Raw genomic sequence first — 457,689 nt, 5'->3', positions numbered from 1 at the left:
CGGCTGGGCGCCATCGCGGTGCCGACGCTGGTGATCGCCGGTGAACTGGACCAGGGCACGCCGGTCAGCATGGCGCAGACCGTGCAACAGGCCATCCCCGGCGCCGCGCTGGTCGTGCTGCCCAATGCCTCGCACCTGGGCGCGGTCGAACAGCCGGAGCCGTTCGCGGCGGCCGTCGCCGGCTTCATCGCCGGCTTGTAGACGGGCCGCCGTCCCGCCTGGCGCTATACGCCCGGGTCGCGCACCTTGTCGACCTGGTCGAACTCGATGTTGTAGAAGGAGCCGGCGGAGGCCTCGGCCTTGCGGATGTACACGGTCTGCACGATGTCGCGGCTGGCGGCGTCGATGCTGACCGGGCCGCGCACGCTGGTCCACGCCATGCCCTTCATCGCCGCCAGCAGCTTGTCGCCGTCGCTGTCGCCATTGGTCTGCCTCAGCGCCTGGTACAGCAGGTGCATGCCGTCGTAGGCGCCGACCGAATGGAAGTTGGGCCGCATGCCGGGATTCGCCTTGACGAAGGCTTCCACATACGCCTTGTTCTCGGCCGATGGATGGGCCGCCGAATAGTGATGGCTGCTGACGACACCAGCGGCGGCCGGGCCGATGCTGGCCATCAGGTCGTCATCGAGCACGTCGCCGGTGCAGATCAGCCGTATGCCGGCGGCCGCCAGCCCGCGCTCGGTGAACTGCTTGAGCACAGCGGCGCCCTCGCCCGACGGCACGAACACGAACAGCGCGTCCGGCTTCAAATCCTTGACCCGCGCCAGGAATGGCGCGTAGTCCGGGTTGCGCAGCGGCGCGCGCAGGCTGTCGAGCATCTTGCCGCCGCCTTCGAGCAAGCCCTTGGCGAACACCTTTTCCGCGTCCAGCCCCGGCCCGTAATCGCTGACCAGGCTCACCGCGCTTTTGATCTTGTTTTTGGCGGCCCACTGCGCCATCGGCGCCGTCACCTGCGCCAGCGTGAAGCCGGTGCGCACGATGTACGGGGAGCGCTGCGGCACCGCCGACGCGGCGGCGGCCATCACGATCATCGGCACCTTGGCCTGGGTGGCGACCGGCGCGGCGGCGAAGGCCAGCGGCGTCAGGCCGAACCCGGCCAGCACCTGCACCTTGTCGCGCGCCACCAGTTCCTGCGCCAGCCGCTTGGTCACGTCCGGCGACACGCCGCCGTCGTCCTTGAGGATGATCTCGACCGGACGGCCGGCGACGCTGGCACCATGCTGCCGCAGGTACAGCCGCACCGCCGCCTCGATCTGGCGTCCGGTGGAGGCGAACGGGCCGGACATCGGCACGACCAGGCCGACCTTCAGCGGCTCGGCGGCGGCGGCGATGGACGGCAGCACTCCGGCCGACACGGCGGCGGCGCCCAGCAGCAGCTGGCGGCGTTGGTGGTTGATGGGGTCTCTCATGGTGTCTCCTCGTTTTAGTTGATTTATAAGTCCAGCAACAGCGTGGCGGTTTGGGAACGCGAACAACATGGGGTGAACTGGTCATTGGCGGCCTGCTCCGCCTCGTCCAGATACAGGTCGCGGTGGTCCGGCACGCCGTCCAGCACGCGCGTCAGGCAGGTGCCGCACACGCCCTGCTCGCAGGACGCGGGTATGAACACGCCGGCGTCGTTCAGCACGCGCAGCACCGTGCTGTCGGCCGGGATGGCATACACCTTGCCGCTGGAAGCCAGCTTCACCTCGAACGGCTGGTCGCCTTCCGTGGCCGGCGCGGCGGCGGCGCCGAAGTATTCGAGGTGCAACTGGTCCTGCGGCCAGTCATGCGCCTTGGCCGTGGCCTTCACATGGTCGATGAAGCCGGCCGGACCGCACAGATAGATGTGCGTCTGGCGGTCCAGCCGCGCCAGCAGCGCCGGCAGGTCCAGCTTCTGCGCGGCGTCGCCGCTGTCGTAGTGGAAGTGCACCTGCGGCGCGAACGGCGCGGCGGCGATGCGCTGGCGGAAAGCGGTACGCTCGGGCGAGCGCGCGCAGTAGTGCATCTCGAACGCCGCGCCCTGCGCCGATAGCGCTTCCGCCATCGCCAGGATGGGCGTGACGCCGATGCCGCCGGCCAGCAGCAGGCTGCGTTGGGAGTCCGCCAGCGGGAAGTGGTTCTTCGGCGCGCTGATGCGCAGCGTGGCGCCGGCCTGCACTCCGTCGTGCATGGCCTTCGAGCCGCCGCGCGACGATGGATCGCGCAGCACGCCGATCAGGTAGCGGTGACGTTCATGCGGCGGATTGCACAGCGAGTACTGCCGCACCAGGCCGGAGCCGAGATGGACGTCGATATGCGCGCCGGCCTCGAAAGCCGGCAGCGCCGCGCCGTCGGGACTGACCAGCTCATAGCTGCAAATGTCCTCGGCCTCCTGCTGCTTGCGCTCGACCCGGACCTGCAGGAGATCGGTACTCATACGGCCCGCTCCTTCTCCAGCCACTGGTCCAGCACGCGGCGCGACTGCACACCGCCGGCATCGATATTCAGCATCAGCAGCTTGCGTTCGGGATGGCGCAGGATGTTGGCCTGCTGTAGCTCCAGCATCGCCCGGTCCTCGCCGAATATCTTGCCCTGGCCTTCGCGGATGGTGTCGGTCAGCTCCTGGTCATCGGGCTTGAAGTTGCGCGCCATGCCCCAGAAGTACCAGTGCGACGTTTCGCTTTCCGGCGTGATGAAATCGACCACGATGCTGGAAGCCTTGTGTTCCGGCGCGGCGTCGTAACCACCCTTGCCCGCATGCGCCACGCCGACCTCGATCATCACGTGGCTGGGCGCCGTGAAGCGGCAGATCTGCCAGCGGTCCACCGGCACGTCGTCCGCCAGGCCGTTGCCGCGCAAGGCCGCGCGCCAGAACGGCGGCGCCATGATGTTTTCCATATAGCGGCTGGTGATCACCTCCTCGCCCTCGACCCGGGTGCTGACCGGCGCCTCGTCGATCTCTTTCTGGCCGATGCTCGACGCGTGCACATAGGTCTCGTGCGTCAGGTCCATCAGGTTGTCGATCATCAGGCGGTATTCGCAGTTGATGTGATACAGGCCGCCGCCGTAGGCCCAGGCCGGATTGTCCGCCCATTCCAGATGATGGATCAGCGCCGGATCGGCCAGTTCGCGCTCGCCGGTCCAGACCCAGATAAAGCCGTAGCGCTCTTCCACCGGATAGCTGCGGATGCAGGGGAAGCCGCGCACGCGCTGGCCCGGCATGCTGATCACCTTGCCGTCGCAGCCCATCTCCAGGCCGTGGTAGCCGCACACCAGCTGGCCGTCCCGCACGAAGCCCAGCGACAGCGGCGCGCCGCGGTGCGGGCAGAAATCCTCCACCGCCGCCACCTTGCCCTCCGCTCCGCGATAAAACACGATCTTCTCGCCGCAGATCTGGCGTCCCAGCGGCTTGCCGTCGATTTCGTCCGGGGTGCAGGCCACGTACCAGGTATTTTTAGGGTACATCTCGTCTCCTCGTTCCGTTTTAGATTAATATTCAGTGCACTGAATGTTGTAAAGTATAGCCCTGAAACCGGCAAAGTAAACACCCGGTACGAATTCTTTTTTACACCGCGCACGCGGAGACCACGCCATGCCTGAAACAGAGAGCCAATTGACCAATCTGTACGAACACCCGGGCCACTTGCTGCGCCGGGCGCAGCAAATCTCGGTGTCGATTTTTTACGACGAAATGGGCGACGAGCTGACCCCGGTGCAGTACGCGATGCTGCGCAATCTGGAAAGCCACGCCGGCATCGACCAGGTATCGCTGTCGGCCATCAGCGGCATCGACACCTCCACCGGCGCCACCGTCTGCGGGCGGCTGGAAGAAAAGGGACTGCTGAACCGCACTGTGATTCCGACCAACCGCCGCCAGCGCGCCCTGACCATCACCGCTACCGGCGAACAGCTGCTGGCCGATCTGATTCCAGGCTCCCAGCGCTTGCGGCGCCGTCTGCTGGCCCCGCTCAGCGGCCCGGAGCAGCTGAAATTCATGGAGCTGCTGACCAAGCTGGTGCAGGAAAACAACGAACAAAGCCGCGCGCCGCTGAGCAGAGCGGTGCCCGCCGCACGCGAGGAAAGCTGAAAAACATAATGTTCGACTACCGCACAATAGTGTTTTAATCGCACAACCTTGAGGTATCATGGTCTGCCGCCCGGCATCCGGGTGCGCCCATGACTACAACAGGAGACCTTATGAAACGCTACGCCATCGCCGGCCTGACCGCCATGCTGCTTGTCCCCACCCTGCCCGCGTTCGCGCAAAACGCCGCCAAGACCGCCGCCATCGAGCTCGCGGACAAGGCGGCGGCCAACATCCAGAAAAAAGGCGTCGACGAAGCCTGCAAGGAGTTCGCCGATCCCAAGCAAGGCTATATCCAGGGCGAGGTGTATGTCGTGGTGCAGGACATGCAATGCAAGATGGTCTGCCATCCCCTGCTGCCGAAAATGAACGGCAAGGACATGACCGAGCTGAAAGACTCCAACGGCAAATACTTCACCCAGGAGATGAGGAAGGTCGCCCAGTCCGGCAAACCGGGCTGGGTGGACTATGTGTGGCCAAATCCGACGTCCAAGGCGCTTGAACCCAAGTCCGCCTTCGTGCGCAAGGTGGACGATAAATACATGGTCAGCGTCGGCATCTACGACAAGAAATAATAAACCGATGGCGGCATGCCGGATGCCGCCATCACCAACAAGGGCCGCCGCCTCAGGCCACGGCGACCAGGCGATCCAGCTTGTCGCCGTCGGCCAGCAGGCTGGCGCTGTCCGAGTCGTGGACGATGCGGCCGCGATCGAGCACGATGGCGCGCTGGGTCAGCGACAACGCCAGCCGCGCATGCTGCTCGACCACGATCACCGACATGCCCTCCTCCTGCACCAGCCGGCGTATCACCCGCACCAGCTCCTGCACGATGATGGGGGCGAGGCCTTCCATCGGCTCGTCCAGCAGCAGGATGCGCGGATTGGTCATCAGTGCCCGCGCAATCGCCACCATCTGCTGCTCGCCGCCGGACAACTGGTTGCCCATGTTGGTGCGGCGTTCGGCCAGGCGCGGGAATATCTCGTAGACCTTTTGCAGATTCCAGCGGCCGGGACGCGCCACCACCGTCAGATGTTCCTCCACCGTCAGCGACGGGAACATATGCCGCTCCTGCGGCACCCAGCCCAGGCCCGCGCGCGCGCGCCGGTGCGTGGGCATGCGCGCGATGTCGCCGCCGGCCCAGCGGATTCCGCCACCGTGCAGCCGCGTCAATCCCATCAGCGTTACCAGCAGGCTGGTTTTGCCGACGCCGTTGCGGCCCAACAGCGCCAGGCTGTCGCCCTCGTTCAGCGTGAACGACACCTCTTCCAGCACGATGGACTCGCCGTAACCGGCGGTGACTTTATCGAGCGCCAGCAGCTCACCCATGTTCGGCCTCCCCCAGATAAACTTCCTTGACGCGCGGATCGGCCGCGATCTCCGCCGGCGTGCCCTCGGTCAGCACTTTGCCGCCCACCATCACCGTGATACGGTCGGCGAAGCGGAACACCAGTCCCATATCGTGTTCGATGAACAGCACCGTCACGTCGCGCGGCAATTGCGCCAGCACCTCGAACAGCTCCTTGCTCTCCGCCTGCGGGATGCCGGCGGCCGGCTCGTCCAGCAGCAGGATGCGCGGCCTGGTGGCCAGCGCCAGCGCGATTTCCACCAGCCGCTGCTTACCGTAGGCCATGCTGCGCGTGACGCTGTTGGCCTGGTCGGTCAGCTTGAGCGTGGCCAGCAGGGCCATCGCCTCGTCGATCACGTCGGCATGTTTGGCGACCGTCTTGTACCAGACCGATTGCAGGCCGCGCCGCTCGCAGATCGCCAGCGCCACCGATTCCAGCACCGTCATGCCGGCGAACAGCGTGTTGAGCTGGAAGGTGCGCGTCATGCCGCGCCCCACCCGCTGGTGCTGCGGCAGGTGCGTGATGTCCTCGCCGCCCAGGTAGACCTTGCCGCTGCTGGGCATGAAGCCGCCCGTCAGCAGATTGATGAAGGTGGTCTTGCCGGCGCCGTTGGGACCGATCAGCGCGTGGCGCGCGCCGGGTTCGAAGGTCAGGCTGACGTCGCTGTTGGCGACGAACGGCCCCCAGCGCTTGGTCAGGCCTTCCGTGCGCAGTGTAATGTCCTGGCTCATGCCTGCTCCTTCCGTTTGAAACGCGATGCCATTTTTTCCAGCCCGCCCAGGATGCCGCCGCGCGCGAACAGCACGATCACCATCAGCAGCAGGCCGATATAAAACTGCCAGTAGGCCGGATTGAGTCCGGCGATATAGTCCTGCGCCAGCATGAACACGGCGGCGCCGACCAGCGCGCCGTACAGGCGGCCGGTCCCGCCCAGCACCAGCATGATCAGCAGTTCGGCCGAGCGAGGAAAGCCCAGCGAGTCCAGTCCCACGAACTGCGTGGTCTGCGCCAGCAGCGCGCCGGCCAGGCCGGCCACCGTGGCGGCGAGCGTGAACACGGCCACCAGCCGGCGGTTGACGTTGACGCCCAGCGCAGGCATGCGGCGCGCGCCCTCGCGGATGCCGATCAGGCTCAAGCCGAACGGCGACTTCACCACCCGGCGCAGCACCACGAACACGATGAACAGCACGGCGAAGCTGTAGCAGTAGGCGACATTGCCGTTCAAATCGAACTCGAAGGCGCCGAACAATTTACCGACCATCATGCCGGACAAGCCATCCACGCCGCCGGTGAGGAAGGAAGCCTTGTTGGCCGCCTCGAACAGCATCAGGCCTATGCCCAGCGTGACCATCAGCCGCGTCAGGTCCTGTCCGCGCACCACCAGGAAGGAGACGACGAAACCGAACAGGCCAGCCACTACCGCGCCGGCCAGCAGGCCGCTGAGCGGTTCGCTCCAGCCGTGCACCGACAGCAGCCCGGCGGTGTAGGCCCCCAAGCCGAAGAAAGCGGCGTGGCCCAGCGAGACGATGCCGGCGTAGCCCAGCATCAGGTCCAGCGACAAGGCGAACAGGCCAACGATCATGATCTGGCTGATCAGCACCAGATAGCCGGGGAAGGCGAAGTACGCGGCCACCGGCAGCAGCCAGAAGGCGATTTCCAGCGGCGACCAGCGGTCGTTGGGCAAACGGAGTGGGTTCATGCCAGGTGCCTGGTTGGTGGCGGAGTGCGCCGGTTTGACGGCGGCTTCGGCGAAGGCGTTCATGCTTTTCTCCTTATCAGGCCGGCCGGGAACAGGATCAGCAGCACCACCATCAAGCCGTAGATGACGAAGGCGCCCACCTGCGGCACGTAGTATTTGCCGGCCACGTCGAATACGCCCAGTATCAGCGCCGCCAGCAGCGGCCCCTTGATGGTGCCGGCGCCACCCACGGCGACCACCAGCAGGAAGTAAACCATGTATTTGACCGGGAAGGTGGGATCGAGGCCCAGCACGTCGATGCCAAGACCGCCGCCCAGGCCCGCCAGGCCGGAGCCCAGCGCGAAGGTCAGGCTGAACACCAGGCCGACATTGATGCCCAGGCCGGCGGACGCGGTCTGGTTGTCCACCGACGCGCGGATCTGCGCGCCGAAGCGCGTTCGTTCGATCAGCAGTCCCAGCGCCAGCGTGACCAGCACCACCACGCCGATCAGGAACAATCGATAGGCGCCCACTTCGAGCCCGAACAGCGGCACCTGGCCGCGCAGCCAGCCCGGCAGCGTCACCGGCTGCTGCGACGGCCCAAACAGCCAGGTCGCGCCGGCCACCGACATGAAGGTCAGGCCGATCGAGAACAGCACCTGGTCCAGGTGGCTGGCCCGGTACAGGCGGCGGTACAGCAGCCGCTCCAGCACCAGCCCGGCCGCGGCCGAGGCCAGGAAGGCCAACGGCAGCGAGGCCAGGAACGGCACGCCCAGCCGCGCCAGCACGGTCACGCTGACATAGCCGCCCAGCATGGCAAAGGCGCCGTGGGCCAGGTTGATGAAGTTCATCATGCCCATCGTGACCGACAGGCCGACGCTGATGAGGAACAGCAGGCTGCCGTAGGCGATGCCGTCAAACAGCACGCCGGCGAAATTGGCTAGCATGTCCGCCTCCAGTCTTGATTTTGTTTTTTCATTTTTGTCTCCACCACTTCTCTACACACTACATTGAATCACACTCTTTCGATGATCATCGCAATGCCCTGCCCCACGCCTATGCACATGGTGCATAGCGCATAACGGCCGCCAGTACGATGCAACTGGTAGGTCGCCGTGCTCACCAGGCGCGCGCCGCTCATGCCCAGCGGATGGCCCAGCGCGATGGCGCCGCCATTGGGATTGACGCGCGCATCGTCGTCCCGCAGGCCAAGCTGGCGCAGCACGGCCAGGCCCTGTGCGGCAAAGGCTTCGTTCAGTTCGATCACGTCCATCTGCTCCAGCGTCAGGCCGGTCTGGCGCAACAGCTTTTGCACCGCCGGCACCGGGCCGATGCCCATCACGCGCGGCGCAACGCCTGCCGTCGCCATGCCGACGATGCGCGCCAGCGGCTTCAGGCCGTGCCGTCCGGCCGCCTCGCCGCTGGCGATCAGCAGCGCGCAGGCGCCATCGTTGATGCCGGAGGCGTTGCCGGCGGTGACGCTGCCGTCGGGCCGCACCACGCCTTTCAGCTTGGCCAGCGCCTCGATGGTGGTGGCGCGCGGATGCTCGTCCTGCGTGAACAGCAGCGGATCGCCTTTTTTCTGGGGCAGCGACACCGGCACGATCTCGCGCTGGAAAATGCCCTCGGCGATGGCGACGGCGGTCTTGTTCTGGCTGGCCAGCGCGAACGCATCCTGGTCGGCGCGGCTGACGCCATAGTCCTGGGCGACGTTTTCCGCCGTCTCCGGCATGGTCTCGACGCCGTAGGCTTCCTTCAGCGCCTTGTTGATGAAGCGCCAGCCCATCGTGGTGTCCTGCAACGACGCGCTGCGCGTGAACGCCGCATCGGCCTTGCCCATGACGAAAGGCGCGCGCGTCATCGACTCCACGCCGCCGGCGATCATCAGGCAGGCGTCGCCGGCCTGGATCGCGCGGGCCGCCGTGCCGATGGCGTCCATGCCCGAGCCGCACAAGCGGTTGACGGTGGAACCCGGCACCTCCTGCGGCAGCCCGGCCAGCAGCGCCGACATGCGCGCCACGTTGCGGTTGTCTTCGCCGGCCTGGTTGGCGCAGCCGTAGATCACGTCGTCCACCTGGTCCCATTGAACGCCGGGATTACGGCGCATCAGTTCGCGCAGCGGCACGGCGCCCAGGTCGTCGGCGCGCACGTCCTTCAGCGCGCCGCCGTAACGGCCGATCGGGGTGCGCACAGCATCGCAGATATATGCTTCGTTCATGTCGTCCTCTCCTATTTCAGCGGCAGCAAGGGCGCGCCGGTGGCGGCCTGCAGCTCTTCAAAAGTCAATCCCGGCGCCATCTCGCGCACCGCCAGGCCGGCCGGCGTCACGTCCAGCACGGCCAGGTCGGTATAGATGCGGTTGACGCAGGCCACGCCCGTCAGCGGATAGCTGCACCGGCTGACGATCTTGCTCTCGCCGCCCTTGGTCTGATGTTCCATCATGACGAACACCTGCTTGGCGCCGATCGCCAGGTCCATGGCGCCGCCGACCGCCGGTATCGCATCCGGCGCGCCGGTGTGCCAGTTGGCCAGGTCGCCGTTTTCCGCCACCTGGAAGGCGCCCAGCACGCACACGTCCAGGTGGCCGCCGCGCATCATGGCGAAGGAGTCGCCGTGGTGGAAGTAGGCGCCGCCCGTCAGCAGCGTGACCGGCTGCTTGCCGGCGTTGATCAGGTCTTCGTCTTCCTCGCCGGGCGCCGGCGCGGGGCCCATGCCCAGCAGGCCGTTCTCGCTGTGCAGGAACACTTCGCGCTCGGCCGGCAGATGATCGGCCACCTTGGTCGGCAAGCCTATGCCCAGGTTGACGTAGGCGCCTTCGGGTATGTCCTGCGCCACGCGGGCGGCCATCTGGTCGCGGGTATATTTGTTGGTCATGCCGCCTCCTTCACTACGCGCTGGACAAAGATGCCGGGGGTGATGATCGTTTCGGGATCGAGTTCGCCCAGCGCCACCACCTGCCGCACCTGGGCGATGGTGGTCTTGGCCGCCATCGCCATGATGGGGCCGAAGTTGCGCGCGGTCTTGCGGTACACCAGGTTGCCCCAACGGTCGCCTTGCAGCGCCTTGATCAGCGCGAAGTCGGCGTGGATGGGCGATTCCAGCACATAGTGGCGGCCGTCGATCAGGCGCGTCTCCTTGCCCTCCGCCAGCAGCGTGCCGTAGCCGGTCGGCGAAAAGAAACCGCCGATGCCGGCACCGGCGGCGCGGATGCGCTCGGCCAGGTTGCCCTGCGGAGTGAGCTCCAGTTCGATCTCGCCGGCGCGGTACAGCGCGTCGAAATGATGGGAGTCGGCCTGGCGCGGGAAGGAGCAGATGATCTTGCGCACCCGCCTGGCCTTGATCAGGGCTGCCAGCCCCGTTTCACCGTTGCCGGCGTTGTTGTTGACGATGGTCAGCTCGCGCGCGCCCTGCGCGATCAGCGCGTCGATCAGCGCGGATGGCATGCCGGCGTTGCCGAAGCCGCCGATCATGACCGTCGCGCCGTCGTGGATGTCGGCCACGGCGTGCTCCAGTGATGCAAATGTTTTGTCGATCATATGCCTGCCTTTTCTGTTCATTGTGCGATAATCGAACTAATGATTGATTACCGCACACTCAGTGTAGCAACGTAAGCTCGCCGCGGTCAACAAAAAAACACCTATCGAACCTGCCGGCTGCATTAAAATCACGCCATGTCCAAGACCACCAAACCCAAAACCAGCGTCGCCGAGGCCGAGCCGGAGCACGAACCGAGCATCTCCGAGCAGATCGACGCGCTGACCGATCCCAGTTTCATGACCTCGCTGGCGCGCGGCCTGGCCGTGGTGCGCGCCTTCAGCGATTCGCGCAAGCCGCAGACCATCGCCAACATCAGCCAGAAAACCGGCATTCCGCGCGCCGCCGTACGGCGCTGCCTGCACACGCTGCGCGAACTGGGCTACGTGGATGCGGAGTTGAACAATTTCTCGCTGCGCCCCAAGGTGCTGACGCTGGGCTATTCCTACCTGTCGTCGACGCCGCTGACGGTGTCGGCCCAACCCTATCTGAACAACATCAGCCGCGCGTTGAACGAATCGAGTTCGCTGGCGGTGCTGGATGACGACGAGGTGCTCTACGTGGCACGCGCCGCCACCTCGCGCGTGATGTCGGTGGCGTTGAACACCGGCAGCCGCCTGCCCGCCTACTGTACCTCGCTGGGCCGCGTGATGCTGGCGCACCTGCCCCCGGCGGAGCTGGACCAGTACCTGGCCCGCACCGCGCTGCGACCGATGACGGAAAACACGGTGGTCAACCAGAAGCGGCTGCGCGAGATCCTGGCCGGCGTGCGCCAGGCCGGCTACGCCATCAACGACGAGGAACTGGAGTTGGGATTGCGTTCCATCGCCGTGCCGGTGCGCGGCGCGTCCGGCACGGTGCTGGCGGCGCTCAACGTGGGCGCGCAGGCGTCGCGCGTCAGCGTCAAGCAACTGGAAAAAGAGTTCCTGCCCGTGCTGCTGCGCGGCGCCCAGGAACTCTCGATACTGCTGCCTTAGAAGCTGTGGCGCAGGCCGGCCATGACACCGTTCTGCGTCATACCCACACCCACGGTACCGCCGGCGTCCAGCGCCACCGCCGACGTGCCGGAGTTCTTCATGCGGCCCAATGCGCCATACACGGCGGTGCGCTTCGACAGGTAGTAGGTCAGGCGGGCGACCACCATGTCCACGTCCGAGCTGCTGTTCTTGGTGTCGCGCCGCGCCACCTGCACGTCCAGCGTGGACAGCGGCGTCACCGGATAACTCACACCCAGGAAGTACAGATCCGATTCGGTCAGTCCCGTGACCGCGCGCGTGGTGCGATCGACCACGCCGCCGCCGATCTTGGCCGCCCCCACCATCGCATAGGCGTTGACGGTGATGCGCTTGTCGCTGTTGTCGCTGCTGGTCAGGCCGCCGGCCGCGCCGACGTTGCCGTACATGATGTCGTAGGAAGTATTCAGGCCGAATTCCTTGGTCTCGTAGCCCACCATGCCGGTGACCTGGCGGCAGGCCTTGGCATTGCCGGCCACTTCGCCAGGGCAGCCGGTGGCGGCGGGACCGCCGGCGGCCGACGAATCGCGCCCGGTGCTGTAGGTGGCGCCGACCACGAAGTTGTTGAAGTTGCCCAGGTAGCCGATGGCGTTGTCGCTGCGCGCGTTCGGCAGATAGGGATCGATGCTGCCGATCGCGAACAGGTTAGGCCCCAGCACGTCCGCCTTGATCCCGGCGAGATAGGTCATATTGATCTGGCGGCCCAGCGTCACCGTGCCGAAAGCGCCCTTCAATCCCACCGACGCCTGGCGGCCGAACAGGCGGTTGCCCTGGCCCATGTTGCCGGTGTCCATCGACAGCCCCATCTCCAGCGTGAACACCGCCTGCAAGCCGTCGCCCAGGTCCTCGTTGCCGCGGAAGCCCAGCCGCGAAGGGAAAGATCCCGTCAGCGACGGCATTTTGGTGATGCTGGCGCCGGCGGCGTTGGCGTTGGTCGTGCGGACCAGGCCAGTATCCACCAGGCCGTACACCGTGACACTGCTTTGCGCCATGGCGGCGGACGCGCTGACCCCGGCCAACAGCGCCGCGGCGCATCGGATTGCGTTCTTCATTCCAGTCTCCTGTTATTTGACAGTCGTTATTTTAAGATGTGCGATTATCGAACAATAGGTTGTTAATCGCACATAGATTGGATACTATGCATGAAGCGTTGCGCTGTCAACAAACGCCGCGTGGCAGAATTGAAGCCCGTCGTCGCCGACACACGCCGCGCCGGGCCATTCTTCATAGAGAAAACAGAAGCACACAGGAGACCAGCATGACGATGAAAAAATTTGTAGCAATTGCGACACTCGCCACCGCCGCGTGGTCGGCGATGCCGCTTGCGCAAGCCGAGGACACCATCAAGGTCGGCGTGATCGCCGCCTTCTCCGGTCCCTTCGCCGACTACGGCAAGCAGATGGAGGGCGGCATCAAGGCGTGGATGGCGCAGAACGGCGCCACCGTCGCAGGCAAGAAGATCGAGATCATCTACAAGGACACCACCGGTCCCTCGCCCGAAATCGCCAAGCGGCTGGCGCAGGAACTGGTGGTGCGCGACAAGGTCGACTTCCTGGCCGGCTTCGGCCTGACGCCGGAGGCGCTGGCCGTCGCGCCTATCGCCGAGCAGGCGAAGAAGCCGATGATCGTCATGAACGCGGCGACGTCGATCATCACCACCAAGTCCAGCTACATCGCGCGTTTTTCGATGACGCTGCCACAGATCTCCGCGCCGATGGCGACATGGGCGGCGAAGAACGGCATCAAGAAGGTGGTGACGCTGGTGGCGGACTACGGCCCCGGCATCGACGCCGAAGCGGCCTTCAAGAATGAGCTGGTCAAGGGAGGCGGCGCGGTGACGGAAGCGATCCGCGTCCCGCTGCGCAATCCGGAATTCGCGCCCTACATCCAGCGCATCAAGGACGCCAAGCCGGACGCGGTGTTCATCTTCGTGCCGGCCGGCGAGCAAGGCATCGCCTTCATGAAGGGCTACCGCGAGCGCGGGCTGGCCGAAGCCGGCATCAAGGTCATCGCCACCGGCGACCTGACCGACGACCACGTGCTGCCGGCCATGGGCGACGCCACGCTGGGCGTGATCACCACCTTCCACTACTCGGCGGCGCACAAGTCGCCGGAGAACGCGGCCTTCCTGAAGAGTTTTGCGAGCGCCAATCCCGGTGCGGGCCGTCCCAACTTCATGGCGGTGGCGGCGTATGACGGCATGGCGGCGATCTATGAAGTGACGCGCAAATTGAACGGCAAGATCGACGGCGACCAGGCCATGGCCATCCTGAAGAACCTCAAGCTGAACAGCCCGCGCGGACCGATCGCCATCGATCCGCAAACCCGCGACATCGTGCAGACGGTCTACGTGCGCAAGGTTGAAAAGGTCGGCAATGAACTCTACAACGTCGAATTCGACCAGTTCGCCAACCAGAAAGATCCCGGCAAATAGGAAGCCGGGGCCCGCGCCCTACTCCTCGAAGATCGCCACCGCCCGCGTCCAGCCGGCGGAGGCGGCGCGGATCTTGTGCGGGAAGCAGCTGATGGTGAAGCCGGTCGGCGGCAGCGACTCCAGGTTGTGCATCTTCTCCAGGTGGCAGTAGCCGATGTCGCGGCCGGCCTTGTGGCCTTCCCAGATCAGGCCCACGTTGCCGGTTTCCTGGATCTTCTGCGCAGTGAAGCTGAACGGCGCGTCCCAGCTCCAGGCATCGGTGCCGGTCAGGCGCACGCCCCGTTCCAGCAGGTACATGGTGGCCTCGTAGCCCATGCCGCAGCCGGCGTTGACGTAGTCGGGATGGCCGTAGCGGCTGCCGGCGCGGGTGTTGACCACGACGATTTCCAGTGGCTGCAGGGTGTGGCCGATGCGCGCCAGTTCCGCCTCCACTTCCGCCGCGCTGACCACGTGGCCGTCCGGCAGATGGCGGAAGTCGAGCTTGACGCCCGGCTGGAAGCACCATTCCAGCGGCACTTCGTCGATCGTGATCGAGCGCTCCGCCTCGCCCAGCTTGCGGTTCATGGTCGAGTGAAAATGGTAGGGCGCGTCCAGATGGGTGCCGCTGTGCGTGGTCAGGCGCACCCACTCGGCGGCGGCGGCTTCGCCGTCCGGGAAGTCGCCCGGCTTGGTGCCGGGCAGCAGATGCATGAATTCGCCCAGCGTCTCCTTGTGGCTCTGGTACTCGATCTTGGGCGCCAGCATGGGCGGATCGGACAGCACGTCATTTTCAAGATAGATCGACAGGTCGACGAAACGGCGCGGCATGGAGTTCCTTTCAGTGATTGGATGCCTATGCTAAGCGCCGTGCGCCGCCTTTGTACAATCACTTGTGTCGATCCCATCCATCCACCGCTTCGATACGATGGCCGCCGCGCGCTAGAGGCGGCCCCCGCCGCCGATCGGCGCTAGGTATTTCCGCCCAAGGCGGCGGCGTCCATGCGCAGCACCGCCTGGTGCAGCAGTTCGCGCAGCCACACCAGGCCCGGGTCCTGGCTGCGGTATTTGTGCCACTGCATGACCTGTTCCATGCGCTTCATCGGCATCGGCATCGGCAGCAGCGCCAGCGGCAGGCCGCGGCTCACCACGCCCGCCAGCCGGCGGTGCACGGTGGCCACGCGCTCGGTGCCCACCACCAGGTAGGGCGCCCCCAGAAAGCTGAACGACGTCACCTCGACCCGACGCGTGATGCCGGTTCCCTCCATGAACAGGTACTCGAAGGTGCGGTCCATGCCGGGCGGCTGCATCACCACATGACCGGCCGCCTTGTAGGCGTCCAGCGTCATCTCGCCGGCCGCGGCGTAGCGGCTGCCGTTCCACACCACGCAGCAGAACTGCTCCTCGAACAGCGGCTCGGTCGGATGATCGCGCGAACAGTAATCCTGCGGGATCACCAGCAGGTCGGCGTCGCCCTGCTCCAGTGTGCGCTGCGGCTGGCGCGTCTGCGGCAGCAGGTGGAAGCGCACCGTGCTCGATTGCTCCTGCGCCAGCGCCAGCAAGTGCGGCACCAGCACCGCCATCGAAAAGTCCGACACGAAGATGCGGAACTCGCGGTCCGACTGCGTCGGATCAAAGTGCGGCGTGGCCGTGATCGTCGTATTGACCCGCACCAGCACATCGCGCACCGCTTCCTGCAGCACCTCGGCGCGCGGCGTCAACTCCATGTGGCGCCCGACCTGCACCAGCAGCTCGTCGTCGAAATAGTCGCGCAGGCGCGCCAGCGAACTGCTGAGCGCCGACTGGCTCATGTGCAGCTGCTCGGCCGCGCGGCTGACGCTGCGCAGCGTGAACATGGCGTCCAGCGCCACCAGCAGATTCAAATCCAGCTTGTTGAAGCGCATGCGGTCTCCCTGTTTTTAATGTATCCATGGTATCGATACTTCGAATGCATACAATCAATTTTACACATATAGCCGGCATCGGCAAACTGGGCACTCCAAACAAAAAACAACGATGGAGACCCAGATGAACAAAACCCTGACCGTGCTGGCAGCCGCGCTGGCAGCCGGCGCCGGCCACGCCGCTGAAATCGAATTGGCCAATCCCGACTGGAGCATCCGCTTCGACAACACCGTCAAGGCCAGCGCGCTGTACCGCCTGCACGACGCCAATCCGCTGCTGGTCGACAGCACCCGCCAACTGGTGCCGGGCGTACCGGCATCGGCCTTCCCGCAGGCGCTGAACTTCAACGCCGGCGACGACAACTTCCGCAACAAGGGCTGGGTCTCCAAGCGGGTCGACCTGCTGAGCGAATTCGACGCCGTCTACCGCAAGGACTTCGGCCTGCGCCTGAGCGGCGCCGCCTGGTACGACCAGGCCTACGGCGGCAGCACCGACGCCAGCGACACCCTGAACGGCCAGACGCCGTACAACGCCATGCCCGACGCCACCCGCAAGCTGGCCGGCCGCAAGGCCGAGGTGCTGGACGCCTTCATCTTCGGCGGCTGGGAACTGAGCCCGGGCCACAAGCTGAGCGTGCGCCTGGGCCAGCACGCGCTGGTGTACGGCGAGACGCTGTTCTTCGGCGATAACGGCATCGCCCGCGCGCAAGGGCCGATCGACGTGATGAAGCTGCAGTCCTCGCCCAACGCCCAGTTCAAGGAAATCATCCGGCCGGTGCCGCAGGTCTCCAGCCAGCTGCAACTGAGCCCGGACCTGAGCCTGGGCGCCTACTACCAGTTCCGCTGGGAGGCCGACCGCATGGCGCCGGCCGGCAGCTACTTCAACACCTCCAACAATATCTGGGGCGGCTCGACGCTGCCGGAGTTCATCAACGGCAGCGTGCTGCTGCCCGGCGCCGCGCAGCGCCCGTCCAACAGCGGCCAGTTCGGCGCCCAACTCAAATGGCGTCTCGACGAGACCGACCTCGGATTCTACGCCGCGCGCTACCACGACAAGGCCGGCCAGTTCTACTCGCAGCTGAATGTCACCAGCGCCGCCCCGGGCAGCTGGTACTACATCTTCCCCGAGGCGATCACCACCTGGGGCGTCAGCGCCACCCACGCGATCGGCAACAGCAGCCTGGCGCTGGAGGCATCGGTGCGCAACAACATGCCGCTGACGAACCAGAACGTGGTCTATCCGAACGTGCAGCCCGCGCCGGCCTACGCCACCGGCCATACCGCGCACCTCAACCTGTCCTGGCTCAGCACCCTGAGCCCGAACTGGCTGGCGCGCGAATCGTCGCTGATCGGCGAGCTGGCCTGGAACCGCGCGCTGTCGCAGGACGATCCGTTCCACACCATGGACGGCCTGCGCACGCGCGACGCCACGGCGCTGCAAGTGATCTACACGCCGAGCTACCGCCAGGCGCTGCCCGGCCTGGACCTGAACGTGCCGCTCGGCCTGCGCTACGTCGTCGACGGCAACTCCTCGGTCACCGGCCTGGGTTGGGGCGCCAAGCATAGCGGCACCGCCACGCTGGGATTGGACGGCACCTACCAGGGCGTGTGGCAGTTCTCCATCAGCTACAACAAATACCTGGGCAAGGCCGAACCCTTCGTCAACTACCGCCCGCTGCTGACCAATGGCGCCCCGGTCTACAGCAGCGGCAACGCGCTGGCCGACCGCGATTACCTCGCGCTGTCGCTGCGCCGCACCTTCTAATAACCACACAGGAGACCATATGAAACACCCACGCCTGATATCCGCCCTGGCGGCGCTGGCCGCGCTGGCCGCCTCGCTGCCCGCCGCCGCCGTCACGCCCGAGGAAGCGGCCAAGCTGAAAACCGAACTGACGCCGCTGGGCGCCGAAAAGGCCGGCAACAAGGACGGCAGCATCCCCGCCTGGACCGGCGGCTACACCACGGCGATCGCCGGCGACAAGCCGGGAGGCCGCCGCGGCGATCCGTTCAAGGACGAGAAACCCTTGTTTGTCGTCACCGGCAAAAACGCCGACCAATATGCCGGCGTGCTGACCGACGGCACCAAGGCCATGCTGAAAAAATATCCGGACTACCGGCTCGACGTCTACCAGACCCACCGCACCGCCGCCGCGCCGCAGTGGGTGTATGACAACACCTTCAAGAACGCCACCCGCGCCAAGCTGGCCAGCGACGTGGTCAGCGGCGCCTACGGCGGCGTCCCCTTCCCCATTCCGAAGACCGGCGCCGAAGTGATGTGGAACCACCTGCTGCGCTGGCGCGGCACCTCTTGGCAGGCCCCGCTCAATCAGTACCAGCTGACCGCCGACGGCAAGGCCGTGCTGACCACCAGCGGCACCGCCGATCTGCAGATGCCGTACTACTTCCAGGAAGGCTCACTGGAGCAGTTCACCAAGGCCAACGAGTTCTGGCTGATCCGCCTGATCAATTCCGGTCCCCCGATCCGCGCCGGCGAAGCCATCGTCGGCCGCGACAGCATCGATCCGAGCAAGGACCAGGCCTGGGTCTACCTGACCGGCCAGCGCCGCGTGCGCAAGCTGCCGAATCCGTGCTGCGACACGCCCACGCCATCCACCGCCGGCGTGATGAGCTTTGACGAGATCGCAACCTGGACCGGCCGCACCGACCGTTTCGACTGGAAGCTGGTGGGCAAGCAGGAGATGCTGATCCCCTACAACGGCAACAAGCTGCTGCAGCCCAAGACCGACGCCGAGGTAATCGGCAAGGCCTACCTCAATCCCGACCACGTGCGCTGGGAACGGCACCGCGTGTGGGTGGTCGAGGCCGCGCTGCGCGCCGGCCAGCGCCATCAGGCGCCGAAGAGCCGCTACTACTGCGACGAGGACACCTGGAACTGCGTGCTGGGCGACCGCTGGGATGCCAACGGCCAGCTGTGGAAGACGCTGTGGTCGCAAACATTTGTCGCGCCGGACCTGCCGGGCACCGTGATCGGCGCCTTCGGCTTCACCGACCTGGTCTCCGGCACCGCTTTCGTGGGCGACCTGTACACCGCGAAGCCGGCGCAGTATCCGCTCAAGCCGCGCTACCAGGACAGCGTCTTCACCCCTGACGCCATGGCCGGCGAAGGTGCGCGCTGATGTCGATGAAAACGTATCTGCTGGAGTGCGCATGGTACTGCGCACTGGCGCTGGGTGCCGCGCCGGCATGGGCCGCCGGCGCGCCGGACGCTCCGCCCGGCGCCGTCGCGGCGGCCCGGCTGCGGCCGGCCGTGACGGCGCAGCATGCGGCGCAGGCCGTGATGCTGGGCGCAGCCACGGCGGGGACGCGCATCGTCGCCGTCGGCGAGCGCGGCATCATCCTGCTCAGCGACGACCAGGGTAAAAACTGGCGCCAGGCCGCCGCTCCGATCAGCGTGACGCTGACGGCGGTGCGCTTCGCCGACGCGCAGCACGGCGTCGCGGTCGGCCACGCGGGCGTGGCCCTGACCAGCGCAGACGGCGGCGCCCATTGGGAGGCGACGCTGGATGGGCAGCGCATCGCCGCGCTGGCGCTGGCGGCGGCCAAGGCCCGCGACAACGACGCCGCCATCCGCGAGGCCGAGCGGCTGGCGGCCGACGGCGCCGACAAGCCGCTGCTGGACGTCTGCCTGCTGGGCGGCGGCCGCATGCTGGCGGTGGGCGCCTACGGCCTGGCCTTCGGCAGCGACGACGGCGGCCGCACCTGGACCTCGTGGATGGACCGCATCGACAATCCAAAGGGCCTGCACCTGAACACGGTGCGCCGGGGCGGCGATGCCATCCTGATCGGCGGCGAGCGCGGACTGGCGCTGCTGTCCACTGACGGCGGCCGGACTTTCCGGCGCCTGGAGCTGCCCTACCAGGGCAGTTTCTTCACCGCCGAACTGCCGGCGGCCAACGACCATGAGCTGGTACTGGCCGGATTGCGCGGCAACGCCTGGCGCTCCACCGACGGCGGCCGCAGCTGGCAACAGCTGGCCAGCCCGATGCCGGTATCGATCACCGCGTCGGCCATCCGCGCCGACGGTTCGCTGCTGTTCGCCAACCAGGCCGGCCTGCTGCTGACCGTGCAGGGACAGGCGCTGGCGCCCTCCCCGGCCGCGCCGCTGCCGCCGCTGAACGGCGTGCTCGATCTGCGCAACGGCCAGCTGCTGGCGTTGACCATGCAGGGCATCATGCCGGTGGCCGCGCCGTTCCCGGGAGCGAAACCATGAACATGTCCGAACAATTGACGCAATTCGACCGCGCCTCCGGTTCGCTGGTCGAACGGCTGCTGTTCAACAACCGCCTGCTGGTGATGTTCGCCTGCGCGCTGGTCACGGCCCTGCTGGGCTGGCAGGCCACCAAATTGAGCATCAACGCCAGCTTCGAGAAAACCATCCCGGCCAACCATCCCTACATCCGCAACTACCTGGCCAACCAGGCCGAATTGACGGGGCTGGGCAACGCGGTGCGCATCGCGGTCGACAATCCGCGCGGCAGCATCTACGACCGCGCCTACCTCGACACCCTGCGCAAACTGAGCGAGGAAGTGTTCCTGCTGCCCGGCGTGGCGCGCAACCAGATGAAGTCCCTGTGGACGCCCGGCACGCGCTGGGTCGGCGTGACCGAGGACGGACTGGAAGGCGGCCCGGTGATCCCGGACGGCTATGACGATGGCGGCGCCGCCAGCCTGGCGCAGCTGCAGGCCAACATCGCCCGTTCCGGCGAAATCGGCCAGCTGGTGGCCTTCGACGCCCGCTCCAGCGTGATCTACGTGCCGCTGCTGGTGCGCGACGGCGACGGCAAGGCACTCGACTACGGCCAGTTCGCCCAGCGGCTGGAAGCGCTGCGCGCCAAGTACGAGCAACAGGGCGTGCGCATCCACATCACCGGCTTCGCCAAGCTGGTGGGCGATCTGATCGACGGCGTGCGCGCGGTGCTGGTGTTCTTCGCCATCGCGGTCGCCATCGCCACCGCCATGGTCTACTGGTACACCCGCTGCTCGCGCTCGACCGCGCTGGTGGTGCTGGCGTCGCTGGTGGCGGTGGTGTGGCAGCTCGGCATGCTGCCGATGCTTGGTTACGCGCTCGACCCCTACTCCATCCTGGTGCCCTTCCTGGTGTTCGCCATCGGCATGAGCCACGGCGCCCAGAAGATGAACGGCATCATGCAGGACGTGGGACGCGGCATGCACAAGCTGGTGGCGGCGCGCTACACCTTCCGCCGCCTGTTCCTGGCCGGGCTGACCGCGCTGCTGGCCGACGCGGTCGGCTTCGCCGTGCTGTCGACGATCGACATCGCCGTGATCCGCGAGTTGGCGGTCGCCGCGTCGCTGGGCGTGGGGATGCTGATCTTCACCAACCTGATCCTGCTGCCCATCCTGCTCAGCTACACGGGCGTCAGCGCCGACGCCGCCGCGCGCAGCCTGCGCGCCGAGGCGGCCGAGGCCTCCGGCCAGGCGCGCCATCCGCTGTGGGCGCTGCTGGACCGATTCACCGGCCGCCGCTGGGCCACCGGCGCCATCGCGGCGGCGCTGCTGCTGGCCGCGGGCGGCTACGCGCTCAGCACCCGGCTGAAGATCGGCGACCTCGATCCGGGCGCGCCGGAGCTGCGCGCCGACAGCCGCTACAACCGCGACGTCGCCGCGCTCAGCGCGTCCTACGGGGCTTCAAGCGACGTGCTGGCGGTGATGGTCAAGACGCCGGACGGCCAGTGCTCGCAATACGACACGCTCAACAAAATCGACGCGCTGGAATGGCAGCTGCGCCAGATCGACGGCGTCGAGAGCAGCAACAGCCTGGCGCTGCTGAACCGCCGCGTGCTGGTGGGCCTCAACGAGGGCAACCCGAAGTGGTATGAATTCCTGCCCAACCAGGACATGCTCAACACCGTCACCGCCGGCGCCCCGCGCGGCCTGTACAACGACAGCTGCAACCTGCTGACGGTCTACGCCTACCTGCGCGACCACAAGGCCGACACGCTGGCGCGCGTGGTGGCCCACGTCGAAGCCTTCGCCGCCGCCAACAACAGCAAGGACGTGCAGTTCCAGCTGGCGGCGGGATCGGCAGGCATCGAGGCCGCCACCAACATCGTGGTGCACGAGGCGTGGCGCCGCATGCTGCTGCTGGTGTATGCGGCGGTGGTGCTGCTGTGCTTCATCACCTTCCGCTCCTGGCGCGCGGTGCTGGTGGCGGTGCTGCCGCTGATGCTGACCTCCGTGCTGGCCGAGGCGCTGATGGTGGTGTTCGGCATGGGCGTCAAGGTCGCCACGCTGCCGGTGATCGCGCTCGGCGTGGGCATCGGCGTCGACTACGCGCTGTACATCCTCAGCATCACGCTGGGCCAGTTGCGCCAGGGCGCCAGCCTGTCGGCCGCCTACTACCGCGCGCTGCTCTTCACCGGCAAGGTGGTGATGCTGACCGGCGTGACGCTGGCCATCGGCGTCATCACCTGGGTCTTCAGCCCGATCAAGTTCCAGGCCGACATGGGCCTGCTGCTGGGCTTCATGTTCCTGTGGAATATGCTCGGCGCGCTGATCCTGGTGCCGGCCCTGTCCCACTTCCTGCTCAAGCCAGCAGCCAAACCGCTTTAACCAAAAGGAGCATCAATGTTTCGCTACTTCCCCACCAACTACGTCTGGGATCTCTCGGTCAATCTCGCCATCGAGATGGGCGCCAAAATGGGCGAGATCCAGGAGATGTGCGCGCCGCTGCAGGAGGCCGCAAAACAGCCCGACGCCGCCGGCTCGCAGGCCTTCCGCGCCACCTGGGTACGCATGGCAGACAAGCTGTGCGAACTGGCCGAAGAAGACGAGGCGCGCGGCCGCCTGATCTCGGCCGGCGACAAGTACGGCCGCGCCGCCACCTACTACCTGACCGCCGAGCGCCTGCAGGCCCACGGCGCGGAGGGCCGCGTCGCGCTGTACCGGCGCTTCCTCGACGTGTTCGCCAAGGGCATCGCGCTGGCCGGCGAAAACTGCGAGCGGGTCGAGATCCCCTACGGCGACGCGCACATCTCCGGCCTGTACGTGCGGGCCGAAGGCGTCAGCGGCCGCGCGCCGCTGCTGGTGCAGCTGAACGGCCTCGATTCGACCAAGGAGATGAAATACCGCGTCGGCCTGCCGCGCTGGCTGGCGCAGCGCGGCGTGTCCTCGCTGATCATCGACCAGCCGGGCACCGGCGAAGCCCTGCGCCTGCACGGCATGACGGCCGTCTACAACACCGAGGTATGGGCCAGCAAGGTGGTCGACTGGCTGGAGACGCGCGGCGACGTCGATCCCAAGCGCATCGGCTGCGAAGGCGTGTCGCTGGGCGGCTACTACTGCCCTCGCGCGGTGGCCTTCGAGCCGCGCTTCGCCTGCGGCGTCGTGTGGGGCGCCAACCACGACTGGCGCGACGTGCAGAAAAAGCGCCTGCAGAAGGAAGGCAGCTTCCCGGTGCCGCACTACTGGGCACACGTGCAGTGGGTCTGGGGCGCGAAGGACATGGACGACTTCATGAAGATCGCCGAGAACGTGCACCTGGACGGCGTGATCGAGCGCATCAAGGTGCCGTTCCTGGTCACCCACGGCAGCAAAGACTCGCAGATCCCGCTGCACTGGGCCGAACGCACCTACGAACAGCTGGTCAACAGCCCGAAACGCGAGCTGAAGATCTTCACCGAACGCGAAGGCGGCGTGCAGCACTCCAGCTTCGACAACTCCGCCAATGCCGGCGCCTACATAGCCGACTGGGTCGCCGAGACCCTGGGCGGGCGAGTATCCCTCTAACCACAAGGAATCACACATGAATATCATCGGACCAGATGCACTCGTTTTCGGCGTCGACGACGTCGCCGCCTGCAGCCAGTACCTGACCGACTACGGCCTGACGCCGGTCGGCGTCACGGCCGCCGGCGGCCGCTTCGAAGCGCTGGACGGCACCGCCATCGTCATCGCCCACCAGGACGACGCCTCGCTGCCGCCGCCGCTGCCGACCCGCACCATGCTGCGCAAGACCGTCTACGGCGTGGCCGACAGCGCCACGCTGGGCGCCATCGCCGAAGAACTGGGCAAGGACCGCGAAGTGCGCCGCCTGCCCGACGGCTCGATCGAAAGCACCGACGACTCGGGCTTCGTGCTGGGCTTCCAGGTCAGCGTGCGGCGGACCATTTCGCTGGCGGCGGAAACCATCAACGCGCCGGGCGCTCCGGCGCAACGCGGCGCCAACGTGGTGGCGGTGAGCGAACAAGCCGTGATCCAGCCGCGCACCTTGTCGCATGTGGTCTACTTTGTTCCGGATACGGACAAGGCGGAAGCGTTCTATATCGAACGCCTCGGTTTCCGCTGCACCGACCGCCTGGGCGGCGCAGGTCCCTTCCTGCAGCCGGCCGGCACGCTGGACCACCACACCCTGTTCCTGATCAAGACCCCGCCGTTCATGCAGGGCGTGGAGCACTTCACCTTCCACCTGGGCGGACCGAGCGAATTGATGCAGGCCGGCACCCGCTTCGTCGACAAGGGCTATCAGTCGTTCTGGGGGCCGGGCCGCCACAAGTTCGGCTCCAACTGGTTCTGGTACTTCAACAGCCCGTTGGGTTGTCACGTCGAGTACGACGCCGACATGGACCTGCACGACGCCGACTGGCAACCGCGCACCGTGCCGATGAGCGCCGACGCCTCGCAGCTGTTCCTGTTCCAGGCGCGCGACAAGTGGGCGCCATCCGGCCCGCCTCCCGGCGCCGCAGGCGCTCCACCAGCCGCGCACTAGGAGGGGCGCCATGCAGGCCTCCGACCTTCTGCTGTGCCGCCTGGAAGAACTGCCCGACGGCGAAGCGCGCGGCTTCGACCCGCTGGGCAGCGGCCAGGACAGCGTGCTGGTGGTGCGCCAGGGCGGGCGCCTGCATGCCTACCGCGACCTGTGCCCGCACTACGGCGACACGCCGATGGCGTGGCGCCGGCATGCCTATCTGAACGCTGAGCGCAGCCACATCGTCTGCGCGGCGCACGGCGCGCTGTTCGAGATCGACGGAGGCGCCTGCGTGCGCGGCCCGTGCCTGGGCCAGGCGCTGACGCCGGTGGCCATCGCCGTCAACGCCGCCGGCGAAGTCTGGCTGGCCGGCGATCCACAATAAAAAAAGCAGGAGACCACATGAAACCAATACGCTGGCGCCGGCTCTTGCCCCTGGCGCTGCTTCGGCCGCGACCCGCCCAAGGGCAGCGGCGCCAACTCGGCCTGCGCCCCCGGCTCCTGCTGGGCATGGGAGCGCTGATGCTGCTGTTCGGCGCCACCACGGTGCTGGCGCTGTGGCACCTGCAATCGGCGTCGGACCAGCTGCAGCGCATCGTCGAACGCGACGCCCGCCGCGCCGACCTGGCGCACCGGCTGCAGACCGCGCTGCTGGACATCGGCATGCAGGAACGCACGCTGCTGCCGATGACCGATGCCGAGGACCTGAAAGCGCAATCCGCGCTGCTGCGTCAAGCCAAGGCGGGCTACGACCGCACCGAGGCCCAACTGGCGGCGCTGCCGGCCGAAGCCGGCGAAGAGGAACCCACGCTGGCCGGCCAGCTGGCCGCCATCCGCGCGGTGCGCGCCGAAATCGCCCCGGTGCATGAGCGCGCGATGGATCTGGTGGTGCAGGGCGCCGGCGCCGAGGCGGCGTTCGCCCTGCTGCTGCAGACCGAGCGCGCGGAGCAGCAATGGCGTGAGCGCATCGCCGCCATCGTCACCCGGATCGGCCGCAGCAACGAGGCGGTATACCTGCAGGCCAGGCAGCGCGCGCAACAGGCCCGCACCCTGCTGCTGTCGGCGCTGGCGTTGGCGACTGCCGCCAGCCTGCCATTGGCGCTGGGCCTGGCGCGCAACATCACGGTGCCGGTGGCCGAGGCGACCAGGGTGGCCGAATCAATCGCCGGCGGCGACCTGGCGTCGGCGATCCAGGTCCGGCGCGCGGACGAACTGGGACGGCTGCTGGGCGCGATCGGCGGCATGCAGGACAAGTTGCGCCGTATTGTCGGCGGGCTGGACGCCTCGGCCGGTGCGATCGCCGGCGCCAGCAGCGCGATCGCCGTCAGCAGCCGCGAACTGTCCGAACGCACCGAGCAAACCGCATCGGGACTGCGCCAGACCACCGCCGCCATGCTCGACCTGGCGGCCATGGTGACCCGCAGCGCCGAGGCGGCCCAGCTGGCGAAGACGCAGACCGACAGCGTGCGGCGCCAGGCGCAGGACGGCGGCAACGCGATGGCGCAGGTCACGGCGGGCATGGAGGGCATCCGCCAGACCACCCGCAAGATCGACGACATTGTCGGCATCATCAGCGGCATCGCCTTCCAGACCAATATCCTGGCGCTGAACGCCGCCGTGGAAGCGGCACGCGCCGGCGAACATGGGCGCGGCTTCGCGGTGGTCGCGGCCGAGGTCCGCACACTGGCCCAGCGCGCCGCCGGCGCCGCGACCCAGATCGGAAGCCTGAGCCGCGAGGCGGACAGCCGCATCGCCGCCAGCAGCGCGCAGGTGGCTCATGCGGCGGCCAACGCCGACACGCTGATGACGATGAGCGACGGCGTGGCGGCGCTGGTCAGCGACATCTCCGGCGCCGCCATCGAGCAGAACGCCAGCCTGCGCGAGATCGGCACCGTATTGAGCCAGCTGGACGCGATGACGCAGCAGAACGCCGCCATGGGCGCGGCGTCGGTCGATACCGCCACCGTGCTCGGCACCGAAGCGGGACGGCTGGTCGGCCTGGTACAGCTGTTCCAGGCACCACAGCCATCGATCGTATCGATATAAGCCATGCATTTAATCAATTTTACAAATAAGGCCTGAATCCGCACACTAGACCTACAGCATCGCAAAACAACAATCATTGAACCAATGGAGACCCACATGACATCCCCTGCACAAAACATCCTGATCATCGGCGGCGGCTTTTCCGGCATGGCCGCGGCCATCCAGCTGCGCAAGCAGGGCCTGGCCGTGGAGGTGGCGGAGATCGATCCCGGCTGGCGTTCCTACGGTGCCGGCATCAGCCTGGGCGGCGCCACGCTGCGCGCCTTCAAGACGCTGGGCATCCTCGAACAATTCATGGCGCAAGGCTCGGCCGCCGACGGCGTCGACCTGTTCCTGCCGCATGGCCAGCAGATCGCCGTACTGCCGACGCCACGCCTGGCCGGACCCGAAATCCCCGGCGGCGGCGCCATCATGCGTCCGGTGCTGGCCAAGATACTGGCCGACGCCACCATCGCCAGCGGCGCCAAAGTGCGCCTGGGTTGCACCTTCACCGCGCTGCGCCAGCACGCCGACGGCGTCGAGGTCACCTTCACCGACGGAGAAACGCGCAACTACGACCTGGTGATCGGCGCCGACGGCCTGTATTCCAAGGTGCGCGAGGCGGTGCTGCCGGAAGCGTCGCAGCCGCAGTACACCGGCCAGTGCGTGTGGCGCGCGGTGCTGCCGCGGCCAGCCGAAGTGGAACGGGCCATGATGTGGGTCGGCCCCAAGATCAAGACCGGCGTCAATCCGGTCTCGCGCGACCAGATGTACCTGTTCGTCACCGAAGACCGCGCCGACAACGTGCAGATCGATCCGAAGCAGTTCGCGTCCATGCTGTCCGAGCTGCTGGCGCCCTTCTCCGCGCCGCTGATGCAGCAGTGCCGCGCCGCGCTCAACGAAGACTCGCAGATCGTCTACCGCCCGCTGGAGCAGTTGCTGGTGTGGCAGCCATGGCACAGCGGCCGCGTGGTGCTGATCGGCGACACCGTGCACGCCACCACGCCGCACATGGCCTCCGGCGCCTGCATCGGCATTGAGGACGCCATCGTGCTGGCCGAGGAACTGGGCAGCGCCGCCAGCGTCGAACAGGCGCTGACGCAGTTCGAGGCGCGGCGCTGGGAGCGCTGCCGCATGGTGGTGGAGAACTCGGGCCGGCTGGGCGAGATCGAGATCACCGGCGGCGACAAGGCCGAGCACGCGCAGATCATGCGCGACACCCACATGGCGCTGGCCGCGCCGATCTGAGCGCGGGAGCCTGCCATGGATAATCACGACAAGCTTGACGAACGCTGGCCCGGCCGCATCGCGCTGATGGTGGCGCACTGCGCCGGCATGGTGGACCTGGTGGCGTTGCCGGTATGGGTCGGCACGCTGATCACCCGCTACGGCTTCGATCCGCAACGGGCCGGCGCGCTGGCCACGCTGTTCCTGCTGGGCGCCGTCGGCTGCAGCCTGGTATGCGCGCCGCGCTTCCACCGGCTGCGCGCCAATGTGGTGGCGCCGTGCGGCTTCGCGCTGGCCGGTATCGCTTTCTTCGCCGCGGCCCAAACCAGCGACTTCACGTTGATGGCGGTGCTGCACGCGCTGGCCGGCGCGGCGGCCGGCAGCGCCCTCAGCATGGCGCACGGCACCATGGGCCGCGGCCGCAATCCGCACCGCATGTTCGCGCTGGCCGGCATGGCGCTGGGCATATTCGCGATCGCTTTCCTCGGCCTGACGCCCGTCCTGGTGGCCGCCGGCGGCGGCCCGGTGCTGTTCCGCGTGTTCGCCGCGGTGATGCTGGTGGCAGCCGTGGTCACGGCCGTCGCCTTTCCTGCGGGTCCTGTCGCCCCCGCCGCCGGCGCCCGGACCGGTCACGCCGCCGGCGCCGGCGGCATCAGCGCGGCGGTCTGGTTTGCCGCGCTGGGCATCAGCTGCATGGGACTGGTGCAGGCCATGATGTTCAGCTTCCTCGAACGGATAGGCGCGGACCGCGGCTTCGCGCCCGCCGCCGTCACCGGCGTGCTGATCGCGCTGGGCTTCGTCAACCTGATCCCGGCGCCGCTGGCGGCGCTGCTGCAACGGCGCTGGCCCGCGCATCTGGTGGTGTTGGGCGGACCGGTGGCGCAGGCTGCGCTGGCGGTGACCATCGCCGGCAGCACAGGCTACCTGCCTTACGCCGTCGCCGGCGCCATGTTTGCCGCCGTGATGATCTTCACCCACACCTTCGCCTTCGGACTGGTGGCGCAGCTCGATCCGGGCGGCCGCGCGCTGTCGGCCACGCCCGCCATGCTGATGGTGGGCGCCGCCATCGGCCCCGTGCTCGGCGGCACCCTGGTCAAGCACGCCGGCTACGGGGTGCTTGGCAGCGCCGCCGTACTGCTGGCCATCGCTGCGGTCTACTGCTTCGCGCAGGCCGGCCGCCGCCGCGCCGTCGTGCTTTCCTGATGATAGAAACTGGAGTTCCCCTATGACCTTCCCCCCGATACACCGCGTCGTCACCGGCCATGACGCAGCCGGCAAAGCCATCGTCAGCACTGAGGGCGCGCTGCCCACCGTGGTCGAACTGTCGGCCATACCCGGCACCGTGTTCCACGAAGTCTGGAGCACGGCCGCCACGCCGGCACCGGCCGACAACGGCCCCGATCCCACCACCGGCCCGCTGACGCTGCCGCCGCCGAAGCTGGGCACGCGGTTGCGTTTCGTCGACATCCCGCCTGATACCGCCGAATTCCTGGCACGTGGCGCGGCACGGATGCAAGAAGCTTTCACCGAGGTCGGCGACGCCGCAGCATCGACGGTACGCGCCCACTCGCCGCACCCGCTGATGCACCGCACCGAGTCGGTCGACTACGGCATCGTCATCGAAGGCGAACTGACGCTGGTGCTCGACGACTCCGAAGTGCAGCTGCATCCCGGCAGTGTGGTGATCCAGCGCGGCACCAACCATGCCTGGGCCAACCGTTCGCAGCGGCCCTGCCGCATCTTGTTCATGCTGATCGACGGTGCCTACGATCCAGCCATCGCCACCGCGCTCGCGGCGCGCTGAGCTCAACCAACATACAGACACTGACCATGAAATTCGCTACCCTGCAAGACCGCACGTTGGACGGCCGCCTGCTGCTCGTTTCGCGCGACCTGACCCGCTGCGTCGAAGCCGGCGACCTCGCCCCTTCCCTGCTGTACGCGCTGCGGCACTGGAACGACGTCGAGGCCGGCCTGCGCGAGCGCTACGACGCGCTCAACGCCGGCCAACTGGCCGGCCAGCCCTTCGAACCCTGCCTCTGCGCGGCGCCTCTGCCGCGCAGCCCGCAATGGTGCGACGGCTCCGCCTTCCTCAATCACGCCCACCTGATGGCGCAAGCGTTCGACACCCCGCCCATCCCCGACCTGGACACCATTCCGCTGATGTATCAGGGCGCCAGCGACGACTTCCTCGGCCCGCACGACAAGGTGCCGCTGCCCAGCGAAGCCGACGGCATCGACTTCGAGGGCGAATTCGGCGTCATCGTCGACGCGGTGGCGATGGCCAGCACGCCGGCCGAAGCGCTGACGTCGGTGCGGCTGGTGGTACAGCTGAACGACTGGAGCCTGCGCGCCATGGGCCCGCGCGAAATGCGCACCGGCTTCGGCTTCCTGCAAGCCAAGCCGTCGACCAGCTTTGCCCCGGTGGCCGTCACGCCCGACGAACTGGGCAACGCCTGGCAGGACGGCCGCGTGCACCTGCAACTGGAAGTGGAATGGAACGGCGAGCGCTTCGGCCAGCCGCACGGTGGCGAAATGAGCTTCGGCTTCGGCGACCTGATCGCCCACGCGGCGCGCACGCGGCGGCTCACGCCCGGCACCATCATCGGCACCGGCACCGTATCGAACGCCAGCCGCGCTGCGGGTTCGGCCTGCATCGCGGAGCGGCGCGTGATCGAAATCATCGACCAGGGCGCCGCCCGCACGGGCTTCATGCGCTTTGGCGACAAGGTCCGCATGGAGGCGCGCTGGCCCGGCGGCGGCCACGGTCCGTTCGGCGTCATCGAGCAACAGGTGGTACGCGCGGAGCGCGCGGCATGAGTCATATCGTGATCACCGGCGCCAACGGCTTTGTCGGCCGCGCGCTGGTGCGCCGCCTGCAGGAAGATCCAAAGCTTCAGTTGACGCTGATCGACCAATCGTTCGACAGCGCGCCGGCCGGCCCGAATACACGACGGGTCCTCGGCTCGTTCGGCGATCCCGCCGTGCTGGATGACGCGCTGCGCCTGCCGGCCGACATCGTGTTCCACCTGGCCAGCGTGCCCGGCTCTCTGGCCGAGCGCGAACACGCGCTGGGCTACCAGGTCAACCTGCAGGCCACGCTGACGCTGGCCCACCGGCTGGCCGCGCAAGGCCGCAAACAACGGCGTGCGTCACGCTTCGTGTTTGCCAGTTCGGTCGCGGTCTATGGTCCGCTCGGCGCGGACGCGGTGCATGAAGACCAGCCGGCCCGGCCGGCGATCAGCTACGGCGCCCACAAGCTGATGGCGGAAATCGAACTGGCCGACTTGAGCCGGCGCGGCGAGCTGGACGCGGTCAGCCTGCGGCTGCCGGGCATCGTAGCCCGGCCGGCGGCCGAAACGGGCCATGGCTCGGCCTTCATGAGCCTCGTCATGCACCGGCTGGCGGCCGGCGAGCCGTATGTCTGCCCGGTGTCGGCGCAGGCGACCGCCTGGTGGATGTCGCTGCCCTGCTGTGTCGACAACCTGCTGCACGCGGCGGCGATGAGCACCGCCGAAGCGCCCGCGTCGCGCTGCTGGCAACTGCCCGTACTACACCTCAGCATGGAGCAGCTCCTGGCGGCGCTGGTGGAGCGCTATGGTGCGCGCTGCCGACAGCTGATCAGCCATCAGCCGGACCCGCGGATCGAAGCGCTGTTCGGCAACTACCCCGCGCTGCGCACGCCGGCCGCGCTGGCCGCCGGCTTCCGCCATGATGGAGATGCGGCCCGGTTGATCCAGCGGGCCCTCGCACCCACGCCTTAAAAGACGCCAGCTTGACGGCGGCCCGGCGCGACTGCGCATCCGGGCCGCCGCGCTTCACTTCTTCACCGGCGCTATGCTCACCGGCAGCTCGGTGCCCAATCCCTGGGCGCGCGCGCGAGTGAGCAGCATTTCCGCCGTCGCGACATCCTGCAAAGCCGAGCCCACCGATTTATAGACGACGATATCGCCCGCCGAACGCCGGCCCGGCACGCGCTGGCCGATCAGGTCCGCCAGCGCGTGCAGCTTGTGGCCGAATTCAACGCCGTCGCGTGTCGCGGCGATCAGGTCGCCCGTATCATGGACCACCTCCTCGACCATGTCCGCCACGATCAGCGCGGCGCGGCGTATCACCTCCACATCGACCTCGCGCTGTTCCGGCAACGTCGATCCAATTGACACCACCGTCATGCCCGGCTCCAGCCATTCGCCCAAAAGCACCGGCAATTCGTCGCGCGAGCGCGCGGCGCAAATCACCACGTCGGCGCCTTCGAGCGCCTGCTGCGGCGTGCCGGCCGCGCGCACGTCCAATCCAAGCGTCGCCTTGAAATCATCGGCGAAGCGCTGGCGGCTGGCCGGTGTCGGACTGAAGACCGCGACCGAGCGGATCTCGCGCGCCGCATGCAGCGCCTGCAGCTGCGAGCGCGCCTCGAAGCCGGAACCAATCATCGCCACCCGCAGCGGACGTCGCGGCGCCAGCGCGTCCACCGCCAGCGCCGCCGTGGCCGCGGTGCGGATGGCGGTGATCTGGTTGCCGTCGATGAGCGCCGCCAGCGCCATCGTATGGGCGTCGAACAGCGACACCAGATAGCTGGCGCAGCCGGCGCGGGGCGAGGCGGCAATCTGCTTGCTGCCCATATGGCCGCCGGTTGGCGACACCGCGCTCAGGCCGCGCAGCCATATGCCGTCGCCGCGCGCCATCGAACGGGGCGGCACCATCTGTGCCTTCATCGGCGCCGCATAGGCGGCACGCAGCGCCTCGATGGCCGCAATCCAGTCATGCAGCGCACTGACATCGCGGTCGGTTAAAAACAAGGTGGACATGGGGTAGGACTCCTATCGGTTGAATGACAGGCATACCTTAGCGGCAGGCGCCACGCCGGGGAAGCGCGGTGGCGGCATAGCAGCATTGGCAAATCCGGATACCGGCCGCCGCGCGCCGCGTTCAGCCGGCAAACAGGGAGGCGATCAACTGCGAGACGGCGCGCGTGGCCAGGGTGTGGGGACGATGCTGCGTGGTGCCCAGCACGATGCTGCGCTCCAGTTCCGGCTGGACGATGCGCGCCGCGCACAGCCTGTCGTCGCCGGATACCGTCTCCGCCATCGAGGCGACGATGGCGTACCCCGCGCCGGCGATCGCAAGTTCCCTCTGCAACGCGATGGTGTCGGCCTCCATCGCGACCGTCAGCCGCAGGCCGCGCTCGCGGGCCAGCGCGTCCAGGCGCTTGCGCAGCACATGCGGTTCGGCCGGCAGGATCAGCGGCATGCCGGCCAGCTCGGCGAAGGCGATGCGGCCATCGGCAAGCAAGGGATCGCCGGCGGGGCCGATCAGGTCGAGCGCCATGCTGCGCAGGCAGGTGGCGCCGGCGGCGGCCACCGGCCCTTCGCGCAGCAGCAGCGCCAGATCCAGCCGCCCGGCATCGAGCCACTCTTCCAACTGGGCGCTGGAGCCTTCCGCAAGATGCAGGCGGATGCGGGGGAACTGCTCGCGGGCGGCGCGGAACAGCCGGCCGGCAAACGCCGGCACCGATGAAGGCAGCAGGCCGACATGCACCTCGCCGATGGGAATGCCGTTGGTGGTCAGGATCTCGTCGGCCAGCCGGTCGGAATCGGCGATCAGGGGCAGGATGCGGGCGTGAACAATCTGGCCGAATTCGGTCAGCACCACGCCGCGCCCCGTGCGCCGGAACAGCTTGCCGCCGCATTGCGTTTCCAGCTGCGCGATCTGGCGGCTGATGACCGATTGCGGCGCGTTCAGCGCGTCGGCGGCACGGGTCAGGCTGCCCAGCTGGGCAACGGTTGCAAACAGGTGCCAGCGGGGGTCGAGTATCGGCAGCATGGGGAAGCGATTTACCAGGATACACAAATATACTTGGATTCCAGGTACTCCAGCAAGCCATCATGTCCGCCTTCGCGTCCGACGCCGCTTTGCTTCCAGCCGCCGAACGGCGCCGCCGGGTCGGACACCACGCCCCGGTTGATGCCGACCATGCCGGCCTCGATGCGTTCCGACACCGCCAGCGCCTGGCCCAGGTCGCGCGAGTGCACAAAGGCCACCAGACCGAACTCGGTATCGTTGGCCAGCGCGATCGCCTCTTCCACCGTATCGAACACGCACACCGGCGCCACCGGCCCGAAGATTTCCTGCCGCAGGATGCTGGCATCGGGCCGTACGCCAGCCAGCAGCGTCGGCTCGTAGAAGTAGCCCCGCCCTTCCCTGGCCCGTCCGCCAGTCAGCACGGTGGCGCCCTGTTCGACCGCCTCCCCGACCAGCCGCGCCACCTTGTCCAGCGTGGCGCGATTGACCAGGGGACCCAGTTGCACGTTTTCGTCCAGGCCGGAACCGAGGCTGACCGCAGCCATCGCCGCGGCAAAGCGCCGGCAGAATTCCTCCGCCACCGGCCTGGCCACATAGAACCGGTTAGCCGCGGTGCACGATTCGCCGCCGTTGCGCAGCTTGGCGACCATGGCGGAGGCCACCGCCACGTCGAGATCCGCATCGGCCAGCACGATGAACGGCGCATTGCCGCCCAACTCCATCGAGCACTTGACCACATTGTCCGCCGCCTGTGCCAGCAGCATACGGCCGATTTCGGTCGAGCCGGTGAACGACAGCTTGCGCACCTTGGGGTCGCGCAGCATCGCGTTGACGATCCGGCCCGACTGGCGCGACGGCACCACGTTGATCACGCCTGGCGGCACGCCGGCCTCCGCGAACAGCGCGGCCATGGCCAGCGCGGTCAGCGGCGTTTCGGACGCGGGTTTCAGCACCACCGTGCAGCCGGCGGCCAGCGCCGGGCCGATCTTGCGGGTCGCCATCGCCGCCGGAAAATTCCACGGGGTGACGAAGACCGCCACGCCGATCGGCTGGCGCAGCACCACGATGCGGTTGGCGCCGCCCGGCGCGGTGGAGACTTCGCCGCTGATGCGCACCGCCTCTTCCGCGTACCAGCGCAGGAACTCGGCGGCGTAGCTGACTTCACCGCGCGCCTCGGCCAGCGCCTTGCCGCTTTCCAGTACGATCAGGCGCGCGAATTCCTCCCTGCGCTCGATCAGCAGTTCGAACGATTTGCGCAGCACTTCGCCGCGCTGGCGTGGCGGCGTGGCGGCCCACGCCTTGCCTGCCGCGTGCGCGGCGGCCACCGCGTCCAGCGCGTCGTCGACGGTGGCGCTGGCCACGCTGGCCAGCACCTCTTCGGTGGCCGGATCGGTGACGTCAAAGGTGGCGCCGTCGGCGGCCTGGCGCCAGGCGCCGTTGATGTACAAGCCCTTGGGGACCTTGCTGACTTCAGGATATGACATGGGGCGTCCTCGGTGATGGCGTCAGGATGGATGGCGGCCGATGAGGAACTGGCTGTCCGCATCGCTGGTCGGCGTGACGCCGGAGGCGGCAAGGCCCTGGCGCAGCATCTTCATCAGGCGGTCCGGCACCCGCATGGCAGGCGCCCGCAGCGGGCCGCCGTTGAAGCCGGCCAGCCAGTCCTGGTATTTCCACATGCTGCGATTGAGCACGCCGGTGCCGCCGGCATAGGTCTGGGCCGCCGCGCCGTTCGCGTTGCGCGCCGGCGCCATCTGCCAGAACAGCTGCATCGCTTCCTCCCAGCTGCCCTTGCGCGCCAGCTCGAAAGCCTTGGGGTAGTAGCCGCCCATCCATTGCGTATTGCTGGTGCCGGAGAATTGCAGATCCATGAGGCTCATCATCGGAATCGCGTCGCCCTCGATCGGGCAGCTGATCACGACTTCGTCGCGAAAATGGTGCCACATCTCGCACAGGCCGGATACCAGCGGGAAGCCCTGCTCCGACTTGATCGCCACGATGTTGGGGATATCGTCCAGCAGCCTGCGCACGAATTCGACCGGCATCCCGGCCGGGTGCACCCGCTCGAAACCCCACAGCGGGATCGGGAACAGCATCACCGCCAGGTCGGTGGCGTCGCAGAAGGCCTTGGTGTAGTCGTAGATCTCCTGCAAGGTCGTCGGCCAGAACTGCGGCGGATAGGACAGCAGCACGATGTCGGCGCCGGCCTTCTCGGCCAGCTTGACCGCCTCGATGTTTTCCTGCAGGGTGCCGAAGGCGGCGTGGAAGAACAAGCCCATGCGGTCGCCCGCCGTATCCCTGGCCCAGGCCGTGAATTGGGCATTTTCTTCCGGCGTGATCGCCACTTCCGAACATAGCAGGGTATAGCTGTAGCCGTATTCCATGGCCAGCCCGATGTCGTGGCGGATGCCTTGTTCATTGAGCAGCTTCAGGTCCGCGCTGTAGCTGGGAATGGTGACGCCGCTGCAGCCCACCAGGTGTTGGCGCGCCCAGGCGCGCGCGTCTTGCTTGCGATACTTAGCCATCTTGCCTCCGGTTGTGAGTTGTCCCATGCAACGCATCTTAGGAGACGTGACGAAGCCCGGTAAGGCCGCACTCAGGAAAGCAGACATGACGGTTTTGCTATATCTGCCGGTCCCTGAACGCCGTTACCGAAGGCCAGGCCCCACAGTCCGTCGATGGCGATGTTACTGCCGTCCGCCTTCTTCAGCAGGCCGGCCGACGCGCCGGTGTTCGGATCGTAGGCCTGCACCAGGCCATCGCCGAAGTTCCCCACCAACAGCTTGCCGCTATACGTGCCGAAATTGGCCGGCGCCATCGCGATGCCCCATGGCGCGTTCAGGGTGCCGCCGACCACCAGCTGCTTGATCAGCTTGCCCGCCGTGTCGAACATGTCGAGCACGCCGGAGCCGGGCTTCAACTCTTCGAAGTTCCCGGCATGCTTGGCAAAGATCACGTAGATGCGGTTATTGGCGAAATCGGTGGCGTAGATATAGTTGGCGCCGTAAAGCGTGGAGGTGTGGGTGCCGGTGCTGGCTACCCACACGTAACCGGCCGGATTGAAGGCGATGCCCCAGGCATCGACCAAATTGGCATACGTGTTCGGCGCGCGAGCGGCAGCTCACCGCCCGCTGCGCGACGAAAAATACACTATTTGCAGCTGAAGTTTGCCGCATCCTCGACGCTGCCGCTGCCGTTGTACTTGGCCACCTGCGGATAAGGACACAGCGGCCGGGTACGGGTGGCCGACCATGACGCCGGCACGTCGGCATTGGCCCCGCCGGCGTTGCCCGCGCCCCGTGCGCTGGCCACCACCCGTTCCGGCGCCTGCCCCTTCTCGACCCAGTTGACCAATGGCGTCAGCATGTCGAATTGGTCGGTGGCCGGCCCGCCCGAGCAATGGGTCATGCCAGGCACCCGGAAGAAGCGGGCGAAGCCGGAGGCATCGCCGCCGTTCGCGGCGCGCAGATTGTCGTACCAGGCCGTGGTGTCGTCGCTGGAGAAGATCGGATCGCTGGTGCCGTGGTACAGCATCATCTTGGCGCCGCGGTTCTTTACCGTGCTGTAGTCGGTCAGGTGCGGTGGCAGCATGAAGGACATCGCGCTTTCGGTGTAGGTGGCGTCCGTCGCGGCGACCTGCGCCAGCAGCGTATCGATGTTGGAGGTCAGCGCGAAGTTGGCGCCATTGAAGGTGGCCGGGTTCACCGGCGGCACCTTCCAGATCATCGCCACGGCGCCCGAATCCAGCTGCAGGGGACTGAAGAACTTCCAGAACGCCCAGTTGGGAGCGGCAACGCCCGCATCGTATGGGAAGCTCGAATAGAACTTGGTCTTGGTGCTGGTGACCGCGCCCGTGAACAGCTGCCCGATCGACGTCTTCTGCGCCGCGCTGAGACAGGTGCCGTCGCGGCCCTGTGCGCCGCAGGACGGCACGTCGCGATCGAGGCTGAAGGCGGCCTGGCAGGCGCCGGTATCCTGCACCAGGCCATCCTTGACGCCATCCAGCGCGTCGCACTTGTCCAGCACCGCGTTCGACACCAGCGCGCGTTCCGCCGGCGTGAAGCCGGTCGACAGGTCGCCCTGAGTGGTCGCCAGCGCCGCATAGGCCTGGCCGCCGGCGATGTTGGCGATGGCCGCCAGCGGCAGCCGGAAGCCCGGATCGCCGACCAGGTAGCCGTCGAACTGCTCGCCGTAGCGCGCCGCGGCCACCATGGTGTGGCGGCCGCCGTTGGAGCAGCCGCCGAAGTAGGAACGATCCGGTCCCTTGCCGTAGGCGGTCTGAATCGCGCTCTTGGCCATCGGCGCCAGCTTGCCCGATGCCTGGTAGCCGTAGTCCAGCCGCGCCTGCGGATCGAGGCCGAACAGCGGCGTCGCCGCGCCGTGGCCGGCGTCGGAACTGATCACGGCAAAGCCCTGGTTCAGCGCGTTGTCCAGCTGTCCGCCGCCGCCGACGTCACCCGTGGCCGTGACGACCGAGCCGTCAAGGCCGCCGTTGGCCTGGTAGAAGAAGCGTCCGTTCCAATCCACCGGCAGCCGCATTTCGAAGCCGATCGCGTAGTTTTGACCGTCGACCGGGCCGACACGCTGGTACATCGATCCCTTTACCAGGCAATGCGCAGGCACCGGCTTGCCGGCGACCGTCAGCACGCCGGCAGCCACCGAGGCCGCGCTGGCGATCGTCGTGTTGGGGTAAGAGATCCGGCTGGCCAGGTCGGTGCAGGAGGCCAGCTTGGCGCCGCTGGCCGCGGTCAGCTGCGGCAGCGTCGCCGTACCGCCGGGTATGGCACCGCCGTCGCCGCCGCAGGCATTCAGGACCGCCGTCGACAGGCAAAGCGCCGCCAGCGGCGCGCCGTTCAAGACACGTCGTTTGATTGTCATCACTGATCTCCTTAGTTAGGGCTGACGTCGCGCAGCACTGCGATAGGCTCGTTCACCAGCTTGCCGTTGACCTTCTTCACTTCGCGGATGTACATGTTCTGCACGATGTCGCGCGTGGCCGGATCGATGCTGATCGGTCCGCGCGGACTGTCGCGCTTCATACCCGCCAGCACCTGCATCGCCTTATCGCCGGTGACGGCGCCGCCCAGCTTGCGGACGGTTTCGTAGATCATGCCCATGGTGTCGTAGGCCGCCACCGTGACGAAAGTGGCGGGCGGCCGACCCGGATTGGCCGTCGCGTAGGCTTTCAGGAAGGCCTTGTTGGCGTCATTGTCCAGCGTGGGCGCGTAGTTCAGCACCGTCACCGCGCCCAGCGCGCGGTCGCCCAGCGCTTCCAGCGTCGGTGTTTCGCTGGTCATGTCGCCTACCCCGAGGAACTTGATGCCGGCCTTGTCCAGTCCCTTGTCGCTGAAGGCTTTCAGCAGGCCGATGCCGTCCTCCACACCGGGCGCGAAGAAGAACAATGCGTCCGGCTTTTCATCCTTGATACGCTGGATGAAGGGCGAATAATCAGGATTGGCCAGCGGCGCCCGCGCCGAGCCCACCACCTTGCCGCCGCCGGCGCTGAACTCCTTGGTGAAGCGCGCCTCCGCATCCAGCCCGGTGCTGTAGTCGCTGACCAGCGTATAGACCTTGCCGATCTTGTTCTTGGCGGTCCAGGCACCGAACGGCCCGGTCATCTGGTGCATCGTCATGCTGGTGCGCAGCATGTACGGCGACTTGGCGGTGATGCCGTTGGTGACCGCGTTCATCACGATCATCGGCATCTTCGCCTGGGTGGCGATGGGCGCTACCGCCATGGCGCTGGGCGTCAGCGAAAAACCGATCAGGAAGCTGACATGCTCGCGCGTGATCAGCTCCTGGGCCGCCCGTTTGGACTGGTCGACATTGGTGCCGCCGTCGTCGCGGTAGATGATCTCGATCTTCCTGCCGGCCACCTGGTCGCCGTATTGCTGCAGATAGGTCTTGATGCCGTCCTCGAACGGCTTGCCGGTGTTGGCGAACGGCCCGGTGAGCGCGGCTATGACGCCGATGCGGATGGGTTCCTGGGCCTGGACCGAACCGGCGGCCAGATGCAAGCCGGCCGCCAGTACAGTGATAAGTACGCTGCGTTTCATCGTGTCTCCTCGATGGATGGTTTTAGAACAACTAGTTATGTTTTATAATGATTATAGACTATACGCATTTTCAAAAGATTGCAAGCGGCAGGATGGCCGCGACGCCGCTTCTTTGTTAGAATCGGAGCATGACCAATAAGCCCAAGAACAGGAAACCGGAATTGACCGACGCCGTCCACGAGGCGGCTGAGCAGCCGCTGGACCAGAGCACGCTACTGGGGCTGGTGGGATATAACTGCCGCCGCGCCTACATCAACATCATGCCGGTGTTCGAAAAGCGCATGGCGAAGTATCAGCTGCGGCCGGTGGATTTCAGCGTGCTAAGCCTGCTCAAGGCCAATCCCAACATCAACCAGAAGCGGCTGTCGGATGCGGTCAACGTGTCGCCGCCCAATCTGGCCATCCTGCTCGACAGGCTGCAGGAGCGCGGCCTGCTGCTGCGCCAACGCAGTCCGCTGGACCGCCGCTCGCAGACGCTGGTGCTGACGCCCGCTGGCCTGAGCATGTGCACCAAGGCGGAAAAGACCGCCAGCGATCTGGAAGCGGATGCGACGGCCGCGCTGACCGACGCCGAGCGCGCGCAGCTCATCAAGCTGCTGCAGAAGATCTACATGGAGTGATCAGGGTTCGCCCTGCTGGAGCTTCTTCATCCGGTAGGACAGCTGCGGCCGCGTCAGGCCCAGCATGCGCGCCGCCGCCGACAGGTTGCCGTCGGCCCGCTTCACCGCCGCCAATATCAGCGTGCTTTCCAGATGGTCCAGCGACCAGTCCTGCTCCTGTGCCGACGCCTGCCGCCGCAACATGTCGGGCAGCACATCGAGCAGCGCACCGCTGGGTTGCGACTCCGGCGCGGTTGCGCCGTGGCTGGTCAGGCGTCCCGTCTGCGCCAGCGAAAAATACGAGGTCTGCGACTCCTCGCCACTGGTGAACAGGTGCGGCAGGTCGATCGGCCCATCCTCGTCGGCGAAGATGACGCCGCGCTCGACCAGGTTTTGCAGCTCGCGGATATTCCCAGGGAAGTGGTAGTTGAGCAGCGCATCGACCGCGCGCGCCGTGAAGCCGGTCACACGGCGCTGATGCTTTTGGCCGTAGTGCCGCATGAAGTAGCCCATCAACAGCGGTATGTCGTCGCGCCGGTCACGCAGCGGCGGCAGGTGGATGGGGAAGACGTTCAGGCGGAAGAACAGGTCTTCGCGGAAGCGCCCCTGTCGGATCTCCTCGCGCAGGTCGACATTGGTGGCAGCCACCAGCCGCACGTCGACCTTGACGCTGCGCACGCCCCCTACCCGTTCGATCTCGCCTTCCTGCAGCGCGCGCAGCAGCTTGCCCTGCGCGACCAGGCTCAGGGTCCCGATCTCGTCGAGGAACAGCGTGCCGCCGGAGGCGCGCTCGAAGCGGCCGGGCCGCGACTGGCTGGCGCCGGTGAAGGCGCCGCGCTCCACGCCGAACAGTTCGGACTCGATCAGCGTCTCCGGGATCGCCGCGCAATTGACCGCCACGAAGGGCTGCTCCTTGCGGGCGCCGATCTGGTGCAGCATGTAGGCGAACAGCTCCTTGCCGACGCCAGACTCGCCGGTGAACAGCACCGTGGCGGCGGTCGGCGCCACGCGCTTGAGCATGTGGCAAGCCGCGTTGAAGGCCGACGACACGCCCACCATCTCCTTTTCCCCGTACGAACGTCCGTCGTCCCCCGGCAGCACCGCCGCCTGCTGGTGCTGCCCCGGGCCGCCGTAGGCCGTGGTGCTGACGAACGATTCCGCGTTCAGGAAGCGCAGGTCCTCTTCCACGTTGTCCCATTCGTCGGCCGGCTTGCCGATCAGGCGGCAGTGCTTGTGGCCCATCGACGTGCACTCGACCTCGCGATAGATGGTCAGCCGTCCGATCATCGCGCTGGTGTAGCCGATGGCGTAGCCGGTCTGCATCCAGCAGGCCGGCTCGGTGCCGATGCCGAAATCGGCGCTGTGCACCTCGGCCTCGCTCGAATGGTGCCACAGGAATTCGCCGTGATAGGTGCCGCGCTCGAAGTCGAATTCGAAATGCAGCGGTTCGACCTTCACCGCGCCTTCCAGCGAATGCATGCGCGGTCCCGCCGCGAACAGCGAGCCCGGCTCCGCGTCGGGCCAGCGTTCGCGCAGCAGCTGCGCATCGCGCGCGCCGGCCGAATAGCCGACCCGCGTCAGCAGGCCGCGCGTGCGCTCCGGGCCTATGCTCTCGATCAGCTCGCGCCGCAATGAGCCGAGCGACGTGATATGCAGCAGCTGCATGCGCTGGCCGTTGAGCCAGATGCGGCCGTCGCCCGGCGAGAAGTGCAGGCTTTGCGTCAGGTCGTCCAGCGTGGGCGCGGCGCCGGCCTTCAGGTGCTGGCTGTCGCCATGCTGCAGCATCTTGCCGCTGACGCGCGACATCTCCGCCAGCGATACGCGAGGGGGTTTGCTCATGTCTCCGCTTTCATCGTCTTTTACCAAATCATACATCGGCACTTCTCCCATTTGATCATTTCATCAATCGCCGGCACCTGTTCTTTTTTGCTGCGCTGCGCCACGCAAGGCCCGCAAAAATCGGCATGACGCCCGGCGCGGACAGCGCTTGGTGCGCCGCAATAACACCGCGCCACAACGAGCTGGCACACAACTTGTAATAGCTAAGGCAAGAGCGGCAAGCAGACCTTCATGCAACTAGCGTGCTAGCAGGCTGACTTCCCCACCATTCAACCTTCAACAGGAGACAGCATGACCAACGCGAATGCGCTTTTGCGTCCATCGATCTGGCAGGACCTGGTTTTCAACGGCGACTGGATCCCGGCCCACGGCGGCAGCCACACCTTCACCGAACCCGCGACGGGTGAGCAACTGGGCCGCGTCGGCCTGGCCGATGCCGACGACGTGGCCCGCGCCGCCACCGAAGCGCGCGCCGCGCAGGCCGCGTGGGCCGCCAGCGACTACAAGGAACGCGCCGCCATCTTCCGCCGCGCCGCCGCCCTGATCGCCGAACACCATGACGAGCTGTCGACCTGGATCCTGCGCGAGACCGGCGCGATCCGTCCCAAGGCGGATCTGGAATTGCGCGAGGCCGGCGCCCACCTGCTGGAAGCGGCCGCGATGCTGACCCAGCCCAAGGGCCAGTTGCTCGCCTCCGCCAGCGGCCAGATGAGCATCGCGCGGCGCGTGCCGCACGGCGTGGTGGGCGTGATCTCGCCGTTCAACTTCCCGCTGATCCTGTCGATCCGCTCGATCGCGCCGGCGCTGGCCACCGGCAACGCCGTGGTCCATAAGCCGGACCTGCAGACGCCGATCAGCGGCGGCGTGCTGATCGCCCGCATCTTCGAGGCGGCCGGCCTGCCCAAGGGCGTGCTGCACGTGCTGCCCGGCGGCGCCGAAGCGGGACAGGCGATGTGCAGCCATCCCGACATCGCCATGATCGCCTTCACCGGTTCCACCGCGGTGGGCCGCAGCATCGGCGAACTGGCCGGCCGCAACCTGAAGAAGATGTCGCTGGAATTGGGCGGCAAGAACTCGCTGATCATCCTCGACGACGCGGATCCCGACGTCGCCGCCGCCAACGTGGCCTGGGGCGCCTACCTGCACCAGGGCCAGATCTGCATGGCCTCCGGCCGCATCCTGCTCCAGCGCGGCATCGCCGACGCCGTGATCGAGCGCGTGGTGGCCAAGGCCAGGAACCTGCCGGTGGGCGACCCGATGAGCGGCCAGGTCGCGCTGGGGCCTCTGATCAACGCGCGCCAGGTGCAGCGCGTGCACGCCATCGTGCAGGACAGCGTGGCCGCAGGCGCCACCCTGCTGGCCGGCGGCACCTACGACAACCAGTTCTACCAGCCCACCGTGCTGACCGGCGCGCGTCCCGGCATGCGCTGCTTCGAGGAAGAGCTGTTCGGCCCCGTCGCCTCGATCACCGTGTTCGACACCGACCAGGAAGCCATCGCGCTGGCCTCCGCCACCACCGGCTGCCTGGCGCTGGGCGTGATCACGCCGACGCTGGCGCGCGCCATGCACATCGTCGACCGGGTGCCGGCCGGCCATGTCCACATCAACGACCAGACGGTGCTGGCCGAAGCGCACGCGCCGTTCGGCGGCGGCGGCACCTCGGGCAACGGCGGCCGTCATGGCGGCAGTTCCGACTGGGACGAATTCACCCAGTGGCAATGGCTGACGGTGAAGACCGAAGCACCGCGCTATCCCTTCTAACGACAACACCAACAAGGAGACCACATGAAGTTACGTAACAAGACCATCGTCGTCACCGGAGCCGCATCCGGCATCGGCGCCGAAGTGGCGCGCCTGGCGCGCTTCGAAGGCGCCACCGTGATCGGCATGGACCGCAACGAACCTGGCCTGACGCTGGACGGCTTCGTGGCCGTCGACCTGGGCCAGCAGGCCAGCATCGACTCCGCCATCGCCAAGCTGCCGCAACGCGTGGACGCGCTGTGCAACGTCGCCGGCGTGCCAGGCACCGCCGATCCGGCGCTGCTGGCGCGGGTCAACTACCTCGGGCTGCGCCATCTGACGGAAGGCGTGCTGCCGCGCATGCCGGCCGGCGGCTCCATCGTCAACGTCGCCTCCATCCTGGGCGCGGAATGGCCGGAGCGCCTCGACCTGCACAAGCAGCTGGCCGCCGCCCGCGGCTGCGTCGAAGGCCAGGCATGGCTGGACGCGCATCCGGTGCCCGCCGACACCTGCTACCAGTACTTCAAGGAGGCGCTGATCGTCTGGACCTACGTCCAGTCGCAGCCATGGTTCCTGGAGCATTCGGTGCGCATGAACTGCGTGGCGCCCGGCCCTGTCTTCACCCCCATCCTGGGCGACTTCGTCTCGATGCTGGGCGAGGAGCGCGTACAGCGCGACGCCCACCGCATGAAACGTCCGGCCTACGCCGACGAAGTGGCCGCCGCCATCAGCTTCCTGTGCAGCGACGACGCGCGTTGGATCAGCGGCGTCAACCTGCCTGTCGACGGAGGACTGGTTTCGACCTTCATCTGATGCACGCCATCCGCCCGGCCGCGCGTCAGCGGCCATACAACTATAACTAGGAGACTGACAATGCAAGCGAACAAACGCCTGAGTCCAACCCTGTTGGCATTGGCCGTGGCTGCCGCCATGCCGGCCGCCCACGCCTTCGAGTTCGAGACCGACAATCCCGACCTCAAGATCAGCTGGAACAACACCTTCAAATACAGCAGCGCCTACCGCCTCAAGGACGCCGATACGCGTCTGCTGGCGGGCGGCTATCCATCGTCCGGCCCCGGCGACTTCACCGGCTACAACCTCGACGACGGCAACCAGAACTTCCGCCGCAAGGGCATCGTCTCCAGCCGCGTCGACTGGCTGTCCGAGTTCGACGCCGGCACCCGCAACCTGGGCATGCGCGTCAGCGCGGCCGCCTGGTACGACACCGCGTACAACCGCAACAACGACAACGGCTCCGCCGCCAGCAACGCCGTCACGCTGGCCGGCCAGGCCGGCAATACTTTCGCCGAGGGCACCCGCCTGCTCCACGGCCGCAATGCGGAACTGCTGGACGCCTTCGTCTTCGCCAAGGGAGCCCTGGGCGAACTGCCGGGCACCGTGCGCGTGGGCCGCCACACGCTGCAATATGGCGAGAGCCTGTTCTTCGGCGCCAACGGCATCGCCAACGCGCAGGGACCGGTGGACCTGGTCAAGCTGCTCAGCGTGCCCGGCGCGCAGTTCAAGGAGATCCTGCGTCCGGTCAACCAGGTCTCGGGCCAGTTGCAGGTGCTGCCCAACGTGTCGATCGGCGGCTACTACCAGTTCGAATGGCGTCCAACCCAGATACCTGGCGTCGGCAGCTACCTCAGTTCCTACGACGCCGCCGGCGCCGGCAGCACCGCCTTCCTGGTGGCGCCGACCAACAGCGGCGCACCGGCCTTCTACACCGTGCCGGACATGAAGGCGAAGAATTCCGGCCAGGGCGGTCTGCAGGTGAAGTTCTCGCCGGCCGGCTCCGACGTCGAATACGGTTTCTATGCGGCCCGCTATCACGACAAGACGCCCTACTTCTACCTGGGCTTCACGCCCGGCTTCCCGCCCGGCGCGCCGTCCACCGTGCAGGCCGTGTACGCGGAAGGCATCCGCACCTTCGGCGCCAGCGCCAGCACCGTGCTGCTGGGCGCGAACGTGGCGGCCGAGGTCTCGGTGCGCCGCAATACGCCGCTGGTCAGCGATCCGACGCCCAACTTCCTGTCCCGCGCCGGCACCGGCGTGTTCGCCGACAACAGCGGCAATCCCGCCTACGCGGTCGGCAATACGGCGCACGTCAACCTGTCGGCGATCTACGTGATGCCGACCAACCCGTTCTTCCAGGGCGCGTCGCTGCTGGGCGAACTGGCGTGGAACCGCGCCACCAGCGTCACCTGGCAAGGCTCGCTCGATCCAAACACCACGCGTGACGCCACCTCGGCCCGCATGATCTTCGAGCCGGCCTACTACCAGGTGATCGACGGCCTCGATCTGTCGATCCCGATCGGCGTCGGCTACAACATCGACGGCCGTTCGCGCGCCGTGTTCAACTTCAACGGTGGCAGCTCGCACGGCGGCGACTTCAATATCGGCATCAACGCCACCTACCACCAGGACTGGAAGTTCGGCATCAGCTATGTGCGCTTCCTCGGCGCGGCGGGCACCTTCCTGAAAAATAATCCGGCCACCAACACGCCCATCCTGAGCTATGCCCAGTCGCTGGCGGACCGCGATTACATCTCCTTCAACATCAAACGCGCATTCTAAGGACAAAACTATAATGAAGACGACCCTGACTTTCATCGCCACCGCGCTGGCACTGGCTTTCGCGCTGCCGCACGCCGGCGCCGCCGTCACCGCCGACGAAGCGGCCAAGCTGCACTCCACCCTGACGCCGCTGGGCGCCGAAAAAGCCGGCAACAAGGACGGCACCATTCCGGCCTGGGACGGCGCCTACGCCAAGGTTCCGGCCGGCTTCAAGCCGGGCGACTTCCGCGCCGATCCCTTCGCCGGCGAAAAGCCGACCTTGGCCATCACCGGCAAGAACGTCGACCAGTACGCGACCAAGCTGTCGGCCGCCACCGTGGCGCTGCTGAAAAAATATCCGGGCTACCGCATCGACGTCTACCCGACCCACCGCACCGGCGGCGCCCCGGCCTGGGTGTACGAGAACACCTTCAAGAACGCCACCCGCGCCAAGTCCATCGACGGCGGCTTCGGTGTCGAGGGTGCGTTCGGCGGCATCCCGTTCCCGATTCCCAAGACCGGCTACGAGGCCATGATGAACCACCGCCTGGCCTGGACCGGCGAGACCACCGTGTTCCCGCTGCGGACCACAATCGTCACGCCGGACGGCAAGCGCGCCACCGCCACCGAGGCCGAACAGACCATCATGCGGCCTTACTACTTCAAGGACGGCAGCCTGGAAAAATTCGACGGCATCTACCAGTTCGGCCGCCTGATCACGCGCGCGCCCGCCTCCAAGGCCGGCGAAGGAATCCTGGTCCACGACGGCATCAGCGAAGCGCAGCCGCGCGCGATCTGGCAGTACCTGGTGGGCCAGCGCCGCGTGCGGCGCGCGCCGTCGGTGTCCTACGACACGCCGGACTCGGTCACCTCCGGCATCGGCCTGTTCGATGAAGCGTTCATGCTGTTCGGCCCCATCGACCACCATGAGCTCAAGCTGGTCGGCAAGAAGGAGATGTACATCCCCTATAACAACAACCGCGCCGCCTCGGCCAAGATCAGCGACCTGGTTGGCCCGCAGTTCCTCAATCCCGACCTGGTGCGCTGGGAGCTGCACCGCGTCTGGGAAGTGGAGGCGAGCCTGATTCCCGGCAAGCGCCACGTGGTGACCAAGCGCCGCTACTACCTGGACGAGGATACCTGGCAGATCATCCTGGTCGACGGCTACGACGCGCAAGGCCAGATCTGGCGCGGCAACTACACGCTGACGCTGCTGGCGCCGGACCTGCCGGCCGTGGTCGGCAACGTCATGTGGGGCACCTACAACGTGCAGACCGGCGCTTATCTGCTGAACGAGGCATCCAACGATCTGCCGTCGCAGTACAAGACCATTCCTCGCCTGCCGGCCAGTTATTTCGGTCCCGAGGAACTGGCCAACCAGGGTTCGCGCTAAGTGAAGGAGCGCTCGATGAACGGATTGAATCCACTCGCGGCCCGCTGCATCACGCGGACGGCGTTGGCGGCTTGCTGCGCCCTGGCCCTGACGCCGGCGGCGCGGGCCGACGGCGCGGGCGCCCCCATCCCGGCGGCGTTGACGCAGCCGGCGCTGGTCACGCCCAAGGCCTTGAACGCGGCCATGCTGGCCATCGCCGCCGCCGGCCAGCGGCTGGTCGCCGCCGGCGAGCGCGGCACCATCCTGTACTCGGACGACGCCGGCGTCTCCTGGCGCCAGGCCCGGGTGCCGGTCAGCGTCAGCCTGACGGCATTGCAGTTCGTCGATGCGCGCCAGGGCTGGGCGGTCGGGCACCAGGGCGTGGTGCTGCACAGCGCCGACGGCGGCGCCACCTGGAGCAAGCAGCTGGACGGCATCCAGGCCGCGGCGCTCGCGCTCAAGGGAGCGGCCGACATCGCCGGGCCTGAACAGGCGCGCGCCCAGGCCGACGCCCAGCACCTGGTGGACGACGGCCCCGACAAGCCCTTCCTCGACCTGTACTTCGACAGCGCGCGCAGCGGCTACGTGCTGGGCGCCTACAACCTGCTGTTCAAGACCGGCGACGGCGGCGCCACCTGGCAGCCGTGGCAGCGGCATGTCGCCAATCCCAAGGGCCTGCACCTTTACGGCATGCGCGGCGCCGGCGGCGCGCTCTATCTGGCCGGAGAACAGGGCCTGCTGTTGCGCTCGACCGACCAGGGGGCCAGCTTCAGCGCCCTCCCCACGCCATACAAGGGCAGCTATTTCGGCCTGCTGGCCGCGCGCGGCGGCGCGCTGGTCGCCTTCGGCCTGCGCGGCAACGCCTATTGGTCCGGCGACCAGGGCGCCAGCTGGAGCAGGATCGACACCGGCATCCAGGCCTCGCTGGCCGGCGGCGCCGAACTGGCCGACGGCACGCTGGTACTGGTCAGCCAGGGCGGCGACGTGCTGCTCAGCCACGACCAGGGCCGCAGCTTCGCCGCGCAGTCCGGCGCCGCCCTGCCGCCCGCGCTGCCGCTGGCCGCCGTGGCGCAAGCCAGCGACGGCGCGCTGGTCGTGGCCGGACTGCGCGGCCTGCGCCGGGTAGCGCCGGCGCAGCCGCGCTAGCGCCCTCACCTCATACGAATATGGTTGGAACATCATGCACACAGATCAAGATTTGGAACAACAGCCGGTAGTACGGCGGCTACAGGATTTCGACACCGCCTCGGGCAACCTGGGCGAACGCGCGCTGTTCAACTACCGGCCGCTGGTCATCCTGCTATGCCTGCTGGCGACCATCGTGCTGGGCTACCAGGCCACGCGGATCCGGCTCAACGCCAGCTTCGAGAAGATGATCCCCAGCGCCCATCCCTACGTGGCCAACTACCTGGCCAACAAGGCCGACCTGAATGGACTGGGCAACTCGGTGCGCATCGCGGTCGAAGCGGGCGGCGGCACCATCTACGACCGCGCCTACCTCGACACCCTGCAACGCCTGAACGATGAACTGTTCCTGCTGCCGGGCGTGGACCGGCCGTTCATGAAATCGCTATGGACGCCCAGCACGCGCTGGGCCGCCGTCACCGAGGAAGGCCTGGACGGCGGCACCGTCATCCCGGACGGCTACGACGGCTCGGCCGCCAGCCTGGCGCAGTTGCGCGCCAACGTCGCCCGTTCCGGCGAGATCGGCCAGCTGGTGGCGGCCGACTTCAAGTCCAGTATCGTGTTCGTCCCGCTGCTGGAGCAGAATCCGCAGACCGGCCTGGCGCTCGACTACGGCGCCCTGTCGGAGCGGCTGGAACAGATCCGCGCCAAATACCAGAAGGAAGGCGTGCGTATCCACATCACCGGCTTCGCCAAGATCGTCGGCGACCTGATCGAAGGCTTGCAGCAGGTGCTGATGTTCTTCCTGCTGGCGATCGCCATCGCCGGGGCGGTACTGTTCTGGTACACGCGCTGCTGGCGCAGCACCACGCTGGTGGTGGTGTGTTCGCTGGTGGCGGTGCTGTGGCAGTGCGGCCTGCTGGCCGCGCTGCATTACGAACTCGATCCGTATTCCGTGCTGGTGCCCTTCCTGGTGTTCGCCATCGGCATGAGCCACGGCGCCCAGAAGATGAACGGCATCATGCAGGACGTGGGCCGCGGCACGCACCGGGTGGTGGCGGCGCGCTACACTTTCCGCCGCCTGTTCGCCGCCGGCCTCACCGCGCTGTTGTGCGACGCGGTCGGCTTCGCGGTGCTGGTCAGCATCCGCATCAAGGTGATCCAGGACCTGGCCATCATCGCCAGCATCGGCGTGGCCGTGCTGATCTTCACCAACCTGGTGCTGCTGCCGGTGCTGCTATCGTACACCGGCGTCAGCGCCAAAGCGGCCGCTCGCAGCCTGCAGGCCGACAGCGCCGACGGCGCGGCCCAGCCATGGCTATGGACCTTCCTCGACCGCTTCACCCAGCGCCGCTGGGCCGCCATGACGGTGGCCGCCAGCCTGCTGCTGGGCGGCCTGGGCTACCTGTACAGCCTTAACCTGAAGGTGGGCGACCTCGATCCCGGCGCGCCGGAACTGCGCGCCGATTCGCGCTACAACCGCGACAACGGTTTCATGGTCGCCAACTACGCGGCCAGCTCCGACATCCTGGTGGTGATGATCAAGACCGCGCCCGACCAGTGCACCCGCTACGCCACGCTGGCAAGCGTGGACGCTCTGGCGTGGCGGCTGGAGCAGCTGCCCGGAGTCGATTCGACCAACTCGATGGCGGCCCTGAGCAAGCTGGCCACCACCGGCTACAACGAGGGCAACTTCAAATGGTATGACCTGATCCCCAATGCCGGCGCGCTGGGCGCGGTGCAGACCCGGGCTCCGCGCGAACTGTTCAACCAGAGCTGCTCGCTGCTGTCGCTGTACGTCTACCTGAAGGACCACAAGGCCGCCACGCTGACCCGTGTGGTCGACGCGGTCGAAGCCTTCGCCGCCGCCCACAACACGCCGGAAGTGGAATTCCAGCTGGCCGCGGGCAGCGCCGGCATCGAGGCCGCCACCAACATCGTCGTCAAGCAGGCCATGCACGACATGCTGTTCTGGGTCTATGGCGCGGTGATCCTGCTGTGCTACGCCACCTTCCGCAACTGGCGCGCGGTGCTGGTGGCCATCCTGCCGCTGGTGCTCACCTCCATCCTGTGCGAAGTGCTGATGGTGGTGCTGGGTATGGGCGTCAAGGTGGCCACGCTGCCGGTGATCGCGCTCGGCGTCGGCATCGGCGTCGACTATGCGCTGTATGTGCTCAGCGTGATGCTGACCCGCATGCGCGCCGGCGCCACGCTGTCCGACGCCTACCTGCACGCGCTGCGCTTCACCGGCCGCGTGGTGATCCTGACCGGCGTGACGCTGGCCGTGGCGGTCGCCACATGGTTGTTCTCGCCGATCAAATTCCAGGCAGACATGGGCATCCTGCTGGCCTTCATGTTCCTGTGGAATATGGTGGGTGCGCTGGTGCTGGTGCCGGCGCTGGCGCACTTCCTGATGCCGCAGAAGACCGCGCGCCGCGACACGCCGGCGCAGGCGGCTGAACGCGCCATGGCTGGCATCCACTAATGCCATGGGCACTTCCGACATGAGCATCGGCGCCCGCCTGCGGCTGGGCTTCGGCCTGGTCCTGGCGCTGCTGGTCGCCGTCATGGCGCTCGGCCTGGGCCACATGGCCCAGATGCAGCAGCGTACCGACCAGATCACGCTGGTAGGCAACGTCAAGACGCGGCTCGCCACCCAGATGCGCGATACCGTGTATGAGCGCATGATCGCGCTGCGCAACATGGCGCTGATCGGTTCCCTGTCCTACCTCCAGCCGGAAGCGGAATGGATGCAGGACCAGGCCAGGCGTTACACCGCCGCCGAGCAGAAGCTGCGCCAGCTGCTGGCCGGCGACGCCACGCCGGGAGAAACCGCGCTGCTGGCGCAGATAGCCCAGCAAAATGCGGCGGCCCGGCCGCCCATCGCGCAAGCCATGGAGCTGGCCATGCGCAGCGAGTCCGACCAGGTCTACACCGTGCTGGTCGAGCGGCTGCTGCCGGTCCAGACCCGCTGGATGACGGCGCTGGAACAGCTGGTCGAACTGGAGACCCGCCAGAGCGAACAAGCCGCCGCGCAAGGGCGTTCGTCCGATGCCGGCGCACGCGCCTGGATGCTGGCGCTGGGCGCGGCGGCCCTGCTGCTGGGCTGCCTGCTGTGCTGGCGCCTGACGCGCGGCATACTCGAACAACTGGGCGGCGAGCCGGCCTACGCGGTCAAGATAGCCGGCCGCACCGCCGCCGGCGACCTGGCGGGCGGCGTCAACCTGCGCGGCGGCGACGTTTCCAGCCTGCTGTTCGCGATGCACACCATGCGCACCGACCTGGCCGCCATGGTCGGCAAGGTGCGCAGCGGCACCGACCGCATCGCCGGAGCGGCCAGCGACATCGCCGGCGGCCATCAGCACCTGACCCGCCGCAGCGATGGCCAGCGCGATTCCCTGCGCGCCACCGCCGGCTGCATGGAACAACTGGCCGACGCCGTGCGCGACAACGCCGGCCATGCGCGGCAAGCGACCGAGCTGGCCGCCAACGCCACCGCGGTGGCGCGCGACGGCGGCAAGGTGGCGGCGGAAGTGATACTGACCATGGATTCCATCACCGCTTCCGCCCACCGCATCGGGGAAATCATCGGCGTCATCGACGGCATCGCGTTCCAGACCAATATCCTGGCGTTGAACGCGGCGGTCGAAGCGGCACGGGCGGGCGAACAGGGACGCGGCTTTGCGGTCGTCGCCGGCGAGGTACGCAACCTGGCGCACCGCTCGGCCACCGCGGCGCGCGAGATCCGCACCCTGATCGGCCATTCGGTGGCGCAGGTCGAAGCCGGCAACCAGCTGGTGGCGCGCGCCGGCGCCACCATGAACGAGGTGGTCGACAGCGTGCAGCAGGTCGGCGCCATCATCGGCCGCATCGCCGCCGTCAGCATGCAGCAGCAGGCCGGCATCGAGCAGGCCGGCGCCGCGTTGCAGGCGATGGAGCTGGTCACGCGGCAGAACGCGGAGCTGGTAGAACAAGCCACCGGGGCCACGGCCGGCATGCGCCAGCAGGCGGCGGAACTGGCGCGGCTGGTGCGCGCCTTCAAACTCGACGACGGCGCCGGCCCACCGGCTCCGCCCCCACCTCACCCGACACTAACACTGCAAGAGGAATCCGATCATGCCTGACATCCTGCTCTTTGCCGCGGTTGCCGCGGTACTGCTGGTTTCCGCCCTGCTCTGGCGCCGCCAGGCCGCTTCAAAAACCGCCGGCGCCGCCACGCCAGCGATGCCCGTTGCCGATTCGCTGCGCCACACCGCGCTAGGCCACGTGGTCGGCCGCGCCGACCGCCACCAGACCCACGCCTGGCTGGGACTACCGTATGCGCAGCCGCCGGTCGGTCCGCTGCGCTGGAAGGCACCGCGTCCGCCGCAGCCGTGGGAAGGCCTGCGCGAGGCGCTGGCTTGCGGCCAACCCGCCCTGCAACTGGGCGGCATCACGCTGGAACTGCCGCCCGAGCTGTGGGGCCAGGTGGCCGGTGCGGAAGACTGCCTGACGCTGAACGTGTTCGCCCCGCAGATGACGGCCGGACAGGCACGTACGTCCGCGCTGCCAGTGATGTTCTGGATCCACGGCGGCGCCAATACCGCCGGCACCGCCGCCACCTACACCACGCTGCGCAACCTGGCCGGCCAGGACCAGGTGATCGTGGTGTCGGCCAATTACCGCCTCGGCATCCTGGGCTGGTTCAGCCTCGACGAACTGGCGCGGGACGACGACAGTCCGGCCGACCGCTCCGGCAATTTCGGCACGCTGGACCTGATCGCGGCGCTGCAATGGGTGCGCCAGCACATCTCGGCCTTCGGCGGCGATCCCGACAACGTCACCGTGTTCGGCGAATCGGCCGGCGGCCTGAATGCCTACACCCTGCTGGCCAGCCCGCTGGCCAAGGGCCTGTTCCACCGCGCCATCCTGCAATCGCCGCTGGCCGTCAGCTATACGCCGGCGCAGGCGCGCAACTACACGGACGACGCCCAGCCCGGCCACGCCCTCAGCTCGCGTGAGCTGCTGTGCCAGTGGCTGCAGCGCGACGGCCGCGCCGCCGACCGCGCCGCAGCCAAGGCGTTGATCGCTTCCATGCCGGCCGCCGACATCGCCGCCTATGTGCGCGGCCTGCCGGCGGACGCGCTGCTGGCGCCTGTCACGCCGGGGGCGCTCAGCTTCTACGACGCGCCCTGCGTGCTGCAGGACGGCCACGTGCTGCCCGCCATGCCGCTGGCCGAGGTGTTCGCCGACCGTGGCCGCTACAACGCGGTGCCGGTCATCATCGGCACCAACCGCGACGAGTATAAACTGTTCATGTCCAACAATCCCGACTACGTACGCATGCTGTTCGGCAGCATCCCGCTGATGCGCGACCGCGTCCGCTACCAGCGCCACGCCGCCTACATGTCGGCCTTGTGGCAGGCCGCCGGCGCGCTGGAGCCGGCCAGCGCGATGGTGGCCTCCGGCCATCGGGATGTATGGGCCTACCGCTTCGACTGGGACGAACAGCCCGCCGTGCCGCTGATCGCGCCGCGCGTGCTGCTGGGCGCCGCGCACGTGCTGGACGTGGCCTTCGTGTTCCGCGACCTGGACGGCGAATTCGATCCGTTCCGCTCCTTCACCGCAGCCAACCTGCCCGGCCGCAAGGAAGTGTCCGACGCCATGGCCGGCTACTGGACCCACTTCGCCCGTCACGGCCAGCCGGCCAGCGGCCCGGTCGGAACACTGCCCGAGTGGCGGCGCTGGAGCGCCGATGCCGCCGCCCCGCGCATGATGGTCTTCGACACCAGCGCCGACGGCGGCACCCGCATGGTGGTCCACGAGAACAGCCTGGCCACGCTGAAGGCCGCGCTGGCGCGCGACCCGGCGCTGCACGACGATCCGCGCGAACGCTGCGAACTGTTCGGCCGCATGTTCCTGTGGTCGATCTTCGGCGGCTACGAGGCCCAGCATGCGCTGGAAGCCTTCGCCCGCACCCACGGCTACGCCGGTCCGACCGGGCAGTTGCGCCCCAGCTACTGGCCATGAGCATGAGCGCCAACCGGGGTTTCTTCCAGAGCTACGAGGACTTGTGGATGATCGACGGCCTGCGCACGCCGATGGCCGACTACTGCACCGCGTTCAGCCACGTCTCGCCCACCGACCTGGGCATCAAGGCCGCGCGCGCGGTGCTCAAGCGCAGCGGCGTGCCGGCCGCCGACATCGGCTCCGTCATCAGCGGCAGCATGGCGCCCGGCGACTGCTACCAGTACATGCTGCCGCGCCATATCGGCCTGTACGCCGGGGTGCCGCTGACGGTGCCGGCACTGAACGTGCAGCGCATCTGCGGCACCGGCTTCGAGTTGTTCCGCCAGGCCGGCGACCAGATCGCGCTGGGCTACGCCGACGCCGTGCTGGTGGTCGGCACCGAATCGATGACGCGCAATCCGATCGCCGCCTTCGACCACCGCGCCGGCTTCAAGCTGGGCGCGCCGGTCGCCTTCCAGGACTTCCTGTGGGAGGCACTGACCGATCCCGCGCCCGGCGTCACGATGCCGCAGACCGCCGAAAACCTGGCGCGCCGCTACGGCATCACCCGCGCCGAGGTGGATAAATTCGCCGCGCTGTCGCACGCCCGCGCGCTCGACGCCCGGACGGCCGGCTTCCACGCCGGCGAGATCGTCGCCGTCGGCAACGAGACCTTCACGCTGGACGGCTATGCCGACCGCCGCATCCGGCTGTGCGGTCCGGTGGAGGAGCTGGCGCAGGATACCCATCCGCGCATTTCGCCGCCGTCGGTGCTGGCCACGCTGCGCGCCCTCTATCCGCAAGGCGTGCAGACCGGCGGCAACAGCTGCGCGCTGGCCGACGGCGCGGCGGCGGCCATCGTCGCTTCCGGCGCCTACGCCGTCGCCGGCGGACACCGTCCCCAGGTGCGCATCGTGGCGGCGGCGGTGGTCGGCGTGCCGCCAGAGGTCATGGGCATCGGCCCCGCGCCCGCCATCCGCCTGCTGCTGCAGCGCTGCGGATTAAGCATGGAGCAGATCGGCCTGTTCGAAATCAATGAAGCGCAAGGCGCGCAGATCGTGGCGGTCGAGCGCGAACTGAAGCTGGACCGGGAGCGCCTCAACGTCCACGGCGGCGCGATCGCGCTGGGTCATCCGCTGGCGGCGACCGGCGTGCGCCTGACCATCACCCTGGCGCGCGCGCTCGACCTGCGGCGCCAGCGCTACGGCGTGGCGGCGGCCTGCATCGGCGGCGGACAAGGCATCGCCCTGCTGCTGGAAAATCCGCGCTGGCGGCAGTCACAGCACAATGGCGCTCAGTGACCGCAGCAGCAGGCGCAGTTGCGCGTGCAGCTCGCTGCGCTGGTCGACGCCCAGTTCGGCCAGCATGGCGTGCTCCAGCTCCGCCACCGCGGCGTCGCCCTGGCGCAGCAGGGCGCTGCCCTCGGCGCTGAGGCGCAGATGGATGATGCGGCCATGATTGGCGTCGGCCTGGCGCACCACCCAGCCGCGCGCCTCCATCGCCTTGACCATCTCGTTGGCCGACTGCGGCGAGATCATCGAGCGCTCGGCCAGCTGCGCGTTGGACAGCTGCTGCTGGGTGTCGAGCACCGACAGCGCCGTGTACTGGGCCGCCGTCATGCCCAGCAAACCGAGGCTGTCGCGCAGGCGGCGGCTCAGCACATGGTCGATGCGGCCGATCAGGTAGGCGATGCCGCTGGGTTTGTCGTGCGCGGCGGCGGGCTGGTGTTTTTTCATCATGGTCCGGAAGTTCGAGAAGCGTTCGAAAAAGCGCTTGCAATACAGGCCAAGCAGCATATATTATAAGACACGTATCAGGCAACCTGATATTAACCTAACATTAAGTGAGACCGAAATGAGCCAATATGACAAGCGCTGGAGCACCGTAAAAGTCGACGTCACCGGCGGCATCGCCTGGGTGACCCTGAACCGCCCGGAAAAACGCAACGCCATGAGCCCGACGCTGAACCGCGAAATGATCGACGTGCTGGAAACGCTGGAGCTGGATCCGGAGGCCGAGGTGCTGGTGCTGACCGGCGCCGGCGACAGCTGGACCGCCGGCATGGACTTGAAGGAGTACTTCCGCGAAAACGACGGCAAGCCGGAGATCTTCCAGGAGAAGCTGCGCCGCGACTGCTCGCAGTGGCAATGGAAGCTGCTGCGCATGTACAGCAAGCCGACCATCGCCATGGTCAACGGCTGGTGCTTCGGCGGCGCCTTCTCGCCGCTGGTCGCCTGCGACCTGGCCATCTCCGCCGACGAAGCCGTGTACGGCCTGTCGGAGATCAACTGGGGCATCCCGCCGGGTAACCTGGTCAGCAAGGCGGTCGCCGACACCATGGGCCACCGCCAGGCGCTACACTACATCATGACCGGCGACACCTTCACCGGCAAGGAAGCGGCCGCGATGGGCCTGGTCAACAAGAGCGTGCCGCTGGCGCAGCTGCGCGAGGCCACCATCGAACTGGCGGAAAAGCTGCTGGCCAAGTCGCCGACCGTGCTGCGCATCGCCAAGAACGGCTTCAAGCGCTGCCGCGAACTGACCTGGGAGCAGAATGAAGACTACCTGTACGCCAAGGTCGACCAGTCCAACTACCGCGACCCGGAAAAAGGCCGCGCCCAGGGCCTCAAGCAGTTCCTGGACGATAAGACCATCAAACCAGGCCTGCAAACCTACAAGCGCGCATAAGACGCGCCCAGCCCCAGCCTAATAACCAAGGAGATACGCCATGCTTGAAGCCCGCTTGCTGATCGGAGGCCTGGACCAGGCCGCATCCACCGGCGCCACTTACCAGCGCCTCAACCCTGCCACCGGCGACATCGCCTCGGTGGCCGCCGCCGCCACCCTGGACGATGCCGACGCCGCCGTCGCGGCGGCGCAGGCGGCCTTCCCCGGCTGGTCCGCCACCGCGCCGGGCGAGCGCCGCCGCCTGTTGCTCAAGGCGGCCGACTGCCTGCAGGCGCGCGCGCCCGAATTCATCGCGGCCGGCGTGGCCGAAGCGGGCGGCGTGGCCGGCTGGTACGGCTTCAATGTGATGCTGGCTTCCTCCATGCTGCGCGAAGCGGCCGCGTTGACCACCCAGATCGCCGGCGAAGTGATCCCCTCCGACGTGCCCGGCCTGCTGGCGATGGGTATGCGCCAGGCCTGCGGCGTGGTGCTGGGCATCGCGCCGTGGAACGCGCCGGTAATCCTGGGCACGCGCGCCATCGCCACGCCTCTGGCCTGCGGCAATACGGTGGTGCTCAAGTCTTCCGAGGTCTGTCCCGCCGTGCATCGCCTGATCGGCAAGGTGTTCGAGGACGCCGGCTTCCCGCCCGGCGTGGTCAACGTCGTCAGCAACGCGCCGCAGGACGCGGCCGCCGTGGTGGCGCGCCTGATCGCCCATCCGGCCGTCAAGCGCATCAACTTCACCGGCTCGACCAAGGTGGGACGCATCATCGCCCAGCAGGCGGCCCAGCATCTGAAACCGGTGGTGCTGGAATTGGGCGGAAAGAATCCGCTGCTGATCCTGGACGACGCCGACCTCGATGAAGCGGTGCAGGCGGCCGCCTTCGGCGCCTTCTTCAACCAGGGCCAGATCTGCATGTCGACCGACCGCATCATCGTCGACAACAAGATCGCCGACGCCTTCGTGGAAAAGCTGCGTATCAAGACCGCCGGCCTGCGCGCCGGCAAACCCGGCCAGGAAGGCGCGGTACTGGGCGGCATGGTCGACGCCTCGGCAGCAAGCCGCGTGGCCACCATGATAGACGACGCCAAGGCCAAGGGCGCCAAGCTGGTATGCGGCAGCGCCGACAGCGACGGCAACCTGCTGCAGCCGGCCATCATCGACCACATCACGCCGGCCATGACGGTCTATCAGGAAGAATCGTTCGGCCCCATCGTCGGCATCATCCGCGTCGATGGCGACGAGGCGGCGCTGGCCGAGGCCAACGCCAGCGAATACGGCTTGTCAGCCGCCGTCTTCAGCCGCGACATCCCGCGCGCGATGGCGCTGGCGCGGCGCATCGAATCGGGCATCTGCCACATCAACAGCTCCACCGTGGCCGACGAGGCGCAAATGCCGTTCGGCGGCGTCAAGGCCAGCGGCTACGGGCGCTTCGGCGGCAAGGCCGGCATCGCCGAATTCACCGACTTGCGCTGGATCACCATCCAGAGCGGCCACCGCCACTACCCGGTGTGATGGAGGAGCACGCAATGACGCAGCTCCCCACCACCGCCGCGACGCTGGACCTGTCGCGCTATCGCCCGGTGCGCGTGGGCAGCGCGCCGGTGCGGGTCGAGGCAGACGCCCACGGCGTCTGGCGCCTGGCCTCGCAAGAAGCGCTGGGCGACTATCCCGACCGCATCACCGATTGCCTGGTACGCGGCACCGAGCGTCATCCCGAACGCACGCTGGCCGCCCAGCGCGGCGCCGACGGCGGCTGGCAACACATCAGCTACCGGCAGATGCTGGAGCAGGCGCGCGCCATCGGCCAGGCGCTGCTGGACCGGGGCCTGTCGGCCGAACGTCCGCTGATGATCTTGTCCGGTAACGATCTGCAGCACCTGCAACTGGCGCTGGGCGCGCTGTATGCGGGCGTCCCCTATTGCCCGGTCTCGCCAGCAGCCTCAGGTGCCGCTACCGACCACGCCAAGCTGACCCACTTCGTGCGTCACCTGACGCCCGGCATGATCTACGCCACCGACGGCGGCGCCTGTGCGGCGGCGCTGGCGGCGGCGGTGCCGGACGAGGTGGAGGTCGTGACCGACCGGGGCGACGCAGGCCGCGCCGTCACGCCGCTGGCGCAGCTGCTGGCGACCGTCCCGCACTCAGTGGACGCGGCCAACGCCGCCTGCGGCCCGCACACCATCGCCAAATTCCTGTTCACGTCGGGATCGACCAAGCTGCCCAAGGCGGTGATCACCACCCAGCGCATGTTGTGCGCCAACCAGCAGATGCTGCTGCAAAGCTTCCCCGCGTTCGGCGACAAGCCGCCGGTGCTGCTGGACTGGCTGCCCTGGAGCCACACCTTCGGCGGCAGCCACAACGTCGGCATCGCGCTGTACAACGGCGGCAGCTACTACATCGACGACGGCAAGCCCACCGCGCGCGACTTCGCCGTCACGGTGCGCAACCTGAAGGAGATCGCGCCGACGGTGTTCTTCAACGTGCCCAAGGGCTGGGAGCTGCTCACCGCCGCACTGCAGGACGACCCCGACCTGTGCCGCCATTTCTTTTCGCAGATGGAGCTGTTCTTCTTCGCCGGCGCGGGCCTGTCGCAGGCGGCATGGGATGCGCTGGAGCGGGTCAGCGAACAGCACTGCGGCCAGCGGATCCGCATCATGGCCGGCCTGGGCATGACGGAAACGGCGCCCTCCTGCACCTTCACCACCGGTCCGGTGATGATGGCCGGCTATGTCGGCCTGCCGGCGCCGGCCTGCGAGGTCAAGCTGGTGCGGGTGGACGGCAAGTACGAAGCGCGCTTCCGCGGCCCGCACGTCATGCCGGGCTACTGGCGCGCGCCGGAAGCCAGCGCCGCCGCCTTCGACGACGAAGGCTACTACTGCAGCGGCGACGCTGTGCGCTTCGTCGATCCGGCGCGGCCGGAACTGGGATTGATGTTCGACGGCCGCATCGCCGAGGACTTCAAACTCAGCAGCGGCACCTTCGTCAGCGTCGGACCGCTGCGGGCGCGGGTGATCAGCGCCGGCGCGCCCTACATCCAGGACGTGGTGGTGGCCGGCATCAACCGCGACAGCATAGGCTTGCTGGTGTTCCCGCGCATGGACCAGTGCCAGCTGCTGTCCGGGCTGGGCGCCGACGCCGATGCCGTTGCAGTCCTGTCCAGCGCCCCGGTGCGCAACCACTTCAGCCAGTTGCTGACGCAGCTGAACGCCACGGCGACCGGATCGGCGTCCCGCATCGAGCGCATGTTGCTGCTGGAGGAAGCGCCGTCCGTGACGGCCGGCGAGCAGACCGACAAGGGCTCGATCAACCAGCGCGTGGTGCTGGAGCGGCGCGCGGCGCTGGTCGAGGCGATGTATGCCGGAGCAGTCGGCGCTGGCGGGTTGCTGGTGGGCGGCTGAGACATGCTTGCCGCCGGCCTCACGCTACCAGCCGAGCTTTTGCCGGATGAACGCCGTCAGCAAGGCGGCATTGGCCCGGTTCTGCTTCACGCGCGGATGCCCCTGATAGCCGGTGAAGGGAAACATCAGCGTCGCGATCCTGGCGTCGCCGGTATCGCGCTCGATCTGCGCGACGGCCGAGCGTACGACATCGGGCCACTTCGACCCCGGCTGCGTGGCGTCCATGCTGCCCAGCGCGCAAACGATGTAGGCACGCGGATAGCGCTTGCGGATATCCTGCACGAAGGCGCGGTAGCGCTGCACACGCTCGGCGTCGTCCGGCGCCGGGGTCAGTTTCTTCTCCCGATCGATCAGCCATTTGTCGTTCTGCAGCAGGTTGATGACCACCACGTCCGGTGTCCATGAACTGAAATCCCATTTGGAATCGTTCTTGCCCGCGCCGTTCAACTGGTCGAAATAGACCGGCATGGTGAAGGGGAACCAGCTGACCATCACGCCGATGCCGCTTTGCGAGATGAAGTGCGCTTCCGCATCGAGGTTGCGTGCGGTGATCCCCGCGAAGGACAGGAAGTTGTTCTTGTCCTTCGCCAGATGATCGGGGCCGTCGTCGGGCGATTCGTCGCCCATGCCGCTGGTGATCGAGTCGCCGAAGAATTCGATCTTGCGTTGCTTGCGCGGCGGTGGCGACAGCAGCGTGCCGCCGTCGGCCAGTTCCAGGCCTGCGAAAGTGGTGCCGCCCTCCTCGCCTTCGGTACGCTTGGTCAGCAGGAAGGAATGCGGACCGGGCGCCAGGCCGGTGGCCACCACGTACGAGCGTTCGCCCTTGTCCGCCTGCAGCACCACCGGACGCTCCAGATTCCCGTCGAGGTAAACGCTGAAGAAATTGTGGCCAAGCTGGTCGTCCAGCCGCACCGCCAGGGAGCTGCCGGTGAACCGGGCTTCGACGCTCGATCCCGGCCAGGTCAGCACGGGGGCGGCGGCATTGCGCCAATCCACCCGGCCGGTGTAGAGCAGATGGCTGTCGCCGGGCGCTATCAGGGTGGCGGCGCCGGCCTGCGCCGCCACCAGTGCCGAAATTGCGCCAATGAGCTTCAGCCCGGATATCAGTGACTTCATATTTTCCTGTCGGTTCTTTGGGCAGGCTTAAGTCTGACATCGGAAGCAAGGCTAGGTCAAGTCAGGTGGCATGCAGCACTCTACCGGCAATTTCAATGCCCACTGCCCACCCGTCGCGACCCAAGGGAGGCGGCGATGATCACCCCACATGCGGCCTTCGTCAGCTCTTGCCCAGCTCGTGCATCGGCAGCTTGTAGGTCTCGCGCGCCGTCGCCACCGAGATCGCCGCCACCACGCTGGTGGCCGTCACGAAAGCGGCCACCGGAATCCAGCCCCCCGGCCCCGGCTGCAGGATCGAGGCGCTGATGGTCGGCGCGAAGCCGCCCAGCGCGAAGCCGATCTGGGTGCCGATCGCCATGCCGGACAAGCGCACGCGGGTGCTGAACATCTCGCCGTACAGCGACGGCCAGACGCCGTTGGCGGCGCTGTACACCACGCCCGACAGCAGCAGGCCGAAGATGAACACCAGCGGCAGGTTGACGGTGCTGATGCTCCACATATAGGGCCAGATCAACGCCGCCGATCCCAGCGCGCCGAAGATGAACACCGGCTTGCGGCCGATACGGTCCGACAGCGCGGCGAACATCGGGATCGCCCCCAGCGCCAGCACGTTGGCCAGCACCAGCACCGTCAGCATGGTGGTGCGCGGTATGTGCATGGTGTTGACCGCGTACGACAGCGTGAACACGCTGAAGATCGTGCTCACCACCGACACCAGCGCGGCGAAGATCACCCGCAGCAGATTGGCCTTGTGCTCGCGGAACAGCAGCGCCACCGGCATGCGGCTGGGCTGGTGGCTGGACTCTTCGGCGAAGGCCGGCGTTTCCGGCAAGGTGCGGCGCACCCAGATACCGACAGCCACCACGATCGCGCTCAGGAAGAAGGGAATGCGCCAACCCCAGGACAGCAGCTGCTCCTCCGGCAGCGCGGACAGCGGCAGGAACACCAGCGTCGCCAGGATCAGGCCGGCCTGCGTGCCGCTCAGCGTGAAGCTGGTGAAGAAGGCGCGCCGGTGGGCTGGCGCGTGCTCCAGCGTCATCGAGTTGGCGCCGGCCTGCTCGCCGGCGGCCGACAAGCCTTGCAGCATGCGCAGCGCCACCAGCATGATGGGCGCGGCGATGCCGACCTGGCCGTAGGTCGGCAGCAGGCCGACCAGGAAGGTGGAAATCCCCATCAGCAGCAGGGTGAAGGTCAGCACCCGCTTGCGGCCGTAGCGGTCGCCGATATGGCCCAGCAGCACCGCGCCTATCGGCCGCGTGACGTAGCCGACGCCGAAGGTGGCGAAGGCGGCCACCGTCGCCGCCGCCGGGTCGAAGGCGGGGAAGAAGATTTTTCCGAACACCAGCGCCGCCGCCGTGCCATAGATGAAGAAATCGTAGTACTCGACCGCGCTGCCGATCCAGCTGGCAAAGGCGGCCTTGCGCGGCGATCGTGGCGGTTCCACCGCGGCGCCGGCTGCCGCCTTGCCTCGTTTTGCTGTTGCTGTTGTCATGTCGTCCTCCAGTTGATTATTGTAGTTGGATTAAAACTTGTGCAGGATGCCGGCCTGCAGGCCGGTCAAATGTTTGCCGTTGATGTCGGCGCCCGCCAGGTTGGCCGACGGTCCGGCCGAACCGCTGAAGCGGAAGCCGGCGTTGGCCTGGTTCTGCATCACGCTGGCGAAGCCGTACAGCGTGGTGCGTTTGGACAGCTCGTAGTAGGCACCCGCGTTGGCGCCGCGCGCGCCGGCATTGCCGCCGGAGGTGTCCTTGATGATGCCGTACAGGGCGCCTATCCTCAGCGCGCTGCTGACGCGGTAGTCGGCCGACACCTGGTAGAAGTTGTAGTAGCGGGCCGCGTTGCGATCGGTGCCGGCGAAGAAGTTGTTCGGGTTGCTGACGTTGTTGAGAATGACGCCGGCATTCAGGCCGTTGGCGCTGGAGGTGGAATTGTTGCTGCGCGCCGCGGCCAGATAGATGGTGCCGCTGCCGTACTGGTAGTCGGCGTAGACGTTGTGATAGACCACCTTGTCGTGCACCGTGGCGGTGACGCTGTTGGGGCTTGCCTGCAGGCCCGCATAGCCGGCGCGGTACGGGCCGTTGCGGTAGTCCAGCGCCAGCTGGTAGATCGGGCTGTTGCCGCGCGTGGCGCCGCCGTTTTCCGGCAGCGCATAATGCAGCACCAGCTGCGCCCCGGCCAGCCGCGGCGAGCGGTAGGACAGGTCGTTGTCGTAGCGCGAGGGAATGCCGAAGGTGTTGAACAGCGAGCCGAAGGTGGTGCGCTCGGTGTAGTCGATAGCGCCGCCGATCAAGAAGATCTCCGTGTTCTGGCGGCCGATGCGGTATTCGCCGCTGGGCGCCTCGATGCCGACCCAGGCCTGGCGGTCGAACAGGCGGGTGCTGTCGGCACCGGTACCGGTGTCGGCGTTGATGCCTTGCTCCAGCGCGAACTTGACCTTGTAGCCGCCGCCCACATCCTCCGTGCCGCGGAAGCCGAGACGGCTGCGCAGCACGGCGCCGTCGTTCAGGCCCGTGATATGGGCGCCGCTGCCGCTGCGGATATAGCCCAGGTACTCGTCGAAGTTGCCGTAGATGGTGACGTTGGACTGCGCCTGGGCGGCAGCCTGCCATGTCGCCATGCAGGCCAGCGCGATTGCTTGCTTCTTCATTCTGTCTCCGTTTTATTCACTTCATATGGTTGTGGTTCCCCCGGTACTGCCGCGAAGCGAGGGGCTTCGTTTTTTTCTTAATCCTCGGCCAGCGCGGCGATCGCCAGCGCGTAGCCGCGCACGCCGAAGCCGGCCATCACGCCCTGCGCCACCGGTGACAGCCACGAGCGATGGCGGAACGGCTCGCGCGCATGGACGTTGGAGATATGCAGTTCGATCACCCGCACATCCGCGCCCTTGATGGCGTCGTGCAGCGCCACCGAGGTGTGGGTATAGGCGCCGGCGTTGAACACCACGCCGGCGAGCGTGCCCTGCGCCTGCGCCGCGCCGGCCGCATGGATGGCGTCGACCAGCACGCCCTCGTGGTTGGACTGGCGGAAGTCCAGCGCGTAGCCGTATCGCTCGCAGGCGGCGGCGCACAGGCGCTCGACGTCGGCCAGCGTGGCCGCGCCGTACACGGCCGGCTCGCGCTGGCCGAGCAGATTCAGATTGGGACCGTTCAACACCATCACGGTCTGGCCTGGAGGTCGCATCGCCGTCGCTCCTAGGCCATGGTCGGATGGGCGGCGGTCGTGCGCCGCACTTCCAGGCTGCGGCGCAGCACCTGGTCGGTGACCCATTTGGCGGCGCGGTGGGCGCGCTGGCCGACGATCTCCGGCGCCAGCTGCAGGTAGTCGTCGTTGAACACCTCGAAGCTGTAGTCGCCGCGATAGCCGCCGCGGTCCAGCCGGCGCAGCAGGTCGGTCAGTTCGCCCGAGTGCGCACCCTCGCCGGGAAACACGCGCAGATGGCGCGCCGTCTCCAGCCGCTCCTCGGCGCTACGGATGTCGCGCCACATGAAGTCGGACAGCTGCACCATGGCGATCTTGTGGCTGGGGATGTCCTCCAGCCCATCCAGGCCGGCCTGGTTGGCCAGCATGTGAAAGGAGTCGATCACCACGCCCAGGTTGGCGTGGTCGGCCAGTTCCACCGCCTCCCACGACTGCTCGTACTGGTTGACATGACGCCCCCAGGACAGCGCCTCGTAGCCCACCCGCACGCCCAGCGGCACCGCCAGCGTAGCCAGCTTGGCCAGATGGCGCGCGATCAGGCGCATGTCGCCGCTGGCGTGGCTGGAGGTGCTGGAGCAGACCATCAGCAGCGGCGCGCCCACAGCCCGGCACACCAGCAGCATCTGGCGCGCGATATCGAGCTTGTATTCGTGCAGCGCGCCGTCCAGGCCCTCGTAGTCGCGCATCACCTGGATGCCGGTCACGCGCACGCCGCTGGCTTTCACCACGCGCACCGCCTCGTCCAGCCCGCCCGGATGGCCGGCCAGGTCGCGCGCCCACAACATGATCTGGCTGAAGCCCGCCGCGCGCGAGGCGCGCAGCTTCGCTTCCAGCGGACCGGCCAGGGTGATGCTGTCCATGCCGAAGTTGGAGAGGTTCACAGGGCCTCCAGCGCGCGGAAGGCGTCGGACGATACGCCGGGCCAGCCGAACAGCTCCAGGTACAGGGGCGCCTGCTCGATCAGCATCTCCTTGCCCTTCTGGATGCGGCAGCCCAGTTCCTGCGCCTGGCGCAGCAGGCGGCTCATCTCTATCTTCATGCCGCAATCGGCCACGATGCAGTGCGGCGACACGCCGCGCAGATCGATCGGCAGCGGATCGTCGGCGTGCATGCCGAGCGGCGTCGAGTTGACCACCAGGTCGAAGCCGGCGGCGGCCGGCGGCGCGATCCCGATCCGCGTGCCGGGAAAGGCCAGGCGCAGGCGCTGCCGCAAGGCCTGCGCCTGGTCGTCCCGGGTATCGTAGAGGGCCACCTCGCCGATGCCGCGCTCGGCCAGCGCATAGGCCACCGCGCAACCGACGCCGCCGCTGCCGACCACCAGCGCGCGCGACGCGGCCCAGTCCAGCGGCGCGGCGCCGCAGGTGCGGTCGAGGGCGCGGATGAAGCCCACGCCGTCGATCAGGTCGCCCAGTATCCGGCCCTGCCCGTCCTTGTAGATGGCGTTGCAGGCGCCGGCCAGCAGCGCGCACGGGCTGGGCAGGTCCACCGCGCCCACGCTCATCGGCTTGTGCGGGATGGAGACGAAGATGCCGCCCACGTTGGGAAAGGACATCAGCAGCCGCACGGCGGCGGTGTAGGACTCGGGCGGCACCTTCAGCGGCACCACCCGTGCATCGATGCCGTGGCGCTGGAAATAGGCGTTGAACAGCGCCGGCGCCTTGACCTGCTCGACCGGCCAGCCGATCACGGGGAAAATGCGCGTAGTGCCGGAAATCTCAATCATGGTTCTTCTCCAGGTGGCTGACGACCAGCTCGAAGCTGACGCCACCCTTGTACAGTTGTGTCAATGCGCCGCGTTCGTTGGACTGCGCCGGTGCGCGGTCGATGAACACGATGCCCCTTTGCTGCAGCGCGCGCACCGCCGCCAGCACGTCCGGCGCGCCGAAGCCCACCCGTATCAGCTGCTCGCCCCATTGCAGGCCGGCCGCGCCTTCGGGCGGCTCGACCAGTTGCAGGTAGAAGCCGTGGCACGGGCTCTCCAGCAGCGTCCCTTTCGGCACCACGCCGAAGTAGCGCCCTTCCGGCAGCACCCGGAAGTCCATCAGCTGCTGGTAGAAGTCGATCCACTCGGGCGCGCGGCCGGCGCCGATGGCTTGCACCACGCCGAAGAAATGCAGGCCGGCCAGCGCCGGCGGGTTGGCGGGTGCGTTGGGTATCGGCTTGAAGTCGACGTCGTAGATCGAAAAGTCGCGGAAACGGTCGACGAAATACAGGATCGAGTCGCCGGCGCCGTGCACGCCCGGTATGTTCAGTTCCATCACGCCGGCGCGGGTCTGGATCGCCCAGGCGCCCAGCTCGATCGCGTGGCGGTAGGCGGCATCGGCGTCGCGCACCCGCAGCGCGATGGCGCTGACGACGGTCGACTGCGGATCGGTGCCCGATTGCGGCAAGGCGCGCGGGTCGGCGTTGACGATCACGTTCATGCCGCCCTGGCGGTACAGCGTCACCTCGCGCGAGCGGTGGCGGGCGGTGGCCACGAAGCCGAACTGCTCCAGCAGCGCGCCGAACGCCAGCGGCTGCGCGCTGGCATATTCGACGAACTCGATGCCGTCTATGCCGAGCGGATTGTGCGGTTCCGGGTTGTGTTCATGTGCCGTCATGGTGATCCTCGCCTGGTTGAATGAGGCCAGTGTAGAAAAGCCGGGCGTCGAAAAACAGCCCGCAAAACGGTGAATATTGCGTTGAACGCGCAAATTGCGCGATAATCGCGCAAACAAAGGGGCTGGCGATGAAGAAGAGTGCTTTGCAGGATGTGGTGGTCGCCAAACGCGACCAGATCGAGGGCCTGATCAAGGGACTGGAGGTGATACGCGCCTTCGACCACGAATCGGTGCGGCTGACGCCGACCGAGCTGGGCGAAAAGGTGGCGCTGAGCCGCACGGCGGCGCGGCGTTATCTGCTGACGCTGGTCCACCTGGGCATGGCGGCCACCGACGGCCGCACGTTCTGGCTGCGCCCCAGTGTGCTCAGCATCGGCCACGCCTATGTGGATTCGGCGCGCCTGCCGCGCGCCGTGGTGCCCTATCTGCAAAGGCTGACCAACCAGCTGCAGGAATCGACCAATTATTCGCTGCTCGACGGCGACGACGTGGTCTATGTCAGCCGCGTCAACGCGCCACGCATCCTGCTGGCCGGCTTCGATCCCGGCATGCGGCTGCCGGCCTACACCTCGACCGCCGGCCGGGTGCTGCTGTCCTCACTCAGCGACGACGCGCTGCACGCCTACCTGGACCGGATCACGCTGATCGCCTACACCCACCTGACGGTGACCGACAAGGACCAGCTGTTCCGCGAGATCGTCGCGATACGCGAAGACGGTTTCGGCTCGACCGAGAACCAGTACGAGATGGGGCTGCGCGGCATCTCGGTGCCGGTCAAGAACCGCGTCGGCGACGTGGTGGGCGCGCTGTCGACATCGATGGCGGCCAGCCACGGCAGCCGCAAGGAAGCGATCGCCCGCTGCGTGCCGGCCATGCAGGCGGTCGCCAACACGCTGATGCTGTGGGTTTAGCCCGTCAACCTTGCGCGCCCTTGGGCATCCAGCGTGATCTCGCTCAGACGTTCGCCGTAGCGGATTTTAAGCCGCTGGTGCGCCTGGCCGCGCAGCCGCAGCTGGCGCAGATGGCCTTGCGACCAGTCCAGGTCGAGCTCCACGCCGCCGCGCACCCGGACGCCATGCAGCGCACCGTCCGGCCACGCCTTGGGCAACGCCGCCAGCAGGCGGATCTCGCCTCCCCACGATTGCACCAGCATCTCAAGGATGCCAGCCGCGCCGCCAAAATTGCCGTCGATCTGGAATGGCGGATGGGCGTCGAACATGTTGGGATAGGTGCGTTCCGGTCCAAGCAGGCCTTGCAAGATGCCGTAGGCGCGTTCGCCCTCGCCCATCCGGGCCCACAGCGCCAGCCGCCACGCGGTGGCCCAGCCGGTGGATTTGTCGCCGCGCGTGTTGAGCGTGACCTTGGCCGCGGCGATCAGGTCCGGCGTGTCGCGCACGTTGATTTGCCCGCTCGGATAAACGCCGTACAGGTGCGACACGTGGCGATGCTGCTGCTCCGGCGCGCCGGCGTCCCAGTCCTCCAGCCATTCCTGTAGCTGCCCCTGCGCGCCGATGCGGTCGGCCGGCAGGCGCGCGCGCCTGGCTTGGACTTCGGCGGCGAAGGCGGCGTCGCTGTCCTTGAGCAGCGCGTGCGCCTGCAGCGTCCAGCCGAACAGGTCGCGGATGATCTGGCGGTCCATGGCCGGGCCGGCGCAGGTGGCCACGCCGTGATGGTGCTGGTTCTCCGGCGAGATCGAAGGCGAGGTCACCAATCCCCTGCCCTGCGGATCCTCGACCAGCGCATCGACAAAGAACAGCGACGCCCCCTTCAGCAGCGGATAGATGCGGCGCAGCCAGGCTTCGTCCCGGTGGTAGTCGTAGTGATCCCACAAGGCCTGGCACAGCCACGCGCCGCCGCACGGCCACATGCCCCACAGCGGACCGTCGATGGGCGCGGTAGCGCGCCACAGATCGGTATTGTGGTGCGCCACCCAGCCGCGCGCGCCATACCCCTTGCGCGCGGTGACGGCGCCGGTCACCGCCAGATCCTCGACCATGCGCAACAGCGGTTCCACGCATTCCCCCAGATTGGCCGATTCCGCCGGCCAGTAGTTCATCTGCGTGTTGATGTTGATGGTGTACTTGCTTCCCCACGGCGGATTGGTGCCCTCGTTCCACAGGCCCTGCAGGTTGGCCGGCTGACTGCCGGGCCGCGACGAGGACAGCAGCAGATAGCGGCCGTATTGCACGTACAGCGCCGCCAGCGCGGGATCGGCCTGCTTTTCCGCCACGGCGATGCGCTGGTTGGTCGGCCTTGCGTCGACCTCACCGGAACCTATGCGCAGCGACAACCTGCGAAATAGCGCCTGGTGCGCTTGAACGTGCGCGCCGCGCAGCCGCGCATAGGGCTTGGCGGCGGCGGCTTCGCTGTGTTTGCGCACCAGCGATACCGGGTCTCCGCCCACGTCGGCGAAACTGACATGGCTGGTGGCCGCCGCGACCAGCAGCGTGACCGCGCTGGCGCCGCGCACCTCGATGCGGTCGCCCCGCACAGCGATCCTGCCGTCGCCGAGCGCCTTCACGCGCACCGCGTAGCGCAGCGCCGCCGCGACGCCGGCGGCGCCGATATTGCGGCCTTCAATCAGCAATGCGTCGGCGCCGTCCGAACGCAGGGATAGGCCTTCCGGCCGCTGCTCCGCGCGCAGTGGTTCACGGTGGTCCCACGGCACCGGCGCGGCAGCGGCGGCGGTCTTGCCGCCGGTGTAATCGGTGGCGCCGTAACCGACTTCGCCGGGATGGCGGTAGCCGACATCGAAATTCATCGCGCCCCCGGTGGAGGTCAGGCGTATCGCGATCACCTGGTCCGGCTGGCTGGCGAAGACCTCGCGGCGGTACTGCACTTTGCCGTTGGTGAAGCGGGTGCCGCAGACGGCGCTGTCGAGATCGAGCCAGCGGCGATAATCGCCGGCGCCGGACAGCCCGTCGAAGTCGAGCAGCAGGTCGCCGGCGGCGCCGTATGGCATCTGCGTCTTCGGCATGCCCATCATGGACGCGTCGATCAGCTCCGCCGCTTCCGCATATTTGCCCTGGTCTATCAAGGCGCGCACCTGCGGCAGCGCCTCCAGCGAACGGGGATTGTTGGGATCATAGGGACCGCCGGCAAACAGCGTGTCCTCGTTGAGCTGAACGCGCTCCTGGGCGATACGGCCGAAACTCATGGCGCCAAGGCGTCCATTCCCGACCGGCAGCGCTTCCACCCACGGCCCGGCCGCCTGGTCGTACCACAGCGACAGGCGCTCCTGCGCGCCGCGCGTATCGGCTTGCACCCTGGCTCCAGCCAACCCAGGAAACGCCATGGCAAGGCCCATGGACACCATAAAACTGCGTCGTGTCGTCTTCATGTCTCGTGAAATAGTTTTTCTGCCGTCATTCTGAGCCCGGCGCGCAGACATCTCAATTACGAAATTCACCAAGCGGGCGGTGTTTAATGCGTAAGCGCTAAATTCGCGGCCATTTTGCCGCATCGTTTGACCGGCGAAAGCGGCTTGGACAATATAATAATGAAGGCTGGGGGTTCAACGCGACAAGATAGTCGCCACATCATAAGGAGACCATGAATGAGAAAATTTAAAAAAGCCGCCATCGCCATGGCGATCGCCCAGATTGCGTTCCTCGCCAGCGGCGCGGCGCTGGCCCAGACGCTCGTCGCCTACGACGATGGGCTGCAAAACGGCTGGCAGAACTGGAGCTGGGCCAAGGTCCAATTGGCCGTGCCGGCCGGCGGCGCCAAGCCGATCAAGGTCGAGGGCGATCCCTGGAGCGCCCTGGCCCTGCACCACGACGCCTTCTCCACGCAAGGCTTGAGCAAGCTGACCTTCAGCATCAACGGCGGGACGAACGGCGGCCAGGCGCTGCTGATCAAGGCCATGGTGGACGGCAAGCCCGTCGAGTCGAATTTCCAGATCGTCGCCAAGGCGAAGACCTGGGCCTTGGTCGAGGTGCCGCTCAAGGATCTCGGCGTCGAGGGCAAGACCATCGACGGCATCTGCGTGCAGGGACTGGCCAACCCCTACAGCGCCTACTACATCACCCGCATCCAGTTCGAATAAGGCATCAGGCATGAGAACACCTATCGCAATGGCGCTCGCGAGCGCCTTGATCGCGGGCGCCGCCCATGCCGCTCCGGCGCCGGTCGCCATCGTCGCCGCGCCCTCGCCACCCTCCCTGCATGCGTTGCCGGCGTCGGTGAGCGGGCGCGTCTCGCCCGAGGGCGCAGGCTACCGCTATCAATGGCCCGGCATCTACTTCGAGGCCGCATTCGAAGGCCGGGAACTGTATTTCAAGGTCGAACCGGGTGAGGTCATCCTGCACGTGCTGGTCGACTCGGCGCGGCTGGAGGACATGGTCAAGCCGGCGCCGGGCTGGTACCGGATCGGGGGACTGGCCCCGGGTGCGCATACGGTGCGTCTTGAATCGGTCAGCGAGAACCAGTCCGGCCCCAGGCTGTTCGGCGGCTTCGCCTTGCCCGACGGCGCGCAGCCCTTGCCGATGGCGCGCCGCGCGCGTCAGATCGAATTTATCGGCGATTCCCACACTGTCGGCTACGGCAATATCTCGCCGACGCGCGACTGCAGCCAGAACCAGGTTTGGGCAAGTACCGACAACAGCCAAGGCTACGGCGCGCTGACGGCGCGTCGCTACAACGCGGACTACCGGATCCACGCCATTTCCGGCCGCGGCGTGGTACGCAACTTCGACGGCGGCGCCGGCGACACGCTGCCCGCCGCCTACCCCTATGTCCTGTTCGACCACGCCCAGCGCGACACCGCCGCCGCATGGCAACCAAAGTGGATCGTCATCTCGCTCGGCACCAATGACTTTTCCACCGCGCTCCACCCGGGCGAAAAGTGGGCCTCCAGGGAAGCCTTGCATGCCGATTACGAGGCCGCGTATGTCGAATTCGTCCTTGGGCTGCGCGCCCGCAATCCGCAGGCCCGTTTTATTCTCTGGGCCACCGATGGCGCCAACGGAGAAATCCAGGCCGAACTCAAAACAGTCGTGGCCAGGCTGAAGGCGGCGGGCGAAAGCCGGGTCGCGTTCATCCCGGTGAATGGCCTGGCGTTCACCGGCTGCCATTGGCATCCCTCGGTGGCCGACGACAAGACCATCGCGGACGCGCTAACCGGCATCATCGATGCCGCGGATCCCGGCACCAATCCATAAGACCATGCGTTCATCGTCGCACTGGGGCAGCCGGCCAGACGCATCGGCCGGCCGGCAGCATGCTGCCCGTTGCCCTCGAGTCAGGCTGACGTAAATACAACAAGCAGCTTGCAATCATTAAATTGTCTATACAACTCTGGATAGCAATGTTAGCCTTGCTTCACCCTGCAACAACCTGACGCCGGCCTGCCTTACCGGGCAAAACGGCAAGTCAGTCAGCTCGTGCTATCGCACCCCGTTGACCTTGAATACCTGGCACGCATCCTGCTCTGTACGTTTGTCGCAGCCAATTGTATAGACAACAGCAGTTAGCATGTATAGACAATGTGTCGCCAAGTGCAATTCAGTTCGCCTCCGCAAGGCATAGTGGCGCTCCATTTTGGTGCCACGCCGCCATGTGATGGTGCAATTTCATGTAGCTATCCAGACCAGACGAAGGAAAGACAAAATGGGGAACAAACTGATGGGGTTGAGTGCGTTGGCGATGGTTTCGGCCAGCGCCATCGTTTCCGGGCAAACGCAGGCGCCGGCGCCAGCCAGTGCCGCCGCGCCGGCCGCCGACCGCGCCGACCAGATCGAGCGCATCGAGGTGACCGCTTCGCGCTCGGCCCGCGCCGAGGAAATCCAGCAGGTGCCGATGGCGCTGACCGCCATCAAGCCGGAAAGCCTGGCCAAGTTCGGCCTGTCCGGACTGGCGGACATCGCCCGCCTCGCACCGTCGGTGGACATGCAGGAGCAAGGTCCCGGCGTCAACAACATCACCATGCGCGGCCTGGTCGTGCGCGGCATCACGCCGTCGGAAATCGCCGACGCCTCGCTGGTGGCGGTGTACGTCGACGACATGCCCGTCACGCTCAAGTCCGGCAATCCCGACCTCAAGGTGCTGGACCTGGAGCGCATCGAAGTGCTGCGCGGACCGCAGGGCACCTTGTACGGCGCCGGCGCCATGGCCGGCACGATACGCCAGATCACGCAAAAACCCGATACCGATTCGATGTTCGGCTCGTTCGAGGCGGTCGGCTCCAGCACCTCCGGCAACGGCGGCAACAACGGCAACCTGCGCGGCATGGTCAACGTTCCCGTCAAGGAAGGCGTGCTGGGCCTACGCGTGACCGGCTACACCGGCGAGGACAGCGGCTACGTCAAGAACGTCCTGAACGGCAAGCGCACCAACGACAGCCACACCGACCAGGGCCGCGTGGCCATGCGCCTGCAGGCCTCGCCCGACCTGACGGTGGACGCCAGCATCACCGCCTCCTCGATGGACGGCGGCCTGAACGGCGCCTTCAGCGGCCTGGCGCCGTTCACCACCAGCGCCATGACGGAGCAGAAGACCAAGGACGACATGCAGTTGTATAACCTGGCCGTCAACTACAAGCTGGCCCGGGCGGAACTGGTGTCGTCGACCACCTTCGTGCACCGCAAGACGCTGTACAAGAAATCGGACGAATACAACACCACCGCCTTCATCTTCCCCGGCCAGAGCCTGATCCAGGCCGACTACACGATCGCCAACAAGCTGCAGGACTTCGCCCAGGAATTCCGCCTCAACTCGACCGACGCCGGCCCGCTGAAATGGACCGGTGGCCTGTTCCTCGAAAGCGGCAAGCGCGACTTCTGGGAGGATGAACCGACCCCGGGCATGGACGCGCGCTACGCGGCCGCCTACGGTTTCCCCGGCTACAGCTCGCTGGTCAACGACCTGGCCTTCAACAAGGACGACCAGTTCTCCGGCACCCAGGAGTCGCGCTCGCGCCAGGCCGCGCTGTTCGCCGAAGCGACCTACACGCTGTGGGACAAGCTGGACCTGACGGCCGGCGTGCGCCTGTTCACCGAGTCCGAGGACTTCAAGCTGCGCTTCACCGGCTACTACGGCAACACGCCTGCGGCCACGGTCGATGCGCCGGTCGGCACGCCCAACGTCGTCAGCAGCAAGGCCAGCGCGCGCGGCGGCAATCCGCGCTTCGCCGCCGCCTACCACCTGGACCCCGAGCATCTGCTCTACGCCCAGGCCGGCAAGGGCTTCCGCTACGGCGGCAACAACCAGCCGGTGCCGCAAACCTTGTGCGGCATCCAGGCGCCGGCCAGCTTCGGCCCGGACCAGTTGTGGAGCTATGAGCTGGGCTCGAAAAACACCTTCCTCAACCAGCGCGTGAGCCTGAACGTGGCGGCCTTCCTGATCGACTGGGAAAAAGTACAGGTCGCCAACTACCTGCCCTGCTCCTACTACTACACGCAGAACGCCGGCAAGATCCGCAGCCAGGGTCTGGAAATCGAATCGATGGTCAAGCTGGCGCGCCGCATGAGCCTGGGCTTCAACGCGGCCTACACCGACGCCAAGGCCAAGACCGCCATCATCACACCGCTCGAGGCGCAATCGGCGCCGGCCGGCACCCGCACGCCGTACGCGCCGCGCCTGACCGCCAGCCTGTCGTTCAACTATACGGTGCCGCTGGCCAACAACGACGAGGTGGGCATCGCCGCGACCTATTCCTATCGCGGCAACTCCTACACGGACTTCGCGCCGACCGGCAGCAACTATGCGGAAATCCCATCGTCGAGTATGCTGAACGCGGCGCTGTCCTACAAGTCGGGCAAATACGAGTTCGGCCTGTTCGGCACCAACCTGAACAACCGCACCAAGGTGGTCGACGTGACCCGTGATCCGAACGGCCTGCAGCCCGGCGACACCATCTACATGGCCCGGCCGCGCACCGTGGGCGTGCGCGTCAAGGCGCGTTTCTGATGGCGGGCATTGGTGGATGAGGCATTGATGAAAACATATCGCGATATCGCCGCCGCGGTGCTGGCCGGCGCGGCGCTGGCCGCTGCGGCGCCGGCCGCCGCTGCCGCAACAGCGGCGCCGGCCTCGAGCTGGTGCGCCGGCGGCAAGACCGTCAATTTCGCCGGACTGAACTGGGAGAGCGCGCGCTTCCTGACCGAGGTGATGCGCTACGTGCTCGAGCAGGGCTACGGTTGCAAGACCGACGTCCTGCCCGGCACCAGCATCGCGATGGAACTGGCGCTGGCGCGCAACGACATCCAGGTCTTCGCCGAGGAATGGATAGGCCGCAGCACCGCCTGGAACGACGCAGCCAAGGCCGGCAAGGTGGTGGCGGTGGGCGATATCATCAAGGACTCGTCCGAGGGCTGGTATGTGCCGGAGTACGTGGTCAAGGGCGACGCCAGGCGCGGCATCAAGGCGGCGGCGCCCGGCCTGCGCTCGGTGGCCGACCTGGCGCGCTACAAGGACGTGTTCATGGACGACGAGGAGCCGGACAAGGGCCGCTTCCTGAACTGCCCGACCGGCTGGACCTGCCAGGGCGTGAACACGCAAAAGCTCAAGGCCTACGGCATGAACGCCAGCTACGTCAACTTCCGTCCCGGCACCGGGCCGGCGCTGGACGCGGCGATCGCCTCGGCGGTCCAGCGCGGCCGCCCGGTGCTGTTCTACTACTGGAGCCCGACCGCGATGATGGGCCGCTACAAATTCATCCGGCTCGAGGAACCGGCCTTTTCGCAGGCCTGCTGGGACACGCTGACCGCGCAGAACAACAGCCGCCCCTGCGGCACCGTCAATCCGCCCAACCGGCTGCGGGTGGGCGTGTCGCGCGCCTTCCACGATGCCGACCCGGTGCTGACCGCGCTGTTCGAGCGGATGAACGTGCCGGTCGATCTGATCAACGCCCTGCTGGCCGAGCGCGAGGCCAAAAAACTGGAGGCGACGGCGCTGGCCCAGCTGTTCCTCAAGCGCCAGCCCGCCATCTGGCAGGCCTGGATGCCGACCGATATCGCGGCCAAAATCAGTTCCACGCTTAAGTGAGGTTAGACATGCCATCGTTCCCCGAGGCGCTTAATATTTCCCTGGTCGAGCCGATCAACGAGACGGTCGACGTCATCAACAGCCGCTTCGGCGACGCCTTCCACGACGGTTCGATCTGGCTGCTGCGCCATGTGCTGGTGCCGTTCGAAGGCGCCCTGCGCGCCCTGCCCTGGTGGCTGGTGCTGGCCGGCGTATTCCTGCTCAGCCTGCACGCCACGCGGCGCTGGGGCCACGCCGCCGGCTACACCGCCTGCGTGCTGCTGGTGGGCTGTCTCGGCCTGTGGGACCAGTTGATCCAGACCCTGGCGCTGGTGCTGGTCGCCACGCTGATCGCGGTGCTGCTGGCGGTGCCGCTGGGTATCCTCAGCGCCCGCAGCGACGGCCTGCGCCGGCTGCTGATGCCGCTGCTGGACGTGATGCAGACCATGCCCAGCTTCGTCTACCTGGTGCCGGTGCTGATGCTGTTCGGGCTGGGCAAGGTGCCGGCCATCCTGGCCACCATCATCTATGCCACGCCGCCGCTGATACGGCTGACCGACCTTGGCATCCGCCAGGTCAGCGGCGAGCTGACCGAGGCCGCCCGCTCCTTCGGCACCACGCGCTGGCAATTGCTGATCACGGTGCAGCTGCCGCTGGCGCGGCCCAGCATCATGGCCGGCCTGAACCAGACCATCATGATGGCGCTGGGCATGGTCGTGATCGCCTCCATGATAGGCGCGCGCGGCCTGGGCGAGGACGTGCTCGAGGGCATACAGACCGTCAACATCGGCAAGGGCCTGCAGGCCGGCATCGCCATCGTCATCCTGGCGATCGTGATGGACCGCATCACCCAGGGCTACGGCAGAGACCGCCGTCAGCGCATGACGCAAGCAGACAAGGCCAAACCATGAAGCCCTACAAAATCCAAGTCAAGAACGTCTGCAAGATCTTCGGCGCGCGCTGGCGGCAGGGGTTGCAGTTGCTTAACGACGGCGCCAGCAAGGCAGACGTGCTGGCCCAGACCGGCTGCAACGTCGGCCTCAGCGGCGTGTCGCTGGACATCCAGGCCGGCGAAATCTTCGTCATCATGGGCCTGTCCGGCTCCGGCAAATCGACGCTGGTGCGCCACTTCAACCGCCTGATCGATCCCAGCGCCGGCGAGATCCTGATCGACGGCCGCGATGTGGTGTCGATGTCCGAGGGCGAGTTGCGCGAACTGCGGCGCAGCCGCATCAGCATGGTGTTCCAGGGTTTCGGCCTGATGCCGCACCAGACGGTGCTCGACAACGCCGCCTTCGCGCTGCTGACGCGCGGCGAGCCGAAGCCGCAGGCCCGCGCCAAGGCCGCCGCCTGGCTGGCGCGCGTCGGCCTGAAGGGCTATGAGGACAAATACCCCGACGAGCTGTCCGGCGGCATGCGCCAGCGCGTGGGCCTGGCGCGCGCGCTGGCGGCCGACACCGACGTGCTGCTGATGGACGAGGCCTTCAGCGCCCTCGATCCGCTGATCCGCGACGACATGCAGGACCAGCTGCTGTCGCTGCAGACCACGCTGCACAAGACCATCATCTTCATCACCCACGACCTGGACGAGGCGCTCAAGTTGGGCGACCACATCGCCATCCTGCGCGACGGCAGGCTGGTGCAGGTGGGCACGCCGGACGAGATCCTGAGTACGCCGGCGGACGACTATGTCCGCAAATTCGTCGAAAAGCGCGGCCATGCGGCGGCGCTGCCGGCCCGGGTGGGATGACCGCCATGCAGACAACAACCATCATTCTCGACGAAGCGGCCCCGGCCCGCTACGACGACGTGGTCCGCGTCGCCCACGGCGCCCGGCTCGAACTGAGCGCCGCCCTGTGGCGGCGCATCGAAGACGCGCGCCTGATCGTCGAGCGCATCGTCGCCGACGGCGTCAAGGCCTACGGCATCAACACCGGCCTGGGCGCCCTGTCCGAAGTCGTGCTCGGCGGCGAGCAACTGGCCGAGCTGTCGCGGCGCACCCTCAAGAGCCATGCCTGCGGCTTGGGCGCCACGCTGGGCGTGGTCGAAACGCGCGCCATCATGTGCGCGCAAATCATCAACTACAGCCGCGGCCATTCCGGCATCAGCGCGCACGTGGTGCGGCAATTGCTGGACTTCCTGAACCTGGGGTTGACGCCCGTCGTGCCCATGCAGGGCTCGGTGGGCTATCTGACGCACATGGCCCACGTCGGCCTGACGCTGATCGGCCTGGGCGACGTGCGCTTCCGCGGGCAGACCATGCCCGCCGGCGCGGCGCTGACGATGGCCGGACTGGCGCCGGTGGCGCTGGCGGCCAAGGACGGCCTGAGCCTGGTCAACGGCCTGCCCTGCATGACCGGCCTGCTGTGCCTGGCGCTGGACCATGCCAAGCGGCTGGCGTGCTGGGCCGACGTGATCGGCGCCATGAGTTTCGAGGCCCTGCGTGGCCAGATGAGCGCCTTCGACGCCGAGGCGATGCTGCAAAAGCCGTATCCCGGACAAATCCACGTGGCCGCGAATCTGCGCGCGCTGCTGGCCGACAGCGCGGTGCTGCGCGGCGGCCAGGGCATCCGCACCCAGGATGCGCTGAGCCTGCGCTCCATGCCGCAGATCCACGGCGCCGCGCGCGAGCAGATCGCCCACGCCGAACGGCAGATCAACATCGAACTGCAATCGGCCAACGACAATCCGCTGGTGTTCGGCGACCAGCACAACTACCGCGTGCTATCGCAAGCCAATCCGCACGGCGAGGCGATGGCGATGACCGCCACCACGCTGTCGATGGCGGTGGCGGAGCTGGGCGGCGTGGCCGAGCGCCGCGTCGACCGCCTGGTCAACCCGCATGTCAGCGGCCTGCCGCCGTTCCTGATCGCCGAGAGCGGCGTCAATTCCGGTCTGATGATCGTCCAGTACGCGGCGGCCTCGCTGGTCGCGGAAAACAAGATGCTGGCCCAGCCCATGGTGCTGGACAACTACATCACTTCGGCGCAACAGGAGGACCACCTGTCGCTGGGCACGCCGGCCACGCTGAACCTGCTGCGGATACTGAACAACGTGCAGAAGGTGCTGGCGATCGAATACATCACGGCCGGCCAGGGGCTGTATTTCTATCCCGGCATGGAGCTGGGACAAGGCACGCGGCTGGCGCTGGACCATTTGCGCAGCAAGGTGCCGCCGCTGCTGGAAGACCGCATCGTCTCGCACGACATCATGCTGGCCGACTATCTGATCGACGACCGCCGGCAACTGGCCGTCTTCGAGGCGGCCCTGGGCAGAAAGCTGTGGCCGGCGCCGTAGACCTCAGTGCAGCAATCCGGGCCGCTGCGCGGCGCCCGCGCGCTGCTGCGCCGGCTGCTTGGGCGGCGGCGTCTCGTCGATCGACGCGATGCGGATTTCCTTCACCTGGATCGACAGCTGGCCGTTCTGCAGGAAGTCGAATTCCGTTTCCCCTTCCACGTCGAGCGACTTGCCGTTGTAGCCGCCGCTGGCGTGCCAGCGCGCCAGCGCATGGTGGCGCGTACCATCCTGTCCGTCACGCGCCGTCGACGGCATGACGGTCTCGTCGACGATCAGGCGCAGCTTGCCGCCGCCATCGCTGCTGCGCATGCGCCTGAGCGCGGCCAGCGTGCCGGCTGAATTGGCCGAGATGGTGTCGTACTCGGGCCGCTCCAGGTCATCGCACAGGCGCAGCATGGTGGCGCGCATCAGCAGGAAGCGGCGGGCCTGTTCGCGCCCGTCCTCGCGCAGGGCCTGGCCCAGCACGGCGTCGCGGTCGAACTTGGACAGCGCGCCCAGGGTCTTGCCCGACTTGCGCTCGACCGCCTCGCCGTCCATGATGATGCGGTGAACGATCACATGCTTGTCGGCCTCGGCCTCGGCCGGGTCACCGCCCGGCTTGGGTTTCGGCGCCATGTTGGCCTCGACCTCGATGCGCTTGTTGATCGCGCTGATAAAGAAGATTTCCTGGTTCAACGACAGGTTGCCGGACAGTTCGTTGCGGCGGTCCCAGATGTCCGACTTGAGTTTCTCGACGTCGGTGCCGACCGGATTGATCTGCACCACCCAAAACTCGTCCGGCTTGCGCTTGTTCTTGCTGCCGGAAATGAAATTCTTGATCGGCGGGTTTTGCGAGAACAGCCCGTCCCAGTATTTGTCGACGCGGGCTTCACCGTCCTCGCTTTGACTCTCGATCTCGACCGCCTTGAACAGCCACGGCAGGGCCGCCGAAGCCAGCACCGCGTTCAGGGAAATACCGTTCTCCTTGAGCGCCCGCTGGCTGCTGAAGGCAACGAATTCGCCATTGCCGACATCGACGGCGCCCAGCAGCAGTTGCGGGATGTTCACCATCATGCGGCTGACATCATCGTTGAGGTCGTCGATCGAATCCGGATTGCCGAAGTCCACCGGCGGCGCCTGCCAGTCGCCCAGCGCCTTCCGCAGCGGCGCATTGGCGGCAAAGCGGTTGCGGTCCATCAGGCGGCGGATATTGTCGGGCTGGGCCAGGCCGTCGCGGATCAGGTCTTCCAACCGGTGCTTGCGCGCGCGGTGGGGCGCTGTGCCGGCCTCGGCCTCGTCATAGATCAGGGCGTGCAGGTCGGTCGCCTTCCAGCGTGCGATGTAGTCGGGAATGCTGCACAGGGCGCCGAGCGCGGCGATCAGCTCGAAATCCACGTGCGGCTTGATCAACTCGTCGAGCTGGAAGTATTCGCCCCGTCCCCACAGCTGGTAGGGCGACCAGTCGAGCGGCGTCGGGTAGGAGGCCAGCGTCGGCCACAGGCTGGTGAGCAGGTACAGGCTGGCCTCCATCGGCCATTGGTAGGGACTGAACAGGATTTCATAGGGTAACGACTCGGCGCCCTGGATGGCGCAGTCGTTCCACAGCTTTTCCCCGGGAAGCTGCGCGCAGTTGGACAGCCAGAACCGTTCGAGCTTGCGCTGTGCGGTGGCGGGACCGCCCTCCAGGTTGCCGTACCAGCCCAGCAGCGCACAGATGGCGCCGCCGGAAGTGCCGCTGATGCCGACCAGGCGCAACGGTCCGTTCTCGCCCAGTTCCGGCAGCAGCATTTGCAGCGCGCCGGCGGCGTAGGCGGCATGGCTGCCGCCGCCCTGGCAGACGATAGCGATATTTCTATCGGGTAGATTTTCGGTAGTCATGATCACCCTTTAGCGAACAAAAAAGGAAGTTATACACCTTGATCCGCAGCTGAATTCGCAGCGTTTCCTGCCTCTCTTTGATGTCCGTCAATCGCCACATCCAGCGTGCCATGCCCCCTGGTCAGGCGCGCGCAAACAACCGCTCGATTTCTTCCAGCGACTTGCCCTTGGTCTCGGGAAGGAAGAACGCGGCGGTCACGAAGTACACCACCGTGCAGGCGGTCCAGAACAGGAACATCACGTGGAAGCCGTAGTTCCCGACGATAGGCAGGAAAGCGCCTGCGATCAGCGTGCCGGTGCCCTGGTTGATCAGCAGCGCCACGCCCATGCCCACCGAACGTATCCGCGTGGGCATGAGCTCCGACAGCGCCAGCCAGACGCACACCCCCGGTCCGATCGAGAAAAAGGCGATAAAGCCGGCAATGCACAGGACCGCCAGCAGGCCGGTCGCGCGGCTTGGGGTCGGTCCGACGCTGGCGCGCAGAATCCGCAGCGGCGCCTGCCCGGCAGCCGCACCGGCCGCCTGCACCTGCACATGCTGGGCCGCATGCACACGCAGCGCCGCATTCAGTTCCTCACGCGACGCCGGCGGCAGCGTCGCAATCAGCTGCTGCGCCGGTTCCGCCGCGGCCGCCGCACCGCGTCCGCTCCATGCCAGCTGCGCCTGTTCGAGCAGCGCGCGCTGCCCGGCCGGCAACGCCTGCACCACGTCGGCCGCGCGCTTCAACACCGCCTGCGATGCCTCGGTCGGCGTGTAGGCTTCGGCCACCTGCTGATGGTCGCCGTACTGATACAGTATGCTGAGCTGCACCGCCCCTTGTCCGGCCCAGCGGGCATCCGCCAGGTTGAAGTCCAGACGGTTGTCCTTGACCAGCGCAGCCACTTCCGCGCGCACATCGACGCGCTGCGACTCGAAGCGGTAGAACAGCAAAGCCAGCAGGCATAAGGACACCATGATGCCGCCGGTGCCCAGCTTCAGCAGGAACACCCTGCCCTTGCGTTCGACCAGCACGATCGCCACCACCGTCATCACCGAATTGAGGATCTTGATCACCGTGCCGTAGCCGGCCGCCGCCACCGGATCCAGGCCGGCCTTCTGCAAAATGGTGGTCATGAACTGCAACACCGAGTTGATGCCCGTCGCCTGGTTGCAGCCGAGGATGATGCAGGCCAGGATGAACGGCAGCACATAGCGGCGTTCGGTCAACATCTCCATCGCCGCAGCCACGGGCGACGTTTTCGGCCGCGCCCGTTCCACCGCCAGCGCGTTGCCGATCTCGTCAAACTCCGTCTCGGCCACCGCCGGCGGCAACAGGCGCGCCAACGCGGCGCGCGCCTTCTCCGGCCGCCCGTTGCGTATCAGCCAGCGCGGCGATTCCGACACCAGGCAGCAGCCCAGGAAGAACAGCGCGCCCGGATACATCACGGTCAGGAACATGCTGCGCCAGGCGTGATCGGCCGCGGCCACGATGCGCTGTTGATCCGAACCGGCGGCCTGTATCTCCAGTTCCGCGTTGCCCAGATAGTGGTTGCCGACAAAGGCCGCCAGCACAATACCGACCGTCAGCATGAACTGGAACACCGCCACTCCGCGCCCGCGTTGGGCGGCGGGCAGGCACTCGGCCAGATACAGCGGCACCACCACCGCGATGACCCCGCCGCTCATGCCCTGCAGCAGACGGCCCAGCATCAGCGGCACGAAGGACTGCGACAGATAGATCACCGCCACGCTGCCGACAAACATCAGCGCGCTGACCACCATCATCGGCTTGCGCCCCAGCCAGTCGGCCAACGCGCCCGCCACCACCGATCCCAGAATCGAACCGGCCAGCACCGCCGCCACCACCATCGACAGCTGGCCTTCCGACAGGCTGGTGGAGCGGTTCAGGTAAGGTAGCGCCGGATCGATGATGCCGATATCAATCCCGTACAGCAGCCCGGCAAGGCCGCTGACCACGGCCAGAAACATCTGATAGTTTTTTTGTGAAGACATGGGTCTCTTTCAACGTGGCCAGCGTGGGCCGTCAGCGGTGCGGTAATTCACGTCCTGCACATCCAGGCGCTGCAACGAGGATGGCAAGCGTTGTTGGAACTTGGCGTAGTCCTTGAGCGACTTCGGCGTCCATAGTACTTCAGCCATGGCCAGCAGACGCGGCCAAGCCATGTATTCAACCTCGCGCGGCCCGTTCATGTATTCGGTCCACAACTGCGCCTGGCTGCCCAGCACATGTTTGGCCAATTCAGGCGGCATGGAGGCAGGCAGCGGCTCGTAGGCATAGACGTGGTCCAGCGTGTTGACCGCGCGCGCGCCCGGCGGCTCGCGGTAGCCCGGCGTGTCGGCCGGGATCTGGGCGTAATCGAGATAGGTGTCGCGCTCCGGCGTCATCACCACATCATGGCCGGCGTTGGCGGCTTTCAGGCCGCCCTCCTCGCCGCGCCAGCTCATCACCGTGGCGCCCTGCGCCAGACCGCCTTCCAGGATTTCATCCCAGCCGATCAAACGGCGGCCGTGCTGCGCCAGGTAGACGTCCATCTGCCCAATGAACCAGCTTTGCAGCTGATGCAGGGCCGGATGCTCGGCCGGCTTGCCTTGTGCGTCCTTGTAGTTCTGGATGTCTTCCGGCGTGGTGGACGCAGGCACCAGCTTCAGCGTCTTCATGCGCGCCAGCGCCGCCGGCGAATGCGCCCATTCGGTTTTCGGGCACTCGTCGCCGCCAACGTGGATGTACTGGCCCGGGAACAGCGCCAGTACTTCATCCATCACCTGCCGCAGGAAGCGCACCGTGTTTTCCTCTGGACTGAACACCTGCGTGATCACACCCCATTCGCGGCCGACAGGCAGCTTCGTGCCGGGCTGATTGCCCAGTTCAGGATATGCGGCGATCGCGGCCAGCGCATGGCCCGGCATTTCGATCTCCGGCACCACCGTGATGTGGCGCGCGGCGGCATACGCCACCACTTCGCGGATGTCCTCCTGCGTATAGTAGCCGCCGTGCGGCTGGCCGTCGTAGCGCAGGCCCGGAGGGTCGCCGGGACGCGGCGTCAGCTGGGTCTCGCTGCGCCATGCGCCCACTTGCGTCAGCAGCGGGAAGCGCTTGATCTCGATACGCCAGCCCTGGTCGTCGGTCAGGTGCCAGTGGAACACGTTCATCTTGTTCTGCGCCAGCAGCTCGATGTGCTTGAGCACAAAGCTCTTCGGCATGAAGTGGCGCGCCGTATCCAGATGGCTGCCGCGCCAGCCGAAGCGCGGCTGGTCTTCGATGCTGACGGCCGGCAGTTGCCAGCGGCGGCGCACCTCCGCCTTGCGGTAGATATCGGCAGGCAGCATCTGGCGCAGTGTCTGCACGCCGTAGAACAGCCCTGCCGGATCGGCGGCGGTGATGGTCACGCCGCGTGCATCGCTGACCAGGCGATAGCCTTCCTTGCCCAGCGAGCCCGGTTTCCTGTCCAGTTTGAGGCGGATGGCATTGGCGCCGTCGCGCGTGACCACGGGCAGTTCAAAGCCGGTGGCCGGCCGCAGGTAATCGCGCAGCATTTGTGCTTCGGCCTGCGCGATGCCGTCGGCGACGATGCGGGTGGCGGACGTCAGCGCAAACTCGCCGGCATTGCGCTGCAAGTGCGCGGGCAACGGCACGATCTCCTGGGCCTGCGCAGCCCCCATCAATCCCAAACAACATGACACAAGAACTTGTAAACGCATACTCACCTCAAACGTAAAATGAAAACACAGGGCCGGTTATTCCTCATGCCGCGCGCGGGCCTGGTCACTGGCGCCTCTGTATCCGCTGCCACTCCAGGCCCGGACGGTCAACACGGAACTGAAGCAGTTGCTGGTGCTCGACTTCGGTCACATAAACGGTGCGGCCGTCCGGCCCACCAAAGCATAGATTGCTGGGGCGCTCGCCCGGCAGGCGGATTTCCTGCAGCAGCTTGCCATCCGGCGCAAGCTTGACCACCGTGCCCTTGCCAAAACGGCTTACGTACAAATTGCCGTCGACATCGACGCGCATGCCGTCCATGCCGAAATCTTCAAAGCGATGCAGCAACCGCTTGTCCGACAGCGCTCCATCGGCGCCGATGGCGAAGGCCCAGATATTCCGCTGCACGCTTTCATTCACATACAAGGTGCGCCCGTCCGGGCTCACCTCAATCCCGTTGGCGGTACCCATTCCATCCGCCGCCAGGGTGACCTTGCCGTCACGGTCGATGCCCCACACGCGGCCGGTATTGTGGGCCCAGTCAGGATCGCTGGCGTACAGCACGCCATCCATCGTGATGGCCAGGTCGTTCGGCTGGAACATCTTCGCCTCGTGCGCGTACAGCCGCGGCGTGGCGGTGCCCGGCGCGATGCGGAAAACATTGTGGCCGACATAGTCGGCCACATACAGCGCGCCCTGGCGATCGAAGCGCAGGCCATTGGGCACCGAGGCGCCGGGCAGCACGGCGAACTCGCGCGCCACGCCTTGCGGGCTGACGATGCCAATGGTCTGCTGGCGGCCGAAATTGACCGCATAGATATTCCCTGCCGCGTCCACCGCCGGCCCTTCTATGCCGGCGGTGAAACTGCGTTCCGCTGTCAGCGGCGTAGCCACAAACAAATCCTCCGCCATGGCAGGCGCGGTCCGGCACAATCCCGCCGACAGCAGAAACGCAATCATCAAACGCATGCAGTACTCCTCGACAGAAAAATCAGTGGCAGCCGACGCGCTGTTCGGATAGACCGGGCTGACCGCCCACCCAGAGTCTACCCAAGTCGAGCCGTTCGTTGTGTACTGCAAACTCAAACCGGACTCGAAATATTCGTTGCCATAGGTGTCGATCGCGCCGCTGATGAACTTGACCGACGAAATGGTCTTAGCCGCCGCGAAGGTGACGCCTGCGGCCTCCCATTCCTGGGTTCCGCCTTCCCCCCGCGCCGTTGAGGGTCAGGCTGGTGCTGGTATTGCCGTCATTGACAGCCGTCGCCGCCGCTTTATTGGTGTTTGCGGTCGAAGTGGTATTAGCAGTCCACACGCAGCCGGTGCCCGTGGTGGCGATGTTGCCGTCTGTTGTACCGCCGCCACCATTGCCCACTCCAGCGGCTACCGCCATCCAGAAAGTGCCATCCTCATAGCCCAGACGCAGGTGCCGCCGAGCGCATAGGTGTTCATCAGCGCGGCCTTGGCGGTGATGTTCTGTGCGTCGTCATACCAGACAAAAAACAGCGAGTGGCCGTCAGCCGCGCGTCAGGGCTCCCGCCAGGCGTTCCGCGATCGCCGCCACGCCCGGTCCCGACATGATGGTGTGGTGAGTGCCCGGCAGGTTCACCACCTCCAGCGCGTCCGGGACCAGCTCGCGCCACCCCAATTCGGGCTCGCCGAATTGTTGGGCGAAACCCTCGGTGCCGCAGAACAGCAGCACTGGCGTGTCGCCGGCCGGCGGCTGGTAAGCGCGCAGTGCTGTGTCGTTGGCCCTGGTCACGGCAAGCATCTGCCGCACCTGCCCCACGCCCGCCTGCGGCGGCAGCAGTCCTTGCCGCGTGGCCGTCTCCAGCACATGCAGCCACTGCTCATCTGCCGCGACGTCGCGCAGGCTGTCCCAATCCATGGACAGTCGCGGCAGCAGAATACCAAGCAGCACAGCGTCGTCATCGAGCCAGTCAATGCCGGCCAGCTGGCCATACGCACCGTTGCGATAGAGCGGCTGCACGCTGGCATTTTGCGCGCGCGAGTCGATCAGCGCCAGCAGCGCGACCTCTTCGCCGGCCAGCCGCAGCTGCCGCGCCATCTCGTACGCGATGCATCCGCCCATCGAATGCCCGGCCAGATGATAAGGCCCCGCTGGTTGCCGCGACTTGATCAAGGCAATATAGTCCGCCGCCATCTCCTCGATCCGCTCCAACGGCGCCGCCTCCCCCTGCAAGCCACGGGCCTGGACTCCGTACACCGGCTGATCGGCGCCAAGGCAGCGCGTCAACTCGACGTAGCCCATGGTGTGGCCGCCATACGGGTGGATGCAGAACAGAGGCGCGCGGCTGCCGCCGGTCCGCATGCCGACCAGACGTGAACCGCCCGACGCGCGGCCGGAACGCAGCGCCTGGGCCAGGCTTTCGACCGTAGGATGTTCCAGCAGGACCGCGCTGGACAGGCTGCAATCGAAGGCCTGCTCCAGGCGCAGAATGACGCTCAGAGAAGACAGGGAGCTGCCACCGAGCTCGAAGAAATTATCATCAAGCGCGAGACCGTCCAGGCCCAATATCTCCGCGAATACCTTGCCCACTTCCAGTTCGAACGCGTCGCGCGGCGCGAGCTGGCGCGGGGACGAAGATTGCGGCGCCGGTGCGGATGCCGGCGCGGCGCGCGTTACGGCCTCGAAGCGCGTGGCCGACGCTGTCGTCGCCTGTCGCGCCTCGGGCCAGTAGCGATAGCGGTCGAACGGATACGCCGGCAAGGCGATACGGCGACGCGCCCCATGGTCGTGCAGGCGCCGCCAATCGGGTGCGACACCGTTGCACCAGAGCCGCCCCAGGGCGGCCAGCAAGGCGGCGCAGTCGGATGGCTCCGTGGCGCCGGCCAGCGTCGGGCCGGCAAAGCGCACGTTCTGTTTGTTGGGATGGCGTTGAAGGATGCCACTGAAGGTCTGTCCCGGACCGGTTTCCAGGTAGATGCCGTCCGGCGTCTCCAGCAGCAGCTCCAGTCCTTGGGCAAAGCGCACGGTCTGGCGCATATGCCGTACCCAATGATCGGGATCGGTGGCCTGCTCCCCGGTCACCCACGATCCCGTCACGTTGGTGATATAGGGAATCCGCGGCGCGTGCAGCGCCACTTCACCCAACCGTGCCCTGAACTGGTCCAGAACGGGGTCGAGCATGGCGGAGTGGAAAGCGTGCGAGGTCGGCACGCGCTTGCTGCGCAGGCCGGCCTCCGCCAGCGGAGCCGACAATGCGGCGATCGCTTCCATGGTCCCTGCCAGCACGCAGGCGCGCGGGCCATTGACCACCGCCAGGTCCACCCCGGCGCCGAGGAAGGGCTGCACCTGCGCGGCGCTGGCCTCGACCGCCAGCATCGCGCCGGCGGGCAAGCGCTGCACCAGCTGGCCGCGCGCGGCGACCAGCTTCAGCGCGTCGGACAGCGACATGACGCCGGCCAGGCAGGCCGCCACGTATTCACCCAGGCTGTGCCCCATCATGGCATGCGGCTGCACGCCCCAGTGCATGAGCTGGCGGGCCAGCGCATACTCCACCACGAACATGGCCGGCTGCGTGATCGCCGTCTGCGCCAGCTGCCGCGCCGCGTCTTCCCCGGCCTCCGGCGCGGGATACAGCACGGCGCGCAGATCGAGGCCCAGCACCGGCTGCAGCAGCTCGGCGCAGGCATCCACCTCGGCGCGGAATTCGGGCAGGGACGCATACAAGCCGCGCCCCATGTTTACTTGTTGCAGTCCCTGGCCGGGGAACAGGAACACCACCCGCGCGGCGCCGTCCGGCATCGCCGTCAAGCCGGGATGCGCGGGCGTGGCCGCCAGCGCATCCGCCGCGCCGGCCGCATCGGCGCACGCCACGGCGCGCCGGTGCGGCAGCGGCGCGCGTCCGGCTTGCAGCGTATAGGCGATATCGGCCAGGTTGGCCCCGGGGTGCTCGCGCAAATAGTCCGCCAGGTTGCGGCTCATCGCGTCCAGCGCCGTCGCGGACTTCGCCGACAGCGTCAGCAGCTGATGCGGCAGCCCGCCCGCCGTGGGCGGGGCCGGCGGCGCCTGCTCCAGGATGACGTGGGCGTTGGTGCCGCCGATGCCGAACGAGCTTACCGCCGCGCGGCGCGGCGCGGCCGACACCGGCCATGGCGCCAGCGCGGTGTTGATGCGGAAGGGACTGCGCTCCAGCCCGAGCTTGGGGTTGGGCGACTGGAAATGAGGCATGGCCGGCACTTCGCCGTGGTGCAGCGCCAGCACCGCCTTGATCAAGCCGGTGACGCCGGCCGCCGTGTCGAGGTGGCCGACATGGGCCTTGGCCGAACCCAGCAGACAGTATTCCCGGTCGGCCGTGTAGAGGCGATAGGCCTGGGTCAGCGCGGCGACCTCGATCGGATCGCCCAGCGGCGTGGCCGTGCCATGCGCCTCGACCAGGCCGATGCTGCGCGGATCGACGCCGGCCCGGCGCAGCGCCTGCCCGATCACGTCGGCCTGCCCGTCCACGCTGGGCGCCGTGAAACCGACCTTGCCGTTGCCGTCGTTGTTGATGGCCGAGCCCTTGATCACGGCCCAGACGGTATCGCCGTCGCGCTGCGCGTCGCTCAAGCGTTTGAGCACGACCAGCGCCCCGCCGCTGCCGCGCACCGTCCCGCCGGCGCCGGCGTCGAACGCCCGGCAGCGGCCGTCCGGCGACAGGATGTGACCTTCCTGGTAGAGATACCCGGTCGCGTGCGGAATCTCGATCGAGACGCCGCCGGCCAGCACCATGTCGCTGTCGCCCTGCAGCAGTTGCTGGCAGGCGAGGTGCACCGCCACCAGCGAGGTCGAACACGCCGTCTGCACCGTCAGCGCGGGGCCGCGCAGGTTCAGCTTGTGGGCCAGGCGGGTGGACAGGAAATCCTTCTCGTTCAGGATGGTGGTCTGGAACAGTTCGGCGGCGGACTCGGGGCGGGTGTCGAGGAAATGCTGCAGATACCCTGCCCGTCCGACACCGCCGACCACGCCGACGCGGCCGCAGTCAGCCGCGCCGCCGTAGCCGGCATGCTCCAATGCCTGCCAGCCCAGCTCCAGGAACAGGCGCTGCTGCGGATCCATCAGTTGCGCCTCGCGCGGCGGATAGCCGAAGAAAGGCGCGTCGAAACAGGCCACGTCGTCCAGGATGCCCTTGCGTCTGACATAGCGCGGCTCGCGCAACAGTTGCGGGTCCACACCCGCTTCGAGCAGCTGTTGCTCCGTCAGTTCCGTGATGGACTCGGTGCCGGCGCGCAGATTGCGCCAGAATTCCTCCACGTTGGCGGCGCCGGGAAACTTGCCGGCCATGCCGACAATGGCGATCTCGGTGCCGGCCGGCGCGATGAAGGCGGCTGGCGGCACAGTGGGGCGGCGCTCGCGGGACTGCGCGTCCATGTCCTGTCCTTGGCTCAGCGAGGTGCGCAGGTGATTGGCCAGCGCGCGGATGGTCGGGAAGCGGAACAGGTCCATGGTCGGCACGGTCAGGCCCAGGTTCTCCTCGAGCAGCACCTCGACCTCCACGATGCTCATCGAATGGCCGCCGACGTCGAAGAAGCTGTCGTCGATGCCCACGGCGGCCAGGTTCAGCACCTGTTGCCAGATGGCCGCGATCTGCTGCTCCAGCTGGTCGCGTGGCGCAGCCATGCCGGCGTCGGCGAGCCGGCGGGCGGGCGCCGGCAGCGCGCGCCGGTCGATCTTGCCGTTGGGTGTCATCGGCCAGGCATCGAGGAACTGGAACGCGGCCGGCACCATGAAGTCCGGCAGCTTGCCCTGCATGTGGGCGCGCAGGTCGGCGCCGGTGACGACCGCGCCATCGCGGGCAATGACGTAGGCCACCAGCCGCTGGTCGTTGTTCGCTTCCCGCCGCGCCATCACCAGCGTGTCGCGGACGCCGGGGTGCTCGCCGATGACGGCTTCGAGTTCGCCCAGTTCGATGCGGAAGCCGCGTATCTTGACCTGATGATCGAGGCGGCCCAGGAACTCCAGGCCGCCGTCCTGCAGATAGCGGGCCAGGTCGCCGGTCTTGTACATGCGCTCGCCGGGGGCGCCGAAAGGATTGGCGACAAACCGCTCGGCGGTGAGATCGGGACGGCCGAGATAGCCGCGCGCCAGGCCGATGCCGGCGATATACAGCTCGCCGGCGACACCGCGCGGCACCGGCTGCAGCAGCGGGTCCAGCACATACAGCCGGGTGTTGGCCAGCGGCCGGCCGATGCTCACGCACGTCGCCTGCGGCTGCATCACGGCCATCGTCGCGCACACCGTGGCCTCGGTCGGGCCATAGGCATTGATGAAGCGGCAGCCGGCGCTCCAGCGCTTGACCAGTTCCAGGCTGCAGGCCTCGCCCGCCGTGATCACCGTCTTCAGCGTCGGCAGGTCGGCCGGCTGCAGCAGCGCCAGCACCGACGGCGGCAGCGTGACCACCGAGACGTCATGATGGTTGATGGTATGAACCAGCGTGGGGCCCGGAATCAAGTCCATTTTGGACGCCAGGCACAGGCTGGCGCCGGCGCACAGCGTCATGAATATCTCGCTGACCGAGGCGTCGAAGCTGAACGAGGCGAACTGCAGCACCCGGCTGTCCGGCGCCACCTGGAAGCCGTCTATCATGGCGTGCGCCAGATTCGACAGGCCTTGATGCTCCAGCATGACCCCTTTCGGACGTCCGGTGGAGCCCGACGTGTAAATCACATAGGCCAGGTCGGTCGGCGCCGGGCTGGACTGGGGATTGTGGTCCGGCGCATCCGCAATGCCGGCCTGGTCGGTGTCGACGCACACCAGCCGCGCGGCGCCCGCAGGCAAGCGCGCGCTCAGCGATGCCTGCGTCAGCAGCAGGGCAACGCCGGCGTCGTCCAGCATGTAAGCCAGCCGGTCTTGCGGATACTCCGGATCCAGCGGCAGGTAGGCGCCGCCGGCTTTCAGGATGGCCAGCACGCCGATCACCAGTTCGGGCTGGCCGCGTTCCATGCTCAGGCCAACCAGTTGCCCCCGCTGCAGGCCCAGCCCGCGCAAGTGATGCGCCAGGCGATTGGCGCGCCGGTTGAGCTCTTCATAGGACATCGTTTCGCCGCCATAGCGCAGCGCCGGCGCCGACGGCGCGCGCGCCGCCCACTGCTCGAACCGGCGATGGGCACAGGCTTGCGGGAACGGGGCGTCGGTGGCGTTGTGTTCGGCGCGGATGTGCTGCTCGCGCGGCGTCAGCATCGGCAACCGGTCCAGCGTGACGTCGGGCGCGTGGGTGGCGCCGAGCAGCAGGGTCTGGAAGTGCTCGACCAGATACGCGACGCTGTCCGGGTCCCACAGATCCGTGTTGTACCAGCACACGCCGCGCAGCGAGCCGTCCACCTCTTCCACTACGAAGTCGAGGTCGAACTTGACGCTGCGCAGTTCCAGCGGATAGGAGTCGAGCCGCAGGCCCGACAAGTCCAGGCTGGCGCCGGCCAGGCCCATCCGCGCCGCCGCCACGCCCTGCATGTGGGACAGCTGCGACTTCTGGTAGGTGAAGGCGACCTGGAACACCGGGCTGCGGCTCAGATCGCGCGCCAACCCCAGGCGCTCCACCAGCAAGGGGAAAGGGAAATCCTGGTGATCCTTGGCGCCGACCAGCACCTCCCGCACCTGATGCAGGAACTGGGCGAACGGGGTCGCCCCGGCCACCTGGACGCGCAGCGCGCACGGGCTGGCGAAATAGCCGACGGTGCGCTCGTAGCCCTGCGGCGGGCGGCCGAAGCGCGGCGAGCCGACGGCCAGGTCGTCCTGCCCGGTGTAGCGGTACAGCACCGCGTAGAACGCCGCCAGCAGCACCGTGTAGAACGTCACGTCCTCCTGTTTGGCCAGGGCGCGTACCTGCCGGGTCAGCTCCTCGCTCAGCTGGAAGGCGTGGCCGGCGCCGGCGTGGCGCTGGACCGGCGGACGGGGACGGTCGGTCGGCAGGTCCAGATGGGCCGGGGCGGCCAGTTGCGATTGCCAGTAGCTCCAGTGTTCCTCGCCGCGCGGCGACGCCAGCAGCTCATCCTGCCAGGCGACGTAGTCGGTGTACGACAGCCCGTCCGGCGCCAGCTCGGCCGCCAGCCCCGCTACCCGCGCGCGATAGAGCACGCCCAGCTCCTCCATCATGATGATCAACGACCAGGTGTCCGTCGCGATGTGATGACTGTTGAGCAGCAGCACATGCTCGTCGTCGCCACGGGAAAACAGGTGGCAGCGGAACACCGGACCGTTCTTCAGGTCGAAAGGCAGGTGCGCCGCCTCGGTCAGCCGCGCGTGCAGCCGCTGCGCATCCCATCCCGTGGCGTCCATCCGCTGAAAGCCCGCCCGCCCCTGCGGGTGGATCAGCTGCACCAGTTCGCCGTGCGGCGCGGCGTAGCTGGTGCGCAGGACCGGATGGCGCTGGACCAGGTCGTGCAACGACGCTTCGAGCGCGGCGACGTCGAGCGGGCTGCGGATGGTCCATGCCATGGGCAGGCCGTACTCCGCGCCGTCGGGATTCAAATTCCACAAAAACCACATGGCGCGCTGGCCGCGTGACAGGGTCGCCGCGGTTGGCGGGTAAGTGCTATTGCTCATGAGGTGACTTTCGTAGATGTGTTATCGAGGTGTGCGGAAGCGGTGTGCCAGCAGCATGGCGGCCGCACCGGAGGCGGCCGCGCATAAGAGACTGGTGCGCAGGCCGCCGAGCGCGGCGACCTGGCCCCACAAGGCGGCGCCGGCCGCGCTCGCGCCCATGATGTCCATCTGATACATCGCCATGCCGCGCGCCCGCACCCAGTCGGGCAAGCTCAGTTGCACCGAGACGATCAGCGCGTTGGCGGTGGCGATCCAGGCCATGCCTGCCACGAACATGATGGGCGCGGCAACCAGGACGTGCGTGGAAAACGCCACGCCGCACATCGCGGCCGACTGCACGATGGCGCCGCGCAGCACCAGCGTCTCGCGTGACATGGCCTCGCGCCAGCGGGGCAGGAGCAGCGCCTTCAGCGGCGCCGACTGCACGGCGAAGCGCACGCAGGCCAGGATGGCGACGGACAGGCGCTCGGCGCGCGCCGGACTCGGCACAGGGGCATGGCGCCAGCGCATGATGAGCAGCGCGGCCATCGTCGACAGGACGGCGTTAAGCGCAAAGACCCAGGCCGTGCCGGCACTCGCGATCAGCGCGCCGGCCAGCAGCGGACCGATGATGCGCGAAGCGTTCATGGATACGCCGTTGAGCGCGAGCGCCGCCGGCAATTGCGCGCGCGGCACCAGATCCGGCACGATGGCGGCAAACACCGGCCAGCGCATGGCCAGGCCGATGCCGTTGGCGAACGTCAGCCCCAGCAGCAACGCAGGCGACGTGACCCCGGACAGGACCGCCAGCCACAACAGCAGCGCCACCGCCGCCACCCAGCACTGGGTGAGGATGAGGTAGCGGCGCCGATCGACCAGGTCGGCCAACGCACCGCAAGGCAAGCCAGACGGCGACGCGGAGGACGTGTCCTCCGAGGCGATACGGGGAAGCGAAGCAGGCATGGGGAATCAGGAGTAATGACGGCCGGGCGGCACCAATGAAGCATAACATCCTGTTAGCCCACAAAAATGCGTGAATTCTCACATCGGTTTTTTGCGTGATTCCCCACTCAACGCAAGTTGCCGGTGTGGCCCAGTGAGTACCTGCCAGGTTGTGGCCATACGGTCAGGCCATGCGGCTCCTGGCCGACCTTGACCTGCCGCACGTCGCCGCTGGCGGTGTCGAAGCGGTACACCACGTCATCGAAGCGGCCAGACAGCCAGAGATATTTGCCGTCGACACTTACATTGCCCATGTCGGGACTGCCGCCACCAGGGACGGACCAGTTGGCGACCACTTTGTCGGTAGCGAAATCGACGACGCTGACGCTGCCCTTGCCCTTGCGTTTGCCGTGGATACGGTGGGTGCCGCGGTTAGCCACATACAGGCGCTTGCCATCCCGGCTGGGGTAGATGCCGTGCGTGCCCACGCCCGTAGGAATGAAGCCGACTTCCTTGAACGCGGCGCCATCGACAACATGCAGGCCATCGGCTTCCATGTCGGCTATGTAGAACTTTGTACCGTCGGGCGAGATGCGTATGTCTTGCGGCATACCTTTTTTGCTGGTGCAGATTTCAGACGCAAGCGCCCCCGCGGACGCCGCCTCGGAATACCGCGAGGACGGCATCTTGAGCTTCAGGTAGCCGGCCACCTTGCGCGTCTCCAGGTTGATCTTGGCGATGGTGCCGTCGAACTCGCAGGTGAACACGGCGTAGCGGCCGTCGTTGGAAAAATCGGCGTGGTTGATGCCGCCGCAAGACGGCGTTTCGATCGAATACTGCAGCGCCATGGTCTTGGGATCGCGGAAGTCCAGGCGACGCACCGCCTCGGCCACCACGATGGCTGATTTGCCGTCCGGTGTGAAGTACATATTATATGGATCTTCCACCGGCACCGACGCTCCCGGCTTGCCGTTGAGCGGGTCTATCGGCGTCAGGCTCCCCAGTTTGGTACGTTCGGCGTTGTTGGCCACCCAGAGCGTCCGCAGATCGTAGGCGGGTACGACGTGCTGCGGGCCGATGCCCACCTTGAACTTGTCGACCACCTTGAGCGTCTCCGGATCGATGACATAAACATCGTTCGACCGCAGATTGGGTACATAGATGCGCGCCAGGTGATCCTTGACGACCGCGCTCATGCGATCAGGCCCGGTATCGCCGTAGACGTTCCCCGGATCGCTCAACGGCGGCATGCCGGGCAAGGGGAAATAGGCGCCCATCGGGGCCGGTGCGCTGGCCGCGGCCGCTCCCTTGGCGCCGGCGTACTGGCTGCACAGGCCCACAACCGACAACGCGAGTATGCCCAGGCCGGCGATGGCCAGGCGCTGGTTGCGGCGCCCGTGGCGGGCTGGATTGGTAGTATGTTTGGTAGCTTTCATATGATGCAGTCCCTATATTCGATGCAGCGCCCGCGCGGCAGGTCGCTTAGTGGTGGCGTTCGTGAAGGATCGTTCTGATCGCGTTGACCGATGCGTCGACCTGGCGTTGAACGCCCAGCCGTCCCAGTTCAGCGGTGGCGCGCGTGGCGTCGCCGCGCACGCCATCGGCCACCCCGGGCTTCGGACCGTGGGACATCGCCTCGACGCGCACCATCGACGGCGCGGTGGCAAGCATCAGGGAAGCATCGTTCAGTCCAGCGTGCAGGCCGATTTCGGCGCTGCTGTAGCCTTGCTTTTTCAAATCGTCGACAAACGCGGTCTGGGTGATATCGTAATATTCGAGCAGCGCGTGAGCGCGGGCGGGATCATCCTTGCCCCAGGCGCGGTTCAACTTTTGCGCCACGTTCACTTCGTTTTGCTGATAGCCGCCGTGGTCACCGATGAAGATGATGTCGCGAAAGCCGTGCTGACGAAAACTCGCCGCCGCGCCCTCGAGCAGCGCCTCGAAAGCTGAGGTCGGGATCGAAATGGTGCCGCTAAACCGCATGTGACCGGCCGGTGGATTGACCGCGCCTTCCGGCACGTAGGATACCACCGGCGCGACCATCGTATTGCCGAGTTTCTGGGCAATCATGGCCGCGATGATGCCGGCGCGGACGTTGTGCTTGCCGAGCGCGATGTAGGGGCCGCTCTGCTCTACGCCGCCGATGGGGATCAGGATCGTGGTCGCGCCGTGCTCGATGCGGCTGCGCAATTCAGTGCTGGTGAGCTCTTCCAACATGACGCTGGCGCTGGCGCCGGAGGTGGCCGCCATTACCGGCGGCATCAGCAATGAAGCCGCGGCCACAAGGAGGCCGGCGAAATGGCGGACACCGCTCAACATCCAGCCCCGCGTATTTTCATCACCCAAGTTGTTCCTCACAATACCTCGCTCTGCGACGTGGACCTGCCCTTGCCGTCCAAGTATAGCGGCAGATGACAATTTTAAGCGATCCGGCAGAGCATGGCACTATCAACTTGGCAAGACAGAAGCGTTTAACGCCCGGGGACGCCCTTCTTCCAGTCTCCCCATTGATCGACAATCTCCTTGATGACTGGCTGGGCGGTCAGCAGCAGGTTCGCGGCGGCCGGCTCGAAGCCGCCCTGCTGGGTGTAGTTCAGTAGTACATCGCTGTTGGTTTGCCCCCGATGCGGCCGGTCCACGTCCGAGCCGGCGCGCAAGATCAGCACCCTCTTGAAATCGGCCTTCCCGGCCGCGTCGGCGCGCCTCAGCACCTCGAGCGTCGAATTGTCCTCTTGCTGGGCGGTGCAGTACGAGGCCTTGCCGTCGGTAAGCAGCGACGACCAGGCTTGCGCCCGGCTCGCCAGCGCGCTGCCGCCGAACCAGGTGTCGGTCGACACGGTATCGCAGCGCAGCACCGTCGGCGGCTGGTTGGCTGGGCCGCTGGTAAAGCCGGCGCGATAGGTCCGCGCGGCATCCGAGTCGCCCAGCGCGACATTTTTGGACAGGTCGAAGGCGCGCGTCACCAGTTGACGGTTGAGCTGGAACACCTCGGTGCGATAGCGGAACGCCGGCTTCCTGGACGGCGAATCGGTGTCGATGCCGAAGTAGCCCGAGGCCCAGCCCGCAGGCATTTCGCGGGCATCGATCTCGTGCGCCAGCGAATAGTCGATGGCGTAGTCGGCCCAGGTGGTCGAACCGACGGTGCCCAGGTTCGGATTGATGCCGGCGATGCCGGCAATGATGAAGTAGGTATTGCGCAGGTCGAAACCGCTGGCGTAGAACAAGGCGCTCATGGTGGCGGCAGCGTTGCTGTAGCCCATGTCGGTGGTGACCTGGCAAATATTGTCGCGGTCGCACAGCACTTCGGGATAGCGCGGCGACAAGCCCGGCACCTTGTGGCCGGTCGTCAGCCGCAGCGCCTTGATGAAGGGAGCGGCTTCGCCGCTGAACATGTTGACGATCATTACCTTCGGCGCCAACGGCGCACCGCCCGCTCCGCCGACCGGAGCGCTGTCGATCTGTTTGCTGTCCGGCCAATGTTCGACGATGTCGCGCACCAGCGGAGCGGCCGCCAGATACAGGTTCCGCAGCGCGATCGGGAAGCCTCCTGACTTGGCGGACAACGATGCCAGCGGCGTCTGGCCCGGATGCGGACGGTCGAAGTTGGAGGCCGTGCGCAGTACCGCCACGCGCTGGTCGTCCAGCAAACCGGCGCCGGCGGCGCGCTTCAACGCGGTGTAGCTTGCGTTGTCTTCCTGGGAGCTCATGCAATATGTGCCCTGGCCGTCGGTGAGCAGCTTGAACCAGTCGCGCGCCCGCTGCCCGAGCAAATCGCCGTGGTACCAGTTATTGCCCGTCATGGAATCGCACTGCGTGACCTGCGGCGGCTGGTTGCCGGGCGCGGCCGCGTAAAGCGCGCGATACGCCTTGGCCTCGGCGGAATCGGCCAGCGCCGCGCCGCGCGACAACGACAGCGCCTTGTCCAGCAAACGGTCGTTGAGCTTGTACACCTCGGTGCCATAGCCGAGCGGCGGCTTGACGCCTGGCGTCTTGGTGTTGATGCCGAGATAGCCGGTCGACCAGCCGGCCGGGCGCTCGCGGGCATCCAACTCCCACGCCAGGTCCGAATCCACCAGATAACGCGACCATGCCGCGGTGCCCGTCGTGCCCTGGGCCGGATCGACGCCCGCAATCCCGGCGATGATGAAATAGGTTTGCCTGAGGTCGAACAGACCGCTGTGCGCCAGCGCCGACACCGAGGCCGAGGCGTTGGCCTTGCCCATGTCGGTGGTCATCTGGCAGACGTCGTCATTGTTACAACGCACCACCGGGTAGAGCGGCGACAACCCCGGCACCGGGATCGTCTGATCCAGCCCGAGCTTGTCGGTCCAGACCGCCGCTTCCTGCGCGAACATGCTGATCAACATGACCTTCACCGGGCGCGGCCCGTGTGCGGCTGCGCTGGCCGGGCCGGTGGTGCTGCCCAAGGCTAAGCAAAGTAAAAAGAGACGGAGATGGCACACGACGGGAGATGGCATTGTTTGAGGCACCTGTTAAACGAGTTGCAATGCCACATGCAAACTATATGCCATCTTGCAAGCCCCAATTTGCACCAGCGCTGTGCGACGCGAGGCGGCTGGGAAGCCTTTGCTATGGCGCGGAAGTTGATCCAGGCCAAGTCGACAGCGCCTGGTCGGCAACACCTTTGAGCATGTCGCGACTGAAACCGGCCTTAGCCTGCAGTGCCATGCCGTGCAGCACGGCCATCAGGAATGCCGCCAGCGCATCCGGCTTGGCACTTGGCGGCAGGTCACCTTCCGCCTTGGCACGTTCGAAGCGTTCGCGCAGTTGCATCTCGCCGGCCGCGCGAAATTCGATCAGCGCCTGGCGCACGGGTTCCGATTCATCCGCCCCCGCCACCGCCCCGTTGATACCCAGGCACCCGGTCCGGTCGGGATAGCGGGTATTCATTTCAAGCGAACTGTAGAGCAGGTGCGCGGCCACTTCCCGCGAGGTCGGAAGCGCAAGCGCCTCCGGGATATGGTTCATGTAGCGCTCGTGGTAGCGCGCCAGTACCTGGCGGAACATCGCTTCCTTGTTACCAAATGCCGAATACAAGGCTGGCCGCTCCACGCCGGCAGCTGCGGTCAGGTCGGCATAAGAAGTGCCCTCATAGCCCTTGCGCCAGAAAACGCACAGCGCGGCGTCGAGCACTTCCTCCACATCATATTCGCGATGGCGCCCCATCTGACCACCTCCAATTTACATAATGCTCGTTACGAAATTACTTGACATGCAACTCCGGAATTATATACCATTCGTTACTGTAATGATCGTTATGAAATTAAAGGGGTTTTATGATGCAACTATTGAAGAGCAAGGTCGCACTGGTGACGGGCGGATCGCGCGGACTCGGTGCCGTGACGGCGGAAGCGCTGGCGGACCAGGGAGCGGACGTGGCGATTACCTATGTCGCCTCCAAAGAAAAGGCGGAAGCGGTGGTCGAGAAACTGAAGGCGAAAGGCGTGCGCGCCATCGCGATCCAGAGCGATCAGGCCGACATGGCTGCCGCCAAACCGTTGATTGAACAGGTGATGGCCCACTTCGGCCGACTGGACATCCTCGTCAACAACGCAGCGATCGCGGTGCAGGGCAAGAAGGTCGACGACCCTGATCTCGACACGGTCAACCTCGATCGCCAGTGGCAGGTCAACGTCATGGGCACGGTCGCCACCACGCGCGCCGCAGCGCCGGCGCTGTCGCACGGCGGCCGCATCATCTTCATCGGTTCCCTGCTGGGCACCCGCGTCCCGTTCGCCGGCGCCGCCGACTATGCGGGGACCAAGGCGGCGGTCGCCGGCTATGCGCGTGGCGTCGCCCGGGACCTGGGCGGACGCGACATCACCGTCAACGTCATCCAGCCCGGCGTGATGCCGACCGACATGGCGGCAGACGTGTTGGGCGATGGCATTCCCCCTGCACTGCTGGATCTGCACCCGATTCGCCGCATCGCCACGCTTGAGGAGGTCTCGGCGCTGGTGTGTTTTCTGGCGGGTCCCCAAGGCGGCTATATCACCGGCGGCATTCACGATGTTGCCGGCGGGCTCGGTGTCTGACGAGCGACAAGCAACAATCCCATCTATTTCAAGGAAACGACATGACAAACAAATTTGATTCCACATCGACGGCCGACGAGGTCCTTGCCGGCATCGACCTCACAGGCAAGCGCTTCCTGATCACGGGAGTCTCATCGGGCATCGGGCGCGAAACGGCGCGTGCGCTGGTGACACGCGGCGCCACCGTGGTCGGCACCGTCAAAGACCCCGCCAAGGCAGCGTCGGCCACCAGCGCGGTCCACAATGCGGCATCGCAAGGCGGCGGCAACCTGAAACTGCTCTCGCTCGACCTGGCTTCCTTGCAAAGCGTGCGCGCCTGCGCAGACCAGCTGCTGGCGGACGGCCCGTTGTTCGATGCCATCATCGTCAACGCCGGCGTGATGGCCACGCCGTTCGGACAGACGGTCGACGGCTTTGAAACCCAGTTCGGCATCAACTATCTCGGTCACTTCGCGCTGGTCAACCGGCTGGCGCCGCTGCTCGCCGAGGGAGCGCGCCTGGTGGTGCTCTCGTCGCAAGCGCACCGGGTTGCCGACGTCGACCTGGTCGACCCGAACTTCGAACACCAGGAATACCACCCGTTCGTCGCGTATGGCCGCTCGAAGACCGCCACCTCGCTGTTCGCCGTGGAATTCGACCGCCGGTATCGCGCACGCGGCATTCGCGCCGCCTCGGTGATGCCGGGGAATAGCCTGACTGATCTGCCGCGTAATTTCTCGCAGGAAGAATTGCAAGGCTTATTCGAGACCGTGGGCAAAGCGCGCGCTGAAGCGGGCCTGCCACCGGGACAGCTGAAAGACATCGGGCAAGCGGCTGCCACGTCGGTCTGGGCGGCGGTCGTCGCGGACAAAGACGCTATCGGTGGACAGTATCTCGAAGACTGCGCGGTCGCGCCCGTCAATGACACGCCCAATCCATTTGCCGACGGCGTGCGCTCGTATGCGCTCGACGCCGACAAGGCCCGGCAGTTGTGGGCAAAAAGCGAAGAATTGATAATCATCTAGCCGTCCTCCCTTCGGCCGAGCCCAGGCAAGTCCTTTCGCGAATACGACGCTTTCTTTATCAGATCGAAAGCACCAAAATCTACAGGGGTGCGATGTCGAAATTCGGCAATCTGAGGCGTTTCACGCAGGCAGTGTCGACTGTTCTTGCATTTGCATTTTCCAGGAAATTGGTCGTTACCTTTTCAAGGCACGCGTTCCAATCTTCAAACATGGCGTGCGACCTGTTGGGGACAATGATTAATTTTCCATTCGGCATATGGGAGATAATTTGTTCGCTGTTGCTTGAGGGAGTAGACGGATCAAATTGGCCAGCAAGTAGCAAGATCGGCTTGCCGGAATCGACGGGGGTATGAAATTCCGGACTTACCTGACTCCGCGGCCAGTTCCGGCAAGCGGCAAACTGCTGATCGATGCGGAATGATCCGACTAGGGTACCTGCGGCAAGGGCACGTTCTTTCTTCTCATCGATGAAAGGTAAATCCTCATTGCATGTGATAGCCATGTACAACCCCCAAGGCGCCGCATCTTCGAATTGTTCGCGCCATTGAACAATCAACGCGAGCTGTTCTTGATTCTTGTCTTCGTTGGCAAGCGTGTGTATCAATCGCGGCAAGGATGCCGCGCTTGATACTGCGTAAAGATACATGCGTAAATATGACGCCACAACACCGGAAGAAATATGCACGTCGTTGGCCTGGCCTTTCGATCCTTTGTGCAGAACAAGACCTCGTCCGTTGAGAATAGCCTTCAATTTTTCCAGGTCACCAAAGACATCTGGAAACGCGGTCGAACATTTTTTGTCGGCTTTGCATCGGTTTAATATTTGGGTTAAAGAAATTTCAGCCTCGCTGGCAAGGCCGGCGGGTACATATGTCCCTGGCGCCACTGGGCCCATTAGCAATGTCGCGCGCACCGAACTATCATAATGGCGAAGATATTCCTGTGCCAAGCGGGTTCCATAAGAATAGGCCACTATACCAATCTGATCGTAAGACAAAGCTGCCCGGATATTGTTTAAGTCGCGCGCGGCTTCGGTCGTCGTATACCGGGTCAGATCGACAGTGTCGGACAAGCGTTTAGCGCATGCGGCGAGATTTTCGGCTGGCCAGAGATCTCTCAGCAAGACACTTTTGTCTTCATCCGGGTTCGCGCAATGGAGGTCTGGTGAAATGCCTGTGCCTCTCTGATCGATAAATACAAGGTCATGCGTCCGTCCCAGTTTTTTCCAAACCTCAGATTCCTCCTCTATCGTCGAAGTAGTTCTTTGACCTGGGCCACCCTGGAGCACAAAAAGCGATCGCGACGGACTGGCCGGAATGGCGGCTTTGAGGATGGCCACATCCAAACTAATTTGGCGACCATGAGGTAAATCGTAGTTTTCAGGAACGATGGCTTTTATGCACACAGCATTCTTTATGCTTGAGGCCGGGCATACCATCTTCTCCAACGTTATTTTGTCTGGACTTTTATTGGCACAAAGTGCGGCAAGCGGTAGGCTGAGACCGAAAATTGCGGAGGTCGTCAAAAGACTTCTAATCATGTATAGATTCACTTCTATCCTTGTTAAGCGTGGCGAGAAATGCGTTGACCAGTGCGCGCACTAAATTTTCGCGGTTTTAGATTAGAGGGTTGCGTTGACCGATAGAATCCACAGCCGACATGAGACTATTTGAGGACAACCGTTCGAAAAATCTCATACGCAACAAGAGCAAAAAACAAGTATGCAAACCAAGGAACCAAAAAATAAGGCACCACCGGAATGTGAATTACCTTATCCAATATCAGATATGCCGTAGAAAAAACAAAAGCGGTAGCGAGCAACCAGTTCTTTTGTTTAATGAAGAGACCTACGCATGTTACCGTACCTGCCAAACCAATAATCGTTGCAATCTGCATGTGAATTAATTAATAAAATATGTGTTACTAAGAATACCGCTGTGGCAAATGGCCATCAACGCTCTACTCACCTCAACTTCTTCGCCATGACCGGCTGAAGCGTCTCATGCCGAGCCAACATGGCTGCATACTCCTGTGCCTTGCGTACTTTGGTCTCAGGCTTTATTGCTGTCTGCACCCGGAATAACACTGCATAGCGGTTTTGTGAATTGAGAGTGGCGAAAAATTCGGCTGCCCCGGGGTGGTCGGCGAATGCGGCATGCAGTTCGGGCGGTACGCTTGCCATGCTAGCCGATTCGTATGCGGCATCCCATCGTCCATCTTTTTTCGCTCGCTCGATTTCAGCCAGGCCGCTCGGCTGCATCTTGCCCTCCTCAATATACCTAAGCACCTTCTCGCGATTGACCTTGGACCATAGACTGCGTGGGCGACGCGGTGTCCAGCGCTGCAAATAGTGATGGAGGTCGAGCGAACGCTTCTGGCCGTCAATCCAGCCGAAGCACAACGCAACTTCCAATGCCTCTTGATAGCTTACGCTGGGGACCGGGGCCCCTTTTTTCGAGTGCTGCAGCCACACCCCGTCAGAGCCCTCGTGATGGGCTGCAAGCCAATGCGCAAACGCTCCCTGGGATGGGAACAGCATCATCTCAATATCTGCTGCCATTGAACCACTCCAATCTTTTTTAGTCAGGCTTCCGTGTCTGTCGGATCTGACCGTCCTTTCCTGGCCGGACTTGCTCTACGGGGGCAGCATAACAGCTTGCACCTATGAAAAAATCACAAATTGTCACGGCAAATCTATCTCGTCCTGCCACGAAGCGCAACGGCATAAGTTGAGCAGGAACCGCCACTGCGAAATCCGTGGCGGAGCCCTGATAGCGTTTGGTTGCTAGCGCCGCGGACTAGGGCGGCGCATCGACATGCGCGCGGCGACAGATCGGCGCGTGAGGTGGTGGCGGTGCGGGAATGCGCACGATGTCTCCTATGAGAAGGAGAAAAACGCGACATGCCTGGACGTCTGCGGATGAGGTAATGGTGCTCCGAGCCGGAATCGAACCGGCACGCCTTGCGGCGGGAGATTTTAAGTCTCCAGTGTCTACCAATTTCACCATCGGAGCTACGCAGCCCGGCATTATGCCACGAACGGTATATAACTGCTATACCGGCAACTATTGAATCCGATAACATGACATGATTGCTAACATCGATACTGCCGGATTCAACATGACCATCTTCCGACGCCTGCTCTCCGCCCTGCTCCTGCTGTTATTGACACTATGCGGCGCCGGTGCCGCCGACAACACCGCTTCCGCCCTCGCGCCTGCGGCCGCACCGGTCCAGGCCAAGCTGGTCTTCGCCAACCGTACCATCTTCGTGTTCCGCGCCGGCTTGTCGGGTTTTTCGCCCGCCGACCGCGCCGAGGGCGCGCACAAGCGGCTCGACGCGGCGCTGGCCCGCAACGGCGCGCAGCAAACCTCGATCCGCCCGATCAGCGAAGGCACGCAGGTGCTGCTCGACGGCGCCCTGCTGTTCCTGGTCACGCCGGCCGACATCAACCCGCTGGCCGGCGACACCACCGACAGCGTCGCCAGCGAGAGCGCCGCGCAGTTGACCAAGGCGCTGGCCGAGCGTCGCGAACAGGCCAGTCCACGTTACCTGCTGATCGCCGCCGCGTTGTGCGCGCTGGCCACGCTGGTGTACGGCTTGGTACTGCGCGGCTTGTTCCTGCTGCATCGCTGGGTCGGCAAGAGGTCGACGCAGGCCGTCAGCCGCCGTCTCGGCCATATCCGCGTCAAGAACGTGCGCGTGCTCGACATCGAACACTACGTGGCCTTCATGCGCCACCTGGTCAACCTGTTGATCTGGGGCCTGCGCCTGATGGCCACCTATCTGTGGGCCGCTTTCGTGCTCGGCAAAGTCCCCTACTCGCGCAGCTGGGGCGAACGGCTGCAGGATTACCTGATCGACGTTGCCGCCGGCGTCGCCGGCAGCATCATCGAAGCGCTGCCCGGACTGGTGCTGGTAGCGGTGATCGCCGCGTTGGCGCGGATGGTGATGCTGACCGCGTCCTCGGTATTCAAGCGCGTCGAGAGCGGCGAGCTGCAAATCGCCTGGCTGGACCGCGACACCGCCACGCCCACCCGCCGCATCTTCAACGTGGTGGTCTGGCTGTTCGCGCTGGCGATGGCCTACCCTTACCTCCCGGGCGCACACACGGCCGCGTTCCAGGGCGTGTCGGTGCTCGTCGGCCTGATGGTGTCGATCGGCGCGTCCAGCATCGTCGGCCAGGGTGCCAGCGGCTTGATCCTGATGTATGCGCGCTCGCTGCGCAAAGGCGAGTACGTGCGCATCGGCGAATCCGAAGGTACGGTGGTCGAGGTGGGCATGTTCGAAACGCGTCTGCGCACCGGCCTCGGTGAAGAGATCACGATGCCCAACGCCTGGGTGCTGTCCAACACCAGCAAGAACTATTCGCGCGCCCATGCCGGCACCGGCTATGTGCTCGACACCACCGTCACCATCGGCTACGACACGCCATGGCGCCAGGTGCATGCGATGCTGGAACTGGCGGCCGCGCGCACCGAAGACATCGCGACGACGCCAAAGCCGTATGTCATGCAGATCGCGCTGTCGGACTTTTATCCGGAATACCGGCTGGTGGCTTATTCCACGGTGGAGACGCCGCGCCGCCGCGCCGAGGTGCTCAACCAGCTGCACCAGCAGATCATCGACGTATTCAACGAGTACGGCGTGGCGATCACGTCGCCGCACTTCACGCAGGAGCCGGCGACGGCGCACGTGATCCCGAAGGAGGACTGGCATCCTGCACCGGCCGTCGCGCCTATCGACGTCACGCAGGACGAGGCTTCGCGCTAGCCAGTGCGGTCAGGATTTGTCTTGCCGCTCGCGGTCGCGCGCCACCGGCGGCAGGCGGTGCTTGGACTGGCCGATCTTTTGCGCGCGGTAGATGCCCGCGTGACCGGAGAACAGATACGCCACCACGCAGGCCAGCGCGGCGTAAGGCCCGATCTGCGGGCCGAATAATTCGATCGCCATGATGGTCGATGCCAGCGGCGTGTTGGCCGCTCCCGCGAACACGGCGACGAAGCCGAGTCCCGCCAGCAGCGCAAACGGCAGATGCAGCAACGGCGCCAGCGCGTTGCCCAGCGTCGCGCCGATGTAGAACAGCGGCGTGACCTCGCCACCCTTGAAGCCGCTACCCAGCGAGGCGACGGTGAAGGCGAACTTGCCGAAGAAATCCCACGGCACCACCGGCTGCGCAAACGACTCGACGATCACCGGGATGCCAAGGCCGATGTAGCGCGTGCCGACCAGCCATACCGCCGTCGCCACCACCACGCCGCCGATCAGTGGCCGCAGCGGCGCATACGCCACATGGCGCTTCATGAAGGCCGATGCGGCGTGCGTGGATTTGGCGAACAGCATGCCCGTCAGGCCGAACACGATGCCTGCCACGAGCACGGCGGCCACGCTCAACAGGCCGATCGGCACCATCGCGTTCATCGCGTAATGCGTGTGATGCACGCCCCAGGCCATGCCCACCTGGTCGGCGGCGATGGCCGCGACCATGCAAGGGAAGATGGCGTCGTAGCGCAGGCGGCCGATGGCCAGCACTTCCAGCCCGAAAATGGCGCCGGCCAGCGGCGTGCCGAACACGGAGGCGAAGCCGGCGCTGATGCCAGCCATCAGCAGGATGCGGCGCTCGGCGTGGCGCAGGCGGAACACGTGCGTGAGCTGGTCGGCCAGCGTGCCCCCCATCTGCACCGCCGTGCCTTCGCGCCCGACCGAGGCGCCGAACAGGTGCGAGATCACGGTACCGGCCAGCACCAGCGGCGCCATGCGCAGCGGGACGACTTTTTGGGGATCGTGGATTTCGTCGATCAGCAGGTTGTTGCCCGCCTCGACGCTGCTGCCGAGCTTGAGATAGATCCAGCCCACCGCGAAGCCGGCCAGCGGCAGCAGCCAGATGATCCAGCGGTGCGCCTCGCGCCAGTTGGTGGCCAGGTCCAGCGCGAACAGGAACAAGGCGGACGCGGTGCCGCTGAGCACGGCGATCAGTCCGGCGATGAAGGTCCATTTGCCGATGTACGGCAGCAAGGCGATTTGCTCTGGGTAGCGGGATGATCTCATTGGCTTGCATACTAGCAAATAAGACCGGCGGCGACAATCGGCCTGCTGAGATGGATCAAAAGGCGGCCAGATGGGTCTAACACCTTGTCAGCGCGTTATTGACCTGGATTCAGGTCGGCGGGAGTATTGTGTGATGGAAGAGCGTCTTGCAAAACTGGAAGCGGTATCCGACAGCACCGTGTCAGCGGTCGCTGAATTGAGAGTTGACATGAATGATCGATTCAAGCTTGTTGAGGCGCAGTTGGTCGAACTGCGTAGGCAAAAAGCCGATACCGAACTTATTCAAAGCAAACTGGATGCGCAAGGACGCCAAATTGCAGAATTAAGGCAAGATATGGACCGTCGGTTTGCCGAGCAAGTTGACCAGACCAAAGAGCTACGGTCGGAACTGCGTACATTGACTCGCTGGATCGTCGGCAGCCAGATCACCGTGGTCCTGTTCCTGGTTGGCCTCTCGGCCAAACTCATCACGTTATCCTGAACCCGCCTCAAGCCAGCCGCACCAGCGGGTTGGCGATGATGTTGTCGATCTGGCGGATCGCCTCTTCGCAGGCCGCGGCGATGGCTTCGTCCTCGTTGTCGCGCACGAACTGCATGGTCGCGCCTTCGAACACTTCAATCCCGTCCACACCAGCCCGCTCGATGTCGCAGCTGGCGGTCCAGCGGCGGTCGGTGGTCGGCAGCGCCGTCGGCACGATTTCCCATCCTTTGTAGTGGATCTTGTCCATGATGCTCTCCTTGAGATGTAGCCAGACTATCATGAAGAGGCATCATCGCCGCGCACGGATGCGCGGCGATCACAGCAGGAAGACTACTCTTCGCCGGCGCCGATGGTGCGGCCGATAGGCTGCTCCATGTTCGCCAGGAACCAGGTCAGCGAAGTCATCACGGCGACGTGGCGCTTCAGCTCCAGCGGGTTCACCTTGTCCAGCGTGTCGGCCGGCGTGTGGTGGTAGTTGAAGTAGAAGCTCGAATCGACCAGCGGTTCGAACACCGGCACGCCGGCGCGCTCCATCGGGCCGGTATCGGCGGCGCCGGCGATGTCGCGGCGTTCGAAGATGCCGGCGCCGATCGGCGCCAGCGACTCTTTCAGCGGCGCGAAGTATTTCACCATCGGCGGCGTCACGCTGCCGACGACGCCGAACGGACGGCCGCCGCCGCTGTCGGACTCGATCGCGGCGAAGTGCTTGTTCAGCTTGTCCTTGTTGGCGTCGAAGTAGGCGCGGCCGCCACGGGTGCCGTTCTCCTCGTTCATCCAGGCGATCACGCGGATGGTGCGGCGCGGATGCAGGTCCAGTTTTTTCAGCGTCTCGATCACGCCCATCGCGCCGGTCACGCCGGTGCCGTCGTCGTGCGCGCCGGTGGCCAGGTCCCACGAGTCGAGGTGGCCGGAGACGATCACCACTTCATCGGCCTTGTCGGTGCCCGGCCAGTCGGCGATCACGTTGAAGCTGTCCGCTTCCGGCAGGTTTTGCGGCGTCAGCGTCAGGTGCATCTTGACCGGGCCGCGTGCCAGCAGGCGGTCCAGCAGCATCGCGTCTTCGGTGGTGATGGCGGCGGCCGGAATGCGCGCGCCGTCAACCACGCCGGTGGCGCCGGTGTGCGGAATGCGGAAATTGGCGCCGCCGACCGAGCGCACCAGCGCTCCCGCCGCGCCCAGCTCCGCCGCCGTTTTCGGTCCCAGGAAGCGCGCGCCCGAACCTACGCCGTAGGCCGGACCGGCATGGCCGCGATCGGCCATCTCCTGGTCGAACGGCACGTCCAGCAGCACGATGCTGCCCTTGACCTGGGCCGCCTTCTCTTTCATCTCCTGCACGCTGTGCACCACCAGCACCGGCGCGGTCAGGCCGGCGGCGGGCGTCGCGCCCGAACCGCCCAGCGCCGTCAGCACGATCTTCTGCGAGATGCCGGCCGGACGGCCTGCGTAGTCGACCAGTTCCGCCGTCTCCGCGCCGCGCACCCAATGCGGCACCTTGACCGGCTGCAGCGTGACCTTGGCGCCCAGCTTGCGCATCGCCGCGGCCACCTGCTCCACCGCCGCCGCCGCACCCGCGGAGCCGGACAGGCGCGGGCCGACCAGATCGGTCAGGTCGGCCAGCCGTTCGTAGGTCCAGTCATCCTTCATCGCGCTGTCGCGGATTTGCGCCAGCGTCGCTGGATCGTTGGCCGGCGCGGCGATCACGCCGGCGCTCAGCAGGCAGGAGGCAAGCAAGGTAAGGGACAGCGGGGACTTGAAGACGGATTTCATGCGTTTCCTATAATGTGTAGGGGGAATTACAAGAGCGATCCAAACGATAACCCATCGTGAGGAACTTGTCATCAATGTTGATTTGTCATGGCCGTTGCACTACCATGAAAGTTCAACTGCTTGAACAAACTGCCTTAAGGAAGCCATGCTCAAAGGTCAAATCTGCACCGTGCGCCACCTGCTGACCGCCGATCTGAACACCTTCATCGCGCTGGCCAACGACCTGCCCTCGCGCGGCGATTATTTTTCCAGCCACTTCAAATCGCCGGAGACGCTGCGCAAGGAGTTCGCGCAGAACGGCTTCGTCACCGACGACAGCGAACTGTTTGTCATCGAGGACAGCGCGCACCACATCGTTGGCGTCATCACGCATTTCAAGAGCCGCACGCCGGTCGCGCGCGAACTTGGCTACCGGCTGTTCGATCCCAAGCTGTCCGGGCGTGGCTACGTCACCGAGGCCTGCCGCCTGCTGGTCGATTACTTGTTCAATGTGCACCAGTACCATCGGCTGGAACTGCTGTCCGCGCCGGAGAACGTGGCATCGATCCGCGTCGCGCAAAAATGCGGCTTCAGCCCCGAGGGCACGCTGCGCCAGAGCTTTTTCATCAACGGCAGATACCGGGACGTGCAGGTGTTCAGCCTGTTGCGCCCCGAGTGGGAAGCCTCGAAAGGCTAATTGTTACAAGCCATTACCAGAATGGCTGCTTTGTAAGCATGTGTATAAGGCGTGGCGCTTTTTTCCCGAACATTTATAGTGAAGTCACTGGCCAACGGATTAATTCCGATCCGGGCCGCAGCAAGGGGAAATACCATGTTGAACAAAAAATTTCTGGGTGTAGCGTTACTGGCCGCAGCAGCAGTATCGACGTCGGCCTTCGCAGGCGACCGTGATTTCAACACGGTGGCAGGTGCTGTGGTCGGCGCCGCGATCGGCAACAGCGCCGGTGGCCGCGATGGCGCCATCGTCGGCGGCCTGGTTGGCGCGGCCGTTGGCAACAGCATCAACACCAACGACCGTTATTACGACCGTGGCCGCGGTGGCCGCTACGTAGAGACCCGCGTGTACTCGCAGCCCGCACCGGTGTACTACGAATCGGCCCCGGTGTACTACGCACCGCCGCCGCGCTACTACGCTCCGCCGCCACAAGTGGTGTATGTTGAGCCGCGTCCTTACTACCGCGAATATCGCCGCGACTACTACGGCGACCGCTGGGAACATCACCGTCACTACGGCCGCTAATCCCGGCACCATCGAAAAGCCCTTCCTTCGCGAGGGGCTTTTTTTTCGTCTCCCCCCGCTAGCACGCAGCATCGGCGCAAGCCTGGGGAAATCATGACGACAGCAGACGCAATCATCGCTTTGGAACTGGGCCACTATCGCCTGCGCGAGCAAATCGGCGGTTCGGCCTACGGTATCATCTGGCGCGCCGGCGGCCCGCACGCCACCCGCGACGTGGCGCTCAAGTTCATCAACCAGGAGCAAATGGCGCGCGCGCTGCCGGCCCAGCGTGAACGCTGGATCGCCAGCGCGAACAATGAAATCGCCTTTTTGCAGTCGCTGGAACCATGGGACGAGCGTCACATCGTGCGCCTGCTCGACAGCGGCTGGCACGAAGGCCTGCCGGTGCTGGCGCTGGAACTGATGGCAACGGACCTGGGCAAGCACATGGTCGCGCTGAAAAGCCGTGGCGAGGCGGTTCCGCTGCCGAGGGTGCTGGGGTGGATAGCCCAGATCAATCAGGCGCTGGCCAAGGTGCATCAATACGGCTGGCGCTACCTCGACCTGAAACCTGCCAACGTGCTGCTGGACCGGCATCTGAATGCCGTCAAGCTGGCCGATTTCGGCACCAACCGCCAGCTGGGCAGCCTGCAGGCGCATTCGTATGCAGGCACCGCCAACTGGCAGGCGCCGGAGCAGTTCTTCCCTGTGGACGGCGGCGGGTATGCCACCGGCGCCCGCAGCGACTATTTTTCGCTGGGGGCGATGTTTTATTTCCTGGTCACCGGCGGACTGCCGCTGCGGTTCTGCAGCGATTGCGGGCAGGCCTACCGCGAGCATCACACCGCCGGCGCGGACCTGCTGCGGCAGATGCATGGCGGAGCGATACCTGCTGCGCTGCATGCGGAGGAGGAAGCGCGCTTCGCCGCCGCCATTCCGTCATTCATGCGCGACGCGGCACTGGAGTTGCTGCAAACGTTGCTGCATATCGATCCCGCCCAGCGTCCGCGCCATGCGATCCAGATCAGTCGCATGCTCAATGCGATACAGGGCGTCAAGCCTGTGCGCGGCACTTTCGGTACCGCAGATCCTGTTCTTAACATGAACCGTCCGACCGCCGAAAACGGCTGGCGCGGCATACAGGGGGCATGATGGCGATCTCGCTGCGTTTTTCGTCCAATACCGCACGCGCTACACCGCAGGCCCGGCGGACGCCCTTCTCCGTGGCAGATATCTTCGCCTCAGTGGCCGATGCCGCCGCGCGCAACGCGGGCCTGGCGGCCACCATCGCGATACTGGCGGCGCTATGCGGCTTGCAGGTACTGGCCTTGCTGCGCGCTCCCGAGGCCTGGCTGCCGGCCGCCATCACCGTCAAACTGGCGCCCGGCGAAAGCATCGTGCTAGGCCAGCACGAACTGGCGGCGCCGCAAGCGGACCGCAACCACCTGTCGTTGCGGCGCGACGCGCAGGACGGTTGGATGTTGCGCAATCTGAGCGCGTCGCGCCAGGTCGTCTTGATGCGCGACGCCGGCGAGCAGCGCATGGGCAGCGTGCCTCTGCAGGCGGGGCAACGCTTCCAGATCGACAGCGCGCTGTTCGACGTGCAGGCCGCAGATGCCGGCAGCGTCACCTTTTCCCGCGACGGCCACGAATGGCGCTACGACGGCGCGGTGTTGTACCGCGACGGACGCCAGCAGGCCAACTGCCCGCAATCGCATGTGGCGTCGAAGATGCTGTCGTTCTGGAACCGCTACGCACGAGGCGTGCTGACGATTTCTCGTCCGCTGTCCTTTGGCGGCAATCTGTATTGCGATAATCGGCTTGGCCTGGTCCAGGTCACGCCGGGCGCCGCGCAACTGGCGCGCAGCAATGGACGCTTGCAGCTCTCGGCCGGAAATCCGGATGGCGATCGCGCTGCGGTGCTGGTGCTGAACGGCGGCGTGCAAAGCGATCTGCGCAAACAGGAGGCTGCGCTGGCCGGTGTGAATGCGATCGTGGTCGGCCACACGCGCTTTCAGCTCAGCGCCGACGCCGATCGGCTCACATTGAAGCCAAGCCGCCACATCAAGCTGTTCGGTGGGCCGGAATTGAAACTGCCGGAGCAAGTCAGCTGGCAATGGCAGCAACGCGCATTGTGGGACGATGGCCATGTGAAGGCGGTCTGGATCGGACTTGCAACCAGCATTGCCTGCATCGCCGCCGGCCTCGCGTGGACCGCCGTGCGAGTGCGGGGCGGAGCGGCGAACCTTGGCATGCTGCCAGCCGCCGGCTGCGTGCTGGCCACCGGCGTCATCGCGCTGATCTTGCAGCGCGCCGGCTACGCGCCCAGCGCCGCCAGTTCGCTGCTGCTGGCCGCCTGCTCGCTGCTGCTGTGGCTTGCACTTCCCGGCCGCCTGACATTGCTGGCCGCCGCCAGCGTCGTGCTGCTGGCGGCTGGCCTGCTGGCGCAGCTGGAGCTCGGCCTCGGCGCGCCGGAATCGTCCTGGCTGCGCTACTACCAGAAAAGCGCGGCGCTGCTGGCCATCGGTCTCGGCCTCGGCGCCATGCTGCGCCTCTGGGCACTACGCCAGGCGGCGCGCGGAACGCACCTGCGGCAACGCAGCATCGAATGGATGCTCGCCGCATTCGCCGCCGTGGCGCTGGCCGCGCTGGCCGCACAGGTACTATGGGGCGACGAAACCGGCGTCTTCGACCTGCAGCCGGTCGAACTGGCCAAGCTGGCCCTGACCGCCCTCACCGCCCACTGCCTCGCGCTGCGCTTCAACTGGCACAGCGGACCGCAGCGCCTGTCCGAACAAGGCGCGCGCTGGCTGCAGCTGATCGCCCCCGCGCTGCTGTTCATCGCCCTGCTCGGCCTGTCGCTGGTGCAGGTGGACGACTTCTCGCCGCTGATCCTGCTGCTGGTCTGGAGCACCGTCATGGCCTTTGCCTACGCCGTCGCCGCCCGCAACCACAAATTGGCCGCGGCGCTGATCGTCATGGCGCTGACGGCGGCGGGCGCCATCGTCTACCTGCGCTGCGTCGGCACGGACGACCTGATACGCTGGGGTTTCTACGCCGACCGCTTCCTGGTCTGGCTCAATCCCGCCGAGCACCCGCACACCGGGCAACAGCTGCTGCTGGGCGCCCGCGCCATTGCGGACGGCGGCTGGCTGGGCGCCGACCACTGGATGGGATTGCGTTCGCTGGGCATGTCGGCCGGCAGCGCCGTGCAGATCCCCGCCGTGCAGGACGACTTCGCGGCCTCGTTCTTCCTCAACCGCCACGGGCTGGCCGGCGGACTGCTGCTGTGGGTGACGCAGGCCGCCTTCCTGGCCGGCATAGCCATCAGCGCCGCCCGCGCCTACAAGGCCGGCGCCGGCGCGGGCGGCTTCCGCCACGCATGGTCGGGCCGCTTCCGCTATTTCGCGCTGTGCGGCGGCGGCGCCTTCGTGCTCGGCCACTTCCTGCTGTCCTGGGGCACCAACCTGGCGATCTTCCCCATCATGGGCCAGCCCATGAGTTTCCTGTCCGCCGGCGGCAGCCATTTGCTGTTTTTCCTTTGCCCCCTGCTAGCGTTTAGTGCCATCAGCGCGCCATCTTTAGAAGGAGAATGAATCATGCCGATCTATGTTCAACACCAGGTTTTGGGCCGCATCCCCGACGTTTTCAACGCGGAAGCGATCTGGCAGGCGCCGGGCCTGGCGCTGTTTTCGCGCCGCCCGCTGCTGCGCGACCTGCTGGAGCGCAGCCCGCGCGAACACAAAGGCCGCGCCGCCACGCGCTGCTTCTCCCATGTCACGCTGATGCTGCCGCAAGAAGAAGTCGACGACGACTACCACCTCACGCGCGGCGCGCGCGCCCGCGACCTGGCGCAAACGCTGACGGCGCTGCACCAGAAGGACTTCGGCGACCTGCTCGGCGGCGACCAGGTGCGCTATGACGTGGTCGGCACATCGTCGCTGGCGCCGGGCGAAATCGAGGTCAAGTTCGGTCATGCGGTGTACCTGCCCGCCGCCGACGAAAAGATCCTGTACAACGTCAGCGTGTCGCGCGACAGCGCCATCTGGCATCCGGTCTGCCCGATTTACCCCAACCAGCGCCTGGCCCTGATCGGCGGCGAAGGCGGCGAAGCCAGCTTCGTCGCCAGCGGCTGGCCGTTCGGTCCGGACGGCGCCATCCTGGTCATCAACGACGGTCCGGATGCGCCGCCGGTGGTGCAGATGCGCCCGAAAGACGCCTACGATTGCCGCTTCGATCCGCGCAGCGGCTGCTACACCATCAAGTCCACGCGAGAAGTACCCGGCGGCAGTCCGCGCCTGCTGCTCAAGATCGCCCGCACAGCCGCTGCCGCCGCCACGCCGCCGGCGCATGCCGCAGCCGGCGATACGATCAGCATTCCGGCCGCCGGCACCACGCGCGACGCCGCCCGTTCCGCCAAACCGGCGGTCTGGCAGAGCCGCATCGACGGCGCTCCGCTGGACCAGACCGCAGTCCCCGTCAGCCACAAGCCGGCGAACAAGCCGGGCCAAAACTTCGGCGAGAGCGACGCCACCTACGCCCCGGTGTCGCAGCAGCGCGTCAGCCTGGTGGCGCTGGCGTTGCCGCGCTTGAGCCGTTACCGCGACACCGGCGCGCAATCGCTGGAGCTGCCGTTCAACCGCTCGCTGGCGCTGTCCGCCGAGGGCACGCCGGTGATCAGCTTCATCGTCGATGCCGCCGACGAGCTGTACGCCTGCACCGCCGACGGCCGCCAGCGCATAGGCGCCCCGGCCACCTTCACACCGGTGGATTCGCATGCGATCCGGCTGCTGCCCGCCGCGCCGCAAATGGCGGACCGCTATCGCGCAGTGGTCTGCCTTGCGCGGCCGGTCGGCGCCGCCGTCGCCAACGGCGCGCGCTTTACCTTCGGCCGCAATTCGCCGATGCTGGCCGCGCTGCGCCTGCTCGACTCGCCGGCCTTCATGAAACGCGCCGACGGCCCCAACACCGCCAGCGCGGACCGCATCGGCCTGTCGCGCAACGCGTTCAGCTTCGAGACGTCGGCCAAGGGCTACAAGATCGGCCGGCTCAGCGCCACGCAGGCCTTGTACCACCTCGACGACAAGCTGGAATTCGTCGCCAGCATCGGCGACGCCAGCACGGATGTGCCGTATCTGCTGCCGCATGGCCATCACCTGGTGGCCGGCCACTACGTGCTGCGCTTCGACGCGTAAGCACACGGGGAGCCTGCATGGAAACGGCTAAACTCTACGCGGTGGGCGCGTTCGCGGCGGGGCTGGTGATCACGCTGTTCCTGGCCGCCTACCTGACGCCGCGCCAGTGGTGGCGCCGTCCCAATGCCCGCGCATTGCTGATCATGGTGGTCGGCGCATGGGGCTTCGGCAGCCTGATTTTGTACGCGGCGCACGGCAGGGCTGCAACCGGACCTGCACCGCTCCCCGGCGCGACCGAACCCGCCACTGCCGCCACTGCTGCGATCGCAGCGGCGGCGCGCGACGCCGGCGAGCCGCTCATCGCCGGCAAGCCGTTCGCCGTCCACCGCGACCTGAACCTGCGTACCGCGGCCGGCGTGCATGCGGCGCGGCTGGTCATCGTGCCGGCCGGCTCCGTCGTCACGCCGACCGGCGAACAGCGCGGCGACTGGTGGCAAATCAAGGCCAGCGTGGCCGGGCGCGAAAGCACCGGCTGGGTCAGCAGCCTGTGGCTGCGCCGGAGCGGCGAATGACGCCGGCCCGCACTGCTCCGCATTCTCCCGCCGCCAGCCTGTTTTCGGCTAAGCTGTGGCCTTTCGCCTCCCGCGTCACGACGCCAGCACCGATGACCAGAATTACCGATCCGCTCGACTTCGGCCCCGGCCTCGACATCGCCGCCCGCAGCAGCGCCAGCATCAGCAAGCTGCAGGTGCCGGAAAACCAGGACAACCTGCTCATCGTCGATGCCGCCGGCCGCGCCGTCTTCCTGCACAACCAGGTGCCGCACAGCGTGCAGTTGACCGACTGGCCGCGCGGCCACGTGCGCCTGGCCGTGATGGACGGCATGGGCGGCCACGGCCACGGCCGCGAAGCCGCCGAAGCCGTCGCCGCCGGCCTGCTGCTGATTCCCGCCTGCGGCACGCAACAAGACCTCGACAGCCGCCTCGACGACCTGCATCGCCGCCTGCAAAGCCAGTTCCGCCAGCACGGCGACAACGACAGCTTCCGCCGCCCCGGCACCACGCTGACGCTGCTGGAAATCCCGCCCGGCGCCGCGACCATGCTATACCACGCCGGCGACTCGCGGCTGTATGAGATCACCGCCGACGGCGCGCGGCCGCTGACGGTGGACCACGTGCCTGCCACATCCTTCGCCATGCACGGCCTGCTCGGCGAGCAGGAATGGTGGCAGCAGGTGCACGGCGAGCACCGTTCGCAGATCTCGCAGGCCTACATCCTCGGCAACGCCTTCGCCAATCCGCAGGTGCTCGACAATGAACTGCTGCCGCTCGGCCCGGCCAACCTGCCGCCCTTCCTGCGCCAGCTGGCCGACCGCCGCGCGCTGACGCTGCGCCCGGACGCCACCTACCTCCTCGCCACCGACGGCTTCTGGTCCTGCGGCCGGCCGCTGGAATGGATCGCGCGCTGGCCGGCGCTGCTGGCCCAACCCGGCCATTCCGCCGGCACCGGCCTGGACGCGTTGTTCAATGATTACGCCGACCATCCGCCGCCCCAGCTCCACATCGACAATCTCAGCGCCATCGTGCTGCGCTGTGCGTCGCCGGCCGGCGCGCCATACGATGGCAACGTTGACGAAACGGCACTACCCACCGCATCAATACCGTCGCATTTTTGACGCGGTGCGCCGACCGGGTGTTGCGTCGATCACGCAGTGCCCGCCATCGGCCGGAAATAAGTCAAACAGATGTACGTTTGATTGCCAAACAGAGTGAAAACCGCATAAACTGACGGGTATCCCATCGGTCGGTTAGCCATGAAAAAATGCAGTAATGCCCAGCACCCGCATTGCACCTATTGGGTCATGCCAGGAGCGCAAGCTTGTGAAGGCGGTCACGCCCAAGCAGAGCCCTCCAGCTATGACCTGCTGAGTGCCGTGCGCCGCACCCGTTCCGGCCAGCCCGGCACGGTGCTTGATGCCAGCCCTGCTGCTTCAGCCAACCTCGCTGCCAACCACGCGCCTTCGACCTATGCCCGCCCGCTGCAACGGGCCCAGTCCGAGCGTCCGCAACTGCACATCAGCGGCTTCGACCCGCGCGCCGCCGGCGGCCGCCAGACGCTGAAGATGGAATTGCGCGGCATGCCGGAAGCCTGCGCGCCGCAGCTGACGCTGCAACTGCAATCGGACCTGATCCCCAACGGCGCCTCGCGCCAGCACTTCGTGCGCGCCACCAACGGCGAGTGGCGGCCGGTGTTTGTCGAGTTTTCGTCGCGCGGCAAGGAGCACGGCCAATACCAGATCAGCATCGAGCTGCTTAGCCAGCATGCCGAACTGGCGTCGCGCAAATGGGTGTGCACCTTCGTCATCCTGGTGCCGCGCCTGGATGCGACGCTGACCGAAATCCACCGCATCTTCCTCAGCACCCACAAGAACGTGCGCGTGATGGCCGACGACGCCTCGATCGCCCGCGTCAGCGCGCAAGGCGGCGACAGCCTCGACATCGACGTCACCGCCCGCAACGCCGGCATCGCGCACCTGGACCTGAACGCCCCGGCCGGCAAGGTCGACCTGGGCTTCTCTACCATCGCCTGGGACGAAGACCTGATCGAGATCGACATGCCGGTCGGCGCCGCCATGCATCCGCACCCAAGCCGCGCGGCCTGCCTGGTCAACGCCGCGCCGGAAGCCGGCGCCCAGCGCCAGATCCGCCTGTTCGCGATGGAAGAATGTGTGCTGGGCCGCTTCGAGTTGGTCGATCCGGAATCGGACGTGCTGCTGACCCACTACAGCGCCGACGGCCAGGACACCAACGGCCTCACGCGCCGCCTGTCCGGCCGCCACGCGGTGATACGCCGCTCGGGCCAGGGCTTTGAAATCGAAGACGTGTCGCGCTACGGCACGCTGCTGGACGGCGTCTGGCCGGGCAAGCACAAGCCGACCGCGCTGCGCCTCGGCATGCGCATCGAACTCAGTGCCAGCATCAAGGGCATCGTGGTGCTGTCGGTGTCGGCCATCATGCCGCACGGCGTGATCCTGCACCGTATCGACCAGGGCGCCAACGCCGAATGCTTCTACCTGCTGATGCCGGAAACGCATCCGGGTTATCCGCTCAAGCAGTTTGCCGCCGCGCCGCACGCGGCCGCGCTGCCGCTGCTGCTGCACCGCGACGGCGGCTTCTGGCATCTGGATCAGTTGACCGGCAAGGAAACCGCGCTGGCCCCGGCCACGCCGCTCGATAAGCTGAGCCGCATCCCCCGTCACAACCGCTTCGCCAGCGATCCATATCCGGAACACTGGATCATCCGCACCGGCGCCACCGACTTGCATAGCACGCTGGCTGCCAACGCCATGTCCACCGCTTAAAATAATTGTAAATTTTATATTTTTTGTGTTGCCTCGTGATAATATCGTCAACATTATCACAACCAGACAGGCATCACCGTGCGCGCACCAAGCCGTCTTCATACCCGCCGCTGGGAGCGCATCGCGCTGGCGGCGCTGATCCTGCTGCTGGCAGGCCTGCCGCTTGCGGTGTGGCTCGACATGCAGAATATCGCCGCCGCGCGCCTGCGCAGCCAGGCGGTCGACCTGAACTCCATGATCGCCAGCATACGCGGCTACTACAGCAGCGCCGTGGTCGGGCGCGTCCTCGGCAACCACGGCAAGGACACGCAGGTCATCCATAACTACGAGACGGTGCCCGGCGCGATTCCCATCCCCGCCACGCTGTCGCTGGAACTGGGCCGCGTCATCGCCGACCGGCAGTCCAACGTCAGCTACCGCTTCATCTCGGACTATCCATTCCGTGGCCGCGCACCGCACTCACTCGACGAGTTCGAAAAGAACTCGCTGACGGCATTGCGCGCGCGTCCTGACCAGCCCCCCATCATACTGGCCAGTTCCAGCGGCAGCGACACGCGCGTGCGCCTGGTGGCGCCGGTGCTGATGAGCGCAGCCTGCGTTCAGTGTCACAACAACCACCCGGACAGCATGAAAAAGGACTGGAAGATCGGCGACGTGCGCGGCCTGCAGGAAGTGACGATACACGACGCGGTCAGCACCAGCCTGTGGTCCTTCAAATACAGCCTGGCCTACTTCCTGTTCGCGGCGGCCACCGGGCTGGGCTTCATCCTGCTGCAACGACGCCAGAACGCCGTGATCCGGCGCATGAATGCCGACCTGGCCGGCGCCAACGACTTCCTGGCCGCCGTGTCGATGAAGATCTCGCACTACCTGTCGCCGCAAATCTACAAGAGCATCTTCAGCGGCGAGATGGACGTGGCGCTGAACACGCAGCGCAAGAAACTGACCATCTTCTTTTCCGACATCAAGGACTTCACCGAACTGACCGAATCGCTGCAACCGGAAGCGCTGACGGAACTGATCAACGAATACTTCACCGCCATGTCGACCATCGCCATCCGCCACGGAGGCACCATCGACAAGTTCATCGGCGACGCCATCCTGGTGTTCTTCGGCGACCCGGAAACCAGGGGGACGGCGGAGGATGCGCGCAACTGCCTGCGCATGGCGATCGAAATGCAGCATGCGCTGGCCAAGCTCAACGTCCAATGGCGCAAGCTGGGCGTGGAAGCGCCGTTCCGCGTGCGCATGGGCGTCAACACGGGCTTCTGCAATGTGGGCAATTTCGGCAGCAACGACCGCATGGACTATACGATCCTCGGAGCGGAAGCAAACCTGGCGGCGCGGCTGCAATCGATCGCGCCGGCCGGAGGCATCGTCGTCAGCTACGAAACCTATGCGCTGGTGCGCGACATCGTGGCCGGCCACGCGCTGGCGCCGGTCAGCATGAAGGGCATTGCGCGCGAGGTGGTGCCTTACGCGATCGACGGCATGCTCGACGAAGACGGCAGCACGCTGCAGGTCTTCAGCGAGCATAGCGACGGCCTGGACCTGTATCTGGACATGGGCCGCATCGATGCGGACGCCGCCAAGAACCTGCGCGGCGTGCTGCGCCAGGCGATTACGGCACTCGACCGGCAGGAGAAGGCTCCCGCCGATTCGACGCAGGACGCTTCCGTCTAGCGCCTGGCGTCAGGCCAGCGGTTTTTTGGCCGGCAGCGGAATGAACTCGGTCTCGCCCGGCACCTTGTCGAAGCGCTGCGCTTCCCAATCCTCGCCGGCCTTGACAATGCGTTCCTTGCTCGACGAGACGAAGTTCCACGACATGAAGCGGTGGCCGTCCAGCGGCTCGCCGCCGATCACCACGAACTGCGCATCCGAACCGGCCTTGACCAGCTGCGTGCTGGCCGTATCGAGCAAGGCCATGGTGTGCAGCGCCAGCGGCGTGCCGTCGATCGCCAGCTCGCCGGTAATCGGATAGATCGCCGCTTCGGCCGGCAGGCTGCTCAGGGCCAGCTCGTGGCCAGCTTTCAGCGTCACGTCCAGGTACAAGGTCTGGCTGTAGGTCTTGACCGGCGAGGTCTTGCCGAAGGCCGCGCCGACCAGCACCCGTACGCGCGCGCCGTCGACGTTGAACTCCGGAATATCGCCGGCCGGCGTGTGGCAGAAGCCCGGTTCGTCCTCTTCATGCGCCAGCGGCAGCGCGGCCCACAGCTGCAGCCCGTGCGTGCGGTGCGGCTTGCCGACCAGATCCTTCGGCGTACGCTCGGAATGGACTATGCCGCGGCCGGCGGTCATCCAGTTGATCGCGCCCGGCTCGATGCGCTGCACCGAACCGATGCTGTCACGGTGATCCATCGCACCCTCGAACAGGTAGGTCACGGTGGACAGGCCGATGTGCGGATGCGGACGCACGTCGTGGTCGGCGTCCAGCGGCACGTCGACCGGACCGAAATGATCGAAGAAGATGAACGGGCCGACCGCCTGCTTGACGGAAGACGGCAGGTAGCGGCGCACGACAAAGCCGCCGCCCAGATCTTTTTCATGGCCCTTGAGCAGATTTGAAATCGTCATGATCTTATCCCAGCACGGTGGTGACTTCGGTGGTCACGGAAGTCATCAGTTTGTGGATCGGACATTTCTGCGCGGCCGCCAGCAGTTCCGCGCGCTGCGTCTCGGACAGGTCGCCGGTCAGGTGCAGCGTCGCGGCCAGGCGGTAGGTGCCCTGGCGCTCTTCGCTGGCGTCGCGTTCCATGCTCACTTCCACGTGCTCCAGCGGGATGTTCTTGCGCTTGGCATACCAGACCACGGTCAGGGCCTTGCAGGCGCTCAGCGCCGCATCGTACAGGTCATGCGGCGAAGGACCCGCATCGCTGCCGCCCTCCTCGACTGAACCATCGGTCGACAGGATGTGGTTGCGCACATGGACTATGTGGCGCATCGGCAGCGACTGGTCGCGCAGTACTTTGATAGTCATACGGTGTTCCTCGAAAGCGGCATTGTCAAAACCGTCAATTTACACCGTTTGGCCGGGTTGCGCCTCCCCCAAATGCCTGCAATCGCTCTACAGGCCGTTCACCAGCACCATCGAAAAGTCAGAGCCTCCCTGGCGCAGCTTCTTTAGCGGCGCGTGCGCCGGATCGTCGTACCAGGCCTGCGCGTGTTCCATCGACGGGAACTCGACGATGATCTGCGTTTCAGGCACCGCCGGCGCGCCCTCCAGGACTACCGGCGCGGCCTTCGCCAATGGCTTGCCGCCGTGTTTTTGCGCCAGCGCCGGCATGTGCGCGCTGTACTCCGCCACCCAATCCGAGTTGCGCAGGGTGAGCGAGCCGATTGCATATGCTGCCATGATGACCTCCTTGCTGTTGAATGAGGCTCCAGTATTATTCAAAGCATTCAAGGCATAAATGAGCTAATATTTCGGATATTCGTAACTTTTAATTCCGAATATGAGCGACAAACTCCGTAGCATGCAGGTGTTCGTGGCGGCCGCCACGGCGCCCAGCTTCGCCGCCGCCGCGCAAACGCTGGACATGTCGTCGGTCATGGTCGGCAAGCATGTGCAGGCGCTGGAGCGGGAACTGGGAGCGCGCCTGATCGAGCGCACCACGCGCAGGCAGTCGCTGACCGAAATCGGCGCGGTCTACCTGGAGCGCTGCCGCGACGTGCTAGCCGGCGTGGAGGCGGCCGACCGCGTGGCCGAGCATCTGCGCGCGGAACCGCAGGGCAGCCTGCGCATCTCGGCGCCCGCCACCTACGGCGAGCACCGGCTGGCGCCCGTCATCGGCGCCTACGCGGCCCTGTACCCGCAGGTGAAGATCGATCTGGTGCTGAGCAACCGGGTGGTCGACATGGTGGAGGAAGGCGTCGACGTGGCGATCCGTTCAGGCCCGCTGGCCGACACGGGCCTGATCGCGCGCGCCCTGAAACCGGGCCATGTGCTGGTTGCCGCCAGCCCCGAATATCTGCGGCGGCGCGGCACACCCGGCCATCCAGCGGAACTGGCCAGCCACAACTGCCTGGCGTTTGCGGGAGCCAGCACGACATGGCGCTTCCGGCGCGGCGACGAACAAGTGGAGGTGATGGCACAGGGCTCCCTCGTCAGCAACACCGGCGCCTCGCTGGTGACGGCGGCCATCGCCGGCATGGGCGTGGTGGCGCAGGCCGATCTGCTGATGGAACCTGCGCTGGAAAAGGGAACGCTGGTGCGGCTGCTGGCCGGATGGGAACTGCCGTCGCGGCCTTTGCACATCGTGCGGCGGCCGGAGTCCAGGCCCAGCGCCAAGGTCCGCAGTTTCGTGGACTTCGCGCTGGAGCGGCTGGGCTGATTACACGACTTTTTTAACGAACTCGGTTTTCAGGCTCATCGCGCCGAAGCCGTCGATCTTGCAGTCGATATCGTGGTCGCTGTCGACCAGGCGGATGTTCTTGACCTTGGTGCCGACTTTGACGGTACCGCCGCCGCCCTTCAGTTTCAGGTCCTTGATGACGGTGACGGTGTCGCCGTCCTGCAGGATGTTGCCGACGGAATCCTTGTAGACACGGGCGCCCTCTTCGGCTGCCTCGCCCGCGGCGGCACTCCATTCGTGCGCGCATTCCGGGCAAACCAGCTGGGCTCCGTCTTCGTAGGTGAATTCGGAATTACATTTCGGGCATGGTGGCAAGGCGCTCATCGTTTTGATCCAGGTATTAAAAAGAAGGCGAAAGTATACTCTATACGAGCTTGCGCGCCACCCGGAAGCCGACGATGTCGTTGGCCAGCACTGCGGAAAAGCCGTTGCGCACCGCGGAGCGCAGGTAACGCGGGTTGTACAGCCACGAGCCGCCGCGCAGGATGCGCCGCACCGGATCGCCGCCCTCTTCCCATGCGCTGCCGTCCGCAGGCGCACCGGCGTAGTTATCGTGCACCACGTCCTGCGTCCATTCCCACACGTTGCCGTGCATGTCGAACAAGCCCCATGGATTGGGCTGGAAGATGCCGGCCTTGTTGGTGCCTTGCAGATAAGTGCCGCGACGGCTGCCGTTGTAGGTGTAGTTGCCGTCGTAGTTGGCCTGCTCGGTGGAGATGGTGTCGCCGAAGCTGAATGCCGTCTTGGTGCCGGCGCGGCAGGCGTATTCCCATTCCGATTCGGACGGCAGGCGATACAGCTGGCCGGTCATTTCCGACAACCAGCGCAGGTACTGCTGCGCGTCCATCCAGCTGACGCCGACCACGGGATGCTCGTCGTTCTGCGCAAAGCCCGGCGCGCGCCAGTCGGTATCGGACTGCGATTCCCAGCCGGTCGCGCGCACGAACTGGCGCCACTGTCCGACCGTGACCGGGAAACGGCCCATGGCAAATGGATGTTCGATGCCCACCCAGTGCTGCGGCATTTCGCGGTCCAGCCAGTTTTTCTGCGCGCCGGCCTTGATCGCCAGCGCCTGTTCGTGTTCGTGGGAGCCCATCTGGAAACGGCCAGTCGGGATCAGCACCAGGTCGGGACCGACACCGGTGCCGTCGACGAAGCGGTCGCGCAGTATGCCTTTCGGATCGGCCACCGGGCTGCCCGGCGTCGGCATCAGCGCCGCCAGTTCGGCCGCGTTGCGCTCCGCCTGCTGCTTGCGATGGCGCTCCTGCTCGGCGCGATACGCCGCTTCGGCCTTCAGCTGCGCGGCCTTGCGCTGCTGCTCTTCCTGTTCGTCGCGGGCTTTCTTGGCATCGGCATCGCGCCGCGCCTGCAGTTGCTCGCGCAAGGCCTGCTTGCGCGCCAGCGCGGCGGCTTCGGCTTCGGCGCGCTGCTTGGCTTCCATCGCGCGGCGCTGCTGATCGAGCCTGGCCTTTTCCGCCGCCGCTTCCGCCTGGCGGCGCGCCGCCAGTTCGGCGGCCATCGCCTGCCGCTTCAGTTCCGCGACGCGCGCCTGCTCGGCCTGGGCGGCCTTGGCGGCGGCCTGCGACGCCTGTTCCTTCAGCTGCTGCTCCTGCTGCGCCTTTTTCTGCTGCTCACGTTCCTGCGCCTGCCTTGTCTGCGCGGCCAGTTCCTCCTCACTTGGTCCGGCGGCCCGATGCAACTCGGCCAGCAGTTCGTTCACCGAGACGGGACGGCGCTCCTGCGCGTAGGCGAAGCCGTTTTGCAGCACCTTCCATTGGGCCGGATTCAAACCCTGCGGAGGCGATGGATGGAAGTCGGCCGGACGCATGTCGTCGAACGGCATGCGCCCTTCAAGCAGCTGATAGATCATCACCGCGACAGCGTAGACGTCGAGCTTGGGCGACGGCTGGCGCTGATGCGTGCCCGCCTCCGGCGCCCGGTAACCGACGGTGCCCGCATTCGGCGTCTGCAAACCGAGACTGCTGCCGGCGCTGCGCGCGCGCGAAGCGATGCCGAAATCGAGCAGCTTGATTTCGCCGCGCTGGGTCAGGAACACGTTGCCGGGCTTGAGGTCTCGGTGAACCAGCTTGTGCTTGTCCCACGCATATTGCAGCGCATCGCCCACCGGCGACAGCAAGCGGTAGACCGCCTCCAGCGGCAGCGGGCCTTGCGCGGCCAGGTAGGCGTCGAGGTCCTGGCCTTCCAGATATTCCATGATGATGAAATAGCTGGACGTGGCCGGGTCCTGCGCCCATTCATAAACGCGGACGATGTTTTCATGCGCCAGCTTGCGCGCCTGCGTCGCTTCCTCGATCAGCAGCTTGGCGTGGGTGGCGCTTTGGGTCAGTTGCGGCGGCAGGATCTTCAGCGCCACCATTTCGCTGTGGCCCAGTTCCGCGTGCGTGGCGAGGTCGGTCGCCTGCCACACCTGGCCCATGCCGCCCATGCCGATCAGGCGCTCCAGCCGGTAGCGGCGGTTCTGCGGGCCGATCTCCTGGCCGGACATCAATCCCAGTTCGGTGCCCTGCCGCACCTGCAACGGCGAGGCCGTGACGCTGCCTCCCGGCGGCGCGTACTCCGCATCCAGGATGGCGTTCTTGCGACGGTCGAACTCCTGCAGGCTAAGCAGACCGTCATCATGTAAGGCCCGCAATTCGCGGATCTTGTCTCTTGCTGTTTGCATCATTAAACGAAGTGTAACCGTTCCTGCCAAAAGCTGTTTAACCTAAAGGTACGCCGCATTCGGCGCAGAATTTGTCGTACGGATGGCCGGGCCGCGTCGGATGGCCGTTGGCGCAGTAGCGGACCGGCACCGGTGCGGGCGGCGGTACGGAGCCTGCCTGGGCCACGCCCACGCCCAACTGGCTCTGCGTGGTCAGCGCACTGGCGCTGGCCGCGTTCTGCAGATTGAGCAGATCGAGCTGGTGGCGGCGGTCCTTGTCCATTTCCACGTCGCGATGGCCGCGCTCCTCCAGCACCCGCTCGTGCGCAAGGCGTGCCGCTTCGGCCGGCGTCACGCCATGTTCGGCAGCCACCACCTGCGCCAGCGCCTGGATCTGCTCCGGCGTCATACCGCCCTGGATCTGCAACTTCATTATCTGCGTCAGCGCTTCGGCATTCGGTGCGGCGGCGGTGGCTACTTTGGCGCTGTCGCTCAAGCGGCCGATGGTTTCAATGCGCGTGATTTCATGCGACTGCTGCGCCAACAGCACGTCGTACTCGCCTCTCCAGCGGGCGGCCTTCTCCTCGCGCTCGTGCTCCAGTTTTTTCAGTTCATGCTGCCAGGCGGCCTCCTGCTCTTTTTGCTTGAGGATCTGGCGCTGTTCCTCGACTTCGAGCTGGTCCAGCATGGCCTGTTTGTTCTGCGCCTGGTTCTGGCGCGCGTGGATGCCATCCGCTTCGATGGTGCGCAACAGCTTTTCGTACTGGGCGACTGCATCCGCCTGGGCGCCGGAGCGCTTCAAGTCCTCGATCTTCTGGCTGATCTCGGCCACTTGCACGGCGTTGGCCGCGTCCTTGACGGCATCGCCGCGCAGCAGTTCGCGCTGGCGCGCCAGTTGCAGCTGGTCTTCCCACTCCTGCACCCGCTCCGCCTCGCGGCGGCGGGCGGCGCTGGCCAAGGTCAGCCCCTGGATGCGCGTGTTGTGCGCCTCGGCCTCGATCTGCAGCTCGCGCTCTTTCTCGGCCTTTTCGCGCTCGCGCAAGGCCAGCAGCTCGTTGCGGCGGTGCGATTCGTCTTCGATCAGCAGCGCCTGCGCGATCTGGTTTTCAATCGCCTGCTGGCGCAGCTGGTGCGACAACCGCTGTTGCGCCAACTGGCGCTGCTCGGCGGCGGTCTGCTGCAGCACTTCCAGTTCGGTGCGCATCTTGATCTGGGCCAGGTGGCGCACATGCTCCCAGTCGGCCTGCTCACCGGCGCGGTGGGACTTGTTCTTCGCCAGCTCATGTTCCAGATCGGCCAGGACGGTCCCAGCGCCTTTGTCCAGCGCGACCTTGCGGGTCTTCGATTCCATCACGCGGCTGTAGAGGTCCATCTCGCGCGCGCGCAGCGCCTGTATGCGCTCGGATTCCTTCAGCGTCAGCTCGGCCTTGTTGACGCTGGCGTCCTGGCGCAGTTCGGCGCGACGCAGCTCGGAACGCATCTTCTGCTCTTCGCGCCAGATGGCCTGCCATTCCTCTTCGTCGTAGATCTGATCCAGCTGCTTGACGTGTTCCAGCTGTACGTGACGCTCGTCCGCCACCAGCCACAGGGTGCCGATGCGTTCGCGATTGTGGTCGAACTTATCGTGGCGCAGCGCCGCGGTTTCCACGCGGTCGACGGCCAGGCCGTAGCTGGCCAGGCGCAGTTTAAGCGCGGCCTGCAGGCGTTCGTCCAGTTGCAAGCGCAGGTCCGCGTTGTGCGCCATGTCGCGCATCGAACGGCCGCCGACGAATTCGGCCGCCAGCTGGCGCACCGACGGTTCCAGCAGATCGTGCAGATGCAGCGTGCTGACCGTACCCGGCACGGTCATGAAATGCTGGGCGAACGCGGGGACGTTCTCTATGCGGATGGACACCGTGAAGCGCGCCGACACCTTCAGGTGCTCGGACGTATGCAGGTCGCTGAACGAGAACTCCACCGGCAGCGCCGCGCTGCGGGTGATCAGGATCTCGGCGCTCTGGCTGCGCAGCAGATGGTTAAGGCGGGTGAAGAAGCCTTCGATTTCATATTCGCCCTGAGGCACCTCGGTGGCCTTGTCGGCTTGCAGGATGTAAGCGCGCGCGGTGGCGGGCACCCGCAGCGTCTTGGTGAAGATACCGGACAAGGCGCTGACGCCGAAGTAGACGGCCAGTTCGTCGTCGCCCGGGATCCAGCGGTTGTCGCGCAGGACAGGTTCGTTGCGCGGGGCGCCCAAGGTCAAACCGCAGTGCTTGCAGTAGCCCGACTGGTCGTCGTTTTTGTGCTCGCACCGCGGGCATTTAACGCCGCCAAAACCAAACATTTGGAACATGTCAGACTCCTTCTTCGATTCATCTTCCGGGCTGCCCTCGCTTGTGCCGATTTTAGCAGGGCGGGCCCGATTTCATTCTTGCGCACGATTCAACCCATCATCAGATCATGCCGATACGGTCTATGCAGGCGAGGCTCGCGCCTTTCTGCCGCAACGCGGCGCTGAACCCGGCTGGCAGTTGGTCCTGCCAGTCCCTGGGCAGCAGCACCCGGTCGCCTGCATTCACTTGCTTCAATATCAAGTCCAGCTTGGGTTCGCGCCCCTCGACCGTCTCGACGCGGCCCGCATGCCAGGCATTCGAGCAGCCGGTGGCGATGATGCGGCCGCGCGGCACGAACTCGCGCCCTCTGGCGAGTCGGTCCGCCATCACCAGCGCCAACTGGTACGAGCCGCCCTGGAAGCGCGGCTGGCCGAAGCGCACCACGCTGCGCCAGCGGCCCAGCCCTTTGCCGTCGAAGTGGCGGGCGGCCGCCAGCGTCTGGCGCACTTCCAGCTGGGCGCTCGGGTCCAGGCCGGGCGCGGCGATGGTGTCTTCTTCAGCAGCAACGGCGGCATCGGCGTCGATCGGGAACACGCTGACCTCCACCCATGCCAGGCTGTCGTTGACGCCGCCGCTGTGCAGGGGGAACCAGGCGCGCACGGTGGACACGCTGGCCGACGGGTCGGCATGGCCGCTCAGCGCGCCAAGATGGGATATCTGCACGCTGCGGCTGGCGCTATCGCCGGGCGCCGTGCCGCCCGCGATAAGGCTGTCTTCGGCCGCCAGGTGCGCCGAGGCGCGGGCAACGGCCAGCACCGGATCGCCCTGCACGCGGCCGGTCTGCCAGTGGTCGGACCAGCCATGCGCGTGGATTCTTGCTGCCGGATCGGGCTCGAACAGGCCGCGCACCATGCGGTCCGCCAGTACGGCCGCCAGTTCCCAGTCGCGATCGGTGGCGGCCGGAGCGATGTCCATGCTGAGTACGACCTGGTCGCGGCTGTCGAGACGCGCCTCCGTATGGCGCGCCAGGCGGACGACTTCCTGCATCCGTTGTGCGGCGGCGGACGCTCCGGGCGCCGTGCATTTGACGTCGGCGCGGTTGGCACGCGGGCGGCGGCTGGCGGTAATCGTCAGGACGCGGCCGTCGGCCAGCACGCAGCGGCACTCGGCGTTGGTGGGCACCACGCTGGCGGAGAATGTGTTCATAGCGATGGTTCCTTACGCTCGAGGCCAGTGCCAGGTTCGGGAGCCTGCGTGGCGCGGCGCAGCGCGAGGCCGGTTTCCAGGTTGGCGCAAATGCGGTCCGCTTCGTCCAGCAATGCCGGCCATTGCGCGTGGCTGGCCAGCTGAAGGCGGGCCAGCAGGGACCAGGCTTCGTCCATCGCCGCCACTGCGATCATGGTTTGGTTGGTGCGCCGGACTTGTATCTCAGGCTCCAGCGGCTGGTCGGGGGCGGCCCAGGCCAGAGCCGGCATCGTGTTCACGTTCAGGACTGCCATGCCGAGGCGCAGCAGCAGGGATTGGTGCTGCTGGAAGACCGGCAAACCGCCTGGCAGGGTCAGAAGCCGCAGTTCGCTGCTCAGGACGGGCAGTTCGATGAACAGGCGGCGCAGGCCACGGGCATCCTGCTGCGGGGCCTGCGGCGTGGTGCCCGCAGGGCCGGCAGGGGCAGCGACCGGCAGGTCTGGCAGCGAGTGATCGGTGGTGGGCGCTGCGAAGTCGGTCGGCGCGGCTGGGATTGTGGCGGCGGCCGACATTGCGGTAGCCGCGCCGGCGGCAACTGCTTGCGCGGCCGTGTGGGCGACGGCTTCGGCGGCCTTGTGGGCGATGGCTTCGGCGGCGGCGCGGGCTTTCAGTACGTCGGCGAAGTCGATTTGCTCGCCCAGGTCAACCGGCACGCAATCGTCCACCGTGATGCCGTAGCGCGTGTACATCAACTGATTCAGGCCAGCGCGAAACGCGTGCCATTCCTCCACCGACGTGCATGGCGGCAGATCGAGTGCGCCCTGTGCCAGCTCGGTTTGCAACGCCGTCTGTGCAGCGGCGGCGAAATCGTCCAGCAGCAGGCGCCCCGCCGCTTCGCTGTACAAATACAGGTCGAAGCGCTGTTGGGTCACGCGCGGATTGGCCGAATCGACCACGAAGCGCAGGCGCAAGCCCCATTCCGGCGCGGCGGCGAACGGGATCAAGTCCACCGTGTACGGTCCCGGATGGAAACAGAACACCGTCTCGCCCTGCTCGCACGACACCTTGCCGGCGCCTGCGCGGCGCGCATGACCGCCGGCGTTGAAGATCACCACCGTACTCTGGGCCGGCGCAACGTCGCCCTGATCGAGCCGCAGCGCGATCAGGTTGACTCCCAGGCCATCGGTATCGATGGCCGGTTTGCGGCGCCGGGAAAATAAGCCCATGGTCTACGGCGCTACCGGTTCGACGGCGAATCCCGCACCGTACAGCTGGAAGTGCTGCGCCGGCGCGATGGCGAAAGGCCAGCTGCGTTCGCACTCGCCGTCGGCATCCAGCCGTCCTTGCAGCACGATGGCGCCGCCGCCGTCTATCACCCGCAGCAAACCCTGCTCGCGCAGCAGGCGCGCCGCGAACGGCGCTTCCGGCGACAGGCTCAATATCACCTGCCAGCCTGCCCCCTGCGGCAGGAAGTGCAGCGTCCAGCAGTTATCGTCGGTCACCAGCGATTCCAGCGCCACCGCGCTGGAGGCCGCGCGCAGCATGCCGCTGCTGCCGCTCCATACCGGATCGTTGGCGGCCTGCGGCTGCGACTGAGACTGAGACTGTGCCCCTCCGGCGCGACGCTCCAGCGACAGTTGACGGAACCGGCGCAGCGTCAACGGCGACGCCGCCAGCGCCTGCCGCTCGTTCGGTGTCAGCACCCGGCTGCCGTCCAGCGCCGCCAGCAGCGTGGCGTCGGCCAGCATCAGGCGGTCGCCCGGGGCGGCGCGCGCCAGCAGCATACGCTCCCGCAGCCGTGCGTCTTGCTCATCTTGTGCTGATTTCAATTCGTTCTCCTTCATTTCGCCGCCAACGCCGTGTTGATGTTGGCCGCGTACAGCTTGTCGATCGCTTCATTGCGGCGCTTGCGCAGCGTCGGCATCGAAATCTGGTCCAAAGCCGCAAGTTGCTGCAATGTGGGCAGCTCGCCGGTAGCCGGGTCCAGCCAGGCGTCCGGGTAGGTGTCGTCGGCCGCGCCCAGCAGTTTCTGGTACACGGCCAGCCGGATCGGCAGCGTTTCGTCGCGCAGGATGCGCAATGTCCAGCTGCCTGCCTCCTGCGCGGCCCGCGCCAATTCCAGATAGCGGGGGGGCAAGGAAAGCGCGCCGGCAACCGACTGCTCCACCGTCAGTTGTTCCGCGCTTGCCGGCGGCGAATCCGCCAGCGCGCCGTCGTCGAGGCTCTCAGCATCGGCGGCGAGGTCGAATTCGTCGGTGGCGGGTGCATCGAGCAGACGGTCCTCGTCCTGCAAGCCGCCCTGCGCTTCCTGCTGTTCGGACTCGCCGATCACGCGCCAGTAGTCTTCCAGCCACAAGGCAGCTTCGCCGGCCTCGCCCTGCCAGTCGTTGGCACGGTCCATATTGGCCGACAATTCCTCATAATCGCCGATTTCGGTCAACATCGCCGCGATCTTGTCCGGACTGTTTTTCAGACTGGCGAAGCGCTTGGATTTGGTATGCAGCGGGCCCGGCGAGCCGCCGAACCGCTCCAGCGTCTCGCTCCAGCGAATGATCCACTCGGCCTTGCAGCCGCCGATGGCCTTCATCTGCCGCACCTCGATCGGGCTGCCGTCCAGCGGACGCCCCAGTATCGCGCCGACCTGCGCCGCGTGCTGCCGCCAGTCGGCGAACAGGCCGGCGATCTCGCGGTAGGCCGTGTCCAGCATCCGGTAGGTGTAGATTTTATTGGGCGAGCAGTCGCGACCCGTAGCGACGATGTAGTTGTCGGCGTCGACCTTGTCGCGCAGGCTGGCGTACATGTCGTTGATCTTCTTGCGCATCACACCCTCGGCGGCGGCATCGTGCCAGAAGGCGCCGCTGCGCGCATGCTCGCTAGCCACGGCCGCCATGAACGCCAGCCAGAACGCCGGCTGCGCCTGCAATTCAAACATCAGGCTAAGCGACAGCTCGTAGACGCTGTCGCCGTAGCTATTGCCCTCCGCCTCGGCGCGCGCCGAACGGGCGCCCGCGCGCAAGGCTGCGGCTACCGCATCGGTGTAGGCATCGAGCAGCGGAGCATGCTGCCCGGGGTCGGACACGTGGTGCATCTCAAGCTGCCGGAATGCCTGTAACGAGCAATGTCCCAGCAGCTTGCGCACTTGTTCCCAGCCGTGCTCCTGATACCGGGTTCCTGGCAAGCGCATACAGTCCTGTCAATAATAGAAAAACGAAAATAAGCGCGCTATGGCGGACGCCTCAAAATCATGCCACAAACGGAGCGATTTCATTGTCCCGTTTACAAGGCTATTTCCCCTTCTGTTCGCGGTTCTGCGCCGCCAGCGTCGACAACACCGCCGCCAGCACCGGCGCCGCATGCTCGCCGCCGGTCGCTTCCGAGTGGCTGACGAAGGCCGCCATCGCCAGCCTGTGCGTCTGGCCGGGCAGGCTGCCGGGCTCCAGCCAGCCGGTGAACCAGACGGTGGCGGTGTCCTCGCCGCTCGGCGCGGTGCCGGTCTTGCCGTACAGGCCGGGCCGCACGCCTACAAGCGCGGCGCCGCCGAACGCGCCGGCGCCGGTGCCGACATCGACCACGCCCTTCATGCCGGCCTTGATGCGGTCCAGCCGGATGCCGATCGGCTTCATCTCCGGCACCGTGCTGGCAGAGCGGCCCAGCGTCAGCAGCATGCGCGGCTGCACCACCTTGCCCTGCCCGACCGCGGCGGCGGCCAGCGCCATCTGCAGCGGCGTGGTCTGCATGCGCAAGCCGATCGACATTTGCCGCAGCTCGTGGCGGGTGTGGATGGGATCGAGATGGGACGGCGTGGCTTGCAGCGCATCCCAGCTGCGCCAGTTGAAATCGGCCGGCAGCAGGCCCCCGTCGAGACGCAGCGCCTGCTCGAAGCCGAGGCGATGCGCGGCGGCGACGATGGGGCGCACCGAATCAAGGGCATCGGCGTCGAGCGCCTGCAGGTCGGGTGCGCCGCCGTCGGCGCGGCCGAACAGGCTATGGTCGCTCAACTCGCCGGACCAGGCAAACCAGGTGTTGATGCTGTAGGTAAGGGCCTGCGCCAGGCCGAGGCGGCCGTCCTGCGCGCGCCGGTCCACGCTCTGCTCGTGGTAGTTGGTGATGTGGGCCAGGCGCGGATTGAGCGGATAGCTGGCGGCGTCCGTCTGGAAACCGAAGCCACGCTGTTGCGCCAGGCGGTTGATGGCGGGCAGCGGCATGCCGCCCAACAGCGCATCGATTTGCGGATCGCCCTTCGCCGCCATTTCCAATCCCAGCGCGCTGACCACCTTGAACGTGGAGCCGGGACTTTGGTGCGCGCCGCCGTCATGCTGCAGCGCCGGCAGGCGCAGCGGGCTGCGTGCGGGACTGGTGCGGTCGAAGTCGCGCACCTCGCTCCAGTTGGCGGCGTTGACTTCGCCCGCACCGGCGCCGGCGGCGGCGAGGATGTCGCCGGTCTCCGTGTCGAGGATGACCATGCCCGCGTGGCGGCCTTCCGGCGCGGCATGGCCACCGGCGCAGTCCTTGCCGTTCCAGCGGCCGCGCCGCATGCCGATGCAGTCCAGTACCTGCTGGCTGAGCGCCTGCAACGGCAAGTCCAGCGTCAGGCGGGCGCCGACCGCGCTGGCGGATGCCTGCGAGGTTGTCGCGACCGAGACAGGCAGGCGCGCCAGCATGCCCGAGATGCTGTTGGCATGATCGCTGCCGATGCCGAGCAACGGCGCCAGCCCGGCATCGATCGCCGATAGTGTTGGTGCGCCGTCGGTCCACAACAGGTTGCCGTTGCGGTCTTCCAGCTGGACCGGCGATGCGGCGGCCGGGCGTGGCAGGCCGGATGCGGCATCGCCGCTGGCCGGAGCCAGCGCCTGCCAGGCCAGCCGCCCGTTGACCACGCGCAGGTGGCGGTATTTCTGGTCTTCCGGCGTGTTGAAGTCCAGCGGCTGGACGTCGAGCTGCACGTTGCGGGCACCGGCTTGCAGCGTCAATGCGATTTGCTGGACGTCGGCCGGCGTGGCGCAGGCGCGGCCGGTACAGGCCGCTGCCAATTGGACGCTGGCACCGGTGATGCCGCCGGTCAGGCGACCAGCCAGCATCAGCTGCAGCACTTCGCCGCCCGCAGCGGCACGCGGCAGCGCGAGGCTTAGATGGACCAGCGGACGCGCGCCCTGCACTTCGCCGGCTTGCGGCCAGCGCGCAACGCGTGTCCACGGCTGCCAGCCTTGCGGCAGCGCGGCGAACAGGCGCGAGGCGGCGACCGGCATCTGGCTGGTGGTGGCGACTATGGCCGGCGCGCTGCCGGCGCTGCTGCCGCCCGTGCTGGCGCTCCAGTCCAGCGCCAGGCCCGCCGGGGCTTTCACGCGCCAGGCCAGCAGCCGGCGTTCGCTGTTGTAGATATCGATTTGCTGGCGGACGTAGGCGCCGTCGGCTTGATAGTACAGGCGCTTGAAGAGTTTCTGCGTGGCGGCGCCGGGTTTGACCTGCTTCCAGTCGTCCAATTCTGCGGCGCGATCGGCGCTGCCGGCGGTCTGCCATTGCGGCAGATCGCGCGGCGCCACTTCGATGGCGCCGACGGCGCTCAGGCGCAGCAAACCCTGGTCCTGCAGGTCGCCGAACAGCGACTGGTCTTCCAGCGCGGCTGGCGCGGCGGCAGGCACCTGGTAGGCGCCGGGGGCCAGGTAGGCACTCACCGCCCGGCCGCGCGCGGGAAAGGCGATCACCAGCGCGGGCAAGGGTTGCGAGTCGGCGGCGGGCGGCGCCTGGCGATACATCTGCACCAGCAGCTCGCCGGCTTGCGGACACATGACGTTGGCGCGGCGTTCGATGCGCAGCGCGGACGCGGTGCCCCACACCAGCCATCCCTGCTGGCGTAACGCGACCTGACCGCTTGCGCCCTGTTCGACCTGACCGAAGCCCGCGTCGCTGATCCAGCGCACAGCCTGCGTGCCGTGCCAGCTCAGTTGCAGCGGCTCGCTGAGCGGATCGCTGAAGTCGGCGCGGGCGGTTCCTTCGATCTGTACCTCGGGCATGGCATCCGCGCCGGTGCCGCGATCGGCCACCAGCAGCACGTTGCGCAGCGATATCTGCACATTCGATTCCTGGTTGCGCTTGACCCAGCGCTGCACGTCGTCGAAGCGGTAGCCCAGCCGCAGCGGCAGCAACCGGGTGTCGGTCGGGCTGCGCATCTGGCTGCACAGGTCGACGCGCACCGGCGGCGCAGCCTGCATGCCGGCCGCCACCAGCAAGGCGCCGCCGGCGTGCGTGCTGGTGCTGACGCCGGGTTGCGACGGCACCGAGAACGCAATGCCCGGCAGGACGGACTGATAGGCGTTGGCCGCGCGCACGCTGTTGGCCGCTTGCGGCGTGTTGGCCGTTGCGGCGGCAAGGTGGCGAGCATGGCCGGCGATCAGCGCGCCCCCGCCCGCCACCAGGCCGACGCCGGCGATGGCGATCCAGACGGCGCGATGACCGCTGCGCTCCGCGGCGCCTGCGGGGCCTCGCGACACGAGGCGCAACGCGGGGCGGCTGCGAGGATCGCTGGCGCCCCGGGCGCCGGCACGCAAATTGGCCTGGCGGCGGCGTGCGCGGCGGCGCTCGGCCCAGGCTTGCAGGATGGTTGTGATGAATCGCGGCATACGCCCCTCGCGCTGGTGGTCGGTGTCTGCCCATGCATAGCGGAGGGCCATGGAAAGCCGCGCTGTCCGGCCATTCCGTGGTCGAAAAGCCATCCCTTTATCGCGCCAATTTGCATTTCGCGCCGTCAAAAGCGCGGCTCGTCGCAATCCCGTGGCGGCTAGACGGGCCTTTGCATAAAGTGAGCACATCGAAACACCACTCACCACCGAAAGGAAGCAAAATGAACGTCCTGAAAAACTTCGAAGCCCTGTTTGTCGTCACCCTGGGCCTGGCCTGCGCCGCCACCTACTCGCTGGACGACGCGGAAACGACGCAAGCGCCCGCGCAAGCCAGCTACACCGCGCCTGCCGCCGCACGCAACATGCAAGTAGTGGTCGTCAGCGCCAAGCGCTTGACCGCCGAACAGAAAAAACAATCGTTGATCGAAGAAAGCAAAACCGCGCTGGCGGCAGATTCCACCGCAGCGAGCAAAATTTGAACGCCCGTAAGCACTTCGCCTGTACGCACAGCAGCCCTGCCGCGTAACAGGCGAAGCCGCTCATCTTCCGCCCGCCCCGCACTACCCCTCCTCGCCACCGGCTGTCCAGCCGCGCTACAATCCCAAGTTGTCCGACTTTGTGCGCCAGCGCACACTGCATCCGCATGTTTGTGTCATATGTAAAAAGTTGCATCAGTCAGCGCAACGCCTTGCGCCGCTTGCTATAGTTTATTCAAGCGTTGCAGGAAGACGCATACAAGGAGATAAATCATGATCAAGCGCTCGCACACCCTTTACGCCGCCGCCATGCTCGCCCTGAGCGCGGCAGCATTCGCTCCGGCCATCGCGTCAGCACAAGTCGGCGTCAGCGTGGTGATCGGAAATGCCCCGCCGCCTCCACGTTTTGAAAGCGTGCCGCCGCCACGGCGCGGCTATGTCTGGGCGCCGGGTTACTGGGACTGGCGCGACCACCGCCATGTATGGATAGGCGGCACCTGGGTCGTCGAACGTCCCGGCTACGTCTACACGGAACCGCGCTGGGTGCAGCGTGAGGGCCGCTGGTGGCATGAGGAAGCGCGCTGGGAGCGCGGCCCGAACGGCGACCGCGATCACGACGGCATTCCCAACAAATACGACCGCCACGACAACCGTGGCTACGGACGCGGTGACCGCGACCACGACGGTGTGCCGAACCGCTACGACCGTGACCGCGACGGCGACGGTGTGCCCAACAGATACGACCGCCGTCCTGACAATCCGCGCCGCGATTGAGCGGCTGTTCGATGAACGACGGCGATATCGGATTTGAAGTACTGGCCACGGCCGCCTACAAAGGCGAGCGCGTGGCCGCTCGCCGTTTGGCGGGCCGTTCGCAATTGCCGGAATCGGATGCGCTGCTGCAGGTGCTGACGCAGGCCGCCGGTGCGCAGGGACTGCCGCATTTGCTGGCCGAGCGTTCTGCCTTGCGTCAGCGCGACGAGCAGCGGCGCGTGGCGAAAATCGAAGAAAAGGCGCAACAACTGGCGTTGCGCAAGCAGCGCATGCAACCCTCCGCCGAATCCTGGCGGGGCTGGTTCGACGGCTCGGCGCATCCGAATCCGGGGCAGATCGGCATCGGCGCGCTGCTGTGCGGACCGGCCGGAGAACGCATCGAGATCAGCCGTCGCTCAGGCCACGGCAACAGCGGCGAAGCGGAATACATGGCGTTGACGGCTTTGCTGGAAGCGGCCGCGCAGGCGGGCGCGCAAGGATTGGTCGTCTATGGCGACAGCCAGGTGGTGGTCAACGACGTCAACCTGGGCACGCAGGCGATTGCCGCTGGTCGCGGCGCCAAGGGCCTGGAAGCCCATCGCGCGCGGGTGGTGGAACTGATGGAGTCGATGGGCACCGTCAGCCTGCGCTGGGTGCCGCGCCACCGCAACGGTGACGCGGACCGCCTGTCGCAGCAGGCGATAGACCGGACGGTGTGCGCCGACCGCTTAGGCGCGGCGAGCGATTTTTAGCGCCGGACGGGATGGTGCGACGCGCGCCGGGGCGTGAGTCCGGAACGGCATCGCCGCATTGCCGACCTTGAATACGCTGACCGCCTGCGCCAGCGCCGCGGCCTGCTGCTGCATCGACTCCGCAGCGGCGGCGGCCTGCTCGACCAGCGCCGCGTTCTGCTGGGTCACAGCATCCATGGCGCCGATGGCTTGATACACCTCGTTGATGCCCGCGCTCTGCTCGTTGCTGGCGGCGGTGATCTCGGTGATCATGTCGCTGACGCGATGCACGCTGCTGACGATTTCGCCCATCGTCGTACCGGCGTCGGCCACCAGCTTGCTGCCCTGGTTGACCTTCTCCACCGAATCGCCGATCAGTTCCTTGATCTCTTTCGCCGCCGATGCCGAGCGCTGCGCCAGGTTGCGAACTTCCGATGCCACGACCGCGAAACCGCGCCCCTGTTCGCCGGCGCGTGCCGCTTCCACCGCCGCGTTCAGCGCCAGGATATTGGTCTGGAACGCGATACCGTCGATGACAGCGATGATGTCGACGATCTTGCGCGACGACTGGTTGATCGAATCCATGGTGTCGACCACCTGCGCCACCACTTCGCCCCCCTTGACCGCGACCTGCGCTGCGGACGACGCCAGCTGGTTGGCCTGGCGCGCGTTGTCGGCGTTGTGCTTCACGGTTGACGTCAGTTCCTCCATCGACGACGCGGTTTCCTCCAGCGCGCCGGCCTGCTGCTCGGTGCGGCGCGACAGGTCCTGGTTGCCGGCGGCGATTTCGCTCGACGACGTGGTGATATGGTCGGTGCCGCTGCGCACCTCGTTGACGATGCCCAGCAGGCTGGCGTTCATGTCCTTCAACGCCGACAGCAGCTGGCCGGTTTCGTCGCGCGCGCTGTCGTCGATATGGCCGGTCAGGTCGCCGCCGGCGACGCGGCGCGCAGCCGTTACCGCCTGCCGCAGCGGACCGGTGATCCCGGTGGTCAGCAGCCACGAACTGACGGCGCCGAACGCCAGCACCAGCGCGGCCAGCACATACAGCAGCTTGCGGCTGCTGGCGGCGATGTCGTCGATATGGGCGGCGGTGGCATCGATCTTTGCGCGCTGCATCTTGAGCAGGTCCATCATCAGCGCCTGGTAGCTGGCGGCGCCCGGACGGAACACGGTCTCGAAGATCTTGTCGGCCTGTTCCAGCTCGCCGGCCTCCTTCAGCTTGGCCACCTGGTCGCGCGACGACAGGTACACCTTGCGCTGCTCGCCGATGCGCACGAACAGCGCCTTCTCGTCGGCGTCGACGATCAGTTCCTCGACTTTTTTCTGCAGTTCGGAAGAGATGGCGGAGGAAGCCTTGGATTCGTCGGCGAAGAATGCGCCCAGCGCAGGATCGCTGCTGCGGGCGATGGCCGTGGTGCGGCGGATGCCGCTATCGACCTTGCCATACCAGTCGGAGATCATGCGCTCCTTGGCCAGCGGCACCTGCATCATGTCGCGCGTGGCCGCAGCCACGCCCTGCAGCCGCCACACGCTGATACCGGTGATCAGCATGGCGAAGGCCAGGATAATGGTAAAGCCCAACGTCAGGCGCTTGCCGATACTGATATTCTCCAGCATCGTCATCGGTCAGGCCGCCAGCGCGGTGTTTTCGATCAGGCCCATGTCGGCGCTGGACATCAGCTTGTCGATATCGACCAGGATCAGCATGCGTTCGTCCAGGGTGCCCAGGCCGACGATATGGTCGGTGTTCAGCGCCGAACCGATTTCCGGCGCAGGCTTGATTTGCTCGGGCATCAGCGTGGTGACGTCGGAGACGCGGTCAACCACCATGCCGACCACGCGGTGGCCGATATTGAGGATGATGACCACGGTGAACTGGTCGTACGACGGCGTGCCGAGGTTGAACTTGATGCGCATGTCGACGATCGGCACGATGATGCCGCGCAGGTTGACCACGCCCTTGACGAAGGCCGGCGCATTGGCGATGCGGGTCGGTGTTTCGTAGCTGCGGATTTCGCTGACTTTCTGGATATCGATGCCGTATTCTTCCTGGCCCAGGGTGAAGGCCAGATACTCGCTGGCCGGGGAATTTGCGTGCAGTTCGCTGACGTTGCTGGACATGGTTTTTCCTTCATTGCTAAAGTGACTATGAGCAATGTTACCGCAAGTCAAGATCAAACGCACCAAATAAATACGTACAAGCAACAAATAGAGTTATTGCAATTTCCAGATTGGCTTTTCGACAATGATGGAGGAGGACACGGCGACCGGACGCGAAGGAACCGGAGTGGGAGCTGGGCCGGCCGCGGCCGCGCGCGGCGTGGCGATGGGCCGGACATCACGCTTGCCGGCGGCTATGGCGACGATCGCACCGGCGCCGATGCCCGCACCGGCGGGACGGACGGCGGCCCGGCCGTCCTCCCCTTTGGCCTGCAGGTACGGCGCGTGGGTCGGCGTATCGTCGAGCGCGAGCGCGCCGGAGCAGGATAAGCCGAACAGCATCGTTGCGAGCACCGGGGCAATTCGCATGGCAGGCCTTTTATTGTTAAAAGTCATTGTATTTTGCACAATCCCACTATACTTGTCCAGCAAACAATTTTTACCCCTCATTAAGTTCGGCTGCACAAGGGAGTCGACAGGCTGTATCATCTGGACAGACAGTCGAAACACGACGGGAGACCGATGAATAGCTTGCTGAACAGCTGGCACCCGCGCCTGGTTGCCTTGGCCAGCGCAGCCTCCGGACTTGACGGGGCGCACGACACCAACCACCTGCACCGCGTCTGGCGCAACGCCACCTTGCTGCTGGACGACTATCCCGAGGCGGACGCGCTGATCGTGCTGGCCGGCTGCTACCTGCACGACCTGGTCAACCTGCCGAAGAACGATCCCGAGCGCCACCTGGCCTCGCGCAAGGCGGCGCTGCTGGCCAGCCGCCAGCTGGCCGGACTCGATTTCCCGCCGAACAAGCTGGCCGCCGTCGCCCACGCGATCGAGAGCCACAGTTTTTCCGCCGGCATCCGTCCCGAAACCATCGAAGCGAAGATCGTGCAGGACGCCGACCGCCTCGACGCGCTGGGCGCGGTCGGCCTGGCGCGGCTGTTTTACACGGCCGGCCGCATGGGCACCGCGCTGGCGCACGCCGACGATCCAATGGCGCTGCACCGCGATCTCGACGAGAAGGCCTATGCGCTGGACCACATCGACACCAAGCTGGCCACCCTGCCCGGCAAGATGCAAACGGCGGCCGGACGCCGCCTGGCGCAGAACCGCCTCAATGAATTGACCGCCTTCCGCGACAGCTTCATCGCCGAATGGGCCGCCAGCCCGGCGGCGCCCTGACACTTTACAAATCCCTCATGACCACACCAGATTCCGCTGCTCCGGCCGCGCCGGAGGCCGCCACCGCCGCCGCCGCTCCCGGCAACCTCAATTTCATCCTGATCTGCGTTTTCATCGACATGCTCGGCATCGGCCTGATCGTGCCGGTGCTGCCGGTGCTGGTCGGCGAATTCACCGGCTCGCGCGACAACCAGGCCTACTGGTTCGGCATCATGAGCGCCGTGTTCGGCCTGATGCAGTTCATCTTCATGCCGATGCTGGGGGCGATCAGCGACCGCATCGGCCGCCGCCCGGTGCTGCTGTATTCGATGGCCGGCATGTGCATCAACTTCCTGTCGACCGCGTGGGCGCCCAACCTGGCCTGCCTGTTCATCGGCCGCGTGGTCGGCGGCATGTCGTCGGCCAGCATGTCGGTGGCGTCGGCCTACGCGTCCGACATCTCGACGCCGGACAACCGCGCCAAGAGCTTCGGCAAGGTCGGCGCGGCCTTCGGCCTGGGCTTCATCTGCGGCCCGATGCTGGGCGGCCTGCTGGGCAGCGTCAACCTGCACCTGCCGTTCTACGTGGCGGGCGCGCTGTCGGCGGCCAATTTCGTCTACGGCTATTTCGTGGTGCCGGAATCGCTGCCGCAATCGCGCCGCTCGCCGTTCAGCCTGGGCAAGATCAATCCGCTGGCCGCGCTGTTCCGGCTGGCGCGCCGCACCGACATCCGCGGCCTGGTGGTCACCTTCGCGCTGGTCACCTGCGCGCAGATGATGCTGCAAACCACCTGGGTGCTGTACACCACCTTCCGCTTCGAATGGACGCCGGGCCAGAACGGCGCCGCGCTGTTCTGCGTCGGCCTGACGGCGGCCGTGGTGCAGGCGGGCCTGCTTGGCTTGCTGATCAAGCGCTTCGGCGAAGTGCGCCTGTCGCTGCTGGGGCTGTGCTCCGGCGGCCTGACCTATCTGTTCTACGGCCTGGCCACGCACGGCTGGATGATGTATGTGCTGATCCTGTGTAACGTGCTGTCGTTCGCGGTCGGCCCGGCGCTGCAGGGCATCATCTCCAAGGCGACGCCGCCCAACGAACAGGGCGAGTTGATGGGATCGCTGCAATCGATCAGCAGCCTGGGCGTGATCTTCATGCCGCTGATCGGCACCGCCATCCTCGGCAAGGTCAGCCACCTGCCGGCCGGCGACTGGCGCATCGGCAGCACCTTCTTCGTCTGCGCGGCGATGCAGGCGCTGGCGATCCTGGTGGCGCGGCGCTACTTCGGCGCCCATCACATGCGGGCGTCCAAGCCATGAACGGCCGCGGTAGCGAATTGGCGGCGGCGATCGCGCTGACGCTGGCCGCCTGCGTCCTGCCGCGCGCCGCCAGCGCCGGCGGCCACCACTGCACGCGCGAGATCGCGGTGCCGGTGTCGGCCAGCGGCGCCAGCGTCATCACCGACGGGCCGCAAGTCGGCGGCATCTACCCGGACCTGCTGCGTGCCCTGAGCGCGAAAAACGGCTGCTCCTTCAACTTCAGCGTGGTGCCGCGCGCGCGCCAGGTGGCGATGTACAAGGCGGGCCAGGCCGATATCCTGGTGCCCGCCTCGCGCACGGCATCGCGCGACCAATACGGCACCTTTATTCCGATGATCAACCACCGCGCGATGCTGATCTCGATGGCCGGCAACCGCGCGCCCATCACCAGCGCGCAGAACCTGTTGGAGCGGCGCGAGTTGCGGGTGGCGGTGGTGCGCGGTTTCGACTACGGCGAGGCCTACTCTGCGCTGATGGCCGAACTGACGCGGCAAAACCGGCTGTTCGTCGAAGTCGACGTGGTGGCGGTGGCGCGCCTGCTGAACGCCGGCTCGGCCGACGTCACCATCATGGGGCCGACGCTGATGGCCGCCGCGATCCGCCGCGATCCGCGCGTCCACGGCATGCAGGAGAAACTGCGCTTCGAGGCGATCCCCGAACTGCCCTGGAGCGCGAGCGGCGCCTACGTGTCGCACGCGCTCAAGCCGGAGGACCAGCAAACGCTGACCGAAATGCTGGAGAAGGTCGGCAAGTCCAACCAGGTGATGGAAGGCTATCTGCGTTACTTCCGCGCGGACATGCTCAGCGACAGCGTGCGGCCGCGCCCTGCGAACTGACCAAACGGTTTATTTCGTTTCCACCACCGGCAACTCCAGCGCGCTGCTCTCCGCTCCGGCGTGGTACACGCGCAGCGTGGCCTTCTGGTAGTCCGACGGCTTGGCGTAGAAGATGTTCTGCACATAGGTCTGCGGATTGCGGTCGTACAGCGGGAACCAGCTGGACTGGATCTGCACCATCACCCGGTGGCCGGGCAGGAATACGTGATTGGCGTTCGGCAGCGCGAAGCGGTACTTCTCGACCGCGTTCGGCGTGATTGGCGCCGGATGCTCGAAGCTGTTGCGGTAGCGGCCACGGAAGATGTCCATCGCGATGCCCAGCTGGTAGCCGCCCAGTTCCGGCTGCGACGGCACCTCGTCCGGATAGACGTCGATCAGCTTGACCACCCAGTCGGTGTCGGTGCCAGTGGTCGAAGCGTACAGGTTGACCATCGCCGCGCCGGCTATCTGCAGCCTGGCCTTCAGCGGCTCGGTCACGTAACTGAGCACGTCGGTGCGGTCCGACACGCCGCGCTGGTCGCTGACCAGCCACGGACGCCAGACATTGGCGTCGTTCATATGGATGGGACGCGGCACGAACGGCACCGGCTTGGCCGGGTCGGACACGTATTCGTCGTAGGCGGCGCCGGCCTTGGGCGCCTCGAAGTCCAATTTGAAATCAGGCTTCAGGTAGATCGGCTTGAGCGGCGCCGGGCAGCCTTCGGCGCAGGCCAGCGGCCAGCGCTGCAGGCGCTGCCAGCGATTGACGCCGGTCTGGTAGAACAGCACCGGCGGCGTGTCGGCCACCGGCGCGCCGTCCTTCAGGTATTGATCGAGGAAAGGCTGCATCACGTCGCGGCGGAATTCCAGCGCGGTGTCGCCGGTGAACTTGAACACACCCAGGCCGGAGCCTTCGGCATTGACGCCGCTGTGGCGCCACGGGCCGACCACCAGGAAGTTCTTGTTGTTGGCGGAGTCCTGCGGTTCGACGGCGGCGTAGGTGGCGTAGGCGCCGTAGATGTCTTCCTGGTCCCAGTAGCCGACCACGGTCATGGTCGGCACCTTCAGCTGGCGCTTGGCGAGGATCTTGTCCAGCGCCTGGTGCTGCCAGTAGCTGTCGTAGGCCGGGTGCTCGAATATCTTGCGCGTGAAGTTCAGCTGGTCGAGGCCGAACTGCCTGGCGTAGTCGGCGGTGGAACCGCCGCGCAGCACACCGTCGTAGTCGTCGTAGACGCCGGTCGACATCGGCTTGCCGCTGCCCTTGGCGGTGGTCTGGCCGGAGATATATGACAGGTTGGGCAGGCGGAAGGCGCCGTTGTGGAACCAGTCGTCGCCGCGCCAGCCGTCGACCATGGGGCTCATCGGCACCGCGACCTTCAGCGCCGGGTGCGGATCGACCAGCGCCATCAGCACGGTGAAGCCGTCGTAGGACGAACCGATCATGCCGACCTTGCCGTTGCTCTCGGGCGTGTTCTTGACCAGCCAGTCGATGGTGTCCCAGGCGTCTGTGGAGTGGTCGGTGCGGGTGTCGTTGAGCGGCCCCTTGAGGGGACGGGTCATCACGTAGTCGCCTTCGGAGCCGTATTTTCCGCGCACGTCCTGGATGACGCGGATGTAGCCCGCCTCCGCCATCACGTCGTCGCCCTGGCCGACGGTGGCCAGCATGCTCGGGCTGTTGTTGCGCGTGACGCGGCCGCTGGCGTTGTAGGGTGTGCGGCTCAGGACCATGGGGGCGTGCTGGGCGCCCTTGGGGATGACGAGGACGGTGTGCAGCTTGACGCCGTCGCGCATCGGTATCATGACTTCGCGCTTGATGTAGTCGGCGTTGGGGATCTGGGGTTCGAACTTGGCGGGGATGTCGGGCGCCATCGGAGGCGTTTGCGCCGAGGCGGCGGTGGCTATCAATGTGGCCAACAAGGCAACTGCAGGTACGCGCATAACCGCTCCAGAAAGGGATCACCCAGAAAGGAGCATACTAACCGAATGTTGGGTTTAATGCATGAGCTTGAAAAGGACAGCCGTGACGCCGGTCTGCACGAGCATCACACCGACCACCCACTGTATCAATTCTGACTTGAGTTGCGCCAGGCGCATGTCTAGATAGTTTTTTGTCACCAGATGGCTTTCGATGAGCTGGAACATCGCCGACGCCAGCGCCTTGGCCTGTTTCTCGGGCATGCCGCCTTCAATCAGCGTATCCATAAACGTCACCGCGTCGAAAATATCGCTCATTTTAGCCCTCGTTTGCTTAGACCGCCGAATCACCAATCTAGTTCCGAAACCGCCGCGCGGCCTTGCGGGCGCTCAGCACCTTGACAGACCGTCCCTGAACTGCAACCATACGTTTTTTGCTGCTTTTGCACCACCTACGCCGCCCTCGTCTGGTGGCGTTTTTATATTCGTCGCGCCGGACCGGGGCAACGTAAAGGAACCCTGATGAGCATGACCGAACAGTCCGAAGTAATCTCCACCGCCCCCGCCTCGCCGAAGGGACCGACCGTCATCCTGACCGGCGACCGCCCCACCGGCCCGCTGCACCTTGGCCACTTCGTCGGCAGCCTGCGCAACCGCGTCGCCTACCAGCACGAATACAAGCAGTTCATCATGCTGGCCGACGCCCAGGCGCTGACCGACAATATGGACGATACCGACAAGGTGCGCCGCAACGTGGTCGAAGTGGCGCTGGACTACCTGGCCGTCGGCATCGACCCGGCCAAGTCGACCATCCTGATCCAGTCGCAGATCCCGGAGCTGGCGGAGCTGACCTTCTATTACCTGAACCTGGTCACCGTGGCCCGCCTCGAACGCAATCCGACCGTCAAGACCGAGATCGCGCTGCGCGGCTTCGAGCGCGACATCCCGGCGGGCTTCCTGACCTACCCTGCCTCGCAGGCGGCCGACATCTCGGCGTTCAAGGCGTCCATCGTGCCGGTCGGCGACGACCAGATCCCGATGATCGAGCAGACCAACGAAATCGTGCGCCGCTTCAACCGCATCGCCAACAAGGAAGTGCTGGTCGAGTGCAAGGCGCTGGTGCCGGAAATCGGCCGCCTGCCAGGCACCGACGGCAAGGCCAAGATGAGCAAATCGCTGGGCAACACGATCAACCTGGGCGCCACCGCGGCCGAAATCACCGCCGCCGTCAAAAAGGTGTATACCGATCCGCTGCACCTGCGCGTGGAAGACCCGGGCCACCTGGAAGGCAACGTCGCCTTCATCTACCTGGACGCCTTCGATCCTGAACAAGACAAGCTGGCGGAAATGAAGGCACATTACGTGCGCGGCGGCCTGGGCGACTCCATCGTCAAGAAGCGCCTGGAACTGGTGCTGCAGGAGATGCTGGCGCCGATCCGCGCGCGCCGCGAGGAACTGGCGCAGGACAAGGGCTACATCATGCAGATGCTGAAGGAAGGCACGATGCACGCGCGCGAAGTGGCGGCGCGGACGGCCGACGAAGTCAAGGCCGCCCTCGGCCTGAGCTACTTCTGAACCCGGTGACGCCGGACGCCCTGCCGCAGCTGGCGCTGTGGCTTGCGGCGGTGTACGGCGTCCCCAGCATCATCTGCTTTATCGCCTACGCGGCCGACAAGTCAGCCGCCATCCACAAGCGCCAGCGCACGCCCGAGCGCACCTTGCTGCTGCTTGGCCTGGCCTGCGGCTGGCCCGGCGGCTGGCTGGCGCAACGGTGGCTGCGGCACAAGACCGTCAAGCCGTCGTTCCGGATCGCCTACTGGGCCAGCGTGGTGGTGAACATCGCCGCCGTCGCCGGCCTGCTGTGGCTACGCACTCTCGACTAAGGATTTCCATCATGTGGCATGGCGTGTTATGCGGTTTGCTGGCGGGCGCCATGTGGGGCATGGTGTTCATCGTGCCCGAGCTGCTGACGGCGTTCACGCCGCTGGAGATGGCCTGCGGCCGCTACATCGCCTACGGCCTGATCGCCGGCGGCCTGATGGCGCCGCGCCTGCCCGCGCTGCTGCGCCGCCTCGACCGCGGCGACGTGATCGCGATGATCAAGCATGCGCTGGCCGGGAACATCGTCTACTACATGCTGCTCGCACTGGGCGTGAAGTTTGCCGGCGTGGCGGCGACCTCGCTGATCATCGGCGTGCTGCCGATCTCCGTCACGCTGATGGGCCAGAAGGACCACGGCTCGGTGCCGCTCAAGCAGCTGACGCTGCCGCTGCTGCTGGTGGCGGCGGGCATCGCCTGCATCAACCTCGACGTGTTCACCCACGACACCGGCAACGCCGCGCCGCTGTTCGACAAGATCGTCGGCGTGCTGTGCGCCGTCGGCGCGCTGCTGTGCTGGACCTGGTATTCGGTCGACAACGCGCGTTACCTGAAGCGCAATCCCCATTTCAGCAGCGGCGAGTGGTCGGCCTTGTACGGCGTGTCGAGCGGCTTGATCGCGCTGGCCATCGCGCTGGCCGCGCTGGCGCTGTTCCATGCCGACGTGACCGGCGCCGGCGCCGTGGCCAGCGGGCGTGACTGGACGCTGTTCTGGATCGTCAACGCGCTGCTGGCACTGGGCGCCTCGGTGATCGGCAATCACCTGTGGAACGTCGCCAGCCGCAAGGTGCCGCTGACCTTGTCCGGCCAGCTGATCCTGTTCGAGACGCTGTTCGCGCTGTTGTACGGCTTTATCTACAAGCAGCAGCTGCCGCGCGGGCTGGAGGTGGCGGCCATGGTGCTGCTGGCCGCCGGCGTGATGTGGTCATTGCGTGTGCATGCGCTGGACGAAAACAGCGAGCCCCACGCCGGCTAGTCCGGCTTGATGCGCTCGGCCACCAATGCGGCCATGGCGCCGTCCTTCAAGCCTTCGACAACGCCGCGCTGGTCTTCCGCGCCGCGGTTCTGGCTGACCTTCCATTTTCCCACCAGGCTGTCGATCGGGATTTCGATGCCGACGATGCCCTTCATGGTCGCGGCCAGGAAGTCGGCCGGCGCGTCGGCCGGCGCCCAGGGCTGCGGCATGCGGCCTTCCTGCGAGGCGGTCAGGTCGTCCAGCTGGCGGCGCAGCCACAGCGGATCGTCGACAGTGCGGCCCACGCCGCGCGCCTGCACCATCGCGTAGTTCCAGGTCGGGACCACTTTGTGCGTGGTGCGCTTGGTTTCGTACCAGGTCGGGCTGATGTAGGCCTCGGGGCCCTGGAACACGACCAGGCATTGCGGGGAAGCTTCCAGCTTGCGCCACAAGGGATTGGCGCGGGCCACGTGGGCGCGCAACAAGCCCAGGCCATTCGGTCCTTCATCGGCGTACAGCATGAACGGAATCAGGTCGGCGGTGACGCCGTCGGCGCCGGCCAGGATCAAGGTGGCCAGCGGCCAGGCGCGCATCAGGCCATGGCGGACTTCAAGGCGGTCTTCGGCAAAGGCGGCGGGCAAGTACATGCGCTGTTCAATCCAGCAGGCCGTTTTCGCTCAGCACGTCCTGGATCAGCTCCAGCCGCAGCACGGGATTCTCCTGCAGCAGCAGGCGCTGTTTCTCTTCCAGGTCCAGCCGCAGCAGCTCGCACCAGCGGTTCGCCACCCAGCCGGCTTCGTCCAGCCGGTACGGCGGCGCCAGCGGCATGTTGGCGGTGGAGATCTGCTTCTTCTGCAGCGACCGTATCAGCGCGCCCAGCGCATTGGCGACATCCTGCTGCTCGCTCGGCACGGGCACCACCATGTCTTCGGCCACCTCGTCGACTTCCGCCATCCACAGGCCGTGCTTGAGCTGCTCGGCCGATTTGATCTGGAAGCGCGTGGTGCCGACGCAGGAGATTTGCAGCAGGCCGGGTAGCGGCGCGGTCCAGTCCAGGATGCGCGCCATGGTGCCGGCACCCGACAGGGTTTCCTGCTTGTCCGGCACGCGGGTTTCGCTGCCTTCGAGCAGCGGCACCACGCCGAATTCCTCGCCGCGCGCGATGCAGCGTTTGATCAGGTCGAGGTAGCGTACTTCGAACACTTGCAATGGCAAATGCCCGTCCGGGAACAGGATGGTATTGAGCGGAAAGAGCGGAATCGATGACATTCCGCTATCATCGCATGAAATTGCCGAGATCGGATTAGACGGCTGCCACTATCCTTGCCGCAAACCTAGGGACGGCGATAAATCACGCCTGCTTTCATCACAAAAGCAACGCTGCGCAGCGCCGCGATATCCTGCGTGGGATCGCCCTGCACCGCCACCACGTCGGCCAGGTAGCCGTCGCGGATCTGGCCCAGCGATGCGGCCTTGTCGAGCACGGCCGCGTTGACCACGGTGGCGGCCTTCAGCGCTTCCACCGGCGTCATGCCCAGCCTGACCATCCACTCCAGCTCGCGCTCGTTGCTTCCATGCGCAAACACGCCGACGTCGCTGCCGTTACCGATCGTCACGCCCAGCTTGCGCGCCAGCTGGAAGGCGCGCGCGGCCGCCTGCATCGACGGTGTCGGCGGACCGCCGCGCTGGTACTTCAGGAAGTATTCGCTGGTAGCCTCCGGCGCCGTCAGCGTCGGGAAATACGCGACGTGGCGCTCGGCCATCAGGCGGAAGGTGGCCTCGCTGCCACCGTAGCCGTGCTCGATGCTGTCGACCCCGGCCAAGGTGGCGCGGCGCATGCCCTCGTCGGTGCTCGCATGCGCGGAAACCTTGCGGCCCGATTCGTGGGCGGCGGCCACCAGCGCATTCAATTCGGCCTGCGAGAAGGTCGCGTGGGCGCTGCCGTCAGCGCCGCTGCGGTAGTCGGCGTAGACCTTGATCCAGTCGGCGCCGCGGGCGCCCTGCTCGCGCACCGCGCGGGTCACCTCGTCGACGCCACTGGCCTCCTGCGCTCCTTTCGGCAAATCGACATCGGCGCGGTAGCCGCGCGGCGACGGGCCGTAGCTGCCGGTGGCGACGATGGCGCGCGTGGCGATGAATAAACGCGGACCGGGAATAATGCCGTCTTCAATCGCCTTTTTAATCGCGACATCCGCATACAGCGCGCCTTCCGTGCCCAAATCGCGCAGCGTGGTAAATCCGGCCTGTAATGTGGCGGCCGCATGGCGCCCGGCCAGCAAGGTCCGGTATTCCACCGATTCCTTTAACACCTGGTCGTCCCACGAGGTTTCGTTATACGGATGCAGCAGCACGTGGGAGTGCAAATCCATTAATCCGGGGATCAGCGTGGTGCCCCGCAGGCCGATACGCTCGGCGCCGGCCGGGATATTCATTTTATCGGCGGGCCCGACCGCCGCGATCTTGCCGCCCGCGATAAGCACGGCCCAATTCGCATGCGGCTGGCCGTCGCCGGTCCATACGCGGTCCGGACTTAATAATATGTCAGCAGCGCGCGCGGCCGGCGCAAACGCGGAGAATACGGAGACGAAAGCGGAGAATAAGACTGCGGCGCGGCTACTCATCATGGATGGCGTCCGAAAAAAGAAAAGCCGGGGCCGGGTTTAATCGATATAAACCCTGGCGCCCCGGCTTTGCGGAGAAATTACTTAATCAGATACTGCGCTTTGTCCTTGCCTTCCAGCCATTTTGGCGCTCGGCCACGGCCGGTCCAGGTCTGGCCGGTGGCATCGTCACGGTACTTGGTCGGCACCGGCGCACGGGTCTTAACGGGCTTGACCTTGGCCACGCCGCCCAGGTCCGCCACGGTCAGGCCGTATTCACGCATGATGGCGGTAACCTTTTCCTTGGCCTGAGCGATTTCATTTTTTCGCGCGCTCTCGGCCAGATTTTCCAGCTCGGCGATCTTGGCTTTGTATTCCTGGTAAGTCGTCATCTTATTTCCTTCGTATCGGCGGGTTAGATTAAATAAAAACCACTTGTGACAATGTGTGAGAATTTATATCCGCAATTTACCATAACTTTACGAAAATTCTCCAGAGATAGTCGTGATAAATACCAATATAGCTAGAAAAATGAATATTTTCTACAACTGTCGTTCAATCGGAACGCAGTTCAGGCGGTTTTACGACGGCGCCGCATTATCCAGGTCGATAGTCCGGTAATAAAGAATAAGGCCGGCAGCAAACCGGCGCCAACCATTACCGCGCGGCCGGTCGCGGCGCCGAATTGGCCCGAATGCAGCGGGAATAAGGCGGCCAGGAAGCGGTCGCCGGCCGGGCCGGCCAAAGGATTAACTGTTTCAATTACCGCGCCGCTGCGGATATCAATCAGCAGGCGCAGCGTGCCGGTGCGCTGCCAGTCGTCGGCGCGGCGCAAACGCACCTGGTACAGGCCGCGGTCGGGCAAGCGATTCAGCGCCAGCAGGATCGCGCCATCGCTCAGGTGCTGCTCGGCGATGGCCTTGGCGTCGTTCCACGAAATGCCTGCTTCGCCTTTGGCCAGCGCCGGCAAGGCGATGGCGCGGTGCTCGGCGCTGACCGGCGCCACCTGGCCGACCAGCGCGCGCGCCAGTTCCGGCAGGCCGTTGTAGAAACCGGTCACCGCCGTCACCAGCATCAGCACGATCGCCAGCAGCCCGGCCGAGCGGTGCAGGTCGAAATTGGCGCGGTAGGCGTTCTGCCGCCACCGTACGTTCAGCGCCCGCTTCCAGCCCTGGGCCGGCGTCGGCCATGCCAGCAGCAGGCCGGCCGCCAGCAGCGCGACCCAGGCCAGCGCCAGCCAGCCGAGCGCGGCGCGGCCGGGCTTGCCCTGCAGCAGATTGGCGTGCCAGCGCTGCAGGCTGGGCATCAGGCGCGGCGCATCGAGGCCGAACTCCTCGCGGCTGCGGCTGCCCAGCACGGCGCCGCTGCAGGAATCGAGCATCGCCTCGGCATCGCCGACGCCGGGCGCCTTGAAATACAGGCCGTAGCTGGCGCCGGGGTGGGATGGCAGGTAGACCGAGCCGACCTTGGCTTGGGGCCATTGCCGCTGCAGGCTGGCGACCGCGCCGGCCACATCCAGCGGCGCCGCGCATGGCACGCGGTTGTGGAACAGCTGCGGATTGAGGCGCTCGTCAAGTTCGTGGTTGAATACCAGCAGGCTGCCGCTCAGGCCGGCCAGCACCAGCAGCAATCCCAGGGTCAGGCCCAGCCAGCGGTGCAACCATTGCACGGTCGGGCGGATGACACGACGCAGGCTGCGGCGTGGGCGATGAGTGAAGGTGTGCGTAATTCTCACCGCAGATCAACCGCAGAGCGCCTGCGGCTGCGGGCCTTCGTGCACCACCTTGCGGATCAGGTTGGCCAGGCGGCAGGTCGCCGGGCCAGCCACCTCGGGATTGGCCACCACCAGCGACAGCGACAGTTTGCGGCGCTGGCCGACCCGCAGCGGCAGCGGCTTCAGCAAGCCCTGCTCCAGCTGGCTGCGGATCTTGTGCTCGGCCAGCCAGCCGAAACCGATGCCGTTGCAGATCATTTCCATCCGCGTGTGCGGACTGGTGACGCTCCAGCGCTGGTTGCTGTTGAGCCAGCCGTGGTCGCGCGGATTCAGGGTGCCGGAGTCGCGCACGACGATGTGCAGGTTGCGGCTCAGGTCGTCCACCTCCAGCTCGCGCCCCAGCGCATGCAGCGGGTGGCAAGGATGGGCCACGGCGATGAATTCGATATCCATCAGCGCATCGCCGAGGAAGCCCGATGGAATGCGGCTGGCGATGGCGATGTCGACGCGCTTTTCAATCAGCGCGTCCTCGGAGCCGGACAGCACCGTCTCCTCCAGGTTGACGCGCGTATGCTTGGCCCACGGCTCGAACTCGCGCAGCACTTGCACCAGCAGCTCGACCGGGAACAGGCTGTCGACGGCGATGCTGACCTGGGGCTCCCAGCCCTCGGCCAGGCTGCCGGCCAGTTGCTCCAATTGGAAGGCGTCGCCCAGCAGCTCACGCGCCTTGTTCAGCAAGGCTTCGCCGTTCCTGGTCAGGCGCGCGCGGCGGCCGTCGATTTCCAGCAGCTCGACGCCCAGCTGCTCCTGCAGCTTGGCCACCATGTAGCTGACCGACGACTGGCTGCGGTGCAGCGCCTCGGCCGCCTGCGCGTAGCCGCCGCATTCCACGATCGCCTGCAACACCTGCCACTGCTCCAGCGTACTGCGCGGTATCTTCACTTGGATTCCATGACGAAGGTGCCGTCCCAGTCGTCCGGCGGCGGGTTGTCGGCCATGTGGGCGCAACGGTCGATGTAGAGAATGGCGACCTGGTCGTTCGGATTCAACGCCAGCACCTCCTCGAACAGCTTGCTGGCGGCCGCCCAGTTGCGCCTGCGGTAACTCTGCAGGCCGTTGCGGAACAGGCCCATGGCGTCGATCAGCTGCGGATAGCTTTCCTCGCTGTGGTAATCCATCACTTCGTAGATCGACACCGGCTGCGTCTTGCCCTTGACCACCACGATGTCGACCTCGCGCATGCGGTAGGTGCCGCGCAGCGCACGGTAGGTGAATTCGCTGATCAGGATGTGCGCGCCGTACTGCTTGCAGGCCGATTCCAGCCGCGCCGCCAGGTTCACACCGTCGCCGATGATGGTGTAGTCCATGCGCTTCTTGGAGCCGATATTGCCGGACACCACCTGGTCGGAATTCAGGCCGATGCCGATTTCCACCGGCAGCTTGCCCTCGCGCACGCGGACCTGGTTCCAGGCGCGCAGCTCGGTCATCATCGCGATGGCGCTGCGCACGGCGCGGTCGGCGTCGTCGTCGTGGCCGACCGGGATGCCGAAGGCGGCCATGATGGCGTCGCCGATGAACTTGTCGAGCATGCCCTCTTCGCGCTGGATGCAATCGACCATCATCGTGAAGTATTCGTTCAGCAGGGTCACCGTGCCCTGCGCGCCGAGCTGCTCGGTGATGGTGGTGAAGCTGCGGATGTCCGAGAACAGCACCGTGGCCAGCACGTTTTTACCGCCCAGCATTTCGGCGCCGTTGGCCACCATCTGGTCGGCGATGCCGGGATCCATGTAGCGCGACATGGTCGAGCGCAGCCGCTTCTCGCTGGAGATGTCTTCGATCATCAGCATCCAGCCGATGCGCTTCTTCTCCATCGACAGCAGCGGCTGCACGCTGAAGTTGACCGACAGCGTCTCGCCCTCGACCGCCAGTTCGGCGTCCATCAGGTGCTCGGCCGACTGGTTTTCCTCGACATGGTGCAGCTTGTCCATCACCCAGGTGTTGGCCGCGCCAAAGAAATCGGCGGCGCTCTTGCCGACGATGCTGCCGCTGTCGGTGCGCAGGATGCGCAGGCCGGCGGCGTTGCAGGTGACGATTTTTTCCTGGCTGTCCAGCGTGATCACACCGTTCGACATCGACTCCAGCATCGCTTCGTTGTAGTTCTTGATCTGCTGGACGTCGGCAAACAGCTTGGCGTTTTCCAGCGCGATCGAGATTTGCGCGGTGAACGCGCGCAGCCGCGATTCGTCTTCATGGGTGAACGGCCCGCCGCGCTTGTTGAGCACCTGCGTCACGCCGATGATCTTGCCGGCCTTGTTGACGATCGGCACGCACAGGATGGAGCGCGTGAAATAGCCGGTGCGCTTGTCGAACGCCGGGTTGAAGCGCAGGTCGGCGTAGGCGTACGGGATGTTGATGGTCTTGCCGGAGGTGAAGACGGCGCCGGCGATACCGGCCGTGTTCGGCAGGCGGATCTGCAGCGACTCCAGGCCCTGCCCCACCTCGGACCACAGCTCGCCGGTTTTCTCGTCGTTCAGGAACAGGGTCGAGCGCTCGGCGTTGAGCAGGCGCGTGGCCTCGCCCATCACCTTTTGCAGCAGCGAGCCGAGCTTGATGTCGGCCGTGACCTCGGACACCACGTCGATGAACTCCATCTCCTGGCGCCGGATCTTCTTCATGCTCTCCAGGAAGCGCGCGCTTTGCAGCGCCAGCGTGCCCTGGGTGGTCAGCGCCTCCAGCAACTGCAGGTCGGCGCGGGTGAACTTGCCGCGCCGCTTGTTCAGCGTTTGCGACACGCCGATGATCTCGCCCTTGAAAGTCTTGATCGGCACGCACAGGATGTTGCGGGTGACGAAGCCGGTCTGCTCGTCGATCGAGCGGTTGAAGCGGGCGTCGGCGTAGGCGTCGGCGATCATCACCGCTTCGCCGGTGGTGAACACGTGGCCGGCGATACCGGTATGGTTGAGGAAGCGGATTTCGCGCTGGATATTGCCCTGGGCGACGCGCGAGAACAGCTCGCCGGTTTCGGCGTCGTTGAGGAACAAGGTGCCGCGCTCGGCGTCCAGCTCTTCGGTGGTGACTTCGACCAGCGCGGTCAGGATTTCGTCCAGCGTGTCGTAGGCGGCCATGCGGCGCGACACTTCGAGCAGCAGCTCGACCTGGCGCAAACGCTTGCGTTGCGCGCCGGCGACGGCCTGGGCCGAGGCGGCGTCGCTGCCGTTGGCGGCGGTCTTGGAAGCCGCGCGGATGGCGACCGGTTTCGCCGCTTTTTCGCCCACGCTGCGGATGGTCGGCTTGGCGCTCATACGCGGGCCTCCAGCTCGTCGCGCAGCGCGCGTATGGTCTCGTGCAACTGGGCGATCTCGGCGTGATGGGCGGTATGGGCCTGCTGTAGCGCGTCGATTTTTTCCTGCGTCAGTTTTTCCAGGCTGGTGCGCAAGGCGGAAACGGTGTCGCGCAACTGGGCGATCTCGCCCTGGGCGGCGGCGGTGGCGGCCTTGACCGCCAGTTCGCGCTCGGCCTGCGCCTGCTCCAGCGTGGTCCGCAACGAGGTCACGGTGGCCTTGACCTGCTGCGATTCGCTGTGCGCCGACGACAGCGCGTCCTGCACTTCGCGCTGGCGTTCCTGGTGCGCCGCCTCCAGTTCGGAGCGCAGCACGACCACGGTGCGCTGCAAATCGCGCACCTCGGCCAGCGCCAGACGCAGACTGTCGTCGTCGACCTGGATGATCTCGGTAACTTTAGGCTTTTTCAGGATAGTCCCACGGCAAATAAGTTCACCGCCGCATCATACCATCCTCAGAATCGCTTCTCTACCGTTACCCGCAGCTGGGTTTCGCCGCTGGCGACGGACATCCGGTTCTGCGTGCCGTTGGCGTCGCTGTACAGGCTTTCGGTGGTGTAGTCCTGGGCCAACAGGTTGGACACCGCCACGCGCAGGTTGTTTTGCGGATCGAGCTTCCACAGCGCATACACGTCCAGGTCGCGCCGCACCGACGAATAGCCGCCCTGGGTGCCGCTCAGGCGGGCCAGGCCGCCGTTGCGGAAGCTGAAATTGCTGCCGGTGCTGAGCACGCCGCTCGGGCTCTTGTAGTCCACGCCCAGGGTGGCGCTGATCGGCGTTTGCTGGTCGAGGCGGTTGTCCGGACCGGGCACGCTTTCCACGCGCGACCAGTTGCGGCTGACGCTGGCGCGCAGGTCCAGCGCCGGCGCCGTGTCCAGCAGCGCGCGCATCGGGAACTTGGCTTCCAGTTCGATGCCGCGGGTTTCGGCGCGGCCGTCGTTGATCGAGGTCGAGACCCAGCGCTGGTCTTCATACAGCAAGCCCTGGTGGGTGTAGTTTTCGATGCGGCGCACCGAGGCGCTGGCGCTCAGCAGGCCGCCCTCGCCCCAGTAATGCTCGATCGACGCATCCAGGCCCAGCGCCAGCTCCGGCTTCAGGTTCGGATTGCCGCGACGGTCGGGCTCGGTGGGGCTGTTGTTGGTCGAGGTGAACTTGCGCGGTATCAGCGCGGCGGTCGACGGCGCCTTGTAGGTGCGCGTCAGGGCCAGGCGCACCTGGTCCTTCTTGTTCGGCAGCTTGATCAAGGTCTGCATCAGCGGGCTGAGCACGCTGGAGCGCTGGCTCACCGCGTCGAAGTTGTTGCCGTCGCTGCGGGTGTCCAGGCCTTCCCAGCGCAGGCCGGTGTAGACCGACCACAGCGGCGTGACATTCCATTCATCCTGGCCGAACAGCGCCAGCCGCGTGACCTTGGCGCCGAAGCCCTCGTCGGTGTTGACCGGCGAACTGCCCGGCAGCGGCGCTTCGCGCTGGTTGCGGACGTCGTCGCGCTGGGTGACGCCGGCATCCCAGCCCAGCGCCAGCGCGTGCTCGGTCGGCGCCTCGCCCTGCCCGTCCGCCGGCGCGGAGCCGAAGGTCAGCGGCGTCGAATATTTGCCCTGGGTGCTGAAGCCGGTCTCCTTGCTTTCCGACACGACGGTGCGCGCCAGCGTCGCCGGCAGGCCGTTGTTGCCGCCAAGCTGGAAGGAATCTGCGGTGTTGCGGTTTTCGCTGACGGCCGCCTTCAGATCCAGCTTGGCGCCCTCGGCCAGCTTGTGCACCCAGTTCAGGTCGGTGCGGCCGAAACCGTTGTGGTTGCTGAAGGTGCTGTCGACGCGGTCGTAGTCCGGCGGCGCGCCGAGGTCGGTGGTGATGCGGCGGTGGCTGTTGCCGGCGAACTGGTTCAGGTTGAAGAACGATTGCGAGGTCAGCGTATCGCCGCCGTCCAGCGTCCAGTTGATGCGCGGCGACAGGTTGAAGCCGTCGGAGCGCCCCTGGTCGCGCGAGGTGGCCGAGCGGTCCAGGTTGGGGATGCCGGCGGCGTCGGTGCCGGTGTCGAACGACGGCGTCATGCGGTTGTACATATAGCGCCAGGCATTGCCGCCGAAGGAATACGACATCCGGCCGTCCTTGTCCGACATCTGCAGGCTGACGGACGGCGAGCTGAACTTGCTGCCCTTGCCCTCGCTGAACTTGACCTCGTGCTGGGCCGCCTTGAGCGCCTTCTTCAGCACGATATTGATGGTGCCGGCGATCGACTGCGTGCTGAACTCGGCGCTGGCGGCGCGCAGGATCTCGATGCGCTCGATGACGTCCGGCGCCAGGCTGTCGATGGCGAAGCCGGCCGGCGCGCGTTCGCCGTTGATCAGGATCTGGGTGTAGCCGCTGCCGAGGCCGCGCATGCGGATCTCGCCGCCGCCGCGGCCGGCGGCGCCGCCGACGGTGATGCCGGGCAGGCGCTTGAGCACGTCGTTGACCGAGGTGTCGCCGTATTTCTGGATTTCCTCGCTGCCGACGATGGTCTTGCTAGCGGTATCATCGCGGCGCGCGTCATAGCTGGCTGCGGCGCCCTTGATCTCCACCCTTTGCATGACGGGTGGCGCGGCCTCCTTGGCTGCCTGAGCCTCGTCGGCATGCGCGGCGGCGGAGAAACAGATGGAAAAAACGGCGGCGGCGATCGGCGTCAGGCGTGGTGGCTTCATGGCTCAGTACAAAGGGGGCAAGTTGTCAGACAAGTGGGGGAGCTTGCATTATGCCTTGGTTTATTAAAATGTTCAGAAAAAAACAAGTTCGGCGCGCTGTTTAGCCCAATTTCATAAACTGCCATGGAGGAAAAGATAAATGTGGGCGCTATAATGCGCGATCGTTAATTGCCAGGATCCCCTATCGTGTCTCGCCTTGCCGTGCTGCCGCAATACCTGCTTCCCAAGGGAGCGTTGACCAACTTCGCCGGCCGCGTTGCCGGCGCCAAGGGCGGGGCCATGACCACGCGCCTGATCCGTTGGTTTGTCGGCCGCTACGACGTCAACATGGACGAGGCGCTCGATCCCGACATCAGCCACTACGCCAGCTTCAACGAATTCTTCACCCGCGCGCTGCGCCCGGACGCCCGCCCGCTGGCCGACGCCGACTTCATCTGCCCGGTCGACGGCCGCATCAGCCAGTTCGGCGCCATCGAGGACGACCAGATCTTCCAGGCCAAGGGCCACAAGTTCAGCACCACCGCGCTGGTCGGCGGCGACGCCGCGCTGGCCGCCAAGTTCCAGCACGGCAGCTTCGCCAACCTGTACCTGAGCCCGCGCGACTACCACCGCATCCACATGCCTTGCGACGGCAAGCTGACCCGCATGATCTATATCCCGGGCGAGCTGTTCTCGGTCAACCCGACCACCGCGCGCGGCATACCCGGCCTGTTCGCCCGCAACGAACGCGTAGTCTGCGTGTTCGACACCGCCAACGGTCCGTTCGTCATGACGCTGGTGGGCGCCACCATCGTCGGCAGCATGGCCACCGTCTGGCACGGCGTGGTCAACCCGCCGCGCGCGCCGCAGATTTGCGAATGGCAGTACGGCGACCAGAACATCGTGCTGAAAAAAGGCGAGGAGCTGGGCCGCTTCCTGCTCGGCTCCACCGTCGTCATGCTGTTCCCGAAAGATACGCTGGGCTTCAACCCGGCCTGGCAACCGGCCGGCCCGGTGCGCCTCGGCGAGATGATGGCCAACCTGAAGAAGTAATCACGCCCCGAACTGCGTGATGCCGTCGTCAAACGCGGCCTGCAGCATATCGAGAAAGACCCGGGTCTTGGCCGGCATCAGCCGACGGCCCGGGAACACGGCCCAGCCCGTCACTGTCGGGAACGACCATTCCGGCAGCACCCGCACCAACTCCCCCGACGCCAGGTATTCCTTGGCAAACATCTCCGTCGACGCGGCGATGCCCACGCCCGTGGTGGCCATGCGCACCAGCAACTCCGGCGAATTGGCCAGCAACCGCACCGGCAGCTCGCGCTCCCATTCGGTCTTGGCGCGCAGCAGCTTCCAGCGTATCAGGCCATTCAGGCGCGGTGGCAGGCTCAGCAAATCGTGCTTGAACAGGTCGTCCGGATGCTCGGGCAGCCCGCGCAACGAGGTGTAGGCCGGCGCGGCATACAGCGCGATCTTGCTGAGCGTGACGCGGCGCGCGGCCAAAGACGAATCGTCCGGCAGATTACCCATGCGGATGGCCAGGTCGAAATTCTCCGCCACCAGGTCCACCCGGCGCGGCGACAGATCCAGTTCCAGCGCGATCTGCGGATAGTCGTTGAGAAAGCGCGCCATCACCGCGCCCATCGCCATATTGGCGAAATCGGCCGGCATCGACACGCGCAGCAAGCCGCTGGGGGCGCCCTGCCGGTGCTGCGCCAGCGCGCCGGCCAGTTCGGTTTCGTCGGCCACGCGGCGCGCGTGTTCCAGCAGACTGGCGCCGAACTCGGTCAACACCAGCTTGCGCGTGGTGCGCTGGAGCAGGCGCTCGCCCAGGTGCGCCTCCAGCAGCGAAATCCGGCGTGACACCGTCGATTTCGGCAGCTGCACCCGCTGCGCCGCCAGGCTGAAGCTGCCGCATTCGACGATGCGGGCAAACAGCAGCAGGTCGCCAGGATCGATTTCCACGCATTTCCTCCCTCATTGTTCCATCAGTGGATTAATGTTATCCATTTTAACGCCTTCCGCATCGAAATTGGAACTGCTAAAGTTACTCCATCGCAGCAACCAACCCGACACGAAGGAGCAACACCATGAACATCCTGCAAATCAATTCCAGCGCCCGCAGCACCGGTTCCGAATCGACCCGCCTGGCCGACGCCATCGTCGCCAAACTGCGCGCCACCCACCCGACCGCCGCCCTGACCCGCCGCGACCTGGCCGCCGATCCGCATCCGGTGATCGACGAGCCTACACTGCAGGCCCTGTTCACCCCGGCCGACCAGCGCACCGCCGAACAAGCGGCCCGCGTGGCGCTGGACGACGCGCTGATCGCCCAGGTGCAGGCGGCAGACGTGGTGGTGATCGGTGCGCCGACCTACAACTTCGGCATCACCGCCCAACTGAAAAGCTGGTTCGACGCGATTGCCCGCGCCGGCGTGACCTTCAAGTACGGTCCAACCGGCCCGGTTGGCCTGCTGACCGGCAAAAAAGTCTACGTCGCCCTGTCGCGTGGCGGCATGCACCGCGATGGTCCGACCGACACCCAGCTGGCTCACATCAAGATGTTCCTGAGCTTCGTGGGCCTGACCGACGTGCAATACATCTTTGCCGAAGGCCTGGGCATGGGTCCGGAAGCGGTGGCCAAGGCGCAAGCGCAGGCCGAAGCGGAAATCAACGCCGTTCTGGTATAACCGACGGGCGGCGCAGCAAACCACATAGGAGAGTGTCATGACTGATCAAGTAAAAAACGAACGCAGCGTAGAACGCATCATCCAGGGCCAGGCCGTCATGGACGGCGCGGGCGTCAAGATCAATCGCGTGTTGACGCAGCCCCTGCAGCGCCGTCTGGATCCATTTTTGATGCTGGATAATTTCGGCAGCGACCAGGCCAACGACTACATCGCCGGCTTCCCCAGCCATCCGCATCGCGGCTTTGAAACGGTGACCTACATGCTCGAAGGCCGCATGCGCCACAAGGACAGCGCCGGCAACGAAGGCTTGCTGACCAACGGCGGCGTGCAATGGATGACCGCCGGCCGCGGCGTGATCCATTCGGAAATGCCGGAGCAGGAAGAAGGCGTGATGGAAGGCTTCCAGCTGTGGCTGAACCTGCCCGCCAAGGACAAGATGCGCGCGCCGTGGTACCGCGATTTCAACGGCGCCGACGTGCCGGCCTACACCACGACCGACGGCGTGGCGGTGAAAGTCATCGCCGGCAACAGCCATGGCGTGGCCGGCGCGGTGCAGCGCGAAGTGACGGAGCCGATTTATCTCGACATCCATCTGCCCGCCGGCGCCAGCTTCAGCCAGTTGGTGCCGGAAGGTCACAACGCCTTCATCTTCACCTATCGCGGTTCGGTGAAGATCGGCGACAAGGACGTGGCGTCGGGCCGCATGGCGATCCTGGCGAACACGCCGGGCGCCGATGGCGTGACCGTGCATGCTTCCGAGGCCAGCCGCTTGATCCTGATCGCCGGCCAGCCGCTGAACGAGCCGATCGCGCAGTACGGCCCGTTCGTGATGAACACGCAGGCTGAAATCTTCGCCGCCGTCGAGGACTTCCGCGCCGGCAAGCTGGGCGAGGAAGCCCACGCTTAAGCTTTACAACAGCCGCCGGGCGTGTGACGCCCGGGGCTGTCTTCCCGTATTAGCCGCCCCTGCGCTTGTCACGCGCGACAAGCAAGCAGCGCATTAAGCGCCTGAGTCCAGCTTCCCTCTCGCGCGTCTCGCGCTTGTCCCTGTCAGCGAGCAGGCCGCGTAGTTGACGTCGAAGTTGAAAATTGTCGACCGCGTAAGCGATCAGCAGGACAGACACCGTGACGCCGCTGACTAACTCTCCTGCAAAGTGCCAGGAGGCCCAGGCCAGCACAGCGCAAAAAAGCCCTGTGATCAACAAAGCAAAGCGATCGACCATCACCGGCTCCACGCAAATTTGTAATTCTTCCGCGATTTCTGGTCTTGCCGATAGATACCTGGCCACTGCAACAGCACAGAAGGTAGCCAAGGCTCATGAAGATGATTGCTCTGTGCGTTTGTCAGCACGTCGGATATGGACATGCCGCCAGCAAACGAGCGCCCAGCCGCAACCGCAATGCTGCCAATCACGGCACCTGCGTAATACGATGCACGCAACGCACCCAAATAGATCAATTTTTCCAACCCGGTCCCGGCACCGATCAATTCAGCTAACGTGACATTGCGGCCAAACTGCTTAATCCCCGCGAGAATGACCGTCGCAGTCTGAACAGCGGTTCCGTTGCTGGCGAAAAGCGTTTCAGGACAATCCAACCCCAGACCGTCCATGTTTTGCTTGAAATACTTGTAAAAATCGGATGACATGATTTCCTCCGCTGAAGGACGGCTCGGTTTGCCGCTGGTCCAAGCATATATATCCAACGCTGGGGGCGGTTGACTCACATCATGGCCCCGCAGAGTACAGCGTCTCAGGCTAAAATGTGGCCATGATGCCCACACTAATCAAATGGCTGCGCTACCTGAGCCACATCCTCGGCTTTGAGACGGCCGATTCCTTCCCCCCCGGCCATCCGTACGAACGGACGCGCTGGAACGGCGCGTATTTCGACATCGCGTCGGACGTCAAGCCGGATCAGATTGAAAGCAGGCTGTGCGAGGCGATCGGCAACACGCCGCTGGTCTTCGGCTACATCACCAACCCCACGCCACGCATGCAGCGCGCCTTGCTGGCGATGTTGGAGGAGCGCATGCGCAACAACCGCGGCCGCGCCACCGAACTGGCCGCGCTGCTGGTGGCAGCCTACGACAGCCCGCACATCACCGAAGTCGTGCCCGGCCTGCGCGCGGCCATCGCCGCCACCCGCCACGAGGAAATGCCCGAGCGGGCGCGCAGCGTGATGGCCTTCCTGGGATCGATGCAGTCGCCGTTCGACGTTATCGAACTTAATTAGGCGACAGCCCCCGCCGGCGCCGCCGGCCGGGAAAAATTGCCCGGCACGAAACGGTCGCGCAGCTTCATGAACGGCGTCTCCACCAGCAGGTGCAACAGCCAGCCGGTCAGGATGCTGGCGGCGCTCATCAGGACGATGGCCTGCCACGAATCCGGCCCCCAGCCCGCGTCTTGCAACGGCGCGCGCAGCAGCACGCACAAGGTTTTGTGCGTCAGGTAGATCGCGTACGACCACAGCGCGATGCTGGCGGCGCCCGGCACCCGCAGCCGCTGCAGCAGCGAGCCGGGGCTGAGCGCAGCAACCAGCAGCAGCGAAAAGCTCAGGCCCAGCATCGGATAGCCGACGACCGTCATCGCATAGCCGTAATGGTCTTCGAGAAACAGCGCCCAGGTCAGCGCCAGCAGCGCCGCGCCGGAGGCCAGCGTCCAGTTGCCGAACGAGGTGATGCGCGTCCAGATGCCGGCGTGATGGTTTTTCAGCAGCGCCAGCGCCACGCCCGCCACCAGCTCGTCGAAGCGGCACAGCGACGAGTAATAGATCAGCGTGTAATAGTTGAAGCCGCCCTGCTCTTCCGGGCCGACATGGTGAATCCACAGATAGCCGCGTATCGCCATGCCGGCCAGCAGCGCGCCGGCCACCGTCAGCCACGCCAGCAGCAGCGAACGGCGGCAGGCGGCGATCGCCAGCGCCACGGCGGGCAGCAGGAAATAAAACTGTTCCTCGACGCACAGCGACCATGCGTGCGAAAACGCGGTGCCGGGAACCAGCGCGATGTTCTGCGTAAAGGTCAGGAACTTCCACAGCGGCGGCAGCACCAGGTTGCCGCGAAAATACGGCCACAAGGCATACAGCGCCAGCACCACATAAAAATTCGGCAAGGTGCGCAGCAGCCTCCGCGCGTAAAACCGTACCAGCGAAAAGCGCTCGCCGCCCGTCCCCTGCTGGCGGCGGATGCCGCCGAGGATCTGGTTGCCGATCAGATAGCCGCTGAGCGCGAAGAACAGGTCGACGCCGGTCCAGCCGATCTCGCCGAACCAGCCGAAGGTCGGACCGCCGCTGACGAACAACATGTAGTGATTGGTAAACACCAGCACAATGGCCAGCGCGCGCAGGGTGTCGAGGCCAGCGTTGCGGCCCGTTAAAGATGGATTCATGCCGCCATCTTAACAAATCATGGCGATATCAACATGGTAACAACGCGGTTGGCAAAGCTGAGCACGGCCGTGCTCTCCGCCGCGATCGCCACGTTGTGTCCGTGGCTGGAGTAGTAATCGACGGTGCCCAGCCGGATGCTGTCGATCGCCGCGCTGATGCCGGTGCTGATGGTGTAGGCGGCCAGCAGCATGTCCGGCGCGGTGACGAATTTCAGCACCACATCCTGTCCCGTATTGTTCAGGAAAATGGTCTTGCAAGGCTTGACCGTCTTCATCGACGTCTTTTCGGTGAAATCTATCGTCATCATCAGAGCACCCTGAACAGGCCCGCCGGGTAGCCGTCGTTGGTGCGCGCCAGGTCGACACTGATGCGCTTGCCGTCGTCGACCGGCAAGGTGGTGGCCGCCAGCTGCTTGAGGTTGTAGTTGGCGTAGTCGCGCGAGCCGTAGAACTCGGCAGACGGCGCCAGCCAGCTCAGCGCCGCCAGCCCGCGCTCCGTCATCGCCCGGCAGCAGGCGCCCGAGCCGTAGACGCCGATCTTATAGCTAGCCTCGCCCGGCCCGGCTGCCTGGAACGCCTGATTGATGCCCTCGAAGTAACTGGTCACCGCGCCGTCGATATCTTCGTCGCCCGGGTTGAAATCCACCGCGAAGTAGATCGCCGAACCGGACGGTTGGGTGATGACCGAGTGCGCCATCAGGTAGGCGGCGGCACCGTCGGCGCATCCCTGCGCCCGGCTGAAGTAGCTCAGATGGTCGCCGCCGGCCTGCCACAACGCGCCGATCTGGATGCTGGCGTCGGTCAGTGAGCGCGCCTCGGCCAGCGACAAGCTCTTGCCGGCATGGTGGCTGTAGTAACGGATGGCGAAGTCTATTCCTTGTTGCTTAATTGCAATTGCATGCTGCGTCAGTTCAAACGGCGCTTTCAGTCCAGTCAGGACAACCATGTCGACTCCTCAAAGTTGGGGGTGGCGTTTCCACGCGAAAATGTTAATATTTGCAAAAAGTGTAGTTATGAAACAACTGTAGTCATTTAGTATAGAAATGGCCTTCCGAAAACCTTCCGAAGACCAAGTCATTGATTTCTAAGTACTATTTCTTAGTAGAAGAAGGTGCGTGTGAACCACAAAAGCTTCCGTTTCGGGCAGTGGCGGGTCGATCCCGCCACCAATACACTCAGCTGCGGTGAACTCAACCGGCAGTTGGAGCCGCGGGCCATGGATGTTTTATTGTATTTATGCCACCACCCCCACGTGGTCATTTCCGCCGAAACGTTGCTGGACGCCTGCTGGGGCAACGTCGCGCCGAGCGACAACGCCATCCACAAAATCATCACCCAGCTGCGTCGCGCGCTGGACGATTCGGCGGTGGAACCGCGCTACATCGAAACCATCCGCAAGCGCGGCTACCGCCTGCTGGCCGAACTCAGCTACGACGACGACGTCAGCAATGGCAGCTGGCTGCACGCCTCGCCGTTCCGCGGGCTGGAAGCCTTCGAAGAACAACACGCGTCCATCTTCTTTGGCCGCAAGCTCAACGTCGACCAGCTGGTGCAGGTGGTGGTCGCCCAGGCCCAGGCCGCCTGTGCGATGGTGCTGGTGCTCGGCCCGTCCGGCGCCGGCAAGACCTCGCTGGTGCAGGCAGGCCTGATCCCGGCGCTGAAGGCGGGCGCCGCCCCGGCCGAGGCCGGCCTGGCGATCAGCGCCCACCTGCAGCTCGATTGCGCCGACATGGGCCAGGCCGGCCTGCTCGACACCCTGGCCAGCGTGCTGCTGGATGCCGAGTTCGATGGCCGGCAACTGTTTGACAACACCAGCGCGGTGGCCCTGGCCCAGCGGCTGGCGCAAGACCTGCCGGGCGTGATCGAGCAATTGCAAAAGCAAATGCCGGCGATCCAGCTGATGGTCTTCATCGACCGCTTCGAAGCCGTGTTCAGGCTGCCGCACGTGGGCGAGCAGGAACGCGCCGTGTTCATCAATGTGCTCGACCAGCTGGCCCGTTCCGGCTGCGTCCTGCTGGTGCTGGCCTGTCGCAACGATTTCTACCCTCACCTGTCCGCCTACCCGGCGCTGATGAATCTGAAACTGCGCGGCGGCCACTTCGACCTGGCGCCGCCCGGCAGCGCCGACATCGCCCAGATCATCCGCCACCCGGCGCAAGTGGCGCAGCTGCGCTACACGACCGACGAGCGGGGCGAAAGCCTGGACGAGCTGCTGATCAGTGCCGCGCGGTCCGGCCCGGACACGCTGCCGCTGCTGCAATACTGCCTGCAGGAGCTGTACCGCCTGCGCTCTGCCGACGGCGAGTTGAGCCACGCCAGCTTCCACCAGCTGGGCGGGCTCGAAGGCGCGATCGGCGCCCGCGCCGAACAGGTGATCTCGGCCCTGGGGCCGGCGCAGATCGCCGCCCTGCCCCATGTGCTGTCGCAGCTGGTGCTGGTAGCCGAGGACGAGGCCACCGTCACCTCGCGCCGCGTGCCATGGTCGGCGCTGCGCAGCGATGCCGAGACCAGGCTGGTGCAGGCGCTGGTCGACGCCCACCTGTTCGTCAGCGACCTGCAGGGCGGCGCGCCCGCCTTCGGCATCGCCCACGAGGCGCTGCTGCGGCGCTGGCCGCGCGTGGTGGCGTGGATCGAAGAACACCGGCAGACCTTGCAGGTGCGCAGCCGCATCAGCGCGCAGGCCAAGCGCTGGCAGGACAGCGGCCGCGCGCGCGACATGCTGCTGCCGTCCGGCACCCAGACCAATCAGGCGCGCCAGTTGCTGAAGACAGCCGGCTTCAGCTTCACGCCGCAGGAGCAGGCGTTTGTCCATGCCTCGCTGCTGGGCGTGCGGCGCGGCGAACGGCTACGGCTGACGATCACCGTGGTGATGGCCGGCCTGGCGCTGCTGGCCGGCGGCCTGTTCCTGATGGCGCGTTCGGCGCAGCAGGCGGCCGAGCAGCACCGTACCGAGGCCGAGGGCCTGATGGGCTACATGCTGGGAGAATTCGTCGACAAGCTGCGCCCGCTGGGCAAGCTGGACCTGCTCGACAGCGTCAGCAACCGCGCGCTCAAATATCTGTCGGACCCTGCAAGGCCTGATGACAGCGATACCGCATTGGCCCAGCGGGCCAAATCGCTGCAGGTGCTGTCCGAAGTCAAGATCGCGCGCGGCGATCCGGCCGGCGCCACCACGGCACTATTGGCTGGCCACGCCATCTTGCAACAACAGCTGCAAGCCAAGCCGGCCGATCTGGCACTGCTCAAGAGCGCAGGCGAAAACGCATTCTGGCTGGGCCAAATCCAGCTCGACCAGAAGTCCTGGGATAAGTCGCGACAATATTTTGAAGAATACCGCGGCTACGCCGACCGTCAGGCGGCCGCAGCACCAACCTCTTCCGATGCGTGGATCGAACAATCCTACGCACATAATAACCTCGGTACTGTAGCGCTGCGCAGCGGCGACGTGCAGCGCGCCGCCACTGAATTTTCCTTGTCGGTTGACTTGAAACAGCGAGCCTATACGCTAACGCCCGGCAGCGCAAAACTAGCGGCCGACTTGGCAAACAGCTTGTCTTGGCAAGCCCGCGCCCAGATACAGTTGGGGAAACTGGAGCAGGCTGAAAAGCTGGGAGCGAGAGAAATGGCTCTGCTGCAGTCACTGCACCACGATTATCCTGCAGAAATTTTGTGGGTCAACGGCTTGTCATCGGCGTGGTCGCACTTGTCCGAACTCAAGCAAGCGCAGGGAGATCTCAGCGGCAGCCATGAAGCTATCCAGCAAGCACACACGCTACTGCAGACGATCGTCGAGAAAGATCCAAGTAATCGTACGTGGCAACGCAATCTGTACATTGCAGAACTACGCGTCATCGAGACTGAAGGCGGACAACAACCATGGAAACAGATGCTCGCGCGTCTAAACAAACTGCAACAAAGCTTCACCGAATTAATTCGATTGGAACCCAAAAAGCTCAACCTGCAAGTCATGCTGGCTAACGTGCAGCAACGTAAAGCTGCGATCTATCTGCGAGAACGACAGCTTGCCGATGCCAGTACCAACCTCGGGCCTGCTGTCGAGAAGCTGCAGCAGCTGCATGCAGCAACGCCATCGGATCTGATTATCCGCAATGGCCTGGTCGACGCACTATTGTTGAACGCCGAAATTCTCGAGCAGCAGGACGCAAGCGGCGCTTCTGACAATTGCGAAAAAGTATTGACCGTACTGCGGCCAGTAATAAAAGGAAGTGCAGATTTCCACATCCTGGCTCCCTGGGTCAAAGCACATGCCTGTCTGAAGATGACTGAGCACGCAGCACCGCAGTTGAAGCAGTTGGAAGCGATGTCCTACCGCGACCCTGCTTACCTGCGCTACATTTCCACCCACCCATCGAAGAAAGCAAGTACATGAGCACTCTTATTCCATGCACACCGTTTATCAACATCCTGGTCAAGGTCAAACCCGGCAGCACGGCAGGCACCTATAAAGTCGAAACCGCGCCTGCGATTCCATGCATTACAGAACCCGACACGGTTATCAACTATCAGATCTTTGACAGCGGCAGCAATAACATCGTTTTTACCGGTATGAAGGTGCTGCCCGTCGATAACGGCCAATTAAGTGCCGCCACTGTAAGCGTCAGCGGAAAGCAATTGACCTTCAGTGATGCAAATACCTCCCCAATGACACTGAATATCACGCTCAACTTCAAGGATGAAGCGGGCGTGGAATTCATGCACGACCCGGAAGTTCAAAACGAACCGGAATAAGCGGCGACCAAACTCCCGCCTTGGCCACGCATGCACCAGCGCGAATGTCTGCAGGATCGCGCTGGCGTCAGCATGCGCCTTGGAAGTCAATGCCAGGCAGCCGAAGCCTCCACCGGCCCCATTTCATTAATCGCCACAAACCCGCCGTAGATGCTCATGAAAACATCGAGATCGATCGGCGCGGTTGCCGCCTTGGTGCCATAAGAATAGCGCACGACACTGACCTTGCCTTCATGCGAAATGTTGATCTCCTTCGCCATGACCCAGTGATTGGTGCCCGTGCCGGCAAGGTTCTTGATCGCCTGCGCGCGCGCCGCCGCCGTGACGCTGTCCGGCGCCACCTGCCCCATGTTGATATATGCTTGCCGCGTCGCATTGACGACTGAATCAATCGGATCGGCCGCCCCCAGCGATGACGCCAGTTTTTCTGTGATCATCAGGAACACCTTCCAATGGTTGGCCAGCATGGCGCCGGCGACGCCGAGGTTGACCATCGGTTCATGCAGATCCTTGATCTTGGCAAGACAGGCCGGCATGCTTGGGTGCGCCTGGACGACGCCATACCCCACCGCGCCCAGCAACGATGCGCCTATCCGGTCCAGCCTCGTCGTGAGCTTGATCGCATTGGCCCCCACCACCGTGCCGTAGTTTGCCTGCTTCAGCCAATTGACCATCTCATGGAAGGTCGTCCCGCCATACTGGGCGTGGTTGGAATCGAGGCTCTGGTCGGAATTGCGCACGCTGGCCAGCACCAGCCAATCCGCATCCGGTATTTGCACCGGGTTATGCTCCAGGATTTTCTTGTTGGGCTTGACCTCGATGGTACCTATCTTGCCGGTACCAGACTTCAACAGGTTATAAGCAAACTCTACATACTCGACCGGGCGCGTCTTGGCCAGATGCACGGCGAACGTCGCCGGACCGCAGAGGCCATATCCGGCCTGCTCCAGAAGGCGCGGCTCGAGTACCCGCGCGACCAGCTGCCACGCGATCATCGGAATGCTGAGCTGTGTGAAGTGCGCGGACACAGTGCCAAGCTCCACCACGCCAAGTATGCGCGCCAGCGCATTGACCTTCTGCGCCGCATGTCCTCCGGTGCAACAGGCCTCCGCCACCTTGATGAAAGCGATCCAGTCCTTGGGGCGCGCGGCGCCCGTGAACGGAAAATTCGTCATCATGTTGACAAACGCGGTGGGAGTTGTGGGACGAATCAGGGAAGCTTGCTGAACAACGACGCCAAGGTGCATGAAAAATTCCTTCCGTCCTAGAATTAAGAGCAATCAGAATCATGTCCGCTGGCAGCAGGCATGTCAAATCCTCAATACAACTCGCCGGCGTAAATCGGTATAAACTGCGGCTTTGCCACAGACCGGAATCCGCATGATCGACGCCAGCAAGCTGCAATTCAAATCCATCCAATACGGCGGCCAGCAGCCCGGCATGCGCCTGATCGTCACCGGCGCCGTGCACGGCAACGAAACCTGCGGCACCAAGGCCATCGGCCGCGTGATGCAGGAGCTCGACAGCGGTCAGCTGCTGATACGCAACGGCAGCGTGACCTTCGTGCCGGTCACCAATCCGCTGGCCTACGCCAAAGGCGAGCGCTCCGGCGAACGCAACCTCAACCGCAACCTGTTCCCGAATGCGAACCCGCAGGATTTCGAAGACCGCATCGCCAACTGGCTGTGTCCGCTATTGGCGCAGCACGACGTGCTGCTGGACCTGCATTCGTTCAACGCCGCCAGCGAGCCCTTCGTCATGGTCGGCCCGCGCAACAACGACGGTCCGCTGGAACCGTTCAGGCACGAGCAGCAGGAGCGCGCGATGGCGCGCCGGCTCGGCGTCAGGAGGTTTGTCGACGGCTGGCTGCGCACCTACGGCGCCGGCGTGCAGCGCCGCCTGCGCGGCGACAGCCAGCTTGAAACCGTGCTGCGCTACGGCATGGGCACCACCGAATACATGCGCAGCACCGGCGGTTACGCGCTGACGCTGGAATGCGGCCAGCACGCAGATCCGCAGGCGCCGGAAGTGGGCTACCGCGCCATCATGAACACGCTGGCCTTCCTCGGCCTGATCGACGCGCCGCAACCGCAGCCAATCGCCGACGACGCCATGGAAGCGCTGAGCATGGCCGCCGTCTACGACAAGCAGCACGCGGACGATGCCTTCAGCCGCCCGTGGTCCAGCTTTGACCCGGTCAAACAGGGCGAGCTGATCGGCACCCGCGCGGACGGCACGCCGGTGCTGGCCGAGTTCGACGGCCGCATCCTGTTCCCCGACAGCGAGGCCGGCGCCAACAGCGAGTGGTATTACCTGACGCGCGCCAACCCGGCTTTTTAAACGGTCGATACCTTCAGGCCGATGATGCCGCCGATGATCATCGCGATGCAGGCCAGCCGCAGCACGCTGGCCGGTTCGTTCAGCACCGCGATGCCGTAGATCACTGTGCCAACGGTGCCGATGCCGGTCCATATCGCGTAGGCCGTTCCCAGCGGCAGCGCGCGCAGCGCCAGGCCCAGCAGGCCGACGCTGCCGGCCATCGCCGACAAGGTCAGCACCGTCGGCACCAGCTTGCTGAAGCCGTCGGTGTATTTGAGTCCGACCGCCCATGCCACTTCCAGCAGGCCAGCCAGGATGAGGATAATCCAGGTCATTATTAGTGTCTCCATTCCAGGGCCGAAACTATATCATCAGCAACAAATGGGTGATAATGTTCCTTCAACTACAAGAAGAGGAGCGCCCATGCAGTTACTGGCACAGATTGTCACCGGCCTGGTGGCACTGATACACGTCTACATCGTTTTACTGGAAACCGTGCTGTTCCAGACGCGCGGCCGTCGCGTGTTCGGCTTGAGCCAGGAAAAGGCCGATATTGTGCAGCCGGCCATGTCCAACCAGGGCTGCTACAACGGCTTCCTGGTCGCCGCGCTGGTGGTGGGATTCGTACATCCGGTTCCGGCGATCGCTTCCGCGTTCACGGTGTTCGGCCTGAGCTGCGTGGCCGTGGCCGGCGTGTGGGGCGGGCTGACCGTCAAGCGCTCGATCCTGCTGATCCAGACGCTGCCGGCCCTGATCGGCCTGGCCCTGCACTTCGCCGCCTAAACCGACGGTTTGCCGCCGGACAGCGGCGGCAGTTTAATCGCTTCGATCACCACCGGGGCGGTTTCGGCCGGCGGCTTGGCGCCGGTGCCGCGCAGGGCCAGCAGCCAGCCGATGCCGTCGAACCAGAACGGCGCGCCCAGCGACGAGGCGAACGCGGTGACGATCCAGCCCATCAACGCGAACGCCAGCGCCGCCAGGAAGGCGCCCACGCTCTTGCCGCGGGCGCCTTCAAACCGCGGCGACGGCCAGCCTATCGGCAACGCCTGTACCGCCTGCACATCTTTTTTGACTTCCATGGCCTTGACCAGCGGGGCCGCGGGCGGCGCGCCGGCGGGCGCCGCGGGCGGCGGCGTCATGCGGCCGCCCGCGACGCTGTCCGCGCCCTGCTGCGCCAGCCTGGCTGACGCGCCGTCGTCGCGCCATAGCCGCTGGCTTAGGTCCAGCGCGTCGATATTCATCGCGCACGCATAAAACAGCCCGACGCAAAACAGCACGAACTGCGAGCGCCGCTTGTACCAGCCGGTGATGCGCTCCATAACCGTCTCATACCAGATACGCACGGCGTTCTCCAGCGCCGCCAGGTCGTCCGGCCCCTCGCCCATAATCGCCAGCAAGGTACGGCTCAATCCTTCGTTGCCGACATTGGCCAGCAGGATGGCGGCCGTTTGCGCCTTGCCGTATCTGGTCGTCAACGTGGAGACAAAGGCGCGCGCGAAAATCGACGAGGGAATATACGACGGCATGCGTCCCTGTTGTGCCATGCCGGTGATCAGGGGATGCGTCATGACGGCGGCCGACAGCGAATGCGCGCCCAGCCGGGCCAGCCCGAAGCCGTCGTCGCGCCGCAGGAAACGCTTGATCGACGGCACGATGCCGCGCAGGCGCGGCTTGCCGCCCTGCTCGTGCAGCAGCGTCAGCACACCGTCCAGCAGCACCTTGGCGCGGGTCTGGAACAGCGAGGCGATCGCCTCGCGCGTGGCGCTGCACAGCAGGCTCACCGCCAGGAAGGTGTAGGACAGCCCGATCGCCACATCCAGATAATGACTGGTCATATGAGCCTCGTTAGGATTCAAACAATGTTCCCGTAACATAAAGGATTTTTCGGCCGCCAGCACGTTTTTCTTTTATATCGTAAGATAACGATATTGAAATCGGAAAAACACGATCTATATATCGTTACATGCAGATGGACATAGACGCTATACACAAAGCCCTCGCCAACCCGATGCGGCGCCAGATCCTGGCGTGGCTGAAGGAACCCGAGGTGTATTTCGCCGACCAGCAGCATCCGCTGAGCCTGGGCGTGTGCGCCGGTCTGATCGACCGCCGCTGCGAACTGTCGCAGTCGACCGTGTCGGCGCATCTGGCCACCCTGCTCAAGGCCGGCCTGATCACCTCGCACCGCGTCGGCCAGTGGAATTACTTCAAACGCGATGAAGCCCTTATCCAGGCTTTCATCGATCAAATGTCACTATAGGAAACTTATCATGGCAAATCTCTTCGACCCGATCACCATCGGCGACATCACGCTGAAAAACCGCATCGTCATGGCCCCCCTGACCCGCGCCCGCGCCGTCGGCGGCGCCCGTGTGCCGAACGCCTTGATGGCCAGGTACTACGAGCAGCGCGCCAGCGCCGGCCTGATCCTGAGCGAAGCAACCGCCGTCACGCCGCAGGGCGTGGGCTACGCCGACACCCCGGGCCTGTGGTCCGATGAGCAGGTCGAAGGCTGGAAGCAAGTGACGGCGGCCGTGCACAAGGCCGGCGGCGTGATCTTCGCCCAGCTGTGGCATGTGGGCCGCATCTCCGATCCAAGCTTCCTGAACGGCGAAGCGCCGGTATCGGCCAGCGCGATCGCGGCCAAGGGCCATGTCAGCCTGCTGCGTCCGGAACGCCCTTACCCGGTGCCGCGCGCGCTCGATACCGAAGAGCTGGCCGGCATTGTGGCCGCCTACAAGCAAGGCGCGGAAAACGCCAAGAAAGCCGGCTTCGACGGCGTGGAAATCCACGGCGCCAACGGCTATCTGCTGGACCAGTTCCTGCAGGACAAAACCAACCAGCGCAGCGACAACTACGGCGGCCCGATTGAAAACCGCGCCCGCCTGATGCTGGAAGTCACCGATGCCTGCATCGAAGTATGGGGCGCCAACCGCGTCGGCATGCACCTGGCGCCGCGCCGCGACTCGCACGACATGGGCGACTCCAATCCGGCGGAAACCTTCGGCTATGTGGCGCGCGAACTGGGCAAGCGCAAGATCGCTTTCATCTGCGCCCGCGAAGCCGTCGGCGAAGACAGCCTGGGCCCGTTGCTGAAGAAGGAATTCGGCGGCGTCTACATCGCCAATGAAAAGATGGACAAGCAGACCGCGCAGCAGGTGCTGGAAGCCGGCACCGCCGACGCCATCGCCTTCGGCAAGGATTTCATTTCCAATCCCGACCTGCCGCGCCGCCTGCAGACCGGCGCGCCGCTGAACCCATGGAACGCCGCAACGTTCTACGCGCCGGCGGAAGAGGGTTATACGGACTACCCTGCCCTGGCGTAATGAAAAAAGGGAGCCTCGGCTCCCTTTTTTCATTAACGCGGCTGCGTGTAATTGACCGGCACGAACACGTAACCGCCCTTGCCGTTGGCGCGCACATGGCCCAGCGCCGGGAACGACAAGTGCGGCGCGCCGATCAGGTAGCCGCCCGTGGCCGCCGCGGCGAACGCTTTCTTGCGCTCGGCAATCGCCACCTTGCTGTCGGTGTCGAACTCGATGCCGACGCCCGGATCGTCAAACTGCACCGCCTGCACGTGCAGCAGATCCCCCAGCAGCACCAGCTTCTGCCCCTTGCTCTCGATCACATAGGTGATGTGCCCTGGCGTATGGCCGCCGTTGAAATACGACTTGATGCCGGGCACCAGCTCGCTGTTGGCGACGATGGGCTGGAACTTGCCCGCCTTGACATAGGGATTGATGGACACCATCGGCCCCTGGAAATTATCCTTGGCCTCGGCCGGCGCCTTGTCCAGGTTAGCCTGGTTCAGATAGTAGTCCGCGTCCAGCTTGCCTGCGCGCACGATGGCGTTCGGAAACACCCGCTGCTCGTTGGCCGCCAGGCCGCCGACGTGGTCGCCGTGCATGTGACTGATGTAGATCTCGTCGACCTGCTCCGGCTTGTAGCCGGACGCCTTCAGATTGCCCAGCAACTGCCCCAGCGTCGGGCCGAACAGGCTGGCCGCGCCGGTGTCGATCAGCACCAGCTTGCTGCCGGTATTGATCAGGAAGCCGTTGACCGAGGTCTGTATCGGGCTTTTCTCGAACGCCTTGGCCAGCGCCGCGTCGGTCTTTGCCGGCGGCTGCTTCAGCAGCTTGTTGACCGGCAAATCCAGGGTACCGTCGTTCAGCACGGTGACTTCGAAATCGCCCAGCGTGGTGCGGTAAAATCCCGGCGCCTGGAACTTGGCCATCGGCGCGGCGGCCTGCGCCAGCGAGCACGCAGCGGCCACGGCCGCGAAGAGCGCGGCCGAGCGGGTCAATTTGGTCGTGATCATAGCTTCCCTTATTGTTGTGAATTATGAGAATCGCTACGATACCGCAAAATTAACTTTTTGGCCGGCGCTCGCTAGAAAGTCATCGGCAGGCGCACCGACAGCTGCACGTCGGGCGTGTCGCGCGTCAGCCCCGCCCCCACGGCGACGTTGAGCGTGCGCTTGTCGTTGATGCGGTAGGAGAACCCCACCAGCAAGGTGCCCAGTTGCGTGCGCACCGAGCCGGGCACGGGCAAGCCGTTCTGGCGCGTGCGCGCGACCGAGCTGTGGTCGTAGCCAAAGCTCATCAGCGCCTTGTCGTTCAGCGCCAGGCCGACGCCGAAGTTGAAGCCGACCACGTCGCCCGGCTCGACCGTGCCCAGCGGCTCCCACTCGCCGTTCAGCACCTTGCGGTTGACGTTGCTGCGCTTGAAGTTGTGCAGATAGCTGACGCTGCCGAACAGGATGGCCGGGTCGCTGGAATACAGCCAGGTCAGGCTCGGCTGGATCGCATAGAAGCCCGAGCCGGTCGGCAATTCCAGCGGCAGGCCGGTGCCGGTGGCGTTCGGCCCGACGCAGCGCTTGCTGCAATCGGTGACGACGCTGAACGGATCGGTGCCGGTGCGCGACTTGACGCGCAGGCCCGCCACATAATACGGCTTGTCGGCCGCCCCCTGGTTGAGCTGGTAGCGCAGCGCCAGCTCGGCGTCGCCGACGCCCTTGCCGCTGGTTTCAAACACATTGTCGACGCCGGTGCCGGTAAAGATTTCACGGCTGACGGTCGAATCGCTGCGGTACACATACGGCACCTTCAGCTCCAGCTCGGCGCGGTTGCTCAGGCCGTAGCGCACGCTGGCCGTGCCGGTCAGCGTGTTGCGCTTGACCTCGCGCACATCGACCAGCCCGATCAGCAGGGCTGGAATGATGGTGTAGCCGACCAGCACCACGCGGTTGCTCGACGAATAGCCGAACTGCGCCGACGGCTCGAAGACGAACTTGCCGCGCGGCGTCAGCACGCCCGGCTGCTCGAACAGCGGCGCCACCGCCGGCGGCTGCGTGTCACTTCCCTGTTGTTGTTGGGCCTGCGCCATCACGCAGGCAAGACCGGCCATCGCGCCGGCCATCGCGTTCATCCTCCATCGAGCACTTCGCATTACCACCCTCCGCAGCAGGTTTCATTTCGGGCCCACCGCACCACTCAAGGAATCGCGCAACATGCTTTCAAAATTGACGGCCTTGAGCATCGCCAGGTTAGTGACGGTGGTGCTGATCGTGGTCTGGCTGCGGATGGCCTGGTCGTTGACGCTGTTCTGTATCAACAGCGCGCCCAATCCCTGCATGGCGGGCACCGGATCGATCGCATTGCCGGCGCCGTTTTGCACCACCACGGCGGCCAGCGCATCGCTGGCCATCTGTGCTTCCGCAGCGCTCAACTTTGTCACATCGGCGATCGCAAAACTACTGTTTGCTACAACAGTTCCATTGATCGAAACCAAACGTTCGACACCTAGCGAGACCAGCAGCCCATTGCCGAGGTCGTAGCCGCCGCGCGCTTGTTCCAGCTGGGCATCATCGACCGCGGTCCAGCCGTCGGTCGGGTCCGCATGCACGGCGCCAAAACCCAGCAGCAGTATCATTAAAGCGATGCGCATGGCGCCTCCGTTCAGTAATTGCCGTTGCCGTTTTTCGGCAGCGTGATGTCGGTCAGGCTGGCGCGGCTGATCGCCTCGCCCAGCGGCACGCGCGGCGCGACGCTCCAGTCGGCCGCCTGGTTGAAATGCGGCTGGCCGCGCCAGTTGTGAATGACGAACAGCAGCCGGTCCTGCCAGATGGCTTCGAAGGCCGAGCGCGTCATCGCGCGCGTGCCGCCGGCCGGATCGCCCAGCAGGATGCGGCCATCGTCCATGCCCTTGATGACGACGAAGTGCCGGTAGCCGTTTTCCTCGACCCGCACGATGGCGGGGAAGCCGGCCTCGGCCAGCTTCTGCAGCGGCTGCTGGTAACCGTCGGCGATAAAGCCCTGCTGCGCCAGGTAGCGCTTCATGTCCAGCAGCGAAAAGCCTTCGCGGCGGATTTTCTGCTGGTCGCCGAGCGCGTACATGACGTCGAACACCTGGCGCTCGCTGACCGGCGTGTCGTAGTGGTAGCTCAGCAGCGTTGCCACCGCCGCCGAGCCGCAACTGAAATCGAATTGCTGGCGCACGGTGGAACGGAAGCGCGCTTCCTTCATGCTGGTGACATGCAGCGCATAGCTGCCGCCTGTCACGCCGGGCAAGTCCACCGCGCCAGCCTGGCCGCACACGGCGGCCAGTGAGGTAGCCAATAAGGCGCTGACGAGTTTTTTCATTGCATCTGGATGTTGATGATGGTGGCGTTCTGGATCAGCACATTGGCGCCGGAGTTCTGTATCGCCACCGGCAGGCCGGAAGCGTTGCTGAACGAGCCGGTACTGATCGAATTGGCGCCGGTGAAAACATTAACCGCCGTATTGCCGCTGACTGCGCCGTTCAACTGCATGTCGCTGGTCACCGTGTCGGTGCCGGCGCGTTTGCCTGCCAGCCTGTCGGCCGACACGGCCGTGCCGTCAAACCCGACGGGATCGGCCGCCGTGATGACGATGTCCCGCACCAGCGGCGGCAAAGGCCGCGCGGACGGCTCCTCGATCGGAGCGATCGCCGGCGCCGCCAGCAGCGCCGCACACAAGCTCATACTGAATAGTTGCATACCGTACCCCCTGTCGATGACGGGATGCGCCACGCCCCAGGCGCGCGCATCCCGCTTGCAGCTTTTTATCTGCCGACCGACAGATTGGCCTGCACGTTGACGCTCTGCTGCACCAGCGAGGCGATGCCGCTGTTCTGCGCCGTGACCATGATGCCCGCGGCCGACTGGCCGACATTGCTCATGGTGTTGGACATATTGAACGTGCCCGCATTCACGGTCACATCGCCGCCCGCACCGCCGGTACCGCCCGCGCCAGCGCCGCCGGTGGCTGCGCCGACCGAGTTGGTACCGCCGCCGCCGCCTGCACCGGCGGTGTTGCTGCCGCCGCCCGCGCCGCCCGCGCCGCCGGCGCCGCCGGTGGCACTGCCGCTGGTCGTGTCGCCGTTGCTGGCCGTGCCGCCGGTGGCCGCGCCGCCGGCCGCGCCATTGCCTGCGGTATTGCTGGCGGCACCGCTGCTGGCACCGTTACCGCCGGCCGCACCGGCTCCGCCCGCCGCGCCGGTGCTGGTGGCCGCACCGCCCGCGCCGCCGGCACCGCCTGCGCCGGTGGTGGCTGTCGCGCCCGCGCCGCCCGTTTGCGTGACGCCGGCACCCGCACCGCCTGCGCCGCTGGTGGCGGAGCCGCCGGCCGCGCCGTTACCTGCCGTATTGCTGCCGCCGGTGCCCGACGCGCCTGCACCGCCCGCGCCGCCTGCGGCACCCGCGCCGCCCGCGCCGCCGGTGGAAGTCCCCGTACTGGCCGTGCCATTGCCCGAGGTGCCGGCGCCGCCGGTACCGGAACCGGAAGTGGCCGTCGCCGTATGGCTAGGCAGGGTGGCCGGTGTCTCGCCCGTGGTGGTCGGGACGGTGCTGCTGGTCGACGCCGTCGCCGCGCCGCTGCCCGCGCCGCCGCCGGCCGCGCTGGTGCTGGCCGAGCTCGATCCACTGCCGGCGCCGCCGCCGGCCGCACCCGCACCGCCCAAGCCGCCCGCACCGCCACCGCCGCCGGCCGCGCCGCCGCCGTTGCCGGTATTGCCGCCGTTGCCGCCGTTGCTGCCGGTGGCCGCGCCGGTAAAGCCGCCGGCGCCGCCGGTCGAACCGCCATTGCTGCCGCCCGCGCCGCCGGTCGCGGCACCGGTCGAACCGCCGAAGCCGCCGTTACCGGCGGTGGCTGCCTGGCCGCCGCCGCCGGCGCCGCCAAAGCCTCCCGCGCCGCCGTTGCCGCCCGCGCCCGTGGTGGCGCCGGTGGCTGCGCCACCCGCACCGCCAAAGCCGCCCGCGGTGCCGCCGACGGTCGCCGTGCCGCTGGTGGCGCTGCCGCTGGCGGCACCGCCGCCGAAGCCGCCTGCGGCACCGCTGCCGCCGACCGCGTCGCCGCCGTAGCCGCCGGTCGAGGCCGCGCTGCCGCCCGTCGCGGCGCCGCCGATGCCGCCGTAGCCGGCGCCGCCCGCACTGCCGGCGCTGTTGGTGGCGTTGTTGCCGATGTCATGCACCGTATTGCCGGTCACGGTGCCGGTCAGCGTGCTGTTGGCATTGGCGGACGACGTGTTGTAGGCGTTGGTCAGGGTCGCGGTGGCCGTGCCGCCGTTATTGGCCGCGGCCGCGCCGATATTGTTGGCGGCGGCGCCGCCGGTGCTGTTGTTGTTACTGTTCTTGTTACTACTGTCTTGGACCGCGGACGATGAGTCGTTGGCGTGTGCTCCGGCGCCGGATTGGGTCGTTGTCGGTGGCGTCGTGGTTTGCGCATAGGCTGCGTTCATACCAAACGCCAGCGCAATGGCCGCGCTGATCAAAGTTTTTTTCATAGCTGCTCCCTACCTAACAAGTTGTACGGGTTGATCAAGAATAGTTATGCCAGGGGACCGATCTCCCGGCCTCTCCCCTTTTGCAAGCTTGATGCCACCCGCGCGTGGTCGCGGCAAGCCATTGAAAACTAAAGATAATTCGCAACAGGGGCACGCCGTCGGCAGGCGCGCCCCGGATTTGCAGGCGCTGTTCGTCACGCGGGTGTGACAGCACCCGGAGCGCTGTCACAGCGGCCGCGCTATTTCGCCGGGGGGCCGTTGGTGTAACAGGCACGCGACGGCGCCGGAATGCCGTGCTTGGCCAGCAGCCGGTACAGCGTCATGCGCGAGACGCCGAGGTCGCGCGCGGCCAGCGTGATGTTGCGTCCGGCCCGCTGCAGGCTGGCGTCGATGGCGTCGCGCTCGGCGCGGATGCGGGCATCGTCCAGCTGCGCCGCCGAGACCGCCGCGCGCTCCGCGCTGAGACCGAGATCCTGCGGCAGGATCAGGCGGCCCTCCGCCATCACCATCGCGCGCCGCACGCGGTTGATCAGCTCGCGCACATTGCCGGGCCAGTCGTAGTCGCGGATCGCCTGGGCGGCGCGGACGCTGAAGCCTTTGACGCGCGGCGCCCGCTCGCTGGAGAAGGTATGGAAGAAGTGTTCGGCCAGCGGCAGCAGGTCGTCCTTGCGCTCGCGCAGCGGCGGCACGTCGAGCGCCAGCACGTTGAGACGATAGTAGAGATCCTCGCGGAAGGCACCGCGCGCCACCGCCTGCGACAGGTTGACGTGCGAGGCGGCGATGACCCGCACGTCGACCGCGATGCTGTGGGTCGAGCCCAGCCGGTAGATGGTCTTCTCCTGCAGGAAGCGCAGCAGGTTGGCCTGCAGCTCCATCGGCAGGTCGGCGATCTCGTCGAGGAAGATGGAGCCGCCTTCGGCCGTCTCGATCAGGCCGCGCTTCTCGCGCGCCGCGCCGGTAAAGGCGCCCCGCTCGTAGCCGAACAATTCGGACTGGATCAGCGAGGCCGGAATCGCGCCGCAATTGATGGGCACGAACGGGCCCGTGCGGCGCCGCGAATGCGCGTGCACCGCCTGCGCCACCAGCTCCTTGCCGCTGCCGCTCTCGCCCCAGATCAGCACCGGCGCACTGGCCGCCGCCACCTTGACGATCTGCCGCCGCAGGCGGGTGATGGCGGCGCTTTGCCCGGTCATGCTGTTTTCGTGATTGCCGCTGCCATTGATGATGCCGATGCCGCTGCCGCGCGACGGCGGCTGGCGCAACTCAGCCAGCCCATGCGCATGTCCAAGCGTGTGGCGCAGCCGCACCACGTCCAGCGGCCAGGTGTGGAAATCGGCGCAATGGTCGTGCACCAGCTGGCGCCAGCCAGACGACTCCAGGGCCGGCGCGTGCAGTACCGCCACCCAGTGCATATTCCAGTGGTCGTGCAGGAATCCGCTCACCGTGTCGCACACAGCCTGGTCGTGCGCTTCGACCAGCAACAGACCTACCGGCAGCGGCCGCGCCTTCAGCTGCCGCCGCGCCTCGGCCAACGTGGTCGCCCTCACTACTTCCCATCCTTCTGTTGCAGCGCCCAGAGCTTCTGGCATGGCGCGGATTCCGATTGCTACGCAGAGTATGGTTTTTTTCGTCATGTCCCTTGGACCGCGAAAAGATAAATAAAGTTCAATCTTGCAAATATAATCAACCAGAAGTCGCTTGCCGCGACTACGTCGTCAATATAGAATGCCTGCGCGGTTTTTTTGACGAGGGATATGCCAGCCTGTCAATAGTGAAAATAAGTTAAAACAAAGACGGGGTGCGAACATGAGCGATTTTCAACTGAAACCGGCGGATCTGCCGCATTGGGGCCAGCGCGCCGCCTTGCGCGTGCTGGGCCTGTTCGGCTGGCGCATGTTGTACCGTCCCCTGCCCGGCCCGCGCGGCATCGCCGTGATTTATCCGCATACCTCCAACTGGGATTTCATGGTCGGCCTGTTCGGCAAGTGGAGCCTGAACCTGCCGTTCCGCTGGCTGGCCAAGGACTCGCTGTTCAAGACGCCGCTGGGCGGCTGGTTCCGCTCGCTGGGCGGCGAGCCGGTCGATCGCAGCGCGCCGAACGGCATGATCCGTTCGCAGGCCGAGCGCATGAACGCGGCCGACTGGTACTGGCTGGCGATCACGCCGGAAGCCACGCGCGGCTACCGCCCCAGCTGGAAGAGCGGCTTCTACCACCTGGCGCTGGAAGCCAAGGTACCGCTGGCACTGGTCTATCTCGATTACCCGAACAAGACGCTGGGCCTGATCGACCATCTGCACCTGACAGGCGACCAGGAGGCCGACATGGCCGCGATCCGCGCCATCTATGCCGGCCACCACGGCCTGTATCCAAAAAACGAAGCGCCCATCATGCTGCAGGAACGCCGCGCGGAAACGCGCGACGAGCCGGCAAAAAAATAGTCAGGCGGCCGCCACCAGCATCATGCCGGTGGCCGCGATCATCGCTCCGCCGACCTTCAGCGCCAGCGCCGGGCTGACCCGGCCCAGCAATCTCCCGCCGTAGACCAAGGCCGCGCTGGCCAGCAGCATGCCGACGGCGCTGGCCGCCTGCGGCAGTTCGTGGCCGTGCGCGTTGCCGTGCAAGAGCGCGAACGCGCCGACCATCGCCGCCCCAACCGCAGCCGGCAGCCGCGCGGCGACCGCGATCAACAATCCCATCAACACCACCGTCAGCGCGACGCCGGTTTCCAGGCCCGGTATCGCCAGGCCCGCCGCGCCGGTCGCGACGCCGAGCAGCATCATGCCGAGGAAGGTGGGCGGCAGCCAGGCGGCGTTGGACTGGCGGATGCTCCACCCGCCCACCGCCAGCATCGCCAGCAGGTGATCGAGACCGGTGAACGGATGCGCGAAGCCGTCAAGGAAGCCGTGCGTGTGGGCGCCGCCCGCTTGCGGGTGGGCCGCCGCGGCGGCGCTGGCCAGCATCAGAACGGCGGTCGCCGCGAGGTGTTTGTTCTTCATAGCATCTCCTGTGCAAAGTGTGGAACCTGACCGAGCAGGCCTTGTTCGCGGATGAAGTCGATGACGGCGGTCACGCCGTCGCCGCTGCGCAGATTGGTGAACACGAACGGACGCGAACCGCGCTGCTGTCTGGCGTCGCGCGCCATCACGTCGAGATCGGCGCCGACGTGCGGCGCCAGGTCGGTCTTGTTGATGATCAGCAGATCGGAACGGGTGATGCCGGGACCGCCCTTGCGCGGTATCTTCTCGCCGCCGGCGACGTCGATCACGTAGATCGTCAGGTCGGACAGCTCAGGGCTGAAGGTGGCTGCCAGGTTGTCGCCGCCGGATTCGACCAGGATCAGGTCCAGGTTGGGGAAGTCGGCCTGCATGCGGGCGATGGCTTCCAGGTTGATCGACGCGTCTTCGCGGATCGCCGTGTGCGGACAGCCGCCGGTCTCCACGCCCATCAGGCGCTCGGCCGGCAGCGCGTCGGCGCGCAGCAGGATCTCCATGTCTTCCTTGGTGTAGATGTCGTTGGTGATGACGGCCATGTCGAAATGGTCGCGCATGCCCTTGCACAGCATCTCGCACAAGGCGGTCTTGCCGGAGCCGACCGGGCCGCCGATGCCGACGCGCAGTGGATTGGAGGTTGTCATAGTTGTTCTCTCTTCAGGATCGGTATAAACGGCTGTACTGCACTTCGTGCTGCATCGACAGCAGCGACAGGCCGGGCGCCCAGTTGCACATGTCGTCGTCGGCGACGGTTTGGGCGTGGCGGGCGGCGGCTTCGATGTCTGCCCGCAGCGACAGCAAAATGCGCTGGCCCGCCACCTGCCCCAGCGGGACCGATTTGACGCAGACCAGCACCTGGTTCTCGGCCCACGCGAACAGCATCGCCAGCAAGGCGGCGTCGTGCGGGATGTCCAGCGCGGCGACGGCGCAGGCAAAGGCGGTCGGCAGCGCCACTTCCGCTTCGCCCTGCAGATGCGCCAGCATCTCGGCGTCGACGAAGCCCAGTTCGGCCACCAGTTTGGTCAGCGAGTAGCCCATCTGGATGGTCTCGGCGCGGAACTCGGCGCTGTCGCGCGAGGCGATGAAACGTTCGCTCCACTCGGCCGCGCCGCGCCAGTCGCGCCGCGAGTATGCCTGCATCAAACGCCAGCACACCGGCGCTTCCCACTGCGCCACCACCTCGTGCAGATGGCGCAGGATCCAGGCGCGCGCGGTGTCGGCGTTGTGCACGGTGCCGTTTTCCAAGGCCGCCTCCAGCCCCTGCGAATAGCTGTACGCGCCGATCGGCAAGGCCGGACTGGCGAACTGCAACAGGTTCAGGAGCGCGGAAGCCTGCATTACTTTGCGTCCCCCGGGCGGTGGATCTTCTGGCGCAGCGGGATCGGCGCCAGCGGATTGCCGTCGTGATGATGCGAGTGTCCGCCGCCGTACGCGCCGGACTCCGGCTCGAAGGCGGCCTTCTCCTCCACCACCGTCGCGCCCAGCCCGGCCAGCATTTCCTTCAGCACCGCGTCAGCGCGGATGCGCAGGAAGCCGTCGCCGACCTGCGCCTGCGTGTGGCGGTTACCGAGATGGAAGGCGCAACGCAGCAAGGTGTGCGCGTCGGCGCAGGTGATCTTGTAGGTCGGCTCCGGCGCCGCCACGACCTTGACCACGCGCTTGTCCTCGCCGGTCAGCAGGTCGCCGTCGCGCAGCACGGTGCCACGCACGGTGAACACGGCGACATCCTCGCCGGTATCGAGCGTCGCCCGCAGGCGGCATTTTTCGCGCAGTTCGTAGGGCAGCACCAGTTGGGCCGCAATCACGTCCGCGCTCGGGATTTTAGTGTGCAGTGTCAGCATGATTTTCTAGAACAGGAAGTAGCGTTGCGCCATCGGCAGCACCGCCGCCGCTTCGCACACCAGCAGCTCGCCGTCGGCGCGCACTTCATAGGTTTCGGGATCGACACTCATCTTCGGCGTCAGGCCGTTGTGGATCATGTCGGACTTGCGCAACGCGCGCATATTCTTCGCCACGATCAGCGTCTTGTTCAGCTTGAGCTGTTCGCCGATGCCGGCATCGAACGCCGCCTGCGACACAAAGGTGAACGACTTCTTCAAGCCGCCGCCGAAGGCGCCGAACATCATCCGGTAATGCACCGGCTGCGGCGTCGGGATCGAGGCGTTCGGGTCGCCCATCTGCGCGGCGGCGATCATGCCGCCCTTTAAAATCGTCGATGGCTTGACGCCGAAGAAGGCAGGCTTCCACAGCACCAGGTCGGCGATCTTGCCCACTTCGAGCGAACCCACCACGTGCGAGATGCCGTGCGTGATGGCCGGATTGATCGTGTACTTGGCGATGTAGCGCTTGACGCGGAAGTTGTCGTTGCGCGAGGAATCCTCGGCCAGCGGACCGCGCTGCACCTTCATCTTGTGCGCCGTCTGCCAGGTGCGCATCACCACTTCGCCGACGCGGCCCATGGCCTGCGAATCGGACGACATCATCGAGATCGCGCCGATGTCGTGCAGGATGTCCTCGGCCGCGATGGTCTCGCGGCGGATGCGCGATTCGGCGAAGGCCACGTCCTCGGCGATGGCCGCATCGAGGTGGTGGCAGACCATCAGCATGTCCAGGTGCTCGTCCAGCGTGTTGACGGTGAACGGCCGCGTGGGATTGGTCGACGACGGCAGCACGTTGCCCTCGCCCACAGCCGCGATGATGTCCGGCGCATGGCCGCCGCCCGCGCCCTCGGTGTGGAAGGTGTGGATGGTGCGGTCCTTGAACGCGGCCAGCGTGTCGGCCAGGTAGCCGCCCTCATTGAGCGTGTCGCTGTGGATGGCGACCTGCACGTCCATCCGGTCCGCCACGGACAGGCAGTTGTCGATGGCGGCCGGCGTGCTGCCCCAGTCCTCGTGCAGCTTGAGGCCGATGGCGCCGGCGCGCACCTGCTCCTCCAGCGGCTCCGGCAGCGAGACGTTGCCCTTGCCGAGAAAACCCAGGTTCATCGGGAACGCGTCGGCCGCGCCCAGCATCGAGTGCAGGTGCCACGGGCCCGGCGTGCAGGTGGTGGCCGAGGTGCCGGCCGACGGACCGGTGCCGCCGCCTATCATGGTGGTCACGCCGCTCATCAGCGCTTCTTCGATCTGCTGCGGGCAGATGAAGTGGATGTGCGTGTCGACGCCGCCGGCGGTGACGATCATGCCTTCGCCGGCGATGATCTCGGTGGCGCCGCCAATGGCCATCGTCACATCCGGCTGGATGTCCGGATTGCCGGCCTTGCCGATGCCGGCGATCAGGCCGTTCTTCAGGCCGATGTCGGCCTTGACGATGCCCCAATGGTCGACGATCACCGCGTTGGTGATCACCGTGTCCATCACGTCGGCGGCCACGCGCTGCGACTGGCCCATGCCGTCGCGGATCACTTTGCCGCCGCCAAATTTCACTTCCTCGCCATAGGTGGCGTAGTCTTTTTCGATTTCGATAAACAGTTCGGTGTCAGCCAGGCGGATGCGGTCCCCTTTCGTGGGACCGAACATTTCCGAGTAGGCGCGGCGCGAGATTGTAGCCATATCAGCCTTTGTTATTAGCTTTTTGGTGGATTGGGGTCCAGCTTGCCCATTACTTTGCCGTTGAAACCATACACCTTCTGCTCGCCGCCCAGCTTCACCAGTTCGACGGTGCGCTGCTGGCCCGGCTCGAAGCGGACGGCGGTGCCGGCCGCGATATTCAAGCGCATGCCGTAGGCTTTCCAGCGCTCGAACTTGAGCTCAGTGTTGACTTCGAAAAAATGAAAATGCGAGCCGACCTGCACCGGCCGGTCGCCCTGGTTGGTCACCACGACGGTCGCAGTGGCGCGGCCCTCATTCAGGCCGATCTCGCCCTCTTCGAGCAGATATTCACCGGGTATCATAGTGAGCTCCTTAAAAACAATGTCTTGTAGTAGATTGCATTTGAACGCCATTCGCCGGATGGGCTGCAGGCGTACTCGGGGAGGCCGGCGGCGTAGGTAAAGCCGCAAGCCAGGTAAAACGGTTCCGCCGGCGAGCCGGCTTCGGTGTCCAGGTACAGCAGGCCGCGTTGCAACGAGCGCGCCACCTCTTCCACTTCCTGCATCAACCGGCGCGCTATGCCCTGGCGCTGCGCGCCGCTGTGCACCAGCAGCTTCTGCACCTCGGCGCGATTGACGCCGTTGCGCTTCTGGCACAACTCCATCTGCACCGTGCCGACGACACGGCCTTCGCGTTCCGCAAACCACAGCAGGCGCGCGTCGGTCTGCATTGCCGCGCGCACCTCGCACCAGTAGGAACTGGCTTCTGTCGGCGTCAGCGATGCCAGGAAGCCGAGCGACGAGCCATGCGCCACCGCGTCCAGCAGCAGCGCCACCAGATCGGCGCGGGCCGCGTCAAACTGCTCCAGGTTCGGTTGGAATATCTTCATACGCGCTATGGAATCTATGGAATCGGGTTGTGCACGGTCACCAGCTTGCTGCCGTCCGGGAAAGTGGCTTCGACCTGGATGTCCGGGATCATCTCCGGGATGCCTTCCATGACGTCGTTGCGGGTCAGGATGCGGGTGCCGTCGGACATCAGCTGGGCCACGGTCTTGCCGTCGCGCGCGCCTTCCATGATGGCGCAGGTGATCAGCGCCACCGCTTCCGGATAGTTCAGCTTCAAGCCGCGCGCGAGGCGGCGCTCCGCCACGATGCCGGCGGTGAAAATCAGCAGCTTGTCTTTTTCTCTTGGTGTCAGGTCCATATGTTCTCTAAGGGTTTCAGGTTTGCCAGATGCGCGGCGTGACGGCCTCGCGATCGAGCAGGTGCGGGCGCAAACGGCGCCAGACGGTGAGCATCAGGCGGCGCGCGGTTTCGCTGTCGTCGCCCAGGTGGCGCGCGACCAGCACGCCCTTGGTTTGCGTGACGCCGAAAACGTGTTCGCCGTCGGCGGCTATATCCGAACGGATCTCGGCCAGCACGGCGGCCGGCACCGGCTTGCCGGCGGCGATCAGCGTGGCGCAGACGGTCTTGCCGTTCAGCGCCAGCGGGCTCTCCAGACGTCCGCCGCGCATCGCGCCCTGCTCCCACCAGATCAATTTGCCGTCGCGGCGGATGCTGCTGCGCTGGGTGACGGTGCCGATGCTGAAGGTTTCGCCCGAACCGCGCCGGCCCATGCAAAGGATCTCGCAGCCGATGTAGGTGGCGCCTGCGGCCAGCGCGATGTCCTGCTCCAGCGCCACGTTAGCGGTATCAAAAAAGATCGTCTCTTGCGGCAGCCATTCGAGTGCGGCGCCGGTGCCCACGTTGAGACTTACCGTCTGCCGCGACACCTTGCCGTTGGCCTTGTACCACTTGGCGGCACCGGGTGTGGTGATGAAGGCATGCGCCTGCGGACCGACGCCGATATCGATCGCCAGCTGGTCGCCGCCGACCACGCCGCCCGGCGGATGGACGACGATCGCGTGGCAGACCTTGGCGTCCTCCGGATACAGCGCCTTCTGCACGCGCAGCGGGCCGTGGTGAAGATTGTCGAACAGCCGCGTGGTGCCTGCGTCGTCCGCGAATCCGAGGGTGAGGCTGGCCTGCCAGGCGCTGTGGCCGGCGGCGAGTTCTCTGGATGCGGTGGTATCGGGCATGACTCACTTAATGCAATCGTCATGCCAGCTGAATTCCGGCGCGGCAGCGCCGTAAGGACTTTTTTTCGCACCAAAGCGAACGTCTTGCACCATTGCGGTGCAAGACTCTTTGCTAGTCGCCTTCGACCAGCGCTTTCAACCGTGCCAGGCGCACGTCCCAGCGCGCCGACACCTGCGCCAGGAAGGCTTGCATGTCCGCGATCGGCTCATGCGCGAATTCGTAGCGGCTTTCGCGGCCGATGCGGATGCTGCGTACCAGCCCTGCCCCCTCCAGCACGTGCAGATGCTTGGTGATGGCCTGGCGCGTCAGCGTCGAACCTTCGGTCAGCTCGGAGATGCTGTGCGACGAACCGTCGGCCAGCCGGCCGACCAGCCAAAGCCGGGTTTCGTCGCCCAGCGCGAAAAACACCGGCGCGTGCTGCTGATCGCGGTTGCCTTTACTGCGCAACATGACGCGCCACGTTTTGCAGTTGCGCTTCCCAGCCCCCTTCGTTCATGCTGAACGCTTCCTCGCGACGGTCGGCAGGCAGGCTGTCGAAGCCGGATTCGTTGACCGTCAGACGTGTGCCGCCTGCGATCTCCTGCAGCGTGAACACCACCAGCGTCTGCGGTTCCGCGTCGTAATCGCGGTCCGGGTCGAGGGCGTACGGATGCCAGGTATAGGAGAACAAGCGCTCCGGCTGTATCTCCTTCACCATCACCGTGAACGGCTTGCCTTCGAAGCCCGGGTAAGTCATCGCCCCGGCGCACGCCTGGCCCGGCACGAACGGCCCGTCCAGCCTGACCTGGAACCACTGGCCAAACTCGCGGTAGTCGGTCAGCGCGCGCCACACGCGGGACAACAGCGCCTTCACATCGATCTGCTTTTCGATTTCGTTTTTCATATGCCACCTCCTGGTTGCATATTAGCCGTTCACCGCAAATTGGGCAACCATTTGATTGCATTTACTTTTGCCTCAGTTTAATTGTAAAATAAACATGTTTAATTAATTACAATATCAAATAAGGATAGCCATGAGATTTTCCCCATTCGCAGCGGTGCTGGCCGCCTCCCTGACCCTGGCGCTGGCTCCTGCCGCGCAGGCCAGCGGTTTCGGCGCCAACCTGATCGTCAACGGCAACGCGGAAGCCGGCGCCGGTTCCAGCAACGGCGGCCTGGTTGCCGTTCCGGGCTGGTCGACCACCTCGAACTTCACCGCAGTCACCTACGGCGCCAGCGGCGGCTTCCCGTTCGCAGCCGATCCGGGTCCCGCCGATCGCGGCCTGAACTTCTTTGCCGGCGGCGAGAGCAACGGCGCCTCCCGCGCCACGCAAACCATCGACCTGTCGTCCCTGAGCGCGGCCATCAACACCGGCGCATCGCGCTACGACCTGTCGGCATGGCTGGGCGGTTATGAATCGCAAAACGACAACGCCTCGCTGACCGCCACCTTCTTCGGCGCGGGCGGCGCGGTGCTGTCGAGCGCCAGCCTGGCCGGCGTTTCCGCCGCCGACCGTGGCAACCACACCGGCCTGCTCGCGCGCGACACGCAAGGCTACATCCCGGTCGGCACGCTGAGCGTCGGCATCGCACTGGACATGACCCGCAATGCCGGCTCGTACAACGACGGCTATGCCGACAACCTGTCGTTTGCCATCGCCGCCGCGCCGGTGCCGGAAGCGGATGCCTATGCCATGCTGCTGGGCGGCCTGGCGTTGTTGGGCGTGGTCGCCAAGCGCAAGCAGCGCAAGGCCTGACCGAGATTCCCTGCATCCTTGCCGGGGACTCAAAAGTACTTTGCGCCGCGCCATCTTGGTGTGCGCGGCGCCCCACCCCATACTGTTCGCTTATCGATTTGAATAAGTGAGCATGTCATGAAAATATTCGTCACCGGAGCCGCGGGATTTATCGGCGGCTCGATCGCGGCACGGCTGGCCGGCGCCGGCCATCAGGTCACTGGCCTGGTGCGCAAGCCGGAACAATTGGATGAACTGGCAAAGATAGGCGTGACCGGCGTGGTCGGCACGCTGAACGACCGCGACCTGCTGATCGCCCAGGCCCAGGCGGCCGACGCCGTCATCAACGCCGCCAGCAGCGACAACCGCGCCGCCGTCGAGGCGATTATCGAGGCGCTGGCAGGTTCCGGCAAAGTCTTCCTGCACACCAGCGGTTCCAGCATCGTCGGCGACGCCTCCGGCGGCGAAGGCACCGACAAGATCTATTTCGAAGACCGGTTGCCCGCTCCAACGCCGGACAAGGCAGCCCGCGTCGCCATCGACGACCTGGTGCTGGCCGCCGCCGGCAAGGGCGTGCGTTCGGCGGTGCTGTGCAACACGCTGATCTACGGCCACGGCGCGCTGCCGCGCGACAGCGTGCAGCTGCCTCGCCTGCTCAAGCAGGCGCGCAAGAGCGGCGTCGTACGGCATGTCGGGCGGGGTTTGAATATCTGGTCCAACGTCCACATCGACGACGTGGTCGACCTGTACCTGCTGGCCTTGGAGAAAACCGAAGCGGGTGTTTTCTATTTCGTCGAGAGCGGCGAAGCGTCGTTCCGCGACATGACCGCCGCCATCGCCCGCGCGCTGAACCTGGGCGAGCCGCAGGACTGGCCGCTGGAACAGGCCAAGGAAGAATGGGGCTACGAGATGGCCTCCTACGGCCTCGGCTCCAACAGCCGCGTGCGCGGCCAACGCGCGCGCACGCAACTGGGTTGGCAGCCGCATCGGCCGCCAGTGCTGGACTGGATCGCCAAGGACATGCTGCGTCACTAGGATTTACTGGGCAGGCACCGGCACTGGCTGCGGTGCCGGCGCACGGCCGAAGACCTGTACCAGTTCGCCGTTCGGCATGCCCGGCAGCGGAACGATCTTGCCGTTAAAGGTGATCTTGCCGTTTTTGACCTCGATGGCAGAACGCAGTTCGCCCTTGTCCATCACAGCAAAGCCTTCGTTGACCAGTTTGCCGATCACCACAGCGGCCATGTTCTTGGCAGCTGCATCGATCTGCTGGGCGGCATCCGGCGCCGAGGCGTTCACCTGCTTGGCGGCCACCAGGTGCGACACGTCGTTCACCAAGGCCACCGGCAAGCGCACGTCCAGCCGCGCAATGATCTTCTTGCCGAATTCCAGCGGCGCGCTGAAGTCGGCATCCACCATCTTGTCGAAATCGATGCGGCCCTTGATCGAAGCCGTGTTGCCACGATAGCCGGCGCTGATGTCGTCGATCACCACTGCGGCGCCGCTGATGACCAGGTCCTTGCCGAAGTGCGTCAGCGTGCGCATCATCACTTGACGTTGGGCGGCCGGCGCCAGGCCGCTGACCTGCTCATTGCGCAGTTCACTATCCAGGTCAGCCATCGCCTGCGCCGGCAGGTTCACCAGCCGTACGCCGATATTCGCGCGGTCGATCTTCTCGCCGCCGGCCGTGATGGCCTTGCTCGACCAGCCATACACCACTTCCGCCTTCTTGCCGCGCCGGAGCACTTCCGACCTGGCCTGCATATCGTCGATGCGGAACACGTCCTTGGCCTCATGCGTACCCGGCGCTGTGGCACGCACCGACATGGTGCCGATCGTCGCCACCGCCGTGCCGTACCACACACCGTCGGTTGCGCGCGACTGCTTGAAGTCAAAGCGCATGTTCTGCAGCGTCACGCCGCTTTGCATACCCGCGATCGACAGCGACGGCCAGGTCGAGCTGGAGTTCATCATGCTGCCCGCCTTGTTGGTGGAGACCTTCGCACTCAGCTCTGCCCACGTAAAGACGGTACCGCCGTCCTCCAGATAAGTATGCGGCATCAGCTTCGCCGCGTAATTGACCTGGCCTTTGGCGCCGGCGGTGCGCTGCATAGGGAAAGGACGTTCGGAGCCGAAGATGGCCTTCAGCTTGGGACGCAGCTCGGGCGAGAATTCAAACCTGGTGTACAGGTCCAGCTTTTTCCCGGCATCCTGCTGGCCGCCAGTCGCCGCGTGCATCTCCTTCGCGGCGGCGGCCAGGGTCTCGATGGTGGCGGACTTGATCAGCGACGGCGGCACGGCCCTGGCTGCCGCTTGCGGGTGCGGCTGCGGCGACGGCGCCTGCTCGATGGCCTGAGCGTTGGACTGCGCCAGCAGGACGCTGGCGATGGCTGCTGCGATGGTGGTTTTTTTCAAAGTGCGACTCAGGGAAGTTGATGACGACAGGTTCGCGATTGTACCTGCCCAACTTCGCCTGAAATGCGCACATTGTCACGACTACATTACGTTACGTGTAATGTTAGTCCTGGTTCGGATAGGGGCTCTTGCCGCCTTCCGCGATAAACAGGTCGATACGCGCCTCCAGCACCGGCAGCGGCACCGAGCCCAGTTGCAGCACGGTGTCGTGGAAGGCGCGGATATCGAACTTGCCGCCCAGCGCCGCCTCGGCCTTCTTGCGCGCGTTGATGATGCTCATCTCGCCCAGGTAGTACGACAGCGCCTGGCCCGGCCAGGAAATGTAGCGGTCCACTTCCGTCTCGATTTCATGCTCGGACAGCGCGGTGTTGTCGTGCAAATAGTCCTGCGCCTGCTTTCGGGTCCAGCCCTTGCTGTGGATGCCGGTATCGACCACCAGGCGCGAAGCGCGCCAGGCCTGGTAGCTCAGCATGCCGAAGGTTTCGTACGGCGTTTCGTACATGCCCATCTCGGCGCCGAGGCGCTCGCAGTAGAGCGCCCAGCCTTCTCCGTAGGCAGAAATATAGGCGTTGCGGAACGGCGGACGGCCCTTCTGCTCCATCGCCACCGGCATCTGGAACGCATGGCCCGGCGCCGATTCGTGCAACGTCAGCGCCGGCATCGAGTACAGCGCGCGTGCCGGCAGGTTGTAGGTGTTGACCAGGTAGACGCCGGGACCGCCTCGGCCGGAGGTGTAGAACGGCGCCTGGTCGTCCGGCACCGGGATCACGGCGAAGCGGCGGCGCGGCAGGTAGCCGAAGTACTGGCCGACCTTGCCGTCGAACTTCTTGGCGACCCAGGCGGAGCGCATCAGCAGCTCTTCCGGCGTCTTGGCGTAGAAGCGTGAATCGGTACGCAGGAACTGCAGGAAGGCCGGCAGCTCGCCCTCGAAGCCGGTTTGCTTGATCACGTCCTGCATCTCGGCGCGGATCTTGGCCATTTCGCTCAGGCCGATCTTGTGGATCTCGTCGGCGCTCATCGTGGTGGTGGTGAACTCGACGATCTTCGACTGATAGTAAGCCTTACCGTTCGGCAGGCTCTCGGCCGCCAGGTCCTCGCGCGCTTTCGGCACATACTCTTCGCGCATGAACTTCAGCAGCTTGTTATACGACGGCAGCACCGACGCCTGGATCGCCTTCACCGCCGCCGCGCGCAGCTCCTCCTGCTGCGCCGCCGGCATGGTGGCCGGCATGGTCTTGAACGGCATGTAGAACACGGTGTCCTGCGGCGTTTTCGCATCGGTCACCGACGTGATCGAGCCATCGCGGCCGACCAGCGTGATCTTCGGTGGCGTGAAGCCGCGCGCCAGGCCAGCGCGCATGTTGTCGATCTCCTCGCTGAAGTAGCGCGGCACATCGTCCAGCTGCTTGAGGAAGTCGCGATACTGCTTTTCAGTAGTCAGCGGCTTGCGCGCGCCGGACGCCATGTTGGACCAGAAGGCCGAATCGGCGTTCAGCGGCTTTTCGTATTCGCGGAATTCCTGGCCTGCGATCAACGCGGCGATCTGCGCCTTGTAGACTTGATAGTTGATGCGCTCCGGCGCCGACAGCTTGTCCTGCGGGATGCCGTCCAGTTTCTTCATCACGCCCTGCCAGTAGGCCAGGCGCTGCTTTTGCGTCGCGACGTCGATGCGCGGCAGCGAGGGCGATACGCCGTTGTCGTCGTCCTCGTCCTCTTCCTGCTTCTGGCTGATGCGCCACTTCCACTCCTGGGTGTAGATGGCCTTGAAGCGGGCGTCGGCAGCGCCGGGTTTGACGGCGGCTGGCGCGGCTGATGCCGCATCCGCGGCGCCCAAGGCTAACAGCATGCATGCGCCGGCGATGGCGGCACTGAACTTCTTGTCCATAAAACTCCAGGGGGATGGGTTGATTACATGTCCAGCAGATTGCGGTGTTCGCGCAGCAGCGCGGTAAATGCCTCGGCGTTGACCGGGCGGCTGAAATAATAGCCCTGCATTTCGTCGCAACCGCGTTCGGTCAGGAACTGCACCTGCTCGCGGGTTTCGACACCCTCCGCGATCACGCGCATGTTCAGGTTGTGCGCCAGCGAGATGACCGACAGCGCGATCGCGGCATCGTTGGCGTTGGTGGTCACGTCGTCGACAAACGATTTGTCGATCTTCAGCACGTCGATCGGGAAGCGCTTCAAATAGCTCAGGCTCGAATAGCCGGTACCGAAGTCGTCCAGCGAAATGTTGACGCCGATGTCCTTCAGCCGGCGCAGCGCCGCCACCGCCTTGTTCGGATCGCCCATCACCGTGCCTTCGGTGATCTCCAGGCCCAGGTAACCGGGCGCGATGCCGAACTTGCGCAGCGTGCTTTCCACGTACGGCACGGTGGCGTCGTTGGCGAACTGGCCCGCCGCCAGGTTGACGGCCACCTTGATGTCGCCCAGACCCTGGTCATGCCACACCTTGATCTGCGCGCACACCGTCTCCAGCACCCATTCGCCGATCGAATTGACCAGGCCATATTCCTCGGCCAGCGGAATGAAGCGGTTCGGCGGCACCTTGCCCAGCACCGCGTTATCCCAGCGCAGCAGCGCCTCGGCGCCGACCATGTTGCCGGTCTTGAGGCACATCTGCGGCTGGTAGTGCACCTCGAATTCGTCGCGCGCGATGGCGCCGCGCAGCTGGCCCTGGATCGCCAGCTTGTCGCGGATCTCCGCGTCCATGCGCTCGGTGAAGAAGGCGTAGTTGTCGCGGCCGATCTCCTTGGCGCGGAACAGCGCCGTGTCGCCGTTGCGCACCAGTTCATCGAAGCTGTCGCCGTCGGTCAGGCTGACGGCGATGCCGATGCTGGAGGTGACGGTGATCTGCTGGCCGTCGATCACCAGTTCCTTGCGCAGGCCGGCCAGGATCTTCTGCGCCAGCGCCATGGTCGCGCCCAGCTGGGCGTCGTCGGCGACGATGATCTGGAATTCGTCGCCGCCCTGGCGGGTCACGGTGTCGCCCTCGCGCACGGTGTCGCTGAGGAACCGCGACACCACCTGCAGCGCCTTGTCGCCGACGTCGTGACCGTAGGAGTCGTTGATGCTCTTGAAGCGGTCCAGGTCCAGGCACATGACGGCCACGCAGCGGTTTTCGCGGCGGGCGGCGGCCAGCGTCTGGTCGAAGCGCTGGCGCGCGAGCAGGCGATTCGGCAGGCCGGTCAGCGCGTCGTGGTTGGACAGGAAGTCGATCAGGTGCTGCTCCGCCTTGCGCTCGGTGATGTCCATGAACACGGCCACGTGATTGGTCACGTGGCCTTCGTCGTCCTTGACCACCGAGGCGCTCAGCAGGCCAGGATAGATGTCGCCGTTCTTGCGGCGCGCCAGGATCTCGCCGGACCAGTGGCCGGTCTTGATCATGGACCGCACCATCAGCTCGAAGGACTTGGCGTCCGGATCGCCGGCGTGCAGCAGGGCCACGCTCTGCCCCACCACTTCCTCGGCGCTGTAGCCGGAAATCTGCGTGAAGGCCGGATTGGTGGCGACGATGCGCGCCTCGCGATCGGTGACCACGATGGCGTCCTGCGTGGCCTCGAACACCTGGCTGGCCAGGCGCAGGAACTCTTCGTTGGCGCGGCGCTGTTCGATTTCCTTTTCCAGCGACCGGGTCAGCGCTTCCAACTCGGTGGTGCGCTCGGCCACGCGCTGTTCGAGCGAGGCGCGTTCGGCGGCCAGCGCCTGCTGGGCGCGGCCCAGCTTGACGTGGGCGTCGGTGCGGGCCAGGATTTCCTCGGCCTGGAACGGCTTGGCGATGAAATCGACCGCGCCCAGCGCAAAGCCGCGCACCTTGTCGTCGGTGTCGTGCTGCGCCGACAGGAAGATCACCGGCACCTGGCTCAGCTCCGGCGACGCTTTCAGGCGCCGGCACACCTCGAAGCCGTCGATGCCGGGCATGCGGATGTCGAGCAGGATCAACTCCGGCGGGCGCGATTGCGCCGTCCACAGGGCCAGCTCGCCGTTGGGCGCCTGGCGCACGTAGTAGCCCGCTTCGGTCAGCAGGTCGCTCAGCAGTTTGAGCGAGGCCGGCGTGTCCTCCACGATCAGCACTTCGCCCTTGGTGTGTTGGTCCGACAAATCCCGGTGCATTAAAAGCTCTCTCGCCGTATCAGTGCCATTATCATATACCTGTCAGGCTTGCGCCTCCAGTTCGTTTCCCGCCTCATCCAGCAGCGCGCACAGCTGCGGATACTGGTGCAGCCGTATCATGTGCTCGAAGCGTTCGACCACGCCCGCCAGTTCGTCCGGCAGGGGTTCCAGCAGCAGCGCCACGCGGCTCAGGTTCAGTTCCTGCAGCGCGGTTTTCAGCTCCTGGCGCAACTCCGGCGCCAGCCGCGCCAGGTCGGCGCCGGACAGCGGCTGCGGCAGGTTCTGGCGCGAACTCTGATGGCGGCGCACGAACTGCAGCCCCAGCTGCTGTTCCAGCACCACGTACAGCTGCTCCTGCTCCACCGGCTTGCGCATGAATTCATCGGCGCCGGCGTTCAGCGCTTCCTCGCGTTCCTCGGCAAAGGCCGACGCCGTCAGCACCACGATGCGCGGTTGCGGCCCGGTGGCGTTGGCGCGGATCTGGCGGGTGGCGGACAGGCCGTCCATGGTCGGCATGCGCCAGTCCATGAACACCAGGTCCGGCTGCCAGACGTCGATCATCGCCAGCGCCTGGGCGCCGTCGCCGACCGTGGCCACCTCGAAGCCCAGCGGCTTGAGCAGGCTGTCCAGCAGCGCCGCGCCGTCCGCGTTGTCGTCGGCCACCAGGATGCGGCGGCCGCGCTGCGGCGGCGCCAGCGCCGTCACCTGCTCGTCGTCCTCGCCGGCGGCCAGCGCGCTGTCGGCCACCTGCACCGCGATGGTGAACTGGAAGGTGGCGCCGGCGCCCACCGTCGATTGCACCGACAGGTCGCCGCCCATCAGCTGCACGAACTCGCGCGAGATGGTCAGGCCCAGTCCCGTGCCCTCGTTCGCGCCCGGCCCCTCGGCCTGGATGAACGGCTCGAAGATGCGCGCCTGGTCCTCCAGCGAGATGCCGGGGCCGTTGTCGATGACGGCGAACGCCACCTGGCACTGGGCGCCGTTCGGTACATTGCGCATGATGCCGCGCACCCGCAGCGTGACCTTGCCCTGGCCGGTGAACTTGACCGCGTTCGACATCAGGTTAAGCAGTACCTGGCGCAGCTTGGTGCCGTCGACGCGGGCGCCGGCCGGCAGCCCGGCGCTGTCCAGTTCCAGCTCGACGCCGGTCTGGCCGGCGCGCATGCTGACCATGTCCATCACTTCCTGCAGCATGTCGTCCAGGCTGAGCACTTCCGTTTGCAGCACGGCGCGCCCGGCCTCGATCTTGGACAGCTCCAGGATGTCGTTGATCAGTGTGAGCAGGTGCTGGCCGGAGCGGTGGATGATGGCCAGGTTGCGCTTCTCCTCCGGCAGCATGTTCTTCGAGTCGGCCATCAGGCGCGAGAAGCCGATGACCGAATTGAGCGGCGTGCGCAACTCGTGGCTCATATTGGCCAGGAAGATGCTCTTGGCCTGGTTGGCGGCCTGCGCCTGGCGCACCGCCACCGACAGCGCGTTGGTGCGTTCGGCCACCAGGTCCTCCAGGTGGATGCGGTGGCGGCGCAGCTCCTGCTCGGCCACGCGGCTGGCGGTGACGTCGTAGTTGACGCCGACCATGCGCGCCGGATGGCCCTCGGCGTCGCGGAAGATCATGGCGTCGGCCTTGATGTGATGCACCGAGCCGTCGGCCCAGACCACGCGGAACTCGACGTCGAATTCGGCCGTGCCGTCCAGCGCCTGGCGCAGCAGGGCCTCGGTCGGAATGGCGTCGTCCGGATGCATCAGCTGGCGCCACAGCTCAAGCGGCTGCTCGACCTTGCGGCCCTCGATGCCGTGCAGCCGGTACATCTGCTCGTCCCACACCACCTCGCCGGTGACGATGTTCCAGTCCCAGATGCCGATCGCCGCCGCGCTGGAGGCGATCTGCAGCCGCTCCTCGCTGGCGTGCATGGCGACGTAGCGGCTGTCCATCAGGCCGACCATGTCGCGGATCGAGGCGCTCAGGGTTTTCAGCTCGCCGAAGAACCAGTCGCTGGACGGCAGCGCGACCGTGCTGTGGCCGGCCTTGACGTTGGCGGCGTAGCGCTCGATGGTGGTCAGCGGCTTCAGGATCAGCTGCCACAGCAGCAGGTAAAGGCTGAGCACCAGCGTCACGTCCAGCACGAAGATCATGCCGGCGATGGTGTACAGGCGCTGGCGCAACTGCTCGATCAGCACCGCCGGCGAGGCGTACACGGTGATGGTGCCGATGTTCTGGCCGCCGGCGACGATGGCGCGCGTCTCCGACAGCAACTCCGGACTTTCCGGCACGCGGGCAGCGGCGACCAGCTGCGCCTTGTCGTTACGGGTCAGGATGAAGGGTTGGCGGCTGGCGGCCGGCGCCACCGCGCTGGCATACAGGTCGCGGTTGCTCAAGCCGCTCTTCATGATGGTGACGATCTGGGTTTCGTCGAAATTCCAGGCTGGCAGCGCGACGGCGGAAGCCAGCTCGTCGGCGCTGTTGGCCAGCGTCTTGTGCAGCTGCTCCCAGCGCTGGGCGCGCTCGACCTGGTAGAAATACAGCGCGAACGTGGTCAGCACCAGCGTGACGACTGCGGTCAGTGTGACGCTGACAAATACGGCAATAGAAACTCTGCCTGCACGGCGAGCGAGTCGGTCCAACATCGGAAAACCATTCTTTGGGGTTAGTCTGCGTGGCTGCGACTTAAATCATAGGTTCAAACCGACCGGAAGTCCATGGATTTTATTGCCCAAAAGGATTTAATTTCAGGATTGGCAATATTTTGCACGATCAAGCAACATCCTTGGCAGGATGCAAATGGTCGAAGGCCATCGCGGTGCTTAAAAACAGCTGGCCGTTGAGTTGCTGCAGCAGCGTGCTTTGACGCAAGCGGTCCAATACCGGCCCCTTCACTTCGGCCAGGTGCAGGCCGATATTGCGCCGTTTCATGCGATCGTTCAATTCCGACAGCGCGAACAGCGCGGTGGTATCGATCGAGCTGACCGCCGTCATCACCAGCACCAGGTGGCGCGCGCTCGGATGGGTGGCCAGTTCGGACTCGATGCGCTCGGAGACCGCTTCGACGTTGCCGAAGAACAGGTTGGCGTCGATGCGCAGCATCAGCAGTTCCGGCTGGGTTTCGGCCGGATAGCGCTCGATATTGCGGAAATGCTCGCTGCCGGCGATGCGGCCCAGCACCGCGATGTGCGGCCGGCTGGCGCGCCAGATCAAGGTGCCCATCGACAGCGCCACGCCGATCACCACACCCGCCTCCACGCCCAGCGCCAGAACGCCAAGGCAGGTAGCGCCCCAGGCCAGCGCGTCGCCGCGGTCGTAGCGCCAGGCGGTGCGCAGGATATCCAGCTCCAGCATGCCCAGCACGGCGACGATGATGGTCGCGGCCAGGGTCGGCAACGGCAGCAGCGCCAGCCAGCCGGTCGGCGCCAGCAGCGCACAGGCCAACAGCGCGGCCGTGACCAGACTGGCCAGCGGCGTGTTGGCGCCGGCGGCGAAATTGACGGCGGAGCGCGACAGACTGCCCGTCACCGGAAAGCCGCCCGACAGTGCGCTGGCCACATTGGCCGCGCCCAGGCCGATCAGCTCATGGTTGCTGACCAGTTTCTCGTTGCGCTTGAGCGCCAGCGACTGCGCCGCCGACATCGACATCAGGAACACGATGAAACCGATCAGCAGGCCCGGCTGCACGAGCGCCTTCCAATGCGCGCTGGACGTGGCCAGGTTCAGATGTGGCAGTCCGGCCGGCACTGCGCCGGTGGTGCGCACGCCCATCTCGGGCAGGCCGGTGGCGGCCATCAGCACGATGGCGCCCAGCACCACCACCATCGGCGCCAGCTTGGCGCCGATATCGGCCACCGTCGCCGGCACGCCGCAGCGCTTCAGCAGGCCGGTCAGATACTGCCGGGCCAGCACCAGCAACAGCAGCGAGCCGACGCCCAGCGCCGCACTGGGCAGGTGGATATGCGGCGGGTCGCCACCCAGCAGGATGTGCAGCTGATCGAAGGCGATGACGATGGCCGAACCGACGGTAAAGCCGCTCATCACGGGACGGGAAAAGAAATTGGCCAGGAAGCCCATGCGCAGCAAGCCGCACAGCAGCAGCACCGCGCCGGACACCAGCGCCAGCTGCGCCGCCAGCACCGAAGCCAGCGCCGATCCGGCCGGCGCCAGCGGGCCGATGACGGCGGCCGTCATCAGCGAAACGATGGCCATCGGGCCGACCGACTGGGTCATGCTGCTGCCGAACAGCGCGTAGACGATGGGCGGCAAGATGCTGGCGTAGATGCCGACCACCGGCGGCAGTCCCGCCACCAGTGCGTACGCCATGCCCTGCGGGATCATCATCATCGCCACCACCAGCCCGGCGCTGATATCGCCAGGCAGCTGGGCGCGCCGGTAGTGCTTCAACCATTGCAGCATTTGTTCGTCCAGAGTACTAGAAATATCGCCAGTCTACGTCATCGGGCACGGGGCGGCCCAGCCCTTAGACGTTTTTTATTCTTACATATACGAAAATTGCATAAGCCCAAGTGCCGTCACGATAGCAAACCGCGCTTGTGTCTTTTTCACAACCCCAAATTTCCCGCCACGCGTGGCGTTCTGTACAAGTGGCGACAGCGCTGGCATATTGAGGAAACGTTCTAAATAGCACGAACGTTCGATCTTAAAAATCGAAAACAAAAATAAACACTACTGGAGACATATGAAAACAAAATTACTCGCCGGCATGATCGCGGCATGTTGCGCCGCCCCTGCCCTGGCCCAGTCATCCGTGGTGATCTACGGGATAGCCGACGCCGGTTTGATGTACGTGAATAATGGCGGCAACGACGCCCGGACCAAACTGGTCAGCGGCATCGCCGACGGTTCCCGCCTGGGCTTCAAGGGTGCGGAAGACATGGGCGACGGCTATAAGGCCGTCTTCAACCTGGAGATGCGCGTCCAGCTCGACAATGGCAGCAATCAGGCGGGCAATTTGTCCAGCAACCAAGGTTACGCCCTGATCAAAGGCTTGAACTTCACCGTGCCGGCCGCCGCAGGAGGCGCCGCCACCGCGGCCAAACTGCTGGCTGGCGTGCAAGGCGCGCTGCAGCCCGCGATCAACGTCAACCTCAACGGCGCCATTTTCGACCGCACGTCGATGGTGGGCCTGGTGACGCCGGCCGGCGCCATCCTGCTCGGACGGATATACACACCCGACTATGAAGTGCTGGCCAACGCCGACGTGTTCGAAACCGGCACAGCCGGTGGCTGGGGCGGCATCGTCGGCGGCACCGGCGGCTTGCTGACCGCGGGCGTGGCGATCCGTTCCGACAAATCAATACAATACCGTGTGCAATCGCCGAAGGGCATCAGTGCCGCGCTGATGTACGGCACCGAGAACTCGGGCTATATCGGCATGGACAAACGCTCCTGGGGCGCCAACCTGTTCTATAAGGCGAACGGTGTGGATGTCGGCCTCGGTTACAACCATGGCAGCGATCAACTTGGCAATCGCGGCCTGATCACCACCACCCTGGGCGGCTCCTACAAGATCGGCAACTGGAAACTGTTCGCCGGCTACCATCAACAGCGCAACGACAACTCGGTGATCATCCTGTACGCCGATGCCGCCCTGGCCCCGACCTTCGCCGCCTTCGGCCCGGCCCTCGGCCCGGTGCTGGCGGGCCAACTGCACAGCACGCTCGCACGCACCTTCTACCTGAACGCCGCCAGCACTCAGGTCGGCTTCCACTACCAGACGGGCGCCGGGCGCGTCATGGCTTCGGTGGCGCGCCAGCACGACAGGACTGCTTCCGGCAGCGACGCCACCCAGTTCGCCTTGGGCTACGACCACAACCTGTCCAAGCGCACCGATTTGTACATGGTGGCGGCCTACATCAGGAATCAGGGCGATGGCCAGTATGCGATTGGCGCCGCCAGCGCCTCGGGCGGATTTACCTCCAAACCGGGCGAGGCCAGCAAAGGAATCCAGGTCGGCATGCGCCATCGCTTCTGATGCGGCGGCGGCCCCAGCTGCGTAGCGGGCAGCTGGGGCATCGGTTACCAGGCCTTTTCCTCACGATCTGCAACCCTGCGGGTGGTCCGGTCCAGGCGCCAGCGGATGTAGCGCAGGTGCAGGATCGGGTAGATATTGACGAGCACTTGAGCGAAGAAAAAGCAGGCCAGAAAGCCCCACCTCTCGCTTAGCGCGACCACAGCGATAAACGGTGTGAACAGAGCAGCAGCCCAGAAATGTGCGGCTTCCGACGACTCGACCTGACGGCGAAGCTTCACGACGTCGCCACGCTGCTGAGCAAGATATACACCGGCGTTCAGGTAGCGCAGCGGCGTGTGGCGCAGCATTCTGCCAAAGCCGGGAACGCGAAGCCGGCGGAGGATGTCGCCTTTCTGCTCCCAGGAGCGAAGCTGGTAAAGCGCGCCAGGCATTCTCAGTGCATACAGCGGCTCGGCAATTTTAGCGATGCCGAGAAAGTAGAACATCAGAAGTAATGCAAGCCACGGCGACGTAATGCCAATGACCGTACTCAGCAATGCGAACGACGTGCCAAACACCAGCACGACTGACAACAGGACCAGCGCATGAAGCCAGGCACGCATGTGATGTTCCTTGTATGGCTACGGGATGCCAGCCTCCAGCTGATGCAGTCTCCATAGCCGCCCCAAATGTGGCGCCATCAAATTGAACTTTCCTGCACTCTGTCGCGATGACGCGACGATTTGACTATGCTACTGCGGAGAAAATATCTATCGCACTTTTGACCAGGGCAGCTTTCGGCGCCGCGGCAGGTCTCAGAACGGCCTCACTCTATGGCATTCCTACGCCACTTGCAACGAAAGTCTTTGACCGTGACCACCAGCTGACGCGTTCAGAGATTCCCGCACTTGAGGCTAAGTTAGACCGAAGAAACTTTGTGCGTATGGACTAGCAACCGAGCATCTATTGCCTTGATTAAGCGCCACGAACAGACATCCTCCTTGCAAGTATTGCGGCGGCGAGACAGTAGTAATACTGTGTTTTATGCCACGTTAATCGTTTTCTAATACTATCGGATTGCCGCCATCGTCGCGGCCCATCACACGATAACAGGAGACCTCGAATGACGAATATCGTTAGGCAGTCCCGTATCTGCAGCATTCTCGTGACCTCGATGCTGGCCGCCTGCCAGCATGCAATGCCACTGGCAACGGCCATGGCGGCCCCCATCACCCTGCCGTCCTACAACGTCGATCCGGCGCAGAGCTCGGTTTCCGGGCTGTCGTCCGGCGCGTTCATGGCGGCGCAGATGCATGTGGCTTACTCGGCCACCTTCAAGGCTGGCGCCGGTGTCGTCGCCGGCGGACCTTTCTACTGCGCACAGGGTTCGGTGGTCACAGCGACCGGCCCCTGCATGGCAGCCACCAGCACCAACAAGCCGGCAACCTCCAGCCTGATATCGACCACCAACAGCTGGGCCAGCCAGGGATTGATCGACGCCACCAGCAACCTGGCCAACTCCAAGGTCTACCTGTACTCGGGCTCGATCGACAGCACCGTCAAGCAGTTGGTGATGAACGAGGCCAACACCTACTATCAGAACTACATCAGCAGCGCCAACATCTTCTACAAGAACAACGTGGCCTCGGAACATGCGATGGTCACCGACTACTTCGGCAGCGCCTGCAGCACCAAGGCCAGTCCCTACATCAACAACTGCAATTTCGACCTGGCCGGGGAAATCCTCAAATGGATCTACGGCACGCTGAACGCGAAGAACACCGGCACCCTGGGCGGCAGCTTCGTCGAGTTCAACCAGACCGAATTCATCGCCAACCCGACCACGCACGGCATGGCCGCCAGCGGCTGGGCCTATGTGCCGGCCAACTGCGGCGCCGGCCAGCAGTGCAAGGTGCACGTGGTGCTGCACGGCTGCCAGCAGGATCCGACCAAGATCCAGGACCAGTACTACCGCAACACCGGCTATAACAAATGGGCCGACACCAACAACATCGTGGTGCTGTATCCGCAGACGGCGCCCAGCAGCACCGGCAATCCAAACGGCTGCTGGGACTGGTGGGGCTACGACGATGCCAACTACGCGAAAAAGAGCGGACGCCAGATGGCCGCGGTCAAGGCCTTGGTCGACCGCGTGACCAGCGGCTTTGCCGCCCTGCCCGTGCCCACCGGCCTGCAGGTGACGGGCGTGACCAACAGTTCGATTGCATTGGCATGGAGCGGCGTGACGGGGGCGGCGGGATATGACGTGTACCGTGGCGGCGCCAAGGTCAACACCGCACTGGTGGCGGGCACAGCCTACACCGACAGCGGACTGGCGGCAGGCACCAGCTACAGCTACACCGTCAAGGCGGTGACGTCGGGAGGTTCCAGCAGCGCGGCCTCGTCGGCGGTCAGCGGCACCACCAGCGGCAGCCCGCCGCCACTGACCACGCCGACCGGCTTGAATGTCAGCGGCACCACCGCCAGCAGCGTCTCGCTGGCGTGGAGCGCGGCTTCCGGCGCCAGCGGCTATCACGTGTACCGCAACGGCGGCAAGGTCACGGCCAGCCCGGTCAGCGCCACCACCTACACCGATACCGGCCTGGCGGCCAGCACCAGCTACAGCTATACGGTGACGTCCTATGCGGCGGGGAATGAGAGCGCGCCGTCGTCGGCGGTGACGGGTACCACGCTGTCCGGCTTCACGTGCAGCGCGACGACGTCGTCGAACTATGCGCACGTGACGGCGGGCCGCGCGGTCAACAGCGGCGGCTATGCGCTGGCCAAGGGCTCGAACCAGAACATGGGGCTGAACAACACCTTCTACACCACCACGCTGGCGCAGACCTCGGCCGGCTACTACATCATCGGCAACTGCCCGTAAGCTAGGCTCCTGCGGGCAGCGATTGCTGCACCGCCTGCAGGATTTCCGCCGACAGCGCTTCATCGTCGACGGCGCGCGCCAGCACGATGGCGCCGACCATCGAGGCGTAGGTGGCCAGGGACTGACGGCGCCTTTCCGCGTCGTCGGCACCCGGCATCAGCTTTTCCAGTATCGCCATCTGCCCGACTGCCCCTTCAGTCAGCGCATGACGCGCCTTGGGCCCGAGGCGTGCGATGTCCGCTCCAAGCGCGGTGACCGAGCAGCCCTTTTCCGGATGCTCGCAATGCTGCCTGGTCAGGTAGCCGTCGCTGATTTTCTCCAGCGCGGTATCGCGCCCTTCGGCCAGATATCCTTCCCAGCGCTGCACCGATTTTTTCAGCGCATGCGCGGCGGCCTCGGCCAGCAAGTCTTCCTTGGAGTCGAAATGGCCGTAGAAGCCGCCATGCGTCAGGCCGGCGCTCTTCATCAGATCGGCCACGCCGATGCCGTCGTAGCCCTTTTCACGGAACAGCCGCGCGGCCGTTTCGATGATGCGCTCGCGGTTGAGCGCCACTTGCTCCCTGCTGACTTTCATAGCCATCTCCTCCTGAATCCCTGTTGACATTATACATTACGAGCGTAATATATCAATCATTGCGATCATCATTTAAAGGAATCATCATGAAAGCCGTTATCAGCGCCTATGCCCGTTCGCCCTTCCATTTCGCCCGCAAGGGCAAGCTGGCCGAGGTCCGCCCCGACGACCTTGGCGCCCAGGTGGTCAAGGGCTTGATGGAGCGCACCGGCCTCGACCCGGCATTGCTGGACGACGTCATCCTCGGTTGCGCCTATCCCGAATCCTCGCAGGGCAACAACCTGGCGCGCATCGTGTCGCTGCTGGCCGGCTTCCCGCATCAGGTCAGCGGCATGACGGTCAACCGCTTCTGCGGCTCGTCGATGTCGGCCATCCACATCGCCGCCGCGCAGATCGAGGCCGGCCTCGGCGAAGCCTATTTATGCGTCGGCATCGAATCGATGACGATGGTGCCGCAGGGCGGCTTCAACTTCTCACCCAATCCCGCGCTGCTGGCCGAAACCGACGCCTACATCAGCATGGGCGACACCGCCGAAAACGTGGCCCGCAAATACGAGGTGTCGCGCGCCGACCAGGAACTGCTGGCCTTCCAGTCGCACCAGAAGGCCGCCGCGGCCCGCGCCAACGGCTTGCTGAAGGATGAAATCGTGCCGATCGCCACCGCAAGCGGCGAAGTGATCGCCGAAGACGGCTGCATCCGTCCGGGCACCACGGTGGAGGCGCTGGCGTCATTGAAGCCGGTGTTCGATCCCGAGCATGGCGTGGTCACGGCCGGCACCTCGTCGCCGCTGACGGACGGCGCCTCGGCGGTGCTGGTCACCAGCGAGGCCTTCGCCCGCAAGCACGGCCTGAAGCCGAGCGCGCGCATCGTCGCGATGGCGGCGGTGGGATGCGACCCGGCGCTGATGGGCATCGGCCCGATTCCGGCCACGCAAAAGGCGCTGAAGCTCGCCGGCCTGCAGGCCAGCGACATCGATGTGGCGGAGATCAACGAGGCGTTCGCATCGCAGGCGCTGGCCTGCGTGCGCGAACTGGGGATCAAGCCGGAAGTGTTGAATATCGATGGCGGCGGCATGGCCATCGGCCACCCGCTGGGCGCGACCGGCGCCCGCATCACCGGCAAGGCGGCGTCGCTGCTGGAGCGCACCGGTGGCCGCTACGCGCTGGCCGCCCAGTGCATCGGCGGCGGTCAGGGTATCGCGACCATCATGGAAAGGATTTAAGCCGGCTCGATGAGGTTGCGGCCCGCGCGCTTGGCACGGTGCAGCGCCGCGTCGACCCGGTCCAGCACCGTGGCGCTGCCCTCGTCCGCACCGACCTGGGCGATGCCCAAGCTGACGTTGACGGCGGCCTTGCTCGGCAAGTCGGCGTCGGCGATGGCGGCGCGCAGCTTCTCGGCCAGGCGCATGGCGTCGGCCGCGCCGGTGTGGGTGGCGACGATCATGAATTCGTCGCCGCGCATGCGTGCCAGCAGGTCCGAAGTGCGCAGGCGTTCCTTGACGATGTCGGCCACCGCGCGCAGCGTCTGCTCGCCGACCGGGGAACCGTATAAATCGTTTTCGGAATGGAAGGCGGCGACCTCGAACGACAGCACGGCCAGCGGCAAGGCGTAGCGGCGCGCGCGGCGGATTTCATTGTCAAGGAAGTCTTCGCCGGCGCGGCGGTTGGAGGCGCCGGTGAGCTTGTCGATGGTGCTCATCAGCGAGATCTGGCCGTTCAACTCGTCGTTCCGGTGCTTCAATTCGCTCATGCCAAGGCCGAAGCTGACAAACTGCGCCAGGCTGGAGAAGCAGGCGAACTGCTCGCGCGAAAACACGATGTGGCGGTCGAACATCAGGCAGATCGCGCCCATCTCGGGGCTGCCCGGCTCGGCGCGCAGCGGCAGCGCCAGCACCATGTGCACGGCGCGGTCGTGCAGCGTCATGGCCAGTTCCGGGTTGCCGGATTTTTCCGGCGCGTCCAGCAGCACCATCTCGCCGCGCGCCACGGCCAGCAGCGGCGGGAAGATGTCGCGCAGCGGCGATTGCAGCAGGCGGTCGCGCCGCTGCAGCAAGCGCGCCAGATCGAGGTGGTTGCGCGATTCCTGCGCCACCAGTTGCAGGTCGCCGCGCTCCTTCATATGCAGCAGCGACGTGTGGCGCACGCCGGGGAAATTGCACAGCGCCAGGCAGATCTGCCCCGCCATGGCGTCGATATTGTCGATGTTGGCCAGCGCGCGCTGCAGGCTGCGCTGCACGCCCAGCAGGTCGCGCAATTCCTTTTCCTTGTCCAGCAATTGCTGCTGCATGAAGGCGGCTGAATCTTCCGGCTGGGCCAGCGCCTGCGCGACGGCTTGCTGCAACTCGTCGTTGAGCACCGGACAGATGCGGTAGTCGAACTGGCCGTAGGCCATCAGCTCCGGCAGCCACGCAGTGTGCTCGTAGGCGCACAGCACCAGCACCGGCGCGCCGGCGTGGGTGCGGATCAGCGCACCGACACCGGACAATTCGCTCATCTGCTCATAGCCGTTCAAGTCCAGCACCAGCAGGTCGACCTGGCGCTTGGCCAGCGCGGCGGCCGCCGCGTCGACGCTGTCGGTCAGCGCCAGCTGCGCGAACATCTCGCCGCAACAGGCTTGAAACTCCGAGCGGCGCTCGCCGCTGGCATTGAAAAATACACCTGTGCTGCTACTGGCACGGCCCTGAACATCCGCCATATTTGTTGCTCCCGCGTATTTCTGTATTTGATGAAAACGTCCCCTTCCGCTAGTGTGCCATAAAGTTCATAATTAGCAATATTTTTTGTATTAAAGATCAGTTTATTGCCCGGCAAACTTGTTTGCGTCGCAAATTAATCATATGTGAACGAGCGCACCGTCATGGAAGCGCGCGGCGCGAATACTGTTCCTTCGCAGTCGAGGAGAACAATCATGCCAAACAGCAAGAACCAGAGCGATGCGGGCGCCATGCAGCGCGAGATCCAGCAGCGCCAGGACCAGTCCGACCAGCGCGCCCGCCAGGAACCGCGCGCCAGCCAGATCGGCGAGCGCCAGGGACCGGTGCAGACCACGCAACACGACTATCCCGGCACGCCGCTGCCGGAGCAGCACCTCGAAAAACCCGGCATCGAGGCGCAGATGCAGCTCAAGCCGGAGTTTCTGGCGCCGGACTACTGCGGCAGCGGCAAGCTGGCCGGCATGGCGGCCATCATCACCGGCGGCGACTCCGGCATCGGCCGCGCGGTGGCGGTGCTGTATGCGCGCGAAGGCGCCGACGTGGCCATCATCTATCTTGACGAAGACGAGGATGCCAACGAAACCAAGCGCTACGTGGAGGCCGAGGGCCAGAGCTGCATGCTGCTGCGCGGCGACGTGCGCGACGCGGCCTTCTGCCGCGACGCCGTCGAGCAGGTGCACGAGCGCTACGGCCGGCTCGATATCCTGGTCAACAACGCGGCCTTCCAGGAGCATGCGGAAAAGCTCGCCGACCTGACCGAGGACCGTTTCGACCTGACCATGAAGACCAACGTCTACGGCTACTTCCACATGGCCAAGGCGGTGCTGCCGTATCTGAAGCGCGGCGCTTCCATCATCAACACCGGCTCGGTCACCGGGTTGAAAGGCTCGAAGCACCTGCTGGACTACTCGACCACCAAAGGGGCGATCCACGCGTTCACGATGTCGCTGGCATCGAACCTGCTGGAGCAAGGCATACGGGTGAACGCGATCGCACCGGGGCCGGTGTGGACGCCGCTCAATCCCGCCGACGCGCCGGCCGAGAAGGTGGCTCAGTTCGGCCAGGACACCGACATGCGCCGGCCCGCGCAGCCGCAGGAGCTGTCTCCGGCCTATGTGTTCCTGGCGGCGCCCTGCTGCTCCAGCTATATCAGCGGCATCGTGCTGCCGGTGACCGGCTCAGTCGGCGAGTAGGCCATGGCCGCGCGCGCATTGTGGAAAGGTGCGATCAGCTTCGGGCTGGTGCACATCCCGGTCGAGATGTATTCGGCGGTGCAGGAGCACGAGCTGGACCTTACCATGCTGGACCGGCGCGACTTTTCGCCGGTCGGCTACAAGCGCTATAACAAGAGCACCGGCAAGGAAGTGACGTGGGACGACATCGTCAAGGGCTATGAGTACGAGGACAACGAGTACGTCGTGCTGTCGGACGAGGACCTGAAGCGCGCCAATGTGGAGGCGACGCAGACCATCGACATCCAGGCCTTCGTCGACGCGGCCGACGTGCCGCTGACCTATTACGAACAGCCCTACTACCTGGCGCCGTCGCGCGGCGGCGCCAAGGTGTACGCGCTGCTGCGCGAGACCTTGCGCAAGGCCGGCAAGATCGGCATCGCGACGGTGGTGATCCGCACCAAGCAGCACCTGTGCGCGCTGGTGTGCGTCGAGGACAAGATCGTGCTCAACACGCTGCGCTACGCGTCGGAGATACGCGATGCCACGGAGTTGAAGCTGCCGCCGGCCACGATGAAAGCGGCCGGCATCAGCGACAAGGAGCTGCAGATGGCGCTGTCGCTGGTCGAGGGCATGAGCGAGGAATGGAAACCGGAGCAGTACCACGACACCTACAAGGACGACGTGCTCGCGCTGGTGAAGAAGAAGATCAAGGCCGGACAGACCAAGACCATCACCGCAGCAGAACCGGAGGCCAAGGCGCCCAAGTCGTCCAACGTGGTCGACCTGGTGGCGCTGCTGCAGGACAGCCTGGGCAAGCGCCCAGCCAAGGCCAGCACCAACGCCAAGCCCAAGCGCGCCGCCGTCAAAAAGCCGGCCGCACGCAGCAAGGCTGCGGCCTGAGGGGCCGGGCTTCGTTTTTTTAGCGCGCCGCGCGGCGGCGGCGTGCTGCCCAGCCGACAGCGGCCAGGCCGGTCAACAGCATCCCATACGTTTCAGGCTCGGGAACCGCGGTCACCGCGGTCAGCGACGTCAGGGTGCCGTTCGCGCCCATCATCGCGTGCGTCGTGCTGGAAGTATAGAGGTAGTAAAAGCTCGACTGGCTGAAAGCGTTCGCATCGATCGCGCTGGGAATGGTGCCGTCGCTCAGCGCATGCCCCGTCGGGTCGAAGAAGCTGATTGCCATCAGTTGCGAGGCGGTGGCGTTGGTCGACAGGTTGGCCACGCCAAATCCGTCACCGCCGCCCAATATCGCCGCATTGTTGAGAACCTGAACATTGGTGCTGCTGTACCCGGGATTGCTCAAGCCAAGGCTGCCGGCATCGGTGTGCGCGCCCAGGGAGTTTTGTGCGCCCGATGCCGCATATATCGGGCCGCCGCCAAAGTTACCGAACAGCGCGGTCGTGGTGTCGTAGCTGAAATGGCCGTGCACGACGTCGCCCACCGACACGGTATTGCCCGACAACGCGCTGGAACTGACCGCGCCGCCGGTGAAGGTCTGCGGCTCGAACTCGACCATCTCCTGGATCGTGGCGGTAAACTCGAATTCATACACGGTCGCCTGGGCCGAGCCGCACAGCGCCGCACCGGCAAGCAGAAAAGACTGTATTTTCATTATTATTATGAACTTAAAATATTAATAACAGTCATTATCAATATTGGATGCAATTTTAGCTATGTAAATACTGGAAGGAACACTCTAGGCCTTTTCCGGCTTGAAATTGATCATCCTCATCGCCGGCGCCAGTCCCTTGGCCGATTTGGCGTAGTCATCCCAGGGCGCGTTGCCCACATCGAGCCGGGTGTGGATATTGGCGACGTTCCATTGGTCGGCGCTATGCAGGCCGGGCAACTCTTCCCACGTCACAGGAACCGAAATGCCGAGCCCGGGCCGCGTGCGCGCCGACCAGGCGGCGACCGTGGTGGCGCCGCGACCGTTACGCAGATAGTCGATGAAAATCTTGCCGACGCGGTTGCGCGGGCCGCTCTTCAGCACGAAGCGCTCCGGGATGTTGTGTGCCATGTGCGCCACAATCGCCTGCGAAAACGCCTTGACGTCGTCCCAGCCGTAGCCCGGCTTGACCGGCACCACCACATGCAGGCCCTTGCCGCCGCTGGTTTTCAGGAACGACGGCAAACCCAGATGATCGAGCAAGGCGCGCAGCAGCAGCGCGCCCTCCTGCACCTGCGCCCACGTCACGTTCTTGCCGGGATCGAGATCGAACACCATGCGGTTCGGCTTCTCGTAGTTGGAGGCGCTGGCGTTCTGCGTGTGCAGCTCCACCACGTTCCACTGCGCCGCCGACAGCAAGCCCTGCTCGGTCGAGACTTCCAGCATCGGCGGATGGTCGGGATCGAGCGCGGGATCGAGCCGCTTCACGCCGGGCAGCTTGTCGGTCTCGGCGTGCTTCTGGAAAAACAGCTCGCCGCCCACGCCGGCCGGCGCGCGCACCAGCGAGACCGGACGGCCCTTCAGATGCGGCAGCATCAGCGCACCGACCAGCGCGTAATAGCGCACCAGCGCGATCTTGGTGACGCCGCTTTCCTTGTCGATCACGCGGTCGGGATTGGTCACTTTGAGCGAGGCGGGCAGTTTTCCCTGTACGGTGCTAGCTGGCTGCATGTCCAGTTTCTCCTTTAGATGAGCCGGTACTTCACGGATGATGGTGCCGGCCTTTTTATCCTTGCGCAGTCCCTTGAATACCGCGTGGCGGATCGAGCCGGAATGCGTCCATTCGCCGAAGCTCACTTCCGCCACCAGGGCGGGTTTGAGCCAGTGGGCTTTCTTGTCGATTTCGCGGTTCGGGGCGAACGGGCTTTTGTCGGAGGCCAGCTTGTCCATTTTACTTTTTACTTCGCGCAGCGTGGCGGCGTCGAAGCCGCTGCCGACATTGCCGGCATATTGCAGCTTGCCGTCCTTGTCGTAGGTACCGAGCAGCAGCGAGCCGAAGCCGCTGCGCGAACCTTGCGGATCGGTGTAGCCGCCGATGACGAATTCCTGGCGCTGGCCGCATTTGAGCTTGATCCACGTGCCGCTGCGCCGCGAGCTGTAGCGGGCGTCGCGGCGCTTGCCGATGATGCCTTCCAGCCCCATGCGGCAGGCGGCGGCGATGATTTCCTGCGGCGTCGCGTCCATCGTGGCGCTGTAGCGGACGCTGTCCGACGGACGCTGGTCCAGCACCTCCCGCAGGATGGCGCGGCGTGACTCCAGCGGCGTGTCGCGCAGGTCGCGGCCGTTGTGGAACGGGATATCGAACAGGAAGTAGACGATCTCGCCGGGGTTGTTCTCGTCGAAGGCGTTTTGCAGCAGGCCGAAGTCCGGACGGCCGTTGTCGTCGTGGACCACGATTTCGCCGTCGTACCAGCCGTCGGGCAGCTTCATTGTGGCGAGCGCGTCGTGCAGCGTTTGCAGCTTGTGCGTCCAGTCGTTGCCGTTGCGGGTGAGCAGGCGGATATCCTTGCCGTCGATACGCGCCAGCAACCGGTAGCCGTCGAACTTGATCTCGAAGATCCAGTCCTCCGGCGACGACGGCGGCGCATCGACCAGCGTCGCCAATTGCGGCGACAGCGACTCGGGCAGCGCCGCCTTGGGCGCCTCGACAGCGGCTTGCGCAGGCGCAGGCACGGGGGCGGATGCGGGCAGCGGCAGCGACTTGACGCTGTCCGGCATTTCGTCCACCACGCTGAACTCATCGGCCGGCCGCGCGTAGTCGTCCTTCTCCTTGATCAGCAGCCACGGCTCCTGCTTCTCGCCCTTGCCCTTCATTCGCACCAGCACCCACTTGCCGTGCATCTTGTGGCCTTGCAGCTCGAACTTCAGGTTCCCCGCCGCCAGCGCCTTGTGCGGATCGTCCAGCGGCCGCCACAGGCCCTTGTCCCAGATGATCACCTTGCCGGCGCCGTACTGTTTGGGCGGTATCGTGCCTTCGAAATCGTTGTACGAAATCGGGTGGTCCTCCACATGCACCGCCATGCGCTTGTCGTGCGTATCGTAGCTGGGGCCTTTCGGCACGGCCCAGCTCATCATCACGCCGTCGAGTTCCAGCCGGAAATCGTAGTGCAGGCGGCTGGCCCAGTGCTTTTGAATGACGAAGGTGCGCGCCTCGCCGCCCTCCTCGCCGCCTTCCGCTGGTTCGGGCGTGACGGCGAAGTTGCGCTTGGCCTTGTAGGTTTTAAGCGAGTCTCTCATGCAGCCAGCGTAGCCCCGCGCCGCGCCGCGTTCCGTGCGGTCACGAACATGTAAGCAATCTGGAGAGCTTGTAAGTGAATGTAAAGCCCGTCAACGGGATGCTTCCGGGGCGCGTTTTTCGCTCAGTGACACGGGAATTGTCCCGGCTCTAAATCAACCTGAATGAGGATTTCATCATGAACAAACTTATCGCTACCCTGATCGCCGGCCTGTTCGCTACCGCAGCTTTTGCACAGACCCCAGCTACCACCCCAGCCACCACCCCGGCTGCTACGCCTGCCGCTGCCAAAGCTGAAGCCAAAGAAACCAAGACCGTCGCCAAAGCCGAAGCGAAAGAAACCAAGGCTGATGTCAAAGCCGAGGCAAAAACCGCCAAGGTAGCCGCCGAAGCCAAGAAAGACGTCACCGTCGCCAAGGCCGATGAGAAAGCCGACAAGGCAGACGCTCACGCCAAGGCCACCAAGACCAAAGCCAAAGCCCACGCCAAGGCAGAGAAAGCCGAAGCCGCAGCAACCCCGGCTCCAGTCGTGACCAAGTAAGCACGACCCCATTGCGGCGCGCCCGGCGCGCCGCATAAAAAAAAGCCTGTGCCGCTCACGCGAACACAGGCTTTTTTATTGCCGATCCAGCTTATCGCTGCGCAACTTTCTCCGGCGCCTTCGCGCCATCCCAGCCGCCGCCCAGCGAGCGGATCAACGCCACCGTGGTCACCGCGCGATTGCCGCGCAGTTGTACCGCGCTGCGTTCCACCGCCGCCAGGTTGCGCTGCGCGTCCAGCAAGTCGAGATAGCTCGAACGGCCGGCCGTGTACAGCTTCTGCGCCAGGTCGGCGGAACGGCGTGCCGACACCACCGCGTCTTCGATCTGCGCGGTCTGGCCAGCCAGAATGCGCAGGCCCGCCAGGTTGTCTTCCACTTCCGCGAAAGCCACCAGCACGCTCTGGCGATAAGTGCCGACCGATTCTTCCAGCGCGGCTTCGCTACGCGTGATGTTGGCCTTGTTGCGGCCACCGTCGATCAACGGCATCGACATCAGCGCACCCAGCACCCACGAACGGCTGCTCCACTTGAACACGTCCGCAACGGTGTTGCCGGACGTGCCGCCGGCGGCCGCGTTCAGCGTCAGCGCCGGGAACATCGCCGACTTGGCCACACCGATGCGGGCGTTGGACGCCTCCATCGCGCGCTGCGCCGAAGCGATGTCCGGACGGCGCTCCAGCAGCGACGACGGCATGCCGGCCGGGATCACCGGCAGCAGCGACGTGTCGAGCAGCGGGCTGGCGCCGGCCGTGTAGCTGGCCGCCGGTTTGCCCAGCAGGACCGCCAGTGCATGCTCGGTCGTCACGCGCTGACGTTGCAGGCCGATGGCTTCGGCGCGCGAGGTCGCCAGTTCGGTCTTGGCGCGCGACAGATCGAATTCGCCGATGTCGCCCAGGTCGAAGCGACGCTGGTTGACCTTGACGTTTTCTTCGCGGGTCTGCACCGTGCGGTTCAGCGTTTCCAGCTCGGCGTCGGTGGCGCGCAGACGGAAGTATGTCTGCGCCACGTCGGCTTGCACCGACAGCAGCACGGAGCGGTACGTCGCCTCCACCGAGGCGGCGTCGTTGCGGGCCGCGCTGACGTTCGACGATACGCGGCCGAACAGGTCGACCTCGTAGCTGGCCGTCAGGTTGGCGCTGAACACGTTGCCCGGAGCGACCGGCGTACCGGCCGGCAGGCCGAGCGCCACGTCGGACTGGCGCTGACGCTGGGCGCCGGCGTTGACGCCCACTTGCGGAATGCGGTCCGCCTCGGCGATGCCGGCGATGGCGCGGGCCTGCTTGACGCGGGCCGCGGCCACCGCCAGGTTGGCGTTGGCCCTGGTGGCTTCTGCGATCAGCTCATTCAGGGCTGGATCGTTGAAAGCCAGCCACCACTCGCCGCGCGGCTGCGCTTCGGCGGCTTGCGCCTGTTTCCAGGTGCTGCCGTCGGCCGCGGTCTTCACCGGCGCAGGCGCATCAGGTACCTGCGATTCCTTGAACGCGGTCGGCACGTCCATCGCAGGCTGCTTGAACTCAGGCGCGGCGCATGCGGTCATCAGCAAGGCTGCCAACACTGGCGCCACACCTTTGGCGATCATATGCAGTTTATTCATCGAGTTGCTCATGTTAGTGAGTCCCTTCCAGTTTTGCCACGGCGGCGTCGCCAGCCACGGCAGGTTTCTTCTTCTCCATGCTCACGGCCAGCTTGCGCAGCAGGACGTAGAACACCGGCGTCAGGAACAGGCCGAAGAAGGTCACGCCCAGCATGCCGGCAAACACCGCCACACCCATCGCATGACGCATTTCCGAACCGGCACCGTGCGAGAACACCAGCGGCAGCACGCCCATGATGAATGCGATCGACGTCATCAGGATCGGACGCAGACGCAGGCGGCAAGCTTCCAGCGCGGCGTCGACAATGCTGCGGCCGTGATGTTCCAGTTCCCGTGCAAACTCCACGATCAGAATCGCGTTCTTCGAGGCCAGGCCAACCAGCACGAACAGTGCGATCTGCGTGAAGACGTTGTTGTCTCCGTGGGTCAGCTTGACGCCAACCAGCGCGCAGAAGATCGACATCGGCACGATCAGGATCACCGCCAGCGGCAGGGTCCAGCTTTCGTATTGCGCAGCCAGCACCAGGAACACCAGCAGCACGCACAGCGGGAACACATACATCATCGTGTTACCGGACAGGATGTCCTGGTACACCAGTTCCGTCCATTCGTAGCCGATACCCTTAGGCAGCACTTCGTTGATGATCTTGGTCATTTCAGCCTGCGCTTCGCCCGACGACACGCCAGGAGCGGCGCCGCCGTTGATCTCGGCCGCGACGTAGGCGTTGTAGCGCTGCACGCGGTCCGGGCCATAGCTGTCCTTGACGCGCATCAGCGACGACAGCGGAATCATCTCGCCCTTGTCGTTGCGGACTTTCAGCTGGGCGATGTCCTCGGCGTGCGAACGGAACTGCTGGTCAGCCTGGACGCGCACCTGGTAGGTACGGCCGAACTGGTTGAAGTCGTTCACATACAGCGAACCCAGGTTGATCTGCAAGGTCTGGTAGATCGTCTGCAGCGGCACACCCAGTTGCTTGGCTTTCGAGCGGTCGATGTCGGCGAACAGCTGCGGCACGTTGATCTGGTAGCTCGAGAAGACGCCGGCCAGTTTAGGGTTCTGCCATGCCTTCATCTGGATCGCCTGGATCGCCTTGTACAGCGCGTCGTAGCCCAGGTTGTCGCGGTCTTCGATCATCACCTTGAAACCACCGGTGGTGCCCAGGCCGTTGACCGGCGGCGGCGGCAGCACCATCACGAACGCGCCTTCGATCACGCCCATGCGCTTGTTGATTTCAGCGGCGATGGCTTGAGCCGATTCGCTCTTCTTGGTACGTTCCTCGAACGGTTTCAACGGCGTGAACACGATACCGGCGTTCGGCGCGTTGGTGAAGCCGTTGATCGACAGGCCAGGGAAAGCCACCGAATCGGCCACGCCAGGGATGTCCTTGGCGATGTCCGACATCTTGCGGATGACTGCGTCGGTACGGTCCAGCGAGGCGGCGTCCGGCAACTGCGCGAAGCCGATCAGGTACTGCTTGTCCTGCGCTGGAACGAAGCCCGGCGGCACGATCTTGAACATGAAGCCCGCCGCAACCGCCAGCACGGCGTACACGACCAGCGAACCGCCTTTGCGTTTCAGCACGCCGGTCACGCCGGTTTCATAGCCGTGCGATGCGCGGCCGAAGAAGCGGTTGAACCAGCCGAAGAAGCGGCCGAAGATCTTGTCCATGACGCGGGTCAGCGCGTCTTTCGGTGCGTCGTGTGGGCGCAGCAGCACGGCGGCCAGGGCCGGAGCCAGCGTCAGCGAGCTGAATGCCGAGATCACGGTCGAGATGGCGATGGTCAGCGCGAACTGCTTGTAGAACTGGCCGGACAGGCCCGATACGAAGGCGATCGGCACGAACACGGCGCACAGCACCAGCGCGATGGCGATAATCGGACCGCTCACCTCTTTCATCGCCTGGATCGTCGCGTCATGCGGCGACAGGCCGTTGGAGATGTTCCGTTCGACGTTTTCCACCACCACGATCGCATCGTCGACCACGATACCGATGGCCAGCACAAGGCCGAACAGCGACAGCGTGTTGATCGAGAAGCCGAAGCCCAGCATGACGGCGAAGGTACCGACCACCGACACGGGAACGGCCAGCAGCGGGATCACCGATGCGCGCCAGGTTTGCAGGAACACGATCACCACCAGTGCCACCAGGATGATCGCTTCGATCAGCGTGTGGATCACGGCGCGGATCGATTCGCGCACGAATTGGGTCGGGTCATATACAACGCTGTACGTGACGCCTTCCGGGAAATCCTTCGACAGGCGGGCCATGGTCGCACGCACGTCCGCCGACAACTGCAGCGCGTTGGCGTTCGGTGCTTCGAAAATGGGGATCGCCACGGCCGAATTGTTGTTCAGCAGGGAGCGCAGCGCGTAGGAGTTCGAACCCATCTCCATGCGGGCCACGTCCTTCAGCAGCGTTACCGCGCCGTCGGCATTGGTCTTCAGGATGATGTTGCCGAATTCCTCTTCGCTTTGCAGGCGGCCTTGCGTGTTGACGGTCAGCTGGAAGTCGGCGCCCTTGGTAGGACCCTGGCCGATGACACCGGCGGCCACTTGCACGTTCTGCTCGCGGATCGCGTTGACGACATCGCTTGCGGTCAGGCCACGCTGTGCCACTTTCTGCGGGTTCAGCCAGATACGCATCGCGTAGTCGCCGGAACCGAACAGCTGCACCTCGCCCATGCCGGGCAGGCGGGCCAGTTGGTCCTTGATGTTCAACACCGCATAGTTACGCAGATACAGGTCGTCGTAACGGCCGTTCGGCGATTGCAGGTGGACCACCATGGTCAGGTTGGGCGACGCCTTCACGGTGGTCACACCGATCTGGCGCACCTCTTCCGGCAGGCGCGGAAGCGCGCGCTGGACGCGGTTCTGCACCTGGGTTTCAGCCTGCTCGACGTTGGTGCCGATCTTGAAGGTGACGGTCAGCGCCAGCGCGCCGTCCGAGGTGTTTTGCGAGGACATGTACAGCATGTTCTCGACGCCGTTGATCTGTTCCTCAAGCGGCGCGGCCACGGTTTCGGCGATGATCTTCGGATTCGCACCCGGATACTGCGCGCGCACCACCACCGACGGCGGCACCACGTCCGGATACTCCGAGATCGGCAGCTTGAAGATCGATATCAAGCCGGCGACGAAGATGATGATCGACAGTACAGCCGCAAAAATCGGCTTGTCGACAAAAAATCGAGAGATATTCATATTGTTTTATTCCTTGCTGGTACCGGTTTTCGCCTTGGCGTCAACTGCGGCGACTTTTTCATCTTTTTTAGCTTCGGTTTTTGGCACGTTGGCGGCCAGCGGATCGACATCCATCGCCACCATGGTCGGCGTGATCGGCGCACCTGGATGCACGCGCTGCAGGCCGTTGACGACGATCTTCTCGCCCGGCTTCAAGCCGTCGCGCACCACGCGCAGGCCGTCGATCGCAGGTCCCAGGGTCACAGGGCGGTACTCGGCCTTGTTGTCCTTGTCGACCACGAACACGAACTTGCGGTTCTGGTCCGTGCTGACGGCGCGGTCGTTGATCAGCAGCGCCGACTTGGCGCCGGTGGAGCCAGCCAGCTGCACGCGGGCGAACAGGCCAGGCACCAGCGCGCCGTCGGTGTTGGCGAAGGTGGCGCGCATGCGCACCGAACCGCTGCGTGGATCGAGCTGGTTGTCGACGAATTCCAGCTTGCCCTCGTGCGGGAAGCCGGTTTCGTTGGCCAGGCCGATCTTGACGGTGGCCGGCTTGCCCTGGTGGGCGGCGGCGCCGACGCGCAGATAGGTGTCTTCGTCGCCGTCGAACGATGCGTAGATCTGGTCCAGCGAGACCACGGAGGTCAGCACGGCCGACGCGTCGACCAGGTTGCCCAGCGTGATTTCAGCCTTCGATACGCGGCCGTTGATCGGCGACGTCACCTGCGTGTAGCTCAGGTTCAGCTTGGCCGATTCGTACTGCGCCTGCGCGGCACGGACGTCGGCGTCCAGCTGTTTCAGGCTGGACGACAGCGCATCGTATTCGCGCTGGGCGATGGCTTTGTCGGCCAGCAGCTTCTCGGCGCGGGCCAGTTCCAGCTTGGCCAGGTCGGCCTTGGCGCGGGCCGAACCGGCTGCAGCCTCGGCGCGGTTGGCTTCGGCCTGGTAAGGACGCGGATCGATGACGAACAATACGTCGCCCTTCTTGATCTGGCTGCCGGGCTTGAAGTTGATCGCGGTGATGAAGCCGCCGACGCGCGGACGGATCTGCACTTGCTCGATCGCTTCCAGGCGGCCCGAGAACTCCTGGGTCTCGGTGATGGTTTTCTCGACCACGGTGGCGGCGGAGATCGGAGGACCGCCTGCAGCAGGGGCTTCGGCCGTCTTGCCGGTCGCGTCATCGCAACCGGAGAGGCCGAAAGCGGCCAGTCCCGCCAGCGCCATAGCGGCGGCCAGCGGCCGGGCTACAGCGGTGATTTGGTTAATGTTTTTCATGTTAATTCCCTTTTATATGAAAATAATTAATAGAAATGGCGGCACCGGGCACCCTCAACGAATTGCGAGAAAACACGGTACTAGCGCCCCGCTGGCAAGCCAATGGGGACGTGACTACAGATACTGCTAAGAGGTTGGGGAACCCTATGAGGCTGGCGGCGTCTCGGACCGTTCCAGGCCAGCGATGAAACTGGCGATTTCTCCCAGCGCGTAACACTTGCACGCGCATTCGTTGCGCGCCCCTACTTCATCGAGGGACGCTGCTGGCATTCGGTTGACGGTGGTCTTCACGCCGCAGGCGATCAGCTTGGCACCATATTGTTCCGCTTCGTCGCGCAGCGGGTCGTCTTCGGCCGACAGGATCAAGGCCGGTGGCAGGTTTTTCAAGCGGCTCGACTGCAGCGGCGACGCGTACGGATGGGTACGGTCGGCGGCGTTCGGCAGGTAGCCGCGGTAGGCCGCCGCGCAGGCGTCGGCCAGGTCCAGCAGTTCCGGCGCGTTCTGCATCTCGCGCATCGACCATGTGCTCAGGCCGGGGTCGAGCATCGGCATCACCAGGATCTGGCCCATCAGCGCCGGGCCGCCACGGTCGCGCGACATCAGCGCGCACACCGCCGCCAGGTTGGCGCCGGCTTCGATGCCGGCCACCAGCAGGCGCTTGCCGGTCCAGCCCAGCTTGCCCTTGTTCTTCTTGGCCCAGACCAGCACCGCGTGCGCATCTTCGGCGGCGGCCGGGAACGGGCGCACCGTCGCCAGCGTATAGCCCGAGGCCAGGATGATGTGGTCCGGGCTGTCGTTCGCCATGTGCCGCAGGAAGATGTCGGCGTCATCGAGGTCGCCGCCATTGAAACCGCCGGCGTGGAAGAACACGATCAGCGAATCGCGCTTGATGCCGGCCTCGCCGCAGGTGTAGATGCGGGCCGGCAGCGGGCCTTCGGCACCCTTCACTTCAATGCCGCGGACCTTCAACTGGTCCGACAGCTGCGGCAATGGCTCGGCGACGCTGCTCATCGCTGCACCGTATCCGCTGCGCTGGACAGCAGGGCGGTGTCGGCGCAGACCAGCGTTTCGCCGGCGGCCACCTCGGTCAGGGCACGCACGCCGGTCGCTTCGGCCTTGGCCGCCTGCGAGTAGGCATCGGTATAGACCACGCTCGCCAGGGCGACCGAAGTCAGCGCCAGTGCGATCGTTGCAAAAATTCCGTCCCGATATGTCATGGTGTTCCCCTTTCCTTCCAATACTTTCCTTGTGCAGTACAACAATCTTAAACTTGTTCTACAATCCGATAAATAGTGCAATGTCGAATTGATTGTTCAGGATTCCGAACAATGGGACTCATAGATGAATAAACTACAAGCGATGGAAGTCTTTGTGCAGGTGGTGGACGCCGGCGGCTTCACGCGCGCGGCCGAGCACATGCAGCTGCCCAAGGCGACCGTGTCGACGCTGATCCAGTCGCTGGAGGCCGCGCTGGCGGTCAAGCTGCTGCACCGGACCACGCGCCAGGTCAGCGTGACCGCCGACGGCGCCGCCTATTATGAGCGCTGCCTGCGCATCCTGTCGGACGTGCGCGAGGCCGAGGAATCGCTGTCGCGCACCCGGCTCAGCCCGAGCGGACGGCTGCGCGTCGATGCGCCGACCGGCCTGGCCAGCGATGTCCTGATCCCCGCCCTGCCCGATTTTTTCACCCGCTACCCGGACATCCAGCTGGAGCTGGGCTGCAGCGACCGCACCATCGACCTGATCGAGGAAGGCGTCGACTGCGCGGTGCGTGGCGGCCAGCTGGCCGATTCCAACCTGATCGCGCGTCGGGTCGGCATCCTCAATTTCGTCACCTGCGCCACGCCGGACTACCTGGCGCGCTACGGCCGGCCGGCGCACCCGGATGAACTGGTGCGGCACCGCTGCGTGAACTTTTTTTCGTCGCGCACCGGCAAACTGTTCGACTGGGACTTCGCCCGCAACGGCGAGCGGATACAGGTCGCCCTGCCCGGCCACATCGCCGTCAACGACACCAACGCCTACATCGCGGCCGGGCTGGCGGGGCTGGGCATCGTGCAGATGCCGAACTTCATGCTGGAGCCGATGCTCGGCGACGGCCGCTTCGAGCTGCTGCTGGCCGACTGGACCAGCGACCCGCTGCCGGTGCACGTCGTGTATCCGCAAAACCGCCACCTGTCGGCCAAGGTGCGCGTGTTCGTGGAATGGGTCGCCGAACTGTTTTCCAACCATCCGGGCATGCGCCTGCCGAAAGCATCGCCGGCCGCGCGCGCCATACCTTTTGAGGTCGCACTATGACTGAAGCACACCGCATCGTTTTCCTCGACCGCGACAGCGTGATCGCCAACATCCGCAAGCCTGCCTTCGCGCACGAGTGGACCGAGTACCCGGCCACCGCCCATGCCGACGCCGCGGCGCGGCTGCGCGACGCGCGCGCCACCATCGCCATCACCAACAAGGTCAAGCTGCGCGCGGAAGACCTGGCGCAGCTGCCGGACCTGAAGATGATCGGGGTGGCGGCCACCGGCACCGACATCGTCGACCTGGCGGTCGCCCGCGAGCGCGGCATCGTGGTCTCCAACATCCGCAACTATGCGGTGCACACGCTGCCCGAACACACCTTCGCGCTGATGCTGGCGCTGCGCCGGCAACTGGTGGCCTACCGCGCCGACATCGAAGCGGGGCTGTGGCAGAAGTCCGAGCGCTTCTGCCTGTTCGGCCACCCGGTCTCGGACCTGGCCGGCAGCCGTCTGGGCCTGTTCGGCTATGGCGCGCTGGGCCGGTCGGTGGCGCAGATCGCGCGCGCCTTCGGCATGGAGGTGATCGTGCATACGCGCTCGCCGCTGGCGGACGCGAAGGCCGACGGCGTGCGCGAAGCGAGCTTCGACGAAGTGCTGGAAACGTCGGACATCATCAGCCTGCACCTGCCGCTGACCGACAAGACGCGCAACATGATCAGCGCCAAAGAGTTGATCCGCATGAAGCGCAGCGCGCTGCTGATCAACACCGCGCGCGGCGGCCTGGTCGACGAGACCGCGCTGGCCGACGCGCTGCGCGCGGGCGTGATCGCCGGCGCCGGCTTCGACGTGCTGACGCAGGAGCCGCCGCCGGCCGACAACGTGCTGCTCAACCTGCGGCTGCCGAACTTCCTGCTGACGCCGCACTCGGCCTGGGCCAGCTCGCAGGCGATGCAGGTGCTGGCCGATCAGCTGATCGACAATATCGAGGCGTGGCAGGCTGGGACGCCAAGGAATGTGGTGACCTGATAAACGTACAACGAGGCCGGTGGTGGTCGCCGGGGCCGATGTCGGCTTTCGCCCCAGGCTGTGTGAAAACATCTTTGGTTGTTGCTTGGGCGATTGGGCAGCTACAAATCTGTAGTTTGTTGAAGTGATGAGCTGAAGTAAAAAAGGGCTTACAGCCCGATCAGAGCTGCCTTCAGCCCCGCTGTTCCCATGATATTCATTACTCGCTTCAGGTTGTAGGCGAGGACATGCAAACTCATCTCTGTTCGAACGCGAGGGAAGGTCCTGGTGAGGAAGTGTGTAGCCCCCATCCAAGACTTCAATGTGCCGAACGGGTGTTCTACTGTACGGCGTCGCACGCGGGCCGTATCTCGTCGGGTGGCAAGTCGCTGCTGCATGCGATCAAGCGTACCCTGCCTGCGATCTGATGCGCTTGTTGGCATCACGATTAAAAATCTTACCATCCAAGGTTCAGTTCCTGAACTCTCGATAAAGTTCAGGAATGCACTTCGGCAGAAAGTCCGTTTGACGGTCGAGTCGTAAATATGGCTAGCGGCTGCCAATCTTTTGTTTTGGATGAAAGCTGACTTTTGTTATCGGCCAGAAGCCGCCCCTCGCCAGAGCAAGTTTTTTCAATTGGAATTTTATGTACACCATCCAAGCCTTTATAGCGAAACGTGATTCGTTTCCAATTCGGTTGCCACACCGAGCGATATCAAATTCGTTATCAAAAACGTGGGAATTTGAATTGGTAATGATCGAGGTACTCTGATAACGTCCCGCCTTATCCAGGCCGTTTTACAAGAGCCTGACTCATGCACCGACTCGGGGACACAAATGGAAAAAAATACCGCGCTCTCGGCATTCGCGCTGCTGGCCATTCTCGCCGCTGGCGCAAACGCCGACGCAAAATCACCCGCCGCACCCGCCGGCCTCGACGCAAACGGACACCTGATGCCGGTCGCGGCCGCCTCGTCCACCGCCGCTTCGTTTTCATACTCGCCGATTGAGCATGGCGTGCAAGTCCGCGTGGGCGGCGTGACCAAGAACGTGATCTTTTATGGCCCCGCGACGGTCCGCGTGAACACCACGCTAGGCGCCAATTTCTGGCGGCATCCGAGCATCGTCGTGACGGGCAAGCCCGCCGCCGTGGCCTTCACCACGCGCGACGACGCCGACACGCTGACGCTGCTCGGCAAACAACTTCACATCGTCATCGACAAATCGTCCGGCGCCCTGACCTTCAAGGACGCCAATGGCAAGGTCTATACGCGGGAGAGCCAGGCCGCGCCGCAGACCCTGAAAAAGATCGAGGTGTCCGGCGCGCCGACCTACGAGGCCGAGAACACTTTCACGCTCAAGCCCGATGAAGGCATCTACGGCTTCGGCTTCCTGGGCGAAGGCGAACTCAATCGCCGCAACAAGAATCTACTGCTGGTGCAGACCAATATCGGCATCGTCATCCCGGTCATGGTGTCGTCGGAGCGATACGGCATCCTATGGGACACCTACTCGAAGATGCGCTTCAAGGACACGCCCGAGGGCGCCTCGCTGTGGGCGGAAAGCGCGCCGGGCGGCGTCGACTACTACTTCATGGGCGGCACCACGTTGGACGAGGTCGTGGCCGGCTACCGCGACCTGACCGGCGCGGCGCCGATGTATGCCAAACAGGCCTTCGGTCTATTCATGAGCAAGGAACGCTACGAGACGCAGGCCCGCCTGGTCGAGGTGGCGCAAACCTTCCGCAAGGAGCAGTTCCCGCTCGACTACATCGTGCAGGACTGGCAGTACTGGGGCAGCGACCAGGACGGCAGCTGGAGCGGCATGACCTGGAACCCCGAGCGTTATCCCGATCCCAAGGGCATGACCAAGGCCATCCATGACCTGAACCTCAAGCTGATGGTGTCGATCTGGCCATCGATCGGCAACGACACGGCGCTGGCCAAGGAGCTCGACCAGAAGGGCCTGCGCTTCGAACCGCTGCACTGGATCTCCAAGAAGGCGCGCATCTACGATGCCTACAGCCCGGAGGGGCGCAAGATCTACTTCAAGCACGTCAAGAAGGGCCTACTCGACGTGGGCGTGGACGCGCTGTGGATGGACGGCACCGAGGTGGAAGTCAGCACGGCGGCCCACAGCGCCGCCGACAACGAGCGCGACATCAAGGGGCTCGGCGCCAACGCGCTGGGCGACTTCACCCGCTACCTCAATCCCTATACGCTGATGACCACCCAGGGCACGTATGACGGGCAACGGGCCACCAGCAACCAGCGCGTGCTGACCTTGACGCGCTCGGCCTGGGCCGGCGCGCAAAGGACGGCGGCCACCTCGTGGTCCGGCGACACCCGCGCCAGCTGGAAAACCTTGCTCGAACAGATCAACGGCGGCGTCAACGTCACCATCACCGGCAACCCGTACTGGACCCAGGACACGGCCGGCTTCTTCATCGGCAGCGATTTCCCGGGCGGCGAAAAGAACCCCTCGTATCGCGAACTGTACGCGCGCTGGCTGCAATACGCGGCCTTCAATCCGCTGATGCGCATCCACGGCACCGACGTCCAGCGCGAGCCCTACCTTTTCAAGCAGTCCGATCCCGAGATGTACAAGGCGCTGCGCGACGCCGTGCACCTGCGCTACCGTCTGCTGCCCTACATCTATAGCCTGGGCTGGAAGGTCACCCACGACGGCTACACGATGATGCGCGCGCTGCCGATGGATTTCCCGGACGACCGGGCCGTCCGCGACATCAACGACGCCTTCCAGTTCGGACCGTCGTTCCTGGTCCATCCGGTCACGCGCCAGATGTACCGTTTCCAGCCGCCGCCGGCCATCACCATCCCGGCGAGCACGCTGCGCACGCCCGACGGCAAGCCGGGACTGGCCGGCCAGTACTTCGAAGGCACCGGTTTCGAAACGCCCAAGGGCAAGACCGTCGACGCCACCATCGACTTCCAGTGGCCGGGCCCGCCGCTGGCGGACATTCCGGGAGGACTCACGAGCCTGGACAATTTCTCCGCGCGTTGGAGCGGCGCGATCGTGGCGCCTGAGGATGGCGAATACGAGCTGGGTGTCGAAGGCGACGACGGCTACCGCCTGTTTATCGACGGCAAGCTGGCCGTCGACGACTGGAAGACCGGCGGCAAGCGCTACGCCGGCACCAAAGTCACGCTGAAACAGGGGCAAAGCGTGCCGGTCAAGCTGGAGTATTTCCAGGGCGCCGCCGACCGCAATCTGCGGCTGGCGTGGCGCACGCCGTCGCAACTGACCAGCGCGGCGAAGGATACCGGCAAGCCGGACACCACGATGCAAACCTACCTGCCCGCCGGCGCCGACTGGTACGACTTCTGGACGCACGAGCGTTTCACCGGCGGCAAGACGGTGGCCAAGGACGTGCCGCTCGATGTCTTCCCGCTGTACGTGCGCGCCGGCGCCATCGTGCCGATGGGGCCGGTTGTGCAGTACGCGACCGAGCGGCCCGACGCGCCGTACGAGATCCGCGTCTATCCAGGCGCCGACGGCAAATTCACCGTCTACGAGGACGACAACGAAACCTACGACTACGAGAAGGGCCGATACGCGACCTACGACCTGACCTGGAACGACGCCACCAGATCGCTGACGGTCGGCGCCCGCAAAGGCGCCTACCCTGGCCTGGTCAAGACACGCAAACTTAACATCGTGCTTGTCGGCCCGGCCAACGCGACCGCGATCGAACCGGCCAACGCCGCCAAGTCGGTCACCTATACCGGCAAGCCGGTATCGGTGAGGTTCTGAGCGCGCGGCAGTGTAGCCGGTCCGCTACGGCCTTGAAACGAGCAGGTCCAAGGCAAGCTACGCGCCCTTCGCGCACCGCTTGGCTGGCACATTCGCGAGCAGATCCCATTGAGAGAGATAGCCAGGCGCTTGGGCATCTCCAGAAACACCGTCCGACGTTACCTGCGCTCGTAAACCATAGAGCCAGCCTACGCTGAGCGGCGCTCGACCCGCGCCATCGATAAATACGCGTTCCAACTTTCCGCCCTCCTCAAGACCGAGGCGGCGAAGTCGCGCAAGCAGCGGCGCACGCTGAAACAGATCCACGAGGACCTAAAAGAATTGGGGTTCGAGCGGTCTTACGACAGGGGCGCGGCGTTCGCGAGGACCTGGAGGGCAGGTCAAACTGAGAGGGGCAATCCGGCCAGCAAACGAACAAACAAGAGCTTACCCCTTGCCGGTCGTCCAGCTTAATTCCCCGCCAATATCTGCCGTGATGACGCTGACGGCTCATCGCCGACGCGCGCGGGCGCAGCCCAACCCTACCATTTTCAGGGTTTGTCATTCGTACCGGCGTTCGCCGCTACGCCACTCTCTGCCTTGCTGCGTTTGTTCATATACATGGCGTCATCGGCCATTTTGAGAAAATCCTTCGCGTCTCCGGAATGTTTCGTGGCCATGGCGACGCCGATACTGACATCAACGGTCACCTCGACGTCGCCTATGTCGATCGGGCGCAGTACTTCCACGCGCATTCGTTCGGCGATCAAGTGAGCTTCGCCCACCTCGGCATCGGGCGCAAGCAACGCAAATTCGTCGCCGCCCAAGCGACATAGAATATCGGTTTCTCTTTTGATCGCGCGGAGACGGTCGCCGATCGTTCGCAACACGAGATCGCCAGCCTGATGACCATGGGCGTCATTGATGGGCTTGAACTTATCCAGATCCAGCACCAGCACCGCGAACGTTCTGCTCGTATCGCGCTTCAGCCTGGCGAAGTTCGCTTCCAGTTCTTCGTTAAAGCGCCAGCGATTGGCCAAGCCGGTCAGGTCATCATGCGATGCTAAAAACAGCGTACGCTCATCGCGTTGACGCTGCACAGTGATATCCCGCGCAACGGCATAGAGGAAGTGCGATCCAGAGGCCGGTGCCGGTGTGGTCCAGTTTAACCAGCGATATTCGCCATTCTTGTGTCGGTAGCGATTGTCAAAGCTGATGGTGTCGATGCCCGTCCGCAGCTTTTGCACTTCTTGCTGGGTCTTTTCAACGTCGTCGGGATGCACCAATTCAAAGAAGCTTCGCGATAACAATTCACCTTGCGCATACCCGAGCGTACGCTCGAATGCCTGATTGATTCGATGAAAATGTCCGCTGGTCGTGGCGATGCACAGCATGTCTGTTGATTTGCATCGAAAACCGACCCACTTTACCGCGTAATTTGCATCTGAATCTGACCCACGTTTAGACCACAATCCTACTTATGATGATGAGTAGGGGAAGGGAGTGATCGACGTGGCACTACTTGGAATTATTAGACGCTGGCACATTCGTGACCGGGTTCCCCTGAGAGAGATCGCTAGGCGATTGGGTATCTCTCGCAATACCGTCCGACGCTACCTGCGCTCGGAAATGACCGAGCCTTCCTACGCAGATCGGCGAACGCCAAGCGCGATCGACAAATACGCATTCCAGCTATCGGGGATGCTGAAGGCCGAAGCTGCAAAGTCGCGCAAGCAACGACGCACGCTAAAGCAGATCCATGAGGCCTGAAGAAATTGGGGTTTGAAGGGTCTTACGATAGGGTCGCAGCGTTTGCGAGGGTATGGCGGGCGGGTCAAACTGACCGGGTCAATTCGGCGAGCAAACGAACACCCCAGACTCTCAATCCACCTTGGTCAGTTCTACGCCATCTACAACCACGCTTCGGGGTCCACTCCCCCGAAAGAGTTGATCCGCATGAAGCGCAGCGCGCTGCTGATCAACACCGCGCGCGGCGAGCTGGTCGACGAAACCGCGCTGGCCGACGCGCTGCGCGCGGGCGTGATCGCCGGCGCCGGCTTCGACGTGCGGACGCAGGAACCACCGCCGGCCGACAACGTGCTGCTCAACCTGCGCCTGCCGAATTTCCTGTTCACGCCGCACTCGGGCTGGGCCAGCTCGCAGGCGATGCAGGTGCTGGCCGATCAGCTGATTGACAATATCGAGGCGTGGGTGGCGGGTGCGCCCAGGAATGTGGTCGCCTGATTATCCGGATGCGTCCGATTGTCCGGGCAACGGCGATTTTTTCCGGCGCGACTTGTGCTCGTACATCGATTGATCCGCCATAGCGAGCAGCAACTCGCTGGTCGACCCGCCACGGGGGTAAATGGCGCTGCCGATGCTGGCGGCGGCTATCAGGGAAAGCCCGCCGATGTCGTATGGCTGCTCCATCACGGCCTCGAGCATCGCAACCACCTTCTCCGTTTCGGCGCCGCCGCTATTAACCAGCACGACGGCAAATTCATCGCCGCCCATGCGCGCCGCCATGTCAGCCTTGCGAATATGCGAGCTCAAGCGGCTGGCCGCCTGGCGCAACAATTCATCGCCGGCTGCGTGGCCGTGCGTATCGTTGATCTGCTTGAAGCCGTCGAGATCAAGGTACAGCAGGCCAAGGGACGCTCCCGTACGCTCGCACGCGGCGAGTTGCCGGTCCAGGAAGGCATGCAGCATGACGCGATTGGCGATGCCGGTCAGCGCATCGTGATGAGCTTGATGGGTCGCCGCATGCAGCATGTCCGATGCCTTGGCCAATGCCAGGCCGACCTCGTTGGCCTCGCGCAGGCCATAATTGGCGGACTTGACTTCCCCCCCGGATCCCAGCGCCAACGCAGGCGGGATCAAGCCTTTCATGGCCCGGCGAATTTTGGTGCCGATTATCCACGCGAAGACCAGGCCGGCGCCCAGTGTGACGATGGTAGCCAGCACCAGCAGCCACAGCTTGCCGACGGTCTGGGTCCTCAACACCTGCAAGGGGATGCCGATAGCCACTGTCCAGCCCGAGTATTGCGCGCGCGCCAGCACGGCAAGGATAGGTTTGCCATCCAGGGTGGCCGTTTCAAACGAACCTTCAGGCTGTTCGCGCATGCGCTGCAATACGTCGGGAATCGCCGAGGCCCCCACATATCGCTGCATATCGGCCGAACGTGCAACGATTTTTCCGCTTCTGTCCAAAATACTGGTGACCCAGTGCTCGGGATAATTTTGATGCTGCAGGATTTCGCCGAAACGTTCAACCGTCACCGTGCCGGACAACACGTTCAACCCGCCGCCGCGCTGCACAGGAATGCCGATCGAGACGATCTGCCGCCCGGAAAGGCGGCCGGTGAACAGGTTGGAGATATAGGTCGCCCTGTTCTCGCGCAAAGCCTTCAGTGCAAGCTGGTCCGGTTCCGGTGGCAGTGCTTGTCCTGTGGGCATCACGGTGTTCATTACCTGCCGTCCCTCGGCGTCCTCAAGCACCACGTTGAACATATTTTGCTTGATTGACAGCTCGCTGGCCTGCGCATGGAGTGCTGCCAGATCGTGGGCCATGAAGCTCGGCGACGTCGACAGCGCGAACAAGGAGGACTCGACGATGGCGAACTCCTTGTCGACCTCCATCGCGTTCGCGCGCGCGGTGGCCATGGCGCTGCGAATAAAGTTTTCCCGCGTAAGTTGGTAATCGTAGGAGATAAGAATGCCGGCGAGCAGGAAGGCGGGGAAAATGCAGGCTGCGACCAACAACATCAGCCTGGACCTGATCGATGGCGGATGAGATAACTTCATCGAAGCAAGGCAACTATGTGCAAGAGAATGTGTTTAGATTCTACAACAAATAGTTTATTGCCATACATGAACTTTTCTCATGTTCCCCGGATTACGGACTGCACGCCGTCATGCCATCAAAAGCTCCCCGGCAGCAGGATGTTTTTATCGACCTTGGTCACATCGCGCAGGCCGCAGAAGGCCATCGTCAGATCGAGCTCGTTGCGGATGATGTCCAGGCACTTGCTGACGCCCTGCTCGCCCATCGCCCCCAGGCCGTACAGGAACGGACGGCCGATGTAGACGCCTTTCGCGCCCAGCGCCAGCGCCTTGATCACGTCCTGGCCGGAGCGGACGCCGCCGTCCATGTGCACCTCGATCTGCTTGCCGACCGCGTCGGCGATGGCCGGCAGCGCGCCGATCGACGACTGCGCGCCGTCCAGCTGGCGGCCGCCGTGGTTGGAGACGATCAGCGCGTCGGCACCGCTTTCCACGGCGAGGCGCGCATCTTCCGCATCCATGATGCCCTTGATGATCAGCTTACCGCCCCAGCGCTGCTTGATCCACTCGACGTCCTTCCACGACAGGCTCAGGTCGAACTGCTGGCTGGTCCACGCCGACAGCGACGACATGTCCGACACCGAACTGGCGTGGCCGACGATGTTGCCGAAGCCGCGCCGTTTGGTGCCCAGCATGCCCAGCACCCAGCGCGGCTTGGTGGCCATGTTGACGATGTTCGGGATGGTCAGCTTCGGCGGCGCCGACAGGCCGTTGCGCAGATCCTTGTGGCGCTGGCCCAGCACCTGCAGGTCCAGCGTCAGCACCAGCGCCGAGCAGCGCGCGGCCTTGGCGCGGTCGATCAGGCGGTTGATGAACTCGCGGTCCTTCATCACGTACAACTGGAACCAGAACGGCTTGCTGGTGTTGGCGGCGATGTCTTCGATCGAGCAGATGCTCATGGTCGACAGCGTGAACGGCACGCCGAATTTTTCGGCCGCCTTGGCCGCGAGGATTTCGCCGTCGGCGTGCTGCATGCCGGTCAGTCCGGTCGGCGCCAGGGCCACGGGCATGGCCACGTCCTGGCCGACCATGGTGCTTTTCAGTGTGCGGTTTTCCAGGTTGACGGCCACGCGCTGGCGGAATTTGATGGTCTGGAAATCGTCGACGTTGGCGCGATAGGTGGATTCGGTCCACGAGCCTGCATCAGCATAATCGTAGAACATGCGCGGCACGCGCTTCTGGGCCAGCACGCGCAGGTCTTCAATGGTGGTGATGATGGTCATGCACACTCCTCCGTAACGATGATCGGCAAATCATCGGGCATTTCGGCGGAAATGCCAATAGGAATGTACTTCAGCGATTGTGGAGGTAAATTTGCAGCATGGCGAAATTGACGGCAAACTGTAGCGCGCTGGCCGACAATACGACGCCGATCAGCCAATTGCGGCTGCTTTGCACGATCTTTTCAACGTCCGCCTTGGTCGCATAGTGCGACAGACGTTGGTCCAGATATTCCCTGGTCACGTAATTGGCACGGATTTCCTTGACGATATCCACCACCGTTTCCATTTGATACTCCAGCAGCGAGACGCGCACCTCGATACGTTCATCATTTGCCATGATGTCCTCCAAGTCAAGCAGCGCCATCCGGGCGCGATCAGGGCAGCTTACGCCGGCAAGAACAAACCGCTCAGGATGTGGCGCAAAGATAAGACCCGGCGAACAAAGAAAAAGGGCCTGAAGATTACTCTTCAGGCCCTTCGTCTTACGAATTTTGGTGCGGCTGGCAGGAATCGAACCCACGACCCCTTGGTTCGTAGCCAAGTACTCTATCCAGCTGAGCTACAGCCGCTTAAGGCAACATTATAACAGGGGAAACTCAAATCAAGAAGCATACCGGCGCGAAATCTCACATATTTGGCCGGCATGTTGAGAAATCCGATTGACCGGCAAAATAAGCGGGACGATCATGCTTCCTATGAGTGCGACCACCGACAAGGATTATATCGACGCCAAGCTGGAGGCAACCGCCGCCAGACTAGAGGGCGTTGTGCGGGAAAATGAGGCGCAGCTCAGGACGTTGGAACAAACACTGCAATCGACTGCACAATCGCTACGGGCCGATTATGCAGCCCAGTCCGCACAACTGGAGGCCAACTTTCACCGCACGCAGAGCGAAATGATCAAATGGGTGGCCGCCACCTGCATCGGCAGTTCGGCGCTCACGATCGCGGCGATGTCGTTCATGTTGTCCAATTACGCGCCCAAGACTCCGGCGCCCATCATCGTCTACGCCCAGCCGGCGCCGCCGCGATAAGCTCCGCGTAAAGAAAAAGGGCCCGAAGATTTCTCTTCAGGCCCTTCGTCTTACGAATTTTGGTGCGGCTGGCAGGAATCGAACCCACGACCCCTTGGTTCGTAGCCAAGTACTCTATCCAGCTGAGCTACAGCCGCGAAAAACAAGATTATAACAGCGTTTTCTTGTTTGGCGAAGCATTCCAGAAAGAAATTTTGCAATCCGTTTCAGGAGCTTACACTTAAAGCAAAAGGGCCCGGAGATCACTCTCCGGGCCCTTCCACTTACGAATTTTTGGTGCGGCTGGCAGGAATCGAACCCACGACCCCTTGGTTCGTAGCCAAGTACTCTATCCAGCTGAGCTACAGCCGCGCAAGCAACATTATAAAGCATTAATTTCGTTTTGCAAAGTTTGATATTTTCTATCGTTTAGTTGGTCAAGCGCACGATACGCCGAATCAACCACTTTACAAACTGCTTTGCTGCATCTCCTTCAAGCGGCATGCCGTTCGAAAGAAGCAGCATTATAGGGACACTACCGCAGCTTGTCCAGCACTCTCTGTCAGGTGCCGAACTCGGCCGCCGCCTTGGCCGACCACAGCGCCTCGTTGTACGACGGATACGGATCGCCATAACAGTCGACCTGCCCGCCCTCGCCGACGAACTTGACCCACCAGCCGTCGCTGTCGGTGACGATGGCGATATCGCCCCGGCGGCAATGGCCGGCGATCTGCTCGCTGCGTTCGAGCACCACGATATTCACTTTCCTGTGCCTGACCACCGTCGCCATGCCAGCCTCCGCCATGCGCGGCTCCGCGCCGCTCCTCTATCAGTGTAGCGCCATTGTGCGGTGCAAGCCCGCTCCGCAGAGGCTTCATTCATGCCAGTGATCTCGATCATCATCAGAAAAAATTTGCATTCGTTTGCGCATTGCAGCATTATTGAGCTGTCTCCTCTATTCTCCTCCAAGGAAATAGATTTAGCCCGCTCCTGTAGCGGGCTTTTTTTTTGGTGTACGATGCGGTCAGCTTTGCCTTCCATAAGACAGAAAACAGACAGGTCGCCAGCATGCATGCATCCGATTCCGTCGCGCCGCCCTCCCCGGACTGGTCGCGCTCCGCCCTTGGCGATCCCGCCGGCTGGCCGCCGTCGTTGCGGCTGACGGTCGACATCCTGCTCAATTCCCCGCTGGCCATGCTGCTGATGTGGGGCCCCGAACAAATCATGGTGTACAACGACGCCTATTCCGCGCTGATCGGACTGTCGAGCCTGCGCGCGCCCGGCGGCGGCGTGCCGTCGATCCAGCCGGCGGCGTGGAGCTGGAACGGCGCGGCGATCCGCCAGGCCTGGAGCGGCGCCGGCGCCAGCTATCGCGGCGTCAGCCTGCCGGTGTGGCGCAACGACGGCGTCGCCCAGCAACTGCTCGACCTGTACTACACCCCGATCCGCAACGAACACGGCCAGGTGGCCGGCGTGCTGTGCGCGCTGAACCCGGCCCAGGGCGCGCCGGCGCCCGAGGGCGCGCGCCCGCTGCGCATCCTGGTGGTCGAGGACAACGCCGACGCCCGCTACCTGGTGTGCGAAACGCTGCGCGCGCTGGGCCACGAGGTGCAGGCCGCGGCCACCGGCGAGGACGCGCTGCCGGAACTGGCCGGCCAGCCGTTCGACGTGCTGTTCACCGACGTCAGCCTGCCCGGCATGTCGGGCGTCGAGCTGGCCCGCCAGGCGCTCAGGCAGGCGCCGACTCTGCAATTGCTGTTCGCCTCCGGCTACGGCGACGAACTGACGCGCCACCTGGAGTTTCCCGCTCAGTCGCTGCAAAAACCCTACGACATCGAACAGCTGCAAGCGGCGCTGGCGCAGATCGCCGGCCGCATGGACACCGGCCCCGCCTGAACGCCGCCAACCGTGCGGTGCCACGGCTTTGGTTAGGACTACAATGAAGACACCGTTAAACGTCAAGCGTTAGCCCGGCGAGCCCGCGGCCGCCATCCGGCGCCAACCGGCATCGCAGCAAGCCTGAACCATACATGATCCTTCCAACTGAGCCTACCGATGCCGTCACGCCCGCAACCCCGTCGGACGACGTCGAGCTCACCAGCCCAGCGACCACGCGCAACATGAGCGCGCGCGAGGCGCTGCGCCAAAACCAGCGGGAACTGCGCGCGCTCGCCAACTCGATGCCGCAGCTGGCCTGGATCGCCGAACGGAACGGCACCATGGCCTGGTACAACCAGCGCTGGTACGACTACACCGGCACCACGCCGCAGCAGATGGCCGGCGACGGCTGGCGCCAGGTCTACGCCCCCGACTGCCTGGACGCGATGGAACAGCGCTGGGCGCAGTCGCGCGAAAGCGGCGAACCGTTTGAGCTCGAGGTGCCGATCCGCAACGCCGACGGCGAATTCCGCTGGTTCCTGACGCGCGCCAACCCGGTCCACGACAGCAACGGCCGGGTGCTGCGCTGGTTCGGCACCAGCACCGACGTCGACCAGGTCAAGCGCGTGCAGGAGGCGCTGCGCGACGAAACCGCCGTGCTCGAGCTGGTCAACCGCATCGGCAGCGCGCTGGCCGCCACGCGCGACCTGCATCCGCTGCTGCAAGAAGTGACCGACGCCGCCACCAGCATCAGCGGCGCGCGCTTCGGCGCCTTCTTCTATCATGGCGTCGACGCCCACGGCAAGGCGCTGATGCTGCATACGCTGGCCAGCGGCACGCCGGCCGCCTATGCCCGCTTCGGCCTGCCGCGCGACTCGAAGCATTTCGTTCCCGAGCAGTGCGGCCGCGGCACCATCCGCAGCGACGACCTGCAGGCCGATCCCCGCTACGGCGCAGACCACCCCTGCCACGGCGTGCCGCCGGCCCAGCCGCCGGTGCGCAGCTACCTGGCGGTGCCGGTGGCGCTGCGCTCGGGCGTGGTGATCGGCTACCTGTTCTTCGGCCACCCCGAACCGCACATGTTCAGCGAACGCACCGAGCGCATCATCGGCGGCATCGCCGCCCAGGCCGCCGTGGCGATCGACAACGCGCGCCTGTACGAAGCCTCGCAGCAGGCGGCCGAGGAACGCAAGATCCTGCTCGACAGCGAACGCCAGGCGCGCGCCGAGGCCGAACGCAACAGCCAGATGAAGGACGAGTTCCTGGCCACGCTGTCGCACGAGCTGCGCACGCCGCTGACGGCCATCCTCGGCTGGGCCCAGGTGCTGCGGCGCGGCAGCCGCGACCAGGCCGACCTGCACCGCGGCCTGCAGACCATCGAGCGTAACGCCCGCATGCAGGCCCAGCTGATCGAGGACCTGCTCGACATGAGCAGCATCGCCTCCGGCAAGGTGCGGCTGGAAATGCTGACCTTGGCGCCGGCCGCCATCGTCGCCGCCGCCATCGACACCGTGCGCCCGGCCGCCGGGGCCAAGCAGATCGCCATCCACCGGCAGTTCGAGCCGATGCCCGGCATGGTGGCCGGCGACGCCAGCCGGCTGCAGCAGATCATCTGGAACCTGCTGACCAACGCGCTCAAGTTCACGCCGCCGGGCGGCAACATCACCGTCGCCATCCGCCGCGAAGGCGAGCAGATCGCCATCTCGGTGCGCGACAGCGGGGTCGGCATCGCGCCGTCCTTCCTGGCCCACGTGTTCGAGCGCTTCCGCCAGGCCGACGCCACCACCACCCGCAAGCACGGCGGGCTGGGGCTGGGACTGTCCATCGTCAAACACCTGACCGAACAGCACGGCGGCACCGTCACCGCCGCCAGCGACGGCGAGGGCCGCGGCGCCTGCTTCACCGTGCGGCTGCCGCGGCGCAGCGGCTTGGACGAACCGCTGGCCGCAGCCGGCGACGACGGTCGCCAGCGGCGTGCTGCAGCGCATGATTTGTCCGGCCTGCAAGTGCTGGTGGTGGACAACGAGGATGACGCCCGCGAGCTGATCAAGCGCATTCTCAACGACTGTAACGCCGACGTGCTGACGGCTGCCACCGCCACCGAGGCGCTGAGCTTGCTGCAGCATGCGCGGCCGGACCTGATGGTCAGCGACCTCGGCATGCCGGAAGTGGACGGCTACGGCCTGCTGGACCGCATCCGCGCGATGGGGCCGTCGCGCGGCGGCGACCTGCCGGCCATCGCGCTGACCGCCTTCGCCCGCTCGGAAGACCGGATCAAGGCGCTGTCCAGCGGCTTCCTGGCGCATATTTCCAAGCCGGTCGAGCCGAACGAACTGATCGCCAAGGTGGCCGCGATGGGGGCCGCCCCCCGCCACGCCTGAGGAGGCCGCGCGACACTGCCTGACTGTCAAGAGTTGTGAATATTCTTGCCACAAGCGGCCCATGTCACTCCTACTTGCAGACGCGGTAATGTCCTACAAGCAATGTGAGCTTCGCTTGCTACACTACAAAAACATCAAAAAGCGCGTACAATTATTTCCATGTGGAAATTAACCACACTTGTGTGCGCCGCAGCACATACGCATGCGCTATGATGGATTTAAGATAATTTTTTCGGCCATATGCCGATTTTGGGACAGACAGAGAACCTTATGCCGAGCCGAGACGAAATCCTGCGCGCCAAGATCCTGGTGGTGGATGACAGCGCCGACAACGTCGAATTGATGTTGGAAATCCTGCGCGAGGCCGGCTATACCGACGTCAGCTCGACCATGCTGCCGGAACAGGTGTGTCCGCTGCACCGCCAGCACTGCTACGACCTGATCCTGCTGGACTTGCAGATGCCCGGCCTGAACGGCTTCCAGGTGATGAAGGGCTTGAAGGAAATCGAACAGGGCGGCTACCTGCCTGTGCTGGCGCTGACGGCGCAGCCAAGCTTCAAGATCGCCGCGCTGGAAGCGGGCGCCCGCGACTTCATCAGCAAGCCCTTCGACCTGCTGGAAGTGCACAAGCGCATCCACAACATGCTGGAAGTGCGTCTGCTGTACAAGGAACTGGCGCAATACAGCCGGCAGCAGCAGGAACTGGCGCTGCATGATCCACTGACCGGCCTGCCCAACCGCCGCCTGCTGGAAGACCGCATCGCCACCGTGCTGCAGCACGCCACCCGCCAGCAGAACAAGGCGGCCGTGATGTACCTGGACCTGGACGGCTTCAAGACCATCAACGATACGCACGGCCACGCCACCGGCGACGAAATCCTGAAAATGGTGGCGCAGCGCCTGGTCGGTTGCGCCCGCAAGGAAGACACCGTCTCGCGCGTAGGCGGCGATGAGTTCGTCATCGTCATGGGCAATATCGGCCACCTGGGCGACACCCAGGAGCCGGCCGCCAAGCTGATCGAGGCGGTTTCCGAACCATATGTGATCAACGGCCTGACCTTGCGGCTGTCGACCAGCATCGGCATCGGCATCTATCCGGACGACGCCGGCGAAGTGGCCTCGGTCATCGCCGCCGCGGACGCCGCGCTGTACGAAGCCAAGCGCTCCGGCAAGAACCGCAGCTGCAGCGCGCAATCGCTGCAGGGCGCGCCGGCGCGCCGCCACACGATGTCGCCCGCCCCGGCCTGAGGCGCGGGGCGGGACCGGCCGGCGCCGCCGGCTCGCTGCTTGCTGCGGCTTAGTGCGCCGCCTCCTCGACATCGCTTTCCATCTTGCCCGCGTGTTGGTGATCGTCATGCGCATCGACCATTTCCGGCGCCACTTCGATGCGCGTCACGCCGGAATCGACCGACACCGGATCGCTGGCCGGGAACGTCATTTCCAAGCCGCCGTCGATCAGCGTTTCCTTGGCCTGCTCTTCCGGCGTGGCCTGCTCGTGTTCGGCCAGCGTGGTGATGGCGGCCGCCCACTTGACGAATTCCAGGTTGGCCAGCTCGCGCACCGAGTGCACGTTGAAGGCCTGCGCCAGCGCCTTGGCGTCCTTGGCGCTGATGCCGCGCAAGGCGCTGACGGGGGCGTCGGCCAGCGCGCGGAAACTCAGGCCCAGATATTCCTTGTCTACGACAGTATCGATATTCATCATGATTCCTTTCAGTGAGGGGATGTCCCAATGTGGCAGGCAGGCGACAACGAGTCTGTGCGGGATCGAACACTGGCGCGGTAGCGTTCGATTGACCCGTGGTTTTTGACATTCATATATGCAATTGCTATGATCGTCGAGCACCCCCAACCATGCTTCCCAGGCAGCTATCAGGCCGCGGATTTTGTTCCGTTCAGTGTCGTGCAGAGACCCCTGTGCCTAAAATAGAAAAACCAAAAATCCTGGTAGTCAACGACGATGCGAACAGCCTGTTTGCGCTGACCAGTTTGCTTGCCCAGTGGGCTGAGCAGGAATCCTACGAAGTGCTGGCGGCCCGCTCCGGCCAGGAAGCGCTGCGCCAGGTGCTGATGCACGACTTCGCCGTGATCCTGCTCGACGTCAACATGCCCGGCATGGACGGTTTCGAAACGGCCGAGGCGATCCACCAGCGCGCCCGCTCGGCCGACATCCCCATCATCTTCATCACCGCCTTCCTGGCCGACGAGCTCGACCGGCTGAAGGCTTACCAGCGCGGCGCCGTCGATTTCCTGTTCACGCCGGTGATCCCGCAGATCCTGTACGCCAAGATCGCCGTGTTTGTCGCGCTGGCGATGAAGAACGAAGAGTTGAAGAAGCAGGCACGCCAGCTGAGCCAGCGCACCACCGAGCTGACCGCCACCAACGTGCGCCTGACGCGCGAGATCGAGGACCGGCAGTCGGCCGAGCGGCAAAACCACGCCAAGGACGAATTCCTGGCCATGCTGGGCCACGAGCTGCGCAATCCGCTGAGCGCGATCAGCAGCGCCGCCTCGCTGATCGGCCTGCCCGGCGTCAGCGCCGAGGGCGTGATCCGCGCCAAGAAGATCATCCAGCGCCAGAGCCACCACCTGGGCCGCATCGTCGACGACCTGCTGGACCTGTCGCGCGCGATGTCCGGCAAGATCCTGCTCAACCGCACGCCGGTGGACCTGGCCGCGCTGGTGGCGACGGCGCTGGACACCTACCGCGCCACCGGCCGCAGCGCCGACTTCCAGCTGGTGCCGGACCTGGACCCGGGCTGGGTCAGCGGCGACGCCACGCGGCTCGAGCAGATCACCAGCAACCTGCTCGACAATGCGCTCAAGTACACGCCGCCGGGCGGCCGCATCGAGGTGCGCACCTGGACCGAAAACGACGACGTGGTGTTGAGCGTGCGCGACACCGGCGTCGGCATCGCGGCCGACCTGCTGCCGCACGTGTTCGACGTGTTCGTGCAGGGCTCCAGCACGCTGGACCGCTCGCAAGGCGGGCTCGGCATTGGACTGTCGCTGGTGCGGCGGCTGGCCGAACTGCACGGCGGCGCCGTGGTCGCCGAAAGCAAGGGTCCGGGCGGCGGCAGCACCTTCACGCTGCGCCTGCCGCGCATCGAGCACCAGCCGGCGCCGGCGCCGGCGCCCAGCGGCGACAGCCAGGGCGAGCTGGCCAAGCCCAGCGTGCTGCTGATCGAAGACAACGACGACGGCCGCGAAATGATGACCATGATGCTGAGCTGCTACGGCTACGAGGTGCAGGCGGCGGCCGACGGCCTGCAGGGGCTGGAGGCCGCCGGCCGCTTCCTGCCGGAACTGGCGCTGGTCGATATCGGCCTGCCCGGCATCGACGGCTACGAGGTGGCGCGCCGCCTGCGCGCCGATCCGGCCACCCGCCACATGCGGCTGATCGCGCTCACCGGCTACGGCCAGGCCGAGGATTTGCGGCGCGTCATGGAAGCCGGCTTCGACCGCCACCTGGTCAAGCCGGTGGACATCGACCAGCTGATGGAAGTGATCGGCAGCCGCATGCCGGCGCCGGTCCGCTAGCGGCCCGGCCAGTGCGCCACGTCCGGCAAAGCTCGGGTATGATCGCTCCATAAAAAGTCCGTCCACGAAGAGAAAACCATGTCCTTACCGGCACAACAAGAACAGCATCCCGACCAGCAGGACGCCCTGCGCAGCGCCGACCTGAGCGACCTGCTCGGCCATCTCCACACGTGCTGGGACAATGAACGCCGCTCGCTGTCGCGCCAGCTGCACGACAGCCTGGGCTCGTCGCTGACCGCGCTGACCATGCACCTGGGCCTGCTGATGCAGAAGATGCCGCAGGAGCCGGCGCTGCAGGACCGCGCGGCCCACATGAAGAAGCTGCTGTTGCAGATCGTCGAAACCAACCGCCAGATGCAGCTCAAGCTGTGGAACGACAAGCTGGAATTCCTCGGCGTGCGCGTGGCGCTGGGCGAGCTGGTCGCGCAGTTCGGCGAGCAGCACCAGCTGGCCGCGCGCTGCAGCCTGCCGGAGGACGAACTGCAGTGCCCGCGCAGCCACGGCATCGTGCTGCTGCACACGCTGGAAGAAGCGCTGCGCAACATCGCCGCGCACGCGCAGGCCAGCGAGGTGGACGTCATCGTCGACGACAACGAGGACGAGGTCATGCTGACGGTAAAGGATAACGGCATCGGCCTGCCCGGCCCGGTGGCGGCCGTGCTGGGCCAGGTGTCCGGCAAGTTCGGCCTGCGCATGGCGCGCGAACGCGCCGCCTACCTGGGCGGCACGCTGACCCTGGCCAGCGGCGCCGAGCGCGGCGTGACCCTGACCATGATCCTGCCGAAGCAGACTAGTGTAGCTTGACCAGCGGCGTGCTGCGCTTGATCAGGAAGCGCGCCAGCGCCAGCACACCGGTGCGCACCGTGCCCAGCACCGCGCGGTGGTGCAGCAGGTGCAGGCTGACATACATCATCCGCGCGACAAAGCCGTCGACAAACCAGCTCAATCCCTTCAGCGATCCCATCAGGCTGCCCACCGACGTGGTCTGGCCGAACGACACCAGCGAGCCGTAGTCGCGGTACACATAGGGCCGGGCCGGCGGCGGCTTGCCCGCGTGTTGCCGCATGAAGGTGTCGAACAGGTAATCGGCCTGCTGATGCGCCGCTTGCGCGCGCGGCGGCACCAGCTTGCCGTCCGGGCCGGTGCACGCGGCGCAATCGCCCAGCGCGAAAATATGGTCGCAGCCGGCGACGGCCAGGTTGCCGCCGACCTCGACCTGGCCCGATTTCACCGTCGGCAGCCCCAGCGCCTTGAGGAAATCCGGGGCCTTGATGCCGGCAGCCCAAACCACGATCTGCGCCGGATAGACGACCTCGCCGGCGGTGACGGCGTCGGCGGCGATCGCCGTCACGCGGGTGCCGGTCACCACCTTGACGGCGCGCTGCCGCAGCAACTCCAGCGCGGCCGACGACACCTTTTCCGGCAGCGGCGCCAGGATGCGCGGCGCCCCTTCGAGCAAGGTGATGCGCACGTCGCGCTCGGCCTGCAGCCGGCGGAAGCCATAGGTGGCGTACACGCCGCTGGCCTCGCGCAGTTCCGCCGCCAGCTCGACGCCGGTGGCGCCGCCGCCGATGATGACGATGTCGACGCCGGCCTCGGGCCGCGTGTCCTTCTGCAGCTCGGCCTGCGTCAGCAGCTTGAGCAAGGTCAGGCGGAAGCGCTCGGCGTCCTCGGTGGCGTTGAGTGAAATGGTATGTTCGGCCGCGCCGGGCACGCCGAAATAGTTGGAGGTGCTGCCGACCGCCAGCACCAGCGAGTCGAAGCCGACCTGCCGCTCCGGCAGCACTTCTTCGCGCCGCGCATGGTCGGCGCTGTCGCCGCTGTAGATGGCGCCGACGGTCAGCCGCCGCTGCGCCGCGTCGAGCGCGAGCAGCGGTCCGTAGACAAAGGTGAAGCCATTGTCGTGCGCCAGCATCTGGTAGGACAGGCCTTCCTGGTGCACGTCCAGCGTGCCGGCCGCCACCTCGTGCAGCGACGGCTTCCAGATATGGAACAGGCGGCTGTCGACCAGGGTCACCGCTTGGGCGCCCAGCTTGCGGCCCAGCTTGCAGGCAAGCTCCAGCCCGCCCGCCCCGCCGCCCACGATCACGATTTTGCTATGCAAACGCTGCTCCTGTGGCGGCGGCCGGCGCCGCGTTGTCAGTCCTTGTTGTGGCCGTGGCCCTTGCCGTTGTCGTGGTCGTCGCGGTCATCGCGTCGATCGTCGCGGCGGTCTTCATGGTGGCCGTCGCGGTAACCTTCACGGTAGCCGTCGCCATGACGTTCGCGGTAGCGCGGCGCGTATTGGTTGTTGTACCAGCCGTCCTGGACGAAGTACACGCGCTGGCCGCAGGCGTTGTAGGCGCCGCAATGCTTGGACCAGTGCTTGATGTGGCCTGGCGGCACGCGCAGGTAGATAGGCGCGGTCTCGACATAGCGGACCGGACGCTCGACCAATATCGGCTCGCGATAGATCACTTGCGGCTGCGGAAAATCGCCGATATCGAGACGGCCGTAGAAACCGGGCTGGCCGACGTTAATGGAGACGCCCACGTTCTGGGCGAAGGCGCTGCCGGACAATACCAGCAGACTGATGGCGATGATCTTGGCTTTCATATTTGCCTCTTTTCTTATATGAATGGCTGAGCGGTGTTACTCATTCGCAATAATATCAGGCTCAGCTTTCATTATCCGTACGCCAGCGCACATAGTTGTCACCATAGTTGAGCTAGCGGCAACACCACGCCGCTAAAGAAAGACCAATCCGGCGACGCGTGGTTCAATCCGTGCGCAAACCCGGCGTCCAGGGTCAGCCGCTTGCTGGGACTGTACGAGACGGCAAACAGCACCTGCGCCGTGCTGGCCGCGCCGCTGCGGCGGGTGCCGGACAGTTCGCCGGTCGCGCCCCACTGCTCGTTGACCGGCGTCGAGAACGAGGCCGACAGGCCGGTCTGCACGCGTCCGCTGCCCGGCTCGTAGCTGCCCAGGCGGGTGCCGTTCAGGTTGGCGTCCATGTGCACGCTGCCGATGTCCTGGCTGTAGATGCCGTTCAGGCTGTAGTCGGCGCGGCCGCTGCCGATGCTGTCCCTGGCGGTCGGCGCCTTGGCGCCCAGTTCCAGGCCCAGCGCGCTGTCCTCGCCGAGGATGAAGGCGCGCTTGAGCACGAACTGCGTATCGCCGATGCCGTGCGCGCGGCCGCCGTCGCCGTCCGGCGCCGACACATAGCCCTCGCCCACCAGCACCACGCCCCACTGCTGGTTGAAGCCCAGCTTGAGCGCGTACGGCAGGCTGTTGCGGCGGCCATCGTCGGATTTGCTGCTCAGCCCGCCAAGCTCCAGCTCCAGCTGGCCGGCCGCCGGCAATTGCGCCGGGCTCGACACCGACGGCCGGTAAGGCGTGACCGGCGGCCCCTCCTGCGCCAGGCAAAACAGCGGCAACAGGCACAGCGCGGCGGCGGAAACAGGCATTTTCATAGCGGTCCTTGAGAGGGAGATGGCATTCAGCGTAGCACGTCCCTTGGCGAGGAGAAAGTACCTATGCTAAGATAATAGTTCGATACCTAACGATTAGCAGGTGAATAGTATGTCTTCTATCGAAGAGCGTTTCTCCTCCGCGCTGCACGGCACCGCCCGCGCCTGGCGCCTGGCGATCGACCGCCGCCTCAAGCACCTGGGCATCAGCCAGTCCAGCTGGATGGCGATCGCCCTGACCGCCAAGGAAAAGGAGCCGCCGTCGCAGACCCGGCTGGCCGCGCGCGTCGGCGTCGAGGATCCGACCATGGTCGCCACCATCGACCGTCTGGTCAAGGCCGGTTACATGCTGCGCACGCCGTCGGCGACGGACCGCCGCGTCAAGCTGCTCAGCCTGACCGACGAAGGCTGGCGCCTCTATGCCACCGTGAAATCCGAGGCGGAAGTCGTGCGCAATGAAATGCTCGGCAAGGCCGATCCGGAAATCCTGCGCGTCGTCACCGAGTTCCTCGAATCGATGCAGACCGACATCGAGTCCTGCGCATGAGCGACGCAGTGACCGCCGCCGGGCCGCAGCAGCAGCCGCCGATCAACCGCCGCATGATCACCATCTCGATCATGCTGGCGACCATCATCCAGGCGCTGGACGGCACCATCGCCAACGTCGCGCTGCCGCACATGCAGGGCAGCCTGTCGGCCTCGCAGGACCAGATCACCTGGGTGCTGACCTCCTTCATCGTGGCCGCCGCCATCGCCACCCCGCTGACCGGCTGGCTGTGCGACCGCTACGGCCAGAAGAACATCTTCCTCACGGCGGTGGCCGGTTTCACCGTGGCCTCGGTGCTGTGCGGCCTGTCCGGATCGCTGGCCGAAATCGTCGCCGCGCGGCTGCTGCAGGGCGTGTTCGGCGCCGCGCTGGTGCCGCTGTCGCAGGCCACGCTGCTCGACATCAACCCGCGCGAAAAACACGGCTCGGCCATGGCCGTATGGGGCATGGGCGTGATGATCGGCCCCATCCTCGGCCCCACCCTGGGCGGCTGGCTGACCGACAGCTACAACTGGCGCTGGGTGTTCTTCATCAACGTGCCGGTCGGCGCGATGGCGTTCTACGGCATCTGGCGCTACATCCGCCCGGTGCCGGGCGCCCGCAAGATGAGCTTTGACGCCTTCGGCTTCGTCACGCTCAGCTTGGCCATCGGCGCGCTGCAGATGCTGCTGGACCGCGGCGAGCAGAACGACTGGTTCGCCGCCACCGAAACCTGGATCGAGGCGGTGGTGCTGGCGCTGAGCTTTGCGTATTTCGTCGCCCACACCGCGCTGCGGCCGGCCGGCCAGTCCTTCTTCGACTACCGGCTGCTGAAGAACGCCAACTACGTCAGCGGCCTGCTGTTCATCTTCATCGTCGGCCTGGTGCTGTTCGCCACCCGCGCGCTGACGCCGTCGATGCTGCAAAGCCTGATGGGCTATCCGGCCGCCGTCGCCGGCCTGGTCACGGCGCCGAGCGGCATCGGCACCATGATCGCGATGATGGTGGTGGGCCGGCTGGTCGGCAAGTTCGACCTGCGGCTGCTGCTCGGCCTGGGCTTCGCCATCACCGCCTTCTCGCTGTGGCAGATGACGCGCTACACGCTGGTGCTGTCGCAAAGCGACATCGTCTGGCCGGGCGTGATCCAGGGCCTGGGACTGGGGCTGGTGTTCGTGCCGCTGAGCGCCGCCACCTTCGCCACCCTGTCGCCGGAGATGCGCGCCGAAGGCACGGCCATCTACAGCCTGATACGCAATATCGGCAGCTCGATCGGCATCGCGCTGGTGCAGACGCTGCTGGTGCGCAACACGCAGACCATGCACGCCACGCTGGCCGAGAAGATCACCACCGTCAACCCGTCGCTGCTGGACAACCTCGCCACGCCGGAAGCGGCGGCCGCGCTGAACGGCGAGATCACCCGCCAGGCCTCGATGATTTCGTATGTCGACGATTTCTGGCTGATGATGATCTTGACGCTGTGCGTGATCCCGCTGTTGCTGCTGATACGCCCGCCGGCCAAACACGCCGCACCCGCCGTCGACCACGCCGCCATGGACTGATGATGAAAACGATGAAAACCCAACTAAAGAAAACCGCCCCGCTGCTGGCCATGCTGCTGGCGATGGCCGGCTGCGCCCATGTCACGCCGGACCTGCACCCGCTGGCCCGGCGCGACATCGCCGGCGCCGAACTGGCGTCCGGCATCAAGCTGGCGCGCGAAGGCTGGCCGCAGGCGCAATGGTGGACCGCCTACCACGACGAGCAGTTGAACGCGCTGATCAAGCAGGCGCTGGCCAGCGGCCCGACGCTGGAAGTGGCCGCCGCGCAGATCGGCAGCGCCAGCTCGGCGCTGCAACGCACGGCGGCCGACGTCGGCGTCGACATCAGCGCCTATGCCAACGCCAACCGCCAGCGCTATTCCGGCACCGGCCTGTTCCCGGCGCCGATCGGCGGCACCTGGTTCACCGCCGAAACGCTGCGCCTGGACGCGCGCTACAACTTCGACTGGTGGGGCAAGAACCGCGCGCAGGTCGCCGCCGCCGTCGGCGAGCTGACGGCCGGCCGCGCCGCCTATGCCCAGGCCGAACAGGCGCTGGCGGCGGCCGTCGCGCAAAGCTACTTCCGCCTGCAGGGAGCGTGGGCGCGCCTGGCCAACACCGAACAGCTGGCGACCGCGCAAACCGCGCTGGCGCAGGACAAGGCCAAACGCATCGCGCGCGGCCTGGCCAACGCCGACGAGCGGCGCGGCGCCGAGCTGGAACTGAACCTGATCCGCAAGCGGCAGGCGGAACTGCGGGCCGACATCGGCCGCGAACGCGAGGCCCTGCGCGCGCTGGTCGGCGCCGACAGCAGCGCGCTGGCCGACCTCAAGCCGCAGCCGCTGAATGCCACGCCGCACGCCCTGCCCGCCCGCCTCGGCATCGAGCTGCTGGCGCGCCGGCCCGACCTGCAGGCAGCGCGCTGGAAACTGGAGGCCTCGCTGAGCCGGATCGACGCGGCCAAGGCGGCCTTTTATCCTGACGTGAACCTGACCGGATCGATCGGCCTCGATACCGTCAAGCTGGAAAACCTGCTGCAGGCGGCCAGCCGCACGCTGTACATCGGCCCGACGCTGACGCTGCCGCTGTTCGACAGCCGGCGCCTCGATGCGCAGCTCGACAGCGCCCGCACCAGCCGCAACGAACGCATCGCCGAATACAACCAGGCGGTGATCGATGCCGTGCGCGACGTGGCGCAGGACGGCGTGCAGCTGCAAGGCATCGAACAGCAGATCGCGCAGCAGACGCAGGCCACCGGCCTGGCGCGGGCGCAGATGGCGTCGGCGCAGGCGCGGCTCGACCACGGCCTGGCCGACCGCGGCAGCGTGCTCAATGCGCAACTGGCGCTACTGCGCCAGCGGGACGCCGACCTCTATCTGCAGCAGGTGCAGCTGCTGGCCGAAGTGGCGCTGACCAACGCGCTGGGCGGCGGCTATCACGAAGAAGCGCCGCTGGCGACGGCTTCCAAATAACAAGGATGAAACCATGAGCACCGACATCACCAAACCGAACGACAAGAAACGCAAGACCGTCCTGGCCGGCATCACGCTGCTGTTCATCGCCGCCGGCATCGCCTACGCCGCCTACTACAAGATCGTGCTGTCCAGGGAACAGCAGACCGACAACGCCTACGTCGGCGGCAACCTGGTCAACCTGTCGTCGCAGGTCACCGGCAACGTGGCCGAGATCCGCGCCGACGAAACGCAGATGGTGCAGGCCGGCGCCACGCTGATCAAGCTGGACTCGGCCGACGCCGACGTCGCTCTGAGCCAGGCCGAGGCCCGCCTCGGCGCCGCCGTGCGTCAGCAGCGCCAGCGCTACGCCGACGTCGCCCAGTACGACGCCACGGTCGCGCAGCGCAAGCTGCAGCTGAAGGAAGCCGAGGACGACCTGGCGCGCCGCAAGCCGCTGGCGGCCGACCACACGGTGTCGGGCGAGGAAGTCGAGCATGCGCGGCAGGCGGTGGACAACGCCCGCGCCGCGATCGCGGTGGCGGTCAAGCAGGCCGACGCCGCGAAGGCCGGCGTGGCCGGCGTGGCGGTGGCGCAGCATCCTTCGGTGCTGGCGGCCAGGGCCGACTACCAGCAGGCGTGGCTGGCGGCGCGCCGCAACACCATCGTGGCGCTGGTGTCGGGCTACGTGGCCAAGCGCAGCGTGCAGATCGGCGCAAGGGCGACGCCGGGCACCTCGCTGCTGTCGATCGTGCCGCTGGACCAGTTGTGGGTGGACGCCAACTTCAAGGAATCGGAGCTGCGCAACATCCGCGTCGGCCAGCCGGCCAGGATCGAGGCCGACATGTACGGCAGCAAAGTCGAATTCCATGGCAAGGTGGTGGGGCTGTCGGCAGGCACGGGCAGCGCGTTCTCGCTGCTGCCGGCGCAGAACGCCAGCGGCAACTGGATCAAGGTGGTGCAGCGGCTGCCGGTGCGGATCGCGCTTGACCCGCAGGAGCTGGCCGCGCATCCGCTGCGCATCGGCCTGTCGACCACGGTGACGGTCGACATCAGCAAGACCGACGGCCCGGTGCTCGGTGCGCCAATGCCGCAGGCACCGGTCTACACCACGCAGGCGCTGGCCCAGCCGCTGCAGCAAGCCGCCACCGCCGCCGACGCCATCATCGCCCGCAATTAAACCCGGGGTCAGATCCGACATTTGGACACGAGCTCTACCGTTGCGGCTGCAACGGTAGAGCTCGTGTCCAAATGTCGGATCTGACCCCGGATTATTTTTGCAGCTCGGCGTCCAGTTGGCGGATCGCCGCCTGCGCCTGCGTGATGACGCGGTCGGCGATGCGCTGGCGCATGCCGGGCACGCGGCCGGCCGCTTCGGCTTCCAGCAACAACGGCGTCAGCAACTGCAGCGCCGAGTCGTGGAAGCCTTGCGCCACCATGTCCAGTTGCGTGTTGAAGCTGTGCTCGGCCGCCTGCAGCTGCTTGCGCAGCTCGTCTTCGAAGGCGGCGCGCTTGTCGCGGATTTCAGTGCGCTTGCGCTTGCCGCTGTCGGTGAACCACTTGAACGCGCCCGCCAGCAGCACCGCGCCGCCGACAAACGGCGCCACCGGCGCCACCACCGGCAACACCACCGCCGCGCCGATCAGATAGGCCGCCGTGCCGGTGCCGGCCGCCACCACCGCCCCGCTCATCAAGGTGACGCTGGCCGCCGTGTCGACGCCGTTGACGATGCGCGTGCCGACCCGCAAGCGCGGCATCAGCTTGGCCAGGGTCGAATGGTGCTGCCGCTGGAATACCGACGACTGATTCAGCCGCATCGCCTGCTGGAACAGCCGCAGGTCCTCCTGCAGCAGATGCAGCGCCTGTTCCTTGCGGCGCACGATGCGGTCCAGCCGCCGCTCCATCTCCTGGCCGAACTGGTTGCGGCCCATGCTGGCCCACACATCCTCGTCCTTCCATTGGTCGGTGTTGAGCCGGTCGGTGATGGCCAGCTCGATGGCGTTGCCGGCGTCGTGCACGGCGTCGTCGATTTCCTCGACCAGCAGGCGGCGCTCGTGGGCGATGCGCTGGTCGACCAAGGTCAGGCGCTGCAGCACCTGGTTCTTCAGGTCGTTGGCGGCGTTGACCAGCGTGGCCGCCGTGGCCTCGCCCACCGACAGCATGTGCGCCTGCTCCAGGTAGACTGAAATATCATGCGCGATGGCCGAGGTGGTGCTGCCGACCAGCTCGCGCAGCTGGCCATGATCGATGTCGCCGGACTGGAACTGACGCGCATGCTCGATCAGCGCCTGCTGGCCGGCATTGCGGCCGAAGTCGGCCACGGCGTCGGCCAGCGAACGGCCGCGCACCAGCCGGCGCGCCTGCTCGCCCAGGTTGGCCAGGATGCCGCGCTCTTCGGCCGGCGGCAGCAGATGCAGATGTTCGGGCGTCAGCCGCACCGACAGCGCCTTGGCCAGCCGCTGGGCCAGCGCGCGGGCGTCGGCGCCGTGCAGCGCCAGCAGCGGGATGGTCATGCCGAGGGCGTTTTCGCGCGCGGCCTGGTCGATGCCGGCGCTGCTACGGCTGAGCGCGTTGAAGGCCCAGTCGACGTCGACGCCCGATTCGATGGCGTTCAGCACCAGCGCGGTGAAGACGGCCGAGGACTTGCCGTCGCCGGCGATGTCGGTGACGGCGGCGAACTGCGCCAGCGTCAGGCTGCCCTCCTTGCCGGCGATGGCGCCGACCGCGCGCGCGTAGGCCGAGCTGAAGCTCTGGTCCGAAGACATATGCTCGTCCAGCGAGCGGACGCTGACCGCGTGGGTTGTTGTCGGAGTACCGTGCTGACTGTTCACACCTGCTCCAGTTCATTTAATGCCATTATGGCATTCTAACTGAAGCATCGGTTCAATGAGGCATGTAGCGGATCGCGACCAGGATCAGACTGGCTTGTCCGACCGCCGAAGCAAATATCCACTTCAATATTTCCGCCTTCTGCTCCGCCAACTGCTGATTTATAAAGAGCCGAAGACGCTCCTCAAACGCAGCCAGATCGGATTTGCTGGCCGCTTGCGTCACTAGTATGTCTGCAAGCGCCATGGCGTGGGCTTCCGCCTGTCCGGTCGGCACGCCTGCGGATTCCAGGCGCTTCGCATAGCTGAGTGTATCGAGAGAAATCATAATGGTCCCCCAAGCATCCCGTTATTGTCCTCCTTCCGAGAGCGCCCGCAAGTAGCGCATGCTGATCCATATCAGCCCTGCACCACCTCGGTAGACAAAATCAGCGTCTCCTTGATCTCCTCCATCACGACATAGCTTTTCGACTGCGCCGCCCCTGGCAGGCTGAGCAGCATGTCGCCCAGCAGCTTGCGGTACTCGGCCATTTCGTGGATGCGCGCCTTGATCAGGTAGTCGAAGTCGCCCGACACCAGGTGGCACTCCTGCACCTCCGGTATCCGCAGCACCTCGCGCCGGAATTGTTCGAACACCGGCCCCGATTTCTGGTTCAGCGTGATCTCGACAAACACCAGCAGCTTGGCCCCCAGCGAAGGCGGATCGATGCGCGCGTGGTAGCCGGTGATCACGCCGTCGCGCTCCATGCGCTTGACCCGCTCGATCGCCGGCGTGATCGACAAACCGACCTGCTCGCTCAGGTCTTTCATCGAGATCCGGCCATCGGCTTGCAGGATCTGCAATATCTTCCTGTCCAGCTTGTCCAGGCTGCGGACCGATTCTTTTTGAATTCGCATGAATATCCACTGAATTTATCAAGTTATATAGTAACAAATACTAGTGATACAAGCATACCATAGCGGAATATCTGGCAGGTTCAATAATTGGGGGATGAGATGCGTGTTGTGATCTTGGGTAGCGGTGTTATCGGCGTCACCAGCGCCTATTATCTGGCCAAGGCCGGCCACGATGTGACCGTGCTCGACCGTCAGCCCGGTCCCGCGCTGGAAACCAGCTTCGCCAACGCCGGCCAGATCTCGCCCGGCTACGCCTCCCCCTGGGCCGCGCCCGGCATCCCGCTGAAAGCGATGAAATGGATGCTGCAGCGTCACGCGCCGCTGTCGATCACGCCCGACGGCACGATGTTCCAGCTGGAGTGGATGTGGCAGATGCTGCAAAACTGCACCGCCGAACGTTACGCCACTAATAAAGAGCGCATGGTGCGCCTGGCCGAATACAGCCGCGACTGCTTCAAGGTGCTGCGCGCCAGCACCGGCATCGAATACGAAGGCCGCCAGCAAGGCACGACCCAGCTGTTCCGCACGCAAAAGCAGCTGGACGACGCCGCCAAGGATATCCAGGTGCTGGAAGAAACCGGCGTGCCGTATCAACTGCTGAGCCGCGAACAACTGCTTGCCGCCGAACCGGGCCTGGACCAGAACAAGCTGGTCGGCGGCCTGCGCCTGCCCAACGATGAAACCGGCGACTGCCAGCTGTTCACCACCCGCCTGACCGCGATGGCCGAGGAACTGGGCGTCAAGTTCCGCTACGGCGTCGACATCACCGGCCTGGCCACGGCCGGCGAGGAAATCAAAGGCGTGCAGTGCGGCGCCGAACTGGTGACCGCCGATTCCTACGTGGTGGCGCTGGGCGCCTATTCGACCACGCTGTTGAAGGACCTGGTCAAGATTCCCGTCTATCCGCTCAAGGGCTACTCGATCACCGTCCCCATCGTCAACGCGGGCGCCGCGCCGGTGTCGACCATCCTCGACGAGACCTACAAGATCGCCGTGACCCGCTTCGACGACCGCATCCGCGTCGGCGGCATGGCCGAAATCGCCGGCTTCGACAAGCGCCTCAATCCGCGCCGCCGCGAAACGCTGGAGATGGTGGTCAACGACCTGTTCCCCGGCGCCGGCGACACCGCGCAAGCCAGCTTCTGGACCGGCCTGCGTCCGATGACGCCGGACGGCACGCCTATCGTCGGCCGCACCGGCCTGCGCAACCTGTTCATCAACACCGGCCACGGCACCCTGGGCTGGACCATGTCCTGCGGTTCGGCGCAGCTGCTGTCGGACCTGATCTCGGCGCGCCGCCCGGCGATCCTGGCCGACGACCTGTCGGTGAGCCGCTACAACACCGGCGGCGCCCAGCGCCGTCCGCAGCTGGCAAACGCCTGACGACAGTCCAAGCTTAACCCCGGTCGCGGCGCCATCGATGGCGCCGCGACCGGTTTCCTCCTTGCGCCGCACGGCGCTTTCGGCCGCGGATCATTGCTATCCGCGCGCACCGGCACCAGCATCGGCGCGATACTGTGGCATCGCCGCCTCTAATCTGACATTGAATCCGCTATCACGCCTACATGGCGTTGAGATTGCAGCGGCGGGTGCGTATAATTTTCATCATGAATAAACTCGAAGCATTCGGCCATATCGCGGCCCTGGCCATTCGTGGCGAACTGGTATTCCCAACCAGCGTAAACGCGGCACTGCGCGTTCAATTGGCGTTGGACGATCCGGAGTGCCCGGTCGACAAGGCGATCAGCCTGGTGCTGGCCGAGCCGCTGCTGGCGGCGCGCACCGTCGCCATCGCCAATTCCGCCATGTTCAACCGCGCCGGCGCGCCGACCATCACCAACGTGCGCGGCGCCATCATGCGCATCGGCTACCAGAACCTGTTCGCGCTGGCCGCCGCCATGGTGGTGCGCCAGTTCGGCAGCAAGATCTCCGATCCGGCGCTGCGCCTCAAGGCCGAACAGCTGTGGGACCACACCATCGCCGTGGCGGCGCTGTCGCGCATCATCGCGCGCCAGGTCACCGGCGTGAATCCGGACACCGCGCTGTTCGCCGCCATCGTGCACGAGGTGGGCGGCTTCTACCTGCTGTCGCGCGCCGACGAATTCCCGGGGCTGCTGGAAGAGGATCCGGAAAACTGGCACTCGGCCAGCGAAGAAATCATCACCCGCGAAGTGATGCGCAAGCTGTGCATCCCCGAGCCGGTGGCCGAGGCGATCGAGGGCCTGCGCGACAGCTTCATGTCGATCCCGCCCGATACGCTGCTCGACACGCTGCTGCTGGCCAACCACCTGACGCCGGTGAAGTCGCCGCTGCAGGAACCGCAGCGCGACCTGCCGCCGCATTCCGATTCGGCCATCGACCTGTTCATCGACGAACAGAAGCTGGCCGACATGCTGGCCGAAGCCGAGAACGACGCCGTCGAGATGAACGCCGCCTTGCTGGTTTAATCCGCCGCTCTAGCGGTTGGCGTAGCCCGATCGGAACGGTTTGACGGCGCCATCGGGCGCATACACGGAGCGATCGATGGCGCCGATGTCCCCGCCGTACACGTGCACGCCGACCGACACCCTGTCGTCATAGGCGTTGCGCACTTCGTGGATGTCGCCCAGCGCCGGCGATACCGCGCTCATCTGCCCCTGTTCCAGCCGCAGCGGCGCGCCGTCCGCCACCATGGCGCCGCCGGCCCCGCGCCGGTAGGCCTGCGCGATCTCGGCTCCGCGCAGGATGCCGACCAATCCCCACACCGTATGATCGTGCACAGGCGTGCGCTGGCCCGGTCCCCAGACAAAGCTGGCGACCGAATAGCGCGCGGCCGGATCGAGGTACAGCAGGTACTGGCGGTAGAACTGCGGATCGGGCTGCGCCATCGCATCGGGCAGCCAGTCGTCATGCGCCAGCAAGGCGCGCAGCAGCGCACCGCCCTCCTCGACGATGCGCGGCTCGGCGGCGCCCTGCGCCAGCAGGCGGTCCATGCCGTCGACAAAGACGGCCAGGCGCGGCGGCAAATCGGTATGCATAACAAATCTCCCGGTCAGGATCTCACCCTATGGTAGCGTAATTTGCTATCCTGATGCCCGCGACCACCATGGAGAAAACGAATGCAGAATGCGCCTCAGTCCTACGGATCCGACCAAGCGGGCATGGTCTGCGGCTACGTGTTCGGCCGCACACCGGACGGCAAGGGCGTGCCGCTGGATACCGACCAGGCCTGCCTGTGGCTGAAGAACCGCGAGCAGCATCCGGGCGAATTCGTCTGGCTGCACTACAACCTGGCCAACACGGCCAGCGAGAAGTGGCTGCACGAACACACCTCGTTGCCCGAGGAATTCTATGAAAGCCTGCACGAAGGCCCGCGCTCGACCCGCATTGAGCTGGCCGACAACACGCTGGTGGCCGTGGTCAACGACGTGCTGCACGATTTTTCGTTCGAGCCATCGGACATTTCCACGCTATGGCTCAGCGTCGACAAGCAGATCGTCATCAGCGCCCGGCGCAAGCCGCTGAAGGCGGTCGACAGCCTGCGCAACGCGGTACGCAACGGCGAGCCGATACGCTCGTCGGTCGAACTGCTGATCCACCTGCTGCGCGACCAGGCCGACGCGCTGATCAAGATCGTCCGCGACTCGATCGCCACGGTGGACGACATCGAAGACAATCTGCTGGCCGGCAAGCTCAACACCAAGCGCGCCAGCCTGGGCGCGCTGCGGCGCGTGCTGGTGCGCCTGCAACGCCTGCTGGCGCCGGAGCCGGCGGCGCTGTTCCGGTTGCTGCAACGGCCGCCGGCCTGGGTCGCCGAGATCGACGCCCAGGAACTGCGCCAGTCGACCGAGGAATTCTCGATGGTGCTGGCGGACATGGCCTCGCTGCAGGAGCGCATCAAGCTGATACAGGAGGAGATCGCGGCGCTGGTCAACGAAGGCAACAACCGCAGCCTGTTCGTGCTGACCGTGGTGACGGTGCTGGCCCTGCCGATCAACATCATCGCCGGCCTGCTCGGCATGAACGTGGGCGGCATTCCGCTGGCGCAGGAGCCGGAGGGGTTCTGGGTGGTGGTGGCGATCGTCGCCAGCTTCACGCTGATCGCCGGCTGGATCGCCTTCCGCCGCCAGGGAGACGTGTCGTGAACGGCCCGTCGCCGGACGATCCGCACCCGATGCCGGGCTTCCCGCAGGTCTGCTACATCAAGAACATCGTACGCAATCCGAACATCGTCATCGGCGACTACACTTACTACGACGATCCGGAAGACCCGGAAAACTTCGAGCGCAACGTGCTGTACCACTTCCCCTTCATCGGCGACAAGCTCGTGATCGGCAAGTTCTGCGCGCTGGCGCGCGGCGTCAAGTTCATCATGAACGGCGCCAACCACAAAATGTCGGGCATCTCGACCTATCCGTTCCAGATCTTCGGCAACGGCTGGGAGCAGGCGATGCCGGCGCCGGGCGAGCTGCCGTACAAGGGCGACACGGTGGTCGGCAACGACGTCTGGATAGGCTACGACGCCTTGATCATGCCGGGCGTGCATATCGGCGACGGCGCCATCGTCTCGTCGCGCTCCGTGGTCACCGGCGACGTCGCCCCGTACACCGTCGTCGGCGGCAATCCGGCCAGGCAGATCAAGGAGCGCTTCGCGCCGGAAGCCGCGGCGCGGCTGCAGGCGATCGCCTGGTGGGACTGGCCGGTCGAACGGATCACGGCCAACCTGGCGCTTATCGTTTCCGGCGATATTGAGGCGCTGGCGCAGGTTCAGCCAGGTTCCTGAGGTTGTAGACCAGGCGGCCGCCGTAGGCCGCGAACAGCACGCCCAGGACCAGCGCGATCAGGTTGTCGCGGCGGTAGCTGCCCCGCACGGTGGCCAGGCTGGAGACTTCCTTGCCGCCGACCGACACGCCATACACCGTGTAGTACCTGCCCTGCAAAAAACCGGGCGAGGCCGACTGGCCCGGGTGCAGGAGTACGGTGACCGGATACGACCCGGCCTCGGCGTCGCCGATCGCCTGCCGCAGTCGGCCATCGCTATCGCCCTTGACGTACACCACGAACTGGCGCGGCTCGCCGGCGAGGGCGAAGTACAGGCCGCCCTGCGCCGGGTGGGCCGAGGCGACGCGGCCGGTGGCTGACTGCAGCTGCCCGGCATCCGGAAAGTTCCGCTCCAGCGCGACGTACAGCATCATCAGGCCTATGCCCAGCAGCAGAAAGAAGTACGCGCCACGGCGGCCGGCAAACCAATTCTTCATCTTGTTTCGGGCGGATTGCAAAGTTGACGACAGAGCCGCCATCATACATGCGCGCTGCCGACGCGGCAGCATAAGTAAACATTTTTGTTTACTTAATAATGAGATCCGCCTACAGTAGCGTTACTCGATTCGTTGAATGCCACCCATGAAAACACCCCTGCTGATCGGCGCCGCCTGCCTGCTGGCCCTGCTGTCCACGATAGGCGCGGCGCTGCCGTATCCGATTCTGCCGCCGCTGTTCGCCGCCGGCGTCAGCAACGGCTTGAACCAGTTCCTCGGCCTGCCGCCCAAGCTGCTGTTCGGCCTGGCGCTGACGATCAATCCGCTCGGCCTGCTGATCGGCTCCGCCCTGCTCGGACCGATGTCGGACCGCTACGGCCGCCGCCCGGTGCTGCTGGTGACCGCCGTCGGCGCCGCCATCGGCCACGCGGTGACGGCCGTCGCGCTGCTGCTGGAATCCTATCCGCTGTTTATCGTCGCCCGCTTCGCCACCGGTCTGCTCGAGGGCAACGGCTCGGTGGCGCGCGCGATGCTGGCCGACCGCCTCGACGGCGACCTGCGGCGCAAGGCCCTGTCGTGGCTGAACGGCGCCTTTTATATGGGCTGGCTGGCCGGCCCGCTGCTGGCCGGCGTCACGCTGGCCTGGGGCATCACGATGCCGTTCTGGGTCGCCGTGGCCGCGCTGCTGCTGGTGGCGGTGCTGGTGGCCGCCGTGCTGCCGCACGAAACGCCGTCGCAGGCGACCACCTCGTGGTGGCAGGTGGCGCGCGACCGCCACGCGCTGAACCTGCTGCGCGAGCCGGACCTGCGCAACCTGTTCATCGTCACGCTGGCCTATACCTGCGGCGTGACGGCGTTCTACGAGTTCTATCCGCTGTGGCTGGTGGAGGTGCCCGGTTACGGCGCACGGGGCATCGCCTGGACCACCGCCGCCCTGTGCGCGGTGATGACCACCACCACCCTGTTCGCCGGCCGTCCGTTCCAGGGGGAGCCGCTGCTGCGGGCGCGCCGCTTCGCCATCGTCACCGCTACGCTGATCGCGCTGCTGGCGGCCAGCAACGCCTGGGTCGGCATCGCCGCCATCATCCTGTTCGGCGTGCCGCACTCCTGCTACAACGCCATCGTGCCCAACTGGTGCGCCGAGCGCTTCGGCGCGCACGGCCAGGGCGCCGTCATGGGACTGATCTCCACCACCTTCTGCCTGGCCAATATCCTGATGGCGCTGGCCGGCGCGGTGCTGACGCTGATCGACACCCGTTTGATCCTGGTGCTGGGCGCGCTGCTGACCGCGTGGTCGGCGTGGCGCATGCAAAGCTGGCACGCCAGCATGAACGCCAGGCTGGAGGGCGCGCTGCCATGAACACCGCCGAACAAACGCTGTTCCTGTTGAAGACGCGCGGGCCGCAGACCGCGCAACAGCTGGCCGGCCTGATGGACCTGACCTCGATGGGCGCGCGCCGGCAGCTCGAAGCGTGGCAGGAAAAAGGCATGGTCGGCTACGAGGACGTGGCCGACAAGCCGGGCCGCCCGTCGCGCCGCTGGCTGCTGACCGAGGCGGGCCACGCGCGCTTCCCCGATCGCCACGCCGACCTGACGGTGCAGCTGATCGACCAGGTGCGCGGCCTGTTCGGCGACGCGGGCCTGGAGAAATTGATCGTCGCGCGCGAGGCCGCCAGCGAACAGCAATACCGCCAGCATCTGCAAGGCGTGCGCGCGCTGCCGCAACGGGTGGCGGCGCTGGCGCAGGCGCGCACCAGCGAAGGCTACATGGCGGAAGTGCAGGCGCAGGACGATGGCAGCCTGCTGCTGGTGGAGAACCATTGTCCGATCTGCGCCGCCGCGCGCCAGTGCCAGAAGTTCTGCCGCTCGGAGCTCGACGTGTTCCAGCGCGTGCTGGGGCCGGAGTGCTCGGTGGGCCGCGTCGAACACATGCTCAATGGCGCGCGCCGCTGCGTGTATTTGATCAAGCCGCGTAACTAAATTCCAGAAACAAATATCAACAAGAAATAGATGTCAAGCCGCCAGGATAAGCTCCGCCGCGCAGTTTGATCGCAGTCAAGCCGCACTACGCTGGTCAGAAGACAATCAACGCATGCCGGGTGCCCGCACCGGGCAATCAGCCAGATTGCTTCATGAAGGTATTGCGCATCATGTTTTATTTAGCCTCACGTACTGCCTGCCTTGCCCGCCGTCTCAGCGAAAAAGCCATCGCCATGAGTCGGCGCGGCAAAAGCGCCGTGATGCTGGGTGCCGATTGCCTGGCACTGCCGTTGTGCGTGGAGCTGGCGATGCTGATGCGCTCCTCGCCCCTGGCGCCGCTGTCCGCAACGCTGCTGTTGTCGGCCGTGTCGGCGGCGGCGCTGGCGATGTCCGACCTGTACGGCGCGGTGCTGCGCTACCTTGAGCAGCGCATGCTGGCCCGCGCGGCCTTCGGCATGGCGATCGCCGTGCTGTGCATCCATCTGCTGACGCTCGATCAGGCCACGCACTACCCGGCCGGCGCGCTGGTGACCTACTGGTTTGTCGCACTGGCCTACCTGGTGGCCTCGCGGGTGGCGGTGTGCAGCCTGCTGCAGCGCCTGAGCGGGCCGCCGCCACAGGCGCGCGAAGCGGTCGCCATCTACGGCGCCGGCGACGCCGGCGCGCGCCTGGCGCAAGCCATGCGCGCCGACAGCCGCTATAGCCCGATCTGCTTTTTCGACGAGAAGCACGGCCGCGCGCCGCACACCATCGCCGGCCTGCGCGTGCTGCCGCCGCAGCAGCTGGCCGAGACGGTGGCCGCCGCGTCGATCAGCCTGATCGTCATCGCCCTGCCCGACATTTCCGGCGAGCGGCTCGGCGCCGTGCTGCGCATGGTGCGCACCAGCGGCGTCAGCGTCAAGTTCCTGCATGGCCTGCTGGACCTGGCCGACCACGCGTGGCGCCGCCAGGCGCCGCGCAGCGCCAGCTTCGAGTTTCCGCTGGAGCAGTTGCTGGGGCGGCCGCCGGTGCCGCCGGACAGCGCGCTGTTCGGCCGCTGCGTGCGCGCCAGGAGCGTGCTGGTGACCGGCGCCGGCGGCTCCATCGGCAGCGAGTTGTGCCGCCAGATCGCCAGCCTGGGTCCGCGCCGCCTGCACCTGCTGGACCATTGCGAGTTCTCGCTGTACACCATACGCCAGGAGCTGATGGCGCAATGGCCGCAGCTGCAGCTGCGCGCGCACCTGGGATCGGTGTGCAACGAGCGGCTGCTCGACCGCATCATGCAGGAGGACAGCATCGACACCATTTATCACGCCGCCGCCTACAAGCATGTGAACCTGGTCGAGACCAATGTGGTCGAGGGCCTGCGCAACAACGTGCTGGGCGCGCGCAACGTCGCGCGCATCGCCGACAAATACCTGGTCGAGACCTGCGTGCTCGTTTCCAGCGACAAGGCGGTGCGTCCCAGCACCATCATGGGTGCCAGCAAGCGGCTGTCCGAGCTGGTGTTCCAGGCGGCGGCGCAGACGGCCGCGCGCGACGGCGGCCGCACCGTGTTCAGCATGGTGCGCTTCGGCAACGTGCTGGGTTCCTCCGGCTCGGTGGTGCCGCTGTTCCGCCGCCAGTTGCAGCAAGGCGGCCCGCTGACCGTGACCGACGCCGGCATGGAGCGCTACTTCATGCTGATCCCGGAGGCGGCGCAGCTGGTGATCCAGGCCGGCGCGATGGCCGAGGGCGGCGAGGTGTTCGTGCTCGACATGGGCCGGCCGATCCGCATCGTCGACCTGGCGCGCAGCATGATCGCGCTGGCCGGCCTGACCGAGAAGACCGCCCAGTATCCGCACGGCGACATCGAAATCCAGTACGTCGGCCTGGTCCCCGGCGAGAAACTGCAGGAGGAGCTGCTGACCGAGCAGGACGCCGTGCCCAGCGAGCATCCGCGCATCCTGCGCATGAAGGAACGGGCGCTGCCGCCGGCGCTGCTGGAGCAGTACATCGAATTGCTGCTGGTGGCCTGCGATACCAACGACCGCTGGCTGATCGAAGCCATGCTGAAGACCATCATGTCCGAGTTCACGCCGCAAACCGGCGCGCCCGCCGGCGCCGACGAGGCGCTGCGGGCGATGGCGCAGCTGGCGCAGACGTCCTGACATCCATCCCATCACCCCGAGGAGAACCGCACCATGCGCCAGTTCGCACCCGCCGTTACCGACCGCAAGATGCGCTTCGCCCTGGTGGGCTGCGGCCGCATCGCGCAAAACCATTTCTCCGCGCTGCGCCAGCATGGCGAGCGCTGCACGCTCGACGCCGTGTGCGACGTCGATCCCGCCGCGCTGGAGCGGGCCGCCGAACACACCGGGGCGGCGCCGTTCGCCAGCCTGCAGCAGATGCTGGCTACGGCGGACATCGACGCCTGCATCATCACCACGCCCTCCGGCCTGCATCCGGAGCAGGCGGTGCAGATCGCCCGCGCCAGCCGCCACGTGATCACCGAAAAGCCGATGGCCACCCGCTGGGAAGACGCCAAGCGCATGGTCGCCGCCTGCGACGCGGCCGGCGTGCGCATGTTCGTGGTCAAGCAGAACCGCCGCAACGCCACGCTGCAGCTGCTCAAGCGCGCGGTCGACAAGAAGCGCTTCGGCCGCATCTACATGGTGACGCTGAACGTGTTCTGGACCCGGCCGCAAGCCTATTACAACAGCGCGGCCTGGCGCGGCACCTGGGAATTCGACGGCGGCGCGTTCATGAACCAGGCCAGCCACTACGTCGACCTGATCGACTGGATCGTCGGCCCGGTGGAAAGCCTGCAGGCCTACACGGCCACACTGGCGCGCGACATCGAGGTCGAGGACACCGGTGTCATCAGCCTGCGCTGGCGCAACGGCGCGCTCGGCTCGATGAACGTGACGATGCTGGCCTATCCGCACAACCTCGAAGGCAGCATCACCATCCTCGGCGAAAAGGGCACGGCGCGCATCGGCGGCGTGGCCGTCAACGAAGTGCAGCAATGGGACTTCGCCGAGCCGGACGAGGACGACGAGCGCGTCAAGGACGCCAGCTACGTCACCACTTCGGTCTACGGCTACGGCCATCCGCTGTACTACGACAACGTGCTCAAGGTGCTGCGCGGCGAGGCCGAGCCGGAGACGGACGGCCGCGAAGGCCTGAAGTCGCTGGAAGTGCTGATCGCCGCCTACCGCTCCGCCCGCGACGGCCGCCGCGTGGCGCTGCCGCTCGATTACTGATGCCCGACCATCCGCCGTTCAACCAAGGATACAACCAAGGAGAATCGCATGTCCCGCAACGCCCTCTTGCAGCCGCAGCACACCATCCATCCGAGCGCCGTGGTCGACGCCGGCGCCGTCATCGGCCCCGCCACCCGCATCTGGCACTTCAGCCACGTGTGCGGCGGCGCGCGCATCGGCGCCTGCTGCTCGCTGGGGCAGAACGTCTACGTCGGCAACGATGTCGTGATCGGCGACAACGTCAAGATCCAGAACAACGTCTCGGTGTACGACGCGGTCACCATCGAGGACGACGTGTTCTGCGGCCCGAGCATGGTGTTCACCAATGTCCACAATCCGCGCGCGGCGGTGGTGCGCAAGGACGAATACCGGCCCACGCTGGTGCGCCGCGGCGCCACCATCGGCGCCAACGCCACCATCGTCTGCGGCGTGACCATCGGCAGCTATGCCTTCCTCGCCGCCGGCGCCGTCGCCACCCGCGACGTGCCCGATTTCGCGCTGATGGCCGGCGTGCCGGCGCGGCGCATCGGCTGGATCAGCCGCCACGGCGAGCGGCTGGCGCTGCCAGAGGAAGGCGAAGGCCGGGCCGTGTGCCCGCATACGGGCGACGTGTATGCCGTCAGCGGCGGCGTCTGCACCCTGCTGTCGGCGGAATAAGGAGAGCATCGTGGAATTCATCGACCTGAAAGCGCAATACCAGCGCCTGCGTGAGGATATCGGCGGCGCCATGCAGCGCGTGCTCGATCACGGCCAGTACATCATGGGGCCGGAAGTGGCCGAACTGGAGCAGCGGCTGGCCGCGTGGAGCGGCGCGCGCCATTGCGTGACGGCGGCCTCGGGCACCGAGGCGCTGCTGATCGCGATGATGGCGCTGGGCGTGCGGCCGGGCGACGAGATCGTCACCACGCCGTTTTCGTTCATCGCGACGGCGGAGGCGATCGTGCTGCTGGGCGCGCGGCCGGTGTTCGTCGACGTCGAGCGCGGCAGCGCCAACATCGATCCGGCGCTGATCGCGGCGCGCCTGAGCAAGCGCACCCGCGCCATCATGCCGGTGTCGCTGTACGGCCAGCCGGCGGACATGGACGCCATCAACGACCTGGCGCAGGCGCACGGCCTGGCCGTGATCGAGGACGCGGCGCAGAGCTTCGGCGCCAGCTATCGCGGCCGGCGCAGCGGCAACCTGTCGACCATCGGCTGCACCAGCTTCTTCCCCAGCAAGCCGCTGGGCTGCTACGGCGACGGCGGCGCGGCCTTCACCAGCGACGACGAGCTGGCGCAGGCGATGCGCGAGATCCGCGTGCACGGCCAGTCGCAGCGCTACCGGCACACGCGCATCGGCGTCGGCGGCCGCATGGACACGCTGCAGTGCGCCGTGGTGCTGGCCAAGCTGGCCGTGTTCGACGAGGAGCTGGCGCTGCGGCAGCGCGTGGCCGCCTGCTACGAGCGCCTGTTCGCCGGCCGCGTCGCCACCTTCGCGCCGGCGGCCGACCGCAGCAGCGCCTATGCGCAGTACACCATCCTGCCCAGGCGGCGCGCCGTGGTGCAGGCGGCGCTGCAGCAGGCCGGCATACCGAGCGCGGTGCACTACCCCGTGCCGATCCACCGCCAGCCCGCCTATGCCGGCTTCGACGACGCCGATTGCCCGGTTGCCGAGCTGCTGTCGCAGTATGTGCTGAGCCTGCCGATGGGACCCTACCTGTCCCTGGCCGACGCCGAAAAAGTAGCGGCCACCGTGCTGGCCGCCGATAAATCAGCGGGCCATCATGCCTAGCCTGCCGCCCCTGCCGCCCTTCTGGCAACACCTGCTGACTGTGCTCAGCGGATCGCTGGCGGCGCAGGCCCTGCCCATCCTGGCCGCGCCGCTGATCACCCGCTGGTGCCGGCCGCAGGACCTGGGCGCGTTCGGCGTCTGGTACGGCGTGGTGGCCATCGCCGCCGTGGCGGCCACGCTGCGGATGGAAAACGCGATGATCATCGATCACCGGCGGCCCCGGCAGCGCATCTGCTTCGGCGTGGTGGCGTGGTCGGCCGGCTGGCTGGCGGTGCTGCTGACGCTGGGCGCCGCCATCGCCAGGCTGGCCGGCTGGACCGGCATGTCATGGCTGGGCGTGCTGACGCTGGGCGCGGCGGCCTGGCTGACGGCGGTCATGCAGACCACGCTGGCCTATGCGGCGTCGCATAACGCCTTCGGCGCGGCGGCCAAGGCCAAGGTGTGGGCGGCGGGCGGCATCGCCGCCGGCCAGCTCTGCCTGCTGCTGGCCGGCGCCGGCGCCGCCGCGCTGCTGGCCGGCCACCTGGCCGGGCTGGCCCTGGGGCTGCTGGCCGCGCGCCGCCTGCTGGCGCCGCCGTCGCCGTCGACCGCGCCATGGGCCGCGCCGTCCGCCCCGCCATCGCCGCACGCCAGGTGGCGGCACTGGATGGCGGGCTGGCGGCCGACGCCGCTGCAGCGGCGCTACCTGATCAAGCACCGCGCGTTCTGGCATTTTTCATTGCCGGCCAATCTGCTCAACGCCGCCGTCGGCCAGCTGCCGCTGCTGATCATCGGCGCGCGCCACGGCGCGCTGGCCGCCGGCCTGTACGCGCTGACGCTGCGCGTGCTGGCGGCGCCGATCTCGCTGCTGGCCGCCTCGGTGCTGGAAGTGTTCAAGCGCGAATCGGTGCGCCAGTTCCAGAACGACGGCAATTGCCGCCCGGCCTACCTGCACGCGCTGCGCGTGCTGCTGCTGCTGGGCTGCCTGCCATCGCTGGTGCTGTTGCTGGCCTCGCCGGCGCTGTTCAGCTTTGTCTTCGGCCCGGCCTGGCGCGGCGCCGGCGAACTGGCGCAGATCCTGGCGCCGCTGTATTTCCTCAACTTTATCGCCAGCCCGCTCAGCTACGTGTTCTTCGTCGCCGGCCGGCAAAAGATCGAGCTGGTCTGGCAGGTCGCCCTGTTCGCCATGACCATCGCCGCGTTTGCCGCGCCGCTGACGCTCAAGCAAAGCGTGCTGGCCTACACGGTCGGCTACTCGCTGCTGTACCTGCTGTACCTGCAGATGTCCTACCGCTACGCGCTGAACCGCGATGTCCCGGGGAGGAGGCTTCATGCGGCAGGCTGAATCGCCGGCGGCCGGCTTCCCCGCGCGGGGGCGGCAGCGCGGCCCGGCTCGCGCCCCTGCCCCGGCACGCGCGCCGGCGCGCGCCGGCCTGCTCGGTCCCGGCTATGCGGAACTGGCCTTCTTCCTGCTGTTCCCCGGCTTCTTCTTCTACCAGACGCTGCTGGGGCTGGGCCTGATACGCGCCTACCTGGGCGGCTATTTCGCCGTCATCTCGCTGCTGATGCTGCCGCCGCTGCTGCTGTCCTATCTGCGCCGGCTGCAGGTGCGGCACTACCAGCTGCCCCGCGTGGACGCCGCCTTCCTCGCCTTCCTGGCCTACTTCGCCGCCATCGTCGCCTGCAACGCCGCCGGCGCCAACCCGGTCATCACCAGCCATCACGTGCTGGCCCTGGTCTACCTGTTCAACCTGTTCGTCATCTTCACCTCGCTCGATTTCGACAGCCGCCGCTTCCGCTGGACCCAGCTCGCCAGCCTGGCCGGCATGTCCTGCATCGTGTTCGCGTACTCGGTCGACGGCGCGTTCTACCTGGCCGCGCTGGGCGCCGCCCGCGATCCGGACAGCGTCGCCACCTACCAGGGTTTCTCCCGCTCCTACCTGCTGCCGCTGGCCGTGATGCTGGCCTGCACGCCGCAGCGCAGCCTGCGCTGGGCGCTGTACGCGCTGGGCCTGCCCACGCTCTACATCAACACCGCCCGCAGCGAGTTCGGCGCGCTGCTGTTCCTGGTCCCGTTGATCGAGCTGCACACGGCGCGCCACCGCCTGCTGATGCTGGCCGCCTTCATCGGCGCCGCCGCGCTGATCCAGTTCAACCTGCGGGACATCCTGGCCGTCGTGCCCAGCAACCGCACGCTGGAGCTGCTGGACCTGTCGCAGTCGAGCTCGGCCAGCATGCGCCACGAGCTGACGCTGCAGGCGCTGGCCACCATCGCCCGGCATCCGCTGCTGGGCGACTACGCCAGCTACCAGGTCGGGCTGTATGCGCACAACGTGCTGTCGGCCTGGGTCGACCTGGGCCTGCTGGGTTTTGCCGCGCTGCTGCTGCTGCTGATCTACCCGCTGTGCCAGATGGCGCTGCACGCCTATGCGCTGGGCGAGCGCGCCAACCGCCGCCCGCCGTTCGTGCTGGCCTGGAGCCTGCTGGCGATGACCCTGATGCTGCTGTGCCTGTCGCACTTCTTCAGCGACATGCAGATCGGCGCCGCGCTGGGCGCCTACGCCCGCTACCGCCGTGGAGAAGGCCATGCTTAGCATCGCCCACCTGACCTCGGCCCATCCGCGCTACGACAGCCGCATCTTCGGCAAGCAATGCCGCACCCTGGCCGAGCACGGCCACCAGGTCGCGCTGGTGGTGGCCGACGGCCATGGCAACGACTACCGCCACGGCGTGCGTATCCTCGACGCCGGCGCCACCAGCGGCCGGCTCGACCGCATGCTGTCGGGCACGCACCGCGTCTACCGCCTGGCGCTGCGGCTGCGCGCCGACATCGTCCAGCTGCACGATCCGGAACTGCTGCCGGCCGCGCTGCTGCTCAAGCTGCGCGGCCACAAGGTCATCTTCGACGCCCACGAGGACGTGCCGCTGCAGCTGCTGGGCAAGCCCTACCTGGGGCCGTCGTCGCGGCGGCTGCTGGCCGCCGCCTACGCCCGCTTCGAGCACCATGCCTGCCGCCTGCTCGACGGCGTGATCGCCGCCACGCCCACCATCCGCGACAAGTTTTCGCTGATCAACCGCAGCACGATAGACATCAACAACTTCCCGCTGTCCGACGAGTTCAGCGCCGATCCCGGCTGGGAGCACAAGCCGCTGCAGGTGTGCTACGTCGGTGGGCTGAGCGCGATCCGCGGCATCGCCGAGCTGGTGCGCGCCTGCGAGCTGCTGCGCACGCCGGTGCGGGTGCGCCTGGCCGGCAGTTTCGGCGAACCGGCGCTGGCCGCGCGGATGCGGGCCCTGCCGGGATGGAGCCGCATCGACGCGGCCGGCCTGCTCGACCGCGCCGGCGTCGGCGCCATGCTGGCCGCCTCGCGCGCCGGCCTGGTCACGCTGCACCCCACGCCCAACCACCTGGACGCGCTGCCGGTCAAGATGTTCGAGTACATGGCGGCCGGCATCCCGGTGATCGCCTCCGATTTCCCCCTGTGGCGCGGCATCGTCGAGGGCAATGGCTGCGGCGTCTGCGTCGATCCGCACGACCCGGCCGCGATCGCCACCGCCATCGACTACCTGGCCGGCCATCCGGACGTCGCCCGCCGCATGGGCGAGAACGGCCGCGCGGCGGTGCGGACGCGCTACAACTGGGGCAGCGAATCGATCAAGCTGCTGCGCTTCTATGAATCTCTTTGACCATCTGCGCCTGATCGGCGACATCGCCCGCCTGCCGCGTGCCCGGCTGCGCTTCGACGCCGCGCTCAATCCGGCGCTGATACAACGCACCCACGCGCTGTTCACCATGCCGCATCCGCGCTACCGGCTGGTGCGGCACAAGACGCTGGGCATCGCGCTGATCGACCTGCGCGCCTACGCCAGCGGCGCCGACTACCTGCACGCGCTGCGCCACAAGGACAATGCCGGCTACCAGAGCCGGCGCGCGCGCCGGCGCGGCTACAGCGTCGAGGAAATCGACCGCAACGACTACGTCGACGACATCCACCGCATCAACACCTCGCTGGCCGAGCGCCAGGGCCGGCCGATGGATCCGGCGTACGCCGACAAGATAGAGCGCTATTTCGCCGTCGACAGCTTCCGCTACTTCGGCGTGCTCGACCGTGACCGCCGGCTTGCCGCTTATTGCGACGTCGGCATTTATGGCGACTTTGCCGCCACCGACCGCCTGCTGGGCTACAAGAACAGCAGCGGCGTCATGTATCTGCTGCTGGCGGACATCGCCTGCCGCCTGATCGACGACGGCCGCTACAACTACTTCATGTACGACACCTACCTGGGGGCCAAGCCCGGCTTGCGGGAATTTAAAAAGAAGCTGGGCTTCCAGCCCTATGTCATCCACTACTCCATCCATTGAGGGGCTTACATGTTAACCACGCTCACCCGCCATTGCCAGTTGATCCTGGACGTAGCCAGACTGCCCGTGGCCAGCCTTTGTTTCGACACCAGTCTCAATCCGGAAGACGTCAGGGAAACCCATCGCAACTTCACCCGTCCGCATCCCAGGTACAAGGTGTTTGGCCACAAGCAGCTCGGCGTCGCGCTGATCGACCTGCGCCGCCACGCCTGCCCGACCGCCTACCTGGACAGCCTGACCGGCCAGCACGGCGGCGCCGGCTACGCCAGCAAGGCCAGGCGGCGCGGCTACAGGCTGGCCGAGATCGACCGCAACGCGCACATCGACGAGATCCACGATATCAACACCAGCCTGGCCACCCGCCAGGGCCGGCCGATGGACGCCAACTACCGCGAAAAGAAGCTGCACTACGACACGCAGTGCAATTTCCGCTACTACGGCGTGTTCAACAAGTTCGGCAAGCTGATGGCCTACAGCAATGTCGGCCGCTACGGCAATTTCGCCGCCTTTTCCCAGCTGATGGGCTACCGCAACAACGACGGCGTCATGCACCTGATGGTGACCGACATCGTCGCCCTGCTGCTGCTCGAGCGGCAGGCCGGCGGCGGGCCGGACTACCTGATGTACGACACCTTCTTCGGCGCCCAGGCCGGGATGCGCCATTTCAAGACCATGCTCGGCTTCGTCCCCTACCGCGCGCGCTACAGCCTGCTATGAAGAGTGCCATCAAGACCATCGCCCACCGCATCTACAGCGACTACCTGATGCCGTCGCGGCTGCATCACTACGAGGCGCTGCTGCGGCAGGCGCGGCGGGCCGGCTACCGGCAGACGTCGGTGCGCTCGTGGCTGGAAACGCTGCGCCAGGGGGAAGCCGGCGGCGACCGTCCGGTGCTGGTGCACCGCCACGACATCGACACCGACCTGGCCACCGCCCGCCGCATGTTCGCGCTCGAGCGCAAGCACGGCGTGCGCGCCAGCTATTACTTCCGGCTGTCGACGCTGGACTTCGAGCTGATGCGCGAGATCGAGCGCTACGGCAGCGAGGCCAGCTACCACTACGAGGAGATCGCCACCTACGCCAAGCGCGCCAACCTGAAGGCGCCGGCGACGGTGCGCGCGCGCATGGCCGACATCCGCCGCGAGTTCGAGGGCAATTTCCACCGCATCGAGCAACAGCTGGGCAGCAAGCTGCTGACGGTCGCCAGCCACGGCGATTTCGCCAACCGCCGCCTCGGCATGAGCAACTGCGAACTGCTGGACGACCCGGCGCTGCGCCGGCGCTGCGGCATCGCCGCCGAATGCTACGACGCCGCGCTGATGGACAGCTTCGACCTCTACATCAGCGACCGGCCGCACCCGCAATATTTCCATCCGATGCCGCCGCAGCAGGCGCTGGGCCGCCATCGCCGCATCTGCCTGCTGACCCACCCGGTGCAATGGCGCACCAACTGGGTCGCCAGCAGCGGCCACAACCTGCGGCGCGTGCTCGAAGCCTGGCGCTGGTGACCCGATGAACATCCTGCTCATCAACCACTACGCCGGCTCGGTGCGCCACGGCATGGAATACCGGCCCTACTACCTGGCCCGCGAATGGGTGCGCGCCGGGCACAGCGTGCGCATCGTCGCCTCGGCCACCTCGCATCTGCGCGCCCGCGCGCCGGTGCTGGGCGGGCGCCCCGTGCTGGACGAGATCATCGACGGCATCCACTACCGCTGGCATGCGACACCCGGCTACCACGGCAACGGCCTGGGCCGGGCGGCCAATATGGCGGCCTTCGTCGCCGCGCTGTACCGCGGCGCGCGGCCGCTGGCGCGGGACTTCCGGCCCGACCTGGTAATCGCCTCCAGCACCTACCCGGCCGACATCTGGCCGGCGCACCGCATCGCCGCGCTGGCCGGCGCGCGGCTGGCGTTCGAGGTGCACGACCTGTGGCCGCTGTCGCCGATGGAGCTGGGCGGCATGCCGCGCTGGCACCCGTTCATCCTGCTGATGCAGGCGGCCGAGGACTACGCCTACCGCCACGCCGACGCCGTGATCTCGATCCTGCCCAAGGTCGCCTCGCACATGGCCGCGCGCGGCATGGCGCCGCACAAGCTGCACGTGGTGCCGAACGGCGTCGCGCTGGCCGAGTGGGAGGCCAACGCCGCGCCGCTGCCGGCGCCGGCCGCCGCGCTGCTGGACGGCCTGCGCGCGCGCGGCCGGCTGGTGGTCGGCTATGCCGGCAGCCATGGCCTGGCCAACGCGCTCGGCACGCTGCTCGACGCGGCCGCGCTGCTGCGCGGACGGCCGCTGTCCTTCGTGCTGGCGGGCGCCGGGCCGGACAAGGAAGCGCTGCGGCGCCGGGCCGCGGCGGCCGGCCTGCGCGAGGTGCATTTCCTGGCGCCGCTGGCCAAGCAGCACATGCCGGCGCTGCTGGCGCGCTTCGACATCGCCTACCTCGGCTGGCGACGCCAGCCGCTGTACCGCTACGGCATCGCGCCCAACAAGCTGGGCGACTACATGATGGCGGCGCGGCCGGTGGTCCATGCGGTCGAGGCCGGCAACGACCCGGTAGCCGAGGCCGGCTGCGGCCTCAGCGTGCCGCCCGAAGATCCGGCCGCGCTGGCCGCCGCCATCGCCCGGCTGGCCGCCATGACCGGCTCGGAGCGCGCGCTGCTGGGCCGGCGCGGCGCCGAGCACGCGCGCACCCACCTCAACTATGCGCTGCTGGCCGACCGCTTCCTGTCCGCCTGCGGCGCGCACAGCGACCAAACCCGCCAGCCCTCCAGGAGACCGCCATGAAACCGTCCCATCCGCAGCTACCCGCCCCGGCCGCGCCGGCGCGCGACTTCCTGCCCTTCGCGCTGCCGGACCTGGGCCAGGAAGAGGCCGACGCCGTGCTCGATTGCCTGCGTTCCGGCTGGATCACCAGCGGCCCCGTCAGCAGGCAGTTCGAGCAGGACTTCGCCGCCTGGCTGGGCGGCGGGGTCAGCGCCATCGCCGTCAACTCCGCCACCGCCGGCCTGCATCTGGCGCTGGAGGCGCTCGGCATCGGCCCCGGCGACGAGGTCATCGTGCCCACCATGACCTTCACCGCCACCGCCGAGGTGGTGCGCTACCTGGGCGCCGAGCCGGTCTGCGTCGACGTCGACGACGCCACGCTGTGCATCAGCCCGCCCGCGATCGCCGCCGCCGTCACGCCGCGCACGCGCGCCATCATCCCGGTCCACTACGGCGGCCTGGCCTGCGACATGGACGCCATCCTGGCGCTGGCGCGGCGCCATGGCCTGCGCGTGGTCGAGGACGCCGCGCACGCCTTCCCCACCATCCACCGCGGGCGCCTGGTCGGCACGCTCGACAGCGACGCCGCCGTGTTCAGCTTCTACGCCAACAAGACCATGACCACCGGCGAGGGCGGCATGGTGGTCAGCCGCGACCCGGCGCTGTGCCGCCGCGTCAAGGTCATGCGCCTGCACGGCATCAGCGAGGATGCGTTCGACCGCTACACGTCGCCGCGCCCGGCCTGGTTCTACCAGGTGGTCGCGCCCGGTTACAAATACAACCTGACCGACATCGCCGCCGCCATCGGCCGCGAGCAGCTGCGCAAGATCGAGCGTTTCCTCCAGCGGCGCCAGGCGCTGGCGCGCGGCTACGCCGAGGGCTTGCGCGGGCTGCCGCTGCGGCTGCCGCCGGACGCCGGCCCCGGCTGCCAGCACGCCTGGCATCTGTACCCGGTGCGCCTGACGGCCGCCGCGCCGCTGGCGCGCGACCGCCTGATCGAGCTGCTGGCCGAACGCGGCATCGGCACCAGCGTGCACTACATTCCGCTGCACCGCCAGCCCTACTGGCGCGAGCGCTACGCCCTGCGTCCCGAACAGTTCCCGCAGGCCGACGCCAGCTACCAGTCGCTGCTGACGCTGCCGCTGTACACCCGCATGCGCGACGCCGACCAGAGCCGCGTGATCGCCGCGCTGAAGGAGTTGCTATGCTAGCCAAACGCCTGTTCGATATCGCCGCCGCGCTGGCCGGGCTGCTGCTGCTGGCCCCGCTGCTGCTGCTGCTGGCGGCCTGGATCAAGTGGGACACGCCCGGCCCGGTGCTGTTCCGCCAGCGCCGCGTTGGCCGCCACGGCGTGCCGTTCAACATCTATAAATTCCGTACGATGCAGGCGGCGGCCGAGGATGTGGGGCAGCTGTCGCTGGCCGACGATCCCCGCGCCACCCGCGCCGGCGCGCTGCTGCGGCGGCACAAGCTGGACGAGCTGCCGCAGTTGGTCAACGTGCTGCTGGGCCAGATGAGCCTGGTAGGACCGCGGCCCGAGGTGCCGCGCTACGTGGCCCACTACCCGCCGCAGGCGCGCGAGATCGTGTTGTCGGTCGCGCCCGGCATCACCGACTGGGCCGCGTTGCACTTCCGCGACGAGGGCGAGATCCTGCGCCGCGCCGCGGATCCGGAACAGACCTATCTGCTGCAGATCCTGCCGGCCAAGCTGGACTATTATGTGCGCTACGTCCAGCAGCGCAGCTTCCGCAGCGACCTGCGCATCCTGTTCTGCACGCTGAGGACGCTGCTGCTCGGGCGCGCGCAGGAGGCGGACGCCGTCGTCCAGCCGCGCCCGCGCTGGCTGGAGCAAAGCCGGCTGGCGCCGCAGGACCGGCAGTCGCTGCTGATCGCGCTGCTGCGCGGACTGGCGGCGCTGCAGGTGGCCGCCGCCCACCTGCGCGCGCAGGTGTTCCCGGGCCTGAGCACGCTGGCAGCGCCTTCGTGGTGGTACCAGGCGCTGGCCTTCGCCACCGGCTTCGCCCACCAGGCGGTGGTGGTGTTCTTCGTCATCAGCGGCTGGCTGGTCGGCGGCAGCCTGCTCGACCGCATCGGACAGCCGCATGCGCTGCGCGACTACGCGGTCGACCGCATGACCCGGCTGTGGATCGTGCTGCTGCCAGGCATGCTGCTGATGTTGCTGCTTGCGCTGGGCAGCGGCGCGCTGGACCCGGCCGCGCCCAGCCTGTCGGCCGCCAACCCGTGGTCGCTCACCAGCCTGCTCGGCAACCTGGCCGGGCTGCAGACCATGGCCGTGCCCTCGTTCGGCGGCAACTTCCCGCTGTGGAGCCTGGCCTTTGAAACCTGGTACTACGTGCTGTTTCCGCTGCTGGTGCTGAGCCTGCGGGGCGCGAACACCACCCGCCAGCTGGGCGCGGCCGCGCTGGCGCTGTCGATCGCGGCCTGCCTGCGCACCGACATCCTGCTGTATTTCACCGTCTGGCTGATGGGGGCGGCCGCCTCGCGCGTGCGGCTGGAGGCCAGCCGCACGCAGCGCTGGCTGTTCGCGCTGACGCTGCTGCTGGTGGCGCTGTTCTTGCGCCTGCTGGGCCAGAATGGCGACCTGGACCGGAATTCCTGGCTGCAGGATATGTTCTACAGCCTGCTGTTGCTGCTGTGCCTGTGCAGCGCCGGCCGCCGGGACGCGACGCCGGCCAGGCGCCGGCTGGCGTCGTTCAGCAACTTCATCGCCGGCTTCTCGTTCACCTTGTATGTGCTGCATGTGCCGCTGTTGCGGATGCTGTGGGACTATCGGGGCGGCGCCCTGCTGTCGCCCAACGAACCGGCCAGCATCGCGGTGTATGCCGCCATGCTGGCCGTGTGCGTGCTGCTGTCCTACCTATTCCACCTGCCGTTCGAGGCGCAGACCGCGCGGCTGCGCCGGCGCATCAAGCTGGCGCTGGCGGAGCGGGCCGGCCAGCCAATGGCCGGCCCGGCCGCGCCGGCGCCGCGCGACGCCGCCTGAGCGGCGGCGTCTCGCCGCCTTACTGGTAGGCGCCTATGCTCACCGGCGAGCGCGGCGTGCCCTCGATGTCGACCGACGGCGCGTAGGTGGTGGTGCCGGCGCCCTTGGCAGGCGAGCTGCTACGCAGGTGGAAGTCCGGCGTGCCGCTGCGGCTGTAGGCGACGAACTGCGGATCGGCGCTGACCGATGCCGCCGCCGTCAAGCCGTTGCGCAGGCTCACGTTGTAGCTGCTGTTCTGGTACACCAGGTTATTGTTGTAGGTGTTGTGGGTACCGGTCGAGCCCTGCTCGGAGATGCCGTAGGTATTGTCGTAGACGATGTTGTTGACCACGTGGGTGTAATCGTCCGGCGAGGTGCGGAAGTAGAAATCGCCGCCGCCGACAATGATGCCGGTATGGGAGTTGCTCACCGTATTGTTGGCGATGATGACGTTGTTGGCGTCATGCCACAAGTGGATGGCCGCTTCCGCTACCCGGTAGACGACATTGTTGACCACGCTGCCCGAGGTGCTGAGGTAGATACCCTGCACAAACGTGCAACCCGCAGGGCCGATATCGTGCACGACATTGCCTGTCACGTCGCCCTCCACGCCGTGATAGTAGGAATCGACGCCGATCGCCGAGCCGCCGTTGCTGTTGCAGCCGCTGAGCGCGATGTGGTGCACGTGGTTGTTGCGGATGGCATCGTAGGAACCGCCGTTGTAGATGCCGTGCTTCCACGCGGTGCTGGAACTGCCGTCGACCTCGAAGCCGTTGATGTCGACGTAGTTGCCGCGGTTGTCCCAGCCCGTGTCGCTGCTGGAACCGGCCACCGGCACGATGCGCGCGCCCCATTTCGTCGTCGAGACGAAATAGATGCGTCCGCTTGCGGTGCCGCTGACGGTGGTCGTGAAACCGCCCGGGTAGGTGCCGGCCGCGACGTGCACGGTGGTGTCCGGACGCGCCAGCGCGGCCGCGCGGGCGATCGTCTTCAGCGGCGAGCCCTGGGCGCCGGAGTTGCTGTCCGAACCGGTGGTGGCCACGTACAGGTGGTTGGCGGTGGCCGGGACTGGCGATGGCGTCGGCGTTGGAGTCGGGGTCGGGGTCGGGGTCGGGGTCGGGGTCGGGGTCGGGGTCGGGGTCGGGGTCGGGGTCGGGGTCGGCGTTGGGGTTGGCGTCGGCGTCGGCGTCGGAGTCGGCGTGGTGCCGACATACTCATACGCACCGATATCGCCAGCGCCGCCGGACGGACGCGCCACGCCGTCCAGATCGGTCGGGGACAGATCGGTCGCCAGCGCCCTGTTGATCGCCGGCGACGTCGACTGCAGATGATAATTTCCACCGCCGGTGCGCACGTAATTGACGAACTGCGGCGGCGCCGCCACCGTCGCCACCGCGAAACTCTTGCTGAGCAAGAAAGCATAAGCAGTCTGCAAGTACATCAGATTATTGCTGTAGGTGTTGTGCGCGCCAAGGTTGCCCAGCTCTATCACGCCGTAAACGGTGTCGTACACGATGTTGTTGGAAACGCGGGAGTAATCGCCGGCCGTCGTGGCATGGTAGTAATCGCCGCTCCCCACCACGATACCGGTATAGGAGGCGAAGATCGTGTTATTCGTCACATTGACGCGCGATGCGTCATGCCACAGATTGACGGCCGCGTTCGACACGCCATAGATCAGGTTGTTCTTGACGTCGCTGTCGGCGGTATTGACGTAGACCCCGTACATGGTCTTGCAGCCGCTGGCGCCGATGTCGTGCACGACATTGGCCAGCACGTCGTTGCTGGCGCCGCTGTAATAGCTGTCGGAACCGATGCCGCCGCCGGAGGCGCAGGCGCCCTGCCCGATGTGGTGCACATGGTTGCCCTGCAGCGCGGCAAACGAGCCGCCCGTGTAGAGCCCGGTGCTCCAGCGCGTGCCGGCCTGCACCGCGCTGCCGTCGACTTCGAAGCCGACGATGTCGACGTAGCTGCCGCGGTTGTCCCAGCCGAACGCCGACGACGAACTGGCCGGCGGCACGATCTTCGCGCCCCACTTGGTATCCGACACATAGCGTATCCGCGCCGTCGCCGTGCCGCTGGCGCGGGTGACGATGCCGCCCGCATAGCGGCCCGCCGAGACGTGCACCACGGTGCCGGCCGTGGCGGATTGGGCAGCTCTGGCGATCGTCAGGAATGGCGCCGCCTGCGTGCCCGGATTGCTGTCCGAGCCGGTCGTGGACACGTATAAGGCAGAGGTCGCCACAGCGTCGTTGTAGCTGACGCTGGCGGCAAGCTGAGCCGGTGGTGACACCGTGGAGGTGGCGGCCAATTCGCCGCTCCCGCCGCCGCACGCGGCAAGCAGGACGGCGCATGCGCCGTAACCCACGATGTTGACATGTCCCTGCGACAGGTAATTGACAGAATTTTTCATCAAACGTTCCTCGTTCATGAAGTGAATGAGGTAGGTTTGATTCAAATCAAATTCTATAGTTCAATGCTTTTAGAAAAAAATTCTGACAAGATTTATTTACGGCAGGAATAGCTGCCATCAGGCATCGCAAAGGCATCGCACCTAAGCGTCATTGAACACCACGCCATGGGGTGCGATGCCGGCCCGGTTGAGGCGCTGCACCGACTCGCTGAGCTCGGCTTCGGTGGTGACGCCGGCGCGCGCCACCAGGAACACGGCGCCGGCCTGCGCGCCGATGAGCAAGGCGTCGGCGGCGGCCAGCACCGGCGGCGCCGTCATCAGCACCACGTCGTAGCGCGCGTCCAGCGCGGCCAGCAGCAGCGCCAGGCGGCGCGGCTGCAACAGCTCGGTCTGCTGTGGCGCGGCGCTGCCGGCCGGGATGAAATCGAGCCAGGGGGCGACGTTGTGGCGCACCGCCTGGTGCGGCTGCAGCGTGCCGGCCAGGCATTCGGCCAGGCCGCCGGCGCGGTCGACGCCGAACTTGTCGTGCAGGCGGCCGTCGCGCAGGTCGGCGTCGATCAGCAGCGTGCGCTTGCCGCCGGCCGCCAGCAGCAGCGCCAGGTTGACCGACACGAACGACGCGCCCACCCGCGCGGTCGGCCCCACGCAGCTGACGATGTTGTTGCGGCTGTGCGGCAGCACGAACAGCAAGGTGGCGCGGAAGGCGCGCAGGCTCTCGGCGGCGGCGTCGTCGGGCGCCGCCTGCGCCAGCAACAGCGGCGCCTGCTTGCGCGCCTGGCGCCGCAGCTTGTCCTGGCTGCGGCTGTGCGGGATCGTCGCATGCACCGTGTGCGTGCCCAGCATCGCCTCGATGCGCTGCGGATCGTCGATGCCGCCGCGCACGGCCCGGCTGGCAAAGGCCAGCAGGGCCCCGGCGAACACCCCCGTCACCAGCCCCAGCAGCACGATCAGCGGCCGGTTCGGCTTCAGCGCGCGCTCCGGCGCCACCGGCATGTCGACCAGCCGCACGTTGCTGATGCGCCCGACCGCCATCACCCGCAGCTGCTGCGCCGTGTTCAGCAGCGCCGTGTACAGGTCGCTGGTGACCTTGACGTCGCGCACCAGCCGCGACTGCTCCTGCTCCAGCAGCGGCAGCTTCTTGATGCGCACCTCCAGCTCGGTGAGCTCGCGGTTCGATTCGCGCAGCTGCTGGTTCAGCGCCTGCAGCACCGGATGCTCGTCGGTGTAGCGCCCCAGCAGCTCGGTGCGCTTCTGGACCAGCGCGCTGCGGCGCGCCTGCGCGGCGGTCTTGCTGTCGAGCGCGATGCGCACCTCCTGCTCCATGTTGATCGTCTCCTGGGCGCTGCGGAAGCCGTTGTAGCGGGCCTCGGCGGTCTCCAGCTGTTCGCGCAGCGCCGGCAGCTGGTGGTCGAGGAAGGCCAGCGTCTTCTCGGCCTCCTCGGTGCGGCGCGCCAGGTTCTGCCGCATGTATTCGCTGCCGATCTGGCTCAGCGTCGCATACACCTGCTGCGCATCGGGCCCCTGCAGCCGCACCTCGATCACGCCGGACTGCTTGCCCTGCTCGGCGATCTGCAGCGCCCGCTGCACCTGCTCCAGCGCCGCCAGCCGCGTGGTGCGGCGCAGGACGAAGCGCACGCCGGGATTGCCGCGCAGCCGCGTCACCAGCAGCTCGACCGCGCCGCCGTCACCATTCGCCCGCGCCAGCGTGCCCACCCTGCCCTCGATCAGCACCCGCCCGCCGCCGTCGCTCAAACGGTAGCGTTCGCCGCCCAGCGCGGTGACGGTGTAATCGCGGTTATACATGCCGTCGGGCACCTCGAAGCGCGCGACCTCCAGCTTTTCCGCGCCCCACGCGTAGCCGCCGTAGCCGAACAGCCCCGGCTCCGACAGCCGGCCACCGCCGCGCGCGGCGATCCATTCGCCGCCCAGCGGAAAATAACGCGGCGTGGCCTGGATGTACAGCCGCAACGTGTCGACCGCCCGCGTCACCACCATGCGCGAGTGCAGCAACTCCATTTCCGCGATCGCCGCCTTCTTGGTCTCGAACAACGACGACACGTCGTTGAGGATGTTCTTGGACGCGTTCGGGTTGTCCTCCTCCACGTGCAGCAGCATGTTGGCCTCGTACACCGGCCGCGCCGCCAGCGCGTACAGCAGCGCCGACAGCGTGCACAGCAGCGCCACCGACACGATCAGCCAGCGGCAACTGTACAGCACCCGGAAATACGCGCGCCACGGCAGCGCGCCCGGCTCCGGTTCCGGCGGCGGCGCCACCCGCTCGATCAGCTGGGCCGGCGCGGCCACGCCGCGCAGCGGACGCAGCAGCGAGGAAGACGAGGAGTCGTGGGGATCGTTCATGGCGCGCTCACGGACGGGTTGCGCCGACGGCCGACGACAGCTCGCCGGGGAACAGCTGGCTGATGGCGCGGTGCCAGTTGGCCAGGCCCGACGAGGCCACGTACACGACGTCGCGCGGCTGCAGCTCGAAGCGCTCGGCCAGCGCCAGCGCCTGCGCCGGCCGCGCGTCCAGCCGGTACACGCGCGGCCCCTGCGGGCTCTGCCGCACCACATAGACCTGGCCGGAATCGGCGCTCTGCGGATTGAGGCCGCCGGCCTCGCCCAGCGCCTCGTTCAGGGTGAGCCGGCCGTCGTGCATGGTCAGCGCGCGCGGCGTCAGCACCTCGCCGGCGACAAACACCTTGCTCTCGTCGCGCGGCGGCACCCGCACGATGTCGCCGTCGGCCAGCATCAGCACGGCCGGATGGCGGCCGCCGGCCAGGGTGCGCAGCAGGTCGATGCGGTGGCGCTGGCCGCCGCGCTCGACCGTGATGCGGCTCTGGTTGGCGGTCGGCAGCAGGCCGCCGGCGCGGTTCAGCGCCTCCAGCAGCGTCATCGGGATATCGTTGATGGCCTGCAGGCCCGGCGCCTTGACCTCGCCGTCGATATACACGCGCTGGCTGCGGTAGGCCTGCACGCTGAGCGTGACGCGCGGATCGCGGAAGTAGCGCGCCAGCCGCGTGGCCAGCAGCGTGCGCGCCTGCTCGCGCGTCAGCCCGGCCAGCGTGATGGTGCCGGCGAAGGGGAAGTTCAGCTGGCCTTGCTGGTCGACCACGAAGTTGGCGGCCGGCGGCCCCTGCACGTAGGCGTCGGCGCTCAGGTCGCGGGCGACGGCGCCGGTCAGCTCGGGATGGTCCCAGACGGTGATCGCCAGCACGTCGCCGGGGCCGATGTGGTAGGCGCCGTCGGTCGAGGTCCCCGCCGGCGCCGGCACGTCCGGCACCGGCGGCGCGCTGGCGCGCTGGCGTTCGGCGTCGAGCAGCTGCGGCGTGATCGCGATGACGGCCGCTTCGTCCGTCGCCGACGCGCTGTGCAGGTCGCTCGCGCAGCCGGACAGCACGCACAGGCAGAACAGCAGCAAAAAAAAGATACGGCACAAACGGGAAATAGACATGGCGGCCACCGTGGCTCGGAACTAGGTTCAGAGTAGATGGGCGCCCGGCAGGCGGCCTTGTTGCAGATCAAACGCGCGGCTAAGCGAGCAGGCAGGCGTCGCGCGGCGGCACAGGCTGCGTCTGCTGCTTGAGCAGCAGCTGGCGCAGCTGCTCGGCCGGCAGCGGACGGCTGAACAGATAGCCCTGCATCTCGTCGCAGCCGTTCTCGCGCAGGAAGCTGCGCTGCTGCTCGGTCTCCACGCCCTCGGCGATCACGCGCAGCTTGAGCCGGTGCGCCAGGCCGATGATGGAGCTGGCGATGGCTTCGTCGCCCTCGCTGCAGCCCAGGTCGCGCACGAAGGACTTGTCGATCTTCAGCGTGCTGATCGGGAACGACTTCAGCGCCGACAGGCTGGAGTAGCCGGTGCCGAAGTCGTCGATCGACAGCGACACGCCCATCGCCCGCACCGCCGCCATCTTGTCCACCGCCTGCTGCAGGTCGCGCATGATGACGCCCTCGGTCACCTCCAGCTCCAGCCATTCCGGCGCCAGGCCGCTCTGCGACAGCGCCAGCGCCACGCGCTCGACCAGCCGCTGCTCCTCGAACTGGCGCGGCGACACGTTGACCGAGATCCGCAGCGGCGCCAGCCCGGCGTCCTGCCACGCGCGGTTCTGCCGGCAGGCCGTCTGCAGCACCCACTCGCCCAGCGCGACGATCATGCCGCTCTCCTCGGCCAGCGGAATGAAGCGGTCCGGCCCGATGAAGCCGTGCTCCGGATGTTCCCAGCGCACCAGCGCCTCGACGCCGAACACGCGGCCGGTGCGCAGGTCCACCTTGGGCTGGTAGACCAGGCGGAACTGGTCGTCGTCCAGCGCGCCGCGCAAGCCCTCCAGCAGCACCAGCTTTTCCTCGATGCTGGCGTTCATGCCGCGGGTGTAGAACTGGCAGTTGTTCTTGCCCAGTTCCTTGGCGCGGTACATGGCGGTGTCGGCGTGCATCAGCAGCGTGCCGGCGTCGGCGCCGTCGTCCGGATAGACCGCCACGCCGATGCTGCAGCTGACCTGCACTTCCTGCCCGCCCAGCATGATCGACTCGAGCACCGCCTCGCGCACCCGCTCCAGCACCGACGCGGCGGCCGCGCCGTCGTCCGGCTCGGTCAGCACCAGCACGAACTCATCGCCGCCGAAGCGGCCGACGGTGTCGCCGGCGCGCAGGCAGCCGCTCATGCGCTCGGCCACCACCTTCAGCAATTCGTCGCCGGCGTTGTGGCCCAGGCCGTCGTTGACCAGCTTGAAGCCGTCCAGGTCGATGAACGCCACCGCCACCGCGCCGCCGCTGCGCTGCGCCTGGGCGATCGTCATGTCGAGGCGGTCGCCGATCAGGCTGCGGTTCGGCAGGCCGGTCAGCGTGTCGTGGTGGGCCAGGTGCAGCATGCGCTCCTCGGCCAGCTTGCGCTCGCTGATGTCGCGCACGATGGCGACGATGCCGCCTTCGACCGGCACCACCTGCTGGTGCAGCCAGCGCGCGCGCAGCTGCGGTATCGTGCTTTCCCATTCCTGCTCGTGCACGCCGCCGACCCGGGTCACATGCACCAGGTGGGCGAACAGGCCGGTCTCGCGCGCCTGCGGCATCAAGCCGCACAGCGTCATCTCACACAGCCGGCTCTTGCTGAAGCCGGTCATTTTCTCGGCCCGCGAATTGGCGTCGACGAACGTGAAATCGATGATCTCGCCGCCCACGTCGCGCACCTCGCGCATGACGAAGAAGGCGTCCAGGCTGGCCGCCGACGCCGCCGCATAGGTTTCCTGCGCGCGCCGCACGCGGGCGCGGTTGCGCGCGCCCTGCCACGACCACAGCCACAGCAAGGCGGTGCTGGCCAGCAGCACCGCGCTGACCACCGCCGCCTGGATCAGCTTTTCGCGGCGCTGGCGCTCGAAGCCGGCCATCAATTCGCCCTCCGCCAGGCCGACCACCACGTTCAGCCCCACGCCGTGCAGCTCGCGCATGCCCATGTAGCGGCGCATGCCTTCAAAGCTCGCGATCGCCCCGGCCGGCTTGTCCATGCGCTGCCCGAACGACAGCTTGTCGCCGATGCGCAGCGAGCGCACCACGCCGTCGCCGCCGACCAGGCCCAGCATGCCGTACTCGCCGAGCCGGCTGCGTTCGTAGCTGCTGGTGAAATAGGCCGGATCGGTTTCGACGATGACGATGCCGGCGAAATTGCCGGCATCGTCATCGAGCCGGCGGGTGAAGTGCAGATGCCATTCGGTGTTGGCGGCGTCGCGCGTGGCCTGGCTGACGTAGGTGCCGCCGCTGTCGCGCTCCTGGTGGAACTTGAAGTACGCCTGGTCGGCCACCGAGATCGGCAGCGCCTGCGGATTGCTGGCCACCGTCATGCCGCTGCGGTCGACGATGCTGACCACGAACACCACGCCCGGCGGCAGCAGGCCCTCGCGCCCCAGCTCCGGCAGCGCGCCCAGCGCGCCCTTGCGCTCGACGGCGTACTTGAGCACGCGCAGCGTCTGGTCGATGCCGTCCAGGCTGCGCGCCACCTGCGCCTCGTAGGTGCCCAGCATGTCGCGCAGCGAATCGGCCGCCGCCTCGCGCGCGTGGATGCGCTCGACGGCGATCTCCTGATACGCCACCACCCAGATCGCCACCAGCAGCAGCAAGGCGAACAGCGGCAGCGAGAAGTGCGTGTCCAGCCCGCGCCGCAGCCAGCGCGCGCGCAGCGTGTCGGCTTTGTGGGTGGCGTCGGTAGCGGTATTCAAGGGGTCACCAGCACAGCCTTGACGCTGGCGTCCAGCGCGCTGCGGTCGATGTAGCCTATCATCGACGGATTGTCGGCCACCATCCTGCGCACGGCGGCGCTGCTGGCCAGTTCGCGCGGCGGCTGGCCGCGTCCGGTGAACACCATCTTGGTCCAGTAAGCCTTCATCAGCGCCGGCGACCTGGCCGCCACCCTGCTATAGAACTCCTCGCGCAGCGGGCTGCCCAGCGGCAGGTCGAGCGCCACCGCCTCGTCGCCGCCGGGGAAGCGCCCGGTCTGCGCCAGGAAGATGTCGACGACCTGCTCCGGGCGCAGCACCGACAACGGATTGCGCGCCGAGACGATGACCACCAGTTCGGCCGGGCGCGCGGCGCCGGCCGCCGACAGCAGAAGCAGCGGCAGCAGCGACAGCGCCAGCAGCCGTCGGAGTGTCAGTGGAAGAGCGTGCATGGCAGCCCCCTCAGAACACGAAGTCCAGCGCGGCGCTGAACACGCCGACCGGGCGCCCCGAGCGGAAGCCCGGCAGCACGTTGATGAAGGTGCCGTTCGAGCCCTGCCGCGGCGTCAGGCGGTCGTACTGCAGCTTGAGCGCGTAGTTGGCGCGCCAGTCCCAGCGCGCGCCGACGGTCACGCTGCGCTGGCGCGGGATGGTCGCCAGCAGCTCGTTCAGGCCCGCGTTCAGTTGCGCGCCGGCGGCCGCCAGCGGCGGCGGCAGCTGGCCCAGACTGAGCCCGGCGCTGCCGGTCTCCGTGTTCGCGTGCGAGACGGCGTAGCCCACGTACGGCGTGATGTCGCCGTAGCGGTAGCCGGCGCTCAGGTAGGCGACGGTCTTGTCGCCGAGGTAGGAACGGGCGTTCATGCGGCCGATCTCGCCCATCAGGAACCAGGCGCCGGGATCGTAGTTGAAGCCGATGGTGACCACGTCCGCGCGCTTGGCCCGGACGTCATAGCGCTCCGTCAGCGCCACACCCTGGGGCCCGAACAGCGCCATGCCGTCGAACAGCTCGCGCGCAATGTCCACCGACAGCTCGGTCGTCATCGCGCTGGCGCGCACCGTCAGGTTGCCGCAGGTGGTGGTGTCGGACAGGCCGATCAGCGCGCGCGCCTTCGCCTTCGCCTGCGCCGTGATGTCGATGGTGGTGCCGCCGAAAAAGACCTGGGTGACATGGTTGACGTCGCCGGTGCTCCAGCGGTAGCTGGCGTCGACGCCGTCGCTGTTGCTGATCGGGATGCTGCCGTACACCTCCACCGGCGGCCGCACCCACGGCAGCGCATAGCCGGCCTTGCGGTAGTCGCCGGCCAGGAACAGCGGCAGCGCGATGCGGCCCAGCCGCACGCTCAGGTCCGGCGTGGCCTGGTATTTGACGTTGGCCCACTCCACCGCCGGCGTGTAGCCGTTCTCCAGCGTGCGTTCGGACACCAGCTGCAGCACCGCCGACCATGAGCTGTTCAGGTTCAGGCCCAGCTGCATGCCGATACGGCTGTCGACGTTGGCGCTCCACTCGCGGCTGCGGCCGGCGGTGCCCGGATTGAGTACGTTGGCCGTGAAGTCCGCCTGGTTGTCGTTGCTGCGGACCACGCCCAGCGTGCCGTAGCCGCCGAAGGTCCACAACGGCGCGCCGTCGGCCGCCGCTCCGGGCGCGGCATCGCCTGCCCGGGCGATACAGCAGCCCAGCATGAGGATGGCCGCCATGGCGGCGCGCGTCGGAGAAAAATCAGCGGTCATTCGTGGTCCTGTCTATCGTGTTCACACGGCGGCCCGCCAGATACTGCATGTCGAGCAGGCGCACAGGCGCCATCGCGCACCGCTGCGGCGGGCGTCCGGTCTCGACTAGGTGGGAGGGTCTTGGCTAGGTGCCGTTCCGAAGAACTGCATCGGATACAACCACTTTATACTTCCTTAAAGCAACTGTCGATGGATTAGAGCAAGATACCAAGAATTCTATCTAAAAACCACAATTCTCAATAATCAAATGACAAATCAGCTGTCATTTAATCATCGAATATATTGCACGGCTGGCTACGTTATGCGGGTATCAACGCCCGCCTGCAGGCTGGAAAACAACGTTTCCACAAAGTCCACAAACACCTTGATTTTGGCCGCGCGCTGCTGCCGCTGCGGATACAGCACCGACACGTCCGGCCCGGCCGCCTGCCATGGTTCCAGCAGCGGCACCAGCGCGCCACTGCGCAGCGGTTCGATCAGCGACACCGACAGGTGCTGGACGATGCCGCCGCCCTGCACCGCCATCTCGATCAGCGATTCCACGTGATCCATCGCCACCACGCCGCGCGGCGTGGTGGTGAACGGCTGGCCGTCCTGCTGGAACGCCCACGGCCGCAGCTGGCGTGCCTTCGGATAGACGAAATTCAGGCAGGGAAAATCATTCAGCTCGTCCGGATGCCCGGGACGGCCGTGGCGGGCGATGAAGTCCGGCGCGGCGCAGCAGATGTAGCGGTTCTTGTAGATACCGCGCCCGACCAGCCCCGAATCGGACAGCTCGCCGATGCGCAGCATGACGTCCACGCCCTCGTCCACCATGTCGATCAGCCGGTCGCTGGCCGTCAGGCGCACGCTCAGTTCCGGAAAGGCGGCCAGGAAGCGCGGCAGCGCCGGCGCCACGATCTGGCGCGCCAGGATGCCCGGCATGTCGACCCGCAGGCTGCCGCGCGGCGCCTGCAGGGCGTCGCTCATGCCGCTTTCCAGATCCGCCATGTCGTCGAGCAGGCGGCGCGCCTGTTCGACGCAACGCCGGCCCTCGTCGGTCAGCGACATGCTGCGGGTGGTGCGGTTCAGCAGCTTGACGCCGAAATGCGCCTCCAGCGCTCCGACCTGGTGGGTCACCGAGGACGTCGAAATCCCCAGCCTGGCGGCGGCCCGGCTAAAGCCGCCGGCATCGACCACCGCACAAAACACCTTCAACGCATCCAGCCTGTCCATCCCGCTCCCCGTGCTCCCCATGTGTGCAGCGATTCTAGCCGGATTACGGATTATTCGCGATTCGGGGATTCTGCATGCCGGCCGGCCCGCTTTTTCCGCAAGCCGTGCCGGGCCAGAATGGCTGCATCAACCAACCACCCGGAGTCCCGCCATGAAAACCATGCAAGCCGTCGTACTCAATGCCGCCGCCGCCCCGCTGACCAACCAGCAGATCGCCCGCCCCATCGCCGCCGCCGGCCAGGTGCTGGTGCGCGTGATCGCCAGCGGCGTCAATCCGCTGGACACCAAGATCGCCGCAGGCAAGGCCGATCACGCCCAGGTGCGACTGCCCGCGGTGCTGGGCATCGACATCGCCGGCATCGTCGACAGCGTCGGCGACGGCGTCGAAGGCTTTACCGCCGGAGACCGCGTCTACGGCATGACCGGCGGCATCGGCGGTGTGCAAGGCTCGCTGGCGCAGTACGCGGCGGTGGACGCCAGCCTGCTGGCCAGGGTGCCCTCGAACCTGTCGATGCGCGAAGCGGCCGCGCTGCCGCTGATCTTCGTCACCGCCTGGGAAGGCCTGGTCGACCGCGCCCGCGTCGGCGCCGGCATGAAGGTGCTGGTGCACGGCGGCGCCGGCGGCGTCGGCCACATGGCGGTGCAGCTGGCTGTGTCGCGCGGCGCCGTCGTCTACGCCACCGGCAGCGCGGAACAGCGCGGGGCGATCGAGAAAATGGGCGCCACCTTCATCGACTACCGCGGCGCCACGGTCGAGGAGTACGTCCGGCAGCACACCGATGGCGAAGGCTTCGACGTGGTCTACGACACCGTCGGCGGCGCCACGCTGGACGCCTCGTTCCGCGCCGCGCGCCAGTACCACGGCCACGTGGTCAGCTGCCTGGGCTGGGGCACGCACGCGCTGGCGCCGCTGTCGTTCCGCGCCGCCACCTACTCGGGCGTGTTCACGCTGCTGCCGCTGCTGTCCGGCAAAGGCCGCGCGCACCACGGCGAGATCATGAGGGAAGCCAGCGCGCTGGCCGCCGCCGGCAAATTGAAAGTGATGCTGGACCCGACGCCCTACACGCTGGATGCGCTCAGCGTCGGCGCCGCCCATGCCGCGCTGGCCGGGGGCACGGCGCGCGGCAAGGTGGTGGTTCAGGTGAGCCTGGATTAAGGCGCCAGCGTATCGGCCTCGCCGAACGAGGCCGGCGGCGCGAAGCGCATGCCCGGATTGGCGAACATCTTCACCGGCTTGGTCGTATCGTCCTTGATGAAGCCGAACTGGCCGGGGTCGTACTGGTAGGCGCCGGAGCGGTTGACGATGGAGATGCCGCCGCTGCTGACATGCACGTGCAGGCCGGGATCGAGTCCGGTGGAAGCATCGACGTCGCCCTTGCCGGTCAGGTATTCGAGGAAGAAGGTGGTGCCGCGTATGCCGATGGTGGCGCTCGGCGTCTTGACCGCGAACTTCTCCTTGTTGCGTTTGCCCAGGATGCCGGTCAGCGAACGCAGGCCGCCCTTGACCAGCGTGAACGCGGCGCTGTCGGCCTCCGGCCTGGCCCCGTCGAAGGAAAACTTGTCGATGACGAGCGTGGTGCCGGGCTTCATCGTCAACTCGCTGTTGTCGATGAAGCGCACCATGGCCCAGGCGCCGGCGGTGGTCATCAGCGTATCGCCGCTCTCCACTTCCGACTGCGCCTTGAGCGGCTTGACCACGCCGGCCGCCGAGCGCGCGCTCATCGCACCGCTCACCTGCACCACCACGCCGGCCACCTGCGCCGCGGCGGCAAGGGCCGCGCAGCTCCACAGCAGCCACGCCGCCAGCCACGCCGTCAGCCTCTTATGTATCCGCATGCTCCACCATCCGAAAATTTAACCACGTGTTTATACCACGGATACAGCCTCTTCGTGGCCACGCCGGCGGCGCCGTAAACAGTGCTACATTGGCAGAATTCAGTCCATTTGATCACTTCATGCCGGCACGCGTCCGGCCTAAAATCGATGCATTGATCATCAACCGAAATCGACTACATCATGAGAACCAGACTGCTGCCCGCATCCTTCTTCGCGCTCACGCTGGGGCTGGCCGAAACCGGCAACGCCTGGCGCTTCGCGCATAAGCTGTGGTCGCTACCGCCGCTGGCCGGCGAGGTGCTGCAGGCGCTGGCCGTGCTGTCCTTTGCCGTTTTCATCTGCCTGTACGTCCACAAATGGATGGTGCACCGCGCCGCCGCCGTGGCCGAGACGCGCGATCCGGTGCAATCGGCCTTCCTGGCGCTGATACCGGAATCGGTGATCCTGATCGCATTGGCGCTGCAGCCCTACTGGCCGGACGCCGCCAGGCTGGCGTTCTGGCTCGGCTCCGCCGCCAACCTGCTGTACGGCGCCTGGCGCCTGGCCGCGCACTGGAGCAGCCAGCGCGACGCCGCCCAGATCGTGCCGCCGCTGTTCCTGCCCTACACCGCCAGTGTGCTGGTCAACGCCCTGGCGGCCGGTGTGTTCGGCTACGTCGATTACGGCTGGATGCTGTTCGGCGTCGGCGCGATCTCGTGGATCGTGCTCGATTCGGCCATCACACACCAGCTGATGACGGGCGGCCTGGCCGACAAGAGCCGCAACTTCATGGGTATCTACAGCGCGCCGCCGGTGGTGGCGCTGGTGGCTTACCAAGTGCTGGCGGGCGCCGATGCCCACAGCGCCGTCACGTTCGCGCTGGCCGGCTATGCGCTGTTCGTCTTCGCCGGAATGGCCTTCGCCTCCCGCTGGCTGGCGCGGCAGGACTTCGCCCCCGGCTACTGGGCCTATACCTTCGGCCTCGCCACGCTGGGCCAGGGCTTGATGCTGATGGCCGGCCATGGCCGCGTGCTGGAGGCCGTCGCGGCGATCGTCTTCGCCGCCACGCTGCTGCTGGTGCTGTATGTGGCGGCCCGGTCGCTGCTCCTGCTGTCGCGCGGCAGCTACTTCCCGCCCGCTCCGGCTCCAGCAACGGCGGCGATGGGCGGCGCATCTTGAAGACCGTCGCGCTGCTGCTGTTCCCCGGCGTGCAGTCGCTGGATGTCTCCGGTCCGATGGACGTCTTCGCCGAAGCGAATACCTTCCTCGCGCCGGACCAAGGCTACCGGCTGGTCACCGTCGGCACGGCGCCCTACCCGATCCGCGCCTCCAACGGCCAGCGGCTGGGCGCCGACCATGGCCTCGACGATGCCGCCGCCTGCTTCGCGGATTTCGACACGGTGCTGGTGGCCGGCGGCCCCGAACTGGCGCTGCAGGCGGACAACCCACAGCTGTCGGCCTGGCTGCGCAAGATGGCGCAAAGCGTGCCGCGCTACGGTTCGATCTGCACCGGCGCCTTCCTGCTGGGCCGCGCCGGACTGCTTGACGGCAAGCGCGTCACCACGCACTGGAGCGACGCCGCGCAGCTCGCGGCGCAATTCCCGCTGGCGCAGGTCGAGCATGACCGCATCCACGTGCGCGACGGCGCGCTGGTCACCTCGGCCGGCGTCACCGCGGGTATCGACCTGGCGTTGGCGCTGGTGGCCGAGGACCATGGTCCCGCCGTGGCGCTGGCCGCCGCCAAGCGCCTGCTGGTGCTGGCGCAGCGCCAGGGCGGACAATCGCAGTTCAGTCCCTACCTGAGCGACGCGCAGGCACCGGACGCGCTGGCGACGCTGATCCAGCGCTATGTGATGGAACACCTGGCCGAGTCGTTGTCGGTCGAGCACCTGGCCGACGTGGCAGGCATGAGCGCGCGCAATTTCGCCCGTCAGTTCGTCAGAGAGATGGCCGTCACGCCGGCGGAATTCGTGCAGCGCGCACGTATCGACGCCGCCCGCAACCTGCTGGAAGGCAGCGAACTGGCGCTGAAAACGGTCGCCTGGCGCTGCGGCTTCGGCAGCGCGGCGCGCATGCGCTTGGTGTTCTCGCAACGCTTCGGCGTCACGCCGGCTCAATACCGCGACAGCTTCCGGCTATGCCATAATTGATTTCCGCGCCGTCGTCCCTATCTAGTGGTACATGACCAAGCTGCCCACCGTCGATTTGTGGCAAGATTTTCATCCCGCTGTGGCGGCATGGTTCCGCTCGGCCTTCCCAAGCGCAACGGAAGCGCAGCGGCGCGCCTGGCCGCTGATCCGTAGCGGCCGTCCTGCGCTGATCGCCGCGCCGACCGGCTCGGGCAAGACGCTGACCGCCTTCCTGGCCGCGATCGACGCGCTGGTGGCCGAAAGCGGTTCTGGTCCGCTGCCCGACGAAACCCGGGTGCTGTACGTGTCGCCGCTGAAGGCGCTGTCGAACGACATCCGCCTCAACCTGTTGGCGCCGCTGGAAGGCATCAGCCGAGAACTGGCCGCCCTCGGCCTGCCGGACCACGGCATCCGCAGCGCGGTGCGCACCGGCGACACCACCCAGGCCGAACGCAACGCCATGCGCCGCCGCGCGCCGCACATCCTGGTGTCGACGCCGGAATCGCTGTACGTGCTGCTGGGCTCCGACAGCGGACGCGCCATGCTGTCCACCGTGCGCACGGTGATCGTCGACGAAATCCACGCGGTGGCCGGCAGCAAGCGTGGCAGCCACCTGGCGCTCAGCCTCGAACGGCTCGACGCGCTGTGCGCAAAGGCGCCGGTGCGGGTCGGCCTGTCGGCCACGCAAAGGCCGTTGTCGGCGGTGGCGGAATTCCTGGTCGGCGCCGGCGCGGATTGCGCGGTGGTCGATGTCGGCCACGTGCGGGCGCGCGATCTCGGTCTGGAACTGCCGCCGGTGCCGCTGGAGGCGGTGATGCCGAACGAGGTATGGGAACGCGTCTACGACCGGCTGGCGGAACTGTCGGTGCTGCACAAGACCACGCTGGTGTTCGTCAACACGCGGCGCATGGCCGAGCGCATGGCGCGCCATCTGGGCGAGCGGCTGGGCGCCGAACTGGTGGCGGCGCACCACGGCAGCCTGGCCAAGGAATATCGCCTCGATGCCGAGCAACGTCTCAAGGGTGGCGAACTGCGCGTGCTGATCGCCACCGCGTCGCTGGAGCTGGGCATCGACATCGGCGACGTGGACCTGGTGTGTCAGATCGCCTCGCCGCGCGGCATCGCCTCGTTCCTGCAGCGGGTCGGCCGCTCCGGCCACCAGGTCGGAGGCCTGCCCAAGGGACGATTGTTCCCGACCTCGCGCGACGACCTGATCGAATGCGCCGCGCTGCTCGATTGCGTGCGCCGCGATGAACTCGACCTGCTGCGCATTCCATCGGCGCCGCTGGACGTGCTGGCGCAGCAGATCGTGGCCGAAGTGGCGTGCCGCGAGTGGAGCGAGGAGGAACTGTTCGCCATGGTGCGGCGCGCCTCGCCGTATGCGCAGCTGAAGCGCGAGCAATACGACGCGGTGATCCGCATGCTGGCCGACGGCTACACCGGTCGCAACGGCGTGCGTGGCTCTTACCTGCACCGCGACACGGTGGCCGGCACGCTGCGTGGACGGCGCGGTGGCAAGCTGACCGCAGTCACCTCGGGCGGCACCATTCCCGACAACGCCGACTACTCGGTGGTGCTGGAACCGCAAGGCCAGATGGTCGGCACCGTGCATGAAGACTTCGCCGTCGAGAGCCTAGCCGGCGACGTTTTCCAGTTGGGGAATACGTCCTACCGCATCCAGCGCGTCGAGGCGGGCAAGGTGCGGGTCGAGGACGCGCACGGCGCGGCGCCGAACATTCCGTTCTGGCTGGGCGAGGCGCCGGGCCGCAGCGATGAATTGTCGATGGGCGTGGCGCGCCTGCGCGGCGAGATCGACCGCCTGCTGGACGGCGGCGGCGAGGCGGCCATCGAACGCGCTGTGGACTGGCTGTTCGAGCATCTCGGCTTGGCCGACGATGCCGCCCGCCAGATCGCCGAGTACATGGCCCGCTCGCGCGCCGCGCTGGGCGCGCTGCCGACCCGCGACACGCTGGTCATGGAGCGCTTCTTTGACGAATCGGGCGGCATGCAGCTGGTGATCCACACGCCCTACGGCAGCCGCATCAACCGCGCCTGGGGGCTGGCGCTGCGCAAGCGCTTCTGCCGTAGTTTCAATTTCGAGCTGCAGGCGGCGGCCACCGAGGACGCCATCGTGCTGTCGTTGTCGACCGCGCACAGCTTCCCGCTGGACGAGGTGTGGCGCTACCTGCGCTCGACCACCGCCGAGCACATACTGATACAGGCCCTGCTCGATGCGCCGCTGTTCAACGTGCGTTGGCGCTGGAACGCCACCACCGCCCTGGCGCTGCCGCGCTACGCGGGCGGACGCAAGGTGGCGCCGCAGCTGCAGCGCATGAAGAGCGACGACCTGCTGGCCTCAGTGTTCCCCGACCAAGCGGCGTGCCTGGAAAATATCGTCGGCGAGCGCGAGCTGCCCAGCCACCCGCTGGTCGACCAGACGCTGGACGATTGCCTGCACGAGGCGATGGACAGCGAGGGCTGGCTGGCACTGCTGCGCCGCATGGAAGCGGGCGAAGTGACGCTGCTGGCGCGCGACCTGCCGGCGCCGTCGCCGCTGGCGATGGAAATCCTGAATGCCCGCCCCTACGCCTTCCTTGACGATGCGCCGCTGGAGGAGCGCCGCACGCAGGCGGTCATCAACCGGCGCTGGACCGATCCGGCGTCGACCGACGACCTGGGCGCGCTCGATGCGGGCGCGATCGCCAGCGTGGCGGAGGAAGCCTGGCCGAATGTGCGCAACGCCGACGAGATGCATGAGGCCCTGATGTCGCTGGCCTGCATCACGCATGCGGAAGCGTCTTCAAATGAAGGCTGGACGACGTGGCTGGATGCGCTGGCCGCCGGCGCACGCGCGACGCGCATGCGCGGCGCCGGCGTCGACTTCTGGGTGTCGCTGGAGCGCCTGGCCTGCTTGCAGGCCGCGTATCCGCAGGCGCAGGCCACGCCGCCGCTGGTGCCGCCCGTCGACAACGACTGGACCGCCGATACGGCGCTGGTCGAGATCCTGCGCGCGCGCTTGAGCGGCTTTGGTCCTCAAACGGTTGCCGTCATCGCCGGCGCGCTGGGCCTGACGGCCGGCACCGCCACCATCGCGCTGACGCAGCTGGAAAGCGAAGGTTATGTGATGCGCGGCCGCTTCACGCCCGGCGCCAGGATCGAGGAATGGTGCGAACGCCACCTGCTGGCGCGCATCCACCGCTACACGATCAAGAGCCTGCGCCGCGAAATCGAGCCGGTGGAGCGCCAGGACTTCATGCGCTTCCTGTTCGACTGGCAGCACCTGTCGCCGGACACGCAGCTGCGCGGCGAAGATTCGCTGCCGCTGTTGCTGTCGCAAATGGAAGGCTACGAGGCGGCGGCCGGCGCTTGGGAAAGCGACCTGCTGGCGCTGCGGCTGCAGGATTATTCCAAATCCTGGCTCGATGACCTGTGCCGCGCGGGCAAACTGGTATGGACGCGCATCGGTGCGCCGTCCAGCGCGGCCGGCGGTCCGGTGCGCGGCACGCCGCTGGTGCTGCTGCCGCGCCGCCAGCTGGGGCTGTGGCATGCGCTGCCGGTGGTGGCCGGCGAGATCGAGGTTTCGGTGCGCGCCGCGCGGGTGCTGGAGGCGTTGCGGCGCGACGGCGCCATGTTCTTCGACGAACTGGCGAACGATGCGCGCCTGCTGCCGGTGGAGCTGGAAAACACGCTGGGCGAGTTGGTGAATACGGGCCTGGTCAACGCCGACAGCTATGCCGGCCTGCGCGCGATGCTGCTGCCGGCGAACAAGCGCGCCAGCAACGACAAGCGCCGCCACCGGGGCGCCGCGCCAACGATGGAGGAAGCCGGCCGCTGGGCGCTGGTCCGGCGCGGCGACGGCGTCACTATCCGCGAGCGCGTCAGCGAGATAGCCGCGGGTCCGGCAACAGCAGTACCAGCAGCAGCTACAGCAACTGCCGCAGCCACCGACGCCAAACCCGCCCCCGCCCGCCCGGCCACGCCAACGCGCAAACCGCGCACCGATCCGCAGACGCTGGAACACATCGCCATGACGCTGCTGCGTCGCTACGGGGTGATGTTCTGGCGGCTGCTGGAACGCGAGGCCGCGTGGATGCCGAGCTGGCGCGAGCTGCTGCCGGTCTACCATCGCCTCGAAGCGCGCGGAGAAATTCGCGGCGGCCGCTTCATCGCCGGCCTCTCCGGCGAACAGTTCGCGCTGCCCGAGGCCATTCCACTGCTGCGCGAGATGCGCCGCCGCAAGCACGACGCCAGTCTGGTGTGCATCTCCGCCATCGATCCGCTCAACCTGTGCGGCACGCTGCTGCCCGGCGACAAGGTCCCTGCCCTGGCCGGCAACCGCCTGCTGTTCCGGGATGGCGCGCCCGTCGCCACCATGGTCGCCGGAAAATTCAATTATCTGAACGGCGACGCCGACCGCGAACTACTGCACGCCCATCTGGTGGGCCGTCCGCCGGCCGGCTGATTTGACTCCACGGTGGCGTAGCGCACATAAGCTCAATCGTGCGCGGCGTAGCATCGGCTTATGAAAAGATCGCGCGCCCTTACCGTGCTGTATGTCACGCTGGCAACGCTGTTCGTGCTGCTGGCGGCGCTTGTCGTTTTCGTCCTGACGTTCAACTGGAACCGCGCCCGGCCTTACATCAACCACAAGGTATCGGAAACGATAGGCCGCGAGTTCGCCATCAACGGCGACCTCGATGTGCACTTCCAGCAGGGAGACGCTTCGGAACCGGGCTGGCGGCGCTACGTGCCGCGTCCGCGCATCAGCGCCGCCGGCGTCACCATCGCCAATCCGGATTGGACCAGCACCGGTTCGCGCCTCGCCAGCGTCGGCAACATCGTGGTGACCATCCATCCGTTGCCGCTGCTGCACAAGGAAGTGCTGATCACCGACCTGTCGCTGGACAAGCTGGCGGTGGCGGCCGAACGCCGCGCCGACGGCAGCAACACCTGGACCTTCAAGGACAACGGACCGTCGCAGTGGGACGTCAACATCCAGCGGCTTGCGTTCCGCGACGGCGAACTGCGCTACCTGGACGACGGCATCAAACTCGACCTGCGCGCCAGGGCCACTACGCTATCCGGTGGGCAGTCGCAGAACGGCGCACAGCAATACGGCGTGAAGTTCGACCTCGGCGGCACCTACCACGGCGCCCCGATCACCGGCGGTGGCAAGAGCGGCGCGGTGCTGGCACTGGAAGACGCGCACGGCAGCTTTCCGCTGCAGGCCAACGCCACGCTGGGCCACAACAAGATCGGCATCGAGGGTACGGTCACCGATCCCCGTTCGCCGGCGGGGCTGGATCTGAAGCTGTCGCTTGCCGGCGCCAGCATGGCCGACCTGTATCCGCTGACCGGCGTACTGCTGCCGGAAACGCCGCCTTACGCCACAACGGGCCGCTTGATCGGCAAGAAATCCGGCGACATCTGGAACTGGACCTACCGCAATTTCACCGGCACGGTGGGCAGCAGCGACCTCGAAGGCACGCTGGCATACAGCCCGCGCAAGCCGCGCCCGATGTTGACCGGCACCCTGACCTCGCGCCAGTTGCGGCTGGACGACCTGGGGCCGACCATCGGCGCCGAAAGCGACGCCAGCCGCGCAGCGCGCGACAAGCCCAAGTTGCAACCGAAAGACAAGGCGCTGCCGGTGGAGCAGTTCAACACCGCCAAATGGGATGCGCTGGACGCCGACGTCAAGTTCACCGGCAAGAAGTTGGTGCGCACGCACGACATTCCGCTGCAGGACATCGAAACGCGCATCCAGATGAAGAACAAGATGCTGACGCTGACGCCGCTCAATTTCGGCATGGCCGGCGGCGACATCACCTCCAACGTCAAGCTGGATGGCACCAAAAAACAGATCAACGCGCAGATCAGGATGGCGGCGCGCCATCTGAAGATCCGCGAGCTGTTCCCCAAGTTGCAGTCGATGCAGGCCAGCCTCGGCGAAGTCAACGGCGACGCCGCGCTGGTTGGCACCGGCAATTCGGTGTCCGCCATGCTGGCCACGTCCAGCGGGGAACTGGGCACCACCGTCAGCGAAGGTTCGGTCAGCAAATTCATCCTGGAGGCGGCCGGCCTGAATATCGCCAACGTGGTGTTCGTCAAGCTGTTCGGCGACCGGCAGGTGCAGTTGAATTGCCTGGCCGGCGATTTCGTGGTCGAACACGGGCTGGCGCAAGCGCGCCGCTTCGTGGTCGACACCAAGGAGGCGGTGATCGACATCAGCGGCAGCGTCGACCTGGCCAAGGAGCGGCTCGACCTGGATGTGCGGCCGAAGACCAAGGGCGCGCGCATCATCACGCTGCGCACGCCGCTGTACGCCAAGGGCACGTTCACCAATCCGGACGTCGGCCCGTACAAGGGGCCGCTGGCGCTCAAGGCCGGTGCCGCAGTGGCCCTGGCCACAGTGGTCAATCCGGCGGCGGCGATACTGCCGCTGGTGAACGTCGGCAAGGTCGAGCCGGTGGATTGCGCCGCCGTGCTGGCGCAGGCCAACACAACGCGGCACGAGAGCAGGACCGAGCCGCTCAAAAAACCTTGATACCCTTGATACCAACGGCAGATATCGTGCGCCCGGCCTCTTGTGTCATCATGGACGCATGAGCGACATCCTCCGACAACCATGAACACCGCGGCCCAACCCGGTTGCGACCAGGCGATCGCGCTGGCCGCCCCGCCCTGCGCCGACAGCTCCGCCGTCGCGCATCCGCGCATGGTGCTGGCCACCACCATCCTCGCTTCCAGCCTGGCTTTCATCGACGGCTCCGTGGTCAACGTCGGCCTGCCGGCCATCGGCCGCAGCCTGGGTGCGGACGGCGCCGGCCTGTCGTGGGTGGTGAATGGCTATCTGCTGTCGCTCAGCGCCCTGCTGCTGTTGGGCGGCGCCGCCGGCGACCGCTTCGGCAAGCGCCGCGTACTGCTGCTCGGCGTGCTGTTGTTCGCGCTGGCTTCGCTGCTGTGCGCCTTCGCTCCCACCTTGCCGCTGCTGGTCAATGGCCGCATCCTGCAAGGCATAGGCGCGGCGCTGTTGATGCCCAACAGCCTGGCCGTCCTCGGCACGCATTTTGAGGGCGAGGCGCGCGGCCGGGCCATCGGCATCTGGGCCGCCGTCGGCGCGGCGGCGGGCGCGCTCGGCCCCCTGCTTGGCGGCTGGTTGATCGACGTGGTCGGCTGGCGCGCGATCTTCTTCATCAACCTGCCGCTGGCGGCGGCCGCGCTGTACCTGGGTGCGCGCTACCTGCGCGAAGAGGCGGCCATGGCGGCGCAACCCGGGGCCAGGCTGGATCTGCCCGGCGCGGCATTGGCCAGCGTCGGCCTGGCCTGCCTCACCTGGGGATTGACGGTGGCTTCCAGCGGCGCCGGCTTCAGCTGGCCGCCGCTGCTGGCGATCGCATCCGGCGCCGTTGCGCTGCTGGCCTTCCTGCGGGTCGAACAACGGGCCGGGGAGAACGCCATGCTGCCGTTGTCGCTGTTCGGCTCGCGCAGTTTCAGCGGCTTGAACCTGATGACCTTCCTGCTGTACGGCGCGCTGGGCGCCTTGCTGTTGCTGGTGCCGTTCGTGCTGATCGAAGTCGACCACTATTCGGCCAGCGGCGCCGGCGCCGCGCTGCTGCCGCTGCCGGTGGTGATCGCGCTGGCGTCGTCGACGATGGGCCGCATCGCCGGCAAGATAGGCGCGCGACTGCCGCTGACGGTCGGTCCGGTGGTGGTGGCCGCCGGATTCCTGCTGGCCATGCGCATCGGCGACGGCAGCTACTGGACCACCACGTTGCCCTCCATGCTGGTGATCGCCGTCGGCATGGCGATCGCGGTGGCGCCGCTGACGACGGCCGTGCTGTCGTCGGTGGATGCGGGCCACAGCGGCGTCGCCTCCGGCTTCAACAGCGCGGTAGCCCGCGCGGGCGGCTTGTTCACCACCGCGTTGCTGGGCGTGGTGCTGGCGTCGCACGGCGACGCGCTGCTGCATTCCTTCCATATCGCCGCCCTGGCCTGCGCCATCACCGCGCTGGCCAGCGCCGCCTGCGCCTTCATCTGGATCGCCGATCCCGCAAAGACCTAAGCAAGACATGGTGCGGCAACGCACAGCGCCGGCGGCGGGTCCGGCCTACCCTGTAGGCTGACCATACAACCATCAAGGAACCGCCATGCGCCTGCCGCTGATTGCCCCGCAAGACCTGACACCCGAACAAAAGCAGCTGTACGACAATATGCGCAAAGGGATCACCAGCAATTTCAACGACTTCATCGCCGTGCGCGAAGACGGCGCGCTGATGGGCCCCTGGAATCCATGGCTGCACGAGCCGGCCGTCGGCAAGGCCATCTGGGACCTGACGCTGGCAATGACCGCCAACGCCACCTTGGCCGACAATGTGCGCCAGATCGCCATCCTGACGGTGGGCGCCAGCTACAACGCCGCCTACGAAATCTACGCCCACATCGCCGTCGCCGAGCGCGAAGGCATGTCGGCCGCGCGCCTGGCCACGCTGGTGGCGGACCTCAAGCCGGCCGACCTGGCCCCGGAAGAAAGCGTGGCCTACGACATGGCCTATGCGCTGAGCCGCGGCGGCACGCTGCCGGAACCGCTGTACCGCCTTGCCGTCGACACCTTCGGCCAGCACGGCGCCAACGAACTGATTTACCTGGTCGGCCTGTATGCGCTGGTGTCGGTAACGCTGAACGGCTTCAACGTCCCCGTGCCCGAGCGCGACTAAGTCTTATAGCCGTCCGGCGTCAGGCTGTACTTCTGCATCTTGTAGTAGAGCGTTTGCTTGGGCACGCCGAGGGCGGCACTGACCTCGCTGACGCTGCCGCCGGCCTTGCGCAATTCCTGCTCAATGACGGCGCGTTCGAAGCAGCCGACCTGCTCGGCCAGCGGCAGCGGCGCCATGCTGCGCGCCGACAGCAGTCCGTCGGCGCCGCTCGACAGGCCGAGCACGAAGCGCTCGGCGATGTTGCGCAACTCGCGCACATTGCCCGGCCAGTCGTGCGCCATCAGCGACTGCATCAGCGGCCCCGGCACCGGCGGCGCGGCGCGTTTGTAGCGCGCCGCCGCCCCCAGCAGGAAGTGCTCGAACAGCAGCGGGATATCCTCGCGCCGTTCGCGCAGCGGCGGCAGGTTCAGCACGATCAGGTTCAGGCGGTAGTACAAATCGCTGCGGAATTTCTGCTGGTCCGACCACTCCTTCAGGTCGACCTTGGCGGCGGCGATCACGCGCACGTCCACCGGCACCGGGCTGTTGGAACCGAGCCGCTCGACGTAGCGCTCCTGCAGCACGCGCAACAGCTTGACCTGCAGCGCCATCGGCAGGCTCTCGATCTCGTCGAGGAACAACGAGCCGCCGTCGGCATGCTCGATCTTGCCGATCTGGCGCTTGCCGGCGCCGGTGAAGGCGCCCGGCTCGTGGCCGAACACTTCGCTCTCGAAGATGGTCTCCGGGATGGCGCCGCAATTCAGGGCGACGAAATGGCGCTTGTGGCGGCGGCTGAACTGGTGCAGGCAGCGCGCCACCATTTCCTTGCCGGTGCCCGTTTCGCCGTAGATCAGCACATCGGCCGGCTCGTCGGCCAGGTCGAGGATCAGGCGGCGCAGGTCGCGCATCGGGGCCGAGTCGCCCAGCAGCGTGGCCTCGATACCGACGCCGTGCTCGATGCGGTGGCGCAGCGCGGCCACCTCCAGCATCAGCCGGCGCGTTTCCACGGCGCGCTGCACCACTTCCGCCAGCTGCTCGGACGAATACGGCTTGGCGATGAAGTCGTAGGCGCCGTCGCGCATGGCGCCGACCGCCATCGTGATGTCGCCGTGGCCGGTCACCAGCACCACCGGCAGCTGGGCGTCGATGGCGCGCGCCGCCGCCATGAATTCCAGCCCGCTCATGCCGGGCAGGCGCACGTCGCTGACCACCACGCCGGCGAAACCGGGCGTGATGCGCGCCAGCGCCGGTTCGGCGGCGTGGAAGGCTTCCACCTCGAACCCGGCCAGGTCCAGCGCCTGCGCGCTGCCGGCGCGCACGGTGGCGTCGTCTTCAATCAATAATACTTTCATGCTGTCTCCTGTGCCGCGAGCGGCAATTCTATGATGAACCGGGCGCCGCCGGCGGCGGTGGTTTCCACGCGCAGCACGCCGCCCGATTCGCGCACGATCTGCTCCGAGATCGCCAGTCCCAGTCCCAGGCCCTTGCCCTGCGCCTTGGTGGTGAAAAACGGTTCGAACAAATGGGCGCGGATGTCTTCCGGTATCCCCGGTCCGGTATCGGCCACCGCGATCAGCGTCCGCGTAAAGGTGGCGTCGACGGTGACGGTGAGCTGGCGCGTCTCGCTGTCGGCCATGGCGTCCAGCGCGTTGTTGAACAGGTTGACCAGCACCTGCTCCAGCCGGTTGCTGTCGCACAGCGCCCGCACGTCCGGGCTCAGCATCGACATGCGGAAATTGACCCGCTCCTGCTCCACCCGCCGCTCGACCAGGAACAGCGCGGCGGTGACGGCGGCGGCCACCGGCGCCGGCGTCGGACTGGCGTCGGCCTTGCGGGCAAACTGGCGCAGCTGGCCGGTCAGCGCGCCCATGCGGCCGACCAGCTGCGAAATGGTCACCAGGTTGGACCTGGCCTCGTCCAGCCGGCCGCGCTCGATCAGCACCTGCGCGTTGTCGGACATGGTGCGCAGCGCCGTCAGCGGCTGGTTCAGCTCATGCGTGATGCCGGCCGACATCTGGCCCAGCACCGCCATCTTGCCGGCCTGTACCAGCTCGCTCTGCGCCTGCCGCAGCTTCTGCTCGGCCTGGCGGCGCACGGCGTTTTCCTCGCTGAGGTTGTGCGTCATCTGCTGCAGGCTGGAGGTGCGCTCGGCCACCATGGTTTCCAGGTGATCGTAGGCACGCTGCAAATCCTCGCGCGCGCGCAGCCGCTGGCGACCGAGGCGGCGCCGCTGCCGCAGATACAGCACCAGCAGCAGCACCAGCGCCTGCACCAGCAAGGCGACCACGAAGGCATTGCGGGCGCTGGCCTGCGCCGGCCCCAGGTCGGACAGGTAGACGAAATGCCAGTTGCGCGGCGCCAGCGAACGGCCCTGACTCAGCATGCGGGCGGACCCGGACGGTGTCGGCGGAGGCGCGGCCACGATGGCGGCGCCGCCGTCGAGCGGGCGCAGTTCGCGCATGCCCAGCGGCGTCAGCGCGTGCGAAAAATACTGGCGCGAGGTTTCCAACTCCCGCAGCACTTCCGGCGTCAGCGGCGCCAGCGTGCGGTACTTCCATTCCGGCACCGAGCTGAGAAACACCACGCCATGCGCGTCGGCCAGCAGCACCTTGTCGGCGCCCTGCTCCCAGCCCTTTTCCAGCGACTCGATATTGACCTTGACGGTGGCCACGCCCAGCATGCGGCCGTTGTGATAAATCCCGTGGGCGAAAAAATAGCCCGGTTCGCCGCGCGTGGTGCCGACGCCGTAAAAGCCGCCGGGGGCGCGCCGCAGCGCGTCGCGCACGTAGGGCCGGAACGCGACGTTGTCGCCGACAAAGCTGTCCGCCTCGCGCCAGTTGCTGGCCGCCTGCGTCACGCCCTGCAGGTTGACGATGTAGATGGTGGTCGATTTGGACCGGCGGTTGAGCTGCTCAAGGTAGGCGTTGACCTCGGCCCGCAAGGCCTCGTCGCCGGGCTCGCGCAGCAGCGCGATCACGTCCTTGTTGAGCTCCAGCGTGCCGGGCAGGAAATCGTACTTCGACAGCAGGTTCTCCAGGCTGACCGCGTAGCCGTCGAGCCGCTGGGCGCCGGCCACGCGCAGCTTGTCGATGGCCACGTTCTCCATCCAGCGCCACGCCAGCCCTGCCAGCGCCAGGCCGCAGGCCAGCAGCACCGCCCACCGCGCCAGGCGCAGCAGCCGGCGGCCTGGCCGCGACGGCGCGGCGGTGTGCGATGCTGCCATAGTCTTCCTTGCATTCTCTGTCATCCGAAGTTGACATTAAAACACATGACGTACACCCAGGTTCATTCCGGTGGTACCGGAACCGGTGTCGATGGCGGTGCCGACCCGGAAAGCGGCGCCGTTGCGGTTGATGATGTGACCGTAGGCCGCATACAGGTCGGTGCGGCGCGACAGCGGGTGGCTGTAGCCCAGCGCCGCCTGCCGCGCGTGCTGGCGCAGCCCCGAGCCGTCGTGATGGTCGATCAGCGAGGCGATCACTTTGTCGCTGCCCAGCGCCGCGGTGAAGCCCAGCAGCGTATCGCGGCTGTCGTTGCCCAGCAGGTCGCGGTTGCGCGCGTGCGCCAGGTGGCCGGTCACTTCGCCGAAGCGGTAGCGCCCCACCAGCATGGTGTTGCGGCTGTGCGCGGTGGCGCCGCTGTTGTCGCGCCGCTGGTGCGCGATCACCACGCTCAGCGGGCCGTTTTCGTAGCTGCCGCTGGCGCCGAGGTAGCGGTTGCTGGCGCTGTCGCCGGCCGTTTCGCCCAAGCCGTATTGCACGTCGGCCGCAAAACCGCCGGCGCGCGGCGTGATGTATTCGACCGCGTTGTCGACGCGCGAATTGTTGGCGAACAGGTTTTGCGCATTGCCCGCCATGCCGGTGACGAACGGGTCGGCCACATTGTTGAGCGCCTTGTAGAACGGCGTGTACTGGCGGCCGATGCTCAGCGCCCCGGCCCGGCCGGTCAGGCACAGCAAGGCCTGACGGCCGAACAGCAGGCCGCCCTGCCCGGCGGCGCCGGTATCGAGGGCGTAGCCGTTTTCCAGGATGAAGGTCAGCGTCAGGCCGTCGCCCAGGTCTTCCTTGCCCCGGAAGCCGATGCGCGAGCCGGAGGCCACGCCGCTGCTGACCTTCTCCACCGAACCGGCGCTGCCGCCGCGCTCCAGCACCAGGCCGGCGTCGGCCACGCCATACACGGTGACCGACGATTGCGCCTGCGCGCCCAGCGTAACCAGCCCCAGCGCCATGGCGCTCAAGATGTACTTTTGAATCAATTCAATCTCCTCTTTTATATTTTTATTCAAGCCGCGCGCATTTCGGCGACGGTCGATGCCTGAGGCTCCGGGTCCAGCGCGCCTTCCCACTTGGCGACGACGGCGGTGGCGACCGCGTTGCCGACCGCATTGGTGGCCGAGCGGCCCATGTCGAGGAACTGGTCGATGCCCATCAACAGCAGCAGGCCGGCTTCCGGAATATGGAACTGGTTCAGCGTGGCGGCGATCACCACCAGCGACGCGCGCGGCACGCCGGCGATGCCTTTCGAGGTCACCATCAGCAACAGCAGCATGGTGATCTGGGTGCCGAGCGAGAGCTCGATGCCGTAGGCCTGGGTGATGAACAGCACGGCGAAGGTGCAGTACATCATCGAGCCGTCCAGGTTGAAGGAATAGCCCATCGGCAGCACGAAGCTGGAGATCTTGCGCTGCACGCCGAAGCGGTCCAGCGCCAGCAGCAGCTTGGGATAGGCCGCCTCGGAACTGGCGGTGGAAAACGCCAGCAGGAAGGGTTCGCGTATCAGCCCGATCAGGCGGAACACGCGCTTGCCGAGGAACAGGAAGCCGCCCAGCACCAGCAAGGCCCACAGGCACGCCAGGCCGAGGTAGAAGCCGCCCATGAATTTGGCGAAGGTGGCCAGGATGCCGAGGCCGTTGGTGGTGATGACCGAGGCCATCGCCGCGAACACCGCCAGCGGCGCCAGGTTCATGATGGCGCCGGTAATGCGCAGCATCACTTGCGCCAGCTGGTCGATCACGGCGGTCAGCTTGGCGCCCGCCTCGCCCAGCGCGCCCAGCGCGCTGCCGAAGAAGACGGCGAACACCAGCACCTGCAGGATTTCATTGTTGGCCATCGCCTCGATCGGCGACTTCGGCACCATGTGGGCGACAAATTCCTTGAGCGTGAAGGCCGAGGTTTTAAGACCCGTGGCGGCGTCGACCGGCGGCAGCGGCAGGCCCAGATGGGCGCCCAGCTGCATCAGGTTAGACAGCAGCATGCCCAGCGTCAGCGACGCCAGCGAGGCGATCACGAACCAGCCCATGGCCTTGATGCCGACGCGGCCGGCAGCCTTGGCGTCGCCCATGTGGGCGATGCCGACCGCCAGGGTCGAGAACACCAGCAGCGAGATGATCATCTTGATCAGACGCAGGAACACGTCGGTGACGATGGAGATGTGGCTGGCGATGTCGGCGCTGAGCTTTTTGTCGGGGAAGGTTTCGTGGCAGGCGTAGCCGACCAGCACACCTAGGATCATCGCGACCAGGATGTAGAGCGTTAATGGGCGTTTCTTTTTCACTTGGCTTCTCCAGTTTCTTGTTGTCGTGGGCCCCGGCGGCTGCCGCGGGTGCGACATAGATAGCAATGGCTGTGCCAGCCGCTTGCGCACCAAAAATCCGCAGCAAGCCCTTGATTACTAAAGAAATTCTTTATGGAAATAGCAATGCGGGATCAGCCGCCATCCAGGAATCTGGATGGCCGGCGGGTCGCTTGTATGGAAAGTTGGAAAGTGCCCGGCGGAGCTCAGCAACGCTGGCCGGAGGCGGAAGCGTCGCAGGCCAGGCCGTGGTGGTGGCTCCATTCGAACCAGCCGCCGTCGTAAACGCTGATTTGCGGCCAGTCCATCAGCCAGGCATAGAAGAACGCCATCGACGCGCGCCAGCCGGTGCCGCAATAGAAGGCGATCGGCCGGCCGGGCACGATACCGCTGGCGGCCCATTGCGCGGCGATGGCGGCCGCCGGCTTCATGCTGCCGTCGGCCAGCTGGTAGGCGCTCATGCTGTTGACGTCGCCGTCCTCGCCGGCCCGGCCCCAGCGCGCGCCCGGAATGTCGCCCCGCGCCACGATGTAGCTGTAGCCGGAGACCTTGCCGGTGAACTCGGCCTCCGTGCGGATGCTGGCCAGCACGCCGTCTTGCCGGCGCAGCAAGGCCTGCACCTGCGCGGTGTCCACCATGTATTCGGGATGGGCCGGGAACGCGGCGCCGAAATCGGCCGCCGGGACCATGCCGCCCGGCGCGCCCGGCCCCCGCTCGCATGGATGGCCGCCGGCCAGCCACAGCGCGTAGCCGCCGTCCAGCAGGCGCACGTCGGCCACGCCCGCGTACAGCAGCAGGTGGGCGGCGCGGGCGGCGGCGAGGTTGTTGCGGCCGTAGAGTATCACCGTGGTGTCGTGGCGCAGGCCGCGCGCCAGCAGCAGCGCCAGCAAGGCGTCGTCCGCCACCTTGTTCCACAGCGGCTGCTGTTCGATGTAGCAGGTGTCGAGGTAGCCGGCGCCGGGAATGTGGCCCTGCTCGAACAGCGCGGCGCCGCCGCAGCCGACTTCGATCAGCCGCCAGCCGGCCGCCGGCGCCCCGTGCACCCGCACGCCGGACGCCAGCGCCGCCAGCCACGCGGACGTGACCAGCTGGCGCCCACGGATCAGGTCCGGGCGAAAGTCGGCGGCGGCAATATTGTCGGGATGGTCAGGGCTCATGGGCAAACGGCGGACAGGGCACGGTATTTTACGCGATGGCGCGGTGCGGTCCCGCTGTTGCTCCTCGACTACATGGATTTTATTTCCCAACAGAAATTTCTCCAAGGTCTATAATGAGCTGGTAAGCGGCCCCTTCCCAAGTCCCGAGGCGACCGCGTATCCGGCCCCTACCATCGGCCGGACATAATTGATGCGCGACACGATCGCGCGTACGGGGGAGACATCGTGGGGCCATTTCTCCGCGTGCTGCACAGCTTCAAATTCAAGGTGACCGCCACGGTCACGTTGATGGTGTTGATCGCCGCCACAGGCGTGGGCGGCGTGTCGCTGCTGATTTCCGAGGCCGAGATGCGGCCTGTGCTGGCGGCGCAGGAACTGTCGCTGCTGAACAGTGCCGCCGCCTACATCGACAACGACCTGCAAAACAAGCAGAAGCTGCTCAAGTCGGCCATCGAAACGCGCCGCGGCCACGATCTGAAACTCGACGACATCCAGGAAATGCTGGAAGCGCACAACACGCTGCGCGACGAGTTCTTCAACGTCTCCGCGTTCGACATGAACGGCACCATCATCGCCAACCTGAACGACCGCCGCCGCAAGGGCTCGATCAACGCCTCGACGCGCAAGTACTTCCAGGACACCGTGCGGCTCAGGGAAGGCCTGGTCTCCGAACCGTTCCGCAGCGCCATGACCAACAAGGCGGTGGTGGTCGTCACCCAGCCGCTGGAAAATGAACAGGGCGAGATCATCGCGGTGCTGGTCGGCTCGGTCGACCTGCTGCGGCCATCGTTTTCAGGCCAGATGGACGCCCTCAGCCAGGCCGGCGGCGGCTACCTGTTCATCGTCACCGCCGACGGCGTCGTGGTGCACCATCCGAACAAGGACTTCCTGCTGCGCCAGCAACCGGGCGGCACCGAAGTGCTGATCGACGCGGTGCTGAGCTCGCCCGAGGGCTGGCAGGACGATCTGCTGGACGAAGGCGTGCCGACGCTGCTGGTGCACAAACGCCTGAGCCGCGTCGACTGGACGGTGGCGCTGGCGCGGCCGCTGCGCAGCGTGTTTGCGCCGCTGCTCAGCATCCGCCTGCGGGCGCTGGCCGCCATTTCGATGATCACGCTGTGCGCGGCGTTCTTCGGCTGGGTCATCATCAAGGGGCTGCTGCGGCCGCTCGGCACGCTGCGCCTGCATGTCGAGCGGATCGACAGCGATCCCACCGACGTGGTCGCGCTGGAGACCGACCGCCTGGACGAGTTCGGCCTGCTGAGCCGCGCCTTCCAGAACCTGACGCGCCGCCGCGAGCAGGTGGAAAAGGACTTGCAGCTGCTGGCCACCACCGACGCCCTGACCGGCGTGCACAACCGGCGCATGTTCGACGCCTTCCTGCCGACCGCGCTGGCGCGGGGCGACCGCGCCGGCCAGCCGGTGGGCCTGGCCATGCTGGACGTCGACAAGTTCAAGCTGATCAACGACACCCACGGCCATGCCGCCGGCGACGCCGTGCTGATCGAGTTCGCGCGCCGCCTGTCGGGGGCCGTGCGCGCCACCGATACCGTGGCGCGGCTGGCCGGCGATGAATTCGTCGTGGTGTTCGAGCAGCTGTCGTCGCCGTCGGAGATCAACGTGCTGGGCCAGCGCATCATCAGCGCGATGGCCCAGCCGTTCGATATCGGCGGGCTGAAGCTGTCGGTGACCGCCAGCGTCGGCATCGCCGTCACCAGCGCGCCCCACACCCAGCCGGACGAGGTGCTGAAGTCGGCCGACGAGGCGCTGTATGGCGTCAAGGCGGCCGGCCGCAACGGCTATGCCGTCAACATGGTCGGCGCCGAGCGGGTGCTGCGCGTGCGGACGGTCGGCAAGGTCGGCTGAACCCGGCCTTCGGTACTTCAGTCGTGGAAGGCGTCGACGACGCTGCGCTTGCCCAGCATGAAGGCGTCGGCCACGTGGCGCAGCGGCGCCACATCGACGTCCGGGCGCCCTGCCCGGACCAGCTCGGCGAAGCGGCGGTACAGCGACGGATATTCCGCCTCCTTGCCCAGCGGCTGCTCGACGCCGGCGATCCACAGCCGCGCGCCGCCGTCACTGAGCTTGAGCTCGCCCGCCGCCGTGCCGACGATGATGTCCCAGCTTTGCTTGCCGGTCTGGCGCCAGTCGAACTCGGCGTGCACCGGCATGCCGGCGGCATCCTGGAAGTGCAGCTGCGCGGCGATGGGCGCGTCGCGGTTTTCCGGGAATTCCAGTGTGGCACGGTTGAGGAAGATCAACGACGGCAGGATTTCGGTGACGATGGACAGCGCGTTGATGCCCGGATCGAACACGCCCAGGCCGCCGGCCTGCCAGATCCATTCCTGGTTCGGATGCCAGTGGCGCACGTCTTCCTTCCACACCACGTGCATGCTGGTCGGCGCATGCGCGGCCAGATAAGCCTTGGCCGGCTGGACCGCCGGCGCATAGCGCGAATGCCAGCTGGTGAACAAGGTCAATCCCCTGGACGCCGCCAGCGCCTCGAGGTCGGCCACTTCCGACAGCGTGGCGCCGGGAGGCTTTTCCAGGAACACGTGCTTGCCGGCCGACAGCGCCGCATGCGCGGCCGCGTAGCGGTACTGCGGCGGCATGCACAGCGACACCGCGTCGATATCGGGCACGGCGGCCAGCATTTCTTCGATCGAGCGGAAGCCCGGCAGGCCCTCGACCGTGTTGTTGCGGCTGGCCGAGGCGACCAGCTGGAAATCGGCATTGGCGGCGACGGCCGGCAGGTGCTGGTCGTGGACGATCTTGCCGACGCCGACGATCGCGAGCTTGATAGCTGAGGCTGACTGGATTGCTGACATCATGGTTCTTTCATAAGCTGAGGGGGTAGCATGGCCGCCATGCTACGGCGCCGCTTGCAGCTTAACCAATGATTTTTATGAAGGCAAATATACTAATTTGACATGGAAGCAAGGTGGGAGGCGAAGTTGCAGGGTTTATGGCGGCTGTCCAGCTGTTCGGCCAGGATGCCGTCCCAGGCCAGCGCGCAGGCGCCGGTCGATCCCGGCAGGCAGAAGATCAGCTTGCCGTTGGCGAAGCCGGCCAGCGTCCTGGCCTGCATGGCGGACGTGCCGACGTCGGCATAGGACAGCTGGCGCATCAATTCGCCGAAGCCCGGCACTTCGCGGTCCAGCAGCGGCAGCACCGCTTCCGGCACCACGTTGTTGGCGGCGTAGCCGGTGCCGCCGTTCATCAGCACCACCTGCACCTCGCTGTCGGCGATGCAGTCGCTCAACACGCGGCGGATCTGGTAGAGATTGTCGGAGACGATGGCGCGTCGCAGCAGCCGGTGGCCGGCGGCCTGCAGGCGTTGCGCCAGCAGGTCGCCGGACGTGTCGTCGGCGGCGGTGCGGCTGCCGCTGACGGTGAGCACGACGCAGCGCAGGGAAATGCTGTCGGCCATGGCGCGATCTAGGTCAGCGTGGAAGCCGGAGCCGCCGCCGCTTCCAGCTGCGCCAGACGGACGCGCAACTGGCGTTCCTCGGCCCAGCGCACGGTTTCGTCGCGGACCACGGCCACGATGGCCGTCACCTTGCGGGCGTCGTCGTACAGCATCGCCACCGTGAACGCGATCGATAGGGTGCGGCCATCCTTGTGCAGCGCCGGCACACGCAGCACGTCGCTGCCGTAGCGGGTCTGGCCGGTGGCCATGGACTTGTTGTAGCCGTCCCAGTGGCGCCCCCGCTGGCGTTCCGGAATGATCAGGTCGAGCGACTTGCCCAGCGCGTCGTCGCGCGTGAAGCCGAACATGCGCACCGCGGCGTCGTTCCACACGATGATCGCGCCGGCGGCGTCGCACACCACCACCGCGTCGCCGATGGCCTCGACCAGCTGCTGGTAATCTGTTGTCTGCATGGCTGTCTCCAAAAATGAACGAGGGCGGAACCAGGTCCGCCCTTCTCGGTCTGCTAGTTGCCTATCATACCGCCGACGCGGCGTGCAGCGCGGCGATTTCCTTGGAACTGTAGCCCAGCGTTTCCAGCACTTCGTTGGTGTGCTCGCCCAGCAGCGGCGAGCCGGTGATTTCCACCTTCAGGTCGGAGAACTTGATCGGGCTGCCGACGGTCAGGTACTTGCCGCGTTCCTTGTGGTCGACCTCGGTGATCGTGCCGCTCTCGCGCAGCGACGGGTCGTTGGCCAGCTCCTTCATCGTCATCACCGGCGCGCAAGGAATGTCGAACTTGCGCAGCACGTTGACCGCCTCGAACTTGGTCTTGTCGGCCAGCCAGGCTTCGATGGTGCCGAAGATGTCGAAGATCTTGTCCTGGCGCGCCGCGGCGGTCATGTAGGCAGGATCCTCGATCCACTCCGGCTTGCCGATGGCGCGGCAGATCGGCGCCCAGGCGTGGCCCTGGATGGTGAAGTAGATGTAGGCGTTCTTGTCGGTCTCCCAGCCCTTGCACTTGAGCACCCAGCCCGGCTGGCCGCCACCGCCGGCGTTGCCGCCGCGCGGCACCACGTCGGTGAAGCTGCCGTGCGGGTACTGTGGATACTCTTCCAGGTAGCCAATGCGGTCCAGGCGCTGCTGGTCGCGCAGCTTGACGCGACACAGGTTCAACACGCTGTCCTGCATCGACACGGCCACCTTCTGGCCCTTGCCGCCGTTGCGGTTGCGGGCGTGCAGCGCGGTCAGGATGCCGATCGCCAGGTGCATGCCGGTGTTGCTGTCGCCCAGCGCGGCGGCGCTGACGGTCGGCGGGCCGTCGTCGAAGCCGGTGGTCGAGGCGGCGCCGCCGGCGCACTGCGCCACGTTTTCATACACCTTCAAGTCTTCGTAGTGGTGGCCGTCGCTGAAGCCCTTGACCGACGCGACGATCATGCCCGGGTTCAGTTCGCGGATGTGTTCCCAGGTGAAGCCCATGCGGTCCAGCGCGCCGGGGCCGAAGTTTTCCACCAGCACGTCGGACTGCTTGATCAAGCGGGTCAGCACTTCCTTGCCTTCCGGAGTCTTGGTGTCCAGGGTCAGCGACTTCTTATTGCTGTTCAACATGGTGAAGTACAGCGCGTCGACGCCGGGAATGTCGCGCAATTGCGAGCGGGTGACGTCACCTGCGCCCGGGCGCTCGACCTTGATCACATCGGCGCCATACCAGGCCAGCAGCTGAGTGCAGGCCGGACCGGCTTGCACGTGGGTGAAATCGATGATCTTGATGCCTTCTAACGGTTTAGTCATGATGTCTAGTCTCCTGATGTAATTAGACTTACTTCTTGCCTGCAGTGCTGGGATTCAGGTTGGTCAGGCGGCCGCTCTCGGTGCCTGCGGTTTCGTCGATGACGGCGTTGATCAGCGTCGGCTTGCCCGATGCGATCGCTTCCGTCAGCGCCTTGGTCATTTCCTCCGGGTTGGTGACGTGGTAGCCGACGCCGCCGAAGGCCTCGATCATCTTGTCGTAGCGGGCGTTCTTGACGAACACGGTCGGCGCGACATCCTTGCCGCCGGTCGGGTTGACGTCGGTGCCGCGGTAAACGCCGTTGTTGTTGAAGACGATGGTGACCACCGGCAGTTCATAGCGGCAGATGGTTTCCAGCTCCATGCCGGAGAAGCCGAACGCGCTGTCGCCCTCGATCGCCACCACCGGCTTGCCGCTGGTGACGGCGGCGCCGATCGCGTAGCCCATGCCGATGCCCATGATGCCCCAGGTGCCGGAGTCGAAACGCTTGCGCGGCTCGTACATGTCGATGATGCTGCGGGCGAAGTCCAGCGTGTTGGCGCCTTCGTTGACGACGTTGATGTCGGGCCGCGTCTTGAGCACGTCGCGGATGGCCCGCAGCGCGCTGTGGAAGTTCATCGGCGACGGATTCTGGTTCAGCATGCCGGCCATCTTGGTCAGGTTCTTGTCCTTGCGCTCGGCGATGGCGCCGGTCCAGGCCGCGTCGGGCTTGCCGTGGCCGCCGCTGCGGATGCCGCTCAGCAGCGCCGACACGCAGGAACCGATGTCGCCGATCAGCGGCGCGGCGATCGCCACGTTGCTGTCGATTTCGGTCGGCGAGATGTCGATCTGGATGAACTGCTTGGGCACGCCCCAGGTCTTGCCCTTGCCGTGCGCCAGCAGCCAGTTCAGGCGGGCGCCGACCAGCACCACCACGTCGGCTTCGGCCAGCACGTAGGAACGGGCGGCCGAGGCCGACTGCTCGTGGGTGTCGGGCAGCAGGCCCTTGGCCATCGACATCGGCAGGTAGGGAATGCCGGACTCTTCAACCAGCGCGCGGATGTCGGCATCGGCCTGGGCGTAGGCGGCGCCCTTGCCCAGCAGGATCAGCGGCTTTTTCGCGCCCTTCAGCAAGTCCAGCGCGCGCTGCACCGAGTCCGGCGCAGGAATCTGGCGCGGCACCGGATCGACCACCTTGACCAGCGACTTGCGGCCGTGCTCGGCATCGATGACTTGCGCCAGCAGCTGCGCCGGCAAGTCCAGGTAGACGCCGCCGGGACGGCCCGAGACGGCGGCGCGGATCGCGCGCGCCACGCCGATGCCGATGTCCTCGGCCTTGTTGATGCGGTACGAGGCCTTGGCGTACGGCTTGGCGGCGTTCAGCTGGTCCATCTCTTCGTAGTCGCCCTGCTGCAGGTCGACGATTTCACGCTCGCTCGAACCGCTGATCAGTATCATCGGGAAGCAGTTGGTGGTGGCGTTGGCCAGCGCGGTCAGGCCGTTGAGGAAGCCAGGCGCCGACACGGTCAGGCAGATGCCGGGCTTCTGCGTCATGTAGCCGGCGATGGCGGCGGCGTTGCCCGCGTGCTGCTCATGACGGAAGCCGATGAAGCGCATGCCTTCAGCCTGCGCCAGGCGCGCCAGGTCGGTGATCGGAATGCCCACCAGGCCGAAGATGGTGTCGATGTCGTTGTGTTTCAGTGCATCGATTACCAGGTGAAAACCGTCGGTCTGTTCGGATGACTGTGTGTTATTTGTCATGATGAGTGTCTCTTATATTGGTTTAATGAAGGTCCTGCCACGCGACTCCCCGGTTACACGGTCCGGGCTAGTTGTTGGGGCCATCATAGCGAGCGCACTTGTTTTCTCTCATTGACCGCGGTCAATTTTCATCGGAAGATGTCCAACATTTCAAAATAAGTATCGAACAATCTATGACGCTGTTGGCTAGCCATCCTGAACGCAACATCATCCGTGTCCAACTTCGGCAGAACCTGGTCCTGAAGGAGCTGCGCGACAGCGAGATGGCGTCGCTCGAACCCTTCCTCACCATCGTCGACTACCAGAAAGGCGACCTGCTGCTGAACCAGGGCGTGCACGAGATGGAGCAGTACTTCATCCTCGACGGCGTGCTCAAGCGCGTGGTGACCAACCAGGAAGCCAAGGAAATGATCTTGCGCTTTGCGGCCGAGCGCGACATCGAGACCAGCTACGCGGCCTGGCGCCTGAAAACGCCGACGCCGTACAGCATCGTCGGCGTGACCAAGGTGCGCGTGGCCAAGCTGCCGATGCCGCAGTGGGTGGCGTTTTTGGAAAGCCACACGCAGATCAAGCACAATTTCGAGTTCGAGGTGATGCGGCTGATGAGCGAGATCATGGGCCATACCATCACCCTGCATCTGCTCGACGCGCCCGGGCGGGTGCACCGTTTCGTGCGCAAGCACCCGGAATTGTTCGAGCGCTTGCCGAAGAAACAACTGGCGTCGTACCTGAACCTGTCGCCGGAGACGCTCAGCCGTTTGAAAAATCAAGGTAAAATCTGACGGAACGCCAGTGAAAACTTGACCGCGGTCAAGTTTCCCGAAATTAGAAATATCAGGCTAAAGCGCATTTCTCATAGATATTATTCAGAAATGGCATATCTGATATAGGGGCTCGCAATTAGCGGTGGGCAGCCGGCCTGCCTATACTCGTTTCATACCCAACGCGCTGGCACCGATTTTTATCTTAAAGGAAACTACCATGACCACCATTACCAACAAACAAACCATTCCAGGCACCGCACCGGCGGCCCCGTTCAGCCTGATCGGCTTCATCGAGACCCTGCTGGCCGTGCGCCTGCGCGAGCAGCTGGACGCCGACACCAAGGGCGACAAGTCGGACGCCGCCTTCCACTGGGGCATGTAATATTCGATAAAAAGCCGCCTGCCCGCGCGACGCGGACAGGCGGCTTTTTTTCGTTCAAGCCACCTTCAGCAGCCGCACCTGGCCGCTTTCCTCGGCCATGGTGCGCTCCAGCAGCTTGACCAGCGCGTAGACCGAATCGATATGCGGCGTCGGCGTGCCGGTCAGCCTACCCAGCTCCACCACCGAGCCCACCAGCGCGTCGATCTCCGGCCCCCTGCCCGCCTCGATATCCATCAGCATCGAGGTCTTGTGCTGGCCCACCTTTTCCGCGCCGGCGATGCGTTTTTCCAGGGTCACGCGGAAGCTGATGCCCAGCTTGGCCGCGATGGCCTGCGCCTCGCGCATCATGTCGGCCGCCAGCTCGCGCGCCAGCGGGAACTGGCAGATGTCGACCAAGGTCGAGTGCGACAGCGCGCTGATCGGGTTGAAGGTCAGGTTGCCCCACAGCTTGAGCCAGATCTCGGCGCGGATGTCCTCCAGCACCGGCGCCTTGAAGCCGGCGCGCGTCAGGCACTCCGACACCATGTGCACCCGGTCGCTGTTCGAGCCGTCCAGCTCGCCCACCGGGAAGCGCTCGCCCTCGACGTGCCGCACCACGCCCGGCGCCACCAGTTCCGACGCCGGGTAGACCACGCAGCCGATCACCCGTTCCGGCGGGATCAGCGTGCTCAGGTCGCCGTCCGGATCGACGCTGCGCACATGGCGTCCCGCCAGCTCGCCGCCGTGGCGGTGGAAATACCAGTACGGGATGCCGTTCTGCATGGTCACCACGCAGGTGTCCGGGCCGAACAGCTTGTGCAGCTGTCCCGCCACCGCCGCCACCTGATGCGCCTTCAGCGCCAGGATGACGATGTCCTGCGGCCCGGCGGCCGCATAGTCGTCGGTGGCCTTCACGTTGGTGGCGACCCGCTCCACGCCGTCATGGGCGATCAGCTTGATGCCGTTGCCGCGTATCGCCGCCAGGTTGGCGCCGCGGACCAGGAACGTCACGTCCTCCCCCGCCAGCGCCAGCATCGCTCCCACATACCCCCCTATCGCTCCCGCGCCTACTATTGCGATCTTCATGTTGCTGCTCCTTGGTTTTACTCGAAACGGTTGCTGAGCTTGCCAATGCCGTCGATCTCAACCTCGATGATGCTGCCCGGCCGCATCGAACCGACGCCGACCGAGGTGCCGCACAGCAGGATGTCGCCCGGATCCAGCGTCATGTCGCGTGAAATCCGGCTGACCAGCTGGGCCACCGAAAACACCATGTCGTTGATCGGGTAGTCCTGCCGCACTTCGCTGTTGAGGAAGGTGCGCACCACCAGCATGGCCGGGTCCAGCCCGGTGGCGATCACCGGGCCGAACGGGCAGAAGGTATCGAAGCCCTTGGCCCGCACCCACTGCGGGAAGGTCGGATCGCGCTTGATGATGTCGTTGACGGTCACATCATTGGCACAGGTATAGCCAAATACGTATTGCATCGCGTCTTCTTCGGCGACGTTGAAGCAGGTCTGGCCGATGACGATGGCCAGCTCGCCTTCGAACGCCACCTTGGCGTCGCACAGCGGCTGGCGGATCGTGCCACCGGGCGCCAGGTAGGAATTCGGGGTCTTCAGCAGGTACAGCGGCTCGGGCGGCGGTTCCAGCCCCAGCTTTTGGCCCAGCGCGTGGAAGTTGTTCCACATCGCCAGCACCTTGCCCGGCACCACGGGCGTCAGCAGCGTCACATCGTCGATGTGCAGGCAGTACGGGGTCATGGTCGGATAGTCGAACATGTCGCCCTGGTAGACCCGGATCTTGTTGCCTTCCAGGGTACCGAAGCGCACCGTGTCAAGGTGCTGGAAACGCAGCCAGCGTTGTATCATTTTGGATTCTCCTTGGAGCGCTACGGGAGCGCGGCGACAGGCCGCGCGAGGGAGGGACGGCGGGCGGCGAGGTTCGCGGCGCGCCTTCCGGCACCGGACCGGCGTGGGCGGATGGCCCGGCCGGTCGGTGTTATGGCAGCCGGGTCAGCTTGCCTGCTTGCTGGCCAGCGGAACGCCGTCCATGTTGCGGCCGTGATAGCCGGTCGTGACCACCTTGTTCTCGTCGTCGTGGATGGCGTTGGCGTTTTCGATGAAGCGCTTGCGGGCCGGTGCCAGGATGAACTTGGCGGCGCAGGCGGCCAGTATCGTGATGCTGGCCGCGGCGATGAACACCCGGTCCCAGTTGCCGCCGGCCGACAGCACCGAGGCCAGCGGCACCAGCAGCGAAGCCGTGCCCTTGGCGGTGTACAGCGTACCGGCGTTGCCTGCGGCGAACTTGACGCCGTAGGTGTCGGCGCAGATGGCCGGGAAGATCGAGAAGATCTCGCCCCAGAACAGGAACAACAGCGCGGCGAACACCATGAAGGCGACCGGATCGTGGCCGAACTTCATCAGCCCGAGGATCGACAGGCCTTCACCCAGGAACACCACGAACATGGTGTTCTCGCGGCCCAGACGGTCGGAGATGAAGCCGCACAGCGGACGGGTGAAGCCGTTGCACAGGTTGTCGATCGACAGCGTCATCGTCAGCAGCGGCAGCGTGATGCCGAACAGCGTGATCGGCAGCTTGGCCAGCCCGTAGTCCTTGGCGATCGGGCCGATCTGCGCGGTGGCCATCAGGCCGCCGGCGGCGACGGCGACGAACATCGCATAGATCAGCCAGAACAGCGGCTGGCGTATCATCTTGCCGGTCGGGTAGTCGACCTTGGTGGTGACGATGCGCGGCGCCACCTGCACGCCACGCGGCGCCTTCGGCCGCACCATGAACATCGCCAGGATCAGGATCAGCACGCCCTGCAGGATGCCGAAGAACATGAACGCATGCTGGTAGCCCGAGTCCTGGATCATGTTACCGATGGGGATGACGGTGACCGCGGCGCCGGCGCCGAAGCCGGCGGCCGTCAAGCCGGCGGCCAGGCCGCGCTTGTCCGGGAACCACTTGAGCGCGTTGCCGACGCAGGTGCCGTAGACGCAGCCGGCGCCGATGCCGGCGATGACTGCCGCGATATACAGCTCGGTCAGCGTGGTGGCGCGGGAATCGATGATCCAGCCGGCCGCCGCGAACACGGCGCCGATGGCCACCACCGGACGCGGACCGAACTTGTCGACCAGCCAGCCTTCGACCGGCACCAGCCAGGTTTCAACCAGGATAAAAATGGAAAACGATAATTGAATGGCCGACAGACCCCAGTGGTTCTGGGCCTCCATCGGCGTGACGAACAAAGTCCATGCGTACTGCAGGTTGGCGACCAACCCCATGCAAATGATGCCGAATACCAGCTGGACCCAGCGGTTGCTGGTTTTCCTGCTGTAGGCATCATGGTCAGTCAGATGCACTTGACTTGGATGGCTCATGACTTGTCTCCTTCTGGATCGCTGTGCGAATCTCTTGGTGTTATTGAATTACGTTATACAGGCTGGCCAGCATTGCCGCCAGACATGTTCCCTTTTTACCGAATCGTGGAAGCTCAACTCTGTCGGCCCCGCCTGTTTCGCTTCAAGGCCGCCGGAGAATGAGCCGATTGTGGAAGATGCGTCCCGCGAAATCCTTGACCGCGGTTAAGAATCAGAAACTTGTATTTATTTCAAATTGGCAACTGACTTTTGATTGGCTTTGGAATGACTTCGGGCCGGACTCAAAAGCCGATGTCGCCGTGCTGGAACACCGCCCAGTTGGTCATGGCGGCGGACGGGTCAGCGCCGGCGCCGGTGCTTTTTTCCAGGCAGCGCGCCATCGTCACCTGGATCGCGTTGACCAGGAAGTCGGCGTCGTACACGCGCAGCATGTGCGGGTGGCGGCTCTCCAGGTAGCGGCGCAGGTGCGCGCGCTGGCTCTCCACGCACATCTGGCAATCGTAGTCGGCGCTGTCCCAATGCCAGCGCAGGCCCAGTTCGTAAAAGGCCGCGTTGTAGGCCTGGCGCTGCGCGTCGGCCAGGTCGGTGATATCGGCTTGCAAATAGCTCAGGGTGCTCATGTCTGCTCCTCCGTGTTTTTGAATTTGTCTGTTGACCAATGCATCGTAGGGCGTAACAATGATTAGGTATAGTTAAAGCTTTTTGGCATTTCCATTCACGATCCTGTATACATAGGCAGAACCATGAAACACGCGACGCTGCGCCAGTTGAAAGTGTTTGAAGCGGTGGCGCGCCACCTGAGTTTTTCGCGCGCGGCCGCTGAACTGCACCTGACGCAGCCGGCGGTGTCGACCCAGATCAAGACGCTGGAAGGCCACGCCGGCCTGGTGCTGTTCGAACAGCTGGGCAAGAAGGTGTACCTGACGCCGGGCGGCGCCGAGCTGCTGTACCACAGCCGCGCCATCATCCAGCAGTTCCAGGAGGCGGAGGACGCGCTGACGCAGTTCCGCGGCATCGCCGGCGGCAAGCTGAACGTGGCCGTCATCAGTGCCGGCGACTATTTCTTCCCGCGCCTGATGGTGGAATTTGCGCGGCGCCATCCGGGCGTCAAGCTGAACCTGACGGTGCACAACCGCGCCGAGCTGCTGGAGCAGCTGGTCAGCAACCAGACCGACCTGGCGGTGATGGTGCGCCCGCCGCAGCAGGCCGACGCCGCGCACGCGGCCTTCGCGCCCCACCCGTACGTGATCGTGGCGCCGCCCCAGCACCCGCTGGCGGGCCAGCGCCGCATCGCCATCGAGCGCATCGTCAGCGAGCCGTTCGTGGTGCGCGAGCGCGGATCGGATACGTGGAATTCAATGGAGGACGGCTTCGGCGCGCACCTGGAGCGGCTGAACGTGGCGATGGAGATCCGCAGCACGGAGACCATCAAGCAGGCCGTCATCGCCGGCATGGGCGTGGCCTTCCTGTCGGCGCACACCATCAGCCAGGAACTGAAGGCCGGCAGCCTGGTGGTGCTGGAGGTCGAGGGTTTTCCGGTGATGCTGAACTGGTATGTGGTGCACCGCAAGAACAAGCGCCTGCCGCCGGTCGCGCTGGCGTTCAAGCAATTCCTGCTCAGCGACGGCGCGGCGCTGATCGAGCAGTACCTGGCACCAGCCGCATGAAAAGGCAGCGGTGGGCCTGAGATGCCGGTATTCTTTGCGGCCATAAAGTCTAATTCGGTCGAAAACGCGGCAATTCGGGCTAAAGGAGTCCAGAATCGCCGGTGTGTCTGGTTTTTTAGACCGGGATAGACAATCGGCTCGATTCTCTAGACTGAAATCGCCTCTGCCAAGAAACCTCTGGACCGATTTAGACTCTCCAGCCTGGTGTTTTAGACTGGTTCGGACGCCTCAACCTCACAGCCGCTGAGTACGTGACCTTGCAGCTTCTTGGCAGCGCTGCCCCGGCAATTGTCGGCACGTATCCAGTAGTCGTCGCCGGGAAAGCGCAACCAAACAAAGCGCCAGGCATTGCGCCCCGTCGTGTGGCGATTGGCAAACAGAGAAGGAGTCAAGTACTCGCCATCATCAGAGCGGATACGATCACCCACCACTTGGGCGAATTCAATGCTGTCGAGGTAGCTGGTTCGCAGGTGAGTTCCTTCGGGTAGGAAGACACCCTTCCATTGAAAACCGCGCAGAGCGCGGCCGTTCTTGCGTGTCGCGAGCCGGCTCATTTCAATCGCCAACCAGCGTTGAACAAGCTCTGTCACAAAAGCATCAGGCTTAACTCCCGGCCGCGCATCCATCAAATGGAATTCCAAATTAAGGAAGTCGACTACGGGAAGATATACGGGTTGCTTCGCTTCATATGTCATGACTGGGTCCTTTCGAAAAGGGTCTATAAGTTGGACCTCAGAAAAGAACTTTGGTTCACTTTAGACTGTCGCGGTCTAAGACGCACTAGAATTAGCGCGAGGTGCGGATTTCATGGACCGTTTTAGACGGCAGGTACAAATTTTTAGACTGGGTTAGCCGAAGTGGGACGGGCTTAGACGGAATTAGACTAAGTTGGTTTTTGGAATACCCAAGACCCGGCCTCTATTCGACACCGCGTTGCCCGCCCTCGTGAATCGAGCGCTCAGCGTTTGGATGTCATCAAGGCGCGCACGTGGGCGGCCGTGCCGCCGGCCAGTCCGCTGACGCTGTAGCCGCCTTCGAGGATGGAGACGATGCGGCCCTGCGCGGTGTCGGCGGCGATCGCCATCAGCTCTTGCGTGATCCAGTGGAAGTCGTCGTCCACCAGCTGCAGGCCGGCCAGCGGATCGTCGCGGTGGGCGTCGAAGCCGGCCGAGATCACCAGCAGCTGCGGCGCCCAGGCGCGCAGCGCCGGCAGCATGTCGAGCCGCACGCGGTCGCGGAACATGGCCGAATCGCAGCCTGGCGGCAGCGGCACGTTGAGGATGTTGTTGCGGCTGCCGGTTTCGCTGCGCAGGCCGGTGCCCGGATACAGCGGCGACTGGTGGCACGACGCGTAGAACAGCCCCGGCAGCGGCGCGAACGCCGCCTGCGTGCCGTTGCCGTGGTGGACGTCGAAATCGATCACCGCCACCCGCTCCAGCCGGTAGCTGCGGCTGGCGTGGGCGGCGGCGATGGCGGCCTGGTTGAAGATGCAAAAGCCCATCGCCCGGTCCGGCTCGGCATGGTGGCCGCACGGCCGCGTCGCGCAGAACACGTTGACCGCCTCGCCCAGCATGACGTCGTCGATGCCGGCGCAGGCCGCGCCGATGCAGCGCATGACCGCCCGCCAGGAGCCGGGCGACAGCATGGTGTCGCCGCCGTCCAGCGGCACCGTGCCCCGCAGCGGCACCGCCTCGGAGACGGCGTCGTAATAATCGGCGTCGTGTATCAGTTCGGTCTGGGCGCGGGTGCCCAGCGGCGCCTCCTGCCAGTCCAGCGCGGCGAACTCGGGCGTCTTGAGCGCCTCCAGCACCACCGCCAGCCGCTGCGGCGATTCCGGGTGGCCCTCGCCCGGCTGGTGGTCGTAGCAATCGACGTGGGTGTAGATGCGGGTGTGCGGTTTCATGGATGGTCGCCCTGGTCGGGCAGGAACAGGTTGTCCGAGCCGGTGTCGCGGATGATGTCGAGCGCCTGGCCGCCGCCGGTGATGAAATAGCCCGGCTCGTTGGCCACGCCGAGCGCGTCGCGCAGCGCGATCTGCAGGGCGATGCCGTGCGGCTTGAGCAGCCCGGCGGCGTAGCGCAGATTGTCCACCAGGGTCAGCCGCGCCAGCTCCGGCGTCACGTCCGCCGGCTGCAGCCCGGCCAGGCAGCGCAGCTGGCGCACGCCCAGCGGCCGGGCGTAGCGGATCGCCTCCTCGACGCCGTAGCGGAACTCGCCGGTGCGCGAAGGATGGCAGGCGATGCCGCGCTCGCCGCCGCCCCAGTCGCCGGCCGGCAGGCAGTAGCGCACCAGCTGCAGCCCGTGGCTGCACAGCCGGTGCGCGATCTGCTCGACCGGATACGAGTACGGGAACAGGAATTCCACGCCCTCGAAGCCGGCCTGCGCGGCCGCTTCGAACCGGTCCAGGAAACCCAGCTCGCCGAACAGGATGTTCAGGTTGGCCGCGTGACCGGGCATGGCGCGCAGCTGCCTAGATGACACGTTCTTCACGCAGCGCGGCGATCTGCTGGGCGTTGTAGCCGAGTTCACGCAAGACCTCTTCGGTGTGCTCGCCCAGCAGCGGCGAACGGGTGACCTCGGTGGCGCTGTCGGACAGCTTGATCGGATTGCCCACCGTCAGGTACTTGCCGCGCTCCGGATGATCGACCTCGACGATGGTGCCGCTGGCGCGCAGCGACGGTTCCTCGGCGATTTCCTTCATCGACAGGATGGGGCCGCAGGGAATGTCGAACTTGTTGAGGATGTCCATCACCTCGAACTTGGTGTGCTCGCGCGTCCACTCCTCGACCGTGGCGAAGATAGCCATCAGCCGCGGCAGGCGCGCGCGCGCGGTGGCGTAGTCGGGGTCGGTGATCCAGCCTTCGCGCCCGATCACCTGGCAGATCGCCGGCCACACCGGCGCCTGGGCGATGAAGTAGATGTAGGCGTTGGGATCGGTCTCCCAGCCCTTGCACTTGAGGATCCAGCCCGGCTGGCCGCCGCCGGAAGCGTTGCCGGCGCGCGGCACCGAGTCGCCGAAGGTGCCGTTGGCGAACTGCGGATATTCCTCCATCGTGCCGGTGCGTTCCAGCCGCTGCTGGTCGCGCAGCTTGACGCGGCACAGGTTCAGCACCGCGTCCTGCATGGCGGTGTCGACCTTCTGCCCGCGGCCGCTGGCGTTGCGCTGGTACAGCGCGGTGACGATGCCGAGCGCCAGGTGCAGGCCGCTGCCGCTGTCGCCGATCTGCGCGCCGCTGACCACCGGCGGGCCGTCGTCGAAACCGGTGGTGGCCGCCGCGCCGCCGACGCACTGGGCGACGTTCTCGTAGACCTTGCAATTCTGGTAGGGGCCGGGACCGAAGCCCTTGACCGAGGCCACGATCATGCGCGGGTTCAGTTCCTGGATGCGTTCCCAGCTGAAGCCCATGCGGTCCAGCGCGCCCGGGGCGAAGTTCTCGACCAGCACGTCGCAGTCCTTGATCAGGGTCTCCAGCACCTGCTTGCCCATGGCCTTCTTGGTGTCGAGCGTGATCGAGCGCTTGTTGTGGTTCAGCATGGTGAAATACAGGCTGTCGACGCCGGGAATGTCGCGCAGCTGGCCGCGCGTGGCGTCGCCCTCCCCGGCCCGTTCCACCTTGATCACGTCGGCGCCGAACCAGGCGAGTAATTGGGTGCAGGTCGGTCCCGACTGCACATGGGTGAAGTCCAGGACGCGCACCCCGTCTAATGCTTTGCTCATGTTACTGTCTCCAAACATTTATAATTTTTTCGTTAGTATGCGCCGCGCGGGCGCACACTTGGCTAACTTAATTTTGCTGCGGCGCGGGATGGAGCGAATACGGGAATGCGCCAGATTTGAACCCATCATAGGCAAGGCATGTGTAAATGCTCATTGACCGCGGTCAAGATTCGCCAGATGGCCGCAACGCCGTCCGTCTTGCGGAAAATTGACTGCGGTCATGGTGATTTTTCCGGGCCCGCGCCTACCATCGGCTATCCACAAAAACACAAGAGGAAGCCATGCGTGCCATCGAAATCACACACCCGGGAGAACCCGAAGTCCTGCAACTGTGCGAGCGCCAGCGCCCGTCGCTGCTGCCGGGACAGGTGCTGATCAAAGTCCACGCGGCCGGCATCAACCGGCCCGACCTGCTGCAGCGCGCCGGCAAATATCCGGTGCCGCCCGGCGCCTCCGATTTGCCGGGCCTGGAAGTGGCGGGCGAGATCGTCGCCGGCCATGTCGGCGACAGCGGCTTTCATATCGGCGACATGGTCTGCGCGCTGGTCCAGGGCGGCGGCTATGCGCAGTACTGCCCGGCGCAGATCGAGCTGTGTTTGCCGATCCCCAGGGGCTTGTCCCTGCTGGAGGCGGCGTCGCTGCCGGAGACCTTCTTCACCGTGTGGAGCAATGTGTTCGACCGCGCCGCGCTGGCGCCGGCCGAGACCTTGCTGGTGCAAGGCGGCACGTCGGGCATCGGCGTGGCGGCGATCCAGCTGGCCAAGGCTATGGGCCACCGCGTGTTCGCCACCGCCGGCTCGGATGAAAAATGCCGCGCCTGCGTCGAGCTGGGCGCCGACCGGGCGATCAATTACCGGACCGAGGATTTTGTCGAAGTGGTCAAGGCGGCCACCGGCGGCAGGGGCGCCGACGTGATCCTGGACATGGTGGGCGGCTCCTATGTGCCGCGCGAGATCAACTGCCTGGCCGACGACGGGCGGCTGGTGTTCATCGCGCTGCTGGGCGGGTCGCGCGCCGAGGTGCCGCTCGGGCAGATTCTGCTGCGGCGATTGAGCGTGACCGGTTCCACGCTGCGTCCGCGCCCGGTGGAGTTCAAGGCCGCCATCGCCCGCCAGCTGCGCGCGCGAGCGTGGCCGCTGATCGAGGACGGCTTGATCAAGCCGATGATCTACCGCACCTACCCGTTGGAGCAGGCCGCCGAAGCGCACGCGCTGATGGAAACCAGCGCACACATCGGCAAGGTGATGCTGCAGGTGATCAAGGAGTAACCTCCACGATCATTTGCCGGCCTCCTCCGCCAGACGCAGATTGAGCTTGTCGCGCGATTGCTTGACGTAGGCCTTGCAACCTTCGCCACCGTCCAGCAAGGGGTGCGGCTTGCCGCTTTTGAGTTTGTCCCACATGCCCGTGAAGTCCGGATGTCCGGAAACGACGATGTCGCACGACACTTGCTCCAGCGCGGCGTAGCTTTGTTCATATTGCTTCTGCACGAGCGGGTGACCATTGAATTTGTAACCGTCGCTGGCCACCGGGTTGATGCTGTCGGCAAACACGATGCTGGCACAGCTGCCCCGCTCGCAGGAGCGCCACGTCCAGCTGGTGCCGCCCGCCGTATGGCCCGGCGTGTACAGCGCCGTCATGGCCAGCGGTCCAAGCCTGACCACTTCGCCGTCGCGCACCGTGCGCACCTTGCTCACCTTGGGATATGGGGTGTTCCCTTCGAACTGGGGATCGTCTTCGTCCATGCTGCCCCGCTTCAGCGCGGCCGCCGTTGAAGGACTGGCCACCACCGCCGCTCCCGTCAGGCGTTGCAGTTCGGCGATGCCGCCGGCGTGATCCCAGTGATCATGCGAGCTCAGTATCAGTTTGACATCCCGCAGCCGGAAGCCCAGCTTGCGGATGCCGGCGGCGATCAGCGGCGCCGAATCGGGCAACCCGCCGTCGATCAGGATATGGCCCTGCGGCGACGTCACCAGCACGGAGCTGAGGCCGGCCATGCCGACGTAATAGCTGTTGCCGTAGATCTGAAATGGGTCGACCGGTTTGTTCCAGTCGTCGAAAGTGTGGGCGTTCGCCACAGCGGCCAGACAGCACAGCGCGCTCGCCAGACAGGTTTTGATCATGGATGAGTGTACGGAAGGATGAAAAAAGGCCAAGGTATTGTACCTCGATCAAGATCCTTTTATCCGACACTAACAATCTGCTGACCAGGCCATCATCGAAACGGACGACGTGACGCAGCAGAACACGCAGACGCCTAGCCCTCCGCGTGCGCCGTCAGCCTGAGCGGCGGCGGCGTCAGGCGCTTGATGTTGGCCTGGATCGACGCCAGCACGGCAGGGTCCAGGCCTTCGCCCTGATGCTCGGCGACGTGCGCCAGCAGCTTGTGGCGCATCAGCGGCGCCCAGAAGCGCTGCAGATGGTTGGCGATCTCGGTGCTGGCCTCCTCCTTGTCCGGATAGGACGCGAAGAAGGAGCCGATCTGGTTGGCCATGGTGACCAGGTGATGTATGTTCATAGTCGTCTCTCCTTATGCCGGCTGGGCCGCGGCCGCATCCTTGAGCGCCATCTGCTCTTCGTGGAAGCGCGCAAATTCCTGCTGCCAGTCGGACTGCTGCTGCACCGGCATCACCTGCACCGCCGTGACCTTGTATTCCGGGCAGTTGGTGGCCCAGTCCGAATTCTCGGTGGTGATCACGTTGGCGCCAGATTCCGGGAAGTGGAAGGTGGTGTAGACCACGCCCGGCTGCATGCGCTCCGTCACCAGCGCGCGCAGCACGGTCTCGCCGGCGCGGCTCTGGATGCCGACCCACTGGTCGTCCTTGATGCCCCGTTCCTCGGCGTCGTGCGGATGGATCTCCAGCCGGTCCTCGGCATGCCACTTGACGTTCTCGGTGCGGCGCGTCTGCGCCCCGACGTTGTACTGCGACAGGATGCGGCCGGTGGTCAGGATCAGCGGATACATGCGCGTGACCTTCTCGTCGGTCGGCACGTACTGCGTAATGATGAAGCGCCCCTTGCCGCGCACGAAATGGTCGATGTGCATGGTCGGCGTGCCTTCCGGCGCGGCGTCGTTGCACGGCCACTGGATGCTGCCCAGCTTTTCTAGCTTGGCGTAGCTGACGCCGCTGAAGGTCGGCGTCAGGCGCGCGATTTCGTCCATGATCTCCGACGGGTGCTTGTAGTTCATCGGATAGCCCAGGCGGTTCGACAGCTGCACCGTCACTTCCCAGTCGGCGTAGCCGGCCTTCGGCGCCATCACCTTGCGTACGCGCGAGATGCGGCGCTCGGCGTTGGTGAAGGTGCCGTCCTTTTCCAGGAACGAGGAACCCGGCAGCAGCACGTGGGCGTACTTGGCGGTCTCGTTGAGGAAGATGTCCTGCACCACGATGCACTCCATCGCCTCCATCGCCGAGATCACGTGCTGGGTGTTCGGGTCCGACTGCACGATGTCCTCGCCCTGGCAATACAGGCCCTTGAAGCTGCCGTCCAGCGCCGCTTCGAACATGTTCGGGATGCGCAGGCCGGGTTCGGCCTGCAGCTCGACGCCCCATGCGGCCTCGAACTGCATGCGCACGGTGGTGTCGGAGACGTGGCGGTAGCCCGGCAGCTCGTGCGGGAAGGAGCCGATGTCGCACGAACCCTGCACGTTGTTCTGGCCGCGCAGCGGATTGACGCCGACGCCTTCGCGGCCGACGTTACCGGTGGCCATGGCCAGGTTGGCGATGCCCATCACGGTGGTCGAACCTTGCGCATGCTCGGTCACGCCCAGGCCGTAGAAGATGGCGCCGTTGCCGCCGGTGGCGAACAGCCGCGCGGCGCCGCGCACCTGCTCGGCCGGCACGCCGGTCACCGATTCCATCGCTTCCGGCGAGTTCGATTCCTGCGCCACGAAGTCGCGCCACTGGTTGAACGCGCGGTCTTCGCAGCGCTCGGCGATGAACTGCTCGGCCAGCAGGCCTTCGGTGACGATCACGTGGGCCAGCGAGCTGACCATCGCGACGTTGGTGCCGGGACGCAGCTGCAGGTGGTATTGCGAGCGGATGTGCGGCGACTTGACCAGGTCGATGCGGCGCGGATCGATGACGATCAGCTTCGCGCCCTGGCGGATGCGGCGCTTCATGCGCGAGGCGAACACCGGGTGGCCGTCGGTCGGATTGGCGCCGATCACCATGATGACGTCGGACTTGGCCACCGAGGCGAAGGTCTGCGTGCCGGCCGATTCGCCCAGCGTCTGTTTCAGGCCGTAGCCGGTCGGCGAATGGCACACGCGGGCGCAGGTGTCGACGTTGTTGTTGCCGAACGCGGCGCGCACCAGCTTCTGTACCAGGTAGCCTTCCTCGTTGGTGCAGCGCGAGGAGACGATGCCGCCGATCGAATCCTGGCCATACTTGGCCTGGATGCGCTTGAATTCGGACGCCGCGTAGTCGAGCGCCTCGTCCCACGACACTTCCTTCCACGGGTCGGTGATCTTCGAACGTATCATCGGTTTCAGGATGCGGTCCTTGTGGGTCGCATAGCCCCAGGCGAAGCGGCCCTTGACGCAGGCGTGGCCTTCGTTGGCCTTGCCGTTTTTGGTCGGCACCATGCGCACCACCTCGCTGCCCTTCATCTCGGCATCGAGCGAACAACCGACGCCGCAATAGGCGCAAGTGGTGGTGACCTTGTGTTCGGCCTGGCCCATCCAGATCACCGATTTTTCCTGCAGGGTGGCGGTCGGGCAGGCCTCGACGCAGGCGCCGCAGGAAACGCATTCCGATTCCATGAACGATTCGCTCTGACCTGCCGAGACGCGCGACTCGAAGCCGCGGCCGGAAATGGTCAGCGCGAACGTGCCCTGGGTTTCCTCGCAGGCGCGCACGCAACGGTTGCAGACGATGCACTTGGACGAGTCGAAGGTGAAGTAGGGATTCGATTCATCCTTCTTCAGCTTCAGGTGGTTGGCGCCTTCGTAACCGTAGCGCACTTCGCGCAGGCCGGTCACGCCGGCCATGTCCTGCAGTTCGCAATTGCCGTTGGCCGGGCAGGTCAGGCAGTCCAGCGGGTGGTCGGAGATGTACAACTCCATCACGCCCTTGCGCAGTTCCTGCAGCTTGGACGTCTGCGTGCGCACCACCATGCCCTCCTCCACCGGCGTGGTGCAGGAGGCGGGATAGCCGCGACGGCCCTCGATCTCGACCAGGCACAAACGGCAGGAGCCGAACGGTTCCAGGCTGTCGGTGGCGCACAGCTTGGGGATGTTGGTGCCGCTTTCGGCGGCCGCGCGCATCACCGAGGTGCCGGCGGCGACCGTCACACGCTCGCCGTCGATGGTCAGCGTGACGAACTCCATGTTCGGGTTCAGCGGCGGCGGGGTGCCCAGGTCGCGGGCGATGATGGTTTCGATCATTCTAATTCTCCTAGGCGGCGCGCTGGTCGTCAGCGACCTGGCCGAAATCTTGCGGGAAGTGGTTCAGGGCCGACAGCACGGGGTACGGCGTCATGCCGCCCATCGCGCACAGCGAGCCATGCAGCATGGTGTCGCACAGTTCGCGCAGCAGGATGACCTGGCGCGGACGTTCGCCGTCGACGTTGGCGGTGATCTTGTCGATCACTTCGACGCCGCGGGTGGAGCCGATGCGGCACGGCGTGCATTTGCCGCACGATTCGACCGCGCAGAATTCCATCGCGTAGCGCGCCAGCTTGCTCATGTCGGCGCTGTCGTCGTGCACCACGATGCCGCCGTGGCCCAGCACCGCCCACAGCGAGGCAAACGCCTCGTAGTCGAGCGGCGTGTCCCACTGCGACTCGGGCAGGTAGGCGCCCAGCGGACCGCCGACCTGCACCGCCTTGATCGGCCGGCCGGAGGCGCTGCCGCCGCCGTATTCGTACAGGATGTCGCGCAGGGTGACGCCGAAGGCCAGTTCGATCAGACCGCCCTGCTTGATGTTACCGGCCAGCTGCACCGGCAAGGTGCCGCGCGAACGGCCCATGCCGTAGTTCTGGTAATAGGCCGCGCCCTTGTCGAGGATCAGCGGCACGGCCGCCAGCGACAGCACGTTGTTGATCACGGTCGGCAGGCCGAACAGGCCGGACAGCGCTGGCAGCGGCGGCTTGGCGCGCACCACGCCGCGCTTGCCCTCGATGGATTCGAGCAGCGCGGTTTCCTCGCCGCAGATGTAGGCGCCGGCGCCCTTGCGCACTTCCAGGTCGAAGCCGCGCCCCGAGCCGAGAATGTTCGCGCCCAGGAAGCCGGCCTTGACGGCGCTGGCGATGGCGTGGTTCAGGTTGGCGATCGCGTGCGGGTATTCGCTGCGCACGTAGATGTAGCCTTTGTTGGCGCCCACGGCCAGGCCGGCGATGGTCATGCCTTCGATCAGCATGAAGGGATCGCCTTCCATCACGATGCGGTCGGCGAAGGTGCCGGAGTCGCCTTCGTCGGCGTTGCAGACGATGTACTTCTGGCTGCCGGCCGCTTTCAGCACGGTGTTCCACTTGATCCCGGTCGGGAAGGCGGCGCCGCCACGGCCGCGCAGGCCGGACGCCGTCACGGCGGCGACGATGGCGGACGGCTCCATCGCCAGCGCGTTGCGCAAGCCTTTGTAGCCGTCATGCGCTTCGTAGTCGGCCAGCGACAGCGGATCGGTGACGCCGGCGCGGGCGAAGGTCAGGCGGCTTTGCTTGGCCAGGTAGGGAATCTGTTCGACCAGGCCCAGTGCCAGCGGATGGCTGCTTTGACCGAGATGGAAGCCGGCGTCGAACAGCGCGACGACATCGGCCGCGTCGACCGGGCCGTAGCCGATGCGGCCGGCCGTCGTGTCGACTTCCACCAGCGACTCCAGCCACAGCAGGCCGCGCGTGCCGTTGCGCACGATGTCGAGCTCGACGCCGCGCCGCGCCGCTTCGGCGGCGATGGCGGCCGCCACGTCGTCGGCGCCCAGCGCCAGCGCGGTCGAGTCGCCTGGAATGTAGATGCGGATGCTCATGCTGCCTCCTTGACCTTGGCCAGCAGTGCATCGAAGCGGGTCAGCGTGACGCGCGCGTGCAGGGCTTCGTTGATCATCAGCGACGGCGCGGTGGCGCACTGCCCCAGGCAGTAGACCGGCTCCAGCGCGAATTGGCCGTCATGGCTATGCGCGTGCAGCTTGCAGCCCAGCGCCTGTTCGGCATGGGCCAGCAGCGCGTCGCCGCCCATGCTCTGGCACGCCTCGGCGCGGCAGATCTGCACCACCTGCCGCGCCGGCGGCGAAGTGCGGAAATAATGGTAGAAGGTGATCACGCCATGCACTTCGGCGCGCGACAGGTTGAACGCCGACGCGATGTCGACCACCCTGTCGGGCGGGATATAGCCGATAGCATCCTGGATCGCGTGCAAGACCGGCAGCAGCTGGTCTTGCGCGCCGCTGCTGGCCGCGAGGATGGCGTTTGCCTGGGCGACCTCGTCGGCCTGGGGTGTACGCTGCTGCATGGTGCTCTCCGTTCTTTTTAATGTTTGCCGTCCGCCGATATATGTTCTGCATAACATATATCTCGGTTAATATTCATGCATGACGCTAGGCTAGCACTGTAAAAACAACGGCGCAATATGAAGGATTTTGCATAATGTTCAAAGTCGAGATACAGCCGGACTGGATCCTGCGGCAGCCCGATGGCCGCACGGTGGCGCTGCCGGTGCTGCTTAATTTACTGGCGTCGGTGCGCAACCTGGGCAGCATCAGCCAGGCCGCGACGGCATGCGGCATTTCCTACCGCCATGCGTGGGGGCTGCTGCGCGAGTTCAACGAACAATTCGGCGCCGAACTGGTGGTCAAGTCGCGCGGACAAGGCACGGTGCTGTCGCCGCTGGCGGACAAGCTGATCTGGGCCGACAAACGCATCAGCGCCCGCCTGACGCCCCTGCTGGACAGCCTGGCGTCGGAACTGCAGCAGGAGCTGGCCAGCCTGCTGGCCGAGCGTCCGCCGACATTGCGCCTGACCGCCTCGCACGGCTTTGCGGTGGCGGCGCTGGTCAAGCAGCTGGAGCAGCAAGGGGTGATGGTCGACCTGCAGTACCGCAGCAGCACCGAGGCGGTGGCGGCGCTGGCGCGCGGCGAATGCGACCTGGCCGGCTTCCACCTGCCGGTCGGCGAGCTGGAGACGGCGGCGGCGGCCAAGTATCTGCCTTGGCTCGATCCCGGGCGCCACATGCTGATCCACCTGGCCTACCGCATGCAGGGCATCTTCGCCGCGCGGGGCAATCCCAAGGATATCCGCGCGCTGGACGATCTGGCCCGTCCCGACATCCGCTTCGTCAATCGCCAGCGCGGCTCCGGCACCCGGCTGCTGCTGGAGTTGCTGCTGGCCGGCAAGGGGATCACGCCGGAAGCCATCCACGGTTTCGACAGCGCCGAGTTTACGCACGCCGCCGTGGCGGCCTACGTCGCCAGCAACATGGCCGACGCCAGCTTCGGCGTGGAAACCGCCGCGCGCCGCTTCGACCTCGATTTCGTGCCGGTGATACGGGAGCGCTACTTCTTCGCCTGCGCGCGCGAGGCGCCGGCCGAACCGCTGATGGCGGCCGCGCTGGCGGTGATGGAAAGCGCCGAGTTCAAGAGCACGCTGGCCGGACTGCCCGGCTATGACGGCGCGCTGAGCGGCCAGCGGCTGGAGTTGCAGTCATTGTTCTGAGAACAACGAATCCGCGATAAACCAAAAAAAAAGCCGCTGCGCCTTGCGGCGAGCGGCGAACGGCCTGGGGAGGCCGGGAGAACTACACAGTTCAAATCCGCGTCGAGTACAGCGCGTGATGTGTCAGGATGAACAGCGTGCGGCGGTCCGGACCGCCGAAGATCAGCTGCAGCGGACGCGCAGGCACGTCGATCCGCCCGCTCTGCTTGCCGTCCGCGCCATAGATGAAGACCTGGCCGTTGGCCACGTACACCTTGCCTTCCGGCCCCACCGCCACGCTTTCGCCGCCGCGATCGGCAACTTGCTTGAGGTCGGTGATCGCGCCGCCCTCACCCACCAGGCCTCTGAACGTGAGGTTGCGCGAGCTGTTGGCGAACACCACGCGCTGGCCAGGCTGCGCGTAGACGAAGCCGTGGGTGTCGAGCGTGTCCGACCAGCGGTAACCGAGGTGGTCGAGCGAACCATGGCGGGTGACCCGGAACGCCGGCAGCACCAGGCTGCCGTCGGGCGACACGTATTCGCGCGTCTTCGCCACCGCCGCGTCGCGGGCGAACATTTCGGCCAGCGTGGTGAACTCGTAGGTGTCGAGATTCAGCTGGTCCTGGAATTCGCCGTTGGACCAGTAGTTGACCGGCAGCGCGACGCGGGTGTTGGCGTGGACAGCGCGCGGCGTGGGCTTGATGAACGAGACCGGCGCTCCCGGCACGCCAGGCTTGAGCGCGTACACGCTGCCCTCCTTGCCGCTGGAGGACAGCACCATCAGGTTGTCGCTGCCGTCCACCGCCAGGTTGACCGGATCGAGCGCGAAGTCGCTCACCGTCTTCAGCCCTTCGCCCTGGGCGTAGCTGAAGATGCGCTGGAAGTGGCGGTCGATGAAGTACAGCCTGCCCTTCGAATCCACGGCGGCGCCGGCGATCGAGTAGAAGCCGTCTTCCAGCTTGTCCACTTTGGCCGCCGACTGCGCGGCTGGCGCTGCGCCCGGCTTGCCGCTGTAGTCGAGCACCGCGAACATGCGTTCGCGAACTTCGAGCCGGTTGGTCACGTCCGTGATCGCGTTTTCGTACGGGTACTTGGAGGCGCGCACGTCGGCGATGCAGCCCTGCTCGTCGCAGGTGGGGAAGCCGCTCTCGCCGTTGACGGCGAGGTTGCGGAAACGGATGTCGCTCGAATTGGTGAGCTTGACGGCGGTCGGCGCCGGCTTCATCGAACGGGTCACGCGGTAGGCGTGGTAGTTGGCCAGCAGGATGTGCTTCGAGTTGCGGATGTCGAGCGACACCGAGTCGGCGCCGTCGCGCACCTCTTCCTCGGTCTGCGGCGCGTAGAAGGACCAGTTCTCGACGCCGTCCAGCACTATCTCATTGCGGACGTGGTGTTCGGCCGAGAGCTCGTACACGCGGCCCGGCGTCTTGGTGTTGGTCACATGGAAAGCGGCCTGCGCATGGCCGGCCGGCGACCAGACGCCGGTGAAGGTGCCGCCGCCGCCGTCCGTCACCCAGATGCTAGGGTACTGGCGATCCCACCAGGTCGAGGTGTCGAACCGGTCGTTCTTCTTGTACGGATCGGTCGGCGAGCCATAGCCCCACTGGATGCGGATGTCGTCCACCAGCGAATGTTCGCCGGCGCGCCACAGCAGCGCCACCGCGCGCGGATTGACTTCGCCGGTGGCCAGGCCGAGCCCGGTCACGACGGCGTCGCCGCCGCGCGCGCTCTCGAGCAGCGCCTTGGGCGTGTCGGCGCCCTGGTACAGCGGCGAACCGTTCGGCAGCACCAGCCGGGTCAGCCCCGGATGCAGGGCGATCAGCACCGTGTCCGGCTTCAGGCGGATGGTGTCGTTGACCGCATAAAAGCCCAGCGGCAGGTAGACCACGCGGCGGCTGTCGACCGCCTTCTGGATCGCGGCCGTGTCGTCGGTGACGCCGTCGCCCTTGGCGCCGAAGCTGCGCACGCTGGCCCAGTCGCCGGTCGGCGGCAGCGCGCGCAGCACCCGGGCGGTGTCGCTCTTGGCCGGCAGCGCCGTGGTGCGGTAGTTGGTGTCGAACTGGCCGGGCTCGCCCAGGCCCGGCAGCTTCAGGCCGTGGTTGAATTCGGCGACCTGGTAGTCGCGCCCCTTCCCTTCGAGCTGCTTGCCGCTGTCGCGGAAGCGCGCGAAGACCGGCACATTGCGCGCGCTGACCCGCTCGAAGCCGACCTGGGTATAGACATTGTTCTCGTTGCTGATGACGAGGGCCGCCTTGGACACGTTCTCGAAGCGCACGTCATGGCCCCACAGCCAGTCGCCGTAGCCGCGGTCGATCTCGATGCCGACCGGCGTGTTGCGGATCTCGGTGTTGGCCAGCGTCAGCCCGGCTTCGTGTTCGCGGATGGCGGCGTCGCGCTGGCCGTCGAAGGTCGAGTCCAGCAAGGTGAACTGCCAGGCCGGCGAGGTCTTCTCGGCCAGGATGCCGTAGCGGCCGCCGAAGAAGCGCAGGTTGTAGGCGATATTGCCGACCTGGTAGACGCCGGCCAGGCCCGAGCCCATGTGGAAGTCGATGTGCGACAGGTTCGAGTGCTGGGCCGTGTGCATGCGCACGCCGCTGGCGGCGGGATTGCCGTCGCCGACCTCGAAGTCGACGTTCGACAGCACCGAATAGAAGGTCGAGGAGTTGGCGTCGCGCACGGCCTTCCCCGGCGCCGTGCTGAACGGCACCGCGCTCGGCACCGGCATCGCCACCGCGCCGATATTGTAGGTGTCGGTGCCGGTGAAGATCACCATGTTGGCCACGCCCTTCTGGAAGCCCGGCGTGTTCGCGCCCAGCACCAGCACCGGCCGGGTCTTGCCGACGCCGTAGACGCGCACCGCGATCGGAATCAGGATGCTGCGGCTGACGCGGTAGCGGCCCGGCGGCAGGAACACCACGCCGCCCGCGCCCTTGTTGGCCGCGCTGTCGATCGCCTGCTGCAGGGCGTCGCTGTCGTCGGCGACGCCGTCGCCCTTGGCGTGCACCACCACGGCGCGCGGGTCGTCCGGCATGCTCTGGTAGGCGGAAATGGAAGCCGGCGCGGCCGCAGCGTGGGCAGCATGGGCGGCCAGCATCAGCGCCGATACTAGGATGGATCGGTGTGTCAAATGAGTCTCCTTGATTGTTCTAAACGAACAGTGACAACAGCAGGACGAAAACGATGCCGAAGCTGCCGACCAGCGTTTCCATCATCGTCCATGAGCGGAAGGTGTCCTTCAACGACAGGCCGAAATATTCCTTGAACATCCAGAAGGCGGAATCGTTCACGTGGCTGAACATCAGGCTGCCGGCGCCGACGGCCAGCACCATCAGGTTGGGATTGACGCCCGACGATTCCACCAGCGGCCCGACCACGCCGGCAGCGGTCACGCCGGCGACGGTGGCAGAACCGAGGCAGACGCGGATTAGCGTCGCCACCGCCCAGCCCAGCAGCAGCGGCGGCACCGGCAGGCTGGCCAGCTGGGCGCCGAGCTGGGCGCTGACGCCGGACTCGGTCATCACCTGCTTCAGGCCGCCCGCGCCGGCGATGATCAGCAGGATGGGCGCGATCTCGCGCAGCGCTTCCTGGGCCGAGCCCATCACCTGCGGCAGCGTCTGGCCACGGCCGAGGCCGAGCGTGTAGATGGCCACCGCGTACGACGCCAGCATCACCACCGTGGGGTTGGAGAAGAACGCCAGCGGCTGGGTCAGTTCGGGACGCAGCAAGGTGGTCAGGGTCAGCGCGCCCAGCAACGCCACCGGCAGCAGCGCCGTGAAGAAGCTGGCGAAGGTGCCCGGCAGTTCGTGATCGGGCTTCGGTTCGGCGTTGAAAATCGCCGCCGGCTGGGCACGGATGTTCTTCAGCGTCATGGCGAAGACCGGGCCGGCGATGATCAGCGTCGGAATCGCCACCAGCAAGCCGTACAGCAGCGTCTTGCCCATGTCCGCGTGCACCGCCGCCACCAGCGCGGTGGGCGACGGGTGCGGCGGCAGGAAGCCGTGGGCGATCGACAGGCCGGCCAGCAAGGGCATGCCGAGCGCCACCGCCGGCCGGCCCGACTGGAACACCAGCGAGAAGATCAGCGGGACCATCAGCACGAAGCCGACGTTGTAGTACAGCGGCATGCCGACCACGAAGCCGGTGACGGTCATGGCGACCGGCATCCGGTGCGGGCCCAGCGTGTCGATCAGGCTGACGGCGATGCGCCGGGCGGCGCCGCTGTCGGCGATCAGCTTGCCGAACACGGCACCCAGGCAGATGACCACCACCAGCGAACCGAGCAAATCGCCGATGCCCTTCTCGATGGCGCCGGGAATCTTCGCCAGCGGCATGCCCAGCATCAGGGCGGCGACCATGGCTGCCACCACGAACGCCAGGAGCGGTTGAACCTTGCCCCAGGCGATCATGATGGTCAGCAGGCCGACCGCCAGCAGTACGGAAAATAAACTCCACACGGCTGGCGCCCCCTTAGAAGTTCATGCGGACACCGACGCGGTAGGTACGGCCGACCGAGTCATAGACCGCAGGATTGAGGCCGAGGCTCAGATTGGTCTGCGGCACCATCACCGGCGCGCGGTCCGCCAGGTTGTCGACCTTGAAGTAGCCCGTCACCTGTTTCGAGAAGCTGTAGTTGCCGCCAAGGTCGACATACACCGCGCCCGGCATGTGGTTGTCGAAGATGGTCGGATGCGCCGCGGTCGGCAGCGGGCAGTTGGTCCGGCACTCGATGTATTCATTGTTGAATACGCCGGCGCCTATCCAGCGCTCGCTCAGGGTCAGGCCCAGCTTGCCGGCCATCAGCCCATCCCACGACTGCGACACCAGCCCCTTCCACTTCGGCGTGGGGCCGGTCATCGCGCCGGCGCCTTCGATCGGCGTCGTGCCCGGCACGCCCGGATCGGAGATCGAGTGGATCATCCGCGACGCCAGGCCGCGCAGCGTGACGGTGCCGGGCAGGCCGAAGTCGCCCATGTTCTTGCGGTAAGCCATCTCGAAGTCGACGCCGCGCGTATGCAGCGAGGCGAAGTTGAAGCTCTGCGCCAGCACATAGTTGGTGCCCGCCGGCCCGTTGATCGAGACCGCCGAGCAGACCGCCTGGTTGCCGCCGTAGCACAGGTCGACCTCCTGCTGAGGATTCAGCGAGCTGATCACGTTCTGCACCTTGATGTCGTAGTAGTCGACCGAGAAGTTGAAGTTGCGCGCCCAGCTCGGCTGGCTCAGCACCAGGCCGAAGGAATTGTTGCGCGCGTCTTCGGTCTTGAGCGCCGGGTTGCCGACGTTGCGCTGCTGGATCTGGACCGACGAACCCTGGCTGTTGTTGACCGCCTGGTTGGTGACCGTCATCGCGGCGTACAGCTCCGACAGGTTGGGCGCGCGCACGTCCTTCGAGCTGACCGCGCGCAGGCGCAGGCCGTCGACCGGGGTCTGCCAGGTGGCGCCCAGCTTCCAGGCGCGGGCCTTGCCGGCCGTGCTGTATTTCTCCTCGCGGTCGGCGATGTTCAGGTTGGCCTCGCCCAGGGTGGCCGACTTCAGGAACGGGATGTTGAATTCGACATAGGCTTCCTTGACGTTGAACGCGCCCTTGCCGTTGTGGTAGTTGCCCGCGAACCAGTTGTCGCCGGTGACGGACAAGGTCGGATCGGCCGGATAGTTGGGGCTGTAAGGCGACTCGACCGCCACGCCGGCGCCGTAAGGGTCGCCGAACACCGAGTAGTCCTCGCGGCGCCATTCGGCGCCGAACGCCACCGAGATCGGGCCGGCCCAACCCTGTGCCAGCTCGCCATTGATGTTAGCGCTAACAACATTTTGCGTCGAATCCGTGTGCTGCATTGGGCCGTTGACCGGTGCGATGTAATTCCATCCCGCCATGTTGATCGGGACATTGCCGAAGATGTTGATCGGCTGGCAGCCGGCGGCGCGGGCGGTGGCGCTGCGGCAGACGATCTGGCCGGTGGCCGGGTCCTTGACCGCGTCGATGGCGAAGTTGTAGCGCGGATTGAGCGTGATGTCCTTCACCTGGATCACGGTCTTGTTCTCGCCGTGCTCGGCATACGCATCGTACGACCATTCCTTGCCGAACATCGTAAACTTGCCGTCGGCGCCGACCACCACGCGGCGCTGGGTGCGCGTCGGATGCACGTTGATGTTGGACGGGAACTCGGCGTTCGCGGTGCCGACCGACATGGCGCCGGTGGGGTAGCCGGAAGCGCAACCGGCGGCGACCGAAGCCGGCAGGTAGGCGTTGTCGCAACGGATGGACAGGTTGCCCTGCTTGGCCGCGCCCGGATTCGGCGAGAATACGGAGGTGACCTGCGCCCAGTTGCCGGTGACGTAGATTTCATTGTCCGCATCGAGGTCCCACGACACGCGGCTGTAAGCGACTTCGCGCTTGAAGTTCATCGCCAGGTTGGTGCCGGCGCCGACGCTGCCGTCACGGTCGCCGCCGATGCAGAAGTTGCCGACGCAATCGGTGCCGTACTGGAACGCGTAAGGCGTGCCGCCGGGGCCGAACGCCGTGCCTTTCAGCGGGCCGTTGGTGATCAGGCCGTATTTGGCGTACTGGATGTGCTGGGCGTTGATGATGCTCTTGAAGCGCGGCGCGCCGGCGGCCTGCATATCCTTGGTCGATTCCTGCAGGGCCGGATTGTTGTACCAGTCGCGGCCGCCCGCGCCCACCTGGCCGAAGCCTGGCGAATCGATGCCGTTTTGCTTGGTGAATTCGCCGCTGACGGTCACGTGCAGGCGGTCGTCCATGAAGCCCTTGCCCCAGGCGGCCTGCAGCGTGCCGCTCTTGTCGTCGTGGTACTGGGTCTCGCCGCCGGCCACGTTGGCCTTGAAGCCGTTGAATTTCTTGTCGGTGATGAAGTTGACCACGCCGCCGATCGCATCCGAACCGTAGGACGCCGAGGCGCCGCCGGTGACCACGTCGACGCGCTTGACCAGCAGTTGGGGGAATTGGCTGACGTCGGTCACGCCGGTGACGTTGGCGCCGACCACGCGCTGGCCGTCGAGCAGGGTCAGGGTGCGCAGCGTGCCCAGGCCGCGCAGGCTCAGCGAGCTCAGGCCCTGGATGCCGCTGGAGGTGCTGAAGGTGTTGGTGGTGCGGCCGGTGCTGCCCTGCAGCGCCGGCAGTTCGATCAGCGATTCGAAAATATTCGGTTTGGCCGCCTTGTCGAGGTCGGCGGACGACAGGCTCGTGGTGGGCGTCGGCTGCGAGAAGCCGCGCGCGGCGATGCGCGAACCGGACACGACGACGGTTTTCACCTCCTCGGGTTCCGGCGCGGCCGGGGTGGCGCCGGCCGGTTTAACCGCGTCGGCCGCTACTTGCTGGGCGTGGCCGGGCATCGACAGGATGCCGCAGGCGCTAGCCACTGCAAGGTTGATCATGGTGCGCTGAAATGGTGTTTTCATGGTTATCTCCTCTTATTTTAATGAGCGGCTTCGTCCTGTGGGAGCCGGTGCGACTGTGCTTCTGAACTGCTTTTTTTGTGTGAATTCCCTCCGCGGCAATGTTAGCGTTACCAAATCATCTCACCGAATTGCGTTTTTAAGGTTGCCGTTTAGCCACAGGTGGCCATTTTGATCGAGAATTACGGTGCCGTCGTGCTGCTAGCGCTAACAGTTTTAATTGAGATAGTCATCCGCTAGCGCTTGGGCTGGAGGTAGCCGTGCATGCCCAGCCAGCGCACATAGCCGTCGAACCATCCGGTGCTGGTGGTGGTCTTGGGATACATGCCGAAACCGTGGCCTCCCTGCTCGAACAGGTGGAACTCCACCGGGCGCTTGGCGCCGCGCCAGCTGTCGATCAGGCCGTAGCCGCCGTTGCCGAAAAACGGATCGTCCGCCGCCAGCGCGACAAACAACGGCGGCGCGTCCGCCGGCACGGTCACCGCCGACAGCGGACCGTAGATGTTGCCGATGAAGGCCGGCTTGGCATCCTGTCCGTACAGCGCGGTCGACATGGTCAGCATGGCGCCGGCCGAGAAGCCGAGCATGCCGACGCGGTCGGCGTCGACATGCCACTCCTTGGCGCGGGCGCGGACCAGGGCAAAGGCGGCGCGGGCGTCGGCGACCTGCGGCGCATAGGCGGTGGCTGGATCCTGCGGCGCGGGCGGCCGCTTCGCCGTTGCGGAGAACATTTCCGCCATCGAGCGTTCGAAGCCGGCCATGTCCTGCGGGGTCTGGTTCAAACGGTATTTCAGCACGAAGGCCGCCACGCCCTTCCCGGCCAGCGCCTGGGCCACCTGCCATCCTTCGTTTTCCATCGACAGCGTGCGGAAACCGCCGCCCGGCGCAACGATCACCGCGGCGCCGGTGGCCTTGGCGGCGGACGGCAGGAACGGCGTCAGCGTGGCGACCGTGACGTTGCGGGCGAACACGCTGTTGTATTGACGGTGCCAGGCTTCCGGCGCGGTCGCGCCGGGCAGTGTTCCCGTGTCCAGAGTGATCGCGGCCGGTTGCGCCGGCGTGGCGATCGGCGTCATCTTGTCGTTCTGCGCCAGCGCGGATCCGGCACCCATGTGCATCAGCGACAGCGCAAGCGCCGCAAGGCCAAATTTCTTCATCGTGTCTCCTGGTTTTTTAGTGTCTGTGTGCCCCGGTTTCAGGGTCGTATTTTTTTAATGTTAGTCACAATGGTAGAGGGCAACAAAATGGTTGCGGTAACATTTTTGACCAACCATGGGAATGTACTGCTTAAATTTCCGACAAGCTAATAACTTTTTTTTTGAATTCGATATCGGAACCGATATCGGAACCGGTCGCGCGCGCACGGCGCGCGGGGCTGGCGCGTTGCGCCAGCAGTTGGGCGATTCGGATAGCCTCGCGCCCTTTAGGGCGCTACGTCTTCGAATCCCACCGTCTCCGTCCGAACAAAAAAAATGGACTCCCGCAGGGGAGTCCATTTTTCTTTGTTCTGGCGGAGACGGTGGGATTCGAACCCACGATACAGGTATAAGCCGTATGCATCCTTAGCAGGGATGTGCCTTCGGCCACTCGGCCACGTCTCCTAGTCGATCGCTCAACTATGTCTTTTCTACCAAACTGCGCTAGAGCAGACGACCGTCATAGTATAGACCGTGACCACATTGGTCAAGGCTAGCCGACGATTTTTTTCGAAAAAATTACGCCTTCTCCAACTCGAACGCCTTGTGCAGCGCGCGCACGGCCAGTTCCATGTATTTTTCATCGATCAGCACCGAAATCTTGATCTCCGAGGTGGAGATCATCATGATGTTGATGCCCTCTTCCGACAGGGTGCGGAACATCTGCGAGGCCACGCCCACGTGCGAGCGCATGCCCACGCCGACCACCGAGATCTTCGAGACCTTGGCGTCGCCGGTGATGCTGGCGGCGCCCAGTTCGGCCTTGGTGCTGTTCAGCACGTCGATCGCGCGCTGGTAGTCGTTGCGCGACACGGTGAAGGTGAAGTCCGTTTTACCGTCGACCGACTGATTCTGTATGATCATGTCGACTTCGATGTTGGCGTCGGCCACCGGGCCGAGGATGTGGTAGGCCACGCCTGGACGGTCGGGCACGCCCAGCACGGTGATTTTGGCCTCATCGCGGTTAAACGCGATACCGGAGATGACTGCTTGTTCCATGTGTGTATCTTCCTCAAACGAAATCAGGGTGCCCGAGTTGGCTTCTTCTTCCAGGTCCAGCATAGGGTCGGTCAGCGACGACAGTACGCGGGTCGGCACGCGGTAGTTGCCGGCGAATTCCACCGAACGGGTCTGCAGCACTTTCGAGCCCAGCGATGCCAGTTCCAGCATTTCCTCGAAGGTGATCGCCTTCAGCCGGCGCGCTTCGGAAACGACGCGCGGATCGGTCGTGTACACGCCGTCTACGTCGGTGAAGATCAGGCATTCGTCGGCCTTCATCGCGGCGGCGATCGCCACGGCGGAAGTGTCCGAACCGCCGCGGCCGAGGGTCGAGATGTTGCCGCCCTCGTCCACGCCCTGGAAGCCGGTGATGATGACGATCTTGCCGTCGTCAAGGTCGCGGTTGACTTTTTCGTTGTCGATCGACTGGATACGAGCTTTGGTGAACGCGGAATCGGTTTTAATCGCGACTTGCCAGCCGGCGTAGGAGACGGCTTTCTTGCCGATCGCCAGCAGCGCCATCGACAGCAGGCCGACCGACACTTGCTCGCCGGTCGAGGCGATCATGTCCAGCTCGCGTGGGTCCGGCTGGGCCTGGATTTCCTTGGCCAGGGCGATCAGGCGATTGGTTTCGCCCGACATTGCCGAGGGGACGACGACGATGCGGTGCCCGGCGTCATGCCACTTGGCGACACGCCGCGCCACGTTCTTGATACGGTCCGTCGAACCCATCGACGTACCGCCGTATTTGTGCACGATTAAAGCCATAACAGTGAGTTTTCCGCTCAAATAAAGGTAAATGGAACCCTTAACTCTACATGCCGCACTGCAAAATAACAAGTCAAAAAGCTCATAAAGTCATACCGTATAGGCATATCTACATACAAAATTCGGCAAATCGGCCCAATTGTCTATACCGCTTGCCAACGCAAACGCATGCGCCCCGCCCCGCCGGCCAGCTGCGTGCAGTCCATGCCGATGCCGGCGGCGAACAGCAGCTGCTTCGGCGTGCTGACCACCGGCAGCCGGCCGCGCTCCCAGGCGGGGATGTCCAGCGCCTGGTAATGATACTTGAGTCCGCGTGTCGGGCGGTTGTGGGCGGGCTTGAGCCGCTCGCCGCCCTTGCGGAACTCGATCATCAACTGCTGGGCGCGCAGCCAGTCGGGGTCCAGGCCGTCCTCGCCCTCGCCTGCGGGGTCGAAGTGCAGCACGCCGCCGTAGGCCGGAAACGCCATCTCGGCCTCGCCATTCCATTGGAACGAGGTGCCGGGGGATTTGTCGAACTCGTCTTCGCGCGTGCCTTCCAGATCTGCCAGCTTCGGCGTCAGGTGCAGGCGGTCGCGGTGGCGGCGGACGTGGCAGTCCGGGTGCGTGACCAGCAGTTGGGCGTCGTAGCGGGCCTCTAGCAGCTGGACCTGCATCTCGGCCAGCCAGGCCGCGCTCGGCATGCGCAGGTTGCGGGTGCCGAACCAGTAGCGCAGCAGGTTGGCGCTGCGGTCGGTGCTGAGCGTGCGCAGCTTGCCGATGTCGAGACAGTCGCCGTCCAGGCACAGGGCCAGGTCCTGCCGGGCCAGCTCGGTCAGCAGGCGCTGGGCGGACTGGGCGTGCTGGGCGCTGCGGGCGAAGCGCTCCTGGAAGCCGGGAAAGGCGTCGGCCAGCACCGGCATCACCTTGTGGCGCAGCGCGTTGCGGGCGAAGCGCGAATCGTCGTTGGATTCGTCGTGGATGTGGCTGATGCCGTGCCCGGCAACGTAGGCGTCGAGCTGCTTGCGCGAGACCGGCAGCAGCGGGCGCGCCATCACCAGGGCCGGGTTGGCCAGCAGTTCGGGCGCGGCGTTGGCGGCGTCCATGCCGGACAGGCCGGCCGTGCCGGAGCCGCGCAGCAGTTGCAGCAGCACGGTTTCGGCCTGGTCGTCGAGGTGGTGCGCGGTCAGCAGCAGCTTGACGCCGTGTTCGGCGCACAGCGCGCCTAGCGCGGCGTAGCGGGCCTTGCGGGCGGCCGCCTCGGTGCCGGACTTTTGCTTGTCCGCCAGCTGGACGCGGCGCGCTTCGAAGGTGACGCCCAGCGCGGCACTGGCCTGCTCGCAGTGCGCCAGCCAGGCGTCGGCGTTCGGGCTGATGCCGTGGTGGATGTGGAAGGCGTACAAGGCCACGCCATGCGCTTGCGCGTAGGCATGCGCCAGGTGCAGCAGCGCCGACGAGTCGAGGCCGCCGCTGAGGGCCACGGCCATGCGCGGCGCGGTTGCGCCCGGCGACAAAGCTGCGGCGACGGCCTGCTCAAAGGTCGAGGACAAGGTCGGAATCTGTTGCTTCTTCAATTGCTGCTCCAAAATGCAAACCGGGGGCAAGCGCCCCCGGTCGGTGTACACGCGCGGCGGGATTACTCCTGCGGCGTGGTTTCTTTGAACTTACCGTAGCTCATCAGCTTCTCGTGACGGGCTTCCAGCAAGTCCTTGGTCTTCATGCCGTGGAACTGGCGCAGCGAATCGGCCAGCGCCCGCTTCAGCAGCGTGGCCATCTGTTTCGGATCGCGGTGGGCGCCGCCCAGCGGCTCGGTGACGATCTTGTCGATCAGGCCCATGGCCTTCAGGCGGTGCGCGGTCAGGCCCAGCGCTTCGGCCGCGTCGGCGGCACGCTCGGAAGTCTTCCACAGGATCGATGCGCAGCCTTCCGGCGAGATCACCGAATAGGTCGAGTATTGCAGCATCAGCACCGCGTCGCCGACGGCGATCGCCAGCGCGCCGCCGGAGCCGCCTTCGCCGATGATGGTGGCGATCAGCGGCACTTTCAGTTCCGCCATCACGTACAGATTGTGGCCGATCGCTTCCGACTGGCCGCGCTCTTCCGCGTCGATGCCCGGGAACGCGCCCGGCGTGTCGACGAAGGTGAACACCGGAATGCCGAACTTCTCGGCCAGCTTCATCAGGCGCATGGCCTTGCGATAGCCTTCAGGCTTCGGCATGCCGAAGTTGCGCATCGCGCGTTCCTTGGTGTCGCGGCCCTTTTGGTGGCCGATCACCATGCAAGCCTGGCCGTTGAAGCGGGCCAGGCCGCCGACCACCGACAGGTCGTCCGCGTAGGTGCGGTCGCCGTGCAGTTCGTGGAAGTCGGTGAAGATTTCGTTCACATAGTCCATCGTGTATGGACGCTGCGGGTGGCGCGCGATCTGCGCGACCTGCCAGGGGGTCAGCTTGGCGTAGATGTCCTTGGTCAGCTGCTGGCTCTTCTTGGCCAGGCGGTCGATCTCCTCAGAGATGTCGACAGCCGAATCGTCCTGGACGAAACGCAGTTCTTCGATTTTGCCGTCGAGTTCAGCAATGGGTTGCTCAAAATTGAGGAAAGTCGTTTTGGTCATTGTACCTCCGTGTTTATTCTCAGCCGAGCGGACAAAATGCGGACACAAAAATGCCTCGCACAGCGATTAGAGCATCTATTCTACAGCAACCGGGTCCAGGCTACGCCATAAGTACCATGTCGCCACCGTGCGCCAGGGCTCCCAGTTGGCCGAAACCTCGCGCGCATCGCTGCGGGAGACCGGTTCGCCGGAAAAATAATTCTGGCTGATGCCCTGGATCAGGCCGGGGTCGTCGAGCGGCAGTACATTGGGACGCAACAGATTAAATATCAAAAACATCTCGGCTGTCCAGCGGCCGATGCCGCGGATCTGCACCAGCTCGGCGATGACGGCTTCGTCATCCATCTGGTCCCACTGGCTGGTGTGGACGCGCTTGTTCTTGAAGTGGTCGGCCAGGTCGAGGATGTATTCGGTCTTGCGCTTGGACAGGCCGCAGGCCGCCAGTTGCTCGGCGCCGGCCTTGATGATCTGGGCCGGCGTGCATTTCGGGCTGACCAGCAGCAGCTTCTTCCAGGCGGCGTCGGCCACCTTGGTGGTCACCTGCTGGCCGACGATGGAACGCGCCAAGGTGGTAAACGGGTCGTCATGGCCGACCAGGTGCAGGTCGCCAAATTGCGGGATCAGCTTTTTCATGATGCGGTCACGCTTCATGAGCTCGATCTTGGCCTCTTCCCAGTACGGCGGAACGGCCGATAGCGGGCCGCCTGCGCCCTCGTTATCCTTGGCGGTGACCATTATGCGCGGCGCCAGTTCGTGGTGCCGTCAGGCTTGTCTTCGAGGATCACGCCGGCCGCCAGCAGGTCGGCGCGGATCTTGTCCGATTCGGCGAAGTTGCGCGCCTTCTTGGCTTCGATGCGCCTGGCGATCTGCTGCGCGATGGCGGCGTCGCCGGCGGCATCGGCCTCGCCGACGGCGGCCTGCAGGAATTGCTGCGGCGTGCGCCCCAGCAGGCCGATGACGTCGGCCAGGCCCTTGAGCTGGCGCGCCACGGCCGGCGCTTTCGATTTGTTCAGCTCGCTCACCAGATCGAACAGCACGGCCAGCGCGACCGGCGTGTTGAAGTCGTCGTCCATCGCCTCGGCAAAGCGCACCGCGTGGGCTTCTTTCCAGTCCAGCGCGGCGCCGTCGCCCTCCACGCCGTCCAGCGCGGTGTACAGGCGGGTCAGCGCGACGCGGGCATCGTCCAGGTGCGTGTCCGAGTAGTTCAGCGGGCTGCGGTAGTGGGCGCGCATGATGAAGAAGCGGATCACCTCGGCATCGTATTTCTTCAGCACGTCGCGGATGGTGAAGAAGTTGCCCAGCGATTTGGACATCTTTTCGTTATCGACGCGCACGAAGCCGTTGTGCACCCAGTAGTTGACCATCGTATGGCCGAACGCGCCTTCGGACTGCGCGATCTCGTTTTCGTGGTGCGGGAACTGCAGGTCCGCGCCGCCGCCGTGGATGTCGAAGTGTTCGCCCAGCAGCGCCGAGCACATCGCGGAGCACTCGATGTGCCAGCCCGGACGGCCCTTGCCCCACTTGGAATCCCACTTCACCTCGTCCGGCTCCGATTCCTTGGACGCCTTCCACAGCACGAAGTCCAGCGGATCGCGCTTGCCGGTGTTGACGTCGACGCGCTCGCCGGCGCGCAGGTCGTCCAGCGACTTGCCCGACAGCTTGCCGTAGTTGGGGAAGTTGCGCACCGCATAGTTGACGTCGCCGTCCTCGCCCTGGTAGGCCAGTTCCTTGGACTCCAGCGTCTCGATCAGCGCCAGCATCTGCGGCACGTATTCGGTGGCGCGCGGCACCAGCGTGGCCGGCAGGATGCCCAGCGCGCCGGTGTCCTCGTCCATATACCTGGTGAAGCGGGTGGTCAGCTGCGAGATGGTCTCGCCGTTTTCCACCGCGCGCTTGATGATCTTGTCGTCGATGTCGGTGATGTTGCGGGCATATGTGACCTGGTAGCCGGAGGCCATCAGCCAGCGGTACATGACGTCGAACGCCATCATCATGCGGGCGTGGCCGATGTGACAGTAGTCGTAGATGGTCATGCCGCAGACGTACATGCGGACTTTGCCGGCTTCGATCGGTACGAATGTCTGCTTGTCACGCGCCAGCGTGTTGTAAATCTTTAAATTGCTCATCGGACTCTTGCGTGTTTTTTATAAGCGGGTGCCCCGTCCCGGGCAATACAAGAACCGGGCGCGGCATTGTTGGGGCGCACCTGGCTTAGACTCGTATCACGTGGGGTCCGGCTGACACTCGGTAGTATTTCTTTCCACCCTCTAAGGGGTAGAATGAACAAGTATAGCATTGATAAAAACAGCATAGTCCCAATCTGAACGGGGATTTTGACAAGTCGAACTGATCAACACTTATAAACGAGGAAGCAACAATGCAACAAACCCAGCCATCGCTGTTCGCCAAACTGATGACCGTGTTCGCCGGCGTCGCCCTGTCCGGCGCCGTGCTGGCCGCCGCGCCGGCCGCGCCCGCCGCCACGCCGCAAGTCGAGATCAAGACCACGATGGGCGACATCGTCGTCGAGCTGGACCACGACAAGGCGCCCAAGTCGGTCGACAATTTCCTCGCCTACGTCAAGGCCGGCTTCTACAAGGGCACCATCTTCCACCGCGTGATCGACGGCTTCATGATCCAGGGCGGCGGCTTCGACGAAAAGCTCAAGCAGAAGAAAACCAACAAGCCGGTGCCGATCGAATCGCAGAATGGCCTGACCAACAGCAAGTACTCGCTGGCGATGGCGCGCTCCGGCGATCCCAACTCGGCCACCTCGCAATTCTTCATCAACGTGGAAGACAACGACGCCCTGAACTACCCCGGCCGCGACGGCTTCGGCTACACGGTGTTCGGCAAAGTGGTCAAGGGCCAGGAAGTGGTCGACAAGATCAAGGGCGTGCTGGTCGACGACAAGGGCAGCTTCCAGAACATCCCGGTGATACCGGTGGTGGTCAAGTCCGCGACGATTTTGAAGACGCCAGTCCAGCCAAAAATGTAAAATAGCGGCCTTGCCGCATCTTTTAACTACTCGGGATAACAATATGACCAACGTAATCATCACCACCAACATGGGCAACATGACCGTCGAACTGAACGACGAGAAGGCGCCTAAATCGGTAGCCAACTTCCTGAAATACATGGAAGCCGGCCACTACGCCAACACCATCTTCCACCGCGTGATCGACGGCTTCATGGTCCAGGGCGGCGGTTTTGAGCCAGGCATGAAACAGAAGCCGGCCGACGACACGGTGGAAAACGAAGCCAAGAACGGCCTGAAAAACGAGCCGTACACGCTGGCCATGGCCCGCACCTCGGCGCCGCACTCGGCATCGGCCCAGTTCTTCATCAACGTGAAGAACAACTCCTTCCTCGACTACCCGGGCCAGGACGGCTGGGGCTACGCCGTGTTCGGTAAAGTCATCGAAGGCACCGACGTGGTCGACGCCATCAAGAAAGTCAAAACCACCCGCAGCGGCATGTTCGCCGACGTGCCGGCGGAAGACGTGATCATCGAGAAGATCGAACTGGCTGCTTAATGGGCAATACCGGCATGCGCGCGGCCGATGTCCGCGCGCTGTTCATCTCCGATCTGCATTTGCAGCCCGCGCATCCGGCCACCAGCGCAGCGTTCTACGACTTCCTGGACCGGCATGCGCGGCACGCGCAACAGCTGTATCTGCTTGGCGACCTGTTTGAATACTGGGCCGGCGACGACGATCTCAGCGATCCGTTTCACCAGCAAGTCATTGCCGCGCTGCGCCGCGTCAGCGATGCGGGCGTGTCCGTCTACTGGATCGCCGGCAACCGCGATTTCCTGGTCGGCCAGCAGTTCGCCGCGGCGGCGGGCCTGACCCTGCTGCCGGAAATCCACGTGGCCGAGATCGGCGGCCAGCGCCTGGCGCTGCTGCACGGCGACGCCCAGTGCACCGAGGACGTCAAGTACATGGAGTTCCGCGCGATGGTGCGGCAGCCCGGCTGGCAGCAGCAGTTCACCGCGATGCCGCTGGCGCAGCGCAAGGCGATCATCGCCGGCATGCGCGAGAACAGCCGCAAGGACCAGGGCAGCAAATCCTACGAGATCATGGACGTGACGCCGCAGGCGATCAGCGAGGTGTACGCGCAAACCGGCACCGACGTCATGATCCACGGCCACACGCACCGCCCCGCCCTGCACACGGTCGACGGCAAGCGCCGCTACGTGCTGCCGGACTGGGAGCCGGACGCCACGCCGCCGCGCGGCGGCTGGATCGCCATCGACGGCCACGGCGCCATCACGCGCCACGATCTCGGCGGCCACATCATAACAGCGTGACATCGTTTGCCGCGCTGCCTATAATCGGCCACATGGGCACCCACTTACACCGAGGCATACTTGCCGCCGCAGTCCTGTCAAGCGGCGCGGCTTGGGGCGCGCCCCAGGAACTGACGGTCGCCTGGCGCGACAAGCCGCCCTACCATTACGTCGAAAACGGCCAGCCCAAGGGCTTCCTGCTGAAGCGCGTGCACGAGATTTTCAACGTCGCCGGCCTGAAGGCGCGCTTCGTCAACGAACCGCAAAAGCGCATCTGGGCCAACTTCACCCACGGCGCCACCAACTACTGCTCGATCAGCTGGTACCGCCTGCCCGAACGCGAGGCGGTGGCGCAGTTCACCTCGCCGATCCACGAAGACTTGCCGCACACGGTGCTGATTTCGCCGAAAGCGGTCGACCGCGTCAAGGCGCATCCGACGCTGGCCTCGCTGCTGGCCGATCCCACGCTGTCGCTGGGCAAGGTGGATGGCGTTTCCTACGGGCCGGTGCTGGACCAGATGATCAAGGGCAGCAAGAACCAGATCATGAGCCGTACCGTGGAAACCACGCTGATGATGCGCATGCTGAGCGCCGGCCGCGCTTCCTACATGTTCGTCGACCGCGAGGACTGGGAATTTTTCCGCAACAAGGACAAGGCGGTGCAAGCGTCGGTGCGCCATGATTTCCCGGACATGCCGCCCGGCATGCGCCGCCACATCGCCTGCAGCAAGGACGTGCCGGCGGAAACCATGGCCAAGCTGAACCAGGCCATCGCCGCGACCGGCGGCATCAACAATCCCGGCCACTCGGTCAAGCCGAAGTAAATCAGCGCCGGATCGACGCCATCGCCGCGTTCAGCCGCCGTATCAATTCCTGGTTGATGTCGCGCGTGTGGCGCGCCCAGCGCTCCATGGTGCGCTGCAGTTCCGCGTGCAGCTGGTTGGCCCGCTGCGCGTCGCCGGCGCCGGCCGCCCAGATCGCAAATTCGGCCTGGACCGCGAAGCTGTTGTAGCGGCCCAGCGCGAATTCGAACTCCGCCTTCGCCTCGTCCTGGCGCCCCGCCGCCGCCAAAGCCTGCGCCAGCAACAGCGAGACTTGCTCGCCGCGGAAATTGGCGTCGCTGTTGCGGATGGTTTGCAGGTGCGTCACCGCCGCCGCCGCATTGCCGCTGGCCAGCGTGGCGCGCGCGGCGCCGTAGCGGATTTCCAGGTCGCCGGAGAACGGCCCCTGCAGGCAGGCCTCGTAGGTGGCGGCCGCCTCGTCGGCGTTGCCCGCCTCCAGCAGCGCGGTGGCCAGGCGCATCTGGTTTTGCGCGGTCGGCGTGTAGGCGTAGGCGTCGCGCGCCTCGCGCAGTTCGCGGCCGGGGTCGAGCGACTTGGCCGCCGCCGTCACCATCTTGCGGGCGCCGTGGTTCAGCCTGGAATCCGGCAGGTAGATCGCGAAGAAATACACGATGCTGCCCAGGCCGGGGAACATGAACAAAATCATCAGCCAATACATCTGCTGTCCGCTGCGGATCACGTGGATGGCGAAGAATATCGCCACCAGCACGTGCAATCCAATACCAAAAATCGTCATGGAGCTGCTCCAACTCGTTCATCAATGTCGCGAATTGTAGAAGCTCTTGGCTTGCACCACAAGGAAAGTTGTCAATTATTTAAGCACCAGCCGTGGCCGGCTGCTGCAGCCAGGCCGCCACGCAGCGCGCCATGCGGCCGGCGAACACGCCGCTGAACAGGCCGTACAGCGTGGTGACGCTCAGCGCGAACATCCATTGCCGCGGCGCTTCGGGATGCATGGCCGAGAACACCGCCACCATGTATTTGGTGCCGAAGATGGCCATCATCAGCACCAGCGGCGTCCAGCTGCCGCGCTGGAACAGCGTGCCGGCGGCGCGGTTGACCACGATGTCGGTGCCTTGCTGGATCTTCCACGTGATCGCCGCGCCGGCCAGCAGGCCCGCCGCCCAGACGCCCCACACGCCGGCGCCCAGCACGCCGTGGCCGTCCAGGCCCGACAGCGACAGCCCCATCATCACCAGCGGCACGATGGACAGCCTCAGCAGCGTGATCTCGCGGTCGCGGCTGGCGAGAAAGCCGCGATAGCTCAGGAAGGCCAGCAAGGCCCAAACGTACACGGGGGTGTGGGAAATAATTTGCTGAATCATCATCGGCTCCGTAGGGCTGGTTAAGGTGTGACGCCACTATGCCGCTGCCGGCTGCCGTGCGCGGCGGCATGCGACGAAATGCACGCCGGCGGCGCGAAATGCAGCCGAACGGTGCGAGTTGCGGCCACTTGTTGCGCAAAAACGTTTGCTTACAAAGTTCCGGTGGCAAGTCGAGCGGACTCGGCATAAATTACTGAAAAGCAATGCTGACATCCGATCCTGGACGGAGACCTTCCCGATGACGCAAGCACCGACAGCGGCAGCCGCCGCCCGCTTCCTGGCGCAAGCCTCCCTGGGCGCCAGCCGCGCCGGCATCGCCCAGGTGCAAGCGCAGGGCTATGCCGGCTGGATCGACGCCCAGCTGGCCGCGCCCCGCTCCGGCACCCGCTGGGACTGGCTGGTATCCAAGGGCTACAACGATCTGAGCCACCGCAACTCCCAGGCCGGCTTCGACGCCTGCGCCTGGCGCAAGCTGATCAGCGCGCCGGACACCTTGCGCCAGCGCGTGACGCTGGCGCTGTCGGAGATCTGCGTGGTTTCCATCGACGGCCTGGTCGGCGGCGGCTGGCGCAGTTTTTCGGCGGCGGCCTACCTGGACCTGCTGGAAGACCACGCCTTCGGCAACTACCGCACGCTGCTGGGCGCCATCTCGACCAGCCCGGCCATGGGCCAGTACCTGACCTTCCGCGGCAACGTCAAGCAGAACCCGGCCACCGGCGCCCTGCCCGACGAAAACTATGCGCGCGAATTGATGCAGCTGTTCACCATCGGCCTGCTGCGCCTGAACGACGACGGCACGCCGGTGATGGTCGACGGCGCGCCCCGGGAAACCTACGGCCTGGGCGACATCACCGGACTGGCGCGCGTGTTCACCGGCTGGGATTTCGACATGGCCGGCCAGACCGCCACCGTACCCGACTTCATGCGCCGGCCGATGATACAGATCGCCAAACGCCACGAGACCGGCGCCTCCACCTTCCTCGGCAGCACCGTGCCGGCCGGGCTGTCCGGCGCCGACGCGCTGAAGAGCGCGCTCGACATCATCTACGCCCATGCCAACGTCGCGCCCTTCATCAGCCGCCAGCTGATCCAGAAGCTGGTGACCAGCAACCCGTCGCCGGCCTACGTCGGGCGCATCGCGGCCGTGTTCAACAACGACGGACGCGGCGTCAAGGGCAATCTGGCGGCGGTGATCAAGGCGCTGCTGCTCGATCCCGAGGCGCGCGCCAGCACGTATATCGGCCCCAACTACGGCAAGCTGCGCGAGCCGATGCTGCGCTTCATCGGCTGGGCGCGCGCCTACAACGCGGGCTCCAGCACCGACGCCTGGAACATCGGCAACACCAGCGACGCCTCCACCCGGCTGGGCCAGAGCCCGTTGCGCTCGCCGTCGGTATTCAATTTCTACCGGCCCGGCTACGTGCCGCCGAACAGCGCGGTGTCGAAGGCGGGACTGGTGGCGCCGGAATTCCAGCTGACCAATGAATCGTCGGTGGTCGGCTACGTCAACTACATGCAGCGCGCGGTCAGCAAGGGCGTGGCCGACGTGCTGCCCGACTACGCCACGCTGCTGCCGCTGGCCGCCAACGGCCAGGCGCTGGTCGACGAGATCAACCTGGTGCTGGCCGGCGGGCAACTGGGCAGCGCCACGGTCGGCCTGATACGCGGCGCCATCGACACCATGTCCGCCAAGACCGAGGCCGCGCTGTACAACCGCATCTACGCCGCGCTGACGATGGTGCTGGCCGCGCCCGAATATCTCATTCAACAATAGAGGCCGCCATGACCGCCGATTCCTCCCGCCGCGCCTTCCTGCAACGCGCCTCGATGCTGGCCCTCAGCGGCGTGGCGACGCCGCTGGCCGTCAACCTGGCGGCGATGGCCGAAGCCTCGGCCGCCACCGCCAGCGACTACAAGGCCATCGTCTGCGTGTTCCTGTACGGCGGCAACGACTACGCCAACACGCTGGTGCCCTACGACGCCGCCAGCTACAACGCTTACTACAACCTGCGGCCGACCTTGGCCTACCAGCACAGCGCGCTGTCCGCCACGCTGCTCAACCCGGCCGCGGCGCCGGTCGACGTCAACGGCATGGCGCACCAGTACGCGCTGGCGCCGGAACTGGCGCCGCTGCTGCCGATCTTCAACGCCGGCAAGATGGGCGTGCTGCTGAACGTCGGCACGCTGATCCAGCCGACCAGCAAGCTGCAGTACACCACCAGGTCGGTGCCGCTGCCGTCCAAGCTGTTCTCGCACAACGACCAGCAATCGGAATGGCAGTCGTCGCTGCCGGAAGGCGCGTCGTCCGGCTGGGGCGGGCGCATGGGCGACCTGTTCCAGTCGGGCAACGGCAACGCCACCTTCACCTGCGTCAACGTGTCCGGCAACGCGGTGTTCCTGGCCGGCAAACAGGCGGTGCAGTACCAGGTGTCGCCCAACGGCTCGGTGCCGTTCAGTGCGCTGCAAAAACCGCTGTTCGGCTCGGCCAGCTGCAGCAGCGCGCTGCAGACGCTGATCACCCAGCAATACGCCCATGCGATGCGTTCCGACTATGCGCAGGTGACGCAGCGCGCCATCTCGGCCAACGACGTGCTGACGGCGGCGCTGGCCGGCGGGCCGGCGATCAACACGCCCTTCCCCGATGCCAACGGCCTGGCCAGCCAGCTGAAAATGGTGGCGCGCATGATCGCCAGCGCCCCGGCGATCGGCGCCAGGCGGCAGGTGTTCTTTGTCTCGATGGGTGGCTTCGACACGCACGACGGCTTGCTCGGCGTGCATCCCGGCCTGCTGAAAAGCGTGGCCGATGCGCTGGCGGCGTTCTACGCGGCCACGGTGGAGCTGGGCGTATCGAATCAGGTGACGGCGTTCACCGCGTCCGACTTCGGCCGCACGCTGAGCGGCAACAACGACGGTTCGGACCACGGCTGGGGCAGCATGCATTTCATGCTGGGCGGCGCGGTCAATGGCGGCCGCTTCTACGGCCGCGCGCCGGTGGTGGCCAGCGACGGGCCGGACGATGTCGGCCAGGGCCGCCTGCTGCCGACCACGTCGATCGAGCAATACGCCGCCACCTTGGGCGGCTGGATGGGCGTGTCGAACAGCGATCTGCTGAGCATGCTGCCCAGCCTGGTCAACTACAATGCCGGCGCGCGCAAGCTCGGCTTCGTCTAGCTGGCGGCACTACTGCGCCGGCTGCAAGTTGGCGACCAGCATGCCCGGACGGGTGCTGATGCCGGTCAGCACGAACTGCACGCCGGCATAGCGCAGGTCTTCCGGCTTGAAGGTGTGCACCGGCACATCCTTGAGCGCGTTCTCGCCCAGCAGGTTGGCCACGCTGGCAATCTGGTTCTGCTTGCCTTCATCCATGCCGTCGATGACGAAGCGGTCGACGTGCGCGTCGGTGATGTAGACCGTGTTGCGCATGCTGTCGACTTTCAGCCGGCCGGAAATGGCCATGCTGCCGCTCCACGACTGGCGCGCCAGCAGCGGCGCCACGTCGACGTCCAGGGTCAGCGCCACGCGGTCGTTCTCGGCCAGCACCGCCAGTTGCGGATGGCTCAACTCCACCTCGAACACACCCAGCATGCGGTGATGCACGGGGAATTTGCGCTCCAGGCTTTGCTGCATGCGCGCCTGCGGCAATTCCACCTGGCGCGGGCCGATCAGGCCGGCGCAGGCGGCCAGGAAACACAACAGCATCGCGGGCGCGGCCAATTTTACGTAGCGTTTAAGATCGGTCATTTGGTCTTTCTGAAGAAGGCGGACGCCCGTATTATGAACCACACTCGCATCGGCTGCGCTGGCTGGAGTATCGGCAAGGAATGGGCGCCGAGTTTTCCTTTCGACGGCAGCCATCTGCAGCGCTACGCGCAGGTGCTGAACGCGGTGGAAATCAATTCCTCGTTCTACCGTCCGCACCAGAGCTCCACCTACCAGCGCTGGGCCGACAGCGTGCCGGACGATTTCCGCTTCTCGGTCAAGCTGCCGCGCTCGATCACGCACGACAACCGGCTGGCCGGCATCGCCGCGCCGCTGGCGCGCTTTGCCGGCGAGGCCGGCGCGCTGGGCGCCAAACTCGGTTGCGTGCTGGTGCAGTTGCCGCCCAGCCTGAAATTCGAGCAGGCCGTGGCCGACGATTTCTTCCGCCACCTGCGCGACACCTTCAACTGCATGCTCGCCTGCGAAGCGCGCCACCACAGCTGGTTTGCCGATGACGGCAGCGCGCTGCTGCAGCGCCACGGCGTCACCCGCGTGATCGCCGACCCGCCAGCCGGCCAGCCGGGACCGCACGTGCCGACGGCGGAAGCGGCCTACGTGCGGCTGCACGGCAGCCCCCGCATCTATTATTCCGCCTACGAGGAGGCGTATCTGGACCAGGTGGCGGCCCACCTGAAAGAACGCGAAGGCTGGTGCATCTTCGACAACACCGCCTCCGGCGCCGCGCTGGGCAACGCGCTGTCCTTGATCAATAAAACAACATAAAGCAAAAACGCTTGTTTTTTTGAATCCTAGTGTTATAGTTCACTACAACACCACTTCATTAACACACATCAAGGGGTACCCATGTATGTCCACGATAGGCTGGAATGACAATGCGCCGATTTATCGGCAACTGAAGGACAAGGTCGTCGGCATGATGCTGGACGGCCTGCTGAAGCCGGGCGACGCCCTGCCCTCGGTGCGGCAGGTGGCTGCGGATTACCAACTCAACCCGATAACCGTATCGCGTGCCTACCAGGAACTGGTAGACGAAACGCTCGTAGAAAAAAGAAGGGGATTAGGCATGTACGTTACCGACGGCGCCCGCGACAAACTGCTGGCCACTGAACGCGAGCGCTTCCTGCGCGAAGAATGGCCGGCGATGCTCGAACGCATACGCCGCCTCGGCCTGGAGCTGGAAATGCTGCTCAAGCCGCTCAACCCCGGAGGTGCGGCATGAGCGCCATCATCACCGCGTCCAAGCTCAGCAAGTTATACGGCAAGCAAGCCGCGCTGAACGGCGCCAGTTTCACGGTCGAGGCAGGCCGAATTGTCGGCCTGATCGGCCCCAACGGATCGGGCAAGACCACCACCCTCAAGGCCATCCTGGGCCTGACCCAGTTCGACGGCGAGCTGACGGTGCTGGGCATGGATCCGCGCACCCAGCGCGAAGCGCTGATGAACGACGTCTGCTTCATCGCCGACGTGGCCATCCTGCCGAAATGGCTGAAGGTCAAGGATGCGATCGCCTTCGTCGAAGGCGTGCACCCCCGTTTCGACCGCAGCAAGGCGGAGAAATACCTGGCCAACACCAAGCTGAGCCCGAACATGAAGGTCAAGGCCATGTCCAAGGGCATGGTGGTGCAGCTGCACCTGGCGCTGGTGATGGCGATCGACGCCAAGCTGCTGGTGCTGGACGAGCCGACCCTGGGCCTGGACATCCTGTACCGCAAGCAGTTCTACCAGAACCTGCTGGAAGACTACTTCGACGAAAACAAGACCATCCTGATCACCACGCACCAGATCGAGGAAGTCGAGCACATCCTGACCGACCTGATGTTCATCCAGGACGGCCAGATCTCGCTGGCCGCGTCGATGGACGAAGTGGGCGAGCGCTTCACCGAAGTGATGGTCGAGCCGCAATTCATCGCCGCCGCCAACGCGCTGCAGCCGCTGAGCCAGCGCACCGTGTTCGGCAAGGCCATCATGCTGTTTGACGGCGTCGCCCGCCACCAGCTGTCCACTTTTGGCGAACTGCGCACGCCCAGCGTTGCCGACCTGTTTGTCGCGACCATGAAAGGAACCTACGCATGAAAACGATGAAATGGCTGATCAAGCGCGAGATGTGGGAGCACAAGGGCATGCTGTTCTGGGCGCCCGTGGTGGTCGCGACGCTGATCGCGGTGCTGGCGCTGGCCGCGATCTTCCTGGGTCACAACGTCAACTTCAACGACGACGGCGACGCGATCTCGATCGGCAAGGTCACGATCGAAGGCGCGATGCGCATGCGCATCGTGCAGACCATGTCGCAGGCATACATGGCCTCGGCGATGCCGGTGCTGATGATGCTGAGCTTCCTGGTGTTCTTCTACTGCCTGGGCGCGCTGCACGACGAGCGCCGCGACCGCAGCCTGCTGTTCTGGAAATCGCTGCCGGTGTCGGACTTCACGACCGTGCTGTCGAAGGTGCTGCTGGCGTTGGTGGTGGCGCCGCTGATCACGATCGGCGTCGGCACGCTGCTGTCGCTGCTGATCCTGCTGGCCGGCTGCGTGATGATGCTGGCGCACGGCACCAACCTGTTCGGCGCGGTGCTGGCGACGCCGGACTTCTACCTGACGCCGCTGCGCCTGCTCGGCCTGCTGCCGGTGTACATCCTGTGGGCGCTGCCGACGGTGGGCTGGCTGCTGATGGTATCGAGCATGGCGCGCTCCAAGGTGTTCCTGTGGGCGGTCGGCACGCCGCTGGTGACGTCGCTGCTGCTGGTGTGGGCCGAGAAGGCGCTGCACTTCGGCATCAACGCGGGCTGGTTCGTCACCCACGTGGTCGACCGCATCCTGCTGGGCGTGATCCCGGGTTCGTGGCTGGTGTTCGAGGCGGACAAGATCGAGCTGAACCACGTTCCCCATGAGCTGGCGGTGCCGGAAACGATCTTCGGCGCATCGTGGTCGACGCTGGGCGGAACGAGCTTGTGGCTGGGCGTGGCGGCCGGCGTGGCAATGATCGCCGCCGCCGTCTACATGCGCCGCCGCCGCGAAGAAGGTTAAGCGCATGACGCTCAAGCACCTGATGAGCGCCGCGCTGCTGGCGGCCGCGGCGGCCTCGCCGCAGGCCGCGGCGGCCGAACCGGAAACCGCGCCGGACCAGATGGTGATCATCAACGGCACCCGCAGTCCGGAAATGCAGCCCTATCGCTACATGCTGTCCGGCCTGGACGCCTTTGACGACCAGCACGCGCTGGCGCCGGATGCGGCGCAACTGCGCTTCCGCCTGCACACCAAGGGCAAGGCGCCGGCCGGCGCCATGGACAGCCTGACGCTGCGCCTGTCCGGCAAGGAAACCGACATCGCGCTGCCGCTGGCGGAGGATCACACCTTCACCCTGCCGCGCAACCGGGCCGCGGAGGACGACAACGCCGACGTGGTGCTGAACCAGAAGAAAAGCTACTACGGCTGGATGCCGGACGTGCGCAGCGCAGGCGTGCCGGCCAACATGCGGCGGCTGGGCGATATCCGGCTGGAGTGCCGGGTGCTGATGGCGATCGCCAAGAACTACATCCCCTTCCTGATGCGTGCAACGATCAATACGCTGACGCTGACCACGGATTGGTGTTCGTTCAAGGACTTCAAGATGAGCGTGCGCAGCGATCGCGAAATCACCGGCGCCACGCTGGTCGACGGCAACCGGCGGCTGGAGCTCAAGGTCGACGACTACGGCAAATTCTACTCGGTGCCGCTGAGCGACAAATCCTACTCCAACGACGCGCTGATCGAGTTCGAGTAACACCCCGGGGGTTCGCCCCAGGGATTTATTCGAACTGCTTGCGGAATTCGGCGAACTGGGCGGTCAGGTCTTCGACTTGCTGGCGCAGTTGCTGGACTTCCTGCTCCAGCGCGGCGACGCGGCCGCCCTGCCCCGCCGAACTGACCGAGCCGCCCAGGCCGGCGGCGGTTTCTTCGCGGGCCAGGGCTTCTTCCCCGCCCAGCAGCTGGCCGTAGCGCGGCTCCTTGGTGCCGGGCGCCAGGGCCAGGCGCGACACCAGCGGCGGGTATTTGTCGATCAGGAATTGCAGCGCCAGCTCGACATCGCCGACCGACTTGAAGTCGTGCAGGCGGCCGGTGCGGGTGCGGATTTCGCCGGCCGTCTGCAGGCCGCGCAGCATCAGTATCGTCAGCACGGCCAGCTTGTCCTGCTCCAGCGACCACTTGATGCGCATGCGGTGCTCGTACTTGGTCACGCGCGCGCCCGCCTGCGTGATGCCGTTGACGTACTTGCGCTGCATCAGCCGCTGCAGCACGTCGGCCACCGTCTCTTCCGACAACGACATCACCGGATCCCGGCTCGACAGCTGATTGCAGCCGTTCACCAGCGCGTTCAGCGACAGCGGGTAGTTATCCGGCGTCAGCGCTTCCTTTTCGGCCAGCACGGCCAGCACGCGGATTTCAAACGGGTCCAGCACTTCCACGCCATCGGGCGATGATTCCATATCCGGCATCCTTATTCGACAAGCTTGTTCAGTTGGTCGGAATTCAATTTATCACATTCGGGCACGCCCTGGCACTGCAGCCCCGCCGCCTTCATCGTCGCCAGGATGCGCTCGATCTGCTCTTCCTGCTTGACGGCGTGGTTGATCAGGCCGTGCAGGGCCTTCGACAACGGGTCGTCGCCGTTGGGCGTGACGCCGTAGGCGGAGAACAGGTTGGCGGTCGCGCTGGTGCCCGCCGCCACGTCCTTTTGCACGATGTGCGCCGGATTGCCGACCGCCGTGGCGCCCGGCGGCACCGGCTTCAGCAGCACGGCGTTCGAGCCGACCTTGGCGTACTCGCCCACGGTAAAGCCGCCCAGCACCTTGGCGCCGGCGCCGACGATGACGCCGCGCGCCAGGGTCGGATGGCGCTTGGTGCCGGTGTGCAGCGAGGTGCCGCCCAGCGTCACGCCTTGGTAGATGGTGCAGTCGTCGCCCACCTCTGCCGTCTCGCCGATGACCACGCCGAAACCGTGGTCGATGAACACGCGGCGGCCGATGGTGGCGCCGGGATGGATCTCGATGCCGGTGACGATGCGGGCCAGGTAGGAGATGAACCGCCCCAACCATTTCAGGCCGTGCGTCCAGCACCAGTGCGCCCAGCGGTGCATGACGATCGCCTGCAGGCCGGGGTAACAGGTCAGCACCTCCCAGGCGTTGCGGGCCGCGGGATCGCGTTCGATGATGCTGTTAATGTCTTGGCGCAAATGGTGGAACATGGATGATCAGGATGGCAACTGAAACGCTAATGGTAGCGTATTCGGTCGGTGGTTGCTGGAAAGCGGCTTGCTGGGAGGGAGACGGCGGCCCTCGTAACAGGCCGCCGGATATGCGTGTCGCTTAGATGTCCTTGGCGATACGCTGGCGGCGCGCTTCGTACAGACAGACGCCCGATGCGACGGACACGTTCAGGCTCTCGACCGAACCGAACATGGGAATGGACACCAGCATGTCGCAGGTCTCGCGGGTCAGGCGGCGCATGCCCTCGCCTTCCGAACCCATGACCAGCGCGGTCGGGCCGGTGAAGTCGGCTTCGTACAAACCTTTTTCGCCGTCGTCGGACGTGCCGATCAGCCAGATGTCGCGGTCCTTCAAGTCACGCAAGGTGCGCGCCAGGTTGGTCACGGTGATGTAAGGCACCGTCTCGGCCGCGCCGCTGGCGACCTTGGCGGCGGTGGCGTTCAAGCCGACCGCGCGGTCCTTCGGCACGATCACCGCATGGGCGCCGACGCCGTCGGCCACGCGCAGGCAGGCGCCCAGGTTGTGCGGATCGGTGATGCCGTCCAGCACCAGCAGCAGCGGCGGGCCGTCGATGGCGTCGAGCAGTTCATCCAGATTGCGCGCCAGCGACAGCTGCGACGCGAAGGCGATCACGCCCTGGTGACGGCGGGTGCCGACGATCTTGTCCAGACGTGCCGAATCGACCGGCATCACGCGCACGCCGGCGGCCTTGGCGTTGGCCACCAGGTCCTTCATGCGGCGGTCGTCGCGGCCGATGTCGACGAAAATCTCTTCCACGGACGAAGCCTCATGACGCAAACGCGAGGTCACGGCGTGGAAACCAAAAATCATTTTATTCTTACTCATTTATCGCTTCTTTTTACTTTTTGAGACAGGCTTCGCCGCTCGGGGTGCTACCGGGGCAACCGCCCCGGCATTAGTCTTGCGGCCGTTGCGCGCGTTCTCGGCAGGCTTGGCTGCCGGTTTTGCCGCGGACTTCGCAGCGGCTTTGGGAGCCGCCGCGGTCGGCTGCGCTTTTGGCACGGCCGGGCCAGGCTTGATGTTGGTCTTGCGGTCCTTCGACGGCCCGTCTGCCTTCGGCGGCGGCGCGTCGACGCCGGCCAGGCGCAGGTCGATCTTGCGCGACTCCAGGTCCACGCGCACCACTTGCACATTGACGCGGTCGGTCAGCTGGAAACGCTTGCCGGTGCGCTCGCCGCGCAGTTCGTGGCGGGCGTCGTCGTACTGGAAGTAATCGGCGCCGAGGTCGGTCACATGCACCAGGCCTTCGACGAACAGCTGGTCCAGCTGCACGAAGATGCCGAAGGTGGTCACGCCGGTGATGACGCCGGTGTATTCCTCGCCCAGCTTGTCCTGCATGAAGTAGCACTTCAGCCAGGCCTCGACATCGCGCGACGCTTCGTCCGCGCGGCGTTCGTTGGCCGAGCAGTGCACGCCCAGCGCGTCCCACACGGTCAGGTCGACGGCTTTCTTTTCCTTGCCCTCGGCCTTGTCCTTGGCCTGCTGCTTGCGGGTGGCGTTGGACACGTTCGTGTTCAGCACGCTGGTGCTGGCGATCTTAGGCTCGTATTTCTTGCCCAGCAGGATGGCCTTGATGGCGCGGTGCGTCAGCAAGTCCGGATAACGGCGGATCGGGCTGGTGAAGTGGGCATACGCCTCGTACGCCAGGCCGAAGTGGCCGATGTTGTCGGGCGAGTAGACCGCCTGCTGCATCGAGCGCAGCAGCATGGTTTGCAGCAGCGACGCGTCCGGACGCTGCTTGACCTGCTTCATCAGCTCGGCGTAATCGCCGGCGGCCGGCTTGTCGCCACCGTTCAGGTTCAGGCCCACCTGCTTGAGGAAGGTGCGCACCTGCTTGAGCTTTTCAGCGGTCGGGCTGGCGTGGATGCGGTAGGTGCCGGGATGCTTGTGGCGGATCAGCAGGTCGGCCGCGCAGACGTTGGCGGTCAACATGCATTCTTCGATCAGCTTGTGCGCGTCGTTGCGGGTGCGCGGGATGATCTTTTCGATCTTGCCGGACGGGTTGCAGACGATGTAGGTCTCGGTGGTCTCGAAGTCGATCGCGCCGCGCTCGGTGCGCGCCTTCAGCAGCGCGTGGTAGACCTCGTACAGGTTCAGCAGGTGCGGCACGATGCCCGGACGGCGCGCCGCCTCGGGACCCTTGGTGTTGCCGAGGATGTCCGCCACTTCGGTGTAGGTCAGGCGCGCGGCCGAGTGGATCACGGCCGGGTAGAACTGGTAAGCCTTGACCTCGCCCTTGGCGGTGACGACGGCGTCGCACACCAGGGTCAAACGGTCGACGGCCGGGTTCAGCGAGCACAGGCCGTTCGACAGCTTCTCCGGCAGCATTGGAATCACGCGGCGCGGGAAGTAGACCGAGGTGCTGCGTTCGAGCGCGTCGGCGTCGAGCGCATCGTTCGGCTTGACGTAGTGGCTGACGTCGGCGATCGCGACGATCAGGCGGTAGGCGCTGGTGCGGCCGATCTTGACCGGTTCGCAGTAGACCGCGTCGTCGAAGTCGCGCGCGTCTTCGCCGTCGATGGTCACCATCGGGATGTCGCGCAGGTCGACGCGATCGGCCAGGTCGGCGTCGCGCACGTGGTCGGGCAGCTTGTTGGCCTGCTTGAGCGCGGCGTCCGAGAAGATGTGCGGCACGCCGAACTTGCGCACGGCGATTTCGATTTCCATGCCGGGGTCGTCCAGCGAGCCCAGTACTTCAACGATCTTGCCGACCGGCTGCTTGAAGCGCATCGGTTGCTCGGTCAGTTCGACGCTGACGATCTGGCCCGACTTGGCCTTGCCGATCGAGCCTTCGACCAGGATGTCCTGGGCGATGCGCTTGTCTTCCGGCGCGACGATCCAGGCGCCGTTCTCGTTCAACAGGCGGCCGATGATGTGGGTGTTGGCGCGGGTGACCACTTCGACGATGGTGCCCTCCGGCCGGCCGCGGCGGTCGACGCCGACGATCTTGGCCAGCACGCGGTCGCCGTGCAGCACTTTCTGCATTTCCTTCTCGGGCAGGAACAGGTCTTCGCCCGGCTCGTCCGGGATGACGAAGCCGAAGCCGTCGCGGTGGCTGCTGACGCGGCCCGCAACGAAGCCGGTTTCGGTGGCCAGCGAGAAGTGGCCATTGTCATCGGAGACGATCTGGCCGTCGCGCTGCATGGCGTTCAGGCGGCGCGACAACACGGCTTGGGCGTCGGTCGCGACCTTCAGCGACTTCGACAGTGCGCGCAGGTCAAGCGGCGCCTTAGCGCTGCGGAAGATGCCGAGAATTTCCTCCCGGCTGGGAATGGTGTGGGTAGATTGGTTCAAAAGTATTTCTGTAGTTATATTGACAGTATTCAGAGGAAATCCGGCCTGGCAAGTCCGTCAGGTGCATATATATGTCATGACGACAGCCATAGTGTACTTGGAAACGCTGCCCTTGACCAATTTGAGGGCCCCTTCGCAAATTTCACCGGGATTTTTAGAAAATGGCGTTTGACAATGCTCAGGATTGCTCTATAATCTTGGTCTCTCGCAGCAGCAACGCGAGAATTGCTAGACAGGGTTGATGTGCAGTAAGGAATGAAAGTTCATCTGGCGCGAAACTCTCCCCGTCGTTATAATAGCAGAGTTGTTTAGAAGCATCAGTGCCCACGTGGCGGAATTGGTAGACGCGCATGGTTCAGGTCCATGTGCCGCAAGGTGTGGGGGTTCGAGTCCCTCCGTGGGCACCACAAAATTCCGCAAAAAGCCTCCATCGAGTTCATACGAGATGGAGGCTTTTTTCATTCCGTCCACTCCAGCTTGAGCTGGGCGCGGATCTCGCGCAGCAGCGCCTGCTCGTCGACCGGCTTGCTGAGGAAGGCATTGGCGCCGACCTCGAGCGAACGCTCCTCCTCCTCCATCGTCGAACTGGCCGAAATCATCAGCACCGGCGTGTGCGCCGTGCGCGCGTCCGCCCGCAGGCGGCGCATGGTTTCGATGCCGTCCATGTCCGGCATCATCATGTCCAGCAGCACCAGGTCGGGCACGCCTTGCTCCATCTGGCGCAAGGCGCTGACGCCGTTGTCGGCCTCCAGCATGCGGAAGTCCAGCGCGCCCAGCAGGTCGCGCATCAAGGCGCGGTTGGTCGCCACGTCGTCCACCACCAGGATGGTCTTGCGCGGCCCGGTGTAGCCGGTGGCGACGTGGCCGCCGCCTGCGCCGGCGCTCGGCGCATCGACCACCTGCAGCGGCACATCGAACCAGAAACGGCTGCCATGGCCGGGCTGGCTTTCCACCTTCAATTCGCCGCCCATCAGCTGCACCAGCTGGCGGCTGATCGCCAGCCCCAGGCCCGTGCCGCCGGCGCGGCGCGACGCATCGCCGACCTGCTCGAACGGCCGGAAAATCGCTTCGATATGGTCGTTGGCGATGCCGATGCCGTCGTCGCGCACTTCGAAGCGCAAGCAGGCCAGGTCCTTGGCCGCGCCGGCCTTGGGCGGCAGCGGCAGCACCCGCAGGCGCACCGCGCCGCGGTCGGTGAACTTGACGGCGTTGCCCAGCAAGTTCAACAACACCTGGCGCAGGCGCGTCTCGTCGACGCTGACCGCGACCGGCAGGCCGGCCACCAGCTCCAGTTCGAAGTGCAGGTGTTTTTGCTCGGCCCGCACGCGCATGATGTCGGCTACCACGGACAGCAGATCGCCCAGCGCCACCGGCTTCGGATGGAAGTCCATCTTGCCCGCCTCGACGCGCGACAAATCCAGCACGTCGTTAATCAGCGCCAGCAAATGCTGGCCGCCCTGCTGTATCGTGCTGATGCCGGTCTGCTGCGCCGCGCCCAGGGTTTTGTCGCGCTTGAGGATTTGGGTGTAGCCGAGAATGGCGTTGAGCGGCGTGCGCAACTCGTGGCTCATGGATGCGAGGAAGGCGCTCTTGGCGCGGTTGGCCACCTCGGCGCGCTCCATGGCGGCGCGCAGGTCGTCGTTGGCGCGCTGCAGCTCGGCGTTGACGGCGGCCAGCTGGCCCGGGCTCGGGATGCGCAGCGCCACCGGGATCAGCCGCACCAGCACGATGGCGGTGACCAGCGAGGCGACGGCGGTGATCGCCTTCAGTATCACCGACAGCCAGTAGTCGGGATGCCAGATCACCCAGATATCGGCCAGGTGCGTGCCGCCGCAGGCCAGGATGAAGACGCCGAAGGCGATGAACATCCAGTCGAACGGCATGTCGCGCCGCTTGCGGATGAAATAGAGCAGCGTGATGGGGATGGTCAGGTAAGCCAGCGCGATGATCGCGTCCGAGATGACGCTCATCCACAGGATGGAAGGTATCCACAAGAAGCAGTGGCCGTGCGGCATGAATCCCTGGCTACTGAACCAGTTGTTCAATATGTCCATTGCCTATCTCCGGTTGTATCAGGTGACGGGGCCAACATGAAGAGCTTACGAAAGCGTGAGCAAAGATGCAAACCACAAAAGATACAGTGTGCAATGCCTGGAGAGCAAGATTTTCTTTCTCTTCGCCCTTGACGGAGCCCTACGCCTACCGTATAGTTCTGGCCTCTGATGCAGAACACGCAGCAGAGAGTAGCAAGCAGTTCAGTGCCCACGTGGCGGAATTGGTAGACGCGCATGGTTCAGGTCCATGTGCCGCAAGGTGTGGGGGTTCGAGTCCCTCCGTGGGCACCACTCTACCGGATACGCAGAAAAGCCTCCATTAGCGGAAACGCGATGGGGGCTTTTTTCATTGTGGTTGCTTGCGCAAAAATGAAATAATTTCACAAAAGCACGAAAACACTATTGACGACCACACTGTCGTCCTTTAAGATTCGGGCCTCTGTTGCAGAACACGCGGCAGAAAGCAGCAAAGCAGTAACAGTGCCCACGTGGCGGAATTGGTAGACGCGCATGGTTCAGGTCCATGTGCCGCAAGGTGTGGGGGTTCGAGTCCCTCCGTGGGCACCACAGAATTCCGCAAGAAAGCCTCCATCGAGTTCATACGAGATGGAGGCTTTTTTCATTTACAGCGCCGCTTTGACGGCGTCCGCCAGCGAGATGGTCGGACGGCCGATCAGCTTGCCCAGCGTGCCGCTGCCGTCATACAGCGCGCCCCTGGCGGCCTGCGCATCCGAATCGGCGATCAGCTCGGCCAGCGGCGCCGGCAACCCAAAACCCAGCAGCATGTCGCGGTAATCCTGCTGCGGCAGGTTGTGGAACGGGATGCCCTTGCCCGACTGGCGCGACAGTTCCGCCGCCAGATCGCCCAAGGTGAACGCGGTATCGCCCGCCAGTTCATAGACCTGCTCGACCGCCTGCGTGGACGCCAGCACGGCGGCGGCCGCGTCGGCATAGTCGGCCCGCGCCGCCGCCGAGATCCTGCCCTCGCCCGCGCCGCCGGCCAGCGCGCCGTGCGCCAGCGCCGCGCCCAGGCCGCCGGTGTAGTTCTCCACGTACCAACCATTGCGCAGCAGGCTGTAGTTCAAGCCAGAGGCGCGCACCGCCGCCTCCGTTTGCCGGTGTTCTTCGGCCAGGCCCAGCGCCGACGTGTCGGCATGCAGCACGCTGGTGTAGGCCAGCAGGCCGGCCTTGGCGCGCACCGCCGCGGCTATCACGTTGCGGTGCTGCGCCACGCGCTGGCCCAGTTCGCTCGACGAGATCAGCAACACCTTGCCGGCGCCGGCGAAGGCCGCGTCCAGCGACGCCGGATCGCTGTAGTCGGCGCGGCGCACCTGCACGCCCAGCGCGGCCAGGTCGGCCCCCTTGGCGACGTCGCGCACGGCGGCGACGATCTGCGCGGCAGGAACGGTTTTCAACAGGCTGGCAATCACCAGACGACCCAGTTGGCCGGTAGCACCCGTAACGATAATCATGATGTAGTCCTCTTGGTTGGCTGCCGCGGGGAGGTTTCCGCGCGGTTGAAACCATCATAAACGCTGTACTTACGAATTGTAAGTACGTACAATTTGGTAAGTACCCCCATCTACCCTCGCCCCAACGGAAACCGCCATGAGCCAGCCTAAAACCAGCAAATCCCTGCGCAACACCCTTGCCGCCGGCGTCGGCGCCCAGCGCGGCCAGCTGATGGCGGCGGACTGCCCGTCGCGGCTGGTCCTGGGCCACATCACCAGCCGTTGGGGCGTGCTGGTGCTGGTGGTGCTGCTGGACGGCACGCACCGCTTCAGCCAGTTGCGGCGGGCGGTCGGCGGCGTCAGCGAGAAAATGCTGGCGCAGACGCTGGAGGCGCTGGCCGTCGACGGCCTGGTGCTGCGCGTGGCGCATCAGGTGGTGCCGCCGCACGTCGAGTACAGCCTGACGCCGCTGGGGCGCGAGGCGGCCGAGCGGCTCGAGGTGCTGGTCGACTGGATCGAGGACAATTTCCCCCTGATCAAGCAGGCGCAGGAGGCAAATGCGCGGCAGGCGGCATGATCGGGCAGAAACGGCCGAATCGCGGCATAATCGCTTGACCGGGCATCGCCATCCTGTGAAACTGGTCCCTATTCGCCTATGGAATGCCCATCCCAGCCCATGATGCAGCCTTCACCCTCGGATCAGCCTCAACTCGTGCTCATCGTCACCAACTCGGCCTATGACCTGGCGACGCTCAGGCCCATGCTGAGTGGCCACGGTTTGCGGGCGGAGGTGGTCGGCCGCGGCGACGAAGCGCTGGCGCTGGCCGCGCAAGGCGGTGTCGCGCTGGCCTTGCTCGATGCGGCGCTGGCCGGCAGCGCCCGGCTGGAACTGTGCCAGCGCCTCAAGCAGATCTGCGGCGACGGGCTGCCGGTGTTCCTGCTGTCCGGCATGCCCGATAGCGAGGAACGCGAGCAAGCCGCCGAAGCCGGCGCGGCCGCCTACCTGCCGCTGTCCTTCCCGGCCGACGACATGGCCGAAAAAATCCTGCTGCAACTGGGCCGGGTCAAGCCGGCGCCGCTCAAGCGCAACGCGCCGACCATGGCCACGCTGGAGGTCAACTACCACAACATGCTGGCCGGCTCGCCCGACGCCGTCGTGCTGATGCAGCGTGGCACCAACCTGATCCTGGACGTCAACCGCAGCACCCGCACGCTGTTCGGCATGACCGAGACCGAGCTGGTGCAAACCGACCTGCTGTCGCTGTGCCCGTCGTTGCAGCCGGACGGACAGTCTTCCGCCACGGTGCTTGACGCCATGGTCGAGCAGGTGATGGCCGGCGCGGTGCAGGTGTTCGAACTGACGATGCGCCACAGCTCCGGCAGGCAGCTGGCGTGCGAGCTGCGCATGGTGCCGCTGAACACGCCCGACTTCCGCCTGATGCACGTGCGCATCGTCGATGTCAGCAGCCGCAAGCTGGCCGAGGAACTACGCGACGGCAAGAACGCCTTGCTGGAAATGATCGCCCGCGGCGCGCCGCTGAACGAGACGCTGGAGAAGCTGATGCTGCTGGTGGAATCGCAGGCGCCGCCGGTGCTGTGCAGCGTGATGCTGCTGGCGGACGACGGCACGACCATGCTGTCGGCCGCCGGCCCCAGCCTGCCGCCGGATTATCTGCAGGCCATCCACGGCGCGCAGATCGGCCCCACGGTCGGCTCCTGCGGCACCGCGATCTTCCGCAAGGAAACGGTGGTGGTCAGCGACATCATGAACGATCCGCTGTGGGCGCCGTACGAGGAGCTGGCCGCGCAATACGGCCTGCGCGCCTGCTGGTCCACGCCCATCCTGCTCGACAAGAGCACGGTGCTGGGCAGCTTCGCCATGTACTACCGCGAAACGCGCAGCCCGACCGACGAGGACCGCAGCCTGATCAAGGCCGCCACGCACATGGCCGGCATCGCCATCGCCAGCACCCGGCGCGAGGCCGAGCTGCGGCGCCATCGCGAGCACCTGGAAGAGCTGGTGCAGGCGCGTACCGCCGAACTGCAGCGCACCAAGGACGAGGCCGAGCATGCCAACGAGGAGCTGACCACGGCGCTGTCCAACCTCAGCATGACGCAGGAGGAACTGGTGCGGCGCGACAAGCTGGCGGCGCTGGGCGCGCTGGTGGCGGGCGTGGCGCACGAGCTGAACACGCCGATCGGCAACAGCCTGACGATGGCCAGCAGCATGAGCGAGCGCACCGCAGAACTGCGGCACGACCTGGAGGGCGGCTTGCGGCGCTCGGTGCTGGCGGCCTATCTGGATCAGGCGGCGGCAGCCGACGAGGTGGTGCTGCGCAACCTCAACCGCGCCGCCGCGCTGGTGGCCGGTTTCAAGCGCATCGCGGTCGACAGCGCCAGCTCGCAGCGCAGCCGCTTCGTGCTGGGCGACCTGGTGGCGAAACTGCTGCAAGCCATGCAGGGCGAGGTCAGGCAGCATGGACTGGAACTGGTGGAGGACATCGAGCACTGGCTGGAACTGGACAGCTATCCCGGCCCGCTGGAGCAGGCGCTGGGCAACCTGATCGAAAACAGCATCGTGCACGGCTTCAACGGGCTGACGCAGGGCGCCATCACGGTGCGCGCCCAGGACGCCGGCAACGGCGAGATCGCCATCACCGTCAGCGACAACGGCGCCGGCATTCCCGCCGCCCATCTGCCGCGCATCTACGACCCCTTCTTCACCACCCGGCTCGGCTCGGGCGGCTCGGGGCTGGGCTTGTACGTCACGCACAACATCGTCACCGGCGTGCTCGGCGGGCGCATCGAAGTCGCCAGCACGCCGGTGCTGGGCACCAGCTTTACCATGCGCCTGCCCAAGGTCGCCCCGCTCTGAAGGCCGGTCAAATATTTTCCTATACGCAATTGTTGCAGTCGTATAATGAACGCTACCAGACCGGCAGCCAGCCGGCATAGCGGAGACCAGCCTTGCATTCACGATCTGCCCCATCGCAGAAGTCGGAAGTGGCGGCCTTGCGTTGCGAGTATCGCGATGCCAGGACCGAGAAGGCGTTCCTGCGCCATCACCTGGCCATGACCCAGGCGCAGTTGCGCGTGACCTTCCTGTTTTGTTCGTTGTTCTATCTGAGTTTTGCCGTCACCGACGTGATCTGGGTCGGCTACGGCGGCCGCACGCTGCTGCTGGTCGGCGCGCGCCTGATGGTGGCGGCCACCGCGCTCGGCAGCCTGATGCTGCTGCGGCGCTATCCGCGTTCGATCTACATCACGAGGATGGTGGCCAGCCTGGTGGAAACGGCCGGCGCCGCCGGCTTTTTGCTGATCGCCGCGTTGCGGCCGAACGAGTTTTCGCTGCACTCGATTTCGATGTCCATCGTCATCACCGTGATCTACATCTACATCCCGAACCGGCTGCTGTACGCCGGCGCGATCGCGCTGCCGGCCACCGCCGGCTTCGTCGCCCTGGCCGCGCTGCTGGGCAATCTGCGCACCGCCGAACTGGCGACGATGGCGGCGCTGCTGACCATGGCCAACCTGTTCGGCTACGTCGCCGCGCGGCGCTACCAGATGCTGCTGCGCGACGAATACAGCGCGCAGACGGTGCTGAAAAACCTGTCGGTGCGCGATCCGCTGACGGGCTGCTACAACCGCCGCCACCTGCACAACCAGCTGCTGGAAACGGAAATCTCGCGGGCCCAGCGCTACCGGCTGAGCCTGACCGTCATCATGTGCGACCTGGATCACTTCAAGGCCGTCAACGACACCTACGGCCACCACGGCGGCGACGCGGTGCTGCAGCGCTTCGCCACGCTGCTGCAATCGATGACGCGCGACAGCGTCGACAGCGTGGTGCGCTACGGCGGCGAAGAGTTCCTGCTGATCCTGCCGGAAACCGACCTGGCCGGCGGCGAGCTGCTGGCCGAGCGCCTGCGCCAGGCGCTGGCCGCCGCGCCGGTCGAGCACGACGGACGCCGGATCGCCGTCACGGCCAGCTTCGGCGTGGCCAGCGTGGACTTCGCCAGCGCCCCGCACACCGCTCACCTCAACATGATCGCAGCCGCCGACGATTTGCTGTACGCTGCAAAAAACGGCGGCCGCAACCGCGTCTGCGTGCGACAACTTGCTTGAATCATGAGAAAAATCAAACACTCCGCGATGTGCGCCCTGCTGCTGGGCCTGTCTTGTGCCAACCTGAGCGCGGGCCCCGCGCCCTGGTACAAGTGGCGCAGCAAGATAGACGGCTACCTCAGCTGTTCACAAACGCCGCTGGGGCCGGGCTGGGAAAAGGACTCCGGCCCCTACAAAGATAGCCGTTGCGAAAAGCTGGTTATTGCTAAATAATGGGGCTGCAACAACAGGGGGAACCCCGGGGCATCATCAGCTACATCCCATCGTCATCATGAGGAGACTGTATGTTTACAAATCCCGAACAATTTGCCAACGCCACCAAAGCACTGTTTGAGTTTCAGCTTGAAACCTTTAATGCCCTGACCAACAAAGCCGTGCAAGGGGTCGAGCAAGTCGTCGCCCTGAACATGGCCACCGCCAAATCCAGCCTTGAAGACGGCCTCGCCGCCGGCAAGGAAATCAGCCAGACCGCCGATCCGAAAGCCGCCATGAGCCTGGCCGCCGCCAAAGTGCAGCCCGGCATGGCCGGCGCCGCGGCCTACAACCAGCAGCTGGGCGTGATCATCGCCGAGATCCGCGAAGAATTCACCCGTGCCGCCGACGCCCACATGACCGAAGCCAAAAGCACGCTGAGCGCGCTGATCTACGACGTGACCAAGAACGTGCGTCCCGGCTCGGAAAACGCGGTGGAGATCGTTAAGAAAGCGATCGACAACGCCTTCACCGGCTACGAACAAGTGACCAAGGCCACCAAGCAGGCGGTGGAAGCGGTGGAAACCCAGATCGCCAAGGCCAGCGCGCTGGTCGAGCAAACCACGCCCAAGGCCGCCAAGGCCGCGAAAAAATAAGCGCAGCAAGCTCCCCCATCAGCCAGGCCTGCGCGCCTGGCTTTTTTATTTTGCTGGGCAAGCACGGCGGAACACGATACACTGTACATAAACACAGTTAATCGCCCGCAACTCCCCGCAATGATCAAAGTTCTTGAAAATCCGTTGTATTACCTGGATAACTTCCAGCGAGTACTGACGTGGATAGGCGACCGCTACGACGATCTGCTGACCGCCGAGGAACGCGATTTCATCACCTCCTTCCCCACGCTGCCGCAAGCCTCGCGCGCGCTGTTCGTGCGCATGGTCATGCGCAAAGGCACGGTGTTCCGCGCCAGCAAACTGGTGTACGCGGAAATCGGCAGCACGCACGAGGCCGCCCGTCCGCTGGCGACGCTCGGCCTGATCGAGGAAGATCCGCTGGTCGATCTGAACCAGCTGTTCGACCTGCTGCAAAAGCCGGAGATCGGCAAGATCTTCCAGCTGGCGCCGCACGTCAAGCACCTGCGCAAGGCCGAGCAGCTGGAAGCGCTGCGCGCACACTTCGACGGCGAACACCGCTTCTCCGGCTGGTACCAAGGCTCGGGCGATCACGCCTACCGCAACCTGATGCAGGAACTGTGCGACCGCCTGCGCCTTATCTTCTTCGGCAACTACCACCAGGACTGGACCGAGTTCGTGCTGTCCGACCTCGGCATCTACCAGTACGAAAAAGTGGAGTTTTCGCCAGCCGCGCGCGGCTTCCGCAACCGCCGCGACATCGACGATTTCCTGGCATTGCACCGCTGCCACGAACGCTTCATCGAAGGCGACGATCCGACCGCCGTCATCGCCGCCCTGCCGTCCTGCCCGGACGACAACGAATGGCTGCGCAGCCGCCGCGACAAGCTGACCTTCCAGATTGCCCAGCATCTGGAAAAACTGGCCGACTGGAAGGCCGCGCACGCGCTGTATGCCGGCTGCAACTATCCCGGCGCCCGCGCCCGCGCGGTGCGCGTGCTGGAAAAGGACGAGCAGCCGCGCGCCGCCTTCGAGCTGCTGCAGACGGCGCTGGAGCAGCCGGAAAGCCCGGCCGAACAACAGCAGCTGCTGCGCATGGCGCCGCGCCTGGCGCGCAAGCTGGGCCACGCCAAGCCGCCGCCGGCGACCGCCGCGCAGGCGCTGCGCATCGACCTCAGCCTGCCGCCGCCGGCCGAGCCGAACTACGTCGAATTCGTCGTGCGCGACCACCTGACGCGCGCCGACGCGCCGGTCTACTACGTGGAAAACTCGCTGATCAATTCGCTGTTCGGCCTGCTCTGCTGGGACGCCGTGTTCTGCCCCATCCCCGGCGCGTTCTTCCATCCCTACCATCGCGGTCCGGCCGACCTGCACAGCGCCGACTTCCAGCGCCGCCGCGCGCAGCAGTTCGCGGCGGCGCTGGCGCAGCTGGACGGCGAACAGTACCGGGCCACCATCCTGGCCAACTACGCCGCCAAGGCAGGCATCCAGTCACCCTTCCTGTACTGGGACGCGATCGACGAGGAATTGCTGGCCCTGGCGCTGGACTGCATCCCGGCGCTGCACCTGCGGCGCGCCTTCGAGCGCATCCTCGAGGACATCAAGGCCAACCGCAGCGGCTTCCCGGACCTGATCCAGTTCTGGCCGGCCGAGCGCCGCTACAACATGATCGAAGTGAAAGGCCCCGGCGACCGCCTGCAGGACAACCAGCTGCGCTGGATCGCCTATTGCGCCGCGCACGAGATGCCGGTGTCGGTCTGCTATCTGCAGTGGGCGGCATGACGCAGTCCGCCCGCTACACCGTCGCCGTGCGCGCGCTGTGCGAGTTCACTGCCAAGACCGGCGACCTCGACCTGCGCTTCACGCCGTCGCCCACCGCGCAGGAAGGCATCGCCGGCCACGCGGTCGTGGCCTCGCGCCGCGACAACGATTACCAGACCGAGGTCGCATTGAGCGGAGAATGCGGCCCGCTGCGGGTGCGCGGCCGCGCCGACGGCTACGACATCCGCGCCAACCGGCTGGAGGAAATCAAGACCTATCGCGGCGACCTGAAGAAGATGCCGGACAACCAGCGCGCGCTGCACTGGGCACAGCTGAAGGTCTACGGCCACCTGCTGTGCCAGGACCAGGGACTGCAGAAGGTCAACCTGGCGTTGGTCTACTTCGATATCGGCAGCCAGAAGGAAACCCTGCTGCACGAAGAGCACACGGCGGCCGGCCTGCGGGCCTTTTTCGAACATCAGTGCGGCCTGTTCCTCGACTGGGCACAACAGGAGATGGCGCACCGCGCCGAACGCGACCTGCAGCTGAAGGCGATGCGCTTCCCCCATGCCGATTTCCGTCCCGGCCAGCGCCAGCTGGCGGAGGCCATGTACAAGGCCAGCAACCGCGGCGTATGCCTGCTGGCGCAAGCGCCCACCGGCATCGGCAAGACCGTCGGCAGCCTGTTCCCGATGCTCAAGGCCAGCGCCGAACACGGCGTCGACAAGGTGTTCTTCCTGGCCGCGAAAACCTCCGGCCGCCAGATGGCGCTGGACGCGGTCGACGTGATCCGCAGCGGCGCGCCGCTGCTGCCCTTGCGCACGCTGGAGATGGCGTCCAAGACCAGCGCCTGCGTCAACCCGGACAAGGCCTGCCACGGCGAGTCCTGCCCGCTGGCCAAGGGCTTCTACGACCGCCTGCCGGCCGCGCGCCAGGCCGCGCTGGACATCATGCGGCCGCCGGCCGAAGGCAACGGCCCCTTCCTCGCGCTGGACCGCGACACGCTGCGCGCCGTGGCGCTGGCGCACGAGGTGTGCCCGTACTACCTGAGCAGCGAACTGGCGCGCTGGTGCGACATCGTCATCGGCGACTATAACTATTACTTCGACATCAGCGCCATGCTGCACAGCCTGACCTTGCTCAACGACTGGAAGGTCAACGTGCTGGTGGACGAGGCACACAACATGGTCTCGCGCGCGCGCAAGATGTATTCGGCCGACATGGAGCACGCCGGCCTGCGCCTGCTGCGCAAGGCGGTGCCGGAGGAATTGAAAAAGCCGCTGGACCGCGTGCACCGCCAGTGGAACCAGCTGGAAAAAGACCAGTCCGCCGAATACCAGTCCTACGCCACGCTGCCGGAAAAATTCATGGGCGCGCTGCAGACGGCGGCCACCGCCATCTCCGACTACATGGCCGACCATCCCAGCTACGTCGACGCCGACCTGCAGAACTTTTACTTCAACGCGCTGCTGTTCGCGCGGCTGGCGGAAACCTTCGGCGAGCACGCGCTGTTCGATATCGAGAAATCCGAAGGCGCGCGTGCCAGCCACAGCAATTCGGTGCTGTGCATCCGCAACATCGTGCCGGCGCCGTACCTGAAGCCGCGCTTTGAAAGCACCCATGCCACGGCGCTGTTCTCGGCCACGCTCAGTCCCTGGAACTACTTCGGCGACATGCTCGGCATGCCGGACACCACGGCCTGGGTCGACGTCGAATCGCCCTTCGTGGCGGAGCAGCTGTCGGTGCAGGTGGCCGCGCACATCTCGACGCGCTACCAGCACCGCCAGCAGTCGCTGCGGCCGATCGCCGAGCTGATGGGCGCGCAGTACCAGCGCCAGCCGGGCAACTACCTGGCCTTCTTCAGCAGCTTCGACTACATGGAAAAGGCCGCCAATCAGTTCGCCGAGCATCATCCGCAGGTGCCGGTGTGGCGCCAGTCGCGCCGCATGGATGAGGCCGAACGCGCGCAATTCCTGTCCCGCTTCACGCTCGACAGCGAGGGCATAGGCTTCGCCGTGCTGGGCGGCTCCTTCGGCGAAGGCGTCGATTTGCCGGGCGCGCGGCTGATCGGCGCCTTTGTCGCCACGCTGGGGCTGCCGCAGATCAACCCGGTCAACGAGCAGATCCGCCAGCGCATGGACGCCATCTTCGGCGCCGGCTACGACTACACCTACACCTTCCCCGGCATGCAGAAGGTGGTGCAGGCGGCCGGCCGCGTGATCCGCACCCAGTCCGACCGCGGCACCGTCTACCTGATCGACGACCGCTTCGGCCGGCCCGAAATCCAGCAGCTGATGCCGGCCTGGTGGCGCATTGAATCGAACGGCGCCAGACGATAGCAATATGCAATGGAGTGCCGGCGGCATGTCTGGTATATTGAAATCGACCAGCTTCAAAGCGCCCCACCTTCGCGCGACCCGACTGTTTATCACCTCACCTCAGCGCCGTGAGCTCTTAGTTTGTAAGGATGCTCCTATGCGCCCCCGAGAAAATGCTCGCCTCGCGGCAGCGATTCAACATGCCATAGTTATCGATGCCGTCGAAGGCGCCGCCCATGCATGGGCTTATCTGTCGACCCATGCCGTCTCCCAAGCCACCATATTGCGGGTACTGTCCGGCGACGGCGCGCGCCGCGCCTCCGACGTCAAGGTGGCCCACCAGGCCCAGGCAGACGGCCAGAAATAGCCGTCGTCCTACTGTAGGACATCGCGGATCTTCTGGTAGCCGCTGCGGCTGACCGGGATCCTGCTGCCGTCCTTGAGGATGGCCACGTGGCTGTCCTTGGTGGCCTGCTCGATGCGGTCGACGCAGGCGATGTTGACGACGTAGGATCGGTGGATGCGCAGGAACTGGCCGGCGTCGAGCTGCCCCTCCAGCTCCGTCAGGCGCTGGTTCTTCAGATAGGATTTCCCCTCCGAGCGGATCTGCACGTAGTCGTCCTGCGCTTCGATGACCTCGATTTTCTCGCTGTTGATGACGTGGACCTTGGCGCCGTCGCGTATCAGCACGCGGCCCAGCGGCTTGTTGCGGCCGGCCGCCTCGCGCACCATGTTCTCCACCGCAGCATCGCCCGCCCCCTTACCCAGATTGGCGCGCGCATGCGCCAGCGCCTGGTCGAAGCGCTGCTGGCTGAACGGCTTGAGCAGATAGTCGAGCGCGTGGAACTCGAACGCCTTGATCGCATACTGGTCGAACGCGGTGGCGAAGATGTAGCGGGTCTTGCCGCCCGCCAGTTCGGCCACTTCGAAGCCGTCCAGCTTGGGCATCTGGATGTCGAGGAACACCAGGTCCGGCGCCAGCTCGGTGATCGCCTTGACGGCCTCGAAGCCGTTGGCGCATTCAGCCACCACCTCCACGTCGGGATGCTCGGCCAGGTATTCGCGCACCACGCCGCGCGCCAGCATTTCATCGTCCACGATAATGACACGCATGCTCTATTCTCCGTCTTCGCTTGTTTGCGCGGGCATTGCGATCTCCACGCCAAAGCTGTTTTCCTTGCGGCCCCAATGGATGCTGGCCTCGTGTTTATAAGCGCCGGACAAACGCTGGCGCACGTTGGTCAGGCCGATGCCATGGCCGCTGGCTGGCGCCGACGGCATGTCCTCGTCCACCGGGTTGTCGACGCGGATATGCAGCACCGATCCGGCGCGCCGCGCGCTGACGCGGATGGTGCCGCCGTCCGTCATATTGCAGATGCCGTGCTTGACGGCGTTCTCCACCAGCGGCTGGATGATCATCGGCGGCACCAGGCAGGCGGCGGCCTCGTCCTCCACCGCCTCTTCCACCTGCAGCCGGGCGCCGAAGCGCACCTGCTCGATGGCGAGGAAGTGCCGTATCAGCACCATCTCCTCGCCCAGCGTGACTTTTTTATGCGCCTCCATGCCCAGGCTCTGGCGGAAGAAGCTGGCCAGTTCCAGCGTCATGCGGCGGGCCGCCTTCGGGTCCTGCGAGGTCAGCGCACTGATGGAATTGAGGCTGTTGAACAGGAAGTGCGGATCGATCTGCGTGCGCAGCATGCGCAGCTCGGCCTCCTGCGCCATCAGCAGCGATTCAAGCTCGCGCTGCTCGGCGCTCTTGGCGCGCAGGAATTCGATCACCAGGTAATGCACCGCCGCCGCAAAGCCGTACAGCAGTATGCCCAGGCCGACGATCAGCGCCGACAGGTGCGGGCTGAGTTCTATGCCGGCCCATGCCGTTCCCAGCGTCAGGCAGGCGCCGTTCCACACGCGCCCAACCACCAGCCACAGGAAACCCGACACCACCGCCGCCACCGTCAGCACCAGCGCGATCGCGCCGGGCCGGCGGCTGCCGAGCGGATAGGCGCGGCACAGATAGTAGGCCGAGTAGCCGGCGGCGAAGGCGTACACCAGGTTCATCGGAATCGCGAACAGCATCGCGTTGCCGGCCGGCGCATCGCTGGCCAGCGAAATCACGCCGCCCAGCGCGATGCCCAGGAACAGCCACACCGTCAGGTAGATGACGGTGCCGCGCCGGCTGGAGGAAATCTCCTGCATGCCTAGTTACGCACTTCCAGGCCGCCCATGATGGCGTAGCCGCGCACGATCAGGCGCTTGTCCGGCGTGGTCGGCGGCACCGTCTTTTCCTCGAAGCCGCCCATGATGGGTGTGCCCTGCAGGACCACGGTCCAGTCGATAGGCACCTTGATGGTGACGCCGCCGAACATCGAGAACACGTTCAGCACCGCCTCGCCATTGATCGAGCTTTGGCGCAGATCGAGTTCACAACCGCCCATCAGCGCGGTGATCTCGCCGCCGCGGAAATCCGGCGTCGTGATGCGCCGCTTGAAACCGCCCATGACGGCCGTGATGTTGATGACGCTGTCGTCGCTGGTTTTTTCCAGCGGGCTGTTGAACTGCTCCAGCAGCGAACGCCCGTTGGTGGACTTGAACACCACCGACAGGCCGGCGGCGATCAGCAGCAAGGGCCACAGCGAGCGCCAGCCGATGGAAATCAGCCCGGTCTCGTTCAGCAGGATCACGCTGCCGACCAGTATCAGCGCGCCGCCGACGATGGCGCCGGCGGTGGTGCGGGTCTGCACCACTTTCAGCACGCCGAAGAAGATCAGCGCGGTCGGCCACAGGTGCAGCGTGAAGTCGATATCCAGCCAACCCAGGTTATCGAGCAGGAACACCATGCCGACAGCGACCACGAACAGGCCGACGATCATCTGCGACGCGGGAGTTTTTTGGCGTTTCGAGCTCATTTCGGCTCCTTGGTCGAAGGGAAGATATTGTCCAGCAAAGGCCGCAGCAGCATGCCCAGGCCACAGGCCACCACCAGCGCCGGCCAGGTTTCGCCGAAGCCCAGGCCCCAGATGTGGTTGAACGACACATACCACCAGCCGGCGAAGAAAATCTCCCACAGGCCGTTGAGGAAGTAGCGCGGCGTGGTCGGCGGAATGATCTTGGTGATGCCGCTGATGACCAGCAACCATGGCCACCAGCGCCAGAAGCTCAGCGGGTTGAAATCCAGTTCGATGATGCCGGCGCGGTCCAGCAGCAGCACGCAGCCGGCGGCGATCAGCGCCGTGCCCCAGACTATCTGTTGGCGCCAGCGGTATGCGGTGTAAATACTCATGTCAGTCCCCCAAGTCGGTATGGATAGCACAATACCGGGGAACGGCTGGCGGGGAAATGGCTATTCGGCGAACGGCGGAAAAGGACCGGTCAATGGCGAAAAAAACTCACGCCGGGGGTGCGTGAGTCGTGTCGGCGAGGCTCAGCTCAGGAGCGGCCGCCGTTGCTGACCTTCTGTTCGAACATCATCATGCCCCAGCCGAGCTGGCGCCGGATTTCTTCCGGCGTAGGCGGCGGCTTGACTTCATGCGACCGGCGTTCCAGGTAGGCGCGCACCAGATATTTTGATGGATGAGTAGTCTGCGACATGATGGCCTCCCAGTAGCGGCAACATCGTTGTTGGTGCCGGTACTTGAGGCTACCGGCTTACCTGCTGCCGAGCGCCTCTTGTATATCTTGTATGAGGCACTCCAAGCATGCAAGGCCAGTGTAGCGCCGCGGCCGAGCGCTCTCTGTACGGAGCCGCACACTCCCGCTGATCAGAGTTTTTGCTGCAGGAATTCGAGAAAACAGCTGATCCGCTGCGCCAGCTGGGTGTTGCGGTAGTAGACCGCGTGGATCTGCTGGCAGTAGCCGGTGTAGCTCGGTTCCAGCACCTTGACCAGCCGGCCCGCCTCGATGTCGGCGCGGGTCATGAAATCCGCCAGGCAGACGATGCCCTGCCCCGTCAGCGCCAGCTGGCGCAGCGTCTCGCCGCTGGACGCGGAAATCGACGGCGTGATCGGCAGGCTGTTGCCGCCGCTGTGGCGCAGCGGCCAGTTGTTGCCCTGCTCGTATTGGGCAAAGCCGATCAGCGAATGGCGCGCCAGGTCTTCCGGCGTGTCCGGCGTGCCGTGGCGGCGCAAATACTCGGGACTGGCCAGCACGTACAGCGGGCTGGAACTGAGCGCGCGCGCATGCAAGGTCGAATCGGTCAGCGCGCCGATGCGGATGGCGATGTCGGTGCGGTGCTCGATCAGGTCGGCGATCTGGTCGTTGCTGCTCAACTCCAGCCGGATCTCCGGATACATCGCGCGGAACTCGGCCATGTGCGGCACCACGCAATGCAGCATGAACGGCGAGGCCGCGTCCACGCACAGGCGGCCGGCCGGCTTCTGGCGGCGGATGCGGATGGTCTCTTCGGCTTCTTCCATGGCGCCGAGGATGGCGCGCGCGCGCTCGAGGAACAGATGCCCCTCTTCGGTCAGCTCCATGCGGCGCGTGGTGCGCGTCAACAGCGAGGTGGCCAGCTTGTCCTCCAGCCGCGACAAGGCGCGGCTGACGCCGGAGGTGGTCTGGCCCAGGTGGACCGACGCGGCGCTCAGCGTGCCGCTGTCGATCACCGTGATGAAGGTTTTCAGATCGTCTGAATTAATATCCACTGCTGCTCCGTTGTTACGCCACGTACAGCAGCACCGCGCCGAAATGGCAGGCGCTGCCGCCTAGTACAAACAAGTGCCAGACACCGTGGCCATAACGCCACTTGTGGTCGGTGACAAAAAAGGCGATGCCCACGGTGTACACCACGCCGCCGGCGGCCAGCCAGCCGAAACCAGCCCAGCCCAGCGCATCGATCAGCGGACTGGCGCCGATCACGGCCACCCAGCCCATCGCCACGTAGATCAGCAACGACAGCACCCGCGCGCCCTTGGCAAACCATATCTCCTGCAGGATGCCGATCAGCGCCAGGCCCCATACCACGCCGAACAGCGACCAGCCCCACGGCCCGCGTAGGCTCACCAGCGTGAACGGCGTGTAGCTGCCGGCGATCAGCAGGTAGATGGCGCAGTAGTCCATCTGCCGCAGCACGTCCTTGGCGCGGCCGCGCAGACTGTGATACAGCGTCGACGTCAGGTACAGCCCAAACAAGGTGGCCGCGTAAATGCTGAAGCTGACCACTTTCCAGGGATCGCCCGTGCGGGCGGCCAGCACGATCAGCAGCGTGCCGCCGATCGCGGCCAGGGCGGCGCCCACCGTGTGCGTGATGCTGTTGAAGCGCTCTCCGTAATACATATGTGTTTCCAATGCCGAGGTGGCGGCGGCGGAATAGCCACGGCCCCGAGCATTGTATAGCGCATCGCATAACGGTGCCGCGCACCGGTACATAAATGGCAATTAGCAAAAACTTAATCGTAACATATAAAGAATTAATTAAATGCAATGTTACAAATTTTACGTTTCCGGCTTGACTCTGTGCGACACATGTCGCACAATCTCCCCATTGGTCGCAGAAAGGTAAATATGTCCCCTATTCCATCCGTCAGCGAATTGACGATACTCAAGGCGCTGTGGAAACAGCAGCCGCTGAGCGCGCGCGAGGTTCACGAAGCCGTCGCCGGCGAGCTCGAATGGTCGTTCTCTTCCACCCGCAAGACGCTGGACCGCATGCTGGAAAAGCAGATGGTCGGCCAGCACACGGCGCACGGCGTGAACGTGTACAGCGCGCTGCTGGAAAAAGTCGGCACGCTGGCCGCCTTTGCGCATGATTTCGGCCGCCGCGTGATGGAGATCGACGCACCGCTGCCGGTGACCATGTTCACCGGCAGCAAGCTGGTCGACCAGCAGGAGCTGGCGCAGCTGGAGCAGATGCTGCAGCAGTGGCCATCGGACGAGGCCGGCAAGCCATGATGCCGGCCTATGTGGCGATGTTCAAATGGCTGGCGGCCAGCGCCGCTTGCGTGGCGACGGGATTGCTGGCGTGGGCGCTGCTGACGGCCGCGCTGCGCCGCTGGCCCGCCCTGCTGCCGCGCCGCGCGCTGTGGCTGGCCGCGCAAGGCGTGACCGCCGGCGCCGCGCTGCTGGCCTTCGTGCCGCACGCCGCGCAGCTTGGCATTGCGCCTACCGTCACCTTGAGCGAGCCGACGGCCGTGGCCCGCCAGCCGTCAATCCGTACCGTCACGCCGGGCGGCACACCGCTGTCCGCCGCCTCGCCGTCATCTACCTCACCGTCATCCGCTTCCGCCGGCGAGCGAAGCGACGACACCGGCGACACCAACGACATCAAACCGCCGCCGCCGGCACTCATCCTGGCGGCGCTTTGGTCCTTGATCTACGCATGCGGGCTGGCCCGGGCGCTGCTCCGGCTGCTGCAGGCCCGCCGCCTGTGGCGCCAGTTGTTGGCAAGCGCCGAGCGGCTGTCTCCGCAGGACTTGCTGGCCCACGGCGCCTTCAGCGCAAGCCAGCTGGCCGATATCGCCCGCCACCGGCTGGCGGTGATGGAAACCGGCGCCGCCATCTCCCCCATGCTGGTCGGCGTGCGCCGCCCGCTGTTGCTACTGCCGCGCCATCTGCGCGATTTCAGCGCCGAGCAGCAGCACATGATCATCGCCCACGAACTGCATCACTGGCGGGCGCGCGATCCGCTGTGCCTCGGCATATCGACAGTGCTGCAAACCGTATTCTGGTTCAACCCAGCGCTGCGCTGGATGCACGCCAGGATGGAGTGGGCGCTGGAGCTGACCTGCGACCAGCAGGTGCTGGCCGGACGTCCGCAGCAGCAACGCAAGCAGTACGCACAAGCCCTGCTGCTGCAGTGGAAGACGCAAACCGCAACCTTGCCGGCGGCAGGCGTGGCATTTGGCGGCATTGACGGCGCCACCGCCGCCGCGCGCATCCGGCACATGCAGCAGAGCGCATTGCCAGCGCTGAGCCGCGCCGCCGTCTGCGGCGTATCCGTATCGTTGGCTGCGCTGCTGGCGGCCGGCGTCATGCTGCAGCCTGTGCTGGCGGTCACCTCCCCCCAGCCGGCAGCCATCGTCGTCCAGACGGCGCCGTTTGCGGACAGCGGCGAAACCGCGTGGCGCTACCCGCTCGACAAGATGCACGTCAGCGGCTTCTTCGGCGTAACGCGCACCGTATCGGTCAGGCCGCACACGGGCATCGACATCGCCGCGCCGGTCAACACGCCGGTCCACGCGTCGGCGGCGGGTGTGGTGATCGCAGCCGGACCGCTGGCCGAAAACGATGGGCGTTATGGCACAACCGTCATCATCGACCACGGTACGCAACGTTCGCTGTACGCGCACTTGAGCAGCGTGGCCGTCAAAGCCGGCACCCGCGTCGAAGCGGGCCAGTTGATCGGCGCGGTCGGCGAAAGCGGCTTCGCCACCGGTCCGCATCTGCACTTCGAAATCCGCCAGGGCGAACAGGCCATCGACCCCGCCACCAGGCTCGCCAACCTGGATGCCCACGCCACCAAACGCGCGCTGAAAATCCGCCGACAACAACTAGGTTCCTGAACTATGCAGATTCACCATTTTGCCGGCAGTGCGCTGCTGGCGGTGGGCGCTTGCGCCTACGCTTCCGACAACGACGCGCCGGAACCGCCGCAGGTCAAGGTCACCGCCGCCCGCGCCGACCAGCGCCAGCGCGAGACCACCACCAACATCGTCGTCAACCACGACGACATCATCCGCCAGGGCGACCAGACGCTGGCCGACGTGTTGAAACGCCTGCCAGGCATCAGCATCTCCGGCGTGCCCGGCCAGGGCGGCGCGATCAGCATGCGCGGCCTGGGCAATGGCTATACGCAGATCATGCTGAACGGCGAGCCTGTCGCAGCGGGCTTTTCGCTCGATTCGGTGGCGCCCGAGATGATCGAGCGTATCGAGATCATGCGCAGCACCACGGCGGAATTCAGCAACGCCGCGGTGGCCGGCGCGATCAACATCATCCTCAAGAAAACCGTCAAGCGCGGCCAGCGATCGCTGAGCGCCAGCGTCGCCAGGCAGGCCGGCGCCACCACGCCGACGCTGTCCGCCACCTTGTCGGACCAGGATGGCGACTTTTCGTACAGCGTCGCCGCCACGTTGACGCGCAAGCGCAACGCTGCGTCGTCGGCCGACTGGGAGGAACAGCGCAACACGGCCGGCGAAACCATCCTGCTGCGCCGCACGCCGCAAACCGAATCCGGCCTCACCGATGCGCTGACCATCGCGCCGCGCCTGAACTGGACCTTGGACGGCGGCGATACGCTGACGTGGCTGGGCTTCGCCAACCTGCGCCGGGTCGGGATCCAGCGCCGTGCCGATGAAACGGCGTTGATTGGTGAGCACAGCGAATATCCGCACAACGTCTCCGACTTCGCCGCCAACTTCAGCATGCTGCGCAGCGACTTGAACTGGACGCACCTGCTGGCCAGCGGCGCCAGGCTGGAAACGAAGCTGGGCCTGAGCAGCAACCGCCGCAGCGGCACCTTCGACTTCATCGGCCAGGACAGCGACCTGCAACCGGCTGGACGCCATCATGTCGACTCCGGGCCGTCCGAAACCAGCATCACCGCCAGCGGCACGTATCGCCACCCGGTCGGCGAACGGCACGCCATCGCGCTGGGCTGGGACGCCAGCCATGCGGCCCGCAGCGAGGACCGCAGCGAAACCCTGTTCGGCCCGGACGGCGTGCAAACCGGCGCCAACAACGCCGACTACCGCGCCACCGTCAATCGCATCGCCTTGTTCGCGCAGGACGAATGGCAGGTCACGGAGCGCTACTCGCTCTATCTGGGCCTGCGCCATGAACGGCTGGACACCGCCAGCCGCGCCACCGCCGCCAATGCGCCGGATGCGCTCAGCTCACGCTCGCAGGTCTGGAGTCCGTCGCTGCAATCGCGCTACCAGCTGCCGAACAAGGACCTGCTGCGGCTGGCCATCAGCCGTACCTACAAGGCGCCGCCGTTGTCCAAGCTGGTCCCGCGCCGCTACACCAACGACAACAACAATAACCAGACCAATCCCGATGAACAGGGCAATCCCTACCTGCGGCCGGAACTGGCATGGGGATTGGATGCGGCATATGAACACTATCTGGGCGAAGGTGCGCTGGTCAGCATCAGCACCTATGTGCGGCGCATCCGCGACGTGACGCTGACGCGCCTGTTCCAGCAGGACGGCGAGTGGGTCGAGTCGCCGTTCAACCAGGGCAACGCCAGCGTGCACGGGCTGGAGCTGGAGGCAAAACTCCCGCTGTCGCCCGCGCTGGACCTGCGCGCCAATCTCTCCCGCAACTGGTCCAGTGTGGACAGCGTGCAGGGGCCGAACAACCTCCTGGAGAACCAGATGCCGTTCACGGCCAACCTTGGCGCCGACTATCGCCTGCCCGGCGCGGCGCTCACCGTCGGCGGAAGCTTGAACTACCAGGCGGGCGGCCCGGTACGGCAATCGCCGTTGCTGGAAATCGGCGGCAGCCCGAAACGGGAGCTGGACCTGTACGCGCTGTGGAAGATGAATGCGAAGACGCAGCTGCGCCTCTCGGCCAGCAACCTGCTGCGCCAGCAAGCCAGCGAGTTCCACGACTATCGCGACGCCGACGGCCGCCGCTACCGCGTCACGCAGACGCCAAGCTATGCCACACTACGCATCCTGATGGAGCATCAATTTTGAACGAATCAATGAGAAACAAACATATCGACGCCCTGCGCGGCGTCGCCATATTGTGCGTGCTGGTGCTGCACTTTACGCTGGCCTACGGCTTGAAAAACAGCCCGCTGGGCGACCTGCTGCCAGCCTGGCTGCTGCGCGCGGCTTACCAGGGCAACTTCGGCGTAACGATGTTCTTTACCGTTTCCGGTTACCTGATCACATCGACGTCGCTGCGGCGCTGGGGCGACCTGGCGAACATCGATATCCGTACATTCTATTTATACCGTTTCGCGCGCATCATGCCCTGCCTGCTGCTGGCGTTGGCGATCATCGTGCCGCTTGGGCTGATGGACCTGCCGTTCTTTTCCAATTCGGACGGCGGCGTGCACCGGCCGGCCAGCTACTTCGTCGTCGCGGCGGGATCGGTGCTGACGTTCTGGCATAACCAGCTGATGCAAACGGCCGGCTACTTCAACTACTGCCTGAACGTGTACTGGTCGCTGTCGGTGGAAGAGGTGTTTTACCTGCTGCTGCCGGTATTGTGCCTGTTGTTGCGCAGGCAGTGGCTGATCGTGCTGCTGTGCTGTGCCGCCATCGTGGCGGGACCGATCTACCGCAGCCAGCATACCGACAACGAAATCTTCTTCATGTATGGCTATCTGGCCTGCTTCGACGCCATCGCCTTCGGCTGCCTGACCGCACTGTTGGCGCACGGTACGCGACCCAATGCCCGACAAGGCACGGCGCTGCGCTGGATCGGCGGCATCGCGCTGGCGGCGCTGTATTTGCGGGGTATCGAGGGACACGAGGTATGGGGCTTCACGCAGGTGGCGATGGCCAGCGCTGCTTTCCTGTTCGGAAGCGCGGCGCAGCCTGGCAGCGCCACCGTCTCGCGCGCTCCGCGCATCGCCCCGCTGCGCTGGTTCGGCCAGCACAGCTACGAGATCTACCTGTTCCACATCGTCGTGCTGGCGGCGATGCGCAACGTGGCGACCAAGGCCAGCCTGAGCTACGCCGCCAGGCTGCCGTGGCTGCTGCTGTTCCTCGGCCTGACGGCGCTGGTAGCCGCCCTCGTCGCCCGCTACGTCTCCGAACCCGCCAACGCGGCACTGCGCCGCCAACAGCGACGGCAGCCATATTTGCAAGGCTAGATCCCTTGCTGTGGTATGGTTTCGCTATGACGCAAGCACAAATTCAATCTTCGCAACAATCGTATAAACCGTATAAACGCTGCATGGTGCTGGGTGGAGGCGGGTTCCGGTTCGGCATCTACATCGGCATGTATGCCGCGCTGCGGCAGGGCGGGCGCGCGCCCGACGTGCTGCTGGCCAGCTGCGGCGGTGCGATCGCCGCCACCATCATCCACAACCTGCCGGATCCGGAGCAGCAACGGGCCTGGCTGTCTTCGCCGGAGATGTACAGCTTCTGGTGCAGCCTGAAATCGACCCGGCGCGCGGCGCTGATCGGCAGCCTGGCGCGCGCCGCCAAGCGTAAGTTGTCGACGGCGCGGGCGCCGGTGATTCCGGACCTGTTCAGCGACTACCTGTTCGAGATTCCAGCGCAGCTGCCCTTCCCGCCAGCCACCGGCACACCGGAGGTGGACGTCGCCATCATCGGCGGCAAGCTGCTGTTCGACGAATCGGAAGTGGGCCAGCCGCGCGGCCAGCGCAAGCTGTATGCGGAAACCGTGTTTTGCGGCGAACGCGCCGCCGCCCAGCTGCGGGGCATGGACTCTCCGCTCAGCGACGCCCGCTGGGGCGACCATGCCGTCGCGCGCGAGCTGCTGGTCGACGGCACCGTGCCGATCACCGTCGCCGCCCGCATCTCCATCGCCGACATGATCTACTTCCGCTGCGCGCAATACCAGGGCCAGGAATATATCGGCGGCGTGCTGGACCTGTTCCCGGTCGAAATCGCCCGCCGTCTCGGCACGGAAGTCGTCATGGAATTCAAGGAAGCTTTCGACCAGGTATTCTCGATTCCCGCCTGGCGCACCGTGCTGGGGGTGGACGGCAACGCGCGCCTGCGCTACGCCAACACGCACCTGGCCGACATGCGCATCGATTCGTCGGACGTGTCGGTGGTGCTGGAGAAGCAGCAGCTGCAGCAGAAGCTGGACTGGCGCCGCAACCGCATCGAACTGGCCATGCCGCCGAGCTACGAGACCTTTGTGCAGCACATGACCGACCAGTGGCAATTCGGGTATGACCGCGCAAGCGAGGCGCTGGACCGGCCGGCGCGCCAGCATCCGCCGGTCCGCCGCGCCCACCGCCACAGCAAGCCGCTGCGCAGCATAGAACCTTAACTTAACGCTAGTCCGACGCCAGCACCTGGTGCAGCGACTGCACCGCCGCCGAACCTTCGCCGACAGCGGCGGCCACGCGCTTGACCGAGCCGCTGCGCACGTCGCCGACGGCAAAGATGCGCGGCCGGCTGGTCTCCAGGAAGTGCGGACTGCGCTCCAGCGGCCACGAGGACGACCCCGATACCTGCGGCCCGGTCAGCACGAAGTTCTTGTCGTCGAGGTCGACGCAATCGCCCAGCCACGCGGTGCTCGGCTCGGCGCCGAGGAACAGGAACAGGTGGCGCGCCGGCGCGGTCTTGACCTCGCCGCCGGCCGGCTGCCAGCTGATGCGTTCCAGCCGGTCCTCGCCCTGCAGCTCGACGATCTGCTTGCGGGTATGCAGCGTGATGTTAGGCGCCGCCTCGATGCGCTGGATCAGGTAGCGCGACATGCTGGCGGCCAGGCCGTCGGCGCGCACCACGATGTGCACGTGCTTGGCGTGGCCGGCCAGGAACACCGCCGCCTGTCCGGCCGAATTGCCACCGCCGACGATCACCACTTCCTCGTTGGCGCAGAACGTCGCTTCCATGAAGGACGCGCTGTAATAGACGCCGCGCCCCTCGAAGCGCTCCAGCCCCGGCAGGTCCGGCTTGCGGTAGCGGGCGCCGGTGGCGATGACGATCGATCGCGCGCGCAAACGCTCGCCGCTGTCGATGGCGATTTCGAAATCCGGGCCTTCGCAGTTGACGGAGCTGACCTTGACCGGCACCGCCACCTCGGCGCCGAACTTGCGCGCCTGCGACAGCCCGCGACCGGCCAGCGCCTGGCCGGACACGCCGGTCGGGAAGCCGAAATAGTTTTCGATCTTGGAGCTGGAACCGGCCTGGCCGCCCGGCGCCTTGGCGTCCAGCACGGCCACGCTCAAGCCTTCGGAAGCCGCGTACACGGCCGCCGCCAGGCCCGCCGGGCCGGCGCCGACCACCACCAGGTCGAAGCTGCGGCCGTCGATGTTGTCGGAGCTGAGGCCGATGCTGTCGGCCACCTGGCGCAGCGTCGGCTGGCGCAGCACGTCGCCGGACGGCGTGACCACGGCCGGGATATCGGCTTCGGTGACGCCGAAGCGCTCCATCAGCGCCGCCGTTTCGTCGTGCAGTTCGACGTCGAAGTAGGCGGCCGGCTGGCCGTTGCGGGTAAGGAAGTGGCGCAGGATCAGCGTCGCCTGCGAATGGCGCGCGCCAAACACCACCACGCCGCCGGTCTGGTCCTGCATGTAGGCGACGCGGCGCAGGATGTAGGCGCGCATGATGGTCTCGCTCAGCGCCGCTTCCGAGATCACCAGCGTGCGCAGGGCTTCCTCGGGGATGACGATCAATTCGCTGTCGCTCTTCACGCGGCCGGTGGCGACGGCGGCGCGGCCCGCCAGCGTGCCGATCTCGCCGGTGAACATGCCGGGACCGTGGTTGCCGATGACGGTCGAGCCGAGCGCCGAGCCGCGCTCGATTTCGATCGAGCCGGAAATGATGACGTACATCGAGATGTGGCGGTCGCCCTGGCGGAACAGGATGTCGCCGGCGCGGAAGCTGCGGCGTTCGCCGTAGCGGCTGAGCAGCTCGAATTCGCTTTCGCTCAGCGTGGGGAATATCTGGTGGCGGCGGTTGCCGATGTCCGATGATGCGAGATGAGGGCTGGCGCTATTGCCGCTCCCTGGGTTCTGTTCCATGCCGTGTCCTCGTTCAATATGCGGCAATGATAGCGCTTATTCAGCGACAGAGTTGCTGCCACTGCTGCTCGAATTCGGCCGGCGAAACATCCTGCGCCAGCAAGGTCAGGTCGCGCGCGACCGAGATATAGCGCTGGTAGCCAATGTAACCGCCAAACGCGTCCTTGGCGTTGACTTCGCCGCATGGGGCGCCGCCCTTGCCGATGAACTGGTTGCGGAACTGCGCCGACGCCGGCTCCCGCACCTTTTCCTTCACATATTTCTCGCCCAGGCTGGTCAGTGTGGCCGCTTCCTCGCGCTGTTTTTCCGCCGCGCTCTTGCCGCAGGCACTCAGGCCCACGGCCAGCAAGGAAGCCAGCACTAACGCCGCGCCCTTGCGCATGGTGTTAGCCAAATCCATAATGTTTTCTCTTTTGTAATTATCTGTAAGCAATTATCTACTATCTTAACAATTTCTGCATAGTCATTAACGCGGCATGGGCTTGCATTGTTGACAGACCACGTATTTGTTATTATCCCAAGCTTTACAGCCTGATCAGGAGATCACATGTCCCACCCGATACCCGCACGGTTCTTCAAGGCGCTGCTGTGCTGCGCATTACTGCTTGGCAGCTATGCCGGGGCGGCAGACAAAGTGGCCGCCCCGCTCGCCCATGTGACCATCCTGGCCACCGGCGGCACCATCGCCGGCAGTGGCGCCACCAGCACCACCACGGTCGGCTACACGGCCGCCACCGTCGGCGTGGACCGCCTGATCGCCGCCGTGCCGGAGCTGGCCAAGGTGGCCCAGGTCAAGGGCGAGCAAGTGTTCCAGATCGCCAGCGAAAACATGAGCAACGAACACTGGCTGACCTTGGCCAAGCGCGTCAACGTGCTGCTGGCCCAGTCCGACGTGGACGGCATCGTCATCACCCACGGCACCGACACGCTGGAAGAAACCGCCTACTTCCTCGACCTGGTGGTCAAGAGCAAAAAGCCGGTGGTGCTGGTCGGCGCGATGCGCCCGGGCACCGCGCTGTCGGCCGACGGCCCGATCAACCTGTACAACGCCGTACTGCTGGCGGCCAGCCAGGAAGCCGTCGGCAAGGGTGTGCTGGTGGCGATGAACGACCAGATCCACGGCGCCCGCGACGTGACCAAAACCAACACCTCGACGCCGGACAGCTTCAAGACGCCGGAACTGGGCATGCTGGGTTACATCCAGGGCAACAAGCCTTACTTCTACCACGCGTCGACCCGCAAGCACACGGTCGACACCGAGTTCGACGTCTCCAAACTGGACGCACTGCCGCAGGTCGATATTTTCTACGGCTACGCCAATGTTAATCCAGTTGCGCTAAACGCGCTGGTGGCCGCGGGCGCCAAGGGTATCATCCACGCCGGCGTGGGCGACGGCAGCCTGGCCGCCAAGGTGACGCCGTCGCTGACGGCCGCCCGCAAGCAAGGCGTAGTGATCGTGCGTTCGAGCCGCGTCGGTCAGGGCATCGTGGCCCGCAACGGCGAAGCCAACGACGACGAGCTGGACTTCGTGGTCTCCGATACGCTGAACCCGCAGAAAGCGCGCATCCTGCTGATGCTGGCCTTGACCAAGACCAGCGACAGCAAGGAAATCCAGCGCATGTTCTATACCTACTGAACGAGGTGGGGAGTTTGAATGCGCCGGAACCGGCGCATGATGAGATATTAGTTTGTTAGTTTGTCACTCCGGGGCCACCTGGCCCCGGGGATCCCAGCGCCTCACCGTCTTCGCGTCGAGGCCGAACAGGTCCAACACCCTTCCCAGCGTATGGTCGACCATCTCGTCGATGCTCTGCGGCCGCGCGTAAAACGCCGGCACCGGCGGATAAATGATGGCGCCCATCTCGGTCACCGCCGTCATGCTGCGCAAATGGCCCAGGTGCAGCGGCGTCTCGCGCAGCATCAGCACCAGCCGCTTGCGCTCCTTGAGCATGACATCGGCGGAGCGCGACAGCAGCGTGCTGGTCATGCCAGTGGTGATCTCCGACATGGTCTTGATCGAGCACGGCGCCACGATCATTCCCGAAACCTGGAACGAACCGCTGGCGATGCTGGCTCCGATGTCGCTGTTGGAGTGGACCACGTCGGCCAAGGCGCGCACCTCGGTCACGCTCAGGTCGCTCTCGTGGGCCAGCGTGACCTGGGCCGACTTGCTCATCACCAGATGCGATTCCACATCAAGCTGGCGCAGCAGCTGCAGCAGGCGGATGCCGTAAACGACGCCGGAGGCACCGCTGATGCCGACGATAAAACGGGGACGGGATGATGGTTGCATGATGGTAGATGTCTGGTAGTTGCAGCGCTGGAGAGCCGATGGTAACAGAGCCAAACAGCCGTGAACGGCGCGGTCAAATTAATTAGTTTTTCTAATTAAGTGATCAGATATTGTTGCTTCAGTTATGTGCCGTAGTGCTTTAGATTGCGATGGTCGACACCTGTCGACACCGATCATGACATACGGAGACAACATTGAGTTCCCATCCCGATTTCAACGCCGCGGAGCAGGCGAGCGCCCTTCCCGACCTGGAGCGTTTCGAACTGCGCCGGTTTGCCGCCGCGCTAGGCGAGGCCGAATTTGAACACCACGCCGGCCCGGTCGAACTGGCCGACGTCGCGCGCCTGCTGGAAGGCAACCCGAAAGCGGTCATCTTCGACCGTCCCTCCGGCGCCGGCGACGCCGCCCCGTTCGCGCTGTGCGGCAACCTGGCCGGCAGCCGCAGCCGCCTGGCGGCGGCTTTCGACACCACCTCCGAAAACCTGCTGCAGGAAGTGCTCAAGCGCCTGCGCCGGAAGGCCAGCATCCACCAGGTTACGCGCGAGGCGGCGCCGGTGCAGCAGGTGGTGCTGACCGGCGACGACTGCGACTTCACCAGGCTGCCGGTGCACCTGCAGCACGGCCTGGACGGCGCCCCCTACATCTCCTCGTCGATCGATTTCGTCATCGATAAGAACACCGGCTGGACCAACGTCGGCGTGCGCCGCCTGATGCTGCGCGGCCGCCGCACCGCCGGCATCGACCTGATCGCGCCGTCCGACCTGCGCGCGATCTACCTTGAACACGCGAACCGCGGCGAACGGCTGCCGATCGCCTTCGCGGTGGGCACCCACCCGATCGACCACGTGGCCGCCACCATGCGCCTGCCGACCGATGAACTGGAACTGCTGGCGTCGCTGCGCGGCGCGCCGCTGGGCGTGGTCAAGTGCGTCACCAACGACCTGATGGTGCCGGCCGACGCACAGTTCATCCTCGAAGGCTACCTCGACGAAAACGGCCACGTCGAGCCGGAAGGCCCATACGGCGAGTTCCTCGGCTACTACGGCGGCGTCAAGCGTAATCCGCTGTTCCACCTGACGGCGATCACGCACCGCCGCGACCCGGTGTTCCAGACCTCGACCATCAGCGGCCGCGACATGGCCTATACCGACACCGCCCAGCTGTGCGCGTTGCGCACCGAGGTGACCGTCTGGCGCGCTCTGGAAGTGGCCGTGCGCGAAGTGAAGGCGGTGTACGCCAGCGCGGCCAACGGCGGCATGTTCAACATCCGCGTCTCGCTGCAGCAGCGCGTGCCGGGCGAGGCGCGCAACGCCATCGCGGCTGTATTCGCCTGCCTGGCCAACGTCAAGCACGTGTTCGTGGTCGATCCCGACATCGACATCTTCTCCGACGACCAGATGGACTGGGCGCTGGCGACCCGCTTCCAGGCCGACCGCGACCTGGTGCTGCAGGACCGCATGCGCGCCATGCCGCTCGATCCGTCGCTGGCCGGTTCCCACCACACGGCGAAGGCCGGCTTCGACCTGACGCTGCCATTCCTGCGTCCGGGCATGAACCGTTCGATCGAGCACCGCGTGCCGGCCGCGCCGGTCTTCGACGGCGCGCGCTTCGAGTCGCTGCAGGCGGCGCTGGAACATGGACCAAAGCTGTTCGCCGAACTGATGGCAGCCGTCGGCAGCCGCGACGGCCGCGAAGTGGTCCGCTGGCTGGAAGACACCGGCGCCACGCGCGCCATCACGCGCGACGACGAAGGCCGCTACCTGTTCGCCTGAGCGACGCCATCCCCGTAAAAAGCAATGAGCCGCCATCCCCAAACCGGGGATGGCGGCTCATTTTTTGACGTGCTTTAAAAACGTGTAGACAGCGCGGTGGCGGCAAGATGGCCAGCCAGCACGCTGGCCGATGCCGGCGCCATGCCGGGGGCCAGCGACAGGAACTGCTTGACGGCGCGCAGTGTCACGGCGCCGTTGCCGAGCATCGTCTGGACCAGCATATCGGCCGCGGCATCGAGTCCGGCGGCCGGCATCACGCTGGCCACCAGTCCGGCCTCGAGCGCCTGCACGGCGCTCAGCGGCATGCGGCTGTAGATCATATGCGCCAGCGTCTTGACCGGCACACGGTCGGCCAGCGCAGCCATCACCAGCGTTGGCGGAATATCGCGCTCCATCTCGGGAATCTGGAACACTGCGTCATCGGCGCACAGCACCAGGTCGGCCACGCAGGCCAGCGCACAACCGGCGCCTATCGCGCGGCCCCGCACTACTGTCAGCACCGGCACGGGCACCGCCTTGATCGCGTCGTACAACGCCAGCGGCGGCAGCGCCACCACCTGGCGCACGGTCTCCGCCGATGGCTTGGTGCCGAGCGTGGGGATAGGCGAATCGCGGCCGGTGCAGAAATCGGCGCCGTCGGCGTCGATGCGCACCAGCTTGACGCCGGGGTCGAGCGCCGCCAGCGCGGCGACGATCAATTCGCCCATGCGGGCCGTCAGCGCGTTGCCCTTGTCGGCGCGTTCCAGGCGTATCGCCAGCACGTCGCCGTCACGCATGATGTTGACTTGTTCTTTATCCATTTTCCTGTTCCCGGTGTATGTAATTCCAGATCACCGCCGGCGTGGCGGGCATGTCAAGCTCCTGGGAGGCGCCCTCGCCCAGCGCGTCGGCCAGGGCGTTGTAGATGACGGCGGTGGCCGGCGTGATGCCGCTCTCACCGCCCCCCTTCACGCGCAGCGGGTTGCCAGCGGTCGGATCCTCGGAGAATTCAAGCGTCATGCGCGGCACCCGGCCGGCGCGCGGCACGCCATAGTCCATATAGGAACCCGACAGCACCTGCCCGCTGTCGGGGTCGACGTAAAAGCCTTCCGACAGCGCCTGGCCTATGCCCTGCGCCAGTCCGCCGTGCACCTGGCCTTCGACGATCATCGGATTGATCGGCTGGCCGACGTCGTCCACCGAGATATAGTGCAGCAGCTCGACTTCGCCGGTGTCGGGATCAACCTCCAGTTCCATCGCGGCCGACCCGGTCGGGTGCGCGGCCATGCGGCCATTGAATTCCACCTCGGCTTCAAGCGGCGCCAGGCCCGCCTCGGCCAGCCGGCGCGCCAGCTCGAACAGGCCGACCCTGTGTTCGCCTGTGCGGAACGAACCGTCGGCGAACGACACCGTGGCCGCATCGACCTCCAGCAGCCCGGCCAGCGCGGCCTTGCCCTGCTCGACGATCTTGGCCGCGCCATGCACCAGCAGCGTGCCGCCCAGCCGCATGCTGCGGTCCGAGTGGGTGCCGCCGCCGACGCTGACAAAGGCGGTGTCGCCGGTGCGCAGGCGTACCGAGTCGACCGGCACGCCCAGCTGCGCCACCACCACCTGCGCGAAGGTCGTCGCGTGGCCCTGGCCCTGGGTCTGGGTGCCGGACACCAGGTCGATTACGCCCTGCGGCAGCACGCGCATCTCGATGCGCTCGCGCGGCGCGCCCACCGGCGCCTCGATGTAGTTGACCAGGCCGATGCCGCGCAGCTTGCCGTGCGCGGCGGAAGCGGCGCGGCGCGCCGCGAAGCCGTCCCAGTCGGCCAGTTCCAGCACACGTTCCATGTTGCCGGCGAAGTCGCCGCTGTCGTAGTGCAGACCCATCGGGCTCAGGTAAGGCATGGCGTCGCGCCGCACGATGTTGCGGCGGCGGATCTCGACCCGGTCGATGCCCAGCGCGTGCGCGCCGAGATCGAGCAGGCGCTCCATCATGTGGTTGGCCTCCGGCCGCCCGGCGCCGCGATAAGGCGCGGTCGGCGCGGTGTTGCTCAGCACCGCGCTGATGTGCACCGCCGCCACCGGCACGTGGTACACCGTGGTCATGACGCGGGTCCCGTTCGACATCGGCACGTACGACACCGTATGGGCGCCGACGTTGCCTATCCATTCATTGTCGATGGCCAGGATATGGCCGTCGGCGTCGAACGCGATTGCCGCGCGCAGCATCGCGTCGCGGCCCTGGTAGTCGGACAGAAAGGCCTCGCTGCGGTCGCCGGTCCACTTGACCGGACGCCCCACCTCGCGCGCCGCCCACACCACCGCCAGCTGCTCGACATAGAGCGAGCTGCGCGGACCGAAGCCGCCGCCCACGTCCGGGCACACCACGCGCACCTTGTCGGCCGGCACGCGCAGCGCGGCCACCAGGCCCATTTTCTGGCGCACCGCGCCCTGGCTGCCCGAGATCAGCGTATAGCTGCCGGCCTCGGGATCGTAGACGCCGATCGCCGCGCGCGGCTCCATCTGGCAGTTGACGACGCGGCTGTTGTGGAATTCGCGCCGCAGCACGTAATGGGCGCCGGCGAAGATGGCGCGCGCCCTGTCGCGGTCGCCCAGCTGCGTCTGGAAGCACAGGTTGCCGGGCGCATCGTCGTAGAGCTGGGGAGCGCCGGCGGCCATGGCGGCATCGGCAAGCACCACCGCATCGAGCACGTCGTAATCGACGTCCACCAGTTCGGCGGCGTCGCGCGCCTGCGCTGCGCTGGCGGCGATCACCATCACCACCGCCTCGCCCACGTGGCGCACCTTGTCGACCGGCAGCGGCAGGTGCAGGCGGCTGTAGACGGAGCCGGTCAGCGACTCCCTGAACGCCGGCGCCGTGTGGTCGATGGCGTCGAGCGGCATCGGCACGTGCTGGATGCCCTGGAAACCGGCGGCCAGGTAGTCGTCGCCGGTCAGCACCGCCAGCACGCCGGGCGCGGCGCGCGCGGCGCTGGTGTCGATCGCATGGATGCGCGCGTGCGCGTGCGGCGAGCGCAGGAAGGCGGCATACACCTGGCCATCGACGCTGATGTCGTCGGTGTACTGGCCGTTGCCGGTCACCAGGCGCCGGTCTTCCAGGCGTGGCAGGGACTGGCCGATCATGGCTGTGCCTCCAGTTCGGGATACAGCGCGCGGGCCGCATGGCGCACCGACGCGATGATGTTCACATAGCCGGTGCAACGGCAGATATTGCCCTCCAGCGCAGTATGAATGGCCTCGTCGTCCAGCGACGCCGGCTTCTCGCGCAGGAAATAGTCGATCGCCATGATCATGCCCGGCGTGCAAAAACCGCACTGCAGACCGTGGCACTGCACGAAGGCTTCCTGCACCGCGTGCAGCCGGCCATCCCGCTCCATGCCCTCGACGGTGCGCACGCTGCCGCCGCTGGCCTGGGCCGCCAGCACCGTGCACGACTTGACGGCGGCGCCGTCAAGGTTGACCGTGCAGGCGCCGCACTGCGTCGTGTCGCAGCCGACATGGGTGCCGGTCATGCCCAACTCCCGCCGCAAAAACTCCACCAGCAGCGTGCGGTCCTCAACCTCGCGCTCGACCTGTTGGCCGTTGACCTGTAATTTCACTTGTACCACGTCTCACCTGCCTGTTCTTGATAACTGTCTGTGGCTCAGCCGCGCTGCCACCATTTTTTGGGCGCGCCCTCGGCGGCGGGGGCGTCGTCGACGGCTTCGGCCGGCGGCGCCAGCTGCTCGCTGAAGCGCTTGAAGAATTCGTCCGCCATGCGGTTGGCCACCGAGGCCACCAGGCGCGATCCCACCTGGGCCAGCTTGCCGCCCACGTCGGCCGTGGCGTCGTAGGTCAGCACGGTGGCGCCAGCCTCCGGCGCATCGGCCAGCGTGACCACGGCCTGCATCTTGCCGAAGCCGGCCACACCGCCCTCGCCCTTGCCGGCGATGCGGTAGCCTTCGTTGGCGCGCCGCTCCGACAGCGTCAGGCTGCCCTTGAAGCGCGCCTTGACCGGGCCGACCGCGGCCTGCACCACGGCCTCGTACTCATCCTCGCTGCGCGCGCTGAACGATTCGCAGCCGGGCACGCAGGCTTGCAGCACGGCCGGATCGTTGAGTGCGGTCCACACGGTTTCACGTGAGGCTGCGATGGTTTGGGTTCCGCTGAATTCCATGTTGTCTCCTTGTGCGGCCGTCTCTAGCGGACGGCCAGTGCCGCGACTGCGCGGCGGGTGAATACTTCGACCAGGTTGGCGCGGTAGCGCGCCGGCGTGCGCTCGTCGTCAAGCAGCAGGTCGGGATCGATGTGCAGGCCGTCCAGCGCCGCCACGTCGCAGCCGGCGCCCAGCGCCTGCTCGGCCTCGCGCCAGCGGAACACCGACGGCGCGGCGCCGGTGACGGCCAGCCGCACGTGCTCGCCGAAGTCCGCCACGAACACGCCGGCCAGCGCGTAGCCGGACGCCGGGTGGCGGTATTTCCGGTAGGCGGCGCGCCGCGGCAGCGGATACTCGATCGCCACCACCAGCTCGCCCGGCGCCAGCGCGGTCTCGAACATATCGACGAAAAAATCATCGGCCGGCAAACGCCGCGCACTGGTCACCACGGTCGCGCCCAGCCCCAGCACCGCCGCAGGGAAGTCCGCCGCCGGATCGTTGTTGGCGACCGAACCGCCCATGGTGCCGCGGTTGCGCACCTGCGGATCGGCGATCAGGCCGGCCAGGCAGGCGAGCGCCGGTATCGCCTGCCGCACCACGGCGCTGTCGGCCACCTCGGCATGGCGGGTTGCGGCGCCGATGCGCAGCACGCCGCCTTCCAGCGCGATGCCCCTGAGTTCCTCCAGTCGGGTCAGGTCGACCAGATGCGACGGTGCGGCCAGGCGCTGCTTGAGCGTCGGCACCAGCGTCATCCCGCCCGACAGCGGCTTGGCGTCGGGGTGTTCTTCCAGCAAAGCCAGCGCCTGCGCCAGCGAGTCCGGACGGACGTAATTAAGTGCGTACACGTTGTTCTCCAGTGGCCGCGCGTCGCCGCCGGCCGGCCCGTTCAGGGCTGTTGCAAATAGTTGTCGAGCGCCGCGGCCAGCGCCAGCGGCGTCTCGTGCATCGGATAGTGGCCGCAGCCCTCCAATACTTCGAGCTCGGCGTTCGGATACCAGGCCAGCCAGCTGCGCTCCATCAGCTCGCGCGTCAGGGTCGGGTCGTTGGCGCCGATGAATACCTTGACCGGCATCGGGTTGCCCTGCACGCGGTCGGAAAAGTCCACCATGCCCCAGTCGCGCAGGTAGCCTTCAAACGCCTGCGGCAGGCTTTGCTCCGCCGAGTCCCGCGCCAACCGGCACAGCCAGGCAAACGGCAGCCGCTTGCCGGTCGAGAAGTCGAGGATGAACTGGCGTTGCGCCAGGTCGGTGGCGGCCTTGCCGAACATCGCCAGGCGCTGCTCGTCCATCCGCGAGCCGCAGGCCGGCACCGCAGCGATGGCTGCCATGCGCTCGATGCGTCCGGGACGCGCGGCCAGCAGCACGCGCTGGATCGCCACCCCGCCCATCGAGTGGCCGACCAGCGCGAAGCGCCCCCAGCCCAGGCTGTCGGCCAGCGCCAGCACGTCGGCCGCCGCCTCGTCGAAATTGAACTCGCCATCGAGCCCGCGCGAGCGGCCATAACCGCGGTAGTCGGCGAACACCCAGGTGGCGCGCTCGGGATCGAGTCCGGCCAGGATGCCGGTCCAGTCCTCGGCCCAGCCGAAGGCGCCGCCCAACACCATCACCTTGCGCGAGCCTTGCCCGAACTGCATGTGGCCCAGCATCAGCGGCTCCCGCCGGACAGGTCGCGCGCAGGCTCGATGCGGCCGCGGCACTCGCCAAAGCCGATCGTCACCGCGCCCTTGCGGGCGGCGCGGGCGCGCAGCACGATCTCGTCGCCGTCTTCGAGCGCGGTGCGGAATTCCTCCGGCCCGACTTTCAGCGGATCGGCGCCGGCGTTGGTCAGTTCGGTGATGCAGGCGCGCGCGCCGTCGTCGGCGCCGGAGATCGTGCCGCTGCCGATCAAATCACCCGGGCGCAGGTTGCAGCCATTGCTGGTGTGATGCGCCACCATCTGGCCGAAGGTCCAGTACAGGTTGCGCAGGTGGGTCCTGGTGATGCGCAGCGGACCTTCGCCGGCGGCGCGCCGTGCGGGGGTCGACAGCCAGGCTTCCAGGCCGATGTCGATGCCGCCTTGGGACTGGTCGCGCGGATCGGACAGGTGCGGCAGCGGGTCGGGATCGCCGGACCCGCGCGGCGGCGCTGGCATGCGGAACGGCACCAGCGCTTCCTGGGTAACGATCCACGGTGAGATCGAGGACACGAAGCTCTTGCCGAGGAAAGGCCCGAGCACCTGCTCCCACCACTGGATGCTTTTGGCCGACCAGTCGTTGAGCAGGCAGTAGCCGAAGATATGTCCGTTCGCCTCGCCCAGCGGGATCGGCTGGCCGAGCTGGTTGCCCTGGCCGACGAACGCGGCCAGCTCCAGCTCGAAGTCCAGCATCGGCGCCGGACCGTATTCCACGGCGCCGGCGGCGTTCTTGTACTGGCCGTGCGGACGCACCACCGGTTCGCCGCTGACGCGGATCGACGAGGCGCGGCCGTGGTAGGCGATCGGCAGCGATTTGAAGGCCGGCGGCAGCGGATCCTTCAAGCCCTTGTAGCGGCCATGGCGTTCGGTGTGATGCAGCGAGGTGAGGAAGTCGCTGTAGTCGCCGATCTCGCACGGCAGCGCCATCGATACCTTGGACATCGGCACCAGGATGCGCTCGCGCTGCGCCAGCACCTGTTCGAGTTGCGGACTGTCGCTGCGCAGCAGGTCAGACAGCGCGGCGCGCAAGGCCGACGCGTGGCGCGGGCCGAGCGCCATCAGCCCATTGAGACTGCCGCCGGCGCAGGCGCGCGCGGCTTCGGCGGCGTCGCCGTCCAGCAGCTTCAGTTCGAGCAGCATGGCGAGGTCGACGATCTGGTCGCCGATGGCGACGCCGGCGCGGCGCGCGGCACCATCGTCGAAGACGCCGAACGGCAGGTTCTGAATCGGGAACTCGGCGTCCGCGAGATTGGCGCTATCGACCCAGGCACGGCGCGCCGGATCGTGGGTGGCGTTCAGTTGGATCATCAGTGCACCTCTCGTGCCGGACGCGCCGCTTTTTCAGCGCTCCAGTTGTCGATCGCGCCGCGCGCCTGCCGGCGGAAGCCTTCGTGCATCTGCGGCGTGCCGACCGGCGTGGTGAACTCGAGCCGGAAGCCGTTCGGATCGAAGAAGTAGATCGACTTGACGAAATGGTGATCGACCGGGCCGATCACCTCGACACCGGCCGCCTGCAGGCGCGCCTTCATGGTCTCGAGATCGCCCACGCTGTCGACCCGCAACGCGATGTGGTTGACCCAGGCTGGCGTATTGGGGGACGGCTCGGCGCTGACGTTGTCGCCGAGGTCGAAGAAGGCGATGTTCGAACCGTCCGTCATCTCGAAGAACAGGTGCACGTAGGGGCAGTACTCGCCGGTGCTGGGCACGTGGTCGAGGCGGATCACGTGCACCAGCGGCAGGCCGAGCAGGTCTTCGTAAAAGGCGCGGGTTTCTTCGGCATCGCGGCAGCGCCAGGCGAAGTGATGCAGTCCGCGCACGGCGGGCGTATTGGTCATGATGATCTCCTTGTTGTTTGGGCTTACAGGGGAACGGCGTCGACGTCGTACTGGAACAGCCATTCGTAGCGTTCCTTGACGCGCTCCTCGCTCCATTCCCTGGTGACATAGGCGGCGGCGCCTTCGGCATGCGCCAGCGCCGGGTTGTGGAAGCGTTCGGCGTTGGCGGCCGAGCCGCGCACGATGCGCGCGGTGCGTTCGTGGCGCGCGGCCTCGTAGCGGCGCAGCGCGTCCGGCAGGTCGCCGCCGTACTGCGCCAGCGCGCGCGCCAGGATGTAGCCGTCTTCGAGCGCCATACCGGCGCCCTGGGCCAGGAACGGCAAGGTCGGATGGCAGGCGTCGCCAAGCAGGGTGACGCTGCCCTTGGACCACTGCGGCATCGGCTCGCGCACCATCAGCGCCCACTTGTACGGCACCTCGATGGCGCGGATCATGGCTTGCACGTCCTCGTGCCAGCCGGCGAAGTCGGCCAGGCATTCTTCGTGCGTGCCGCGCTCGGACCAGGATTCCACCTCCCAGCCGCCGCCTTCGACCGCGCCGACGAAGTTGACCAGCTCACCGCCGCGCAGCGGATACTGGATCACGTGCGCGCCGGGACCGACCCAGTTGGAGCCGTACGGTTCGCGCATATGGGCCGGCAGGTCGGCGGCGCGGATCACGCCGCGCCAGGCCATGATGCCGGAGAAGCGCGGCGCATCCGGTCCAAACAGGGCTTCGCGGGTGCGCGAGTGGACGCCGTCGGCGCCGATCACCAGGTCGGCGGTCCAGCTGTCGCCGTTGGCGCCGTGCACGGTGACGCGGCCGTCGCCGTGCTGCTCGTGGCGCTCGACCTTCACGCCGAGGCGGATGGCGTTCGGATTGCGCTGGCGCACGCCGTCGGCCAGCACCGTGTGCAGGTCGGCGCGGTGCAGCGTGAAGTAAGGATAGCCAAAGCGCTCGCGCGAAATGGCGCCAAGGTCGAACAGGGGCCAGGACTGGCCGGTATTCCACAGGCGCACGCGCTTGCCGGCAGGCTCCGAGGCGATTTTTTCAAGCGCCGGGCCGAGGCCCAGTCGGTACAAGACGCCGGTGGCGTTCGAGCTCAGTTGCACGCCGGCGCCGATTTCCTTCAGCTGTGCGGCCTGTTCCAGCACGGTGACGTCGAAGCCCCGGTCGAGCAATGCGCTGGCGGCGGTCAGGCCGCCGAGACCGGCCCCGATGATGATGATTTTCATATGCTGTCTCGCTAATTTTTTATACTGTTTATGAAGGGGCGGACAGGCCCCGTCGCTGAACCAATATAAAGAATCCACATGGAGAGCGGAAGCAAAAAGAATCTATCGTTTAATCGAAAAGCCTAAACAATGAAGACGGCGAACAGCGCCATATGGCGTCAGGCTGCGGCCTTGCCGCGTCCGCGGCCCTTCTTGACGACGCCGGCCTTGGCGCTGTAATCCAGCGCCACCTGTTCGAACACGGCCGACAAATGGCCCAGCGTTTCATTGCTGCCGCGCCCCGCCCGCGTGATGCAGTAGAACGGCAGTTCGATGGACGGAACGATCGGGTACAGGCGCACCCGGAAGCGCTGGCAGGCGGCGGCCGAGATCGACGGCACCACGGCCACGCCGAAGCCGGCTTCGGCCATCGCGATCGCCGTTTCCAGATGGCCGACCTGGGTGCGCTTGCCGGTGGTGACGGCGGCCGCGCTGAGGTTTTCCTCGACCATGCGCTGGATCGGCGTCTCGTCCGAAAAACAGATCAGCGGCACGCCCTGCAGCGCGCGCCAGGTGTCCGCTTCGGCGCTGAAATCCGGCCAGTCGGTTTCCTGCATGCCGATGGCGAGCATCAGCCGGGTCGGAAAAATCGGCATGCGCTCGACGCCGGATTCCTTGCGGAAGAACGGACCGTAGGCGGCGTCCAGCGCGCCATCCTCGACCATGCGCAGCAACTCGACCGGTGTGTTGTCGACGACGTCGACCCGCACCAGCGGGTACAGGCTGGCGAAGCGGCTCAACACTGTCGGCATCAGGCTCACGGCGATATGCGGCATGACGCCCACGCGCAGCAGGCGCTGTTCCTCGCGGCCGATCTTGCGCAACTCCAGCGCGGCGTTTTCGATGGTGGCGACGATGTGGGTGGCGGTGGGCAGGAACATCCGCCCGGCTTCGGTCAGCGCCACCGAGCGCGTGGTGCGGTCGAGCAGGCGGCAGTGCAGCTGGGTCTCGAGTTCGCGGATGATGGCCGACAGCGCCGCCTGCGACAGGTGCAGCCGCTGCGCGGTCTTGGTGAAGCTGGAGGCCTGGGCCACCCCGATGAAGACCTTGAGCTGCCTGAGCGAGAGATTCATGAGTAGTCCGATGAAGCGGGCGCTGCCGCAGATTGCGAAGATCCTATTCTAGCAGCAGCGGCAGCAGCGGCAGCAGCGGATGACAGCGGGCACCGTCCCTCAATCGCAGAGGTTGGCGGCCAGCCACGGGAAGCGCCGCAGGCGTTCGCTCTCGAAGCCGGCGATGCGTTCGCGCTGCTGCAGCGCCAGGCCGATTTCATCGAGGCCGTTGAGCAGGCAGTGGCGCGTGAACGGCGCGATGTCGAAGCCGGCCGTGAAGCCGTGCGCACCGATGACGCGCTGCCGTTCCAGGTCGACGCGCAGGCGGCACCCCACAGCGCTTTCGGCGGCGGCGAACAGCTGTTCCATCGAGGCGGCGTCCAGCTCGACCGGCAGCACGCCGTTCTTGCCGCAGTTCTGGCGGAAGATGTCGGCGAAGCTGTGCGCGATGATCACCTCGAAGCCATATTCCAGCAGCGCCCACGGTGCATGCTCGCGCGAGCTGCCGCAGCCGAAATTGCGCCCGGCCAGCAGGATGCGCGCGCCCTGGTAGCGCGGCTGGTTCAGCACGAAGTCCGGATTGAGCGGACGGCGCGCATGGTCCTGGCCCGGCTCGCCGGCGTCCAGGTAGCGCCAGCTATCGAACAGGTTGGGGCCGAAGCCGGTGCGCGCCACCGATTTCATGAACTGCTTGGGCAGGATGGCGTCGGTGTCGACATTATCGCGCCGCAATGGCGCGGCCAGCCCTTCCACTATCGTGACCGGCTTCATCGCGCGCCCTCCCCGGCCAAGCTGCGGACGTCGGCCAGGCGGCCGGTCAGCGCGGCGGCGGCCGCCATGGCGGGGCTGAGCAAATGACTGCGGCCGCCGGCGCCCTGGCGTCCTTCGAAATTGCGGTTCGAGGTCGAGGCGCAGCGTTCGCCCGGCGCCAGCCGGTCGTCGTTCATCGCCAGGCACATCGAGCAGCCCGGCTCGCGCCACTCGAATCCGGCGTCCTTGAAGATACGGTCCAGGCCTTCGCGCTCGGCCTGCTCGCGGACCAGGCCGGAGCCCGGCACCACCAGCGCCAGCGTGATGTTGTCCGCGATCCGCCCGCCGCTGGCGGAGAGTACGGCGGCGGCGGCGCGCAAGTCTTCGATGCGGCCGTTGGTGCAGGAACCGATGAAGACCTTGTCGATGCGGATGTCCCGCATCGGCGTGCCCGGCGCCAGGTCCATATACGCAAGCGCGTGCTCCAGCGCCTGGCGGCGCGCCGGGTCTTCCTCGCTCGCCGGATCGGGAACGGCGCCGCCGATCGGCGCCACCATCTCGGGCGACGTGCCCCATGTCACCTGCGGCGCGATCGCGGCGGCGTCGATCTCGAGCACGCGGTCGAAGCAGGCATCGTGGTCGGACACCAGCGTGCGCCAGTGCGCAACCGCGGCATCCCACTGGGCAGCCTTGGGCGCGAACGGACGGTCGCGCAGATAATCCAGCGTGGTCTGGTCGACCGCCACCAGGCCCGAACGCGCGCCGGCCTCGATCGCCAGGTTGCACAAGGTCATGCGCGCCTCCATCGACAGCGCGCGCACCGTGGCGCCGGCAAACTCGATCGTATGCCCGGCGGCGCCGCCGCTGCCGATGCGACCGATCAGATACAGCGCCAGATCCTTGGCGCTGCAGCCCGGCGCCAGCTCGCCTTCGATACGCACCAGCATGTTGCGGCTCTTGCGCGTGGCCAGCGTCTGCGTGGCCAGCACGTGCTCCACTTCGGAGGTGCCGATGCCGAACGCCAGCGCGGCCAGCGCGCCATGCGTGCTGGTATGCGAATCGCCGCACACCACCATCATGCCGGGCAAGGTCATGCCCTGCTCGGGCGCGACCACGTGGACGATGCCCTGGCGCCGGTCCTGCATGCGGAACTGGGCGATGCCGTGGCTGCCGCAGTTGCGCTCCAGCGTTTCCACCTGCAGGCGCGAGAGCGGATCGGCGATGCCGTTGGCGCGGCCGCTGGTGGGCACGTTGTGGTCGCACACGCCGAACGTGGCGCCCGCGCGCCAGACCGGGCGCCCGCTCGCGGCCAGGCCGGCAAACGCCTGCGGGCTGGTCACCTCGTAGACCAGGTGGCGGTCGACGTAGAGCAAGGCCGCGCCGTCGTCGTCGATGCTGACCAGGTGCTCGTCCCAGAGCTTGTCGTAGAGGGTGCGCGGCAGGACTGGCATGGTCATCAGGGTGCGATTTCTTCCAGCGACTTCTGGCGCGTCTCGGTCATGCCCATGGCGGCGACGATGCCGAGCACGCAGACGCCGGCAAACATCAGGAACACCACGGCGACGCCGTTGGAGCCCAGCACCACGCCGACGATGGCCGGGCTGGCGGCCGAGGCGGCGCGGAACCAGGACGTCGCCAGCGAGGTGCCGATGGCCCGCATGCGGGTCGGGTAGATTTCCGGCGTGTACAGGAACAGCATGATGGTGACGGTGCCGATGACGGCGTACGCGGTCGAACCCAACAACATGACGGTGTAGGCCGAATGGGCGCCGCTCAGGTACAGCGCGGCCAGCAGCACGGCGGCCAGCCCGAACGCGCACATCGCCCACCGGCGGCGGCCGACGCGGTCGACCAGGAAGGCGCAGACCAGCACGAAGACGACACTGAGCACATTCGACATCGAGGCCAGCCGCAGCGACTCGCCCAGCGGCAGGTGATAGACCGTCTTGTACAGGCTGGGCAGCCAGTTGTTCAGGCCGTTGGCGACGAAGTACGCGATGCCCCACAAAGCCCACACCACCAGCGTGCGCTTGCGGTAGAACGACGAGAACAGCTCGCGCATGCCCGCCTTGCGCGGCGCCGCCAGGGCGGCCGCCGGACGCGGCTTGGGCACGATGCGCTGGTCGGTGCTGGCCTCGAGGCCTTCGATGATCTTTTCCGCTTCGTCGTAGCGGCCCTTGCCGATCAGCCAGCGCGGCGATTCGGGCAGGAACCAGATGAAGCCGACGATCAGCAGGCCCGGGATGCCGCCCACCAGGAACATCGACTGCCAACCCACATTGGGCACCATCAGCGCGCCAGCCTGCGCCGCGGCCAGCAGGCCGATCGGGAAGATCAGTTCGTACAGCATGAAGAAGCGGCCGCGGTTGTGCGCCTGCGACAGCTCGTTGATATAGACCGCGGCAACCGGATTGCCGCCGCCCACCCCGATGCCCTGGATGAAGCGGCACACCATCAGCGCGCCGAAGTTGCCCGTCAGCGCGCAAGCCAGGCTCATCACCGACATCAGCAGGATGGTCCAGAACTCGCTCTTGACGCGGCCGACGCGCTCGGCCAGCCAGCCGAAGAACAGCGCGCCGATCAACTGGCCCAGATAGCCGGTCGCGATCAGCACGCCGATGTCGGCGGGCTTGAGGTGCCACATGCCGATCAGCACCGGCAGCACATACGCCAGCGACAAAGCGTCAAAGGCGTCGAAAAACGTTGCGCTGCCCATCACCACCCGGGCCTTGATATGCCAGCGCGAAATCGGCACGCTCTCCATGCGGGTCAGCAAGCTGGCGCCGCGATCGGCATGCTGGTCCGGCACGCCGGCGGCAGGCTGGTAGTCGATAATGCTTTGAGACATGTAACACCTTTCTGGTTATTGCTGTTTCTGCTCAGAACTGCACTTGTACGCCGGTGCGCAGCAGCGCCTGCGATTGGCCGCTCGACGGTGTATAGCCGAAGGCGCCTGCCACCGCCCCTTTGCCGCTGGCGCGGACATACGAAGCACCAGCATAGACCTGGGTGAACAAGGTGTACAGGCTCAAGTGCTGGCTGACGAACAAGTTCAACTGGTTGTACTTCATGTCCATGAAGGTCGAGTGGGCGGCCGAGACGCCGAGGAAGCGCCGCTTCTGGCCCCCGCTGAGGTCGACGTTCACGCCGGCCTGCAGGTTGCGCTGCTCCTCCTCGCCGCGATTGTTTTCAAACGACACCTGGGTAAAGGTCGCGTGCGGGATGAAGATGCCGATCTGGTAAGAGCCGCCGAGGACGATGGTGCTGTAGCGGTCGGCGTTGAACACGCTGTTGCTCAGGTTCTGGCCCAGCACGCTGGTGACGCCGAACACGCTTTTCAGGTCGGCCGTGCGGTTGTGGAACATCGAATACGAACCGGCCAGGCGCGACTGGCTGCCGCTGTAGCGGAAGCCGGCCGAATACTGGCGGCTGCGCGAGAAATTGCTCGGATCCTCGCCAAAGCCGTTCATCACACCGACCTGCAGGCCGTCGACGACCGGCGTTTCATAGCGCACCGCGTTGTCGATGCCATACACATTGGCCAGGTTATCCAGGTTGCCTGGCGAATAAGCCCAGGAGATGCCGGGAATACTGTTGTTCAGCGGTCCCACATAGTCGTAGGCGAAGTCGGGCATGCGCCCCAGCGTGAGCGTGCCCAGCGTATTGCTGTTCAGGCCGACCGTGGCGTAGCGGTTGAACAGCTTGGTCGGATTGGCCTGCGTGCCGGCGTCGGAATTGAAGCCGGTTTCGAGCTTGAAGAAGGCGCTCAGGCCGCCGCCGAGATCTTCGGTGCCGCGAAAGCCGATGCGGTCGGGCGAACGCTTGCCCGCGTTGACCGCCCACAGGTGCGCTCCACGGGCGTTGCTGACATAGTCGAGGCCGTCATCGATGCTGCCGTACATGACGACGCTGGTCTGGTTGGTGGTTTGGGCGCAGGCGCCGGCGCAAGCAAGGGCGCCAAGCGCGCATACCAGGATCTGGGATTTGATGATAAGTCTCCGTTTTGATTTATAAACAACGGCACATAATGCGCAGCATTGTCGCGAACCGTTTCCTTCTTCCGTCTTGAGTGCGGAGTCGCTCCAATATAGGGGAAAAATTAAATTGGAATAAGCAAAAAGATTCTATCGATAAATCGGTTTTCCCGAACAATTACCTTGCTAGTCGGTACTGCGCCCAGATAGTGCGGAAATCGATTGCGGCCATGGCACATCATGCGGCATCATATCCGCCGAGAAATAATTGACGCGATTTGAGACATCAATTTTTTCTATCAATTAATAGAATTTTTCGATTAATGCCTTGCGGCTAGGAGACGGACATGAAGTGGTTTGCCAAGTTCAATATCGGGAAAAGGCTGGCAGCGGGGTTCGCCCTGATGCTGGCGCTGATGCTTTTCACCACCGTGCTCAGCATCTGGCGCATGAACGACATCGCCGCCGCGTCGGAGGCGATGTCGGCCCCGCTGGCCAAGGAGCGCCTGATCGCCGAGTGGAATACCCAGATCTTTGGCGCGGTGCGCCGCACCGGCGCCATCGTCAAGAGCAGCGACCCCGGCGTGGCGGCCTACTTCAAGGACGAGACCGATACCGCGTCACAACGCTCCGCCGCCCTGTCCAGGCAGATCGAACCCTTGTTGACGACGCCGGAGGAAGCCGCGCTGCTGGTGAAAATCAATGCCCAGCGCAAGCTCTACCGCGAGGCGACCAGCACGGCAATGAAGGCCAAGGCGCAGGGCGACCACGAACTGGCCGACAGCGCGCTGGAAAAATTATTTACCCCGGCGGCCAAAGGCTACCAAGCCCTGCTGGAACAACTGCTGGCGCAACAGCACAAGCAAATGGATGCGCAAAGCCGGTCGATCCAGGACATCCGCGCCTATAGCGTCAAGCTGATCGCGCTGCTGGCCGTCGCCGCCCTGCTGATCGGCGCCTGCTGCTCATGGCTGCTGACGGCCGGCATCGTCGGGCCGCTGCGCGCCGCCGTCGGCATGGCCGAAACGGTGGCTGGGGGCGACCTCAGCCGCACCATCGACATCCACGGCAACGACGAGACGGCCGCCCTGATGCGCGCCCTGCGCCACATGAACGACAGCCTGGTGGGCATCGTCAGCGAGGTGCGCGGCGGCACCGACACCATCGCGACGGCGTCGAAGGAAATCAGCGCCGGCAACCTGGACCTGTCCGGACGCACCGAGCAGCAGGCCAGCGCGCTGGAGGAAACCGCGGCGTCGATGGAGGAACTGACCACCACCGTGCGCCAGAACGCCGACAACGCGCGCCAGGCCAGCCAGCTGGCGATCACCGCCTCCGACGTGGCGGTGCGCGGTGGCGCGGTGGTGGGCGAAGTGGTGGCCACCATGGGCGCGATCAATGAATCGGCCAACAAGATCGTCGACATCATCAGCGTCATCGACGGCATCGCGTTCCAGACCAACATCCTGGCATTGAACGCCGCGGTGGAGGCGGCACGCGCCGGCGAACAGGGGCGCGGCTTCGCGGTGGTGGCATCCGAAGTGCGCACGCTGGCCCAGCGTTCGGCGGCCGCCGCCAAGGAAATCAAGACCCTGATCGGCGACTCGGTCGGCAAGGTCGACGCCGGCGCCAGGCTGGCCGACCAGGCCGGCGCCACCATGGAGCAGGTGGTCGCCAGCATCAAGCGCGTAACGGACATCGTGGCCCGCATCGCCAGCGCCAGCCAGGAGCAGACCGCCGGCATCGAGCAGGTGAACCAGGCCATCGGCCAGATGGACGAGGTCACGCAGCAGAACGCCGCGCTGGTCGAGCAATCGGCCGCCGCCGCAGCGGCGATGCAAGAGCAGGCCCATGCGCTGGCCGGGCTGGTGGGCGTGTTCAAGCTCGACCAGGCTCACGCGCAGACGGGAGCTACCGCCGCAGCCGGACGTTCCGGCCGGGGACGCGCGGTCGCGCTGGCCCCCGCCACGCGCCGGCGGTCGCTTCAGGGATAGTCGGGGCGCCGCATGCGGAACAGGTTGTCCCGGTTGATCTCGAAGTAATCGGCCGGGCCGCCGCCGCGCAGGATGGTCTGCGAGCCCGCCGTGTCGTAAATGCCGTCGCGCAGCAGTTCTTGCGCGATGTGCACGCCCACCACCTCCCCCATCACCAGCCAGCCGTTGGTCGGTTCGCCGGACGCGCTTTGCAGCCGGATGATCTGGCTGCACTTGCATTCGAAGGCCACCGGGCTCTCGGCCACGCGCGGCACGCCGACGATGCGCGAGGCCGCAGGCGTCAGGCCGGCCAGCCCGAACTCGCTCACCTCCGGCGGCGCCGGCGCGCAGCTGGCGTTCATCGCCTCGGCCAGCGGCCGGGTCGCCAGGTTCCAGACGAACTCGCCGGTCTGCTCGATATTGCGCAGCGTATCCTTGCGGCCCTGGCTGGAAAAGCCGATCAGCGGCGGCGTGTAGTTGAAGGCATTGAAGAAACTGTAGGGCGCCAGGTTCAGGCCGCCGTCCTCGCCGCGCGAGGAAATCCAGCCGATCGGGCGCGGCCCGACGATGGCGTTGAAAGGGTCGTGCGGCAGGCCGTGGCCCAGCGCCGGTTGGTAGAAATAGCGATCGTCCATGGCGGCATTCTCGCACAAGCCCGCGGCGCCCGCTTCGACCGCAGCGCTTCGGCTGCAGTATGATATCCGCATGAGCTTGCCCATCTTTTTTTTAGCCGCCCTGCTGCTGGCCGCGCCGTCCCGGGCCGGCGAGCTGGTCTACGTGGTATCGACCGGCAGCGCGATGCCGATGACGGACTTCCGCGACGGCGTGCTGGCGGGCGGCCTGCTGAAGGAGTTCGGCGATGCGCTGGCGCGCGAGCTGGGCATGACGCCGCGCTACCTGACGGTGCCGCGCAAACGGGTCGAAGTGCCGCTGGCGGCCGGCCAGGCCGACATCCTGTGCGACCTGCGGCCGGAATGGCTCGACGGCAAGGACTGGCTGTGGAGCGCCGCCATCTTCACCAATAACGAGATCATTGCCAGCCGCAGCGATACGGCGGCGATACGCAGCGTGGACGAACTGCGCAGGCAGCGCATGGGCACCATCCTCGGCTACCGCTACAGTCATCTGGAGCAACCGCTGGGCGAGGATTTCATCCGCGACGATGCCGCCAGCGACGACCTGAACCTGGCCAAGCTGCTGCGCTATCGCTTCGCCTACATGCTGACCAACTCGCTGTATTTCGATTACCAGCGCAAGATCCATCCGGAACGGGCGCTGCTCAATCCGGTGGCCTACAAGGTGTCGGCCTTCGACACCTACTGCGCGCTGCCGCCGAACGGCAAGCTGACGCTGCCGAACGTCGACAGGGCGATCCAGTCGCTGAAAAAACGCGGCGCCATCCAGGCCATGATGACGCACTTCCGTCCCAACTGACACAAGACTATACAAATCCCCGCTTGTACTCCTATCGTGCGGCGCTTACCCTACGCGTATCCCTTAGTTGAATACACGTATGCACGAAGATTTGCAGTTTGTCCCCCTGACGTCTCCCCTGTCCCCCAAGGCCTTGAGCGCGTTTCGCAAGGACGCCGACTGGCCCGATGCGCCGCAGCCCAAGGTAGTCGATCCGCGCGGCAAGATTGTCTGGGTCAGCGTCGAATCCAACAAGAAGCAGATCGCCATTGCGCGTCTGGAGCTGGCGCCGCCCGAGTTTTGTTATGTTGCCGACGTGATTGTCAGCAGCAAGTTTCGCGGCCGCGGCGTCGGTCACTGGTTCATGCAGCGCATCGAACAGTATTGCCACGGCCTGGGCGTACGCCGCTTGCTGCTGGAGGCCGCCAACGGCACCGAATCGTTCTACAAGTCGCTGGCGTTCATGCAGGATCCGTTCGTACCGTCCATGCTGAAAAAAGACGTCAATCCGTTGCAGCGGAAGATGTTCCTGCCCCCGCAAGGGAGGTAGACGGCGGCGGCGGCACGTCAACTCGTAGCTGAGGCGCGTGCAGGTCGCCTCGTCCATGCCTGATTCAACGCTTGAGCCGCGCCAGCAGCTGGTCGGCCACGCCGACTGCCGACGCCGGGTTCTGGCCGGTGATCAGCTCGCGGTCGGCCACCACCCAGCTTTGCCAATTGGCCGCGCTGCTGTAGACGCCGCCCGCGCGCTGCAGGGCGTTTTGCGGCCAGATCTTCATGGCACCGCCATTCAGCATGTCTTTGGTGGCGTCTTCCTCGGCGTTGCTGAAGACCGTCATTTCATAGCCAGCGTAGATCCAGGCCGGCGCCTTGACTTTGCCTCCGGCGGCCAGCGCCGCGGTGAACTGCTCGGGCTGCTCCATTGCCGACAGCAAGGCGATCGGACCATGGCAGGCCAGCGCGGTCGGCTTGGCGTTGGCGTGGAAGTCACGCAGCAATCGGCCAAGCGGCGCGCTGTGCAGCAAATCCTGCATCGGCGCGTGGCCGCCGGGAATGTAGATGGCGTCATAGTGGCCATAGCCGTTCTGCTCCACGCGCGCCAGGCTGATGACCGGCGAATGCAGGGCCGACGTCAGTTGCAGCTTGTCCAGCAACGCCAGGTGTTCGCGCATGCTGGCCTCGTCGTTGCCGAAATAGGCCTTGTCGACCGACAGGCGATCCAGTGTCGGCGCCTTGCCCAGCGGGGTGGCGAAGGTGACGACATGGCCGGCGTCCAGCAGCTTTTTAACCGGCTGCATCAACTCGTTGGCATAGAAGCCTGTGTTGAAGCTGCGATTGTCACGCAACTCCAGTTGCGCGGCGTCAGACAGTACCACCAGCACGTTGGCGGCGTTGGCGGTGAGCGCCGCCAGGCCCAGTACGGCACCGGCGGCGGTTTTGAGGATGGTGTGGTTCATATTGCGCTCCAGAGTAGTGTTTTGCAGTAGCGCTACTGTATTGATGACTGTAGAGTGTGTAAATAATCTGAAAATCAAATCATTTGTTCTTGAAAGGCTGGAATGGCCAGGCAATTCGATCACATGGCGGATGTGGAAGCCTTCGTCACCATCGTCGACAAGGGCACGATCAGCGCCGCCGCGGTGGCGCTCGGCACCACGCCGTCGGTGCTGAGCCGCGCCGTGGCCAGGCTGGAAAGCCGGCTCGGCGTGCAACTGCTGCGCCGTACCACGCGCCGCCTGAGCGTCACCGAGGCCGGCACGCTTTACCTGGAGCAAGCCCGCAGCGCCTTCGGCCTGATCGCCGACGCGGAGCGGGCGATCCAGGGCCGGGGCGGCGAGTTGTCCGGCACGATACGCATCAGCGCGCCGACCAGCTACGGCCATTACCGGCTGCCGCAACTGCTGCGGCCGTTCATGGAGCAGCATCCCAAGGTCGTCATCGAACTGAGCATCACGAACCGCAACGTCGATCTGGTCGACGAAGGCTATGACATGGCGATACGCCTGGGCGAGCTGGCCGACAGCGGGCTGGTCGCCAGGCGCCTCGACGAATCGCCGGTCTGCCTGGTCGCCGCGCCGGACTACCTGCAGCGAGCGGGCACGCCGCAGGACCTGGAGCAACTGGCCGCGCACGCCTGCCTGCCCTTCACCTTGCCCAGCACCGGCAGACAGGCGCCGTGGCTGCTGCGCGTCGACGGCCGCGACGTAGACTGGCTGGCGCCGCCGCGCATGCGGGTGGCCGACGACGTGCTGGGCGTGGTGTCGATGGCGCAGCAGGGGCTGGGCATCTGCCAGACCTACCGCTTCGTGGTGGAGGAACGACTGCGCAACGGACAACTGGTGGAAGTGCTGCCGGCGCTGTGCGACCGCAGCAAGCCGTTCTCGCTGATCTACGCGCCGCACCGGCGCATGTCGGCCGCCTGCCGCGCGCTGATCGACAGTCTGGCGCCAGCCTGACGGAGCAACTATTTGGCCTTGTCCGGCGGCGCCGATGCGGCCTCCGGCTTGGGCGGCAGCTTGAGCGGCGTCACCGCCACCGGTGCCACGCCCTCTTCCTTCATATCCAGCTTGTCGGCGGTCTTGGGCGTGACATCGATGATGCGGCCGTCGACATACGGTCCCCGGTCCTTGACCACCACCACCTCGCTCTTGTTGTTCTCCAGATTGGTGACCTTGGCAACCGTGCCCACCGGCAGCGTCTTGCTGGCGGCGGCATTGCTGTCGGGCTTCATGGTCTCGCCGTTCGCCATTTTCTTGCCGTGGAAACGGCGGCCGTAGTAGGAAGCCTTGCCCTTGCGGGTTTTACCTGAGCGGTCGATATGGTGGCCTTGCGCCGCCTTTTCTGTATGAGCCTGCTTTTGCGGCGTATCGGCGCTGGCGTATCCGCCCCAAAGCAGGCACAACGCCGGCGCCAACAACACTTTGCGCAGGGTCTTCATTCCGCATTGTAGGCCGTTTTTTGAGTCCATGCCGTCAACGCAAAAACGCGCCTGAGTCGTAGTCTCAGGCGCGTTTCTTACTGATTGCCTGACTTAGGCTTGCTTGCGGCGACGCGCAACCACACCCAGCAGACCCAGGCCGACGACCATCATGCCGTAGGTTTCTGGTTCCGGAACGGCCGCGATCGACACGTTCAGGTCGGAAGCATAGCTGCCGCCGGCATTGCCCAGCACCTTGCCGTCGATCTCAATCGCATATTTTCCGGCGCTCAGTGGCAAACCATTCAGCTCCCAGGTGTCGATGTGACTGCCGCTGGCCGTGGTATTGGTGCCCATGTAGGTTTGAACGACGGTGTTCGAGGCATCGTATTTGACCAAGCTGAACCCGGTGATCGACAGGTCTTTCAGCGTCGTCTTGTTCAGGTAGGTCGAGGTCAGCGAGGCCGACGAGTCGTACGAGTCAGACAGCGTGAAGGTGTAGAAATCGCTGAAGGTCTTGCCCATGGCCGCGCTATTGAATGTCGCACCCAGCGCAGCGGTGAAACCGCCCATGCCGTCGTCGTCCAGCGTAACGACGGCGGTTTTGCCGATGTCCGCAGCGAAGGCCGAGGTGCCGAACAGACTGGCGCCGGCGATCATAGAGGCGAGCAACATATTTTTGATTTTCATTTGGTATCCAATAGGAGTAGCGAGTTGAGCAAAGTTGTCCGAATGTCCCCATCCGGTAATACGAAGCATATAAAGATGTTGCGAGCACAACTGTACGTTCGCTAACACAAAGAGAAAATTGTAAAATTTTGCAACAATCCTTTGCCGCCTACTTGTTAACAGAATCTGTGGATAAGGCTGTTAACAACGACCCCCACCGTCTTCTAAGCTGATGTTTTCTATGGATAAAGTTCGGATGCGCAAATTTGTCGCAGCGAAAGTTATCCACTGCGATTACACTTTACGGGTTTGCTTTTCAACAAAAAAAGGAACCTATGAAACTGCGTCTTACCGCCATAACCTTGGCCTTGATGCTGGGTGGACTATCCGTTCACGCCGGCGCAGCCGATACCGCGCCCAAATACTCCCTGCGCGAGCACTACACCAAATACGAATTCCGCATCCCGATGCGCGACGGCGTGCGGCTGTTCACCGCCGTCTATGTGCCCAAGGACGCCAGCAAGACCTATCCCTTCCTGGTCCAGCGCACGCCCTACAGCGCCGGCGTGAACAGCGGCGGCGAGCTGCATTACGGCGTGGATTTTTATCCGGAACACATCGGCCCGTCGCAGGAGTTTGAGGACAGCGGCTACATCTTCGTCAAGCAGGATGTGCGCGGACGCTACATGTCCGAAGGCAAGTGGCAGGAAATGACGCCGCACGTCAACGCCGCGCGCGCCAAAGGCGAAGGCAACGAGAGCGAAGACATGCACGACACCGTCGAGTGGTTGCTGAAAAACGTCGCCAACAACAACGGCAAGGTCGGCATACTCGGCACCTCGTATCCGGGCTTCTACACCTCGGCCAGCATCATCGATTCGCATCCGGCGATCAAGGCCGCGTCGCCGCAGGCGCCGGTGACCGACCTGTACATGAACGACGATTCATATCACGGCGGCGCCTTCATGCTGGCGGCCAATTTCGATTTCTACTCGGCCTTCGTCGAAGCGGAAAATCCGACGCCGCTGCCGAAGTCCTGGGACCATTTCGACTACGGCACGGCCGACGGCTACGAATTCTTCCTGTCGCACCTGACCTTGTCCAACATCACCGCCACGCTGACGCCGAAACAGCGCGCGCTGCTGATGCCGACCATCGAGCACAGCAGCTATGACGATTTCTGGAAAACCCGCAACGTCGCGCCGCACCTGAAGAACATCAAGGCCGCCGTGCTGACCGTGGGCGGATGGTACGACGCCGAGGACCTGCAAGGCCCGCTGACCACCTACAACACCATCAAGCGCAACAATCCCGGCATCTATAGCGGGCTGGTGATGGGCCCGTGGTCGCACGGCGCCTGGGGACGCGCGGACGGCGCCAGCCTGGGCTACGTCAAGTTCGACGCCAAGACCGGCCAGCAATTCCGCAGCAATATCCAGTTCCCCTTCTTCGAGCAGCATTTGAAGGGTGTGGCCAACAAGAACGTATCCGAAGTCTATGCGTTTGAGACCGGCAGCAATGTCTGGCGCAACTACGCCGCCTGGCCGCCGAAACAGGCGGCCGCGCGCACGCTGTTCCTGGGGCCGAACGGCACGCTGGGCTGGAAACAGCCGGCTGCCGGCGCGGCGTTCGATGAATATGTGGCCGATCCGCGCAAGCCGGTGCCGTTCACCGCCTATCCGGCGCAGGGCGCGCCGAAGGAATACATGGTCGGCGACCAGCGCTTCGCCGCCAGCCGTCCGGACGTGCTGACCTACCGCAGCGACGTGTTGGAAGAGGATGTGACGCTGAGCGGTCCGGTCAAGCCGCGCCTGTTCGTGTCCACCACCGGCACCGATGCGGACTGGGTGGTCAAGCTGATCGACGTCTATCCGCCAGAATATCCAAGCGCCGGCGGCGACGAGGAGCGCGGCCCGGACGTGCCGAAACCGACGCTGACCATGGCCGGCTACCAGCAACTGGTGCGCGGCGATCCGCTGCGTGGCAAATTCCGCAACAGTTTTGAAAAGCCGGAGCCGTTCACGCCAGGCAAGGTGGAAGCCGTCAATTACAGCATGAGCGACGTCAACCACACTTTCCGGCGCGGCCACCGCATCATGGTGCAGATCCAGAGTTCCTGGTTCCCGCTGGTGGACTTGAACCCGCAAACCTTCGTCGATATTCCGAAAGCCAAGGCGGAGGACTTCCAGAAGGCCACCCAGCGGGTTTATCACGCGCCGGCGATGTATTCCGGCATCGAAGTTCAGGTACTGGGCAAGTAAGCGCCGGGTTGTTAACAAATTCTGTGGATAAGCTTGTTAACAAGCCGTACCGGGCCATGCCAAGTAGTTGTTTTCTATAAGAAAAGTCTCGCTGCGCAAATTTGTCGCAGCGAGAACTTATCCACCGCGCCGGCGTTCGAGCAATTCGAACAATCCCATGCCGGCCAGCATCGCCAAAACAAATAAAACCGCCTTGGGCAAACCCATGCCCAGGCCCACCAGCGCAGGCCCCGGGCAAAATCCCGCCAATCCCCAACCCGCACCAAATAATATCGATCCGATTATCAATCGACGGTCGATATTTTTTGCCGTGGGTAATTTCAACTCCTTGCCCAACAAAGTGGTTTGGCGTCGGCCGGCGTAAAGAAACGCAAAGAAACCGATCAATATCGCCCCTGCCATCACAAATGCCAGCGATGGATCCCATTTCCCGGCCAAATCAAGAAAACCCAATACCTTGGCCGGATTGGCCATGCCGGAAATAATCAATCCCAAGCCGAAAATCAAGCCGCATGCGAACGAGATAATCATGACAGATGCCTCAAAAGGAATACCGTAACAAAACCGGCGGCCATGAATATTATCGTGGCCGCTATCGATCGGGGCGATAAACGGGATATTCCGCAAACGCCGTGGCCGCTCGTGCATCCCGAGCCATAGCGGGTACCAACGCCAACCAGCAAGCCGGCCAGTATCAATATGCCGGTGCCGGCATCGATTTGCGTCGCAGGCAATGCATAAAATACGCCGTAGATGACAGGTGCGAGTATCAGGCCTGCAATAAATGCGAAACGCCAACCGATATCGCCTTTGTTTGGGCGTAACAAGCCGCCAATAATTCCGCTAATGCCGGCGATGCGGCCATTCAGCAGGATGAATAAGGCCGCCGCCAGGCCAATCAATATTCCCCCGGCCAGGGCCGGCCACGGGGTGAAATGCAGGCTGTCTATCGTCATTCAGTCTCTCCTCGGACACGCGCCAGAAAACGGCGCATACAAGCCAATTTTTAGCATACTTTCACTCTCCCAACAAACGCAAAGACTCGAGCCAGGCATCTTTCCAGGGTGCCAGTTCGGACTGGACAGCGAACGCCTTCTTCAAACGCGGCATCGGCACGCGGTAGACGTCGTTCAAACCCAGCGCCAGCGTCACGGGATTCCACAGATAACTGTTTTTACCAGCGCGTGAATTCTTTCTCACCCGGGCGCCATCGTCGCCGAATATACCGATGGCATCAGCCAGCGATTTCCCCAGATCCATTTTTACCATGCTGCCAAATACAAAAATAATTTCTTCCTTGCTCATTCCCTTTGGAATTTCCTTTGCCGGCGCAGGCGCTTGCACTGGCGGATGCAGAATATCTTCCGCCATCCGGACTATATCGAGCTGAAAGAATCTGATCGCGTTAAGCGGCATGGAAATGCCTGGCGGCGTCAGTTTAAAAGATATTCTATCGGAGTCGCGCGTCATGCGTATCAGCACATCGGGACTGCCTTCGGATAATCTTTTAATGTCGTCGACGAAGAATATAGGCGCTGGGTAGCGCTTGATTCCCTCGGCAAACAGATCCGCATATTCTTCCGAATAATCCAGCCAGACGTGGGGCGTCAACCCGCTGGCCAGCAAGCTGGACAGATTCCATGGTTTGCCGGTTTTATCGCTGAGCCATAAAGAAGTCTCTTCGGTCGTTGCCCAGCCAGGCAAGGTCATTGCATTCATATATACGCCACTGTCCGTTATCGGTGGCGTAGTGTATCAGCCAGGGCTTGCCGCCGTGCCGTCCGCAAGCAAGTCCTCGAATTGAGCGACCGGCAGCGGCCGGCTAAATAAAAAGCCTTGGTAGCGGTGGCACCCCAATTGTTCCAGCAGCGCGTGCTGCACCGGATTCTCGACGCCCTCGGCGATCACATCCAGTCCCAGGCTGCGTGCCATGGCAATAATCGTCGATACAATGACCTGGCCACAATTGTCGCCGGCCAGGTCATGGACAAACGAACGGTCTATCTTCAGCTGGCTCAGCGGCAGGCGCCTCAGATATTGCAGGGAGGAATATCCGGTGCCGAAGTCATCCAGGGAAAAGTGCACGCCCATGTCCCGCAGCTGCTGCATGCTCGAGATCGTCTCCTCGGTATGTTCCAGCAGGATACCCTCGGTCAGTTCCAGCTTCAGCCGGGAGGGATCGATGGCGTAGCGCCGCACCGTGTCACGCACCTGCGTGAAAAAATTACTCTGACGAAACTGAGCGGCACTGACGTTAATCGCAAGCAACAACGAAGCGGTGGCCGGGTCGCTCTGCCAGCGCTGCAATTGCGCGCACGCGGCTTCCAGCACCCAGGCCCCAATCGGCAAGATGAGACCGCACTCCTCCGCCAACGGAATGAAATCGGCCGGAGAAACACAGCTGCCGTCGGGCTGGATCCAGCGTATCAGCGCTTCCGCCCCGGTGATCCGGCCGTCATGGCCGACCTGGGCCTGGTAATACAGGTCAAATTGCCGCAATTCAATAGCCTTGCGCAGCCCCTCCTCCAGCCGCTCCCGTGCCGTGATGCTGTCCTGCATTTGCTGGTCAAAGAAACGCATGGCGTTGCGGCCGGCCTGCTTGGCTTGATACATGGCAATATCGGCTTGCGCCAGCACTTCGTCGGGTTGGGACGGAACCCCGTTATGGAACAGGGTCGCCCCCATGCTGGGCGTGCTGCGGCAATGATGGATGCCAAGCTGATACGGCTGGTTCAGTTCGGCCAGAATCTTGAGGCCCAGCGCTTCAGCCTGGGCCGCCGCCTCCAGCGCGTCGCAGCTCATGCGCTCCAGCAGCACCACAAATTCGTCGCCGCCCAGGCGCGCCACCGTGTCGCCATGGCGCAGGCAGCCTTGCAGGCGCGCGCCGACCTGCTGCAGCAGCAGGTCGCCGACATTGTGGCCAAGCGTGTCGTTGAGCGTCTTGAAATTATCCAGGTCGATAAACACCAGCGCGCCGTAGCGGTCGTGCGCGCTGCTGGCGGCCAGTACCTGGCGCAGCCGTTCCATCAGCATGCGCCGGTTGGGCAAACGCGTCAGCGGGTCGTAAAACGCCAGGCTGCGGATCTCATCGTTGGCCGCCTTGCTGACCGTGATGTCGGTCAGCGTCGCCACATAATTGCAAAGCTCGCCGAACTCGTCGCGCACCGCCGCAATGCTCAGGTGTTCCGGATAGACTTCGCCATTCTTGCGGCGATTCCATATCTCGCCTTCCCAACTGCCGTCCTGCGCGATGGCCTCCCACATGGCCTGGTAAAACGCCGCGTCATGGCGACCGGAGTTGAGCATGCGCGGCGTTTGGCCGGTTGCCTCGTCCGCGCCATAGCCGGTGATGCGGGTAAACGCCTGGTTGACCTTGAGGATGACGCCCCTGGCGTCGGTCACCATCATGCCTTCGGACGATTCAAACGCGGTGGCCGCCACGCGCAAGCTGGCCTCGGCCAGATGGCGCTCCGTGATGTCCGTATGCGCCACCACGGCGCCCTGCCAGCCGCAGGCAAGCGGCGTCGCCGTCATGTGGAACCAGCGTTTCTGCGCCGGCGTGGAGCACGCATACTCCATCTGGAAGTAGCTGCTGCGCCCCTCCAGCACCGCGCTGATGCCCGCCCCGGCGTCGGCGGCCCCTTCGGAGCCCAGGCCCCGCGCGTTGCGGCAGGCGGCCAGGTAGTTGCGCCCCACGTCGTCGCCCGAGGGCGGCGCGCCCAGCGTCTGGCCACTCGTACGCCAAGCCTCGTTGACCACAACGATCATGCCCGCCGCGTCCAGTATCGCGATCTGGTCGGGCAAGGCGTCAAGGATGGCGCAGGCGAAACTGTGGCACACGCCGGGCATAGCCGCTACAGGGTGGACAAATTCACAGATGTCGTGTTGCAGCGAGCATGTCATGACGTGCCTCGATTTGATGTAAATTATTTTGCCGGGACTGCATCCGCCACCCGCAAGGCGGCGCAACGCGCCACCAGGGCGTTGAACTGCACCGCGCTGAACGGCTTGCTCAGGTAATCGTCCATGCCGGCCTCCAGGCAGCGCTGGCGATCGCCATCGATGGCGCTGGCCGTCAGCGCCACCACCGTGGTCCGCGCGGCGCCGCTGGCGGCCTCCAGTTCGCGCAGTCGGCGGCAGGCGTCATAGCCATTCAGCACCGGCATCATGCAATCCATCAGCACCAGGTCGTAGCGGCGTATGGCCAGCGCGTCGAGTGCCTGCTGGCCGTCGTGCACATCGTCGACCTGCCAGCCGAGCCGGGTAAGCAGGATGCGCGCCAGTTGCCGGTTCATTTCGTTGTCCTCGGCCACCAGCACGCTGCGCCGCGCGCTGTCGGCCGCAGGCAACGGCAGCGCAACCGCGCCGGCGACGGGCGCCGGCAGCACCGGCGCCAGCCTGACCGGCAGGTCGAACTGGAAACGGCTGCCGGCGCCGGGGCTGCTGCTGCAATCAATGCTGCCGCCCATCAGTTCCAACAGGCTCTTGCAGATGGCCAGGCCCAGGCCGGTGCCGCCATACTGCGCGCTGATCTTGCTGTCGGCCTGGCTGAAGGGTTCGAACAGGCGCGCGCGCGCGGCCGGGGCCATCCCTATGCCCTCGTCGCTGACGGCATAGCACAGACGCCACAGACCGGTATGTTCACCGTCCACCCGCGCCGTGTAATCCAGCGTGATGAGACCGGATGGCGTGAACTTGATGGCGTTGCTGAGCAGATTGCCCAGCACCTGGCGCACGCGGGCGGCGTCGCCGACGACCCAGGATGGTCCGACGCCGACCTGGGTCTGCAACCGCAGGCCTTTGCGCTCGGCCGCGGCGCGGTACAGCTCCACCACCTGGATGAGCTGAACGGCGGGCTCAAAGGGCTGTTGGTCCAGCGTCATGCGGCCGGATTCGATCTTGGAAAAATCCAGCACGTCATTGATGATGTGCATCAGCTCGCCGACGCCGCGCTGCACGTTTTCCGCATAGCCGCGCTGCACCGGATCGAGCGCCGTCTCCAGCATCAGTTCCGACATGCCGGCGATGCCGCTCATCGGCGTGCGGATCTCATGGCTCATCATGGCCAGGAAGCGCGATTTGGCCTGGCTGGCGGCATCGGCCTGCTGTTGCAGCAGCAGTGCCTGCTCGGCATCGCGGTCGCGCCGTTTCAGCAGCCGCGCCACCATCCAGAACGCCGCCAGCAACCCCAGCAGGCCAACCAGCGCCACCATGCCCAGCAGGCGCAGGCTGCGCCACCAGCCCGCCAGCAGCAGGTCCTCGGTGATGGTGGCGTTGACGATCAGCGGGTAATCGCGCAGCGCCCGCACCGCCCCCATGCGGAAGACTTCGCGCTGGCCGGTGGAGGCGCGCGGGCCGCTGGTGATGCGGACGTCGTTGTTCAAGCCCTCGCTGATGACGGCATAGGTGGTGCCGGTCAGCACCCGCTTGCCCAGCAACTCCTCGGCCTCAGGCCAGCGCGCCAGCAGCGTGAAGTCGCTGCGGTACAGCGTCACCGCGGCGCTCTGCCCCAGGCTCACGCGCCGGAAGTAATCGGCGAAGAAGTCGACCGACACCCCCACCAGCACCACGCCGGCAAAGCTGCCGTCAACGCTATTGACGCGCCGGCTCAGATAGAAAGTCCACTTGCCGTTGCCCTTGTTGCGCACCGGCGCACTGATGAACGGCCGGGCGCTGGCGTTGCTGCGATGCCAGGTAAAGTAGTCGCGCTCGGCCAGGCTGATCGCGGGCGCGGGGAAGCTGCGGCTGAAATTGAGCACATTGCCGTCGGCATCGACCACGCTGATCACATCGACCTGCGACACGCCACTGATCTTGTCGCGCAAGGACTGGTACAACTGCCGCGAACGCAGTGCTGCGGCCATCCGCGCGTCGCCGCTGCCGGCCTCGGCCTGCACGATCCCGGTCACGCCATCGAGCAGCTGGAAGCTGGAAGCCATCACCTGCGCGGTGCTCTCCGCCAGCAGCAGCGACAGGTTGCCCAAGTCCTGGCGCCGGTCGTCGATCTGGTGCTCGCGCAGGATCCAGCCGGCGCCGGCGGTGGCCGATCCCAGCAAGAGCAGCAGCGCCGCGCCGGTCATCGCCAGCGTGCGCCGCGCCTCCAGGCCGCGGCCACGCAACAGAATGGCTGCACGCCGCCTCCATGATTGCATTTTCATTCGGTCCCCCCGGCGCCGTCATAGTCGAGCAGGCTGCGCGCGACCTCCCGCATCACCTGGCTGAACAATGCCTCCAGCTGCGTTACCGGCGGCAGCGGCAAGCCCGCGTGCGCCTGGATTTCCAGCGACTGCAGTAAGGCACTGAGCGCGTCGGCGCCAACCAGCAGCGTCATGCCCTTGAGCGCGTGGCTGGCCGCGCGGATCTCGGCCGGGCGGCCGCCGCCGAGCGCCTGGCGCAGGACCGCCAGGCGCTCCGGCGCGACATCGATAAACGTCTGCGACAAGGCGCGGAAGGACAGGCGGTCCCCGCCTGCCGCCCGCCACAACACGCGCGGATCGATGGCCAGATAGACGGCGCTCATGCGGCCTCCATGGCCGCTTGCGGCAGCTGCTCTTGCCTTGGCAGCTCAACGACAAACACCGCGCCGGGCATCGCGTTCTTTTCCAGCCAGATGCGCCCGCTCATCAGCTCGACCAGCAGCCTGGCGATGGCCAGGCCCAGGCCCGCGCCCTGCTTGCCGCGGCTTGCCGAATCATCGGCCTGGGTGAATTTTTCAAAGATATCGCGCCGCATTCCGGCCGGCACGCCCGGCCCGCTGTCGCTGACCTGGCAACGCAAGCCGCCGCGCGGCGCCGGCGCCAGCCGCAGCGTCACACAACCGGCGTCGGTCGCCGCCAGCGCGTTGCGCAGCAAAATATCGAGCACGCGCATCAGCTTGGCCCGGTCGCCCGGCCAGACCTCGGGCAAGCCGGGGGCCAGCTCCGAAGTCAGCGCGAGTCCTTTGGCGGCGGCAGCGGCGCGGTGGCCGGACAGCGCCAGCAACGGCAACTCGGCGATGTTCAGCGGCTCAATCACCAACGGCACCCGGCCCGATTCCAGCGCGCTCAGCTCCAGCACCGCTTCGATCAGTCCCAGCAGGCGCATGCCGCTGCCATGGATGGCGTCGGCAAAGCCCCGGCTGCGCTCGTCGCCGAGTTCGAGTTGCAGCAATTCGGAATAGCCGAGTATGCCGTTCAGCGGCGTGCGCAATTCATGCGACATATTGGCCAGAAAACGCGATTTGGCCAGATTGGCCACCATCGCCCGCGCCCTGCTTTCGATGAGCTTGCCAGCCATCACATGCAAGCCCAACGCAAACAGCAGGATCACCAGCGTGCTGCCGGCAGCCAGGTACAGCGTGCGCTGGCGGCTGGCCGCATAGCGCGCCATGCGCTCATCCAGATCGATGCCCACCAGCGCGTACAACGGAAAGCGCTCCAGCCGCTGGAATGCGTAAAGGCGCGCCCTGCCGTCAACCGGCCCGGCGTGGATCAGCGTGCCCTGGCGGCCGGCGCGCATGGCCGCGAACACGGCGCTGGCGCCGATGTCCTGGCCCAGGCTGGCGTCATTGCCCACCCGGCGCACACGCACCACGCCATCGGCGCCCACCAGCGCAATCGATCCCTGCTGGCCGACATCGATATCGTGATACAGGCCGGTGAAATAATACGGATCCATGGACACCACCACGACGCCCTTGAAGCGTCCGTCGGGATAGCTGATGCGGCGCGTCAGCTGCAGCGACCATTTGTTGGACACGCGGCCCAGCACCGGCTTGCTGACATAAAGCTGGCCGTCATCGGCCTGCAGGTGCACGCGGACATGCTCGCGGTCGGCCAGGTTGACGGACTTGAACGGCAGGCTGGACAAGACCAGGTTCGCGTGCTCGTCAATGATGCTGAACTGGTTGTAGATGTCGCCCGGCCGCAGCCCGTTTTCCAGTTCGCGGACGATGTCGAGATGCGCGCCGTCGGCGTCATAGCGGTGGCGCAGGAAGATGACCGCCTGGTCGGCAGCCTCCAGCGTGCGCGTGGCATGTTCGCTGAACAGGCGCACCAGCGCGAGGGCGTCGCGCCGGGCGTCGTCAACCTGCAGCCGCCTGGCCTCGTCGATCTGGTACAGCGTCGCGGTCCAGGTGCCGGCAATCAGCAGCAGCGCAAAGCTGAGCAGCAACCAGCGCACGTCGAGCCGCATCAAGATTTTCCGCCACATGCCGCCCTCCCCCTGTCGATGGCGCGCGGTTCACTCCGCGCCGCTCATGGGATGATGCTGCCTGAACACAAAATATTTGTCAAATTTAATTAATTCGTTTAATTCCAATCGCACTGGCGCAGCAACTGCGCGCAACACGCCTTCATATAACCGCGCAGCTCATCGTAATTGACGGGCTTGGCAAAAAACACCACGCCGGGCGGCACGCCGCCGCGCTCGTCCAGCTCCTCCTCCCTCATGCCGGACAGCAGCGCGATATGCATGCCCGCCAACTCCGGATCGGCCAGGATGGTCTTCACCACTTCATAGCCGTCGATGCCGTCCATGATGATGTCGGCCAGCAACACGTGCGGGCGGCGGCGGGCAATCTCCATCAGCGCCTGGTAGCCGTTCTCGCAAAAGGTCAGGCTGACCGGCAGCGCCCACGAGCTGAACTGCCGCTCATAGATGGCGCGCTGCAGGGGATTGTCTTCGACCACCAGCACGGTGCTCACGCCGCCGCCTGCGGCTGGGGTACGCGGTGGCGCCTCCGCCTGCGGCGTGGCCTTGTAGCGCAAGACGGCATGCAGCGGAATCCGACGGTGGCCACCCTTGGTTTTCCAGGCTTCGATGACGCCGGCCTCGACTAGTTGTTGCACAGAAGATACAGAAATTCCCAGAATTTCCGCCGCTCGCTGGGTCGTGCACACCTCATCCGCAGGGGAATCGCCGCGCTTATTCGCCACACGCACCTCTCAATAGAAAAATAAATAAAACGAATTTACCAAATTCAATAAAATTCGTTATAATCGTCACAGAAATAAAGAATTCAAAGCAAATCCACGCCTTAACGCCATTATGCCGTCGAAGCAGCCATAGACCAAACGAACTGGCAGCAAATCGTGGAATTCGCTGCATCTTTGCAGCCAACCCCAGGCAGGAGATGATCATGAGTGCAACATTTAACGAACAATCGGCCCGCAGCAACCTGGTCTTCGGCCTGGGCGCCGAAGAATATGCGATCGACATCGCGCTGGTCCAGGAATTGCGCGGCTACGACCAGGTGACGCGGCTGGCCAATGCGCCGGACTATCTGAAGGGCGTCATCAATCTGCGCGGCGTGATTGTGCCGCTGATCGACCTGCGCATCCGCCTGGGCCTGGCGGTGCCCACGTATAACGCCACCACCGTGGTCATCATCCTTGCCACGCCCGAGCACACCACCGGCATCGTGGTCGACAGCGTGGCCGACGTCGTCAACCTCGAGCCGGGCCAGATCAAGCCGGCGCCGCAACTGCGGCACGGCGCCAGCGAGTACGTGCTGGCCATCGCCAGCGTCGAGCAGCGCATGCTCATCATGCTCGACATCGGCGCCATGCTGCGCGGCCTGACCACTGAACCCGAGGCCCTGGCGGCCTGACCCGACACTCACCTGACCGAGACCCCACGGAGCGCCTGATGAAAATCCTGATCGTCGACGACAGCCAAGCCAACCTGGACGTGTTTGGCCACATGCTGGAAATGCTGAGCGACACCCCACCGGTGACGATGTCGAACCCGCGCATCGCGCTGGACTGGTGCGCCGACAACGAGCCCGACCTGGTGGTGGTCGACTATATGATGCCCGAGATCGACGGCCTGGAATTCCTGCGCCGCTTCCGCGCCCTGCCCGGCAAGCAGGATACGCCGGTCGTCATGGTCACCGCCGACACCCACCACAAAATCAGGCACGAGGCGCTGCGCCTGAGCGCCAACGACTTCCTGACCAAGCCGGTTAATTTTGCCGAGCTGAACGCCCGTGTCGGCAATCTGCTGGCGCTGCGCAGTGCCCAGTTGCGGTTGGCCAGCCATGCGGCGGATCTGGCCGAGGCGGTGCGCAAGGCCACCGCCGAGATCGCGGCACGCGAACGCGAAGCGATCTACCGGCTGTCGCGCGCGGCCGAGTTCCGCGACCCGGAAACCGGCGGCCATCTGCTGCGCATGGCGGCGTATGCCGAACTGATCGCACGCAACCTCGGCCTGCCCGAGGCCGAATGCGAACTGATCCTCACCGCCGCGCCCATGCACGACATCGGCAAGCTGGGCATTCCGGATGCGATCCTGCTCAAGCCCGGACGGCTCGATGCGGACGAGCTGGCGATCATCCGCGGCCACGCCCAGATCGGCGCGCGGATTCTGGCCGACAGTGATTCACCGCTGCTGCAGGCCGGCGCCGTCATCGCCGCCACCCACCACGAACGCTACGACGGCAGCGGCTATCCGAACGGTTTGGCCGGCAGGGACATTCCACTGCACGGCCGCATCGTCGCCGCAGCCGATGTCTTCGACGCGCTGACATCGTCCCGCCCGTACAAGCCGGGCTGGTCCTTCGAACACGCCAGGAGCGCCATGGAGGCTGGCAGCGGCAGCCATTTCGACCCCGATTGCATCACCGCATTGTTCTGCGACGAATCCGCGCTCGACGCCATCCGGCGCCGCTACAGCCCGCCCGATCGTCTCACCACCACAACCACCCAGGAGGCCGCATGACACCCGATCAAACACCGCCGATTCCAGTCCCGCCGCGCTGCCCGCACCTGCTGCTCGACCACTTGCTGAAGCGCTTGCAACTAAAGAACGATGCCTCGCTGGCGCGCATGCTGGACATCTCGCCGCCGCGCCTCAGCAAGATACGCCGCCGCCGCTTGCCGATCAGCGCCGACGTGCTGCTGCGCCTGCATGAAGTGGCGCGGATTCCAGTCGCGGAGCTAAGGCGGCTGGCTCGGCAAAGCGAGCCGGCGTCGCAAACAGCCACCCAGATTTGATGCCACGTTTATCCAGATATGCCATGCACGCCAACGGCATCTTGAAATACAAACAGGGGAAATATCATGAAAAAATTATCGGTACGAACTCAGCTTGCCATTGCCTTTGGCGGCCTGACACTGCTGCTGGTGGGGATCGCCGTCATGTCGATCACCAACTTCTTGCGCCAATACGAGGAATTTGAAAGCTATGTGAACGGCGTGCGCGCGCGCTCCGAAGCCGCACACCTGGTACGGGAAGCGGTCGGCCTGCGCGCTGTCGCCGCAAGAAATCTCGTGCTGGTGACCAAGCCCGAGGACCGCGAAGCGGAAACCCGGATCGTCAAGCAGGCTCAAGCCCAGGTGGTTTCCAACTTGCAGAAACTTAACGAGATGGTCAAGGATAAATCCGCCTCCGACGAGGCCCGCCGCGTGGTCCGTAAAATAGATGCAATCGAAAAGACGTATTCGCCGGTTGCGCTGGCCATCGTGGACCTGGCGCTTCAGGGCCGAAGGGATGAAGCGATCGTCAAGATGAATGAAGAGTGCCGCCCATTGCTGGCCTCGCTGGTTGCCGCGACCAGCGAGTATGCGCAACTCGCCACCACCGTGTCAGCCCAGTTGATTGACGAGGCCAGCAAAGACTTTGCCGCATCAAGAAACATGCTCATACTCTGCAGTGTCATTGCCACCGCCTTGGCCATTACCGCTGGAACGCTGATTTCCAAGAACCTCTTGCAAGCCCTGAGCGCCGAACCGCAGGCCTTGTCCGATGCGGTCAGCCAGGTAGCCAGTGGCGACCTGAGCGGCGACCTGCACCTGCGTCCCAACGATACCGGCAGCGTTTTGGCCGCCGTGCAACGCATGCAAGTATCGCTATCCCAGGTGGTGTCGTCGGTGCGCCAGGATTCAGAGACGGTCTCGACTGCGGCAGCGGAAATTTCTTCAGGCAATAGCGATCTGTCCACCCGAACCGAGCAACAGGCCAGTTCGCTGGAGGAAACCGCCTCGTCGATGGAAGAATTGACCTCGACCGTCCGCCAGAACGCGGAGAACGCCCGGCAGGCCAACGCGCTGGCCATCAGCGCATCCGATATCGCCGCCAAGGGCGGCGCCGTGGTGGCCCAGGTGGTCGGCACGATGGACTCCATCAGCGAAGCATCGAAAAAGATCGTCGACATCATCAGCGTCATCGACGGCATCGCGTTCCAGACCAATATCCTGGCCTTGAATGCGGCCGTCGAGGCGGCGCGCGCCGGAGAACAGGGCCGCGGGTTTGCCGTGGTGGCTTCCGAGGTGCGCAACCTGGCTCAGCGCAGCGCCAGCGCGGCAAAGGAAATCAAGGCCTTGATCGATAATTCGGTCGAGCGTGTCGACATCGGTTCCAAGCTGGCAACCGATGCCGGCGCGACCATGACCGAGGTGGTGCACAGCGTGCAACGCGTGAACGATATGATTGCTGAAATCATGAACGCAAGCCAGGAACAATCGGCCGGCATCGAGCAAATCAATCAGGCGATCATCGAGATGGATCATATGACCCAGCAAAACGCCTCCCTGGTCGAGGAGGCTGCCGCGGCGGCCGAATCCTTGAGCGACCAGGCCGGAAACCTGGTGCGCACCGTCAGCATATTCAAGATCCGCGCGGAAGCCGGGCATCGCAACACGGCGGCGGCGCCCGCACATTTGCGGGTGGTTACAAGCCCGGCCCGGGCGCTGGCCAAGGTATCCCGCCCTGCGCGCGGCGGCGGCGCAAAGGCCGCGCCGTCCCGTCCTGCGAAAGCGCCGGCAGCACAGGCCGCGGCAGCCGATTGGGTCGAGTTCTGATATTTGCGATCCGGCCGGCGCTCAGAGCGTCGGCTGTCATGTTTGATTGACGGAATGAAAAGCGAAAATTAATTCCTTGCGTGCAGCCATAAACCCAGGTGGTGGCGATTATTCCTGTTTGATTCCCTTCCGCTAGGGTACGTTGGCATGTGCCCCAGCCGATTTTTCCTTAGCCCGAGTTCGGATGGGCGTTTTAACCGAGATGCGGGTCAGCGCCTTTACAGCACAGCGGCATTGCTCCTCGTCAGGATAACCTTCGACTGAAAGTGCCACGACTAAATCGCCAGATCTGAGACGCCATCGCCATGGCTCTTTGGTCCTCTTGCAGCCATCTTCATAGAGCTCAAACCACATAAATGCCCTCCTTAGAAATTGCATTTATGATAGTGATTTAACTCTTGGTAAGCAAAATATTTACCATTGATCGTCATCAATATGAAGGTTCAAAATATATGGATACATTTTTCGTTGCCCTACTTTCTGTACAATTGGAAGCCACTCACTAGCAAATTGAAATAAACAAATGTTGTATAGGACACAAAATCACGGCGCGGGCGTCGCAACGCGTGAGTTTGATCAACGTGAAGATTTTGGCCTGCCCAGCAGGAATCGAACCTGCGACCCTCAGCTTAGAAGGCTGATGCTCTATCCAACTGAGCTATGGGCAGAGATGTGTGCAGCAAGAATATGCTGCGGAAATGAAAAACGGGCTGTCCTGGAGACAACCCGTTTTAAAAGTTCTTGGTCGGAGTACAAGGATTCGAACCTTGGACCCCCTGGTCCCAAACCAGGTGCGCTACCGGGCTGCGCCACACTCCGAAGACAGTATTCTAACGCCTGGCGCTTCCCGCGTCAATGAAACGCCAGCCGATTATTTCACTGCTGAAATTTTAAGCGGCCAGCTGGTTTTCCACCTTGTCGGCGATGCGGCGCGCCATCGACTGCGCATCTTGGGCGTTGCGGGCTTCGACCATCACGCGTATCAGCGGTTCCGTGCCGGAAGCGCGTATCAGCACCCGGCCGCTGTCGCCCAGCTCGCGCTCGACCTGCTCTTTTTCCGCCACCATGGCGGCGTTCTTGGTCCAGTCGAAACCGGGCGCGACGCGCACGTTGATCAGCGTTTGCGGGAAGATCACCAGTTCGCCGGCGCACTGCTCCAGCGAGCGGCCGCTGCGCTTGAGCGCCGACAGCACCTGCAGCGCCGAGATGATGCCGTCGCCGGTGGTGTGCTTGTCCAGCGCCAGCAGGTGGCCCGAGCCTTCGCCGCCCAGGATCCAGCCCTTGTCCTTCATCACTTCCAGCACGTAGCGGTCGCCGACCTTGGCGCGGGCGAAGCCGATGCCCTTCTCCTTCAGCGCCACCTCGACCGCCATATTGGTCATCAAGGTGCCGACGGCGCCGGCCACCGGGCCGGTCGCCATGCGGTCCATCACCATCAGGTACAGCAGCTCGTCGCCGTTGTACAGGCGGCCATTGGCGTCGCACATGATCAGGCGGTCGGCATCGCCGTCCAGCGCGATGCCGAGATCGGCGCCGTGCGCGCGCACCGCCAGCGCCATCGCGTCCGGCGCGGTGGCGCCGTGGCCCAGGTTGATGTTGAAGCCGTCCGGCTTGTTGCCGATGGCGATCACTTCGGCGCCCAGCTCATGGAACACGTGCGGCGCGATGTTGTAGGCGGCGCCGTGGGCGCAGTCGACCACCAGCTTCAGGCCGCGCAGGTCCAGCTCGTTGGGGAAGGTGCTCTTGCAGAATTCGATGTAGCGGCCCTGGGCATCGTCCAGGCGCTTGGCGCGGCCCAGCTTTTCCGACGGCACGCAGGCCATCGGCAGATCCAGCGCCGCCTCGATATCGAGCTCGACCGAATCGGGCAGCTTGGTGCCCTGGTCGGAAAAGAACTTGATGCCGTTGTCCTGGAACGGGTTGTGCGACGCCGAGATCACCACGCCGGCCGACAGCCGCAGCGCGCGCGTCAGGTAGGCGATGGCGGGCGTCGGCATCGGGCCGGCCAGCATGACGTCGACGCCGGCGGCGGAGAAGCCCGCCTCCAGCGCCGCCTCCAGCATGTAGCCGGAGATGCGCGTGTCCTTGCCGATCAATACGGTCGGGCGAGCGCCGCCGCTGCGGGTGCCGGCCAGGACCTTGCCGGCCGCATAGCCCAGGCGCATGACGAAGTCAGGCGTGATCGGCGACTCGCCCACCAGGCCGCGGATACCATCGGTGCCAAAATATTTACGTGACATTGTGTGTTCTCTTTATCGTTATTGGTTTTAGTGTGCCGCCTGCCATACCTTGAGCGCGTCGACCGTCTCGGCCACGTCGTGCACGCGGACGATGACGGCGCCCTGCGCCACCGCCGCCAGCGCGCCGCCGACGCTGCCGGCCATGCGCCGCTCCACCGGCTTGTCGACCACCGCGCCTATCATCGACTTGCGCGACAGGCCCGCCAGCAGCGGCATGTCCAGCTCGGCGATCAAGCGTCCGGTGGCTTTCAACAAGGCGTAATTATGCTCCACCGTCTTGCCAAAGCCAAAGCCGGGATCAATGCAGATTCGACGCGGATCAATACCGGCGGCGATCATCGCGTCGATGCGCTCGCGCAGGAAGGCGATCACCTCGGCCACCACGTCGGTGTACGACGGCGCCAGCTGCATGGTCTGCGGCTGGCTTTGCATGTGCATGATGCACAGGCCGCAATCGCTGTCGAGCACGGCCTCGATGGCGCCCGGGGCGCGGAAACCGTTGATATCGTTGATCATGTCGACGCCGGCGATGACCGCTTCGCGCATCAGCTGCGGCTTGTAGGTGTCGACCGAGATCGCCGGCCCCTGGTCGCGCAGCGCGTACAGCACCGGCATCACGCGCTGCAGCTCCTGCTCCAGCGGCAGCGGCGGCGCGCCGGGGCGGCTGGATTCGCCGCCGACGTCGATGATGTCGACGCCGTCCAGTATCATCTGCTCGGCATGGGAAATGGCGAATTCCAGCGACTGGTAATTGCCGCCGTCGGAAAACGAATCGGGGGTGACGTTGAGGATGCCCATCACGCGGGGACGGACGCCCTCGCCACGCCACGGGTAGTTGAATCGGCCAAACTGCAGTGTAGATCGCATATGAAACTGGAATGAAAAAGGGCGAGGATCACTCCTCACCCTTTTGAGTTGATGCTGTAACGGCCGTTTAGGCCGGCGCGGTCACGTTAGGCGATACGCCCGAGCCGCCGTCGCCGGGAGGCTGCTTGCGGATCGTCACGCCCGGCTTCGGTGCGCGCGGCTCCAGGCCGGCCATGATGTCGTTGATCTGGTCCGCGTCGATGGTTTCCCATTCCAGCAGCGCCTTGGTCATCACTTCGACCTTGTCGCGGTTCTCTTCCAGCAGCTTGCGCGCCAGCTGATATTGCGTGTCGAGGATGGCGCGGATCTCGGCATCGACCATCTGCTGGGTCGCTTCGGAAATCGTCTTCGAGGCGCCGCCGAAGAAGCCGTCGTTCTGGCTGTCTTCGTAGACCATCACGCCCATGCTGTCGGACATGCCGAAGCGGGTCACCATCGAGCGGGCCAGCTTGGTGGCGCGCGAGAAGTCGTTCGAGGCGCCGGTCGACATCTGGCCGACGAAGATCTCTTCGGCGATGCGGCCGCCGAACAGGATGGAAATTTCTTCCAGCATCTTGTCCTTGTAGCCCGAGATATTGTCGTGCTCAGGCAGCTGCCAGGTCAGGCCCAGTGCCCAGCCGCGCGGCATGATGGTCACTTTGTGGACCGGATCGGCCTTCGGCAGCAGCTTGGCGACCACGGCGTGGCCGGACTCGTGATACGCGGTGTTGCGGCGCTCTTCCTCGCGGATGACCATCGACTTGCGCTCGGGGCCCATGAAGATCTTGTCTTTCGCATCTTCAAAGTCGGCCATGTCCACCAGGCGCTTGCTGCGACGTGCCGCAAACAAGGCTGCCTCGTTGACCAGGTTGGCCAGGTCGGCGCCGGAGAAGCCAGGGGTGCCGCGGGCCAGGATGTCGGCCTTGACGTCGGTACCGATAGGCACTTTGCGCATGTGCACGTTGAGGATCTGTTCGCGGCCGCGGATGTCCGGCAGGCCCACCGACACCTGGCGGTCGAAACGGCCCGGACGCAGCAGCGCCTTGTCCAGCACGTCGGCGCGGTTGGTCGCTGCCACCACGATGACGCCGGACGATGCTTCGAAGCCGTCCATCTCCACCAGCAGCTGGTTCAGCGTCTGTTCGCGCTCGTCGTTGCCGCCGCCCATGCCGGCGCCACGATGGCGGCCGACAGCGTCGATCTCGTCGATGAAGATGATGCAAGGCGAATGCTTCTTGGCGTTCTCGAACATGTCGCGCACGCGGGACGCGCCCACGCCGACGAACATTTCAACAAAGTCCGAACCGGAGATCGAGAAGAACGGCACCTTGGCTTCGCCGGCGATGGCGCGGGCCAGCAGCGTTTTACCGGTGCCCGGAGGACCGACCATCAGCACGCCGCGTGGAATGCGGCCGCCCAGTTTCTGGAATTTGCTCGGGTCTTTGAGGAAGTCGACGATTTCGTTGACTTCTTCCTTGGCCTCGTCGCAACCGGCGACGTCGGCGAAGGTGACGGTGTTGTTGGTTTCATCCATCATGCGCGCCTTCGACTTGCCGAAGGAGAACGCCCCGCCCTTGCCGCCGCCCTGCATCTGGCGCATGAAGAAGATCCACACGCCGATCAGCAGCAGCATCGGGAACCACGACACGAAGACCTGCTGCAGGAACGATGGCTCCTCGGGCGGTTTGATGTCGAAATGGATGCCGCTGTCGCGCAGGTCGCCGACCAGGCCGCGATCGAGCATGGTGGCGGTCGAGCGCACCTTGGTGTCGTCGCTGCGGGTGGCGGTGATGTTGGCGCCTTCAATCACGACATCCTTGATGCGCTTGGCTTTCACATCATCCAGCAGATCGGAATAAGCGATCGTTTTGGCGCCACCGGCTACGCTGTGACTATCAAACTGCTTGTACAGCATGAGCAGCAACAGTACCACAACTACCCAAATGGCTGATTTGGAAAACATGTTATTCACGAAAACTCCTTGGATGCAGGGCGCATCTATAACCTATAGCTTAGAAACCCGATTTTACTCGCAATAAGCAGGCGGTGCCAGAAGCCCACTTGTGCGTGCGGCTGAAAATCCCGCGTAAAAACACATTATTTGACCAAAATACCGGTGCGATCAAGTCAAAACTGATCTTCACTGTGTCGATGTGCGGCCCAAGCCCCAAATATCAAGGGCGTTCAGGGGCGAATTCGTCGGAATCGGGCACTTCGGCCGAGACCATGCCGTCGGTCGGATTCTTCAGTCCGCGTCCCAGCAGGAAAATCTCGGACGATTTATCGCGGCTGGCTTTGGGTTTTTTCTGGATCACGGTTTTGAATTCGCGGCGGAATTTGAGCACGATGTCATTGAAACCCATGTCTTTAAAACATTTCACCAGCAGCGCGCCGCCGGGTTTCAAATGCGCCTGGGAGAATTCAATTGCCAAATCGATCAGATGCTCCATGCGCGCGGCGTCGGCGCTGGCGATGCCGGACAGGTTGGGCGCCATATCCGATAGCACAAGATCAACTTTCTGGCCTTTGACATGGTCTTCCAGCAGCTGCAGCACGTCGGGCTCGCGGAAATCGCCCTGGATGAAGTGGAAATCGGCGATCGGCTCCATCGGCAGCATGTCGAGGCCGATCAGCGTGCCGTTGATGCCGCCGCCCTCCTTGCCGGCCAGCTTGCGGCGCGCGTACTGACCCCAGCTGCCAGGCGTGCAGCCGAGGTCGACGATGACCTGGCCGGGCTTGATCAGGCTCTCGTCCTCATCGATCTCCTTGAGCTTGAAAGCGGCGCGGGCGCGGTAGCCCTCTTTTTGCGCCAATTTCACGTAAGGGTCGTTAATGTGGTCGTGCAACCAGTTTTTGTTTAATTTCTTCTTCTTCATTCGCGTAGAATACTGCCTTTAAGGGAACCACTAAAAATATATTATGCAAAAACTTACACCTGTTGAGCGCAGCGCTCTGCGCGCCGAAGCGCATGGTCTCAAGCCTATCGTCCTGATCGGCGAGGCGGGCCTGACAGCCAACGTCCTCAAGGAAATTTCGCTGGGCCTGGATTCGCACGGCCTGATCAAGGTCCGCGTGTTCGGCGACGACCGCGAAGCCCGCGCCGCCATGTACGACACCATCTGCGAGCAGCTCGACGCGGCACCGGTGCAACACATCGGCAAGCTGCTGGTGCTGTACCGTCCGAAGGTGGAAACGGAAAAAGCCCGCTCGACCTCCGGCAAGGGCCTGCGCGAAGTCACCATCGTCAAGCCCAGCCCAAGCGGCACCAAGCGTCCGTCGGTGACCAAGGTACTGCTCAAGGGGAATGAACGCGTGACCCAAGGCGGCAATATCAAACGCGCCAAGCCACAGCAGAAGTCGACCAAGAAGAGCGCACTGGGCTCGAAGTAAGCCTCGTGCATCGTCCTTTCCCTCCCGGGAAAGGACGAAAATGTTTTACTGTTTCACCACCAGCCACGCGGCCAGCAAGCTCTGCACCAGGTAGATGCTGCTGGAAATGCCGTGCAACATGCCGAATTCATTCCTGGCAGCGTCTTCCATCACACCGCCCGGCCCTGCCGCGGCACGCAAGGCCGCCATCATCGGCTGCAGGCCGAAATGCGACACCAGCGTACACAGCAACATTGCAAACACGACAATCAGCAGGTTGCGCCGCGTCTTGGCGGCCGAGTTGGCGGCGGAGCCGGCGAAAATGCCGCCGGTCTCGGCGCCCTTGCTGATCCACAGCAGCACCAGCATGACCAGCGCGCAGGCGATCGACAGCCACGCCTCATTCTTGAACAAGCTGGCGGCGATGGTGCCGGCCAGCACGCGGTCGCTCAGCGTGGCGAACAGCGTCGGCGCGGCCAGGTAGCCGACCGCCCACAAACTGCCGGCCCACAGCGTCGCGACCAGCAAACGGGTGCGCGCGAGTAACATCAGATGTAACGCACTTCCAGGATTTCGTATTCGCGCGGGCCGCTCGGGGCCTGCACTTCCACCACGTCGCCGGCCGATTTGCCAATCAGCGCGCGGGCGATCGGCGACGTCACCGATACCTTGCTCAGTTTCAGGTCCGCTTCGTCCAGGCCGACGATCTGGTAGGTCACTTTCGCGCCCGACTCCAGGTCTTCCAGGTCCACCGTCGATGCGAACACCACGCGGCCATCGGCGTCCAGCGTGGTCGGGTCGATGATCTGTGCGGCGCTCAGCTTACCTTCCAGTTCCGCGATGCGGCCTTCGACGAACGCCTGGCGCTCCTTGGCGGCATCGTACTCGGCGTTTTCCGACAGGTCGCCATGCGAGCGTGCTTCGGCAATCGCGTCGATCACGATACGGCGTTCTTTGGTCTTCAACTGGTGCAGCTCGTCTTTCAGGAGCTCTGCGCCGAACTTGGTAAGTGGAACTGAAGTCATGTTGTTTATTTACTCTGTTTTTACAATGGAAAACCACAGAGGCCACGCCAACCTGCAGCGCGAGCTCTGTGGTTAATAGGTACTACCTAGGCCTTAGTGTAAGGTTTTATGCAGCCCTTGTAAATCGTACACTTGCAATTCGTCGAGGTGACGAATGCCTTCGACCGCCGCTTCGGCGCCGGCGATGGTGGTGTACGTCGTCACGCGCGATGCGAGCGACGAGGTGCGGATGGCGCGCGAGTCCGTGATGGCGCTGCGCTTTTCCTCGACCGTGTTGATGACCAGGACAATCTCGTGGTTCTTGATCATGTCGACCACGTGCGGACGTCCCTCGACCACCTTGTTCACCGGCGTGACCGGGATGCCGGCGGCGGCGATGACGGCGGCGGTGCCCTTGGTGGCCACCAGCGTGAAGCCGATGTCCACCAGGTCGCGCGCCACCTGCACCGCGCGCGGCTTGTCCGACGATTTCACCGACAGAAACACCTTGCCCGATTTCGGCAGCTTGATGCCGGCGCCCATCTGCGACTTGACGAAGGCTTCGCCGAAGGTCTTGCCGACGCCCATGACTTCACCGGTCGATTTCATCTCCGGTCCGAGGATGGTGTCGACGCCCGGGAACTTCACGAACGGGAACACGGCTTCCTTGACGCTGAAGTAAGGCGGCACGACTTCCTGGGTGATGCCCTGCTGCGCCAGCGTCTGGCCCACCATGCAGCGCGCGGCGATCTTCGCCAGCTGCAGGCCGGTGGCCTTCGACACGAACGGCACGGTGCGCGATGCGCGCGGGTTCACTTCCAGCACGTAGACCACGTCGCGCATTTCGCCGTCGCGTTCCTGCTTCTGGATCGCGAACTGCACGTTCATCAGGCCGACCACGTTCAGGCCCTTGGCCATCAGCGCGGTCTGGCGCTTCAGTTCATCGATGGTCTCCTGCGACAGCGAGTAAGGCGGCAGCGAGCAGGCCGAGTCGCCCGAGTGCACGCCGGCTTGCTCGATGTGTTCCATCACGCCGCCGATGAAGGTGGTCTCGCCGTCGGAGATGCAATCGACGTCGCACTCGATGGCGTCGTTCAGGAAGCGGTCCAGCAGCACCGGCGAATCGTGCGACACCTTGACCGCTTCGCGCATGTAGCGCTCGAGGTCGCGCTGCTCGTGGACGATTTCCATCGCGCGGCCGCCCAGCACGTACGAAGGACGCACCACCAGCGGATAGCCGATCTCCTGTGCCAGCGCCAGGGCGTCGGCTTCGGTGCGCGCGGTGCGGTTAGGCGGCTGGCGCAGGTTCAGCTTGTGCAGCAGCTGCTGGAAACGCTCGCGGTCTTCGGCGGCGTCGATCATGTCCGGCGAGGTGCCGACGATAGGCACGCCGTTCGCCTCCAGATCCAGCGCCAGCTTCAACGGGGTCTGGCCGCCGTACTGCACGATTACGCCGACCGGTTTTTCCAGCTCGACGATTTCCAGCACGTCTTCCAGCGTCAGCGATTCGAAGTACAGGCGGTCCGAGGTATCGTAGTCGGTCGACACGGTCTCCGGATTGCAGTTGACCATGATGGTCTCGTAGCCGTCTTCGCGCATCGCCAGCGCGGCGTGCACGCAGCAGTAGTCGAATTCGATGCCCTGGCCGATACGGTTCGGGCCACCGCCCAGCACCATGATCTTCTTCTTGTCGGTCGGATTGGACTCGCATTCCTCGTCGTAGGTCGAGTACATGTAGGCGGTGTTGGTCGAGAACTCCGCCGCGCAGGTGTCGACGCGCTTGTACACCGGACGGATGTTCAGCTCATGGCGCTTGGCGCGCACGGCCTTGGCATCGGTCTGCAGCAGGAACGCCAGGCGGCGGTCGGAGAAGCCTTTTTGCTTCAGCTTGTACAGCGTGGTGCGGTCGATCTGCTCCAGCTTCTGCGTGTCCATCCACAGTTCCAGGTCGACGATCTCTTTAATCTGGATCAGGAACCATGGATCGATCTTGGTCAGCTGGTGCACTTCTTCCAGCGTGAAGCCCTGGGCGAACGCGTCGCCCACGTACCAGATACGCTCGGGACCAGGCTCGCCCAGTTCCTCTTCGATCTTCTCGCGGTCCTTGGTTTTTTCGTTCAGGCCGTCCACGCCGACTTCCAGGCCGCGCAGCGCTTTCTGGAACGATTCCTGGAAGGTGCGGCCGATCGCCATCACTTCGCCGACCGATTTCATTTGCGTGGTCAGGTGGTGGTCGGCGGTCGGGAATTTCTCGAACGTGAAACGCGGGATCTTGGTCACGACGTAGTCGATCGACGGTTCGAACGAGGCCGGGGTCGCGCCGCCGGTGATCTCGTTGCGCAGCTCGTCCAGCGTGAAGCCGACAGCCAGCTTGGCCGCGACCTTGGCGATCGGGAAGCCGGTGGCCTTGGAAGCCAGTGCCGACGAACGCGATACGCGCGGGTTCATTTCAATGACGATCATGCGGCCGTCGGCCGGGTTGATCGAGAACTGCACGTTCGAACCGCCGGTGTCGACGCCGATCTCGCGCAGCACCGCCAGCGAGGCGTTGCGCATGATCTGGTATTCCTTGTCGGTCAGCGTTTGCGCCGGCGCCACGGTGATCGAGTCGCCGGTGTGCACCCCCATCGGATCCAGGTTTTCGATCGAGCAGATGATGATGCAGTTGTCCGCCTTGTCGCGCACCACTTCCATCTCGTACTCTTTCCAGCCCAGCAGCGATTCTTCGATCAGCAGCTCGTTGGTCGGCGAGGCTTCCAGGCCACGTTTGCAGATGGCTTCGAATTCTTCCTCGTTGTAGGCGATGCCGCCGCCGCTGCCGCCCATCGTGAACGACGGACGGATGATGGTCGGGAAGCCCACTTCGCGCTGCACGGCCCACGATTCTTCCAGCGAGTGCGCCACGCCGGAACGCGCGGAACCCAGGCCGATCTTGGTCATCGCGTCCTTGAACTTGGAGCGGTCCTCGGCCTTGTCGATGGCTTCCGGCGTCGCGCCGATCAACTCGACCTTGTACTTGTCCAGGATGCCGTGGCGATGCAGGTCCAGCGCGCAGTTCAGCGCGGTCTGGCCGCCCATGGTCGGCAGGATCGCGTCCGGCTTTTCCTTGGCGATGATTTTCTCGACGACTTGCCAGGTGATCGGCTCGATGTAGGTGACGTCGGCCATCTCCGGGTCGGTCATGATGGTCGCCGGATTGCTGTTGACCAGGATGACTTTGTAGCCCTCTTCGCGCAGGGCCTTGCAGGCCTGTGCGCCGGAATAATCGAACTCGCAAGCCTGGCCGATGATGATCGGGCCAGCGCCAATAATCAGAATACTCTTAATGTCTGTACGTTTAGGCATCTTATTTTTTCTCCGTTGCTTCCATCATGCCGATGAAGCGGTCAAACAGGTAAGCGACGTCAGTCGGGCCGGGCGATGCTTCAGGGTGGCCCTGGAAGCAGAAGGCCGGCGTGTCGGTGCGGGCGAAGCCCTGCAGCGAGCCGTCGAACAGCGATTTGTGGGTTACGCGGCAGTTGGCCGGCAGCGTGTCCGGGTCGACGGCGAAGCCGTGGTTCTGGGACGTGATCAGCACTTGCTTGCTGTCCAGGTCCTGCACCGGGTGGTTGGCGCCGTGGTGGCCGAACTTCATCTTCAGCGTTTTCGCGCCCGAGGCCAGGCCCATGATCTGGTGGCCGAGGCAGATGCCGAACAGCGGCAGCTTCCTGGCCATGAATTCCTTGGCGGCGGCGATCGCGTAGTCGCATGGCTCAGGGTCGCCTGGGCCGTTCGACAGGAACACGCCGTCCGGGTTCAGCGCCAGCACGTCGGCGGCGCTGGTCTGCGCCGGAACGACGGTCACCTTGCAGCCGCGCGCGGTCAGCATGCGCAGGATGTTGCGCTTGACGCCGAAGTCGTAGGCCACGACGTGGAATTTAGGGTCGGTGAGCTTGCCGTAGCCTTCGCCCAGCGTCCATTCGGTTTCGGTGTATTCGTACTGCGACTTGACGGTGACCACCTTGGCCAGATCCATGCCGGACAGGCCGGGGAAGGAGCGGGCCAGGTCCAGCGCCTGCGACGCCGACGGCTCGTTGCCCTGCGTGCCGACCAGGATGGCGCCGGACTGGGCGCCCTTCTCGCGCAGGATGCGGGTCAGCTTGCGCGTGTCGATGCCGGCGATGGCGACGATGTTCTCGGCCTTCAGGTAGTCGGCCAGCGATTGGGTGGAGCGGAAATTGGACGCCATCAGCGGCAGGTCACGGATGATTAAACCGGCTGCGTGGACTTTGGTGGATTCGACGTCTTCGGGATTGACGCCGGTATTGCCGATATGCGGATACGTCAGGGTGACGATCTGGCGGCTGTAGGAAGGATCGGTCAGGATTTCCTGATAGCCGGTCATGGAAGTATTAAAGACCACTTCGCCGGTCGTATGGCCGGCGGCGCCGATCGAAAAACCTTTGAAAATGGTTCCGTCAGCGAGGGCCAGTATGGCTGGAACGGCTGGGCCAGAAAAAAATGGCGGCAAGGGCAACTCCTGATAAAGTTACCGTAGCTGCGCCACGTCAGACGACCGTCGTGTGTCCCCCGCCGTCGCAGGCCAGGGTGGAAGGTCAGATTGATGATGGAGTGAGTGGTAGTCGCTACGGTAGAGGTGAGATTGGCTAAACCTTTGAATTATAACCAAATCCTCCCTGCTTGGCAATGGCAGCCAGAACATCCCGGGCGAAAAAAATGCCGCCTGGCGCTAGCCGGGCGGCACTTTCGCGAAACCTTGTAAATTAGTTCAGCGCGGCGATGCCGGCTTTGGCGATTTGCGCATCTTCGGCCGATTTCACGCCCGACACGCCGACGGCGCCGATGATGTGGCCGTCAACGATGATGGGCACGCCGCCTTCGAGCATGCCGTCGGTCTGCGGCGCCGGCGCGCTCAGGAACGATACGCGGCCGTTATTGATCATGTCTTCGTAGATCTTCGATTCGCGGCGGCCCAGCGCCGATACGCGCGCCTTGGCCGGGGCGATGTGCGACGACAGCGGCGCGGCGCCGTCCTGGCGTTGCAGCCACAGCAGGTGGCCGCCATCGTCGACGATGGCGATCACGACAGCCCATTTATTGGCGACAGCCTCGGCTTCCGCAGCAGCGGCGATTTTCTTGACGTCGGCGAGGCACAGGTATGGTTTGGTTTGCATGGAGTCTTCCTTTTTGTTCGAGCCGATATTGTACCTAGGGTTTGCGCTTGGCTTCCAGTTTTTGCTTAATCTGCGCCATCACCTGCGCCGCGGCCTGCTCGCCCGCCAGGATCGCCTGGTTGCGGCCGGCGAAGTCGTTGCCCGCCATCTTGCCCAGGCTCGGCGCGATGACCACGTCCGCGTCCTTCAATTCGTACTGGTTGATGCGCTGGCCCATGATGCTGAAGGTCTGCATGATGACGTCCAGCGAGCTGACGGTGGCCTGCACGTCGGCCTGCGTCGAGATGTTGACGGCGATGACGAAATCCGCGCCCATGTCGCGCGCAAAGCGCACCGGCACCGGCGCCACCAGGCCGCCGTCGACATAGGAATGGCCGTTGATCGTCACCGGCTGGAACACGCCGGGCACCGACGATGACGCCCGCACCGCCATGCCCGTGTTCCCGCGCTGGAACAGGATGGGCTGGCCGTTCTTCAGGTCCGACGCCACGGCGCCGAACGGAATCTTGAGTTTTTCCATCGGCTGGTTGTTGACCGCCTTGTTGACGTAGGCCTGCAGCGCTTCGCCCTTGAGCACGCCGGTGCTCTTGCCGAACAGCGGCACCGCCCAGTCGGAGATCGCCGCTTCGTCCATGTCCAGCGCCATCTTCTGCAGCTGGAAGCCGGTGTTGCCGGCCGCGTACAGGGCGCCGACCACGCTGCCGGCGCTGGTGCCGACCACGATGTCCGGATAAATGCCCTGCGCCTCCAGCGCCTTGATGACGCCGATGTGGGCAAAGCCGCGCGCCGCCCCGCCGCCCAGCGCCAGGCCGATCTTGATCTTCTTCGGCGGCAGCGGCTCGGGCACGGAAACCGCCGGGGCCACCGGCGTTTCGATCACCGGATTGGTCTTGCAGCCGACAACGGCGGCAGCGGCGAAGATGGTTAAAGCGACAAGGGAAAGACGGCGTGATGGCATGTAGGGTTCAATCTGCTGGTTTATGGCGCAGCAGATTGTATCTTAATCCCCTCCCTCAGGCCGAATGCCTCACTGGGCCACGGCGGCGGTGCCGTATTCGTCGGCCCCCAGGTCGATGATGCCTTCGATCCGCGCTTCGCCATTGATATCCTGCGTGCCGTTGAGCGGAATCGAGCCGGAAGGGAAATAGCGGGTCCACAGCGGCGAGCTCCAGGTCGTCAGCGCGGTGCCGGTGGCGCCGACATTGATGGCCGGCGAGGTATTGAGCAGCTTCAGGTCGCCGGTCGTCGGCGCGGCGTAGCGCGGGTCGGCGATCACGCGCGTGCCCGGCAGGCTGGTGGTGCTGGAGCTGGTGCCCCACCACAGATTGATGCCCCAGACATTGCCGGTGTGCCCGGTCCCTTCGACCTGGTAGCTCTCGGCGGTGGTGCCCTTGCCGGAGAAGATGTTATTGCTGAAGCGCGAATCAATGACCTTGTACTGGAACACCACCTCGCTGCCCCAGCCCTTGTTCTTGTAGAACGAGTTGTTGTGCACATTGATGCGGCGCGACTGGCCGGCGCCCGTCGAATAGCCGCCCAGCGACAGCCCCGCCTCGCGGTTGGCGTACACAAAGTTGTTGGTCATCAGGATGTCCTCGGTCGCCTTGCCGCTGTGCTCGCTGGCGAATTCGAAGCCGATGTCGTTGCCGGTGGAGATGTTGCGGTCGAAGATGATGTTGCGTCCGCCATCCACATAAAAGCCGCCGGCCGACCCTTCCCCGCCGTACCACGGATTGGTCGTGCTGGAATTGTTCTGCGCGCGGTTGTTGCGCACCATGCCGTTGCGCACGCGGTCGCTCTCGCCGCAACCGGAGCACTCGCCTTCGTAGCCGATGAAGTCGAAGCCGATATTGTTATTGTCGTGCACGCTGTTGCTCAGCACTTCAAAACGGTCCACGTTGCCGTTGATGACCAGCGCCTCGCTGGCCTGCAACACGTTCTGGTACACCTCGTTGCCCTGCACCAGCAGGTCGGTGACGCCGGTGGCGTTCGTGCCAAACACCGCCAGGCCATGCGCGCCGACCGAGCACGGATCCTTGCAGGTGCTGGTGTTCTTGATGGCGTGGATCTTGTTGTTGACGATCTGCAGGTTGGAGCCATTGCCTTCGATCAGAATGCCGACCGGCGTATTGCTGCCGCTGGACGTCAGCCCCGTCACGTCGAAGCCTTCGACCCGCACATAGTTCGAATTCTTGATCGTGATCAGCCCCTCGCGGCCGGACGGCGCCAGGCCGCTGCCGCTGATGATGGCGCCCGCATCGCCCTTGAGCGTGACGAGTGCGCTGGCGGTGCCGGACTTGCCTGAAATGAGCACCTTCTGCTTGTAGGTACCGGCCAGCACGTGGACGGTGTCGCCGGCGCCCGCGGCATTGACCGCGGCCTGGATCGACTGGCCGGGGCTGACGGTAATGGTGATGGCGTGCGCCGTGGACGCCAGCAGGCCGGCAAACACACACGCGGCTGTGGCGAAAGCTTTCACATAGTTCATAGGCAGTTCTCCAATTGAAAAGACAGCACCTTCGACTCACCCGGCGGCGCCGGGGGCTTTACACCGGCACCGCCTCCAGCAGCAGTGCGTGTTCGAAGCGCAGCGTCAGGCGGTTGCGGCCGCCCTCCACTACGCCGATATCCTTGCCGTCGACGTAATCGCGCAGGCGCCAGCGTCCTGCGCCCAGGCCGCGGATCTCGACCGGGCCGTCCCAGCGCCGCGCGAAGAAGGCGAAATACATCCTGCCGCCCTTCTCCACCGCGTGGCCTTCCGGCTTGTCGAAACCGATGTCGTACAGCTCGCCGCGATAGATGCCGTTGGCCAGCATCTTGTCGCGATAGATGCCGATCCACTTGCGCCACTTCAGCTCGCGCTTGGGCGTCAGCAGGAAGCTGTCCTTGGGCTTGGGATCGACCGGCCAGGTGAACTTGGTCGACAGCACGGCGCCGATGCCGACCGTCGAGGCGAAATCGTCGCCGCCGTCGCTCAGCTCCACGTGGTCGCCCGCATACGGCGCCGAGCGCCCCATCAGCGCCTTCAGCGTCTTGCCCTTGTGCCGCACCTGCCACGACGACAGCGGGTCGGAGGCCGGCGCCTGGTTCATGGAGGGGAAATTGTGGAAGGCGTACGAGGTGCCGCACGGGCAAAGCTCGACCACGGCGTTGGGATTGATCTCGCGCGCCGTGTCGTACACCATCTTCCAGAAATCCTGCAGCTTCTCGAACGACTCCTCGGGCCGCGCGTGCTTGTGCAACGGGTTGTAACATGGCGCCACGCCGTTCAGGTGCTGGCCGTCGATCTTCAGGCCCTGGTAGCCCCACTCGCCCAGGATCTTGCGTATCCAGGCGCGGGTCATGTCGATGGTGGGCTGGTAGGCCGGACACAGATAGAAGCTGTTCCACCAGCTGATCAGCTGCGGCGCGCCCTCCTTGTCCAGCAGCAGCATGTCGGTGTGGTCATGCAGCAGGTCCGAGCCGGGATCGACCGCCAGCGGCGTGATCCACAGCCGCGCCTTCAGGCCGGCGTCCTTGATGGTGGTCACCAGGCCGCGCATGTCGGCTTCGCCGCCCGGGAACTTCTTGGTGTCCAGTTTCCAGTCGCCTTCGTTGTTCTGCCAGCCATCGTCCAGCACCGCCCATTCGAGGCCCAGCTCCTTGGCCTTCTGCAGCGTGCCCACCATCAGCGGTACCGTGAAGTCGCGCTCGTAGCCCCAGGCGCACCAGATAGGCTCGTAGCATTCGGCCGGGGCGTCCGGGGCGCGCAGGCCGCGTTCGGCCATGGCCTGGCGGTACTGATCGAGCGCGGAAAAATAATCGCCCGTGTGCAGCGCCAGGAAGGTGTCCAGCGTATCGAGCGTCTCGCCCGGCTGCAGTGTCGTCTCCTGCTTGAATTCGACCGCCAGCGAGGCGCCGCCCGCGACCGCGCGCACCGGCAGCGCGACCAGGCGCGGCACGGTGTCCAGGTGGCCGACGGCCAGCCCGCACTCGCGGTTCCAGACGTCGGCCGCAGGCGTGCCGCCGCCGTAGTCGGAAGCGTTCATGCCCATGAAGTTGCGCTGGTCAAAGCCGGCGACCAGCGGCTGCACCCAGTCGCGCCGGTCGGGATGGGTGGCGCCGGAGAAGGTCCAGAATTCCGCCTTGCGGCCAGCCGCGGGGCGCAGCGTGTGGGCGCTGTTGGCCCAGGCCGCGACCGGCAGCGGCTTGTCGCCGGTGTTGCGATAGGAAACGCGGATGACGGCCAAGCCGGGATGGCGTTCATAAAAAGTGACGGCGACCGTCTTCTCGATGCCGTCCGCCACGCCGGACAGGCGATGGCGTACGCCGGGGCCGTGGGCGCCGTCGACCTTGTCGGCCGCCTGCGACGACAGCGCAAAGCGTTCGACCCAGCGGCCGTTGGGCAGTTGCAGCCGTTCGCTCGGCGCGAAGGCGGTGACCGCCGTGGGCCGGGGCCCGCGCCGCGACACGACGCGGCAGCGCAGCAGGCTGTCGAATTCCAGCGCCATGGCGGCGTCGCCGATGCGCGCCACTTGCTTGCCTTGCGCCTGCAACGTGGCCGCGCCGGCGTCGCCCACCGTGGACGTCACTGCGGCTCCCGCCAGCCATTGCAGCAAGGTGCGACGGCGTTGATCATGTTGGTTGTTCATCGGTTTCCTCGTTTTTCTATTCAATGCCAGGCGCGCGGGTAGGCTTTTTCCGCGTTGATCCGGTATAGCTTGTCGACCACGGCGCGCGGCAGCGCCAGCCCGCGCACCGGCCGGTCCAGCTCGGGCACGGCGAAGCTGTCGGCGGTGACGAAATAACGCCAGTCACGCCGCCATACCGTGTCCACGTCGGCCACGAAGCCGGCGTCGTCCTGCTCCGCCGACTGCGCCAGGTCGGAGCCGTACATCAACCGGTCCTGGTACTTGATGAGGAAGGCGCGCACGCGTTTGCGGTCGCGCTGCGACTGGTATTGCAGCTGTCCGATGCGGGCCGCCACGTCGACGTTGACGCCGGGGTGGGCGTCGAGGAAGCGCGCCAGCCGGTCCACATCCCACTCCAGCGACGCCAGGTGCACGCCGGTGAAGCGCAGGTCGGGATGCTTGTCCAGCAAATGGTCGCGTGCGGCCATCTGCTCTTCGTAGCTGGGCATCTCCGGGTGCGCGTACATGTGGTAGGCCGGATGTTCCTTGAAATATTCGCGGTCGTTATTGACCGTCATCTGCTCAAGCGGCAGCCAGCAGTTGTGCGGTTCGCCCTGGTGCCCCAGCACCATGACGCCGCGTTGGGCCAGCCCGTTGAACACTTGGTCGAAACGCGGATCGTCGACCATCACCAGCTTGCCCTGGCCGTCGCGCAGGCTCATGCCGATGTTCTTCCACACCTTGACGCCGACGGCGCCGTCGGCCAGCGCTCCATCCAGGTCTTTCAGCGTGGCCGCGCCCCACTCCGGCTTTTCGAAGCCGTCGGTGGAAAAGGTCGCGGCCCAGGCCACCTGCCGCGGATGACCGTGGGCCAGCGCGCTGGCCACGCGCCGCTGCTGGTCGAGCGGTGGAAAATCCGGATAGTCGACATTGATGGTCAGCGCACGGAAGTTGTCCTTGCGCGCCAGCGCCAGCCAGGCGTCCTGATTCTCGCCGTGCAGGTGTAGATGGGCGTCGATCTTCGGCACCTGGTCGAAGTCGCGCACGGTGTAGCCGCTGGCGGCGGTGGCCAGCGGCGCGGCCAGCAGCGCCGCAAGAACGGCAGGTAGCAGAGTACAACGCATATAAAGTCCTTTAAGTCAGGGCAGGCTTGCCAGGCGTTCCAGCGCGGCCGCGTTCAGCGGCATGCCGGCGCTACGGGCAGCGTACAGCGCCGCGCCAAGCACCGGCGCCAAGCGCGGCGGCGCCAGGCGATAAGATCCAGCGCGAGTCGCCAATGCCCGCTCGAAGGGTGCGCGCAGCGGCCCATCCGCGCCGAACAGCCCGCCGGTGCAGGACACGGCCACGCCGACGCCTGCGGCAACGCCAAGTGCGCCGCGCACGGCATCGACCAGCGCCGCCAGTTCGGCGGCGGCGGCCTCGATGATCGCCTGCGCCTGGACGTCGCCCAGCGCGGCCGCCTCGGCGACCAGGCGTGACAACGCGGCCACCTTGCTCCTCTCCCCTTTCAGTTCGCCATAAACCACCTGGCACAAATCAAGATCCTCCAGCAGCGCCAGGCGTTCGCGCACCAGCTGATACAACGGCCCGCGCGGCGCGCGGCCATCGCTCATCCTTGAAAACAGCGCCAGGCCGGCACGCGCGATCCAGTGCGCGGAACCCTCGTCGCTGAACAGCTCACCCCAGCCGCCGGCGCGCGCGCGTTGTCCGGCAAATTCCCCGTACGCCATCGAGCCGGTGCCGGCGATCACGCTGATGCCGTCGGCGCAGGCCAGCGACCCGGCCCAGCTGCACACCATGTCGTTGCCGCACAGGTAGCGGCCGTGGCCCAGCACCGCATGGGGCAGCGCGTCCAACTGAGGCTGCACCGCGCGGTCCTCGCCATAGGCCGGCAGACCGAAGAAAGCGAAGTCGATATCGCTCGCGGCCACGCCGGCCGTTGCGAACAGCGCGTCGCAGCCGCGCGCCAGCAGCGCGGCAGTGGCGTCCATGCCGACCTCCAGGTAGTAGGCGCCGCTGTCCTCGTGGCGTGCAAGCACGCGGCCCTGGCTGTCGACCAGCGCGAACGCGGTCTTGGTGCCGCCGCCGTCAACCCCGAGAAACATGATCGTCTCCTTCGAGCGGATAGATGGTCACGCCGCGCACCACGCGATTGACGGTGCCCGACACGCTCGGCGTGTCCGGACGCAGGCCCAGCGCCAGCGACTGCAGCAGCGCAAACGATTGGCAGAACAGGATGTAAGGCAGCGCCAGCGCGAGTTCGCCGGCGTCCTCCATACCCTGCAGCGCCACCACTGCGGCGCCAGGTTCCGGCTCGGCGCGGCCGCTCAGGGCCAGCACGCGGCCGGCGCGGCCGTCGTTGCGCAGCTCGCGCAGCAGGTCGAGGTCGTAGCGTCGCGCATGCGCGTCGTTCGACAGCAGCACCACCACCAAGGTGTCGGCGTCGACGATGGTCTTCGGGCCGTGGCGGAAACCCAGCGGCGAATCAAACAGCGCCACCACCTGGCCGTCGGTCAGTTCCAGCAGCTTGAGCGAGGCCTCGCGCGCCAGTCCCAGCAGCTCATTGCTGCCGAGGTAGACCACGCGCTTGAAGCGGCGCTCCACCAGCGATTGCAGCAGCGGCAGCGCGCTTGCCAGCAAACCGTCGGCGGCCGCCGAGGATGCCGCGGCGGCGCCCGGCGCCAGCACGCCGAAGGCCAGCGCGGCCGCCAGCAGCATCGAGGTGAAGCTGGTGGTCATGGCGAAGCCGCGGTCGTGGGTGGCGTCCGGCAGCAGGATGGCGAAGGCGTTGCCGCGCTCCCGGGCCATCCGGTACAACTCGCCGTCGGCGTTGCAGGTGATGATCAGATGATAGACCTCCCCCACCAGCTGGTCGGCCAGCGTGACGGCGGCCAGGCTCTCCGGGCTGCTGCCGGAACGGGCGAACGACACCAGCAGCGTCGGCGTGGCAGCTTGCAGGAAGCGCTGCGGACCGGACACCAGGTCGGTGGTCGGCACGGCTTCGGCGCGCCATCCCTTGCCCAGCATGGCGGGCGCCAGGGATTCGCCGAGGAAGGCCGAGGTGCCGGCGCCGGTCAGCACGATGCGCAGGCCGGTGCGCGCCAGCAGCGGGGCCAGGAAGGCATCGAGCGCCGCGCGCCGGCTCGCCACCAGCGCGTCGATCTGCGGCCAGACGGCGGGCTGCTGCGCGATCTCGCGCGCGGTCAGGCCGGCTCCGGCTTCATCCAAGCGTGCCGTATCGATGCCCAAAATTTCCTTGTCCACTACTAGCATGTTTCCAACTCCTTTGTTGCGGCGCCTGCAGCGCAGGCGTCCATGTACTGGCGCAGCACCTTGGCCACTCCCTCTTTGAGTAAATCGGCCGGCACATTGCGTAGCCGCCCTTCGCGCACCGCCTCGTACTGCGCCGGCAGGTACTGGCTCAACAGCGTCAGCGGCGGCGCCTCGCGCTCCAGGTTGGCCAGCAGGCGCGCCTGCGCCGCCTGGATGGCAGGATGCGGCCAGTAGTAGCGGATACGGTCGCTCAGGCTGTACTGCTGATCGAAGCGGGTGCGGCGCGGATCGCCGCCATAGTATTTGCGCCAGTATTCGGGTTCGGCGCGCATCACTTCCAGCACGATGTTCTTGAAATCCGAACCTTGCTGGTCGCCAGGCCACGCCATCTCCTCCTCGATGTCGGCCAGCGCCCACAGCGTCTCGCGCAGCGCGAAAGTCAGGCCAGGCCCCACTTTCAGGATCGCGAAATGGCCGGCCACCAGCGCCGCCAGGTTGGACGGGGTCTGGTAGTCGGTCGAATGGGCCTCGTAGAGCAGCGTCGGTTCGTCTTCGATCAGGCGGCTCAGCGCCACCGCGTGTTTCGGACGGTAGTCGATCACCTTGTGATGGTCGAACTCGACGCCGGGCTGCACCACCAGGCCGATCACGCGCGGCCACGCCGCCTCCAGGCCGGCGGCGGCAAAGGCCAGACGGTGCACCTTGATCGTCAGCGCCGCCGCGCCGGGCGTGGTGACGCTCAATTCTTCCAGGTCCTCATGTGCGCCGCCCGGCACCGGCACCTCGGTGCCGACCACGTAGACCGGCGCCTCGCCGCCGGCCGTATGCCAGGCGCGCTCGGCGACCGCGCACAGGCGTGCGGCGCGCTCGGCCACCACCGCGTCCGGCAGCGGCACCGGGTCGCCGGCGCAGGACATCGAGCAGTCCAGGTGTATCTTGCGGAAGCCCGCCGTCACATACTGGTCGATCAGCACCTCGGCCTTGGCCATGGCCGCCTCGGCCGGCTGGTCCTGCCAGGCGTTCGGCCCCAAATGGTCGCCGCCCAGCAGGATGCGGCCACGCGCCAGGCCGGTGCGGTCGGCGATGCCGTGCACGAAATCGCGGAAGGCGGCCGGCGTCATGCCGGTATAGCCGCCGTCCTGGTTCACCTGGTTCGAGGTCGCTTCGATCAGCACCGGCAGGTCGCGCGCGGAGGCCACCTCCATGGCGGCTTCGATCACCAGCGGATGCGCCGAGCATACCGCGTGGATGCCAACCTGCTCGCCGGCCTTGTGGCGGCGCACCAGATTCAATAAGTAGTCCATCGTTGGTTCCTTGGATAGATTCGGGTTCAGGCGGAGACGCCGTCCTCCGGTTGCAACGCGAGCAGCAGCGCCGCCGCCAGCGACAGGCCGATGCCGGCCAGCCGGTAGCCGGTCGGCAGCGATGCCGCCAGCGCCATCGCGATGACAGTGGTCAGCAGCGGCGCGCCGGCGTTCACCAGCGGCGACACCATCAATGCCTTGCCGTGGCGGAAGGCGTACACCAGCGTCAGCGCGCCGACCGCGTTCAATACCTGCGTGGCGGCGGCCAGCAACGGTCCCGAAGGGCCATAGTTGATCGGCACCGAGAAATCGGTCATGGCCAGCGCCACGGGAATGAACAGCAGCGCGCTGGCCGTCATATAGAAGAAGATGCTCTCGGCGTCCATGCTGGCGTTGGCCAGCTTGATGAAGTAGGCCTGCAGGCCCCAGGCCACCAGCACGCCCAGCGCCAGCACGAACCACAGGCCGTACTGCTGCGGCGCGCCTCCCGGCGTGTAGTCGAACAGCGGCAGCGCGCAGACCGCCAGCACGATGCCGCCCAGCCCCATCGCGCCGGTGCGTTCGCGCAGGAACAGGAAGGACAGCGCGATCGTGATCACCGGCGACAGTGAGATCAACGGGAAGATCAGGTAGGTCGGACCGGCCTTCACCGCATAGAACAGCACCATCTGCCCGCCGGCGCCCAGCAGGCCGATCGCCAGGCCGTAGGCGATGGCGCGGCCATCGCGGCGCACACGCCAGCCGGCGCGCGCCAGGACGAACAGCGCCGGCGGCACCATCGTCAGCGCCCACACCACATAGACCAGCGTTTCAGGAAAACCGTTCTGGCTGGGCAGGCCGGTAAAGGCGCCCCACACGCCCCACAGCAGCGTGGTGGCGAGCGCGTACCCGAGCCAGCGCGGACGACTGGTGCCCACGGCATCCTTGGTTTGTATCGTACTTGTCGTCGTGTTCATGGCCACCCGTCAGAATTTCACGCTCATGCCGGCCACGAAGGTGCGGCCCCAGCTTTCAAAGCCGTACAGCGCGTCGCTGCGGCCCAGGTTCGAACGCATCACCGCATCGCCCAGGTTCTTCCCTTCGACGAACAAGGTAACGTTGCGGGTGACGTCCCACGAGGCCGACGCCGTCACCCAGGTCAGCGCATCGACCTTGGCCGGGAACCCCGCCAGCACATTGGCGCTTTGAGTGTACTCGCCCGTGTAGTCGAACGAGATCGAGGCGTTGACGCCATTCTTCTCGTACAGGAAGCCGATCGACGACGCGGTCGGCGCCACGCCTTCCAGCTGGCCGACGTATTGGCCGTTCTGGTAGGCCTTGGTCAGCGTCTTGGCGAACTTGGCGTTGAAGCCGAAGCCGTTGTCGAACAGGTGCTGGATACCGAACTCGATGCCGCGCACATTGGCCTTGTCGCCGTTGACCGGATGAGTCACCGTGTACAGGTAGCCCGGCACGCCGATGTCCACATGCTCGTCGGTCTGGTAGGTGACGAAGTTCTTGATCTGCTTGGCGAAGATGGCTGCGGTGATGGCCGATTTCGGACGGTAGTACCACTCGACCGACAGGTCCTGCTGCACCGCCTCGGTAGGCTTCAGCTTCGGATCGCCGACGATGTTCAGCACGTAGCTGCGGTCGAGCGTATTGTCGGTGCGGGTCGGCGCCAGCTTGTCGAGCGACGGCCGGGCCATGACCTTGGCGATGGCGCCGCGCACCACGAAATCGTCGCGCGCCCACCAACTGATATTGGCCGACGGCAGAAGCTTGGTGTAGCTGCCGTCTTCCGACACCGGCACCGCCGGGCTGTAGGTGACGATCGGGCTGCTGGTCGGGATGTCCGGGGTCTGATCGTCGATGGCGACGATCTTGTCGATCGCGCTGCGCGATGTAGTCTTGGTGCGCACCAGGCGCGCGCCGACGTTGCCGTTCCAGTTCTCGCCCGCCAGCTCAAGCTGGCCATACAGCGTCGCGGTCTTTTCGGTGACCGAGTAGGAATCGGTCGGCACGAACACCGGCTGCGATTTGCTGACGTCGAACGTGTCGCCGGTCGGGTTGCCGTCGGCGTCGAGGACAGGCTTGCCATCCAACTTCTTCAACGCAGCGAAATAAGCCGGCACGTCGAACTTGATGAAACTGCCGGGGAAGCTGCCGCCGGCGTTGCGCATGTAGTTGGGCAGCGTCATCGGCTGGACCACGTTGGCGCCCAGCGAGGCGAAGGTGGTCGAGTACATATCGCAGTACTGGCATGCGCCGCCGCTCTTCTCGTTGCCGATCGAGTTGCGGTCCTTCTTGCGCGAGGTGGCGCTGGCGCCGAACTGCAGGCCGTCGATATGCCAGGCGCCGCCCAGCGCCAGCCTGCCGTCGAGCGAGGCGCCATCGATGGTGTCCTTGATGTCGGTGCCGGTCAGGCCGGTGAAGTGGACTCCGTAGTCCTTGTTGCCCAGTCGTCCCGCAGCCAACTCCGTGGCGAGGTCGCGGCCATCTTCCAGCGTCACTCGGATGTCGGGGAAGCCGCCGTTGGTGGCGCGGTAGTAGCCCGTGTTGTGGCCCGCGATGCCGGCCACCACGAAGCTGTCCTTGCCGCCGGAGTTGCGCTTGGAAGTAGAGCGGTAGACGTCGCCGGTCAGCTTCAGCGCGTTCGATGGCCGCCACTCGCCGCGCCAGCCGAACTGCATGGTGTCGACCACGCGGTCCGTGGTGACGTTGGACATTTCCGGTATCAGGTCCTTCACCGTCATGCTGGTGATCAGGCGGTCCTTGACGACGACGTCGGACCAGCGCCCCGGCGCGCTCTCCACATAATAGGACTGCTGGTAACCGACCTGCGGCGAATCGAGGCGCGTGGCCAGCGCATCGGCGGTCATCTTGAAGGTCGGCGTGACCTTCCATTCAAAGGCGCCGGACAAGGCGGCGCGCTTCTTCTCTTCGAACACGGAACCGAACGAGATGCAGCAAGGCGCCAGCAGATTGGTCTCGCCTGCGCCGATGACGCCGTCGCCATTGACGTCGTAGCTGCCGGGCGAGTCCGCGTTGTACGTCTGGTAGCCCAGCGAATCGGTGCGCACCTTGCGCTTGGAAACCACGGCCCCCACCAGCACGCCCATCGTATTGTTGTTGAAGGTGTTGCTGACGACACCCGACAGCTTGCCGCCGTCCTTGCGCGACAGGTCGTTGTGGTCCGCCTCGAAACGCACCGAAGCGTGATAGCCCGGGTTGTCCATCGGCCGCGCCGAGCGCAGGTTGACGGAGCCGCCGATGCTGCCCTCCATTTGCGCCGCTTCGGCCGACTTCATCACGTCGGCGCCGCTGATCACCTCGGACGGCAGCACGTCGAAGGCGAAGTCGCGGCCATCGCCGTCGGTCGCCAGGATGCGCTTGTTCAGGGTGACGATGTTGTAGCCCGAGCCCAGGCCGCGCACATTGATGTACTGGCCTTCGCCGCCGCGGGTGCGCGATACCGAAATGCCGGAGATGTGGGTCAACGAATCGGCGACGTTATCGTCGGGGAAGCGGCCGAGTTCCGTGGCCGAGATCGAGTCCTGGATCACGTCGGCGTTGCGCTTGAGTTCAAGCGACTTGGCCAGCGCGGCGCGCGCGCCTGACACCACCACGACCTGCGCGTCCGGATCGGCCTGCGGCTGGGTCTGAGCAGCCTGCGCAAACGCGGTCCCGCACACCGCCATCTCCACCGCTGCCGCAATCAGGCTGCGCCGAAGTCCCGTTTCGATTCTACTACCCATGGCAAATCTCCCGTGATGTGTTGCTTGTTGTGACTTGTGTTATGAATAGTAATAAGCAAAGAAACAAAACACAAGAAGCTTTCGAAATATTTCGTTTTGCTGTTGTATTTTCGTTTTCTTTCGTTTTAACATGAAATATCTTTGTTTTTATTTCGAAACACATGTTTTAACATTGCAAGGGCGCTATACCTGATGGCACGAAGGCCGCGATCTGTTAAGCTGCCCTTTTTGACAAATCAACAGCACAACTCATGCGAAACACCAGTCAACGCCGCGCCGCGATCCTGCAGGCGCTCACCCAACACGGTTCCGTGCAGGTCAACGAACTGGTGGAACAGTTGGGCGTCTCAGCGGTGACGATCCGCAGCGATTTGAGCGCGCTGGAATCGCAAGGCCTGGCCACGCGCAGCCACGGCGGCGCCACGCTGACCCGCACGCCCCCGACCGAGCACACCATCCGGCAGAAGGACGCGATCAACCACGAGCAAAAGGAGCGCATTGGCGCCTGCGCCGCGCGC

General features: G+C 65.7%; 390 protein-coding genes, 10 tRNA genes and 7 pseudogenes (2 of these 407 only partly in view). 169 read left to right on the top strand and 238 right to left on the bottom strand.

The window, feature by feature from the left end; genetic code table 11:
• Positions 1–201, top strand: the end of a protein-coding gene (gene pcaCD / locus ACSQ3S_RS14570) for a bifunctional 4-carboxymuconolactone decarboxylase/3-oxoadipate enol-lactonase PcaCD (RefSeq protein ID WP_176650298.1). The gene continues 1,062 nt to the left of window position 1, outside the view; only the last 201 of its 1,263 coding nucleotides appear in the window; the start codon falls outside the window, past its left edge; its stop codon occupies positions 199–201.
• A gap of 23 nt (positions 202–224) precedes the next feature.
• Here the strand turns inward: pcaCD and ACSQ3S_RS14565 are convergent, their stop codons facing one another.
• From ACSQ3S_RS14565 to ACSQ3S_RS14555, 3 genes are read right to left on the bottom strand one after another with little or no spacing between them, the layout of a single operon-like run.
• Complete coding sequence (locus tag ACSQ3S_RS14565) at positions 225–1,409, bottom strand: ABC transporter substrate-binding protein (RefSeq protein ID WP_436142794.1); 1,185 nt, start codon at positions 1,407–1,409, stop codon at positions 225–227.
• Positions 1,410–1,432: 23 nt separating this feature from the next.
• Positions 1,433–2,398, bottom strand: a complete 966-nt coding sequence (locus tag ACSQ3S_RS14560; RefSeq protein ID WP_436142793.1) for a PDR/VanB family oxidoreductase — start codon at positions 2,396–2,398, stop codon at positions 1,433–1,435.
• Positions 2,395–3,426 (bottom strand): aromatic ring-hydroxylating oxygenase subunit alpha, encoded by a 1,032-nt coding sequence (locus ACSQ3S_RS14555; protein ID WP_176650295.1) that lies wholly within the window; start codon positions 3,424–3,426, stop codon positions 2,395–2,397. Before ACSQ3S_RS14555 ends, ACSQ3S_RS14560 begins: the two co-directional genes overlap by 4 nt.
• Before the next feature lie 127 nt (positions 3,427–3,553).
• On the opposite strand from ACSQ3S_RS14555, the gene ACSQ3S_RS14550 reads away from it, so the two are divergent.
• Entirely contained in the window at positions 3,554–4,048 is a 495-nt protein-coding gene (locus ACSQ3S_RS14550) for a MarR family winged helix-turn-helix transcriptional regulator (RefSeq protein ID WP_436142792.1), read from the top strand.
• 110 nt (positions 4,049–4,158) lie between these two features.
• Positions 4,159–4,620 carry a cache domain-containing protein gene (locus ACSQ3S_RS14545; protein WP_353397786.1) on the top strand — a complete coding sequence of 154 codons (462 nt, stop codon included), beginning with the start codon at positions 4,159–4,161 and terminating at the stop codon, positions 4,618–4,620.
• A gap of 52 nt (positions 4,621–4,672) precedes the next feature.
• On the opposite strand, the gene ACSQ3S_RS14540 is transcribed toward ACSQ3S_RS14545, so the two are convergent.
• The 7 genes from ACSQ3S_RS14540 to ACSQ3S_RS14510 form a co-directional block, all read right to left on the bottom strand.
• Complete coding sequence (locus ACSQ3S_RS14540; protein ID WP_436142791.1) at positions 4,673–5,374, bottom strand: ABC transporter ATP-binding protein; 702 nt, start codon at positions 5,372–5,374, stop codon at positions 4,673–4,675.
• Complete coding sequence (locus tag ACSQ3S_RS14535) at positions 5,367–6,125, bottom strand: ABC transporter ATP-binding protein (protein WP_176650291.1); 759 nt, start codon at positions 6,123–6,125, stop codon at positions 5,367–5,369. Before ACSQ3S_RS14535 ends, ACSQ3S_RS14540 begins: the two co-directional genes overlap by 8 nt.
• The gene (locus tag ACSQ3S_RS14530; RefSeq protein ID WP_353399189.1) at positions 6,122–7,093 is read right to left on the bottom strand and encodes a branched-chain amino acid ABC transporter permease; all 972 of its coding nucleotides are present in this window, start codon (positions 7,091–7,093) and stop codon (positions 6,122–6,124) included. The genes ACSQ3S_RS14535 and ACSQ3S_RS14530 overlap by 4 nt, the downstream gene beginning before the upstream one ends.
• Before the next feature lie 59 nt (positions 7,094–7,152).
• Positions 7,153–8,019, bottom strand: coding sequence for a branched-chain amino acid ABC transporter permease (locus ACSQ3S_RS14525; RefSeq protein ID WP_436142790.1), 867 nt, complete (start codon positions 8,017–8,019; stop codon positions 7,153–7,155).
• A gap of 68 nt (positions 8,020–8,087) precedes the next feature.
• The gene (gene pcaF / locus ACSQ3S_RS14520; RefSeq protein ID WP_436142789.1) at positions 8,088–9,290 is read right to left on the bottom strand and encodes a 3-oxoadipyl-CoA thiolase; all 1,203 of its coding nucleotides are present in this window, start codon (positions 9,288–9,290) and stop codon (positions 8,088–8,090) included.
• 11 nt (positions 9,291–9,301) lie between these two features.
• Complete coding sequence (locus tag ACSQ3S_RS14515) at positions 9,302–9,946, bottom strand: CoA transferase subunit B (RefSeq protein ID WP_176650287.1); 645 nt, start codon at positions 9,944–9,946, stop codon at positions 9,302–9,304.
• Positions 9,943–10,608, bottom strand: a complete 666-nt coding sequence (locus ACSQ3S_RS14510; RefSeq protein WP_413446488.1) for a 3-oxoacid CoA-transferase subunit A — start codon at positions 10,606–10,608, stop codon at positions 9,943–9,945. Before ACSQ3S_RS14510 ends, ACSQ3S_RS14515 begins: the two co-directional genes overlap by 4 nt.
• A 135-nt stretch (positions 10,609–10,743) precedes the next feature.
• Between ACSQ3S_RS14510 and ACSQ3S_RS14505 the strand changes: the two genes are divergently transcribed.
• Positions 10,744–11,583 carry an IclR family transcriptional regulator domain-containing protein gene (locus tag ACSQ3S_RS14505; protein WP_116988973.1) on the top strand — a complete coding sequence of 280 codons (840 nt, stop codon included), beginning with the start codon at positions 10,744–10,746 and terminating at the stop codon, positions 11,581–11,583.
• On the opposite strand, the gene ACSQ3S_RS14500 is transcribed toward ACSQ3S_RS14505, so the two are convergent.
• Entirely contained in the window at positions 11,580–12,671 is a 1,092-nt protein-coding gene (locus tag ACSQ3S_RS14500; RefSeq protein WP_353397774.1) for a porin, read from the bottom strand. The genes ACSQ3S_RS14505 and ACSQ3S_RS14500 overlap by 4 nt on opposite strands.
• A gap of 206 nt (positions 12,672–12,877) precedes the next feature.
• Here ACSQ3S_RS14500 and ACSQ3S_RS14495 point away from each other — a divergent pair, with 206 nt between their 5' ends.
• A complete protein-coding gene (locus tag ACSQ3S_RS14495; protein WP_436142788.1) occupies positions 12,878–14,053 on the top strand; it encodes an ABC transporter substrate-binding protein in 1,176 nt (391 codons plus the stop codon).
• A gap of 18 nt (positions 14,054–14,071) precedes the next feature.
• On the opposite strand, the gene ACSQ3S_RS14490 is transcribed toward ACSQ3S_RS14495, so the two are convergent.
• Together ACSQ3S_RS14490 and ACSQ3S_RS14485 are read right to left on the bottom strand one after the other, a co-directional pair.
• A complete protein-coding gene (locus tag ACSQ3S_RS14490) occupies positions 14,072–14,860 on the bottom strand; it encodes a cyclase family protein (protein WP_353397769.1) in 789 nt (262 codons plus the stop codon).
• 140 nt (positions 14,861–15,000) lie between these two features.
• Entirely contained in the window at positions 15,001–15,933 is a 933-nt protein-coding gene (locus ACSQ3S_RS14485; RefSeq protein ID WP_353397767.1) for a LysR family transcriptional regulator, read from the bottom strand.
• Between the two features lie 124 nt (positions 15,934–16,057).
• On the opposite strand from ACSQ3S_RS14485, the gene ACSQ3S_RS14480 reads away from it, so the two are divergent.
• From ACSQ3S_RS14480 to ACSQ3S_RS14420, 13 genes are all read left to right on the top strand, one after another.
• A complete protein-coding gene (locus tag ACSQ3S_RS14480) occupies positions 16,058–17,698 on the top strand; it encodes a DUF1302 domain-containing protein (RefSeq protein WP_436142787.1) in 1,641 nt (546 codons plus the stop codon).
• 19 nt (positions 17,699–17,717) lie between these two features.
• Positions 17,718–19,073, top strand: a complete 1,356-nt coding sequence (locus ACSQ3S_RS14475) for a DUF1329 domain-containing protein (RefSeq protein WP_176650280.1) — start codon at positions 17,718–17,720, stop codon at positions 19,071–19,073.
• Complete coding sequence (locus tag ACSQ3S_RS14470) at positions 19,073–20,167, top strand: YCF48-related protein (protein WP_436142786.1); 1,095 nt, start codon at positions 19,073–19,075, stop codon at positions 20,165–20,167. Before ACSQ3S_RS14475 ends, ACSQ3S_RS14470 begins: the two co-directional genes overlap by 1 nt.
• Entirely contained in the window at positions 20,164–22,527 is a 2,364-nt protein-coding gene (locus ACSQ3S_RS14465; protein ID WP_436142785.1) for an efflux RND transporter permease subunit, read from the top strand. The genes ACSQ3S_RS14470 and ACSQ3S_RS14465 overlap by 4 nt, the downstream gene beginning before the upstream one ends.
• Positions 22,528–22,542: 15 nt before the next feature.
• A complete protein-coding gene (locus tag ACSQ3S_RS14460) occupies positions 22,543–23,703 on the top strand; it encodes an alpha/beta hydrolase family protein (protein WP_436142784.1) in 1,161 nt (386 codons plus the stop codon).
• A 16-nt stretch (positions 23,704–23,719) separates the two neighbouring features.
• Positions 23,720–24,682 (top strand): VOC family protein, encoded by a 963-nt coding sequence (locus ACSQ3S_RS14455; RefSeq protein ID WP_436142783.1) that lies wholly within the window; start codon positions 23,720–23,722, stop codon positions 24,680–24,682.
• Positions 24,683–24,692: 10 nt separating this feature from the next.
• Positions 24,693–25,046, top strand: coding sequence for a Rieske (2Fe-2S) protein (locus tag ACSQ3S_RS14450; protein WP_413446482.1), 354 nt, complete (start codon positions 24,693–24,695; stop codon positions 25,044–25,046).
• Positions 25,047–25,063: 17 nt separating this feature from the next.
• Entirely contained in the window at positions 25,064–26,707 is a 1,644-nt protein-coding gene (locus tag ACSQ3S_RS14445; protein ID WP_436142782.1) for a methyl-accepting chemotaxis protein, read from the top strand.
• A gap of 96 nt (positions 26,708–26,803) precedes the next feature.
• Positions 26,804–27,934, top strand: coding sequence for an FAD-dependent oxidoreductase (locus ACSQ3S_RS14440; RefSeq protein ID WP_436142781.1), 1,131 nt, complete (start codon positions 26,804–26,806; stop codon positions 27,932–27,934).
• A gap of 15 nt (positions 27,935–27,949) precedes the next feature.
• Positions 27,950–29,116 carry an MFS transporter gene (locus tag ACSQ3S_RS14435; protein ID WP_436142780.1) on the top strand — a complete coding sequence of 389 codons (1,167 nt, stop codon included), beginning with the start codon at positions 27,950–27,952 and terminating at the stop codon, positions 29,114–29,116.
• A 22-nt stretch (positions 29,117–29,138) separates the two neighbouring features.
• Entirely contained in the window at positions 29,139–29,717 is a 579-nt protein-coding gene (locus ACSQ3S_RS14430) for a cupin domain-containing protein (protein WP_436142779.1), read from the top strand.
• A gap of 26 nt (positions 29,718–29,743) precedes the next feature.
• The gene (locus ACSQ3S_RS14425; protein WP_436142778.1) at positions 29,744–30,733 is read left to right on the top strand and encodes a fumarylacetoacetate hydrolase family protein; all 990 of its coding nucleotides are present in this window, start codon (positions 29,744–29,746) and stop codon (positions 30,731–30,733) included.
• Positions 30,730–31,677, top strand: coding sequence for an NAD-dependent epimerase/dehydratase family protein (locus ACSQ3S_RS14420; RefSeq protein WP_436142777.1), 948 nt, complete (start codon positions 30,730–30,732; stop codon positions 31,675–31,677). The genes ACSQ3S_RS14425 and ACSQ3S_RS14420 overlap by 4 nt, the downstream gene beginning before the upstream one ends.
• A 54-nt stretch (positions 31,678–31,731) precedes the next feature.
• Here ACSQ3S_RS14420 and ACSQ3S_RS14415 read toward each other — a convergent pair whose 3' ends face one another.
• The 7 genes from ACSQ3S_RS14415 to ACSQ3S_RS14385 all read right to left on the bottom strand — a co-directional run bounded on the left by ACSQ3S_RS14415 (position 31,732) and on the right by ACSQ3S_RS14385 (position 39,768).
• Entirely contained in the window at positions 31,732–32,718 is a 987-nt protein-coding gene (locus ACSQ3S_RS14415) for an ornithine cyclodeaminase family protein (RefSeq protein WP_436142776.1), read from the bottom strand.
• Positions 32,719–32,839: 121 nt separating this feature from the next.
• Positions 32,840–33,733, bottom strand: coding sequence for a LysR family transcriptional regulator (locus ACSQ3S_RS14410; RefSeq protein ID WP_176650267.1), 894 nt, complete (start codon positions 33,731–33,733; stop codon positions 32,840–32,842).
• Positions 33,734–33,744: 11 nt separating this feature from the next.
• Positions 33,745–35,196 (bottom strand): NAD-dependent succinate-semialdehyde dehydrogenase, encoded by a 1,452-nt coding sequence (locus ACSQ3S_RS14405; protein ID WP_436142775.1) that lies wholly within the window; start codon positions 35,194–35,196, stop codon positions 33,745–33,747.
• Between the two features lie 21 nt (positions 35,197–35,217).
• Positions 35,218–36,237 carry a dihydrodipicolinate synthase family protein gene (locus ACSQ3S_RS14400; protein WP_436142774.1) on the bottom strand — a complete coding sequence of 340 codons (1,020 nt, stop codon included), beginning with the start codon at positions 36,235–36,237 and terminating at the stop codon, positions 35,218–35,220.
• A 71-nt stretch (positions 36,238–36,308) separates the two neighbouring features.
• Positions 36,309–36,800, bottom strand: a complete 492-nt coding sequence (locus ACSQ3S_RS14395) for a TIGR03118 family protein (RefSeq protein WP_436142773.1) — start codon at positions 36,798–36,800, stop codon at positions 36,309–36,311.
• Positions 36,801–36,862: 62 nt separating this feature from the next.
• A complete protein-coding gene (locus tag ACSQ3S_RS14390; RefSeq protein WP_413449584.1) occupies positions 36,863–38,590 on the bottom strand; it encodes a tannase/feruloyl esterase family alpha/beta hydrolase in 1,728 nt (575 codons plus the stop codon).
• An 11-nt stretch (positions 38,591–38,601) separates the two neighbouring features.
• Positions 38,602–39,768: an ABC transporter substrate-binding protein gene (locus ACSQ3S_RS14385; protein WP_353397726.1), complete on the bottom strand. Its 1,167-nt coding sequence runs from the start codon at positions 39,766–39,768 to the stop codon at positions 38,602–38,604.
• 128 nt (positions 39,769–39,896) lie between these two features.
• On the opposite strand from ACSQ3S_RS14385, the gene ACSQ3S_RS14380 reads away from it, so the two are divergent.
• Complete coding sequence (locus ACSQ3S_RS14380; RefSeq protein ID WP_353397723.1) at positions 39,897–40,388, top strand: MarR family winged helix-turn-helix transcriptional regulator; 492 nt, start codon at positions 39,897–39,899, stop codon at positions 40,386–40,388.
• Here ACSQ3S_RS14380 and ACSQ3S_RS14375 read toward each other — a convergent pair whose 3' ends face one another.
• A complete protein-coding gene (locus ACSQ3S_RS14375; RefSeq protein WP_436142772.1) occupies positions 40,389–42,206 on the bottom strand; it encodes a sigma 54-interacting transcriptional regulator in 1,818 nt (605 codons plus the stop codon).
• Between the two features lie 291 nt (positions 42,207–42,497).
• Between ACSQ3S_RS14375 and ACSQ3S_RS14370 the strand changes: the two genes are divergently transcribed.
• Genes ACSQ3S_RS14370 through ACSQ3S_RS14330 form a run of 9 tightly spaced genes read left to right on the top strand, consistent with a single transcriptional unit; the run spans position 42,498 to position 56,288 of the window.
• Positions 42,498–43,967 carry a benzaldehyde dehydrogenase gene (locus tag ACSQ3S_RS14370; protein ID WP_176650260.1) on the top strand — a complete coding sequence of 490 codons (1,470 nt, stop codon included), beginning with the start codon at positions 42,498–42,500 and terminating at the stop codon, positions 43,965–43,967.
• Positions 43,968–43,991: 24 nt separating this feature from the next.
• On the top strand, positions 43,992–44,759 hold the full coding sequence (locus ACSQ3S_RS14365) for a coniferyl-alcohol dehydrogenase (protein WP_436142771.1): 768 nt from the start codon (positions 43,992–43,994) through the stop codon (positions 44,757–44,759).
• A 60-nt stretch (positions 44,760–44,819) separates the two neighbouring features.
• The gene (locus tag ACSQ3S_RS14360) at positions 44,820–46,523 is read left to right on the top strand and encodes a DUF1302 domain-containing protein (protein WP_436142770.1); all 1,704 of its coding nucleotides are present in this window, start codon (positions 44,820–44,822) and stop codon (positions 46,521–46,523) included.
• Positions 46,524–46,536: 13 nt separating this feature from the next.
• Positions 46,537–47,895: a DUF1329 domain-containing protein gene (locus ACSQ3S_RS14355; protein WP_436142769.1), complete on the top strand. Its 1,359-nt coding sequence runs from the start codon at positions 46,537–46,539 to the stop codon at positions 47,893–47,895.
• 15 nt (positions 47,896–47,910) lie between these two features.
• The gene (locus ACSQ3S_RS14350; protein ID WP_436142768.1) at positions 47,911–49,020 is read left to right on the top strand and encodes a WD40/YVTN/BNR-like repeat-containing protein; all 1,110 of its coding nucleotides are present in this window, start codon (positions 47,911–47,913) and stop codon (positions 49,018–49,020) included.
• Positions 49,021–49,054: 34 nt separating this feature from the next.
• Positions 49,055–51,484 (top strand): efflux RND transporter permease subunit, encoded by a 2,430-nt coding sequence (locus ACSQ3S_RS14345; RefSeq protein ID WP_436142767.1) that lies wholly within the window; start codon positions 49,055–49,057, stop codon positions 51,482–51,484.
• 4 nt (positions 51,485–51,488) lie between these two features.
• Positions 51,489–53,123: a methyl-accepting chemotaxis protein gene (locus tag ACSQ3S_RS14340; protein WP_436142766.1), complete on the top strand. Its 1,635-nt coding sequence runs from the start codon at positions 51,489–51,491 to the stop codon at positions 53,121–53,123.
• Positions 53,116–55,008, top strand: coding sequence for a carboxylesterase/lipase family protein (locus ACSQ3S_RS14335; protein WP_436142765.1), 1,893 nt, complete (start codon positions 53,116–53,118; stop codon positions 55,006–55,008). Before ACSQ3S_RS14340 ends, ACSQ3S_RS14335 begins: the two co-directional genes overlap by 8 nt.
• Positions 55,005–56,288: a thiolase family protein gene (locus ACSQ3S_RS14330; RefSeq protein WP_436142764.1), complete on the top strand. Its 1,284-nt coding sequence runs from the start codon at positions 55,005–55,007 to the stop codon at positions 56,286–56,288. The genes ACSQ3S_RS14335 and ACSQ3S_RS14330 overlap by 4 nt, the downstream gene beginning before the upstream one ends.
• Here the strand turns inward: ACSQ3S_RS14330 and ACSQ3S_RS14325 are convergent.
• Positions 56,265–56,726, bottom strand: coding sequence for a MarR family winged helix-turn-helix transcriptional regulator (locus ACSQ3S_RS14325; protein WP_353397690.1), 462 nt, complete (start codon positions 56,724–56,726; stop codon positions 56,265–56,267). The genes ACSQ3S_RS14330 and ACSQ3S_RS14325 overlap by 24 nt on opposite strands.
• Before the next feature lie 115 nt (positions 56,727–56,841).
• On the opposite strand from ACSQ3S_RS14325, the gene ACSQ3S_RS14320 reads away from it, so the two are divergent.
• From ACSQ3S_RS14320 to ACSQ3S_RS14310, 3 genes are read left to right on the top strand one after another with little or no spacing between them, the layout of a single operon-like run.
• Entirely contained in the window at positions 56,842–57,675 is an 834-nt protein-coding gene (locus ACSQ3S_RS14320; RefSeq protein WP_176650251.1) for a p-hydroxycinnamoyl CoA hydratase/lyase, read from the top strand.
• A 40-nt stretch (positions 57,676–57,715) separates the two neighbouring features.
• Complete coding sequence (locus ACSQ3S_RS14315; protein ID WP_413447962.1) at positions 57,716–59,170, top strand: aldehyde dehydrogenase; 1,455 nt, start codon at positions 57,716–57,718, stop codon at positions 59,168–59,170.
• Between the two features lie 14 nt (positions 59,171–59,184).
• A complete protein-coding gene (locus ACSQ3S_RS14310; RefSeq protein ID WP_436142763.1) occupies positions 59,185–61,056 on the top strand; it encodes a feruloyl-CoA synthase in 1,872 nt (623 codons plus the stop codon).
• A 24-nt stretch (positions 61,057–61,080) separates the two neighbouring features.
• Here ACSQ3S_RS14310 and ACSQ3S_RS14305 read toward each other — a convergent pair whose 3' ends face one another.
• From ACSQ3S_RS14305 to ACSQ3S_RS14275, 7 genes are all read right to left on the bottom strand, one after another.
• Positions 61,081–62,172, bottom strand: coding sequence for an SGNH/GDSL hydrolase family protein (locus ACSQ3S_RS14305; protein WP_436142762.1), 1,092 nt, complete (start codon positions 62,170–62,172; stop codon positions 61,081–61,083).
• 160 nt (positions 62,173–62,332) lie between these two features.
• The gene (locus tag ACSQ3S_RS14300; RefSeq protein WP_436142761.1) at positions 62,333–63,664 is read right to left on the bottom strand and encodes an MFS transporter; all 1,332 of its coding nucleotides are present in this window, start codon (positions 63,662–63,664) and stop codon (positions 62,333–62,335) included.
• 30 nt (positions 63,665–63,694) lie between these two features.
• Positions 63,695–64,819 (bottom strand): porin, encoded by a 1,125-nt coding sequence (locus tag ACSQ3S_RS14295; RefSeq protein ID WP_436142760.1) that lies wholly within the window; start codon positions 64,817–64,819, stop codon positions 63,695–63,697.
• Positions 64,820–64,896: 77 nt separating this feature from the next.
• Positions 64,897–65,352, bottom strand: coding sequence for a type II 3-dehydroquinate dehydratase (gene aroQ / locus ACSQ3S_RS14290; protein WP_436142759.1), 456 nt, complete (start codon positions 65,350–65,352; stop codon positions 64,897–64,899).
• 11 nt (positions 65,353–65,363) lie between these two features.
• Complete coding sequence (locus tag ACSQ3S_RS14285) at positions 65,364–66,251, bottom strand: sugar phosphate isomerase/epimerase family protein (RefSeq protein ID WP_436142758.1); 888 nt, start codon at positions 66,249–66,251, stop codon at positions 65,364–65,366.
• A complete protein-coding gene (locus ACSQ3S_RS14280; protein ID WP_176650243.1) occupies positions 66,248–67,093 on the bottom strand; it encodes a shikimate dehydrogenase family protein in 846 nt (281 codons plus the stop codon). Before ACSQ3S_RS14280 ends, ACSQ3S_RS14285 begins: the two co-directional genes overlap by 4 nt.
• Complete coding sequence (locus ACSQ3S_RS14275; RefSeq protein ID WP_176650242.1) at positions 67,086–67,970, bottom strand: 4-hydroxyphenylpyruvate dioxygenase; 885 nt, start codon at positions 67,968–67,970, stop codon at positions 67,086–67,088. The genes ACSQ3S_RS14280 and ACSQ3S_RS14275 overlap by 8 nt, the downstream gene beginning before the upstream one ends.
• A gap of 128 nt (positions 67,971–68,098) precedes the next feature.
• Here ACSQ3S_RS14275 and ACSQ3S_RS14270 point away from each other — a divergent pair, with 128 nt between their 5' ends.
• Positions 68,099–68,881 (top strand): IclR family transcriptional regulator domain-containing protein, encoded by a 783-nt coding sequence (locus ACSQ3S_RS14270; RefSeq protein ID WP_176650241.1) that lies wholly within the window; start codon positions 68,099–68,101, stop codon positions 68,879–68,881.
• Here ACSQ3S_RS14270 and ACSQ3S_RS14265 read toward each other — a convergent pair.
• Positions 68,878–71,235: a glycoside hydrolase family 95 protein gene (locus ACSQ3S_RS14265; protein WP_436142757.1), complete on the bottom strand. Its 2,358-nt coding sequence runs from the start codon at positions 71,233–71,235 to the stop codon at positions 68,878–68,880. The two genes, ACSQ3S_RS14270 and ACSQ3S_RS14265, sit on opposite strands and share 4 nt — an antisense overlap.
• Positions 71,236–71,526: 291 nt before the next feature.
• Between ACSQ3S_RS14265 and ACSQ3S_RS14260 the strand changes: the two genes are divergently transcribed.
• The 7 genes from ACSQ3S_RS14260 (at position 71,527) to ACSQ3S_RS14230 (ending at position 80,231) form a co-directional block, all read left to right on the top strand.
• Positions 71,527–72,018 (top strand): hypothetical protein, encoded by a 492-nt coding sequence (locus ACSQ3S_RS14260; protein WP_413447955.1) that lies wholly within the window; start codon positions 71,527–71,529, stop codon positions 72,016–72,018.
• Positions 72,019–72,028: 10 nt separating this feature from the next.
• Positions 72,029–73,132 (top strand): GDSL-type esterase/lipase family protein, encoded by a 1,104-nt coding sequence (locus ACSQ3S_RS14255; RefSeq protein WP_436142756.1) that lies wholly within the window; start codon positions 72,029–72,031, stop codon positions 73,130–73,132.
• 448 nt (positions 73,133–73,580) lie between these two features.
• Positions 73,581–75,878, top strand: a complete 2,298-nt coding sequence (locus tag ACSQ3S_RS14250; RefSeq protein ID WP_353397655.1) for a TonB-dependent receptor — start codon at positions 73,581–73,583, stop codon at positions 75,876–75,878.
• A 27-nt stretch (positions 75,879–75,905) separates the two neighbouring features.
• Positions 75,906–76,955 carry an ABC transporter substrate-binding protein gene (locus ACSQ3S_RS14245; protein WP_436142755.1) on the top strand — a complete coding sequence of 350 codons (1,050 nt, stop codon included), beginning with the start codon at positions 75,906–75,908 and terminating at the stop codon, positions 76,953–76,955.
• An 8-nt stretch (positions 76,956–76,963) separates the two neighbouring features.
• Positions 76,964–77,845: an ABC transporter permease gene (locus ACSQ3S_RS14240; protein WP_176650235.1), complete on the top strand. Its 882-nt coding sequence runs from the start codon at positions 76,964–76,966 to the stop codon at positions 77,843–77,845.
• A complete protein-coding gene (locus ACSQ3S_RS14235) occupies positions 77,842–78,684 on the top strand; it encodes a betaine/proline/choline family ABC transporter ATP-binding protein (RefSeq protein WP_176650234.1) in 843 nt (280 codons plus the stop codon). The genes ACSQ3S_RS14240 and ACSQ3S_RS14235 overlap by 4 nt, the downstream gene beginning before the upstream one ends.
• Positions 78,685–78,689: 5 nt before the next feature.
• Entirely contained in the window at positions 78,690–80,231 is a 1,542-nt protein-coding gene (locus tag ACSQ3S_RS14230) for an HAL/PAL/TAL family ammonia-lyase (protein WP_436142754.1), read from the top strand.
• Between the two features lie 3 nt (positions 80,232–80,234).
• On the opposite strand, the gene ACSQ3S_RS14225 is transcribed toward ACSQ3S_RS14230, so the two are convergent.
• The 11 genes and pseudogenes from ACSQ3S_RS14225 to ACSQ3S_RS14175 all read right to left on the bottom strand — a co-directional run bounded on the left by ACSQ3S_RS14225 (position 80,235) and on the right by ACSQ3S_RS14175 (position 100,439).
• Entirely contained in the window at positions 80,235–82,088 is a 1,854-nt protein-coding gene (locus ACSQ3S_RS14225; protein WP_176650232.1) for a patatin-like phospholipase family protein, read from the bottom strand.
• Between the two features lie 121 nt (positions 82,089–82,209).
• A complete protein-coding gene (locus ACSQ3S_RS14220; RefSeq protein ID WP_436142753.1) occupies positions 82,210–84,081 on the bottom strand; it encodes an MFS transporter in 1,872 nt (623 codons plus the stop codon).
• A gap of 9 nt (positions 84,082–84,090) precedes the next feature.
• The gene (locus ACSQ3S_RS14215) at positions 84,091–85,722 is read right to left on the bottom strand and encodes a beta-N-acetylhexosaminidase (protein WP_436142752.1); all 1,632 of its coding nucleotides are present in this window, start codon (positions 85,720–85,722) and stop codon (positions 84,091–84,093) included.
• A 130-nt stretch (positions 85,723–85,852) separates the two neighbouring features.
• Positions 85,853–86,755 carry an SMP-30/gluconolactonase/LRE family protein gene (locus ACSQ3S_RS14210; protein ID WP_436142751.1) on the bottom strand — a complete coding sequence of 301 codons (903 nt, stop codon included), beginning with the start codon at positions 86,753–86,755 and terminating at the stop codon, positions 85,853–85,855.
• A gap of 547 nt (positions 86,756–87,302) precedes the next feature.
• Positions 87,303–94,331, bottom strand: coding sequence for an amino acid adenylation domain-containing protein (locus ACSQ3S_RS14205; RefSeq protein WP_436142750.1), 7,029 nt, complete (start codon positions 94,329–94,331; stop codon positions 87,303–87,305).
• 21 nt (positions 94,332–94,352) lie between these two features.
• A complete protein-coding gene (locus ACSQ3S_RS14200) occupies positions 94,353–95,273 on the bottom strand; it encodes an MFS transporter (RefSeq protein WP_436142749.1) in 921 nt (306 codons plus the stop codon).
• A gap of 107 nt (positions 95,274–95,380) precedes the next feature.
• A complete protein-coding gene (locus ACSQ3S_RS14195; RefSeq protein ID WP_436142748.1) occupies positions 95,381–96,688 on the bottom strand; it encodes a beta-propeller fold lactonase family protein in 1,308 nt (435 codons plus the stop codon).
• Positions 96,689–96,734: 46 nt separating this feature from the next.
• The gene (locus ACSQ3S_RS14190) at positions 96,735–97,571 is read right to left on the bottom strand and encodes a creatininase family protein (protein ID WP_436145020.1); all 837 of its coding nucleotides are present in this window, start codon (positions 97,569–97,571) and stop codon (positions 96,735–96,737) included.
• 152 nt (positions 97,572–97,723) lie between these two features.
• Positions 97,724–98,656, bottom strand: a pseudogene (locus tag ACSQ3S_RS14185) (purine-nucleoside phosphorylase); the annotation flags it as partial.
• Positions 98,657–98,719: 63 nt separating this feature from the next.
• Positions 98,720–99,730 (bottom strand): annotated as a pseudogene (locus ACSQ3S_RS14180) (purine-nucleoside phosphorylase); the annotation flags it as partial.
• Between the two features lie 112 nt (positions 99,731–99,842).
• A complete protein-coding gene (locus ACSQ3S_RS14175; RefSeq protein WP_436142747.1) occupies positions 99,843–100,439 on the bottom strand; it encodes a TetR/AcrR family transcriptional regulator in 597 nt (198 codons plus the stop codon).
• A 110-nt stretch (positions 100,440–100,549) separates the two neighbouring features.
• On the opposite strand from ACSQ3S_RS14175, the gene ACSQ3S_RS14170 reads away from it, so the two are divergent.
• The gene (locus tag ACSQ3S_RS14170; RefSeq protein ID WP_176650224.1) at positions 100,550–101,308 is read left to right on the top strand and encodes an SDR family oxidoreductase; all 759 of its coding nucleotides are present in this window, start codon (positions 100,550–100,552) and stop codon (positions 101,306–101,308) included.
• Between the two features lie 41 nt (positions 101,309–101,349).
• Positions 101,350–102,312, top strand: coding sequence for an SDR family NAD(P)-dependent oxidoreductase (locus ACSQ3S_RS14165; protein ID WP_436142746.1), 963 nt, complete (start codon positions 101,350–101,352; stop codon positions 102,310–102,312).
• A 79-nt stretch (positions 102,313–102,391) separates the two neighbouring features.
• Here the strand turns inward: ACSQ3S_RS14165 and ACSQ3S_RS14160 are convergent, their stop codons facing one another.
• The 3 genes from ACSQ3S_RS14160 to ACSQ3S_RS14150 all read right to left on the bottom strand — a co-directional run bounded on the left by ACSQ3S_RS14160 (position 102,392) and on the right by ACSQ3S_RS14150 (position 105,326).
• Positions 102,392–103,837, bottom strand: coding sequence for an alpha/beta fold hydrolase (locus ACSQ3S_RS14160; RefSeq protein ID WP_436142745.1), 1,446 nt, complete (start codon positions 103,835–103,837; stop codon positions 102,392–102,394).
• 438 nt (positions 103,838–104,275) lie between these two features.
• Positions 104,276–104,872, bottom strand: coding sequence for a YdeI/OmpD-associated family protein (locus tag ACSQ3S_RS14155; protein ID WP_176650221.1), 597 nt, complete (start codon positions 104,870–104,872; stop codon positions 104,276–104,278).
• A 369-nt stretch (positions 104,873–105,241) separates the two neighbouring features.
• Positions 105,242–105,326 (bottom strand) — tRNA-Leu (locus tag ACSQ3S_RS14150).
• A gap of 106 nt (positions 105,327–105,432) precedes the next feature.
• Here ACSQ3S_RS14150 and ACSQ3S_RS14145 point away from each other — a divergent pair.
• Positions 105,433–107,085, top strand: a complete 1,653-nt coding sequence (locus tag ACSQ3S_RS14145; protein WP_436142744.1) for a mechanosensitive ion channel family protein — start codon at positions 105,433–105,435, stop codon at positions 107,083–107,085.
• A gap of 9 nt (positions 107,086–107,094) precedes the next feature.
• Here ACSQ3S_RS14145 and ACSQ3S_RS14140 read toward each other — a convergent pair whose 3' ends face one another.
• Complete coding sequence (locus ACSQ3S_RS14140) at positions 107,095–108,360, bottom strand: voltage-gated chloride channel family protein (RefSeq protein ID WP_353404870.1); 1,266 nt, start codon at positions 108,358–108,360, stop codon at positions 107,095–107,097.
• Between the two features lie 133 nt (positions 108,361–108,493).
• On the opposite strand from ACSQ3S_RS14140, the gene ACSQ3S_RS14135 reads away from it, so the two are divergent.
• Positions 108,494–108,841, top strand: a complete 348-nt coding sequence (locus ACSQ3S_RS14135; RefSeq protein ID WP_176650208.1) for a hypothetical protein — start codon at positions 108,494–108,496, stop codon at positions 108,839–108,841.
• Between the two features lie 7 nt (positions 108,842–108,848).
• Here the strand turns inward: ACSQ3S_RS14135 and ACSQ3S_RS14130 are convergent, their stop codons facing one another.
• Together ACSQ3S_RS14130 and ACSQ3S_RS14125 are read right to left on the bottom strand one after the other, a co-directional pair.
• On the bottom strand, positions 108,849–109,088 hold the full coding sequence (locus ACSQ3S_RS14130) for a hypothetical protein (protein WP_176650207.1): 240 nt from the start codon (positions 109,086–109,088) through the stop codon (positions 108,849–108,851).
• An 83-nt stretch (positions 109,089–109,171) separates the two neighbouring features.
• Positions 109,172–110,608: a M20/M25/M40 family metallo-hydrolase gene (locus tag ACSQ3S_RS14125; RefSeq protein WP_176650206.1), complete on the bottom strand. Its 1,437-nt coding sequence runs from the start codon at positions 110,606–110,608 to the stop codon at positions 109,172–109,174.
• 145 nt (positions 110,609–110,753) lie between these two features.
• Between ACSQ3S_RS14125 and ACSQ3S_RS14120 the strand changes: the two genes are divergently transcribed.
• The 9 genes from ACSQ3S_RS14120 to ACSQ3S_RS14080 all read left to right on the top strand — a co-directional run bounded on the left by ACSQ3S_RS14120 (position 110,754) and on the right by ACSQ3S_RS14080 (position 122,006).
• Positions 110,754–111,284: a GNAT family N-acetyltransferase gene (locus ACSQ3S_RS14120; RefSeq protein WP_436142743.1), complete on the top strand. Its 531-nt coding sequence runs from the start codon at positions 110,754–110,756 to the stop codon at positions 111,282–111,284.
• A gap of 135 nt (positions 111,285–111,419) precedes the next feature.
• Positions 111,420–111,848, top strand: a complete 429-nt coding sequence (locus ACSQ3S_RS14115; protein WP_176650204.1) for a glycine zipper domain-containing protein — start codon at positions 111,420–111,422, stop codon at positions 111,846–111,848.
• Positions 111,849–111,941: 93 nt separating this feature from the next.
• Positions 111,942–112,979, top strand: coding sequence for a serine/threonine-protein kinase (locus ACSQ3S_RS14110; protein WP_436142742.1), 1,038 nt, complete (start codon positions 111,942–111,944; stop codon positions 112,977–112,979).
• A 71-nt stretch (positions 112,980–113,050) separates the two neighbouring features.
• Entirely contained in the window at positions 113,051–115,423 is a 2,373-nt protein-coding gene (locus tag ACSQ3S_RS14105; RefSeq protein ID WP_436142741.1) for an FtsW/RodA/SpoVE family cell cycle protein, read from the top strand.
• Between the two features lie 3 nt (positions 115,424–115,426).
• The gene (locus ACSQ3S_RS14100) at positions 115,427–117,022 is read left to right on the top strand and encodes a hypothetical protein (protein ID WP_436142740.1); all 1,596 of its coding nucleotides are present in this window, start codon (positions 115,427–115,429) and stop codon (positions 117,020–117,022) included.
• A gap of 17 nt (positions 117,023–117,039) precedes the next feature.
• On the top strand, positions 117,040–117,534 hold the full coding sequence (locus ACSQ3S_RS14095; RefSeq protein ID WP_436142739.1) for an SH3 domain-containing protein: 495 nt from the start codon (positions 117,040–117,042) through the stop codon (positions 117,532–117,534).
• 92 nt (positions 117,535–117,626) lie between these two features.
• A complete protein-coding gene (locus tag ACSQ3S_RS14090; protein WP_436142738.1) occupies positions 117,627–118,637 on the top strand; it encodes a PP2C family protein-serine/threonine phosphatase in 1,011 nt (336 codons plus the stop codon).
• Between the two features lie 186 nt (positions 118,638–118,823).
• Positions 118,824–120,323, top strand: a complete 1,500-nt coding sequence (locus ACSQ3S_RS14085) for an FHA domain-containing protein (protein WP_436142737.1) — start codon at positions 118,824–118,826, stop codon at positions 120,321–120,323.
• Between the two features lie 78 nt (positions 120,324–120,401).
• On the top strand, positions 120,402–122,006 hold the full coding sequence (locus tag ACSQ3S_RS14080) for an adenylate/guanylate cyclase domain-containing protein (protein ID WP_436142736.1): 1,605 nt from the start codon (positions 120,402–120,404) through the stop codon (positions 122,004–122,006).
• A gap of 9 nt (positions 122,007–122,015) precedes the next feature.
• Here the strand turns inward: ACSQ3S_RS14080 and ACSQ3S_RS14075 are convergent, their stop codons facing one another.
• The 3 genes from ACSQ3S_RS14075 to ACSQ3S_RS14065 form a co-directional block, all read right to left on the bottom strand.
• Positions 122,016–122,897, bottom strand: a complete 882-nt coding sequence (locus ACSQ3S_RS14075) for a pirin family protein (RefSeq protein WP_436142735.1) — start codon at positions 122,895–122,897, stop codon at positions 122,016–122,018.
• 4 nt (positions 122,898–122,901) lie between these two features.
• Complete coding sequence (locus ACSQ3S_RS14070) at positions 122,902–123,300, bottom strand: OsmC family protein (protein WP_176650197.1); 399 nt, start codon at positions 123,298–123,300, stop codon at positions 122,902–122,904.
• Between the two features lie 87 nt (positions 123,301–123,387).
• Positions 123,388–123,675, bottom strand: coding sequence for a DUF1330 domain-containing protein (locus ACSQ3S_RS14065; RefSeq protein WP_176650196.1), 288 nt, complete (start codon positions 123,673–123,675; stop codon positions 123,388–123,390).
• A 100-nt stretch (positions 123,676–123,775) separates the two neighbouring features.
• On the opposite strand from ACSQ3S_RS14065, the gene ACSQ3S_RS14060 reads away from it, so the two are divergent.
• Positions 123,776–124,654 (top strand): LysR substrate-binding domain-containing protein, encoded by an 879-nt coding sequence (locus ACSQ3S_RS14060; protein ID WP_353404861.1) that lies wholly within the window; start codon positions 123,776–123,778, stop codon positions 124,652–124,654.
• Here ACSQ3S_RS14060 and ACSQ3S_RS14055 read toward each other — a convergent pair whose 3' ends face one another.
• The 8 genes from ACSQ3S_RS14055 to ACSQ3S_RS14020 all read right to left on the bottom strand — a co-directional run bounded on the left by ACSQ3S_RS14055 (position 124,655) and on the right by ACSQ3S_RS14020 (position 137,448).
• Positions 124,655–124,999, bottom strand: coding sequence for a zinc ribbon domain-containing protein YjdM (locus ACSQ3S_RS14055; protein ID WP_176650194.1), 345 nt, complete (start codon positions 124,997–124,999; stop codon positions 124,655–124,657).
• A gap of 40 nt (positions 125,000–125,039) precedes the next feature.
• Entirely contained in the window at positions 125,040–127,361 is a 2,322-nt protein-coding gene (locus ACSQ3S_RS14050; RefSeq protein WP_176650193.1) for an SUMF1/EgtB/PvdO family nonheme iron enzyme, read from the bottom strand.
• Between the two features lie 34 nt (positions 127,362–127,395).
• The gene (locus tag ACSQ3S_RS14045) at positions 127,396–129,666 is read right to left on the bottom strand and encodes a hypothetical protein (protein ID WP_413447933.1); all 2,271 of its coding nucleotides are present in this window, start codon (positions 129,664–129,666) and stop codon (positions 127,396–127,398) included.
• A 100-nt stretch (positions 129,667–129,766) separates the two neighbouring features.
• The gene (locus tag ACSQ3S_RS14040) at positions 129,767–130,852 is read right to left on the bottom strand and encodes a hypothetical protein (protein ID WP_436142734.1); all 1,086 of its coding nucleotides are present in this window, start codon (positions 130,850–130,852) and stop codon (positions 129,767–129,769) included.
• On the bottom strand, positions 130,849–132,057 hold the full coding sequence (locus ACSQ3S_RS14035; RefSeq protein ID WP_176650190.1) for a hypothetical protein: 1,209 nt from the start codon (positions 132,055–132,057) through the stop codon (positions 130,849–130,851). The genes ACSQ3S_RS14040 and ACSQ3S_RS14035 overlap by 4 nt, the downstream gene beginning before the upstream one ends.
• A 3-nt stretch (positions 132,058–132,060) precedes the next feature.
• The gene (locus ACSQ3S_RS14030) at positions 132,061–132,660 is read right to left on the bottom strand and encodes a hypothetical protein (RefSeq protein ID WP_436142733.1); all 600 of its coding nucleotides are present in this window, start codon (positions 132,658–132,660) and stop codon (positions 132,061–132,063) included.
• Positions 132,661–132,671: 11 nt separating this feature from the next.
• Positions 132,672–134,015, bottom strand: a complete 1,344-nt coding sequence (locus ACSQ3S_RS14025; RefSeq protein WP_436142732.1) for a hypothetical protein — start codon at positions 134,013–134,015, stop codon at positions 132,672–132,674.
• Between the two features lie 100 nt (positions 134,016–134,115).
• Positions 134,116–137,448, bottom strand: a complete 3,333-nt coding sequence (locus ACSQ3S_RS14020) for a penicillin-binding transpeptidase domain-containing protein (RefSeq protein ID WP_436142731.1) — start codon at positions 137,446–137,448, stop codon at positions 134,116–134,118.
• 221 nt (positions 137,449–137,669) lie between these two features.
• On the opposite strand from ACSQ3S_RS14020, the gene ACSQ3S_RS14015 reads away from it, so the two are divergent.
• The 3 genes from ACSQ3S_RS14015 to ACSQ3S_RS14005 all read left to right on the top strand — a co-directional run bounded on the left by ACSQ3S_RS14015 (position 137,670) and on the right by ACSQ3S_RS14005 (position 139,429).
• The gene (locus ACSQ3S_RS14015) at positions 137,670–137,927 is read left to right on the top strand and encodes a hypothetical protein (RefSeq protein WP_176650186.1); all 258 of its coding nucleotides are present in this window, start codon (positions 137,670–137,672) and stop codon (positions 137,925–137,927) included.
• Between the two features lie 306 nt (positions 137,928–138,233).
• Positions 138,234–138,698, top strand: a complete 465-nt coding sequence (locus ACSQ3S_RS14010; protein WP_413447926.1) for a YXWGXW repeat-containing protein — start codon at positions 138,234–138,236, stop codon at positions 138,696–138,698.
• An 11-nt stretch (positions 138,699–138,709) separates the two neighbouring features.
• Positions 138,710–139,429 carry a ribonuclease HI family protein gene (locus tag ACSQ3S_RS14005; RefSeq protein WP_436142730.1) on the top strand — a complete coding sequence of 240 codons (720 nt, stop codon included), beginning with the start codon at positions 138,710–138,712 and terminating at the stop codon, positions 139,427–139,429.
• Here ACSQ3S_RS14005 and ACSQ3S_RS14000 read toward each other — a convergent pair.
• From ACSQ3S_RS14000 to ACSQ3S_RS13990, 3 genes are all read right to left on the bottom strand, one after another.
• Positions 139,406–141,034 (bottom strand): methyl-accepting chemotaxis protein, encoded by a 1,629-nt coding sequence (locus tag ACSQ3S_RS14000; RefSeq protein WP_436142729.1) that lies wholly within the window; start codon positions 141,032–141,034, stop codon positions 139,406–139,408. The two genes, ACSQ3S_RS14005 and ACSQ3S_RS14000, sit on opposite strands and share 24 nt — an antisense overlap.
• Before the next feature lie 3 nt (positions 141,035–141,037).
• Positions 141,038–141,532 carry a chemotaxis protein CheW gene (locus tag ACSQ3S_RS13995; protein ID WP_176650182.1) on the bottom strand — a complete coding sequence of 165 codons (495 nt, stop codon included), beginning with the start codon at positions 141,530–141,532 and terminating at the stop codon, positions 141,038–141,040.
• Positions 141,533–141,625: 93 nt separating this feature from the next.
• On the bottom strand, positions 141,626–141,940 hold the full coding sequence (locus ACSQ3S_RS13990) for a hypothetical protein (RefSeq protein WP_436142728.1): 315 nt from the start codon (positions 141,938–141,940) through the stop codon (positions 141,626–141,628).
• Between the two features lie 153 nt (positions 141,941–142,093).
• On the opposite strand from ACSQ3S_RS13990, the gene ACSQ3S_RS13985 reads away from it, so the two are divergent.
• Genes ACSQ3S_RS13985 through ACSQ3S_RS13975 form a run of 3 tightly spaced genes read left to right on the top strand, consistent with a single transcriptional unit; the run spans position 142,094 to position 144,878 of the window.
• On the top strand, positions 142,094–142,753 hold the full coding sequence (locus ACSQ3S_RS13985) for an HD domain-containing protein (protein ID WP_176650180.1): 660 nt from the start codon (positions 142,094–142,096) through the stop codon (positions 142,751–142,753).
• 17 nt (positions 142,754–142,770) lie between these two features.
• Positions 142,771–144,042, top strand: a complete 1,272-nt coding sequence (locus ACSQ3S_RS13980; RefSeq protein WP_436142727.1) for a TCR/Tet family MFS transporter — start codon at positions 142,771–142,773, stop codon at positions 144,040–144,042.
• Positions 144,039–144,878: a substrate-binding periplasmic protein gene (locus tag ACSQ3S_RS13975; RefSeq protein ID WP_176650178.1), complete on the top strand. Its 840-nt coding sequence runs from the start codon at positions 144,039–144,041 to the stop codon at positions 144,876–144,878. The genes ACSQ3S_RS13980 and ACSQ3S_RS13975 overlap by 4 nt, the downstream gene beginning before the upstream one ends.
• A gap of 9 nt (positions 144,879–144,887) precedes the next feature.
• Here ACSQ3S_RS13975 and ACSQ3S_RS13970 read toward each other — a convergent pair whose 3' ends face one another.
• Positions 144,888–146,795 (bottom strand): CocE/NonD family hydrolase, encoded by a 1,908-nt coding sequence (locus tag ACSQ3S_RS13970; RefSeq protein WP_436142726.1) that lies wholly within the window; start codon positions 146,793–146,795, stop codon positions 144,888–144,890.
• 54 nt (positions 146,796–146,849) lie between these two features.
• Positions 146,850–147,089 carry a hypothetical protein gene (locus tag ACSQ3S_RS13965; protein WP_176650176.1) on the bottom strand — a complete coding sequence of 80 codons (240 nt, stop codon included), beginning with the start codon at positions 147,087–147,089 and terminating at the stop codon, positions 146,850–146,852.
• Between the two features lie 204 nt (positions 147,090–147,293).
• Here ACSQ3S_RS13965 and trpS point away from each other — a divergent pair, with 204 nt between their 5' ends.
• From trpS to ACSQ3S_RS13950, 3 genes are read left to right on the top strand one after another with little or no spacing between them, the layout of a single operon-like run.
• Positions 147,294–148,346: a tryptophan--tRNA ligase gene (gene trpS, locus ACSQ3S_RS13960; RefSeq protein WP_176650175.1), complete on the top strand. Its 1,053-nt coding sequence runs from the start codon at positions 147,294–147,296 to the stop codon at positions 148,344–148,346.
• Between the two features lie 5 nt (positions 148,347–148,351).
• Positions 148,352–148,654 carry a DUF1294 domain-containing protein gene (locus ACSQ3S_RS13955; RefSeq protein ID WP_436142725.1) on the top strand — a complete coding sequence of 101 codons (303 nt, stop codon included), beginning with the start codon at positions 148,352–148,354 and terminating at the stop codon, positions 148,652–148,654.
• An 11-nt stretch (positions 148,655–148,665) separates the two neighbouring features.
• Positions 148,666–149,625, top strand: a complete 960-nt coding sequence (locus tag ACSQ3S_RS13950) for a DMT family transporter (protein ID WP_436142724.1) — start codon at positions 148,666–148,668, stop codon at positions 149,623–149,625.
• Here ACSQ3S_RS13950 and ACSQ3S_RS13945 read toward each other — a convergent pair.
• From ACSQ3S_RS13945 to ACSQ3S_RS13905, 9 genes are all read right to left on the bottom strand, one after another.
• Positions 149,622–150,251: an FMN-binding negative transcriptional regulator gene (locus ACSQ3S_RS13945; protein ID WP_436142723.1), complete on the bottom strand. Its 630-nt coding sequence runs from the start codon at positions 150,249–150,251 to the stop codon at positions 149,622–149,624. The genes ACSQ3S_RS13950 and ACSQ3S_RS13945 overlap by 4 nt on opposite strands.
• A 7-nt stretch (positions 150,252–150,258) precedes the next feature.
• Positions 150,259–150,873: an LON peptidase substrate-binding domain-containing protein gene (locus ACSQ3S_RS13940; RefSeq protein WP_176650171.1), complete on the bottom strand. Its 615-nt coding sequence runs from the start codon at positions 150,871–150,873 to the stop codon at positions 150,259–150,261.
• A 65-nt stretch (positions 150,874–150,938) separates the two neighbouring features.
• Entirely contained in the window at positions 150,939–152,228 is a 1,290-nt protein-coding gene (locus tag ACSQ3S_RS13935) for an amidohydrolase family protein (protein WP_436142722.1), read from the bottom strand.
• A gap of 77 nt (positions 152,229–152,305) precedes the next feature.
• A complete protein-coding gene (locus tag ACSQ3S_RS13930) occupies positions 152,306–152,596 on the bottom strand; it encodes an H-NS histone family protein (RefSeq protein ID WP_176650170.1) in 291 nt (96 codons plus the stop codon).
• Between the two features lie 179 nt (positions 152,597–152,775).
• Positions 152,776–153,939: a PepSY-associated TM helix domain-containing protein gene (locus tag ACSQ3S_RS13925; RefSeq protein ID WP_436142721.1), complete on the bottom strand. Its 1,164-nt coding sequence runs from the start codon at positions 153,937–153,939 to the stop codon at positions 152,776–152,778.
• 6 nt (positions 153,940–153,945) lie between these two features.
• Positions 153,946–154,860: a LysR family transcriptional regulator gene (locus tag ACSQ3S_RS13920; RefSeq protein ID WP_176650168.1), complete on the bottom strand. Its 915-nt coding sequence runs from the start codon at positions 154,858–154,860 to the stop codon at positions 153,946–153,948.
• On the bottom strand, positions 154,857–157,220 hold the full coding sequence (locus ACSQ3S_RS13915) for a GAF domain-containing protein (RefSeq protein ID WP_436142720.1): 2,364 nt from the start codon (positions 157,218–157,220) through the stop codon (positions 154,857–154,859). Before ACSQ3S_RS13915 ends, ACSQ3S_RS13920 begins: the two co-directional genes overlap by 4 nt.
• Entirely contained in the window at positions 157,217–157,600 is a 384-nt protein-coding gene (locus ACSQ3S_RS13910) for a hypothetical protein (protein ID WP_436142719.1), read from the bottom strand. The genes ACSQ3S_RS13915 and ACSQ3S_RS13910 overlap by 4 nt, the downstream gene beginning before the upstream one ends.
• Positions 157,601–157,713: 113 nt before the next feature.
• Positions 157,714–159,936 (bottom strand): TonB-dependent receptor plug domain-containing protein, encoded by a 2,223-nt coding sequence (locus ACSQ3S_RS13905; protein WP_436142718.1) that lies wholly within the window; start codon positions 159,934–159,936, stop codon positions 157,714–157,716.
• Between the two features lie 183 nt (positions 159,937–160,119).
• Here ACSQ3S_RS13905 and asd point away from each other — a divergent pair, with 183 nt between their 5' ends.
• Positions 160,120–160,968 (top strand): archaetidylserine decarboxylase, encoded by an 849-nt coding sequence (gene asd, locus ACSQ3S_RS13900; RefSeq protein ID WP_176651203.1) that lies wholly within the window; start codon positions 160,120–160,122, stop codon positions 160,966–160,968.
• Here asd and ACSQ3S_RS13895 read toward each other — a convergent pair whose 3' ends face one another.
• Positions 160,969–161,883, bottom strand: a complete 915-nt coding sequence (locus ACSQ3S_RS13895) for a LysR family transcriptional regulator (protein ID WP_436142717.1) — start codon at positions 161,881–161,883, stop codon at positions 160,969–160,971.
• 125 nt (positions 161,884–162,008) lie between these two features.
• On the opposite strand from ACSQ3S_RS13895, the gene ACSQ3S_RS13890 reads away from it, so the two are divergent.
• Both ACSQ3S_RS13890 and ACSQ3S_RS13885 read left to right on the top strand, forming a co-directional pair.
• Positions 162,009–162,608, top strand: coding sequence for an FMN-dependent NADH-azoreductase (locus ACSQ3S_RS13890; protein ID WP_353404836.1), 600 nt, complete (start codon positions 162,009–162,011; stop codon positions 162,606–162,608).
• A gap of 37 nt (positions 162,609–162,645) precedes the next feature.
• Complete coding sequence (locus ACSQ3S_RS13885; RefSeq protein ID WP_176650163.1) at positions 162,646–163,515, top strand: pirin family protein; 870 nt, start codon at positions 162,646–162,648, stop codon at positions 163,513–163,515.
• Positions 163,516–163,564: 49 nt separating this feature from the next.
• Here the strand turns inward: ACSQ3S_RS13885 and ACSQ3S_RS13880 are convergent, their stop codons facing one another.
• On the bottom strand, positions 163,565–163,831 hold the full coding sequence (locus ACSQ3S_RS13880; RefSeq protein ID WP_353404834.1) for a hypothetical protein: 267 nt from the start codon (positions 163,829–163,831) through the stop codon (positions 163,565–163,567).
• The gene (locus ACSQ3S_RS13875; protein ID WP_353404833.1) at positions 163,831–164,256 is read right to left on the bottom strand and encodes a hypothetical protein; all 426 of its coding nucleotides are present in this window, start codon (positions 164,254–164,256) and stop codon (positions 163,831–163,833) included. The genes ACSQ3S_RS13880 and ACSQ3S_RS13875 overlap by 1 nt, the downstream gene beginning before the upstream one ends.
• A 122-nt stretch (positions 164,257–164,378) precedes the next feature.
• Between ACSQ3S_RS13875 and ACSQ3S_RS13870 the strand changes: the two genes are divergently transcribed.
• Positions 164,379–164,843 (top strand): hypothetical protein, encoded by a 465-nt coding sequence (locus ACSQ3S_RS13870; protein ID WP_353404832.1) that lies wholly within the window; start codon positions 164,379–164,381, stop codon positions 164,841–164,843.
• On the opposite strand, the gene ACSQ3S_RS13865 is transcribed toward ACSQ3S_RS13870, so the two are convergent.
• From ACSQ3S_RS13865 to ACSQ3S_RS13855, 3 genes are read right to left on the bottom strand one after another with little or no spacing between them, the layout of a single operon-like run.
• A complete protein-coding gene (locus ACSQ3S_RS13865; protein ID WP_436142716.1) occupies positions 164,840–165,997 on the bottom strand; it encodes an acyltransferase family protein in 1,158 nt (385 codons plus the stop codon). The two genes, ACSQ3S_RS13870 and ACSQ3S_RS13865, sit on opposite strands and share 4 nt — an antisense overlap.
• Positions 165,998–166,014: 17 nt before the next feature.
• Positions 166,015–166,305, bottom strand: a complete 291-nt coding sequence (locus ACSQ3S_RS13860) for a hypothetical protein (RefSeq protein WP_176650158.1) — start codon at positions 166,303–166,305, stop codon at positions 166,015–166,017.
• Positions 166,305–166,943 carry a DUF1906 domain-containing protein gene (locus tag ACSQ3S_RS13855; RefSeq protein ID WP_176650157.1) on the bottom strand — a complete coding sequence of 213 codons (639 nt, stop codon included), beginning with the start codon at positions 166,941–166,943 and terminating at the stop codon, positions 166,305–166,307. The genes ACSQ3S_RS13860 and ACSQ3S_RS13855 overlap by 1 nt, the downstream gene beginning before the upstream one ends.
• Before the next feature lie 165 nt (positions 166,944–167,108).
• Here ACSQ3S_RS13855 and ACSQ3S_RS13850 point away from each other — a divergent pair, with 165 nt between their 5' ends.
• Together ACSQ3S_RS13850 and ACSQ3S_RS13845 are read left to right on the top strand one after the other, a co-directional pair.
• Positions 167,109–170,387: a winged helix-turn-helix domain-containing protein gene (locus ACSQ3S_RS13850; RefSeq protein ID WP_436142715.1), complete on the top strand. Its 3,279-nt coding sequence runs from the start codon at positions 167,109–167,111 to the stop codon at positions 170,385–170,387.
• Positions 170,384–170,746, top strand: a complete 363-nt coding sequence (locus ACSQ3S_RS13845; protein WP_436142714.1) for a hypothetical protein — start codon at positions 170,384–170,386, stop codon at positions 170,744–170,746. The genes ACSQ3S_RS13850 and ACSQ3S_RS13845 overlap by 4 nt, the downstream gene beginning before the upstream one ends.
• 86 nt (positions 170,747–170,832) lie before the next feature.
• Here ACSQ3S_RS13845 and ACSQ3S_RS13840 read toward each other — a convergent pair whose 3' ends face one another.
• A complete protein-coding gene (locus ACSQ3S_RS13840; protein ID WP_436142713.1) occupies positions 170,833–171,993 on the bottom strand; it encodes a hypothetical protein in 1,161 nt (386 codons plus the stop codon).
• A gap of 133 nt (positions 171,994–172,126) precedes the next feature.
• Between ACSQ3S_RS13840 and ACSQ3S_RS13835 the strand changes: the two genes are divergently transcribed.
• Entirely contained in the window at positions 172,127–173,086 is a 960-nt protein-coding gene (locus ACSQ3S_RS13835; protein ID WP_436142712.1) for a succinylglutamate desuccinylase, read from the top strand.
• On the opposite strand, the gene sugE is transcribed toward ACSQ3S_RS13835, so the two are convergent.
• Positions 173,083–173,400 carry a quaternary ammonium compound efflux SMR transporter SugE gene (sugE, locus tag ACSQ3S_RS13830; protein ID WP_436142711.1) on the bottom strand — a complete coding sequence of 106 codons (318 nt, stop codon included), beginning with the start codon at positions 173,398–173,400 and terminating at the stop codon, positions 173,083–173,085. The genes ACSQ3S_RS13835 and sugE overlap by 4 nt on opposite strands.
• An 88-nt stretch (positions 173,401–173,488) precedes the next feature.
• Here sugE and ACSQ3S_RS13825 point away from each other — a divergent pair, with 88 nt between their 5' ends.
• A complete protein-coding gene (locus tag ACSQ3S_RS13825; protein WP_413447905.1) occupies positions 173,489–173,848 on the top strand; it encodes a DUF1304 domain-containing protein in 360 nt (119 codons plus the stop codon).
• Here the strand turns inward: ACSQ3S_RS13825 and ACSQ3S_RS13820 are convergent.
• The gene (locus ACSQ3S_RS13820; RefSeq protein WP_436142710.1) at positions 173,845–174,900 is read right to left on the bottom strand and encodes a hypothetical protein; all 1,056 of its coding nucleotides are present in this window, start codon (positions 174,898–174,900) and stop codon (positions 173,845–173,847) included. The two genes, ACSQ3S_RS13825 and ACSQ3S_RS13820, sit on opposite strands and share 4 nt — an antisense overlap.
• A 128-nt stretch (positions 174,901–175,028) precedes the next feature.
• Here ACSQ3S_RS13820 and ACSQ3S_RS13815 point away from each other — a divergent pair, with 128 nt between their 5' ends.
• Positions 175,029–175,325, top strand: a complete 297-nt coding sequence (locus tag ACSQ3S_RS13815; protein WP_353404823.1) for an ArsR/SmtB family transcription factor — start codon at positions 175,029–175,031, stop codon at positions 175,323–175,325.
• Positions 175,326–175,335: 10 nt separating this feature from the next.
• Positions 175,336–176,391: an alkene reductase gene (locus tag ACSQ3S_RS13810; RefSeq protein WP_176650149.1), complete on the top strand. Its 1,056-nt coding sequence runs from the start codon at positions 175,336–175,338 to the stop codon at positions 176,389–176,391.
• A 32-nt stretch (positions 176,392–176,423) separates the two neighbouring features.
• On the opposite strand, the gene ACSQ3S_RS13805 is transcribed toward ACSQ3S_RS13810, so the two are convergent.
• From ACSQ3S_RS13805 to ACSQ3S_RS13775, 7 genes are all read right to left on the bottom strand, one after another.
• Positions 176,424–177,383 (bottom strand): MBL fold metallo-hydrolase, encoded by a 960-nt coding sequence (locus ACSQ3S_RS13805; protein WP_353404820.1) that lies wholly within the window; start codon positions 177,381–177,383, stop codon positions 176,424–176,426.
• 71 nt (positions 177,384–177,454) lie between these two features.
• Positions 177,455–178,513, bottom strand: a complete 1,059-nt coding sequence (locus ACSQ3S_RS13800; protein ID WP_436142709.1) for an acetate kinase — start codon at positions 178,511–178,513, stop codon at positions 177,455–177,457.
• Positions 178,514–178,534: 21 nt separating this feature from the next.
• Positions 178,535–179,011: a hypothetical protein gene (locus ACSQ3S_RS13795; protein WP_176650146.1), complete on the bottom strand. Its 477-nt coding sequence runs from the start codon at positions 179,009–179,011 to the stop codon at positions 178,535–178,537.
• A gap of 11 nt (positions 179,012–179,022) precedes the next feature.
• A complete protein-coding gene (locus ACSQ3S_RS13790; protein ID WP_436142708.1) occupies positions 179,023–179,706 on the bottom strand; it encodes a C39 family peptidase in 684 nt (227 codons plus the stop codon).
• Positions 179,703–180,083 carry a hypothetical protein gene (locus ACSQ3S_RS13785; protein WP_436142707.1) on the bottom strand — a complete coding sequence of 127 codons (381 nt, stop codon included), beginning with the start codon at positions 180,081–180,083 and terminating at the stop codon, positions 179,703–179,705. The genes ACSQ3S_RS13790 and ACSQ3S_RS13785 overlap by 4 nt, the downstream gene beginning before the upstream one ends.
• 65 nt (positions 180,084–180,148) lie before the next feature.
• Complete coding sequence (locus ACSQ3S_RS13780) at positions 180,149–181,867, bottom strand: hypothetical protein (RefSeq protein WP_436142706.1); 1,719 nt, start codon at positions 181,865–181,867, stop codon at positions 180,149–180,151.
• Between the two features lie 239 nt (positions 181,868–182,106).
• Positions 182,107–183,456, bottom strand: a complete 1,350-nt coding sequence (locus ACSQ3S_RS13775; protein ID WP_413449007.1) for a sigma-54 dependent transcriptional regulator — start codon at positions 183,454–183,456, stop codon at positions 182,107–182,109.
• Between the two features lie 217 nt (positions 183,457–183,673).
• On the opposite strand from ACSQ3S_RS13775, the gene ACSQ3S_RS13770 reads away from it, so the two are divergent.
• Positions 183,674–184,306 carry a 1-acyl-sn-glycerol-3-phosphate acyltransferase gene (locus ACSQ3S_RS13770; RefSeq protein ID WP_436142705.1) on the top strand — a complete coding sequence of 211 codons (633 nt, stop codon included), beginning with the start codon at positions 183,674–183,676 and terminating at the stop codon, positions 184,304–184,306.
• Here ACSQ3S_RS13770 and ACSQ3S_RS13765 read toward each other — a convergent pair whose 3' ends face one another.
• The 11 genes from ACSQ3S_RS13765 to ACSQ3S_RS13715 all read right to left on the bottom strand — a co-directional run bounded on the left by ACSQ3S_RS13765 (position 184,307) and on the right by ACSQ3S_RS13715 (position 191,349).
• The gene (locus ACSQ3S_RS13765; protein WP_436142704.1) at positions 184,307–184,864 is read right to left on the bottom strand and encodes a HupE/UreJ family protein; all 558 of its coding nucleotides are present in this window, start codon (positions 184,862–184,864) and stop codon (positions 184,307–184,309) included. It lies immediately after the preceding gene.
• A complete protein-coding gene (gene ureG, locus ACSQ3S_RS13760; protein WP_353404981.1) occupies positions 184,861–185,502 on the bottom strand; it encodes an urease accessory protein UreG in 642 nt (213 codons plus the stop codon). The genes ACSQ3S_RS13765 and ureG overlap by 4 nt, the downstream gene beginning before the upstream one ends.
• Before the next feature lie 13 nt (positions 185,503–185,515).
• Positions 185,516–186,196, bottom strand: coding sequence for an urease accessory protein UreF (locus ACSQ3S_RS13755; RefSeq protein ID WP_176650138.1), 681 nt, complete (start codon positions 186,194–186,196; stop codon positions 185,516–185,518).
• A complete protein-coding gene (gene ureE, locus ACSQ3S_RS13750) occupies positions 186,196–186,699 on the bottom strand; it encodes an urease accessory protein UreE (protein WP_176650137.1) in 504 nt (167 codons plus the stop codon). The genes ACSQ3S_RS13755 and ureE overlap by 1 nt, the downstream gene beginning before the upstream one ends.
• Positions 186,700–186,705: 6 nt before the next feature.
• A complete protein-coding gene (gene ureC / locus ACSQ3S_RS13745) occupies positions 186,706–188,406 on the bottom strand; it encodes an urease subunit alpha (protein ID WP_176650136.1) in 1,701 nt (566 codons plus the stop codon).
• A gap of 14 nt (positions 188,407–188,420) precedes the next feature.
• Positions 188,421–188,747 (bottom strand): urease subunit beta, encoded by a 327-nt coding sequence (locus tag ACSQ3S_RS13740; RefSeq protein WP_176650135.1) that lies wholly within the window; start codon positions 188,745–188,747, stop codon positions 188,421–188,423.
• The gene (locus ACSQ3S_RS13735) at positions 188,744–189,274 is read right to left on the bottom strand and encodes a GNAT family N-acetyltransferase (RefSeq protein ID WP_176650134.1); all 531 of its coding nucleotides are present in this window, start codon (positions 189,272–189,274) and stop codon (positions 188,744–188,746) included. The genes ACSQ3S_RS13740 and ACSQ3S_RS13735 overlap by 4 nt, the downstream gene beginning before the upstream one ends.
• 14 nt (positions 189,275–189,288) lie before the next feature.
• A complete protein-coding gene (locus ACSQ3S_RS13730; RefSeq protein WP_176650133.1) occupies positions 189,289–189,591 on the bottom strand; it encodes an urease subunit gamma in 303 nt (100 codons plus the stop codon).
• A 16-nt stretch (positions 189,592–189,607) separates the two neighbouring features.
• Positions 189,608–190,465 carry an urease accessory protein UreD gene (locus ACSQ3S_RS13725; protein WP_436142703.1) on the bottom strand — a complete coding sequence of 286 codons (858 nt, stop codon included), beginning with the start codon at positions 190,463–190,465 and terminating at the stop codon, positions 189,608–189,610.
• 112 nt (positions 190,466–190,577) lie between these two features.
• A complete protein-coding gene (locus tag ACSQ3S_RS13720; protein ID WP_176650131.1) occupies positions 190,578–190,916 on the bottom strand; it encodes an ArsR/SmtB family transcription factor in 339 nt (112 codons plus the stop codon).
• Positions 190,903–191,349: an SRPBCC family protein gene (locus ACSQ3S_RS13715; RefSeq protein ID WP_436142702.1), complete on the bottom strand. Its 447-nt coding sequence runs from the start codon at positions 191,347–191,349 to the stop codon at positions 190,903–190,905. Before ACSQ3S_RS13715 ends, ACSQ3S_RS13720 begins: the two co-directional genes overlap by 14 nt.
• Positions 191,350–191,479: 130 nt before the next feature.
• Here ACSQ3S_RS13715 and ACSQ3S_RS13710 point away from each other — a divergent pair, with 130 nt between their 5' ends.
• Together ACSQ3S_RS13710 and ACSQ3S_RS13705 are read left to right on the top strand one after the other, a co-directional pair.
• On the top strand, positions 191,480–192,202 hold the full coding sequence (locus tag ACSQ3S_RS13710) for a PEP-CTERM sorting domain-containing protein (RefSeq protein WP_176650129.1): 723 nt from the start codon (positions 191,480–191,482) through the stop codon (positions 192,200–192,202).
• Positions 192,203–192,319: 117 nt separating this feature from the next.
• Positions 192,320–193,216 (top strand): NAD-dependent epimerase/dehydratase family protein, encoded by an 897-nt coding sequence (locus ACSQ3S_RS13705; RefSeq protein WP_436142701.1) that lies wholly within the window; start codon positions 192,320–192,322, stop codon positions 193,214–193,216.
• A 3-nt stretch (positions 193,217–193,219) separates the two neighbouring features.
• Here the strand turns inward: ACSQ3S_RS13705 and ACSQ3S_RS13700 are convergent, their stop codons facing one another.
• The 5 genes from ACSQ3S_RS13700 to ACSQ3S_RS13680 form a co-directional block, all read right to left on the bottom strand.
• Positions 193,220–194,596 (bottom strand): DUF945 family protein, encoded by a 1,377-nt coding sequence (locus ACSQ3S_RS13700; protein ID WP_436142700.1) that lies wholly within the window; start codon positions 194,594–194,596, stop codon positions 193,220–193,222.
• A gap of 103 nt (positions 194,597–194,699) precedes the next feature.
• Complete coding sequence (locus tag ACSQ3S_RS13695; RefSeq protein ID WP_353404969.1) at positions 194,700–196,481, bottom strand: DUF885 domain-containing protein; 1,782 nt, start codon at positions 196,479–196,481, stop codon at positions 194,700–194,702.
• A 23-nt stretch (positions 196,482–196,504) separates the two neighbouring features.
• On the bottom strand, positions 196,505–198,697 hold the full coding sequence (locus tag ACSQ3S_RS13690; RefSeq protein ID WP_436142699.1) for a two-component system response regulator: 2,193 nt from the start codon (positions 198,695–198,697) through the stop codon (positions 196,505–196,507).
• Positions 198,698–198,751: 54 nt separating this feature from the next.
• Positions 198,752–201,250 carry an ATP-binding protein gene (locus ACSQ3S_RS13685; RefSeq protein WP_436142698.1) on the bottom strand — a complete coding sequence of 833 codons (2,499 nt, stop codon included), beginning with the start codon at positions 201,248–201,250 and terminating at the stop codon, positions 198,752–198,754.
• A gap of 211 nt (positions 201,251–201,461) precedes the next feature.
• Positions 201,462–203,108: a SulP family inorganic anion transporter gene (locus ACSQ3S_RS13680; RefSeq protein ID WP_436142697.1), complete on the bottom strand. Its 1,647-nt coding sequence runs from the start codon at positions 203,106–203,108 to the stop codon at positions 201,462–201,464.
• 283 nt (positions 203,109–203,391) lie between these two features.
• Here ACSQ3S_RS13680 and ACSQ3S_RS13675 point away from each other — a divergent pair, with 283 nt between their 5' ends.
• Positions 203,392–204,687 carry a porin gene (locus tag ACSQ3S_RS13675; RefSeq protein WP_436142696.1) on the top strand — a complete coding sequence of 432 codons (1,296 nt, stop codon included), beginning with the start codon at positions 203,392–203,394 and terminating at the stop codon, positions 204,685–204,687.
• Between the two features lie 44 nt (positions 204,688–204,731).
• Here ACSQ3S_RS13675 and ACSQ3S_RS13670 read toward each other — a convergent pair whose 3' ends face one another.
• Entirely contained in the window at positions 204,732–205,289 is a 558-nt protein-coding gene (locus tag ACSQ3S_RS13670; RefSeq protein ID WP_436142695.1) for a hypothetical protein, read from the bottom strand.
• 500 nt (positions 205,290–205,789) lie between these two features.
• Between ACSQ3S_RS13670 and ACSQ3S_RS13665 the strand changes: the two genes are divergently transcribed.
• The gene (locus ACSQ3S_RS13665) at positions 205,790–207,550 is read left to right on the top strand and encodes an extracellular catalytic domain type 2 short-chain-length polyhydroxyalkanoate depolymerase (RefSeq protein ID WP_436142694.1); all 1,761 of its coding nucleotides are present in this window, start codon (positions 205,790–205,792) and stop codon (positions 207,548–207,550) included.
• Between the two features lies 1 nt (position 207,551).
• Here the strand turns inward: ACSQ3S_RS13665 and ACSQ3S_RS13660 are convergent, their stop codons facing one another.
• Positions 207,552–208,124, bottom strand: coding sequence for a TetR/AcrR family transcriptional regulator (locus tag ACSQ3S_RS13660; protein WP_176650119.1), 573 nt, complete (start codon positions 208,122–208,124; stop codon positions 207,552–207,554).
• 86 nt (positions 208,125–208,210) lie between these two features.
• On the opposite strand from ACSQ3S_RS13660, the gene ACSQ3S_RS13655 reads away from it, so the two are divergent.
• Positions 208,211–209,347: a thiolase family protein gene (locus ACSQ3S_RS13655; RefSeq protein WP_436142693.1), complete on the top strand. Its 1,137-nt coding sequence runs from the start codon at positions 208,211–208,213 to the stop codon at positions 209,345–209,347.
• On the opposite strand, the gene ACSQ3S_RS13650 is transcribed toward ACSQ3S_RS13655, so the two are convergent.
• The gene (locus ACSQ3S_RS13650) at positions 209,344–210,819 is read right to left on the bottom strand and encodes a GGDEF domain-containing protein (protein WP_436142692.1); all 1,476 of its coding nucleotides are present in this window, start codon (positions 210,817–210,819) and stop codon (positions 209,344–209,346) included. The two genes, ACSQ3S_RS13655 and ACSQ3S_RS13650, sit on opposite strands and share 4 nt — an antisense overlap.
• Positions 210,820–211,032: 213 nt before the next feature.
• On the opposite strand from ACSQ3S_RS13650, the gene ACSQ3S_RS13645 reads away from it, so the two are divergent.
• Together ACSQ3S_RS13645 and ACSQ3S_RS13640 are read left to right on the top strand one after the other, a co-directional pair.
• Positions 211,033–212,031, top strand: a complete 999-nt coding sequence (locus ACSQ3S_RS13645) for an SDR family oxidoreductase (RefSeq protein ID WP_353404953.1) — start codon at positions 211,033–211,035, stop codon at positions 212,029–212,031.
• Positions 212,032–212,034: 3 nt separating this feature from the next.
• Positions 212,035–212,913, top strand: coding sequence for a Ku protein (locus tag ACSQ3S_RS13640; RefSeq protein WP_176650115.1), 879 nt, complete (start codon positions 212,035–212,037; stop codon positions 212,911–212,913).
• Between the two features lie 19 nt (positions 212,914–212,932).
• Here ACSQ3S_RS13640 and ACSQ3S_RS13635 read toward each other — a convergent pair whose 3' ends face one another.
• Together ACSQ3S_RS13635 and ligD are read right to left on the bottom strand one after the other, a co-directional pair.
• Entirely contained in the window at positions 212,933–213,625 is a 693-nt protein-coding gene (locus tag ACSQ3S_RS13635) for a PEP-CTERM sorting domain-containing protein (RefSeq protein ID WP_436142691.1), read from the bottom strand.
• Positions 213,626–213,709: 84 nt separating this feature from the next.
• Positions 213,710–216,199: a DNA ligase D gene (ligD, locus tag ACSQ3S_RS13630; RefSeq protein ID WP_436142690.1), complete on the bottom strand. Its 2,490-nt coding sequence runs from the start codon at positions 216,197–216,199 to the stop codon at positions 213,710–213,712.
• A 176-nt stretch (positions 216,200–216,375) separates the two neighbouring features.
• Between ligD and ACSQ3S_RS13625 the strand changes: the two genes are divergently transcribed.
• Entirely contained in the window at positions 216,376–216,738 is a 363-nt protein-coding gene (locus tag ACSQ3S_RS13625) for a hypothetical protein (protein ID WP_176650113.1), read from the top strand.
• A 91-nt stretch (positions 216,739–216,829) separates the two neighbouring features.
• Here ACSQ3S_RS13625 and ACSQ3S_RS13620 read toward each other — a convergent pair whose 3' ends face one another.
• The 5 genes from ACSQ3S_RS13620 to ACSQ3S_RS13600 form a co-directional block, all read right to left on the bottom strand.
• Entirely contained in the window at positions 216,830–218,332 is a 1,503-nt protein-coding gene (locus tag ACSQ3S_RS13620; protein WP_176650112.1) for an efflux transporter outer membrane subunit, read from the bottom strand.
• Between the two features lie 13 nt (positions 218,333–218,345).
• Positions 218,346–221,534 carry an efflux RND transporter permease subunit gene (locus ACSQ3S_RS13615; protein ID WP_176650111.1) on the bottom strand — a complete coding sequence of 1,063 codons (3,189 nt, stop codon included), beginning with the start codon at positions 221,532–221,534 and terminating at the stop codon, positions 218,346–218,348.
• 6 nt (positions 221,535–221,540) lie between these two features.
• A complete protein-coding gene (locus ACSQ3S_RS13610) occupies positions 221,541–222,788 on the bottom strand; it encodes an efflux RND transporter periplasmic adaptor subunit (protein ID WP_436142689.1) in 1,248 nt (415 codons plus the stop codon).
• Positions 222,789–222,932: 144 nt separating this feature from the next.
• Entirely contained in the window at positions 222,933–223,799 is an 867-nt protein-coding gene (locus ACSQ3S_RS13605) for an alpha/beta hydrolase (protein WP_353404941.1), read from the bottom strand.
• Entirely contained in the window at positions 223,796–224,005 is a 210-nt protein-coding gene (locus ACSQ3S_RS13600) for a hypothetical protein (RefSeq protein ID WP_436142688.1), read from the bottom strand. The genes ACSQ3S_RS13605 and ACSQ3S_RS13600 overlap by 4 nt, the downstream gene beginning before the upstream one ends.
• 124 nt (positions 224,006–224,129) lie before the next feature.
• On the opposite strand from ACSQ3S_RS13600, the gene ACSQ3S_RS13595 reads away from it, so the two are divergent.
• Both ACSQ3S_RS13595 and ACSQ3S_RS13590 read left to right on the top strand, forming a co-directional pair.
• On the top strand, positions 224,130–225,086 hold the full coding sequence (locus ACSQ3S_RS13595; RefSeq protein ID WP_176650107.1) for a LysR substrate-binding domain-containing protein: 957 nt from the start codon (positions 224,130–224,132) through the stop codon (positions 225,084–225,086).
• Positions 225,083–226,054, top strand: a complete 972-nt coding sequence (locus ACSQ3S_RS13590) for a D-2-hydroxyacid dehydrogenase (RefSeq protein ID WP_436142687.1) — start codon at positions 225,083–225,085, stop codon at positions 226,052–226,054. Before ACSQ3S_RS13595 ends, ACSQ3S_RS13590 begins: the two co-directional genes overlap by 4 nt.
• Positions 226,055–226,203: 149 nt before the next feature.
• Here the strand turns inward: ACSQ3S_RS13590 and ACSQ3S_RS13585 are convergent.
• Positions 226,204–226,449: pseudogene (locus ACSQ3S_RS13585) on the bottom strand (transposase); the annotation flags it as partial.
• 421 nt (positions 226,450–226,870) lie between these two features.
• Between ACSQ3S_RS13585 and ACSQ3S_RS13580 the strand changes: the two are divergent.
• Both ACSQ3S_RS13580 and ACSQ3S_RS13575 read left to right on the top strand, forming a co-directional pair.
• Positions 226,871–229,807: a TIM-barrel domain-containing protein gene (locus ACSQ3S_RS13580; RefSeq protein ID WP_436142686.1), complete on the top strand. Its 2,937-nt coding sequence runs from the start codon at positions 226,871–226,873 to the stop codon at positions 229,805–229,807.
• Positions 229,808–229,885: 78 nt separating this feature from the next.
• Positions 229,886–229,981, top strand: a pseudogene (locus ACSQ3S_RS13575) (helix-turn-helix domain-containing protein); the annotation flags it as partial.
• Positions 229,982–230,337: 356 nt separating this feature from the next.
• Here ACSQ3S_RS13575 and ACSQ3S_RS13570 read toward each other — a convergent pair.
• The gene (locus ACSQ3S_RS13570; protein WP_436142685.1) at positions 230,338–231,180 is read right to left on the bottom strand and encodes a sensor domain-containing diguanylate cyclase; all 843 of its coding nucleotides are present in this window, start codon (positions 231,178–231,180) and stop codon (positions 230,338–230,340) included.
• Positions 231,181–231,289: 109 nt separating this feature from the next.
• Between ACSQ3S_RS13570 and ACSQ3S_RS13565 the strand changes: the two are divergent.
• Together ACSQ3S_RS13565 and ACSQ3S_RS13560 are read left to right on the top strand one after the other, a co-directional pair.
• Positions 231,290–231,618, top strand: a pseudogene (locus tag ACSQ3S_RS13565) (helix-turn-helix domain-containing protein); the annotation flags it as partial.
• 112 nt (positions 231,619–231,730) lie between these two features.
• Positions 231,731–232,030: pseudogene (locus ACSQ3S_RS13560) on the top strand (NAD(P)-dependent oxidoreductase); the annotation flags it as partial.
• On the opposite strand, the gene ACSQ3S_RS13555 reads toward ACSQ3S_RS13560, so the two are convergent.
• The 4 genes from ACSQ3S_RS13555 to ACSQ3S_RS13540 form a co-directional block, all read right to left on the bottom strand.
• A complete protein-coding gene (locus ACSQ3S_RS13555; protein ID WP_436142684.1) occupies positions 232,031–233,551 on the bottom strand; it encodes a diguanylate cyclase domain-containing protein in 1,521 nt (506 codons plus the stop codon). It lies immediately after the preceding pseudogene.
• 155 nt (positions 233,552–233,706) lie between these two features.
• Positions 233,707–234,852, bottom strand: coding sequence for an alpha-hydroxy acid oxidase (locus tag ACSQ3S_RS13550; protein WP_436142683.1), 1,146 nt, complete (start codon positions 234,850–234,852; stop codon positions 233,707–233,709).
• Positions 234,853–234,922: 70 nt separating this feature from the next.
• Positions 234,923–235,372, bottom strand: coding sequence for a hypothetical protein (locus ACSQ3S_RS13545; RefSeq protein ID WP_413448980.1), 450 nt, complete (start codon positions 235,370–235,372; stop codon positions 234,923–234,925).
• A tRNA-Arg gene (locus ACSQ3S_RS13540) sits at positions 235,345–235,421 on the bottom strand. The genes ACSQ3S_RS13545 and ACSQ3S_RS13540 overlap by 28 nt, the downstream gene beginning before the upstream one ends.
• A 126-nt stretch (positions 235,422–235,547) precedes the next feature.
• Here ACSQ3S_RS13540 and ACSQ3S_RS13535 point away from each other — a divergent pair.
• Entirely contained in the window at positions 235,548–235,886 is a 339-nt protein-coding gene (locus ACSQ3S_RS13535; protein ID WP_176655994.1) for a hypothetical protein, read from the top strand.
• Between the two features lie 60 nt (positions 235,887–235,946).
• Here ACSQ3S_RS13535 and ACSQ3S_RS13530 read toward each other — a convergent pair.
• The 3 genes from ACSQ3S_RS13530 to ACSQ3S_RS13520 all read right to left on the bottom strand — a co-directional run bounded on the left by ACSQ3S_RS13530 (position 235,947) and on the right by ACSQ3S_RS13520 (position 236,670).
• Positions 235,947–236,023, bottom strand: a tRNA-Arg gene (locus tag ACSQ3S_RS13530).
• A 137-nt stretch (positions 236,024–236,160) separates the two neighbouring features.
• Positions 236,161–236,237, bottom strand: a tRNA-Arg gene (locus ACSQ3S_RS13525).
• A 190-nt stretch (positions 236,238–236,427) separates the two neighbouring features.
• Entirely contained in the window at positions 236,428–236,670 is a 243-nt protein-coding gene (locus tag ACSQ3S_RS13520; RefSeq protein WP_353404988.1) for a hypothetical protein, read from the bottom strand.
• 263 nt (positions 236,671–236,933) lie between these two features.
• Between ACSQ3S_RS13520 and ACSQ3S_RS13515 the strand changes: the two genes are divergently transcribed.
• The 3 genes from ACSQ3S_RS13515 (at position 236,934) to ACSQ3S_RS13505 (ending at position 241,372) form a co-directional block, all read left to right on the top strand.
• Positions 236,934–237,761: a response regulator gene (locus ACSQ3S_RS13515; protein WP_436142682.1), complete on the top strand. Its 828-nt coding sequence runs from the start codon at positions 236,934–236,936 to the stop codon at positions 237,759–237,761.
• 134 nt (positions 237,762–237,895) lie between these two features.
• The gene (locus ACSQ3S_RS13510) at positions 237,896–240,124 is read left to right on the top strand and encodes an ATP-binding protein (RefSeq protein ID WP_436142681.1); all 2,229 of its coding nucleotides are present in this window, start codon (positions 237,896–237,898) and stop codon (positions 240,122–240,124) included.
• Between the two features lie 270 nt (positions 240,125–240,394).
• A complete protein-coding gene (locus ACSQ3S_RS13505; RefSeq protein WP_436142680.1) occupies positions 240,395–241,372 on the top strand; it encodes a diguanylate cyclase domain-containing protein in 978 nt (325 codons plus the stop codon).
• A 49-nt stretch (positions 241,373–241,421) separates the two neighbouring features.
• Here ACSQ3S_RS13505 and ACSQ3S_RS13500 read toward each other — a convergent pair whose 3' ends face one another.
• Entirely contained in the window at positions 241,422–241,823 is a 402-nt protein-coding gene (locus ACSQ3S_RS13500) for a hypothetical protein (RefSeq protein WP_176656014.1), read from the bottom strand.
• Positions 241,824–242,038: 215 nt separating this feature from the next.
• Here ACSQ3S_RS13500 and ACSQ3S_RS13495 point away from each other — a divergent pair, with 215 nt between their 5' ends.
• Both ACSQ3S_RS13495 and ACSQ3S_RS13490 read left to right on the top strand, forming a co-directional pair.
• The gene (locus tag ACSQ3S_RS13495; RefSeq protein ID WP_176655990.1) at positions 242,039–243,661 is read left to right on the top strand and encodes a response regulator; all 1,623 of its coding nucleotides are present in this window, start codon (positions 242,039–242,041) and stop codon (positions 243,659–243,661) included.
• A 78-nt stretch (positions 243,662–243,739) separates the two neighbouring features.
• Complete coding sequence (locus ACSQ3S_RS13490; RefSeq protein ID WP_176655989.1) at positions 243,740–244,465, top strand: sensor histidine kinase; 726 nt, start codon at positions 243,740–243,742, stop codon at positions 244,463–244,465.
• On the opposite strand, the gene ACSQ3S_RS13485 is transcribed toward ACSQ3S_RS13490, so the two are convergent.
• The 3 genes from ACSQ3S_RS13485 to ACSQ3S_RS13475 all read right to left on the bottom strand — a co-directional run bounded on the left by ACSQ3S_RS13485 (position 244,452) and on the right by ACSQ3S_RS13475 (position 247,113).
• A complete protein-coding gene (locus tag ACSQ3S_RS13485; RefSeq protein WP_436142679.1) occupies positions 244,452–245,765 on the bottom strand; it encodes an NAD(P)/FAD-dependent oxidoreductase in 1,314 nt (437 codons plus the stop codon). The genes ACSQ3S_RS13490 and ACSQ3S_RS13485 overlap by 14 nt on opposite strands.
• A 35-nt stretch (positions 245,766–245,800) precedes the next feature.
• Positions 245,801–246,256, bottom strand: coding sequence for a hypothetical protein (locus tag ACSQ3S_RS13480; protein WP_436142678.1), 456 nt, complete (start codon positions 246,254–246,256; stop codon positions 245,801–245,803).
• Positions 246,257–246,354: 98 nt separating this feature from the next.
• Positions 246,355–247,113 (bottom strand): transporter, encoded by a 759-nt coding sequence (locus ACSQ3S_RS13475; protein ID WP_353404919.1) that lies wholly within the window; start codon positions 247,111–247,113, stop codon positions 246,355–246,357.
• A gap of 109 nt (positions 247,114–247,222) precedes the next feature.
• On the opposite strand from ACSQ3S_RS13475, the gene ACSQ3S_RS13470 reads away from it, so the two are divergent.
• From ACSQ3S_RS13470 to ACSQ3S_RS13455, 4 genes are read left to right on the top strand one after another with little or no spacing between them, the layout of a single operon-like run.
• On the top strand, positions 247,223–247,657 hold the full coding sequence (locus ACSQ3S_RS13470) for a MarR family transcriptional regulator (RefSeq protein WP_176655986.1): 435 nt from the start codon (positions 247,223–247,225) through the stop codon (positions 247,655–247,657).
• The gene (locus ACSQ3S_RS13465) at positions 247,654–249,195 is read left to right on the top strand and encodes an MDR family MFS transporter (RefSeq protein ID WP_436142677.1); all 1,542 of its coding nucleotides are present in this window, start codon (positions 247,654–247,656) and stop codon (positions 249,193–249,195) included. The genes ACSQ3S_RS13470 and ACSQ3S_RS13465 overlap by 4 nt, the downstream gene beginning before the upstream one ends.
• An 11-nt stretch (positions 249,196–249,206) precedes the next feature.
• Positions 249,207–250,646, top strand: coding sequence for an efflux transporter outer membrane subunit (locus ACSQ3S_RS13460; protein WP_436142676.1), 1,440 nt, complete (start codon positions 249,207–249,209; stop codon positions 250,644–250,646).
• A 13-nt stretch (positions 250,647–250,659) separates the two neighbouring features.
• The gene (locus ACSQ3S_RS13455) at positions 250,660–251,805 is read left to right on the top strand and encodes an HlyD family secretion protein (protein ID WP_436142675.1); all 1,146 of its coding nucleotides are present in this window, start codon (positions 250,660–250,662) and stop codon (positions 251,803–251,805) included.
• Between the two features lie 91 nt (positions 251,806–251,896).
• On the opposite strand, the gene ACSQ3S_RS13450 is transcribed toward ACSQ3S_RS13455, so the two are convergent.
• From ACSQ3S_RS13450 to ACSQ3S_RS13440, 3 genes are all read right to left on the bottom strand, one after another.
• Positions 251,897–253,456, bottom strand: a complete 1,560-nt coding sequence (locus ACSQ3S_RS13450) for a hypothetical protein (protein ID WP_176654042.1) — start codon at positions 253,454–253,456, stop codon at positions 251,897–251,899.
• A gap of 52 nt (positions 253,457–253,508) precedes the next feature.
• Complete coding sequence (locus tag ACSQ3S_RS13445; RefSeq protein ID WP_436142674.1) at positions 253,509–253,781, bottom strand: hypothetical protein; 273 nt, start codon at positions 253,779–253,781, stop codon at positions 253,509–253,511.
• Between the two features lie 71 nt (positions 253,782–253,852).
• On the bottom strand, positions 253,853–254,350 hold the full coding sequence (locus ACSQ3S_RS13440; protein WP_176654040.1) for an Lrp/AsnC ligand binding domain-containing protein: 498 nt from the start codon (positions 254,348–254,350) through the stop codon (positions 253,853–253,855).
• 99 nt (positions 254,351–254,449) lie between these two features.
• Here ACSQ3S_RS13440 and ACSQ3S_RS13435 point away from each other — a divergent pair, with 99 nt between their 5' ends.
• Together ACSQ3S_RS13435 and ACSQ3S_RS13430 are read left to right on the top strand one after the other, a co-directional pair.
• On the top strand, positions 254,450–255,733 hold the full coding sequence (locus ACSQ3S_RS13435; RefSeq protein WP_436142673.1) for a D-amino acid dehydrogenase: 1,284 nt from the start codon (positions 254,450–254,452) through the stop codon (positions 255,731–255,733).
• 224 nt (positions 255,734–255,957) lie between these two features.
• A complete protein-coding gene (locus tag ACSQ3S_RS13430; protein ID WP_176654038.1) occupies positions 255,958–256,797 on the top strand; it encodes an HDOD domain-containing protein in 840 nt (279 codons plus the stop codon).
• A 9-nt stretch (positions 256,798–256,806) separates the two neighbouring features.
• Here ACSQ3S_RS13430 and ACSQ3S_RS13425 read toward each other — a convergent pair whose 3' ends face one another.
• On the bottom strand, positions 256,807–257,367 hold the full coding sequence (locus ACSQ3S_RS13425) for a cysteine dioxygenase (RefSeq protein WP_436142672.1): 561 nt from the start codon (positions 257,365–257,367) through the stop codon (positions 256,807–256,809).
• Between the two features lie 81 nt (positions 257,368–257,448).
• Here ACSQ3S_RS13425 and ACSQ3S_RS13420 point away from each other — a divergent pair, with 81 nt between their 5' ends.
• Positions 257,449–258,474: a transporter gene (locus ACSQ3S_RS13420; protein WP_176654036.1), complete on the top strand. Its 1,026-nt coding sequence runs from the start codon at positions 257,449–257,451 to the stop codon at positions 258,472–258,474.
• A 29-nt stretch (positions 258,475–258,503) separates the two neighbouring features.
• On the top strand, positions 258,504–259,112 hold the full coding sequence (locus ACSQ3S_RS13415) for a Vat family streptogramin A O-acetyltransferase (RefSeq protein ID WP_353404986.1): 609 nt from the start codon (positions 258,504–258,506) through the stop codon (positions 259,110–259,112).
• Here ACSQ3S_RS13415 and ACSQ3S_RS13410 read toward each other — a convergent pair.
• Entirely contained in the window at positions 259,060–259,587 is a 528-nt protein-coding gene (locus tag ACSQ3S_RS13410; RefSeq protein ID WP_436142671.1) for a hypothetical protein, read from the bottom strand. The two genes, ACSQ3S_RS13415 and ACSQ3S_RS13410, sit on opposite strands and share 53 nt — an antisense overlap.
• Before the next feature lie 145 nt (positions 259,588–259,732).
• Here ACSQ3S_RS13410 and ACSQ3S_RS13405 point away from each other — a divergent pair, with 145 nt between their 5' ends.
• The 15 genes from ACSQ3S_RS13405 (at position 259,733) to ACSQ3S_RS13335 (ending at position 276,671) form a co-directional block, all read left to right on the top strand.
• The gene (locus ACSQ3S_RS13405; RefSeq protein WP_436142670.1) at positions 259,733–260,947 is read left to right on the top strand and encodes an MFS transporter; all 1,215 of its coding nucleotides are present in this window, start codon (positions 259,733–259,735) and stop codon (positions 260,945–260,947) included.
• The gene (locus ACSQ3S_RS13400; protein WP_436142669.1) at positions 260,944–261,567 is read left to right on the top strand and encodes a helix-turn-helix transcriptional regulator; all 624 of its coding nucleotides are present in this window, start codon (positions 260,944–260,946) and stop codon (positions 261,565–261,567) included. Before ACSQ3S_RS13405 ends, ACSQ3S_RS13400 begins: the two co-directional genes overlap by 4 nt.
• A gap of 233 nt (positions 261,568–261,800) precedes the next feature.
• Entirely contained in the window at positions 261,801–263,696 is a 1,896-nt protein-coding gene (locus tag ACSQ3S_RS13395; RefSeq protein ID WP_436142668.1) for a polysaccharide biosynthesis protein, read from the top strand.
• Between the two features lie 33 nt (positions 263,697–263,729).
• On the top strand, positions 263,730–264,791 hold the full coding sequence (locus ACSQ3S_RS13390; protein WP_436142667.1) for a Gfo/Idh/MocA family protein: 1,062 nt from the start codon (positions 263,730–263,732) through the stop codon (positions 264,789–264,791).
• Positions 264,792–264,839: 48 nt separating this feature from the next.
• The gene (locus ACSQ3S_RS13385) at positions 264,840–265,448 is read left to right on the top strand and encodes a DapH/DapD/GlmU-related protein (RefSeq protein WP_436142666.1); all 609 of its coding nucleotides are present in this window, start codon (positions 264,840–264,842) and stop codon (positions 265,446–265,448) included.
• A 10-nt stretch (positions 265,449–265,458) separates the two neighbouring features.
• Positions 265,459–266,562 carry a DegT/DnrJ/EryC1/StrS family aminotransferase gene (locus ACSQ3S_RS13380; RefSeq protein WP_436142665.1) on the top strand — a complete coding sequence of 368 codons (1,104 nt, stop codon included), beginning with the start codon at positions 265,459–265,461 and terminating at the stop codon, positions 266,560–266,562.
• Positions 266,555–267,886 carry an oligosaccharide flippase family protein gene (locus ACSQ3S_RS13375; RefSeq protein ID WP_436142664.1) on the top strand — a complete coding sequence of 444 codons (1,332 nt, stop codon included), beginning with the start codon at positions 266,555–266,557 and terminating at the stop codon, positions 267,884–267,886. The genes ACSQ3S_RS13380 and ACSQ3S_RS13375 overlap by 8 nt, the downstream gene beginning before the upstream one ends.
• Positions 267,873–269,135, top strand: a complete 1,263-nt coding sequence (locus ACSQ3S_RS13370) for a hypothetical protein (protein WP_436142663.1) — start codon at positions 267,873–267,875, stop codon at positions 269,133–269,135. Before ACSQ3S_RS13375 ends, ACSQ3S_RS13370 begins: the two co-directional genes overlap by 14 nt.
• On the top strand, positions 269,128–270,228 hold the full coding sequence (locus ACSQ3S_RS13365) for a glycosyltransferase family 4 protein (protein WP_436142662.1): 1,101 nt from the start codon (positions 269,128–269,130) through the stop codon (positions 270,226–270,228). The genes ACSQ3S_RS13370 and ACSQ3S_RS13365 overlap by 8 nt, the downstream gene beginning before the upstream one ends.
• Positions 270,215–270,904 (top strand): hypothetical protein, encoded by a 690-nt coding sequence (locus ACSQ3S_RS13360; RefSeq protein WP_436142661.1) that lies wholly within the window; start codon positions 270,215–270,217, stop codon positions 270,902–270,904. Before ACSQ3S_RS13365 ends, ACSQ3S_RS13360 begins: the two co-directional genes overlap by 14 nt.
• 9 nt (positions 270,905–270,913) lie before the next feature.
• On the top strand, positions 270,914–271,621 hold the full coding sequence (locus ACSQ3S_RS13355; protein ID WP_436142660.1) for a hypothetical protein: 708 nt from the start codon (positions 270,914–270,916) through the stop codon (positions 271,619–271,621).
• Positions 271,618–272,412 carry a hypothetical protein gene (locus tag ACSQ3S_RS13350; RefSeq protein ID WP_436142659.1) on the top strand — a complete coding sequence of 265 codons (795 nt, stop codon included), beginning with the start codon at positions 271,618–271,620 and terminating at the stop codon, positions 272,410–272,412. Before ACSQ3S_RS13355 ends, ACSQ3S_RS13350 begins: the two co-directional genes overlap by 4 nt.
• Before the next feature lie 4 nt (positions 272,413–272,416).
• Positions 272,417–273,688, top strand: coding sequence for a glycosyltransferase family 4 protein (locus ACSQ3S_RS13345; protein WP_436142658.1), 1,272 nt, complete (start codon positions 272,417–272,419; stop codon positions 273,686–273,688).
• Positions 273,685–274,878, top strand: a complete 1,194-nt coding sequence (locus ACSQ3S_RS13340; protein ID WP_436142657.1) for a DegT/DnrJ/EryC1/StrS family aminotransferase — start codon at positions 273,685–273,687, stop codon at positions 274,876–274,878. Before ACSQ3S_RS13345 ends, ACSQ3S_RS13340 begins: the two co-directional genes overlap by 4 nt.
• The gene (locus ACSQ3S_RS13335) at positions 274,872–276,671 is read left to right on the top strand and encodes a sugar transferase (protein ID WP_436142656.1); all 1,800 of its coding nucleotides are present in this window, start codon (positions 274,872–274,874) and stop codon (positions 276,669–276,671) included. Before ACSQ3S_RS13340 ends, ACSQ3S_RS13335 begins: the two co-directional genes overlap by 7 nt.
• Before the next feature lie 19 nt (positions 276,672–276,690).
• On the opposite strand, the gene ACSQ3S_RS13330 is transcribed toward ACSQ3S_RS13335, so the two are convergent.
• The 7 genes from ACSQ3S_RS13330 to ACSQ3S_RS13300 all read right to left on the bottom strand — a co-directional run bounded on the left by ACSQ3S_RS13330 (position 276,691) and on the right by ACSQ3S_RS13300 (position 288,206).
• Entirely contained in the window at positions 276,691–279,063 is a 2,373-nt protein-coding gene (locus tag ACSQ3S_RS13330; RefSeq protein ID WP_436142655.1) for a choice-of-anchor Q domain-containing protein, read from the bottom strand.
• Positions 279,064–279,204: 141 nt separating this feature from the next.
• Complete coding sequence (locus ACSQ3S_RS13325; protein ID WP_413449549.1) at positions 279,205–281,421, bottom strand: GNVR domain-containing protein; 2,217 nt, start codon at positions 281,419–281,421, stop codon at positions 279,205–279,207.
• A gap of 7 nt (positions 281,422–281,428) precedes the next feature.
• On the bottom strand, positions 281,429–282,514 hold the full coding sequence (locus ACSQ3S_RS13320; protein WP_436142654.1) for a polysaccharide biosynthesis/export family protein: 1,086 nt from the start codon (positions 282,512–282,514) through the stop codon (positions 281,429–281,431).
• A gap of 79 nt (positions 282,515–282,593) precedes the next feature.
• A complete protein-coding gene (locus tag ACSQ3S_RS13315) occupies positions 282,594–285,266 on the bottom strand; it encodes an EAL domain-containing protein (protein WP_176654018.1) in 2,673 nt (890 codons plus the stop codon).
• Positions 285,263–285,715 carry a phosphate ABC transporter substrate-binding protein gene (locus tag ACSQ3S_RS13310; protein WP_436142653.1) on the bottom strand — a complete coding sequence of 151 codons (453 nt, stop codon included), beginning with the start codon at positions 285,713–285,715 and terminating at the stop codon, positions 285,263–285,265. Before ACSQ3S_RS13310 ends, ACSQ3S_RS13315 begins: the two co-directional genes overlap by 4 nt.
• 10 nt (positions 285,716–285,725) lie before the next feature.
• Positions 285,726–286,991, bottom strand: coding sequence for a hypothetical protein (locus ACSQ3S_RS13305; protein WP_413449545.1), 1,266 nt, complete (start codon positions 286,989–286,991; stop codon positions 285,726–285,728).
• A 294-nt stretch (positions 286,992–287,285) separates the two neighbouring features.
• Positions 287,286–288,206 carry a LysR family transcriptional regulator gene (locus ACSQ3S_RS13300; RefSeq protein WP_176654015.1) on the bottom strand — a complete coding sequence of 307 codons (921 nt, stop codon included), beginning with the start codon at positions 288,204–288,206 and terminating at the stop codon, positions 287,286–287,288.
• A 151-nt stretch (positions 288,207–288,357) separates the two neighbouring features.
• Here ACSQ3S_RS13300 and ACSQ3S_RS13295 point away from each other — a divergent pair, with 151 nt between their 5' ends.
• On the top strand, positions 288,358–289,362 hold the full coding sequence (locus ACSQ3S_RS13295) for a zinc-dependent alcohol dehydrogenase family protein (RefSeq protein WP_436142652.1): 1,005 nt from the start codon (positions 288,358–288,360) through the stop codon (positions 289,360–289,362).
• On the opposite strand, the gene ACSQ3S_RS13290 is transcribed toward ACSQ3S_RS13295, so the two are convergent.
• Positions 289,359–290,042 carry a FecR family protein gene (locus ACSQ3S_RS13290; RefSeq protein WP_436142651.1) on the bottom strand — a complete coding sequence of 228 codons (684 nt, stop codon included), beginning with the start codon at positions 290,040–290,042 and terminating at the stop codon, positions 289,359–289,361. The two genes, ACSQ3S_RS13295 and ACSQ3S_RS13290, sit on opposite strands and share 4 nt — an antisense overlap.
• 180 nt (positions 290,043–290,222) lie before the next feature.
• Between ACSQ3S_RS13290 and ACSQ3S_RS13285 the strand changes: the two genes are divergently transcribed.
• The 6 genes from ACSQ3S_RS13285 (at position 290,223) to ACSQ3S_RS13260 (ending at position 300,867) form a co-directional block, all read left to right on the top strand.
• Positions 290,223–291,200 (top strand): hypothetical protein, encoded by a 978-nt coding sequence (locus tag ACSQ3S_RS13285; RefSeq protein WP_436142650.1) that lies wholly within the window; start codon positions 290,223–290,225, stop codon positions 291,198–291,200.
• The gene (locus tag ACSQ3S_RS13280; protein WP_436142649.1) at positions 291,197–292,171 is read left to right on the top strand and encodes a GlxA family transcriptional regulator; all 975 of its coding nucleotides are present in this window, start codon (positions 291,197–291,199) and stop codon (positions 292,169–292,171) included. The genes ACSQ3S_RS13285 and ACSQ3S_RS13280 overlap by 4 nt, the downstream gene beginning before the upstream one ends.
• A 31-nt stretch (positions 292,172–292,202) precedes the next feature.
• On the top strand, positions 292,203–296,612 hold the full coding sequence (locus ACSQ3S_RS13275) for a DEAD/DEAH box helicase (protein WP_436142648.1): 4,410 nt from the start codon (positions 292,203–292,205) through the stop codon (positions 296,610–296,612).
• A 60-nt stretch (positions 296,613–296,672) separates the two neighbouring features.
• Positions 296,673–298,697: an AsmA family protein gene (locus ACSQ3S_RS13270; RefSeq protein WP_436142647.1), complete on the top strand. Its 2,025-nt coding sequence runs from the start codon at positions 296,673–296,675 to the stop codon at positions 298,695–298,697.
• A gap of 81 nt (positions 298,698–298,778) precedes the next feature.
• Positions 298,779–300,215 (top strand): MFS transporter, encoded by a 1,437-nt coding sequence (locus ACSQ3S_RS13265; protein WP_436142646.1) that lies wholly within the window; start codon positions 298,779–298,781, stop codon positions 300,213–300,215.
• Positions 300,216–300,300: 85 nt separating this feature from the next.
• A complete protein-coding gene (locus ACSQ3S_RS13260) occupies positions 300,301–300,867 on the top strand; it encodes a carboxymuconolactone decarboxylase family protein (RefSeq protein ID WP_436142645.1) in 567 nt (188 codons plus the stop codon).
• Here ACSQ3S_RS13260 and ACSQ3S_RS13255 read toward each other — a convergent pair.
• The 5 genes from ACSQ3S_RS13255 to ACSQ3S_RS13235 all read right to left on the bottom strand — a co-directional run bounded on the left by ACSQ3S_RS13255 (position 300,864) and on the right by ACSQ3S_RS13235 (position 307,574).
• Positions 300,864–302,198 carry a sigma-54-dependent transcriptional regulator gene (locus ACSQ3S_RS13255; protein WP_353402583.1) on the bottom strand — a complete coding sequence of 445 codons (1,335 nt, stop codon included), beginning with the start codon at positions 302,196–302,198 and terminating at the stop codon, positions 300,864–300,866. The two genes, ACSQ3S_RS13260 and ACSQ3S_RS13255, sit on opposite strands and share 4 nt — an antisense overlap.
• Positions 302,195–304,069 (bottom strand): ATP-binding protein, encoded by a 1,875-nt coding sequence (locus ACSQ3S_RS13250; protein ID WP_176654006.1) that lies wholly within the window; start codon positions 304,067–304,069, stop codon positions 302,195–302,197. The genes ACSQ3S_RS13255 and ACSQ3S_RS13250 overlap by 4 nt, the downstream gene beginning before the upstream one ends.
• Before the next feature lie 36 nt (positions 304,070–304,105).
• On the bottom strand, positions 304,106–305,101 hold the full coding sequence (locus tag ACSQ3S_RS13245) for a porin (RefSeq protein WP_436142644.1): 996 nt from the start codon (positions 305,099–305,101) through the stop codon (positions 304,106–304,108).
• 26 nt (positions 305,102–305,127) lie between these two features.
• On the bottom strand, positions 305,128–306,399 hold the full coding sequence (locus tag ACSQ3S_RS13240) for a dicarboxylate/amino acid:cation symporter (RefSeq protein WP_353402577.1): 1,272 nt from the start codon (positions 306,397–306,399) through the stop codon (positions 305,128–305,130).
• Positions 306,400–306,623: 224 nt separating this feature from the next.
• Positions 306,624–307,574 carry a sulfurtransferase gene (locus ACSQ3S_RS13235; RefSeq protein ID WP_436142643.1) on the bottom strand — a complete coding sequence of 317 codons (951 nt, stop codon included), beginning with the start codon at positions 307,572–307,574 and terminating at the stop codon, positions 306,624–306,626.
• Between the two features lie 225 nt (positions 307,575–307,799).
• On the opposite strand from ACSQ3S_RS13235, the gene ACSQ3S_RS13230 reads away from it, so the two are divergent.
• A complete protein-coding gene (locus ACSQ3S_RS13230; protein WP_353402574.1) occupies positions 307,800–309,440 on the top strand; it encodes a sensor domain-containing diguanylate cyclase in 1,641 nt (546 codons plus the stop codon).
• 17 nt (positions 309,441–309,457) lie between these two features.
• On the opposite strand, the gene ACSQ3S_RS13225 is transcribed toward ACSQ3S_RS13230, so the two are convergent.
• The 5 genes from ACSQ3S_RS13225 to oxc form a co-directional block, all read right to left on the bottom strand.
• On the bottom strand, positions 309,458–310,405 hold the full coding sequence (locus tag ACSQ3S_RS13225; protein WP_436142642.1) for a Gfo/Idh/MocA family protein: 948 nt from the start codon (positions 310,403–310,405) through the stop codon (positions 309,458–309,460).
• Between the two features lie 89 nt (positions 310,406–310,494).
• Positions 310,495–311,004, bottom strand: coding sequence for a molybdenum cofactor biosynthesis protein B (gene moaB, locus ACSQ3S_RS13220; protein WP_436142641.1), 510 nt, complete (start codon positions 311,002–311,004; stop codon positions 310,495–310,497).
• Positions 311,005–311,012: 8 nt separating this feature from the next.
• Positions 311,013–311,456 (bottom strand): PAS domain-containing protein, encoded by a 444-nt coding sequence (locus ACSQ3S_RS13215; RefSeq protein ID WP_353402568.1) that lies wholly within the window; start codon positions 311,454–311,456, stop codon positions 311,013–311,015.
• 64 nt (positions 311,457–311,520) lie between these two features.
• Positions 311,521–312,774, bottom strand: coding sequence for a formyl-CoA transferase (gene frc / locus ACSQ3S_RS13210; RefSeq protein ID WP_176654000.1), 1,254 nt, complete (start codon positions 312,772–312,774; stop codon positions 311,521–311,523).
• Positions 312,775–312,802: 28 nt separating this feature from the next.
• Positions 312,803–314,512 carry an oxalyl-CoA decarboxylase gene (gene oxc / locus ACSQ3S_RS13205; RefSeq protein ID WP_436142640.1) on the bottom strand — a complete coding sequence of 570 codons (1,710 nt, stop codon included), beginning with the start codon at positions 314,510–314,512 and terminating at the stop codon, positions 312,803–312,805.
• 173 nt (positions 314,513–314,685) lie between these two features.
• Here oxc and ACSQ3S_RS13200 point away from each other — a divergent pair, with 173 nt between their 5' ends.
• On the top strand, positions 314,686–315,294 hold the full coding sequence (locus ACSQ3S_RS13200) for a Crp/Fnr family transcriptional regulator (RefSeq protein ID WP_176653998.1): 609 nt from the start codon (positions 314,686–314,688) through the stop codon (positions 315,292–315,294).
• Positions 315,295–315,493: 199 nt separating this feature from the next.
• Positions 315,494–315,658 carry a hypothetical protein gene (locus ACSQ3S_RS13195; protein ID WP_176653997.1) on the top strand — a complete coding sequence of 55 codons (165 nt, stop codon included), beginning with the start codon at positions 315,494–315,496 and terminating at the stop codon, positions 315,656–315,658.
• Positions 315,659–315,712: 54 nt separating this feature from the next.
• Here ACSQ3S_RS13195 and ACSQ3S_RS13190 read toward each other — a convergent pair whose 3' ends face one another.
• The 4 genes from ACSQ3S_RS13190 to ACSQ3S_RS13175 form a co-directional block, all read right to left on the bottom strand.
• A complete protein-coding gene (locus ACSQ3S_RS13190) occupies positions 315,713–316,723 on the bottom strand; it encodes a 2-dehydropantoate 2-reductase (protein WP_353402563.1) in 1,011 nt (336 codons plus the stop codon).
• A gap of 17 nt (positions 316,724–316,740) precedes the next feature.
• Positions 316,741–317,508 carry a fumarylacetoacetate hydrolase family protein gene (locus tag ACSQ3S_RS13185; protein ID WP_176653995.1) on the bottom strand — a complete coding sequence of 256 codons (768 nt, stop codon included), beginning with the start codon at positions 317,506–317,508 and terminating at the stop codon, positions 316,741–316,743.
• A gap of 144 nt (positions 317,509–317,652) precedes the next feature.
• Positions 317,653–319,023: an oxalate/formate MFS antiporter gene (gene oxlT / locus ACSQ3S_RS13180; protein ID WP_176653994.1), complete on the bottom strand. Its 1,371-nt coding sequence runs from the start codon at positions 319,021–319,023 to the stop codon at positions 317,653–317,655.
• A 281-nt stretch (positions 319,024–319,304) separates the two neighbouring features.
• The gene (locus ACSQ3S_RS13175; RefSeq protein WP_176653993.1) at positions 319,305–319,643 is read right to left on the bottom strand and encodes a hypothetical protein; all 339 of its coding nucleotides are present in this window, start codon (positions 319,641–319,643) and stop codon (positions 319,305–319,307) included.
• A 123-nt stretch (positions 319,644–319,766) separates the two neighbouring features.
• On the opposite strand from ACSQ3S_RS13175, the gene ACSQ3S_RS13170 reads away from it, so the two are divergent.
• Positions 319,767–320,690: a LysR family transcriptional regulator gene (locus ACSQ3S_RS13170; RefSeq protein WP_353402559.1), complete on the top strand. Its 924-nt coding sequence runs from the start codon at positions 319,767–319,769 to the stop codon at positions 320,688–320,690.
• A gap of 209 nt (positions 320,691–320,899) precedes the next feature.
• On the opposite strand, the gene ACSQ3S_RS13165 is transcribed toward ACSQ3S_RS13170, so the two are convergent.
• The 4 genes from ACSQ3S_RS13165 to frc (ACSQ3S_RS13150) form a co-directional block, all read right to left on the bottom strand.
• Entirely contained in the window at positions 320,900–321,385 is a 486-nt protein-coding gene (locus ACSQ3S_RS13165; RefSeq protein WP_436142639.1) for a hypothetical protein, read from the bottom strand.
• Between the two features lie 263 nt (positions 321,386–321,648).
• Positions 321,649–322,593, bottom strand: a complete 945-nt coding sequence (locus tag ACSQ3S_RS13160) for a histone deacetylase family protein (protein ID WP_436142638.1) — start codon at positions 322,591–322,593, stop codon at positions 321,649–321,651.
• Positions 322,590–323,171: a TIM barrel protein gene (locus ACSQ3S_RS13155; protein ID WP_353402550.1), complete on the bottom strand. Its 582-nt coding sequence runs from the start codon at positions 323,169–323,171 to the stop codon at positions 322,590–322,592. Before ACSQ3S_RS13155 ends, ACSQ3S_RS13160 begins: the two co-directional genes overlap by 4 nt.
• Positions 323,161–324,408 carry a formyl-CoA transferase gene (gene frc, locus ACSQ3S_RS13150; protein ID WP_436142637.1) on the bottom strand — a complete coding sequence of 416 codons (1,248 nt, stop codon included), beginning with the start codon at positions 324,406–324,408 and terminating at the stop codon, positions 323,161–323,163. The genes ACSQ3S_RS13155 and frc (ACSQ3S_RS13150) overlap by 11 nt, the downstream gene beginning before the upstream one ends.
• A gap of 281 nt (positions 324,409–324,689) precedes the next feature.
• On the opposite strand from frc (ACSQ3S_RS13150), the gene ACSQ3S_RS13145 reads away from it, so the two are divergent.
• Positions 324,690–325,676, top strand: a complete 987-nt coding sequence (locus ACSQ3S_RS13145) for an NAD(P)H-quinone oxidoreductase (protein ID WP_436142636.1) — start codon at positions 324,690–324,692, stop codon at positions 325,674–325,676.
• Positions 325,677–325,685: 9 nt separating this feature from the next.
• On the opposite strand, the gene bla is transcribed toward ACSQ3S_RS13145, so the two are convergent.
• The 5 genes from bla to ACSQ3S_RS13120 all read right to left on the bottom strand — a co-directional run bounded on the left by bla (position 325,686) and on the right by ACSQ3S_RS13120 (position 331,855).
• Positions 325,686–326,531, bottom strand: coding sequence for a subclass B3 metallo-beta-lactamase (gene bla / locus ACSQ3S_RS13140; protein WP_436142635.1), 846 nt, complete (start codon positions 326,529–326,531; stop codon positions 325,686–325,688).
• 134 nt (positions 326,532–326,665) lie between these two features.
• Positions 326,666–326,926: a formate dehydrogenase subunit delta gene (locus ACSQ3S_RS13135; protein ID WP_176653987.1), complete on the bottom strand. Its 261-nt coding sequence runs from the start codon at positions 326,924–326,926 to the stop codon at positions 326,666–326,668.
• 12 nt (positions 326,927–326,938) lie between these two features.
• Positions 326,939–329,740 (bottom strand): formate dehydrogenase subunit alpha, encoded by a 2,802-nt coding sequence (gene fdhF / locus ACSQ3S_RS13130; protein WP_436145019.1) that lies wholly within the window; start codon positions 329,738–329,740, stop codon positions 326,939–326,941.
• Positions 329,741–329,807: 67 nt separating this feature from the next.
• Positions 329,808–331,373, bottom strand: coding sequence for a formate dehydrogenase beta subunit (locus ACSQ3S_RS13125; protein WP_436142634.1), 1,566 nt, complete (start codon positions 331,371–331,373; stop codon positions 329,808–329,810).
• A complete protein-coding gene (locus ACSQ3S_RS13120) occupies positions 331,370–331,855 on the bottom strand; it encodes a formate dehydrogenase subunit gamma (RefSeq protein WP_436142633.1) in 486 nt (161 codons plus the stop codon). Before ACSQ3S_RS13120 ends, ACSQ3S_RS13125 begins: the two co-directional genes overlap by 4 nt.
• 134 nt (positions 331,856–331,989) lie before the next feature.
• Here ACSQ3S_RS13120 and ACSQ3S_RS13115 point away from each other — a divergent pair, with 134 nt between their 5' ends.
• On the top strand, positions 331,990–333,054 hold the full coding sequence (locus tag ACSQ3S_RS13115; RefSeq protein WP_176653983.1) for a substrate-binding domain-containing protein: 1,065 nt from the start codon (positions 331,990–331,992) through the stop codon (positions 333,052–333,054).
• A 91-nt stretch (positions 333,055–333,145) separates the two neighbouring features.
• On the opposite strand, the gene ACSQ3S_RS13110 is transcribed toward ACSQ3S_RS13115, so the two are convergent.
• The 10 genes from ACSQ3S_RS13110 to cysS all read right to left on the bottom strand — a co-directional run bounded on the left by ACSQ3S_RS13110 (position 333,146) and on the right by cysS (position 348,116).
• Positions 333,146–336,160, bottom strand: coding sequence for a glycosyl hydrolase family 28-related protein (locus tag ACSQ3S_RS13110; protein WP_436142632.1), 3,015 nt, complete (start codon positions 336,158–336,160; stop codon positions 333,146–333,148).
• Between the two features lie 19 nt (positions 336,161–336,179).
• Positions 336,180–337,487, bottom strand: coding sequence for a GntT/GntP/DsdX family permease (locus ACSQ3S_RS13105; protein ID WP_176653982.1), 1,308 nt, complete (start codon positions 337,485–337,487; stop codon positions 336,180–336,182).
• Positions 337,488–337,500: 13 nt separating this feature from the next.
• Complete coding sequence (locus ACSQ3S_RS13100) at positions 337,501–340,443, bottom strand: TonB-dependent receptor domain-containing protein (protein WP_436142631.1); 2,943 nt, start codon at positions 340,441–340,443, stop codon at positions 337,501–337,503.
• A 233-nt stretch (positions 340,444–340,676) separates the two neighbouring features.
• Positions 340,677–341,597: an alpha/beta hydrolase gene (locus ACSQ3S_RS13095; RefSeq protein ID WP_353402539.1), complete on the bottom strand. Its 921-nt coding sequence runs from the start codon at positions 341,595–341,597 to the stop codon at positions 340,677–340,679.
• Between the two features lie 351 nt (positions 341,598–341,948).
• Positions 341,949–342,041: transfer RNA gene (locus tag ACSQ3S_RS13090), tRNA-Ser, on the bottom strand.
• A 114-nt stretch (positions 342,042–342,155) separates the two neighbouring features.
• A complete protein-coding gene (locus ACSQ3S_RS13085) occupies positions 342,156–343,403 on the bottom strand; it encodes an aspartate kinase (protein WP_353402509.1) in 1,248 nt (415 codons plus the stop codon).
• 143 nt (positions 343,404–343,546) lie between these two features.
• Positions 343,547–344,953, bottom strand: a complete 1,407-nt coding sequence (tilS, locus tag ACSQ3S_RS13080) for a tRNA lysidine(34) synthetase TilS (protein ID WP_436142630.1) — start codon at positions 344,951–344,953, stop codon at positions 343,547–343,549.
• A gap of 62 nt (positions 344,954–345,015) precedes the next feature.
• Positions 345,016–345,990, bottom strand: coding sequence for an acetyl-CoA carboxylase carboxyltransferase subunit alpha (locus ACSQ3S_RS13075; protein WP_176653975.1), 975 nt, complete (start codon positions 345,988–345,990; stop codon positions 345,016–345,018).
• A gap of 75 nt (positions 345,991–346,065) precedes the next feature.
• On the bottom strand, positions 346,066–346,725 hold the full coding sequence (locus ACSQ3S_RS13070; protein ID WP_176653974.1) for a DNA-3-methyladenine glycosylase family protein: 660 nt from the start codon (positions 346,723–346,725) through the stop codon (positions 346,066–346,068).
• Positions 346,725–348,116 carry a cysteine--tRNA ligase gene (gene cysS, locus ACSQ3S_RS13065; protein ID WP_176653973.1) on the bottom strand — a complete coding sequence of 464 codons (1,392 nt, stop codon included), beginning with the start codon at positions 348,114–348,116 and terminating at the stop codon, positions 346,725–346,727. The genes ACSQ3S_RS13070 and cysS overlap by 1 nt, the downstream gene beginning before the upstream one ends.
• Before the next feature lie 251 nt (positions 348,117–348,367).
• On the opposite strand from cysS, the gene ACSQ3S_RS13060 reads away from it, so the two are divergent.
• From ACSQ3S_RS13060 to ACSQ3S_RS13045, 4 genes are read left to right on the top strand one after another with little or no spacing between them, the layout of a single operon-like run.
• Positions 348,368–348,988: a peptidylprolyl isomerase gene (locus ACSQ3S_RS13060; RefSeq protein WP_436142629.1), complete on the top strand. Its 621-nt coding sequence runs from the start codon at positions 348,368–348,370 to the stop codon at positions 348,986–348,988.
• Positions 348,989–349,031: 43 nt separating this feature from the next.
• Positions 349,032–349,526 carry a peptidylprolyl isomerase gene (locus tag ACSQ3S_RS13055; protein WP_176653971.1) on the top strand — a complete coding sequence of 165 codons (495 nt, stop codon included), beginning with the start codon at positions 349,032–349,034 and terminating at the stop codon, positions 349,524–349,526.
• Entirely contained in the window at positions 349,526–350,302 is a 777-nt protein-coding gene (locus ACSQ3S_RS13050; RefSeq protein ID WP_436142628.1) for a UDP-2,3-diacylglucosamine diphosphatase, read from the top strand. Before ACSQ3S_RS13055 ends, ACSQ3S_RS13050 begins: the two co-directional genes overlap by 1 nt.
• Before the next feature lie 32 nt (positions 350,303–350,334).
• A complete protein-coding gene (locus ACSQ3S_RS13045) occupies positions 350,335–351,105 on the top strand; it encodes a substrate-binding periplasmic protein (protein WP_436142627.1) in 771 nt (256 codons plus the stop codon).
• A 1-nt stretch (position 351,106) separates the two neighbouring features.
• Here the strand turns inward: ACSQ3S_RS13045 and ACSQ3S_RS13040 are convergent, their stop codons facing one another.
• Positions 351,107–351,859: a tetratricopeptide repeat protein gene (locus ACSQ3S_RS13040; protein ID WP_436142626.1), complete on the bottom strand. Its 753-nt coding sequence runs from the start codon at positions 351,857–351,859 to the stop codon at positions 351,107–351,109.
• Positions 351,860–351,938: 79 nt separating this feature from the next.
• A complete protein-coding gene (locus ACSQ3S_RS13035) occupies positions 351,939–352,451 on the bottom strand; it encodes a DUF6622 family protein (protein ID WP_436142625.1) in 513 nt (170 codons plus the stop codon).
• 235 nt (positions 352,452–352,686) lie between these two features.
• Here ACSQ3S_RS13035 and ACSQ3S_RS13030 point away from each other — a divergent pair, with 235 nt between their 5' ends.
• The gene (locus ACSQ3S_RS13030; RefSeq protein WP_436142624.1) at positions 352,687–354,222 is read left to right on the top strand and encodes a DUF1800 domain-containing protein; all 1,536 of its coding nucleotides are present in this window, start codon (positions 352,687–352,689) and stop codon (positions 354,220–354,222) included.
• Between the two features lie 8 nt (positions 354,223–354,230).
• On the top strand, positions 354,231–355,619 hold the full coding sequence (locus ACSQ3S_RS13025; protein WP_436142623.1) for a DUF1501 domain-containing protein: 1,389 nt from the start codon (positions 354,231–354,233) through the stop codon (positions 355,617–355,619).
• Between the two features lie 9 nt (positions 355,620–355,628).
• Here ACSQ3S_RS13025 and ACSQ3S_RS13020 read toward each other — a convergent pair whose 3' ends face one another.
• Positions 355,629–356,189, bottom strand: a complete 561-nt coding sequence (locus tag ACSQ3S_RS13020; protein ID WP_436142622.1) for a DUF1439 domain-containing protein — start codon at positions 356,187–356,189, stop codon at positions 355,629–355,631.
• 33 nt (positions 356,190–356,222) lie between these two features.
• Between ACSQ3S_RS13020 and ACSQ3S_RS13015 the strand changes: the two genes are divergently transcribed.
• The 5 genes from ACSQ3S_RS13015 (at position 356,223) to ACSQ3S_RS12995 (ending at position 359,927) form a co-directional block, all read left to right on the top strand.
• Entirely contained in the window at positions 356,223–356,930 is a 708-nt protein-coding gene (locus ACSQ3S_RS13015; RefSeq protein WP_436142621.1) for a DUF72 domain-containing protein, read from the top strand.
• Between the two features lie 85 nt (positions 356,931–357,015).
• Entirely contained in the window at positions 357,016–357,387 is a 372-nt protein-coding gene (locus ACSQ3S_RS13010) for a GntR family transcriptional regulator (RefSeq protein ID WP_176653963.1), read from the top strand.
• Positions 357,384–358,241, top strand: coding sequence for an ABC transporter ATP-binding protein (locus ACSQ3S_RS13005; protein WP_176653962.1), 858 nt, complete (start codon positions 357,384–357,386; stop codon positions 358,239–358,241). The genes ACSQ3S_RS13010 and ACSQ3S_RS13005 overlap by 4 nt, the downstream gene beginning before the upstream one ends.
• Positions 358,238–359,191 (top strand): hypothetical protein, encoded by a 954-nt coding sequence (locus ACSQ3S_RS13000; protein WP_353402489.1) that lies wholly within the window; start codon positions 358,238–358,240, stop codon positions 359,189–359,191. The genes ACSQ3S_RS13005 and ACSQ3S_RS13000 overlap by 4 nt, the downstream gene beginning before the upstream one ends.
• 4 nt (positions 359,192–359,195) lie before the next feature.
• Positions 359,196–359,927, top strand: coding sequence for a hypothetical protein (locus ACSQ3S_RS12995; protein WP_436142620.1), 732 nt, complete (start codon positions 359,196–359,198; stop codon positions 359,925–359,927).
• A gap of 25 nt (positions 359,928–359,952) precedes the next feature.
• Here the strand turns inward: ACSQ3S_RS12995 and ACSQ3S_RS12990 are convergent, their stop codons facing one another.
• The 4 genes from ACSQ3S_RS12990 to rnr all read right to left on the bottom strand — a co-directional run bounded on the left by ACSQ3S_RS12990 (position 359,953) and on the right by rnr (position 364,725).
• Complete coding sequence (locus ACSQ3S_RS12990; RefSeq protein WP_436142619.1) at positions 359,953–360,630, bottom strand: YceH family protein; 678 nt, start codon at positions 360,628–360,630, stop codon at positions 359,953–359,955.
• Between the two features lie 11 nt (positions 360,631–360,641).
• On the bottom strand, positions 360,642–361,388 hold the full coding sequence (cysE, locus tag ACSQ3S_RS12985; RefSeq protein ID WP_176653959.1) for a serine O-acetyltransferase: 747 nt from the start codon (positions 361,386–361,388) through the stop codon (positions 360,642–360,644).
• Positions 361,389–361,509: 121 nt separating this feature from the next.
• Positions 361,510–362,256, bottom strand: coding sequence for a 23S rRNA (guanosine(2251)-2'-O)-methyltransferase RlmB (gene rlmB / locus ACSQ3S_RS12980; RefSeq protein WP_353402482.1), 747 nt, complete (start codon positions 362,254–362,256; stop codon positions 361,510–361,512).
• Positions 362,257–364,725, bottom strand: coding sequence for a ribonuclease R (rnr, locus tag ACSQ3S_RS12975; RefSeq protein ID WP_436142618.1), 2,469 nt, complete (start codon positions 364,723–364,725; stop codon positions 362,257–362,259).
• 322 nt (positions 364,726–365,047) lie between these two features.
• On the opposite strand from rnr, the gene ACSQ3S_RS12970 reads away from it, so the two are divergent.
• Positions 365,048–365,132 (top strand) — tRNA-Leu (locus ACSQ3S_RS12970).
• A 51-nt stretch (positions 365,133–365,183) separates the two neighbouring features.
• Here the strand turns inward: ACSQ3S_RS12970 and ACSQ3S_RS12965 are convergent.
• On the bottom strand, positions 365,184–366,779 hold the full coding sequence (locus ACSQ3S_RS12965) for an ATP-binding protein (RefSeq protein WP_436142617.1): 1,596 nt from the start codon (positions 366,777–366,779) through the stop codon (positions 365,184–365,186).
• A gap of 206 nt (positions 366,780–366,985) precedes the next feature.
• Between ACSQ3S_RS12965 and ACSQ3S_RS12960 the strand changes: the two genes are divergently transcribed.
• Positions 366,986–367,070 (top strand) — tRNA-Leu (locus ACSQ3S_RS12960).
• 191 nt (positions 367,071–367,261) lie between these two features.
• A tRNA-Leu gene (locus tag ACSQ3S_RS12955) sits at positions 367,262–367,346 on the top strand.
• A gap of 56 nt (positions 367,347–367,402) precedes the next feature.
• Here the strand turns inward: ACSQ3S_RS12955 and ACSQ3S_RS12950 are convergent.
• Complete coding sequence (locus ACSQ3S_RS12950) at positions 367,403–368,251, bottom strand: NmrA family NAD(P)-binding protein (protein ID WP_436142616.1); 849 nt, start codon at positions 368,249–368,251, stop codon at positions 367,403–367,405.
• Positions 368,252–368,387: 136 nt separating this feature from the next.
• On the opposite strand from ACSQ3S_RS12950, the gene ACSQ3S_RS12945 reads away from it, so the two are divergent.
• The 8 genes from ACSQ3S_RS12945 to ACSQ3S_RS12910 all read left to right on the top strand — a co-directional run bounded on the left by ACSQ3S_RS12945 (position 368,388) and on the right by ACSQ3S_RS12910 (position 377,628).
• Positions 368,388–368,807: a winged helix-turn-helix transcriptional regulator gene (locus ACSQ3S_RS12945; protein WP_436142615.1), complete on the top strand. Its 420-nt coding sequence runs from the start codon at positions 368,388–368,390 to the stop codon at positions 368,805–368,807.
• A gap of 99 nt (positions 368,808–368,906) precedes the next feature.
• Positions 368,907–371,105 carry an ATP-binding protein gene (locus ACSQ3S_RS12940; RefSeq protein WP_436142614.1) on the top strand — a complete coding sequence of 733 codons (2,199 nt, stop codon included), beginning with the start codon at positions 368,907–368,909 and terminating at the stop codon, positions 371,103–371,105.
• A 92-nt stretch (positions 371,106–371,197) separates the two neighbouring features.
• Positions 371,198–372,355: a GGDEF domain-containing protein gene (locus ACSQ3S_RS12935; protein ID WP_436142613.1), complete on the top strand. Its 1,158-nt coding sequence runs from the start codon at positions 371,198–371,200 to the stop codon at positions 372,353–372,355.
• A 3-nt stretch (positions 372,356–372,358) separates the two neighbouring features.
• Complete coding sequence (locus tag ACSQ3S_RS12930; RefSeq protein ID WP_176653953.1) at positions 372,359–372,568, top strand: hypothetical protein; 210 nt, start codon at positions 372,359–372,361, stop codon at positions 372,566–372,568.
• Positions 372,569–372,639: 71 nt separating this feature from the next.
• Positions 372,640–373,203, top strand: a complete 564-nt coding sequence (locus tag ACSQ3S_RS12925; RefSeq protein ID WP_176653952.1) for a phasin family protein — start codon at positions 372,640–372,642, stop codon at positions 373,201–373,203.
• Positions 373,204–373,323: 120 nt separating this feature from the next.
• On the top strand, positions 373,324–374,964 hold the full coding sequence (locus ACSQ3S_RS12920; RefSeq protein WP_436142612.1) for a VRR-NUC domain-containing protein: 1,641 nt from the start codon (positions 373,324–373,326) through the stop codon (positions 374,962–374,964).
• Complete coding sequence (locus tag ACSQ3S_RS12915) at positions 374,961–377,282, top strand: helicase C-terminal domain-containing protein (RefSeq protein WP_436142611.1); 2,322 nt, start codon at positions 374,961–374,963, stop codon at positions 377,280–377,282. Before ACSQ3S_RS12920 ends, ACSQ3S_RS12915 begins: the two co-directional genes overlap by 4 nt.
• 136 nt (positions 377,283–377,418) lie before the next feature.
• On the top strand, positions 377,419–377,628 hold the full coding sequence (locus ACSQ3S_RS12910) for a hypothetical protein (RefSeq protein WP_176653949.1): 210 nt from the start codon (positions 377,419–377,421) through the stop codon (positions 377,626–377,628).
• Between the two features lie 8 nt (positions 377,629–377,636).
• Here the strand turns inward: ACSQ3S_RS12910 and ACSQ3S_RS12905 are convergent, their stop codons facing one another.
• From ACSQ3S_RS12905 to trhA, 7 genes are all read right to left on the bottom strand, one after another.
• Positions 377,637–378,374 carry a LytR/AlgR family response regulator transcription factor gene (locus ACSQ3S_RS12905; RefSeq protein ID WP_436142610.1) on the bottom strand — a complete coding sequence of 246 codons (738 nt, stop codon included), beginning with the start codon at positions 378,372–378,374 and terminating at the stop codon, positions 377,637–377,639.
• A gap of 3 nt (positions 378,375–378,377) precedes the next feature.
• Positions 378,378–379,457, bottom strand: a complete 1,080-nt coding sequence (locus ACSQ3S_RS12900) for a sensor histidine kinase (RefSeq protein WP_176653947.1) — start codon at positions 379,455–379,457, stop codon at positions 378,378–378,380.
• 2 nt (positions 379,458–379,459) lie between these two features.
• Complete coding sequence (locus ACSQ3S_RS12895) at positions 379,460–380,167, bottom strand: LiaI-LiaF-like domain-containing protein (RefSeq protein ID WP_176653946.1); 708 nt, start codon at positions 380,165–380,167, stop codon at positions 379,460–379,462.
• Entirely contained in the window at positions 380,164–380,541 is a 378-nt protein-coding gene (locus ACSQ3S_RS12890) for a LiaF transmembrane domain-containing protein (RefSeq protein ID WP_176653945.1), read from the bottom strand. The genes ACSQ3S_RS12895 and ACSQ3S_RS12890 overlap by 4 nt, the downstream gene beginning before the upstream one ends.
• A 146-nt stretch (positions 380,542–380,687) precedes the next feature.
• A complete protein-coding gene (locus ACSQ3S_RS12885; protein WP_176653944.1) occupies positions 380,688–380,849 on the bottom strand; it encodes a hypothetical protein in 162 nt (53 codons plus the stop codon).
• Positions 380,850–381,019: 170 nt separating this feature from the next.
• The gene (locus ACSQ3S_RS12880; RefSeq protein ID WP_436142609.1) at positions 381,020–381,901 is read right to left on the bottom strand and encodes a LysR substrate-binding domain-containing protein; all 882 of its coding nucleotides are present in this window, start codon (positions 381,899–381,901) and stop codon (positions 381,020–381,022) included.
• A 13-nt stretch (positions 381,902–381,914) separates the two neighbouring features.
• A complete protein-coding gene (trhA, locus tag ACSQ3S_RS12875) occupies positions 381,915–382,532 on the bottom strand; it encodes a PAQR family membrane homeostasis protein TrhA (protein WP_436142608.1) in 618 nt (205 codons plus the stop codon).
• Positions 382,533–382,760: 228 nt separating this feature from the next.
• On the opposite strand from trhA, the gene ACSQ3S_RS12870 reads away from it, so the two are divergent.
• The 5 genes from ACSQ3S_RS12870 (at position 382,761) to ACSQ3S_RS12850 (ending at position 389,180) form a co-directional block, all read left to right on the top strand.
• On the top strand, positions 382,761–383,147 hold the full coding sequence (locus ACSQ3S_RS12870; RefSeq protein WP_176653941.1) for a BlaI/MecI/CopY family transcriptional regulator: 387 nt from the start codon (positions 382,761–382,763) through the stop codon (positions 383,145–383,147).
• Entirely contained in the window at positions 383,144–384,757 is a 1,614-nt protein-coding gene (locus tag ACSQ3S_RS12865; protein ID WP_436142607.1) for a peptidoglycan DD-metalloendopeptidase family protein, read from the top strand. The genes ACSQ3S_RS12870 and ACSQ3S_RS12865 overlap by 4 nt, the downstream gene beginning before the upstream one ends.
• A gap of 3 nt (positions 384,758–384,760) precedes the next feature.
• The gene (locus ACSQ3S_RS12860; RefSeq protein WP_436142606.1) at positions 384,761–386,896 is read left to right on the top strand and encodes a TonB-dependent receptor plug domain-containing protein; all 2,136 of its coding nucleotides are present in this window, start codon (positions 384,761–384,763) and stop codon (positions 386,894–386,896) included.
• Positions 386,897–386,904: 8 nt separating this feature from the next.
• On the top strand, positions 386,905–388,026 hold the full coding sequence (locus ACSQ3S_RS12855) for an acyltransferase family protein (protein ID WP_436142605.1): 1,122 nt from the start codon (positions 386,905–386,907) through the stop codon (positions 388,024–388,026).
• A gap of 83 nt (positions 388,027–388,109) precedes the next feature.
• Positions 388,110–389,180: a patatin-like phospholipase family protein gene (locus ACSQ3S_RS12850; RefSeq protein WP_436142604.1), complete on the top strand. Its 1,071-nt coding sequence runs from the start codon at positions 388,110–388,112 to the stop codon at positions 389,178–389,180.
• A 7-nt stretch (positions 389,181–389,187) separates the two neighbouring features.
• On the opposite strand, the gene ACSQ3S_RS12845 is transcribed toward ACSQ3S_RS12850, so the two are convergent.
• On the bottom strand, positions 389,188–390,879 hold the full coding sequence (locus ACSQ3S_RS12845; RefSeq protein ID WP_436142603.1) for an FAD-dependent oxidoreductase: 1,692 nt from the start codon (positions 390,877–390,879) through the stop codon (positions 389,188–389,190).
• A 40-nt stretch (positions 390,880–390,919) separates the two neighbouring features.
• Positions 390,920–391,279 (bottom strand): hypothetical protein, encoded by a 360-nt coding sequence (locus tag ACSQ3S_RS12840; protein WP_176653935.1) that lies wholly within the window; start codon positions 391,277–391,279, stop codon positions 390,920–390,922.
• A gap of 147 nt (positions 391,280–391,426) precedes the next feature.
• Between ACSQ3S_RS12840 and ACSQ3S_RS12835 the strand changes: the two genes are divergently transcribed.
• A complete protein-coding gene (locus tag ACSQ3S_RS12835; RefSeq protein WP_176653934.1) occupies positions 391,427–392,515 on the top strand; it encodes a type II asparaginase in 1,089 nt (362 codons plus the stop codon).
• Between the two features lie 63 nt (positions 392,516–392,578).
• On the opposite strand, the gene ACSQ3S_RS12830 is transcribed toward ACSQ3S_RS12835, so the two are convergent.
• Positions 392,579–393,172: a UbiX family flavin prenyltransferase gene (locus ACSQ3S_RS12830; protein WP_176653933.1), complete on the bottom strand. Its 594-nt coding sequence runs from the start codon at positions 393,170–393,172 to the stop codon at positions 392,579–392,581.
• A 194-nt stretch (positions 393,173–393,366) separates the two neighbouring features.
• Between ACSQ3S_RS12830 and ACSQ3S_RS12825 the strand changes: the two genes are divergently transcribed.
• Complete coding sequence (locus ACSQ3S_RS12825; protein ID WP_436142602.1) at positions 393,367–394,944, top strand: UbiD family decarboxylase; 1,578 nt, start codon at positions 393,367–393,369, stop codon at positions 394,942–394,944.
• Positions 394,945–395,018: 74 nt separating this feature from the next.
• On the opposite strand, the gene ACSQ3S_RS12820 is transcribed toward ACSQ3S_RS12825, so the two are convergent.
• The 14 genes from ACSQ3S_RS12820 to ACSQ3S_RS12755 all read right to left on the bottom strand — a co-directional run bounded on the left by ACSQ3S_RS12820 (position 395,019) and on the right by ACSQ3S_RS12755 (position 409,602).
• Entirely contained in the window at positions 395,019–395,744 is a 726-nt protein-coding gene (locus ACSQ3S_RS12820) for an enoyl-CoA hydratase/isomerase family protein (protein ID WP_436142601.1), read from the bottom strand.
• Positions 395,737–398,055: a xanthine dehydrogenase family protein molybdopterin-binding subunit gene (locus tag ACSQ3S_RS12815; protein ID WP_436142600.1), complete on the bottom strand. Its 2,319-nt coding sequence runs from the start codon at positions 398,053–398,055 to the stop codon at positions 395,737–395,739. The genes ACSQ3S_RS12820 and ACSQ3S_RS12815 overlap by 8 nt, the downstream gene beginning before the upstream one ends.
• Complete coding sequence (locus ACSQ3S_RS12810) at positions 398,052–398,540, bottom strand: (2Fe-2S)-binding protein (protein WP_353402448.1); 489 nt, start codon at positions 398,538–398,540, stop codon at positions 398,052–398,054. The genes ACSQ3S_RS12815 and ACSQ3S_RS12810 overlap by 4 nt, the downstream gene beginning before the upstream one ends.
• 35 nt (positions 398,541–398,575) lie before the next feature.
• Positions 398,576–399,088 (bottom strand): SRPBCC family protein, encoded by a 513-nt coding sequence (locus ACSQ3S_RS12805; RefSeq protein WP_436142599.1) that lies wholly within the window; start codon positions 399,086–399,088, stop codon positions 398,576–398,578.
• Between the two features lie 23 nt (positions 399,089–399,111).
• Complete coding sequence (locus tag ACSQ3S_RS12800) at positions 399,112–399,912, bottom strand: FAD binding domain-containing protein (RefSeq protein ID WP_436142598.1); 801 nt, start codon at positions 399,910–399,912, stop codon at positions 399,112–399,114.
• A gap of 41 nt (positions 399,913–399,953) precedes the next feature.
• Entirely contained in the window at positions 399,954–400,712 is a 759-nt protein-coding gene (locus ACSQ3S_RS12795) for an alpha/beta fold hydrolase (protein WP_436142597.1), read from the bottom strand.
• Positions 400,712–402,046: a fumarylacetoacetase gene (gene fahA / locus ACSQ3S_RS12790; protein ID WP_436142596.1), complete on the bottom strand. Its 1,335-nt coding sequence runs from the start codon at positions 402,044–402,046 to the stop codon at positions 400,712–400,714. Before fahA ends, ACSQ3S_RS12795 begins: the two co-directional genes overlap by 1 nt.
• Positions 402,046–402,573: a VOC family protein gene (locus ACSQ3S_RS12785; protein WP_436142595.1), complete on the bottom strand. Its 528-nt coding sequence runs from the start codon at positions 402,571–402,573 to the stop codon at positions 402,046–402,048. The genes fahA and ACSQ3S_RS12785 overlap by 1 nt, the downstream gene beginning before the upstream one ends.
• Before the next feature lie 23 nt (positions 402,574–402,596).
• The gene (locus tag ACSQ3S_RS12780; protein WP_436142594.1) at positions 402,597–403,787 is read right to left on the bottom strand and encodes an FAD-dependent monooxygenase; all 1,191 of its coding nucleotides are present in this window, start codon (positions 403,785–403,787) and stop codon (positions 402,597–402,599) included.
• Between the two features lie 158 nt (positions 403,788–403,945).
• Positions 403,946–404,899, bottom strand: coding sequence for a LysR family transcriptional regulator (locus ACSQ3S_RS12775; protein WP_353402439.1), 954 nt, complete (start codon positions 404,897–404,899; stop codon positions 403,946–403,948).
• Between the two features lie 99 nt (positions 404,900–404,998).
• Entirely contained in the window at positions 404,999–405,649 is a 651-nt protein-coding gene (gene leuD, locus ACSQ3S_RS12770) for a 3-isopropylmalate dehydratase small subunit (RefSeq protein WP_436142593.1), read from the bottom strand.
• The gene (gene leuC / locus ACSQ3S_RS12765; protein ID WP_436145018.1) at positions 405,646–407,070 is read right to left on the bottom strand and encodes a 3-isopropylmalate dehydratase large subunit; all 1,425 of its coding nucleotides are present in this window, start codon (positions 407,068–407,070) and stop codon (positions 405,646–405,648) included. Before leuC ends, leuD begins: the two co-directional genes overlap by 4 nt.
• 14 nt (positions 407,071–407,084) lie before the next feature.
• Complete coding sequence (locus ACSQ3S_RS12760; protein WP_436142592.1) at positions 407,085–408,476, bottom strand: MFS transporter; 1,392 nt, start codon at positions 408,474–408,476, stop codon at positions 407,085–407,087.
• 31 nt (positions 408,477–408,507) lie between these two features.
• Positions 408,508–409,602 carry a porin gene (locus ACSQ3S_RS12755; protein ID WP_436145017.1) on the bottom strand — a complete coding sequence of 365 codons (1,095 nt, stop codon included), beginning with the start codon at positions 409,600–409,602 and terminating at the stop codon, positions 408,508–408,510.
• Positions 409,603–409,949: 347 nt separating this feature from the next.
• Here ACSQ3S_RS12755 and ACSQ3S_RS12750 point away from each other — a divergent pair, with 347 nt between their 5' ends.
• Positions 409,950–411,596: a methyl-accepting chemotaxis protein gene (locus ACSQ3S_RS12750; protein ID WP_436142591.1), complete on the top strand. Its 1,647-nt coding sequence runs from the start codon at positions 409,950–409,952 to the stop codon at positions 411,594–411,596.
• On the opposite strand, the gene ACSQ3S_RS12745 is transcribed toward ACSQ3S_RS12750, so the two are convergent.
• On the bottom strand, positions 411,587–412,210 hold the full coding sequence (locus ACSQ3S_RS12745; protein WP_413447302.1) for a flavin reductase family protein: 624 nt from the start codon (positions 412,208–412,210) through the stop codon (positions 411,587–411,589). The two genes, ACSQ3S_RS12750 and ACSQ3S_RS12745, sit on opposite strands and share 10 nt — an antisense overlap.
• A 70-nt stretch (positions 412,211–412,280) precedes the next feature.
• Between ACSQ3S_RS12745 and ACSQ3S_RS12740 the strand changes: the two genes are divergently transcribed.
• Together ACSQ3S_RS12740 and ACSQ3S_RS12735 are read left to right on the top strand one after the other, a co-directional pair.
• Positions 412,281–413,009 carry a substrate-binding periplasmic protein gene (locus tag ACSQ3S_RS12740; RefSeq protein WP_436142590.1) on the top strand — a complete coding sequence of 243 codons (729 nt, stop codon included), beginning with the start codon at positions 412,281–412,283 and terminating at the stop codon, positions 413,007–413,009.
• Between the two features lie 79 nt (positions 413,010–413,088).
• Complete coding sequence (locus tag ACSQ3S_RS12735; RefSeq protein ID WP_436142589.1) at positions 413,089–413,538, top strand: GNAT family N-acetyltransferase; 450 nt, start codon at positions 413,089–413,091, stop codon at positions 413,536–413,538.
• Positions 413,539–413,602: 64 nt separating this feature from the next.
• Here ACSQ3S_RS12735 and ACSQ3S_RS12730 read toward each other — a convergent pair whose 3' ends face one another.
• Entirely contained in the window at positions 413,603–414,445 is an 843-nt protein-coding gene (locus ACSQ3S_RS12730; protein WP_436142588.1) for a type 1 glutamine amidotransferase domain-containing protein, read from the bottom strand.
• A 102-nt stretch (positions 414,446–414,547) separates the two neighbouring features.
• Between ACSQ3S_RS12730 and ACSQ3S_RS12725 the strand changes: the two genes are divergently transcribed.
• On the top strand, positions 414,548–415,444 hold the full coding sequence (locus tag ACSQ3S_RS12725) for a LysR family transcriptional regulator (protein WP_353402428.1): 897 nt from the start codon (positions 414,548–414,550) through the stop codon (positions 415,442–415,444).
• Positions 415,445–415,452: 8 nt separating this feature from the next.
• Here the strand turns inward: ACSQ3S_RS12725 and ACSQ3S_RS12720 are convergent, their stop codons facing one another.
• Positions 415,453–415,926 (bottom strand): septal ring lytic transglycosylase RlpA family protein, encoded by a 474-nt coding sequence (locus ACSQ3S_RS12720; protein WP_436142587.1) that lies wholly within the window; start codon positions 415,924–415,926, stop codon positions 415,453–415,455.
• 93 nt (positions 415,927–416,019) lie between these two features.
• Complete coding sequence (locus tag ACSQ3S_RS12715; RefSeq protein ID WP_436142586.1) at positions 416,020–416,595, bottom strand: FxDxF family PEP-CTERM protein; 576 nt, start codon at positions 416,593–416,595, stop codon at positions 416,020–416,022.
• A gap of 314 nt (positions 416,596–416,909) precedes the next feature.
• Here ACSQ3S_RS12715 and ACSQ3S_RS12710 point away from each other — a divergent pair, with 314 nt between their 5' ends.
• Positions 416,910–418,835 (top strand): CocE/NonD family hydrolase, encoded by a 1,926-nt coding sequence (locus ACSQ3S_RS12710; RefSeq protein ID WP_436142585.1) that lies wholly within the window; start codon positions 416,910–416,912, stop codon positions 418,833–418,835.
• Positions 418,836–418,952: 117 nt separating this feature from the next.
• On the opposite strand, the gene ACSQ3S_RS12705 is transcribed toward ACSQ3S_RS12710, so the two are convergent.
• The 8 genes from ACSQ3S_RS12705 to ACSQ3S_RS12670 all read right to left on the bottom strand — a co-directional run bounded on the left by ACSQ3S_RS12705 (position 418,953) and on the right by ACSQ3S_RS12670 (position 427,714).
• The gene (locus tag ACSQ3S_RS12705; RefSeq protein WP_353402421.1) at positions 418,953–419,366 is read right to left on the bottom strand and encodes a DUF6691 family protein; all 414 of its coding nucleotides are present in this window, start codon (positions 419,364–419,366) and stop codon (positions 418,953–418,955) included.
• Positions 419,363–419,791 carry a YeeE/YedE family protein gene (locus ACSQ3S_RS12700; protein WP_436142584.1) on the bottom strand — a complete coding sequence of 143 codons (429 nt, stop codon included), beginning with the start codon at positions 419,789–419,791 and terminating at the stop codon, positions 419,363–419,365. Before ACSQ3S_RS12700 ends, ACSQ3S_RS12705 begins: the two co-directional genes overlap by 4 nt.
• Positions 419,792–419,852: 61 nt before the next feature.
• Positions 419,853–420,554: a hypothetical protein gene (locus ACSQ3S_RS12695; protein WP_436142583.1), complete on the bottom strand. Its 702-nt coding sequence runs from the start codon at positions 420,552–420,554 to the stop codon at positions 419,853–419,855.
• Between the two features lie 36 nt (positions 420,555–420,590).
• On the bottom strand, positions 420,591–422,684 hold the full coding sequence (locus ACSQ3S_RS12690) for a putative bifunctional diguanylate cyclase/phosphodiesterase (protein ID WP_436142582.1): 2,094 nt from the start codon (positions 422,682–422,684) through the stop codon (positions 420,591–420,593).
• A gap of 77 nt (positions 422,685–422,761) precedes the next feature.
• Complete coding sequence (locus ACSQ3S_RS12685; RefSeq protein ID WP_436142581.1) at positions 422,762–424,993, bottom strand: ATP-binding protein; 2,232 nt, start codon at positions 424,991–424,993, stop codon at positions 422,762–422,764.
• On the bottom strand, positions 424,990–425,355 hold the full coding sequence (locus ACSQ3S_RS12680; RefSeq protein WP_436142580.1) for an Hpt domain-containing protein: 366 nt from the start codon (positions 425,353–425,355) through the stop codon (positions 424,990–424,992). Before ACSQ3S_RS12680 ends, ACSQ3S_RS12685 begins: the two co-directional genes overlap by 4 nt.
• The gene (locus ACSQ3S_RS12675) at positions 425,352–427,025 is read right to left on the bottom strand and encodes a cache domain-containing sensor histidine kinase (RefSeq protein ID WP_436142579.1); all 1,674 of its coding nucleotides are present in this window, start codon (positions 427,023–427,025) and stop codon (positions 425,352–425,354) included. Before ACSQ3S_RS12675 ends, ACSQ3S_RS12680 begins: the two co-directional genes overlap by 4 nt.
• Before the next feature lie 98 nt (positions 427,026–427,123).
• Positions 427,124–427,714 (bottom strand): response regulator, encoded by a 591-nt coding sequence (locus ACSQ3S_RS12670; RefSeq protein ID WP_436145016.1) that lies wholly within the window; start codon positions 427,712–427,714, stop codon positions 427,124–427,126.
• A gap of 239 nt (positions 427,715–427,953) precedes the next feature.
• Between ACSQ3S_RS12670 and ACSQ3S_RS12665 the strand changes: the two genes are divergently transcribed.
• The 4 genes from ACSQ3S_RS12665 to ACSQ3S_RS12650 all read left to right on the top strand — a co-directional run bounded on the left by ACSQ3S_RS12665 (position 427,954) and on the right by ACSQ3S_RS12650 (position 431,614).
• Positions 427,954–428,424, top strand: coding sequence for a chemotaxis protein CheW (locus ACSQ3S_RS12665; RefSeq protein WP_436142578.1), 471 nt, complete (start codon positions 427,954–427,956; stop codon positions 428,422–428,424).
• Positions 428,425–428,462: 38 nt separating this feature from the next.
• Complete coding sequence (locus ACSQ3S_RS12660) at positions 428,463–429,533, top strand: HD domain-containing phosphohydrolase (protein WP_436142577.1); 1,071 nt, start codon at positions 428,463–428,465, stop codon at positions 429,531–429,533.
• Positions 429,530–429,808, top strand: a complete 279-nt coding sequence (locus ACSQ3S_RS12655) for a helix-turn-helix domain-containing protein (RefSeq protein ID WP_436142576.1) — start codon at positions 429,530–429,532, stop codon at positions 429,806–429,808. The genes ACSQ3S_RS12660 and ACSQ3S_RS12655 overlap by 4 nt, the downstream gene beginning before the upstream one ends.
• 66 nt (positions 429,809–429,874) lie before the next feature.
• Positions 429,875–431,614 carry a methyl-accepting chemotaxis protein gene (locus ACSQ3S_RS12650; protein ID WP_436142575.1) on the top strand — a complete coding sequence of 580 codons (1,740 nt, stop codon included), beginning with the start codon at positions 429,875–429,877 and terminating at the stop codon, positions 431,612–431,614.
• A gap of 591 nt (positions 431,615–432,205) precedes the next feature.
• Here the strand turns inward: ACSQ3S_RS12650 and ACSQ3S_RS12645 are convergent.
• The 6 genes from ACSQ3S_RS12645 to ACSQ3S_RS12620 all read right to left on the bottom strand — a co-directional run bounded on the left by ACSQ3S_RS12645 (position 432,206) and on the right by ACSQ3S_RS12620 (position 437,576).
• Positions 432,206–432,282: transfer RNA gene (locus tag ACSQ3S_RS12645), tRNA-Arg, on the bottom strand.
• A 74-nt stretch (positions 432,283–432,356) separates the two neighbouring features.
• Positions 432,357–432,433, bottom strand: a tRNA-Pro gene (locus ACSQ3S_RS12640).
• A 71-nt stretch (positions 432,434–432,504) separates the two neighbouring features.
• Entirely contained in the window at positions 432,505–433,854 is a 1,350-nt protein-coding gene (gene glmM, locus ACSQ3S_RS12635) for a phosphoglucosamine mutase (RefSeq protein WP_176653905.1), read from the bottom strand.
• A gap of 27 nt (positions 433,855–433,881) precedes the next feature.
• Positions 433,882–434,721 (bottom strand): dihydropteroate synthase, encoded by an 840-nt coding sequence (folP, locus tag ACSQ3S_RS12630; RefSeq protein WP_436142574.1) that lies wholly within the window; start codon positions 434,719–434,721, stop codon positions 433,882–433,884.
• A gap of 67 nt (positions 434,722–434,788) precedes the next feature.
• Complete coding sequence (ftsH, locus tag ACSQ3S_RS12625; RefSeq protein ID WP_176653903.1) at positions 434,789–436,672, bottom strand: ATP-dependent zinc metalloprotease FtsH; 1,884 nt, start codon at positions 436,670–436,672, stop codon at positions 434,789–434,791.
• 202 nt (positions 436,673–436,874) lie between these two features.
• A complete protein-coding gene (locus ACSQ3S_RS12620) occupies positions 436,875–437,576 on the bottom strand; it encodes an RlmE family RNA methyltransferase (RefSeq protein WP_176653902.1) in 702 nt (233 codons plus the stop codon).
• Between the two features lie 43 nt (positions 437,577–437,619).
• On the opposite strand from ACSQ3S_RS12620, the gene ACSQ3S_RS12615 reads away from it, so the two are divergent.
• Positions 437,620–438,090: a YhbY family RNA-binding protein gene (locus ACSQ3S_RS12615; protein WP_176653901.1), complete on the top strand. Its 471-nt coding sequence runs from the start codon at positions 437,620–437,622 to the stop codon at positions 438,088–438,090.
• Positions 438,091–438,135: 45 nt separating this feature from the next.
• Here the strand turns inward: ACSQ3S_RS12615 and ACSQ3S_RS12610 are convergent, their stop codons facing one another.
• The 14 genes from ACSQ3S_RS12610 to ACSQ3S_RS12545 form a co-directional block, all read right to left on the bottom strand.
• Positions 438,136–438,618, bottom strand: coding sequence for a DUF4149 domain-containing protein (locus ACSQ3S_RS12610; protein ID WP_176653900.1), 483 nt, complete (start codon positions 438,616–438,618; stop codon positions 438,136–438,138).
• Positions 438,618–439,094, bottom strand: a complete 477-nt coding sequence (gene greA / locus ACSQ3S_RS12605) for a transcription elongation factor GreA (RefSeq protein ID WP_176653899.1) — start codon at positions 439,092–439,094, stop codon at positions 438,618–438,620. Before greA ends, ACSQ3S_RS12610 begins: the two co-directional genes overlap by 1 nt.
• A gap of 93 nt (positions 439,095–439,187) precedes the next feature.
• Positions 439,188–442,418: a carbamoyl-phosphate synthase large subunit gene (gene carB, locus ACSQ3S_RS12600; RefSeq protein WP_353402401.1), complete on the bottom strand. Its 3,231-nt coding sequence runs from the start codon at positions 442,416–442,418 to the stop codon at positions 439,188–439,190.
• A 1-nt stretch (position 442,419) separates the two neighbouring features.
• Complete coding sequence (gene carA, locus ACSQ3S_RS12595; RefSeq protein ID WP_353402399.1) at positions 442,420–443,583, bottom strand: glutamine-hydrolyzing carbamoyl-phosphate synthase small subunit; 1,164 nt, start codon at positions 443,581–443,583, stop codon at positions 442,420–442,422.
• A 253-nt stretch (positions 443,584–443,836) separates the two neighbouring features.
• The gene (locus tag ACSQ3S_RS12590) at positions 443,837–444,247 is read right to left on the bottom strand and encodes a GlcG/HbpS family heme-binding protein (protein ID WP_353402398.1); all 411 of its coding nucleotides are present in this window, start codon (positions 444,245–444,247) and stop codon (positions 443,837–443,839) included.
• A 34-nt stretch (positions 444,248–444,281) separates the two neighbouring features.
• Complete coding sequence (locus ACSQ3S_RS12585) at positions 444,282–445,205, bottom strand: patatin-like phospholipase family protein (protein WP_353402396.1); 924 nt, start codon at positions 445,203–445,205, stop codon at positions 444,282–444,284.
• A 69-nt stretch (positions 445,206–445,274) separates the two neighbouring features.
• The gene (locus ACSQ3S_RS12580) at positions 445,275–446,735 is read right to left on the bottom strand and encodes a right-handed parallel beta-helix repeat-containing protein (protein WP_436142573.1); all 1,461 of its coding nucleotides are present in this window, start codon (positions 446,733–446,735) and stop codon (positions 445,275–445,277) included.
• A gap of 58 nt (positions 446,736–446,793) precedes the next feature.
• Positions 446,794–448,878, bottom strand: coding sequence for a glycoside hydrolase family 36 protein (locus ACSQ3S_RS12575; protein ID WP_436142572.1), 2,085 nt, complete (start codon positions 448,876–448,878; stop codon positions 446,794–446,796).
• Positions 448,879–448,898: 20 nt separating this feature from the next.
• Entirely contained in the window at positions 448,899–449,981 is a 1,083-nt protein-coding gene (locus ACSQ3S_RS12570; protein WP_436142571.1) for a hypothetical protein, read from the bottom strand.
• Between the two features lie 15 nt (positions 449,982–449,996).
• A complete protein-coding gene (locus tag ACSQ3S_RS12565) occupies positions 449,997–450,962 on the bottom strand; it encodes an N-acetylglucosamine kinase (RefSeq protein ID WP_353402388.1) in 966 nt (321 codons plus the stop codon).
• Positions 450,946–452,130 carry an SIS domain-containing protein gene (locus ACSQ3S_RS12560; RefSeq protein WP_436142570.1) on the bottom strand — a complete coding sequence of 395 codons (1,185 nt, stop codon included), beginning with the start codon at positions 452,128–452,130 and terminating at the stop codon, positions 450,946–450,948. The genes ACSQ3S_RS12565 and ACSQ3S_RS12560 overlap by 17 nt, the downstream gene beginning before the upstream one ends.
• Positions 452,124–453,434: a D-tagatose-bisphosphate aldolase, class II, non-catalytic subunit gene (locus ACSQ3S_RS12555; protein WP_436142569.1), complete on the bottom strand. Its 1,311-nt coding sequence runs from the start codon at positions 453,432–453,434 to the stop codon at positions 452,124–452,126. The genes ACSQ3S_RS12560 and ACSQ3S_RS12555 overlap by 7 nt, the downstream gene beginning before the upstream one ends.
• A gap of 26 nt (positions 453,435–453,460) precedes the next feature.
• Positions 453,461–454,390, bottom strand: coding sequence for an EamA family transporter (locus tag ACSQ3S_RS12550; protein ID WP_436142568.1), 930 nt, complete (start codon positions 454,388–454,390; stop codon positions 453,461–453,463).
• A 9-nt stretch (positions 454,391–454,399) separates the two neighbouring features.
• Complete coding sequence (locus ACSQ3S_RS12545) at positions 454,400–457,171, bottom strand: TonB-dependent receptor (protein WP_436142567.1); 2,772 nt, start codon at positions 457,169–457,171, stop codon at positions 454,400–454,402.
• Positions 457,172–457,413: 242 nt separating this feature from the next.
• Between ACSQ3S_RS12545 and ACSQ3S_RS12540 the strand changes: the two are divergent.
• Positions 457,414–457,689, top strand: a pseudogene (locus ACSQ3S_RS12540) (DeoR family transcriptional regulator) (its annotated part continues 501 nt past the right edge of the window); the annotation flags it as partial.

It is taken from the genome of Duganella sp. LjRoot269 (assembly GCF_964254095.1).
In the GTDB taxonomy this organism is placed as follows: Bacteria; Pseudomonadota; Gammaproteobacteria; order Burkholderiales; family Burkholderiaceae_D; genus Rugamonas; species Rugamonas hordei.
This window is presented reverse-complemented; position numbering and strand designations above follow the sequence as displayed.

Excerpts from the sequence above, each read along its gene's own strand:
- ACSQ3S_RS13395 (WP_436142668.1), top strand. The coding sequence starts at position 261,801 with ATGAGTCGGCGCGGCAAAAGCGCCGTGATGCTGGGTGCCGATTGCCTG.
- ACSQ3S_RS14315 (WP_413447962.1), top strand. The coding sequence starts at position 57,716 with ATGCTTGAAGCCCGCTTGCTGATCGGAGGCCTGGACCAGGCCGCATCC.
- ACSQ3S_RS13730 (WP_176650133.1), bottom strand. The coding sequence starts at position 189,591 with ATGGACCTGACACCAAGAGAAAAAGACAAGCTGCTGATTTTCACCGCC.
- ACSQ3S_RS13120 (WP_436142633.1), bottom strand. The coding sequence starts at position 331,855 with ATGCAGCAGCGTACACCCCAGGCCGACGAGGTCGCCCAGGCAAACGCC.
- ACSQ3S_RS13790 (WP_436142708.1), bottom strand. The coding sequence starts at position 179,706 with ATGAAAAAACTCGTCAGCGCCTTATTGGCTACCTCACTGGCCGCCGTG.
- ACSQ3S_RS14390 (WP_413449584.1), bottom strand. The coding sequence starts at position 38,590 with ATGACAATCAAACGACGTGTCTTGAACGGCGCGCCGCTGGCGGCGCTT.
- ACSQ3S_RS14155 (WP_176650221.1), bottom strand. The coding sequence starts at position 104,872 with ATGGCAGCAGATATTGAGATGATGCTGTTCCCATCCCAGGGAGCGTTT.
- fahA (WP_436142596.1), bottom strand. The coding sequence starts at position 402,046 with ATGATCCAACTGAACGCCACCCACGATCCGGCGCGCCGTGCCTGGGTC.
- ACSQ3S_RS14245 (WP_436142755.1), top strand. The coding sequence starts at position 75,906 with ATGAAAACATATCGCGATATCGCCGCCGCGGTGCTGGCCGGCGCGGCG.
- ACSQ3S_RS12925 (WP_176653952.1), top strand. The coding sequence starts at position 372,640 with ATGTTTACAAATCCCGAACAATTTGCCAACGCCACCAAAGCACTGTTT.
- ACSQ3S_RS13170 (WP_353402559.1), top strand. The coding sequence starts at position 319,767 with ATGAAACACGCGACGCTGCGCCAGTTGAAAGTGTTTGAAGCGGTGGCG.
- ACSQ3S_RS12580 (WP_436142573.1), bottom strand. The coding sequence starts at position 446,735 with ATGAACTATGTGAAAGCTTTCGCCACAGCCGCGTGTGTGTTTGCCGGC.
- ACSQ3S_RS13045 (WP_436142627.1), top strand. The coding sequence starts at position 350,335 with ATGGGCACCCACTTACACCGAGGCATACTTGCCGCCGCAGTCCTGTCA.
- ACSQ3S_RS13175 (WP_176653993.1), bottom strand. The coding sequence starts at position 319,643 with ATGAGCACCCTGAGCTATTTGCAAGCCGATATCACCGACCTGGCCGAC.
- ACSQ3S_RS13515 (WP_436142682.1), top strand. The coding sequence starts at position 236,934 with ATGCATGCATCCGATTCCGTCGCGCCGCCCTCCCCGGACTGGTCGCGC.
- ACSQ3S_RS12575 (WP_436142572.1), bottom strand. The coding sequence starts at position 448,878 with ATGAACAACCAACATGATCAACGCCGTCGCACCTTGCTGCAATGGCTG.
- ACSQ3S_RS13650 (WP_436142692.1), bottom strand. The coding sequence starts at position 210,819 with ATGGCGGATGTTCAGGGCCGTGCCAGTAGCAGCACAGGTGTATTTTTC.
- ACSQ3S_RS13290 (WP_436142651.1), bottom strand. The coding sequence starts at position 290,042 with ATGCGGATACATAAGAGGCTGACGGCGTGGCTGGCGGCGTGGCTGCTG.
- ACSQ3S_RS13740 (WP_176650135.1), bottom strand. The coding sequence starts at position 188,747 with ATGATACCCGGTGAATATCTGCTCGAAGAGGGCGAGATCGGCCTGAAT.
- ACSQ3S_RS13050 (WP_436142628.1), top strand. The coding sequence starts at position 349,526 with ATGGGCAATACCGGCATGCGCGCGGCCGATGTCCGCGCGCTGTTCATC.
- ACSQ3S_RS12710 (WP_436142585.1), top strand. The coding sequence starts at position 416,910 with ATGAAACTGCGTCTTACCGCCATAACCTTGGCCTTGATGCTGGGTGGA.
- ACSQ3S_RS14470 (WP_436142786.1), top strand. The coding sequence starts at position 19,073 with ATGTCGATGAAAACGTATCTGCTGGAGTGCGCATGGTACTGCGCACTG.
- leuD (WP_436142593.1), bottom strand. The coding sequence starts at position 405,649 with ATGAAGCCGGTCACGATAGTGGAAGGGCTGGCCGCGCCATTGCGGCGC.
- ACSQ3S_RS13365 (WP_436142662.1), top strand. The coding sequence starts at position 269,128 with ATGCTTAGCATCGCCCACCTGACCTCGGCCCATCCGCGCTACGACAGC.
- ACSQ3S_RS14095 (WP_436142739.1), top strand. The coding sequence starts at position 117,040 with ATGGAAACGGCTAAACTCTACGCGGTGGGCGCGTTCGCGGCGGGGCTG.
- ACSQ3S_RS14230 (WP_436142754.1), top strand. The coding sequence starts at position 78,690 with ATGCAGACAACAACCATCATTCTCGACGAAGCGGCCCCGGCCCGCTAC.
- ACSQ3S_RS13135 (WP_176653987.1), bottom strand. The coding sequence starts at position 326,926 with ATGAACATACATCACCTGGTCACCATGGCCAACCAGATCGGCTCCTTC.
- ACSQ3S_RS13975 (WP_176650178.1), top strand. The coding sequence starts at position 144,039 with ATGAACGGCCGCGGTAGCGAATTGGCGGCGGCGATCGCGCTGACGCTG.
- ACSQ3S_RS13945 (WP_436142723.1), bottom strand. The coding sequence starts at position 150,251 with ATGTACTTGCCCGCCGCCTTTGCCGAAGACCGCCTTGAAGTCCGCCAT.
- ACSQ3S_RS13940 (WP_176650171.1), bottom strand. The coding sequence starts at position 150,873 with ATGTCATCGATTCCGCTCTTTCCGCTCAATACCATCCTGTTCCCGGAC.
- ACSQ3S_RS14125 (WP_176650206.1), bottom strand. The coding sequence starts at position 110,608 with ATGAAATCCGTCTTCAAGTCCCCGCTGTCCCTTACCTTGCTTGCCTCC.
- ACSQ3S_RS13010 (WP_176653963.1), top strand. The coding sequence starts at position 357,016 with ATGTCCACGATAGGCTGGAATGACAATGCGCCGATTTATCGGCAACTG.
- ACSQ3S_RS12620 (WP_176653902.1), bottom strand. The coding sequence starts at position 437,576 with ATGAAGAAGAAGAAATTAAACAAAAACTGGTTGCACGACCACATTAAC.
- ACSQ3S_RS13605 (WP_353404941.1), bottom strand. The coding sequence starts at position 223,799 with ATGAGCAGCGTCGCCGAGCCATTGCCGCAGCTGTCGGACCAGTTGAAG.
- rlmB (WP_353402482.1), bottom strand. The coding sequence starts at position 362,256 with ATGAGTAAGAATAAAATGATTTTTGGTTTCCACGCCGTGACCTCGCGT.
- ACSQ3S_RS14135 (WP_176650208.1), top strand. The coding sequence starts at position 108,494 with ATGGAAGAGCGTCTTGCAAAACTGGAAGCGGTATCCGACAGCACCGTG.
- ACSQ3S_RS13845 (WP_436142714.1), top strand. The coding sequence starts at position 170,384 with ATGAGCACTCTTATTCCATGCACACCGTTTATCAACATCCTGGTCAAG.
- ACSQ3S_RS13695 (WP_353404969.1), bottom strand. The coding sequence starts at position 196,481 with ATGGACAAGAAGTTCAGTGCCGCCATCGCCGGCGCATGCATGCTGTTA.
- ACSQ3S_RS14210 (WP_436142751.1), bottom strand. The coding sequence starts at position 86,755 with ATGCGTTTGATGATTGCGTTTCTGCTGTCGGCGGGATTGTGCCGGACC.
- ACSQ3S_RS13295 (WP_436142652.1), top strand. The coding sequence starts at position 288,358 with ATGAAAACCATGCAAGCCGTCGTACTCAATGCCGCCGCCGCCCCGCTG.
- ACSQ3S_RS14065 (WP_176650196.1), bottom strand. The coding sequence starts at position 123,675 with ATGGCAGCATATGCAATCGGCTCGCTCACCCTGCGCAACTCGGATTGG.
- ACSQ3S_RS14510 (WP_413446488.1), bottom strand. The coding sequence starts at position 10,608 with ATGATCGACAAAACATTTGCATCACTGGAGCACGCCGTGGCCGACATC.
- ACSQ3S_RS12815 (WP_436142600.1), bottom strand. The coding sequence starts at position 398,055 with ATGATCGGCCAGTCCCTGCCACGCCTGGAAGACCGGCGCCTGGTGACC.
- ACSQ3S_RS13145 (WP_436142636.1), top strand. The coding sequence starts at position 324,690 with ATGCGTGCCATCGAAATCACACACCCGGGAGAACCCGAAGTCCTGCAA.
- ACSQ3S_RS13590 (WP_436142687.1), top strand. The coding sequence starts at position 225,083 with ATGACTGAAGCACACCGCATCGTTTTCCTCGACCGCGACAGCGTGATC.
- ACSQ3S_RS14300 (WP_436142761.1), bottom strand. The coding sequence starts at position 63,664 with ATGACAACAGCAACAGCAAAACGAGGCAAGGCGGCAGCCGGCGCCGCG.
- ACSQ3S_RS13875 (WP_353404833.1), bottom strand. The coding sequence starts at position 164,256 with ATGTCATCCGATTTTTACAAGTATTTCAAGCAAAACATGGACGGTCTG.
- ACSQ3S_RS12750 (WP_436142591.1), top strand. The coding sequence starts at position 409,950 with ATGAAGTGGTTTGCCAAGTTCAATATCGGGAAAAGGCTGGCAGCGGGG.
- ACSQ3S_RS12775 (WP_353402439.1), bottom strand. The coding sequence starts at position 404,899 with ATGAATCTCTCGCTCAGGCAGCTCAAGGTCTTCATCGGGGTGGCCCAG.
- ACSQ3S_RS12865 (WP_436142607.1), top strand. The coding sequence starts at position 383,144 with ATGATGCCGGCCTATGTGGCGATGTTCAAATGGCTGGCGGCCAGCGCC.
- ACSQ3S_RS14385 (WP_353397726.1), bottom strand. The coding sequence starts at position 39,768 with ATGAAACGCAGCGTACTTATCACTGTACTGGCGGCCGGCTTGCATCTG.
- ACSQ3S_RS14020 (WP_436142731.1), bottom strand. The coding sequence starts at position 137,448 with ATGCCGCGATTCATCACAACCATCCTGCAAGCCTGGGCCGAGCGCCGC.
- ACSQ3S_RS14255 (WP_436142756.1), top strand. The coding sequence starts at position 72,029 with ATGAGAACACCTATCGCAATGGCGCTCGCGAGCGCCTTGATCGCGGGC.
- aroQ (WP_436142759.1), bottom strand. The coding sequence starts at position 65,352 with ATGCGACCTCCAGGCCAGACCGTGATGGTGTTGAACGGTCCCAATCTG.
- ACSQ3S_RS14535 (WP_176650291.1), bottom strand. The coding sequence starts at position 6,125 with ATGAGCCAGGACATTACACTGCGCACGGAAGGCCTGACCAAGCGCTGG.
- ACSQ3S_RS14190 (WP_436145020.1), bottom strand. The coding sequence starts at position 97,571 with ATGTTGAGCGGTGTCCGCCATTTCGCCGGCCTCCTTGTGGCCGCGGCT.
- ACSQ3S_RS13600 (WP_436142688.1), bottom strand. The coding sequence starts at position 224,005 with ATGACATATCGGGACGGAATTTTTGCAACGATCGCACTGGCGCTGACT.
- ACSQ3S_RS12930 (WP_176653953.1), top strand. The coding sequence starts at position 372,359 with ATGAGAAAAATCAAACACTCCGCGATGTGCGCCCTGCTGCTGGGCCTG.
- ACSQ3S_RS13325 (WP_413449549.1), bottom strand. The coding sequence starts at position 281,421 with ATGAACGATCCCCACGACTCCTCGTCTTCCTCGCTGCTGCGTCCGCTG.
- ligD (WP_436142690.1), bottom strand. The coding sequence starts at position 216,199 with ATGAGAGACTCGCTTAAAACCTACAAGGCCAAGCGCAACTTCGCCGTC.
- ACSQ3S_RS14270 (WP_176650241.1), top strand. The coding sequence starts at position 68,099 with ATGAAGAAGAGTGCTTTGCAGGATGTGGTGGTCGCCAAACGCGACCAG.
- ACSQ3S_RS14430 (WP_436142779.1), top strand. The coding sequence starts at position 29,139 with ATGACCTTCCCCCCGATACACCGCGTCGTCACCGGCCATGACGCAGCC.
- ACSQ3S_RS13275 (WP_436142648.1), top strand. The coding sequence starts at position 292,203 with ATGACCAAGCTGCCCACCGTCGATTTGTGGCAAGATTTTCATCCCGCT.
- ACSQ3S_RS13060 (WP_436142629.1), top strand. The coding sequence starts at position 348,368 with ATGCAACAAACCCAGCCATCGCTGTTCGCCAAACTGATGACCGTGTTC.
- ACSQ3S_RS12590 (WP_353402398.1), bottom strand. The coding sequence starts at position 444,247 with ATGCAAACCAAACCATACCTGTGCCTCGCCGACGTCAAGAAAATCGCC.
- ACSQ3S_RS13765 (WP_436142704.1), bottom strand. The coding sequence starts at position 184,864 with ATGAAGAACAAACACCTCGCGGCGACCGCCGTTCTGATGCTGGCCAGC.
- ACSQ3S_RS14440 (WP_436142781.1), top strand. The coding sequence starts at position 26,804 with ATGACATCCCCTGCACAAAACATCCTGATCATCGGCGGCGGCTTTTCC.
- ACSQ3S_RS12610 (WP_176653900.1), bottom strand. The coding sequence starts at position 438,618 with ATGTTACTCGCGCGCACCCGTTTGCTGGTCGCGACGCTGTGGGCCGGC.
- ACSQ3S_RS14545 (WP_353397786.1), top strand. The coding sequence starts at position 4,159 with ATGAAACGCTACGCCATCGCCGGCCTGACCGCCATGCTGCTTGTCCCC.
- ACSQ3S_RS12720 (WP_436142587.1), bottom strand. The coding sequence starts at position 415,926 with ATGAAGACCCTGCGCAAAGTGTTGTTGGCGCCGGCGTTGTGCCTGCTT.
- ACSQ3S_RS13385 (WP_436142666.1), top strand. The coding sequence starts at position 264,840 with ATGTCCCGCAACGCCCTCTTGCAGCCGCAGCACACCATCCATCCGAGC.
- ACSQ3S_RS13370 (WP_436142663.1), top strand. The coding sequence starts at position 267,873 with ATGCGGCAGGCTGAATCGCCGGCGGCCGGCTTCCCCGCGCGGGGGCGG.
- ACSQ3S_RS14055 (WP_176650194.1), bottom strand. The coding sequence starts at position 124,999 with ATGAGCGCCTTGCCACCATGCCCGAAATGTAATTCCGAATTCACCTAC.
- ACSQ3S_RS13710 (WP_176650129.1), top strand. The coding sequence starts at position 191,480 with ATGAGATTTTCCCCATTCGCAGCGGTGCTGGCCGCCTCCCTGACCCTG.
- ACSQ3S_RS13375 (WP_436142664.1), top strand. The coding sequence starts at position 266,555 with ATGCCTAGCCTGCCGCCCCTGCCGCCCTTCTGGCAACACCTGCTGACT.
- ACSQ3S_RS14050 (WP_176650193.1), bottom strand. The coding sequence starts at position 127,361 with ATGATGCAAACAGCAAGAGACAAGATCCGCGAATTGCGGGCCTTACAT.
- ACSQ3S_RS14425 (WP_436142778.1), top strand. The coding sequence starts at position 29,744 with ATGAAATTCGCTACCCTGCAAGACCGCACGTTGGACGGCCGCCTGCTG.
- ACSQ3S_RS13840 (WP_436142713.1), bottom strand. The coding sequence starts at position 171,993 with ATGCACCTTGGCGTCGTTGTTCAGCAAGCTTCCCTGATTCGTCCCACA.
- ACSQ3S_RS13350 (WP_436142659.1), top strand. The coding sequence starts at position 271,618 with ATGAAGAGTGCCATCAAGACCATCGCCCACCGCATCTACAGCGACTAC.
- ACSQ3S_RS13645 (WP_353404953.1), top strand. The coding sequence starts at position 211,033 with ATGCCAAACAGCAAGAACCAGAGCGATGCGGGCGCCATGCAGCGCGAG.
- ACSQ3S_RS12745 (WP_413447302.1), bottom strand. The coding sequence starts at position 412,210 with ATGGACGATCGCTATTTCTACCAACCGGCGCTGGGCCACGGCCTGCCG.
- ACSQ3S_RS14295 (WP_436142760.1), bottom strand. The coding sequence starts at position 64,819 with ATGAAGAAGCAAGCAATCGCGCTGGCCTGCATGGCGACATGGCAGGCT.
- ACSQ3S_RS14075 (WP_436142735.1), bottom strand. The coding sequence starts at position 122,897 with ATGACGATTTCAAATCTGCTCAAGGGCCATGAAAAAGATCTGGGCGGC.
- ACSQ3S_RS14120 (WP_436142743.1), top strand. The coding sequence starts at position 110,754 with ATGCTCAAAGGTCAAATCTGCACCGTGCGCCACCTGCTGACCGCCGAT.
- ACSQ3S_RS13250 (WP_176654006.1), bottom strand. The coding sequence starts at position 304,069 with ATGGCAGCATCGCACACCGCCGCGCCGTCGCGGCCAGGCCGCCGGCTG.
- ACSQ3S_RS12725 (WP_353402428.1), top strand. The coding sequence starts at position 414,548 with ATGGCCAGGCAATTCGATCACATGGCGGATGTGGAAGCCTTCGTCACC.
- ACSQ3S_RS13915 (WP_436142720.1), bottom strand. The coding sequence starts at position 157,220 with ATGAGCGCCAAGCCGACCATCCGCAGCGTGGGCGAAAAAGCGGCGAAA.
- ACSQ3S_RS12795 (WP_436142597.1), bottom strand. The coding sequence starts at position 400,712 with ATGCTGGGCCACATGCAGTTCGGGCAAGGCTCGCGCAAGGTGATGGTG.
- ACSQ3S_RS14365 (WP_436142771.1), top strand. The coding sequence starts at position 43,992 with ATGAAGTTACGTAACAAGACCATCGTCGTCACCGGAGCCGCATCCGGC.
- ACSQ3S_RS14085 (WP_436142737.1), top strand. The coding sequence starts at position 118,824 with ATGCCAGGAGCGCAAGCTTGTGAAGGCGGTCACGCCCAAGCAGAGCCC.
- ACSQ3S_RS13085 (WP_353402509.1), bottom strand. The coding sequence starts at position 343,403 with ATGGCTTTAATCGTGCACAAATACGGCGGTACGTCGATGGGTTCGACG.
- ACSQ3S_RS13440 (WP_176654040.1), bottom strand. The coding sequence starts at position 254,350 with ATGCGAATTCAAAAAGAATCGGTCCGCAGCCTGGACAAGCTGGACAGG.
- ACSQ3S_RS14025 (WP_436142732.1), bottom strand. The coding sequence starts at position 134,015 with ATGCGCTTGCCAGGAACCCGGTATCAGGAGCACGGCTGGGAACAAGTG.
- ACSQ3S_RS13675 (WP_436142696.1), top strand. The coding sequence starts at position 203,392 with ATGAAAACAAAATTACTCGCCGGCATGATCGCGGCATGTTGCGCCGCC.
- ACSQ3S_RS13305 (WP_413449545.1), bottom strand. The coding sequence starts at position 286,991 with ATGACCGCTGATTTTTCTCCGACGCGCGCCGCCATGGCGGCCATCCTC.
- ACSQ3S_RS13125 (WP_436142634.1), bottom strand. The coding sequence starts at position 331,373 with ATGAGCATCCGCATCTACATTCCAGGCGACTCGACCGCGCTGGCGCTG.
- ACSQ3S_RS14370 (WP_176650260.1), top strand. The coding sequence starts at position 42,498 with ATGACCAACGCGAATGCGCTTTTGCGTCCATCGATCTGGCAGGACCTG.
- ACSQ3S_RS13550 (WP_436142683.1), bottom strand. The coding sequence starts at position 234,852 with ATGACCATCATCACCACCATTGAAGACCTGCGCGTGCTGGCCCAGAAG.
- ACSQ3S_RS12845 (WP_436142603.1), bottom strand. The coding sequence starts at position 390,879 with ATGGAACAGAACCCAGGGAGCGGCAATAGCGCCAGCCCTCATCTCGCA.
- ACSQ3S_RS14225 (WP_176650232.1), bottom strand. The coding sequence starts at position 82,088 with ATGACTACCGAAAATCTACCCGATAGAAATATCGCTATCGTCTGCCAG.
- ureG (WP_353404981.1), bottom strand. The coding sequence starts at position 185,502 with ATGACAACCTCCAATCCACTGCGCGTCGGCATCGGCGGCCCGGTCGGC.
- ACSQ3S_RS13770 (WP_436142705.1), top strand. The coding sequence starts at position 183,674 with ATGAGCGATTTTCAACTGAAACCGGCGGATCTGCCGCATTGGGGCCAG.
- ACSQ3S_RS14070 (WP_176650197.1), bottom strand. The coding sequence starts at position 123,300 with ATGACTATCAAAGTACTGCGCGACCAGTCGCTGCCGATGCGCCACATA.
- ACSQ3S_RS13785 (WP_436142707.1), bottom strand. The coding sequence starts at position 180,083 with ATGCAACTATTCAGTATGAGCTTGTGTGCGGCGCTGCTGGCGGCGCCG.
- ACSQ3S_RS14560 (WP_436142793.1), bottom strand. The coding sequence starts at position 2,398 with ATGAGTACCGATCTCCTGCAGGTCCGGGTCGAGCGCAAGCAGCAGGAG.
- ACSQ3S_RS14250 (WP_353397655.1), top strand. The coding sequence starts at position 73,581 with ATGGGGAACAAACTGATGGGGTTGAGTGCGTTGGCGATGGTTTCGGCC.
- ACSQ3S_RS13160 (WP_436142638.1), bottom strand. The coding sequence starts at position 322,593 with ATGAAACCGCACACCCGCATCTACACCCACGTCGATTGCTACGACCAC.
- ACSQ3S_RS13455 (WP_436142675.1), top strand. The coding sequence starts at position 250,660 with ATGAGCACCGACATCACCAAACCGAACGACAAGAAACGCAAGACCGTC.
- ACSQ3S_RS13965 (WP_176650176.1), bottom strand. The coding sequence starts at position 147,089 with ATGAGCGATATTTTCGACGCGGTGACGTTTATGGATACGCTGATTGAA.
- ACSQ3S_RS13475 (WP_353404919.1), bottom strand. The coding sequence starts at position 247,113 with ATGAAAATGCCTGTTTCCGCCGCCGCGCTGTGCCTGTTGCCGCTGTTT.
- ACSQ3S_RS14275 (WP_176650242.1), bottom strand. The coding sequence starts at position 67,970 with ATGACGGCACATGAACACAACCCGGAACCGCACAATCCGCTCGGCATA.
- ACSQ3S_RS12685 (WP_436142581.1), bottom strand. The coding sequence starts at position 424,993 with ATGAAAATGCAATCATGGAGGCGGCGTGCAGCCATTCTGTTGCGTGGC.
- trpS (WP_176650175.1), top strand. The coding sequence starts at position 147,294 with ATGAGCATGACCGAACAGTCCGAAGTAATCTCCACCGCCCCCGCCTCG.
- ACSQ3S_RS13095 (WP_353402539.1), bottom strand. The coding sequence starts at position 341,597 with ATGAAGAAATTTGGCCTTGCGGCGCTTGCGCTGTCGCTGATGCACATG.
- ACSQ3S_RS13805 (WP_353404820.1), bottom strand. The coding sequence starts at position 177,383 with ATGATCACGACCAAATTGACCCGCTCGGCCGCGCTCTTCGCGGCCGTG.
- ACSQ3S_RS14130 (WP_176650207.1), bottom strand. The coding sequence starts at position 109,088 with ATGGACAAGATCCACTACAAAGGATGGGAAATCGTGCCGACGGCGCTG.
- ACSQ3S_RS13235 (WP_436142643.1), bottom strand. The coding sequence starts at position 307,574 with ATGAGCCCTGACCATCCCGACAATATTGCCGCCGCCGACTTTCGCCCG.
- ACSQ3S_RS13270 (WP_436142647.1), top strand. The coding sequence starts at position 296,673 with ATGAAAAGATCGCGCGCCCTTACCGTGCTGTATGTCACGCTGGCAACG.
- ACSQ3S_RS13555 (WP_436142684.1), bottom strand. The coding sequence starts at position 233,551 with ATGTTGTTGGTCGCAGCCTGCATTTTCCCCGCCTTCCTGCTCGCCGGC.
- ACSQ3S_RS13990 (WP_436142728.1), bottom strand. The coding sequence starts at position 141,940 with ATGCGAATTGCCCCGGTGCTCGCAACGATGCTGTTCGGCTTATCCTGC.
- ACSQ3S_RS12805 (WP_436142599.1), bottom strand. The coding sequence starts at position 399,088 with ATGGAATTCAGCGGAACCCAAACCATCGCAGCCTCACGTGAAACCGTG.
- ACSQ3S_RS13815 (WP_353404823.1), top strand. The coding sequence starts at position 175,029 with ATGCAGATGGACATAGACGCTATACACAAAGCCCTCGCCAACCCGATG.
- ACSQ3S_RS14305 (WP_436142762.1), bottom strand. The coding sequence starts at position 62,172 with ATGAAGTCACTGATATCCGGGCTGAAGCTCATTGGCGCAATTTCGGCA.
- ACSQ3S_RS14500 (WP_353397774.1), bottom strand. The coding sequence starts at position 12,671 with ATGAAGAACGCAATCCGATGCGCCGCGGCGCTGTTGGCCGGGGTCAGC.
- ACSQ3S_RS12840 (WP_176653935.1), bottom strand. The coding sequence starts at position 391,279 with ATGGATTTGGCTAACACCATGCGCAAGGGCGCGGCGTTAGTGCTGGCT.
- ACSQ3S_RS12705 (WP_353402421.1), bottom strand. The coding sequence starts at position 419,366 with ATGATTATCTCGTTCGCATGCGGCTTGATTTTCGGCTTGGGATTGATT.
- frc (WP_436142637.1), bottom strand. The coding sequence starts at position 324,408 with ATGAGCAAAGCATTAGACGGGGTGCGCGTCCTGGACTTCACCCATGTG.
- ACSQ3S_RS12900 (WP_176653947.1), bottom strand. The coding sequence starts at position 379,457 with ATGCAGGAGATTTCCTCCAGCCGGCGCGGCACCGTCATCTACCTGACG.
- ACSQ3S_RS13820 (WP_436142710.1), bottom strand. The coding sequence starts at position 174,900 with ATGACCAGTCATTATCTGGATGTGGCGATCGGGCTGTCCTACACCTTC.
- ACSQ3S_RS12990 (WP_436142619.1), bottom strand. The coding sequence starts at position 360,630 with ATGGAATCATCGCCCGATGGCGTGGAAGTGCTGGACCCGTTTGAAATC.
- ACSQ3S_RS13985 (WP_176650180.1), top strand. The coding sequence starts at position 142,094 with ATGAATAGCTTGCTGAACAGCTGGCACCCGCGCCTGGTTGCCTTGGCC.
- sugE (WP_436142711.1), bottom strand. The coding sequence starts at position 173,400 with ATGACCTGGATTATCCTCATCCTGGCTGGCCTGCTGGAAGTGGCATGG.
- ACSQ3S_RS14345 (WP_436142767.1), top strand. The coding sequence starts at position 49,055 with ATGCACACAGATCAAGATTTGGAACAACAGCCGGTAGTACGGCGGCTA.
- ACSQ3S_RS13460 (WP_436142676.1), top strand. The coding sequence starts at position 249,207 with ATGAAAACCCAACTAAAGAAAACCGCCCCGCTGCTGGCCATGCTGCTG.
- ACSQ3S_RS13755 (WP_176650138.1), bottom strand. The coding sequence starts at position 186,196 with ATGCAGGCTTCCGCGCTCCTGAACCTGTTGCAGTTCGCCAGTCCGGCC.
- ACSQ3S_RS14165 (WP_436142746.1), top strand. The coding sequence starts at position 101,350 with ATGACAAACAAATTTGATTCCACATCGACGGCCGACGAGGTCCTTGCC.
- ACSQ3S_RS13480 (WP_436142678.1), bottom strand. The coding sequence starts at position 246,256 with ATGAAAGCCAAGATCATCGCCATCAGTCTGCTGGTATTGTCCGGCAGC.
- ACSQ3S_RS14525 (WP_436142790.1), bottom strand. The coding sequence starts at position 8,019 with ATGCTAGCCAATTTCGCCGGCGTGCTGTTTGACGGCATCGCCTACGGC.
- ACSQ3S_RS14240 (WP_176650235.1), top strand. The coding sequence starts at position 76,964 with ATGCCATCGTTCCCCGAGGCGCTTAATATTTCCCTGGTCGAGCCGATC.
- ACSQ3S_RS14035 (WP_176650190.1), bottom strand. The coding sequence starts at position 132,057 with ATGGGCTTATTTTCCCGGCGCCGCAAACCGGCCATCGATACCGATGGC.
- ACSQ3S_RS13570 (WP_436142685.1), bottom strand. The coding sequence starts at position 231,180 with ATGCTGTGCATCGCCACGACCAGCGGACATTTTCATCGAATCAATCAG.
- ACSQ3S_RS12550 (WP_436142568.1), bottom strand. The coding sequence starts at position 454,390 with ATGAACACGACGACAAGTACGATACAAACCAAGGATGCCGTGGGCACC.
- ACSQ3S_RS14550 (WP_436142792.1), top strand. The coding sequence starts at position 3,554 with ATGCCTGAAACAGAGAGCCAATTGACCAATCTGTACGAACACCCGGGC.
- ACSQ3S_RS13680 (WP_436142697.1), bottom strand. The coding sequence starts at position 203,108 with ATGCTGCAATGGTTGAAGCACTACCGGCGCGCCCAGCTGCCTGGCGAT.
- ACSQ3S_RS13855 (WP_176650157.1), bottom strand. The coding sequence starts at position 166,943 with ATGGTTGTCCTGACTGGACTGAAAGCGCCGTTTGAACTGACGCAGCAT.
- ACSQ3S_RS13870 (WP_353404832.1), top strand. The coding sequence starts at position 164,379 with ATGATGCCCACACTAATCAAATGGCTGCGCTACCTGAGCCACATCCTC.
- ACSQ3S_RS14450 (WP_413446482.1), top strand. The coding sequence starts at position 24,693 with ATGCAGGCCTCCGACCTTCTGCTGTGCCGCCTGGAAGAACTGCCCGAC.
- ACSQ3S_RS13780 (WP_436142706.1), bottom strand. The coding sequence starts at position 181,867 with ATGAAAAAAACTTTGATCAGCGCGGCCATTGCGCTGGCGTTTGGTATG.
- ACSQ3S_RS13835 (WP_436142712.1), top strand. The coding sequence starts at position 172,127 with ATGATCGACGCCAGCAAGCTGCAATTCAAATCCATCCAATACGGCGGC.
- ACSQ3S_RS14260 (WP_413447955.1), top strand. The coding sequence starts at position 71,527 with ATGAGAAAATTTAAAAAAGCCGCCATCGCCATGGCGATCGCCCAGATT.
- ACSQ3S_RS13400 (WP_436142669.1), top strand. The coding sequence starts at position 260,944 with ATGAACACCGCCGAACAAACGCTGTTCCTGTTGAAGACGCGCGGGCCG.
- ACSQ3S_RS12860 (WP_436142606.1), top strand. The coding sequence starts at position 384,761 with ATGCAGATTCACCATTTTGCCGGCAGTGCGCTGCTGGCGGTGGGCGCT.
- ACSQ3S_RS14490 (WP_353397769.1), bottom strand. The coding sequence starts at position 14,860 with ATGCCGCGCCGTTTCGTCGACCTGTCGATCTATCTTGAAAATGACGTG.
- ACSQ3S_RS14320 (WP_176650251.1), top strand. The coding sequence starts at position 56,842 with ATGAGCCAATATGACAAGCGCTGGAGCACCGTAAAAGTCGACGTCACC.
- ACSQ3S_RS13880 (WP_353404834.1), bottom strand. The coding sequence starts at position 163,831 with ATGGTCGATCGCTTTGCTTTGTTGATCACAGGGCTTTTTTGCGCTGTG.
- ACSQ3S_RS14460 (WP_436142784.1), top strand. The coding sequence starts at position 22,543 with ATGTTTCGCTACTTCCCCACCAACTACGTCTGGGATCTCTCGGTCAAT.
- ACSQ3S_RS12870 (WP_176653941.1), top strand. The coding sequence starts at position 382,761 with ATGTCCCCTATTCCATCCGTCAGCGAATTGACGATACTCAAGGCGCTG.
- ACSQ3S_RS14415 (WP_436142776.1), bottom strand. The coding sequence starts at position 32,718 with ATGTCCACCTTGTTTTTAACCGACCGCGATGTCAGTGCGCTGCATGAC.
- ACSQ3S_RS13535 (WP_176655994.1), top strand. The coding sequence starts at position 235,548 with ATGAGTGCGACCACCGACAAGGATTATATCGACGCCAAGCTGGAGGCA.
- ACSQ3S_RS14200 (WP_436142749.1), bottom strand. The coding sequence starts at position 95,273 with ATGCCTGCTTCGCTTCCCCGTATCGCCTCGGAGGACACGTCCTCCGCG.
- ACSQ3S_RS14420 (WP_436142777.1), top strand. The coding sequence starts at position 30,730 with ATGAGTCATATCGTGATCACCGGCGCCAACGGCTTTGTCGGCCGCGCG.
- ACSQ3S_RS13445 (WP_436142674.1), bottom strand. The coding sequence starts at position 253,781 with ATGATTTCTCTCGATACACTCAGCTATGCGAAGCGCCTGGAATCCGCA.
- ACSQ3S_RS13260 (WP_436142645.1), top strand. The coding sequence starts at position 300,301 with ATGCGCCTGCCGCTGATTGCCCCGCAAGACCTGACACCCGAACAAAAG.
- ACSQ3S_RS12715 (WP_436142586.1), bottom strand. The coding sequence starts at position 416,595 with ATGAAAATCAAAAATATGTTGCTCGCCTCTATGATCGCCGGCGCCAGT.
- ACSQ3S_RS13265 (WP_436142646.1), top strand. The coding sequence starts at position 298,779 with ATGAACACCGCGGCCCAACCCGGTTGCGACCAGGCGATCGCGCTGGCC.
- ACSQ3S_RS14175 (WP_436142747.1), bottom strand. The coding sequence starts at position 100,439 with ATGGGGCGCCATCGCGAATATGATGTGGAGGAAGTGCTCGACGCCGCG.
- ACSQ3S_RS13670 (WP_436142695.1), bottom strand. The coding sequence starts at position 205,289 with ATGCGTGCCTGGCTTCATGCGCTGGTCCTGTTGTCAGTCGTGCTGGTG.
- ACSQ3S_RS14485 (WP_353397767.1), bottom strand. The coding sequence starts at position 15,933 with ATGCGCTTCAACAAGCTGGATTTGAATCTGCTGGTGGCGCTGGACGCC.
- ACSQ3S_RS12785 (WP_436142595.1), bottom strand. The coding sequence starts at position 402,573 with ATGACCAATACGCCCGCCGTGCGCGGACTGCATCACTTCGCCTGGCGC.
- moaB (WP_436142641.1), bottom strand. The coding sequence starts at position 311,004 with ATGGCCGACAGCATTTCCCTGCGCTGCGTCGTGCTCACCGTCAGCGGC.
- ACSQ3S_RS12780 (WP_436142594.1), bottom strand. The coding sequence starts at position 403,787 with ATGAAAATCATCATCATCGGGGCCGGTCTCGGCGGCCTGACCGCCGCC.
- ACSQ3S_RS14145 (WP_436142744.1), top strand. The coding sequence starts at position 105,433 with ATGACCATCTTCCGACGCCTGCTCTCCGCCCTGCTCCTGCTGTTATTG.
- ACSQ3S_RS12660 (WP_436142577.1), top strand. The coding sequence starts at position 428,463 with ATGAAAATCCTGATCGTCGACGACAGCCAAGCCAACCTGGACGTGTTT.
- ACSQ3S_RS13420 (WP_176654036.1), top strand. The coding sequence starts at position 257,449 with ATGCAGAATGCGCCTCAGTCCTACGGATCCGACCAAGCGGGCATGGTC.
- ACSQ3S_RS14410 (WP_176650267.1), bottom strand. The coding sequence starts at position 33,733 with ATGCTGCCGATACTCGACCCCCGCTGGCACCTGTTTGCAACCGTTGCC.
- ACSQ3S_RS12950 (WP_436142616.1), bottom strand. The coding sequence starts at position 368,251 with ATGATTATCGTTACGGGTGCTACCGGCCAACTGGGTCGTCTGGTGATT.
- cysE (WP_176653959.1), bottom strand. The coding sequence starts at position 361,388 with ATGTTCCACCATTTGCGCCAAGACATTAACAGCATCATCGAACGCGAT.
- ACSQ3S_RS14195 (WP_436142748.1), bottom strand. The coding sequence starts at position 96,688 with ATGAAAGCTACCAAACATACTACCAATCCAGCCCGCCACGGGCGCCGC.
- ACSQ3S_RS13465 (WP_436142677.1), top strand. The coding sequence starts at position 247,654 with ATGAGCGACGCAGTGACCGCCGCCGGGCCGCAGCAGCAGCCGCCGATC.
- ACSQ3S_RS14475 (WP_176650280.1), top strand. The coding sequence starts at position 17,718 with ATGAAACACCCACGCCTGATATCCGCCCTGGCGGCGCTGGCCGCGCTG.
- ACSQ3S_RS13595 (WP_176650107.1), top strand. The coding sequence starts at position 224,130 with ATGAATAAACTACAAGCGATGGAAGTCTTTGTGCAGGTGGTGGACGCC.
- ACSQ3S_RS14515 (WP_176650287.1), bottom strand. The coding sequence starts at position 9,946 with ATGACCAACAAATATACCCGCGACCAGATGGCCGCCCGCGTGGCGCAG.
- ACSQ3S_RS12760 (WP_436142592.1), bottom strand. The coding sequence starts at position 408,476 with ATGTCTCAAAGCATTATCGACTACCAGCCTGCCGCCGGCGTGCCGGAC.
- ACSQ3S_RS13520 (WP_353404988.1), bottom strand. The coding sequence starts at position 236,670 with ATGGCGGAGGCTGGCATGGCGACGGTGGTCAGGCACAGGAAAGTGAAT.
- carB (WP_353402401.1), bottom strand. The coding sequence starts at position 442,418 with ATGCCTAAACGTACAGACATTAAGAGTATTCTGATTATTGGCGCTGGC.
- ACSQ3S_RS13660 (WP_176650119.1), bottom strand. The coding sequence starts at position 208,124 with ATGAAAGTCAGCAGGGAGCAAGTGGCGCTCAACCGCGAGCGCATCATC.
- ACSQ3S_RS12555 (WP_436142569.1), bottom strand. The coding sequence starts at position 453,434 with ATGGACTACTTATTGAATCTGGTGCGCCGCCACAAGGCCGGCGAGCAG.
- ACSQ3S_RS12695 (WP_436142583.1), bottom strand. The coding sequence starts at position 420,554 with ATGAATGCAATGACCTTGCCTGGCTGGGCAACGACCGAAGAGACTTCT.
- ACSQ3S_RS14360 (WP_436142770.1), top strand. The coding sequence starts at position 44,820 with ATGCAAGCGAACAAACGCCTGAGTCCAACCCTGTTGGCATTGGCCGTG.
- ACSQ3S_RS13705 (WP_436142701.1), top strand. The coding sequence starts at position 192,320 with ATGAAAATATTCGTCACCGGAGCCGCGGGATTTATCGGCGGCTCGATC.
- ACSQ3S_RS12820 (WP_436142601.1), bottom strand. The coding sequence starts at position 395,744 with ATGGATAAAGAACAAGTCAACATCATGCGTGACGGCGACGTGCTGGCG.
- trhA (WP_436142608.1), bottom strand. The coding sequence starts at position 382,532 with ATGTATTACGGAGAGCGCTTCAACAGCATCACGCACACGGTGGGCGCC.
- ACSQ3S_RS13635 (WP_436142691.1), bottom strand. The coding sequence starts at position 213,625 with ATGAAAATACAGTCTTTTCTGCTTGCCGGTGCGGCGCTGTGCGGCTCG.
- ACSQ3S_RS13225 (WP_436142642.1), bottom strand. The coding sequence starts at position 310,405 with ATGATGTCAGCAATCCAGTCAGCCTCAGCTATCAAGCTCGCGATCGTC.
- ACSQ3S_RS12560 (WP_436142570.1), bottom strand. The coding sequence starts at position 452,130 with ATGCTAGTAGTGGACAAGGAAATTTTGGGCATCGATACGGCACGCTTG.
- ACSQ3S_RS12895 (WP_176653946.1), bottom strand. The coding sequence starts at position 380,167 with ATGAGCTCGAAACGCCAAAAAACTCCCGCGTCGCAGATGATCGTCGGC.
- ACSQ3S_RS14040 (WP_436142734.1), bottom strand. The coding sequence starts at position 130,852 with ATGAACACATTCTCCGCCAGCGTGGTGCCCACCAACGCCGAGTGCCGC.
- ACSQ3S_RS13580 (WP_436142686.1), top strand. The coding sequence starts at position 226,871 with ATGGAAAAAAATACCGCGCTCTCGGCATTCGCGCTGCTGGCCATTCTC.
- ACSQ3S_RS14380 (WP_353397723.1), top strand. The coding sequence starts at position 39,897 with ATGACCAATAAGCCCAAGAACAGGAAACCGGAATTGACCGACGCCGTC.
- ACSQ3S_RS12965 (WP_436142617.1), bottom strand. The coding sequence starts at position 366,779 with ATGGACATATTGAACAACTGGTTCAGTAGCCAGGGATTCATGCCGCAC.
- ACSQ3S_RS13195 (WP_176653997.1), top strand. The coding sequence starts at position 315,494 with ATGACCACCATTACCAACAAACAAACCATTCCAGGCACCGCACCGGCG.
- oxlT (WP_176653994.1), bottom strand. The coding sequence starts at position 319,023 with ATGAGCCATCCAAGTCAAGTGCATCTGACTGACCATGATGCCTACAGC.
- ACSQ3S_RS12700 (WP_436142584.1), bottom strand. The coding sequence starts at position 419,791 with ATGACGATAGACAGCCTGCATTTCACCCCGTGGCCGGCCCTGGCCGGG.
- ACSQ3S_RS14350 (WP_436142768.1), top strand. The coding sequence starts at position 47,911 with ATGAACGGATTGAATCCACTCGCGGCCCGCTGCATCACGCGGACGGCG.
- ACSQ3S_RS13775 (WP_413449007.1), bottom strand. The coding sequence starts at position 183,456 with ATGCCAGAAGCTCTGGGCGCTGCAACAGAAGGATGGGAAGTAGTGAGG.
- ureC (WP_176650136.1), bottom strand. The coding sequence starts at position 188,406 with ATGGCTACAATCTCGCGCCGCGCCTACTCGGAAATGTTCGGTCCCACG.
- ACSQ3S_RS13055 (WP_176653971.1), top strand. The coding sequence starts at position 349,032 with ATGACCAACGTAATCATCACCACCAACATGGGCAACATGACCGTCGAA.
- fdhF (WP_436145019.1), bottom strand. The coding sequence starts at position 329,740 with ATGGAGTTCGTCACGCTGACCATCGACGGCGAGCGTGTGACGGTCGCC.
- ACSQ3S_RS14005 (WP_436142730.1), top strand. The coding sequence starts at position 138,710 with ATGAACGACGGCGATATCGGATTTGAAGTACTGGCCACGGCCGCCTAC.
- ACSQ3S_RS12995 (WP_436142620.1), top strand. The coding sequence starts at position 359,196 with ATGACGCTCAAGCACCTGATGAGCGCCGCGCTGCTGGCGGCCGCGGCG.
- ACSQ3S_RS13795 (WP_176650146.1), bottom strand. The coding sequence starts at position 179,011 with ATGCGCATCGCTTTAATGATACTGCTGCTGGGTTTTGGCGCCGTGCAT.
- ACSQ3S_RS13995 (WP_176650182.1), bottom strand. The coding sequence starts at position 141,532 with ATGTCCAGCAACGTCAGCGAACTGCACGCAAATTCCCCGGCCAGCGAG.
- ACSQ3S_RS14355 (WP_436142769.1), top strand. The coding sequence starts at position 46,537 with ATGAAGACGACCCTGACTTTCATCGCCACCGCGCTGGCACTGGCTTTC.
- ACSQ3S_RS12885 (WP_176653944.1), bottom strand. The coding sequence starts at position 380,849 with ATGTCGCAGACTACTCATCCATCAAAATATCTGGTGCGCGCCTACCTG.
- ACSQ3S_RS14530 (WP_353399189.1), bottom strand. The coding sequence starts at position 7,093 with ATGAACCCACTCCGTTTGCCCAACGACCGCTGGTCGCCGCTGGAAATC.
- ACSQ3S_RS13980 (WP_436142727.1), top strand. The coding sequence starts at position 142,771 with ATGACCACACCAGATTCCGCTGCTCCGGCCGCGCCGGAGGCCGCCACC.
- ACSQ3S_RS12835 (WP_176653934.1), top strand. The coding sequence starts at position 391,427 with ATGTCCCACCCGATACCCGCACGGTTCTTCAAGGCGCTGCTGTGCTGC.
- ACSQ3S_RS13865 (WP_436142716.1), bottom strand. The coding sequence starts at position 165,997 with ATGAATCCATCTTTAACGGGCCGCAACGCTGGCCTCGACACCCTGCGC.
- ACSQ3S_RS14205 (WP_436142750.1), bottom strand. The coding sequence starts at position 94,331 with ATGAGCAATAGCACTTACCCGCCAACCGCGGCGACCCTGTCACGCGGC.
- ACSQ3S_RS13190 (WP_353402563.1), bottom strand. The coding sequence starts at position 316,723 with ATGAAGATCGCAATAGTAGGCGCGGGAGCGATAGGGGGGTATGTGGGA.
- ACSQ3S_RS13415 (WP_353404986.1), top strand. The coding sequence starts at position 258,504 with ATGCCGGGCTTCCCGCAGGTCTGCTACATCAAGAACATCGTACGCAAT.
- ACSQ3S_RS12830 (WP_176653933.1), bottom strand. The coding sequence starts at position 393,172 with ATGCAACCATCATCCCGTCCCCGTTTTATCGTCGGCATCAGCGGTGCC.
- ACSQ3S_RS13000 (WP_353402489.1), top strand. The coding sequence starts at position 358,238 with ATGAAAACGATGAAATGGCTGATCAAGCGCGAGATGTGGGAGCACAAG.
- ACSQ3S_RS12910 (WP_176653949.1), top strand. The coding sequence starts at position 377,419 with ATGCGCCCCCGAGAAAATGCTCGCCTCGCGGCAGCGATTCAACATGCC.
- ACSQ3S_RS13345 (WP_436142658.1), top strand. The coding sequence starts at position 272,417 with ATGAACATCCTGCTCATCAACCACTACGCCGGCTCGGTGCGCCACGGC.
- ACSQ3S_RS12565 (WP_353402388.1), bottom strand. The coding sequence starts at position 450,962 with ATGTTTCTCGGGGTTGACGGCGGCGGCACCAAGACCGCGTTCGCGCTG.
- frc (WP_176654000.1), bottom strand. The coding sequence starts at position 312,774 with ATGACTAAACCGTTAGAAGGCATCAAGATCATCGATTTCACCCACGTG.
- ACSQ3S_RS12690 (WP_436142582.1), bottom strand. The coding sequence starts at position 422,684 with ATGCCCGGCGTGTGCCACAGTTTCGCCTGCGCCATCCTTGACGCCTTG.
- ACSQ3S_RS14495 (WP_436142788.1), top strand. The coding sequence starts at position 12,878 with ATGACGATGAAAAAATTTGTAGCAATTGCGACACTCGCCACCGCCGCG.
- ACSQ3S_RS12680 (WP_436142580.1), bottom strand. The coding sequence starts at position 425,355 with ATGAGCGCCGTCTATCTGGCCATCGATCCGCGCGTGTTGTGGCGGGCG.
- ACSQ3S_RS13215 (WP_353402568.1), bottom strand. The coding sequence starts at position 311,456 with ATGCAGACAACAGATTACCAGCAGCTGGTCGAGGCCATCGGCGACGCG.
- ACSQ3S_RS13035 (WP_436142625.1), bottom strand. The coding sequence starts at position 352,451 with ATGATGATTCAGCAAATTATTTCCCACACCCCCGTGTACGTTTGGGCC.
- ACSQ3S_RS13360 (WP_436142661.1), top strand. The coding sequence starts at position 270,215 with ATGAATCTCTTTGACCATCTGCGCCTGATCGGCGACATCGCCCGCCTG.
- ACSQ3S_RS13970 (WP_436142726.1), bottom strand. The coding sequence starts at position 146,795 with ATGCGCGTACCTGCAGTTGCCTTGTTGGCCACATTGATAGCCACCGCC.
- ACSQ3S_RS13300 (WP_176654015.1), bottom strand. The coding sequence starts at position 288,206 with ATGGACAGGCTGGATGCGTTGAAGGTGTTTTGTGCGGTGGTCGATGCC.
- ACSQ3S_RS14555 (WP_176650295.1), bottom strand. The coding sequence starts at position 3,426 with ATGTACCCTAAAAATACCTGGTACGTGGCCTGCACCCCGGACGAAATC.
- bla (WP_436142635.1), bottom strand. The coding sequence starts at position 326,531 with ATGATCAAAACCTGTCTGGCGAGCGCGCTGTGCTGTCTGGCCGCTGTG.
- ACSQ3S_RS14480 (WP_436142787.1), top strand. The coding sequence starts at position 16,058 with ATGAACAAAACCCTGACCGTGCTGGCAGCCGCGCTGGCAGCCGGCGCC.
- ACSQ3S_RS13625 (WP_176650113.1), top strand. The coding sequence starts at position 216,376 with ATGAACAAACTTATCGCTACCCTGATCGCCGGCCTGTTCGCTACCGCA.
- ureE (WP_176650137.1), bottom strand. The coding sequence starts at position 186,699 with ATGCTGACACTGCACACTAAAATCCCGAGCGCGGACGTGATTGCGGCC.
- ACSQ3S_RS13890 (WP_353404836.1), top strand. The coding sequence starts at position 162,009 with ATGAACATCCTGCAAATCAATTCCAGCGCCCGCAGCACCGGTTCCGAA.
- ACSQ3S_RS13005 (WP_176653962.1), top strand. The coding sequence starts at position 357,384 with ATGAGCGCCATCATCACCGCGTCCAAGCTCAGCAAGTTATACGGCAAG.
- ACSQ3S_RS14110 (WP_436142742.1), top strand. The coding sequence starts at position 111,942 with ATGACGACAGCAGACGCAATCATCGCTTTGGAACTGGGCCACTATCGC.
- ACSQ3S_RS13335 (WP_436142656.1), top strand. The coding sequence starts at position 274,872 with ATGCTAGCCAAACGCCTGTTCGATATCGCCGCCGCGCTGGCCGGGCTG.
- ACSQ3S_RS12905 (WP_436142610.1), bottom strand. The coding sequence starts at position 378,374 with ATGCGTGTCATTATCGTGGACGATGAAATGCTGGCGCGCGGCGTGGTG.
- ACSQ3S_RS14435 (WP_436142780.1), top strand. The coding sequence starts at position 27,950 with ATGGATAATCACGACAAGCTTGACGAACGCTGGCCCGGCCGCATCGCG.
- ACSQ3S_RS14220 (WP_436142753.1), bottom strand. The coding sequence starts at position 84,081 with ATGTCTTCACAAAAAAACTATCAGATGTTTCTGGCCGTGGTCAGCGGC.
- ACSQ3S_RS13425 (WP_436142672.1), bottom strand. The coding sequence starts at position 257,367 with ATGCATACCGATTTGCCGCCGCGCCTGGCCGTCTTTGTCGACGGCATG.
- ACSQ3S_RS12890 (WP_176653945.1), bottom strand. The coding sequence starts at position 380,541 with ATGAGTATTTACACCGCATACCGCTGGCGCCAACAGATAGTCTGGGGC.
- ACSQ3S_RS13620 (WP_176650112.1), bottom strand. The coding sequence starts at position 218,332 with ATGAATAAACTGCATATGATCGCCAAAGGTGTGGCGCCAGTGTTGGCA.
- ACSQ3S_RS13405 (WP_436142670.1), top strand. The coding sequence starts at position 259,733 with ATGAAAACACCCCTGCTGATCGGCGCCGCCTGCCTGCTGGCCCTGCTG.
- ACSQ3S_RS13610 (WP_436142689.1), bottom strand. The coding sequence starts at position 222,788 with ATGAAAAACATTAACCAAATCACCGCTGTAGCCCGGCCGCTGGCCGCC.
- ACSQ3S_RS14505 (WP_116988973.1), top strand. The coding sequence starts at position 10,744 with ATGTCCAAGACCACCAAACCCAAAACCAGCGTCGCCGAGGCCGAGCCG.
- ACSQ3S_RS12740 (WP_436142590.1), top strand. The coding sequence starts at position 412,281 with ATGAGCTTGCCCATCTTTTTTTTAGCCGCCCTGCTGCTGGCCGCGCCG.
- ACSQ3S_RS14045 (WP_413447933.1), bottom strand. The coding sequence starts at position 129,666 with ATGTTCCAAATGTTTGGTTTTGGCGGCGTTAAATGCCCGCGGTGCGAG.
- ACSQ3S_RS13075 (WP_176653975.1), bottom strand. The coding sequence starts at position 345,990 with ATGACCAAAACGACTTTCCTCAATTTTGAGCAACCCATTGCTGAACTC.
- ACSQ3S_RS13615 (WP_176650111.1), bottom strand. The coding sequence starts at position 221,534 with ATGAATATCTCTCGATTTTTTGTCGACAAGCCGATTTTTGCGGCTGTA.
- ACSQ3S_RS13860 (WP_176650158.1), bottom strand. The coding sequence starts at position 166,305 with ATGATGACGATAGATTTCACCGAAAAGACGTCGATGAAGACGGTCAAG.
- ACSQ3S_RS13500 (WP_176656014.1), bottom strand. The coding sequence starts at position 241,823 with ATGAATATCGATACTGTCGTAGACAAGGAATATCTGGGCCTGAGTTTC.
- ACSQ3S_RS14280 (WP_176650243.1), bottom strand. The coding sequence starts at position 67,093 with ATGATTGAGATTTCCGGCACTACGCGCATTTTCCCCGTGATCGGCTGG.
- ACSQ3S_RS12850 (WP_436142604.1), top strand. The coding sequence starts at position 388,110 with ATGGTGCTGGGTGGAGGCGGGTTCCGGTTCGGCATCTACATCGGCATG.
- ACSQ3S_RS13905 (WP_436142718.1), bottom strand. The coding sequence starts at position 159,936 with ATGAAGCCACCACGCCTGACGCCGATCGCCGCCGCCGTTTTTTCCATC.
- ACSQ3S_RS13665 (WP_436142694.1), top strand. The coding sequence starts at position 205,790 with ATGACGAATATCGTTAGGCAGTCCCGTATCTGCAGCATTCTCGTGACC.
- ACSQ3S_RS13950 (WP_436142724.1), top strand. The coding sequence starts at position 148,666 with ATGTGGCATGGCGTGTTATGCGGTTTGCTGGCGGGCGCCATGTGGGGC.
- ACSQ3S_RS13390 (WP_436142667.1), top strand. The coding sequence starts at position 263,730 with ATGCGCCAGTTCGCACCCGCCGTTACCGACCGCAAGATGCGCTTCGCC.
- ACSQ3S_RS12735 (WP_436142589.1), top strand. The coding sequence starts at position 413,089 with ATGCACGAAGATTTGCAGTTTGTCCCCCTGACGTCTCCCCTGTCCCCC.
- ACSQ3S_RS12920 (WP_436142612.1), top strand. The coding sequence starts at position 373,324 with ATGATCAAAGTTCTTGAAAATCCGTTGTATTACCTGGATAACTTCCAG.
- ACSQ3S_RS13720 (WP_176650131.1), bottom strand. The coding sequence starts at position 190,916 with ATGTTGCGCAGTAAAGGCAACCGCGATCAGCAGCACGCGCCGGTGTTT.
- ACSQ3S_RS13930 (WP_176650170.1), bottom strand. The coding sequence starts at position 152,596 with ATGACGACTTACCAGGAATACAAAGCCAAGATCGCCGAGCTGGAAAAT.
- ACSQ3S_RS13410 (WP_436142671.1), bottom strand. The coding sequence starts at position 259,587 with ATGAAGAATTGGTTTGCCGGCCGCCGTGGCGCGTACTTCTTTCTGCTG.
- ACSQ3S_RS14235 (WP_176650234.1), top strand. The coding sequence starts at position 77,842 with ATGAAGCCCTACAAAATCCAAGTCAAGAACGTCTGCAAGATCTTCGGC.
- ACSQ3S_RS13885 (WP_176650163.1), top strand. The coding sequence starts at position 162,646 with ATGACTGATCAAGTAAAAAACGAACGCAGCGTAGAACGCATCATCCAG.
- ACSQ3S_RS12665 (WP_436142578.1), top strand. The coding sequence starts at position 427,954 with ATGAGTGCAACATTTAACGAACAATCGGCCCGCAGCAACCTGGTCTTC.
- ACSQ3S_RS12855 (WP_436142605.1), top strand. The coding sequence starts at position 386,905 with ATGAGAAACAAACATATCGACGCCCTGCGCGGCGTCGCCATATTGTGC.
- ACSQ3S_RS13020 (WP_436142622.1), bottom strand. The coding sequence starts at position 356,189 with ATGACCGATCTTAAACGCTACGTAAAATTGGCCGCGCCCGCGATGCTG.
- ACSQ3S_RS13470 (WP_176655986.1), top strand. The coding sequence starts at position 247,223 with ATGTCTTCTATCGAAGAGCGTTTCTCCTCCGCGCTGCACGGCACCGCC.
- ACSQ3S_RS13115 (WP_176653983.1), top strand. The coding sequence starts at position 331,990 with ATGTTCAAAGTCGAGATACAGCCGGACTGGATCCTGCGGCAGCCCGAT.
- cysS (WP_176653973.1), bottom strand. The coding sequence starts at position 348,116 with ATGAGCAATTTAAAGATTTACAACACGCTGGCGCGTGACAAGCAGACA.
- glmM (WP_176653905.1), bottom strand. The coding sequence starts at position 433,854 with ATGTCACGTAAATATTTTGGCACCGATGGTATCCGCGGCCTGGTGGGC.
- ACSQ3S_RS12945 (WP_436142615.1), top strand. The coding sequence starts at position 368,388 with ATGAGCCAGCCTAAAACCAGCAAATCCCTGCGCAACACCCTTGCCGCC.
- folP (WP_436142574.1), bottom strand. The coding sequence starts at position 434,721 with ATGCGATCTACACTGCAGTTTGGCCGATTCAACTACCCGTGGCGTGGC.
- ACSQ3S_RS12650 (WP_436142575.1), top strand. The coding sequence starts at position 429,875 with ATGAAAAAATTATCGGTACGAACTCAGCTTGCCATTGCCTTTGGCGGC.
- pcaF (WP_436142789.1), bottom strand. The coding sequence starts at position 9,290 with ATGAACGAAGCATATATCTGCGATGCTGTGCGCACCCCGATCGGCCGT.
- ACSQ3S_RS13025 (WP_436142623.1), top strand. The coding sequence starts at position 354,231 with ATGACCGCCGATTCCTCCCGCCGCGCCTTCCTGCAACGCGCCTCGATG.
- oxc (WP_436142640.1), bottom strand. The coding sequence starts at position 314,512 with ATGACAAATAACACACAGTCATCCGAACAGACCGACGGTTTTCACCTG.
- ACSQ3S_RS12730 (WP_436142588.1), bottom strand. The coding sequence starts at position 414,445 with ATGAACCACACCATCCTCAAAACCGCCGCCGGTGCCGTACTGGGCCTG.
- ACSQ3S_RS13935 (WP_436142722.1), bottom strand. The coding sequence starts at position 152,228 with ATGATGAGTAGCCGCGCCGCAGTCTTATTCTCCGCTTTCGTCTCCGTA.
- ACSQ3S_RS13490 (WP_176655989.1), top strand. The coding sequence starts at position 243,740 with ATGTCCTTACCGGCACAACAAGAACAGCATCCCGACCAGCAGGACGCC.
- ACSQ3S_RS14335 (WP_436142765.1), top strand. The coding sequence starts at position 53,116 with ATGCCTGACATCCTGCTCTTTGCCGCGGTTGCCGCGGTACTGCTGGTT.
- ACSQ3S_RS12675 (WP_436142579.1), bottom strand. The coding sequence starts at position 427,025 with ATGTGGCGGAAAATCTTGATGCGGCTCGACGTGCGCTGGTTGCTGCTC.
- ACSQ3S_RS12570 (WP_436142571.1), bottom strand. The coding sequence starts at position 449,981 with ATGCGTTGTACTCTGCTACCTGCCGTTCTTGCGGCGCTGCTGGCCGCG.
- ACSQ3S_RS13715 (WP_436142702.1), bottom strand. The coding sequence starts at position 191,349 with ATGAAAAACGAAATCGAAAAGCAGATCGATGTGAAGGCGCTGTTGTCC.
- ACSQ3S_RS14170 (WP_176650224.1), top strand. The coding sequence starts at position 100,550 with ATGATGCAACTATTGAAGAGCAAGGTCGCACTGGTGACGGGCGGATCG.
- ACSQ3S_RS14060 (WP_353404861.1), top strand. The coding sequence starts at position 123,776 with ATGAGCGACAAACTCCGTAGCATGCAGGTGTTCGTGGCGGCCGCCACG.
- ACSQ3S_RS12615 (WP_176653901.1), top strand. The coding sequence starts at position 437,620 with ATGCAAAAACTTACACCTGTTGAGCGCAGCGCTCTGCGCGCCGAAGCG.
- ACSQ3S_RS13255 (WP_353402583.1), bottom strand. The coding sequence starts at position 302,198 with ATGAAAGTATTATTGATTGAAGACGACGCCACCGTGCGCGCCGGCAGC.
- ACSQ3S_RS14310 (WP_436142763.1), top strand. The coding sequence starts at position 59,185 with ATGACGCAGCTCCCCACCACCGCCGCGACGCTGGACCTGTCGCGCTAT.
- ACSQ3S_RS13015 (WP_436142621.1), top strand. The coding sequence starts at position 356,223 with ATGAACCACACTCGCATCGGCTGCGCTGGCTGGAGTATCGGCAAGGAA.
- ACSQ3S_RS13725 (WP_436142703.1), bottom strand. The coding sequence starts at position 190,465 with ATGCCCGATACCACCGCATCCAGAGAACTCGCCGCCGGCCACAGCGCC.
- ACSQ3S_RS13320 (WP_436142654.1), bottom strand. The coding sequence starts at position 282,514 with ATGTCTATTTCCCGTTTGTGCCGTATCTTTTTTTTGCTGCTGTTCTGC.
- ACSQ3S_RS13285 (WP_436142650.1), top strand. The coding sequence starts at position 290,223 with ATGAGAACCAGACTGCTGCCCGCATCCTTCTTCGCGCTCACGCTGGGG.
- ACSQ3S_RS13340 (WP_436142657.1), top strand. The coding sequence starts at position 273,685 with ATGAAACCGTCCCATCCGCAGCTACCCGCCCCGGCCGCGCCGGCGCGC.
- ACSQ3S_RS14455 (WP_436142783.1), top strand. The coding sequence starts at position 23,720 with ATGAATATCATCGGACCAGATGCACTCGTTTTCGGCGTCGACGACGTC.
- ACSQ3S_RS14140 (WP_353404870.1), bottom strand. The coding sequence starts at position 108,360 with ATGAGATCATCCCGCTACCCAGAGCAAATCGCCTTGCTGCCGTACATC.
- ACSQ3S_RS14115 (WP_176650204.1), top strand. The coding sequence starts at position 111,420 with ATGTTGAACAAAAAATTTCTGGGTGTAGCGTTACTGGCCGCAGCAGCA.
- ACSQ3S_RS12545 (WP_436142567.1), bottom strand. The coding sequence starts at position 457,171 with ATGGGTAGTAGAATCGAAACGGGACTTCGGCGCAGCCTGATTGCGGCA.
- ACSQ3S_RS13330 (WP_436142655.1), bottom strand. The coding sequence starts at position 279,063 with ATGAAAAATTCTGTCAATTACCTGTCGCAGGGACATGTCAACATCGTG.
- ACSQ3S_RS14445 (WP_436142782.1), top strand. The coding sequence starts at position 25,064 with ATGAAACCAATACGCTGGCGCCGGCTCTTGCCCCTGGCGCTGCTTCGG.
- ACSQ3S_RS14405 (WP_436142775.1), bottom strand. The coding sequence starts at position 35,196 with ATGTCATATCCTGAAGTCAGCAAGGTCCCCAAGGGCTTGTACATCAAC.
- ACSQ3S_RS14100 (WP_436142740.1), top strand. The coding sequence starts at position 115,427 with ATGCCGATCTATGTTCAACACCAGGTTTTGGGCCGCATCCCCGACGTT.
- ACSQ3S_RS14340 (WP_436142766.1), top strand. The coding sequence starts at position 51,489 with ATGGGCACTTCCGACATGAGCATCGGCGCCCGCCTGCGGCTGGGCTTC.
- ACSQ3S_RS13505 (WP_436142680.1), top strand. The coding sequence starts at position 240,395 with ATGCCGAGCCGAGACGAAATCCTGCGCGCCAAGATCCTGGTGGTGGAT.
- ACSQ3S_RS13030 (WP_436142624.1), top strand. The coding sequence starts at position 352,687 with ATGACGCAAGCACCGACAGCGGCAGCCGCCGCCCGCTTCCTGGCGCAA.
- ACSQ3S_RS14330 (WP_436142764.1), top strand. The coding sequence starts at position 55,005 with ATGAGCATGAGCGCCAACCGGGGTTTCTTCCAGAGCTACGAGGACTTG.
- ACSQ3S_RS13200 (WP_176653998.1), top strand. The coding sequence starts at position 314,686 with ATGACGCTGTTGGCTAGCCATCCTGAACGCAACATCATCCGTGTCCAA.
- ACSQ3S_RS12915 (WP_436142611.1), top strand. The coding sequence starts at position 374,961 with ATGACGCAGTCCGCCCGCTACACCGTCGCCGTGCGCGCGCTGTGCGAG.
- ACSQ3S_RS12655 (WP_436142576.1), top strand. The coding sequence starts at position 429,530 with ATGACACCCGATCAAACACCGCCGATTCCAGTCCCGCCGCGCTGCCCG.
- ACSQ3S_RS13435 (WP_436142673.1), top strand. The coding sequence starts at position 254,450 with ATGCGTGTTGTGATCTTGGGTAGCGGTGTTATCGGCGTCACCAGCGCC.
- ACSQ3S_RS13310 (WP_436142653.1), bottom strand. The coding sequence starts at position 285,715 with ATGCACGCTCTTCCACTGACACTCCGACGGCTGCTGGCGCTGTCGCTG.
- ACSQ3S_RS13040 (WP_436142626.1), bottom strand. The coding sequence starts at position 351,859 with ATGACGATTTTTGGTATTGGATTGCACGTGCTGGTGGCGATATTCTTC.
- greA (WP_176653899.1), bottom strand. The coding sequence starts at position 439,094 with ATGACTTCAGTTCCACTTACCAAGTTCGGCGCAGAGCTCCTGAAAGAC.
- ACSQ3S_RS13185 (WP_176653995.1), bottom strand. The coding sequence starts at position 317,508 with ATGATACAACGCTGGCTGCGTTTCCAGCACCTTGACACGGTGCGCTTC.
- ACSQ3S_RS13430 (WP_176654038.1), top strand. The coding sequence starts at position 255,958 with ATGAATAAACTCGAAGCATTCGGCCATATCGCGGCCCTGGCCATTCGT.
- ACSQ3S_RS14565 (WP_436142794.1), bottom strand. The coding sequence starts at position 1,409 with ATGAGAGACCCCATCAACCACCAACGCCGCCAGCTGCTGCTGGGCGCC.
- ACSQ3S_RS14000 (WP_436142729.1), bottom strand. The coding sequence starts at position 141,034 with ATGACGATGCTGGAGAATATCAGTATCGGCAAGCGCCTGACGTTGGGC.
- ACSQ3S_RS14325 (WP_353397690.1), bottom strand. The coding sequence starts at position 56,726 with ATGATGAAAAAACACCAGCCCGCCGCCGCGCACGACAAACCCAGCGGC.
- ACSQ3S_RS12940 (WP_436142614.1), top strand. The coding sequence starts at position 368,907 with ATGATGCAGCCTTCACCCTCGGATCAGCCTCAACTCGTGCTCATCGTC.
- ACSQ3S_RS13735 (WP_176650134.1), bottom strand. The coding sequence starts at position 189,274 with ATGAAGATATTCCAACCGAACCTGGAGCAGTTTGACGCGGCCCGCGCC.
- ACSQ3S_RS13800 (WP_436142709.1), bottom strand. The coding sequence starts at position 178,513 with ATGCGAAGTGCTCGATGGAGGATGAACGCGATGGCCGGCGCGATGGCC.
- ACSQ3S_RS13640 (WP_176650115.1), top strand. The coding sequence starts at position 212,035 with ATGGCCGCGCGCGCATTGTGGAAAGGTGCGATCAGCTTCGGGCTGGTG.
- ACSQ3S_RS14375 (WP_436142772.1), bottom strand. The coding sequence starts at position 42,206 with ATGAGCAAACCCCCTCGCGTATCGCTGGCGGAGATGTCGCGCGTCAGC.
- ACSQ3S_RS13165 (WP_436142639.1), bottom strand. The coding sequence starts at position 321,385 with ATGACATATGAAGCGAAGCAACCCGTATATCTTCCCGTAGTCGACTTC.
- ACSQ3S_RS12585 (WP_353402396.1), bottom strand. The coding sequence starts at position 445,205 with ATGCCATCACGCCGTCTTTCCCTTGTCGCTTTAACCATCTTCGCCGCT.
- ACSQ3S_RS14400 (WP_436142774.1), bottom strand. The coding sequence starts at position 36,237 with ATGGCTAAGTATCGCAAGCAAGACGCGCGCGCCTGGGCGCGCCAACAC.
- ACSQ3S_RS14010 (WP_413447926.1), top strand. The coding sequence starts at position 138,234 with ATGCTCGCCCTGAGCGCGGCAGCATTCGCTCCGGCCATCGCGTCAGCA.
- ACSQ3S_RS13355 (WP_436142660.1), top strand. The coding sequence starts at position 270,914 with ATGTTAACCACGCTCACCCGCCATTGCCAGTTGATCCTGGACGTAGCC.
- ACSQ3S_RS13810 (WP_176650149.1), top strand. The coding sequence starts at position 175,336 with ATGGCAAATCTCTTCGACCCGATCACCATCGGCGACATCACGCTGAAA.
- ACSQ3S_RS14540 (WP_436142791.1), bottom strand. The coding sequence starts at position 5,374 with ATGGGTGAGCTGCTGGCGCTCGATAAAGTCACCGCCGGTTACGGCGAG.
- ACSQ3S_RS14465 (WP_436142785.1), top strand. The coding sequence starts at position 20,164 with ATGAACATGTCCGAACAATTGACGCAATTCGACCGCGCCTCCGGTTCG.
- ACSQ3S_RS13100 (WP_436142631.1), bottom strand. The coding sequence starts at position 340,443 with ATGAAAACACCATTTCAGCGCACCATGATCAACCTTGCAGTGGCTAGC.
- ACSQ3S_RS13655 (WP_436142693.1), top strand. The coding sequence starts at position 208,211 with ATGAAAGCCGTTATCAGCGCCTATGCCCGTTCGCCCTTCCATTTCGCC.
- ACSQ3S_RS13070 (WP_176653974.1), bottom strand. The coding sequence starts at position 346,725 with ATGGTCACCGCCAAGGATAACGAGGGCGCAGGCGGCCCGCTATCGGCC.
- ACSQ3S_RS14090 (WP_436142738.1), top strand. The coding sequence starts at position 117,627 with ATGACCAGAATTACCGATCCGCTCGACTTCGGCCCCGGCCTCGACATC.
- ACSQ3S_RS14015 (WP_176650186.1), top strand. The coding sequence starts at position 137,670 with ATGAACGTCCTGAAAAACTTCGAAGCCCTGTTTGTCGTCACCCTGGGC.
- ACSQ3S_RS13825 (WP_413447905.1), top strand. The coding sequence starts at position 173,489 with ATGCAGTTACTGGCACAGATTGTCACCGGCCTGGTGGCACTGATACAC.
- ACSQ3S_RS13510 (WP_436142681.1), top strand. The coding sequence starts at position 237,896 with ATGATCCTTCCAACTGAGCCTACCGATGCCGTCACGCCCGCAACCCCG.